This is a genomic window from Pseudomonas sp. IT-P294 (assembly GCF_949767865.1).
In the GTDB taxonomy this organism is placed as follows: Bacteria; Pseudomonadota; Gammaproteobacteria; order Pseudomonadales; family Pseudomonadaceae; genus Aquipseudomonas.
The window spans coordinates 111719-573091 of record NZ_CATKQW010000011.1; the positions used below are offsets into that span (position 1 = coordinate 111719).

Consider the following 461373-nt stretch of genomic DNA (forward strand, 5'->3'; position numbering starts at 1 on the left):
GCACTGTCGGCGGTGATCGCCGCTTGAAATACTCGGGGGAGCCGACAACCGCCATCCGCAACGCAGGGCCGATGGGCACAGCGATCATGTCCTTGGCCACTTGATCGCCCAGCCGCACGCCTGCGTCATAGCGCTGCGCGACGATGTCGGAAAGGGCGTAGTCGACCGTGATTTCGACCTTGATGTCTGGATAGTCTGGAAGCACCTTCAACAGTTTTGGCCACAGAATATTGTTCGCGGCATGCTCCGAAGCCGAGATCCGCACATTGCCTGCCGGGGTATCGCGAAATTCGCTGACGGCGGCCAATTCAAGTTCGATTTCTTCAAAGCGCGGCGCCATGGACAGGTACAGCCGCTGACCCGCTTCGGTCGGTGACACGCTGCGTGTGGTGCGAGTCAGCAGCCGAACACCGAGTCGGGTTTCGAGGGCGCGCATCGTGTGGCTGAGGGCGGATTGCGAGACACCCAGTTGTGCGGCCGCGCGTGTAAAGCTGCCCTCGCGGGTGATGACCACGAAGGCCTGGAGGTCATTGAGATTGGCTCGGGACATTGCTGAGAGACTCTCATGAGAGGCGGGGCATTACTGCATGTAAGCATGCCCCAATGGCGTGCACGCATTTTTTGTAGCAAAGGCGCGGGAACAGGCGTGCCGGGAAATGGCTTCCCGGCCGAGGGTGATAGCACAAACCCGGGTGAAGTCTGGGATCACAGCGTTCTGGCGTAAAACCCGGAGAGCTTGTCTATGGCCGTGTCGACATAGCGTGGAACCCAATAGGTTTCGATATGGGTTGCCCCGTCGATCTTGAACAGTTCCTTGTCTTGGGTGCCTGTGGCCTTGGCGAACGCATCTTCGATCATGTACAGGCTGTCGGCCTTGCTGCCGGCGATCATCAGCAACGGCTGGCGGATCAGGTCGATCTGCTGGGTGGCGTCGAAGCGCATCAGGTCGAGCAAACTGCTCGTGGTGTACTTGAAGGTCGAGTTGGGATGGGCGTGAGTCTTCCAGTAGTACTCGTAGCCTTGGCGGTAGAGATCGAATGGCAATTTCGCGATCTGCTCATCCGTCAGATTGGCATCCCCTGAATAGAGGATTTCGCCGCCGGCCGCTTCCTGGGCGCGAGCCGCCGAGGCCTGTTGCAAGCGTTGCTCAAGGGTGTCCAGTTGCGAGTCGGCGTAGCCATTGCGGCGAACCCGCCCTGAGTTGAACATGCTCACCGTCGCCAGCGACTTGAAGCGTTTGTCGGTTTCAGCCGCAGCCAGGGAATACCCGCCGCCGCCACAGATGCCGAGCAGGCCCAGGCGCTTGCCGTCGACGCCGGCATACTGGGTAATGAAATCCGCCATGCCATGAATGTCTTCGATGCGCGATGCCGGTTTGTCGACACTGCGCGGTTGTCCTGCGCTGGCGCCCTGGTAAGCGGCATCTGCGGTGATGGTGATATAGCCTTGTTCCGCCAGGCGTTGCGCATAGAGACCTGCCACTTGCTCTTTCACCCCGCCATTGGGATGCGCGACGACGATACTTGGATAGGCTTTCTTGGGGTCGTAGTTGGCCGGGGTATAAACGTTGGCCGCTATATCCAGGCCATTGAGCTTGTAGCTGACCGGATGGATATTGACCTTGCCGGGCTCATTCTTGCTGATCGCACCGTCGTAGACCAAGGTAAAGGGATTCTTTTTATAGTCAGCGGCGATGGCCTCGCCACCGCAGACGCTGGCCATTGCAGCCATGAGCGTGGCTTTCAAAATTGTGTTTCTCATGTGAAGTCTCCTGTGTGTTCAAGCAACGCAGCGGTGCAGGCCCTCATCGGTCCAGGCTCTTTTCGGCGAGGAATCTGGAGACCAGGTCCGCGATCTGTACGTTGTTCAAGTCCGACATGGGGAAATGGGTATTGCCCTTGATACCGATCTGCGGCAGATGGATCAGTGTGACGTCGCCGCCATGCCTGTTGACCGTGTCACGCCACGTTCGAGCCATGCTCAGTCGGGCACGCCAACTGTCTTGGGCGGGCAGGTCGACGGCCTGCTCAGGGATGTTGTCGCCGTAAACGACCAGGATCGGAATCCGCGTGAGCGCCATGAACTGCGCCAGTGGCACTGCCGCTCCCTGCACGGTGTCGAACGCGCTGGGAATCGGTGCGGGCACTTCACCTTCCGGAAAGACAAAACTGCTGCCTGGCTCGAACGCCACAATCGCCTTGACCTTGTCGTTCTTGATCGCGGTCAGCCAACCTGGCCCACCACCCTGGGAGTGAGTGAACAGAATGCCTGGGCCAATCCTGTCAAACAGCGCCGAAACACCCGCAGAAACCACGGCCATGTCGAAGGGGCCGGTATTGGGCGTCATTGCGCGGAAGAACTGTTCGCGGGTTTGCGCATCCCGAGCCACCTGCACACCTTCGAAATAGTTGGGCCACAGGCCGATACGGAATTGGTTGAACCAGAGCTGCTCGTCCGGCGTCGGCTTGAGCGTGGCCTCGACCATGCTGCGGCCGGCATTACCGCGACGCGGTTGATCGATCAGATACACGCCGAACTGACGGCGCAGGAAGATGTTCTGGAAACCTTCGCGACCATCGGCGGTGGTTTCCCAGGTCTTGGAGAACTGGCCCGCGCCGTGCCACATGACGATGGGCAGTTTTCGGGCATTGACCGGAATCTGGTAGAACGCGTAGGCATGGTCGCCATGGTAGGTCTGGCCGTTCGGTTCCATCGGTTTGCGCGGATCGAACAGGCCAGGCGCCGTGGTCATCGTCCCGCCAGCGGTGAAGCTGCCTTGTTGCTGAATCAGCAAGGGGCCATTGGCGTTACTGGAGCCCTGAGTTGCGCAGGCGGCAAGCAAGCCGAGCAGGGCGATGCCCAGCAGATTTTTTCCGATCTTCATCTTCAACCTCCAGACGCGGCGAGTGCCTGCGTCAGTGCTGCGCTTGCACGCTTGGCCGTTTGTTCATCCATGTGCTCGGCCAGCAGCTCAGTGACGTGCTGTAACTGCGAGGCGCTCAACCCGACCCGCATGCTCGCCCGCATATGCGAGCGCAACTGCGACTCCACACCCGGGGTTGCGGCCAGTGCGCCGACGGTGGCCAGTTCCCGGCTTTGCCAGTCGAGGTTGTCGCGTTCGAAGATGTCGCCGAACAAATGGGTTTGCAGGAACTGGTTGATGACGGGCGCGAACTCGAACACCGGGCCTTTGACCGGGCCGCCGGAGATCCGGGTTTGGTTGGCCGTGCCTGCAGCAAGCAAGGCAGCACCGGTTGGAATCGCGCGGCCGGGTTCACGCCCCGGCGCGTCGTCGATGCCACGCTGTTTGCGCGCCTGCACCAGTTTCATCAGCTCATCCAGCGCGTTGAGGCTGCGCGGGAAACCCACATAGGCGTAGAGCTGCACGAGGATTTCCCGGGTTTCGCTGACCGTCAGGCCAGCGTCCAGGCCTTGGCCCAAGGCGGCGTTGAGCCTGGGCCTATCGCTGACGGCCATGGCGGCGGCGATCAACGGAATGGCTTGTTGCCTGGCGGACAGCATGCCTGACGCGGATGGTGTGTCGGGCAGCTTGCCGGTCGACTTCGATGGGTCCGCGTAGTCCTTCTCTGAAACCTTCTCTGCCCAGGTGACGGTTCTCCCGTCTTCGGCTTCGGCGATGGCGATGTGGGTCATGCCGGTGGTCGCCGTGGCTCCATGCCAATGGCGCACGTTGGGCGGGATCCAGACGATATCCCCCGGCCGGATCTCCTGGCGTGGACCACCTGCCTGCTGCACGTAGCCCATGCCGGCGGTGACGATCAGCGTCTGCCCCAGCGGATGGGTGTGCCAAGCCGTGCGCGCACCGGGTTCAAAAGTCACCGTGCCACCGCCGACGCGGGCAGGGGGCTCAGCCTTGAAAAGGCCATCGACATGCACTGTGCCCGTGAAGTTATCTGCAGCGCCTTCGATTGAAGGCTGAGAGCCCGCACGGCTGATGCGCACTTCGTTGGCGGTTTGGGCGCAGGCTTCTCCGGTCAGGAGCGCCAAGGCAACCAGTGGTGCAATCAGTGTTTTCATATAGGGCGTCCCTGCAAAAGGGTGAGTCGACAGTGAAGCTTTTTCAAAAGCGCTGCCGCTCTCACCGTGATGGATTCAGAGCCCGGTCATCTTCAGCGCAGGCTCGGGCAACCGATCCCCTTGCACCTGGATCCGGGACGTCTGCTCGTTGATCAAACGCAGATCCTCACGGGTCAGATCCAGTTCGATAGCCCCAAGGTTTTCTTCCAGGCGATGCGGTTTCGTCGTGCCGGGAATCGGCACGATCCACGGCTTCTGTGCCATCAGCCAGGCCAGTGCTACCTGTGCCGGGGTCGCGTTTTTACGCTGGGCGACAGCCTTTACCACCTCGACCAACGCAAGGTTGGCCTTGCGCGCATCAACAGAAAAACGGGGTACGGCGTTTCTAAAGTCGGATGCTTCGAACTGCGTGTTCTCGTCAATTTTGCCGGTCAGGAAACCTGCGCCGAGCGGGCTGAAGGGCACAAAACCAATGCCCAGCTCCTCCAGCACAGCCAAAAGCTCGAGCTCCGGGCCACGCCAGAAGAGTGAATATTCGCTCTGTACGGCCGTCACTGACTGAACCGCATGGGCCCGGCGAATCGTCTCGACACCCGCCTCTGAGAGACCGAAATGCTTGACCTTGCCTTCGGCGATCAAGTCCTTGATGGTGCCGGCTACGTCTTCGATCGGCACGGCTGGATCGACGCGGTGCTGGTAAAACAGATCGATGCGGTCAGTGCGCAGGCGTTTCAACGAAGCTTCGGCCACCGCCCGGATATGCTCCGGGCGACTGTTGGTACCGCCGCTGCGTTCGCCGGTGATCAGATCGATGTCGAAACCGAACTTGGTGGCTATAACGACCTGGTCGCGAATCGGCTGCAGGGCCTCACCCAGTAGCGCCTCATTGCTGAAGGGGCCGTAAGCCTCGGCGGTATCGAACATGGTGACGCCGCGATCATGAGCGGTACGGATCAGCTTGATCATGTCCTGCTTGTCGGCAGCAGGCCCATACGCCGACGTCATGCTCATGCACCCAAGACCCAGTGCCGACACTTGCAGGCCATTACCCAGCGTGCGAGTTTTCATTGATCTACTCCAGTAAAGAAATTGAGTGCCCATCAGTGGTGGTTGAAGGGCGAGCTGGCGAGGGCAGTGACGACCGTGGGGCGAAGGGTGTTCATGCCCGTTGCCGTCAGCGCCCGACACGTGCCTTCAGAGATTCGGGATAGCGGTCGCCCTGGATATGGATCTGCGAGAGTGTCGACTCGATTGCCTGAAGTTCGGCCTCCGAGAGCGAGAGGGACACGCTGCCGATATTTTCTTCCAGGCGATGCAGTTTGGTCGTGCCGGGGATAGGAACGATCCACGGCGCCTTTGCGAGCAACCAGGCCAGCGCGATCTGCGCCGGGGTCGCCTCCTTCTGTGCCGCAATCTCGCGGATCAACACCACCAGACCCTGATTGGCGTGCAGGGCCTCCTTGCTGAAGCGAGGCACAATGCTGCGGAAGTCGTCGCTGCCGAATGAAGCATCTGCCGACACGGTTCCGGTGAGAAAACCCTTGCCCAACGGGCTGAAAGGCACGAAGCCGATTCCCAGTTCCGCGAGTGTCGGCAGTATTTCCAGCTCCGGCTCACGCCACCACAGGGAGTATTCGCTTTGCAGCGCCGTGACCGGCTGTACTGCGTGGGCCCGGCGAATGGTTTGCGCGCCCGCTTCCGACAGACCGAAGTGCTTGACCTTGCCTTCCTGGATCAGCGCCTTGACCACCCCCGCGACCTCTTCAATGGGAACGTCTGGATCGACTCGGTGCTGGTAGAGCAAATCGATGAAGTCTGTCTTTAAACGGCGCAGCGAGCCCTCGACCGCGACACGGATATGTTCCGGGCGACTGTTGAGGATCTGCTGTTTGTTGTCCTCGCCAAAGGTGAAGCCGAACTTGGTGGCAATGACGACTTGATCGCGCACGGGGGCCAGTGCCTCACCCACCACTTCCTCGTTCAGGTAGGGACCGTAGACCTCGGCAGTGTCGAAAAAAGTCACCCCTTGATCGACCGCAGCGCGGATCAGCGAGATGGCCTGCGCGGTGTCGGTAGCGGCGCCATAGCCATGACTGAGGCCCATGCAACCGAGCCCCAGGGCCGAGACTTCAAGAGAACTGTTTCCGAGTTTCCGCTTTTGCATAGTAGATCTCCCTGCCTGGCGAGCGGCTCGAAGCCGAACGCCAGAAGTTAGGAACAGACTGCACTTCGCCTGGAGCGGCGTGTGCAAATGCGCTGTGAACACACTAAGGGAGGGACGTTGGTGAAACTAGATGGGTAAATCGGCAAGGACCTATGAGCTGTGTTCATTAGTGTCCGGTGCCAACCCGAGGGTGGCGTGATTGAAATAAACGCTGACAGCATCCAGGAATTCAATTTCCGCACGTTTGGTCATCATATGGATGATGCCTTGCTCGGCGGTGTTTTGCCGGTTAGCGGGGTAGGCTGGAAATGATGCCTCCGTCCTGTAAGCCATGAATGAATATGCAGCCTCAAGGCAAAGACGCCGCCCTGGCGTCAGGTGGCGCGTCGGAGAATGGAGCGAGCACGACCGATGACCGGCGCATCCACCATTTGCCCATCAAGTGTGAAGACACCTTCTCCTGAACTCGCCGCGTCGATAATCCGTTGCGCCCAGTGCAGTTCCTCCGGGCTGGGTTTTAACGCTTGATGGATGATCGCCACTTGGCTTGGATGGATGCATAGCGCACCACCAAAGCCCATGTCACGGGCGAACTGGACGGCATTGTGCAGACCAGCGGTGTCCTGGATTGAGGGGAAGACGCCGTCCAGCGCCGGTGAAAGACCGGCCACCCGCGTGCAGATTAATACGGCGTAGCGGGCGTGACTGAGTATCTCTTCGGCGGCAGGGCTGCCGGTGGTCAGGTTCAGGTCCAGACCTAGATCGAGGCTACCGAACGACAAGCGTTCAACGCCTTGAGCGTTGGCAATCTCGTTAAGGGCAGCCAAGCCTTTGGCGCTTTCAATGATCGGCCAGATCGGCTTTTCACTGCGAGCTGCGGCAGCGACTTGCGCCGCGCTTTCTGCTTTGGGCAGCAGTAGGGCAGTCACGCCGGCATAACGTCGGCAAATTTCCAGATCGGCAGCGTGCGCCCAATGATCCGGCGCATTCACGCGAACCAGAATCCGCGCGCCCGGATTTTCACTCAGGAAGCGTTCCAAATTATCCCTGGCCTGTTCCTTGAGGTTTTCCTGCACGGCGTCTTCCAGATCGACAATGACCCGGTCCGCGCCGCTGGCGATGGCTTTGGAGATGCGCTCCGCACGAGTCGCCGGTACAAACAGGGCAGAGCGAACAATCGATGGACTCATGGTGTTTCTCCTTCGCTGAACTGGACTTCGCCTAGCTGCGCGACCCCGTCCTGATTGCCTGCCCAGACCTGCGCCTTGCCGCGGTCGATCAAACGTCCACCGATTTCGAATTGCTGAGGCGAAATCAGCGGGCGAAGCCCACGAAAGGTGAAACGCTCCAATCGTGCAGTCGGGCGCGCTCGGGTGAAAGCACGTAAGTTCAGTGTCGCGATCAGAGGGCCATGCACCACCAGCCCCGGGTAGCCTTCGGTTTCGGTGACGTAGGGCCAGTCGTAGTGAATTCGATGGCCATTGAAGGTGACGGCGGAATAACGGAACAGCAGGGTCGGGGAAGGCTCGACCTGTTCATGCCACTGGCCTTCGGGGAGCGCTTCGGTGCCGCTCAATTTTGGTGGAGTGGGTTCCCGGTAGACGATGTCCTGCTCGTCCTGAAGTGCGCGCTGGCCGTCCTGGAAATACTCGTGGCGTACCGTGACGAACAGTAACGAGCCGGTGCGACCGTGCTTCTCTTCGACATTGAGAATGGTCGAAATACAGGTCACCTCAGCCTCTACCTTCAGCGGTTGATAGAACTCAATTCGGCTGCCGGCCCACATGCGATTGCGGTTATGGGCCGGTGGCAGGAATCCGCCGAGCGCTGGATGACCATCCGGGCCCAGTTCGCTGGCCATAACGGGTTCTTGAAAGAATGCCCAATGCCACAGCGGCGGCAGTGGTTCGCCGGGTTGCGGCGCCTCTTCGCTCAATGTCGCGGCCATTCGTTTAACCAGGTTCAAGCTGATTCGGTCCTGGCTTTCCTGGCGGCGGCCAATCCAGGCGGAAAAATCGGGACTGCTCATATCCATTGCTCCTGTCGGTCAATCATCAGGCCAGGGCGGCCATTTCGGGTATTGCTTCGAACCAGTCCGCCACCAAGCGTTGCAGGCAGGCATCTTGTTTTCAGATCAAGGCTAAATCGCCCCGGCTGCGCGCATTTGTTCAATACGATCCGTGCCCAGCCCTAGTTCCCTGAGCACCTGTTCGGTGTGCTGGCCGAGGCCCGGTACGGCATCCATACGAGGCTCGAATGCGCTGTTGCTGCCAGGAGGTATCAAGCTCGGGACGGTGCCGGCAGAGGTTTCTACTTCACGCCAGCGATCACGTGCCTGAAGTTGCGGATGGTCCCAGACACCTTGCATGTCGTTGACGCGAGCGTTGGCAATTAGCGCATGCTCCAACCGATCAAACACGGCATCGAAATTGAGAGTGGAGAACGATTCGACGATGAGTGCTCGCAGCGCCGAACGGTTCTCGACGCGCTTGAAATTGGCAGAGAAGCGTTCGTCTTTCGCCAGTTCAGGCGTCAGCAGTACCTTGTCGCAAAACAGCTGCCATTCGCGCTCATTCTGCAAACCCAGCATCACGGTGGAGCCGTCACCGATGGGGAAGGGGCCGTAGGGGTAAATGGTGGCGTGCGCGGCACCTGCTCGAGGTGGAGGAGGTGCGCCGTCGTAGGCGTAGTACATTGGGTAATTCATCCACTCGACCAGGCTTTCCAGCATCGACACATCGAGGTGGCTACCTTCACCAGTGCGTCCCCGCAACAGCAGTGCTGAAAGAATTCCGGTGTAGGCGTACATGCCCGCCGCGATGTCAGCAATCGAGCAACCTGCCTTGGCCATTTCATTCTCACCCGGTCCTCCGGTGACCGATAGAAAGCCGCCTTCACTCTGGATCAACAGGTCATAAGCTTTTTTCTTTTCATAGGGGCCGCCTGCGCCATAGCCTGAAATGTCACAAACGATCAGGCGCGGAAACCGCTGGTGCAGCACCTCGAAAGACAGGCCCATTCGCGCAGATGCTCCCGGCGCCAGGTTCTGCACCAGGACATCGGCCGTAGCCAGCAAACTGTCCAGCACGTCGGTGGCCGACTCTTGTTTCAGGTCGAGGGTCAGGCTTTCTTTCGAGCGATTGGTCCAGACGAAGTGAGAGGCGAGGCCGTTGACGCGTTGGTCGTAACCTCTGGCGAAGTCACCCGTACCGGGGCGTTCGACCTTGATGACACGTGCGCCGAGATCGGCCAGTTGTCGGGTGCAGAAGGGCGCTGCGATGGCATGTTCAAGGCTGACGACGGTAATGCCATCGAGCGGACGTAGGCCGTTGGGCTGGCTCATGATTTTTTTCTCTCTTGCTTTTAGAAAGAGCGCGGCAGTTCGAGCAGGTGTTCGGCGACGTACGACAGGATCAGGTTGGTGGAGATGGGCGCCACCTGATACAGACGGGTTTCACGGAATTTGCGCTCGACGTCGTACTCGCAGGCAAAACCAAAACCACCATGGGTCTGCAAGCACGCATTGGCGGCTTCCCAGGAGGCTTTCGCCGCAAGATATTTGGCCATATTGGCGCTGGCCCCGGCGTTGATACCGCTGTCGTATTCCTCGCATGCACGCCAGCGCATCAGGTCAGCGGCTTCAATCTCGATGTGCGCTTCAGCGATGGGGAACTGGACGCCCTGGTTCTGCCCGATCGGGCGCCCAAACACTACGCGGTCGCAGGCATAGGCACTGGCCTTCTCGATAAACCAGCGGCCGTCACCGATGCATTCGGCGGCAATCAGAGTGCGTTCGGCATTCAGGCCATCGAGGATGTACCGGAAGCCTTTGCCTTCCTCACCGATCAGGCTGTCAGCGGGGATTTCCAGGTTGTCGAAGAACAACTCGTTGGTCTCGTGGTTGACCATGTTGGCAATTGGCTGCACGGTCAGACCGTTACCGATGGCTTCACGCAGGTCCACGAGGAAGATCGACATGCCTTCGGATTTTTTCTTCACGTCAGCCAAAGGAGTAGTACGCGCTAGCAGGATCATCAGGTCGGAATGCTGAACGCGTGAGATCCACACCTTCTGCCCGTTGATCACGTACTTGTCACCTTTGCGCACGGCGGTGGTCTTTATCTTTGTGGTGTCGGTGCCGGTGGTGGGCTCAGTCACAGCCATCGATTGCAGGCGCAATTCACCGCTGGCCAGTTTCGGCAGGTAATAGCTTTTCTGCGCCTCACTGCCGTGACGCAGCAAGGTGAACATGTTGTACATCTGTCCGTGCACGGTGCCCGAGTTGCCGCCGCAGCGGTTCACTTCTTCTAGAATTACCGAGGCCTCGGCCAGCCCAAGGCCGGAGCCGCCATATTCGGCAGGGATCAGCGCTGCCAGCCAACCCGCATCGGTCAGGGCCTTGACGAAGGTTTCCGGAAAGCCTTTTTCTTCGTCGACTTTGCGCCAGTAAGCCGCATCGAATTCAGCGCACAGAGCACGTACGCCCTCGCGGATGGCATTGAGTTCTTCAGAGTTACGGTCAGTCATTATTATTCTCCTCAACGCGTCACGCATGGCATCAGCCCTGCGTGACCGGGTCCGGGCAAAGAGCAATCAGATCGGGTTGAAACCCAAGGCGGCACGAAAGCGATTCTTGACGTAGTGACCATCGCGCGGTGGCAGCACCCGTGGCGGGTTTTCTGCTTTGATCTTGATCGTCGCGAGCTTGACTCCATCGCGGGTCGCAAAGCGCTCGCGCAGGTCATGTACGCCTTCCATGTCGCGGATTTCATCGGTCCAGCCGAAGCCGCAAGTCTTCGCCACCTGGTCGAGGGAAATACCAAAACCGGCGTGGCTGACTTGCATGCCGGTCTCCCCAAAGTGACCGTTGTCCAGCACAGCGATGGTCAGGTTGGCGGGCTTTTGCAGTGCCACCGTGGCCAGCGCTCCGAAGCCCATGAGCAACTCGCCGTCTCCGGTGACCACCACCACCGACTTGTCTGGCTGCGCATTCGCCAGGCCCAGCCCCACAGTGATTGCGCTGCCCATGGCAGCCCACAGGTAATAATTCAGATCGTTGTCACCGGCAGCCATGACGTCGTAGGACGCCGAACCGAGACCCGTCACGACCAGCACGTCTTTGCGGTCGGCCAGAAGGGCTTTAACCACTTCGCGCCGGCACAGTATGTGGTTTGCGCTTACTTGACCCATTTCTTTTCTCCAATCAGGCGCTGACCGAGCAGCAGGGCAGTGGACGAATCACCGTTGAAGGCCATGGTCGCGGCACCGTGCAGCAACGGAGCGACGTCTTCTGGAACGTCTGCACGCCAGGTCATAACCTTCATCAGATTCAGGGCAGCTTCGGTGGCCTGACCCATCGGGTTCTGCCATGCGTTGAATTCGGCCCAGTCGCCGCGCATGGTGACCACCATCAACAGCGGAAAGCCGGCGCAGACTTGCAGGGCGAGGGTGTTGATGCAGTTACCGACACCGCTTGATTGCATCAACAGGGCACCGCGCTCGCCACCCAGCCACGCACCTGCCAGGTAGCCGATGCCTTCTTCTTCGGTGGTCAGGACGACGGCCTTGATGTCCGGATCCGCATACGACATGCGAATCGCTGCCGAGTGGCCTGCATCCGGTACGAAGACCACGTGTTTGACGTCGTGGGCTTTGAGCACGCGAAACACGTCCTCCTGCCAATCCTGTCCCACGGTATGTTCTGCTTCTGTTGACATGCCCATCTCCCAAGCAGTGCTGCTTTTGTGTTTTCACTCATTCTGGGAGGGATGGAAGAGAAGAACGACTACCGTTTTTGTCTTTGAGATATGCCCATTTTGTATAGCTGGAAGGTGAATGCGTGGCCTGCCGGGTAATCGCGATAGCCACGCTTTATGGGAAGGGAAATGATTAACGGAGTGAGGTGCAGAAGGTACGGATAGCCTCGCACGCCCGGCGCAATGAAGCGTCATCCAGGGCGTAGGCAATGCGAATGTAAGGGCCGAGGCCAAAAGCGCTGCCATGCACTACGGCTACATCCGCTTCGTCGAGCAGCGCATGCGCGACATCTTCATCGGTGTGCAATACCAGGCCACCGGGTGAGGTGCGACCGATCAATCCGGCACAGGACGCGAACGCGTAGAACGCCCCGGCCGGACTGACGCATTCAAGCCCCGGCGTAGCATTCAGCAGCGCCACCATCAAATCGCGACGACTCTGGAACGCCGCTCGGCTTTCACGGATGAAATCCTTGGGACCTTCCAGCGCCGCGAGCGCAGCCTGTTGCGACACAGAGCAGGCGCCAGAGGTTTGCTGACCTTGCAGTTTTTCCATGGCGTCCAGCAGCCAGCGCGGCCCAGTGGTGAAACCGATTCGCCAGCCGGTCATGGCATAGGCCTTGGACACCCCGTTCATGGTCAGGGTGCGCGGTGCCAGCCGTGGTTCGACTTGGGCCAGGGTATGGAACGTTTGATCGTCGAAGATCAGGTGCTCGTAGATGTCATCGGCCAAAATCAGCACGTGAGGGTGAGCCAGCAACACCTCAGCCAGGGCGTGCAGTTCTTCCCGGCTGTACACCGCACCGGTCGGATTGGACGGCGAATTGAGGATCAGCCAACGAGTCTGCGGGGTGATCGCGGCGGCGAGTGCGGAGGGCGTCAGCTTGAAACCGGTGTCGGCATCGCAGGTAACGACTCGGGCTTGACCCCCGCACAGTTGAACCATCTCCGGGTAACTGACCCAGTACGGTGCCGGCACGATTACCTGGTCCCCCTCGTTGAGGGTCGCGGCCAGGGCGTTGTAGATCACCTGTTTGCCACCGTTGCACACCAGGGTGTCTTGCCAGGTGACGTCCAGGCCGTTCTCGCGGCGGAACTTGGCGGCCACCGCTTCCCGCAGTGAACGCACGCCGGCGACCTGGGTGTAGCGGGTGTGGCCGTGTTCAATGGCCTGAATGGCCGCTTCGCGCACGTGCTTGGGCGTATCGAAATCGGGCTCGCCGGCGCACAGCGAAATAATCTGAGCACCTTGTGCCCGGCGCTCTGCCACCCGATCCATGATCCGGTAAGTCGCGGAAGGCTGCGCGGCGGCCAGACGCTGATTCAGACGCTGGATATCGGCGCTCATGCGCGGGTTCTCCACTCAGTCAGGTTCATCAGTTCCAGTGTCGAGCGGCCTTCGGTCAACGCCTGCATCATCTGCGCTTCCTTGCTCGCGCGCGCCTCGCCTTCGGCCAGGGTGCGTGCCGCATCCGCCTTGGGAATGATGATCACACCGTCATCGTCAGCCACCACCCAGTCGCCCTGTGCCACGAAGGCACCGTTGAAGTTGAACGGTTGCCCCACCGAAGGCGCACTGGCCTTGACCGTGCCTTTCACCGAAATACCGCGTGCAAACACTGGGAACTGGCGCTTTCTCAGGGCCGCGATATCGCGCACGCCGCCATCAATCACCAGCCCGACCACACCAGCCGCTTCAGCCGCCACGGTCAGCACTTCGCCCCAATAACCGGCGATGAAGCCACCCGTACCCACGACCAGCACGCTGCCACGGGGCACACGTTCCATCGCCAGGTGCAGGGCAAGGTTGTCACCCGGCGAGCATTCCAGGGGGTAAGCGGGGGCGCAGATGAAGGCGCCGTCCCAGATCGGGCGGATTGCACTGTCGACCGCGCAAGGCAGATGGGACGCTTCATACAGCGTCGAGCTGCCCAGCACCTTTGCCCGCGCATGAAAATCCAGGGGGAGGGGGAGCGTGGTCATCAGACTTTCCTCTGCAGGCTGTGGTAACCCAGTGCGGCCCGGGCTTCTTTAAGGGTTTTGCCTTGGCTGATCAGCGCACGAATGTCGGCTTCGACCGATTCGATTTGACGGGCACACGCGGCCACTTCAGCTGCACGAGCTCGGGGGACGACCACCACACCGTTGGCGTCGGCGACCACGATGTCACGGGCACAGACCCGGGCGGCACCGATGGACACCGGCTGGTTGACCGACTGAACCTGCACCCGATCTTTACCGGTGCGCATGAAACGACCTTTGCTGAAAATCGGGTAGTCATCGCCCAGCGCTTTGTTCACGTCACGGCAAACACCGTCGATGACCGTGGCTGCGATCTGCCGAGTACCGGCGTACTGGGTCATGATGTCGCCCCAGACGGTGCAATCGGTGCGGCCGCCGTTGTCGATGACCACCACGTCGCCGGGCGCAACGTCTTCAATGAAATCGCCAACGGTGCCGGGAGGTACGCTGGCCGAGACGTACTGCACGGTAAACGCCGGGCCGACGATAACCTTGCGGTAGTTGTCCAGTGGCGCCACACCGAGGCATTGACCGGGCAGGCCGAGTTTGTCCATTGCGTCAGATACGCCCGGGGTGTCGAGGCCTTCAAACAAGGCGACCAGTTCTTTGTCTTCGATATTCATCGGGCGTGCTCCACTTGGATAGCTTCGAATTGGCTGTCATGCATCACTTCGGCGACCGAGCGACCGCTGCGAACAGCCTCGACCATGCCGTCCTGGCGGTGGGCAATACGCTCGCCAAGGTCGAGAACTTTCTCGATATAGGCTGAGGGCACGAATACGGTGCCGCAGGTATCGGCGATGACATAGTCGTTCTCGCTGACGTCGACGCCGGCCACGTTGATGGTTACTGCGGCATCGATCTGGATCACCCGATTGCGGGCACTGATCATGGTCACGCCGCGGCCATAAACCGGGTAGGCAATTGACTCGCTGCCGTCGATGTCGCGGCTGAAACCGTCGATGACCGTGCCGCGTACTTTCTTGCTGGTCGCTGCGTTGGCGAGGATGTCGCCCCAGCAGGAGATGCCTTCGATTCCACCGGCGATCACCAGCACACGATCGTCGCTGTCGATCTGTTCCACCACGGGGGTAATCAGGTGCACAGTGGGGACGTTGTCGGATTTAGGAGCCAGCAGCACGGTGCTGGCGCGGCCGACAATCTTTGGGCAGTTCCACAACGGGCGCAGCCCAACGGTGGCACCCGGCAAGCCGAGGAAGTCGAGCGCATCGGAAACCGTGTTGGTGTCCAGCGCCGCCAAGCGATCCAGCAAACTCTTATTGATCATGGGAAGCCCCAGTGGTGACGGAGGCGTCCAGTGTCAGTGAGACACTTTGATAGGTATATTACTAATCACAGATGCCTTAGATACGTTAAACCTATGGATTAATCATGATCAATTTTCGACTGATTCGTCATCTCTGGTTGTTCCTGGCGGTGGCCGAAGAACAGAATTTCGGCCGTGCGGCCAAGCGTCTGGGCATGTCCCAGCCACCGCTGAGCGAGCAGATCCAGGTGCTGGAGCAGGCACTCAAGGTCAAGCTGTTTGATCGCTCGCGACGCGGCGCGAAGCTGACCCCGGTGGGAGCGGCGATTCTGCCGGCCGTGCGCAAGTTCGCTGATCAATTGGAGCGCCTTGAACTCGCCGTGGAGGAAGCGGTGGCGGGGCAGTCCGGTATGTTGACCATCGGCGCGATTTCTACGGCGATGTTTGATGTCTTGCCCGATTTGATCGAGCAATTGAAAAGTGATTACCCGCACCTCACGGTGTCTGTGCGGGAGATCGACAGCGTCGAAGCCATCCCGGCGCTGGAAGCCGGCGACATCGACCTGGCCTTCGCCCGGCTGGACGGTGATTTGGGACCCTCGATCAAATCACTGCCGCTGACTCAGGACCGTTTGGTCGTGGCGCTGCCCAGCGATCACTCCTTGGCTGGACGCACGCGAATCAGCCTGTCCAGCCTGGCCACTGAACCCTTGGTGATGTTTTCCCGAAAGGTCAGCCCGGTCTACTTCGACAATCTGATCGCGACCTGCCGTGCCAGCGGTTTTTCCCCGCGCGTACTGCATGAAGTGCGCTCGGTCGCCTCGCAAATTGCCTTTGTCAGCTGCGGCCAGGGCATCGCGTTGGTTCCGGCGTCGCTGAAAAAACTGGCGCCCGACAACGTGGTATTTCGAGCGCTGAGCCAGAAGCTCAATGTCGTGACCACAGCGGTGGCATGGAATGCTGATCGGCCCAATCCGCTGGTGGAGGAACTGGTCACCCGGCTCCAGTCCCGGGCGTGAACAGCAGTGATAGGTTTCGCGTATGAAAGCCTTCCCGTATCAGGAATTTACAGAAGGCTCGATTGCCCTTGTAATTGCGAGCCTGGCTGCCGGCAACCCTGGTTCGGCGCTACCTTTTTGTTCAAGGAGTCAACAACGTGTCTTCCCCAGAAACGTTCACTCATGTGCAACTCCCTCTGACGGTTGAGGGTGTCCAACTGAACGTGGCCGCCCTCCATCGGGACGGCGTCCTTGCGCCGATCGTGTTCCTGCATGGTTTTGGTTCGACCAAGGAGGACTATGCCGACATCGTGCAGCAGCCCGCATTTGCCGGTCACCCTTTCGTGGCGTACGACGCACCGGGTTGTGGTGAAAGTCAGTGCGATGACCTTTCCAGGATTTCCATTGCCTTTCTGCTGCAGACGGCATTGCAGGTGCTGGCGCATTTCGGCATTGAGCGCTTCCATCTGGTCGGCCATTCCATGGGCGGACTGACTGCATTGATACTGGCCCATCAGTTTCCGGACCGAGTGCTCAGCTTCGTTGATATCGAAGGCAATATCGCCCCGGAAGACTGTTTTCTCAGCCGGCAGATCGTTGACTATCCGAGTGACGATCCCGAGGCGTTTTTCACCGCCTTCATCGAACGTGCCCGGCACGCTCCGGCGTATGCCAGTGCACTGTATTCCGCGAGCTTGCGACACAAGGTGCGTACCGGTGCGGTGCGGGGGATTTTTCAGTCCATGGTCGATCTCTCCGATAACGCTGATCTGATGGGCAAATTCCTTGGATTGAAGTGCCCGCGAATGTTCATGTACGGCGAACAGAACGCGTCGTTGTCCTACTTGCCACACATTCAGGCTGAAGGTGTGCAGTTGGCACCTATTGCCGATTGCGGGCATTTCCCGATGTATTCCAACCCTGTCGCGATGTGGCAACAGATCGCCGATTTCCAGGCGAGCACAGCGCAATAACAAAAGAGGGCGCAGAACCTGTGGAATCGTCGCGCCTGACGCGGCCACAAGATGTTCGACGCTCAAATTTCTTCGTCAGGCCCCGGCAACGCTCGGTTTTGAATAGCTCTTGAGCCCTGTGCGCTCTTCAATTTCACCCGAGCCGCTGATGTACCCGTAGCGAGACAGATTCGGCATCAGCATCGCGGCGATGAACGTGATGGTCACTACTGCGGCGACATAGAAGAAGAAATATTCCTCGATCCCCTGCGAACGGAGCGATAACGCGACGTACTCGGCGGTGCCGCCGAATGCTGCATTGCCGACGGCATATGGAAAACCCACGCCCAACGCGCGTACTGCTGGCGGAAACAGTTCGGCTTTGACGATCCCGGCAACCGGGGTGTAGAGCGACGCGATGGCTAACCCGCAAAACACCAACAGGAACGCCGTAAACGGATTGCTGACCGACTGCAGCAAATAGAGCAGGGGGATCACCAGCACCATGGCCAACCCGGAAAACATCAGCATGTGCGTCTTGATCCCGATGCGGTCGGCGAGCAAGCCAAACAGCGGCTGACAGAGCATGAAACCGATCAGCGCCGCCGTCATGATGAAGCTGACCGTTTCCGGGCTGAAACCGGCGGAGATCACCAGGAACTTCTGCATGTAGGTGGTGAAGGTATAAAAATACAGCGAACCGCCGATGGTGAACGCAACCACCAGGGCGACCGCACGTTTGTGCTTGAACATGCCGCGCAGCGAGCCGGCATCTTTGCGGTTCATGTCCTTCCTAGTGGCGGTTTCATGCATTGCACGGCGCAGATACACCACCACGATCGAGCTCAGCGCGCCGATGAAGAACGGAATCCTCCAGCCCCATTCGCGCAACTCTTCGCCGGTCAGGGTTTGCTGGAGAATGACCACGGTCATCAATGCCAGCAATTGGCCGGCGATGATGGTGAAGTACTGAAATGATCCATAGAAGCAGCGACGCCCCGGTGTGGCGATTTCGCTGATGTAGGTGGCACCGGTGCCGTATTCCGCGCCGACGGACAGGCCCTGAATCAGCCTGGCAACCACCAGCAGAATTGGCGCCGCTACCCCTATGGTTGCGTAGGTGGGCATGACGGCGATCAACAGTGAGCCAGCGCACATCATGAACACCGAGATAATCATCGAGACCTTGCGGCCGCGAGTATCGGCAATCCAGCCGAAAATCCAGCCGCCGAGCGGGCGCATGAAAAAGCCGACGGCGAAGACGCCGGCGGTTGCGAGCAACTGGCTGGTGGTATCGCCTTTGGGGAAAAACGAAGCGGCAAAGTAGATGGCGGTGTACGCGTAAATGAAAAAATCGTACCACTCCACCAGGTTGCCCGAGCAGGCACCCATGATGGCTCTGACGCGATTCAGACTTTTGATGTTTGCAGTGTGGTTTGTTGAGTCACTGGTTGATGCGGACATGTTGTTCACCCTTTTTTCAAGGCGAGACGATACGAGGCGCACGCTGATGCGTGTCCGACGTTGCTAGCTCGATGGGTTGATGTGCTTAACGCAGCGTGTGTGGCCTTTTGGTGACCAAGGCACATGAAGAGGGGGGATGTAGGCGAGAAGTCAGCTGTTCGCTGGCTGTGTGAGGAGGGGCGGTCAGGTAGCGAGAAAGGTAGTCAATCATGGCGTAAGCCCTCGAATCTTATTCTTGTAGTCAGTCGATCGCTCTTGGCGTCGACGTTGATTGCACGCTACCGCAGAGTGAGAAGGGTAATAAGCCGTCAGCCTGGCCTAACTGATATACCGAAATTCTATAGCTTGCCTTGCAGCCCCTGCGGGCTGAGGGATACAGCCGCCTCCATCGCCGCAAGGCGCCATGAGATGCGAATCCGATGGCATTCCAGGAAATGCCAATGCGTTTACACTCACTCTACTTTCGACGCATTTCGCGCCGAGACCGACTTTGACTGGCCTGGTAATGGATGTCGTTCAACTCAAAACCCTGATTCATGTGGCCGAGCTGGGCAGTCTCAGCAAGGCCTCCGACCGGCTGCACATCGCACAACCGGCACTTAGCCGGCAGATTCGATTGCTGGAAAAGGAGCTGGGCACCTACCTGTTTGATCGACATGGGCGAGGCATGGAAATTACCGATGCCGGCCGCGAAGTGCTGGCGCATGCCACCCGAATCATGGAAGAAATGGAGTCCATTCGAAGTTCTGTGTCGGGCGCAAAGACCTCTTTTCGGGGCACGGTCATCATCGGTACAACGCCGACGGTGGCGGAAATTGTCACCGTCCCACTGGTGCGCAAGATCAAAGAAGCGCATCCGAATCTCGCTGTCAGGTTTTCTTCAGCCTTCAGCGGCTATTTGCTGGATTGGGTTCAGCGTGGCGAATTGGAACTGGCGATTTCTTACGATCCCCAACCCCTGCATACGCTGCGTATCGTGCCGGTGATGATGGAAAATCTACTGTTGGTCGGCCCCGCCAGCGCCAACCTGCGTCTTGATACGCCGGTGTCATTCGAGTCCTTGGCTGAGCAGCCGTTGGTATTGCCCAGCGCTCGACACAGCCTTCGTGTGATTCTGGATGATTGTGCGCGCGAAGTCGGGATCAAACTCAACACCAGTGTCGAAGCCGATTCTTTCGGCGCGATGATTGCCCTGGTCTGCAATGGCTTCGGTTTGACCGCTTTGCCTTTGGCATCGATTTACACGCAAATCGAATCTGGCGTGCTCAGCGCCGCACCCTTGGTCGACCCCATTCCGATGCGCAAACTGGTTCAGGTTTTCCCAGCCGACAGGCGTGTCAGTCCGGCCGCTAAATTTGTCGGGGATGCCTTTATCGAAATTGCTGCCGATCTGGTCAATCGCAAGATTTGGGCTGGGCACATGCTTTGAGCCAACGGCCAGTCGGTTAGCCGCGCCGTGCGGAGGCCGAGTACTGATAGAACGCTGGCTTAGCGACCGGACAAGCCATGCATGTTGCTCAGATACTCAAACAACTTGGCCGCCTCCGGCGCAAGTTGCGCCTGACTGCTCACGCCCACGAACAACGTTCGATCAGCCCAGTCGTCGGTCAAGTCGACAGCCACCAGGCGTATACCGAGCAGTTCGGCACGCACGGATGACAACGGCAAAATTCCGATACCCAAGCCTGCTTCGATCATCCGACAGATGCCGTCGAAGCTGCTGACCTGGATCCGGACCTTGAGGATCTTACCTGCACTCACGGCGGCATCGGTGATTCTGCGAAGCAACGAACTGCCTTGGTTGAGCGCTACATAATCGAAGCCAAGCGTATCGGCAAAGGACACGCTGCGCTCATTGGCCAGTTCATGGCTGACGGGCACGAGTAGCACAAGCCGGTCATCACGATAGGGCAGTTTGTATAACCCTTCAGCCGGTACGTTATCGGCGAATATGCCGATGTCGGCACGCCCGTTTTCCACGGCTTGAATAATGGGTTCGCTGAGTGCCTCTTCCAGTCCGATCCGTACGTTCGGGTTGGCGCGCAGGAATGACGCGAGGTCATCCGGCAGAAACTGGACGACGGCGGAAGTGTTGGCGAACAACCGCACATGCCCGCGCACACCCACGGCGTAATCACTGGCGTCGCACGCCATGCGGTTCACGCCTTCCAGAATCGTTCTGGCATGTTCAACAATCCCTTGTCCCGCCGCGGTCAGTTCGAGTCCCCTTGGCAGGCGCACAAACAGCGGGCATTGGGTCGTTCGTTCCAGCTCGGCTAACCGTTTGCTGGCTGCCGAGACTGTCATGTTGGCCTTTTCGGCGGCACGGGTCAGGTTGCCGGATTCGGCCGCGAAGATCAGCAGGCGTAAGGACAGCAGATCGAAATGCAGGGGATTGATCATCAAAGGGATCCAAGGTTTTCCAATCTGGAAAGAGTAGTGGCGAAATATGAAATTTTCATCTGCCGAATTTGTGTCGATTATCCATGCCACAAGTACTCAACAAGAACGGGAAACGTCATGAGGTTACCTCTGCAAGGTGTCAAGGTCGTGGAGCTCGGTCAACTGATTGCCGGGCCATTTGCGGCGAAAATGCTCGGTGAGTTTGGCGCCGATGTGATCAAGATAGAACCTCCGGTCACTGGTGACCCATTGCGCAAATGGCGCTTGCTGCACGACGGTACTTCCGTCTGGTGGGCCGCACAATCGCGTAACAAACGCTCGCTGACCCTTGATTTACGCCAGAGTGAAGCCCAACAGGTCGTGCGCCAGTTGCTGGCCGATGCGGATGTGCTGATCGAGAATTTTCGCCCAGGCACCCTGGAAAGCTGGGGGCTCGGTTGGGACACTCTGCACGCTCTTAACCCAAAACTCATCATGCTCCGGGTGTCCGGTTACGGCCAGACCGGGCCTTACCGTGACCGTCCCGGTTTTGGCGTGATCGGTGAAGCCATGGGCGGCTTGCGGCATCTTTCCGGTGAGCCGGGGCGCACGCCAGTCAGGGTGGGTGTTTCCATTGGCGACTCGTTGTCGGCCTTGCACGGGGTGATCGGGATTCTGCTTGCCCTGCGTCATCGCGAGCAGAACGGTGGTGACGGCCAGCAGATCGATGTGGCGCTGTACGAGTCGGTGTTCAACATGATGGAAAGCCTGTTGCCCGAATACTCGGTGTTCAACGTCGTTCGTGAGCCCGCCGGCAGCAGTTTGCCGGGTATCGCGCCGACCAATGCCTATCGCTGCCGGGACGGCGGTTTTGCCTTGATCGCCGGCAATGGCGACAGCATCTATCAGCGTCTGATGGGGGTGATTGGCCGCCGTGATCTGGGGGCTGATCCCGAGCTTGCGCAAAACCATGGTCGAGTGTTGCAGGTTGAGCGTATCGATGCCGCGATCTCCGAATGGACCGCGCGGCTCACCCTCGACGAGGTCTTGTCGATCCTGACCGAAGCGCGCATCCCGGCCGGCAAGATTTACAACGCTGCCGACATTGCCCAGGACCCACATTACCGGGCACGCGACATGTTGCTCGAGAGCCAGCTGGACGACGGCACGCCAGTGACGTTGCCCGGCATCGTCCCCAAGCTGGGTACGACCCCGGGCAACGTAACTCGTTCGGCGCCGATGCTAGGCCAGCATACCGCCGAGATTCTGGGTGAACTCGGCATCGACGCTGAACAACAAGCCGACTGGCGTCAGCGCGGCATCATTTGAACCGGAGAATGAACATGCAACGTCTTTTCTTGCAGGAAGTCGCCACGCGTGACGGCTTTCAGAATGAAGCGCGCTTTATCGAAACCGTCGACAAGATCGCGATGATCGATGCCCTCAGTGAGTGTGGTTTTGCCAAGATCGAGGTCACCTCGTTCACCTCGCCCAAGGCCATTACCGCGCTGCGCGATGCCGAGGCGGTGATGCAGGGCATCCGGCGCAATCCGGCGGTGGAATACACCGTGCTGGTGCCGAACGTGCGCGGTGCCGAACGTGCCTTGGCGTGCAACATCGATGAAGCCAACCTGGTGATGTCGGTCAGCGAACCGCACAACCGTTCCAACTTGCGCATGGGCCGCGAGCAATCATTTGCCCAGCTCAGCGAAGTGGTCAGTGTCATCGGCCAGGGGCCGGTCGCAATCAATGTGTCGTTGTCGACGGTGTTCGGCTGCCCGATGCAGGGCGATGTCGCGGTGGGGGAGGTGTTGCATTGGGTCGAGCGGTTTGCGGAACTGGGGGCTCGCGGCGTGACCTTGTGCGACACCACGGGCATGGCGTATCCGAGTCAGGTCGAGGCACTGTCCCGGGCAGTTCGTGAGCGCTTTCCGGCGTTGCAGCTGACCCTGCACTTTCACAATACCCGCGGCATGGCCCTGACCAATGCGCTGGCGGCCATTGAAGCCGGGGTCGATCGTTTCGATTCGTCCCTCGGCGGCCTCGGTGGTTGCCCTTATGCGCCAGGGGCCAGCGGCAATGTGTGCACCGAAGACCTGTTGCACATGCTGCAGCTAATGGGTTTCAACACCGGGGTTGATCTGGATCAGGTGCTGGCGGTCGCCGCGCAGTTGCCGGGCCTGATCGGTCACGAGATTCCCAGCCAGATTCTCAAGGCCGGTAAACGCCTGGACCTGCACCCGATACCCGCCCATGTCGCCAGCCTGGAAAAACAAGTGCCGTCGGCTCGAGCCCAGGAGTTGCAGCCATGATCGAGCATCTCGACCATTTGGTGCTGACCACCATCGACCCCGTGGCGGCCGAGGATTTTTACGTGCGTGTCATGGGCATGCAGGTGCAAACCTTCGCCGGTGGACGCAAGGCGTTTGCTTTCGGACAGCAGAAAATCAATCTGCACGTGCGTGGCCATGAGTTTGATCCCAAGGCGCACTTGCCGGTGCCCGGAGCGCTGGACCTGTGTTTTATCGCCTCCATCCCCCTGGACCGGGTGATTGCTCACCTGGCCCGTGTCGACTGGCCAATCATTGAAGGCCCGGTATTGCGCACGGGTGCCACCGGGCCGATTCGTTCGGTGTATGTGCGTGATCCGGACCTGAACCTGATCGAGATTTCCGAACCCGTCCAGCCGGAGAGTGCAGCATGAAAGTAGTGTTTCTCGACAGCGACAGCCTGCCCGTGAGCATTGCTCGTCCGGCCTGGGTCACGGACTGGCAGGACCGCCCCGACACGACGCCAGACCAAGTGGTGGACGCCGCCCGGGATGCCGATGCGGTGATCACCAACAAGGTGCGCATTGGCCGGGCCGAACTTGAGCAATTGCCGAACCTGCGATTCATCTGTGTCGCGGCCACCGGTTACGACTGCATTGATCTGGCGGCTTGCCGTGATTTTGCCGTGACGGTGTGTAATGTCCCGGCGTACTCGGCGCAAAGCGTTGCCGAGTCGGTGATCGCATCAATCTTCGCCCTGCGTCGACAGTTGTTCGTCTATCAGGCGGCCGCGCTGCGGGACTGGCCTGACTCGCGACATTTTTGTGTGCATCGCTCACCCATTCAAGATGTTCAGGGCAGCGTGCTGGGTATTGTTGGCCGTGGCGGTATCGGCTTGGCCACGGCGCGACTTGCAAGCGCCTTGGGCATGCAGTTGCTGTTTGCCGAACACCGAGGCGTGGTCCCGGTGCGCAAGGGCTACCAGGCCTTTGAAACGGTGTTGGCGCAAAGCGATGTGATTTCTCTGCATTGTCCGCTGACCGAGCATACCCGACACCTGATCGATGCTTCGGCACTGGCACAGATGAAACCCGGCGCCTTGCTGATCAATACCGCGCGCGGGCCGTTGGTGGATGAGGCTGCGGTGCTCGATGCACTGGACAGCGGCCGCCTCGGTGGCACGGCCCTCGATGTGCTGTGCCAGGAGCCGCCTCCCGCCGACCACCCATTACTCAGCAGTCGCCACGCCAACCTGATCGTCACTCCTCACGTGGCCTGGGCCAGTCAGAGCAGCTTGCAACGGCTGGCCGACGGCATCCTGGGCAACCTGCTGGGCTACCACTCGGGGAATCTGATCAACCTCGTGTCGTGAATGCTTAACCCTCCAATAAGAAGGTCCACCCATGAAAACAATAACAATCACATCGCGCCGTGAGCTTGCCGCTTTGTGCATCGCAACCTTGCCCCACGGGCCATGCGCTCGGTGTCCCTGCGCAATTCCGATCTGACGCTGATCGAGATGTCCGAGGACATCCAGTAGTCATCATCCCCGAAACATTCTTTCCCAGGCGATCGGTCGTGCACCGGTGTGGCGATCGGTTGCCTGGGAAAACGCATCACGCCTGCGAGGAAGCCATCATGACAACAACAATTACACCCTCGATTGCCGAAAAAAAACCTGGCCATTCACGACTGCGCCGAGTGTTGCGTCATCTGTATGTGCAGGTGATGCTGGCGATTGTGCTGGGCATTATCTTTGGTCATTTCTACCCCGGCCTCGGCGAAGAAATGAAGCCGCTGGGCGACACGTTCATCAAGCTGATCAAGATGCTGATCGCCCCGATCATCTTCTGCACCGTGGTCAGCGGCATTGCGAGCATGCAGAGTCTCAAGCGCATCGGTCGGGTCGGCTTCAAGTCGTTGTTGTACTTCGAAGTGCTGACAACGCTGGCGCTGGTGGTCGGTTTGATCGGGGTCAATCTGATGCAACCTGGCTCAGGCATGCATATCAACCCGGCGACACTCGACGTCCATGCCGTTGACAGCTACAGCAAGCTGGCCCACGAACAGAGTGTGGTGGGGTTCCTCACCCATATTGTGCCCAGTACCGTGTTTGGCGCCTTTGCCGAGGGCGATATTCTCCAGGTGCTGTTCATTTCCATCCTGTTTGCCTTCGCCTTGCAGATGCTCGGTGCCGCCGGCAAACCGTTGCTGAACCTGATCGACCTGGTGGCACAGGCGTTTTTCCGCATGGTCAAGATCGTGATGTATGTCTCGCCGCTGGGCGCTTTCGGTGGCATGGCCTTTACCATCGGCAAGTATGGAGTGGGTTCGTTGGGCGCCTATGGCAGCTTGCTGATTTGCTATTACGTGACCGCACTGTTTTTTGTATTCGTTATCCTCAATTTGGTCGCGCGTCTGGCCGGCTTCAGCCTGTGGCAATTTCTGAAATACATCCGCGATGAGTTGTTTCTGGTGCTGGGCACCTCGTCTTCGGAATCGGCATTGCCTCGGCTGATGGGCAAGCTTGAGCGTCTGGGCTGCGAGAAGTCAGTGGTGGGGCTGGTGGTGCCGTCGGGCTACTGCTTCAACCTCGATGGCAGCTGTATCAACATGACGGTGCTGGCCATTTTCATCGCCCAGGCGCTGGATATCCCCCTTGACCTCTGGCACCAGATCACCTTGTTGTTGATTCTGTTGCTGACCTCCAAGGGCGCGGCCAGTGTCACCGGCGGTGCATTCATTACCCTGGCGGCGACCCTGGGCAGCCTGGATGTCATTCCAGCGGCGGGGCTGGTGTTGGTACTTGGGGTCTACCGGTTTATTTCCGAAGGCGGGGCGTTGATCAACGTTATCGGCAACGGTGTTGCCACCTTGTTTATTGCCAAGTGGGAAGGGGCCCTGGACGAAGAGAAGTTGGCGGCTGAATTACACAGCGGTTGTGCCCGTGAACCAGAGACACAGCCCTGAACGAGTTGTCGCAAGACAGCCCCAAGACCGCCCGGTCCACGAAAGCCGAGCGGTTTTGGGTTTCTGAATCAACCAGGTTCTGAGGGCTGACATTTTCTTCGCCCAACCAGCGTAGAACGTGGGGCGGGTGGTGGTCATCAGTTCAACAGTCCTACTGAGGCGCCAAGTCGCCATACCAGTAGGCTGCGGTAACGCCACCATCCATAAGAAAGTCGCTACCGGTAATGAAGGTTCCTTCAGGCCCCATCAATAAAGCCGCGACAGCACCGACTTCATCGGGTGTACCGCCGCGGCCGGCGGCGCTGAGATTGATCATGCGGCGGTAACCTTCACCCCGCGGACCGTTCAATTCGTCTCTGGCCAGCGGGGTGAAGATGATGCCGGGGCTGATGGTATTGACCCGTGCTCCGCGCTTGCCCCAGCGCACGGCTTCGGCCATCACACGCAGGGAATTACCGCGTTTGGAGAGCTGATACGCGTTCAATGGATCAGTCACCTTGTCGGCCTGAAGCATCGGCAGCGCCAGCAAGTCCTCGACGGGGGTGGTGGCCAGCGCTTTGTTCTGCTCCGGCGTCAGTGCGGGCAGGCGATGGCCCGATTGCGAGGCGATGACTATTCCTGAGCCACCCTCGGCGATCACGTTGCCGAACGCTTCCAGCACCAATGCCGTGCCATAAAGGTCCACTCGCAGGATAGTCGCTACCGGCGCCTGCGACGGTGAAACACCCGCAGCATGGATCACGCCGGTGACATCCCCGATGGCGGTTGCCATTCGAACCAGCGCTTCGACCGATTCGCGCGAAGAAACGTCGACGACGGCTGTGGTGACTTCGAAGCCAGCGTCGAGCAGCACTTTGGCGGCTGAATCGGCGTTCTCCTGGCGCAGGTCGGCCAGCACGACATGTTTACCCGCGCTGACACGGCGGGCAATCGCCTGACCAATCGAACCCGCTCCGATGACGACTGTGACGTTGCTGGTGTTTTTCATGAAGACCTCGAGTGAACTCGATCAAGATTCCTGGGCGTATTGTTCGTCGCTGACCTGTTCCATCCAGTCGACCACTTTGCCGTCCACTACTTCGGCAATAGCGATATGAGTCATTGCCGTGGTGGCGGTCGCGCCATGCCAGTGTCTGACATTAGGTGGAATCCACACGGTGTCACCCGGTTTGATTGAGCGAACCGGTTGCCCCAGCGCCTGCACCAGCCCGGATCCGGCCGTGACGATCAAGGTCTGGCCGAGCGGATGAGTGTGCCAGGCAGTGCGAGCCCCGGGTTCAAAGGTCACGGTGGCGCCGCTGACACGAGCCTCTTCTGTCCCCTTGAACGGCGCGTCGACACGAACAGTGCCCGTAAAGTAATCGGCTGGCCCCTTTGCAGATGGCTGCGATCCGTTCGGGTTAATGACGAGCATGTATTTTTCCCCCTTAAGGCAATTTGGCGCGAGATCTGAAATCTATCAGCTCCTCATTCATATGATTAGGCGCTAGAATCCGAAAATACTTATGTGAGACTCTCATCAATGCTTAGGGAAAACGCCAGTGATCTGCTTGCCTTCCTCGCTGTCGCGAAGGAGCGAAGCTTCACCAAAGCGGCTGCCAGACTCGGAGTCTCCCAATCAGCGCTGAGCCACACTATTCGTGGCCTGGAAGCGCGGCTTGGCCTGCGTTTGTTGACGCGTACCACGCGCAGCGTTTCGCCCACCGAGGCAGGCGAACGTCTGATGAGAAGGGTGGGGCCCCATTTCGAGGAAATCGAAATGGAGCTGGCTGGCTTGAGTGATCTACGCGATACACCCGCTGGCAATATCCGTATCAACGCGATGGACCATGTGCTGGACCAGATCATTCGGCCCGTGCTGAAAGACTTCCTTCCCAAGTACCCGGACATCTCGGTGGAGGTCTGCTGCGACTACAGCTTCGTCGACATCGCCGCACAGGGCTTTGACGCCGGAGTCCGGTTGGGCGAGGACGTGGCGGACGGCATGATCGCCACGCGTATCGGACCGGATATGCGTATGTCGGTGGTGGGGTCTCCTGGCTACTTTGCCAACCGTGAATTACCCACGACGCCTCGGGCGCTCACGGATCACTTGTGCAATAACCTGCGATTGCCCACCAACGGCGGGCTGTATGCCTGGGAGTTCGCCAAAGACGGTGAAAGCCTCAAGGTTCGCGTGACAGGCCAAGTGACCTACAACGGTGTTTACCAGTTGTTGGAAGCGGCGCTGGACGGTTTCGGGATGAGCTACATTCCCCATGACCTGGTCGTGCCTCACCTCGAAGCGGGGCGCCTGATTCAAGTGCTGGAAGACTGGTCGCCATGGTTTGCCGGGTTTCATCTCTACTACCCGAGTCGACGTCAGGCGTCGCCTGCGTTTGCGTTGCTGGTGGAGGCGTTGCGTTACAAGCACTGATCCTTATCGACGTCCGGGGCGCCGCTTAGCCGCATTCGCAACATCACTTCACAGACTTGAACGCAGTAAATCCAGCAACAGCCTAAACGCTGGTTTGGACTGTCTTCGGCTCGGGTAATAGAGGTGATACCCGGTGACCGTAGGGCACCATTCATCCAATACGCGGACCAGACGTCCTTCCTGGATGTGCTGTTCAACGATGTCTTCGGGGAGATGAGCAAGCCCGACGCCAGCAAGCGCAAAGTCCAGCATCAGCGGCACCGTGTTGCAAACCATGTGGCCCTCCGCTCGAACCCTTATCTCCCGACCGTCCTTTGCAAACGGCCAGGACCAGAGCCCACCTGATGTCGGCAGTCGCAAGTTGATTCCGATATGGGCTGTCAGGTCATGAGGGGTGACGGGTTTGGTCCTGCGCTCGAAGTAGGAGGGCGATCCGACCACTGCCTGCCGAAAGTCAGGACCGATACGAACCCCGATCATGTCCTTGGCCACTTGCTCGCCTAAACGAACCCCGGCGTCGTACCGCTGCTCGACGATATCGACCAACCCATAGTCATTGTTGATTTCGATCCGGACCTCTGGGTAATCCAGCATGAGCCTGCTGACCGCTGGCGTCAGGATCGTTGCAGAAGCGTGCTCTACCGAGGTGATCCGCAGGGTGCCCGCTGGTTTTCCGCTGAGCTCGGACAGATCCGCCAGCCCGGCTTCGATGCCTTCAAAGTGGGGGCCGATGGAGCCAATCAAGCGCTCTCCAGCTTCTGTCGGTGAAACGCTGCGGGTACTGCGAGTCAGCAACTGCACACCCAATTGCTCTTCGAGACGTCTGAGCGTTCGGCTCAACGCCGGTTGTGACGTGCCCAATTGAGCCGCTGCCTTGGTAAAGCTGCGCTCACGAGCGACCGTCAGGAAAGCAACCAGGTCGTTAACACTGTCGCGCATGATTGATATCCAACTGATATAGGTCCATTCCTACCATACCATCTAATCATTTGTAGGATGCGCTGCTAGATTGGCTCCACATTCAGTGCGGCTCCAGCTCATGAACCCATCCATGACTTCTACGGACAAGCAGCCTTGGTAATCATGCTTGGAGACCGAAAGTGCGTGCTCATTCAGGAGTTTTTATGGACAGCGGCAAGCCGGTAACAGGTTCTGGTTTTTTCACCTCTCTTGGCCGTCGCGAGTTTGTGACCAGAGCCGCGCTTACGGGTGCTGCCCTGGCAGTTGGAGCTTCGGCATGGGCAGGATCATCGGTCCCGCCCGCCACTGTTGAGAACTCGCAAAACCCTTCCGGAGGAACTGGAACAATGAGCAAACGTCATCTAGGCAATTTAGAGGTGTCGGCCATCGGCGCCGGTTGTATGAGCATCAGCGCCAACTACGGTCCACCTGCTGATATTGATCAAGGCATCCACACCCTTCAAACGGCGTTCGACAAAGGCGTCACCTTCTTCGACACCGCGGAAGTGTACGGCCCCTACACCAACGAAGAGTTGGTCGGCAAAGCCCTCAAGCCCTTTCGCGATCAAGTGAAGATCGCCAGCAAGTTCGGTTTCGCCATCGACGGCACCATCGGCCTGGACAGCCGCCCGGAGCACATCAAAAAGGTAGTCGAAGAATCGCTTAAGCGATTGCAGACGGATCGTATCGATCTCTATTACCAGCATCGTGTCGATCCCAATGTGCCTATTGAAGAAGTAGCCGGCGCTATCAAGGACTTGATTGCTGAAGGCAAGATTCTGCATTTCGGTTTGTCTGAAGCCAGTGCCAAAACCATCCGTCGCGCTCATGCGGTGCAGCCTGTGTCTGCCATCCAGACGGAATACTCATTCTTCCATCGGGACCCGGAACACAACGGGGTACTCGCGGCCTGTGAAGCGTTGGGCATCGGTTTCGTCCCATGGGCGCCGCTGGGTGAAGGCTATCTGACCGGAAAAATGGACGCTAACACCCGGTTCGATCCAAAGACTGATTTCCGAGGAGCATTCCCGCGCATGTTCCCTGAAAACATGACGGCGAACATGCCGGTCGTGGATATCCTGACAAAGGTGGCCACGGCAAAAGGCGGGACACCCGCACAAGTTGCAATTGCCTGGTTACTCGTGCAGAAGTCCTGGATCGTGCCAATCCCCGGCACACGCAGAGTCGACCACCTCACCGAAAACCTTGGTGCGCTGAACATTCAGCTGACAAGCGACGATCTGTTGGCCATGGAGCAGCAGTTCTCCAAATTGACCGTGCATGGCGAGCGCATGTCTGAAATGCACATGCAGCAGATCGACCGCAGCTGACTGGCGGGCACTTATCTCGAAGAACCGCCTATTGGCTTCAACACTGGGAGGCTCAGGGCTGAGCCTATAGCCGGTTGAAACCCACCGCACCGACTTGAGCGGTTATCCACTCACGACTGTACACAAGCACGCTGGCTGCAACAGCGGTCGGGAAGTGAATAAACCCGTGTGGCGAAGACGGCAACAGATACCTCTCGACGGGCGCCGACTTCACCCACCGATCGGCTAATTCCAGTGTGTCGTCTCGCAGGGGATCCAGCTCACCGGCAAACATCAGTGCAGGCGGGAAATCGGTAAAGTCGCCGTATAGCGGTGACAACGGTGGCTGGCGGCGTTGCTCGTCACTCAAGCCCGGCGTCAGCATGCGAAATGCTTCGACCATGCCAGGGCCGTCCAACAGCAGTGTTTCAGGGGGCGCGGCGCGGACGCTCGGCGTTCCGGTCAAATCGTAGACGCCGTAATACAACAGCGCACCGTTCACACGTTGCAGCAAGCCTGGCCATTGCTTCAGCGCCAGCAACGTCGCCACCGCAAGGTGAGCCCCTGCCGATTCACCCACGACGATAACGGGCAGACCGGCAAACTCCCTGGAGTCATCATTGAGCACCCAGCGAGCGGCGCTAAGGCAGTCTTCCATCAGGCCTTCAACCGGAGTCGATACGGCAAGCCGGTAATCGACCGAGACGACCGTAACGTTGCAGGTATTCACCATGGCAACGTTGAAGTCGTCATTCATCTGCGCGTTGCCGATTACCCATCCGCCGCCATGGAAATCAAGCACCACGCCCTTGGCCTTGCCTTTCGGCCTGATGATTCGTACGGGCACTGGAACGCCGCCGACACCAATCACCTTTCTTTCAGCTTTGAGCCCGTGCTTGAGCAATTTACCCGCACTGCCGATTTGACTGACGCGCAGCAGCGCCTGGATCACACGGGGCGTGATGCGATTGCGGATTCGAAAGCGCGGCATCAAGGCGAGTTTCTTGTTGAAACTGCGCACTTGCTCCCACTCCTGCTCGGTGGCAGGCCAGGGGGCTTCAGGACCTGCTTCGAAAGTCGTCATCAGCGATTCTTGAACAAGATGGAAAAATTCAACGCTGCGGCTACACACAACCACGCCAGGTAAGGAAACAGGATCAAGCCCGTGATCACATCAAGCTGCAATGCCATCACCACCATTGCCGCGACCACCAGCCAAAGCACCGTCAGGATCACCATGCCGGCGAGAACGTGGTGCGCGCCGAAGAACACCGGTGTCCACAGCGTGTTCAGCGCGATCTGCGCGGCCCATAACGCCAGCACCACTTGGCTTCCCGGTATCAGGGTCAACCGATATCCAGCCCAGGCAAGCAACAGATAGATCACAGTCCAGGCGACCGGAAACATCCAGTTGGGTGGTGTGAAGCTCGGTTTGGCGAGCGATTCGTACCATGGGCCCGGTTTGAACAGGAAACCGGTGCTTGCCGCCGCAGCGCAGGCCAGAAGTAAGATAAAAAAGGTCATCGCTTGTCCTTGGCTGATGTCAGCTGTCTGGGATTACAAAGCCGTGTTGGCAGTATTAAGAAGGACGCTTGGGAACGCGAAAAGTTTGGTTGATGGATGAGACTCCTGCTTGATATTTGCCTCGGACATCGCCTTCGTCGTTACTGCCGTCTTCATTACCCTGGCTTGGCGCTGACTTACACAGAGTCGGGGGCGCGAGGACCGTTTATCGAGCTGAGATGAGTAAAACAAGCCTGATCAGCCAATGCCTGTTCTGGACGGTGATGCATCAGCGTACCGATCTACCCGGCTGAACTAGGAACGGATCAGCGTCGTCCCGTCCGGGTGCTCACATCCACCCACACGGCCAACACCAGAATGCTGCCTTTGACGATCATCTGCCAGTAACTGTCGACGTCGAGCATCGACATACCATTGTCCAGGCTGGTGATGACCAGTGCGCCGAGGAGGGCGCCGTAGACAGTACCGGAGCCGCCGCGCATGGAGGTGCCGCCGATGAAGCAGGCGGCGATGGCGTCGAGTTCTCCCATGCTGCCGGCCGAGGGCGAACCGGCTGCCAGGCGCGCGGTGTTGACCACCCCGGCGAGGGCGCACATGACGCCCATGATCCCGAAAATCCACAGTTTCACGGCCTGCACATTGATACCGGACAGGCGCGTGGCTTCCATGTTGCTGCCCACGGAATAGACGCGTCGACCGAAGACGGTCTGGCTGGTCACGTAGCTGAACCCGCCCAGCAGAATCAGCAGAAGCAGGACCGGCACGGGAATGCCGTCATAGCTGTTAAGGGTCTGGACGAAGCCGGCCAACACCGCACCGATCAACAGCACGCGCAACACGTCACGCACCAGCGGATGTGCCGCCAGGCCGTGAAGGGCGCGATTGCGCCGTTGCTTCCAGGTCAGGAACAACGTCAGTGCGAACAGCAGAACGCCCAGGCCCGTGCCGATCGTGTGTGGCAAATAACCCTGGCCAATGTAGACAAGCTCCGGCGACACCGGGGCGATGGTCGTGCCGCCGGTAATCCCCAGCAAAATGCCCCGGAACGCCAGCATGCCCCCCAGCCCCACAATGAAAGAAGGGATGCGCAGGTAGGCGGCCATGTAGCCGTTGGCGAGGCCAATCAGCAGTCCGCACAAGGCGACCAGGCTCAGGTTCGCCAGCAGCGGTATGTGGTAGATCACGTCGAGAATAGCCGCGACGCCACCGAGCAAGCCCAGTAATGAGCCGACCGACAAATCGATCTCGCCGCTGATGATGACCAGCACCATACCGCAGGCAAGAATCCCGGTAATGGACATCTGGCGCAGCAGATTGGAGAGGTTGCGCGGTGTGAGAAATCCGCCCTCGGTCTGCCAACTGAAGAACAGCCAGATAAACGCCACGGCAAACACCAGCGCGAGCATCTTGTAGCGAGTGAAGAGCTGTTTGACCTGATTCATTTACGCGGACTTCCGATCATTATTATTGTGACGATCAGGCTGACTGAGTGCGGCGGCGAGCACCTGTTCCTGAGTGAGCTGATGGTTGATGAAGTCGCCACGCAACTGGCCTTCGCCGATCACCAGCACGCGGTCGGAAACGCCGAGCACTTCGGCCAGCTCCGAAGACACCATGATGATCGACACACCTTCGGCCGCCAGCGCCCCCATCAATTTGTAGATCTCGTACTTGGCGCCGACATCCACACCTCGGGTGGGCTCATCGAGAATCAGGACCAGGGGTTTGGTCAGCAGCATCTTCGCCAGCACGGCTTTTTGTTGATTGCCGCCGGACAGACTGGTGATCGGCAGGAACGGGCTCGCGGTTTTGAGGTGCAGACGCGAAATTTCTCGATCGATGCTGCCCAGTTCGGCTTCGGCATCGATGCGGGTCAGTTTCGAGTAACTGTCCAGCACGGCCAGGGTGATGTTCTGGCCAACTCCCAGGTCCGGAATGATGCCCTGGCGTTTGCGGTCCTCGGGCACCAGGCACAGGCCGGCACGAATTGATTTGAGCGGCGTGCGGGTGTCGATGAGTTGGCCGTCGAGCCAGACTTCACCTTCGTGGCGACCGGGGTAGGCGCCGAACAGTGCTGTCACCAGTTCGGTGCGGCCTGCACCGACCAGCCCGGCGATGCCGAGGATTTCCCCGCGTTTGAGCACGAATGAAATATCGTCGACCCGTTTGCGTTTCGGGCTGTCGACGTCATAGCAGGTAATGTGGCGGGCCTCGAAAATCACCTCGCCAATGTCGTGTGGCTCGGTGGGGTAGAGGTTGCTCATTTCCCGTCCGACCATCTGGGTGATGATCTGTGGAATGTCCATGTCTGCCATGGCGGTCGTGGCGATGTGTTTGCCGTCACGGATCACCGAAATGGTGTCGCACACGGCAGCGACTTCATCGAGCTTGTGGGAGATGTAGACGCAGGCGACACCTTTGGCTTTAAGGTCGCGAATGATGTCCAGCAACACCTCGATTTCCGAACGGGTCAGGGCCGATGATGGTTCGTCGAGGATCAGCAGGCGTGCTTGCTTGTTCAGCGCCTTGGCGATTTCCACCAGTTGCTGATAACCGCCGCCGTACTGCGAAACCGGCAGCGATACATTCATGTCCGGCACTTTCAGTTCACGCATCAGGGCTTCGGCACGGTGGATCATTGCCGGGTAATTCATGCGTCCACCGCGCAGCGTCAGTTCGTGGCCCATGAATATGTTTTCGGCCACCGACAGGTCGGGCACCAGCGTCAGTTCCTGGTGAATAATGACGATACCAGCGGCTTCCGTTTCGCTGATCGATTGCGCCTTGAGTGGTTGACCGTCCCAGAGGATTTCGCCGTCCCAGGTGCCATGGGGGTACACCGCGGAAAGGATTTTCATCAGCGTGGACTTGCCGGCGCCATTCTCGCCGCACAGCCCGACGCACTCGCCCGGCTTGACCTTGATGTCGATGCCATTGAGCGCTTTGACACCGCCGAATGTTTTGACGATACCGTTCATTTGCAGCAGATAGTCGGACATGTTCAAGACTCACAAGCGGCAGGTACGGGGCTTCTACTGCAGGAGCGAGAGGGCGCCCCTATCGCTCCTGCAGTGGGCCGTTAAGACGTTACGTGCCGTTGATCACTGTCCGGCAATCTGCGCCTTGGTATAAAACCCGTCCTGTTCCAGCAGGTCGATGTTGTCCTTGGTCAATGGAGTCGGAGTGAGCAGGATGGTGTCGACTTTTTTGCTGCCATTGTCGTACTGCGAGCTGTAGGCGGGTTTCTCGTTGCGCGCCAGTTGCACCGAGAGCTTGGCGGCTTCGGAGGCGATGAGTTTCAGCGGTTTGTACACGGTCATGGTTTGAGTGCCGGCGATTACCCGCTTGACCGCTGCGAGGTCCGCGTCCTGCCCCGAAATCGGCACCTTGCCGGCCAGTTGCTGAGCGGCCAGTGCCTGGATGGCGCCGCCTGCCGTGGCGTCGTTGGAGGCGACGATGCCGTCGATTTTGTTGTCGTTGCGGGTCAAGGCGTTTTCAACAATGCTCAGCGCTTCGGTCGGGTTCCATTCCTTCACCCACTGTTGACCGACGATCTTGATATCACCCTTGTCGATGGCCGGTTGCAGCACTTTCATCTGACCTTCGCGCAGGACTTTGGCGTTGTTGTCGGTGGGCGCACCGCCGAGCAGAAAGTAATTGCCCTTGGGGGCTGCGTGCAGCACGCCGCTGGCCTGCATCTCGCCGACTTTTTCGTTATCGAAGGAAATGTAGGCGTCGATATCGGCGTTGAGAATCAGACGATCATAGGACACGACCTTGATTCCGGCCTTCTTCGCTTCTGCCACTGCGTTGGTCAGTACTGTCGCGTTGAACGGCACGATGACGATCACATCGACGCCACGGGAAATGAGGTTTTCGATTTGCGAAATCTGTTTTTGCTCGTTGGCATCGGCCGACTGTACGAAGACTTTGGCATCCATTTTCTCCGCCGCCGCCACGAAATAATCGCGGTCACGTGACCAGCGCTCCAGCCGCAGGTCATCAATGGAGAAACCGATTTTCGGGTGGGCCGCATCGGCCATTACCGGCAGTGAAAGCAGAGCCAGGGCGCCAGCCAATAGCGCGCGTTTTACTTTCTTCATGGTGGTGCGTCCTTTTATTGTTGTTTGAAAGACACTGCCTGACGATGAGTATCGGGCTGGTAGAACTCTAGAGAATCGGCAGACGCTGCGGACACAGATTTGTCGTGCAAATGTCACAGCGTGATTGCGCCTGCGGACTTCGTTGGCGATCAGCGATAGATAAACCGGTTGACGACGTTTTCGAGCATCTCCTGCCTGCCGCTGACAGCCTGAGGATTGAGTTCGTTGGCGAATGCGTGTTCGGCCAATGACTGGAGGTTGAACTCACCCGTCAGCACTGCCTGCCCAAACGGCTGCTGCCAGCCGGCGTAGCGTTGATCCTTGAACTGCTGAAGCTGATCGTTCTGCACCATGGCGGCTGCCCGCTCAAGGGACAGGGCGAGGACGTCCATTGCGCCAACGTGGCCATGGAACAGATCCATCTCATTGAGGCTCTGACGGCGAACCTTGGAGTCGAAGTTGAATCCGCCATTCTTGAACCCGCCGGCCTTGAGAATTTCATAGGTGGCCAGGGTCATTTCTTCGACGCTATTGGGGAACTGATCGGTGTCCCAGCCGTTTTGCGGATCACCGCGATTGGCGTCGATGCTGCCGAAAATCCCCAGCGAGACGGCCGTTGCGATCTCGTGATGAAAGCTATGACCGGCCAGGGTCGCGTGGTTGGCCTCGATATTGACTTTGATTTCCTTCTCCAGACCAAACTGTTGGAGAAAGCCGAACACGGTGGCGCTGTCGTAATCGTATTGGTGCTTGGTCGGCTCCTGCGGTTTGGGCTCGATCAGCAGGTCGCCTTTGAAACCGATCTTGTGCTTGTACTCGACCACCATGCGCATGAAGCGGCCCAGTTGTTCGCGCTCTTGTTTCAAGTCGGTGTTGAGCAGGGTTTCGTAGCCTTCGCGACCGCCCCACAACACGTAGTTGGACCCTTTCAGGCGTTGGGTCGCGTTCATGGCGCTGAACACTTGTGCGGCGGCGTAGGCGAACACTTCGGGGTCTGGATTGCTCGCGGCGCCTGCGGCAAAGCGTGGATTACTGAAGCAGTTGGCGGTGCCCCACAGCAGCTTGATCCCGCTTTCTTCCTGATGTCGCTCCAGGTGATCAATCATTTGCGCGAAGTGGTTGCGGTACTCCTTCAGCGAATTGCCTTCAGGGGCGACATCCGTGTCGTGGAAGCAGTAATAGTCGATACCCAATTTGGAGAAGAACTCGAACGCGGCTGCCGCCTTGCCGATGGCCAGCTCCATGGGGTCGCCAGCGCGATGCCACGGGCGCTTGAAAGTACCTGCACCGAACACATCGGAACCCGGCCAGACGAAGGTGTGCCAATAACAGGCGGCCATGCGCAGGTGTTCGCGCATGGGTTTGCCGAGGATGATTTTGTCGGCGTCGTAGTGGCGGAAGGCGAGGGGGGAATCGCTGGCAGGACCTTCATAGCGAATGTGGTCGACATCGGGGAAGTACAGCATTGGCAATGTCCTTTTTGTTTTTGGCGGTGTCTGGATACTAACAACGGCTCCGTGCCTGCTGATTATGAAAATCACCAACACAGGGTGCGATTTTGCGTATTGAGATTTGTCGTCCGCGCGCCTAGTCTGCGTCAATCGCCTCCGTGACACGGGGCTTCGGAACAAGCCTGAAAACAATGAAAACCGTACCGCCTGTTCATCGCATCGCACTGTTGTTCAACGGCAGCAAGATCTATGACCGCGGCATCATCAGCGGCATCGGCAACTACCTGAGCAGCACCCGCGCGTCCTGGGACCTGTTCCTGGAAGAGGATTTTCTCTGTCGGTTAAAAGGGATCGAGCGCTGGCAAGGCGATGGGATCATTGCCGATTTCGACGACCCACTGATTGGCGAGGCGTTGGCCGACATCAAGTTGCCCGTGGTGGCGGTGGGGGGGTCTTATCAGGATGAGGGGGCGTATCCGAAAGGGATTCCGTATGTTGCGACCGATAATAACGCGCTGATCACGCTGGCTTACGAGCACTTGATCGAGGCGGGGCTGCAACGTTTTGCCTGCTTTAGCCTGCCTGAAGCGCAGGCTAATCGGTGGGCTCAGGAACGCGAAAAATCCTTTCGGCGACTGATGCAACGTGACGGCTTGCATGCCGAGGTCTATCGCGGCATGGGGACCAGTGCACCGCTCTGGGACAGTGCTGTCGAACAACTGATTGCCTGGCTGCAAAAACTGCCCAAGCCCATCGGCATCATCGCCGTCAGTGACGCCCGCGCCCGGCAGTTGTTGCAAGCCTGCCTGACCGCCGGAATTGCCGTGCCGGAGCAGGTGGCGTTGATCGGCATCGACAACGACCCCCTGACACGCAGCCTGACCCGAGTCCCCTTGAGCTCGGTCATCCAGGGCACCGAAACCATGGGCCGCACCGCCGCGCAACTGCTGCACCAGATGCTGCACGGCATGCCGTCCACGGGCACGCACATTCTGATCCCCCCTGATGCGATCAACGTGCAGGTGTCGAGTTTGCACCAACCTTTGGGCAATCCCTACGTCATGCAAGCGCTGCTGTTTATCCGCCAATATGCCTGCCAGGGCATCAAGACAGCGCAGGTGGCGGCTTACGTCGGGGTGTCGCGCTCATCGCTGGAGTCGCACTTTCGCACTGTGCGAGGCTGCAGCGTGCACGACGAGATTTTGCGTTTCAAACTGGCGGCCGCCACCAGCGGGCTGGAAAATACCGACACAGCGATCGCGGACATTGCCCGCGTTTGCGGCTTCAAATCCGCACAGTATCTACACACGGTGTTCCGTCGCGAGTTTGGATGTACGCCCCGTGAATACCAGCAGGGCGTTCGATAGCCACGCGGATTACGATTGCACCCAGCGGCGCGCCGTCCCACGTTCACTCAGGTAACCCGGCCAACCGCAGTCCATCGGCGAAGCGCATGAAATCCTCGGGCCTTTGGATGGGCAGCCAGTCTTTCAGGTTGGAGAGGCACATCGAGGGATCCAGCTCACGCAGACGCTGCATCGCCAAACTCGCTTTATCCATTCGCCCGCTGAGGGCATGACTGGCCGCCAGCAAGGCCACCGGGGCCAGGAAACTGGGCAAGTTGCCCAGCGCTTTTTCCGCCCATTGCGTCGTGGAATCGAAACGCCCGGCGAAGAAATGCGCGAACGCCATGCCGACCTGCATCCTGAACATTTCCGGATCCAGCGGACTCAAGCGAACGGCATGGGTCAGATGCTCGATGGCGGCGTCCGTTTCACCGCGCAGTGCGCGCAGGATGCCGCCCAGAAACCACGCTGGGGCGAGGTTGGGATTGAGCAGGCGCGCCCTGTCGAGCAAGGCAATGCCGGCGTCAACCTCGCCGGCAAGGTGACTCAATGCATGTCCGCCTCGCGTCAACGCGACCGCATCATCCCGGCCAAGCGACACCGCCAGACGCGCAAGCCTTACGCCCTCGGCGATCTCTAGCGTTCTATCAGTCATCCAACCGTTGAGCTTGCGCCAAAAATAGCACCAGGCAGCCATGCCATAGGCCGATGCAAATTCCGGGTCGAGCTCGATGGACTTGTAGAGCAACGGCAGCGCCTGGTCGAGGGCTTCCCGCGTGCCGTTGTGCAGTTTTGCCATCGCGCGCAGATAGTAGTCGTAGGCGTCCAGGCTGTCCGTCGGTTTGCGTTTGGCGCGTTCGATTTCTGCCCGTTCGAGTTGCGGCGCAATGGCACCGACGACGCTTTGGGTGATTTGATCCTGCAGCTCGAAGATATCGTTGAGCGCGCCTTCGAAACGCTCCGCCCAGATATGCGTCCCGCTCGTCGCATCGATCAGCTGCCCGGTGATGCGTACCTTGTTCCCGCACTTGCGCACGCTGCCTTCCAGCACGTAGCGAACGCCCAGCTCCTGGCTGATGCCCTTGGGGTCCACCGTGCGGCCCTTGTAGGTGAAGCTCGAATTGCGCGCGATGACGAACAGCCAGCGGATACGCGACAGGGCCGCGATGATGTCTTCCACGATGCCGTCAGCGAAATATTCCTGTTCCGGATCGCCGCTCAAATTCTGGAAGGGCAAGACGGTAATCGAGGGTTTGTCCGGGAGGACGAGCGAAGTGGGCATCTCATTCGGGTTCGTGGATGCGCGTTCGTCGATGTCAGGCCGGTCAGGCTGTTGCGTTTCGCCAATCTCGTTGACCTTGATCTGGCCGACGAAGCGGTAGCCCTTGCGGGCGACGGTCCGCACCAGGCGCTGTTCTTCGCCGGTATCGCCGATGGCCTTGCGCAGCGCATTAATGTGGCTGGTAATCGTCGATTCCGAGACGATCCGGCCATTCCACACCGCCTTGAGCAACTCGTCTTTGCTGATGACGCGATCGGGGTTGTTGACGAACAGCAGCAATAGATCGAAAACCTGCGGCCCGACGGCCACGGCTTGTCCGCGCAAGGTGAGTTCCCGGCGCTTGTCATCGAGCACGTAGTCTTCAAACACGAATGGCAAAGTGAGGTTCCCCTGACGGCGCGCCCTCAACTCCGAGTCCCGGGCTGCTGGCGATTAGTATTTGAAATTGATGATACGGCAGCGCTAATCACGCCGCACCGTCCACAGCAGTGACGACGCCGTTCCGTGGCCTCTTTGGACGTAAAACCAAGCGTTCGTGGAGGGAAAACCACAGCAGGTCCAAGGACTTCGTTCATGCGCGCAGGCAATCTTGCTCTACACCGACGCAATGGTTGCAGTCGACACGTGGAGAAAGCCCATGAAGATCGTCGTTATCGGAGGCTCCGGCCTCATTGGATCGAAACTTGTGAAGAACCTCCGCGAGCGCGGCCATGACGTGCTCGCGGCCAGCCCCAGCACAGGCGTAAACAGCATCACCCGCGAGGGCTTGGCCCAGGCGATGGATGGTGCTGACATCGTCGTCGACGTGGCGAACGCGCCGTCGTGGGAGGATCAGGCCGTCCTCGAGTTTTTCGAAACGTCGAGCCGTAACCTGCTGGCCGCCGAAGCGGCTGCCGGGGTTCGGCATCACGTTGCCCTGTCGATTGTCGGGAGCGAACGGCTTCCCGAGAACGGCTATTTCCGGGCCAAGGTCGCGCAGGAAAACCTGATCAAGGCATCCGGCATTCCTTACTCCATCTTGCGTGCCACGCAGTTCTTCGAATTTGTCGGCGGCATTGCCCAATCGTTCACCGTCGGCGATGAGCTGTGCGTTTCGCCAGCGCTGATCCAGCCGTTGGCGTCCGACGATGTGGTGGCGGCGCTCGCCGACATCGTGCTGGCAGCGCCGATCAATGGCACGGTCGAAGTCGCGGGGCCGGAGGCCATGCCGCTCGACGAACTGGTCAGGCGCTTTCTGCGGGCCACTCAGGATACCCGCCAGGTCGTACCGGATGTACACGCGCGTTACTACGGCGCCGTGCTTGACGATCAATCGCTGACACCCGGCAAGAACCCACGCCTGGGCGCGATCCGTTTCGAAAACTGGCTCAGCCAGTCAATGGCCGAAGCGGGCCGCTGAGGCTTGCAGGAACAACTCAGGAAGACGCCGCCCCGGTCATGGGGCGCGCCGTCAAAACACCTACCCACGAAGGAGTATTACCATGGTTACCCGACTTCTCTTGGCCGCTGCTTTCGCAACACTGTCGATCAGCGCCGCGTCGGCCGCCGAGCCGCCTCCCGGCAAAGTGACCGTCGTGTTTGACCGTCCCATTCCCAACATCCCAGGCAAGAGCATGAAGGGTGTGGTCGTAGAATATGGGCCGGGCGCCGCGTCGCCGTCCCACACCCATCCAAAAACGGCCTTTATCTATGCAACGGTCCTGGAGGGCGCGTTTCGCATCAAAGTCAAAGGCCAGCCGGAAAAGATCTACCACGTCGGCGAAAACTTCGTAGAAGAGCCGGGCTCCGTGCACGAAGTCAGCGCCAACGCCAGCGACACCGAGCCTGCACGCCTGTTGGCCGTGTTCGTCCTCGACTCCGGCGAAAAGACGCTCGTCACACCTATCAAAAAGTGAGCGCGATCTACGCAATCAATGAAGTGACCTGAAGAACTTAAATGCGGCTGAGTTGTGACTATATTCATGCAGAGTCACGAGTTGTCAGTTTTCGATAGGGTGGGTAAGCTGCTCTCATGAATCAGCCTTCAATATCCTTATCCTCGCCGAGCACTCGTGGCCCTGCCGAGCACGACATTCGAGACCAGATTGTCGCGGCTGCCAACGAGCACTTCAGTCAGTATGGCTACGGTAAAACCACGGTTTCCGACCTGGCCAAGGCCATCGGTTTTTCCAAAGCGTACATCTATAAGTTTTTTGATTCCAAGCAGGCGATTGGCGAAGCCATCTGCTCAAACTGTTTGGGGCAAATCGTTGCAGCCGTTGAACAGGCTGTTAACGCAGAAGCTATTTCACCGACCGAGCGTTTCCGCAGACTGGTAAAAACCGTGATTGCTACGGGGGTGGACCTGTTCTTCAATGATCGCAAGCTCTACGACATCGCAGCTTTTGCCGCTGGGGAGCACTGGCCCAGTGCCCAGGCTTATGAAGCACAGATCAAGCGCTTTATCGTTGACATTGTGCGTGAAGGGCGAGAGGTCGGAGAGTTCGAGCGCAAAACCCCGCTGGACGAGACCGTCGAAGCGATCCATCTGGCGCTGCGACCTTTCGTCAACCCATTGCTACTGCAACACAATCTGGATTTGATTGAGGAAGCTCCCATGCTTACCTCCAACCTCATCTTGCGTAGCCTCATGCCTTGACTCTTCGCTGATCCAAAACAGCCAGGTCATTTGAGCCAAGGCGACATCCCCCTCATCCGTTTTTTGTCTCCGGTGCACGAGCGCCGGGGAGGGCATTGAATTTTTGCTGTTTGTGACCATTGACTGATATGGTCACTTGGATAGTATAGGCCTCCGTAGTTCTCGATGTTCTATTTTCAGTGACGCCCATAGAGTCCAAACAATGAAAAAAATAATGCTCAAGAGCCCCATTGGCCTGGCGGTCGTTATTGCGTCCTCCAATGTGATTGCCGGTGGTTTCGCACTCAACGAACAAAGCATCAGCGGGATGGGGTCCGGTTTTGCCGGTCGCTCCTCTTCTGCGGAAGATGCCAGCACCGTTTTCGGCAATCCGGCTGGCATGGCGCGACTTAAAAGAGAGCAGGTCAGCGTGGGGGCGGCGACGCTGTTCGCGAAGTCCGACATCAGCCAGACTCGCAGTACGTTTGGGGGAAAGGAAGACGGTGACATGGTGCCCACAACCACCGTGCCCATGGGATATTACGTCAAGCCTGTCGATGCCCATTGGGCATTCGGCATCGGGTTTTATGTGCCTTTTGGCCTGATCACCGACTATGGCAGTGATTTTGCCGGACGCTATTACGCCAACAAGAGCAAGGTCACGACACTGACCTTTCAGCCCACAGTCAGTTACGCGTTCAATGAAAAAGTGTCGATCGGCTTCGGTCCAACCATCAACCGTATCGGCGGTGAGATATCGGGGATGGTGCCCAACCCGCTAAGCCCTGGTCGCAATGACGGGAAGCTCAAAAGCACGGGCGACGATACGGCACTTGGTTTCAATGCTGGTGTCATGGTGCAAGCGACAGACCAGACCCGCTTGGGGCTGACCTATCACTCCAAGGTCAGTTACCACTTGGATGCCGAAACCAAGGTCACCGATGGCATCTTTAGCGTGCTTGGCGTCAGCGGTCGTAGCTACGACGCATCGCTGGACGTGGACACCCCTGAGTCAGTGGACTTTTCCGTGACCCATCAGCTCAATAACGACTGGACGCTCTATGTTGGCAGTACCTGGACGCGCTGGAGCCGCTTTAAAGAGCTGACGATTGAGAACAGTGGCTTGCCGCCGTTACTGAGCGGCCAATTGGGGACCATTACCGAAGAGCAGAACTGGCATGACACGTGGGCACACGCGATCGGTACGGCGTATCAACTGAATAAACAATGGGTACTTCGTGCCGGGTTTTCAGTTGATCAGTCGCCCACCAACAATACCAACCGGGGGCCCCGAATTCCTACAGGCGACCGAAAGGTCATCAGCTTCGGTGCCGGCTGGACCCCAGTGGAAAATGTCACGTTCGACCTCGCTTATTCCTATCTTTGGGAGGAAAGCGTACAGGTCAACGACACCTCGGCAACCAGAGGCGCGTACAGTGCCAAATTCAAGAACAGTGCCAGCGGGCTTGGTACTTCAGTGAGCTGCCGTTTCTAGTTGAGCGTTGTTACACCGAAAATGTCGGGTCGGGAGTGCGTGTTGCCTCCCGACTTTCAAGGACATGGTTCAGGTTGAAGCGTTGACCGCGGTAACTTGGCAAGCTTCATCGTGTCGCAACAGGCTGGGCTTCCGGAGGTTGCCATCCGCCACCGAGCGCCTTGAATGCCGCGACCGCCGCCCGTGCCGATTCCGTCCGCGCCTGCGCTCGGGAATCGGAAGCCTGCAACATCGTTTCGTCGGCGTGCAGAACATCAATCAGACTGGCCGTGCCTTTTTCGTAGGCTATGAACGACGATTGGCGAGCCTGTTTCAGAGACGCCTCGCCTGCCGTCAGGGTGGTCGCCTGAGCGTCGCGATTCACCAGTGCGGAGAAGGCATTCTCAACATCCTCAGTGGCGCGCAATACCGACTGGCGGTAAGCGGCCAGGGCTTCGGCTTCTTGTCCCTTGGCTTGATCGATTTGAGCGTTAATGCGGCCAAAGTCGAAAAGTCTCCAGCGCAGCCCCAGTACGCCCGCCGACTGATTGGCGCCGCCAGTGAAAAGGTTGCCGCCGGATACAGCCGTGGCGCTACCCAGCAATGCGCTAAGGGAGAATTTCGGGTAGTACTCGGCAATCGCCACCCCGATGCGTGCATTGGAGGCTGCAAGGCGTCGCTCAGCCACGATGAGATCGGGCCTGCGGCGCAGCAGATCGGCCGGCGTTCCCGTAGCCTTTATCTGCGGCGCAAGCGGAATGCTTCCGGCATTTGCCAGTTGCGTGCGATGAGTGCCTGGCGGTGTTCCGAGCATGACATCCAGTGCATTCATGGCCGCATCCAGGCCGGTCTGCAGGACTGGCACGGTCGCCTGGACCTGCGATAGTGCTCCCTCAGTCTGCTGAACCTGATAGTTGGCAGCGAGGCCCTTGCCGTAGAGCAAGCGGACTTTTCCCAGAAGTCCCTGCTGCGTTTCGACTTGTCGGTTTGCAATGTCCAGCCGGGCTTGCAATCCGCGGAGGGTGATGTAGATATCGGCGGTCTGTGCGGCGATAGCCAGTCGTGTGGCAGCGGCGCCCGCCTCGGAGGCCTGGTACTCGGCGAGTGCGGCTTCGCGTTCGCGTCGCAGGCCGCCAAAGACATCAACCTCCCAGCCAGCACCGAGGTTGACCTCGTAGGAGTTACCGTACCGATCATAGCCAGGCGTTGAGTTCAACACCTGGCCGAGTGGGGTTTCGATTGATTGGTAGGAGCGCGCAACCTGGCCACTGATGTTCCCCGAGGGTAGCAAGGCGGCATTTGCGGCACCCAGTCCTGCCCGTGCCTGTGTGACTCGCGCCGATGCCTGCGCCAGATCCAGGTTCTGTTCAAGCGCCTTGGAGACGAAATCGTTGAGCACGGGATCACCAAAACCTTCCCACCAGGTCGCAGGGCTGGCCTGCGCCGTTACAGGCCTCTGCTCGACAGCAGACTGCCCCAGGTAACGATCCGAAAGAGGGGCGGCCGGACGTTGATAGTCCGGACCGACCGCGCAGCCTGCCATCAAGCTGGCGCTCAACAAAAGAACAACGGGACGAAGGGGAGGCATTGAGGTTCCTTCAATCGGGGATGATAGGTGACCATATTACGGTATGGTCACGGCCTGTCAATCAATGCTATTTGTTCATGTTTTCACAATTAGCTCAGTTAATACTGTATCTCTGCATGGATAGAGAGAGGTCTATCGCTCATTTTCTGTGACCATTGACAGATATGGTCACCTTGCTGAGAATGTAGCGCATGTCCTATTTTTTAAGTAAGGGAACCTATGCGCCGGCTTCGACTTGTCCCTATCGCCGCTTGCTTGTTGCCTCTCGTCCTGACGGCGTGTGGCGACCCATCCGTCGTTGAAGATCCACGCACGCACGCCCCTCTGGTGAGATCCTCTGCGGTTCAGGGGGCGTCCGATGTTTCACGTTCTTTCACTGGAATAGTGGCTGCCCGCGTCCAGGGTGACCTGGGCTTTCGGGTCTCAGGCAAGATACTTGAGCGTCTGGTGGATACTGGCCAGACCGTTAAGAAGGGGCAGCCGCTCATGCGCCTCGACCCTATCGACCTGGGATTGCAGGCGCGCGCGCAGCAAGAGTCGGTCATAGCCGCCCGGGCCCGAGCCAAGCAGACGGCAGATGACGAGGCTCGATATCGCGACCTGGTCTCTGCAGGTGCTATTTCTGCATCGGCTTACGATCAGGTCAAAGCCGCGGCTGATACCGCAAAAGCGCAGCTCAGCGCTGCCGAAGCGCAGGCCGACGTAGCTCGCAACGCGTCTGGTTATGCGGTGTTGTTTTCTGATTCCGACGGCGTTGTGGTGGAAACGCTCGCCGAGCCCGGGCAAGTCGTCAGCCCGGGGCAACCTGTGGTTCGACTGGCGCGGGCCGGGCAGCGCGAGGCCATCGTGCACTTGCCCGAGACGCTACGCCCGGCAGCAGGGTCCACTGCGCAGGCCACGCTTTATGGCAACACCACGCAGGCTGTTACAGCGAAGCTGAGGTTGCTTTCCGATTCGGCCGATCGTATGACGCGCACATTTGAGGCGCGGTATGTGCTGGAGGGCGCGCTGGCCAATGCGCCGTTAGGTTCGACCGTCACTCTTCGGATCGCTGAAGGCACCGCAAGTGGACAGGTGTTGCAAGTGCCGATCGCTGCCGTTTATGACCCAGGCAAAGGCACAGGCGTGTGGGTCATTGCTGGCAACCCGGCGAAGGTGATCTGGAGACCTGTCCGGGTCTTGAGTTTGAGCGATGACGCAGCGCAAGTGGCAGGTGATCTCAAGGTCGGCGAGCAGATCGTAGCGTTAGGTGCACATTTACTGCGCGACGGTGAGGAGGTGAGACTGGCTCAACAGGGTGACGTCAAAGTTGCCGGGAGCCATCCATGAGCCAGGGGCGCTTCAATCTTTCGGCGATCGCCGTTCGCGAGCGCTCGATCACGGTATTCCTGATCTTCCTGATCGGTGTTGCGGGGATCCTGTCTTTTTTCCAACTGGGGCGTGCGGAAGACCCTCCGTTTACGGTCAAGCAACTGACGGTCATTACCGCGTGGCCGGGCGCTACGGCGCAGGAGATGCAGGACCAGGTAGCAGAGCCACTTGAAAAACGTCTGCAAGAACTGAAATGGTACGACCGCACGGAAACCTACACCCGCCCTGGTCTCGCCTTCACCATGGTGACGCTGCTTGATCGCACGCCGCCCTCTCAAGTGCAGGAGGAGTTCTATCAGGCGCGTAAAAAGCTCGACGATGAGGCCATCAAGTTACCGGCGGGTGTGATTGGGCCGATGGTCAACGACGAGTTTTCGGATGTGACATTTGCGCTCTTCGCCTTGAAAGCCAAAGGCGAGCCGCAGCGACTGTTGGTGCGTGATGCGGAATCGTTGCGCCAGCGCCTGTTGCATGTGCCGGGCGTGAAGAAGGTCAACATCATTGGTGAGCAGCCCGAACGCATCTTTGTCTCCTTCTCCCATGATCGATTGGCCACGCTGGGCGTCTCTCCCCAGGACATTTTTGCCGCGCTGAACAATCAGAACGTGCTCACACCTGCCGGCTCAATTGAAACCAATGGGCCGCAAGTCTTCCTCCGTCTCGACGGTGCCTTCGATAAAGTGCAGACGATTCGTGACACACCGCTTGCGATTAAAGGTCGAACACTGAAGCTCTCGGACGTGGCGACGGTCGAGCGTGGTTATGAAGATCCGGCAACTTTCCTCGTGCGTAATGACGGGGAGGAGGCCCTGTTACTGGGGGTCGTGATGCGTGAGGGCTGGAACGGTCTTGATCTGGGTAAGGCATTGGACGCGGAGAGGACCAAAATCAATGAAGGCATGCCCCTGGGCATGACGCTCACCAAGGTCACCGATCAGTCTGTGAATATCAGTTCGGCCGTCGACGAGTTCATGATCAAGTTCTTCGTCGCCTTGCTGGTTGTGATGCTTGTCTGCTTTCTCAGCATGGGCTGGCATGTAGGTATTGTGGTGGCGGCGGCGGTGCCGCTAACGCTGGCCGTGGTGTTTGTGGTGATGGCGGCCACTGGAAAGAACTTTGACCGTATCACCCTCGGGTCGCTGATTCTGGCGCTTGGACTGTTGGTGGACGACGCCATCATTGCTATCGAGATGATGGTGGTGAAAATGGAGGAAGGCTACGACCGCATCAAAGCTTCCGCATATGCCTGGAGTCATACGGCTGCACCGATGCTTTCCGGTACGCTGGTGACCGCCATCGGCTTTTTGCCCAACGGCTTCGCACAGTCGACAGCTGGCGAGTACACCAGCAACATGTTCTGGATCGTGGGCATTGCCCTGATTGCCTCCTGGGTGGTGGCGGTGGTCTTTACCCCCTATCTGGGTGTGAAGATGTTGCCGAAGATCAAGCAGGTCGAAGGTGGTCACGCGGCCATCTACAACACCCGTTATTACAACCGCTTCCGCCAGATTCTGACACGCGTCATCGCCCGCAAATGGCTGGTTGCCGGAACTGTCATCGCTGCGTTTGTCCTGGCGATTCTCGGCATGAGCCTGGTCAAGAAGCAATTCTTTCCCACTTCGGACCGCCCAGAAGTGTTGGTCGAAGTGCAAATGCCGTATGGCACCTCCATCGAGCAAACCAGCGCCACCACCGCCAGGATCGAGGCCTGGCTGCAAAAGCAGGATGAAGCAAAAATCGTCACGGCCTATATCGGACAAGGTGCGCCGCGCTTCTACCTGGCGATGGCGCCGGAACTCCCTGATCCATCATTCGCGAAGATTGTGGTGTTGACGGGTAGTCAGGAGGCGCGTGAGGCCCTCAAGTTCCGCATTCGCGAGGCAGTTGCAGAAGGACTTGCCCCGCAAGCACGAGTCAGGGTTACGCAGTTGGTGTTTGGTCCGTATTCACCCTTTCCTGTCGCCTATCGGGTGATGGGGCCTGACCCATCAAAATTGCGTGAGATCGCCGGCCAGGTACAGGAGGTGATGCAGGCGAGCCCCATGATGAGAACCGTCAACACTGACTGGGGACCGCTGACCCCGACGCTGCATTTCACTCTGGATCAGGACCGCTTGCAGGCGGTGGGGCTGACGTCCAGTGCCGTCGCGCAGCAGCTGCAGTTCCTGCTCACGGGGGTACCGATTACGGCAGTTCGTGAAGACATTCGTTCGGTGCAAGTGGTCGGGCGGGCGGCGGGTGATATCCGGCTCGACCCTGCAAAAATAGAAGGCTTTACGCTTGTGGGCACGGCGGGCCAGCGGATTCCGCTGTCCCAGGTAGGAGAGGTGGACGTGCGCATGGAGGATCCGATCCTTCGGCGTCGCGACCGCACTCCGACCATTACCGTGCGCGGCGACATTGCCGAAGGATTGCAGCCACCGGATGTCTCGAGCGTCATCATGAAGGCGCTGCAGCCGGTCATCGACAAGTTGCCTGATGGGTATCGTATCGAGCAGTCGGGGGCTATTGAGGAGTCGGGCAAGGCCGGTCAGGCGATATTGCCGCTGCTCCCGATCATGATTGCCATCACGCTGCTGATCCTCATCCTGCAGGTACGTTCGGTCTCGGCGATGATCATGGTGTTCCTCACCTCGCCACTCGGGCTGATTGGTGTGGTGCCGACACTGCTTATCTTCCAGCAGCCGTTCGGTATCAATGCGTTGGTAGGGCTAATCGCCTTGTCGGGCATTCTGATGCGCAACACGCTGATTCTGATTGGACAAATCCATCACAACGCAAAGGAAGGACTGGATCCGTTTCAAGCAGTGATCGAAGCCACAGTACAGCGTGCTCGCCCAGTACTGCTGACAGCGCTGGCGGCCATCCTGGCGTTCATCCCCCTGACACACTCCGTCTTTTGGGGAACCCTGGCTTACACGCTGATCGGAGGCACGTTTGTCGGAACTATCGTCACGCTGGTGTTCCTGCCGGCGATGTACTCCATCTGGTTCAAGATCAGTCCTGTCAGTCAGAGGCAAACTGAAACAGCCGAACTGGTGTAAGCCATCGAATCGACGGGATGAGAGGGCCCCCCGGTCCTCTCGCTGTTCGCCTGATCACAAAGCATTAACCGTACGCCACAGCTTGCTTCTTTTGGCGGCGCCGATTGAAAAATGATGGATCGCTTCATCGAGTTTGCACTTGTGGCCGCGCACGAAGCTCTGGAGCAGGCAGGCTGGCATCCGACGAGGGGAGTGCCTCGGGAGCTCGGGACCTCAAGAGTTTGAATCGGTCAAAGTTGTTCATCCGCCGCACTTATACTGATTTTAGCTTCTTGGGCGAAGCGAAACAGACCCACACCGAGGAAGAATGTAGCGACTATAAAAAGGAGGCCGGCACCATAGGCGTACTTGAAGCCCATGAACTCAGTTAAAAAAATGATAGCGAGCAGCAGGGTGGCGCAAAGTCCGCCGCGCAAAGAAGAAAGGATACCAGCGTTCAATAAGTTAGCTCGCCGCCTCAATCTCTCCAGATCAGCCCTGAGGTGCGCACGCATCTGGTCGTCTTCGGGGATCGCATTGAGTACTCGTGTACGTTCGATGACAGCGGATAACCTTGAAGTCATTAACGATACGAACGCCGCTATTGCACCGAGGAAAAACGTCGGGGCTGTTGCTTGTGAAAAGATCTGCGACAACCGCACAGCGTCAGGAATGAATTCGTTCAATTTAGGGACCCCCTAACAGTATTAGGCCGAGGATTTGCAATTCCTCCATTTGACATAGTTCGCGGTCAAAAGGCATGGCGCACCCTGTTATCAGTTAGGGGGCAGTACAGTCTTGCGGGCTGAGTTTTTGCTGACAACAAGACACCAACATCGAGCCAAGTCTGCAACTTGGTCGGGGTGCCCTGTCGTAGAGCGTAGAGCAGCTCAGTAGACTTTCCACAGTGAGTAAGCGTTTTATTCTGTGACACAGAGGAAAATAAACATGATCGACAGTCAGGTGATATGAAACTCCCGGGTGGTTGCAGCGCCTGTATCCCATAAATGCATCACCTCTGTGTCTGTCGACACCCTCGCCAGATTGATACGGTCTGCATTTATCGCAAGTCGATGAGGCAACAATGGATCTCACTGCAATCCCGTTCGGCACCACCGATTGGTCAACGATAGAGCCCGTGGCGCATGCCGGTCAGACAGGCACAGCCTATTGGCGTACCTGTCAGTTTGGTTCAGCGCGTGTGCGGATGGTCGAGTACAGCCCTGGCTATCTGGCCGATCACTGGTGTTGGAGAGGGCACATCCTGTTGTGCCTGGAGGGTGAGTTGCATACAGAGCTGGAGGATGGTCGTCAGTTCACACTGACGCCTGGCATGAGCTATCAGGTGGGTAATGATGCTGAGGGACATCGGTCATTCACCACCCACGGGGCGAAGTTGTTCATTGTGGATTAGTCGTGGGGGCGGTCCTGCCTGCCGCGCCCACGCTCATGCCTGATCCATCGCCTCAGCCAGTCCCTCATCCTCACCGAGAAAGCCACCACTTTGATGCTGCCAGAGCCGTGCGTAGGTGCCGTTTCTTGCGAGCAATTCAGCGTGGGTGCCTTGTTCGATGATGCGTCCTTCATCCATGACAATGAGCCGATCCATGGCCGCAATCGTCGACAGCCGATGGGCGATGGCGATGACGGTCTTGCCCTCCATCATTTCATAGAGGTTTTCCTGGATGGCGACTTCGACTTCAGAGTCGAGGGCGCTAGTGGCCTCGTCAAGTAACAGGATCGGGGCGTTCTTGAGCATCACTCGGGCAATGGCGATGCGTTGGCGCTGGCCGCCCGAGAGCTTGATGCCGCGCTCGCCCACCAGGGTGTCATAGCCGTTATGGCCTTGCCGGTCGCTCAGTTGGCTGATGAAGCCGTCGGCTTGCGCATTGGCTGCGGCGCTGCGGATCTGCGCGTCGGTTGCGTCCGGTCGGCCGTAGGCGATGTTGTCGCGAATGGAGCGGTGCAACAGGGACGTATCCTGCGTGACCATGCCGATAGCGCTGCGCAGACTGTCTTGTGTCACCTTGGCGATGTTTTGCCCATCGATGCGAATCTCACCGCTGTCGATGTCATAGAAACGCAGCAGCAGATTAATCAGCGTCGATTTACCTGCACCGGAACGGCCCACCAGGCCAATCTTTTCGCCTGGGCGGATGTTCAGGCTCAATCCATCGAGCACGTGGCGTTCACCGTTGTAGCTGAAGCTCACATTGTCAAACGTCACCGCGCCGCCAGAGGGCACCAGCACGCTGGCGTTCGGCGCATCCTGCACCTTGGGGCCACGGGTCAGGGTGGCCATGCCATCCTGTACGGTGCCGATGTTTTCGAACAGCGAGGTCATTTGCCACATGATCCAGTGCGACATGCCATTGATGCGCAACGCCATGGCCGTAATCGCCGCCACGGCCCCCGTGCCGACTTCGCCCAGGTGCCACAGCCACAGCGCATAGCCACCTGCTCCCATGATCAGCCCGACTACCAGTGCCTGATTGACGATCTCAAACTGGCTGACCAGGCGCATCTGGCGAAAACCGGTGTCCTTGAAATCCTCCATCGCCGCGCGCGCGAAGTGCGCTTCACGCTTGGAGTGCGAGAACAGTTTTACGGTGGTGATGTTGGTATAGGCGTCGGAAATGCGCCCCGTCATCGAAGATCGCGCATTGGCCTGTTCCTGGCCGACGTGCCCCAGGCGTGGCACGAAGTACAGCATGGCCAGCCCGAACAACGCGACCCAGGCAATAAAAGGCAGCATGAGTTTCAGGGCGAAGCCGCCGGCCAATGCGATGATCGCAATGAAGTAAACGCCGATGCCGGGTGCGATTTCGATGAGGGTGAACAGCACTTCGCGCACGGCCAATGCCGTCTGCATCACCTTGGTCGTGACCCGGCCGGAGAATTCATCGGAGAAGAACGAAAGGCTTTGCCGCAGCATCAGACGGTGGAAATCCCAACGCAGCCGCAACGGCAGATTAATCGCCAATACCTGGTGCTGCACCATGGTACGAAGCGCCACCAGCCCAATGCTGGTGAGCAACACGATGGCGATACCCCACAGCACTCGGCTTTCTTGCCCGTTCGCATCGCTACCGGCTTGCCAGGTCGAGAGCAGATCCACGACCTGCCCAAGAAAGGAAAACAACCAGGCTTCATAAATCGACGCGCTGGCACTCAGCAGAGCAAGCGCAAGAATATAGCCACGTGCTCCTCGCGTGCAGGCCCACAGAAACCGCATCAGGCCCACAGGTGGTGGCGGTGCTTCGTCGGGAGGAAATGGGTCGAGCCTTTGTTCAAACACGCGAAGCATTGTGGCCTCCGAAAAAATCAATGTGGGGGGATTCTGCCACTTAATGAGTGCTTTGAGGGTTGGCAGTTCAAGGGTATGACGCCGTTTAGGGTTGTAGAGCATCCATTAAAAAAAGCGCCCCTTAGCCCCAGATAACATGATTTTTCACACGCACAAGCCTTGCATATAGTCATCGCAAGCCCAATCGGAACACCTGTGTGTTTCATCGATGCGAGATAAATTTATGGACGACAAGATAAAACCTCACCAGAGCCAGACTGCTGGTTTGGGTACGCGAGTGGTTTGGGGAGGGGAGCAAGTTCAGCATCCCTACAACGCTACCCAAACTCCCATCGTAGTCAGTGCCGCCTACGGTTACCATGACATCGATGAATGGTATGACGTGGCATTGGGTAAAGAACCTGGTTTCATTTACAGCCGCATGAGCAACCCGACTGTCTCTGTCTTGGAAGACAAACTATGCGAGCTTGAAAGCGCGGAGTCGGCTGTCGCTTTCAGTACCGGGATGGCTGCAATCAGTGGCGTGCTGCATACCTTCCTGTCCTGTGGTCAGCGTGTGGTTTCTACCCGCGACAGCTACGGTGGTACAAACAAGATCTTTGAAGAGTTTCTCCCACGCATGGGCGTCGAAGTTGCGCTTTGCGATACGCTCGACACTGAATCTATCGAGCATGAGATCGCCAGCGGCTGCAATGTCCTTTACCTGGAAACCCCGACGAACCCCACTCTGAAAGTTCTGGATATACGACGCCTGGTGGCGGCGGCGAAGCGCGTTGGGGCGTTGGTCATAGCAGACAACACGTTCGCAACGCCCTTGAATCAGAATCCCCTTGCTCTCGGGGTAGATGTGGTAGTGCACAGTGCTACCAAGTTCCTGTCGGGTCATGGCGATGTGCTTGGCGGTGTGGTCTGTGGCAATGAGCATCTTATGTCTCAAGTTCGCCATTACCGCGAAATTAATGGGGCCTCGCTGGATCCGTTCTCCGCTTATCTCATCATCCGGGGCATCAAGACTTTGGCTTTGCGTCTGCGCCAGCAACAGGTGAGCGCGCAAGCACTGGCTGAGTATCTGTGCACCGAGCCGCTGGTTGAGTCAGTGAACTATCCGGGACTGCCTCAACATCGAGGTCACGCCATTGCCCGTTCGCAGATGCGCGGATTTGGCGCAATCGTCAGCTTCGTGCTGGTGGGGGGAATGGACACAGTGACTCGTTTGCTACCGCTGCTTAAGTACGCCCATCGGGCGGGTAACTTAGGAGCGGTTGAAACCATCTACGGGCCGGCACGGACAACCAGCCACGTGGAAAACACCTTGGAGGAACGCGAGGCACTTGGGATTTCCGAGGGCTTGGTCAGGGTCTCTGTAGGTATTGAAGATACGGCCGACTTGTTGGCTGATCTTAAACAAGCATTTGAGTTAGTTCGCAGTAAACAAAATCATTCAAGCCTCCACGCTGAAAATACCGAGCGTTTCACCGAGGTGGGAACCTGAACTCGGGTAAGACTTCCGGTTTTTTATCGGACAGTCCTTCATGAATAGTGAAAACAATAACAACTAGCGACAATTTAATTGTGCTGCCGAGTAGTCGGTTACGAGAAATTTTGTCCGTACATTTCATGAGAACATAGCGATGACCCTCCAAACAAAAAATGATCAGTCCGATCCAGCGTTAAACTTCAAGAAAGAAATGCAAACCCGCCACATTGTTATGTTGGCGTTGGGCGGTGTAATTGGTACGGGATTATTCCTTACCTCCGGCTACACCGTTAATCAAGCGGGGCCGCTCGGTGCGGTAATCGCCTACATCATCGGTGCGGTGATGGTGTATCTGGTCATGGTCTGTCTCGGTGAGTTGGCGGTACAGATGCCAGAAACCGGGTCGTTCAGTACTTACGCAACTCGATACCTGGGCCCCGGTACGGGCTATACGGTGGCCTGGCTGTACTGGCTCACTTGGGCAGTGGCTATTGGATCTGAATTTACCGCTGCGGGCATCCTGATGGTTCGGTGGTTTCCTGATACACCGGTCTGGATCTGGAGCGCGTTTTTTGCCATTGCGGTCTTTTTAAGTAACGTCGTATCTGTTCGTCTTTTTGCGGAGACTGAGTTCTGGCTTTCGCTCATTAAAGTTCTGACGGTTATTACGTTTATCGTAATTGGCGGTGGGGCTATTTGCGGTCTCTTCCAAGTACAGCATTTGCAGGGCGCTGGACTCTCCAACTTTACTCGCGAAGGGCTATTCCCTACAGGTTTCTTACCCATTGCGATGACACTTCTAGCTGTCTCCTTCGCATTTTCCGGGACTGAACTTATCGGGATTGCGGCAGGTGAAGCGCAGGATCCTCAGACAAGCGTTCCCAAGGCGATCCGCACGACGGTAGTACGTTTGGCGCTGTTCTTCGTGGGTACGATTTTTGTCCTGGCGACCTTGCTGCCCCGCGAGCAGGCCGGCGTCATCGAAAGTCCATTCGTGATGGTGTTCGAGCTGATTGGTATCCCGTACTCGGCTGACATCATGAACTTTGTCATTCTTACCGCACTGATTTCTGCGGCTAACTCAGGGTTGTATGCGGCTTCGCGCATGCTTTGGACGCTGAGTGATCAAGGTCATATGCCTAAGTGCTACGCCAGGCTCTCGCGCCGGGGCACACCGGTTAACGCGATCATTTTAAGTATGGCGGGTGCCGCGGCTTCTCTGCTGAGCAGTGTGCTTGCCCCTGATACGGTTTATTTGGCCCTGGTGTCGATTTCTGGTCTTGCCGTGGTGGTCGTGTGGATGAGCATCGCCGCGAGCCAAATCGCCTTCCGACGCCAATACGTCGCCAATGGCGGGCGAGTTGAAGATCTGCATTTCCGGGTGCGTGGTTACCCGTGGGTTCCAATTGGTGCTCTGTTGTGTTGCTCGCTCGCCTGTGTCGGCATTGCTTTTGATCCTGAGCAGCGAGTGGCGCTTTACTTCGGTCTTCCATTTATCGCGTGGTGTTACTTCGTTTATTGGATCACTCGCAAGAAGCGGGAAGAGCGGTTGGCATTAGCGGCGGCTGCACATCATTCCGCTGGTGCTGCATGATTAGCTCAGGCGATGATTGAGCACAGATAAGTCTCGATGAGGTTGCGCCGATGAGTCAAAAATCACTACCGCCCTTGAATTGGCTGAGGGCATTCGAAGTGTCGGCGCGGTATTTGAACTTCACCCATGCAGCAGAGGAACTGCACCTGACTCAAGGTGCAGTCAGTCAGCAGATTCGTCAGTTGGAAGGCCACCTCGGAGTGGCGCTATTCAAGCGCCTACCCCGAGGGCTTGGCTTGACTGAGGAAGGGCAGTCGTACTTGCCAGTTGTACAGGACGCAATCAGTCGTCTGGCGGTGGGGACAAACGAGATCTTTGGTCAGCGTAATCGAAGGCATGTGAAAGTGCGTGGCAGCCTTTCCTTCCTTCACTATTGGTTGGCCCCTCGGCTCGCCGATTTTTGTCGAGAGTATCCCCAAATCGACATCCGATATATCAGCAACCTTTGGGTGAAGGAGCCGGACGGAGAGGATGACCTGGAGATTCGTTGGGGATGCGGGGAGTGGTCGGGATTGCACTCTCAGCGATTAACGTGGGACATCCTCCAACCCGTTTGCTCGCCAGAGCTCATGGCCACCTCACCGATACGTGAGCCTCGCGATTTGATGAACCATTCTCTGCTTCACGTGTTGGGGTACGAGGAAGGTTGGGGTTACTGGTTGAAGCGGGTTGGAGCAGACGAAGTCGATTATTCCCGTGGTCTTCAGTTTGACACTCTAATTTCCACAATCCGCATGGCAGAACTTGGTCAGGGCGTTGCCTTGGCACGATCTTCAGTAGTGGAAAATTTACTCAAGAGTGGGCACCTGATTGCTCCATTCAGTCACCGAATCGAAGCCAGCGAGTCTTTTTATCTAGTGCGTGAGCAGGCCGAGGAACTCTCGACTGACGCAGCGACTTTTTCTACTTGGTTGGTGGGGCAAGCTCACCGCCTTTTGTAATTCTGATCTGGAGTCATCATGCATTACGTAAGCACACGCGGCGGTGACGTGCGCGCGGATTTTCGCAGTGTGGTTCTGTCGGGGCTCGCCGAAAATGGTGGTCTCTATGTCCCAACCAGTTTGCCGGTATTCACTGAGCAACAAATCACCAGCTGGTCATGGCTGCCGTTTGATGAGCTGGTATGGCGGGTAATCTCGCCCTTTGTTGGCTCGTCCATGGACGAAAGCACCCTCCGTGCCTTGCTCAGCGACAGTTATCAACAATTCAAGCACCGCGCTATTACGCCGCTTGAGCAGATCGGGCATAACGAGTGGATACTCCAGCTGTTTCATGGGCCGACTCATTCTTCCAAGGATTTCGCCGCGCAGTTGCAGTCGCGCCTGGTCGAGCATTTTCTGGGGGAGGTCGGTAAAGAAGCGTTGGTGGTCGGTGCAACTAATGGTGATACCGGCCTCGCTGCGCTTGAAGCCTTTGCTAACGGACAGGCCGTCCGCATGGCGATACTTTATCCGCGCGACGGGCTTGCGCCTGAGCAACTCAGTGCCTTACAGGCAGCCGACTCTCAGCGGGTTCAGCTGTTTCCGGTTGACGGTAATTTCGATGATTGCCAGACGCTGGTCTCCCGACTCTTGCGTGAGTGGCCGTTGGACGGAGTGATTCCGATCTGTTTCAACTCGACCAACTGGATTGGCGTCCTGGCTCAGATAGTTTTTTACTTCCACGCGGCGTTACAACTGGGAGGTGGCTCGCGCCCCGTTGGCTTTAGCATTCCAGCTGCCAGCTCGGCCGAGATCTACGCCGGCTACATTGCGCAGAAAATGGGATTGCCCATCAATCAGGTGATCATCTCCACCAACAGCAATGATGCCCTGCACCAGTTTTTTCATTGCAATCGCTACTCCACCCGAATGACCAATCGAACAGTATCGCCGGCGATGGACTTCTCGTTGTTTTCTAACCTGGAGCGGTTTATTTGGGAGATTTACGAGCACGATGGCTGCTCAACAAAAGCTCTGATGGAGCATTTTGAAAGTTGCGGAGAAATGAGCATCGGCAATCAGCAATGGCTGCATGCCCGAGTACTCTTCGATTCCTATGCGGTAGACGAATCCCAAGTGCGCGATGAGGTGGTCGAGCTATTCCGAGAGACAGGCTCGGTCATTGATCCTCACACCGCTGTCGGTGTACGGGCTGGCCGGCTTCATCGACGCAGCTTGGGGGCGCCAATGGTCACCTTCGGGCAAATTGCGCCGGCCAAATCGGCGGCGCTGTTGGCAGAGCTGGGCGTCTGGCAAGCAAGCGTTCCGAGCACTGTCGAGGTGCGCGCGCAACCACCTTACTTGGCCAAGGACGATCTTGAGGGGCTGTGCCAGGCTCTTCGTGTGGCGCAGCAGAGGCTTTCATGAAGCGTATTCTGGATCCGTTGGACGAACGCATACTGGCCGAACTTACCGCTAATGCGCGAATAGCCCATATCGAACTGGGTGCCAAGATCAACTTGTCGCGTAATGCTGTGCGCCAGCGCATCGAGCGTCTTGAGCGCGACGGTGCGATCACCGGCTATACGGTAATTCTTGGTGAGTCGCGGCGGCCTACGTCGCTTATCAGCGCGGTGATCTTTGTCTACCGCTACGACCGCATGCGTGGCGAAGAAGTACTGGCTGCACTGCGCTCCATTCCCGAAGTCGTGCAGTGTGAAGTACTCAGTGGTGAGTTCGATTTAATGCTGCGCGTGAATGCAGCTACACCTGAACGTGTCCATCTCGTGTGGAAGGAAATCGCGGCTATGCCAGGGGTGGAAAACACCCTGACATCGTTCGTCCTTTCAGCCGTGTTTTAAAAATCGTGCTTGGGCAAAATGCCCAACTAATACAGCAGACTGCCATATTCAACTGCCAAGGCTCGGCTCTTAGGATGTTCCTGTCGAACAACATCAATAAAAGGAACAGCTTTTATGACTGAGTACAAAATGGCCTTGGTAGGCTTTGGTGGCGTGAACCGTGGCTTCGCCCAATTGGTCGCCGATCGTAATGCCGAGTGGAAAGAGTCTCTGGGCTTCACTATCAAAATTGTCGGTGTCACCGATCTCTTCCTCGGCTCCATCGTTGCTAAAGACGGTCTGGATGCAAAGCAGTTGGTTGACCTGCCCGTTGAAAAAGGTGCTTTCGCTCAACTGCCAGGCGGCAATGCCGAGGCCTTCAATGAAACCGTGATCAAGCATTCAGGTGCTGACATGATTGCTGAAGCCACCTTCACCAACCCAGTCGATGGTGAGCCCGCTACGACGTTTTGCCGCTGGGCGCTGGAAAGCGGCATCCATGTTGTAACCACCAATAAGGGGCCGATTGCACTGCACGGCGCTGAGCTAAAGGATTTGGCCCGTCGTAACGGTGTTGCCTTCGAGTACGAGGGTTCGGTTATGAGCGGTACACCTGTGATTCGTCTGGCAAGACAGGCTCTGGCAGGTGTAGGGGTTCAAGGCTTTGAAGGCATCCTGAACGGGACTTCCAATTACGTGCTGACCCGCATGAAGGACGGCCTGGATTTCAACGACGCAGTCGCTCAGGCTCAACAGCTCGGCTATGCCGAGGCTGACCCAACTGCCGATGTGGAGGGGTTTGACGTCCGTCTCAAGGTGGTGATCCTCGCCAACGAACTGCTCAATGCACGATTGAGCGTCAGCGATGTGGCTTGTTCAGGTATCAGTCGCATCAGTCCAGAAGACATCGCTCAAGCAAGTGCCGACGGTGCAAGTTGGAAGCTGATCGGATCTGCAAATCGCGAAGTTGATGGCTCGGTTCGAGCGAGTGTGGAGGCACGACTGCTGCCGAATTCGCATCCTCTTGCAGGAATTTCCGGTGCCACGAATGCGGTGTCGTTCAATACCGGACTGCTGGGTGCCGTCACTGTATCCGGCCCTGGAGCAGGACGTATCGAAACTGCCTTTGCGTTGTTGTCAGACATCGTCGCCATCCATACCACCCACGGCAAGTAATAGGAGAGTAGTCATGAGCGTATCCAGCATGGCCAGTATCCAGCTTGTTGATGCCAAACAGATTGATGTGTTCAGTCCATTCGATGGTCGCCTGGTGGGAAGCGTACCTTGCCTCGATGCAACCGCTGTTCCTGGCTTGCTGGAGCGTGCACGAATGGGTGTGCGAGAGAGTGCAGCAATGCCGCGTCACCTTCGTGCACGTATCCTTGAGGAAACCGCCCGGCGTGTAGAGCTCAAGGCTGAAGAGTTTGCCAAACTCATTGTTGCAGAGGCGGGAAAAACGCTGCGACAAGCAGAGAAGGAAGTGAAGCGTTGTGTGAACACGCTGAAGCTATCGGCGGAGGAGGCTCGTCGTAACGCTGGGGAAGTGATTCCATTTGAGGCATATGAAGGCTCCGAATCGCGGCAAGGCTGGTTCACTCGCGAACCATTGGGGCTTATTGTCGCGATCACCCCATACAACGATCCGCTGAACTTGGTTGCCCATAAACTGGGCCCGGCCATCGCCGGTGGCAATGCTGTGATCCTGAAACCTTCAGAGCTCGCACCGTTGTCTGCTCTTAAGCTGGTTGAGTGCCTGGTGGAAGCGGGCCTGCCTTCATGTGTGGTAACTCCGGCCACCGGGGGCGTCGATCTGGGTAAGGCATTGGTTGAGCTGCGAGAAGTCCGGATGATTTCCTTCACGGGTGGTTTTGCCACTGGAGAGTCCATTGCTCGAAGTGCAGGCTTGAAGAAGCTGGCCATGGATCTAGGGGGGAATGCGCCGGTTCTAGTGCTCGAAGACTGTGACCTTGAACCGACCGTAGAGTCTTGTGTATCGGGTGCCTTCTGGGCCGCAGGACAGAACTGCATCGGCACGCAGCGTATCCTCATACACAGTTCAATCTACGAGAATTTCCGTGAGCGTTTTGTCAGCCAAGCGCGTGCATTGGTAACCGGCGATCCTGATCAGCGAGCAACGGATGTTGGCCCGATGATTACGGAGCAAGCGGCTCGTCGCACCGAACAATTGGTGAATGAAGCGCTGGCCGAGGGGGCTCTTCTCCTATGCGGACACCATCGCCAAGCGGGAAGCTATTCGCCGACCGTGCTGGAGCGTGTAAGCCATGACAGTCGGATTTGGCAGCAGGAAGTCTTCGCGCCGGTGGTTATCCTGGAACCTTTTGATCATCTGGAAGATGCCGTCGCATTGGCCAACGAGACGGAGTACAGCCTGCATGCGGGACTGTTCACACGTGATCTTTCCAAGGCCTTGAAATTGGCGCGGCAAATTGAAGCCGGTGGGGTGATGATCAATGACTCTTCCGATTATCGTTTTGATGCCATGCCTTTCGGTGGCTTCAAGTACGGAAGTCTGGGGCGAGAAGGTGTTCGGTTCGCCTATGAGGACATGACGCAACCCAAAGTGGTCTGCATCAACGAAATGGGGTGAGCCTTCTAACTCATTACCTTCGACCTTTACATCGGGTGAAATCGCTCGTCCCGGGACACCCGATGTTTTTTCTCGACACTGCTCGTCCGTAAAGGGTCGCGGGTGTCATCTTAGCGTCATCGACCCCATGGCAAGATCCTCGCAAACCGCCTAGCGCTTAGCTTGCAAGGAATCCCCCCATGAAAGGAGACGCTTCTCTATTTGCAGCCATTGATCTTGGTTCCAATGCGTTTCGCATGATGATCGGCCAGTCTGTCCGACGGCGTCAGGGGTTCGTGATCCAGGAAGTGAAAACCTTGCGTGAACCTGTCCGTTTGGCGGAGGGGTTTGAAGGTGGAGCGCTGGACGAATTGGCCCTGGATCGGGGATGGCAAGCGCTCGCTCGATTTGGCAAAAAATTACGCGGCTTCGAGGCCGGTCGAGTGCGGGCGGTGGCGACCAGTGCCGTGCGCGAAGCCGACAATGCCCAACTGTTCTTGGCCAGCGCCGAGCGCCACCTGGGGTTTCGGATTGACGTGATCTCCGGGCATGAAGAGGCAAGGCTGGTGTACGCCGGTGTTGCTCATACGGTTCCCGGTACCGAAAACAGGCGTCTGGTCGTGGATATCGGCGGCGGTTCGACTGAATTGATTTTGGGGCAGGGCGCTCAACCCCTGATGACTGAAAGTATTGCCATCGGCAGCGGCACATTTGGAGCTCGCTACTTTCAGGGGGGCTGTATCTCGGCTCAGGCGCTGCTGGAGGCAGAGCGTGCAGCCACTGTTCAGTTTGAAAAAGTAGCGCGGCGTTATCGCGCGCTGGGTTGGCAGCAGGTGATTGGCTCTTCAGGCACCGCACGGATGCTGGCCAAAGTCCTCAAGGCCAACGGCTTGAACGACTATGACGAAGTCGGTATCACCTACAGCGGCTTGTTGCGCCTGTCGTTGCGCCTGCTTGAAGTGGGGCATGTCAAACAGCTCGGCCTGGCGGGCTTGCAAACTCATCGTCAGAGCATCTTGCCTGGAGGCTTGGTGCTTATGCTGGCGGCATTCAAGGTGTTTGGTGTCTCGCATATGACGCCCTCCGAACCGGGGCTGAGGTTCGGCGTTCTGCATGGTCTGATGAGTAAACACTGATCAGACCGTAACAACCTTGCCTCGATGTAGGCCAACTGTTCGCCATCCTTCACGTCGGCACGCACGATGATTGTCATATGTCGGTTGCGGCGCCAACGCGTCGCCGGTCGGAAACTGGCACGCGCGCAAACTCGGTTCTCACCGTGCAATTCGGCTCGCCACTTGGCCCGTCGCGGCTTGAGCAGCGTTTCAAAAAAACAATGACAAAAACTTCAATATTGAAATATCTCTCAATATTGAATACCTTCACCCTTGCCTGACGAGGAGACCTCGCGTCTCACGACTTCAATCACAACAAGGGCTCGAGATGAACAACAACAAGAAAGATTGCCAATTGCCTCCCACCGCCGTCGATGTGCTGGTGATCGGTTATGGTCCGGTAGGTGCGACCATCGCTGCGCTTCTGGGCCGCTATGGCGTCACCACCCTGGTATTGGACAAGGTCCATGACGTGGTCCTGATGCCGCGTGCCATTGCTCTGGACAACGAGGCGCTGCGCATCCTGCAACAGGCCGGTTTGTCGGAAGACGCTTTCGAGAAGATCGTTATCCCTGAAGTGAAAATGCACTCCCCGGTACTCGGGCAGTTCGGTCGAGCCAATACCGAGGGGTGCATCGATGGCCATCCGAAACTGGTGACGTTCTACCAACCCGACCTCGAACACGCGATGCGCGACCAGGTTGTCCGGCTTAAAACCGTCACCAGCCTGGGTGGCTTCGAGCTTGAGAGCCTGGTCGAGATGTCGGATGGCGTCGTTGCTTGCGTACAGGATGAACATGGGCAGTCGCATTCCGTTCGCGCCCAGTACCTGATCGGAGCGGATGGCGCCAGCTCCAGGGTCAGAGCGCTGATTGGCCAGGAGTTTGAAGGGCAGACCTACGCGGAGGATTGGTTGATTGTCGATGTGAAGAACCGCCATAAGTCAGCGATTGATCACATCGAGTTTGTCTGTGATCCGCGGCGCCCGACACCGCACATGCCTGCCCCCGGCGGCAGGGAGCGTTGGGAGTTCATGCTGCAATCCGGCGAGTCCCGGGAAGAGCTGGAAAGCCCCGAAAGCATCGCCCGGCTGATCGCGCCATGGATCAACCCGCAAGAGCTGGAAATCGAGCGCAAGGCGGTGTATCGATTCCACGCGCGATGCTGCAACAGATTCAGCAAGGGACGCGTGTTTCTCGCCGGCGATGCAGCGCACATCACGCCTCCTTTTGTCGGCCAGGGCCTCGTTGCGGGCCTTCGAGATGGCGCCAACCTTGCCTGGAAACTGGCTTGGGTCCTTCGCGGCCATGCCGCGCCTGCAATACTCGATACCTATGACGAAGAGCGCCGCCCCCATGCCCGGGCAATGATCAATCTGGCGAAACTCATGGGCCGTCTGGTGATGCCCAAGAACAAGATCGCCGCTTTCTTTGTCCACGGTCTGATGCGCACGCTGGCGTTGACGCCCACGACCAGAAGGTACTTCGAACAGTTGGACATCAAGCCGAAGAACACCTTCAAACACGGCTTGTTCGTGCAGCATTCCCGGGGCGACAAACTGGTACGTGGCAGCCTGTTTCCGCAGGCCTGGGCTCGCAACATGCAAAAGCAGATCAAGCTGAGCGACGATGCTCTGGGAGATAACCTGACCCTGGTTGGGTTCGGTGTTGACCCGTTGTCACTGCTGACCCCTGACCAGATCGTTTCCTGGGAAAAAATGGGAGGCCACTTTCTAGAGGTCAGAGCACGCGGCCAACGCTCCGGCGGCAGTTGTGACTTCATCGAAGACATGAACCATGAGATCCTGCCGCTGGCTGCCAAGGGAACGCTTGTCGCGGTTCGCCCCGACCGTATCATCATGCACCACGCCCCAGGCGCAGAAGCAGGCTGCCTGCTTCGAGACTGCTGGGGGCTGCTGGCCAGCAAAGGCGCCACGCCGGACGGCGTTTCCATTACCATCAACGAGCCCATTAAATTACGAGCTTGATCATGCATTCCCCCACTCTTCCTTTAGAAGCTGATGCGCCAGAACCGCTCACGAGAGGTCACAAGAAACGTGAGCGCACCCGTCGTGGTCTGGTGGACGCCGCATTGCGTCTTATCGCACGCAAGGAAGTGGGGGAGATCGCACTGCTCGAGGTCGCTGCGGAAGCCGCGGTCTCCAACGGCACCATCTACAACTATTTTCGAACTCGCGACGAAGTGCTGGAGGCGGTGGGCATCGCCATGGCCGCCGAGTTCTCCGATGCTATTTCCGCCAAGAGCAGGGATGTGCACTGTGGTGCCCAGCGGCTTTCGATCGGCGTGCGCATGTTTGTGTGTCGAGCTGCGGCCGACCACCAATGGGCGAATGCGCTGCTGCGCATCATCCATTTCGACCAGGCCATGCGCTCGCGTCTGGCTGACCATGTACTGGGCGATCTGCGCGAAGGACGGCGTGCAGGCACGTTTGCTTACGAAGACGAAGGGATCGCCCTGGACATCGTCCTGTCGTGCACAACCGGCGCCATGCGCTCAGTCGTCGAGGGGCGTGCAGTGGAGGCGCATGATTTGCGGGTCGCCGAAATGGTTCTCCAGGCCCTGGGCGTCACGCCTGCCAAAGCCAGAAAAATCGCCGGCATGCCGTTGCCGGCCTGATCCGATGTCGTCGGGCTCTACCTGGGTTGATCAATCCGTCGTCGAGCTTTTCGCAGGGCGACGAGCCTGCAGCCATTAAAAATCCTGTCGCTACAATTGAACATAGGTGTTCAGTTTTTTCAGTGCGCTCGGCTGTTTTTTATCAGTCGAAATCGATCCTTTCATCCGAAATATTGAGCATAAGGCCGTTTTTCTACACGTTAAATCCTGCAGTCCCCAAAATAGTATTGACGCAAAATGAACACGAGTGTTCAATTGGTTCATGAGGTAATCCTGGAGAGAGAACCGTGGAATCCCTGAACCCAACACAGCGTCGCATCCATCAAGCTGCCTTTCGCCTGTTTGCCGAGAGAGGCACCTCGCAAGTGAACATCCTTGACCTCGCCCAAGAGGCCGGTGTGGCACGCGGAACGGTCTATAGCAACATCGATAGCATGGAAAACCTGTTCGAGGCGGTCGCCAGCCATCTCGCGAGGGAGATGCATGAGCGCGTCAACAAGAGCTTCAATACCCTCTCGGATCCCGCACATCGCCTGGCCAATGGCATTCGATTCTTCATTCGCCGTGCGCACGAAGACTCCCAGTGGGGCGCGTTCATCCATAAATTCGCCATGAGCAATTCTTCGTTGCGCGAAATGTTCAGCAGTCAGGCGACCAAGGATCTTCTGAGCGGGCTTGCCTCAGGGCGCTATACGTTTGCGCAGGAGCAATTGCTCTCGGTACTGACGCTGATATCGAGCAGCGTGCTCGGCTCGATTTTCCTGGTACTGGAAGGTCACCGAACGTGGCGCGACTCGGGCTCCGATACCGCCGAGCTGGTATTGCGGGCATTGGGTGTGCCGCCACAAGAGGCTCGTGCGTTGGCAACTCAAGCGTTGCCGGCACTGCCAACTCTCGACTGAGCGCGTAATTGATTTGACTGAATAAACCCCTGAGTTTTCAGGGGTACGGGACCGCTTTGCCCTAAAAACCCGGAAAACAACAACAATGAACGACAAAAAAGAACTGCATCGGTTGGCGACACCACACCCCGCGCGGCATCCGCAGCCGACGGTAAAGGCCCAGGTTTTGACGCACCTGATCTTCCAGCGGCCGGACTTGAATGAGGCCGCGCGTTTCCTGACGGACTTCGGCCTGACGGTCGCTCGGCAGGACGCCGAGACGCTCTATATGCGGGGCACCGACGCCACTGCCTATTGTTACCGGATCGAACGGGCCGAACAGGCCCGTTTCATCGGGTTCGGGCTTGCCGTGCGGTCCCTGGAAGAGCTTCAAAAGCTCACTCGAGTCCCGGGTGCGTCATCGGTCGAGAAATCGGAACATCCAGGTAAAGGCTCTTACGTCAGACTGACGGATCCGTCCGGTTTCATTGTGGAAGCCGTGTGCGACCAAATGCCAGGCAAGGCGTTGGCACATCGAGCTCCTCTGAACTGGAATCTGGCGCAGGAACCACAGCGAATCAACGCGACGCAGCGTCCGCCGATTACTCCTCCTGAAGTCCTCAAGCTTGGCCACATCGTCATTGAAGTGGCCGACTATCAAGCAACCTGCGCCTGGTACACGCAGCATTTCGGGTTCATTCCCAGCGATGTGCAGGTACTCGCCGACGGCACGCCTATTGTCACGTTCATGCGCCTTGATCTCGGTGACATTCCCGCGGATCACCATACGCTCGCGATTGCGCAAGGGTTCATGGCGACCTACAGCCATAGCGCCTATGAAGTCGTCGATGCAGACGCCGTGGGTATGGGGCAGCGCGTTCTGCGCGAGCGCGGTTGGGCGCACTCATGGGGCATCGGCCGGCACATTCTTGGCAGTCAGATCTTCGATTACTGGCAAGACCCTTGGGGCGACAAGCACGAGCATTACTGCGACGGGGATATTTTCACGGCCTCTCGGCCTACGGGCATTCATCCGGTGAGTCCCGAAGCCATGGCGCAGTGGGGACAGCGCATGCCCAGGAGTTTTACCAAACCCAAAATGAACCTGGCCAATTTTCTGCTGCTGATTCGCAACCTGCGACGCAGCCCCGACCTGACCATTCGCAAGCTGATAACACTCATGCGGATGTTCGGGTAGAGCTACACCGTTGCCAGCCCCCGTTTCAGAACATCACAACAGTTCCCGCGCCACTGAACGCGGGACAAACGCCGCTCCAGGAGTACCTTCAATGTCTGCTGTACACGTAGTCCGCTTTGAATTTCAGAACGGTATCCACTGGGGCGTGCTTCGCCAGGGCCGTATCACAGTTGTCCCCGGTGTTTTTGAAACGACCGGTGACTTCATTAGCCGCAACAGTCTCGACGAACTTGCTCAACTGAAAGGTCCGGAGTTGGAGGAGGGCGACGTAAAACTGCTGTCGCCGGTGACCCGTAACCAGCAGTTTGTCTGCCAGGGCGCCAATTACCGTCAGCATATGATCGAGTCAGGCATGGACCCTGATGCGAAGAAATTCAACATGATCTTCACCAAGGCGACGAGTTGCCTGGTGGCGGCTGACAGCGATCTGATCAAGCCGCGCCACGTGCGCTTCCTTGACTACGAGATCGAACTGGGCCTGGTGATGAAGCGCTCGATCACCGGCGCTATTGCTGTCACCGACGCCAATCTGCATGAATTCATTGCGGGCGTCGTCATTGTCAATGACTACTCGGCTCGTGACATTCAGATTCCCCAGATGCAGTTCTACAAGGGCAAGAGCTACCGCACTTTTGGTCCGGTCGGCCCCTACCTGTGCCTTCTGGATGCCAAGAGCATGCATTACCTGAAAGCGCTGCAGCTGCGCCTGACAGTCAACGACCAGGTACGACAGAACGACAGCACGGCCAATCTGGTTTATGGCCCCGCTGAAACCCTGACCGAACTCAGCGCGTTGCAAGATCTCGCTGTCGGAGACCTGATCGCCACGGGGACACCTGCCGGCTGTGCTCTGACGATCCCTTCGCCCGGCAAAATGCGCATTGCAGCCCTTTTGCCAGAAGCCACCAAGTGGAAGCTGTTCCTTAAGGCACAAGAGGGGCGGACGCAGTACCTCAAGGCCGGTGACGTGGTCGAGGCGCGTATTCGCAGCGCCGATGGTGTGGTCGACCTCGGCGTGCAACGCAACCGGGTCGTGGGAGAAATTTAATGGTTGTTCGGAGCCTGATTGACATCGAAAGCCTTGAGCGAGTCCCCTTGTCGGAGCGTGGACTGGCTTGCAGCACTTATGAAGCGCTGCGTGTGGCGGCCGAGCGCACCCCCCGGGCACCGGCGCTCAGTTTCTTTGCCGAAGCCGCCGATTTCAAGCGCACCCACGAGTGGAATTACTCCCAGCTCTTCGCGGATATCACCCGTGCGGCGAATGCCTTCCATGACTTGGGTATAAAACCGGGTGAGGTGATTGCCTTCATCCTGCCCAACCTGCCGGAAACCCACTTCACACTATGGGGCGGGGAGGCGGCGGGGATCGTCATGGCGATCAATCCTCTGCTTGAGGCCAAGCAGATGGCTGGCTTACTGAATGCCGCGAAAGCATCGGTGGTGGTGACACTCGCACCGACCGCGGGCAGCGATCTGTGGCCCAAGCTGGCTTCGCAGCTGGATCAGCTACCCATGCTCAGGTCTGTTGTCTGGGTCAGCATGGCACCCTATGTCGACGAACCAGTGCGAGGGGCTCTGAAAGCCGTCGCACTGAAAGAGCGAGACTTGCACTGTGGTATCGCGATTCACGATTGGCAATCGCTGATGAATACTCAGCCCCACACACACCTCAAGAGCGGTCGGCAAATCCGCGAAGATGAGTGCTCCTCCTACATCTGTACGGGCGGCACCACCGGGCTCCCCAAAATTGCCGCGCGCACCCATGGCTCTGAAGTATTCGACGCATGGGCCATCGACGCGCACATGCAGCCACGCAGTAATGTCCAGGTTCTGTTTTGTGGCCTGCCGCTGTTTCATGTCAATGGGCAATTGGTGACGGGACTGATGCCTTGGACTCAAGGCGACCATGTGATCCTCGGGACGCCTCAGGGGTTTCGTGGCGAGGGTGTGATCCCACGATTCTGGGAGATGGTCGAACACTTCGGTATCAACCTCTTTTCCGGCGTGCCAACTGTGTACGCCGCGCTTCTGCAAAATGAATGGCAGGGCCGCGACCTCTCTAGTCTTCGCTATGCCATCTGTGGCGCCGCCCCTATGCCGGCTGAGCTTTTCCGGGAGTTCGAGCACCGCACCGGGGTGAAGATCCTTGAAGGTTACGGCCTGACCGAGGGCGCCTGCGTCTCGTCAATCAATCCACCCCATGGCGAGCGCCGTATCGGCTCCATCGGGATACGGCTTGCCTACCAGAATATGCGCGCGGTCGTACTCAATGATTCTGGAGCGTATCTGCGCGACGCCAACGTGGATGAGATCGGCGTCATCACGATCAGTGGGCCGAACCTCTTCGAGGGTTATCTGGAGGAGCGTCATAACCAGGGCCTCTGGATCGAAATCGACGGTCAGCGCTGGCTGAATACCGGCGATTTGGGCCGTCAGGATGCGCAGGGTTATTTCTGGCTGACCGGGCGCAAGAAGGAGTTGATCATTCGCGGTGGTCACAACATCGATCCAAAGCAAATCGAGGAGGCGCTTCAGGCGCATCCCGCTGTCGCCTTGGCCGCTGCAATCGGCAGCCCCGATGCCTACTCGGGCGAGGTGCCGGTTGCCTACGTCCAGCTACGCCCCGGGCAAATCTGCGATGTTGAAGAACTTGAGGCGTTCGCTCATCTGAACATCAGCGAGCGGGCTGCCGTTCCCAAGCGCATTGAAATCCTCGATGCATTGCCACTGACGGCGGTGGGCAAGATATTCAAGCCCGCTTTGCAGCAGAGGGAAATTGCCAAAGTAATCCAGCAGGAAGTGGAGCGTCTGGGGCTTTCGGATATTGCCGTTGAAGTCGTTCAGGACAATCGCCGTGGGCAAGTTGCCTGCGTCAAGGCCGGACCTGACCAGGAAGTCCTGGCTCCTCTGTTGGGCCGTTATAGCTTTCAAGTCGAGTGGATTAATTGAGTTCTTGATTCGATAGCCGTAAGTCCTGCAGTCAAGCCTTGGCGCTGTTTAGCCAAGGTCTTTGACACAACTTGGATCAACTCCAGCCGGCACTGATAAGTGTACGGGGCGGCGAAGCCTTGCCTGCGTGCAAACAACAAAAACAATAAACAAGAGGTGGAAAATGAAACTCAATAGCCGCGTGATCCCGTGTCTCTCTACTCAACGCAAGTGTGCTGTCTGGATTGAATTGGGCAGCGCCATCGCACTACTCAGCGCCTCTACCATCGTCAGCGCAAACGGCATTGCGCTAAACGAACAAAGTGCAAGCAGTGCGGGAACTGCTTATGCGGGAAGGTCGTCTTCGGCGCTGGACGCGAGCACTATTTTTGGCAATCCCGCGGGCTTGACCAAGTTGAAACGCAGTGAGATTTCCGGCGGGGCCGCGGTCGTCTCGGTCAGCGACGACATCAGTGATGCACGAAGCAGTGCCACAGGCACCAACAAAGGGGACTCGGTACCCTTGGGCGTCGTGCCCTTCGTCTACATGTCTACGCCCCTTGATGATCGTTTTTCGATGGGGCTGGGCCTCTATGCCCCCAGTGGTCTGATCAATGATTACGAGAGCACTTTTCAGGGGCGTTACCATGGCTCCTATAGCACGACCAAGGAAGTAACCCTGCAACCGACCATTGCCTGGCGGATCAATGATTACGTGTCCATTGGTGGCGGCCCGACCATAAATCATTTCAATGCCAAGCTTCAGAATTACCTCGCGACCGGCGCCCTGAACAATGGCGAGGACACGCTGGTCACCATCAAGGGTGATGGCACCGCACTTGGCTACAACATCGGCCTGTTGATTGACTTTACTGAGGCAACCACTTGGGGGATTAACTATCACTCGAAGGTGGATTATGAACTTGAAGGGCATACCGAGATTTCTGGTTCCCCGAGCGTCATTCCGTTGAACGGAAAGTATGACAACAAGATAGACCTCACCATGCCCGAGTCCGTGGACACGTCTATCACCCATCATTTCGACAGTCGCTGGACGGGCTATCTGGGGACCACCTGGAAACGCTGGAGCCGGATCCAGAAGGTCGAGGCAGTCAACAGCGGTCTTTCCCCTATCGGCGAGGCGGCGGGACTGGGACATGTGATCGAAGAAATGAACTGGCGCGACACGTGGAGCACAGCAGTGGGAGCCGCCTACCAATTGAACCAACAATGGCTGCTGCGCGCAGGCTACGCCTATGATCCGTCTCCAGTCAGGAATGCCGATCGCAGCGTACGCATTCCGGTCGGCAATCGCCAGGCAGTGACCCTGGGTGGCGCTTATTCGCCGAGTTCCGATCTGACGATAGACTTCGCTTATGGTTATCTCTGGGATTCCAAGGTCTCGGTAAAGCAGGCAAACAACTCCGGTGTACAACCGGAATACAGTGCCAACTACGACAACAGTGCAAATGGTGTTTCAGTGCAGGCTACCTATCGGTACTAACGTATGAAGCGCGCCTTGCGTGGGTCGCCGATGTCTTTTACCGAATCCACGGGGCGCCATCCATGACGGGTTGCGCCGCAGCCGATGATCCCAGCCAGATCGTGCAGCTGAAATACTTACGAAACATTCCAGCCTTATGATTCGCCTCACTGAAATCCAGGAGGTTGGAGATGAACCGACCATCAAGAAGCCTGCGCAAACTGCTCGACTCGGTCGCCACTAACAATGAGGCAGCCGCGCTCGATATGATGCGCGCAGCAGAGCAACTCAAAGACGAAGTGCTGCGCCAGCGGTTGCTCAACATGATTCACCGACTTAACCAGGACGCTATTGACTTGCGGATGGCGCGTGACGATATCCAGGGCGGAGCCATAAAGCTCGCGTAACCGGTCTCGGTGAGGTCGCTTGGATCAAAGGCGTGTTGCCTCCCAGTGGATCAGCCGGGTAGTGGGGTCGATGTTCATCTGCTTCGTAGCAGCTATCCAATGGCCAATGCTGAAATCGCGCCTGGAAAGAGTCGGTTAGTTGCGAAGCAATCGAGCTGTCGCACTGACAAAAACCAGCAAAACGCTCACGCAGCCCAGAGCGAAGGACAAGGTGCTTAGATGGGCGACCGCCCCGATGAATACGGGACCGATCAGAATGCCCGTGTAGCCCATCGAGATGACTGCGGGGATGGCTACCGCCTGTGGCATACGTTGCTGGCGGCCTACGGCAGTAAAGAGCACCGGGACAATGTTTGAGCAGCCGGCACCGACCAGAGCGTAGCCAATCAAGGACGCGCCCCAGCCGTCTATTCCAAGCGACACGATCATGCCAGCGGCTGCGCAGAGTCCGCCAAGCGCAACGACGCGCACGCCGCCTAGTTTGCTGACGATGGCATCGCCTGTCAGGCGGCCCACCGTCATCGCAGCGGCGAAGGATGCGTAGCCCAAGCCGGCGATGCTCGGCTCTAACCCTCGGTTCGAGACAAGGAAAACCGCGCTCCAGTCGAGGATTGCGCCTTCGGTGAGGAAGACGATGAAACAGAGCGCCCCTAAAAACAGCACGATACCCCTGGGCACTGCAAACATGGGTCCACCCCGTTCAGTGCCGTAAGTCAGCAAAGCCGGCGCAGCCTTGTAAAGTGCTCCCAAAACGGTGGCAACGATGCAGAGCGCAGCAATCAACGGATGCAGGCCCAAAGTCAGCAGAGCGGTCATCGCCCCGGCGCCCACTATGCCTCCGACGCTGTACAGGCCATGGAACCCGGATTGAAGTGCCTGGCCGCTGTTTTTTTCGACAATGACGGACTGAATGTTCATCGCACAATCCAGCATGCCCATGCTGGCGCCGAAGAGAATGACCGCGATCACCAGGCCCGGCAGCCACGCCACGGTGCTCAATAGCGGAAGAAGGGCACACAAGACAATCGTCGCGCAGATTACGACCGGTCGGCATCCATAGTGTGCAGTGAGATAACCAGCGAAGGGCATGGCCACGATAGATCCACCGCCCAGGCCAAGCAGCAACAACCCCAGGCCGCCGTCGTCCAGGCCAGCGCGGGCTTTAACCAATGGGACCAGAGGCGCCCATGCGGACATGAGTAAACCCGCGATAAGGAAGGCGATGCGTGTCGACATCCGCTCGCTGTGGTTAGCCGTGGGTACCAACACGGGCGATGGAGCATTCATAGTTCTCGGTAATCCTTATCGATGATGCTAGCCATCGATTACTGGGCTTGGACAGTGCGGGAAGACCTAGCGCCTGCGCTCATACGTTGCTCTATAACTGCTTGGCGCTACGCCAAAGAAGTCACGAAAACGCATATGGAAATTGGCGAAACTACAGAAGCCGGTCGCTATCGCGATATCGGTGATGGGCCGATTGCTCTGCAGAATAAGCTGCCGCGCTCGAGTCAAGCGCAGCTCAAGGTAGTAGCGTGTGGGCGTGGCCCCTACGAAACGGCAGAAGCGACGCTCTAATTGTCGTCGGGAAATGTTCACACACTCAGCGACTTCGTCGATCGACAACGGCTCTTCAATGTTCTTTTTCATCAGTTCTAAAGCAAGCTTCAGGGTTTGAGGCAAGGTGGGGTCAGAGTCAACGATGACCGTCGATATCCCAGACACTTCAGCGGTCTGGTCACAACTGAGTATTTCCTCGACAGCATGGGTCAGCGAAACGCTTTGTTTAGTGGTGATGAGCTCGAGCATCATGCGTAACGAGCTGCTGGCGCCAGCGCACGTGATACGGTTTTTGTCTATTACGTGAGTTCGACAAGAGACCAGGACTTTGGGGAAAACATCCTCCATCATCGCTCGTCCATCGGGATGGAAGGCGCACTCGACACCGTCCATTAGCTGAGCTTCCGCCAGGAAAAATGCACCGTTCCACAAACCGCCCATGGTCGCGCCAAGGGAGGCGACGTTACGCAGCTTGCGTCGTAATAGTGGATCGCTGACCAGCTTTACTCGTAAACCACCGGCGACAATGAGAACGTCGATACGATCCGGTAGTTGTGATAGCTCCAGGTCTGCTGAAATCGCTATTCCCAAATCGCTCATGACCAGACGGTTTTTGATGCCGACAGTCAACACCTCGAACGCCGGCGTCTCGCTAATCAGGTTGGCGGTCACCAGCGCATCGATGGCGCCGGTGAACGACATCATCGAGAAATTGTTCAAAAGCACGAAAGCCACACGAGTCACTGCCTGCGGCCTTACTGGTATCTGCGCCGTGCAGGAGTACCCCATGTTTTTGTCTTTGAGCACGCTCTCGAATACGAAGGGCATAAATCCTCTTTGGCACCTGAACGAATAGCTAAAAACACGTTGCGCAATCTAGGCAGCGGTTTTTGGAGCGGACAGCAACAAATCAAAGAGTGATTGGCAGTCATCACTGCCGGGCAGTGCCTCAACACTGTTTTTGATGGCATTGCTGAGAGTGGTTCCCAAACTGTCATCAGCGAGTAAATGGTATTTAGCGGTAAGTTCGTCACTCGACATAGGGTTGCCGGGGTCGCCCTTGGCCGTCGCGGTTGGGCTCGTCAGACGCGTGCCGTCTTTCAGGGTAACCGTGACGCGGGACAGAATTTCCTCCGGGAACCTGGCCGACAAGTCAGGCGCCTCGTGAAGGGTGATTTTCTCGCTGATGCTCAAGATGTCTGGTGCATGAATGGAATCACCGGTGACCTCTTTTGGCCCCAGCTTCCCGCGAACGATCAAGGCCGCCAGCGGGAACGCCAGCGCATACTGGGCCTCGTCCGCATTCTTCGGAAAATGCCCCTGCAAGCACACAGACTCGTGGAACGTTTCGACATCAATGGTCTCGATCAACTCAGCAGTGATGGCTGGATGTGCTCGCATCAAATCGGTCATGGCTGTGAGTGCTGGTTGCGCCCAGCGACATACCGGCCAAGGCTTGAAATATTGCTCGTCGATCTCCCAACGGGTTCCGATGTCCTGCCAGAAAGTGGAAATCTCCAACGGTTCAACGGTGGCGGCTGGGGCGCCAGTGACACCGAGCTGCGCCATCAGTAGTGCGTTCAGTCCGGCATACGCCCCGGCGCCGTGGGCATCACGCAACATTGTCGGAAAGCTCACCAGGCGCATCATCGGGCATCTCGGGCCGAAGTATTCCGCGATACCCAGCGCATGACGGAATGTCGCTTCATCAAGCTTCAGCAGGCGGGCACCGGCGCAAACGACCCCGATTCCGGAAAAGGCGCCTGAGGCATGATATTCAGGGGCGGTGGCCATCAATGCCTGACCCGCACGCAGGGCGGTCTCGTAACCGATGCACAGTGCGCTGAGGAATTCCTCGCCGCTGATGTCTTTGCCCTGGCTGCGATACGCGTCGACCAATGCAACAAGGGTTGGGACAACGGTTGCACCCGCATGCCCCTTGGAGGTGAAGTGACCTTCATGTGCATCCAGGCTATCAACGCAGAAACCGCCTGCATACGCAGCGCCCAATGGATGCACGGATCTGCCGTCGAACCAAAGGCGGCTGGACAACTTGTTGGCAGAGTAGTGGGTGTCAGCGTAGGTTTTGAGCATCACGCTGGTTTGATTGTCGCGAGCACCGGCGGCCACACCAATGATGTCGAGCAGGCAAGTTTTAACCAACTCGCGTGTATGCAGGGGCGCGTCCTTGTAGCTGAAATTCTGGACGAATGAATACAACTGCATTTCATGATTCCTGAATGATGAACGCCGAAACGGATAAAAAGTTGCCCGGGGAAGGGCAACCTTTTATGCAGATTTAAATGAAGGGATTAATTTTTTGCGGTGGCGGTATTAGCGGCGGCTCGTGCGTCTACCAGCCAGCTGTCGTATTTCGCGTGATGGGCCGCGATCCATTCTTTGGCGTGACGAGTAATGTCAGCTGCACTTTTTTCACCATTGTGCATTTTGAGATTTTGCGCGCTTTCATCGTCAGTAGAGATCTGCATTTCAGACAGGAACTTCACGGCAGCCGGATTTTTCTCGGCGAACTCTTTGTTGATGACCGCTCTGACAGTGTCTACCGCGAAACCAAGGTTTTTGCCATTGAAGGTAGTGTTGACATCGTTCTTACCGCCTGGAAGATCCGTACGTGGCACGGTTAACCAAACAACATCTTTACCCTCGACCAGAACACCGGAGATCCACTGAGGTACCCAGGTGTAATAGAGAATCGGCTTGCCTTCTTTGTAACGAGCAATGGTGTCGGCCATCAGGGCAAAATAGGAGCCCTGGTTATTTGTGACAGTCTTATCGAGGCCATAGGCTTTCATATGGTGGGCAATGATCAGCTCACAGCCCCAGCCGGGGTTGCAACCAGTCATGTCCGCTTTACCGTCGCCGTTACTATCGAACAGCTTGGCAATCTCTGGCTTTTTCAAATCATCGAGAGAGGTGATGTGATACTGGTCAGCCGTTTTCTTATCGATCATGTAGCCCTGCAGTACGCCCGGCATAATATTGCCGGTTTTCACCATCGCTTCATCACCGCCGGCCTTGGCGTAGAACGATTTGTGCAGTTCCTCCCACAGATGAACCGAAAAATCAGCGTCACCATTGGCAAGTGCAATCATCATGGTGGAGTATTCGGTTTCCTTAGGCGTCTGAACGTCGTAGCCCAATTCCTTGAGCCCCGCCATTGCTATCTCTCCGCGAAATCGCTCTTCGGCAATTGACGGGAAAATCGGAGTGATTGATACACCTTTTCCGGGCTCCTGCGCCGTGGCGGCTGATGCGAAAACAGGGGAGACCGCTAGTACTAAAAGCGCCACAGAGTGAATGAATTTCTGTTTTATTCCGAAGGTTGTGAAGTTCATTATCGTTTGCCTTGGCTGGATTAAAGAAGTTGGCATTTCTTTTGGTTCACGACGCGCCGCTTAGCGGAGTTAGCTTTCTTTAGGACTGACTTCTATTTTCATGACAGTGTTTTTTCTTTTCAGGCGATAAATGACGCCCGCCGGTCCTGTCTGGTACCAGTGTTCACCTTTGGTTGCCCTGTTACTGCGTTCGCCCATTGCCTGGGTCAGTCGGTCGAGGAAAATCGCCAGCAATACCAGACCCAATCCACCGACGGTTGCCAAGCCCATATCGAGGCGGCCAATCCCTCGAAGTACCATCATCCCCAGTCCGCCTACCGATATCATTGAAGCGATCACCACCATGGACAGTGACAACATCAATGCCTGATTCAGACCCGCCATGATCGTCGGTGCAGCCAAGGGAAGTTGAACCCGCCTAAGCATCTGGCGTGGGGTGCATCCGAAAGCCCGTGCAGCTTCAACCTTGTCTTCCGGTACCTGGCGAATACCCAGATTGGTGAGCCTGACCAGTGGTGCGACCGAAAAGATGATCGTGACCAGGACTCCCGGTACGTTACCGATGCCAAACAGCATCACCACGGGCACCAGATAAACAAATGCAGGCAGTGTTTGCATTGCATCGAGTACCGGGCGAAGAAGCATCTCCAGTCGGTCACTTCGGGCACACAGGACGCCCAGCGGAATGCCAATAACTGCACAGAAAAACAGTGACGTGAGCACTAGGGCGAGGGTGATCATGGCGTCATTCCATACGCCGATCACTCCTAAGAGGGTGAGGGTGACGAAACAAAGTATGCCTATCTTTTTCCCTCCTATCTGCCAGCCGAAGAGCGTTGCAACAATAATGAATATTGACGGAGGAATAGCCAACAATCCGAACTGAATACCATTAAGTACTTGGTCGATTGGCCATCTTATCGATCGGAAAACCTCACGGAAATTATGAACCAGAAAGTTCAGGGCAACTTCTACCCATTGGCCCAAAGGGACGTTGATAGATTGAAAAGGGTCTAGGAAATTGAATTCGTTCATGTCATCACCTGAATGTCCGAGCCTGGCAAGCCAGCAAATAGAGCCTGTTAGTGTCGGCTCATTGTTTGAAGCAATAGGCTCTTGGAGATCGTGCCTTTGAACACACCCTGGCGATCGAGCACGGCAACTGGATTAACGGCATCAGCAACGATGTGAAAGACGTCCTGCAGAAGTACATCGTCGCGAAGCGTGGGAGTGGAGTGATCCATGGCGTACGGATGCTCTGCGCAAATTTTGGCGACATCACCCGCCTTGAGGATCTTCGAGGCATCAAAGCCTTTGAAGAAAGCTCTGACGTAATCGTTCGCCGGGTTGCAAAGCAGCTCTTGCGGGGTACCGATCTGAACGACCTGACCACCCTCCATGATCGCAATGCGATGGCCGATGCGAATCGCCTCATCAATGTCATGGGAGATGAAGATGATGGTGCGATGCTGTTCTGCCTGCAGGCGAATCAGTTCGCCCTGCATTTCGTGGCGAATCAGTGGGTCGAGTGCCGAGAAGGCTTCGTCCATCAGCAGGATGGCGGGATCGTTGGCCAGCGCTCGGGCCAGACCTACCCGCTGCTGCATGCCGCCGGACAGTTGATGCGGATAGCTGTAGGCGTGGCCATCGAGCCCCACCTGTTTGAGTGCCTCGAGTGCACGTTTATGCCGTTCAATTTCCTCGACACCCGAGATTTCCAGGCCGAAAGCAACGTTGTCGATCACACTCATGTGGGGCATCAGAGCAAACGACTGAAACACCATGCTCATGTCTTTGCGACGAACGCTGAGGAGATCAGCATCTGACAGACCGGTGATTTCCTGGCCGTTGAGATGGATGGTGCCCGAGGTCGGTTCGATCAGTCGGTTGAACAGCCGAACCATCGTCGACTTTCCAGAGCCGGAAAGTCCCATGATGACGAAAATCTCACCGCGTTTTACGGAGAAACTGGCATCAAAAACGCCAACGACTTGACCGGTTTTGCTGAAAATTTCATTCTTGTCAGCACCGCGAGCCAGCATCTCCATCGCGAGCTTTGGCTGAGTGCCAAAGACTTTGTAAATGTTTTTTACCGAGAGTATCTCGTCACCAAGACTCATAACCCCTCCTGCTGCAATTACGACGTAAGATCAAGAATTTAGGTGTACGTGTCTTGATCAGTTAAGACGGTGCTTGTGGGGGCAGTCAAAATGGGAGACAGATTGGGAATTAGTCATTGTGACCATCCTCTTTATTATGTGATGTTTATTATTTTTGTTTTATCGGCGCTGAATTAAGCAGTTCCTTGAGAACCAAGTTATTACCTAATAGGGTCAGCGTCTAACAACATTTCTTCCCGCCAATCAATAACGTGATGTTATCAATCAATTAAATAGGTCAGTTTGCGACTGCGGCAGTGCTAGTTGCGAAGACAACTGCCGCTGGGCCTGTCTTAGACACTTTGTTTCAGCTACGCTCCAGCGTAGGCTCTAGGTGGAACCCTTCGGCCGATCTCATCCCTAACGGCCCTCCGAAAGGCCCCAAACCGGATATTCAATACTCTAGGTTATGGTTAAGCACATCGATCCAGACATGACGCTGCTGAAAATGCCGTCTTTGAAAGCAGTGAAGTCATTCGTAGCCGCCGCCAAATATCAGAGCTTTACGCGTGCGGCTGAAGCGCTGTGCGTTACCCAAGCGGCAATCAGCCGTCAGATTCGGGAGCTTGAGGCGTACCTTGGGGTGGATCTTTTCAAGAGGGTGGGTCGAGCGGTCGAGTTGACGGAAGCCGGGTCCATCTTTTTTGATGCGGCACAGCTATCGTTCGTCAATATTTCCCAAGCGGCGGAGCGCATTCGCACCAACAATGCAGGCAAACGCACGCTGACGCTTTGCTGTTCTCCCGCGTTTTCAGCCCTCTGGCTCGCAGCGAAGCTGCCGGGGTTTTTTACCAAGAACGCAGACATCGACCTCAATTTGGTAACCACTCAAAACTTTTTGTCGATGGAGCCAGGTGTAACTCCGGACATCTTCATCACCAAGATGGCCAGGATTCAGGATGGGTATCGTAGCTATCCGTTGTTCCATGACGTCATCTACCCGGTGTGCACGCCTCGTTACAAAGCGGAGCACCCTGAGCTATCCAGCCTGGAAGGATTACGCGACGGGGTTTTGCTAAACCTCAGCCCCTATGGCAGATCCCAGGTAGCGGAGCACGTCGACTGGGGAGTTTGGCTGGCTTATCACGATGTTGATATCGAGAAGCGCCCCCACGACAGTCCTCACGTATTCAACGCGAATGACTACAACCTGGTGATTAGCATGGTGTTGACACACCAAGGTGTAGCGCTGGGCTGGAATCACCTGGTCGAAAACCTGATCGAAAACGGCACGCTGATTCGTCCGATCGAAGAAGAAGTGGTTCTCCATGAAAGTCAGCACTATCTGACATTTCGTGAAGACCGGATCAATGACGACGCCTGTTGCCGGCTACGCGACTGGATTCTGGCCCAGTTTTCCAGGGCCGTTTAGAAGAAAGGAACGCGGCAGTGATTGAGCAATCACTTGAGGTGTGGGGAGCTTCACCGCCAACAGGTATTGCTCAAGGCAGAACTGAAGGGGATGCCGGTGGTGATCATTCATGATTCTCACCACCGGCAGTGTTGCACTTAGCCGACAGATCTTAACGGGATGGTCTCATTGAGCTGATCAAGCATCGTTTTGCAGTACCAATCATCAAACTGACACACACCAATTTCGCTGGCCACCGACAATGGGCCAGGCTCGTAAGCAGGAGAACTGACGCCGACCTGTGCCCCTTCAACCAAAGTGCGATCCTGGTCATTGGTTGCAAGCCAAACCTTGGTCAGGCGATCGATGTCGTAGTCGACACCTTCTTGCGCGTCCTTCTTGACGATCCATTTTGTAGTGACCATCGTCTCGCCCGGGCCAATGGGCAGAACGCGGAAACTCAGCGCGTGATCGCCCAGAAAGTGGTTCCAGGTTGATGGGTAGTTGAAATACAGCAGCGCACCGATGTTGGCTTCTCCGGTGGTGTCCAACCGGCCAGCGACCGCAGGCTTGCCATCCATTGTGTAGCTGACGGCCCCGGAAAACAGGGGGATGCGCGTCATTCGGAAACGACCTTTATCATCCATGACCAATCGGCTAGGCAGACCTGCCGCCTCGCAGCGATCCCAGTGCTCTTTGAGTTCGGGATCTTCATCGCCGCCGGCGCCACCCACCGATGGGTTGTCCACGAATGAGTGCATCAATTCCGGGTGAGTACAATCGCAGTGGTAGCACTCACGGTTGTTCTCGAACACCAGTTTCCAGTTGCCTTTCTCGATGATGTTCGACTCAAACGCGACTTTGCAGTCGTCCAGGTTATGAGGCGCAACGAAAGGGGTGACGGATTTTCTGAACGACGAAAAGTCTGGGGCGACCTCTGCAACGCACACATAGATGTACGTTTCGACGACCTCACAATGCACCGACTTCAACCCATGCTGAGACTTGTCGAAATCGTCCCCCATGTTCCCGGCGAAAAGCAGTTTGCCGTCCAGCTCGAATGTCCATTTGTGGTAAGGGCACACCAGTTTGGCAACTTTGCCGCTGGCTTGCGGGCACACCTTGGAACCGCGATGGCGGCAGGCGTTGTGGAATGCACGAATCTGCTTGTCTGCGCCGCGCACGATAGCGACAGGGTAATCGCCGATTTGCAACGATAGGTACTGACCTGACTTCTCCAGCTCAAATGTGTGCCCTGCAAAGATCCAGCTTTTGTGCCAGATCTGTTCCAGATCCTGCCTGTAAACGTCTGGATCGCTATAAAGGGCACCTGGCAGCGCGTGGTCAGACTTGCGCTGCGCGATAAGATTTGAAACTGCCGATTTAGTGCTCACGGTCAACACACTCCAAAATACCAAGGGGGCGAAACGTTCAGCCTGCTCAGCGAGGTGAGGCCAAACGGTCTTGAGTTCGCAGTACCGTCTGAGGATGCAAGCCCATCAAACTGTGCTGCTTCTATCCGCGAACCGGAATGTTTCGCGACGTACAGCAAGCGCTTTACGAAAAATGTGCCTTCTTGGATGGTGGTGCCATCCGTGCACTCATTTCGTTCAAGTCCTTACTCATGCACACATTTCTGGAATGCCAGTGTTTGCATCAATAGCTATATTTCTACATCACCTTAATTCAAGCCTGGGAAATCAGGTCTTAATTAATTGAGCGACTGTACGAGAAAAACGTTTATCCAATGTATCGGTAGAATATCGCTGTTGTAAGGCTACGACGGTAATCGTGCGTCAACAAGAAACATTTACTCTTATCAATGCATAAACAAATGTTATCGATTGAGGCCGCTGCTTCGATGATGATTTTTCATGTGGTTGATTGTTAAGGAAATTTAATTTTATAGGCTGAAGGATTTGCCCTTTCAGAAAGGTATACGGCAGCAATACACTCTATTGACCACCTTCTTGGCGCATGCGAGTCTGGATTCAGCAGTCCATCGCACTAGTTGGTAACACAGCCTCTGCAGGTCATTTGTGAAAGCACAAAACTGCTCTTTACAGAGACTTTAAACGTCAGGGCCTGTGTCCCGTGAAACATGGAGTTTTTTATTGCGCCTCAAGGCATCAACGCTGACGCGCTCGTTTATCTTCCACCTGACTCGCATTCGGAGCATTTATCTTGAAATTTGAAGGTATTTATACGCCAGCAGTAACTCCTTATAACTCGGACGGGGAGATTGACTGGAATGTGTACTCGCAAGTTTTGGAGTCGCTGATTGAGGCGAAGGTGCACGGCATTATTATCGGCGGCTCGACCGGCGAGTATTATGCGCAGACGTCGGAAGAACGCACGGAGTTGGCGGCCTACGCCAAAGATGTGATCGGCACTCGGGTGCAACTGATCGTCAGTACCGGGGCGATTCGTACCGAAGATGCGGTTCAGTACGCCAAGGATGCGAAATCGATCAAAGCGGACGCCATTCTCGTCACGTCCCCGCCTTACGCGTTGCCAACCTCAAAGGAAAACGCGATTCACGCGCTCACTATCGATCGCGCAGCGGACTTGCCGATCATGCTTTACAACTATCCGGGGCGCATGTGCGTTTCGATGGATGAAGAGTATTTCACGCGTGTCAGCCAATCGAAAAACGTCGTCGCCATCAAGGAAAGTTCTGGTGACATGGGCCAGGTGCATATGTTGGCCCGGCAGTTCCCGAACATCGCCTTGTCCTGCGGATGGGACGACCAGGCCCTCGAGTTTTTTGCCTGGGGCGCCCGCAGTTGGGTGTGCGCAGGCTCCAACTTCCTGCCCAAGGAACACGTTGCGCTTTATGAAGCCTGCGTGATCGAAAAGAACTTCGACAAAGGCCGTCAAATCATGTCGGCGATGATGCCGCTGATGAATGCGTTGGACGGTGGCAAGTTCGTGCAGTCGATCAAGTACGGCTGCGAAGTTGCGGGATTGAAAGTCGGTAACGTTCGCCTGCCATTACAGCCACTTGAAGCGGACGAAAAGCAGCGTTTTGCGTCGGTCATTAGTGAACTCAAACGTAACGTAGCCAACATTTCTTCGGGAGCCAGCCATGGGTGATCTTCTGAGCAAGGCCGAATATGCCGCTCTGGCCAAAGACATTTCGTTGCCATCGAAGGCGTTCATCAATGGCGCGTTTAAACCCGCGATCTCTGGCAGAACCTTCGCCACGAACAATCCAGCGACCGGTGACTTTTTGACCGACGTTGCAGCTTGTTCGTCCGATGATGTCGACTTCGCGGTGAGCAATGCCAAGGAGGCATTTGAGGATGGACGCTGGAGATCTATTTCTCCTCGGGAGCGCAAAGCGGTTCTGTTGAAGTTTGCAAACCTGCTTGAAAGCCATCAATACGAACTGGCCGTCCTCGAAAGCCTCGATAGCGGCAAACCGGTCAGTGAATGTCAGTTGGTCGACATTCCGGACACCATCCACACGATCCGCTGGCATGCAGAACTGATCGACAAGATTTATGACAACACCGCCCCGGTGGGCAGCGACGCGCTGACCATGGTGGTCCGGGAGCCGATCGGCGTGGTGGGCTGCGTATTGCCCTGGAACTTCCCGTTGCTGATGCTCGCCTGGAAAATCGGCCCGGCGCTCGCTGCGGGCTGTTCGGTCATCGTTAAACCCGCCGAGCAAACCTCGCTGACTACGCTGCGTGTCGCTCAGTTGGCGTTTGAAGCCGGTATACCCGCAGGTGTCCTCAACATTGTCACCGGCACGGGCAAAGACGTCGGTGAGCCCATCGGTTTGCATCATGATGTCGACATGGTGAGCTTCACCGGCTCCACCGCGACCGGCCGACGTTTCCTGCATTACGCCGCCGATTCGAACCTCAAACGCATCGTCCTTGAGTGCGGCGGAAAAAATCCGGCCGTGGTGATGGACGATGCCCAGGACCTGGATCTCGTCGCTCAGCATGTCGTCAATGGCGCGTTCTGGAACATGGGCGAAAACTGTTCCGCGACTTCACGTCTGATCGTTCATGCATCGGTTAAAGACGAGCTGCTGGAGCGCATGGGTGCCTACATCCGCGAATGGAAGATGGGTGATCCACTCGATCCGCAGAACCGCGTAGGGTCGCTGGTCAGCCCAGAGCATTTCGCCAAAGTGAAGTCGTACCTTGAGCACGCCACCGCCGGAAAGCTTCAAGTTGTTTACGGTGGCGCGACCAAAGACGGTGCCTTTGTAGAGCCAACGGTGATTGACGGTGTTGGTCGAGACGACCGGCTGTTCCAGGAAGAGATCTTCGGCCCGATCCTTTCGGTCACCACGTTCAACACGATCAGCGAAGCCATTGCGTTGGCCAATGACACGGTCTACGGCCTGGCCGCCTCGGTATATACCGGCAGTCTGCGGCGGGCAATCAAGTTGTCGCGGGACATTCGCGCGGGCATCGTTACGGTGAACTGCTTTGGTGAGGGCGATGCCTCGACACCATTCGGTGGCTACAAGGAGTCGGGCTTCGGCGGTCGGGACAAATCCATTTTCGCCCACGACCAGTACACCGAAATCAAAACCATCTGGATCGATGTGTCTGATCGGTCGGATGAAGAGTCCGAAAAATGAGCACCCATACCATCAAGCGCCTGCCGGTAGACACCGGGGTTTCAGGTTGGGAGGCGATTTCCGCACGCACTGCGCCAGTCCGCATGCTTGATGGAGACGTGACGGCGGATTGGCTGATTATCGGTGCCGGTTTTGCAGGCTTGTCCGCCGCTCGCAGGCTTTCACAGTTACACCCGGGTGACAGCATTGTTGTGGTCGATGCTCATGAAGTCGCCAAGGGGCCGGCGGGCAGAAATTCTGGTTTCATGATCGATGTGCCGCACAGTCTGTCGTCCGGGGAATACTCCGTGGCGAGCGAGTCTGCAACGGCCCTGGAAATCACGCAAAATCGTTTTGCGATTGCATTTGCCGCTGAGGCCGCGCGGGAGTACGGCATGTCCGCCGACACCTTCGACCCTTCAGGGAAGATCAACGCGGCCGCCACTGAGCGGGGATTGAAGCTGAACGTCAATTACGCTCAATCCCTTGAGCGCATTGGCGAGAAGTTCGAGATGTTTGATGCCGCGCAAATGCGTGAAATCACCGGGTCCACCTATTACCACGGTGGGATCTACACGCCCGGCGCGGTGATGATTCAACCCGCGCAATACATTAGGGACCTGGCAGCAGGGCTCGAAGGGAAAATCACGCTGTTCGAGCGCTCTCCGATTATTGAGTTGACCAAACAGGGAAGCGGTTGGAGCGCTCGATCTCATAACGGTACGGTGCACGCACCCAAGGTCATCCTGGGGGTTAACGGGCACATTGAAAACTTCGGCCATTATCAAGGACGCCTGCTGCACGTCTTCACTTACGCGTCCATGACGGCGGCGTACAGTGATGATGAATTCAGGAAAGAGGTGCCGGGCAAAGCCAAGTGGGCGTTGCTGCCGGCTGATCCAATGGGCGCGACCGTTCGCAAGATCTCTTCAGGCGGTCTCTCGCGAATTGTCATTCGGACAAAGTTCACCTATGAACCGAGCATCCAGGTCACTCCAGAGCAGGTAGCTGCGGTGGCTAAGGAGCAGCGACACTCCCTGGATGCGCGCTTTCCCGAGCTGAAATCCACGGCGCTGGAATTCAGTTGGGCCGGCCGCCTGTGCTTAAGTCGTAACAGTGCTGCGGCATTTGGCGAGATTGAAGAAAACCTGTATTCGGCATGCTGCGAAAATGGACTGGGTACTGTGAAAAGCACCCTGGCAGGTGTGATGGCTGCGGAGTTGGCATCGGGCACGCGTTCGACGTTTCTCGATAGCTTCAGTCACGCACCAGGCCCCAGCAAGCTACCCCCTAAAATAATAACGAAACTGGGCGTCAGTTCGGTTATTCGCTGGCATGAGTTTTGGGCAGGGCGAGAAGGTTAACCAATTTAAGTTGGCGGACTTTCCAATAAAGGCCGTTTAACAAGTCACTCATAAGAACGGAATAATCCATGAGAAATATCTGGAAGGCATTCTGCGCGCTCGCGCTTGTGGGCGTGATGAGTTTTGGTTACCGGCTCTTCGAGAGAAACGCGATTGGTGAAGTAAAAAACAGGCCGTTGCTGAAATTTTAAGGAGGAGGGCATGACCGCGTTGCGATTGAAGCGCGACCGAACAAAAAATACTGCGCCCACTGTTGCCGCTAATCCTGGGGTCGCAAGGCCCCAACTCGGGATCTTTCTTTGCCTGCTTTCAATGCTTATCTTTGCGAGCCAGGACGGAATAACCAAGGTGCTTGTCAAAGACTTCCCGGTCGCCCAACTGGTCATGCTGCGTTATTGGGTGTTTGTCATTTTTGCTCTCGCGTATGCCGCTTACCAAGGTAGGGCCAAAGCGTCGTTTCGCAGTAAGCACCCCTGGCTACAAATTATTCGAGCGTTGCTGGCTGTGGGTGAAACCCTACTGTTTGCAGTGGGGCTACGATATTTGGGCCTGGCCGAAATGCATGCACTCTATGCCGTATTTCCACTGATGACACTGGCATTGGCGGGGTCGGTGCTTGGGGAGTTCATAGGGCTGCGGCGCTGGGTTGCTGCGGCGATAGGGTTCACCGGCACGCTGATCATTCTCAGACCAGGCGCGGGTGTCTTTGAACTCGCGGCGCTGATCCCCTTGCTGGCTGCTTTGGCGTTCGCGGTGTTCAACGTACTGACGCGCCGGATTAGCCAGCATGATTCCTTTGCGACGAACATGCTCTTCATGGCAAGTGTGGGTGCCCTGACGGTCACATTTGCGGGGCTGCCTGCATGGGTGACTCCGACTCCAGTCCAGGGCCTTTTGATGGGGATCCTGGCATTGACGGGAGTACTTGCTCAGATTCTCTTCATTCAAGCACTGAAATACGCGACCGCTTCTTCCCTGCAGCCGTTCAACTATGCGCTTCTGGTGTTCGCCACGTTGATTGGTGTGATCGTTTTTGCCGAGCGCCCGGACACCTGGGTGGTTGTCGGTGCAGCGTTGGTGATTATTGGGGGGCTGTATGCGATTAAGGCAAAGGCGTGAACGTACCTGAGTGTATGAAGTAATCAATGCGTGGTTGGTTTTCAGGGCAAGACACGGCGATAAAAAAGGGCAGCTCAACGCTGCCCTTTTCCCAACCTACTCCTTAGGCCGCGCTAAACAGCTTGTGCGGATCCATGACAAATTTCTTCGGCACCCCGGCGTCGAACTCGTGGTAGCCGCGCGGCGCGTCGTCCAGGCTGATCACTTGCACGCCGACGACCTCGGCAATGTGAATCCGGTCCCACATGATCGCCTGCATCAACTGACGGTTGTACTTCATCGTCGGGGTCTGGCCGGTGTGGAAGCTGTGGGACTTGGCCCAGCCGAGGCCGAAACGGATGTTCAGGCTGCCATGCTTGGCGGCTTTGTTGACCGCGCCCGGGTCTTCGGTGACATACAGACCGGGGATACCGATATTGCCGGCGACCCGCACCACGCCCATCAGGGCGTTGAGCACTTCGGCCGGGGCCTCGTGCTGTGCGCCGTCATGGCCGTGGCCACGGGCTTCGAAGCCCACCGCATCGACCGCACAATCGACTTCCGGCTCACCGAGCAGGTCGGCGATTTGCTCGTGCAGTGGAGTGTCCTTGGTCAGGTCAGCGATCTCGAAGCCCTGGGCCTTGGCATGCGCCAGACGCAGCGGATTGACGTCGCCGACGATCACTACCGCCGCACCCAGCAGACGGGCGGAGGCGGCGGCAGCCAGTCCGACCGGACCGGCACCGGCGATATACACCGTGCTGCCAGGGCCGACACCGGCGGTCACCGCGCCGTGGTAGCCGGTCGGCAGGATATCGGAGAGGCAGGTCAGGTCGCGGATTTTCTCCATCGCCTTATCGCGATCAGGCAGCTTCAGCAAGTTGAAGTCGGCATACGGCACCAGCACGTATTCGGCCTGGCCGCCAACCCAGTCGCCCATGTCCACATAGCCATAGGCACCGCCGGGGCGCGCCGGGTTGACCGTCAGGCAGACGCCGGTGTGCTGCTCCTTGCAACTGCGACAACGGCCGCAGGCGACGTTGAACGGCACCGAGACCAGGTCACCGATTTGCACGTTTTCCACGTCGCGGCCCTTCTCGATCACCTCACCAGTAATTTCATGGCCAAGCACCAGCCCGACCTGGGCCGTGGTCCGGCCACGCACCATATGCTGGTCGGAGCCGCAGATATTGGTTGAGACCACGCGCAGGATCACGCCATGGTCAATGCGCTTGCCGCGCGGGTCTTGCATTTTCGGATAGGGGATGGTCTGCACCTCGACCTTGCCTGCGCCGAGATACACGACACCACGATTACCAGACATGATTTCACCTCGCTTTTGTCGTTGTGAGAACGCGGCCCTTGTACTGCGAAGGGTCGCGCGGCCTTACAGTGCGGCGGTATATGTCTTGCGTTCGCGCGTGAATGCAGATTGGTTGGAAGTTACCTTCCAACGACGCGTGATTAGCCGTCATCGTATCGATCCTACGCCTGGTATCAGTACCCGGCGAGAGCATTTAGCACCCATTCGCCACCAGTTTCGGGACGCTCAACCGCTAGGCTTGCTGGAGGTATGCATTGCTCCGTACCTAATGCGTTTATGATTCAGCCTGGATCGTTTATGAAGACGCAGTACTTACCATCAGGATCAGCGCTTGTATCCCTGGACAGCCATCTGCAGTGCCAGGTGTGAGTTGTGTGTTGAGTCTCTCTTTCCCCTCAATTTCCATGGATTCAGGGGCTAACCCCGGACGATAGGAGCAAACGCGATGATTGCGGACTGGAGTGGTCAGGTAGCGCTTGTCAGTGGCGCCGGCAGTGAACGTGGAATTGGCTTTGCGATTGCGAAGCGTCTGGGCAGCCTCGGCGTGCGGTTGATCATCACAGGCAGCAGCGCTCGCATCCATGATCGAGTGGAGGAGTTACGCGTCGCAGGGTTTGAAGTACGCGGGCGTGCGGCTGACCTGAGCGAAGAGGATCAAGTCCTTGAACTTACCACTTGGGCCGAATCGGTATGGGGGCGAATCGATATTCTTGTGAACAATGCCGGCATGGCCGCCCAAGGTCATCCGGAGCCATTTGCCGATCTGGCGGACATGAGTATCGATAGCTGGAATCTTTCGATTGCTCGAAATCTGACAACTGCCTTTCTGTTGACCCGTGGAGTTTTGCCGGGGATGCGTAATAGGCGCTACGGCCGTATCGTCAATGTCAGTTCCACGACTGGCACTCGAGCCGGTAATCGGGGAGAGGCGGCTTATGCCGCGGCAAAAGCCGGAATGGTGGGTATGAACATGAGCCTGGCCCTTGAGGTTGCGGGCTATGGAATCACTGTGAATTCGGTGGCGCCGGGTTGGATCGCCACTGGGTCAAGCACTCCAGAGGAAGAGAATGCAGCGAAGTATGTCCCGGTTGGCAGGGCGGGTCGCCCGGAAGAAGTGGCTGCTGCCGTTACATTCCTGGCCTCACCTGAGTCCAGTTACATCACTGGCGAGTTGCTGGTGATCGATGGTGGCAATTGCCTGATAGAGAACAAAGCACCCAAGTAACGAATGCGTTGTCCGCCAAAAAAATTTGCGGCGGAGGAGAGTAAGTGACTTCCTCCGTCGCGATTCAGGCGAATTCGATCAAAACGGCAGTGGTAGTTTCGCGGTGCGCCCTCCATCCACCACCAGCACCTGCCCGGTGATAAAGGCCGATGATTCGGAGGCCAGGAAGACAACTGTTCCGCCAACATCCGTCGGCAATCCGGTACGTCCAACCGGGTGAAGGCGCAGGAGTGCCTGGCGCGCCGCACGCGGATCAGCTTGAGCGCGGAGGTATGCATCACTCAGCTCGGAATTTATCCACCCCGGAGCAATGGCATTGCAGCGAATGCCGTCTCGGCCGAGATCGACTGCCAAGGCTCGGGTCAGCCCGTGGATGCCCGCCTTGGAGGCACAGTACGCGGCATGTTCAGGGTTGGCGCCTATGCCTTCGATCGAACCGATGTTGATAATGCTGCCACCGCCTCGCTGACGCATCTGAGGCACCAACGCCTTACACAAGAATGCTGGCGCCCGCAGATTGACTGCCATCATGCGATCCCAGTCCTGCTCGGTCATATCATCAATGGATTTCTCGAACATGAACCCGGCGTTGTTAACCAAGACATCGATTCCGCCAAGCTGCTCCTGGGCGAACTGGGCAATCAAATTGGGTGACTCCATCGAGGCGAGATCAGCCTCGACGAAATAGACTTGAGGGTGGTTTTGCAAGTCGGCGTCCAGTGCCTGGCGCTGAGCGATCAACACACAAGCTCCCGCCTCAAGCAATTGTTCGGTGATGCCTCGGCCAATCCCTCTGCCGCCCCCGGTCACCACTACATTCTTACCGTTGAGCATCGCTACCTCCCCTTAGCCGGATACCGGCTTGGCGCCTGTGACTTCTACCGTTTCACCGGCGATGTACCTGGCCTCGTCGGACGCCAGAAATGCGATGACATCCGCAATGTCTTCAGGCTCGGCGATGCGGCCTAATGGCACGCTCTTGTTCAGTTCTTGCACGGCCTTGTCCGGATCCAGGCCTCGACGCTCAAAGCCGCTGCGTATCATCGGGGTGTTGATTTCGTGCGGGCACACGGCGTTGACACGGATCCCCAAAGGGGCGCAATCGCGGCCCAGATTTTTGGTTAACGCCGCGACAGCCCCTTTGCTTGTGCAATACGCCACATGAGCGGGGCCCGGATAAATTCCCCAGACAGAGGATGTGTTGACGATTGCGGCGCTGGGGCGATTTTTCATGTGCGGTATCGCGGCACGGCAAATGAAGAACACCGCATTCAGGTTTACGCCCATGGCGTCGAACCACATGTCGTCGGTGGTTTCCTCAATCGTGCCGCGGGGAATGATGCCCGCATTGTTCAATACGATGTCGATCCCCGAAAAAACATCGACGGCCGTTTGGACAATCGCTTCGCAATATTCTTTTCGGCGTAAATCGCCTGCGACGTAGTGGACTTCTGCGCCCAGGTCACGGACTTTTGCGGAGATTGATTTGCAACCGGCTTCGTCAAGATCAGACAAGACAAGCTTGGCGCCTTCACGAGCAAACAATAACGCTAACGCCTGTCCGACGCCCCCGGCAGCGCCGGTGATGATCACCACTTTATTATTGAATTTCATAGGGCAACCTATTTGAAGTTTTTGTCGGAGCCATTATTTGGTTTCAATGGATCGCAGCGTCCAACAACTTTTTTACCGGGCCAAAGATGACGTGGCGTTATCCAAAAAATCGCGCACGCACCAAACATCCTCTTGCATAGGGAACATATGTCTAAAAAATGTACGCCCATGTACATGCCGTGTACGCCACAGATTTCGGGGTGTACAGTGACTAGGAATTTACAAAGAAAGGTGCAACCCGAATGTCACAGACAGGAAGGGCTAAAACCAAAGCGCAGGACGCAGGCTGGCGAGGCTCCGTCGATGGTTGGCTGGATGCTGCCTACGATGCTCTCAAAGAGTCGGGTGTGGATGCTGTGCGGGTGATGCCGCTGGCCAAGCGCTTGAATTTGTCTCGCACCAGCTTCTACTGGTTCTATGAAGATCGGGAACAGCTGCTCGCGGCACTCCTGGCTCGATGGCGGGACAAGAACACCGGCGGTATGGTCAGCCAATGCGAGAGTTACGCCGAAAGCATTTCAGAAGCGATTCTCAACGTCTTTGAGTGCTGGCTGAACCCTGAGCTGTTCGACTCGCAGTTTGAATTTGCCGTGCGCAGTTGGGCGCTGCAATCGGACGAGGTCAAAGCTGAAATCGCTTTAGCCGATGAAGCGCGGATGAATGCCCTGGCCGCGATGTTCCGACGGTTTGGTTACGACGTCGAGGGGGCTGACGTTCGGGCCAGGACGATCTACCTCACACAGATCGGCTACATCTCGATGAAAACCAATGAAGACATTGTCGTGCGATTTCGACGGATTCCCCAGTACGTGAGCGTGTTTACCGGCAAGGTGCCGAAGCGGCGCGAACTGGACCGCTTTTATGGAAAGTTCGGCTACGCAGAAAAAGAGCCCGGTGTTTTCGTTCCCTTGGTCGATACATTCGAGGAGTCTCCTGCCGATGGAGAATAGAACCCTGGGCATCATTGGGGGCACCGGCTGGCTCGGGCGCGCAATCGCGCAGGCGCTGCTCGATAGCGGGTTCATCAAGCCTGACCATTTGTTGATCTCGAACCGCTCAGGTGTCAGTACTTTTGAGCCTGGCGTGAGGCTGCTGGCCGACAACCAGCAGTTGGTGGACCTCAGCGATATTGTCGTGCTGTCCATCCGGCCGGAGCAGTTTCGCGAACTGCTGATCAACGCCCGCGGCAAGCTAGTGATTTCTCTGATGGCCGGAGTTCCGGCGGCAGCCATCAGCGCGGCAACCGGTGCGGATGTAATCGTGCGGGCCATGCCGAATGCGGCCGTGGAAATCAGGCAGTCGTTCACGCCTTGGTACTGTGCCGGAAACCTTGTTGAGCGCGACCGCCAGTGGGTGCAGCGACTGTTCGAGTGCGTAGGTTCGGCGGACGAAGTGCCTGATGAAGACTGTATTGATTATCTCAGCGCATTGTCCGGGACTGGGCCGGCCTTCCCGGCGATGCTGCAATTGGCGCTGACTAATCAGGCAGTGGCTGCAGGAATCCCCCTTGCCATCGCGCAGCGCGCTGCACAAGGCGTAGTGGTGGGCGGAGGCCAGTTGCTTGCCAGCCGCGATCCGCGACAAATGATTGATTCATTGATGGCTTACCGTGGCGTGACGGCGGCAGCGCTGCAGTCGATGGCCGATCAGAACATCGAGTCCATTGTGGGGACGGCGGTAAAGGCCGGCGCTGAAGTTGCGCGTCGGGGCATGTAGCCAGGGCAGGGGATAGACAGTGAAGGCCCGCTGAAGGGCCTTCACTGTAGAAAGCATCAACCGTTTGCGATTATTCGGCCTTGAAGCAGTAGACAGCCAGTTTGTTGCCATCAAGGTCCCGAGCGTAAGCGGCATAGGCATTTTCAGCCCAGCTACGCGAACCCGGTTGGCCTTCACAGGTGCCACCCGCCGCAAGTGCGGTTTCGTGGAATGCATGTACTGCAGCGCGATTTGGCGCTTCGAAACTCACGGTCACGCCATTGCCAACGTTGGCAGGATTGCCATTGGCGGGTTTTAGCACGAAGAACGACGGTTTATCCACGCCCCAAATGGAGCCGGATTCATCAAGGTCGGCAACACGGTTAAGACCAATTTCTTTGAGAACACGATCATAGAAGGTCCGTGCTTTGGCAAGGTCATTGGTACCGACAGTGACATGGGTAAAAACAGACATTTTGATTTCCTTTGGGTTGTGAGGCGGGTGTGAGCGCTGGCCGATATCACGGCAGTGCCTTGGCCAAAAGCGACTGCCGCTTTCGATTTAATGGTCACTGCTGACATGGTTTCCCTCTTGTTCATGGCGAGCCTCCGTTCCAACAAGAATGGAGGCTCGAATTCAGATTTCTTTCACCAGGCGCAAAGCGTCGTAGATGGCCGCGTGGGTGTTGCGAGCAGACACGGCGTCGCCGATCCGGAACAGTTGGAAGCGTCCTTCGGGATTGGTGACGATGTTCTGTGCCGTGCCGGCTATCAGGTCATGCTGCTCTACCGCGCCGCCATTGGTGGAGAGAGGACGCAGGTCGAAGTACAGGTCGTCCAGAGGGAGGGTGCCGTGGTTGACGACCACCTGATCGACCATGCGTTGCTTGTGAACCTGTCCGTAGTCGCTGCCAAAGGTTGCAACGAGTCCGCCACCACGTTTTTCCACGGTATCGACGCGGTAGGTGACGGTGAAGGTGACGTCCAGGTCCTGCAGGCTGCGCATGTACGGCACCAGGTTCATGGCCATGACTTCCGGTGCAAACGAGCGGTCAGGGGTCACGATTTCTACTTTCGCGCCGCTATTGGCGATGACTTCGGCTGCCTGTAGAGCAGCATGATCCCCGGCGTCGTCGAAGATCAGTACGTTGCGACCGGGCTTGATGTCACCGGAGATGATGTCCCAGGTTGAAACCACGAGTTCGTTGCCTTCGCGGAGCACCTCGGTATCCGGAAGGCCTCCGGTCGCCACGATGACCACGTCAGGCTCGAAGGCTTGCACGGTGTCGGCTTCGGCCCAGGTGTTGAAATGAAACTTCACCCCCAGTCGTTCGCATTGCGCCATGCGCCAATCAATGATGCTGATCATCTCGCGACGACGCTCGCTCAATGCCGTCAGACGAATCTGCCCGCCAGGTTGGTCAGCCGCCTCAAGTACCGTTACATCATGGCCGCGCTCACCGGCGACCCGCGCCGCTTCCAGCCCGGCAGGGCCGGTACCGACCACCAGCACCTTGCGCTTGACGGCGGCTTTGGGAATGTCATGGGGCATGGTGGTTTCCCGCCCCGTCGCTGCGTTGTGGATGCAGTAGGCCGCGCCACCCTGGTAGATGCGATCCAGGCAATAGTTGGCGCCGACGCACGGGCGAATGTCTTCTTCGCGCCCTTCGATGATCTTGCGCACGATGTGCGGATCGGTCATGTGCGCACGAGTCATACCCACCATGTCCACTTTGCCCGAGGCGATCGCGTAGCGTGCGGTGGCCACGTCGGGAATCTTCGCCGCGTGGAAGGTCGGAAAGCCTGTTGAGGAGCGGATCTCGCCAGCGAAGTCGAGATGAGGCGAGTTGCGCATACCCTGAATCGGGATGACATCAGTCAGCCCTGCATCCGTATCAATGTGACCACGCACGACGTTCAGGAAGTCGACCAGTCCGCTGTCCTTGAGCATGTGAGAAACCTGCATGCCCTCGCTGGCAGTAAAACCCCCGGGCAATTCTTCATCACCGGTGTAGCGAACCCCCAGCAGAAAATCTTCGCCGACCCGCTGGCGGATGCCACGCAGGATGTCGAAGGTAAAGCGCATGCGATTTTCAAGTGACCCGCCATAAGGGCCGTCGAGGTCATTGGTCAACGGCGACCAGAACTGGTCCATCAAATGCCCGTAAGCCTGAAGCTCCAGACCATCGAGACCTGCCGCCTTCATGCGTTCCGCCGCGTCTACATAGTCCTTGATGATCCGCTCGATGTCCCATTCTTCCATTTTTTTCGGGAAGGAGCGGTGTGACGCCTCGCGACGGTGTGACGGCGACACCACCGGCAACCAGTCGGCCTTGTCCCAGCGGGTGCGGCGGCCCAGGTGAGTCAACTGGATCATCACTGCCGCGCCATGTTCGTGGCATTCATCGGTCAGGTCCTTCAACCATCCGACCACTTCATCCTTGTAGGCGAGCACATTGTTGAATACCGGCGGGCTGTCTCGGGAGACGGCAGCGGAACCGGCAGTCATGGTCAGGGCGACACCGGCCTTTGCGCGCTCCACGTGGTAGGCGCGATAGAGATCCTTGGGCATGCCATCCACAGGGTAGGCCGGTTCATGGGAGGTGGTCATGATCCGGTTTCTGAGGGTCAGATTCTTGATTTTATAGGGTTGCAGCAAGGGATCGCTGGACATCGTGGTGCGCTCCAAAGTGGGCTTCATCAGGCTTGGTGACTAGAAATTAGGATAAATGTACACCTGTGTCAATGGGTGGTGACACAGGTGTACATTTTGCTTGCGCAACAAAAAATCCAGGATTAACATCCGTCAAAACAAGGACTGAACTGGCTCATCCACGCCTGTCATCCATTGCATCGATTGATGAGTGCCCGAGGGAATTATGAAAGTGCTCGTAGCGGTAAAACGCGCCATCGACCCGAACGTGAAAGCGCGTGTTAAAGGTGATGGTTCAGGCGTCGACCTGAATGGCGTAAAGATGGCCTTGAACCCTTTCTGCGAAATCGCAGTGGAAGAAGCTCTTCGCCTTAAGGAAAAAGGCGTGGTTTGCGAGGTGGTGGTCGTTTCAGTTGGCACTTCTGCTGCGCAAGAACAATTACGTACGGCATTAGCGCTTGGCGCAGATCGAGCACTTCTGGTTGAAACGAGCGCGATGCTCGAGCCGCTCAACGTGGCCAAATACCTCAGCAAAGTGATCGATAACGAAAAGCCGCAATTGATCCTTTTTGGTAAACAGGCTATCGACCAGGAGAACAACCAGACCGGGCAGATGGTTGCGCAATTGATAGGCAGTGGTCAGGCCACCTTTGCCTCGGCCATCAGCTATGCCGATGGCCGATGGGTTGTTGAACGTGAAGTTGATGGTGGCAGCCAGGTTGTGGCCCTTACGGCACCCGCCGTTATTACCTGTGATCTGCGCCTTAATGAACCGCGCTATGCCTCGTTGCCAAACATCATGAAGGCCAAGAAAAAACCGCTCGAGGTGATTGCCGCTGATGGCTTGGGCGCGAGCGTGAGGGAGCACACCCGGCTGCTCAAGGTGACGCCACCTCCAGTGCGAAAAGCAGGTGTCAACGTCAGTTCGGTATCTGAACTGGTGGAAAAACTGAGAAACGTGGCGGGGTTAGTTTGATGCGCACATTGGTTATAGCCGAGCACAAAGGGACTCAACTCACGGCAGGCACATTGAGTGCGATTACTGCTGCTATCGATCTGGGCTTCGAAACGGATTTGCTTGTGATGGGTGGGCCAGAGGCATCAGACGTTGCGGAACAGGCCGCGCTTACCAAGGGCCTGCATCGAGTGCTGCTCGCGCAGGATGAGATGTTCGAGAAGACGCTGGCCGAAAATGTCCAGCCACTGATCACTTCGCTAGTGGGCGACACTTATACCCATGTAATGGCCGATGCGAGCAGCATGGGGCGCAATGTGTTGCCACGGGTAGCGGCCAGCCTGGATGTCGGCATGCTTTCGGACGTCATCAAAATTGTGTCGGCAGACACTTTCGAGCGACCCATTTATGCCGGCAACGCGATCGTCACCGTTCAGTCCATCGATTCAGTCAAGTTGCTCACCCTCCGTACCTCGGCTTTTGCCCAAGCCTCGTCCCATCAGGATCGCTGCGAAGTCATGGCCGTTAATGGGGGGCGCAGTGCAAGCACTGTCAGCTTTGTAAGCGAACAGCTGACGGTGAGCGAAAGGCCTGACCTGTCGAGCGCTCGTGTCGTCGTTTCCGGTGGTCGCGGGATGCAGAGCAAAGCGAATTTTGCATTGATCGAACGTGTGGCAGACAAGCTCGGTGGCGCCGTAGGCGCATCACGCGCTGCAGTGGACGCGGGTTTTGCCCCCAACGACTTGCAAGTCGGGCAGACGGGGAAAATAGTGGCACCGGATCTCTACATCGCCGCAGGTATCAGTGGCGCCATTCAACACCTGGCGGGTATGAGTGGATCAAAGGTAATCGTCGCGATCAACCAGGACGCTGAGGCGCCGATCTCCCAAGTTGCAGATTACATGTTGGTTGCGGATTTGTTTGAGGCATTACCGGCGCTCGAAAAGGCATTGTGAGTGAGTTGATGATGATTCCATGGCAGAACAAAGGGCGAAGTTTCATATTTGAAAGTTCAATATGGGCTTCGCATTTTTATAAGGCACGTTGATGCTTCTGCTGTCCTGCCAATAACTATTAATACAGCACGCGGAGATGCACATGATTACGTTATCCAGTAAAACTTGTACCGGCTGGCTTGCAGGTTTGGTTATGATCTCCGGCAGCCTGATAGCTCATGCCGAGGAGCCCGTGCCTATCCGTATTGGTTGGGTGAATTGGTCGGATACGGAGATCGCTGTAAAGCTGGCAGACACGGCGCTGCGAGATCACCTGAAGCAACCGGTCAAATTGGTTCTGGCCGATATTGGTATTCAGTTTCAGGCGCTGGCTAACGGTAATATCGACCTGATTCCTATGGTGTGGCTGCCAAGCACTCACAAGTCCTTTTATGACAAATACCGCGACAAGCTCGAAGACTTGGGTGTGCTTTATGAGGGGCGGATTGGCATGGCGGTACCTACTTCTATTCCTGTCAGTGAAATCGCCAGTGTCGAAGACCTTAACAAGCCAGAGGTAAGGGAAAAACTCGGTGGCAAGATTTTGACTTCCGAAGTGGGTAATGGTCAGTACAAGCTTACGGAAAAGGCCATTAAAGAATATCGTCTTGATGGTTATAAGATGGTCGCTTCTTCAGAGTCTGGAATGTTGAGCGAGTTGGATCGTAATCTGAAACGTGACAAGTGGTCTTTGATTAACGCATGGAGCCCGCACTGGATGTTCTCCAAGTGGTCACTGCGATATCTGGATGATCCGAAGCAGATTTTCGGAGGCTCTGAGCAAATCCACGCGGTTGCCCGCAAAGGTTTTAGCGCAGAACACCCCGATGTTGCTCGATTCTTCGCCAACTTCAAAATTCCTAAAGCTGACCTTGAGAAAATGATGGCTACCGCGCGTGATAGCTCGGCAGATAAGGTAGTTGCAGAATACTACTCAGCCAACAAGCCCCGCTTTGCGGCAATGTTTGACGGCACGACTGCTGCAACAACAGCGGGCCAGTGACGACGGCCACTGTCTTGTCACTATTTTGCAGTTCGATGCCCTTTGCAGTGAGTGAAGGGTATTGAGTGTTCATCTTTGGATCGGATTTTTATAGATACCGGACACAGGTCATTGTATTGCGTTGCGACGATATATGATGAGTGGCTTTTGAACATTGGTTCGAGAGAAATAAACGAGCAGTAGCAATCATGTGACTCAGTAAGATTAAAGAGGGCATCGCCGTGCTTTCTAAATCTTCTGCCTAATTGACATTCTTGAAAGGAGAACATACGTGACAGAGTTATTTGATATTCGGCTGGCTAGCAAACAAACAGCGTTCACTGAAATTCCCGTCATAGATATATCGTCGCTCATAAACGGCGAAAATCCACTGGAGGTGGCAAGCCAAATAGGTGACGCATGCGAAAAGGTGGGTTTTTTTTATATAAAAAACCATGGCATTGACCAGCAGTTGATAGATGAGATGTATGCGCTTACCAAAAGCTTTTTCAAGCTTCCTTTTGATGAGAAGAACAAGCTGAATGTCGTAAATTCCGGGCCCACGCTACGTGGTTATATACCGATGTACGCGGAAAACGTCGATCCTGCTAATACCCGCGATTTCAAAGAATGTTTTGATTGCGGAGCTCATTACGATGAGGTCTCTCCATTTTTTGGTCCTAATCAAATGCCATCGGCACTGCCGCAATTTGAGAAGGTTGCCGAAGATTACCATTCCTCTGTATTGGCACTCGCGCGAATGCTGATTGGTGGGATCGCGCTGAGCTTGGGTCTACCACAAAATTACTTTGAACACCTTCAGCGTAAGCCCATCACGATTCAGCGGATTTTGCGTTACCCGCCCCAGATCGGAAGAATTTCCCAAGAGGAGATTGGTATTGGGGCACACACGGACTATGGTTTTTTGACGGTCCTATCCCAAGATGCCGTTGGCGGTTTGCAAGTCAGGAACCGTGCAGGGGAGTGGGTTACTGCCCCTCCAGTTGAAGGCACTTTTATCGTCAACATTGGTGATCTGGTTCAAACACTCACCAACGATCGCTACACCTCGACAATGCATCGCGTCATAAATACCAGCGGTCTGGAGCGCTATTCAATACCTTTCTTTATTGATTTGGACTTCGATGCGGTTGTTGAACCTGTGCCGACCTGCGTGAGTGAGGCTCTACCCGCGAAGTATGAAGCGTACACATGTGGCCAACACAAATTTAAGCGTTTCGTTGATAGCTATGCACATTTGAAAGGCGCATAGGGAGTTTTCAATGTGCATCCTATACATGGCCGACCCCGCCGATGCGCAGAAATGGCGAGATTGCCTGTCAACGCTCGCCCCTCGACTAGAGTTCCGCCAATGGCCTGATATCGGTAACCCGGCAGAGGTGCACTACATCCTGGCTTGGGAGCCTCTTGGCAGCCTTGTGCAGCAGTTTGGCAATCTTCGGCTCCTCTACGCTGCCGGGGCCGGAGTTGATCAGTTCGATTTGGCCCGTTGGCCTGCTCACGTGTCGCTCATACGGCTGGTAGATAGCTCGATGGCGGACATCATGGCTGCTCGCAGGGGAACGGCCTGCGAAGGCCGCCCCTATGCCGATTTACGCGTAGTTTGTTGGGCTGTGTCGAAAAGAGATCACAACCTCCGTTTTCGCTCCGATGCTTCCTGCGGACGCTGATTTAAACCCCGTTCTTCACCGCTGCAGATACAGGCAAGAGACCATTCGAAAAATTAGCCGCTGGTCGAAAAGCAAGACTTCATCCAGGGTGTGGGCTGAGGTATGGGCTCGACGATTTTTCCAAACCCCAGAAACGACAAAGCCCTGAATAATCAGGGCTTTGTCGTGTAAATATGGCGGAGGCGATGGGATTCGAACTCATGGACCTGTTACAGTCGACGGTTTTCAAGACCGTTGCCTTAAACCACTCGGCCACACCTCCGTTTGCGTTGCGGGCGCCATAATACCTGAATGAAACACACTGTCAAACTCTCTGCATAGCTTGTTACAGAGCGTCTGTTATGATCTTTGCGACTGAACGTTTCAAACCAACAGGAGTGTCGCCATGCGCGAACAGGATTACGCAGTTAATAACAGCGTGCAGGCTGAGCAGCTAGAGGTTAGCCGCGTCCTGCGCAACACATACGGCTTGCTTGCCCTCACCCTCGCATTCAGCGGCGTGATGGCGTTCGTCGCTCAGCAAATGCGTGTCGGTTACCCGAACGTGTTCGTGGTGCTGATCGGCTTCTACGGGCTTTTCTTCCTCACCAACAAACTCCGTGATTCGGCCTGGGGCCTGGTGTCGGCATTTGCCTTGACCGGTTTCATGGGATTCCTGCTCGGCCCGATCCTCAACCGCTACCTGGGCATGCAGGGCGGCGCTGAAGTCGTCAGTTCGGCCTTCGCGATGACCGCGCTGGTGTTTGGTGGCCTGTCGGCTTACGTGCTGATTACCCGCAAGGACATGAGCTTCCTCGGTGGTTTCATCACGGCTGGCTTCTTCGTGTTGCTGGGTGCGACGCTGGCAAGCTTCTTCTTCAAGATCAGCGGCCTGCAACTGGCGATCAGCGCAGGTTTCGTGCTGTTCTCCTCGGTCTGCATTCTGTTCCAGACCAGTGCCATCATTCAGGGCGGCGAGCGCAACTACATCATGGCGACCATCAGCCTGTATGTATCGATCTACAACCTGTTCGTCAGCTTGTTGCAGCTGTTCGGCATCATGAGCCGCGATGATTAATCGCCAGCTTTGAGTCATAAAAAAACCCGCCTAGGCGGGTTTTTTTATTGGCTAGCGAAAGATCACTCTTCCAGGCTACCCATTGCAGTGGTGTTGAAACCACCGTCTACGTACATGATTTCGCCGCTGATGCCGGACGCCAGGTCCGAGCACAGGAAGGCGCCGGCGTTGCCGACTTCGTCGATGGTAACGTTACGACGCAACGGGGTTTGCGCTTCGTTGGCTGCCAGCATTTTGCGGAAGTTCTTGATGCCGGAAGCCGCGAGGGTGCGGATCGGGCCAGCCGATACGCAGTTGACGCGGGTGCCGTCCGGGCCCAGGGAGCCGGCGAGGTAACGTACGCCAGCTTCCAGGGAAGCCTTGGCCATGCCCATTACGTTGTAGTTAGGCATGGTGCGCTCGGCACCCAGGTACGACAGGGTCAGCAGGCTGCCGTTGCGGCCTTTCATCATTTCGCGACCAGCCTTGGCCAGGGCCACGAAGCTGTAGGCGCTGATGTCGTGAGCGATGCGGAAACCTTCACGGGTGGTGGCTTCGGTGAAGTCGCCGTCCAGTTGGTCGCCCGGGGCGAAGCCGACGGAGTGCACGATGCAGTCCAGGCCGTCCCACTTCTTGCCCAGTTCAACGAAAACCTTGGCGATCTCTTCATCGCTGGCCACGTCGCACGGGAAGCACAGGTCAGGGTTGGAACCCCAGCTCTGTGCGAACTCTTCGACACGACCCTTGAGTTTGTCGTTCTGATAAGTGAAGGCAAGCTCAGCGCCCTCGCGATGCATGGCGGCAGCGATGCCGGATGCGATGGACAGCTTGCTGGCGACACCGACGATCAGTACGCGCTTACCGGCGAGAAAACCCATGTGTTGCTCCTCTCTTTCAGGTTATTGCGCAGTGGCTGGTGCCAGGAAAGCGGCTTCCAGCAACTGCTGTGTATACGGATGTTGGGGGGCGGCAAAAATGCTTTGCGCGTCTCCCTGTTCGACCACTTGGCCATGCTTGACCACCATCAGCTGGTGGCTCAGCGCCTTGACGACAGCCAGGTCATGGCTGATAAACAGATACGTCAGGTTGTACTTGGTTTGCAGTGAACGTAGCAGCTCCACCACTTGGCGTTGAACGGTGCGGTCGAGGGCCGAAGTCGGCTCGTCCAGCAGAATCAACGCCGGTTTTAGCACTAATGCCCGGGCAATGGCGATTCTCTGCCGTTGCCCACCGGAAAATTCGTGGGGGTAGCGGTTCCGGGTTTCCGGGTCCAGGCCTACCTCCTTCAATGCCGCAATAATCGCTTGTTCCTGTTCCGCCTCGGTGCCCATCTTGTGGATCCGCAGGCCTTCACCGACGATCTGGCTCACGCACATCCGCGGGCTCAGGCTGCCGAACGGGTCCTGAAACACCACCTGCATCTCCCGACGCAACGGCCGAACCTGTTGTTGCGTCAGGCAGTCTAGCTGCTTGCCTTCAAAACGGATCGCGCCTTTGCTGGCAATCAGCCGCAAAATCGCCAACCCCAGTGTCGACTTGCCTGAACCGCTTTCTCCCACAATCCCCAGGGTCTGGCCCTGGGGCAGGCTGAAATTGATGCCGTCCACCGCCTTGATGTGGTCGACGGTCTTTTTCAGTAAGCCTTTCTTGATCGGGAACCAGACTTTCAGGTCCTCGACCTGCAGCAGTGGCGGGCCAATGATATTGGTCGCCGGCTTGCCGCTGGGCTCCGCTGCCAGCAGTTCCCGAGTGTACGGATGCTGCGGCGCGCGGAACAGCTCTTCGCACGATGCCTGTTCGACGATGCAACCGCGCTGCATGACACATACGCGATGCGCAATTCTTCGCACAAGGTTCAAATCGTGACTGATCAGTAACAGCGCCATGCCCAGACGGGTCTGCAATTCCTTGAGCAATTCGAGGATTTTCAGCTGAACGGTTACGTCCAGGGCCGTGGTCGGCTCATCGGCGATCAGCAGTTCCGGCTCGTTGGCCAGGGCCATGGCAATCATCACCCGCTGGCGCTGGCCGCCGGACAATTCGTGGGGCAGGGCCTTGAGGCGCTTGTGCGGCTCGGGAATGCCGACCATTTCCAGCAACTCCAGCGTGCGCTTGGTCGCCACTTTGCCGATCAGGCCCTTGTGAATGCCCAACACCTCGTTGATCTGTTTCTCGATCGAGTGCAGCGGATTGAGCGAAGTCATCGGCTCCTGGAAGATCATCGCGATCCGGTTGCCACGGATATGGCGAATGGTTTTTTCTTTCAGACTCAGCAGATTCTGCCCGGAATACTCAATGGTCCCGGACGGGTGACGAGCGAGCGGGTAGGGCAGCAGCCGCAAGATCGAGTGCGCGGTGACCGATTTGCCGGAGCCACTTTCGCCCACCAGCGCCAGCGTCTCCCCGCGCTTGATGTCGAAGCTCACGCCTTCGACGACGCGCTGAACGCGATCGCCAACGACGAATTCGACGGCCAGGTCGCGCACTTCGATCAGATTGTCCTGATTCATTTCACTTCCTCGGGTCGAAGGCATCGCGAGCGGACTCGCCGATGAACACCAGCAGACTCAACATCAACGCCAGCACCGCAAACGCGCTCATGCCCAGCCACGGCGCTTGCAGGTTGGATTTGCCCTGGGCCACCAGCTCACCCAGCGACGGTGCGCCCGGTGGCAGGCCGAAGCCCAGGAAGTCGAGCGCTGTCAGGGTGCCGATGGCGCCGGTCAGGATGAACGGCATGAACGTCATTGTCGAAACCATGGCGTTGGGCAGAATGTGACGGAACATGATCGCACCGTTTTGCATCCCCAGTGCCCGTGCCGCTCGCACGTATTCGAGGTTACGCCCACGCAGGAACTCGGCGCGCACGACGTCCACCAGGCTCATCCACGAGAACAGCAGCATGATCCCCAGCAGCCACCAGAAGTTAGGCTGGACGAAGCTGGCGAGGATGATCAGCAGGTACAGCACCGGCAACCCGGACCAGATTTCCAGGAATCGCTGTCCGGCCAGATCCACCCAGCCGCCATAGAAGCCCTGCAAGGCGCCGGCGATAACACCGATGATCGAACTGAGAATGGTCAGCGTCAGGGCAAACAGCACCGAAATCCGGAAACCGTAGATCACCCGCGCCAATACATCTCGGCCCTGGTCGTCTGTGCCCAGCAGATTGTCGGCCGACGGCGGCGCCGGTGCCGGGACTTTCAGGTCGTAGTTGATGCTCTGGTAGCTGTAGGGAATTGGTGCCCACAAAACATAGGCGTCTTTGGCCTTGAGCAGTTCGCGGATGTAAGGGCTTTTGTAGTTGGCTTCCAGCGGGAATTCGCCGCCGAACGCGGTTTCCGGGTAGCGCTTGAGCGCCGGGAAGTACCAGCCATTGTCGTAATGCACCACCAGCGGTTTGTCGTTGGCGATCAGCTCGGCACCGAGGCTCAGGCCGAACAGCACCAAAAACAGCCACAGCGACCACCAGCCGCGCTTGTTGGCCTTGAACAGCTCGAAACGCCGGCGATTGAGCGGGGACAGATTCATCTCAATGCTCCCGGCTTTCGAAGTCGATGCGCGGATCGACAAAGGTGTAGGTCAGGTCGCCGATCAATTTCACCACCAGCCCCAGCAAGGTGAAGATAAACAGCGTGCCGAATACCACCGGGTAATCGCGGTTGATCGCCGCTTCAAAACTCATCAAGCCGAGGCCATCAAGCGAGAAGATCACCTCAACCAGCAACGAGCCGGTGAAGAAAATCCCGATAAACGCCGAGGGGAAGCCGGCGATCACCAGCAGCATGGCATTGCGGAACACGTGGCCGTACAGCACGCGGTGATTGGTCAGGCCCTTGGCCTTGGCGGTGACGACGTATTGCTTGTTGATTTCGTCGAGGAAACTGTTCTTGGTTAACAGCGTCATGGTCGCGAAGTTGCCGATCACCAGCGCGGTCACCGGCAGCGCCAGGTGCCAGAAGTAATCGAGGATCTTGCCGCCAGTGCTCAGTTCAGCAAAGTTGTTGGAGGTCAGGCCCCTTAGCGGGAACCAGTCCAGATAGCTGCCGCCGGCGAACACCACGATCAGCAGGATGGCGAACAGGAACGCCGGGATCGCGTAGCCGACGATGATCGCCGAACTGGTCCAGACATCGAAGTGGCTGCCGTGCCGCGTCGCCTTGGCGATCCCCAGCGGGATCGACACCAGGTACATGATCAGGGTGCTCCACAGCCCGAGCGAGATCGACACTGGCATCTTTTCCTTGATCAGGTCGATGACCTTGGCGTCGCGGAAGAAGCTGTCGCCGAAATCCAGGGTGGCGTAGTTCTTGATCATGATCCACAAGCGTTCCGGCGCCGATTTGTCGAAACCGTACATGTGCTCGATTTCCTTGACCAGCGCCGGGTCCAGGCCTTGGGCGCCGCGATACGCCGATCCGGCCACCGACACTTCGGCACCGCCGCCGGCAATGCGGCTGGTGGCGCCTTCGAAGCCTTCGAGCTTGGCGATCATCTGTTCTACGGGGCCGCCCGGGGCGGCCTGGATGATCACGAAGTTGATCAGCAAAATGCCGAGCAAGGTCGGGATGATCAGCAGCAGTCGCCGAAAAATATACGCCAGCATCTATTACTCCGTGCCCGCAGGGTCGGCTTGCAGTTTGGTTTCGACTTCTACCGCCGGTTTAGCGTCGGGCTTGACCCACCAGGTGTTGATGCCAATGTCGTACTTGGGTGAGGTTTTTGGATGGCCGATGTGGTTCCAGTAAGCCACGCGCCAAGTCTTGATGTGCCAGTTGGGGATCACGTAATAACCCCATTGCAGCACGCGGTCCAGCGCCCGGGCGTGAGCCACCAGGCTTTTACGGGAATCAGCGTTGATCAGTTGCTCGACCAGCTGGTCCACCACCGGGTCTTTCAAGCCCATGGAATTACGGCTGCCGGGTTTGTCGGCGGCGGCGGACATCCAGAATTCACGCTGTTCGTTGCCCGGCGAGTTGGACTGCGGGAAGCTGCCGACGATCATGTCGAAGTCCCGCGAACGCACGCGGTTGATGTATTGCGACACATCGACCCGACGGATCACCAGGTCGATCCCGAGGTCGCTGAGGTTGCGCTTGAACGGCAGCAGCACGCGTTCGAATTCAGTCTGGGCCAGCAGGAATTCGATGCTCACCGGTTTGCCGTTGGTATCGACCATCTTGTCATCGACGATGCGCCAGCCAGCCTCTTGCAACAGTTGATAGGCCTTGCGCTGCTGCGTGCGGATCATGCCGCTGGCGTCGGTTACCGGGTTCTGGAACGCCTCGCTGAATACTTGCTCGGGAATTTTGCCGCGAAACGGGTCGAGGATCGCCAGTTGATCGGCGTCAGGCAGGCCAGTGGCGGCCATTTCCGAGTTCTCGAAGAAGCTGCGGGTGCGCACATAGGCGCCATTGAACAGCTGCTTGTTGGTCCATTCAAAGTCCAGCAACAGCGTCAACGCTTGACGCACGCGCACGTCCTGGAAGACCGGGCGGCGCAGGTTGAACACAAAACCCTGCATGCCAGTGGGGTTGCCGTTGGGGATCTGTTCCTTGATCAACCGGCCCTCGGTGACGGCCGGGATGTTGTAGGCGTTAGCCCAGTTCTTGGCGGTCATTTCCAGCCAGTAATCGAACTGCCCGGCCTTCAGCGCTTCCAGGGCCACGGTGTTGTCGCGGTAGTAGTCGGTGGTCATCACGTCGAAGTTGTAGAACCCGCGGTTGACCGGCAGGTCCTTGCCCCAATAGTCCTTGACCCGCTCATAGCGCACCGAGCGCCCGGCTTTGACTTCGCTGACTTTGTACGGGCCGCTGCCCAGGGGCATCTCCAGGTTGCCCTTGTTGAAATCGCGGTTCGCCCACCAATGTTTCGGCAAGACCGGCAACTGACCGAGGATCAGCGGCAGTTCGCGGTTGTTGCTGTGCTTGAACTTGAACAGCACGGTGAGCGGGTCTTCGGCGACCGCTTCGTCGACGTCGCTGTAGTAACCGCGATAGAGCGGGGCACCGTCCTTGGTCAGCGTCTGGAAGCTGAACACCACGTCTTCGGCACGGATCGGATGGCCGTCGTGGAAGCGTGCCTCGGGTCGCAGGTAAAAACGCACCCAGCTGTTGTCCGGGGCTTTCTCGATTTTGGCGGCGACCAGCCCGTATTCAGTGAATGGCTCGTCCAGGCCCTGTTTGGCCAAGGTGTCGTAAATCATCCCTATGTCGTCGGCCGGCACGCCTTTGCTGATGAACGGGTTGAGGCTGTCGAAGCCGCCGAACCCGGCCTGGCGAAAGATCCCGCCCTTGGGCGCGTCCGGGTTCACGTAATCGAAATGCTTGAAGTCAGCCGGGTATCTCGGCGGCTCGTTGTACAAGGTCACGGCATGTTGCGGGGCGGCGCAGGCCAGCCCGGCAAACAGCAGACCGCTGGCCTGCAAGAGCAGGGCGCTGACGGGTTTCATCGATCTTTCTCCGAAGATTTCAGCCACCATGCGGACAGCCCCAGAGTGTAGGGCGGCGTGGTGACGAAGGCGAACCGGTTGCGGTAGGCCAGGCGGTGATAATTGAGGTACCAGTTGGGAATCATGTAGTGCTGCCACAGCAGCACACGGTCCAGGGCTTTGCCGGCGGCGACTTGTTCATCGCGTGTTTGGGCGGCGAGCAGCTGTTCAAGCAAGTGATCGACAACCGGGTTCGCAATCCCGGCGTAGTTTTTACTGCCCTTGACCCCGACCTGGCTGGAGTGGAAATACTGCCATTGTTCCAGGCCCGGGCTGAGGGTCTGGTTCAAGGTCATGAGGATCATGTCGAAATCGAACTGATCCAGGCGTTGTTTGTACTGGGCGCGGTCGACGGTGCGCAGCCGTGCATCGACGCCAATGTTGGCGAGGTTCTCGACGTAAGGCTGAAGGATGCGTTCCAGGTTCGGGTTGACCAGCAATATCTCGAGTCTGAGTGGCTGACCCTTGGCGTTCTCGATTCGTTGGCCATTGAGCTTCCAGCCGGCCTCGGCGAGCAGCGTCAGGGCCTTTCGCATGGTTTCCCGGGGGATGCCGCGCCCTTCGGTCTTCGGCAGGCTGAGCGGCTCGGTGAAGAGCTTGGCGGGCAATTGCTCGCGATAGGGCTTGAGCATCAGCCATTCGTGCCCGACCGGCAGACCGGAGGCTGAGAATTCACTGTTGGGGTAATAACTCAAGGCGCGCGCGTAAGCGCCGCTGAACAGCGTGCGGTTGGTCCACTCGAAATCGAACATCAGCCCCAGCGCTTCACGAACCTTGCTATCGGCGAAGGTCGGGCGGCGGCTGTTCATGAACAGGCCTTGGGTCTGGGTCGGGATCTGGTGCGGGATCTGCGCCTTGATCACGTCGCCCCGAGTGACGGCCGGAAAGTTATAACCGTTATCCCAGTTCTTGGCCTGATGCTCGATGTAGATGTCGAATTCGCCAGCCTTGAAGGCCTCGAAGGCCACATCGCTGTCGCGGTAGAACTCGACTTCCATGCGATCGAAGTTGTACTTGCCGCGATTGACCGCCAAGTCCTTGCCCCAGTAATCCTTGACCCGTTCGAAAACGATTTGCCGCCCAGGCGTGACCGAGGTGATGCGGTACGGGCCACTGCCCAATGGAGGCTCGAAGGTGGTGGCCTTGAAGTCGCGACCTTTCCAGTAATGCTGGGGCAGCACCGGCAACTCGCCCAGGCGCAGGATCTGCAACGGATTGCCGGCGCGCTTGAACACAAAACGAATGCGCTGCGGATTGAGGATGTCGACCCGCGACACTTCCTGAAGGCTGGTGCGGTATTGCGGATGACCTTCCTTGAGCAGCAAGCGGTAGGAAAACGCCACGTCATAGGCCGTAATGGGTGTTCCATCGTGGAACCGCGCCTCGGGGCGCAGGTTGAACACCACCCAGCTGCGGTCTTCGCTGTATTCCACTGATTGGGCAATCAGGCCGTAACTGGAGGTCGGTTCGTCGCCGGACGGCGCGTACTGGCCGGTGCCGACCATCAACGGTTCGTTGAGCTCGTTGATGCCGTACTGCAGGAAATTGGGAGTGGAGACCGGGCTCGAACCCTTGAACGTGTAGGGGTTGAGCGTATCGAAGGTGCCAAACGCCATCACCCGCAACGTACCGCCCTTGGGCGCTTGCGGGTTGACCCAGTCGAAGTGGGTAAATCTGGCCGGGTACTTGAGCGTGCCGAACTGCGCATAACCGTGGCTTTCGGTGATCGTCGCGCTTGCGGTGGAGCTCAAGGCCAGGCTGATCAGGAGCAGGAGGAGGGGACGCTTCAAGTCAGAGATCCGATCCAGGCGGCTTGGGCTTTGTGGGCCGTACAGTAACAGCTTGTATCGACAGGAAAAAGACAGGGGGTTAATGCGCTGTTAATGGTGGGTTCGATAGCCCTGCGGATCGCAGATCCCGTGGGAGCGGGCTTGCCTGAAAACCCGCGCTGCGGGCATAAAAAACCCCTGAAATCAGGGGCCCATTCTTAGCGTGGCGAAGCAACCGTCAGCATCTGTCCCGGCTTCAGCGCCTGGCCGACCCGAGGGTTCCAGCGCTTGAGGTGTTGCATTTCAACGTTGAAACGTTTGGCAACCATATACAGCGAATCGCCTTGCTGAACCTTGTATTGGGTCGGCGGTTTTGCCTTGGCGGCCTTGCTGCCGTTTTTGCTGTTTGCTGCCACCACCGTGTTGACACGACCACCGCTGCGCTTGGTGGTGTCCTGCATCACCAGGGTCTGACCCACCTTGAGGTCCTTGCCGCTCATTTTGTTCCAGCGCTGCAGGTCCTTGACGTCGACCTTGTTGGCCCTGGCGATGGCGACGAGGTTGTCGCCACGTTTCACCCGGTAGGCGCGTTTGAGGCTGGCGACTTCGGACTCGTCGGCGCCTTCGAAGACGGGCGTGAACGATTTTTTGCTGATCAGCTCTTCAGGACGCATGGTCGACAGGCTGGCGGTCAGCAACTGTGCCTTGGACGTCGGCACCAGCAAATGCTGGGGGCCGTCGATGGTCGTACGCTGCTTGAACGCCGGGTTGAGCTGAAACAGTTCGTCCTCGTCGATGTTGGCCACCGCGGCAACCTTGGACAGGTCCATGCGCTGATTGATTTCGACGACCTGGAAGTACGGTGCGTTGGCGATCGGGTTGAGATTCACGCCGTAGGCTTCGGGTGCCAGTACGACCTGCGACAGGGCCAGCAGCTTCGGCACATAGGCCTGGGTTTCGGCCGGCAGTGGCAGGTTCCAGTAATCGGTTGGCAAGCCGAGCTTTTCGTTGCGCTCGATGGCGCGGCTGACCGTGCCCTCACCGGCGTTGTAGGCGGCAAGCGCCAGCAACCAGTCACCGTTGAACATGTCGTGCAGGCGGGTCAGGTAATCCATGGCCGCGGTGGTCGAGGCGGTAATGTCGCGGCGGCCATCATAGAAACGGGTTTGACGCAGGTTGTAGTAACGCCCGGTGGACGGGATGAATTGCCAAAGACCCACCGCGTCGGCCCGGGAATAGGCCATCGGGTTGTAGGCGCTTTCAATCACGGGCAGCAGCGCCAGTTCCAGCGGCATGTTGCGTTCTTCAAGGCGTTCGATGATGTAGTGAATGTAGAGGCTGCCGCGTTCGCCGGCGTTTTCGAGGAAGGATGGATTACTGGCGAACCACAGGCGCTGTTGCTCGATACGCGGGTTGACGCCCAGGCCGTCCTGCAACTGGAAGCCTTGGCGCATGCGCTCCCAGACGTCCTGTGGTACTTGCGGTGTTGGTTTTTCGCTGAGCCAGATGGGTTTCTGCTTGGCTCGCGCGGCGATATTCGGTGTGTGTGTCGCATCGGTCTGCGGCACATGGCTGGAACAGCCCGCCAGAGTGGCGGACACAGCCACCGCTATGGCTTGAGCCAAGCGGGTCAATGCGTCTGAATTGATGGCTTTACGAATAGATGACGACATTGGCTGGAAGTAAGTTCCGGGCAAAAATGTCGGGCGATTCTAGAAAGCGTACCCCCTGCGGTCAACCATTCAGAATTTTTGTACCAATAGATAGCCTGCTTAGAACTTATCTTTCCACGCCCGCAAGGCAGCAAAAACCGCACTCGGAGCCCGGTTATCGGTTCCGTTCCGTTCGTCCACTTTTTCTTTAACGGATGTTTCGCCGGTACGCAAAAACGGATTTGTGAGCTTTTCCAATGCCAGAGTAGAGGGCAGGGTCATAATTCCGGCTTCACGTTGCGCGGTGACTTTTTCCAGACGTGCGGTGGTGTCCGGATTACCCGGTTCGACCGCTGCGGCGAATTTCAGATTGCTCAGGGTGTATTCGTGGGTGCAGTAGACCAGCGTATCCTCCGGCAGCGCGGCAAGGCGCGAGAGCGAAGCGTGCATCTGCTCAGGCGTGCCTTCGAACAGGCGCCCGCAACCGGCGGCAAACAGGGTGTCGCCGCAGAACAGCAGCCCATGATGGTAATAGGCAATATGCCCCAGCGTGTGGCCGGGCACGGCGAAGACGTCGAAGTCCATCCCGAGCACGCTGACGCGGTCGTTGTCCTTGAGCGCCACGTCCCGCGCCGGGATGGTTTCGCTGGCCGGGCCATAGACGGTCGCGTCTGTCGCTTTTTTCAGCTGCTCGACACCGCCGACATGATCATGATGGTGATGAGTGATCAGAATATCGCTCAATACCCATCCCGGGTGCGCCGCCAGCCAGGCTTGCACGGGTGCGGCATCGCCGGGATCGACCACCGCACAGCGCTGGGTGCGATGGTCTTGTAACAACCAGATGTAGTTGTCGGTGAAGGCGGGCAGGGCACTGATCTGTATCATCGTCGGATTCGCCAAGCGGAAAACAATGGCGCATCTTAGAACTTCCTGGCGCGTTGGAGAATGCAATGACCGATAAAGCGTTCGCTCAGGCCGATCCTGAGTGGCTGACATTGATCAGCGCGGCCCGTGAATGGCTGTCCGGCCCCATTGGGCAATTTCTGCTGGACGAAGAGCGGCGCATGCTCGAAGACGAGTTGGGGCGCTTCTTCGGCGGCTACCTGGTGCATTACGGCCCGTCGGCCCAGACGCCGCCGTCGGCACCTCAGGTGCAGCGCAATGTGCGGCTCGGCGCACCATTGCCGGGCGTCGAGATCGTCTGCGAAGAGCAGGCCTGGCCGTTGAGCGAGCATGCCGCTGACGTGGTGGTGTTGCAGCACGGGCTGGATTTCTGTCTGTCGCCCCACGGTTTGCTGCGTGAAGCGGCCAGCAGCGTGCGCCCCGGCGGGCACTTGCTGATCATCGGGATCAATCCCTGGAGCACGTGGGGCCTGCGCCATGTGTTCGCCCACGACGGTTTGCGCAAGGCTCGCTGCATCTCGCCGTCGCGGGTCGGTGACTGGTTGAACCTGCTGGGCTTCGCGCTGGAGAAACGCCGCTTCGGGTGCTATCGTCCGCCGCTTGCGTCACCCGCCTGGCAGGCTCGTCTGGCCGGCTGGGAGCGCAAGGCCGGTGACTGGCAACTGTCGGGGGGCGGCTTCTATTTATTGGTTGCACGCAAGATCGTGGTGGGGTTACGCCCGCTGCGTCAGGAACGGCGCGAACCGATGGGCAAGCTGATTCCGTTGCCAATGGCCAAGGTCAATCGCCGCCGCATAGACCCGTAATACACACTTTATTTTCCCGGCCGGACATGTTCCGGCCTCGGGCATCGTCGGTCACGGATCGGCGAGCCACCGCATTTTCTGGATAGATTGGCATGAGCGATAGCGTAGAACTCTTCACCGATGGCGCCTGCAAAGGCAACCCTGGACCTGGCGGCTGGGGCGCGTTGCTGGTGTGCAAGGGCGTGGAAAAGGAACTGTGGGGCGGCGAAGCCAACACCACCAACAACCGCATGGAGCTGATGGGCGCGATCCGCGGCCTGGAAGAACTCAAACGCTCCTGCGACGTCCTGCTGGTGACTGACTCACAATACGTGATGAAAGGCATCAACGAGTGGATGGACAACTGGAAGAAGCGCGGCTGGAAAACTGCCGCGAAAGAACCGGTTAAAAATGCCGACCTTTGGAAACTGCTGGATGAACAGGTCAACCGCCACAACGTCACCTGGAAATGGGTGCGCGGGCACATCGGCCATCACGGCAACGAACGTGCGGACCAATTGGCTAACCGTGGCGTGGATGAAGTGCGCGGTTACAAACAAGCCTGAAGTCGCCTACTGATCGTTCCCATGCTCCGCGTGGGAATGCCTCAAGGGACGCTCCGCGTTCCAATGGGACGCAGAGCGTCCCGGGCTGCATTCCCACGCAGAGCGTGGGAACGATCAGTGGGAGCGAGCCTGCCCGCGATTGGGTGCAACACGGTGTATCTGAAAGACCCCAGCGAGCGTGTTAACATCGCCGTTTTTGCACGAATGACCCGTTGAGAGCTGAGCACTGATGGCCACCAGATCCGTTGTACTCGATACCGAAACCACCGGCATGCCGGTGACCGACGGCCACCGGATTATCGAAATCGGTTGTGTCGAGTTGATCGGTCGGCGCCTGACCGGCCGGCATTTTCACGTTTACCTGCAACCGGATCGCGAGAGTGACGAAGGCGCCATCGGCGTCCACGGCATCACCAACGAATTCCTGGTGGGCAAGCCGCGCTTCAGTGAAGTGGCCGATGAGTTCTTCGAATTCATCAAGGGCGCACAGCTGATCATCCATAACGCGGCGTTCGACGTTGGCTTCATCAACAACGAATTCGCCTTGATGGGCCAGCACGATCGTGCGGACATCACGCAACACTGCTCGATCCTCGACACCCTGATGATGGCCCGGGAGCGTCACCCGGGACAGCGCAACAGCCTCGACGCGTTGTGCAAACGTTATGGCGTCGACAACTCCGGCCGTGAACTGCACGGCGCCTTGCTCGACTCCGAGATTCTCGCCGACGTTTACCTGACCATGACCGGCGGCCAGACCAGCCTGTCGCTGGCCGGTAATGCGTCCGATGGCAATGGCTCGGGTGAAGGTGCGGACAACTCCGCCACCGAAATCCGCCGTTTGCCCGCTGATCGCCAACCCACCCAGATTATCCGTGCCAGCGAAGATGATCTGGCCCGACACGTGGCGCGTCTGGAAGCGATTGCCAAGGCTGCCGGGGCTCCGTCGTTGTGGCAGCAACTGGCCGAGGCCAAGGCTCAGGCCTGAATGGCTGGCCACATGATGGTGCGCCGGTTGACCTGCTTCGGGGCATCGGCGCTCGCCACATGCGCTTGAACCCTCTACCCTGAGGATATTGGCAGGCCGTGGCCTGCAGCCTCAGGACACTGAGCCTCATGTATAAAGATTTGAAATTCCCGGTCCTGATCGTCCACCGCGACATCAAGGCCGACACCGTCGCCGGTGACCGCGTGCGGGGCATCGCCCGGGAACTGGAGCAGGAAGGCTTCAGCATCGTTTCGGCAGTGGATTACGCCGAAGGGCGGCTGGTCGCTTCGACCCATCACGGTCTCTCCTGCATGTTGATCGCCGCCGAAGACCCCAGCGCCCACTCGCATTTGTTACACAATATGGCGGAGCTCATCGGCCTCGCGCGGGTTCGTGCGCCGGACCTGCCGATCTTCGCCCTGGGTGAGCAGGTGACGCTGGAAAACGCTCCGGCCGACGCCATGGCCGAGCTCAATCAACTGCGCGGCATTCTTTACCTGTTCGAAGACACTGTGCCTTTTCTCGCCCGGCAAGTGGCCCGGGCCGCCCGCAAATACCTGGATGGGTTGCTGCCGCCCTTTTTCAAGGCGCTGGTGCAACACACGGCTGATTCCAATTATTCTTGGCACACGCCCGGGCATGGCGGCGGAGTGGCGTATCACAAGAGTCCGGTCGGGCAGGCGTTTCATCAGTTTTTCGGCGAGAACACCCTGCGTTCCGACCTGTCGGTTTCGGTGCCGGAATTGGGTTCGTTGCTCGATCACACCGGCCCGCTGGCTGAAGCCGAAGCGCGAGCCGCACGTAATTTCGGCGCTGATCACACCTTTTTTGTGATCAATGGCACCTCGACCGCCAACAAGATCGTCTGGCATTCGATGGTCGCTCGCGATGATCTGGTGCTGGTGGACCGCAACTGCCACAAGTCGGTGTTGCACTCGATCATCATGACCGGCGCGATCCCGCTGTACCTGTGCCCAGAACGCAATGAGCTGGGGATCATCGGCCCGATTCCGCTGAGCGAATTCAGCCGTGAATCGATCCAGGCGAAAATCGACGCCAGCCCGCTGACCAAGGGCCGGGCGCCCAAGGTCAAGCTTGCGGTGGTGACCAATTCGACCTACGACGGCCTCTGTTACAACGCCGAGCTGATCAAGCAGCAACTGGGCAACAGCGTCGAAGTCCTGCATTTCGACGAAGCCTGGTACGCCTACGCGGCGTTCCATGAATTTTTTGCCGGGCGTTACGGCATGGGCACATCCCGTACCGACGATGGCCCGCTGGTCTTCACCACTCATTCCACGCATAAATTGCTGGCGGCGTTCAGTCAGGCCTCGATGATTCACGTCCAGGATGGCGGGGCGCGGCAACTGGACCGCGACCGTTTCAATGAAGCGTTCATGATGCACATCTCCACGTCGCCGCAATACAGCATCATCGCGTCGCTGGACGTGGCGTCAGCGATGATGGAAGGCCCGGCCGGACGTTCGCTGCTGCAGGAAATGTTCGACGAAGCCCTGAGTTTTCGCCGGGCCCTGGCCAATCTGCGGCAACACATCGCGGCGGATGACTGGTGGTTTTCGATCTGGCAGCCGCCGTCGGTGGAAGGCATTGATCGCGTCGAGACCCAGGACTGGTTACTGCAACCCGACGCCGACTGGCATGGCTTTGGTGGTGTGACCGACGACTACGTCCTGCTTGATCCGATCAAAGTCACCCTGGTGATGCCAGGGCTGACTGCAGGCGGTGCGCTGAGTGAGCGCGGGATTCCGGCGGCGGTCGTCAGCAAGTTTCTCTGGGAGCGCGGGCTGGTGGTCGAGAAGACCGGGCTGTATTCATTTCTGGTGCTGTTTTCCATGGGCATCACCAAAGGTAAATGGAGCACGCTGCTCACCGAGTTACTGGAGTTCAAACGCAGTTATGACGCCAACGTCAGTCTGGCGACATGCCTGCCGTGCGTGGCGCAACAGAATGTCGCGCGTTATCAGGGCATGGGTTTGCGCGATTTGTGCGATCAATTGCACGCCTGTTATCGCAGCAATGCCACGGCCAAACACCTTAAACGCATGTACACGGTGTTGCCGGAAATCGCCATGAAGCCAGCTGACGCCTATGATCAATTGGTGCGGGGTGAAGTGGAGGCCGTGTCGATCGATGCGCTGGACGGACGGATCGCCGCGGTCATGCTGGTTCCGTATCCGCCTGGCATTCCGCTGATCATGCCGGGCGAGCGGTTCACCGAGTCGACCCGATCGATCATCGATTACCTGTCGTTTGCTCGCACGTTCGACAGCAGCTTCCCCGGGTTTGTCGTTGATGTGCATGGACTGCAACACGAAGACGAGGGCAATGGACGGCATTACACCGTCGATTGCATCAAGGAATGAGGACCTTTCCCAGCATGCAGCCGATCATGAATCCAAAATATCCAGGCCTGTCGGTGCGCGTCGCCGATGAGGGTTTTGCGCCTTATATCTGGGGCAGTGATTTCAGTTTTGAAGTCGCTTCCTATGGCGTCGCCGAAATCGGCAAGCCGGTGGAGCAGTGGCGAGTGACGCCAATCACCCCGTATCGAAAGTGCTACGGCATCGATCCCGAGGAGTTCAGCAGTTTTCGCGATGCCGCCGACAGTGCCGTGTTCATGGCCTATCTCGATGACGAACCCGTCGGGCATCTGGTGGTCAGCACCAACTGGAACGGCTTTGCCCACATCGACGAGTTGGCCGTGCATGCGCCAGCGCGGCGCCATGGTGTGGCCAAGGCGTTGCTGGATGTGGCGCAGTTCTGGAGTCGCAAGAAGAAACTGCCGGGCATCATGCTCGAAACCCAGAACAACAACCTGGGCGCCTGCCGGCTTTATGAGCGCTGTGGTTTTGTGATTGGCGGGATTGATCATCTGCGCTATCGCGGCATCGACCCCAATACCGCCGAGGTGGCGCTGTTCTGGTACCGCTTGTTCGATAATCCGTTGGAAAATCCGCTCAGCTCGAAAGCATCGCCGCGGCTTGTTCCGTGAGGATGTCCAGCAGCGCCTGAACGGCCGGAGTGGGCTCGGCGTTTTTCAGCGTCAGGGCATAGAGGCTGATCGGCACCGCGGGTGCCAGTGGGCAGGCGTCGAGCCCGGTCGATTTGGCGCCGAGGGCGGTAAACGGATCGACAATCGCCAGGCCTTCGCCGGCCTCGACCATGCTGCGCATCATTTGATGCGTCTGCACCCGTGTCTGAATGACGGGGGCGGGGCGCAAGGCGTGCAACTTGTTCTCCAGCGCCGGGCTCAGCGGATCGTGACCTTCCAGGCCGACCATCGACTGGCCGGCCAGGTCCTGCAGGGAAATGTACTTCTGTTTCGGTTGCAGCCAACCGTGGGGTGCCAATAGCTGGAGCTTGCCTTGGGCAATCACCTGGCAATGAATGTCGGCGTGATCAGGGTCGTGCAGGCTCAGCCCCAGATCGCTTTCACGCAGCAGCAGGCTGCGGACGATATCTCGGGTCGGTTGGCTCAGCAGGGTGCAAGGCGCATCGGGAAGGCGTCGGCGCAAGGCCGCAATGCTCTGTGGCAACAGTTGGTGCGCCAGGGGTGGGGTACAAATGATGCGCAGCGGATGCGCCTGATATTGCTTGAGGCTACTGGCCAGGCGTTGCACCGGCTCAAGCGCGTCATAGACGTGGGAAATTTCGACCTGGAGTTCCCGCGCCTCACGTGTAGCCTGCAAGCGTCCACGCACGCTGGAAAACAGCATGAAACCCAACTGATCCTCGGCATCGCGCAAAAGGCTTTCAACCTCGGCCACCGGCAACTGCAACCATTCGGCGGCAGTACCCAGGTGACCGGTCTGCAAGAGCGCGTGGATCACTTCGATATGACGTAAACGCATGCGTGAAGTCCATGTTCAGCAGGTGAGGGAGTCAGTGACTGAATCCTAACTCAAGTGCGCGCATATGACTTCTGCTCATAACGCGAAGTTATGAGGCGACGTTGGTTTCCGGCAGTTTGCCGACATGGGTGTCAGGCTCACGCACGATGGTCACGTCCGATTGCACCAACAGAAACTGGTTGTCATCGAGCTTTTTGACGCGGTCGCCAATAGCCAGTTTGTAGGTGGTGACAGGCGCAGAGCCAGTCAGGCCGTCTGCCGACGGGGTGGATTCCTGGAACTCATGCACGGAATAAACACGGCCTTCCGCGTCTCTTGCATGGAACTGACCGACGAGTACTGCTGCCATCTGCTTAGAACCTCTGGAGATAAATCACTCAATTTGCGGTTCTGTAGACCGTGGTTGGGCGAGGTAAGTTTTCCTACAGGAAAAAAATAGTCAGGGGCGGCGATTTCAGCAGCCCTCTGATGATTCGTCATCTATAACTACAAGTCTTTCCATCGAACAGTCGAGAATCTTCCATGAGCAACGTCTACACGATCGCCGTTATTGTCGGCAGCTTGAGAAAGGATTCGATCAACCGCAAGGTGGCGCTGGCGTTGGCCGACCTGGCGCCGGCCAATCTCAAGCTCAATATCATTGAAATTGGTGACCTGCCGCTCTACAACGAAGACATTGACGGAACTTCTCCGCCGGCAGCCTACAGCACTTTCCGCCAACAAGTGAGTTCATCCGACGCAGTGCTGTTCGTCACCCCTGAATACAACCGCTCGGTGCCGGCACCGTTGAAGAATGCAATCGATGTCGGATCGCGTCCATATGGCAAAAGTGCCTGGAGCGGCAAGCCCGGCGCGGTGATCAGTGCTTCACCGGGTGCAGTCGGCGGATTTGGTGCCAACCATCACCTGCGTCAGTCCATGGTGTTTCTGGATGTGCCGTGCATGCAGCAACCAGAGGCCTACTTGGGTGGCGCTGGCTCCGCGTTCGACGAGGCGGGCAAGGTGTCCGAATCGGTGAAGCCGTTCTTGCAGAACTTCATCAATGCTTACGGCAAGTGGGTCGAACAGTTTAAGAAAGTGTGACAAGCACCCATGGAAAGGAACCTGTTAGCCCGAGCCTGTAACGGTTGCGGTTCTCAGCATTCGCTTTACTGCATATTCGAAATTCCATATATTTCACGCCTCGTTGTCCAGAGGCGTGTTTACCCATGTCCAGTTCTCGCAGTCCCGTCGATATTTTCAAGGCCTTGGCCGATGACACCCGCAGTCGAATCGCGCTGTTGATCGCCCGTGAAGGTGAATTGTGCGTGTGTGAATTGACGGCCGGGCTGGATCTCAGTCAGCCAAAAATTTCCCGTCATCTGGCGCAACTGCGCAGCAATGGCCTGTTGGCGGACCGTCGACAGGGGCAGTGGGTTTTTTATCGCCTGCACCCGGAATTATCGCCGTGGGTCATCACTCTGTTACAGGACGCGCTGGCCGATCACGCCGAGTGGCTGGCCGCTGATGTCGCCCGTTTGCAGGCAATGGCCGATCGCCCGGTACGCTGCTGCTAATCCCTGATTTCTCTTTGAAGGCTGTTTTGCATGCTCATTGCGTCGCTGATTTTTCTGCTGACCATCACCTTGGTGATCTGGCAACCCAAAGGCCTCGGTGTAGGCTGGAGCGCGGTTTTTGGTGCGGTGCTGGCCCTGATTTTCGGCGTGGTTCACCTGAGCGACATCCCGATTGTTTGGCAGATCATCTGGAATGCCACCGGCACGTTTGTGGCGCTGATCATCATCAGTCTGTTATTGGATGAAGCGGGTTTCTTTGCCTGGGCGGCCTTGCATGTGGCGCGTTGGGGGCGGGGCAGCGGACGCAAGCTGTTTGCTTATATGGTGCTGCTCGGGGCGCTGGTGTCGGCGCTGTTCGCCAATGACGGCGCCGCACTGATCCTCACGCCGATCGTGATTTCCATGCTGCTGGCGTTGCGCTTTTCTCCGGCGGCTACGCTGGCGTTCGTGATGGGCGCCGGCTTCATTGCCGATACCGCGAGCCTGCCGCTGGTGGTGTCGAACCTGGTGAACATCGTTTCAGCGGACTTCTTTCACATCACCTTCAATCGTTATGCGGCGGTCATGATTCCGGTCAACGTCGTCAGTGTCGCCGCCACATTGGCGATGTTGATGTGGTTCTTCCGTCGTGACATTCCCAAGGATTACGACCCCGAACAACTGGAGCATCCCGCCACGGCGATCCACGACAAGGCAACGTTTTATGCCGGGTGGGCGGTGCTGGTGATTCTGCTGCTCGGCTGTTTTGCCCTTGAGCCGCTGGGTATTCCGATCAGTGCCATCTCCGCCGTGTGCGCCGCGTTGCTGCTGGCCATCGCCGCCCGTGGCCACAAGATTTCCACGCGCAAGGTCATGAAAGAAGCGCCGTGGCAGATCGTGATTTTCTCGCTGGGCATGTACCTGGTGGTGTATGGCCTGCGCAATGCCGGGCTCACCGGGTATCTGGCGGGGTGGCTGGACGGGTTTGCGCAGTACGGTGTTTGGGGCGCTGCCATGGGGACTGGCGTGCTGACCGCGCTTTTGTCGTCGATCATGAACAACTTGCCGACGGTGCTGATCGGTTTGCTGTCGATCGATGCGAGCCAGGCCACGGGCGTGGTGAAGGAAGCGATGATTTACGCCAACGTCATCGGCAGCGACCTGGGGCCGAAAATCACCCCGATTGGCAGCCTGGCGACGTTGTTGTGGTTGCACGTGCTGCAGCGCAAGAATATTCAGATTGGCTGGGGGTATTACTTCAAGGTCGGGATCGTGTTGACGTTGCCTGTTCTGTTGGTGACGTTGGCGGCGTTGGCGTTGCGGTTGTCCATCTAGACCGGCCGGTGAAGACGATACAAAAATCAGCCACCACCCGGCACATTCGGCCAAAGATCCGCCACCAGGAACAGCCGCTCGGCTTCCTCCCATTCTCCATCGGCATTTTCAGTCAGGCGCACCATCAATTGAGCTGGCGCCTGCGGTTCCAGATCGCTCAGCCAGGCATTCAACTGTTCAGCGTTCCAGGTCAGCTCCGCCGGATAATGCGCCGGCGCCAGCCAAGCGTGGCGGGGCAGGGGTTGCCAGCGACCGAATGGACGCTGCATGACAAATTGCGCCCAGTCCTTCTGATGCAGCCAGCTACCGCGCAAATGCTGCGGATGCGCGCCGGCAGGTGGTTCGGCTTGTCCAGGCCACGGATAGAGCAGGTAACCGCCCAGCCACAGATGCGCGCTGAACTGCTGGATATCCAGCGCCGCCAGTACTTCGCGGCTCTCTGGTCGAGCAGAAATCGGCAACTGATGCTGGGTCAGGTGCGCCAGTTTACGGTCCAGCCGGTCATGACAGCCTGGCCCGAGCCATTGCGCGGTGTCGTGTCCGTCGCCATTTTGCGGGCCCAGGTACAGCTTGATCGCCAGTTCCAGGTGATGCACGCCGTCGCGGTCGCGCAATAGCATGTCCAGTTCGCCAAGCGTGTGACCTTCGCGACGGATCGGCATGTTGGCCGCGATCAAGTCGATGCCTGGCGCGTGGCGCACGGCGTACTGCCACAAGCGCTCGTAATACAGGCCCAGTCGCCGCGTCCTGGCCTGCGCCAGCCAGTGCAGCAAGTCATAGCTGTCGTGGTCCAGTTGCCGCAGCCAGTGCTCCAGCCGGTCCGGCGCCTGCACCCAGTCACTGCCGGCCAGCGGATGCCGCTGTGGCCACGGCGTTTCGCCGAGCATCGGCGGCGCGAGGATGACCCAGGCCAGGTCGCGCACTTCAGGGTGGCGCAACCGATGGGGTAACTGGAGCAAATCGGGAAATAGGATCATCTTGCGAGCATAGCCTTAATCGGAGTACATCCTTGTGGCTGAAAGGATTTTGTCTATCCCGCGCTTTCGCCCATAATCGTGTTTTTCGCCGTCACAGACCTCAGGGGCCCCATGGAGCAATTTCGTAATATCGGCATCATCGGTCGCCTGGGCAGTTCGCAGGTGCTGGATACCGTCCGCCGACTGAAACGCTTTCTGCTCGATCGTCATCTGCACGTGATCCTCGAAGACACCATCGCCGAAGTCTTGCCCGGCCATGGCCTGCAAACCTCGTCGCGCAAGATGCTCGGCGAAGTCTGTGACATGGTGATTGTGGTCGGCGGCGACGGCAGCCTGCTCGGCGCCGCGCGTGCCTTGGCCCGACACAATATCCCGGTGCTTGGCATCAACCGGGGCAGCCTGGGTTTCCTGACCGATATCCGCCCCGATGAGCTGGAAGTCAAAGTCGCCGAAGTGCTCGACGGCCATTATCTGGTGGAAAACCGTTTCCTGCTGCAAGCCGAAGTCCGCCGCCATGCCGAGGCCATAGGCCAGGGCGATGCGCTGAACGACGTGGTGCTGCACCCCGGCAAATCCACGCGCATGATCGAGTTCGAGCTGTACATCGACGGCCAGTTCGTATGCAGCCAGAAGGCCGACGGCCTGATCGTCGCCACGCCTACCGGTTCGACCGCCTACGCGCTGTCGGCGGGCGGGCCGATCATGCACCCCAAGCTTGACGCTATTGTGATAGTGCCGATGTACCCCCATACCTTGTCAGGCAGGCCAATTGTGGTCGATGGCAACAGTGAGCTGAAAATCGTCGTGTCCAAAGATATGCAGATCTACCCGCAAGTCTCCTGTGACGGGCAGAACCATTTCACCTGCGCGCCGGGTGACACTATCACCATTAGCAAAAAGGCCCAGAAACTGCGGCTGATTCACCCGCTCGACCACAATTACTATGAAGTCTGCCGGACCAAGCTCGGCTGGGGCAGTCGGTTGGGTGGTGGAGGCGACTGATGCTCGATCCCGCGCGTAGCTACGACCTGATCGGTGACGTGCACGGTTGCGCTCTGACCCTTGAGCACTTGCTCGACCGGCTCGGTTATCACAAACAAGGTGGCGTCTGGCGACACCCGTCACGCATGGCGGTGTTCGTTGGCGACATCATCGACCGCGGTCCGCGAATTCGTGAGGCGCTGTACATCGTCCACGACATGGTCGAGGCCGGGCAGGCGCTGTGCATTATGGGCAACCATGAATTCAACGCGCTGGGCTGGGCCACCCCCGCACCTCCGGGCAGCGGCAAGCAGTTCGTGCGCGAACACACGCCACGTCATGCACGCTTGCTGGGCGAAACCTTGACTCAATTCGAACAGCATCCCGGCGACTGGCATGATTTCCAGCAATGGTTCTACGAACTGCCCCTGTTCGTCGACGCCGGACGCTTTCGCGTGGTGCACGCCTGCTGGGATTCGGGCTTGATCGAACCGTTGCGCGCGCTGTTTCCCAATGGTTGCATCGACGAACATTTCCTCCAGGCTTCGGCCGTGCCGGGCAGCTTCGCCTGCACCGTGTTCGATCGCTTGCTGCGCGGCACTGACATGCGCTTGCCTGACGGGTTGACCATGACCAGCGGCGATGGCCTGACGCGCTCGTTCTTTCGCACCAAGTTCTGGGAAGACGACCCGCAAACCTACGGAGATATTGTGTTCCAGCCTGATGCCTTGCCTGAGCCCGTGGCCCGAAAGCCACTGTCTTCAACGGAAAAAAACACTTTGTTGCGCTATGGCGTCGATGAACCGTTGCTGTTCGTCGGCCACTATTGGCGCAGCGGCAAACCGGCGCCGATCCGTCCGAACCTGGCCTGCCTGGACTACAGCGCGGTGCTTTACGGCAAACTGGTCGCTTATCGCCTGGATCAGGAAACCCGGCTCGATCCGCACAAATTCGTCTGGGTCGATGTCGAGCGGCCGGAGGTGCTGCAATGAGTGTGGTTGCCGTGCTGCGTCTGCCGTTGGCGGTGGATTTGAGCGGGTTCGTCAAACTGCTGCAGCGCATGCAAGTGCCGCATCGCGTCAGCGAAGAAGCGGGCGAGCAGGTGCTGTGGGTGCCGGCCAATATCAGCGAAGACGTGCGTTCCCTGTACGAACGCTTTCCGGAAGGTGACCCTGATCAGCAACTGGACATTCCGGTGGCGCACACCACCAGGCGGCCCGGTTTTGTGGAGCAATTGCGTCACGCCAGGGCGACCGGGTTGGTGCTGCTGTTGAGCCTGATTGTCGGCGCAGTGACGCTGCTGGGTGAAAACCTCGACACGATGCGCTGGCTGACCTTCCTCGATTTTCGCGTTGTCGGCGACTATATCCAGTTCGTGCCGCTGGCTGACGGCTTGGCGGCAGGGCAGTGGTGGCGTCTGGTGACGCCGATGCTGATCCACTTCGGCATCCTGCACCTGGCCATGAACGGCATGTGGTATTGGGAGCTGGGGCGGCGCATCGAGTCGCGCCAGGGCAGCATCAACCTGATCGGCCTGACCTTGCTGTTCAGCCTGGTCTCCAATTACGCCCAGTATTATTTCAGCGGTCCGACCCTGTTCGGTGGGTTGTCTGGCGTGCTGTATGGCTTGCTTGGGCATTGCTGGATCTTCCAGCTGTTGTCGCCGAACCCGGCTTATCGCCTGCCGCGCGGCGTGCTGGTGATGATGCTGGTGTGGCTGGTGCTGTGCATGTCCGGGCTGGTCTCGATGATCGGCTTCGGTGAAATTGCCAATGCCGCCCACGTCGGCGGGTTGCTCGTCGGATGCTTGACCGGTTTGTTGGGCGGTTTGTACAACCGCCGTAAACTGGCCGTCTGAAACCGTTATGTGAATTTAAGCGCGCGGAGCTCTTGATGTCCTCTTTTAACGAAATGATCCAAAACATCACCCCCGATATCTACCAGAGCCTGAAACTGGCGGTGGAAATCGGCAAATGGTCCGACGGTGGCAAGCTCACCGCCGAGCAGCGCGAACTGTCGTTGCAGGCGATGATCGCCTGGGAAATCCAGAACCTGCCCGAGGAAGAGCGTACCGGCTACATGGGGCCGCAGGAGTGCAGCTCGAAGTCGATCAGCGTGCCCAATATCCTGTTCAAATCGGATGCCGTCCATTGATTGAGATTGGCCGCGGTGCAATCAGCAAAATGTCGGCGCGCCTTGACGGGCCGGACGTGCAGTACGCGTTTCGTCTGGATGACGTCGAGGTCCCGGTCAATCCATTGATCGGCAGCACGGTGCGTCTGGAATACCTGGGGGCGATTTTTTGCTCCCATTGCGGACGCAAGACCAAAACCAGTTTCAGCCAGGGTTATTGCTACCCGTGCATGACCAAGCTGGCCCAGTGCGACCTCTGCATCATGAGCCCGGAGCGTTGCCACTACGACGCAGGCACTTGCCGTGAGCCGGAGTGGGGCGAGAAGTTCTGCATGACCGATCACATTGTGTATCTGTCCAATTCTTCCGGCGTGAAAGTCGGGATCACCCGCGCCACCCAGCTCCCGACCCGCTGGATCGACCAGGGCGCGCGTCAGGCGCTGCCGATCATGCGTGTGTCGACGCGCCAGCAGTCGGGCTTCGTCGAAGACCTGTTTCGCAGTCAGGTAGCGGACAAGACCAACTGGCGTGCATTGCTCAAGGGTGATGCGATTTCGGTGGACCTGGCTCAGGTTCGTGATCAATTGTTTGAAAGCTGTGCCGAAGGTTTGCAGGGTTTGCAGGAACGATTTGGCTTACAGGCAATCCAGACCATTGCCGACGTAGAAACCCTCGAAATCCGCTATCCGGTCGAGCAATACCCGGCCAAGATTGTCAGCTTCAACCTGGACAAGAATCCGATTGCCGAAGGCACGCTGTTGGGGATCAAGGGCCAATACCTGATTTTCGACACTGGCGTGATCAATATTCGTAAGTACACGGCTTATCAGCTCGCCGTGCATCAGTAAGGACTCCAGCATGCGCACCGAACAACCGAAGATGATTTACCTGAAGGACTATCAGGCGCCCGAGTACCTGATCGACGAGACGCACCTGACCTTCGAGTTGTTCGAGGACCATAGCCTGGTCCATGCGCAACTGGTGATGCGCCGCAATCCTGAACGTGGCCCGGGCTTGCCGCCGCTGGTCCTCGATGGCCAGCAACTGGAGCTGTTGACGGTCAACCTGGCTGACCGCGAACTTGGCATTGGCGACTATGAGCTGACCGAAAATCATCTGACGCTGCAGCCGTTGAGCGAACGCTTCACGGTCGATACCAGCGTGCGCATTCATCCGGAAACCAACACCGCGCTGGAGGGTTTGTACAAATCCAGCGGCATGTTCTGCACCCAGTGCGAGGCCGAAGGCTTCCGCAAGATCACCTATTACCTCGACCGCCCGGACGTGATGAGCAAGTTCACCACCACGGTGGTCGCCGAGCAGCACAGTTATCCGGTGCTGCTGTCCAACGGCAACCCGATTGCCAGTGGTCCTGGCGAAGACGGCCGCCACTGGGCGACCTGGGAAGACCCTTTCATGAAGCCGGCGTACCTGTTTGCGCTGGTGGCCGGTGATTTGTGGTGTGTTGAAGACACTTTCACCACCATGACCGAGCGCTCCGTGGCGCTGCGCATCTATGTCGAGCCGGAAAACATCGACAAGTGCCAGCACGCGATGAACAGCCTGAAGAAGTCGATGCGTTGGGATGAAGAGGTTTACGGTCGCGAGTACGACCTGGACATCTTCATGATCGTCGCGGTCAACGACTTCAACATGGGTGCGATGGAGAACAAGGGCCTCAACATCTTCAACTCCAGCGCGGTGCTGGCCCGCGCCGAAACCGCGACCGACGCTGCGCACCAGCGTGTCGAGGCGATCGTCGCTCACGAATACTTCCACAACTGGTCGGGCAACCGCGTGACCTGCCGCGACTGGTTCCAGTTGTCGTTGAAGGAAGGCTTCACCGTTTTCCGCGATTCCGGTTTCTCCGCCGACATGAACTCGGCGACCGTGAAACGCATCCAGGACGTGGCGTACCTGCGCACTCATCAGTTCGCCGAGGACGCGGGTCCCATGGCTCACGCCGTGCGCCCGGACAGCTTCATCGAGATTTCCAACTTCTACACCCTGACCGTGTACGAAAAGGGTTCGGAAGTCGTGGGCATGATCCACACCTTGCTCGGCGCCGAAGGGTTCCGCAAAGGCAGCGACCTGTATTTCGATCGCCATGACGGCCAGGCCGTGACGTGCGATGACTTTATCAAGGCCATGGAAGACGCCAACGGTGTCGACCTGACCCAATTCAAGCGCTGGTACAGCCAGGCCGGCACACCGCGCCTGGCGGTCAGCGAGTCTTACGATGCCGCGGCGAAAACCTACAGCCTGACCTTCCGCCAGAGCTGCCCGGCAACCCCGGACAAGGTCGAGAAGTTACCTTTCGTGATTCCGGTGGAACTGGGCCTGCTGGACGCCAAAGGCGCGGCGATTGCCTTGCGTCTTTCCGGTGAAGACCGTGCTCAAGGCACATCACGGGTCATTTCGGTGACTGAAGCCGAACAGACGTTCACCTTCGTCGACATCGCTGAACAGCCGCTGCCTTCGCTGCTGCGCGGGTTCTCAGCACCGGTGAAACTGAGCTTCCCGTATAACCGCGATCAGCTGATGTTCCTGATGCAGCATGACAGCGATGGTTTCAACCGCTGGGATGCCGGTCAGCAACTGTCGGTCCAGGTGTTGCAGGAGTTGATCGCTCAGCATCAGAAGGGCGAGACACTGGTGCTGGATCAGCGCCTGATTTCAGCTCTGCGCACTGTGCTGTCCGACGAGACGCTGGATCAGGCGATGGTGGCGGAAATGCTCTCGCTGCCGGGCGAGGCATACTTGACTGAAATCAGCGAAGTGGCGGATGTTGATGCCATCCATATCGCTCGTGAGTTTGCTCGCAAGCAATTGGCTGAGGGTTTGTTCGAGGCGTTGTGGTTGCGTTATCAGGCTAATCGCGATCTGTCGAAGAAAACCCCGTATGTGGCTGAGGCCGAGCATTTCGCTCGTCGTGCGTTGCAGAATATTGCGCTGTCGTACTTGATGCTTAGCGGTAAGCCGGAAGTCCTTGCGGCGACGCTGGAGCAGTTCGAGACCAGCGATAACATGACCGAGCGCCTGACCGCGTTGGCGGTGTTGGTGAATTCGCCGTTCGAAGACGAGAAGGCCAAGGCGTTGGCGAGTTTTGCCGAGCACTTCAAGGACAATCCGCTGGTTATGGATCAGTGGTTCAGTGTTCAGGCGGGCAGCACGTTGCCGGGTGGTCTGGAGCGGGTTCGGCAGTTGATGCAGCATCCGGCGTTCAATATCAAGAACCCCAACAAGGTGCGGGCGCTGGTGGGTGCGTTTGCGGGGCAGAATCTGATCAATTTCCATGCGGCGGATGGTTCGGGGTATCGGTTCCTGGCTGATCTGGTGATTGAGTTGAACGGGTTTAATCCGCAGATTGCTTCGCGGCAGTTGGCGCCGCTGACTCGCTGGCGCAAATATGATGATGCGCGTCAGGCGTTGATGAAGGGTGAGCTGGAGCGGATTCGTGCTTCTGGGCAGCTTTCCAGTGATGTGTTTGAGGTGGTCAGTAAAAGTTTGGCTTGAGGTTGGTTTGGGTTCCCACAGGTGTTCACTCGAACCCTGTGGGAGCGAGCTTGCTCGCGATGGCGGCCTGATAGCTGACCATGTTGTTTTTGGGTGTACATATCCATTTCTGCGGTAACGGCGGCTGGCGGTTTCGCCCTTACGGCGACTCACTTTTTTTACAAACGCCTAAAAAAAGTAAGCAAAAAAACGCTTGCTCCTACGTTCGGCCCACTCGCTGGGGCTCGGGGTTCCTTCGCTCCGGGATCCATCCGGGGGGCATCGCCTCCGGTTTGCTTCGCTGCACCTCCTCTCGATGTGTTCGACTTCGTCGAACGGTCGCTGCGCTCCCACCCCGGATGAATCCCTCCACTCAGCCTTCCGATGTCGCCCGTGGATCAAGATCAAGAGCTGCAGCCGAGCTAACGCTCATCCTGTTGAGTGGTGAAGAGCGGGCGGTATGCCCCGATTTACTGTGGGAGCTAGCCTGCTAGCGATGGCGGCCTGACAGCCGACCAAACTCCCGCAGATGCACACCGAACCTTGTGGGAGCTGGCCTGCCAGCGATGGCGCCCAACCAGCCGACCAATCTCCTGCAGATGTGCACCGACCCCTGTGGGAGCTGGCTTGTCGGGCCTCCGCATCGCAGCGATGGCGGCCTGACAGCCGACCAAACTCCCGCAGATGCACACCGAACCTTGTGGGAGCTAGCCTGCCAGCGATGGCGCCCAATCAGCCGACCAATCTCCTGCAGATGTGCACCGACCCCTGTGGGAGCTGGCTTGTCGGGCCGCCGCATCTCAGCGATGGCGGCCTGGCAGCCGACAAATATCTTTCTGAGGTGCACTATCCAACTGTGGAAGCTGGCTTGTCAGGCCGGTGCATGGCTGTAAAAGGCGACCAGCGATGTGGCTGTGGACGTGGCTTTTGATCTTGATCTTGATCTTGATCTGCTTTTGATCTTTCGCCCCTTCGGCAGGCCGAGCGTAGGTGTCCATCAGGGGGTTAGGCGCGTAGCGCCGTGCGGCGAAGCCGCACACATCGAGAGGAGGTCGTCGCGAAGCAGACCGGAGGCGATGCCCCCTGATGGACACCGTAGCGAGGGTACGCGGAGCCTCAGCGAGGCGCCGTACGCCGGGGCGAAGCCTTTTGCTTACTTTTCGGCGTCTGGAAAAGTGAGTCGCTGTAAGAGCGAAACCATAATCAGCCGTTACCGCAGCAACGGATATGCACTTGCTATCAAATATCACACCTGCGAATGCTCCATCATTCACTGGCTCCCCATACCCCCCAGGTTAACAAAACATAACGTGGCGTCGATTGTCAGACCTTTCCAAACCCCGATAGGATAAGCCAGCTTCCGAAGGGGCTCTAGATTGCGCATTTCAGGACTATGCTCCAGAACAGGCAATCGCAATACGCACCCCTTACGGCGCCCTGAAAGGTTAAACGACCTAACAATAATAATGGGGGAAGGTCTATGAGTGAGCCTGTCATGGGTGTGGGTATCTGCCGCCCGCCGGCAATACGCAAATTCGCGTTGCTGGCTACAGCGCTCTCGCTGTTGGGCTGCGCCATGTTGTCGGGACCCGCGCTGGCCACTGCCGCGCCGGCGTCCGATGTGGTCTATTCCGTTGAATCCGCCAAAGCCAGCAAAAGCCTGATGCTCGACGTTGCCCACGCCGGCAAACGCCTGGTGGCAGTCGGGGATCGCGGGCACATTCTGTACTCCGATGACCAGGGCACAACCTGGACCCAGGCCAAGGTGCCGACCCGGCAACTGCTGACCTCGGTGTATTTCGTCGATGACAAACACGGTTGGGCCGTCGGCCATGACGCACAGATCCTCGCCAGCGAGGACGGCGGCGTCACATGGACCAAGCAATTCGAAGATCTGAAACGCGAATCGCCGTTGCTCGACGTCTGGTTCAAGGACGTCAACAGCGGCTTTGCCGTGGGCGCGTACGGTAATTTGATGACCACCACCGATGGCGGCAAAAACTGGGAAGACGCCAGCGACCGCCTGGACAACGAAGACCAGTACCACCTCAACGCCATCGCCGCGGTCAAGGATGCCGGGCTGTTCATCGTCGGCGAGCAGGGCAGCATGTTCCGCTCCGCCGATTGGGGCCAGACCTGGGAGAAGCTTGAAGGTCCTTACCAGGGTTCGCTGTTCGGCGTGATCGGCACCGCCCAGCCCAACACACTGTTGGCCTACGGACTGCGCGGCAACCTGTTTCGCTCCACCGATTTCGGCACCACCTGGGAGCCGGTCGAGCTCAAGGCGGCTCGCGGTGCGCTGGAGTTTGGTCTGTCGGGCGCCACGTTGCTCGACGACGGTTCCATCGTAATCGTCGGCAACGGCGGTTCGGTGATTCGCAGCAACGACAACGGCGAAACCTTCAGCGTGTTCAACCGGCCGGATCGCATTTCCGTGTCGGCAGTGACGGCGGCAGGCAACGGTAATCTGATTCTGGCAGGACAGGGCGGCGTTCGCGCTACTTCGCCAACCGGCTCAGAGCTGGGCAAATAATAAGAAGGGCGGAGCTATGACATCCATGACAACCCATCAACAGGACAAGGCGACGTTTCTTGAGCGCCTGATCTTCAATAACCGCCCGGCAGTGATCGTCATCTGCCTGCTGGTCAGCATTTTCCTGTTCTGGCAGGCAACGCTGATCCGGCCGTCCACCAGTTTCGAAAAAATGATCCCCCTCGAGCATCCCTTCATCCAGAAGATGATGGAGCACCGCAACGACCTGGCGAACCTGGGCAACACGGTGCGGATTTCCGTGGAGGCCACTGACGGCGACATCTTCTCCAAGGAATACATGGAGACCCTGCGCCAGATCAACGACGAAGTGTTCTACATTTCCGGCGTCGACCGTTCCGGCCTCAAGTCATTGTGGAGCCCGAGCGTACGCTGGACCGAAGTGACGGAGGAGGGTTTTGCCGGCGGTGAAGTGATCCCGCAGAGCTATAACGGCTCCCAGCAAAGCCTCGACCTGTTGCGCAACAACGTGCTCAAGTCCGGTCAGGTCGGGCGTCTGGTGGCCAACGACTTCAAGTCGAGCATCGTCGATATTCCGCTGCTGGAGTCCTACCCGGACCCGCAGGACCAGGGCAAGTTGCTGGCGCTGGACTACCGCAAGTTCTCCCACGAACTTGAAGACAAGATCCGCAACAAGTTCGAAGTCCAGAACCCTAACGTGAAGATCCACATCGTCGGTTTCGCCAAGAAAGTCGGCGACCTGATCGATGGCCTGGTCATGGTGGTGATGTTCTTCGGCGTCGCCTTCATCATCACCTTGATCCTGCTGTACTGGTTCACCAACTGCATGCGCAGCACCGTGGCGGTATTGAGTACGACGCTGGTGGCGGTGGTCTGGCAGTTGGGGCTGATGCACTTTTTTGGTTTCGGGCTCGATCCTTACTCGATGCTGGTGCCGTTCCTGATTTTCGCCATCGGTATTTCCCACGGCGTGCAGAAGATCAACGGCATCGCCTTGCAGTCCAGTGACGCGGACAACGCGTTGACCGCTGCACGCCGCACGTTCCGCCAGCTGTTCCTGCCGGGGATGATCGCGATCCTCGCCGATGCCGTGGGCTTTATCACGCTGCTGATCATCGACATCGGTGTGATCCGTGAGCTGGCGATCGGGGCCTCCATTGGTGTGGCGGTTATCGTGTTCACCAACCTGATTCTGCTGCCGGTGGCGATTTCCTACGTTGGTATCAGCAAACGTGCCGTCGCGCGCAGCAAGAAAGACGCCCACCGCGAACACCCGTTCTGGCGCCTGCTGGCGAACTTTGCCAGCCCGAAGGTAGCGCCGGTGTCGATCGTCCTGGCCTTGCTGGCCTTTGGCGGTGGCCTCTGGTACAGCCAGAACCTGAAAATCGGCGACCTCGATCAAGGCGCGCCGGAGCTGCGTCCGGATTCGCGCTACAACAAGGACAACAACTTCATCATCAGCAATTACTCCACCAGTTCCGACGTGCTGGTGGTGATGGTCAAGACCAAGGCCGAAGGTTGCTCGCGTTATGAAGCCATGGCGCCAATTGACGAACTGATGTGGAAGATGCAGAACACCGAGGGCGTGCAGTCGGCGATCTCGCTGGTGACCGTGTCCAAGCAGATGATCAAGGGCATGAACGAAGGCAACCTGAAATGGGAAACCCTGTCGCGCAACCCGGACGTGCTGAACAATTCCATCGCTCGTGCTGACGGCCTGTACAACAACAGTTGCTCCCTGGCGCCGGTGCTGGTGTTCCTCAACGATCACAAGGCTGCCACCCTGGATCGCGCGGTGCATGCCGTGCAGGACTTCGCCAAGGAGAACAACAAGGAAGGCCTGGAATTCATCCTCGCGGCCGGTAACGCCGGTATCGAGGCGGCCACCAATGAGGTGATCAAGGAATCCGAGCTGACCATCCTGATCCTCGTCTACATCTGCGTCGCGACCATGTGCATGATTACCTTCCGTTCCTGGGCGGCGACTTTGTGCATCGTGTTGCCGCTGGTCCTGACCTCGGTCCTGGGCAACGCCCTGATGGCGTTCATGGGCATCGGCGTGAAAGTCGCGACGCTGCCGGTGGTGGCGCTGGGCGTGGGGATTGGCGTGGACTACGGCATCTACATCTACAGCCGTCTGGAAAGCTTCCTGCGGGCTGGCCTGCCGTTGCAAGAGGCGTACTACCAGACGCTGAAGTCCACCGGTAAAGCCGTGCTGTTCACCGGCCTGTGCCTGGCGATTGGCGTGTGCACCTGGATTTTCTCGGCCATCAAGTTCCAGGCCGACATGGGCCTGATGCTGACCTTCATGCTGCTCTGGAATATGTTTGGCGCACTTTGGCTGTTGCCAGCGCTGGCACGGTTCCTGATCAAACCGGAGAAACTGGCTGGACAGAAGGGCAACTCGCTGTTCGCTCATTGATCTCTGGCTGAAACAGAAAAGCCGCAACCTGAGGTTGCGGCTTTTTTATGCCTCAATTTCACACCAAACCCCTGTAGGAGTGAGCCTGCTCGCGATGAAGGAGTGTCATTCAACATAGATGTTGAATGTTAGACCGCTATCGCGAGCAAGCTCGCTCCCACAGGGTCAGTGTGGGTTCGCGGGATCGGTGCCCAGCACCACATTCAGCGCACTGCGCGCATCATCGAGCTGCACCAGCGTCGCATGCCGTGCGCCCAGCGCATCACGGTTCTCGATCGCGGTCAGAATCGCCTTGTGCCGTGGCAACGCCAGTTCATGCAAGTTCGGCCGCTGGTTGGAATGCTTCAACGCTTCGGCAATCGCCACCGACAACATGTTGCACAGGTTGGCCAACAGGTCGTTGTGGGTCGCATCGGCGATGCGGCTGTGGAAATCCAGGTCCGGTTGCAACAGCGCTTCAGGCGTCGGCGCCGCTTCCATGCGTTGGTAGGCTTCACCGATGGAGGCGATGTCGGCGTCGGTCGCGAATTGCGCGGCGAGGGCGGCCGCGGCCGGTTCGATGATGCTGCGCACACTGGTCAGCAAATCGAAGAATTCATTCTGCGGACTGCTTTGCATCAGCCAGTGCAGCACGTCCGGGTCGAGCATGTGCCATTCCTTGCGCTGCTTGACCACGGTGCCGACCCGCGGACGGGAATACACCAGACCCTTGGCGACCAACACACGGGTGGCTTCGCGCAGTACCGGGCGACTGACCGCGTACTCCTCACACAGCAGGGCTTCGGCGGGCAGTTTGTCGTCCGGTTTGAAGCGCCCGGAGACGATCTGCATGCCCAATTCCTGGACGATGCGCGAGTGCATGCTTTTGCGGTCGGAGGGTTTGCGGTAATCCATGGGGAACGGCGCGATCCTGTGCGATGGAGGTGCCGCGCATGATAGCAGGCGCGGCACGCACGGTCGCCAGAGCAAGCGCAGTCTTGAACGGAACGTAGAGCCAATGTGGGAGCGGGCTTGCCCGCGATGGGGCCATCACTTTCGACGGTTATGGCGACTGATCCACCGCTATCGCGGGCAAGCCCGCTCCCACAGGGCAGGGGGAGGTTAGTGCGAGTGTCGCGGGACCTCGGAGCCGCGGCAGCCGACCAGGAAGTCGAAATCGCAACCCTGATCCGCTTGCAGCACATGGTCGATGTACAGCTGGCGATAACCGCCCACGATCAATTGCTGTGGCGGTTGCAGGTCGGCCATGCGTGCGGCCAGTTCCGCGTCCGAAATGTCCAGGTGCAGGCGTCCGTTGGCGCAATCGAGCTCGATCCAGTCACCTTCCTTCACTGTCGCCAAAGGTCCGCCGGCCGCCGCTTCCGGTGCCACATGCAACACCACCGTGCCATAAGCGGTGCCGCTCATGCGCGCATCGGAAATGCGCACCATGTCCGTTATGCCTTGGGCCAGCAATTTCGCCGGCAAGCCCATGTTGCCGACTTCGGCCATGCCTGGATAACCCTTCGGTCCGCAGTTCTTCATCACCAGAATCGAGTTCGCGTCCACGTCCAGTTCCGGATCGTTGATGCGCGCCTTGTACATGTCGAAGTTCTCGAACACCACCGCACGGCCGCGATGTTGCATCAGCTCGGCACTGGCGGCGGACGGTTTGAGCACCGCACCGAGTGGCGCCAGGTTGCCGCGCAACACACAGATCCCGCCGTCAGCACGAATCGGGTTGTCGAGGGTGCGGATCACTTCGTCCTCGCCGTAAATCGGCGCGTCCTTGGTGTTCTCGCCCAGCGTCTTGCCGTTGACGGTCAAGGCGTTCGGGTTCGGGATCAGGTTGGCTTCACCGAGGCGGCGCAGCACGGCTGGCAGGCCACCGGCGTAGTAGAACTCTTCCATCAGGAAGCGCCCGGACGGTTGCAGGTCGACGATGGTCGGCATGCCGCGACCGATGCGGGTCCAGTCGTCCAGATCCAGTTCAACGCCAATGCGTCCGGCAATTGCCTTCAGGTGAATCACGGCGTTGGTCGAACCACCGATGGCGGCGTTGACGCGGATCGCGTTTTCGAAGGCTTCCTTGGTGAGGATTTTCGACAGTCGCAAGTCCTCGCGCACCATTTCTACAGCGCGCATGCCGGACATGTGCGCCAACACATAACGGCGCGCATCCACGGCTGGAATCGCCGCGTTATGGGGCAGGGAAGTGCCCAGTGCTTCGGCCATGCAAGCCATGGTCGACGCGGTGCCCATGGTGTTGCAGGTGCCCGCCGAACGGGACATGCCGCCCTCGGCTGCAAGGAAATCGTCAATGGTGATGGTGCCGGCTTTCACTTGCTCGCTGAGCTGCCAGACCACGGTGCCGGAGCCAATGTCCTTGCCTTTGTGCTTGCCGTTGAGCATCGGTCCACCGGTCACGACGATGGCCGGCACGTCGCAACTGGCCGCGCCCATCAGCAGCGCCGGGGTGGTTTTGTCGCAACCGGTCAGCAACACCACGCCGTCAATCGGGTTGCCGCGAATCGCTTCTTCCACGTCCATGCTCGCCAGGTTGCGCGTCAACATGGCGGTGGGACGCAGGTTCGATTCACCGTTGGAGAACACCGGGAATTCCACAGGAAAACCACCGGCCTCGATCACCCCGCGTTTGACGTGCTCCGCGATCTGGCGGAAGTGCGCGTTGCAGGGGGTCAGTTCCGACCATGTATTGCAGATGCCGATGATTGGCTTGCCGTGGAACTGGTGATCGGCGATGCCCTGATTCTTCATCCAGCTGCGGTACATGAAGCCGTTCTTGTCGGCAGTGCCAAACCATTGGGCGGAACGCAGGGTGGGTTTCTTATCAGACATGATCGATTCTCTTATTGTATGACTATATTGTTCGAGCTAAGGCGTAACATAAGCTCAAATTCGGCCATTTGGAAGTGTTGTTGGGCAATTAGTATTACTATATAGTCGTTTTCAACGGAGGGATGGCCCTGGCAGTTTTGGCGAGAGGTGTCCCCTGAGGTTCTATAACAACAACAATCGGAGACCGATCTCATGAGCCAGGAACTGCGGCTTATTCGTCGCATCACGTTGAAACTGATTCCCTTCCTGATCCTGCTGTACCTGATCGCCTACGTGGATCGCTCTGCGGTCGGCTTCGCCAAGCTGCACATGGGCGCGGACATCGGCATCGGTGATGCGGCCTACGGCCTCGGTGCCGGGCTGTTCTTCATTGGCTATTTCCTGCTGGAAATCCCCAGCAACCTGATGCTCGAACGCTTCGGTGCCCGCCGTTGGTTTGCACGGATCATGGTCACCTGGGGCGCGATCACCATCGGCATGGCCTTCGTCCAGGGACCGCACAGCTTCTATGTGATGCGCTTTCTGCTCGGTGCCGCCGAAGCCGGGTTCTTCCCGGGCGTTCTGTACTACATCACCCAATGGTTCCCGATTCGCCATCGCGGCAAGATCCTCGGGCTGTTCATCCTGTCCCAACCCATCGCTATGATGATCACCGGCCCCGTGTCCGGCGGCCTGCTTGGCATGGACGGCACCCTTGGCCTGCACGGCTGGCAGTGGCTGTTCATCGTCATCGGCACGCCGGCGATTCTGCTGACCTGGCCGGTGCTGCGTTACCTGCCGGATGGCCCGCAACAGGTGAAATGGATGGATCAGGCCGAGAAGGACTGGCTGACCGGCGAACTGAAAAAAGACCTTGAGACCTACGGCCAGACTCGTCACGGCAATCCGCTGCACGCCCTGAAAGACAAACGCGTGTTGTTGCTGGCGCTGTTTTATCTGCCGGTGACGTTGAGCATTTATGGCTTGGGCTTGTGGCTGCCGACGCTGATCAAACAATTCGGCGGGACTGACCTGGTGACCGGGTTCGTGTCTTCGGTGCCGTACATCTTCGGGATCATTGGCTTGCTGATCATTCCGCGCAGTTCCGACCGTCTGAATGACCGCTACGGTCATTTGGCGGTGCTTTACGTGTTGGGCGCCATCGGCCTGTTCCTCAGTGCCTGGCTGACGTTGCCGGTGCTGCAACTGGCTGCGTTGTGCCTGGTGGCGTTCGCGCTGTTTTCCTGCACAGCGGTGTTCTGGACCTTGCCGGGTCGCTTCTTTGCTGGCGCCAGTGCAGCGGCCGGGATCGCGCTGATCAATTCGGTGGGCAACCTCGGCGGCTATATCGGTCCGTTCGTGATTGGTGCGCTGAAGGAATACACCGGCAACCTGGCGTCGGGGCTGTATTTCCTGTCGGGGGTGATGGTGTTCGGGCTGGTGTTGACCGGTGTGGTTTATCGCCTGCTGGAGCGCAAGCATGTGCTGCCGTCGGACCAGTTCGCAGCGAGTGCACGCGGCGCGAGCCGTACCCAACCTGAGGCCTGACCCCAATCAACTGTGGGAGCGAGCCTGCTCGCGATGACGGACAGACACTCAACGTTGATGTTGGATGGTATGGCCTCATCGCGAGCAGGCTCGCTCCCACAGGGAACAGTGAAGTTTTGAATAACTGGAGAAAATTCATGCGTTTAGTTCAGTTCGAATTGAGTAACGGCGAGCGCCGGGTCGGCGTCGTCGAAGAGGGCCAGGTGCGCGAAGTGCAGGCTGCGCGCACGGTGCGCGACCTGGCGCTGGCGGCGATCGAAGCGGGCGTGAATCTTGAACAACAGGTGAAAACCCTGGGCCTGGGCATCAGCCATGACTATGCACAACTGCTGGCCAACCTGCAGATCCTGCCGCCACTGGATCACCCGGACCCGGCGCACATGCTGGTCAGCGGCACCGGCCTGACCCATTTGGGCAGTGCCTCGGCGCGGGACAAGATGCATCAGCAGGCCGGCGACGAAGCCGCGATGACCGACACCATGCGCATCTTCAAATGGGGCGTGGAGGGCGGTAAACCGGCGGCCGGTCAGGCCGGTGTGCAACCGGAGTGGTTCTACAAGGGCGACGGCAGCATCGTCGTGCGTCCGGGAAAACCTTTTCCGCTGCCGCCCTTTGCCGAAGACGCCGGTGAGGAACCAGAACTCAGCGGTCTGTATGTCATCGGCCACGACGGCAAACCGTATCGCCTCGGTTTTGCGGTGGGCAACGAATTTTCCGACCATGTGATGGAGCGCAAGAACTACCTTTACCTGGCGCACTCCAAATTGCGCAGTTGCAGCTACGGCCCGGAACTTCGCATCGGCGATCTGCCGCAACATCTGGCCGGCACCAGCCGCATCCTGCGCGACGGTGAAGTGCTCTGGCAGAACGAGTTTCTCAGCGGTGAGGCCAACATGTGCCACAGCCTGGAAAACCTCGAGTATCACCATTTCAAGTACAGCCAGTTTCTGCGTCCGGGGGACGTACACATCCATTTCTTCGGCACTGCGACCCTGTCCTTTGCCGACGGCATTCGCACCCGGCCGGGTGACGTGTTCGAGATCAGTCAGGCCGAGTTCGGCGCGCCATTGATCAACGGGATTGCACCGGTTGAAGCGGCGTTCGAGCCCGGCACCATCGGCACCCTTTAAGGAGACAGGCATGACCCAGATTCTTGGTCACAACTACATTGGCGGCCAGCGCAGCGCAGCCGGCTCGCTCAAGCTGCAGAGCCTTGATGCCAGCACGGGCGAAGCGTTGCCGCACGATTTTTTCCAGGCCACACCTGAAGAAGTCGATGCCGCCGCCAAGGCTGCCGCCGCCGCGTATCCGGCTTATCGCAGCCTGAGCGCCGAACGTCGTGCGCAATTTCTCGATGCCGTGGCCGATGAGCTCGACGCCTTGGGTGATGAGTTTGTCGCGCTGGTCTGCCGTGAAACCGCGCTGCCCGCCGGACGTATTCAAGGCGAGCGTGGTCGCACCAGCGGCCAGATGCGCTTGTTCGCCAAAGTGCTGCGCCGTGGCGATTTTTACGGTGCGCGCATCGATCAGGCATTGCCCGACCGCCAGCCGCTGCCGCGTCCGGACCTGCGCCAATACCGCATTGCCCTGGGACCGGTCGCCGTGTTTGGCGCCAGTAACTTCCCCTTGGCCTTTTCCACGGCGGGCGGCGACACCGCTTCGGCATTGGCCGCCGGTTGCCCGGTGGTGTTCAAGGCCCACAGCGGTCATATGGCCACCGCTGAACGAGTTGCTGACGCGATCATCCGCGCCGCGGAAAAAACCGGCATGCCGGCTGGCGTGTTCAACATGATCTACGGCGGCGGTGTTGGCGAAGCGCTGGTCAAGCACCCGGCGATTCAAGCGGTCGGCTTTACCGGTTCGCTCAAGGGCGGTCGGGCACTGTGCGACATGGCCGCTGCGCGTCCACAACCGATTCCGGTGTTCGCCGAAATGTCGAGCATCAACCCGGTAATCGTCTTGCCACAGGCCCTTGCAACTCGAGCTGAAACCGTCGCCCGCGACCTGACGGCCTCCGTCGTTCAAGGTTGTGGCCAGTTCTGCACCAATCCCGGTTTGGTGATTGGTATTGCCTCGCCGCAGTTCAGTGCGTTCGTGCAGCAGGTCGCGGGGCTGATCAACGATCAACCCGCGCAAACCATGCTCAACGCCGGGACCTTGAGCAGCTACGGCAAAGGCCTGCAAAAACTCCTCGCTCATCCCGGCATCGAGCATCTGGCCGGTACTGCGCAACAAGGCAATCAGGCCCAGCCGCAGCTGTTCAAGGCGGATGTGAGCTTGTTGATCAACGGCGATGAGGTCTTGCAGGAAGAAGTCTTCGGCCCGACCACTGTGTTCGTCGAAGTCGCCGATCAAGCGCAACTCAGTGCTGCGTTGAACGGCCTGCATGGGCAGCTGACGGCAACAATCATTGGCGAACCTTCTGACTTCGAGCAGTTTGGCGAGCTGACGGCATTGCTTGAGCAAAAGGTCGGACGGATCTTGCTCAATGGTTATCCGACCGGGGTGGAAGTCTGCGATTCGATGGTTCACGGCGGGCCGTATCCGGCGACTTCCGATGCGCGCGGCACCTCAGTGGGCACGTTGGCGATTGACCGTTTCTTGCGACCGGTGTGCTTCCAGAACTATCCGGACAGTCTGCTGCCGGAGGCGTTGAAGAACGCTAATCCACTGCGAATCCAGCGCCTGGTGGACGGCAAGCCATCGCGCGATGCGCTCTAACAGCCGAGCACACAACCCCCTGTGGGAGCGGGCTTGCTCGCGAAAGCGGAGTGTCAGTCGACACATGTATTGCCTGATACACCGCTTTCGCGAGCAAGCCCGCTCCCACATTTGTTCCGGTCGTGGCCAGGTTTTGTGCCAGGCACAGGGCCGCCCTCACATTGAGCTATCATTGCGTCTTTCCCATTCAAAGATTGACTGCCATGACTGCCGTAACCGACACCTTGCTCGCCACCCTCGAACATTGCGATATGGTGGAAATCGACGGGCTTCACGCCTTCGAATTTTCCCTCGATGAAGACGACAATCTGCACATCGAATGCTTGGACGGTCGTGTGTCCAAGCACTGGGAGTTCACTCCGGCCGAAGTCGAAGCCGCGACCTTCGATCCAGACTTGCAAAGCTGGCTGATCACCGGCAGTTCCGGCGAACACCGATTGGTGTGCATGACCGCAATTCGCGGTGATGACGACGAGGAAGACGAGGAAGACGAGCATGAGGATGCGTAATCTCTGGCCGCTGTTGATGGCCGGCAGCATTGGCGCAATGGGCGCCCAGGCGGCATTGGCCGAAGACGATCAATTGCTGGTCGGCTCCTACACGGCGGGGCAGAGTCAGGGCATCTATCGCCTCAAATTCGACAGTGCCACCGGGCAGATCGACGCCAAGCCACTGCAAGTGGTCAAGAGCGAAAATCCGTCCTGGCTGACCGTGTCCAAGGATCAGCGTCATCTGTTCGTGGTCAACGAAAACGGCCCGGGACAGAAAGACCCGGTCGGGCGCGTCAGCAGTTATGCGATCGATCCCAAGACCCATGCGTTAAGCCTGATCAATCAGGTTCAAAGCCTGGGCAATGAGCCGACCCATTCAAGCCTCAGCGTTGATGGCAGTCATTTGTTCGTCAGCAACTATTCGGTGGTTGAGGACCCGGGTGGCACGCTGGCGGTGTTGCCGGTGGGCGCCGATGGCACGCTCAAACCCGTGGTGCAGATGAGCAGTCATTCCGCGAGTCGGGTCAATCCCGAGCGGCAGATGTCGGCGCACGTGCATTCGACCGTCTCGTCGCCGGATGGCCATTACGTGTTTTCCAATGACCTGGGGGCAGACAAGATCTTTGTCTATCGCTTCGACCCCAAGGCCAACCCACAGCTGCCGTTGACGCCTGCCACGCCGGCGTCCGTGCAATTGCCGGCCGGCAGTGGGCCGCGTCATTTGCTGTTCAGCGCGGATGGCAAGCATGCCTGGCTGACCATGGAGATGAGTGCTCAGGTGGCCGTGTTCGACTACCGGGATGGCAAGCTTGAACAAACGCAAATGGTCGACCTCGCCGCCGGCCAGCCGACATCGGACAAGGCTGCGGCGGCACTTCACGCCTCAGCCGATGGCAAGTTCCTGTACGTCAGCAACCGTGGCACCGCCAATCAGTTGCTGGTGTTCGCCATCGATCTTGCGACCGGCCATCTCAAAGAGCTGCAGCGTCGTTCGGTTGAAGGTGACCACCCACGGGAGTTCAGTCTTGATCCCAGCGGCAAGTTCCTGCTGATTGCCAACCAGAAGAGCAACCAGATCGTCGTCATCGAACGCGATGCCAAGACCGGTCTGCTGGGTAAAACCGTACAAAAGCTGCCGATGGATGCGCCAAGCGACCTCAAGTTCCTGGTGCGTCAATAGGCCGCAGGCCCCGATTGATGGGGCCTGTGTCCTTGTATCAACGACGCTGATATTTGGTAATGCTACAAAGCATTTCAAGGCATCGTTCCTCGGAGGTTAAGTTTGCTTCACGGCCCCACCGGGCATGCAAGCCAACTGACTCCGAGGAATACCGACATGAACTTCAATCTCTTCTCCATCATCGCTGCTTCCGCCATCTCTGCCACCGTTGCTCTGCCAGCCAGCGCCAACGTTGAAATCAACGACAAAAAAACCCACACCCAGAGCTACACCCAGAAATACCTGCAACAAAGCGCCAACTTCTACGCGGCACTGGATCACAAGACCCAAGCCTGAAATTCCAACCCTGCACCTTTTATGCAGGAGCGAAGTCACTTGCGCCGATCGAACTGAATGCTTCGAAAGACGATGAGTGATGTCGCTCCTGCATAACGCGTTTACGACAGCATCACATAGCCATCAATGCATCGCTTGATATCACATAGCCGTGCGTTTAGATTTGACGTTGTTTTTTTGACTCATACTCTAGTAACAAGGATCGGCAGCATGGCGATGCGTCTGGCAGTGGTTCTTCTGTTTCTCTATTCCACCCCCATTCTTTCAGCTGCCCAGCCCGTTCCAGACGAGCCGGATGCGGCCCGTGAGCGCTTGATGAGTTTTATTGAAGACTGAAATAGACTGGCTTAATGATCAACGAAGCTGATGGTGACTATGGATAACGCTGAGTGGTTATCACAGCTTTTTTGATCGATTCTGTGGGCTCTGAAACATGCCCACGGAGAACACCATGGCCAGCTCAATTATCACTTCTGCCAAATACGGCGCCTACCTGGCCATAGGTCTCTATGTGACCATGGTGCTGGTGGTCAGCCTTTCGGCACAATCGCAACACACCTTCGAAGCGCCGATTCAGGTTGCTTATCCCGCTATCCAGTTTGAACACCGCGCTCAAAACGTGATGAACGATCAGGCAGAACTGGCGGGAGTGGCAGGCGCATGAAAGGGGGCAAACTCTGGGTCATTGCCTTCCTGGCATTCATGACCAATGGCGCTTCGCTGTTGGGCATCGGGCAAGGTTCGGCAGGTTCCGTGGCCCGCTCGATCGAAGCCAACCACAACCTGGCGCGTGACATTGAAACGGCCAAAGCCTTTGGGCTGCAGGCCGGAAATCCACCGCTGAAACGCCAGGACGATTTCTTCGGGCCGTTTCAGGTCGATTGCTCGGTGTTGCAAATGTGTGATGTGTTCGCGTGAGTCGGGGTTATTTCTGCATCACGCCGGTGAACAACGCCGATTCCAGAAACCGCTGCAACCAGGCCTGTAACCGCACGTAAGGCGTCTGTGCAAACCACTCGCGATCGACATGGGCGAATTGCCGTATGAACGGCATCAGGGCCACATCCGCCAGCGTCGGATGCTCGGCCAGCAAGTAATCACACCCATCCAGTAACTCATCCAGCTTGCGCAAAAACACCTCGCCCTCAGCCCGATAAACCGCCATTGGCTGGTCAGGATAACGCTCGGCGTATTTGTAGCGATTGAGGTGCACCTTGAACGCCTGATCGTTCTCTTCGATCAGTGCGGCAATCAGCGCTTGCCCGGCAGGATCTTCCTTGAGCAACCAGTCTTGCGGATCGTTCTGCGCCAAGGCCCAGCGCATGATCGCCAGGCTTTCGTCGATGACCTGGCCGTCGACACTCAACACCGGCACCGTGCCCTTGGGCGATAGCGCGAGCATCTCGGCCGGTTTGGCCTTGAGGCTGACCTCGATAATGTCCACCGCCACACCCGAGTAGCGCAGGGCCATGCGCGCACGCATGGCATATGGGCAGCGGCGGAACGAATACAGCGTATTCATTTCACCTCCAGGGTACTCAGGCCATTGCCTTGGCGCTGGACTTGAATCTGCACCGGAATCCGCTCATGCATTTCCTGCACGTGGGAAATCACCGCGACCTTGCGGCCCTGCGCCTGCAAGCCGTCGAGGGCGTCCATGGCCAGTTGCAGGGATTCCGGATCGAGGCTGCCGAAACCTTCGTCGATGAACAGCGACTCGATTTTCAGCGTGCTGGAGGCCATCGATGCCAAACCGAGCGCCAGGGCCAGCGACACCAGGAACGTCTCGCCACCCGACAACGAATGCACCGAACGCAGTTCGTCGCCCATCTCTGTGTCCATCACCAGCAATCCGAGCATGCTGCCGCCGCGTTTCAGGCGATAGCGCCGCACCAGTTGGCGCAACTGCACGTTGGCGTGATGCACCAGCAAGTCGAGGTTGTAGGCCTGGGCAATCTTGCGGAAGGTGTCGCCAGTGGCCGAGCCGATCAACGCATTCAAACGCGCCCAGCGCTGGTACTCGGCGTAGGCGTCGGCGATCTGCTGCGCCAACGCCTGATTGGCGTTCTGCCGACGCTGATCCTCGGCCTGTTCCGCACGCAGTTCGGCGCAGCGGTGTTCGCTGGCGGCGAACAGGTTTTGCAACTCGGTCAGTGCCGTCGCCAATTGCTCGGCGTCGAGATTGCCGTTGTGCTGCGCTTGATGATTGAGCAGGCGCTGATCGCGTTCCTGCACGCGCACGCTGGCTTGTTCGATGGCCTTTTCGCTGTGCTGCAATTGCTGGCGCAGGTCGCTGACCTGCTGGTCGTCGACGCTCAGCAGCGTTTCCAGACCGCCGTCGTCGAGTTCCGGGTGCAAGGCTCGCCAGTCGGCGATCTTCGCGCTCAGCTCGTGGTCTTCGGTCTCCAGGGCCAGCAGGCGCTCTTGCTTGGCTTTGAGCTCGGCGGCCAGTTCGACCAGGCGCGTGCGCACGGTTTGCAGTTCCTGATTGGCCGTGACTTCGGCGTTACGCGCCTGATCAACGGCTTGATCGAGTTGCTGCTGCCAAAGTTCGGCGCTGCTGTGTTCGCCGAGCAGTTGCGCCAGTTGCTGTTGGCACGTGTGGTGTTGCTCGGCGAGGACGCTGAACTGTTGTTGCGCCGCGTCCAGTGCCTGGGCACGGGCCAGTTGGCGGTCCTGTTCCTTTTCCAGCGTCTGCTGACGTTTTTGCTGTTCGCCGAGTTCATCGCGTTGCTGTTCGAGTTGCTCCAGACGTTGGGCGATCTGCCGGTCGAGCTGCATGAACGTAGCGGCCGGTTCGTGACGCAAGGCCTCCAGGGTTTCGGCCGGGAGCAGGGTGCTGAAGGCGCTGAGCTCTTCATCCAGGCGCTGGCGATCACTGCTCAGCTCGCGTTGCTGATTGCTCAGGTGTTGACTCGCTTGCTGGCTCGCCGCTTCGGCGCTGCGCAGTTGTTGCGCAAGGCGGGCAGCGTCTTGCTGCAGGGTGAGCAGGGCGGTTTGGCGCTGTTCGTCCTGGGCGATGCTCTGATTCAACTGGCTGTTTTGCTGGTGCAGCCAGGCATCACGTTTGATCGCGTCCTGCGCCAGCAACTGCGCCGATAGTGGATGCGCTTCCAGGCTCGGCGCCAGGCCTTGTTGCTGGGTGGCGAGTTGGTCTTGCTGCTGCAACAGCTCTTTCTGTTGCGCGATCAGGCCGCCGACTTCGGCGCGCAGGTCGGTGAGTTTTTCTTTCAGCAGATCAACTGCTTTTTGCGCGTTGGCCTGCTCGCTTTCATCATGGCGCCCGAGGCTTTGCAGCAAGGCTTCGGGTTGATGATAAGGGTGCTCAGGGCTGCCGCAGACCGGGCATGGCTGATCATCCTGCAACTGTTCGCGCAGTTCTTCTACGCTGGCGCTGCGGGCCAGGCGCTGGCGTTCCAGCAGTTCGCGAGTGACGCTCAAGGTCTGTTCGGCGACGACCAGTTCATTCTTGGTCTTCACGCCGTCCTGAGTCAGGCGATCACGTTCCTGCTGAGCCGTGAGCTGGCGCTGCTGAAGTTCTGCGCCGCGCTTGTCGATCTCCTGCTGACTGGCCCACAGTCGCGTCAGCTCTTCGAACGCTCGTAATTGTTTGCGGTTGTCCTGCAACAGGTTGCCCAGCAACTGGATCTGTTCGGCCACTGCCTCGGGCTCGGCGCCGGCCTCTTTGTAGAGCACTTCCAGATGCTGTTTTTGCGCGGCCAGTTCTTCGCTGGCGCGGGCGGCACTTTGCTCAAGGGCGGCCAGCTCGGCCTGGCCCTTGTTCAAGCGATTGCCGATCAACATCAGCTGTTGCAGGCGATCACGGTAGGCGTTCCACGCATCGCTCAAGGGCGCCAGATGCGCGCTTTGCTCAAGCTCCCCGGCGATCCGCTGCAGACGCGCGGCCACTTGCTGTTGCTGCTCCTGCAAGCCTTGAATCGTGGTTTGCCCCTGAGTGCAGGCCAGTTCCGCTTGCTGCTTGAGGTCGGCGCTGACACTGACATCCTTGACCAGACGGGCGAGGGCGCTTTGTGCTTCAAACGCCTGACGCAGCAACGGCGCGCTGGATGTGTGTTGGCGTTGGGCGTCGATCAGCGCTGCCTGCGCAGCGCTCAGGCTCTGTTCGAGTTGCGCCTGACGTGCGTTCAGCTCGGTCTGCTGCTGAGTGTGCTGCTGAATCTGCGCCGCCAGCGGTGTGAGCTGAGCCGTGAGCTCGGTCTTGCGGGCGAACTGATGCCGTTGCGGGGCCAGTTGTTCCAGTCGCGTCAGCTTCAAGCGTTCGCCAGCGAGGCTTTCCCACTGTTGCCGGGCACTGGTCAACTGCTCGTTGGCGCTCTGTTGCTCATCCTGCAACTGACGCAGGTCCTTGAGCCAGGTGTGCTGCAATTCAAGCTGCTTGAGCTGCGCCTGTTGGGTTTTGAGTTGCTGCTGCGCTTTGTTGAAACGCTCATCAAGCTCGGCTCGGGCTTCGGGTGCCAGCGGCGTCACGCCTGTGGCTTGATCCTGCAACAGCTTGTGGGCTTCGCGGGCTTCCTTGGCTTTGTCGAAGGCGCGCCGGCCGAGGCGGGTATAGAGCGCGGTGTCGGTGAGCTTTTCCAGCAGTTCGCTACGCTCGTTGTCGTTGGCCTTGAGGAAGGCACTGAACTCGCTCTGGGCCAGCAGCACGGCACGGGTGAACTGTTCGAAGTTGAGGCCCAGCACGGCTTCGAGCTGGGTCTTGAATTCGACTTTCTGGCTGGCCAGCAACTGATCCTGATCGATGTCGCGCAGGCTCTGACGGCTGGCTTGCAGCTTGCCGCCGGCCTTTTCCCGAGCGCGATTGGCTTCCCAGCGCGCGCGGTAACGACGGCCGTCGATCCCGACAAAATCCACTTCGGCATAGCCTTCACCGGTGCCACGACGCAGCAAGGTGCGTGGGTCGCCGGTGCTGATTTCGCCGTCGGCGTCCGGCGCTTTGGCAGACACCTGGGCATTGCTCAAGCGTGGCACGGCGCCGAACAGCGCCAGGCATAAGGCGTCGAGCAGCGTACTTTTGCCCGCGCCGGTCGGCCCGGTGATCGCGAACAGGCCGGCGCTGGCCAGCGGTTCAGCGGTGAAGTCGATTTCAAAAGGCCCGGCCAGCGAGGCCAGGTTTTTCAGGCGGATCGCGAGGATCTTCATGGTTGTTCGCTCTCCGTCTGCACGTCTTGCAACAGCTCGGCAAAGTCTTTCAGCGTTTGCTCATCAACCTCGCTGCCGTAGTTGTCCTGCCAGGCGCGGCTGAACAATTCCTGAGGCGTCAGTTGATCCAGTTCGATCAACGCGGTGCCGTCATCGACGCCTTCGCGGCTGCCGTTTCCGGCGTATTCGGCGGCGATGCGCACCAGGCGCACGGCTTTGCCTTGCAGGGCGCTTTCCACTTGATGGCGCAAGTCGGGTTGCGGTTCGTCCAGACGCACGCGCACTTCCAGCCACGGTTGGCGCTGGATATCGGCGAGCAAATCGATGTTCGGCAGGTCGGCCAGTTGCAGCAGGATTTCCGCCAGCGGCGCCGGGCCGATGCGTTGCAGGTTCACGGCGCGGGGGATCAGCTTCGGTTCGACGCTGACCAGGGTTTCGCCATCGAGCTTCACGTCGAGAATCTGATGCTGATAACCGATTTCCGAGAACGACAGCGGAATCGGTGAGCCGCTGTAGCGAATGCGCTCTTCACCGTTCACTTTCTGCGGCTTGTGCAAATGCCCAAGGGCGACGTAGCTGATGCTCGGGCCGAACAGGCTGGCGGGCAGGGCTTCGGCGTTGCCGATGATCAGGCTGCGCTCCGAATCTTCCGACACAGAACCGCCCGCCATGTGCGCATGGCTGATAGCAATCAGCGCCTGACCCGGCTTGCGTTTGGCGTTGGCGGCTTCGATCAGCCATTCATGAACCTGACCGATACCGCGCAAATAGTTGTCGCCCAACTGCGCACCCGTCACTTCAGCGGGGCGCAGGAATGGCAGCGCCAGGCACCAGCCGGCAATCTCGCCGCTGGCATCCGGCAACGGCAGCAACAGCCGTTCGGCATCCAGCTGGCCGTCATCCAGCCACAACACCCGGCCGAGCGCGTGAGTGCGCAAACGGCGCATCAACGGTGCTGGCAGTTCGATCCGCGAGCCGGAGTCGTGGTTGCCGGCGATGATCACAATGGTCAGCAGAGGCTGCTGCTCGTGGGCGCTGACGATGAATTCGTAGAGGCGTTCCTGGGCTTTGACCGGCGGATTGACCGTGTCAAAGATATCGCCGGCGATCAACAGCACGTCGGGCTGGTCCAGCTTCAGCTGGCGCAACAGCCACTCAAGGAAACAACCGTGCTCGAAATCGCGGTCCTGGCCGTGCAGGTTCTGCCCAAGGTGCCAGTCGGAGGTGTGAAACAGACGCAAGGCGAACTCCGTAGGAAATAAGGTAATGGCCGCGAGGAAAATGATGGCGGCGAAAAGGGAGAGAGTTTAATGGCAAAAGACCGGAGATGCGGAAAGCTTTGAAGGATTGTCTATTGATTGTCTGAAGTTTCAGTATGGTGGACAGCAGTCCGAAGTGACGTGACGGATGCTGTTGTGCAAGACCAAGGAGATTTGAATATTCAAGGAGATGTCATGATCCAAAGATTACTTCAACTTGACCAAGTGTCGTTCAACCTGCCCGACGGGCGCGTTCTGTTCGATCACTTGAATCACACCTTCAACTCCAGGGCCACCGGCATCGTCGGTGCCAATGGCTGTGGCAAGTCCTTGCTTGGCCGGCTCCTGACGGGTGAACAACGCCCCACCAGCGGCATCGTCCGGCGCGAAGGTCAGGTATACGCTGTGGCGCAGCTGTTGGAGCCCGAGCGCTATCCCACCGTTGCCGCGCTGGCTGGGGTCGACTCGATTCTGGCGGCGCTGGATCGTATTGCACAAGGCAGCATCGACGATGACGACCATGCGTTGGCGGTCGATCAATGGGATTGCGCCACGCGCCTTGAGGCGGAGCTGGAGAAGATCGGTCTGGGGCATTTGAAAGCGGACTCGCGTACCGACACCTTAAGTGGGGGGGAGCGGCAGCGTGTGGCGCTGCTGGGGGCTTGGCTGTCTCGGGCCGACTGGCTCATTCTGGATGAACCCAGCAACCACCTGGATATTGATCAGCAGCACAAGCTCACGCAGCAGATCAATCGTTGGTCCAACGGTCTGGTTTTGATCAGTCACGACCGGGGGCTTTTGGAACACATGAGCGAAATTGTCGAGCTCTCGCCGTTGGGGCTGGCGGCCTATGGCGGCAACTACAGTCAGTATGTGGCGGCGCGCGAACAGGAACAGCAGTCCTTCCAGTCGGCATTGCAAGGGGAGCGGGCACAGGCCAAGCGCGAACAACGTGAAATGGTCGTGCAGATGGAACGTCAGCAACGGCGCAATGCACGTGGCGACCGCCAGGCCCGCGACGGCAGTCAAACCAGGCTGATCACCAATGCTCAAAAAGAGCGCAGCGAAAACAGTCAGGGGAAATTGCGCCTCAATCAGCAGGTGGCCCGGGAGCAGCAGCAACATCGTATTGCCGAGGCCCGGGCGCGATGTGCGCCGGATATTCAGCGGATGATGTTGTCCCCCGAAAGCGTAGTGCCCAATGGCAAGCTGCTTGTGCAACTCAATGACGTGATTCTCCCGTTCGGTTACGCGGCGTCGGTCAATCTGACGCTGGCCGGGCCTATGCGCATGGCCATTTTAGGCGCCAACGGCAGTGGCAAGTCGACACTGTTGCGAGTCATCGCTGGTCAACTGCCGGTGGACGAAGGTGCACTCATACGCAGTTGCCATATTGGCTGGTTGGATCAACACGCGGGGTTGCAGCACCCCGAACGCACGGCGGTGCAATGGCTCTACGAGAGTAATCCGGAGTTGCCTGAAGCCGAGGCACGAACCCGGTTGGCGCAGATGGGTATTGATGCGGATCGGGCGACGCTCAAAACCTGTCAGTTGAGTGGGGGCGAGCGTTTGAAGATAGCCTTGGCGGCGCAGTTGTACGCCCAGCGGCCGCCACAGTTACTGTTGCTGGACGAGCCGGATAACCATTTGGACTTGCCCAGCAAAATAGCGCTGGAGCAGATGCTCAATCAGTACCAGGGGGCATTGATCGTCGTCTCTCACGACAGCGCTTTTTTACAGGCGATTCATCTGGATGCCGAGTTCTTTCTCAACAGTTAGAAAGCATTATTTCGGATACAACGGCGGCAACCCACTGTCACCCACCGGATCATGAACCCGTTCGGCAATCGGGATTGCCTTGATCGCCCGCCACAAGTCTTCGCCTTGCCAATACTGGCCGGTCTCGCTGTAGAGCGCGCCGTTCAGGCCGTCCAGTGCATCGGACAGTGGCACGAAGCGGGCGGCCATGTCGGCCAGGGTTTCCGGTTGTTGCCGGGCCCAGGCGTCGAGGGCCTGGCGGGTGGCGTGTGAGTCGTTGGCCTGACAGGCGCGTTTGAGTTCATCGAGCACCGTGCGTGGGCTCGGGCCGGCCTGCGCGGCGCGCGAAATTGCCGGTTGCCAGCGCGCCCGCCACCAGAGGCCGAAGCCCAGCAGGGTGGTGCAGGCGAGGATCAGTGTGGCGAGTTTCCAGCGCCAAAGGGTTTCGCTGTCGGCCGTGGACGTGAGTGGGGCGCCGCTGGCCGGGGTGTCGACCACGAGGCTTGGGTTGTTCGCCACTTGCAGGGTTCGGGCGGGCAGGCTGCTGTGTTCCAGGTGGTCTTCGAAGGTGTTCCACCAGACTACTTCCACCGATGGCAGCTCGATGGCGCCACTGCGGCCAGGCACCAGGGCCTCGCGTTCTTCACGGTGGCCGACCAAGCCGCGTTCGGTGCTTTGGTTGCTCAACACCGGTTGATCCGGGTAGCGGCGCAGGCCGTTGACGTCCGTGGCGGGCAACGGCGGCAATTGCGAACTGGCCAGGCCTTCGGCCTTCAAGGTCAGGCTGCGGGTTAGCGAGTCACCGACCTGCGTGTGGTCCGGTTCCGGGTTCCAGCTTTCGCTCAGTTCCAGGCTGCGCGCCGGTAGCCACGGTATGTCGGCCGGGTAGGTAATGGGTTTGGCCTTTACTGTCAGCAGAATCGGCGCAGAGCTGACGCGCATCAACTTTCCGGTTTTTGCCCCTTGGGCCGCAGGGTCCTGGGGGGGCTGGGTGTCCACCAGCGTGGCACTGAACATCTGCGCCGGGATGGTCAATTCACCGCTTTGTTGCGGATAAATCGCATAGCGCATTTCGATCACGCCATGGCGCAGACCGTTGATGGTTTTTTCGTAGGTGCGTGTCTCACCCAGCTGTTCAATGCGCGCGTCTGGAATCTGCAGCGGGGTCAGGCTGCTGTCGTCGTACAGCGAGACCGAATGGTAGATGCGCAACGTCAGGATGGCCTGGGCCTGTACGTACACACTGGTCTGATCGAGGCTGGCGTCGATGAACACCGGAGCCAGTTTGTTGGTGGTGTCCTGGGTTTCACTTTCGACCACTTGCACGGTGATCGGTTGGCTATTGGCCTCGCCCAACTGCAACGAAGGAATCGTCACGCTGCCGTTCTCCTTGGGCAGCAAGGTGATGATCCAGCGCGTGGTGGCGCGGTTATCGCCGTTGAGCGTTGTCAGTTGGTTGACCTGACGGGTGCCGCGCACCTCGAACTGCGGTTCCAGCGGCGCCAGATCAGGCTTGCCGAACTGCGTCACGTCGTTGGATTCCAGGGTCAGTTCGACTGTTTCGCCGGAGTTCAGGCGACTGCGGTCGACACTGGCGACCAGTTCCGCCGCCTGGGCCTGAACGGCACAGAGCAACAGCGCGAGGATGAAAAGGGTGAAGCGGGTCATCGAATTTTTCCCTGATCCTGATGTTGTTGCTGTTCGTACCAGAATTTGCGCCTGAGCAGTTCACCCGGGTCATCGGGGATTTTACGTAGCCATTGCTCAAGCGCCTGACGCTGTTCGCCATCGATGTTGTCGTTGGCCGGCCGCAGCGGTGGCGTGGTGGTTTGTTCATCCCCCAGTTCACTGCCCGGGACTTCATTGGTGCCCGGTTTTGGCGGTGTGGCAGGCGACTGATTAGCCTCCAATGCAGCCTGCTGGGCGTCGGATTGCGGTTCACCACTGTCCGATGGCTGGGTGGCGGCGCCCGGCGGTGGCTCTTGCGCGGCGGTGTCGGTTTGCTCGCCTGCGTTTTTGTCCGGCTCGACCGGCGGCGGGGTGTTTTTCTGCTTGAGCAGACTTTCCACCAAAGCCTTGTTGGTCTGTGCCGGGCGCAAATCCGGCTGGCGCTCCAACGCTTGATCGTAAGCATCCAGCGCTGCTTCCAAGTCGCCGTTTCGGGCCAGGGCGTTGCCACGATTGTAGTGGGCGTGGGCGTCATTGCCTTCGGCGAACCGCTGGGCGGCACCGGCATAGTCGCCGGCTTCATAGAGCGCCACGCCTTGCCACTGCGGATCTTCAAAATGCTGCGCGGCCTTCGCCGGATGGCCTTGCTTGAGCAGGTGCAAACCGCGTTGATCGGGACGCAGCCACAAGTCTTCAAAATCGAAGGCATAGCTCGGTTGCGGCAGCGCCAGCAACAGCGGCAGCAGGCAGAACAACCAGCCGCGTCGACCGGCGCAGCCCGCCAGTAGTAGCAACGGTAGCAGCAGCCAGTAACCCTGATCGGCCCAGGTGTCGAGGCGCAGGGTCTGGCCGTCGTTGCGCAGATTGCGTGGACCGTCGAGCAGGCCGAGGCCGCGCAGGTCGGAATCGTCAAGGCGCGCCTGGTGATAACGCCCGCCAAGGTCATTGGCAAAGGCTTTCAGGCTTGGGCTGTCCAGGTGCGGCACCAGAATCGCGCCCTGATCATCTTTGAGGAAACTGCCGTCCTCTTGGGCCACCGGCGCCCCTTCAGCGGTGCCGATGCCAAGCATCAGAAACTGCGTCGATTTGCCGTCCAGCGCCTGATCAATGCCCTCACGCTCCAGGTCGGTCAGGGTTGAGCCGATCAGCAGGATTCGGCCTTCGCCCAAATCACTTTGGTGGAGCAGGGACAGGGCCTTGGTCACCGCGATATCGGCACGATGGCCGGCCACGGGCATCAGCGATGGTTTGAGCGCGTCCAGCAGGTTGCGGCTGGTGGAGAGGTCGTCCGACAATGGCACCAACGTGTGTGCGCTGCCGGCATAGACGACAATGGCCGTCTGGGCGTCGCTGCGGTTTTGCAGCAGGTCCAGCAGCTTGCGCCGGGCTTGCTCCAGTCGGTTGGGGGCGACGTCGGTGGCGAGCATTTCCGGGGTCAGTTCAAGCACGACGACCACCGGGTCGGCGGGTTTCTGGCTGAGTTGTTCGACCCGCTGCCAGCTCGGCCCCAACAGGGCCGCAACGGTCAGCACCCAGGCAATTCCCAGGGTGATCCACGGCAGTTTGCTGTCGCGACCGCCGCCACCGCTCAGTAGCGCGGCGTGAAAGGCCGGCGGCAGAATCATCTGCCAGCGTCCGGCACGTTTCTGCCGATGCCAGAGCTGCCAAATCAACCAGCCCAAGACGGGCAACAACAGCAGCCACCAGGGACGGAACCAGTACGGCCACAGCGCACTCATCGGCGCCTCCGCAGGCGCAGGCGGTTGAGCCGCTGGCGCCAGTCAGGCAATTGCGTTTGCAAAAACAGATCCTTGGTGAACAGTCGCTGCAGCGGGTTATCCGGCCAAAGCTCGCGCACCACCAGCAACATGCTCAGCAGCAGCGCCAGCGCCAGGGGCCAGTGATACAGCGCCTGAGCCGGGCGGGCCTGGGTCGGTTGCTGGGTCACAGGTTCGAGTTTGTCGAGGGTGTCCTTGATCGCCTGCAATTCCTTGCCGTCGTGGGCGCGGAAGTATTGGCCGCCCGTGGCTTGGGCGATGGCCTTCAAGGCCGGCTCGTCGAGGTCCAGGCTCGGGTTGATCCCAAGAAACCCTAACGTACCGCTTTGCTCCGGGTCGGCGCCGATGCCGATCGGGTAGATTTTCACGCCTTCGCTGGCCGCCAGGCGCGCCGCGGTGAGCGGATCGATTTCACCGCCATTGTTGGCGCCGTCGGTCACCAGAATCAGCACGCGGCTTTGCGCCGGACGCAGGCGCAGACGCTTGAGAGCGAGGCCGATGGCATCACCGATGGCGGTGTTCTTGCCGGCAATACCGATGCGCGCTTCGTCGAGCCACACGCGCACGGTGTGCCGGTCGAACGTCAGCGGCGCTTGCAGGTAAGCCTGGCTGCCAAACAGGATCAGGCCGACGCGGTCGCCTTCGCGACTTTCAAGGAAGTCACCGAGCAAATGCTTGACCAGCGACAGGCGGCTGACGTCTTCGTCCTGCCATTGCATGTCGGGAAAATCCATGGAGCCGGACACGTCCACCGCCACCAGCAAATCGCGACCGCTGGCCGCGATCGGCAGCGGTTCGCCGAGCCATTGCGGGCGAGCGGCGGCCATCAGCAACAACAGCCACAGCAGGATGAACGGTGCTTGTTGGCGCCATGCCGGCAAGTTGGCCCGGGCGCGGCGACGGGCCAGGCCTTCGAGGTCGTTGAGGAAACTGACCTTGAGCGCCGGTTCGCCGCTGTCGGCCACCGGCAGCAGGATGCGCATCAGCCAGGGCAGCGGCAGCACGGCAAAGATCCACGGCCAGGCGAACTCAAACATGTTTGCGAATCCAGGTGTCGACGGCTTGTGTCAGGCCGGCGATGGCCTTGTCGTCGAGTTTGCATTCGGGTTTGTAGGCGCCTTCGACCAGCACCATCCAGCGGGTCAGGCCGGCGGCCGGGCAACGGTTGTCGAGGAACGCCAGCCATTTGCGCCCGTTGAGGGTGTGGCTCTGGCTGTAGGGGTAATGGTTGCGGCAAAGGCGCTTGAGCAAGCCATTAAGCTGCTGCAGCCAGGCGCCGGCCGGTGCGCCGTCATAGGGCTTGGGCATCAGCGCCAGTTCGGCCAGCGCGGCGATACGCACCGGATCCAGCGGTTGTTCGGCACGCACGACAGGGCGTTTGTTCGGAATGAAGCGCCGCGCCTTCCACAGCCCGAAACCGATCAGCGGCAGCAACAACAGCAGCAGCCACCAGCCCGGCGCGGGTGGCCAGAAATCGATGGGTGGCGGGGTTATCAGTGGTTGCAATTGATCGAGGCTGCTCATCGACCTTTCCCCGGTTTCTGTGGGTTCAAGTACTCGCGCAGTTGCTCGACCATCTCGCTCTGGGTGCTCAGCGGCATCAGCAAGACCCGCAACTTCTGCGCAAGCAGTTCCCAGCGGGCGATGCGGGCTTCGGCCTGGGCTCGGTAGGTTTGGCGCAGGTCGAAATTGAGCGTGTCGAGTTCCAGCTGCGCGCCACGCTCGGCAAAGCGCAAAAGCCCGGCGGCGGGCAGTGCGTGGTCCAGCGGGTCGGACAGCGGCAGCAGCAACAGGTCGCAATGGCGCGACAACAAGCTCAGCTGCTGCTCGGAGCCTTCGGTCAAGGCGCGTTCATCGCAGATCAAGATCACCAGACTGCCAGGGCGCAGCACTTCCCGTGCGCGACGCAGGGCCAGGTTGAGCGAATCGCGGTGCTGCTCGGTCTCGGTGTGCAGCGACTGGTTGACCCGTACCAGGCGGTTGAGCAACTGCAGAAGGCTTTGCTTGCTGCGCCGGGGTTTGATCTCGTAATGCTCGTTGTCGCCGAATACCAGCCCGCCGACCCGGTCGTTGTGACCCAGGGCTGCCCAGCCAATCAGGCTTGCCGCCTGGGCCGCGAGCACTGATTTGAACATCAGTCCGGAGCCGAAAAACAGCCGGCGGCTTTGCTCGACCATGATGAAAATCGGCCGCTCGCGTTCTTCGTGGAACAGTTTGGTGTGCGGTTCCTGGGTCCGGGCGGTGACGCGCCAGTCGATGGTGCGCACGTCGTCGCCGGCCTGATAGACCCGCACCTGATCGAAGTCCACGCCGCGCCCGCGCAGCTTGGAGTGGTGCAGGCCGATCAGCGGGCTGCGCTGGCTCGGCGTGGAAAACAGCTGCACTTCGCGCACGCGATGGCGCATCTCGATCAGCTCGGAGAGGCTGACGCGGATGCCCGGCTCGGGCGGCAGGGGGGCGTTCATCGGGGTCAAGCGACGGCTACGACGTCGAGAATCCGCTGGACCACCCGGTCCTGGTCGATGCCAGCAGCTTCGGCTTCAAAGGAAAGAATGATGCGGTGGCGCAACACGTCGAACAACACCGCCTGGATGTCTTCCGGGCTGACAAAATCGCGACCCGCGAGCCAGGCGTGAGCCCGGGCGCAGCGGTCGAGGGCAATCGAGCCGCGTGGACTGGCGCCGTAGGCGATCCACTCGGCCATTTCCGGGTCGAACTTGCCCGGCGTGCGCGTGGCCATGACCAGTTGCACCAGGTATTCCTCCACGGCGTCGGCCATGTACAGACCAAGGATTTCCTTGCGGGCGGCGAAGATCGCCTGCTGGCTGACCCGGCGTTCGGGTTTGGTTTCGCCGTTCAGCGCTTCGCCACGGGCCTGTTGCAGGATCCTGCGCTCGACGGCGGCGTCCGGGAAACCGATTTTCACGTGCATCAGGAAGCGGTCGAGCTGGGCTTCGGGCAGCGGGTAGGTGCCTTCCTGCTCGATCGGGTTTTGCGTGGCCATCACCAGAAACAGCGGCGATAGCTCATAAGTGCTGCGCCCGACACTGACCTGACGCTCGGCCATGGCTTCCAGCAGTGCCGATTGCACCTTGGCCGGGGCACGGTTGATTTCGTCCGCCAGCACCAGGTTGTGGAAGATCGGGCCTTGCTGGAATACGAAGCTGCCAGTTTCCGGGCGATAGATTTCCGTACCGGTGATGTCGGCCGGCAGCAGGTCAGGGGTGAACTGGATACGGTGGAACTGGGCTTCGATGCCTTCGGCGAGTTCTTTGATGGCCTTGGTCTTGGCCAGGCCAGGGGCGCCTTCGACCAGCATGTGGCCGTCGGCAAGCAGGGCGATGAGCAAGCGCTCGATGAGTTTTTCCTGGCCGAGAATCTGCGTTGAAAGAAAGGTTCGCAGCGCTAGCAGCGCTTCACGATGTTCCATCGATGACTGTTCCTGGAAAGGGTGACCGAAGACGTTCGAATAACGCCAGGGCTGGGGGCGTTACTTTAATCCATCGCGGGGGGCGGCGACTAACGGCATTTTGAGCAAAGTGCGGGAATTGACTGGAGAAAGTGTTGGAGTTTTGTGAGGTTCGAAGGTTGACGGTGTGCTTTCGGGCCTCATCGCGGGCAAGCCCGCTCCCACAGGAGACCGAGTTGTTTCATGAAAATGCGATCAAATGTGGGAGCGAGCTTGCTCGCGATGGGGCCAGTTCAGACACTCAAGAATCCAAGGCTTAGAGTTCGCTTATATAAGTGCCGATGCCATCAAGAATATTCTGCAAGGTCTCTTCCACTTCCGGCAGGTCGCTGGCATCGGTGTTGTGAATGATTTCCAGGGAATCTTCGCCATTGAGCGCATCGGCGTCGGCTGCTGCGATTTCGATCAGCAGGCGGTTAGGGCTGAGGGTGACTTTCACGCCGTCCAGCGTTGAAGGCGTGTCCTGGAAGATGATTTCCAGCTCTTCCTCATCAGGGAAACGGCTCATTAGAAACATCTCGCCATCATCGCTGGTGCAGCAGAGCATGGCCAGGTTGTCTTCTTCGTCATCGCACGGGTTGACGATCAACTGTTCGGTGGTGATTTGCATGGGGGATTCCTGGCTCGGCGAGCGTTATGAACGCAATAAAACCCGATTCTGCCAGCCTGTGGGAATTTCTGCTCGTCTGAGTGTCAGAGGAAGTGTCGTGAACACTTGAAGTGTTGCTGGTCATTTCGAGGACGGATGTGCGGTAAAAACGGGCATAAAACGCCCATTTTCCTGCACGACTGCTAGTGTTGTTCGAGGCGCATGCCGAGAGCTGCGTACCGATGACCGAATATGTCGCAGCGCCGCAAGCACAGGCCTTGCCGCACTCGTTAAGCTGCGCATCGAATGGATACCTGTAAAGACATTGTGCAATTGATCGCAGAGTCGTTTTTGCAGATGCCCATTCTTGGAAGGTGAATGTGACCTGAGTGTCTCGTCCAGCTTCACCCACCTGTCACCCTGTTTCCTCTGCCCGAGAATCAGGAACAGGGTGACGGATCGCCCCGAAAGGGGTTTTGCACGCGACGCTTCCATCAATAACAAGCCCAAGCGGAGTACCACAGATGGCGTTCTTCACCGCAGCCAGCAAAGCCGACTTCCAGCACCAACTGAAAGCGGCACTGGCGCAGCACATCAGTGAACAGGCACTGCCACAAGTGGCGCTGTTCGCTGAACAATTCTTCGGCATCATTTCCCTGGACGAGCTGACCCAGCGTCGGTTGTCCGACCTCGCCGGCTGCACCCTTTCTGCGTGGCGCCTGCTTGAGCGCTTCGATCACGCGCAACCGCAAGTGCGCGTCTATAACCCTGATTACGAGCGCCACGGCTGGCAGTCGACCCACACCGCGGTCGAAGTGCTGCACCACGACCTGCCATTCCTGGTGGACTCGGTGCGCACCGAGCTGAATCGTCGCGGCTACAGCATCCATACCCTGCAAACCACCGTGCTGAGCGTGCGTCGCGGCAGCAAGGGCGAGTTGCTGGAAATCCTGCCAAAAGGCACCCAGGGCGAAGGGATCCTGCAAGAATCCCTGATGTACCTGGAAATCGACCGTTGTGCCAACACGGCCGAAATGAATGTCCTGAGCAAGGAACTGGAACAGGTTCTCGGCGAAGTCCGCGTCGCGGTCGCCGATTTCGAGCCGATGAAAGACAAGGTCCAGCAAATCCTCACCGGCCTGGACAACAGCAAGTTTGCGGTCGATCCAGAAGAAAAAGCCGAGATCAAAAGCTTCCTGGAATGGCTGGTGGGTAACCACTTCACCTTCCTCGGCTATGAAGAATTCGTGGTGCGCGACGAAGCCGACGGCGGCCACATCGTCTACGATCAGGACTCCTTCCTCGGCCTGACCAAGCTGCTGCGCACCGGCCTGACCTACGATGACCTGCGCATCGAAGACTACGCCGTGAACTACCTGCGCGAACCGACCCTGCTGTCGTTCGCCAAGGCCGCACACCCAAGCCGCGTTCACCGTCCGGCTTACCCGGATTACGTGTCGATCCGTGAAATCGATGCCGACGGCAACGTGATCAAGGAATGCCGTTTCATGGGCCTGTACACCTCCTCGGTGTATGGCGAGAGCGTGCGGGTCATCCCGTACATCCGCCGCAAGGTCGAAGAAATCGAGCGCCGCTCCGGCTTCCAGCCCAAGGCTCACCTGGGCAAGGAACTGGCGCAGGTGGTCGAAGTGCTGCCGCGTGATGATCTGTTCCAGACCCCGGTCGACGAGCTGTTCAGCACCGTGATGTCGATCGTGCAGATCCAGGAACGTAACAAGATCCGCGTGTTCCTGCGCAAAGACCCGTACGGCCGCTTCTGCTACTGCCTGGCCTACGTGCCACGCGACATCTACTCCACCGAAGTGCGCCAGAAGATCCAGCAAGTACTGATGGATCGCCTGAAAGCCTCGGACTGCGAGTTCTGGACCTTCTTCTCCGAGTCCGTGCTGGCGCGCGTGCAGTTGATTCTGCGTGTCGATCCGAAGAACCGCCTGGACATCGACCCGATTCTGCTGGAAAAAGAAGTGGTGCAAGCCTGCCGCAGCTGGCAGGACGACTACGCGAGCCTGGTCGTGGAGAGCTTCGGCGAAGCCCACGGCACCAACGTGCTGGCTGACTTCCCGAAAGGCTTCCCGGCCGGTTACCGCGAGCGTTTCGCTGCTCACTCGGCCGTGGTCGACATGCAGCACCTGCTGAGCCTGAGCGAAAAAAATCCACTGGTCATGAGCTTCTATCAGCCACTGGGTCAGGTCTCGGGCCAACGCGAACTGCACTGCAAGCTGTATCACGCCGATACCCCGCTGGCATTGTCCGACGTGTTGCCGATCCTGGAAAACCTCGGTCTGCGCGTACTGGGTGAATTCCCGTACCGCCTGCGTCACAACAACGGCCGCGAGTTCTGGATTCACGATTTCGCGTTCACCGCTGCCGAAGGCCTGGAACTCGACATCCAGCAACTCAACGACACCTTGCAGGACGCTTTCGTCCACATCGTGCGTGGCGATGCCGAGAACGATGCGTTTAACCGTCTGGTACTGACCGCCGGCCTGCCATGGCGCGACGTGGCGTTGCTGCGTGCTTATGCTCGATACATGAAGCAGATCCGCCTGGGCTTCGACCTGGGTTATATCGCCAGCACGCTGAACAACCACACCGACATCGCTCGTGAGCTGACCCGGTTGTTCAAAACCCGTTTCTACCTGGCGCGCAAGCTGACCGGCGACGACCTGGAAGACAAGCAGCAACGTCTGGAACACGCAATTCTGACGGCACTGGACGACGTTCAGGTGTTGAACGAAGACCGCATCCTGCGTCGCTACCTGGACCTGATCAAGGCGACCCTGCGCACCAACTTCTACCAGACTGACGCCCACGGTCAGAACAAGTCCTACTTCAGCTTCAAGTTCAACCCGCACCAGATCCCTGAGCTGCCGAAGCCAGTACCGAAGTTCGAAATCTTCGTTTACTCGCCTCGCGTCGAAGGCGTGCACCTGCGCTTCGGCAACGTTGCTCGCGGTGGTCTGCGCTGGTCCGACCGTGAAGAAGACTTCCGTACCGAAGTCCTGGGCCTGGTAAAAGCCCAGCAAGTGAAGAACTCGGTCATCGTGCCCGTCGGCGCGAAGGGCGGCTTCCTGCCGCGTCGCCTGCCACTGGGCGGCAGCCGTGACGAGATTGCGGCCGAGGGCATCGCCTGCTACCGCATCTTCATCTCGGGCCTGTTGGACATCACCGACAACCTGAAAGACGGCGCCCTGGTGCCGCCGGCCAACGTCGTGCGTCATGACGACGATGACCCGTACCTGGTGGTAGCTGCCGACAAGGGCACTGCAACCTTCTCCGACATCGCCAACGGCATCGCCATCGACTACGGCTTCTGGCTGGGTGACGCGTTTGCGTCCGGTGGTTCGGCCGGTTACGACCACAAGAAGATGGGCATCACCGCCAAGGGCGCGTGGGTCGGCGTTCAACGCCACTTCCGTGAACGCGGTATCAATGTCCAGAAAGACAGCATTACCGTAGTCGGCGTCGGCGACATGGCCGGTGACGTGTTCGGTAACGGTTTGTTGATGTCCGACAAGCTGCAACTGGTCGCAGCCTTCAACCACCTGCACATCTTCATTGACCCGAACCCGGAGCCTGCCAACAGCTTCGCCGAGCGTCAGCGCCTGTTCGACCTGCCGCGTTCGGCCTGGTCGGATTACGACACCAGCATCATGTCCGAAGGCGGCGGGATCTTCTCCCGTAGCGCGAAAAGCATCGCGATTTCCCCGCAGATGAAAGAGCGCTTCGACATTCAGGCCGACAAGCTGACCCCGACCGAACTGCTGAACGCCTTGCTCAAGGCGCCAGTGGACCTGTTGTGGAACGGCGGTATCGGCACTTACGTCAAGGCCAGCACCGAAAGCCACGCCGATGTCGGCGACAAGGCCAACGATGCGCTGCGCGTGAACGGCAACGAACTGCGCTGCAAAGTCGTGGGCGAGGGCGGTAACCTCGGTATGACCCAACTGGGTCGCGTCGAATTCGGCCTCAATGGCGGCGGTTCCAACACCGACTTCATCGACAACGCCGGTGGCGTGGACTGCTCCGACCACGAAGTGAACATCAAGATCCTGCTGAACGAAGTGGTTCACGCCGGCGACATGACCGACAAGCAACGTAACCAGTTGCTGGCGAGCATGACCGACGAAGTGGGCAACCTGGTGCTCGGCAACAACTACAAGCAGACCCAAGCGCTGTCGCTGGCTGCCCGTCGTGCCTTGCCGCGTATTGCCGAATACAAACGTCTGATGAACGACCTGGAAGGCCGCGGCAAGCTGGATCGCGCCATCGAGTTCCTGCCGGCTGAAGAAGCGATCAACGAGCGCGTTGCGGCAGGCCACGGCCTGACCCGTGCCGAGCTGTCGGTGTTGATCTCCTACAGCAAGATCGACCTCAAGGAAGCGCTGCTCAACTCCCTGGTGCCGGACGACCACTACCTGACGCGCGACATGGAAACCGCTTTCCCGCCGAGCCTGGTGAGCAAGTTCTCCGACGCCATGCGCCGTCACCGTCTGAAGCGCGAAATCGTCAGCACCCAGATCGCCAACGATCTGGTGAACCACATGGGCATCACCTTCGTTCAACGACTCAAAGAGTCGACCGGCATGAGCCCGGCGAATGTTGCGGGTGCGTATGTAATAGTTCGGGATATCTTCCACCTCCCGCACTGGTTCCGTCAGATCGAGTCCCTGGACTATCAGGTTTCGGCAGACGTACAACTGGAGCTGATGGACGAGCTGATGCGTCTGGGCCGTCGCGCTACGCGCTGGTTCCTGCGTGCCCGTCGCAACGAGCAGAACGCTGCCCGTGACGTCGCGCACTTCGGTCCGCATCTGAAGGAGTTGGGTCTCAAGCTCGACGAACTGCTGAGTGGCGAGATCCACGAAAACTGGCAGGCTCGTTATGAGGCGTACGTCGAAGCCGGTGTGCCTGAGTTGCTCGCACGCATGGTGGCCGGGACTTCGCACCTGTACACCTTGCTGCCGATCATCGAAGCCTCCGACGTGACTGGCCAGAACCCTGCAGACGTGGCGAAGGCTTACTTCGCCGTGGGCAGCGCGCTGGACATCACCTGGTACCTGCAACAGATCAGCGCACTGCCGGTTGAAAACAACTGGCAAGCCCTGGCCCGTGAAGCGTTCCGTGATGACGTCGACTGGCAACAACGTGCGATCACCATCTCCGTCCTGCAACAGGGCGACGGCACTCAAGACGTGGAAACCCGTCTGGCGCTGTGGATGGAAGAGCACGAAGGCATGATCGAACGCTGGCGCGCCATGCTGGTAGAAATCCGTGCCGCCAGCGGCACTGACTACGCCATGTACGCGGTCGCCAACCGTGAGCTGCTGGACCTGGCGTTGAGCGGGCAAGCAGTGGTGACAGCCGCAGCGGCTGTCAGCGCTGACGAGCTGGAGCCTGCGGCCTGATAATCAGCCGCTGAATGAAAAAGCCCCGTCTCGAAAGAGGCGGGGCTTTTTTTGTGCCTGAAGGTTTTAGGGTGGCTGTTCAGGCCCTATCGCGAGCAAGCTCGCTCCCACAGGGTGGGCGCTGTCAACTGTGGGAGCGAGCTTGCTCGCGATGGGGCCATCAGCCTCAATACAACTTCCAACCGGTTATATTATTAAGCATCGACACTTTATCTGTCGGGCTGGTCAATAAATTATTGAGCGACTGGTCAAACTTTTGCAGTGCGCGAACTTGCACATTCTGTTGTTCATTAATGTCTGCGACGATCTCTTCGCTGCGTTTAAAGTCTGCCCATACAGGACTCAATTCTTTAGCGTCATGCCCCTGTGCGGTGCCGATGTAATTAAAGTGGGCGTCATAAAAATCGGCACTGACATCAGACTGAATGTCGGAACTGCGCGAGGTGATCAATTGGCTGCGGCTGTCGATAATCGCCACGACATCGGGTTTCGCCGCTTTGAGACTTTGCAGGTCCGGGTACACCGTGACCGAACCGAACTGACGCTGCAGGGAGGCCTTGACCCAGTCCACGGCGAGATCGGGCTTGGAGGTGGCAACGTAGGCATCGTGAATCGACTGCACCAGCAGGCTCTGGCCGAAACCGGTGCCGGCATTGGCCTGGTAATCCTGAAGGTAGGCCCGGTTGACCTGGGTATTGCGGCTGTAGATGACGCCCAGCGAAACATGGCTGCCATTGGTGATGCGCGTGGCATTGCTGCGACCGACCGGTGGCATCGAGAGGCCGTCCAGGGAAGACACGGCCGTGGGTGCAGTGGGGATCGAGCAGCCCGTTAATACAACGGTCATTGTTAAGGTACTGACAAGCGCAAGTTTCATGGTGTTTCTCCAGTGAAACAACTTGGGTTTAAGCATCTTAGTTGCCGGAGATAATCGCGGTGATTCCAGACTAAACCTGTCGCGACTGATTGAAATAGCCAGCACTCAACTTGTCGGTTGATCCCTAGTTTTATTTGGTTTAAAAGTTTTCAGTTAATGCCGCGTGGAAATAAAAAGGCCCGAACATCTAGTTCGGGCCTGTTTATTTATGGCTGCGTGTTCAGCCATCAGTTTTCCAAGGGGATCAACACTTTTTCGTCCGGGGACAGCACCATGAATACCAGCAACTTCGCAGGTTTGGTCTTGCTGGCATTTTTCGAGACCAGATGCTCCGAGCCAGCCGGTTCGTACCAGAACTCACCGGCCTTGTAGGTGATTGCCTTTTCACCCTTCACTTGCGAGGTGATCGATCCCGACAGCACGTAGGCCATGGCGGTGCCTTCATGCTTGTGGGCGATAGAGGATTGTCCCGGCTTGTAGTCGACTTCGATCATCAATGCTTTTTTCCCAGGCACGTTTTTCAGCATTTGGTCCTGCAGGACCGTGACCTTTTCCGAAGGGTCGTGGGCAAAGGCCGAGGCGGATACGGTCAGGGCGAGGGCGGCGAGGGGGGCAGCAAGGAAACGCAACGCTTTCATGGTTCTTTACCTGCGGTGGTTATCGTCAGGACCCACGATAGTCCCCGGGTCAGGGCAATCAAACAGCCAATATTCACGAAGGTGAGGGGACCAATCCATCGCTGCATTGGCGATAGCAAATGCCAGGCAGCACAAGGCTGCGTTCGGCATGAACGCAGCCTTGCAGTGTTCGGCAGTTGCTACAGAAAGTTAGCGAAGCGGAAAGCTGTTGAAGTCGACGGAGTTGGCCAGCTGGCTGTCGATCAGGCTAATGAAGCCTTGTACTTCAGGGCAGTTGAAATGCATCTGCATGGCCGCTTCCGATTGCCAGCGGGCGCTGACGTTCCAGCGGTTGCTGTCCTCGGGGCAGCGGTCGACCATATAGGATTCACAGCCCGGTTGCTGACGCAGGGTTTCGACAATCTTTTGCAGTTGCTTACCCAGTTCTTCCGAGCGGCCGGCGGCGGCCTTCACCTTTACGGTATTGATCACTTCGTTGGACATTGCTCACACTCCTGAATCAGGCCGGACGAATCCTGCTCATTGAGGGATAACGCCTATGCAGGATAGGCCTGCACCTGGGGACCGCCAATAGCCAATCGCCGGATAAAGCCGCAGACCAATCGGTCAGGCAACCTGCTGCAAAATGTCGCGCAAACGGTCCAGGGCGGTGTCGATGTCCAGGGTCTCGATGGCTCCAAATCCCAGGAAAAACCCGGCTTTTGGTGCTTGCTGGTAGTAAAAGCTGTCGATCGCATAGAGCCCGACTTCGACCTTCTTGGCCAGCTCGATGACCAATGGAATATCGATAGGCACCTTGCACATCACGACCATGTGAAACCCGGCAGTAGTGGGCACCGGTGCAAGCCACGGCGAAAGGTCACCGGCCATGCGCGACAGGATCCGCTCGCGGCGCCCGGCATAGATCGTATGGCAGCGCCGGATGTGCTTGAGCAGGCAGCCTTCGGCGATGAATTTGGCCAGCGCCCATTGAGGCAGGGTTGAGGTGTGCAGGTCGGTGAGTTGTTTGGCGCGGATCACGGCGTCGAGAATCGCCGGTGGCAAAATCGCATAACCGAGCCGCAGTTCCGGCAGCATGGTTTTCGAAAACGTGCCGACGTAGGCGACGATGCCGCGCTCGTCCATGCTTTGCAGTGAATCGGTGGGCCGGCCTTCGTAGCGGAATTCGCTGTCGTAATCATCCTCGATGATGATCGCGCCCAGCTCGTACGCGCGCTCCAGCAGCGCCACCCGACGCGCCTGACTCATGGGCATGCCCAGTGGGAACTGGTGGGAAGGCGTGACGTAAATCAGCCGGGTGCCCAAGGGAATCTTGTCCACTTGAATACCTTCGGCATCCACCGGCACGCCGATGACCGTGGCGCCGTGGGTGCCGAACAACAAGCGCGCCGGCGGATAACCGGGGTCTTCCATCGCGACGATGCTGCCTGGCCGGTTCAGTACCCGGGAAATCAGGTCCAGCGCCTGTTGCGCGCCGTTGCACACCACCACGTCTTCGTCCTGGCAATTGACCCCGCGAGAAAACGCGATGTGCCGTGCGATGGCGTTACGCAGGGCTGGCAGGCCTTCGGGCAAGCTGTAGAAACCCTTGGACGCGGTGATCTGGCGCAATGCATGGGAGGTGCAGCGGCGCCAATCGTCCTGGGGGAACTGCCCTTTGCTGGTGGCGCCACCGATGAAATCGTAGCGCAGCGAGCCTTCCAGGTTCGGATGCCGCAGAAACACCGGCAGATTGCGCCAGGACTCGATCACTTCAAAACTCGCCAGCGCCGAATGGCTTTGCTTGGGTAAGGGTTTCGCCGCCCGGGCGTTGACGTAAGTGCCTTTGCCAATGACGCCGGTCAGGAAGTTTTCATACGTCAGCTGCGCATAGGTGTCGGAAATGGTCTTGCGCGAAATGCCTAACTGCTCGGCCAGCAAACGGCTGGGCGGCAATTGGGTGCCGGCTGCCAGGCGGCCGGTTTCAATGGCACTGCGCAGTTGGTTGTACAACTGGCCTGCCAGGTCCTTGCGGCCGTTGATGACAACATGAAGTTCCATACCGGCGAGGCTCCTGGGGCGATTGAGGCGCGTGTGCGTCGCGCCAGATTACCCGCAAGGGCCGTCGTGCAGAAGTTGCGCGGGCAAAAAAGCGGCGATTGGTCTGCTGCCGGCTGGTCCACGGCTTTTTCGCGCAATTGGATCTGTAACGTGCCTGCGTCAGCGCCTACCGTGGAAGCAACCCTTCAATCCAAGAGGCTGCCACCATGAGTTCCCGCCTGGATTACTACAGCGCCTCGCCCAAGGCGATGAAAGCGATGATCGCGATGGAAGCCTTGACCAGCAACCTCAGCATCGAGCCAGCGCTGTTGCACCTGATCAAGATCCGCGCCTCGCAAATCAATGGCTGCGCCTTCTGCACTGACATGCACTCGGTGGATGCACGGCGTCTGGGTGAGACCGACCGGCGCTTGTATTCGATCGTGGTGTGGCGCGACAGCGGCTTCTTCAACCCCCGTGAACGGGCGGCGCTGGCCTGGACCGAAGCGGTGACGTTGCTGTCTGAAAGCCATGTGCCGGACGACGTGTATGCATCGGCCCGGGAGCAGTTCAGCGAAACCGAAATGGTCGACTTGACCATCGCCGTCACCACCATCAATAGCTGGAATCGCCTGGCGGTGAGCTTTCGGCAAACCCCCAGCGGCTGAATCGATTTTCCATCGGGGTGTCACGTCAGGTTCATAAACGCTGCGCAGGATGAGGTTTTACAGGACAGATCGACAGGGAGTCATAGATGGCATTCATGGTATCCACTCGCGCCGCCGGTATCGATCCGGTGCTCGCGCAATCCTTCAGGGTGAGCGCCCGCTGCGGTTGCTTCATGCAAGCGGCCCGCAGCCTCAATATCAAATCGACCCAGTTGCGCAAACACCTGGCGCAGCTTGAAGCGCAATTGCAGTGTTCGCTGTTCCATCATCAGGACGCTGGCGTGGCGTTGAGCCGTGAAGGGTTGCAGCTTCAGGCGCAGTTGATCGCCCTGGCCCATGAGCACGACGTGCCGGTGATCGAACAGCCGCTGATTAGGCTGGCGGTGGCCGAGTCGATCCTGCATGACATCCTTGGACGTGATCTGGTGGCGCTGCTGCGCCGCAACGCCAGCGTTCGCCTGGACATCATCACGCTGGACAGTGAACTGGCCCTGCAAGCGATCAGTGCCGATGTGGTGCTGTGGCTGGCCGGCACCGATTCACCGCTGCCGGGGCCGAGTTTCGCCATCAGCGAACCCCAGCCGCTGGCGCGCCTGGAGTATCTGCCGCACATCGCCAAACGCTATTCGCGAGTCACCGCGCGGCCGGACAGCCTGGATGACCTGGCCGATTTCCTGTTGGTGCAATGGCAGCATGATCGGCAGGTCGAGAGTTTCCGGCCATGGAACAGCGTGGTGGATCAGCGCCTGGCCGGCGTGGTGCAGTTGCATTCTTATGAGTTGATGCTGGAGATGATCCGTTGCAGCGCTTGCATCGGCCTTTTGCCGCAGTACATGAGCCAGTTTGACCGTGGCTTGATCGCGTTACCCGGGTTGTTCGAGCAACCGATGCAGCGCCAGGTGTGGATGGCGGTCAATGCCGAATCCCGGCAGCGGGCTGACGTGCAGGTGATCGTGGAATTGATCCAAAACACCTTCAATGAGCGTCGGGAGTGGTTCCAAAGCTGACTTCGATCGCCTGTTAGGGTTGGGGTTGGGGTTGGGTACATATCCGTTTCTGTGGTCACGGCGGCTATTGGTTCCGCCTTTACGGCGGGTCACTTGGAGAAGCGCCAAGTAACCAAGCGCCAGCGCCCCTGACGTACGGTGCCTCGCCTAGGCTCGGCATTCCCTCACTCCGGTCCTGCTCCGTGGGCCCGCCGCCATCGGCCATCCATGGCCGGGGGCGGCTAACCCGGCATCCATGCCGGGTTGCCCACTGCGCAGAACCTGCGTTCGGCCTTCCGACGGGGCAGATCGAGATCAAAAGCGGAAGGCGAGCTAACGCTCGACCTGATGAGTGGTGAGGAGCAACAGCCGTGCACGGTCCACTTTATGTGGGAGCGAGCTTGCTCGCGATGAGGCCCTGTCAGTCGGTTGCGATGTTGCCTGTAATGCCGCTATCGCGAGCAAGCTCGCTCCCACAGGTATTGAGTACATCTGCCAAAGCCAGGTTGGCCGGAAGGTCTCCTCGCGGTTTGATGTTGATCGTTCCCACGCTCCGCGTGGGAATGCATCCCGTGACGCTCCGCGTCACCATCGCGCAAGAGTCAAGCCTGGTGTCGACAGCGGAACGCAGAGCGTCCCCGGCGGCATTCCCACGCGGAGCGTGGGAACGATCAGGACGCGCAAGCGTTGAAGAACCAGGTCGGCCCGCAGGCCGCCTCGCTTTGCTTTGGCGGTGCACGCCCCCTCGAGAGGCCGAGCGCAGGTTCTGCGCAGTGGGCACCGCGGCAGGGATGCCGCGGTAGCCGCCCCCGGCCATGGATGGCCGATGGCGGCGGGCCCACGGAGCAGGACCGGAGCGAGGGCATGCCGAGCCCTAGCGAGGCACCGAACGTCAGGGGCAAAAGCGCTTGGTTACTTGGCGCTTCTCCAAGTGACCCGCTGTAAGAGCGGAACCAATAGCCGCCGTTACCGAAGAAACGGATATGCCCCCAATCCCAACAGCATTGCACTCCTGCAGGTGGGGAATGTCGCCATACCGGGAGATAGCGTTGTAGAGTAATCAGCCATGTCTGCATCAAGGATGAATCACCCATGCCCGCCACCAATCCGGTCATCACCCTCGAACGCTTCAACGAATCCCACATCGACGGCATCACCGCGCTCTACAACGACGCGGCCATCACCCGTCAGGTGCTGCAAATGCCGTTTCAATCAACCGAGGTCTGGCGCAAACGCCTGGCACCAGATAACGAACGCGTGGTGCAACTGGTGGCGCTGCATCAAGGCACGGTGATCGGCAACATTGGCCTTGAACAGTTCTCGCGGATCCGCCGCAGCCATGCCGGCAACCTCGGCATGGGCGTCGCAGTGGCATGGCAGGGCAAAGGCGTGGGCTCGAAACTGCTGGCGGCCGTGCTGGACATCGCCGACAACTGGATGAATCTGCGACGGGTCGAATTGTCCGTGTATGCCGACAACGAAGCCGCCATCGGGCTCTACCGCAAGTTCGGTTTCGAGACCGAAGGCCTGTTCCGTGACTACGCCGTGCGCGACGGCCGACTGGTCGACACCTTGAGCATGGCGCGCCTGCGTCGCACGCCGGCCGATTGACTCAGTCGCCCAACGCAAACGCCACCGCCGCCTGCGCATGCAGTTCGGTGGTGTCGAGCAGGGGCAGGGCGCTGTGCTCGGGTTTGATCAGCAGACCGATTTCGGTACAGCCGAGGATAATCGCCTGGGCGCCGCGTCGGGTCAGTGACTCGATGACCTCTTGATACACCTTGCGTGACGCCTCGCTGATCACGCCGACGCACAACTCCTCATAAATGATCCGGTGCACGGCTTGACGCTCTTCGGCTTCCGGCACCAGCACCGTCAGGCCCTTCGCGATCAGGCGATCCTTGAGAAAGTCCTGTTCCATGGTAAACGCCGTGCCCAGCAAGCCGACCGTCAGCGCCCCGGCATCGACCGCTGCCTGGCCCGCCGGATCGGCAATGTGCAAAAACGGAATGCTGATCGCGGCCTGAATCTGCCCGGCCACTTTGTGCATGGTGTTGGTACACAGCACCACGCACTCCGCGCCGCCAGCCTCCAAACGCTGCGCCGCGTCCACCAGAATCGCTGCGGCATCGTCCCAGCGCCCGGCATGCTGAGCCTGTTCGACAGGCCCGAAGTCGACGCTGTACATTAGCAATTTCGCCGAACGCAATGGTCCTAGCCGGTCGCGTACCTGTTGATTGACGAGACGGTAATACTCGGCGCTGGACTCCCAGCTCATGCCGCCGATAAGGCCGATGGTGCGCATGGCGTGCTCCTGTTTGTTGGCTACCCTTTGCGAGAGAGTGTCCAGTGGATCCCGGTTTCGATCTATCAGGAAATTTCACATGCCTGACGTCATGAGCCAGCGATTGTTCGGTGGCAGTGTTTGCCTGCAACTCTTGCCCCGTGCCGCCTACAGCGCGCGTGATGCGGCACAGTCACAGACCCTCGGGGTGACGCTGGAACGTCAGCAAGGCGTGCACGCCATCGATTCCGACCGCCGCGTGGATTTTGATACCTGGCCGGGCGTCCTGGCCTACACACCGATCGGTGTCGAGGTGTTCTCAGAGTCAGCCAGCGGCGGTGAATACCTGCTGATGCGCCTCGACGAAGCGTTTGTCAGTCAGCAGTTACCCGCCGTCAACCATCGTGTGCAGTCTTCAGGCAATCGCCGCGCGCTGACCCTTGCGCGCGAAATGCGGCGGCTGTTGCTGGCCGCGCAACCCGACCTGATGGCGCTTGAACAATGCGCCCTGGGTTTTGTTGGCCTGACCCAGCCGACAACCGAAGCGCCAGAGAAGGTTGCGCCAATATCCTTTGCCCGGGTCCTGGATCAGATCGCCGAGCAGTTCCACCAGCCCCTGACACTGGAACAACTGGCCGACACTTACGGGCACAATACGCTGCGTTTTCTACGCGATTTCACCCAGGCCATCGGCCTGACACCCCACGCCTACCTGGTTGAAATGCGGCTTCAGGCGGCTCGCCGGATGATCGAATGCAGCGACCTGAACCTGGCCAGCATCGCCCTGGATGCGGGGTTCGCCCATCAGTCCCACATGGGCAGCGCCTTTCGCAAATACCTGGCCATGACCCCCAGCCAGTACCGTTCGCGCTTTTAGTCGTACGCCGCCAGCGCGCATCTGCCATGCTCAATGTCCGCAGCACCGCTTCAACCAAAGGAACACCGCGATGGACGACGTACAGCAACTGGGCGAGATGCTTCGCCACTATGCAGAAAGCGAAGCGCACAAGAAGCAACTGTTTGAGTCGCAATCGGCCGTGTGGGCGACGCGCATTGGTGAACTGTTCGATCAGATCCAGCTGTGGCTGGAACCGGTCCAGGCACCCAATCTGCTGGAGGTGAGCCGCGAAGCGTATGTCGCGTCAGGGCCGAGCGTTCCGGTCGAGACGTCCACGTTCAAGACTGAAAAGCTGAGTATCGTGATCGCCGGCAAACCGGTGGAGTTCGTGCCGGACGTGATGGGCGTGGGTGGTCAGATTTCATTGGCGGTGATGGGCTTGACGGCGGCGCGCTATGGCAGCATTTCGCTGGTGTGCCTGCCACCCGCGACCCATTGGCAGTGGCGCAAGACCAACGGCCTGAAAGACCCGGATACCTTTGCTTTCGATGCGAATTTCCTGGCGCAGCAGTTACAAAGCCTGATCCCCCGCGAGCGCGGCTGAATCTTCTGACCTGACACATAACCCTGTGGGAGCGAGCTTGCCCGCGATAGCGGCATTACATTCAACACATTCGTTGATTGACTCTCCGCTATCGCGGGCAAGCCCGCTCCCACAGTGATTTTTGGTGTGTCAGATATCGAGGTTGCCCCAGCCGGGTTTGGCCTCTTCCGGCGCCACTGCCTTCACCGTTTTCCCTGTCGCCAATTCCACTCGCTGCGCTACCTCGGGATCATCCGCAAACGGAATCAGACTGGCATCCTCCAGACTCTGCGTGGTCTCCCGCTTCAGGCAATACTCGACTCCGAGCCAAAGCCCCAGCACCGCCATCACATTCAATAACACTTCAAACATTCCAGGCTCCTTGCCTCACGCAATCTGCGCGTCACGTTCAGCCAGCGCTACGTCCGAAACCCGCACGGTGCGCCACACGTTGTAAGCCATCAGCAGCATCCCGCTGAGGAAGAACAATCCGCCGACAAAGCGCACCACGTACCCCGGATGGCTGGCCTGCAACGCTTCGACGAACGAGTAGGTCAGCGTGCCGTCGTCGTTGATTGCCCGCCACATCAAGCCTTGGGTGATGCCGTTGACCCACATCGAGGCGATGTACAGCACGGTGCCGATGGTCGCCAGCCAGAAGTGCGCGTTGATCAATGGCGTGCTGAACATCTGCTCTCGTCCGAAGACTTTCGGCACCATGTGGTAAATGGCGCCGAAGGTGATCATCGCTACCCAGCCTAGCGCACCGGCGTGGACGTGGCCGATGGTCCAGTCGGTGTAGTGGGAGAGGGCATTGACGGTCTTGATCGCCATCATCGGTCCTTCGAAGGTCGACATGCCGTAGAAGGCCAGGGATAGCACCAGAAAGCGCAGGATCGGGTCGGTGCGCAACTTATGCCAGGCGCCCGAGAGCGTCATCATGCCGTTGATCATGCCGCCCCAGCTCGGTGCCAGCAGGATCAGCGACATTGCCATGCCCAGCGACTGCGCCCAGTCCGGCAGTGCGGTGTAGTGCAAGTGGTGCGGACCGGCCCAGATGTACAGGGTGATCAGCGCCCAGAAATGCACGATCGACAACCGATAGGAATACACCGGCCGCCCCACCTGTTTGGGCACGAAGTAATACATCATCCCGAGGAATCCGGTGGTCAGGAAAAAGCCCACGGCGTTGTGCCCGTACCACCATTGCACCATGGCGTCGGTGGCCCCGGAATACACCGGGTAGGACTTGAACCAGTCCACTGGAATCGACAGGTGATTGACCACGTGCAGCATGGCGATCACGACGATGAACGCGCCGAAGAACCAGTTGCCGACGTAAATGTGTTTGGTCTTGCGTCGCACCACGGTGGTGAAGAAGACGATGGCGTAAGTGACCCAGACCACGGTCATCCACACCGCGCCGGAGAACTCGATCTCGGCGTATTCCTTGGTGGTGGTGTAGCCCAGCGGCAGGGTGATCAGCATCACCACGATCACCGATTGCCAGCCCCAGAACGTGAACGCGGCCAGTGTGTCCGAGTACAGCCGCACCTGACAGGTGCGCTGCACCGCGTAGTAACTGGCGGCGAATTGCGCGCTGCCGGCAAAGCCGAAAATCACCAGGCTGGTGTGCAGCGGACGCAAGCGGCCGAAGGTGGTCCACGGCAGGTCGAGGTTCATCTCGGGCCACACCAGTTGCGAGGCGATCCACACGCCCATCGCCATCCCCACGACACCCCAGACGATGGTTGCCACGACGAATTGGCGCACGACCTTGTAGTTGTAGGCCTGTGTGATTGTTGCTGTGCTCATGGTCAATGCTTCCACGGTTGCAAAGTCTTGCACTGTAGAAACCCTGTCGAAAACAAAACAGACTCAGGAAAACTTCATTTATGCGGATCAGATTCGAGGCCGGCGTGGGCTCATCTGAGACAGCCTGATACGGTTTTTTAGCGCTCAGGTGAATCTGTAACGCGCTGCGCCGCAGGTCCATAGTCCCCCTACAAATGGGCCACAACACAAAACCTGTAGGAGTGAGCCTGCTCGCGATAGCGGTCTGGCATTCAACATCTTGGTTGGCTGACCTTCCGCCATCGCGAGCAGGCTCACTCCCACAGGGACTTGTGTGTTGACCAGTATCGGCCGCAGAGCCGATCCACCCTGATGAGGTAGCCACATGTATCAGTACGACGACTATGACCGGGCCCTGGTCTTCGAGCGGGTTGCGCAGTTTCGCGATCAGGTCGAACGTTTCATGGCCGGCGAGTTGAGCGAAGAAGAATTCCTGCCATTGCGTTTGCAGAACGGCCTGTACATGCAAAAACACGCCTACATGCTGCGCGTGGCGATTCCTTACGGCACGCTCAATGCCGGGCAGATGCGCACGCTGGCGAGCATCGCCCGCGACTACGATCGCGGTTATGGCCACTTCACCACCCGGCAGAACATGCAGTTCAACTGGATCGAACTGGCTCAGGTGCCGGACATTCTCGAACGCCTGGCGCAGGTCGAGATGCACGCGATCCAGACTTCTGGCAATTGCGTGCGCAACATCACCACCGAAGCCTTTGCCGGGGTGGCGGCGGACGAGCTGATGGACCCGCGTCCGCTGGCGGAAATCCTGCGCCAGTGGTCGACCATCAACCCCGAGTTCCTGTTCCTTCCGCGCAAGTTCAAGATCGCCATCTGCTCGGCGGAGCAGGACCGCGCGGCGATCATGATGCATGACATCGGCCTGTATCTTTATCGCGACGACCGCGGGCAAATGTTGCTGCGGGTCATCGTGGGCGGTGGGTTGGGGCGCACGCCGATCCTTGGTTTGCAGATTCGCGAGGGTTTGCCGTGGCAGCATTTGCTGTCCTATGTCGAGGCGGTGCTGCGGGTCTACAACCGCCACGGTCGGCGCGACAACAAGTACAAGGCGCGGATCAAGATTCTGGTCAAGGCTCTGGGCATTGACGCCTTCGCCAAGGAAGTGGAAGAGGAATGGCAGTACCTCAAGGACGGTCCGGCGCAATTGACCGATGCCGAATATGAGCGTGTCGCCAGTGCCTTCGTGGCGCCCGACTACCGTTCGCTGTCTGATACCGACCTGGAATTCGGCACCCGGCTGGCCGACAACCCGGCGTTCGCCCGCTGGGTCTCTCGCAATGTCCAGCCGCACAAGGTCGCGGGTTACACCAGCGTGGTGCTGTCGACCAAACCGGGCATTGCCTCGCCGCCGGGAGACGTCACCACCGAGCAGATGCAAGCCGTGGCCGAGTGGTCGGAGCAGTTCGGTTTCGGCGAAATTCGCATCGCCCACGAGCAGAATATCGTGCTGCCGGATGTGCCTAAGGCCGATCTCTACACGCTGTGGTGCCTGGCCTGCGAACAGGGGTTGGGCTGCGCCAACATTGGTTTGCTGACCGACATCATCGCCTGCCCCGGCGGCGACTTCTGCGCACTGGCCAACGCCAAATCGATCCCGATTGCTCAAGCGATCCAGGCGCGCTTCGACGATCTCGATTACCTGCATGACCTGGGGGATATCAGCCTGAACATCTCCGGCTGCATGAACGCCTGCGGCCACCACCACATCGGCAACATCGGCATCCTGGGCGTCGATAAAAACGGCAGCGAGTGGTACCAGATCACCCTCGGCGGTAGCCAGGGCAAGAACAGCGCACTGGGCAAGGTCATCGGTCCGTCTTTCAGCGCTGCCGAAGTACCCGAAGTCATCGAGCGCCTCATCGCCACGTTTGTCAGTTACCGCGAGAGCGAAGAACTGTTCGTCGACACCTTGCAGCGCATCGGTCTTGAGCCCTTCAAGGAGCAGGTTTATCCCAAGCTGCTGGAGGTGACGGCATGAACAATCTGCTGCGACTGGAGGACGGTGTGGCGCGGATTGTCGCTGACGATCCGTGGGGGTTGATCCGTGAGCTGGAGGGTGAGTTGCCCGTCGGTTCAGTGATCCTGCCGCTGGCCCGCTGGTTGAAGAATCCCGGGCACCAAGCGGTATGGCTCGGGCCTGACGATGAGGTGGAAAACCTCAAGCCGTGGTTTGAGCAGCTGCCCTTGATCGCTCTGGATTTTCCGAGTTTTCGTGACGGTCGCGGCTACAGTCAGGCGTACTTGCTGCGCACACGCCTGGGCTGGGCCGGCGAATTGCGCGCGGTGGGCGATGTATTGCGCGATCAACTCAGCCATATGCGCCAATGCGGTTTCGACAGTTTTGCCGTGCGCGAGGACAAATCCGCTGAGGACGCGCTGAAGGGGTTGGCAGGGATGAGCGTGTTGTATGGGCGCTCAGTGATTGAGCCCAGGCCTTTGTTTCGGCGGCGATAAGCCCGAGCATCTTTTGCTTGGGCGGTATCATCGCGAGCAGGCTCGCTTGTGTCGATGTCATTCGGGCCTCGTTCGTCAGTTCCTGCAGACAAGTCCTTGTCAGGAAAAAGCCGAAAGAGTACAAATGTACTCCATGACGACTTTAACTCCGCGCCGTACCGCCATCCTGACCTTTATCCGTGATCGAATCGCGGAGCACGGTCAGTCCCCCAGCCTCGCTGAAATCAGCGAGGCGTTCGGTTTTGCCTCTCGCAGCGTGGCGCGCAAGCATGTGCTGGCGCTGACCGAGGCCGGGTTTATCGAGGTCAATGCGCATCAGGCCCGGGGCATCCGTTTGCTCGGGCAGCCCGCGCGGCCCGAGTTGCTGGACGTCCCGGTTCTCGGTCGGGTGGCGGCGGGTGCACCGATCGGTGCCGATGCCGAGGTCCACAGTCGCTTGCTGCTGGACCCGTCGATTTTCTCGCGGGTGCCCGATTACATGTTGCGGGTGCAGGGCGACTCGATGATCGAGGACGGCATTCTCGATGGTGATCTGGTGGGAGTGCACCGCAATCCCGAGGCGCTCAACGGCCAGATCGTCGTGGCGCGCCTCGACGGCGAAGTCACCATCAAGCGTTTCGAGCGAAGTGGCGACGAGGTCCGGTTGCTGCCACGCAACCCGGCCTACAAGCCGATCATCGTCGAGGCTGATCAGGACCTGGCCATCGAAGGGGTGTTCTGCGGTCTGGTGAGGCAAGGGTGATGGGCGCCGTCGTTGCGTTGGATACGCTGTTCAATGGCGGCCAGGTCTGGAAGGGCCGGCCTGCGCCACCGGCGGTCAGCCCGCAACCCACCGGGCATGCCGCGCTGGACGCGGCGTTGCCCACCGGCGGATGGCCGGAAGCGGCGCTGACCGAAATCCTCCTGGCCGGGCAGGGCGTTGGCGAGCTGCAACTGGTGTGGCCAGCGCTGGCGCGGCTGTCGGCGGCCGGGGAACGCATCGTGCTGGTGGCGCCGCCTTACGTACCGTATCCGCAGGCCTGGCAGAACGCCGGGGTCGATCTGCGCCAGTTGTCGATCATCCAGGCCAGCGAGCGCGATGCCCTGTGGGCGGCGGAGCAATGCCTGCGTTCAGGCAGTTGCGGCGCGGTGCTGTGCTGGCCGCACAAGGCTGATGACAGGGCGTTGCGGCGCTTGCAGGTGGCGGCGGAAACCGGTTCGACCCTGGCGTTCGCTTACCGCTCGATCCATGAAGCGATCAACCCGTCACCGGCCGCGCTGCGCATCGCCATCGATGCCAGGCCCGCGCAATTGCGCGTGCTCAAGTGCCGGGGCGGATTGGCGCGTTCGGCACCGATTGCCTTCCCCGTGGGGCATTGAGGTTGCCATGCGCTGGGTGTGCATTCTTTTTCCGCAATTGGCGCTGGACGCGGTGCTGCGTCAGCGTCCCGATCCTGATGAGCCATTGGCGCTGCTGACCGGCCCGGCCCAGCGTCGGGTGCTGCAAGCGGTGAACGCTTCGGCGCGGGCCATGGGCTTGCGTGCGGGGCAGTCGATGACCGCCGCGCAAGCCTTGAGCAAAGCCTTTGCCACGGCTGAATACGACGTCGCCGAGATCGAGCACTGGCAACAGTTTCTGGCGGCATGGGCTTATCGTTTCAGCTCGCAGGTCAGCGTCCACTACCCGCGTGCCGTGGTGTTTGAAATCGAATCCAGCATGGGACTGTTCGGGCCCTGGCCGCAGTTCGAGGCGCGGTTGCGCACCGAACTCGGCGAGCTGGGCTTTCGTCATCGGATCGTCGCCGCGCCCAACCCGGTGGCTGCGCGGGTATTGGCCAACGTTTATGACGGTCTGGTGGTGCCGGACAACGAGGCCTTGCAACACCATCTCGGGCAGTTGCCGGTCGACCGGATCGCTCTGGAACCAGCGGTAGCCACGGCGTTGTCGCGCATGGGGCTGCGCACCCTGGGCCAGGTGCAAGCGTTGCCGCGTCATAGCTTGGCGCGGCGGTTCGAGGCTCAGGTGCTCAAGCACCTGGACGCCTTGTCCGGTGAACGTCGGCTGGCGCTGGCGTTCTACCTGCCGCCGGACCGCTTCGATGTACGCATCGAACTCAACTTCGACGTGCAATCGCATCAGGCGCTGCTGTTTCCGTTAAGACGCTTGACCGGTGATCTGTCGGCGTTTCTGTGCGGCCGGGACAGCGGCGTGCAGCGGTTCGACCTGCACCTTGAACACGCAGGCTTGCCGGACACGGTGATCAAGGTCGGCCTGCTCAGCGCCGAGCGTGACCCGGCGATGCTCTTCGAACTGGCCCGTGGGCGACTGGAGCAGGTTCAAGTCGAAGCGCCGGTACGCGGCTTTCGGCTGCGCGCCGAGGACCTGCCAAGCTTCGTCCCGCAGCGCCAGGAACTGTTCGACGACCGTCCGCAGCAGTCCTTGCCCTGGGAACAACTGCGCGAACGCTTGCGCGCGCGGCTCGGGGATGACGCGGTGCATGGCTTGCGTTTCCAGGCTGACCACCGGCCCGAGTGCGCCTGGCAGGCGCGGGTCGACAATCAGCTCTGTGCGGGGTTGGCGGGTGTGCAGCGTCCGGGCTGGTTGCTGACGCAGCCACTGGCGATCCATGAAGGATCGGCGCGCATTCTCATGGGACCGGAGCGCATCGAATCCGGCTGGTGGGACGGCGATGATGTGCGTCGCGACTACTACCTGGTCGAAACCCGTTCCGGCCAGCAGGGCTGGGCCTATCGTGCGGTGGGTGAGGGCGGTCCGCTGTGGCTGCAAGGCTGGTTCGCATGAGCATCGGATATGCCGAGTTGCACTGCCTGTCGAACTTCAGTTTCCAGCGCGGTGCTTCCAGTGCCCTGGAACTGTTTCAACGGGCAAAAAAGCACGACTATCAGGCGCTGGCGATCACTGATGAATGCACCCTGGCCGGCATCGTCCGCGCCTGGCAAGCCGCAAAGTCGGTGGAGCTGCCGCTGATCATCGGCAGCGAAATGCGCATCGAGGACGGCCCGAAACTGGTGCTGCTGGTGGAGAACCTCGAGGGTTACCAGACCCTGTGTCGGCTGATTACCCGAGCGCGACGGCGCACGCAAAAAGGCCAGTATCAGATCCTGCGCGAAGACTTCAACGAAGCCATGCCGGGGCTGCTGGCGTTGTGGGTGCCGGACGCTGTCGATGATTTTGCAAGCGGCCACTGGTTGAAACAGGCTTTCGCCGAGCGCTTGTGGCTGGCGGTGCAGTTGCATCGAGGCCAGGACGATAGCGGGCGCCTGGACGCCTTGCTGACCCTGGCGAGGGAGCTGCGCATTGCGGCGGTGGCCAGCGGCGATGTGCACATGCACACCCGTGGCCGGCGCGCCTTGCAGGACACCATGACCGCGATTCGTCATCACGTGCCGGTGGCCGAGGCCGGGTTGCGGCTGCATCCGAACGGCGAGCGACATGTGCGCAGCCTTGAAGCCCTGCAATCGATCTATCCGCAGGCGCTGCTTGATGAAACGTTGACCATCGCCCGGCGCTGCACGTTCGACCTCAGCCAGTTGCGTTATCAATATCCCCGCGAACTGGTGCCCCAAGGCCTGACGGCGACGTCCTGGCTGCGCCATCTGACCGAAGAGGGGATTGCGTGGCGCTGGCCAAAAGGCCCGCAAGCCAAGGTGCTGGTGCAGATCGACAAGGAACTGCAACTGATCGCCGAGCTGGGCTATGAAAGCTACTTCCTGACCGTGCATGACATTGTGCGATTTGCCCGTGACCAACACATCCTGTGTCAGGGCCGTGGTTCAGCGGCCAACTCGGCGGTGTGTTTTGCCTTGGGCATCACGGAAATCGATCCGGATCGCACCACGCTGCTGTTCGAGCGTTTTCTCTCCAAAGAGCGCAACGAGCCGCCGGACATCGACGTCGATTTCGAACACGAACGTCGCGAGGAAGTCTTGCAGTACGTGTTCCAGCGCTATGGCCGAACCCGCGCGGCGCTGACGGCGGTGGTCAGTACGTATCACGCGGCCGGCGCGGTGCGTGATGTGGCCAAGGCCCTGGGGTTACCGCCGGACCAGATCAATGCGCTGGCCGATTGCTGCGGTCACTGGAGTGATGCAACACCGCCGGTGGAGCGCCTGATCGAGGGCGGTTTCGACCCCGAGAGCCCGGTGTTGCGTCGGGTGCTGAGCCTGACAGGGCAACTGATCGGTTTTCCCCGGCACCTGTCCCAGCACCCCGGCGGTTTCGTGATTTCCGAGCAGCCACTGGACAGCCTGGTGCCGGTGGAAAACGCCGCCATGGCCGAACGCACCATCATTCAGTGGGACAAGGACGATCTGGACGCGGTGGGACTGCTCAAGGTGGATATTCTGGCACTGGGCATGCTCAGCGCGATTCGCCGTTGTTTTGATCTGCTGCGCCGTCATCGCCATCTCGACCTGAGCCTGGCGACGATTCCGTCCGAAGACCCGCACACCTACGACATGATCGGCCGTGCCGACACCATCGGCGTGTTCCAGATCGAGTCCCGGGCGCAGATGTCGATGCTGCCCAGACTCAAGCCGCGTACGTTTTACGATCTGGTGATCGAGGTGGCCATCGTCCGCCCGGGGCCGATTCAGGGCGGAATGGTGCATCCGTACCTGCGCCGGCGAAACAAGCAAGAGCCCGAGGTTTACCCGTCTCCAGCCCTGGAAGTCGTGCTCAAGCGCACCTTGGGTGTGCCGCTGTTCCAGGAACAGGTGATGCAGATTGCCATCGTCGCCGCCGACTACAGCCCCGGCGAGGCCGATCAGTTACGCCGCTCCATGGCGGCGTGGAAGCGTCACGGTGGATTGGAGCCGCACAAGGACCGCCTGGCCGCCGGCATGAAAAAAAACGGCTACACGGCCGAGTTTGCCGCGCAGATCTTCGAACAGATCAAAGGCTTCGGCAGCTACGGTTTTCCTGAATCCCACGCCGCCAGCTTCGCCTTGTTGACCTACGCCAGTTGCTGGCTCAAATGCCACGAACCGGCGGCCTTCGCCTGTGCGCTGATCAACAGCTGGCCGATGGGGTTCTACAGCCCGGACCAGATCCTGCAGGACGCGCGCCGGCATCATTTGCAGATCCGCCCGGTGGACGTGCGCGCCAGTGACTGGGATTGCAGCCTGGAGCCGATCAGTGGCGAGCAGCCAGCGATTCGCATGGGGCTGCGGATGATCAAGGGCTTTCGCGAGGACGATGCCCGACGCATCGAAGCGGCGAGGGTGAAAGGAATATTTGTCGACATCGCCGACCTGGGCGAGCGGGCGCAGCTCGATGCGCGCGCCCAGGAGCAACTGGCCGATGCCGGTGCGCTGCGAGGCCTGGCCGGTGACCGCCATCGGGCGCGCTGGGAAGTGGCGGGGGTGCACAAGCAACTGGGCTTGTTCGCCGGTCTGCCGAGTCAGGAAGAGGACGCGGTGTCGCTGCCCAAACCCACCGTGGGCGAGGACCTGTTGGCCGATTACAACAGTGTCGGCACCACCCTCGGCCCGCATCCGCTGGCCTTGCTGCGCGGTGAATTAAAAGCCCGGCGTTGCCGCAGTTCGAAAGAGTTGATGGACGTCGAGCATGGCCGCCCGGTCAGCGTCGCCGGCCTGGTCACCGGGCGACAACGGCCGGGCACCGCCAGCGGCGTGACGTTCGTCACCCTTGAAGATGAATTTGGCAACGTCAACGTCATTGTCTGGCGTGACCTGGCAGAACGGCAGCGCAAGGTGCTGGTCGGCTCGCAACTGCTCAAGGTCGATGGCCGCTGGGAAAAGGAAGGCGAGGTGCGCCACCTGATCGCCGGGCGCTTGAGCGACCTGAGTCCTTTGCTCGACGGCATCAGCGTGCGCAGCCGCGATTTCCGCTGATCTCCACGCTGATGATCGTTCCCACGCGGAGCATGGGACCGATCATGGTGCGGCCAATACGTTGGCGCCAATAAACAATTAAACGCTGTCTTCGATGATGGCACTTTGGCATAATGCCGTCCGTCGACGTCCCGCACGTCGATTATCGATTCGATTCCCCTCGCTTTTTTCGCCGCTGTCACTCGCAGCGGCTGGCTATTGTCGCGCCGGGATTAACCGTTTTTTCAAAAGGAATGTGCAGTGAGAATGATCTCTCGAATGTTGGTATCGGCGGCAGCGATTGCCCTGTTGGGCAGCATGACCGGCTGTGCGACCGAAAGCTCGCAAGCCTTGCCGATTGCCAAAGTCGAAAGCGCCAGCGTGGCGTATGCCGGCGTTCGTGTGCCGATGGCTGTCGGCAAGTTCGATAACCGTTCGAGCTACATGCGCGGGATCTTCTCCGATGGCGTGGATCGCCTCGGCGGTCAGGCCAAGACCATCCTGATCACTCACCTGCAGCAGACCAATCGCTTCAGCGTGCTGGACCGCGACAACATGGGCGAGATCCAGCAGGAGGCCGCGATCAAGGGCCAGTCCCAGCGACTCAAGGGTGCTGATTTTGTGGTGACCGGCGACGTCACCGAGTTCGGCCGCAAAGAGACCGGCGATCACCAGTTGTTCGGCATTCTCGGGCGCGGCAAAACCCAGGTGGCCTACGCCAAGGTCAACCTGAACATCGTCAATATCAGCACTTCCGAAGTGGTGTATTCGACCCAGGGTGCGGGCGAATACGCGTTGTCCAACCGGGAAATCATCGGCTTCGGCGGCACCGCTGCCTACGATTCGACCCTCAACGGCAAAGTGCTCGACCTGGCCATGCGCGAGGCGATCAATCGTCTGGTGGATGGCATGAACGCCGGTGCATGGAAACCGGGCAACTGATCAAGGTTTGATGACAAGGAGTGGTACACGCATGTTCAAGATGTATGCGAAATGGGCGCTGATGGCGTCGACATTACTGGCCAGCGGTCTGTTGGCCGGTTGCAGCAGCCCGAAAACTCTTTACCAGTGGGAAAGCTATCAGCCTGAGGTTTATGAGTACTTCAAGGGTGAACAACCCAAGGAAGCGCAGGCCGAAGCGCTGGAACGCGATCTGCAGAAGATCCGCTCCACCGGCAAGACGCCGCCCCCTGGCTACCACGCTCACTTGGGCCTGTTGTACCTGAGCATGGGCAAGGACGATCAGATGGTGCAGCAATTCAGGACCGAGAAAACGCTGTTCCCCGAGTCGACGCCGTACATGGACTTTCTGCTTAAAAACGCCAAGGCCGGAGTGACTCAATGATCGCGCGCTCAGTGAAAATGATGGCCGGGCTGCTGGCTCTGGCACTGCTTGGCGGTTGCGTCAGCCCCAAGACCGTGGACTATGCGGCGTACAAGCAGGCCCGTCCGAAAACCATTCTGGTGCTGCCGCCGCTGAACAACTCACCGGACGTCAAGGCGTCCTACAGCATGCTGTCGCAAGTTACGTTCCCGTTGGCTGAAGCCGGTTATTACGTGCTGCCGATCACGCTGGTCGATGAGACATTTCGCCAGAACGGTCTGACCACGCCGGCAGATATCCATCAGGCACCGGCCAACAAACTGCAGGAAATCTTCGGTGCCGATGCGGCGCTCTACATCACCGTGACGGATTACGGTACGCGCTACTTGATCATCAGCAGCGAAACCGTGGTGACCGCCACCGCGAAACTGGTTGACCTCAAGACCGGCACCACCCTGTGGACCGGCTCGGCCCGGGCGTCGAGCGAAGAGGGCAACAACAACAGCGGCGGTGGTTTGATTGGTGCGCTGATTACCGCGGCGGTCAAGCAGGTGATCAACAGTTCCACCGATGCCGGTTACCCGATTGCCGGTGTGACCAGTGCGCGGCTGTTGTCGGCAGGTCAACCCGCAGGGTTGCTGTACGGGCCGCGTTCGCCGAAATACGGCACCGACTGATACCCGTCGATTCTAGCAAGCTCCCGTGGCAAGGGAGTTTGCTGGCGTTGGCCCGTCCGCGCTCGGCAAGGCGCGGAGCAACACGGCTTCAGCGTATTACCTGGCTCTTTTCAACCTGACCGAAACACACAATCCGCTCCTGTTTTTTTCATCTGAAAAACTCAATCGCAGGTGTGCTCCCATACGGTCAGCGATGGCTTTGACGATCGCAAGACCCAGCCCGGAGCCTGATTCATCGGTTCCCAGACTGCGGTAAAACGGATCGAACACCAACAGTTGTTCTTCTGCGCTGATCCCCGGGCCCGAGTCCTTGACTTCAAGGACCACGGATTCACCCGCCATTTCGACCGCCAGATCAACTCGCCCGCCCACCGGGGTATAACGGATCGCGTTGTCCACCAGATTCCTGACCAGGATCAGGAGGTCCATTTCGTTGCCCACGACCTGCACGTCTTCGAAGCTTTCGACACCAATATCGATGTGTCGGCGCTCCGCCAGCGGCAGCAAGTCTTCCAGTACCCGACGATAGATGTCATGCACTGAAACGGATGCCTGTGATCGCTCGGCACTCGATTGTGCGCTCGCCAGGGCCAGCAGTTGATCGATCAATTTTCTGCTGCGTTCAATGCCCTGGGTCAATGGCAACAAACGTTGATGGGCCGCTGCCGACATTTCTATGGCCGACAGTCGCTCGGCTTGTAGCGACAGGGCGGTCATCGGCGAACGCAGTTCGTGGGCTGCATCGGCAATGAAGCGGCGCTGGGTTTCCATGGATTGCGCGACACGCGTCAACAATCGATTGATGGCTACCACGAAAGGCCGGATCTCGGTTGGCAGGTGGTTCTCGTCGATAGGGTGCAGCGCCTGCTCGTCGCGCTGATCGATTTCCTCCGAAAGGGTCGCAATGGGACGGAAGAGTTTGCGCACCAGATCGCTCACCACCAGCAACAGCACCGGAAACAGAATGAGAAACGGCAAAAGACTTCGCCAAGCGCTCTTTCGCGCCTCTTTTTCGCGCACGTCTGCTTCTTGAGCGACAACGATGCGTTCGCCACTGGCCGTTGTTCTCACCAGTACGCGGAAATTTTCACCGGCAACGCTCAACGTCGAGAAGCCATCGCCCAGGCCAGTCGGGAAGGGCAGCGGCGTTGTGGCGTCATCACTGCCGCTCGCTTTGGTGCTGTCGGCCAGGTATTGGACGATCACCCGGGACTCTTCATCGTCGCCGGCCACTTGCTCCGCCACAGGGTAGTGCAAGGTCATCCTTTGCCGATCAAAAAGAATGGCCACTTGGCGCAGGGTCTCGTCCTGCATTTCGTGTGTCTCGTTGATCGCAGAGAAAAAAGCGAAAAAACCAGCCAATGCCGCGACGATCAGGATGGCCAGCGACAGCGTTACAGACAAACGGACCTGCACCGAGTCATTCAAGCGTTCTTTGAAACCATCCATCCCATACCCCTGACATTCTTGATGATGTGGTTTCCCAGTTTTCGCCGCAGAGCATGTATCAGAAATTCCACGGCGTTGCTTTCCACCTCATTGCCCCAGCCGTAGATCCGCTCTTCAAGTTCGCTGCGCGAGAGAATGGTGCCCGGCCGGATCAACAGGGCCTGTAGCAAAGCGAACTCACGGTTGGAAAGCTGAATGTCGGGGATGTCGGCGGTGCTGGCTTGTTTGGAGAGAAGGTCCAGCGACACCACGCCGTTATCGAGCCGTGAATGAGCGCTGCCGCCTTTACGGCGCAAGACCGCGCGGATACGGGCTAGCAGCTCCGCCATGGCGAAGGGTTTGAGCAAGTAATCGTCAGCACCGCCGTCGAGCCCGCGCAGGCGATCATCAAGACTGTCCCTGGCGGTAATGATCAGTAGCGGCACCGGATTGTTGCGCCCGCGTATGCCATCGAGCACATCGAGCCCGTCTTTGCCGGGCAATCCGAGATCCAGCAACACCAGGTCATAGACATGGGTTTCCAGCGCCGCCAGGGCGATGAGTCCGTTTTTGACCCAATCGGTGGCGTAGCTCGCATCGTTCAGCGCGCCCTGGATGGCATCGCCAATCATTGAGTCATCTTCAACCAGCAGGATTCGCATATACGGCTCCGAAAAAAAGCGCGACGGTCATGACCGTCGCGCCTGTATTGAAGCACCTGAGCCGATGTTTGTCCGCCACCGGATTAACCCGGCGGGTTGTGGGTCACTGTTTGCCTTTCATCGAATCGAAGGCTTTCAACAGATCATCCATCGATGCCTTGCAATCGCTCTGCTTCGGCGTGCTGGCGCGCAGGGCGTCGAGTGCCCGGTCGATGGCTTTGTCCAGCACATGCCAGTCACTGGCGGCGCGGGGTTTGATGCCGGCTTCGGCGGAGTCCCAAGACGTTTCCAGATCCTTGATGCGGGTTTTCGCCCCGGGCAGGTCGTTTTTATCGACCAGCGCGGCGACATCCGCGGCGATGGCACGGAACTCAGACAAATCACCCAGCTTTGAACCGGTCTGGGCAGAGGCGCTTACCGAAGTGGCCGGCGTGGCTGCTCCGGGCTTGTCGGCAGGTTTCGAGCAACCAGCGGTGACGCTGAGTAACACGATCGATGAAACGATGGCGACGTGGCGAAGGGCATTTTGAAAGGGACGCATGACAAATCCTTAAAGGGGTTTTGAAGGGTTACTGAGTGACGGTTCGGCGGTTGACCACGTTGAATTGCGCAACCGCGACCAAAAGAAAAATGACGCACAGGAAGATGGCGCTCGTCCAGGTCGCTCCCATGCCCAGGCCACCATAGGTTTTAGCCTGGGTCAGCAAATCGCCGAGTGAAGCACCAAATGGACGGGTCAGGATGTAGGCCAGCCAAAAGGTCAGCACCACGTTGCCGCCCAGGCGCCAAGCCACCAGCGTCGCGGCGATAAGCGCACCGAAAATCATCACGCCAAGGGTGAAGCCCAGGCCCAGGGCTTCGGTGGCCAGATCGCCCGCTGCCGTCCCGAGGGCAAAGGTACACAGCACCGTGGCCCAGTAGAAAAGCTCCCGGCGCGGGGTGACGATCTCGCGGATCGACAGGTTGTGCTCCGCCCGATACCAGACCAGAAAGTTGACCGCCAGCAGAACGGCAAAGACCGCCGTGCTGGTGTACAGGCTGATGTCGAGCATGTCGGTCATAATGTCGGTGATCTGCGTCCCGACGATGCTGACCAGCACTACGGTCAACCAGTAGATCCAGGGTGTATAGGCCTTGGTACGCAGTTGAAAGAACAACGCGAGCGCCAGCAGCACGGCCATGCCGATGCTCGTCAAACCTGCGCCAAAACCGGCATCCACGGCCAGAAAGTCCGCGCCGGTTTCACCCACCGTCGTCGAAAGAATCTTGATCACCCAAAATGACAGCGTCACCTCGGGCACTTTGTTGAGCCATCCGGCTTTATCGAAATTCATGGGCGGGTAGCCTCTCCTGATCTGCGCTGAACTTGCGTAGAGGGAGAAGATACGTCGCCAGACTTAGCTGAGACTGAGGGGCTCTATTTGATGTCCGGCCAAAACCGCTCCCCACCCCCAGGCGCTTCCGTCCACGCCTGCAACGAACGCGTCGGCAAATCAAAATAATCGCGGGTTCGCGCATAACCATGGCCACCCATGCGCCCGATCGCATCCAGCCCCAGTTGATCGATATACAGGGTTTTCGGGTCGATCAATTCGTCGCGCACATGGGCCATCAACACTTCCCCGAAGATAATCTCCCGCGACTGGCCGATGGACAGCGCCATCATGCGTCGGCATTCCAGCGCCACCGGCGCTTCACCAATGCGCGGGCATTTGACCGTGGTGCCGGGAATCGCCGTCAGCCCGGCCGCCGTCAACTCATCGAAGCCAGGCGCGAAGGGCACGGCGCAGACATTCATTGCCTCCACCAGCGCGTCGCTGACGATATTGACGGTGAATTCCTGGTTGAGCTGGATGTTGCGCGTGGTGTCCTTGGGGCTTTGATCGCCGTAGTTTTCCACGCCCAGCGCGAGGATCGGCGGGTCTGCGGACAGCGCATTGAAAAAGCTGAACGGCGCGGCATTGATCCGGCCTTCGCCATCAATCGTGGTGACCAGCGCGATGGGGCGTGGCACCACGCTGCCGATCAGGATCTTGTATTTATCTCGCGCACTCAGTGTGCTGAAGTCGAAGCTTTGCATAGGCAGACATCTCTAAAGAAGGGGATCGATTGCGCTCAGCGGCGCGTGTGCGCTGTAGTCGTCGGCGAACGGGATGGCCGGTTTGAACAGGGTTTTCCAGTCCGGTTGGCCGAAGGCCCGGTCGCTGTGGCTGCGCATCAGTTTTTCGAATTGTCGTTGGGCCTGGCGTTGCAGCGCGGGGTAGTCGACGCCCTGGACCTGGCCGTCCTGCATCACACAACGGCCGTCGATGTAGCTGGCGATGCAGTCGTCGCCGCGCCCGGCCAGCACCAGGTTTTTCAGCGGATCGAACAACGGCCCCAGGTGCAGACCGCGAAGAGTGAACACGGTGATATCGGCCTTGGCCCCAGGCGCCAGACGACCGAGGTCGTCGCGGCCCAAGGCCTTGGCGCCGCCGAGGGTGGCGGCGTTGTACATATCCAGGGTGCTGGTCAACGAGGTGCCGCCCTCCATCAACCGAGCGATGTTCAAACCCTGGCGCATGTTTTCCAGCAGATCCGCCGGCCAGGTGTCGGTGCCGAGGGCGAAGTTGATGCCTTTGGCCCGATAGCGGCCAAACGAATTCAGCGCCTCACCATCGCGAGCAAACACCACCGGGCAATGCACCAGGCTGGCGCCGCCATCCACCACCCGCTGCACGTCTTCATCGCCCGCGGTGTAGATGCCATGGGGCAGCAGACTGCGCGGCGTCAGCAGGTCCATTTGCTGCAACCAGCCCAGCGGTGAAGCGCCGCGCAGTTGCTCGACCATCGCCACTTCGCCCAGCCCCTGGCAGCAATGCAAACGCATCGGTGCGTTCAGTTCGCGGCTCAGAGCGGCGGTGCGTTGCAGCAGTGCCGGGGTGCAGGTTTGAATCCGGTCGGGCAACAGCGCGCCGCGAATCAAGTCGCCGTGGGCACCGTCGAAATCCTTGAAAAAACCGCAAGCAGCCTCAAGCCCGGCCAATCCCCGCGCTTCATCCCAGTGATGCCCCAAGGTGCCATCGGCCCGCCAATAACTCATGCCGCTCATGTAGCAAGGGCCGAGGTAAGTCCGCAGCCCCAATTCGGCGGCCACACCTGCCACTGCCGAAAATTCGGCGTAAGTCTCGGCCCACTCGCGGTAATACATCGAGGTGATCGGCATGGCCGTGGTGATGCCATTGCGGATCAACTGAGTGAAGGCGTAGCGGTATTTGAAAACTTCTTCAGCCTCGGTGTAACTCTCCCGTGGACCGGCTGCCAGAGACTCCTCGGACCACATTCGGCCCATGTCGCGTTCATCGCCGTTGTCGAGCGTCAGCACCGTGGAATCAAGATCCCCCAGCGCATCCAGATCGATGAAACCCGGGCCGATCAACGCGTTGCCGTAGTCGATCCACTGATCCACCGGCCCGGCATAATCACGCCCGACAAACACGATGCGTGACCCTTCGAACACCACTTCGCCGTCGCGCCACAGCACATGTTGCGCGCCGTCGAAACCGACCACGCAGCTGCTTTTAAGGCCGATGCGTTTCACAGACGGCTGTCCAGCAAACGACCGCCAGAGGCAATCAACTCACCGCCGCGATAGACCTCCCGCACAGGGCGTGAAACCACGGCTTCGCCCAGAGTCTGCACCGGCATCAGCAGGAAGTCCGCCGTCCGACCGATCTCCAGCCCATAACCTTCACAACCCAGCGCTCGTGCGCCATTGACCGTCGCGGCCTCGAATGCAGCGGCCAGTTCATCGTCTTTGTTCAGATCGAAGCGCAACGCCAGCAACATCGCCCGTTCGAGCATGTCGCCATTGCCCATCGGCGACCAGGCATCACGAATGCCATCCGAACCCAGGCACACATTGACGCCGGTCTCGCGCAACGCCAGGAATGGCGGCACCGCGCAATCGGCCGGCGCCGAGCTCATCAGCGAAATCCGCAGCGCCGCCAGGCGTTCAGCCACCGGTTTGACCTGACTCCACGGCAACATCCCCAGGCAATAGGCGTGACTGATCATTACCCGACCCTGACACCCGAATCGTTCGGTGTAGTCGGCGATCAGCGAGATTTGCCACAGGCCCAGTTCACCTTTGTCATGCAGGTGAATGTCGACGCCACGCTCGAATTCGCTGGCCAGCTTGAAGACAAAATCAAGTTGCGCGACCGGATCGTTGTCGATGCCACACGGGTCGAGTCCCCCGACGTTTTCCACGCCCAAGGCCATGGCTTCACGCATCAGTTCGGCAGTGCCGGGGCGGCTGATCAGGCCGGTTTGCGGAAACACCACCAGTTGCAGATCGATCAGGTCGCGATAGGTTTCGCGCAGTTGCTGCATGGCTTCGACGTGGCGCAGGCCGAACTCAGGATCGATGTCGACGTGGCAACGCATTGTCAGCGAACCACGGGCGATGCAGTTTTCCAGCAGTGCTCCGGCGCGTTGGGCGATGGGGGCGTCGACTTCCCGCAGCACGCGGCGCTCGTTGGCGATGTAATCCTTGAGCGTTGGCCCTGCGCTGTTCGGGCGCCAGGGTTGGCCCCAGAGGGTTTTGTCGAGGTGGACATGGCTTTCCACCAGTGCCGGGGTGAGCAATTGATTCTGGCCATCGATGTCGGTGGCGGTCAGGGCCGCAGTCGAGGCCGGGCGGCGTTGTTTGAACAGGCCGTTTTCGATCAGCAGGTCTTCGGCGGGTGAGCCGTAGGGCCGCACGTTGCGCAGCCAGCGGGGTTGGGTCATTGCATACCTCGAATTTTGTAGTGTTAAGGCGGGCCTCATCGCGAGCAGGCTCGCTCCCACAGTGGTTTTGTGTCGATCATGGAATGTCTGAACACCCCATGACCCTGTGGGAGCGAGCCTGCTCGCGATAGCCGCGCCTCGGTCTCAAACCAGGTCTTCAGCCCTTGAGCTTCGACCAGACCCGATCCTGCAGCTCACGCGCTTTGTTGCTGCACTCTTTCTCCGGGCGCAGACGCGAGGCGAATTCGTCGGGCATGTTGATGGCGTCCATGACCTTCCATTTGGCGTCGAGCAGCTTGTCGCTCTGGATGCCGTTGGCGTAGGCGATGGCATTGGACACGGCGGCGGCGTTTTCCGGCTTCATCATCCAGTCGATGAAGACTTTCGCGTTGCCGGGGTGCGGTGCGCTTTTAGGGACAGCGAAGTTGTCCTGGAACATCGCCAGGCCTTCGCGCGGGTACACGTATTTGATGGTGCTCTTCTGCAACGTGGCGCGAGCGGTCGAGCCGTTCCAGTTCTGCATCATGATCACTTCACCCGATGCCATGCGGTCGACGGTGTTGTCCGAGCTGTACATCTTCAGGAAAGGTTTCTGTTTTTGCAGCAGTTCGAGGATGCGCTTGGCGTCCTGCGGGTTTTCGCTGCATTCGTCGACGCCCAGGTAATGGCTGGCGGCGTTGATCACGCTGCTTGACGTATCGAGCGCGGCGAGTTGGCCTTGCAGCTCCTTGCGCGGCTCGAAGAACTCTTTCCAGGAGTCGTCCAGCTTGCCGCCGGGTACCCGTGCGCTGTCATAGGAAAACCCGGTGGTGCCCCACAAATAGGGCGCGGAGAACTTGCGGCCGGGGTCGAACACCGGGTCGCGAAACGCTGGTTTCACGTACTGGAAGTTCGGCAGGGTCGGTGCGTCGATTTCCATCAGCAAATCCTGCTTGATCAAGGTGCGCATGATCGACTGCGACGGCACGATCACGTCATACGCGGCGCCGCCGGCCTGCAACTTGGCCAGCAGGGTTTCGTTGCTGTCGTAGCCGTCCATGGTGACCTTGATCCCGGTCTCCTTTTCAAACTTGGCCAGCAGGTCGACCGGGTAATAATCGGTCCAGTTGTAGAAGAACAGCTCCTTGGGCTCGGCCGCCTGCGCGGAAAAAACGCTGAAGCAACTGAGGGCCAGACCGGCGACAGCGAAACGCATGCTTTTTGTTTTCATCGGCTTTTTATTCATAACAGCAGGCTCCAGGCTCATTGTTGTTTGCCGCGCTGTCCCAGCCAGAAGGCCAGCACCACCAGCACGATGGAAATCACCAGCATCAGGGTCGAGATCGCATTGATCTCCGGCGTCACGCCGGCCTTGATTGCGGAGAAGATGTACACCGGCAACGTCGTCGAACCGGGGCCGGCGACGAAGAAGGTCATGATGAAATCGTCGAGGCTGACCACAAACGCCAGCACCGAACCGGACAACACCGCCGGCCACAGCAGCGGCAGCGTGACCCGCCGAAACACCTGCCAGGGGTTGGCGTACAAATCGTTCGCCGCCTCCAGCAGGCTCTTGTCGAGATCGTTGAGCCGCGCACGAATCGGCAGGTAAGCGAAGGGAATGCAGAAGCCGACATGCGCGACGATTACCGTCAGCAAACCGAGCTTGATCCCCAGCGCCATGAACAGCAGCAGGGTGGCCACGGCGGTGACGATCTCCGGCAGGATCAGCGGCAGGTTGATCCCGCCTTCGACCATTTTCTGTCCGTAGAACGGCCGGTAAGTCGCCAGCGCCGCGAGCAGCGCAATGGCCGTGGCGCAAACCGTGGCGATGGTGGCGACGATGATCGAGTTCAGCGCTGCCGTCTGGATCGACGGGTTGGCCATAATCCGCCCGTACCAGGCGAAGGAAAACTCGGTCCACACCGTCGCCGAGCGGTTGGCGTTGAAGCTGTAGGCGATCAGGACAAAGATCGGCACGTACAGGTAGGCCAGGATCAACAGGCTGACTTCTCGGGTCAGGGGTAGTTTTTTAAGGTGCAGGGCGATCATACGGTGGCTCCCCGACGTAGAGTTTTGGCGGCGTTGCGGCTATAGAGCGCGTAAAGCACCAGCGACAGCAGCAGAATCCCCAGCAACAGGAACGACAGCGAACTGCCCAACGGCCAGTTGCGCGCGGTGCCGAACTGTTGCTGGATCAGGTTGCCGATCATCAGCGTCTTGCCGCCGCCGAGAATCGCCGGGGTGATGAAGGCACCGAGGCTCGGCACAAACACCAGCAGCGCGCCGGCAATCACCCCGGGCATCGACAGCGGCAGGATGATCCGTTTCAGCGCGTACCAGCGATTGGCGCCCAGGTCATAGGCGGCTTCCACCAGGCGCCAGTCGAGTTTTTCCAGGGTCGAATAGATCGGCAAAATCATGAACGGCAGGAAGCTGTAGACCAGCCCGACGCTGACCGCGAAGTCGTTGTAGAGCAGGGTGATGCCGCCGGCCTGCGGGAACAGCGCATTGAGGCTCTGGGCGACCCAGCCTTGTTCGCGCAGGATGATCAGCCACGCGTAGTTGCGGATCAGCAGGTTGGTCCAGAACGGGATGGTGATCAGCAAAACCATGAGGTTGCGCCGCCGTGGCGTCAGGCTCGACATCCACAAGGCCACCGGAAAGCCGAACAGGAAGCACAACAAGGTCGTGCCACCGGCCTGGAACACCGAGCGCAACAGTGCCTGTGCGTAGACCCAGTTCAGTTCCAGCTCACCGTCGAAACCTTCCTGGAAAAACAGCTGCACATAGCTTTGCAATTGCCAGTTGGCTTGCCAGTCGACACCGCCGTACACATTGCGCGGCAACAGGCTGATATAGCCCATGATCCCCAGCGGGATTGCGATCAGTGCGAGCAACGTCAGGACCACCGGGCTCAGTAGCAACGCACGGTTAAGGGCAGGAGAAGTGCTGCTGACGCTCATCTCAGGCCTCCATCAACAGGCAGGCGTGGGGCGGCAGGTGGACCGCGACGCGATCACCGACCCCGCGTCCGCGATTCAGGCCTTCATTGTTCTCGCGCAGCATGACTTTGATGTCGTTGTTCAACCGACATTGGTAAAGGGTCGCGGTGCCAACGTACAACACCGCCTCGATCACGCCGCGCAAGTGATGCGGTTGCTCAAGGTCAACCAGTTGCGAACGCTCCGGGCGAAACGCCAATTGCACCGCGGCACCTTCGAACCCTTGGGCCGGGCAGGGGATTTCCACCGGCATGCCGCTGGGCACAAAGAGTTTTTCGTTGTGCTGACCGCGCTTGAGGTGGCCGGGGAGGAAGTTGATGTCGCCGATGAACTGGGCGACGAAGCGATGTTGCGGACGTTCATAGATATCGTTCGGCGTACCGATCTGCAGGATCTTGCCGGCGGACATCACGGCGATGCGATCGGACAGCGTCAGGGCTTCTTCCTGATCATGGGTCACGAAAATAAAGGTGATCCCGGCTTCCTTCTGCACGCGCTTGAGTTCGACCTGCATTTCCTTGCGCAGCTTGAGGTCCAGCGCCGACAGCGGTTCATCCAGCAACAGCACTTTGGGTTTGGGCGCCAAGGCCCGGGCCAGCGCTACGCGTTGCTGTTGGCCGCCGGACAGTTCAGCCGGTTTGCGCTTGGCCAGGTGTTGCATTTGCACCAGCGCCAGCATCTCATTGACACGCTGGGCCGTTTGCTCGCGATCAAGACCCTGCATCTCGAGGCCGAAGGCGATATTCTGCGCAACACTCATGTGTGGAAACAGCGCGTAGCTCTGGAATACCGTGTTGACTCGACGCTTGAACGGAGGCAAATCGTTGACCGGCTCGCCCGCGAGGCGAATCTGTCCTTCGCTGACATGCTCGAAACCGGCGATGGTGCGCAGCAAGGTGGTTTTGCCGCAGCCGGAGGGGCCGAGCAGGGTGAAGAACTCGTTGTCGGCTATGTCGACCGACACGTTGTCGAGCGCTGGAGCTTGCCCCGGATCGTCGGAATACCGCTTGGAGACGTTACGCACTTCGATTGCTATTGGTTGACCCATAATGGTGCAATCCTCTAATTATTGTATGCAATATCTGGATGCAATCTACAAATAACCGGATTAATCTGCTCGTGCAACCCCCTTTTTCAAAGGCTGCTCATCGCCTGGGGCCGGTTGTTTAGCGCTAAAGGAGTGTTTCCAATGACCGAGAAGAAACTCGAGACCACGGTCGATCGCGTCTACCAAGGGGTTTACGAGGCGATCAGCAAACGTTCGTTGCGGCCGGGCATGAAGCTGGGCGAGGCGTCACTGGCCGAACTTTTCAATGTCAGCCGCACGTCGGTTCGTGCCGCGCTCAAGCAATTGGAAGCTGACGGACTGGTCACCACCGAGCCCAATAAAGGTGCTTCGGTGTCGTTGCCAAGCGACGAAGAGATCCGCTCGCTGTTCGAAACCCGGCGCCTGATCGAGATCGGCATCGTCAGCGAACTGTGTCGCCGACGGGACACCGCGGTGACCCAGGACCTGCGTGATCACCTGTTGCTTGAGGACGAAGCGCATCGCAGCGGCGACCATGAGCGGCTGATTCACCTGCTCGGCGAATTCCACATCAAGCTGGCGCAAAGCCTTAACAACCCGGTGTTGCTGGACTGGTTCCAGAAGCTGATTTCCCGCGCCTCGCTGTACGCCGCCGCGCTGGATGACGACAGCCATGAGGCGTGCCGTGATGACGAACACTTGCGGTTGATCGAGTACATCGAGGCCGGCAATCAGAGTGCCGCTATCGAGCTGACCTGCATGCATTTGAACGGCATCGAGAAGGCGATTCTCGACGTCGCCGCCACGCTCAAAACCGGCTATCACCCGCTCAAGCACCTGATCGAAGTGTGAGGTCTTCGCAGATATAAAATCAGCTATACCTCTAATGAAACCATTGGCGTCGGTTAAGCTCGAAACAAACGGGCTCACACCGTCTTCATGCGGTTTCGATCCCGCTAGTCAGCCACTTTCAGGGATATTGAGCCGTCGATGCAGTTTCTATCTGATAGCCACGGATGCGCAGGCTGGGACGGTGAAATGGCCGCCCGTATTCGTGTGTTCGACTGGAGCCGTACTGAACTTGGAAACATCGAGACCTGGCCCAGGAGCCTGTGCAGCGCGGTGCAGTTATTGCTCGCTTCGCCGCTGCCGATGGTGATGCTCTGGGGCCGCGCGGGTTACATGATTTATAACGACGCCTATTCGGCCTTCGCCGGTGGTCGCCACCCCTATCTGTTGGGCGCCCCGGTTGAACTGGGCTGGCCGGAGGTGGCCGACTTCAACCGCCACGTGGTCGATACCTGCCTGGCCGGCGGCACGTTGTCCTACCGTAACAAAGACCTCGTGCTCCTGCGTGATGGCATCCCCGAAGAGGTCTGGCTGGACCTCTTTTACAGCCCGGTCGCGGACGACGATGGGCGTCCGGCCGGCGTCATGGCGATGGTGGTGGAAACGACTGAGCGAGTGATTTCCGAACGCCGACGCCAGGAAGCAGAAGATGCCTACCGCGCCGACAACGAACGCGTACGCCTGGCACTCAATGCCGGGGCTTTGCTGGGCTCGTTCGTCTGGGATGTCAAAGCCAATGTGCTGTCCGGCGATGAACGCTTCGCCCGCACCTTTTCCTTTCCGTCGGAGCAGAACCTGGCCGACTTGCCGGCGGATCTTGCCGAGTCACGGATTCATCCTGACGACCGCAACTGGGTCAACGAACAATTCCAGCAGTCAGTCGCCACAGGCGTGCCCTTTAACGCCGAATACCGGGTGCTGCGTCCCGACGGCAGTTATTTGTGGGTACTCGCCAGCGGTGGGTGCCAGTTCAATGAGCAAGGCGAACCCCTGCGCTTTCCTGGCGTGTTGATCGACATTCACGAACGCAAAATGGCCGAAGAGTCGCTGCTCAAGTTCACCCGCAACCTGGAGCAGCGTGTGGCCGACGAAGTCGAAGCGCGGCTCGCGGCGGAAGAACAACTGCGCCAGTCGCAGAAACTCGAAGCCATCGGCGGCCTCACCGGCGGCGTGGCCCATGACTTCAACAATCTGTTGCAAGTGATCGCTGGCAATCTGCATTTGCTGGCACGGCATGAGCCGGACAATGCCAATGTGCAGCGCCGGGTCACTGCTTCGATTGCGGCGGTCGAGCGCGGCGCCAAACTGTCCTCGCAATTGCTTGCGTTTGCCCGTCGTCAACCGTTGTCGCCGGCGGTGTGCAATCCACAGCAGATCTTCGAAGGGGTCGGAGAGCTCTTGCAGCGCGCGCTAGGGGAAACCATTCAGATCGAAGTGGACGTGCCTCAGGATGCCTGGAACATCAACGTCGACCGTAACCAGTTGGAAAACGCCATTCTCAACCTGGCGATCAATGCTCGTGACGCCATGCAGGGCGAAGGAACCATCGAACTGAGCGTCGAGAATGTGACGCTCGACCGTAAATTCTGTGCCGGCAAGGGCCTTGTCCCTGGCGATTATGTCCGCGTAGTGGTGGCCGATACGGGCGCTGGCATGACGCCCGAAGTGCTCGAGCAGGCGTTCGAACCGTTTTTCACCACCAAGGCCGACGGTCAGGGCACCGGGCTTGGGTTGAGCATGGTGTTCTGTTTCGTCAAGCAGAGCGGCGGGCATATCGATATCTCCAGCGAGGTGGGGCAGGGCACTCGGGTGCATCTGCACTTTCCACGCTGTTTGCGTGCCTTGCCCGGTGAATCAACGCTGCGAGATCCAGTCGCTCGGGGCGGGCACGAAACCATTCTGGTGGTCGAGGACAATGAAGCGGTGCGCAGTACGGCGGTGGAACTGTTGCGCGAAGAGGGCTATCAAGTCCTGACCGCGGCCAACGGCGATCAGGCGATGCAGATGTTGCTGGAGGGCGTGACGGTCGACCTGATCTTCACCGACGTGGTCATGCCCGGCTTGATCAAAAGCTCGGACCTGGCGGCGTGGGCCAAAGTGCAGAATCCTCCCGTGACGGTGCTGTTCACCTCCGGCCACACGCGCGACATCATTTCGCGCAATCATCAGCTCAGCCCCGAGACGTTTTTGCTGACCAAACCGTATGGGCCGCAAGCACTGACCCGAATGGTCCGCACAGTCCTCAGCGGCTGACTGTGGACAGATCGTTCCCACGCTCCGCGTGGGAATGCAGCCCGGGACGCTCTGCGTCCCAGAAGCGTGACGCAGAGCGTCACAAGAGGCATTCCCACGCAGAGCGTGGGAACGATCAATAGATTTTCTGTAATTTATTTAAGGCCAATCGATGACTTCCAAGCGCACTTCAACTCCTCCTTCCGGCATGGTCAGGGTGCGCGGTGCCCGTGAACACAACCTCAAGAACGTCGACGTCGACATTCCCCGGGATGCGCTGGTGGTGTTCACCGGCGTCTCGGGTTCGGGCAAGTCGTCGCTGGCGTTCTCGACGCTTTACGCCGAAGCGCAACGTCGCTATTTCGAGTCCGTGGCGCCGTATGCGCGGCGTCTGATCGATCAGGTCGGCGTGCCGGACGTTGACTCCATCGAAGGCCTGCCACCGGCCGTGGCCCTGCAACAGCAGCGCGGTACGCCGAGCACGCGGTCTTCGGTGGGCAGCGTGACGACGCTGTCGAGCCTGATTCGCATGCTCTATTCCCGCGCCGGCAGTTACCCGCCGGGACAGCCGATGCTGTATGCCGAGGACTTCTCGCCCAACACCCCTCAAGGGGCGTGCGCCGAATGTCATGGCCTGGGCCGGGTGTATGACGTCACGGAAGCGCTGATGGTCCCGGACCCGAGCCTGACCATCCGCCAACGCGCGGTCGCTTCCTGGCCCACGGCGTGGCAGGGGCAAAACCTGCGAGACATCCTCGTGACCATGGGCTATGACGTCGACAAACCGTGGCGCGACCTGCCGAAAAAACAGCGTGACTGGATTCTCTTTACCGAAGAAACACCGACCGTGCCGGTGTATGCCGGGCTGACACCAGACGAAACCAGAGTCGCGCTCAAGCGCAAAATGGAGCCCAGTTATCAGGGCACGTTCACCGGCGCGCGACGCTACATCCTGCACACGTTCAGTCATTCGCAAAGTGCGCTGATGAAGAAGCGTGTTTCACAATTCATGCTCGGCAGCCCTTGCCCGTTGTGTGACGGCAAACGCCTCAAGCGCGAGGCGTTGTCGGTGACGTTTGCCGGCTACGACATCGGTGAGTTATCGCAAATGCCGTTGCTGCAAGTGGCCGATGTGCTCAAGCCGGTGGCGGCGCAAAGCTACCTCGAACAGGCCGACGAAGCGGGTGAAGTATTGACCCATCTCCAGACCCGCGAGGCCCGTGAACAGCGCGTGGCTCACGGCGCCAGCGGACATGGCAATGCGCCGGACGTGCGGCATACGCCAAACCTGTCGGTGGAAAAGCGCCTGGCCGCGCAACGGATCGCACAGGACTTGCTCGAGCGGGTCAGCACCTTGACCGATCTGGGGCTGGGTTACCTGGCCCTGGATCGCAGCACGCCGACATTGTCCTCCGGCGAGTTGCAGCGCTTGCGGCTGGCGACTCAATTGGGTTCGCAGCTATTTGGCGTGATCTACGTGCTGGATGAACCGTCGGCCGGTCTGCACCCGGCGGATGGCGAAGCGTTGTTCGAAGCGCTGCAACGCTTGAAGGCGGCCGGCAACACCTTGTTTGTGGTTGAGCACGATCTGGAAACCATGCGCCGTGCGGACTGGCTGATCGATGTCGGCCCGGCCGCCGGTGAGCATGGCGGCCGGATTCTGTACAGCGGACCGCCGCAGGGATTGGCCCAGGTCAAGGATTCCCAGACCCGCGCCTACCTGTTCGCCGATCAGGTCAGCGAAACCAGAACGAGCCGCAAGGCGACGGACTGGTTAAAGCTGGAAGGCATCACGCGCAACAACCTGGACGACCTCAGCGTCGAGTTTCCGCTGGGCTGTTTTACCGCCGTAACCGGTGTTTCAGGCTCGGGTAAGTCGAGCCTGGTCAGCCAGGCCCTGTTGGAGCTGGTGGGCGCGCATCTTGGCCGTGCCGCCAGCGACAGCGAGCCTGAAGCATTGAGCCTTGAGGACGATGCGCCGCAACTCAGCGGCGGTCAGGTCACGGCGGGGCTGGAGTCGATCAAGCGCCTGGTGCAGGTCGATCAGAAACCCATCGGCCGCACGCCGCGCTCGAACCTGGCGACGTACACCGGGCTGTTCGACAACGTGCGCAAGCTGTACGCCGCCACCCCTGCGGCGCAAGCCGAGGGCTACGACGCCGGGCAGTTCTCCTTCAACGTTGCCAAGGGCCGTTGCCCGACCTGCGAAGGTGAAGGGTTTGTCAGCGTCGAGTTGCTGTTTATGCCCAGCGTCTATGCGCCATGCCCGACGTGCCACGGCGCACGCTACAACCCCCAGACGCTGGCAGTCACCTGGCAAGGCTTGAACATCGCCCAGGTGTTGCAACTGACGGTGGATGAGGCGGTCGAGGTGTTTGCCGAGCAGGCGGGTATTCGCCGTTCTCTGGAGGTCTTGCGCGATATCGGTCTGGGGTATTTGCGCCTCGGGCAACCGGCGACCGAGCTCTCGGGCGGCGAGGCCCAGCGCATCAAACTGGCCACCGAGCTGCAGCGCAATCAGCGGGGAGCGACGTTGTATGTGCTCGATGAGCCTACGACCGGTTTACATCCCCGGGACGTGGATCGGCTGCTGGAGCAATTGAATACGCTGGTGGTGGCGGGGCATACGGTGATTGTGGTGGAGCATGAAATGCGCGTGGTGGCGCAGAGTGACTGGGTGATCGATATCGGACCGGGGGCGGGGGATCAGGGCGGCAAGATTGTCGTGGCCGGCGCACCGCAGAAAGTGGCGAAGAGCAAGAAGAGCCGCACGGCCCCGTTTCTGGCCCGGGTGCTTGGGAGTCAATGATCGATGATCGTTCCCACGCGGAGCGTGGGAACGATCCTGGAAAGGCGAATATCAGGCGTAGCCGAGGGTGAGCCGTACCTTGTCCAGCAGCTCGTTGATCTGAAACGGTTTGATCAACATCTCCATGCCATCGCCGAGGAACACCTGGCGGTTGATCGCGTTTTCCGCATAACCGGTCATGAACAGGATCGGCAAACTCTCGCGCCAGCCACGGGCGACATCCGCCAGTTCTCGACCATTCATGCGCGGCAGCCCCACATCGGTCAGCATCAGATCGATCGAGGGGTCGTTTTGCAGGCGCTCAAGTGCACTGTCGATGTCGCCGACCTGAGTGCAACGATAACCGGCGTCCGCCAGCACTTCTGCAACAAACATGCGAACCGACGGCATGTCTTCGACAATCAGTACATGCTCGCCCGCCCCCTGGTTATCCACGGCTACCCGCGCCGCTTCAGCGGTGGTCGGATCCGTGCTGGCAGGCAGCATGATGGTCACTTCCGTGCCACGGCGGGCCACGCTGCGGATGTGCGCATCGCCACCTGATTGGCGGGCGAAGCCGTAAATGCTCGACAACCCCAGCCCGGTGCCCTGACCCAACGGTTTGGTCGTGAAAAACGGATCGAAAACCTTGTCGATCACGCTGTGTTCGATACCGGTCCCGTCGTCACGCACCGACAACGCAACGTAGGCGCCGTCCGCCAGCTTCAGATCACCGTGGGAATACGCGGCATAAGTGCTGACCCAGATATTGCCGCCGTGCGGCAAGGCATCGCGGGCGTTGATCACCAGGTTGAGCACGGCGCTTTCCAGCTGGATCGGGTCGACCAGTGCAATCGCGGCTTTTGAGGTCAGTTCGAGTTTCAGCGCAATGTGTTCGCCGATGGTGCGCATCAGCAACTCTTCGAGGGAGCGGATGTGTTCGTTGATGTCCACCGGTCGCGTGTCGAGTGGCTGTTGGCGGGCAAAGGCCAGCAAGCGATGGGTCAACGAGGCGGCGCTCATGGCCGAGTTCAACGCCGCTTCGGCGTAAAACTGGACCTTGTCGGTACGGTCGCTGGCCACCCGTTTCTGGATCAATTCCAGGCTGGTGATGATGCCGGTCAGCAGGTTGTTGAAGTCGTGGGCGATGCCGCCGGTCAACTTGCCCAGGGCGTCCATTTTCTGCACTTGCAGCAGCTGGGCCTCGGTGCGCACGCGCACGGCAATCTCATGTTCCAGCTGCGAGGTGGCGTCATCGAGCTGGGCCAGGTGCGAACGTTCCCGGTGGCGATGCTCGGTGACATCCTCGACGAACACCAGGCTCAACTCAGGGGTGCGATACGGCGAAATCTGCCACTCGGTTTCCCGCAGTTCGCCCTCCACCCGGATGTTCAAGGTGCCTTTCCAGCGCTCGCCCGCCGTCAGGCGCAAGCGCAATTCGTCGAGGATCGCCTCCTGTTGGTCTGCGAAGCATTCGCGCAAGGTCTGCGGATCGCGGTTGTCCTGGATCAGTCGGGCGAACGCGTGGTTGCATTCGTGGACGTTGAACTGGGCGTCCAGCACGGCGATGGGCGCCGAGACGTTGACGAAGATCTCGCGAAACCGCGCCTCGCTTTCGCGCAGCGCGTTTTCGGTTTCACGCACCCGCAGCAGGGTGCGCAAGGTCGCCAGCAACACGTCCGGGTCCACGGGGTGGATCAGGTAGGCATCGGCCCCGGCGTCCAGGCCGGTGATGATGTCACCGGTCTGAATCGAGGCGGCCGACACGTGAATCACCGGCAACAAGGCCGTGGCAGGCTCCGAGCGCAGTTTACGGACAATGTCGAACCCACTCATGTCGGGCAGGTTGACGTCCAGAATCAATGCATCGATCTGCTCACTGTCGATGATTGCCAGGCCATCGCCGCCGGTTCCGGCCTCCAGCACGCTGTAGCCATGCGGCTCCAGGCGTCGACGCAGGGCGTAGCGCGTGGCGGCATTGTCGTCGACGATCAACAGGCGAATGTCACGTTTCATCGGCAGGCTCCATGGCGATGGCCAGCGGGATGATCACGAAGAAGGTCGAGCCGACCCCCGGCGTACTTTCGACCCCGACTTCGCCGCCGAGCAATGCAGCGAAGCGTTTGCATAAGGACAGGCCCAGCCCGGTACCGCGCAAGCGTTTTTGCAGCGGAGAGTCGACCTGGGAAAAGTCCTCGAACAATGCACCATGTAGCTCGGCAGCGATACCTATTCCTGTATCGCTGACGGCAAAGCGCACCTGGTTTTCGCCCTCCAGCGACGCCGAGATCCTCACTTCGCCGCGCGCGGTGAACTTCAGCGAATTGGAAATGAAGTTGCGCAGGATCTGCGCCAGCTTTTTGTCATCGGTGTACAGGCGCGGCAGGCCGACCGGTTCTTCGAAGATCAAGTCCACTGCCGTAGCGTCGACGATCGGGCGAAACATGCCACGCAGGGCGGCGAACAAATCGAGCATGTCGAACCAGGCGGGTGAGATGGTGATGCGCCCAGCCTCTATTTTTGCCAGGTCGAGCAAGTCGTCGACCATATTGCTCAACTCCCGCGCGGCGGTGCTGACGAACGTGACCTGCTTGTGTTGTTCGGGGCTCAGCGGGCCATCAAGCTCATCGATCAACAGGCTGGCGATGCTCAGGATCGAGCCCAGCGGCGTGCGAAATTCATGGCTCATGTACGAGAGGAAGCGGCTTTTGAGGTCTGATGCCTGACGCAGCTCTTCGGCCTGGGTATCGAGTTCGGCGTACAGCGCGAGCACGCCCTGATTGGTTTCTTCGAGCTCTTCGCGCAGGGAAGCGGCCTCACTCTGCAAGCGTTCGATGAGCGCCGCTTGGTCTTCGCTCGAAAGGGCGGTCAATTCAGTCATGGCCAGCCTCCAGTGCAATGACCAGGACCGTTGCGTCGTCCCGGCCGCGACAGAAATCGCGGTGCAGGACAGCGGCGATGACCGCCGGATGACGATGCACCAGGCCGGGGTAATCTTGCAGGTTCCAACGGGACTGCAGGCCGTCGCTGTACATGATCAATAGTTGTCCGTTCACGTGAGCATATTCAAAGGGCTGGGCTTTGCGGTACTGCCCGCCGACGATGCCCGGATGGGATGCCATGCCGCGGGACTTGCCCGGAGCGACCAGATTGGCGCCGATGTTGCCGATACCGGTAAAGGTGAGTTTGTCGAGGTGACCGTGGAACTGGGCAATCGCCAATGCACCGCCACGGGTGCCCATCATGGCCTGATGGATGTCTTCGAGCAGCAACAGCGGCGAGGCGAATGGCGCCAGCGCGAAAGCTTTTTCACCGGCGCGTGCGGCGTGCTCGGCTTCTTCGCCATGGCCCAGACCGTCGATCACCAAGGCGCTGAGGTCTGGACCGTCAATCGCCAGGTGCCAGACATCGCCACACGCCGGGTCATGGTGTAACGAATGCTGGCTGACGCCCCAGCGCAGATCCGAGTCTTTGTCACGATGGGAATACAAACGGGCCAGGATCACCGCACCCCGGGAGTCGGCGTAGACATCGAACACCTCCGTCTGACGTGACACCGCGCCCAGACCAATGCCCTGAGTGCCACCAGTGGAAAATCCGTCAGTCAGGCAAGCCTGCAAGTCAAAACCCTGCGCACGATCCACGGCGACGATCTCGATGCCATTGGCTTTTTTGCCGGGCAGGATCCGCAGGTGCAATTCACCACGGGTGGCGTGCTTGAGCACATTGCTCGCCAGCTCCGTAATCACCAGCGCCACGCGTCCTGCGTCAGTGGCGTCGAAGCCATTGTCTTCGGCAAGCCTTTGCGCCGTGCGCCGGGCATGGCCGATCTGACTGACGTCCTCGATCAACAGCACTTGGGTCATCGAACCCGTGATCTTCATGTCCATCGGGTGATCGTTATGCGAGTGCCCTTGCCGGGCGCGGTGTCCAGTTCGAACTCGTCCACCAGACGTTTGGCCCCGGTCAACCCCAGGCCCAGACCGCTGCCGGAGGTCCAGCCATCGGTCATTGCCAATTTGATGTCCGGGATGCCCGGGCCATCATCGCGAAAGGTCAGGCGCAAACCGACTCTGGGATTTTCATCGAGGATCTGCCAATCCATATCGCCACCGCCGCCATACACCATCGTATTACGCGCCAGCTCGCTGACGGCGGTGACCATTTTGGTCAGGTCGATCAGGCGCATGCCGCACTCCGTAGCGAGCTTGCGCGCGGTCTGTCGTGCCAGGACCACATCCTGCTCGATATTAATCGCTTGCGTACCGCTGCTACGGACGTTCATTGCTCACGTACTCGTTCCTGAAGCAGCCTCATCCCACGTTCGACGTTCAGCGCGGTGCTCACGCCGGGCAGGGTCAGCCCCAGCTCCACCAGGGTGATCGCCACGGCAGGCTGCATGCCCACCAGCACGGTCTCGGCGTCCATGATTTTCGACAGGCCGGAGATCGTTCCGATCATCCGGCCGATAAACGAATCGACCATGTCCAGCGCGGAGATGTCGATCAGCACACCCCGCGCCGAGGTTTTATTGATACGTTCCGACAGATCGTCCTGAAGGGTCATCGCGAGCTGGTCATGCATGTCGACCTGAATGGTCACCAGCAAAAAATCGCCCATTTGCAGAATTGGAATGCGTTCCATCGGCTTATACCGACTTGCTGACGGTGATTCCCAGACGGGTGAGGGCCAGTTTCAGTGCATCGGCAAGGTTGGCTTTGGTGACCACGCCTTGCAGGTCCAGGCCAAGGTGCACGATGGTCTGGGCGATTTGTGGACGCACGCCGCTGATGATGCAGTCGGCACCCATCAGGCGAATCGCGGTCACGGTTTTCAGCAAATGCTGAGCCACCAGGGTGTCGACGGTCGGCACACCAGTGATGTCGATGATGGCGATTTCCGAACCGGTATCGACGATCCGTTGCAGCAAGGATTCCATGACCACTTGAGTACGTTGCGAATCGAGGGTGCCGATCATCGGCAGCGCCAGCACGCCGTCCCAGAGCTTGACCACGGGGGTCGAGAGTTCCAGCAGTTCTTCCTGCTGGCGCTTGATCACCGCTTCGCGCGATTTCTGGAAGGTGCGGATGGTGTGCATGCCCAGCGCGTCGACCAATTCGGAAACCTCCCAGAGTTGCTCGGCGAGCATGGCTGGATTGGCTTCGTAGTGGCGTTGCAACAGACCGAACATCGGGCCTTTGAGCGAGAAAATGAAGCTGGCGGTCTGGTGTGAATCCTGGCCCGACAGGGCGCGGCTGTGGGAGAGCTTTTCGAGGAATTGACGAATGTCATCCCAGCCCGGCGCGTTGACGTTCGGGCCGTTGCCGTTTTCCAGACCGGCGATCAACAGTTGCAGAAATTCCGACGTCTGTTGTTTAAGGTCGTGTTCTTTCAAGTTGCGGGTTGCGCCAGTGGCTTCCTGACTGGTCATCCAGTCGCCAACCAGTTGTGTCTGGTTGCTTTTCATCGCATCGAGAGTGCCGATATGCAGTGCTGCCATGTGTCTGAGCTCCTGAAAAAATGCTGTGCCGATTCCCCAAAAAAACACCGGCGTGAATCAATGACAATTGCCGTACGCAATAGTTAGTCGTGCCCGTGGATTATTTAATCCCCGTGGCAGTTGCCGGTAACTTTAGTAGGTGCACAGACACACGGCGATTTAATGACGATGATCCTGCGCAGCGCTGTTTTGTTGGCGCGAACCCTAGGCGCTGGCAAACCTCTTCCATCGATGCGGCCTGCTTTTTTTGAACAGCTCGATGGTTTCTTCGTGAGCCTTCACCCGATTGTGAAAGCGATCCGGGGGATCTTATTCAGTGAAGGCTGGCGCTCAGGCAAAGGTTTTATCGCGTTCGCGACAGGACGACGAACGGACACCGCTGGTCTGATAGACGGTCGACAGAACACGGTAACCGAGGCCATTCTGATAGTTGGTAAACGCAATAAATCGCGTTTGCTGCCGATCAATAACGGAGGTGTTCCATGCCGGTGATACATGACCTTTATCAGGACCTGAAAATTTCAAAGGAAGATATCCAGCAAAAACGCTCCAAGGATCCAGTACTGGATTCGCTGATCAACAAGTATTCGCAAGCGGACGCCGAGGTAGTCAAGGCTGAGACCGCAAAATCAGATGCGCCCAGCGATGACGTATTGAAAAAGCTCAAGGAGGCGCGTGTGCTGGTCAAGGACAAGATCGTCAAACAACTCCAGTCTTCCTCCTGACCCTCCACGTCAAGCCACCGACCACCGGTGACCGAAAAATTGGAACGGGGGTAAATACCGGCACCTCGAAAGATCAGAGTCCGACCTTTTTCGACTCCCTGCGAGGTGCCAAATGCCCGATCCAAAATTCCCCAGTGAAGAGCAGGGTGGATACGATCCGATTCCCACCCGTCCCGAACCTCTCAGCCCCGGCCGCACGGCGGTCAACCCCGAAGACGAACCGGGCGTCGACGAACTGCCGGACAACGAAGGCGTGCGTCCACTGAATGAGGACGACACCACCGCGATGGACCCTGAGCGGGTGCTGGAAGAGACGGACAACGCCGTGCGCGATAACGAGAGCGATCCGCGTTAATCGAATCAATACAAATCCCCTGTGGGAGCAAGCTCGCTCCCACAGTTCGATTGGGGTTATTTCTGCAAGGCGGTGCTCAGCGGCAACCGGACCATGTTGTTGGCCTTCAGCGAGCCCAGATACAGCCAGTCCCCGTACTCACGCACCGTGGTAATCGGCGAGTAATTGCCGTCGCTCGCATCCTGCAAATTGGCGATCACTTTGCCGTCGACGTCCAGTCCCAGCGCGAACGCACGTTTTTCCACCGGTTTGGGCAGCAGCATCAACGCCCGCACGATCAACTTGCGTACAAAGGGGTGTGGCGCCGTGGCGTCGAGCAGCGCATTACGTGGTGCATAAAGTGCCACCCAGAACCGGTCGCGACCGTTGAATGCGAGGTTGTCCGGCATCCCTGGCAAATTGTCGATGAACAGGTCATGGGTGCCGGCTTTCGGTCCGCTCAGCCAATAACGGCTGATGCGATAGGCGCCAGTTTCGTTGACCAGCACAAAGCTGTCATCCGGTCCCAGAGTCACGCCGTTGGCGAACTCCAGCTTATCGAGCAGCACCGTGGTCTTGCCGGACTGAAAGTCATAGCGCAACAACCGACCGTCACCGCCATGCTCGATGATCGCCTCGCCATCCTTGCCCAAGCCCCAACGACTGGAAGCGTCGCTGAAATAGGCGTAGTGCCCGGATTTATCGATGGCCACGTCGTCGGTAAATCCAAAGGGCACGCCGCCAGCCTCGGTGGACAACGCCGACAAGCGCCCATGAGCATCCAGCGACAGCAAGCCTTTGACGCCATCGGCAATCACCAAGAGCCCACTGGGGTGCCGCGCCATGCCCAAAGGCCGGCCGCCGGTAACGGCCAGAATCTGGGTGTCCTTGCCGTCGAGGCTGGTACGAATCACTCGTCCGTTGTGCAGGCCGGTGATCAGCACGTTTTCCTCCAGCAACAGCGCCTCTGGTCCTTCAATGCCCGCAGGACCGACACGCTGCACGCCTTTCAGGCGTTGATTGTCGGCATACACGCCGACGGTGAGAGAGGGGGCTGGTGCGGGAATCCAGGCTACCGGCCGGACTTTGGTCGGGAACAACAGTAAAAAGACGCCAAGGGCAACGATCAATAACAGCAGTAGATTGCGAAACCTTAAGGCTCTTCTCACGCGGTGGCTCCTGCCGGGGTCAAGTGTTTTTGCGCCATTTCTCGCAAGGCCAGCATCGACGCCGAGGATTCACGCTCGATGCGCCGCCTGAGTAGCAGGCGATTGGCGATACGCATCGCCAGGCCGGCGAACTGGTAGTCCAGTGTACGGATAAAGCGGGTGTGATTGCCATCAGCCTCGCACTCGTACGTCACCACCAGCGACAGCCCGTGATCGCCCCGCGCCCAAGCGCTCCAGCGCCGGCCTGGCAAGTATTCGTTGACCTCCCAACTCAAGTGGCCGTCACGCCCGCCGGCCCGGATGTCTTCTTCGAACCGCGCGCCGGCATGCAAAGGGCCGCTTTGCCCCTCGACCTTGAGGGAGGACGGATGCCACTGCGGCCAACGGGTCACGGTGCTGGCGTAGGCGAGCACGTCAATCGGATTGCCGGCGATAGCGATCTGGTGCTGCATGCGGGTCATGGCCGTTCTCGTCAGTGGCTGAGTGTCGTGCTCAGGCTCCCAATACAGGGTGCCGAACAGGTAATCCATCAGTGGAAACACGATATTGAAATTGCGTTCCTGCATCAGCTCGCGACGGTGATGCAGTTCATGCAGGCGACGCATCTGGCGAATCCACGGCAGCCGTGTGACCGGGTTGCTCGCAGGCAAGTGCTCGCAGGCATGAAACACCTCATAGGTCAGGTAGCCGAGCACCAGGCAGCCGGCCGACAATCCGGCGACGTTGCTATCGAAGCGGCCCATCAGCCACCAGAGGGGCAGGGTGATAACGACGGTGTGCAACACGATCAGCCAGGCTGGAAACAGGATCACCCGCCAGTCCCGGGCGCTGTCGTAGGTCATGTGGCCGGGGGCAAAAAAACTGTGGTGGTCGCCTGCATGACGGGCGTAGAACATCCGCGCGAAGCTCTTTTTGTGGTGCCCCAGATGCCGATGCACCACGTACACGCCGAAGTTGAAGAACAGCAATGTCAGTGGCACCGCCAGCCATTCCAGCGGCTGGACCTGATGCACGGTGCTCCAGAATCCGCCAATGGCGAGTAACCCGAACAGCAACACGAAAGCGCCGTGCAGCCAAGGGTTGTAGTGCGGATGAATGTCGGCTCGATAGCGGTTGCGGAATGCCTGGGTGGTCTGCCTCACTGCGCTCACCTTTGGTTATTGTTATAACCGCAGATTAGCTGATCTGCCCCTCGATACTGGAACAACCTCAAGGACACAAGCGCCATGCTCCGGTGTGTCAGGTCAGCGGATCCCAGCGCTGGGACCAGTCGTCATCAGTCTTGATGACTTCACGCAACAAATCGAAGGCCCGCTGCAGGGTCGCCGAGTCGCGATCACGCGAGTAAACCAGGTAGGTCGGGTAGCTGAATTCGGGCGCCTTGGGCACGGGCTTCAGCACGCCGCTTTCCAGGTAACTCTGGACGACGCGCGTGCGAAAGTAGCCGCTGCCGCCATTTTCGAGAATGTACTGCAGGGCCAAGGGGCCGAGGTTGAAGCTCAAGGCAGCCTTGGCTTTTTCCGGCAGGGCGGCATCGTGCTGGCGGCGGAAGTCCGGGCCCCAGTCGATGTACACGTAAGGATCGGGGCGCCCGGCGAGGCTCACCAGGATGAGTTTTTCTTCGAGGATCTGTTCGACTTGCAGGCGCGGCCAATACTCGGGCTGATAGACCAGCGCGGCGTCAAGCACACCCAGTTCCAGTTGCCGCAACAGGTTTTCGCCATCGCGGATTTCCATGCGCAGGGCGTGGCTGGGAATCTTCTCGCGCAGTTCACCGGCCCAACTGAGCATCAGCGGGTTGCACAGGCTGACTTCGCCGCCAATGTGCAGCACGTCGCGGTAGCCTTCTGGCAATGGCAGATCCCGCCGCGCGGCTTCCCAGGTCTGGACCAGTTGATTGGCGTACACCACAAAGGCTTCGCCGTTGGGCGTTAGGCGCGCACCGGCGCGGTTGCGCACAAACAGTGTGCTGCCGAGCTGGCTTTCGAGTTTCTGTACGCGCGCGGTGATCGCGGTCTGGGTGACGTGGAGTTTTTCCGCCGCCGCGGCGAGGCTGCCGTGACGGACGATTTCCAGAAAGGTGCGCGCGAGGTCGATGTCCATGGGGGGGCCGGTGCGGGAGGTGTGGGGATTGTAAACGGATCCTGCGAATCTCGTTTATATAGCTGTTGTTGGCGAGCCTCTGTTGGGGTTGGTGTAATGCTGTCTACTTAAGAAGGTTTTGGGGTTGGGTACATATCCGTTTCTGTGGTTACGGCTGCTATTGGTTCCGCCTTTACGGCGGGTCACTTGGAGAAGCGCCAAGTAACCAAGCGCCAGCGCCCCTGACGTACGGTGCCTCGCTTAGGCTCGGCATACCCTCACTCCGGTCCTGCTCCGTGGGCCCGCCGCCATCGGCCATCCATGGCCGGGGGCGGCTAACCCGGCATCCATGCCGGGTTGCCCACTGCGCAGAACCTGCGTTCGGCCTTCCGACGGGGCAGATCAAGATCAAAAGCGGAAGGCGAGCTAACGCTCGACCTGATGAGTGGTGAGGAGCCAGGGGTGTACATCGCCAAAATGTGGGAGCGAGCTTGCTCGCGATGAGGCCCTGTCAGTCGGTTGTGGTGTTGCCTGTAATGCCGCTATCGCGAGCAAGCTCGCTCCCACAGGTATTGATCGTTCCCATGCTCCGCGTGGGAATGCATCCCGTGACGCTCCGCGTCACCATCGCGCAAGACTCAAGCCTGGTGTCGACAGCGGGACGCAGAGCTTCCCCGGCGGCATTCCCACGCGGAGCATGGGAACGATCACCACGCGCAAGCGTTGAGCAATCAGGTCGGCCCGTAGGCCGCCTCGCTTGGCTTTGGCGGTACACGCCCCCTCGAGAGGCCGAGCGCAGGTTCTGCGCAGTGGGCACCGCGGCAAGGATGCCGCGGTAGCCGCCCCCGGCCATGGATGGCCGATGGCGGCGGGCCCACGGAGCAGGACCGGAGCGAGGGAATGCCGAGCCTAGGCGAGGCACCGAACGTCAGGGGCAAAAGCGCTTGGTTACTTGGCGCTTCTCCAAGTGACCCGCCGTCAGGGCGGAACCCTAAGCCGCCGTTACCGCAGCAACGGATATGTACCCAAAACCAACCCAAACCAAACCAAAAAACTTTCTGAAGTAAACAGCATTACGGTGTCAGCAAAGTCCCTATTCAAAACGCAAAACACGAACAACCAAACGCCCCCCAGAACCCTTGAAAGTCACTGACCGGTGCCGAAGACAACCGCGCCCGCTCATGACTGTGCGCATGAACCGCACAAGCGCCCGCACAATGATGAGCCTGCGCGGTCAACGGCGCCGAGGGTTTCCAGTGCCCCGGCACTGTGGCCACGGGCGACCACTCCGGCACCACCGGAATCGTCGGCGGCCCGAGTTTTTCGAACTCATGGCTGCCATAGACAATCTTGCCGTCGACAATGGTCAACACCGACTCGATCCATTTAATCGCTTCATCCTCGATGTGGAAGTAGTCCGCCGACAGCGCAATCAAGTCAGCCAGTTGCCCGACCTTGATCTGGCCTTTCTGGCCTTGTTCGGAAGAAAACCAGGCACTGCCGTGGGTATAGAGCTCCAGCGCCGTGTCGCGGCTCAAGCCTTGCGGATACAGCTCCAGACCACCGACGGTTCGACCGCTGACCAGCCAGTACAACGAAGTCCAGGGGTTATAGCTGGACACGCGCGTGGCGTCGGTGCCTGCGCCTACCGGAATCCCTTCGGCCAGCATGCGTGCGATCGGTGGCGTGTGTTCGGCGGCTTTGGCGCCATAGCGGTCGACAAAGTATTCACCCTGGAACGCCATGCGGTCCTGGATCGCAATGCCGCCACCCAGGGTTTTCACCCGTTCGATGTTCTGCGGTGTGATGGTTTCGGCATGATCGAAAAACCACGGCAAGCCATCGAATGGAATATCGCGATTGACCTTCTCGAACACGTCAAGCATGCGGCTGATGGATTGGTTGTAGGTGGCATGCAGGCGGAACGGCCAGCGCTGTTCCACTAGATGGCGGACCACCGGCTCCAGTTCCTGCTCCATGGTTTGTGGCAGGTCCGGGCGCGGTTCGAGGAAATCTTCGAAATCGGCCGCCGAAAACACCAGCATTTCCCCGGCGCCGTTGTGCCGCAGGAAGTCGTCGCCCTGACCGTAATGAGAGGTGCTGGTCCAGTTCTTGAAGTCGGTCAGCTCTTCTTTGGGTTTCTGGGTGAACAGGTTATAGGCGATACGCACGGTCAGCTGCTGGTCTTTGGCCAGTTGCTGGATGACTTGGTAATCGTCTGGGTAATTCTGGTAACCACCGCCGGCGTCGATGGCGCTGGTGACGCCCAGGCGATTGAGTTCACGCATGAACTGGCGAGTGGAATTGACCTGATACTCAAGTGGCAGCTTCGTTCCCTTGGCCAGCGTCGAGTACAGGATCATCGCGTTCGGGCGGGCGATCAGCATGCCCGTGGGGTCGCCGTTGGCATCCCGCTGGATTTCACCGCCGGGCGGGTTTGGCGTGTCGCGGGTGTAGCCGACCACTTTCAGCGCCGCGCGGTTGAGCAGGGCGCGGTCGTAGAGGTGCAGCACGAACACCGGCGTGTCGGGGGCGGCCTTGTTTAGTTCATCAAGCGTTGGCAGGCGTTTTTCGGCGAACTGGAATTCGCTCCAGCCACCCACCACGCGCACCCATTGCGGCGTTGGCGTGCGATCGGCCTGGTCCTTGAGCATGCGTAGGGCGTCGACCAGTGACGGCACGCCTTCCCAGCGCAGTTCGAGGTTGTAATTGAGACCGCCGCGGATCAAGTGCAGGTGCGAGTCGTTGAGACCGGGAATCACCGTGCGGCCGTGCAGGTCGATGATTTTTGTACCGGGGCCTTGCAGGGCCATGGCTTGAGCGTCGCTGCCGACCACCACGAAGCGGCCGCCCTTGATGGCAACAGCACTGGCCTGGGGTTTCTTGCGGTCGACGGTGTGTAGGCGTCCGTTGTACAGAATGAGGTCGGCGGGGGTGTCGGGCATGGTTTTACTCCCTGCGATTAGCGGACTGATCCAGGTCTCGATGGTCGCTGCCGAAAGGCCCTGCAATACACGTCGGTGATTGAAACCGTTGTGGACGTGAGGTGGGCTCATGGCGGCGCGCTCCGTCAATTGATCGGGGGCAATCGGCCGATGCCTGGCGCAAGCGACCAGAAGGAATATAGACCGCAAATCCATGGACGGCCGTTTCCTGAGGGCAAAAACGACGAATCCCGCCTCAAGGGGCGGGATTCGTTTGCAACCAGAGGTGCTCCCGAAATGTCGGGAGCCGCCGTCTTAGCTTGGGAACAGCTCGGACAGTTTCATGGCCAGCATCATGTCGCCTTCAGCGCGCAGTTTGCCCCCCATGAACGCCTGCATGCCGTCGGTCGAACCGTCAACGATGCCTTCCAGGGTTTCGCCGTCCATCACCAGAGTGACCTGGGCGTCAGGGTTTTCGCCTTCTTGCAGCTCGCAGGTGCTGTTTTTGACGATCAGCGAGAAGTTCTTGGTGTCGTCGATGCGGAAACCGAATACCAGGTCCAGACCGGCAGCAGCGGCTGGGTTGAACTTGGCTTTCATTGCTTGTACGGCATCAGCTACGGAGGTCATGGTTTGATCCTTTCTTGGGTAATTAAGAGCAGAGTAATTACAGCTGGTGATTACAGCCAGGGTCACAAAAGTCCGGACTCAGCGAAACGTAATGAGTTCCGGGGCCTTCAGCAGTTGCAAGTGCGCATGACTGTTGAAGGAAGCCAGAGCCACCTCGCGACCGCGAAACTTCAAGAGGTTGAGCGAGGTGTTGACGATTTGCCAGTTCAGCTCAAACGCCTGCCTTGCAGGCATTTGGGTAATCAGATGGAGCAGGGCAGTGATGGTGCCGCCGGAGGTGAACACGGCGATTTTCTGGGTGGGGTCGGCGTTTTCGAGGAGGCGGTGAAGACCGGCCTGCACGCGCTCGACAAAACCCAGCCAGCTTTCAAGGCCCGGAGTGTCATAGGTGCCGGCGAGCCAGCGTTCGATGATCAGGGCAAAGATGCGTTGGAATTCACCACGGTTTTGCGCGGCGTTGCGCAGGATGTCCAGTGCATGCGGCTCGTCCTGCAGCATGGCCGGCAGCAACGCGCGGATCACCGCGTCGGCATCGAATTCGTTGAAAGCGCTATCGATTTCCAGGGTCGGCACCGGCAGGCCAACGGCAGCGAACTGCTCCAGCGCGCTGTTGGCCGTGTGCTGTTGACGGCGCAGGTCGCCGGACAGGCAGCGATCAAAGCAGACACCGAGTTCGGCGAGGTGCTGGCCCAGGACTTCTGCCTGACGGATACCGGTCGGCGACAGGACGTCATAGTCGTCTGCACCAAAGGAGGCCTGGCCATGTCGAATCAAATAGATACTGCCCACGTCCGCGTCATCCCGGTACGTTGAAGGTTTGGCGAGGTTATGAGGATGGCGGTGAGCTGTCAATGAAAAAACATACGCTTGTTTGAAATGCCCGTTACAGGCCTGTTGCCAGAGGTTTCCCGACTGGTCGTCGACGCAGCGCATGGGTATGCTGGAGGCATCCCGCGCGTGTTTCAAGCCGCGCTTCGTATTGAAGGAGTCACTGTGGAGTTTTTGTCCGAGTACGCCAGTTTCCTGGCCAAGACCGTGACACTGGTGATCGCCATTCTGGTGGTCCTGGCCAGTTTCGCGGCGTTGCGCAGTAAAGGTCGGCGCAAGGCGGCCGGCCAGTTGCAAGTCAGCAAACTGAATGATTTCTACAAAGGCCTGCGCGAACGCCTGGAGCAAACCTTGCTCGACAAGGATCAGCTCAAGGCCCTGCGCAAGTCCCAGGCTAAATCCGAGAAAAAGCAAAAGAAGGCGTCCGAGGCCAAACCCCGGGTGTTCGTGCTGGATTTCGATGGTGACATCAAGGCATCGGCCACTGAAAGCCTGCGTCACGAGATTACCGCGTTGCTGACACTGGCCACGCCCAAGGATGAAGTCGTGCTGCGCCTGGAAAGCGGTGGCGGCATGGTTCACAGCTACGGCCTGGCGTCCTCGCAGCTGGCGCGCATTCGCGATGCCGGCGTTCCGTTGACCGTTTGTATCGACAAGGTAGCAGCCAGTGGCGGCTACATGATGGCCTGCATCGGTGAGAAGATCATCAGTGCGCCATTCGCGATCCTCGGTTCGATCGGGGTGGTGGCCCAGTTGCCGAACGTCAACCGCCTACTGAAAAAGCACGACATCGATTTTGAAGTCCTGACTGCCGGCGAATACAAACGCACCCTGACCGTGTTTGGCGAAAACACCGAGAAAGGCCGCGAGAAGTTTCAGGAAGACCTCGACATCACCCATCAATTGTTCAAGAACTTCGTCTCGCGATATCGCCCGCAACTGGCCATCGACGAGGTTGCCACTGGCGAAATCTGGCTAGGCGTCGCAGCGCTGGACAAACAGCTGGTTGACGAACTCAAGACCAGTGACGAATACCTCGCTGAACGTGCGAAGAAGTCCGAGCTGTACCACTTGCATTACGCCGAACGCAAAAGCCTGCAAGAGCGCATCGGCATGGCGGCCAGTAGTTCGGTTGATCGCGTATTGCTGAGCTGGTGGAGCCGGTTGACCCAGCAACGCTTCTGGTAATTGTCACAACACGTTCCAGCAAACCGATGAAACCGTGGCGATCCCACGGTTTCATTTTTTTTGCCTTCAAAAAAGTGCGCCATTTCTTCGCCAGGTAACGACATTTCCTAACACGTTTGTGGATCGCTCCCGCTTCTTGATGGACTCAGGCGGGGTAGGGTGATGTTTCGAAATCACCGCAATGGAATGCACCATGAATGAACCTTTGGAACACGTCGCCGGGGCCCATCCCGTGGCGTCTCTGCGGATGCGCAAAAAACTGCAGGCCGCCGTGGATCTCGCCTTGCCACAATCGCCGGGACAGTTTGGCGAGCATTTGATCAAGGAAAAATTGGGGCAGGGCATCGACCCACAGACCGCGATTCTGGCCACACTCGACTACAACTTCAAAGGCCATCCCGCACAGGACGGTGTCGAGCAGGGGCGGGTGGCGAGCAGTCGTTCGTTGCTTCAAACGCTGCTGTCCAATTACCAGACAGTTGGCGACGGGCGCTTTGCTGAAACCGCGTTCGGACTGTACACGCCGCCGGATATCGGGCCAAAGGTGCGGATAGTCGATAACGTCGACGAATTCGCCGATCACGGCAGCGGCAACCACCACACCTATGAAGGCATTTATCGGCAAACCTCGCCGCAAACGTATGGACCGCTGACGCAGATCGCCCTGAGACCCGCCGATTTCAAGAAATGGGTCTGGGAACTGGATCTGAAGGGCTTGTACCAGGCGTATCTCGATCAGGCTTGGCCGTCCGATGACGTGCTTCTTGCACCCAAGCGTTACGCCTTGAGAACGTCGGTCAAAGCAGCGTTTGTCATGGCGGCCTGTTTGCAGTTGCAGGAGCAGCGCCTGACTCAGAAGGGCCTGGAACTTGCGATGCAGGCCGCTGGCCTGCCAGCCGATCAATCCTGGGAAACCTTGACCATCGAGCAACTGCAAACACCCGCTCGCATGCCTTCAACGGTCAGGTGCGGCTTGCTGAAACTGTACCGCTACACCGCGACGGATATCTGGGCCTGGCGTGATACCTCCAGTCCTCGCGTGTTGCTGTACATTCCGGGTAATTCTTCGCCGCTGCACGAATTCGCCGACGCTAAACAATTGCGGCAATGGGTGGTCGCGCAGGGCCGGTCCACAGCGACAAAAGAGGCGTTGGCCGCGCATTTTGCCGAAGACGATCGCGAGGACGGTACGTTTCACGCCGGCGTCCTGACGGCGTTGGACGGCATGGCGCTTTATCCTGCCAGGCACAAGCTGACTGTCAGCGCCGGTTTCTTCAACGATGACGGCTACTGGGACCCTGACGAGTACATTGGCTTCGAAGATCCGGTGCTCGCCACCGATCCGTTTGCCCGGCTGGTGTTGACGATGAAGCAAGCTGCAATGGCAGGCATCAAGACCATTCGCGACGATGCGCAGGTCAATCGGGATCAGTTGAGTGCCGTCGTTGAACCGTTGGTGCAATGGATCAACCGGTTTGGCCCGCTCGCCGTGTTCGTCCCAGGAGGCGAGGGACTGTTGGCGCTGGCCGGGCTGATTGACGCCGGTTATGGCCTGAATCAGGCGGTCAACGGCAAAGCGCCCGATCAACGCTCCGAAGGGCTGACGCGTACGGTGTTTGGCTTGCTTAATGCGTTGCCGATGATCGGTGGCGCGTCGGTGCTCAAGGGCGAAGCTGCCCAAGCCGAGCACCTTGCGGAACGAGCTCCAGAGCCCGACGTTAATCCGCAAGCGATGGAGGTGCGAACGGCACCGACCTTTGCGCCGATGCCCGGCCCAGCGCTCAACCGGATTGGGCTCCTGCGCGGAGTCGGTCCCTCCGTGGCTTCCTTCAGCGATGAAGTGCTGGCGCAGATCGGCACCGTCAGCGCAGTGGACGACGACATGCTGCGGTTGATGCAGGCGGGCCGAGCGCCGACGCCGTTGCTGGCGGACACGATCAGTCGCTTCAAGATCGATCAGGACCTCGGTCCGGCAGTGGACCTTGCGCTCTTCAACCAGCGTTACCAGGCGCTTCAGCACTCGGAGCATGAATGGGTGCAACTTTTTCAACGCCAGTACCCTGACTTGCCCAAAAGCGCTATCGAGCAAATGCTCGAGCGCTATGGCGTTGACCTCCAGGCGTTGCCCGACGCTACCGAGGCCAGCCAGGTGTTTGCGCGCCTGGACAGCAAGGCGCGCCAATACCAGCAACATGTAAGGCTCAATCGAGCCTATGAAGGCCTTTACCTGCGCTCGGTGGCGAACCCCGAATCGGAAGCGCTGGCCTTGCACTCGCTCTCCCGGCAGTCAGGCTGGCCCAGGCATATTCGCATCGACGTGCTGGATCAGACCGTTGTCGGTCGGGTCCTGGACCGCAGCGGTCCACTCGATACGAGCGATGTCCGGCGCCTGATCAAGGAGGAGCAAGGCTACCGGCATCAGGACCGACAAACGGATTTCCATACAGCGCTTGTGGGCCTGCTGTCAGACGACGAGCGTTTGGCGATGCACCTCGATTCGGTTGATCCGCCAGGTCAGTTGCGGCTGAACATCGGCCGTCAGGCGTTACCTCGCCCCGAGTTCATGCACGGGCTTCAGCGAATGGATGCCGGATTGCCTTTCGAGGCCTCGGGACTCAGAGGCGGCGGCTTTCCGGGGACGCCGCAGGCCGAGGTACTGACGCATCAGATGATGAGGTTGCAGCTCAAAGACATCTATCCGGACTTCACCAATGCCCAGGCTGATGCATTACTGCGGCGCGAAGGCGCAGTGGCACAGGCGCACATCGATGGGCTCAAGCAACAATTGCAGCAACTCAACACTGACCTCTTCGGCTGGATTGATCAGGTGACAGACGACATCCGTGACATGGGGGTTCCCCAGTTGACCGCTGGCGATCCCGAGGCGGCAGGGCTGAGCGCTGCGCAGATCCAGGCCCATAACGTGCAGCTGATGCTGACAGAAATGCACTATGAACGAGTCACCCGGCAGGAGCTGGCCGAGGAGCTGGTTGCTATCTGGCAAAAGCGTGGGCCCAGGCAGGACCTTCTCCTGGCCGGCGAAAACGTACGCGGCGTCAGGCTTGATCTCGACTTCGAGGATTACCACCGGCTCCCCGCGTTGAATGTGCGGCTCGACACGGTTCTGGAATTATCGATGCGCGGATTCCATGTGACCGAAGAGGACAGCCTGAACGGCTTTCTTGAGAGCTTTCCCAACCTTGAAACCCTGGACCTGGAAAGTGTCGATCTGAGTCACATCAACGAAGGTGACGAGGCTGGGCGCGCACTGCCTCATGCGATCAGCCAGATGCGCCAACTGACGACGCTGAACCTGCGGTCGACCAACCTGACGTTCAGTCAACGCGGTGCTTCGCAGCTCACGGAGCTGACGCGCCTGCACACGCTTGACCTGAGCAACAATCCGCTGGAAGTCCCACCGCTGCTGCTGGGAATGAACGACTTGCGGCAGCTCAATTTGAGTAGTACGCGGATCACCACATGCCCGGTCGGGATCATGGAACACCCATACCTGACTTCCCTGGACTTGCGTAACAACCGAATAAACCGCGTCCCGCAGACGGTGCTCAACCAGGCCATCGCCAGGGACCGCGTCAGGCTGCAGGGCAATCCGTTGACGGATGAGGACACGCTGTTGCGCATCGTGGAGCATCGCCGCCGAACGGGCATCAACCTGTGGTTGAGCGAGGCTCACGTCGACGATGGCAATGGTATCGAGTGGTTGCGTGAAGGCGATGAGGCGCTGCGGGAGGCGCGACGATTGATCTGGCAGCGGCTGGCAGTCAGGCCATTTGGAGTTCGGTTCTTGAGGGTCATGGATGGCATGTCCCTGACGGCCGACTTTCAGGTCGACTACCTGACCTTGCAGGCGAGGGTGTGGCGGCTGCTTGGCGATGCCGACGCCTCAGAGGTTCTGTGGGCTCGGCTGGTGGAGGATGTGGAAGCGGCGCAGGTCGATGATGACAACCCTTTCACGCTGTTTACAGAGCTTGAGGCACAGGCTCTCTTTTATCGGAATTGGGAGGCCATGGGGCGACCGTTTCCGATCGGCTCACAGTAAGGGGGGAGCCTTGAACCCCGAAAGGGGTTCAAGGTTTGACGATCAGCGGCGACGGAACAGCGGCAGCGGTTCGTCAGTGGCGGCCTGATAGGTCACCGAGAAGTCCTTGAGGCCTTCAAGTGCTTCGTAAGGGTCTTTATCGGCGCGAATGGCGAACGCGTCGAAGCCGCAGCGGTGCATGTAGAACAGCTGGTCACGCAGCACGTCGCCAATCGCCCGCAGTTCGCCTTTGAAACCATAACGGTCACGCAGCAGGCGGGCGTTGGAGTAGTTGCGGCCGTCGGTGAAGGCCGGGAAGTTCAGGGCGATGACCTGGAAATTCGCCACGTCCTCACCGATTTCTTCCGCTTCTTCGTCGGCATCCAGCCACACACCCAGGCCGCCATCGCGAGCCTTGAGCATACGGCCGTGTTCGCGCCACAGGCTCAGCGGAACGATCAGGTCGTCGCAGTTGCTGATCTCGTCGATGTTGAAGTCCTTGGGCAACAAGTGCCAGGTTTCGTCGACGACCTCGTTGTTCTTAATTATTCGCTGCATAGACGCGCTCCTTGAAGAGGTCGATGCCAATACGCTGATAGGTGTCGATGAAACGCTCGTCTTCGGTACGTTGTTCGATGTACACGTCGATCAGTTTCTCGATCACGTCAGGCATGGCTTCCTGGGCGAAAGACGGGCCGAGGATCTTGCCCAGGCTGGCGTCGCGACTTGCGCTGCCGCCCAGGGAAACCTGGTAGAACTCTTCGCCTTTCTTGTCCACCCCGAGGATGCCGATGTGGCCCACGTGGTGGTGACCGCAAGCGTTCATGCAACCGGAGATGTTCAGGTCCAGCTCGCCGATGTCGAACAGGTAGTCCAGGTCTTCGAAACGACGCTGGATCGATTCGGCAATCGGGATCGATTTGGCGTTGGCCAGCGAGCAGAAATCACCGCCAGGGCAGCAGATAATGTCGGTCAGCAAGCCGATGTTCGGCGTGGCGAAACCTTGCTCGCGCAACTCGCCCCACATCGCGAACAGTTGGGACTGCTCGACGTCGGCCAGAATGATGTTCTGCTCGTGGGAGGTGCGCAGTTGACCGAAGCTGTAACGGTCGGCCAGGTCGGCTACCGCGTCGAGCTGCTTGTCGGTGATGTCGCCCGGTGCAACACCGGTCGGCTTCAGGGACAGGGTCACCGCCACGTAACCCGGCTTTTTGTGGGCCAGGGTGTTGCGGGTGCGCCAGCGCGCGAAGCCCGGGTGTTGCTTGTCGAGCTCGGCCAGTTCGGCGCTCTGGTTATCCAGCGCCTTATAGTCCGGATCGACAAAGTGTTTGGCGACGCGATGCACTTCGGCCTCGGTCAACGTGGTCTGGCCACCGCGAAGGTGCTCCATTTCCGCATCGACTTTTTGCGCGAAGACTTCAGGCGTCAGGGCCTTGACCAGAATCTTGATCCGCGCCTTGTACTTGTTGTCGCGACGGCCATAGCGGTTGTAGACACGCAGGATGGCGTCGAGGTAGCTCAACAGGTCTTGCCACGGCAGGAATTCATTGATGAACGCGCCCACCACCGGCGTACGGCCCAGGCCACCACCGACCAGCACCCGGAAGCCCAGCTCGCCAGCGGCGTTGTGCACCGGCTCAAGGCCGATGTCATGGACTTCGATGGCGGCACGGTCGGAGGTCGAACCGTTGATGGCGATCTTGAACTTGCGCGGCAGGTAGGCGAATTCCGGGTGGAACGTCGTCCACTGACGCACGATCTCGCACCATGGGCGCGGATCGATCAGCTCATCGGCAGCGACACCGGCGAACTGGTCGGTGGTGACGTTGCGCAGGCAGTTGCCGCTGGTCTGGATCGCGTGCATCTGCACGGTGGCCAGCTCGGCGAGAATGTCCGGAATGTCTTCCAGCGCCGGCCAGTTGAACTGCACGTTCTGCCGGGTACTGATGTGGGCGTAGCCCTTGTCGTAGTCGCGGGCAATCTTGGCCATCATTCGCGTCTGGCGCGAAGTCAGTTGGCCGTAAGGCACCGCCACTCGCAACATCGGCGCGAAGCGTTGGATATAAAGCCCGTTTTGCAGGCGCAGAGGGCGGAATTCTTCTTCGCTCAGCTCGCCTGCCAGATAGCGTCGGGTCTGATCACGGAACTGCTTGACGCGGTCCTCGATGATCCGCTGATCGTACTCGTCGTATACGTACATATAAGTCCTGTTCTCAGGCTTGGGCCGGTCGGATCCAGTTGCGTTTTTCGCTTGCTGAAGTATCCGATAGTGCCTCGGCAATTCTGCGCGCACGGCCGCGCACTCCCTACGGAGCCGGGGCAAGATACCAGTTTGGAGTTATGCGCAAAAGTGATGTTTGAGTATATGTAAAGAACCAAAAAGACTAACGAGAACTGTTATTGATAAACCCGTATTTGTCGTGCGGGCAATCGTCGTCTTTACTGTGATCGAGTCTTTATGCAATCACCGATAAAACCGACAAGAGGCGATGCAATGAGCAACCCGACGAAAGCGACAAAACCCGATAGCACGGTGGATGCTTGGGCGATTCTGTTTTTGATCATTCTGGTCGTGGGCACCGCGGTATTCTGGGTCAGTCATCAATAATCGACCCCGCCTGGGCCCTGTTCCGACGATTGTCGGACAATTAGCGCAATAAACGCCGTTTTCCGGGATTTCGCTGGCTATAATGCGCGGCGCAATTTCCGGGGGCTCGGGCGATCAATGTTGAAGTTTTTCTACACCTTCCTGCTGATGATGGGGGCGGTTTACGGAACTGTCGCCCGTGGGGAATCAGTGTTGTTCCTCAACCCCGGAACGACTGACGAAGCTTTCTGGATCAGCTATTCGCAATTCATGCAGGCGGCCGCCAAAGACCTGGGCATTGACCTGCGGATTCTCTATGCCCAGCGCATGCCGGAGCTCACGGTGGCGCAAGCTCGACTGGCGCTGCAAGGCCCGGATCGCCCGGACTATCTGGTTTTCGTCAACGAACAGTACGTCGCCCCGCAAATCCTGCGTCTGGCCGAAGGCAGTGGCGTGAAGCTGTTTATGGTCAACGCGTCGTTGACGGCCAATCAAATGAGCCTGCTGGGCGAGCGCGCTGATCGACTGGGCAGCCTGGTGCCGAACGACGAGGAGGGCGGTTACCTGATGCTCAAGGAGCTGATTCGCCAGCATCCGCCCGTGGCGCCCGGCCAGGTCATCGAGTTGCTGGCGTTCTCCGGCCTGAAAATCACCCCGTCATCGCAACTGCGCGAGCAAGGCATGATGCGCGCCTTGGCCGAGCATCCTGAAGTGCGCTTGCGTCAATTGGTGTACGGCGGCTGGACCCGGGAACGGGCCTATGAGCAGGCGAAGTTGCTGTTGCGACGGTATCCGAAAGTGTCGCTGGTGTGGGCAGCCAACGATGAAATGGCTTTCGGCGCCATGCAGGCGTATTCGGAAACGGGCGGCGTGCCCGGCAAGGACGCATTGTTCAGCGCGATCAACACCTCGCCGGCCGCATTGCAGGCGAAGGTCGACGGGCGCTTGAGTGTGTTGTTGGGCGGGCACTTCACCTTGGGCGGCTGGGCGCTGGTGGAGTTGCACGATATAGATCAGGGCGTGGATCTCAGTCATTACGGTGGCCGGGACCGGCGAATCCCGTTGCTGCAAATTATCGACAAGGCCCAAGCCCGGCGAATGCTGGCCATGGGAGCAGCACCAGCCTACGGCGTAGATTTCCGCCGATTGTCCGCCAAAGGCCGACCGTCGTCTTATCGATACCCGTTCAGCCTGCAAACCCTGATGCGCTAAACACCGGCCAGGTGCAACACCAGCTGCACGATGCCGTACAGCGTCAGCGCAAACACCGCCGTGAACAATATCCCCAAAATCACGAAATGACTGGGCTTGCCATGGGTAAAGTCCCGGGCCCGATTCTTTCCGCTCTGCACCCCGAACGCCGCGGCCAAGACGCTGTGCAGCATCTGCCAGAACGTTGGTGGCTTGTTGTCGACCGGGTCGTCCATAAATCCCTCGTCATGCCTGTGTGAGCTGTAAGCATAGCCAAACAACCTGCCCATTTCCCCCCTATAAATATGTACCGACATACCGCCGGATGGCTGTGATGTCCTGATGCACTCTCAATCGAGCATCAGGAGCAACATCATGCCGGACCCTTCCACGCCCACAGAACCCGGGATTCACGTCCCATTTATCAAGGGCCGCCTTCCCGACTGGACGCGTCACTTGACCACCTCCCATCTCCAGGCCATGACGCAGGCGCGCAATCCCGCCCAGCGATTCATCGGCACTTACCCTGAGCTGTATGCCAAGGCGTCACAGGCATTGCGCCAGGCCTTGCTCGACAGTCAGGCACAGAGCAACGCTTCCAACCAGGCGCTGGCCACGACTCTCAAGGATTTCAAAGGCATCACCGAATTCGCCAAGCCATTGCTGACGGATGCGTTGCAGAAAAAATTCGGTCAGGCGCCAGATGTCGTCAACACGGCGCTGTTTCATATGCGTTCGCCCAACCTGGCCGAAGAGCAGTCATTGTTGCAAGCGGCGCTGCGAAACTTCGAAGAAAATGAGCCTTTCGACGGCATTGCCCTACAGGAGACCAGCGCGCTGGCGCCGGTGGGGGCACTGGAGCAGCATCTTTACGACGAACGCACCCAGTATCCGTTTGCGAAGGTGCGCTACAGCCTCCGTGAGAAGTTGTCGATCAAGCCCGCGGCGTTCGCCAGCCTGTGCCGGGAACTGGACGTGGGCAAGCAGTATCAGGACCATCTGACTGCGGTATTCGATGCGCCCGACAAGGCTGCGACGGTACGCCAGCAGACGATTGCGGCGGACAAGCAACGGATGCGCGTGCAGGCGCATATCGCTCTGATGAGGTCGGACATTGACACCGCAGACCATGCCACGGTGTTGGCAATCCTCGACGGTGCCTCGCAGGAACGACTCGACGGCGAGTCAGTCCTCCACAGTCGGGTGGAGGTGTTTGGCTCGAAATTGAATGACGTGCTGATTATTGGCGCTGCATCGCGCAAAGTCAGAGCGACCTTGCAAAATCCCTGGCTCTTTCTTCTACCGTTCACACCCGAACTGGCCAAGCTGGTGCCTGATTCACGAGTCATCGTCTACATTCCAGGCGATCCCATCAGCCCCCTCAAGGCGTATGCCTCCGGCCGCGAATTTGCCCGTGAACTGGCGATCAAGCTGCGTTCCGTCAGTTACCAGCGGTTCTTTGCCGGCTTTGTCGCGCAAGATGAGGTAGGTCGTTTTTTCCACCGGCTCAAGCGCCAGCTCAAGAGCCATAAATGGGACCCGGCTCCGGTTTATCCCGGCCCACCCTATGCGCCGGGCGCATTCCTCAATGGCATGTATGTCGAGGTGTGGAACGAGAATGTCGACCTGGGCATGGATGAAACCTTCATTGATGGCGAAGTGTTTGCTGCCCGTTATGAGTTTCATCTGGCCAGGATGAAGTCCAATGCCAGGTTGTTGGCCATACCCACCGCCGAGGTTGACCACGAAGCCTGGATGACGCGACTCCAGCACTATGCCGAAGGGGGGGTGAGCGTCTTGAACGTGGCAGCCTTTTTCGTGCCGGGACTGGGTGAGGTCATGCTCGCCGTCACCGCCGTGCAACTGACCTACGAGGTTTACCAAGGGGTGGAGGCGTGGAAAGAGGGTGACGCCGAGGAGGCCTGGCGCCATCTCACGTCAGTGGCCCAAAACGTAGCCTTCATGGCCGTGTTGGGCGCGGTAGCCAGCAAGGCGCCGCCGATCATCAACTCGCGGTTTGTCAGCAGGATGACCAGGATCACCACGCCTTTTGGTGAGCGGCGTTTGTGGAGTCCCGACCTTGCCCCCTACAAGAGCAGTGTGTCTGTGGAGGGGCTCGAACCGAATGCATTGGGGCAGTACAAGGTCGGGGACAAGACCTGTATTCGATACGAGGGGAATGTCTACGAAAAGAGCTTCGACCCGGCGCTGAAAAAATGGCGGATCCAGCACCCCAGCGATCCCCAGGCCTATCAACCGATCTTGCGGCATAACCAGCTCGGCGCCTGGCAGCACACCCTTGAACGGCCGCTGGAGTGGGATCGCCCAACGTTGTTGCGCAGAATCGGGCCGCAGATGGACGTTTTTTCTGATGCGCAGCTACAGCAAATTGCCGAGGCCAGCGGGGTCAGCGATGATGCGTTGCGCCAGATGCACATCGATCTCCAGCCACCGCCGCCGCAATTGGCCGAGACCATCAGATCGTTCAAGGCTGATCAACAAGTGCAGCAGTTGATTGATCAGATCCGCAACGGCGGTGACCTGGGTGGTGCTGGCGAGGCTGTCGTACCGCTTACTGTTGGGCTGCCGGGCTGGCCCGTCGAGGAGGTCCTGGAAGTCTTCGAGGGACCGGAACCCTGGGGGGCGTCGCAGCGCTTCGGTTCAGTGTCGGCAAGCAACAATGTAAAGCCCACGATCAAGATCACTCGATCCGAAGTGCAGGCCGGAAAATTGCCGGAACGTATATTAGGGGCGCTTGACGAGCCACAAATCACCCGGTTACTCGGCGCACGCAGCGCGCAACAAGACGCGAACCGCGTGCAGATGTTCAGGGACAGCCTGGCCAACCGCGCCCTGGATAGCAAAAAGTCCCTGGTCGACCGACTGCTCGCTGGCCAGCAGACGACGAATGCCGATATTCAACGACTGCAACGCAGTTTCCCTACATTGTCGCCGGAGGGGGCGCGACAGGTGCTGGGCAATGCCAGTGCCGCCGAGCTGGCCCAATTGCGCAGCAGTACAAAAATACCCTTGCGCCAGGCGCAAGAAATTCGTGTCCATTTACAGCAGGGCGCTCTAAACCGGGCGCTCTGCGGTTTGCACCTGGAGAGCATGGCGTCTGTGGCCAGCGATCGCCTGGCGTTGCACAGCCTGGAGCAATTGCCCGGTTGGTCGATGGATATGCGCGTGGAGCTGCGTTCCGGCTCGATCAAGGGCCCATTGCTGGACAGCGTAGGCAGCGACAGTGCGACGTTTCGCAATTATCTGGTCAAGGGCGACGGCTATTTTCGCGCATACGATGCCCACGGCAGGCCTCTCAACAACATCCCCGCCCATGGCCGCAATCTGTATGAATCGCTGCTGGAGTTCTTGCCCCAAGCGACACGGGCAACCCTGGAGGGCAATCAAGGCCAGGCCTTGCAAAAAAAACTGGCGAACCATGCCAGCACTCATCGCAACGACATGGCGCTGATCTTGAAGCAGCGCCCGTTAAATGCCCCCGGGCCATCGCTGCGTCTGTCCAATGGCCGCCTGGGTTACCTGGCCAGTGGTCGTGGTGTCGGCTTCCACGATGGCGCATTGGTCTCCAGGGTACGGGACCTTTACCCGAACATCTCCGATGCGCAAGCCAGTCAATTAGTCAGAAACCGCCTTAGCGCGGGAGACACCGATCAGCAAGTGTTCAATCTGTTGAACAACCGTCAACGGGAATTCGACGCATTGGAAACCGCATTGAACAACTGGGTCGACGCCGTTGTGCCGGCCCCTGCTGGTGGGCAGTCTCGCCGAGTGATCGCCGATCGGTTGATCCAGTGCTGGCGCTATGGTTTTCACCGAGGACTGGAGCCGGCTTTTGATCTGAATTTAAGTGGTACTGACACGTTGCCCGAGTGGGATGCCGACTTCACCCATGTGCGTAATGTGCAACTGGACAGTGGCCAGCTTATAGGGAGCTCGGGCAATGAACTGCTTCAGCGGTTTCCAAAGATCAAAAAGCTGGATCTCTCCGTGGAAGTGCGGGACATGGCAGCCCTGGCCGAAAAACTGCCTGAATTGACCGAGATTACCGAGCTGACGCTTGATGGCGCATTGGAGACCTATGCACCTCAGTTGGTGCAGGCGCTCCAGGGCATGACTCAACTGGAGCAGCTGTCGCTCAGGGGCGATATGGGCGTAATGGACTTCGGCACGCTCACGAATCTGCGATCCTTGAGGTTGGCGGGGAATCTGACCGAGTGGCCGACCGGGGTGTCGGGCTTGAACAGGCTTGAAACCCTCGATTTACAGCGAATGCCGATCAAATTGCTGCCTGACGAACTGTTCAGCGGGCGGGAGTCGATATGGCGTTGCTTGCAGCTGGATTGGGCGGCCCTGGAACCACAAGCTTTCATGAAGGCCTATGATTATGTGCATGACAATCCGGCGCATTTGGTCGACGAACCGCAAATGATTGCCCAGTACTGTGGAGGGCGTTTGTGGAAGCTGGCACCGAATGATTACACCTTTGCATCAGATGCGATGGCGCGTTTCAGTCGTGACGGGCTATCAGGGCGGGCATTACTGGAACAGGTTGATGCACTGCACGAGCAGCATCTGGCATTCAATCAGTCATTGGACGCCTGGAAGGGCAGGGTTGTACGGGTCGGTGGCAGGCAGATGGATATCTCGCACCGTGAGCTGATCGCTGAAAGAATCCGCAACTGCGCTCGCAAGGGAATGCGTTCCCGGTATTTACCTGCGGAGCCCATGGCGGGCCCGTCGTGGTCGCAAGATGATGCGGTGAACCAATTGTTGGACCTGACGGGGTTTGGGCCGCTGGGTGATTTACCCGTACTTGGCGATACGGTCTTTCCTCATGTGCGCAGCCTGGTCCTCACTGGCAGCGGGCTTTCGACCGTGCAGGTCAATGAGTTTCTGAAAGGATTTCCGCAACTGCGGTCCCTCAACCTCAGCTCCAACCAACTGACCGGACTGCCGCAGGCCATTGATTCGCTCCGGGAACTCAGCGAATTGAACCTCTCATTCAATCAGATGAGAATCACGGCGTCAGCGCAAGCACGGTTGAACCGTTTGACCTACCTGAAAACACTGAACCTGGCGTACAACCGCGTCGACGCTCTTGAGGTCGGTTCGATGAGCAGCCTGCAGAGCCTGGATTTGAGTCATACCCATATCAGCAGTTGGCCCGAAGGCGTGTTGTCGTTGCCCAACCTGCGCCGTCTGGCCTTGAATCACAGCGCCATTACAGACATCCCGGCAGCGGCCCTGACCGGGCATGATCAACTGTTGGCGGGGACCTCGCTGCAAGGTTGCCGGCTGAGCCCGCAAGCGGTGACGGCGGTGCGGGCATACGCGCAACGCACGGCCTCCCGCAACCCGATGGATATTGCATCAGCGCACCTGTCCGCCGGACGAACCGGCGGCGATCCGGAGTTCTTTCCGGATGAAGTATCGGAACACCCGGACCTTTTATTGCCTTTGCACCTGGAACCTGGCGAAGGTGATTTGCCCCAGACCTCCGCCGCCAGGCTGCAGCGTGTTGATCCTCAGCTGGGTGATGCGCAAGCCGTTGAACGGATCGACGCATGGCTTGCCCAGGGCATGACGGCTCTGGAAATTGAAGCCCGGCTGATCCAGTGGCAGCAACAGCAGACGCAATTGATCAAGCACTTGAATGACTGGATCGATGTCCCTGCCGTTCGCAGTCGCCAGGGTTGGGTGGGCGCGGTAGACCGCCGCCGGGCGGCTGACCAGCTTCTGGAGTGCTGGCGAGCGACCTTGCGAGATGTTCCTGCGGCCGAGGGGGCGCCGGCTGACGCTGTGCTTGATTTTACCGGCCTGATCATCGGCGATTTGCCTGCCTTGCCGGTCAAGTTCGAGCAAGTCGGTGCGTTGGACCTTAGCGGTGTCGGGCTCACGGAAAGTTCGGACGCGTTCCTGCGTTCGTTTCCCCGGTTGCGTAGCCTGACACTCAATCGCAACGGTCTGGGCACCTTGCCCGAGGCAGTGGGGCAATGTGAACACCTCACCCGGTTGAGCGCCACGTATAACGATCTGCGTGCCAGTGATGAGGTGTCGCGCCAGTTGCGCTCGCTGAGGCATTTGCAATGGCTGGACTTGAGCGAGAACCGCATGGCCAGCCTTGATGTCACCGATCTTGACCAGTTGCAGGGGCTGAATCTGAGCAACAACAATCTTTGGGAATGGCCGGAGGGCGTGTTGCAGGCGCCGACGCTGACATCCCTCAACCTGAGTGGCAACCAGATAGAGATAATTCCTCCCAATGCCTTTTTGCCTGGGCACGCAACCTTGATGGCCGGGACCAACTTGACCGACAACGTCAATCTGGCACTGGAGGACATGTTACGACTGCAGGAGTACCTGGAGGAAACTGGCCGTGGCTTGGGGTTCACCGCGCAAGAGATTGAACGACTGCTCGAGGGCTACGGGCCTGAATCGGTCGACGGTTCCGAGAGCTCTGACTTGGAGGATCATCCCGACCATGAGACGCCGGAGGTAGAAAAAGCGCGGTGGTTTTCCGGCGTGGCGGCAGACTCGGAAAAACACCAGATGTGGAATGCCTTGATGGAGCAGGACACCACCCAGGACTTTTCATACATTCTCTCGCAACTTCAGCACACCCGGGACTTTGTCGCCGATCGCCTGGATCTCACGCAGCGCGTCTGGCGTGTCCTTGAAGCCGCTTATGGCGAACAAGCGCTGAGCGAACGGTTGATGGTTCTGTCGAAGGCATTAAGGAATCGCGCGACCTGTGGTGACGGTCGGATACTGTTGTTCAACGAGCTGGAAATCGAGGTCTATGAGTTCAATGCCTTGAAGGCCATTGCCCCGGAACACAAAGGTCGCGAGTTGCTGAAACTGTCTAGAAACCTGTTCCGCCTGGCGCAGGTCGAAGAGGTAGCCAAAACGCGTATCCAGCTCAGGCCCGCTATCGATCCTGCCGAGATTCGCCTGGCCTATCGAATCGGTCTGGCTCAGCGTCTTGAATTGCCCAGTCAGCCCAAAGGCATGGTGTATGAGAACCTGGCGCAGGTGGCGCCAGCGGATCTGGACGAAGCATACGCATTGATCATCGCCAAGGAAAAGACGCCCGTGTTCATCGAACAGCTGACCGCGCGTAAATACTGGCGAGACTATCTGGAGGAGAAATACCCTGGGGAATTTACCAGGGTGCAGCAGGGTTTTCAGGACAAGGTCAGTAAGCTGGAGGACAAGTACCCAGAGCTCAATACGGCCTACCTACAGGAGATGGACGCCCTGGATACCGTGAATAAAGCCAGCCGCCTGCAATTGCTGGCCACACTCAGCGAGCGAGAGATAGCCGTGTTGGGCGCACAGGCCTGATCGTCAGCCGGCAAGGCTCTGGAGTCAGCACATCTGCCTCCAGAGCCCAGGGCCTCGGATCAATCAGTTGTCGTAACCCAGGTTCGGCGCCAGCCAGCGCTCGGTCACGCTCAATTCCTGGCCTTTGCGCGACGTGTAGCTCTGCACTTGATCCTTGTCGATCTTGCCCACGGCGAAGTACTGCGCCTGCGGGTGCGCGAAGTACCAGCCGCTGACCGCCGCTGCCGGGAACATCGCGTAGTGTTCGGTGAGGAACACGCCGCTGCGACCGGCCTTCATTTCGCTGGCTTGCGGATCGAGCAAGGTGAACAGGGTGCCCTTCTCGGTGTGATCCGGGCAGGCCGGGTAGCCCGGTGCCGGACGGATGCCGGTGTATTGCTCTTTGATCAGCGCCTCGTTGTCCAGCGTCTCGTCCTTGGCGTAACCCCAGTACTCTTTACGCACTTGCTGGTGCAGCCACTCGGCGCAGGCTTCGGCCAAACGATCGGCCAGGGCCTTGACCATGATCGAGTTGTAATCGTCGCCAGCGTCCTGATACGCCTTGGCCACTTCTTCGGCGCCGATCCCGGCTGTGGTGATGAAGCCGCCCACGTAGTCGGTGATTTCGCTGTCCTTGGGCGCGACGAAGTCGGCCAGGGAGAAATTCGGCTTGCCGTCGGTCTTGATGATCTGCTGGCGCAAGTGATGCAGTTTGGCAATCGGCTTGCCATCGTCGCCGTAGACTTCAATGTCGTCGTCGCGCACCTGGTTGGCCGGCCAGAAGCCGAACACTGCACGGGCGCTGATGAGTTTTTCGTCGATCAGTTTGGCGAGCATTTCCTGGGCATCGGCGTACAACGCAGTGGCGGCTTCACCGACCACTTCGTCCTGAAGGATGCGCGGGAATTTGCCGGCCAGGTCCCAGGAGATAAAGAACGGCGTCCAGTCGATGTATTCGGCCAGAACCTTGAGGTCAATGTTGTCCAGCACCTTCGAACCGGTGAAGGTCGGCTTGACCGGCGCGTAGGTGCTCCAGTCGAACTGCGGCTTCTTGGCGATGGCGGCCGGGTAGCTCAGGCGTTCGGTGCGGGCGCTGCGGTTGGCGGTGCGCTCGCGAACGTCGATGTACTCGAGGCGGGTTTTCTCGACGAACGCCGGTTTCAATTCCTTGGACAGCAACTGCGTCGCCACGCCCACGGCGCGGGAGGCGTCCGTCACGTAGATCACCGCATCGTTGCTGTACTTGGGTTCGATCTTCACCGCCGTGTGAGCCTTGGAAGTGGTCGCGCCACCGATCATCAGCGGCAGGTGGAAGTCCTGGCGCTGCATCTCGCGGGCCACGTGGACCATTTCATCCAGCGAAGGCGTAATCAGACCGGACAGGCCGATGATGTCGCACTTCTGCTCCTTGGCCACTTGCAGGATTTTCTCTGCCGGGACCATCACGCCAAGGTCGACGATGTCGTAGCCGTTGCAACCCAGCACCACGCCGACGATGTTCTTGCCGATGTCGTGCACGTCGCCTTTGACCGTCGCCATCAGGATCTTGCCCTTGGCTTCCGGTTTGTCACCTTTTTCCAGTTCGATGAACGGGATCAAGTGGGCCACGGCCTGTTTCATCACGCGGGCGGATTTCACCACCTGCGGCAGGAACATTTTGCCGGCGCCGAACAGGTCGCCGACGATGTTCATGCCGGACATCAGCGGGCCTTCGATCACTTCGATCGGGCGCGCGAAGGACTGGCGGGATTCTTCGGTGTCTTCAACGATGTGCGTGGTGATGCCCTTGACCAGCGCATGCTCCAGACGCTTGTTGACCGGCCAGCCGCGCCATTCTTCGGTCTCGGCTTCCTTGACGCTGCCGTCGCCCTTGTACTTGTCGGCAATGGCGAGGAGGGCGTCGGTGCCGTGCGGAGTGCGGTTGAGCACCACGTCTTCGACCGCGTCGCGCAGTTCAGCCGGGATCTGGTCGTAGATCTCCAGCTGACCGGCGTTGACGATGCCCATGGTCAGGCCGTTGCGGATCGCATACAGCAGGAACACCGAGTGAATCGCTTCGCGCACCGGGTTGTTGCCACGGAACGAGAACGACACGTTGGACACGCCGCCCGAGGTCAGCGCGTACGGCAGTTCGTCGCGGATGTAGGCGCAGGCATTGATGAAGTCCACGGCATAGTTGTTGTGTTCTTCAATGCCGGTCGCGACGGCGAAGATGTTCGGGTCGAAGATGATGTCTTCCGGCGGGAACCCGACTTCGTTGACCAGAATGTCGTAGGAGCGTTTGCAGATTTCCTTCTTGCGCGCTTCGGTGTCGGCCTGGCCGGCTTCGTCGAAGGCCATCACCACCACGGCGGCGCCATAGCGTTTGCACAGTTTGGCGTGATGGATGAACTGCTCGACGCCTTCTTTCATGCTGATCGAGTTGACGATGCCCTTGCCCTGGATGCACTTGAGGCCGGCTTCGATCACTTCCCACTTGGAGGAGTCGATCATGATCGGTACACGGGAGATGTCCGGTTCACCGGCAATCAGATTGAGGAAGGTCACCATGGCCTTCTTCGAATCGAGCATCCCTTCGTCCATGTTGATGTCGATCACCTGGGCGCCGGCTTCGACCTGCTGCAGGGCGACTTCCAGGGCTTCGGTGTAGTTGTCTTCACGGATCAGGCGCGCAAACTTGGCCGAACCGGTGATGTTGGTGCGCTCGCCGACGTTGACGAACAACGAGCTGCGATCGATGGTGAACGGTTCCAGGCCGGACAGGCGGCAAGCCTTCGGGATCTCCGGGATTTGACGCGGCGCGTAACCGGCCACGGCTTTGGCAATGGCTTCGATGTGGCCTGGGGTGGTGCCGCAGCAGCCGCCAACGATGTTCAGGAAACCGCTTTGCGCGAACTCTTCGATGACCTTGGCGGTTTGCGACGGCAGTTCGTCGTACTCGCCGAATTCGTTCGGCAGGCCGGCGTTCGGGTGGGCCGATACGTGGGTGCCGGCCTTGTTCGACAGCTCTTCCAGGTACGGGCGCAACTCGCTGGCGCCGAGGGCGCAGTTCAGGCCGACCGAAATCGGCTTGGCGTGGGCTACGGAGTTCCAGAAGGCTTCGGTGGTCTGGCCCGACAGCGTACGGCCGGAAGCATCGGTGATGGTGCCGGAAATCATGATCGGCAGATCAACGCCCAGCTCTTCGAACACGCCTTGTACGGCGAAGATCGCGGCTTTGGCGTTCAAGGTGTCGAAAATGGTTTCAATCAGGATCAGGTCCGCGCCGCCTTCGATCAGGCCCTTGGTGGACTCGGTGTAGTTTTCCACCAGTTCATCGAAGGTCACGTTGCGGTAGCCGGGGTTGTTCACGTCCGGGGACAGCGAGCAGGTGCGACTGGTCGGCCCGAGCACGCCAGCGACGAAACGCGGCTTGTCCGGGGTTTCCAGGGTCTTGGCATCGGCTACCTTGCGGGCCAGACGCGCGCCTTCTACGTTTAACTCGTACGCCAGGCCCTGCATGCCGTAGTCAGCCAGGGAAATCTGGGTGGCGTTGAAGGTGTTGGTTTCCAGAATGTCGGCGCCGGCATCCAGGTAGGCTTTCTCGATGCCGCCAATCACGTCCGGACGGGTCAGCACCAACAGGTCGTTGTTGCCCTTGACGTCGCTCGGCCAGTCGGCGAAGCGTTTGCCGCGGTAATCCTGCTCCTCGAGCTTATAGCTCTGGATCATCGTGCCCATGCCGCCATCGAGAATCAGGATGCGCTCTTTGAGGGCGTGCTTGAGAGCTTGAAGGCGAACACTGCGATCGGACATTTGGACTACTCGGAAAGACCATGACGAAGGGGCGCGATGATAGCAAACCTGTGCGGTTTTGGAGCATGCCCTGGTTTTGCATGAATATCGTTCATGTTGGTGCGGGTGCCGGACCGGTAGAATCGCGGCGTTTTTTCACGATCAGGACCAGGGACATGCCGTATCGCGTCATCACCAGCATTCTTGTGCTGCTTTTTAGCTGGGACGCCACTGCGCAAGGTCCGGCGATTTCTACGGCGCTTTCCTATACCCGCGACATCCAGCCGATCTTCACCGAAAAGTGCGTGGCCTGCCATGCCTGCTATGACTCCGCCTGTCAGCTCAATCTGGGCAGCGGCGAAGGGGCGGCGCGTGGCGCGACCAAGGTCACTGTCTATGATGGCGAGCGCAGTCAGGCTGCCGCGCCGACCCGCCTGTTTTACGATGCATTCGGTAAGCGTGCCTGGCAGCAAAAGGGCTTTTATTCGGTGCTCGACGCCCAAGGCAGTCAGGCGGCGTTGATGGCGCGGATGCTTGAACTGGGCCATAAAACCCCGCTACTCCCCAACGCCAGGTTGCCGGACGAAATCGTCCTCGGCCTTAACCGGGAAAACACCTGCGCCATGCCGGCCGAATTCGACGGCTATGCCAGTACACATCCTAAAGAAGGCATGCCGCTGGCGGTGACCGGCCTGACCGATCAGCAGTACCAGACGCTGCAACGCTGGTTGGCCTCCGGTGCGCCAATCGATGAGCAGGGTCTGGTCCCGAGCGCGAAGGAGGCCTTGCAGGTGGTGCAGTGGGAAAACCTGCTCAATTCGCCGGGCGCCCGGCAAAGCCTGGTGGGGCGCTGGTTGTTCGAACATTGGTTTCTCGCGCACCTTTACTTCAAGGACGGTGAACCGGGGCACTTCTTCCAGTGGGTGCGTTCGCGCACGCCGACCGGCCAGCCCATCGACCTGATCAACACCCGTCGTCCCAACGACGACCCCGGCACCCAAGTGTATTACCGCTTGTGGCCGGTGCAGGGCGTGATCGTGCACAAGACCCACATCACCTATCCGCTGAGCGCGGCGAAGATGGCGCGGATCAAAAGCCTGTTTTACAACGGCAACTGGCAGGTCAACGCCTTGCCGGGTTATGGCCCGGAGCGTCGAGCCAATCCGTTTACCACTTTTGAGGCGATCCCGGCGCAGGCGCGCTATCAGTTCATGCTCGATAACGCCGAATACTTTGTGCGCACTTTCATCCGCGGCCCGGTCTGCCGCGGGCAGATCGCCACGGATGTGATTCGCGACAACTTCTGGGCGCTGTTCCAGGCGCCGGAGCACGATCTGTACATCACCGACCCGAACTACCGAGGCCAGGCCACGCCATTGCTGGCGATGCCGGGCCAGAACGACGACGTCGGCAGCGTCCTGAGCCTGTGGCACGACTACCGCAACAAGCGCAACGAGTACGAGGCACTGCGCCGGGACAACTACGCCGATGCGCCGGCACCGAGCTGGTCGACGTTGTGGGCTGGCAATGACAATGCGCTGCTCAGCATCTTTCGGCACTTCGACAGTGCGTCGGTGAACAAAGGCCTGATCGGCGATGTACCGCAAACCATCTGGCTGTTCGACTTTCCGCTGCTGGAACGCACCTACTATCAATTGGCGGTCAACTTCGATGTGTTCGGCAATGTGTCCCATCAGGCGCAAACGCGGCTGTATTTCGACCTCATCCGCAACGGTGCCGAGCAGAATTTCCTGCGCCTGATGCCCGCTGATTCGCGCAACGGGTATCTCGACGATTGGTACCAGACCAGCGGAAAATTCAAGATGTGGCTCGATTACGAAGCCATCGATAACGACAAGCCGACGGCACTCAAACTCGACAAGAAAGACCCAAAACGCGACTTTGCCATGCAACTGCTGGCCCGTTACGGCGAACTCAATGCCAAGCCGGATCCGATCAACCGGTGCGACGGCGCTTACTGTTCGCGGCCGAACATCGACCCGGCGCTGCAAAATGCCGAACAAGCCTTGAGCCGCCTGACTTCGCGCCCGGCGGCAGGTTTGAAGGTCATCGATCAGTTGCCGGAAGCGACGATGCTGCGAATTGAAACCGCGAGCGGCAAACGTGAGATGTACAGCCTGCTGCGCAACCGCGCCCACAGCAACGTGGCGTTCCTGCTCGGCGAGTCGCTGCGCTATCAGCCTGGCCTCGACACCCTGACCATTTTCCCGGGTGTGCTCAGCAGCTATCCGAACTTCATGTTCAATATCCCGGCGGAGCAAGTGCCAGCGTTCGTGGACGCGATGGAAAATGCCAGGGATGCGAGCAGTTTCGAGAACATCGTCAAGCGGTGGGGCATTCGCCGCAGTCATCCGCAGTTCTGGTTTTACTTCCATGACCTGAGTCTCTACATCCACGAGACCGATCCGGTGGAAGAGGGCGTGCTCGACATGAATCGCTACGAGAATCTTTGATCGACCTTTGAGGGTGGGCTGGTGTCGGATTTCATAGGCGCCACCCAACCCCTGTGGGATCTGCGGTGGATTGCGGATTGCGATCAGAGGGCCATCCATGTTGATTTCAGTACAAGCCCTGCGCGCCATCGCCGCCTGGGCGGTGGTCTGCCACCATTTCATGCAGATTTTCTTCGACTTCCAGGCCCGTGGCCCGGTCGGGCAGATGTTCATCGACAAGGGCGCGGCGGGTGTCGACGTTTTCTTTGTCATCAGTGGACTGGTGATCTTCCTCTCGACCGAGGGCAAGTCGCTGCCGCCGGCGCGATTTCTGTTGTATCGACTGTTTCGGATCGTCCCGGCGTATTGGCTGTACACCGCGCTGATGGCGCTGGTGGTGGTGTTTGCCCGCCCGGTATTGCCGGATCAGAGCGTCGACTGGTCGCATTTCCTGCTGTCGTTGTTGTTCATTCCTGCGCAGAATCCCGGCGGCTACGGGATTTATCCGACCCTCAACGTTGGCTGGACCCTCAACTACGAAATGCTCTTTTACCTGCTGTTCGGCTGGGCGTTGCTGTTCCGTCTGCAGTTACGGCTATTGATTGTCGCGGCACTGCTGTTTGTGGTGTGCCAGGCCTGGACCGGTTATGGCTGGGTCAGCGAGTTCTACCGTTCTGACATCGTTTATGAGTTCTTGCTGGGGATCGCCATCGGCATGGTTTACCGTCGTGGCTGGATCAAACCGGGTTTTTGGCTGCCGCTGCTGGGGATTGGTGGCGCGCTGCTGGCCATTTATCACTGGGCGCCAGCGCCGCGTTTCCTCGCCTGGGGCGTGCCGAGTGCGGTGTTGGTGATGGCGTGCATCTCGCTTGAGCGTTACGTCGAAAATAACCGGGTGTTCGAACTGCTGGGCAATTGTTCCTACTCGGTGTACCTGATGCACGTGCTGGTGCTGTCTGCCGGTGGATTTGTCGCACAGCGTTATGGTGTAAACCCCTACGTGATGTTCGTGGTCTGCGCAGCGACTATCGGTCTAGCGTCTTGGGCAAGTTACGAATGGGTGGAAAAACGCAGCTATCGGTGGCTTAAAGAGCGGATTGACGGCGAACCGGCTGTGGAAGTAGTGCCGGCTCTTTCCCGACATAAATACTAGGACTTTGTACGGCGCGATGATTGGCGTAAACTGCGCCCAAGCCTGCGAGGAGTTTCCATGACCGCTATTACCATTACCGACGCCGCCCACGATTATCTGGCTGATCTGCTCTCCAAGCAGAACACCCCGGGCATTGGCATCCGCGTCTTTATCACCCAGCCTGGCACCCAGTACGCCGAAACCTGCATTGCCTATTGCAAGCCGGGCGAAGAAAAACCTGAAGACACGGCGCTGGGGCTCAAAAGCTTCACCGCCTACATCGATTCGTTCAGCGAAGCCTTCCTGGACGACGCGGTAGTCGACTACGCCACGGACCGCATGGGCGGCCAGCTGACCATCAAGGCGCCAAACGCCAAAGTCCCGATGGTCAACGCCGACAGCCCGGTCAACGAGCGCATCAACTACTACCTGCAAACCGAGATCAACCCGGGGCTCGCGAGCCACGGCGGTCAGGTCAGCCTGATCGATGTGGTCGACGACGGCATCGCCGTTCTGAAGTTCGGCGGCGGTTGCCAGGGCTGCGGCCAGGCCGACGTCACCCTTCGCGAAGGCATCGAGCGCACCTTGCTCGAGCGCATTCCCGAGCTCAAGGGTGTTCGCGACGTGACCGACCACACGCAGAAAGAAAACGCCTACTACTGAGTAAGGTGTTCACTGCAGACAAGAAAAACGGCGCCCCGTGAGCGCCGTTTTTTTATGGGTGAAATTCAATTTGATCGTTCCCACGCTCTGCGTGGGAATGCAGCCCGGGACGCTCCGCGTCCCAACAGCGGACGAAGAGCGTGGGAACGATCACTTCAGGGCCGATACAAATGCGCATGCCCGGCGCGGTACAGCGATGACTCACTGAACTGATCACTGCCCAATACCCGGCCCACCAGAATCAACGCCGTGCGGCGAAATCCTTTGGCGTGGACCTTCTCAGCAATGTCCGCCAGCGTGCCCACCACCCAATCCTGATCCGGCCAGGTCGCCCGGTGAATTACCGCGATCGGGCAGTCTGCGCCATAGTGCGGCAGCAGTTCGACGAGGATTTTCTCCAGGTGATTGACCCCCAAGTGAATCGCCATCGTGGCGCCGTGCTGCGCCAGGCTGCCCAGTTCCTCACCGGCCGGCATCGCCGTCTTGTCGGCGTAGCGGGTCAGGATCACGCTTTGCGAGATATCCGGTAACGTCAGTTCTGCCCCCAGCAGCGCCGCACAGGCGGCCGTCGCCGTGACGCCAGGAATGATTTCAAAGGTAATGCCGAGTTCGCGCAGGTAACGGATCTGCTCGCCAATCGCGCCATACAGACTCGGATCCCCCGAATGTACGCGCGCCACGTCCTGGCCGTTGGCATGGGCGGTCTTGATCAGTTCGATGATCTGTTCCAGGTGCAGTTCGGCGCTGTTGACCACCTGTTCGGCGCAATGGCCTTCGAGGACGGCGGCGGGCACCAGAGAGCCGGCGTAGATGATCACCGGGCAACTGCGAATCAGTCGTTGGCCTTTGACGGTGATCAGTTCCGGGTCGCCGGGACCTGCGCCAATGAAATAGACGGTCATCGTCGGTTCCTGTCAAAAAAGAGGCTGGGCAAGGCTTCAGATGAAGATTGCTCATGATCGAGGCGGGGATTATCGGGGATTTTACGCAGCGTAAGCTAATGCCAGGGTCGCTTGGGCGTATTTTTGTCGCGAAATCAGCAACGTTGCCGGGGCCTGGGCCAGTTGTTCGGCCAGGGCAAGGGCGGCACTTTCCGCTACGCCATAACAGCCGGTGCGTTCGAACGCGATGTCCGAATGATGGCTGAGTTGCGCTTTATAAGCGTCCAGTTGTTCACTGCTGAAATACATCAGTGGCAACGCGAGTTGTTCGGCGAGTTCGAGCAGGCCTGGTTCGTCGCGCTTCAAGTCGATGCTGGCCAGGGCCTTGATCTGGTGAAGTGCGATGTTGTGCGCCTGTAATGCCTGATCGAGCAACGCCCGCAGCGTGCCGACAGGGCAGCCGCGTTGGCAGCCCAGGCCGACCACTAACGTCGGCGCTGTGCTGGTATCAGTCATGCGTGGTATTGGCCATCGCTTTTACGGCGGAACAACCAGGCGCTGACGAGGCCCAAGGCCAGCCAGAACCCAAGATTGGTCAGCTGCGAAGCGATTTTGAACTGGGCTTCCAGGGCTTCCGGGGCGAGCATCGAATGCACTTCCGGTTGGGGCGCGCCGATCACGTGTGGAACCACCAGAATGGCCACGCCGAGGATCTTCATCAGCCAGTGGCGGCTGAACACGATCAATGCGATACCGACAGCGGTAGAGGCGGCCGTGCCGATCCACCAGATTTGCCGTTGCGCCAGATCGGCCGCAGCGGTGCCCGGCAGTTCAGGCGGCAGGCCGAGGGTCGGCGCCAGCACGAACGTCGCATAACCCGCCAGGCCCCAGAGCAGGCCTTGAGCGGTTTTGGTCGGTGCACGCAACGTGTAGAGGCCGGCCAGCATCAGGGCGAAACCGACGGCCACCACCAGGTTGCCGCCCGTGGTCGACAGTACGCGCTGCCAGCCGTCTTGCGGCTCCCAGGCTTCGGCATCGTGGGTGTGAGCGGCGACACCGGAAGCATGTTCGTGGACTTCAACCGCAGCCGGTTCGGATTTTTCGTAAGTTTCAGCCTGCAGAATCAGCGGAGCCACCCAGAAGCTTTGCAGCAAGGTCAGCAGCAAGGCGGCCAGCAGCCCGGTGAACCCCGCGGTTTGCGCAATACGCTTGATCATTTCGGCTGGCCTCAATGGCACGGGAACGCGGAGCTGTGTCGGGTATCGTGCGCGGCGTTGTGCACCGCTTCGATGTGCGAGAAACCGGCGAAATACACCAGGCTCGCACCCAGGATCGACGCACACACGGCGGCGGTCAGGCGTTGAGTCAGGGTCGTGGTGGTGCTGGCGGTGCTCTTGTCGGCGTTGCTGCCGGTGGTGCTGATGATCGACATGGCGCATCCCTCTGGTCTGTCAGTGGGTGAATAGAGCGCATGGAAGAGCCCTGCGAACGGGTACGCAGAGGTTCAAACAGCGCCCGCCCACCGCGGGTTTGTTATTCAGTGATCGTAATGGTCACTTTGTGTTGCGGGCCGGTCTCCGGGCTCACGAGGGGCAAGGCTTGCGCCTGAACCTGCAAGCATCACCTTCCCATGCCAAACTGCTGGCACAGTGGATCTGACGCTTCGCTCGCTTACCGTTGCGGGGGCAGCACCGGACTGACATGGCTTTGAGTAAAGCACATGATTCACCGGTTTCCCGTTTCACCCTGTGAAGGGCACCCGTAACAAGGCGTGTAGGAGAGCATGGGCGGGGCGGGGTAGTCAATTGGCATGGTTTCTCAACTCGACACCGAGGTGCCACTATCGCGAGCAAGCTCGCTCCCACATGGGAATGCGGTCAACTGTGGGAGCGAGCTTGCTCGCGATGGGCGCGCCGCCGAACTCAAGTGAACATTGACCCGCCCCCACCCGATGCGTAGCCTTGCGCTTTCGAGGTTCTTCGGCAGTTGCCGAAGCTAAGAAGGGAACGCGGTCGATGCCGCGGCTGCCCCCGCAACTGTGAACGGTGATGTTCGCTGCCACGCCACTGCAAACCCTGCACAACGGGTTCGCGGGAAGGCGCAGCGAACGCCAGTCAGCCATTGGCACACCGTCAGCCAGGAGACCTGCCTCGACACAGATTCTCACTACAACCGGGCGGGGTGATCCGGTGGCGAACTCTTCCGCGCGCGCATCCGTCGCAGCGATTGTCGTCCCGTATGCCCGCCACCTTGCCAAAGGGCATCCGATGAAAACACTGGCCAAACTTCCCGTCACCATCGTCACCGGCTTCCTCGGCTCGGGCAAAACCACCTTGCTGCGGCACATGCTCGACAACGCTCAGGGCCGCCGCATCGCGGTGATCGTCAACGAATTCGGCGAGCTGGGCATCGACGGCGAAATCCTCAAGCAGTGCTCCATCGGCTGCACTGAAGAAGAAGCCAACGGCCGCGTCTACGAACTGGCCAATGGCTGCCTGTGCTGCACCGTCCAGGAAGAGTTCTTCCCGGTGATGCGCGAACTGGTGGCGCGTCGCGGCGACCTCGACCACATCCTCATCGAAACCTCGGGCCTGGCCCTGCCAAAGCCTCTGGTTCAAGCTTTCCAGTGGCCGGAAATCCGCAGCGCCTGCACCGTTGATGCGGTCATTACCGTGGTCGACAGCCCGGCCGTCGCGGCCGGCACCTTCGCCGCCTTCCCGGACCAGGTCGACGCCCAACGCAAACTCGACCCGAACCTGGATCACGAATCGCCATTGCACGAGCTGTTCGCCGACCAACTGGCCAGCGCCGACCTGGTGATCCTCAACAAGGCCGACCTGATCAGCCCTGAAGACCTGGCCCGGGTGCGCCTGGAAGTCGCCGAAGAACTGCCGCCGGCCGTCAAAGTTATCGAAGCCAGCAGCGGCCGCGTACCACTGGACGTGCTGATCGGCCTTGGCGTCGGCTCCGAAGAACACATCGACAGCCGTCACAGCCATCACGATCACCACCATGAAGGCGAAGACGATCACGACCACGATGCGTTCGATTCGATCTCCATTGAACTGCCGCAAGCCGACGAAAGCCTGCTGCTGGACGCGCTGACTCAACTGGTGGTCCAGCACGGCATCCTGCGGGTTAAAGGTTTCGCTGCTATTCCGAACAAACCGATGCGCCTGCTGATCCAGGGCGTGGGCACGCGTTTCGACAAGCATTTCGACCGTCAGTGGGGCGCCGCTGAAGCGCGCACCACGCGTCTGGTGCTGATCGGCCAGGAACTGGACGCCGTCCTGCTTGAAGCGCAATTGCGCGCCGCGCTCAGCGTGTAAACCATGCATCTGCTCAGGACCCAGCCCGGCGGTTTCGTGTCGGATGACAACATCGCCGACCTTGGACAAACCCCCGCCGAACTGGTGATCCTGTGCAGCGGCGACTCCAGCCTCGCGCTGCTCGCCGAAGCGGCGCAGCAACTGCCGGACGATTACCCCAGCGTCCGTCTGGCCAACCCGATGCAGGTGCAGAATCATGCGTCGGTCGATCTGTACGTCGACGAAGTGCTGCGCCACGCCAAGGTGATTCTGATTTCGCTGCACGGTGGCATCGCCTATTGGCGCTACGGCGTCGAACGGCTGGTGCAACTCGCGGAGCAAGGTGTGCAGCTGATTCTGGTGCCCGGCGATGATCGCCCGGACCCGGAACTCAGTGACCTGAGCACCGTCCCCGCTGAAGACCGCGATCGTCTGTGGCAGTTTTTGCGTCAAGGCGGCATGAACAATGCCCTGGATTTTTTCCGTTGCCTGGCCAATCGCTGGCTGGCCCGCGATTACCTTTGGGCCGAGCCGCAAACCCTGCCGCGCACGGCGATTTACCATCCGCAAAAAAGCCCCGCCGACCTTGAAGACTGGCAAGCCGACTGGCGAGCCGATCAGCCGGTGGCGGCGGTGCTGTTTTACCGCTCGCATTTACAGGCAGCGAACACCGCGTTTATCGATGTGTTCTGCCAGCGTTTGCAAGCAGCGGGGCTGAACCCGTTGCCCATCGCCGTCGCCAGTTTGAAAGAGCCCGGCTGCCTGGCAGTGGTCGAGGACCTGCTGGACCACGTCTCGGCCTCGGTGATTCTCAACACCACCGGTTTCGCCCAGTCCAGCCCCGAAGCTCCGCACCTGCGACCGTTTCGCCGCAACATCCCGGTGATTCAGGCGATCTGCGCTCAGGACAACGAGCCGGGCTGGCGTGCCAGTGAACAAGGCCTCGGCCCGCGTGACTTGGCCATGCACATCGCACTGCCGGAGCTGGACGGTCGGATCATCAGCCGGCCGATCAGCTTCAAGGACCTGGCGTGGCGCAGTGAGCGCAGTCAGTCGGATGTGGTCTGCTATCGGGCGCAACCAGAACGCATGGATTTTGTCGCTGAACTGGCGCGGCGCTGGATTGATCTGGCACGGCTGCCGAACAGCGAAAAACGTGTCGCGCTGATCCTCGCCAACTACCCGACCCGCGATGGGCGCATCGGCAATGGCGTCGGTCTCGACACCCCGGCCGCCGCGCTGAACATTCTGCGCGCGCTGCATCAAGAAGGTTATCCGCTGCCGGCCGACTTGCCGGACAGCGGCACCGCGCTGATCCAGCAATTGCTCGGCGGCGTCAGCAACGACCTCGATACGCTCGACCAGCGTCCATGTCATCAAAGCCTGGCGCTGGACGATTACAACCGGATGTTCAACGCCTTGCCCGAGACCAATCGGCAAGCGGTGCTGGAACGCTGGGGCTCGCCCGACAGCGACCCGATGTTCCGTGGCGGGCGGATGATGATCGCCGGGCTGCGTTTGGGCCTGACCTTCGTCGGCATCCAGCCGGCGCGTGGCTATCAGGTTGATCCGAGCGCGGTGTACCACGACCCGGACCTGGTGCCGCCCCACGGCTACCTGGCGTTTTATTTCTGGCTGCGCATGACCTACGGCGCCCATGGCGTGATTCACGTCGGCAAGCACGGCAACCTCGAATGGCTGCCGGGCAAAGGCGTCGGGCTGTCGGAAAACTGCTGGCCGGACGCATTGCTCGGGCCACTGCCGAATATCTATCCGTTTATCGTCAACGACCCGGGCGAGGGCGCCCAGGCCAAGCGTCGAACACAAGCGGTGATCATCGATCACTTGATGCCGCCGCTGACCCGCGCTGAAACCTACGGCCCGCTGCGCAACCTCGAACTGCTGGCCGACGAGTATTACGAAGCGCAATTGCTCGATCCGCGCCGTGCCCGGGAATTGCAGCGCGACATCCTGCAACTGGTGCGCGACACCCACATCGATCGCGAGCTGCAGCTGGACGAGAAGCTCGACAGCGATGCCGATGCGGCGATCTGGCTGCCGCGTCTGGACACCTACTTGTGTGACTTGAAAGAGTCGCAGATCCGCGATGGCCTGCACATCTTTGGCGAATCGCCGACCGGACGATTGCGCATCGATACGTTGCTGGCGTTGCTGCGCATTCCACGTGGCGATGGGCGTGGCGCGCAATCGAGTTTGTTGCGGGCGCTGGCCAAGGACTTCGCGCTGGGCTTCGATCCGCTGGATTGTGCGCTGGCCGAGTCCTGGACTGGGCCGCGTCCACCGGAACTGCAAACCCTCAGCGATGAAGCCTGGCGTACCGCCGGCGATACCCGTGAACGCCTCGAACTGTTTGCCGCTCAACTGATCTCGCAGACACTAAACGAGCCTCAAGCCTACCCCATACCCTGTGGGAGCGAGCTTGCTCGCGATAGCGGTATGCCGGTCACATCAATGTTGCCTGACCCACTGCCATCGCGAGCAAGCTCGCTCCCACAGGAGGCAGGCCGGTCCGACGTCAGCGCCATCATCGACAGCCTGCGCGACGTCGTTGCCCCGCGCCTGGACGCTTGCGGCCCGGCGGAAATGCGCGGCTTGCTCGATGCCCTGAGCGGTCGTTTCGTCCCGGCCGGCCCCAGTGGCGCACCGAGTCGCGGTCGTCTGGACGTGCTGCCAACCGGGCGCAATTTCTATTCGGTGGACGTGCGCAACCTGCCGACCACCACGGCGTGGCGCATCGGTTTCCAGTCCGCCAACCTGATTCTCGAGCGGCATTTGCAAGACCACGGCGATCACTTGCGCCAGCTCGGCCTGTCGGTTTGGGGCACCGCGACCATGCGTACCGGCGGTGATGATATTGCCCAGGCGATGGCGCTGATGGGCGTGCGTCCCGTCTGGGCCACGGGCAGTCAGCGGGTCGATGATTTCGAAATCCTGCCATTGAGCCTGCTCGATCGCCCGCGCGTAGACGTGACGTTGCGCGTCTCGGGATTCTTTCGCGATGCCTTTGCCAACCTGATTCGTCTGTTCGACGCAGCGGTGCAAGCGGTCGCCGCCCTCGACGAGCCGGACGACCTCAACCCGCTGGCCGCCAAAGTGCGTGCCGAGCGTGAAGCGTTGATGCACTCTGGTCTGGATGAAGAGGCGGCCAAACGGCAGGCCGGTTGGCGCATCTTCGGCGCCAAGCCCGGTGCTTATGGCGCCGGCGTGCAGGGCGCCATCGACGGTCGGTTGTGGCAAAGCCGCGAGGATCTGGCCGAGGTTTACCTCAATTGGGGCGGCTACGCTTACGGCGGCGCCGATGAAGGCACCGCCGCTCGCGCGCAATTCGCCCAGCGCCTGAGTCAGGTTCAGGCCGTGCTGCAGAACCAGGACAATCGAGAGCACGATTTGCTCGATTCCAACGACTATTACCAGTTCCAGGGCGGCATGCTCGCTGCCGTGGAAAGCCTCAGCGGCGCAACGGCAGCCAGTTACCACGGCGATCACAGCCAGCCGGACTTGCCGAAGATTCGCACGCTAAAAGAAGAGCTGAACCGGGTGATCCGTTCCCGTGCGGCGAACCCCAAGTGGATCGACGGCGTGAAGCGTCACGGCTACAAAGGTGCCTTTGAACTGGCGGCGACGGTCGATAACCTGTTCGCCTTCGATGCGACGACACAACTGATCGACGATCATCAATATGCGTTGCTGGCGGATGCCTATTTGCTCGATCCAGCGACCCGGGACTTTGTGCGTGAGCATAATCCGTCTGCGTTGCGCGACATGACCGAACGCATGCTCGAGGCGCAGCAACGGGGAATGTGGAAGGCGCCGGGCGAGTACCGCGAGGCGCTGGAGAATTTATTGCTGGATATAGAAGAAGACAGCTGACGCCTTCGCCCTGTGGGAGTGAGTTTGCTTATCGACCATGAACGAGTATTGATGATGACCGACACCCCGCATTTCCCGCTCTGTGCCGTGGTCGGCGCCGATGACTTGAAGCTCGCCTTGTGCCTGACCGCCATCGACCCGAAAATCGGCGGCGTGCTGATCGAGGGCCCGCGCGGCATGGCCAAATCGACCCTGGCTCGCGGCCTCGCGGACCTGCTCGCCAGCGGTCAATTTGTCACCTTGCCCCTGGGCGCCACCGAAGAACGGCTGGTCGGCACCCTCGACCTCGACGCCGCCTTGAGTGAAGGGCGGGCGCAATTTTCCCCCGGCGTATTGGCCAAGGCCGATGGCGGCGTGTTGTACGTCGATGAAGTCAACCTGCTGCCCGATCACCTCGTGGACCTGTTGCTCGACGTGGCCGCCAGCGGCACCAACCTGATCGAGCGTGATGGCATTTCCCATCGGCATTCGGCGAAGTTCGTCCTGATCGGCACCATGAACCCGGAAGAGGGCGAGCTGCGTCCGCAATTGCTCGACCGTTTCGGCTTGAACGTCGCCCTCAGCGGCCACACCGCACCGGCCGAACGTGGCCAGATCATCCGTCGACGACTGGATTTCGACAGCGATCCGCAAACGTTCTGCGCGCAATGGGAAAGCCAGCAGCAATTGCTGCGCGAACGTTGCCAGACGGCGCGTGACACGCTGATGAGCATTCCGCTGGACGATGAAGCGCTGGCGCAGATTACCGAGCGCTGCTTTGCGGCCGGTGTAGATGGTTTGCGCGCCGATCTGGTCTGGTTGCGCGCCGCCCGGGCCCATGCCGCATGGCGCGGGGCAAACTCCATCGCCGAGGAAGACATCGACGCCGTCGCCGAGTTTGCCTTGCGGCATCGCCGTCGTGAGCATTCAGCTCCGGCACCGCAAAACAATCAGCCACCCTCTACACAACCGTCCAACCCCAGCCCCAGCGAAGGCCAGGGCCAATGGGGCGAAATGCCCGCCCAGGCGTTGCCGGTCGGCGCGCGACGTGAAGTGCCGAGCTGGCCAAAAAAGCCCTAGGCATTCGCCCTCGATCTGACGCGGGGGCGAATGCCAGACCCCGCACAGGACGGCTGGCCAATGGTAAACAGGGCAAGCGTCACGCCGCGCGCAGCGGCACGATCGATTGGCCTGGCACCTTGCTCAAGGGCCGTCCGCGTCAGCATGAGGATCTGCTGTTCCACCAGCGCACGCGGTTCCCCCACGAACTGTGGCTGGTGATTGTCGATGCCTCGGCCTCGACCCGGCGCCATCAAGCGTTGAGCGATGCCAAGGGGCTGCTCGCGCAATTGTTCGACGACGCTTACCGACAGCGCGTGCGTCTGGCGTTGCTGACGGCCAGCGGCAACGTACCAACATGGCAGGTGCAAGGTTTGAAAGCATCGACGGGGCTGCGCGTCTGGCTGGATGGCTTGGGCGCAGGCGGCGGTACTCCGTTGCTGGCGGCGCTGGGGGAGGCGGGGCGTTGGTTGGCGACACGCCAGAAGCGCTTCCCGGCAGAGCAGCAAAGGCTGGTGCTGGTGACCGATGGACGGGTGAAAGAATGGCCCGTGCTGTCGGTGCTGGAGTGTCCGGGGCTGCTGATTGATATTGAGCGAGGGCCGATTCGGCTTGGTCGGGCGAAACAGCTGGCGGCGGCGCTGGAAGCGGATTATCGGCACATTGATGAGCTGGTTTCAGTCTGAGATCGGGTGGTTTGCAAGGCCCTCTTCGCGAGCAAGTCGTATCGTCGCTCCCACAGGATTTTGTGACCACCAGAGATCCTGTGTGGGAGCTTGCCTGCTCGCGATGGGGTCGACGCATTCCTCCGCGAACCCCGATTTGCTTTTACTTACTCATCGCCTGCCGGTACTGGCGCGTACGCCGGGCGATGTACACGCGATCAAGGATCAGCGCCCAGACTGCCGAAACGTCGGGTCGAGGCTTGCGTCCGCGGCTCAGGCGTTGAAGCTGGAACTTCACCACGGCCATGCTCGCCAGTGCGGCCAGCGGTTTGCGTTTCCAGCGGATCGGCGGCAATTGCGGATGGCTGTTTTGACCTGTGCGCCAGTGTTTGACTAACTGCGGTTCGAGGGCCAGCGCGGTGCCGATCCCGGCCATGGCGATGCCACTGTCGAGCACTTGTTCGACGATAGCCAGGCGCCGGATGCCGCCGGTGACCATGACCGGCATCCGCGCCACGCTGGCCAGTTCGCCGGCCATTTCCAGAAAGTACGCCTCCCGCGCCAACGTCCTGCCGTCACGGGCTTCGCCCTGCATGGCCGGGGCTTCGTAGCTGCCGCCTGAAAGCTCCAGCAAGTCGATGGGCTGATCGTTGAGCCACTGGATCACTTGGCGGGCGTCGTCGGCATCGAAACCGCCACGCTGGAAGTCCGCGGAGTTGAGTTTGACCGCCACACAAAACGACGGCGACACGGCTTGGCGCACGGCGCTGACCACCTCTAGCAACAGGCGCGCACGATTTTCCAGGGTGCCACCCCAGCGGTCATTGCGGCGGTTGGTCAAGGGTGAGAGGAACTGGCTGATCAGGTAACCGTGCGCCGCATGGATCTGCACCCCGGTAAACCCTGCCTTTTCTGCCAGGGCCGCGCTGGTGGCGAAGCGTTGGATGACCTCGGCAATGTCACTTTCAGACATCGGTCTGGGCTCGGCGAACATCTTGGAAAACGAACCCAGGTCGAGCGCCACCGCCGATGGCGCCAACGCTTGTTGCCCAAGGTTGGCCATGGTCTGGCGTCCGGGGTGATTGAGCTGCATCCAGAACTGCGCGCCACCGGAGCGGCCAATGGTTGCCCACTCACGGAACCGTCCCAAATCGCGTTCGTCCTCCAGCACCACACCGCCAGGGCCGGTCATGGCGCGACGGTCGATCATCACGTTGCCGGTCAGCAGCAGACCCGCTTCGCCCTCTGCCCAGGCCTGATACAGCTGAAAAAGCGCCTTGGACGGCGCTTGATTGGCATCCGCGAGATTTTCTTCCATCGCGGCTTTGGCGATGCGATTGCCGAGGGTCTGGCCGTTGGGCAGATTCAACGCTTGGAAGGGCGACATGCTTGACTCCTCATCAGTAAAGCGTAGAGGCTAAGCTTAAAGTTAACTTTAATGTCAAGCAGTCAAATGAGGCCGTGATGAAGATTGGTGAATTGGCGCGGTTGAGCGGGTTGAACGCATCGCGCATTCGGTTCTACGAGGTTCAGGGCCTGATTCCACAAGTGGAGCGCCTGCCCAATGGTTATCGGCGTTACCCGCCGCAAGTGTTGCAAACCCTGAAGATCATTCAGTGCGCGCAGCAGGCCGGGTTCAGCCTTGACGAGCTGAAACTGCTGTTGCCGGACACGGTGACGGGCGCGTTCAATCACGATGAACTGGTGGCGAGCCTGGGACGCAAAGTCGAACAGATTGAAGCGATGCAACTGCACCTGGCCCAAAGCAAGGCGCAGTTGCTGGGGTTGATCGAAAACATCCAGGCGCGACCCGAAGGGATGGCCTGCGATGCGAATGCTGAGCGGGTGTTGGCGTCGCTCAAGCATTAGTTCTGGTCGATGCAGCTGTCGCCATAGGCTTGGTAACGCAAGGTGTGGGTGACGTTACTGGTGTCGATGTAAGTCATCTCCCGTGTGCCGATGCCGCAATAATCGCCGTTGGTCATGTTGACGACTTTGGCGATCTTCAGGGGCGTCGAATACGTGTAGTCCTCGACGTTTGGTGTGCTGGCGTTGTCGACGGAAGCAGCGGCCGCAACGCCACTCAGGGTCATCAGGAACAGTGCGGGCAGGATGCGTTTCATGATGGGGCTCTCGTGGTGGCTACTGAACGATTTCAGTGGCTGTACGACGAGCCCCGGTTTGGTTTATTCCAGGCTCAGGGCAGTATTTTTCTGTGCCGGAATCGGGTTGCGCATCAACGTGCCCACCACCACCGCCCCCAGTAGTGCCAGCAAACCGGCGACCAGAAGCAGCAGGCTGAAACCGCCGACGAACGCCTGGCGCGCTAATGGCTCCACCTGTGGGCGTGCCGCTTGCGGCAGCACGCTCATGGCGGCGCTCATGTCCCCGGCGACCACCCGTGAGGCAATGCCTTGTGTTTGACTGAGCCATTGCGCGCCCTGCGTCGACAGGCTGGTGCGCAGCAACAGTTCGGTATGGCTGGACAGCAACGCGCCGAACACGCCGATGGCCAATACGATTGCGCTGAATCGCATGGTGGTGCTCATGCCCGACGCCATCCCTGTGCGTTCGCGGGGCACGCACGCCATGATGTTTTTTTGCGTGTCGCCGTTTAAAAGGCCGGCGCCGGCCCCTGTCACGGCAATCGCCAGTGCGAAGGGCGCGTAGCCGCCGCTGCTGACGGCCCAGGCGCTGAGCAGGTTGCCGCTGCCCACCAGGGTCAAACCGGCCGCCATCAAAGTGGCGGGCGCAAAGTGATGGGCGAGCCGAGCGCCAATTCGCGGGCACAACAACATCGTCGCGGCAAACGGCAACATCCCCAACCCCGACGCGATGGCCGAGAAACCCAGTCCGTTTTGCAGGTAGAACGGTAGCAACGTCATCATCACCTGGGCACAACCGGCATAGGCGAACATGCCGAGCAGGGCGCCGATGAAGCGCGGATGCCTGAACAATTGCAGGTCGACCATCGGCCGCCGCTGCATCCGTTCGATCAGCACAAACAACCCCATCAGCATAGCGCCGCCCGCGAGCCGGGCGTAAGTGACCGGGTTGCTCCAGCCGATCCGGTTGGCCTCGATCAAGCCCCAGATCAGGCACAACAAGCTCGCGCTGAACGCCAGGCTGCCCCAGGGATCGAGGCGCGCTGACTGCGGATCACGAGACTCCGGCACCGCGCGCCAGACCATGACCATCAACAACACGCCCACCGGCAGGTTGAGGTAGAAAATCCAGCGCCAACCGACGTATTCGGTGATCAGCCCGCCGATTGTCGGCGCGGCGGTCATCGCCACGCCCATGCATGCGCCCCAGAACGCCCAGGCCTTGGCCCGTTCCACTTCATCGTGAAAGGTGTGGCCGATCGAAGCGAGGGCCGAGGTCAGCAACAATGCCGCGCCGACGCCCTTGATCGCCCGCGCGATGTCGAGGAACAACGCCGTGGGCGCAGCACCGCAGCCGATGGAGGCGAGGATGAAAATGCCCAGGCCACAGAGCAGGGTTTTCTGCCGGCCAAAACGATCGGCAAGGCTGCCCGCCGGCAGCAGCAGCGCCGCGAAGGCCAGCATGTAGGCGCTGACGACCCATTCGATGTCGGCAAAGTTGGCGCCCAGGTCGCGCGCGATGGTCGGCAGGGTGACGGCGACGATGTTGGTGTCGAGGACGATCAATGAGCAGACGCCGGAAGCCGTCAGCAGCGTCAGGCGTGGATTGACCCGGCTCATGGTGCGATTGCCTGTTGGGCAAGGCTGTTGACTGTAACCGCGGCAAGGGGTTTGACGTGCATGGCGTTGGCTCTCTACTGTGATTGCCAACGAGCTTATCGCGCTCGATCGCCAGCTTTATTAGCCTGGCGTCGGGACTTCATTACCTTTGAGCTAATGCACCCATGGACATACGGCATTTCCGCTATTTTCTGGCCGTTGCCCGGCATGGCAACTTCACCCGTGCTGCCGAACAACTGGGCATTGCGCCGCCCACCTTGACTCGGCAAATCCAGGACATGGAGAGCGAGCTCGGCACGCGGCTGTTCGTGCGCCAGACCCGCGAAGTCAGCCTGACCGAAGCGGGTGCCGCGCTGGTGATCGAAGCCGAGGCGACGGTGCGGCAATTCGAATACGCCCAGCACAATGCCCAACGGGCCGGACGCGGGGATATTGGCCATATCGAACTGGGTTACGTGGCGTCGGCGGTGTACTCCGGGTTGCTGCAAAAACAGGTGCAGGCCTTCAGTCGCGAGTGTCCCGACGTGAGCCTGAACGTTCGGGAAAGCCCCATGGTCTCGTTGCCGGCAATGGTGGCGGAAGGACGATTCGATTTTGGTTATGTCCGCTCACCCATGACCCTGCCGGATGGCCTGGAAGCCATTCGCCTGGACGCAGAAGGCTTTGTGCTGGCGCTGTCTACCGAGTCCTGGCTGTGTCGACTGCCGGAGATCGCTCCCGAGCATTTGCAGAGCGAGACGTTCATCCTGCCGGAACAAATCAGCGGCACCTTGCAAGTCGCCGCCGAGGGCGGATTTGCGCCGAAACTGGGGGCACAGCCGGGCGGGCTGGTGGCGGTCATTGCCCTGGTCTCGTTGGGGCAGGGCGTGGCGGTGGTGCCAGAGTCGGTGGTCGGGCATGTCGGATTGCCCGGCGTGGTGTACCGGACCATCAAAGGCTGCGCGGCGACGTCGTGGTTGTCGTTGATTTATCGGCGGTTCGAGAAGTCGGCGGCGGTGCTCAGGTACATCGAACAGTCCAGGAAGCCTTGAGAGCAAGAGCTATCGCGAACGTGTGGGAGCGAGCCTGCTCGCGATAGCGATCTTTCCCATCACAAAAAATGCCACAGATTACCGCCAGGTCTCACGGCTCAATCGCGACGTGGCGCGAGGCACAGTGCACAACCTGCGTAATGTCTGGCGCAACCACACCAGGTCATGCCGCGGTTTGTGCTTCACCGCTGGCGGCCTCACCTTGCCGATGTGCCGGGCGAAATCTTGCGCCAAGGTGTCCTCGGTGCCGATCCCTTTGAGCTTCTTCAGCAGCTTCCCGTCCTTATAAAACAGCACGGTCGGTGAGCCGGTGACGTTCGGGTGCCGAGGCGACTGCTCCATGACCAGCATATAAATGTGCGCGAAATGCCGATAAGCCTCAGCGATCCTGCGAAAAATCGGCCCGGCCATTTCGCAGGCGGGACAGTGTTGACTGCCGAAATAAAGAATCACCGGACGCCAGGTGCTCAGGGCCTTGCGATAGACCGGGGCGAGAGTGGTTTGGCTGGGATTCGAGCTCATTGAAAATCTCCTTTTCACAACGACATCGAGCGTTTGTAGACGGTAAAGGAGCGCGCAGGGGTGGGTCTACTGTCAGAAATTACAGGTAGCGATCTGCTTCATTTTGAATCGCTATGCCCTGATTGGGGTGCAAGTACCCGTGCGTTGTGGCCAACGGTAGCGATTTTTGTAGGTTGCGATTGGTAACGTCGATTCGATCCTCGAATCCATCCTTTTGATTCAAAACACTTTTCAATCCCCCCTACATTCCCCCCGCAACCTGTGGCACACTTTCTGCTGTCTATTCCGTTGTTACACACCAACGTCCGGTATAACGGAATACACATCACCCTGGAGTGCTTGCCATGCATCGCCGACCTTCCTTGTTAAAAGCGTGTGTTTTTGTTCTCGCGGCTTCTGCCGCTGCCATGGGTATGGCCCAGGCGGCGGACAGCAAGCTCGATAGCGTGCTGGCCCGCGGCAAATTGATTGTGGGCACGGGCAGTACCAATGCGCCGTGGCATTTCCAGGGAGCGGATGGCAAGTTGCAGGGGTTTGATATCGACATCGGGCGCATGATCGCCAAGGGGTTGTTCAACGATCCGACCAAGGTCGAGTTCGTGGTGCAGTCTTCCGATGCGCGGATCCCCAACCTGCTGACTGACAAGGTCGACATCAGTTGCCAGTTCATTACCGTGACCGCCAGCCGCGCCCAGCAAGTGGCGTTCACGCTGCCGTATTACCGCGAAGGCGTCGGCCTGTTGCTGCCGGCCAACAGCAAGTACAAGGAAATCGAAGACCTCAAGGCCGCCAACGACAGCGTGACCGTGGCGGTGTTGCAGAACGTGTACGCCGAGGAGCTGGTGCATCAGGCGCTGCCCAAGGCCAAGGTCGATCAGTACGACAGCGTCGATTTGATGTACCAGGCCGTGAACTCCGGCCGTGCCGACGCAGCAGCCACCGATCAGTCGTCGGTCAAATACCTGATGGTGCAGAACCCTGGCCGCTATCGCAGCCCGGCCTACGCCTGGAGCCCGCAAACCTACGCCTGCGCGGTTAAACGCGGCGATCAGGACTGGCTGAATTTCGTCAACACCACCCTGCATGAAGCCATGACCGGCGTTGAGTTCCCGACTTACGCGGCGTCCTTCAAGCAGTGGTTCGGCGTAGAGCTGCCTACCCCGGCTATTGGTTTCCCTGTCGAATTCAAATGATCCCGTGAGAGCGGGGCGATGACGAGTCGCCCCGCTCAAGGTACTGCTGACCATGAACTATCAGTTGAACTTTGCCGCTGTGTGGCGCGATTTCGACACCTTGCTGGCGGGGCTCGGTCTGGGCCTTGAACTGGCGCTGGTGTCGATCGCCATCGGCTGCGTGATCGGCCTGATGATGGCGTTTGCTTTGCTTTCAAAGCACCGCGCATTGCGGGTGCTGGCGTCGGTGTATGTGACGGTGATCCGTAATACGCCGATTCTGGTGTTGATTCTGTTGATCTACTTTGCCTTGCCGAGCCTGGGCATCCGCCTGGACAAGATCCCGTCGTTCATCATCACCCTGTCGCTGTATGCCGGGGCGTACCTGACCGAAGTGTTCCGGGGTGGCTTGTTGAGTATTCCCAAGGGCCAGCGTGAAGCCGGACTCGCCATCGGGCTCGGTGAGTGGCAGGTCAAGGCGTACGTCACCGTTCCGGTGATGCTGCGCAACGTGCTGCCAGCCTTGTCGAACAACTTCATTTCGCTGTTCAAGGACACCTCGTTGGCGGCGGCGATTGCCGTGCCGGAGCTGACCTATTACGCGCGCAAGATCAATGTCGAAAGCTACCGGGTGATTGAAACCTGGCTGGTGACCACAGCGCTCTATGTTGCGGCCTGTTACCTCATTGCCATGATGCTGCGTTACCTCGAACAGCGTCTGGCGATCCGCCGATAGGAGGCCCTCATGTACGAATCACCCAGTTGGCTGCATGAACTATGGGTTGCCCGCGAAGTGCTGTGGCAAGGCTTCTTGACCAGTGTGCAGGTCTCGGCGCTGGCGATTTTGCTGGGCACGCTGGTCGGCATTGTCGCCGGTCTGGTGCTGACCTACGGCAATGTCTGGATGCGCGCACCGTTTCGTTTTTATGTCGACATCATTCGTGGCACGCCGGTGTTTGTGCTGGTGCTGGCCTGCTTCTATATGGCGCCGGCGCTGGGCTGGCAGATCAGTGCGTTTCAGGCCGGTGCCCTGGGGCTGACATTGTTTTGCGGTTCTCACGTCGCCGAGATCGTGCGCGGCGCGTTGCAGGCATTGCCCAGCGGCCAGATGGAAGCGAGCAAGGCCATCGGCCTGACGTTTTATCAGTCGCTCGGTTACGTGCTGTTGCCTCAGGCGCTGCGGCAGATCCTGCCGACGTGGGTCAACTCATCGACCGAGATCGTCAAGGCCTCGACCTTGCTGTCGGTGATCGGTGTGGCCGAGTTGTTGCTCAGCACACAGCAGATCATTGCCCGGACCTTCATGACCCTGGAGTTTTACCTGTTCGCCGGATTTCTGTTTTTCGTCATCAACTACGCCATCGAATTACTCGGCCGGCACATTGAAAAGCGGGTGGCCTTGCCATGACTCAATCTTCGCTCTCTAACGCAAAAGATCCTCAAAACGGCCAGGCCCTGCTGGACATTCGCGGCCTGCACAAACAGTACGGCAAGCTCGAAGTGCTCAAGGGCGTCGACCTGACCATGCAGCGCGGCAACGTCGTCACGCTGATCGGTTCCAGCGGCTCGGGCAAGACCACGCTGCTGCGTTGCGTGAACATGCTCGAAGAGTTTCAAGGCGGGCAGATCATGCTCGACGGCGAATCCATCGGCTATGACGAGGTCAACGGCAAACGCGTGCGGCACCCGGAAAAGGTCATTGCCCGGCATCGCGCGATGACCGGCATGGCGTTTCAGCAATTCAACCTGTTCCCGCACCTCACGGCGCTGCAGAACGTCACCCTGGGCTTGCTCAAGGTCAAGAAACTGCACAAGGACGAGGCCGTTGCCCTGGCAGAAAAGTGGCTGGAGCGTGTCGGCCTGCTGGAGCGGCGCGATCACTACCCGGGCCAGTTGTCCGGCGGCCAGCAACAGCGTGTGGCGATTGCCCGGGCAATTGCGATGAACCCCAGCCTGATGCTGTTCGACGAAGTCACCTCGGCCCTCGATCCGGAACTGGTCGGCGAAGTGCTGAACGTGATCAAGGGACTGGCCGAAGATGGCATGACCATGCTGCTGGTGACCCACGAAATGCGCTTTGCCTTCGAGGTCTCGGACAAGATCGTTTTCATGAATCAGGGGCGAATCGAAGAGCAGGGGCCTCCCAAGGAACTGTTCGAGCGCCCGCAATCACCGCGTCTGGCTGAGTTTCTCAAGAACACGCGGTTCTGATTTTTTTCAAAAGTTTTTTAACGTTTCAATCAGGAGAAACACTCATGAGCATTACTCGTTACGGCACCGGCAGCACCGCCGCTGGCGGTCAGCCTCGCCCTTTCGCCCGCGCCGTTGAAGCCGATGGCTGGCTGCACGTTTCCGGGCAGGTGCCGGCATTGGATGGCGAGATTATCATCGGTGGCATCGTCGAGCAGACCCACCAGACCATGAAGAACCTGATCGCGATTCTCGAAGAGGCCGGTTATGGCCTGGAAGACGTGGTGCGTGCTGGCGTGTGGCTGGAGGACCCGAGGGATTTCACCAGTTTCAACAAGGTCTTCTCCGAGTACTTCAAACCCGAGCACGCCCCGGCCCGGGCCTGTGTGCAGGCGAACATGATGGTCGATTGCAAGGTCGAGATCGACTGCATCGCCTACAAGAAAAAGGCCTGAACCTGAGTACTGATCGTTCCCACGCTCCGCGTGGGAATGCCTCACCGGACGCTCTGCGTCCGCTTCTGGGACGCAGAGCGTCCCTGGCTGCATTCCCACGCAGAGCGTGGGAACGATCATTAGCGGTAAACTCCCCGGCGTATTTGTATGGGAACCACAGACATGACCGAAGACACCATCAAGCGCCGGGCACGCGGTCTGGACCGGGCGTTCGATATCCTCGATTTCCTCAAGGAAGTCGGCAAGCCGTTGCGCCCCAATGAAATCGCCAGCGGCATTGGCAGCCCGAAATCCACGGTCTACGAACTGGTCGCTTCGCTGCTGGAACGACGGATTCTGGAACCTGTGGGCAAGGACGGTCATGTTTACCTCGGCCGCCAGCTGTACTTCCTCGGGCAGGCGCACTTGCGTCATTTCGACTTGACCCGCGAGGCCGATCACGCCTTGCAGGAGATCGTCAGCCAGACCCATGAAACCGCCCAGATGTGCCTGCTCAACGGGCGTAAATACACGGTGGCGTTGATGAAGGAGGGCGAGCGGCATTTCCGCATTTCCTCTGACATCGGCGAGAACGCGCCGATTCCCTGGACCGCTTCCGGGCGCCTGTTACTGGCGCACTTGAGCGATCAGGAAATCATCGACCTGATCGATCACGACGACTTCATCCTGCCCAACGGCGAACGCCTGCCGCTGGAGCAATTTCTCGGTGAAATCCGTCAGGCGCATATCGATGGCTTTTTCTCCTTCGATAGCGTCGCCGACACCTTTACCCATTGCTTCGCCGCCCCGGTCAAAGACCCGAGCGGCGTGGCCATTGCGACCCTGTGCATTGTCGCTCCGCGCGCCGATGCGAAAAACAATTACAACGACTATCGCCGGGTGCTGATCGACAGCGCCAATAGCCTCGCCCGGCGCATCAACGAATAACCGCGGCTGCCTGCGGCCGCGAATGTGAGGAGTTCGACCATGTCTACTGCCCAAAATACTGCCGCTGTGGAAAAGGGCTTTGCCCAGACCGGCGCCAACCTGGTACGCGATGTCAGCCTGCCTGCCTTGGTGCTGCATCGCGATGCGCTGGAGCACAACATTCGCTGGATGCAGGCGTTTGTCAGCAACAGCGGCGCCGAACTCGCGCCTCACGGCAAAACCAGCATGACGCCGGCATTGTTCCGCCGCCAACTGGACGCCGGCGCCTGGGGCATCACCCTGGCCAGCGCCACGCAGACCCGTGCAGCGTATGCCCACGGCGTGCGCCGGGTGCTGATGGCCAACCAACTGGTGGGTACGCCGAACATGGCGCTGATCGCCGACTTGCTGGCCGACCCGACCTTCGAGTTCCACTGCATGGTCGATCACCCGGACAACGTCGCTGACCTCGGGGCGTATTTCGCGTCTCGCGGTGTGCGCTTGAACGTGATGATCGAGTACGGCGTGGTCGGCGGGCGTTGCGGTTGCCGCACCGAAGAGGAAGTGGTCGCGCTGGCCAAGGCCATCGGCGCCCAGCCAGCGTTGGCACTGACCGGCATCGAAGGCTATGAAGGCGTGATCCACGGTGATCATGCGGTCTCGGGCATCCGCGCCTTCGCCGGGTCGCTGGTGCGCCTGGCCGTGCAATTGCAGGACAGCGGCGCTTTTGCGATTCCCAAACCGATCATCACGGCATCGGGGTCGGCCTGGTATGACTTGATTGCCGAAGAGTTCGAAGCACAGAACGCCAGCGGACGCTTCCTCAGCGTGTTGCGCCCTGGCAGCTATGTCGCCCACGACCATGGCATCTACAAAGAAGCACAATGTTGCGTGCTCGATCGTCGCAGTGATCTGAACGAGGGGCTGCGCCCGGCACTGGAAGTCTGGGCCCATGTGCAGTCATTACCTGAGCCGGGTTTTGCGGTGATTGCCCTGGGCAAACGTGACGTCGCCTACGACGCAGGGTTGCCGGTGCCGCTGCTGCGTTACAAGGCGGGTGTCGTGCCGGCGAGCGGCGACGATGTCAGCGCGTGCAAGGTGACGGCGGTAATGGACCAGCACGCGTTCATGACCGTAGCTCCCGGAATTGAGTTGCGCGTGGGCGACATTATTTCGTTTGGCACTTCCCACCCGTGCCTGACGTTCGACAAATGGCGCACCGGGTGTCTGGTGGATGAACAACTGAATGTCATCGAAACCATGGAAACCTGTTTCTAAGCCTTCAGACCGAGGTGCGGCCATCGCGAGCAAGCTCGCTCCCACATGGGATCTTCAGTGCTCACACAATCCCTGTGGGAGCGAGCTTGCTCGCGATGGCATCAGCCCAGACAACATCGCAACACCAGAGACCCCATAACAATGACCACCATCAGCACCCTCGGCCCCCACACGCCGCGCATCGCCCTGATCGGCGAGTGCATGATCGAACTGCAACAGCGCGCCGACGGCAGCCTGCAACAAAGCTTCGGCGGCGATACCTTGAACACTGCGGTCTATTTGTCCCGGGAACTGGGCTCAAGCGGTGTCGTCGATTACGTCACCGCCCTGGGCGATGACAGTTTCAGCGATGCCATGTGCCAGAGCTGGGCGAGCGAAAACATTGGCCTGGACATGGTCCAGCGTTTGCCGGGACGTCTGCCGGGTTTGTATTGCATCCAGACCGACGCCGCCGGCGAGCGCCGTTTCCTCTATTGGCGCAATGAAGCGGCCGTGCGCGATTGCTTCACCACCCCGGCCGCCGCGCCAATTCTGGCGGCATTGCCGGATTACGACGTGCTGTATTTCAGCGGCATCACCCTGGCGGTGCTCGGCGCGCAAGGCCGAGAGAAGTTGCTGGAAACCCTGATCGAAGCCCGACAGCGCGATGCGCGGATCGTCTTCGACAACAACTACAGGCCACGTTTGTGGGCTTCGGTTGAAGAGGCACGAGCGGCATATCGCAGCGTCCTGCCATATGTCGACCTGGCATTGTTGACCGTCGATGACGAGCAGGCGCTGTTTCACTTTTCCGATTGCGCGGCGGTGTTTGCCGCTTACGAGCAGATCGGCACGCCGGAAGTGGTGCTCAAGCGCGGCGCCGAGGCCTGTTTGATTCGATGTGATGGCGAGTCGTTCGAAGTGGCTGCGCAGAAGGTCGAGCGGGTGGTCGACACCACGGCGGCGGGGGATTCGTTCAGTGCGGCCTATCTGGCCTGTCGGCTCAAGGGCGGGAGCCCGGTTGAAGCGGCCGAGGCCGGGCATCGATTGGCGAGTCGGGTGATTCAGGTGCCGGGGGCGTTGATCCCTCGATAAATGGAGAATGGCCGATTGCTGCGCAATCGGATCGCGAGCCAGCCCGCTCCCACAGGGGATTTGTGCACGCCGCCGATCCAGTGTGGGAGCGGGCTTGCCCGCGATGAGGCCCTAAAGCCCACCCCATCAATCGCGGTAAAACACCTGCACCAGGTGATACCCGAACTTGCTCTTGATCGGCCCATGCACCACTCGCAATGGTTTTTTGAAGATCACCGCATCGATCACCCCGACCATTTGCCCGGGGCGCACTTCGCCCAGGTCGCCGCCGCGTTTGCCGGATGGGCAGGTGGAGTACTTCTTGGCCAGCACATCGAAGGCTTCGCCCTTGGCGATGCGTTGTTTGAGCTGCTCGGCTTCTTCCGAGGTTTTCACCAGAATATGGCGGGCTTGAGCTTTCATTGGCAGTACCTTGCAACGGTGATGGCTATGTTGGTGCCAGCGTGGGGCGCGCGATTATGCCTCAACTCACTTCGGTTGGCCGATCATCGTGCGAATCTTGTTGGCCAGCAGGTCGATGGAAAAGGGTTTGGCGACCATGTCCATGCCTTCTTCGAGGAAGCCCTGGCGTTCCGCCGCCTTCTGCGCATAACCAGTCATGAATAGCACTTTGAGTGCCGGACGATGCTGGCGAGCGATTTCCGCCAGTTGTCGACCGTTCATTCCCGGCAGGCCGACATCGGTCACCAGCAGATCGACCCGCAGGTCGGACTCAAGCAAGGGCAGGGCGGCCTTCGCATCTTCGGCTTCATGGGCGTGATAACCCAGCTCGTTGAGCAAGTCGAGCACCAGCATGCGCACCGCCGGGTCGTCTTCCACCAGCACCACGGTTTCACCGGCAATCGCCGGCGGCGCCTCGCCAGTCGATGGCATCAGGACGTTTTGCGGTTCCAGGACATGCAGCCGTGGCAAGTACAACCGCACGCTGGTGCCCTGGCCCGGCACACTGAACAGGCTGACGTGACCGCCTGATTGCTGGGCGAAACCGTAGATCATCGACAACCCCAGGCCCGTGCCCTGGCCGATGGGTTTGGTGGTGAAGAAGGGGTCGAAGGCCTTGGCCAGCACCGAAGGCGTCATGCCGGTGCCGGTATCACTGACGGCAATCATCACGTAGTCCCCGGCCTGGACCGGTTCCAGGGTGGTGATGTCAGTGCCGTCGAGGTAGATGTTGGCCGTTTCGATCAGCAATTCGCCGCCATCGGGCATGGCGTCCCGGGCGTTGATCACCAGATTGAGCAAGGCGTTTTCCAGTTGGCTGACGTCGGTGCTGATCGGCCACACCTCGTCGGCCAATTGCAGCTTGAGCTCAATGTGATCGCCTTTGGTGCGACTGAGCAGATCTTCCAGCGAATGCACCAGTTCGTTGGCGTTCAGCGGCTTGCGATCCAGCGACTGGCGCCGGGAGAACGCCAGCAGACGATGGGTCAGTGCGGCCGCGCGATTGGCCGAAGACACCGCGGCTTCGGTGAAACGGCCGATTTCGGCGGCGCGTCCGTCAGCGATGTAGCGCTGCATCAGGTCGAGGCTGCCGATGATCCCGGTGAGCATGTTGTTGAAGTCATGGGCGATGCCGCCCGTGAGCTGGCCGACCGCCTCCATCTTCTGTGCGTGGCGCAATGCCTCTTCAGCGCGCTCGCGTTCGAACATTTCGTTTTGCAGTTTCTGGTTGGCCTCGGCCAGTTGCCGGGTACGCGCGGCGACCCGCTCCTCAAGGGTGTCGTTGAGGTTGCGCAGGGCTTCTTCGGTTTGTTTGCGTTCGGTTTCATCGATCACAAAAATGTAGAAACCGTTCACGGCGCCGTCAGGACCATGGCGCGGCAGGTAATTCATCAGCGCGTGGCGCAGACTCCCGTCGCGGTGCGGCGTACTGATGCTGAAACAGCAAGGTTTGCCGGACAGTGCCAGGGCAATGTATTCGGCGCGCAAGGCATAGGCTTCTTCGCCCAGCACTTCACGGATGGTTTTGCCGTACAGCTCCTGAGGCGTCAGCCCGTACCAGTCGAGGTAGGCGGCGTTGTTCAGGCGAAAGCGTTCCTCGCTGTCCACGTAACTGATCAGGATCGGCATGGCGTTGATGATCAGTTGCAGCTCGGTCTGGCTCTGACGCAGAGCCTGCTCGGTGTGTTTGCGCTCGGTCAAGTCCAGTGCGGCGCCGAGGAAGCGGATCGGTCGGCCATGGTGGTCCTTGTAGCAACGACCCCGGGCAAACACCCAACGCTGCTGCCCATCGGGCTGCAACAAGCGATATTCCTCGGCGTACTCGGTGCCATGGGTGATGCAATGTTTGATGCTGCGGGCAATCATCGCCCGATCCTCCGGGTGCACGCCCTGAAGGTAATCAGTGATCGGCAATTGACCGGCCAGCGCCGGATCGACGCCATGCAGCTGGGCGAAATGCGCGTCGGCAATAAAGTGGTCTTCGCCAATGTCCCAATCCCAGGTGCCCACGGCGTCGGTCGCGGCCAGCGCCAGTTGCAGGCGCTGTTCGGTTTCTTGCTGGGCCTTGAGACTCGCCGCCGAGCGTTGTTGGAGTTCCAGGGCGATGCGTCGGCGTTCGTTGGTTTCGATGGCCGTGACCAGAATCCCGGCCACCTGGGCGTTTTCATCACGGATCGGGCTGTAGGTCAGGTCGAGCCAGAAGTCCGAATCCTGCCCGTCGCGTTGCAGGGTAAAGCGTTGTTCGCTGTAGGTTCGCACCTGCCCTTGTAGGACGGCGCTGTAAATAGGGTCAGTAAAGTCTTTGAGTTCTGGCCAGATCTGGTGCGTAGGCTGTCCGAAAGCGTGTGGATGCTTGCTGCCAGCGAGCAGCGCGAAGCCGTCGTTATAGATCTGCGTAAGCTGCGGGCCCCACAGCAGCAACATTGGCATCGGCGAATGAATCACGATGTCCACCGCGGTGCGCAGGCTCTGTGGCCAAGTACTGGCAGCGCCCAGCGGGGTGCTTGCCCAGTCCAGTCTGGCAATCAAGGCCTGGGCATCGCTGCCCTTCGGTGATGCGTTCATCAAATTGTCCTGCACTTAAGTCGGTGTGGCGGCGTCTACTATCCTTGCAGGGCGATAGACGCTGGATGACCCGCTTCAGGTCATTATTTTTTCATTGAATGCTTCGCGGGTGCTTTTTGCCATGGAAATTGATGTGTTGTTACGGATACTGGCCCATCAGGACGGATCCGATCTTTACCTGTCCACCGGTGCGCCACCCAGCGCACGGTTTGACGGCGTGCTCAAGCCGCTGGCCGATCAACCGTTCAAGCCGGGGGAGGTCGCGGCCATTGCCGAGTCCATCATGGACGCCGAACAGCGTCTGGAGTTCGATCGTGAACTGGAAATGAACCTGGCCATTTCGCTGTCGGGCATCGGCCGTTTTCGGGTGAACATCTTCAAGCAGCGCAATGATGTGTCAATTGTGGCGCGCAACATCAAGCTCGACATTCCACGCTTCGAAGACCTCAAACTGCCTGCGGTGCTGCTTGAAACCATCATGCTCAAGCAAGGACTGATGCTGTTCGTCGGGGCTACCGCCTCGGGCAAATCCACGTCGCTGGCGGCGCTGATCGATTACCGTAACCGTAACAGCAGTGGCCATATCGTCACCATCGAAGACCCGATCGAATACATCCATCGTCACAAGCGTTCGATCATCAACCAGCGTGAAGTCGGGGTCGATACCCGCAGTTTTCATGCCGCCTTGAAAAATACCCTGCGCCAAGCCCCGGACGTGGTGCTGATCGGCGAAATCCGTGACCGGGAAACCATGGAACACGCACTGGCGTTCGCCGATACCGGCCATCTGGTGATTTCCACCTTGCATGCGCACAACGCCCATCAGGCGCTGGACCGCATTATCAATTTTTTCCCCGAAGAGCGCCGCGCGCAACTGCTGCATGACCTGGGCAACAACCTCAAGGCGTTCGTCTCCCAACGGCTGGTGCGCACCCGCGACGGGCAGCGCCGGGCAGCGGTGGAAGTGATGCTGGGCACGCCGACCATCGCCGACCTGATTCGCAGCAACGAGTTTGCCGATCTCAAGGGGATCATGGAAAAGTCGGCGGAACTGGGGATGCAGACGTTCGACGCCGCGCTGTACGGGTTGGTCGTCGAAGGGGCAATCAGCGAGGAAGAAGCGCTCAAGCATGCGGATTCGGTGAACAACCTGCGCCTGCGGTTGAAGTTGCATGCCGACGCGGCGCCGTCCACTCAGCCTTCCTCTGGGGAGTGGGGCCTCATGGACTGACACCGCTCCCACAGGGGATTCAGGTTTGGAGTTCGGCGCGGTTGCGGAATTGTTCGAGTGCTTCGGGGTTGGCCAGCGCGTCGGTATTTTTCACCTTTTGCCCATGCACCACATTGCGCACCGCCAACTCGACCACCTTGCCGCTGATGGTTCGTGGAATGTCCGTCACCGCGACAATCTTCGCCGGCACATGTCGTGGCGTGGTATTGGCGCGGATGACGTCGCGGATCTGTTGTTGCAGCGCTTCGTCGAGTTCGACGCCGTCGCGTAATCGCACGAACAGCACCACCCGCACGTCATCCTGCCATTGCTGACCGATGGCCACGCTGTCCAGCACATGCGGGACTTTTTCCACCTGACGGTAGATTTCCGCAGTGCCGATGCGCACGCCGCCGGGGTTGAGCACGGCGTCCGAGCGCCCGTGGATCATCATTGCGCCGTGGGGCAGTTGCTCGGCGTAGTCGCCCTGAGCCCAGACGCCGGGGAACTGACTGAAGTAGGACGCGTGCAGTTTTTCCTGCTGCGGGTCATTCCAGAAGCCGATGGGCATGGCGGGGAAGTGCCGGGTGCAGACCAGCTCGCCTTTCTGGCCAATGACCGGGCGACCATCGTCGTTCCAGACTTCGACTGCCATGCCCAGGCTCTTGCCCTGAATTTCGCCGCGACGTACGGGTTCAAACGGGTTGCTGTTCACAAAGCACGAAACGATGTCGGTGCCGCCGGACATCGACGCCAGGCACAGCTCGGACTTGAAATCGCGGTAGACGTAATCGTAGCTCTGCGGTGACAGGGCGGAGCCGGTGCAGAGCAGGATTTTCAGGCTGCTCAGGTCATGGCTTTCGCGTGGCTTGACGCCGTTGCTTTCCAGGGTCGCCAGGTATTTCGGGCTGGTGCCGAAAACGCTGATGCGCTCATCGTCGATCAGGTCGATCAAGCGCTCCGGGTTCGGGTGAAACGGCGACCCGTCGTACAGCACCACGGCGCTGCCCACGGCCAGGGCCGAGACCAGCCAGTTCCACATCATCCAGCCGCAGGTGGTGTAGTAGAACAAGCGGTCACCGGGGCCGAGGTCGCAATGCAGGCCATGCTCCTTGACGTGCTGCAGCAACACGCCTCCGGTGCTGTGGATGATGCATTTCGGTACGCCGGTGGTGCCGCTGGAATAGAGGATGTACAGCGGGTGCGCGAAGGGCACGGGCACGAAATCCGGCTCGCCGCCGACGTCATAGAAATCGTCCCACAGCGTCACGTTGGCCCGGGTGTGGAAGTGTTCGATGCGTGCTTGCGGACGGGCATAAGGCACCACGATCAACTGCTGCAAGGATGGCAGGCGCTCGAGGATTTCATTGACCTTGGCACGCTGGTCGATGTCCTTTCCGGCGTAGCGATAACCGGCGCAGGTGATCAACACCTTTGGCTCGATCTGGCCGAAGCGGTCGATCACGCCCTGGGTGCCGAAGTCCGGTGACGAGCAGGACCAGATCGCCCCCAGGCTGGTGGTGGCAAGCATCGCCACCAGGGTTTGCCATGTGTTGGGCATGCACGCGGCGACACGGTCGCCAAGGACCACGCCGGCGGCGATCAAACTGTGTTGAAAACCGGCGACATGCTCGGCCAGTTCGGCCCAGGTCAGGTGTTCACGCTGGCCGTTCTCGCCAATCGCAATCACCGCCACGGCATCGTCGCGACGGCGCAACAGGTGCTCGGCGAAGTTCAGGGTCGCACCGGGGAACCACTGGGCGCTGGGCATCTGCGTGCCCTCGACCAGCACCGCGTCGGGCTGATCGTGGAAGCGGATATCAAAAAAGTCGACGATTGCCTGCCAGAACGCTTCACGCTGGTCGATGGACCATTGGTGCAGGGCGGCGTAGTCGTCGAGGTGAATGTGGTGGCGCGCAATGACGAAGCGCCGAAAGGCCTCCATGCGGGTCTTGCCGATGCGCTGTGCGCCGGGTTGCCAGAGGATGTCGGACATGGCTTGCCTCTTCTTATAACTTCAGATCCATTTAGATCATTCCCACGCTCTGCGTGGGAATGCAGCCCGGGACGCTCTGCGTCCCAAGAGCCGAACGCGGAGCGTCCGTGGAGGCATTCCCACGCAGAGCGTGGGAACGATCATCAACGCGGTCCAGCGGTTGCTTACTGCGCCAACCACCCACCATCAATATTCCACGCCGCGCCCCGCACCTGGCTACCTGCTTCGCTGCACAAGAACAGCACCAGCTCACCCAGTTGCGACGGGGTGACGAACTCCAGTGACGGCTGTTTCTCCGCCAGCAAATCATGCTGCGCCTGTTGCGGATCGATCCCCGTGGCGATGCGATCATCAATCTGCTTCTGCACCAGCGGCGTCAACACCCAGCCAGGGCAAATGGCATTGCAGGTGACATGCGTGGTAGCCGTTTCCAGCCCGACCACCTTGGTCAAGCCGATCACGCCATGCTTGGCAGCCACGTACGCCGCCTTGCCGACCGAACCGACCTGGCCATGCACCGAGGCAATGTTGATGATCCGGCCCCAGTTCTTGGCTCGCATGCGCGGCAGGCACAGGCGGGTGCTGTGAAACACCGACGACAGGTTGATCGCGATGATCGAGTCCCAGCGTTCCACGGGAAATTCTTCCACTGAGGCCACGTGCTGGATCCCGGCATTGTTGACCAGGATGTCGATGCCGCCGAACTCGCGCTCGGCATAGCTAACCATGTCGGCAATCTGCGCCGGGTCGCTGACATCGGCCGGATGATGGCCGACCTTGCCGCCGTATTGCTGGACTTCGGCGATCACTGCCGAGGCATCGCCAAAACCATTGAGGACCACGTTGGCGCCGGCCTTGGCCAGGCTGAGGGCAATCCCCAAGCCGATGCCGCTGGTGGAACCGGTAACCAGTGCGGTCTTGCCCGAAAGAGTCGTCATGAAAACCTCACACAATGCCAGTGGCGTAGAAAGTACCGATCACCACAAAAACCGCCAGGGTCTTGATCAGCGTAATACAGAAAATGTCTTTGTAGGCTTCGCGGTGGGTCAGGCCGGTGACCGCCAGCAAGGTGATCACCGCGCCGTTGTGCGGCAAGGTGTCCATGCCGCCGCTGGCCATCGCGGCCACCCGGTGCAATACCTCCAGCGGGATATTGGCGGCGTGGGCCGCGGCGATGAAGTCATTGGCCATGGCCGCCAGCGCGATGCTCATGCCGCCCGACGCGGAACCGGTGATACCGGCCAGCAAGGTCACGGTCACGGCTTCGTTGACCAGCGGGTTAGGGATGCTTTTGAGCCAGTCGGCCAGCACCAGGAAGCCCGGCAAGGAGGCGATCACCGCGCCAAAACCGTATTCCGATGCGGTGTTCATCGCCGCCAGCAACGACCCGCTGACTGCCGCGCGACTGCCCTCGGCCAACTTGCCGCGAATCGCCTGGAAACCGAACACCAGCACCATGATGATGCCGACCAGCAAGGCCGCCTGAACCGCCCAGATCGCGGTGAGCTTGGCGATGTCGGTGGTCACCGGGGCGGCCATGCCCGGCAGCGCGAGGCTGTGGGTCTTGCCGTACCACTGCGGGATCCACTGGGTGAACAGCAGGTTCATGATGCCCACGGCCAGCAGCGGCGACAGCGCGATCCACGGATTTGGCAGCTTGATGTCGGCCGCGGTTTCCGGCTCGTTGCGCAGTTCGGTGCCATAGCCTTCACCCGCAGCCTGAGCCTTGTTGCGTTGGCGTTGAAGAAACAGCATCCCGGCGCAGAACACGAAAATCGCGCCGATCACCCCCAGCCACGGCGCCGCCCAGGCGGTGGTGTTGAAGAAGGTGCTGGGGATGATGTTCTGGATCTGCGGGGTGCCGGGCAGGGCGTCCATGGTGAACGAGAACGCGCCGAGGGCGATGGTCGCCGGGATCAGGCGCTTGGGAATATTGCTCTGGCGGAACATTTCAGCGGCAAACGGGTAAACCGCAAACACCACGACGAACAACGACACGCCGCCATAAGTGAGCAGGGCGCAGACCAGCACGATAACCAGCATCGCCTGGCGAGTGCCGAGCAAGCGAATGGCAGCCGCGACGATGGAGCGCGAGAAGCCCGACAACTCAATCAGCTTGCCGAACACGGCGCCGAGCAGGAACACCGGAAAATACAATTTGATGAAGCCGACCATTTTCTCCATGAACACCCCAGTGAAGGCGGGGGCGACGGCGGAAGGGTCGGTGAGCAGAACGGCGCCGAGGGCGGCAATCGGGGCGAAGAGGATAACGCTGTAGCCACGGTAAGCAGCCAGCATCAGCAGCGCTAGGGCTGCCAAGGCAATGATCACACTCATGGTGTGTCTCCTGGATTGTTATTTTTGTAGGGTGGATCTTTTGTGGGAGAGGGCTTTAGCGAGATTCGTGCCATTAACTTAAGTTATTGAAATATATGAATAAATTTAAATTTTAGGGGCTGGCGAAGAAAGAGTCGTCTCTGTTCTGAGACTTTCGTGGGTTGCAATGGCCTCATCGCGAGCAAGCTCGCTCCCACAGACTGACCGCGCCGTACCTGAGAATGAGGTCGAATGTGGGAGCGAGCTTGCTCGCGATGCTCTGTCTACAAATGGAGATTTATGTCTCTTTATAGAGATTCAGCAATCCCCAGCGCCACCATCTTCTTGTACAAAGTAGACCGTCCCAGCCCCAGCCGCGCTGCTGCTTCAATCACCTTCCCCCCACATTGCGCGAGGGCAGACTCAATCAACTGCCGGTCAAACCGCTCCCGGGCCTCACTGAAGGTCTCGTGCGCGACTGGCTCCATCATCAGCGGCGTCGCACGCTCCACCGGCGTAAAGGTGCCGATCGCCGCACGGATATCCCCGGCGTTCAACACCAGGTCATCGCTGAGCAGCGCCGCGCGTTCCAGCACGTTGCGCAGTTCGCGGATGTTCCCCGGCCAGGCGTGTTGGCCCAGCAGTTCCAGCGCCTCGGGGTTCAGCTCATGCTGGCTGCGCAATTCCTCAAGGATCGCTTCGCTGAGCGCGGGCAAATCGTCGAGGCGATCTCGCAGTGGCGGTACGTTGATGGGCAGCACGTTGAGTCGGTAATACAGATCGGCACGAAACTCGCCGCGTTTGATTGCTGCTTCCAGATCCATAGAGGTGGCGGCGATGACGCGTACATCGCTCTGGATCACTTCATTGGAACCGACGGGCTCGAACTCTTTTTCCTGCAATACGCGCAGCAGTTTGCTTTGCAGCGGCAGTGGCATGTCGCCGATTTCATCGAGGAACAGCGTGCCGCCCTGAGCGATCTGCAACTTGCCGGCCCGACCCTTGCGATCCGCGCCGGTAAATGCGCCCGGCGCGGTGCCGAAAAACTCGGCTTCCAGCAACGACTCGGGAATCGCCGCGCTGTTGATGCTGACAAACGCCTTGTGCGCTCGGGGTGAAGCACCGTGGATCGCCTGGGCCAGCAGCTCCTTGCCGGTGCCGGTTTCGCCGAGCAACAACACCGGTGACTCGGCGCTGGCGCTGCGGCGGGCGCGGCGTTTGACTTCCAGGCTGGCGGCGCTTGTGCCGATGAAATGGGCGAAGTTGTATTTGGTCTGCCGCGCGCGCAGCAGCGAGCGGGTCGAGGCCAGTTCTTCCTGCATGCTCAGGTAGCGCTTGAGCATCGGCGAGAGGCTGTGTAATTCGTCGAACAGGGCAAAACCAATGGCACCGATCACGGCGCCGGCATCGTCATGGATCGGCAGGCGCATCACCACCAGCGGTTCCTTGGGTGTGTCTTGCATGTCGAGCAAGATCGGTCGTCCGGTGCGCACCACCTCGCGCAGCAAACTGCCGGGGATCACGCTTTCGCAGGCCTTGCCAATCGCGCCTTCGGCCGACTCCAGGCCAAATCGCCGGGCATAACGCTCGTTCATCCAGACGATGTTGGCGTCACGATCGACAATCACCGTGCCCTCGCTGGACTGCTCGATGATCTCGAACAGCGAACGGATCGCCAGCAAGCGAACTCGCTGATAATCCTTGAGGCTTTCGGTGGTGTTCATGGCGCAGATCCTGATGGTGTGTTGCTTGTAGTGGCCTCTTCGCGGGCAAGCCCGCTCCCACACTTAACCGCGTCCGACTGGATGCTTCGGTCAACCGTGGGAGCGGGCTTGCCCGCGAAGGCAGCGATACGGTTCATCGGCAAGCACGCGATTATGGTTGTTGCAGATGCGCTGCCGCCAACAGCTCTTTGGTGTACGGGTGCTGCGGCGATTCAAACACCTCATGGCTGGCACCGCTTTCCACCACTTTGCCGTCCTTGATCACGATCATGTCGTGGGCCAGGGCGCGCACCACCGCCAGGTCATGACTGATAAACAGGTAGGTCAGGCCGTGCCGTTCCTGAAGCTGGCGGAGCAGGGCGACTACTTGTTTTTGTACCGTGCGATCCAGCGCCGAAGTTGGCTCGTCGAGCAATATCAGCGCCGGTTTCAGCACCAGGGCCCGGGCGATGGCGATGCGTTGGCGTTGGCCGCCGGAAAATTCGTGCGGGTAGCGATGGCGGCTTTGCGGGTCCAGGCCCACTTCCTCCAGTGCGCGAATCACCTCGGCTTTGCACTCCTCAGGCGTCAACTGACTGTGGACTTCCAGCCCTTCACTGATGATCTGCGCCACGGACATTCGCGGGCTGAGGCTGCCATAAGGATCCTGGAACACCACCTGCATCTTCTTGCGCCAAGGCCGCAGCTGCTTTTGCGTCAGGCCGTCCAGCGCCTCGCCCTGAAAGCGAATGCTGCCTTCGGAGTCGAGCAAGCGCAGGATCGCCTGGCCCAGCGTCGACTTGCCAGAGCCGGACTCGCCGACGATGCCCAGGGTTTTGCCGCGCTGAAGGTTGAGGCTGATGCCGTCCACCGCTTTGAGGTACGTCTTGCGCTGGAACAACCCGCCACCGAGGGCGAACTGCACGCGTAGATTGTCCACTTCCAGCACGTTTTCGCGCTCGTCACGGGGCAGGGCTTCGCCTTCCGGCTCGGCATTGAGCAGCACGCAGCTATAAGGATGTTTGGGTTCGGTAAACAGCGTCTCGCAGGGCGCCTGCTCGACGATCTCGCCGGCCTTCATCACGCACACCCGCTGGGCGATGCTGCGCACCAGATTGAGGTCGTGGCTGATCAGCAGCAACGACATGCCGAGCCGCTGTTGCAGGGACTTGAGCAGGATCAGGATCTTGCGCTGTACCGTCACGTCCAGCGCGGTGGTAGGCTCGTCGGCGATCAGCAGTTCCGGCTCGCAGGCCAGGGCCATGGCGATCATCACGCGTTGACGCTGACCGCCTGACAGTTGATGCGGGTAGGCCTTGAGCCGCTCTTTGGGATTCTGGATGCCCACCAGGTGCAGCAGCTCAAGAATTCGCGCCTGGGCAGGTTTACCGACTAGGCCTTTGTGCAGCAGCAGGGTTTCGCCGATCTGCTTTTCGATACTGTGCAACGGATTTAGCGAGGTCATCGGCTCTTGAAAGATCATCGCGATGCGGTTGCCGCGTAACTCACGCAACACCTTGGCCGGCGACCCGAGCAGTTCCCTGCCGCGATAGCGGATGCTGCCGGTGGACTCGGTGCCGATCTCAGGCAGCAGTTGCAGAATCGAATGCGCCGTCACCGACTTGCCGGAGCCCGACTCGCCCACCAACGCCAGGCATTCACCGGGGCGAATGTCCAGGCTCAGGTTGCGCACCACCGTCTGGCCGCTGAAGGCCACGCTGAGGTCACGGATTTCGATCAGGTTGATACTCATAATGGGTCCGTCTCAAGATCGTGGATCAAACGCATCACGCAGCGCTTCGCCAATGAACACCAGCAAGGAAAGAATCAGTGCCAGGGTAAAAAACGCGGTCAACCCAAGCCACGGCGCTTGCAGGTTCTGCTTGCCCTGGCCAATCAGCTCGCCCAGCGACGCGCTGCCGGCGGGCATGCCGAAACCGAGGAAATCCAAAGCTGTGAGGGTGGAAATCGCACCGGTGAGAATGAACGGCAGGTAGCTCAGCGTCGCGTTCATCGCATTGGGCAGAATGTGCCGCACGATGACTTTGCGGTCGGTGAGGCCCAGCGCACGGGCGGCCTTGACGTATTCCAGGTTGCGCCCGCGCAGGAACTCGGCGCGCACCACGTCGACCAGGGCCAGCCAGGAGAACAGCGCCATGATCCCCAGCAGCCACCAGAAATTGGGCTCAACGAAACCCGACAGAATGATCAGCAAGTACAGCACCGGCAACCCGGACCAGACTTCCAGCAAGCGCTGGCCGATCAGATCGACCCAGCCGCCGTAATAGCCCTGCAACGCACCGGCAGCGATGCCGATCAATGCGCTGACAAAGGTCAGCATCAGCGCGAAGAGGATCGATACCCGCGCACCGAAAATCACCCTGGCCATGACGTCCCGGGCCTGGTCGTCGGTGCCCAGCCAGTTGACGCTGGAAGGCGGGCTCGGCGCGGGTTTGTCGAGGTCGTAGTTCGGCGTGTCGTCACTGAACGGAATCGGCGGAAACAGCATCCAGCCGCCATCCTTTTTAATCAGCTTCTGCACATAGTCGCTGCGATAGTCAGCCTGGAACGGCAATTGCCCGCCGAACTCCTGCTCGGTGTGACGCTTGAACACCGGGAAATACCATTGGCCCTGGTAACTGACCACCAGCGGTTTGTCGTTGGCGATCAGTTCGCCGCCCAGGGTCAACAGGAACAAACCGACAAACAACCACAGCGACCACCAGCCCCGGCGGTTCTTCTTGAAACGTTCAAAACGGCGACGGCCTAACGGCGAGAGCTTGAACATCAGGCGTTCCTCGCGGCGAAGTCGATACGCGGGTCGACCAGGGTGTAGCAAAGATCGCCGATGAGTTTTATCAAAAGACCGAACAGCGTGAAGATAAACAACGAGCCGAACACCACCGGATAATCCCGCGACACGGCGGCTTCGTAGCTCATGCGTCCGAGGCCGTCGAGGGAGAAAATCACCTCGATCAACAGCGAACCGGCAAAGAACACGCTGATGAACGCCTGGGGAATCCCCGACACCACCAGCAGCATCGCATTGCGAAACACATGGCCGTAAAGCACACGCCGTTCGCTCATGCCTTTGGCGCGGGCAGTGATGACGTATTGGCGAGTGATTTCATTCAGAAACGAGTTCTTGGTGAGAATGGTCAGTGTCGCGAACCCGCCGATCACCAGCGCCGTCACGGGCAACACCAGGTGCCAGAAGTAGTCGGCGATCTTGCCCACGGTCGACAGCGACTCGAAGTTGTCCGACACCAGCCCGCGCACCGGGAACCAGTTCAGCGAGGTGCCACCGGCGAAGACCACGATCAGGAACATCGCGAACAGGAACGCCGGCATCGCGTAACCGATGATGATCGCGGTGCTGCTCCAGATGTCGAAATGACTGCCGTGGTGCACGGCTTTGCGGATGCCCAACGGAATCGACACCAGATAGGTGATTAGTGTGGCCCAGAGCCCCAGTGAAATGGTCACCGGCATCTTTTCCAGGATCAGGTCGGTGACGGTGGCGCCACGGAAAAAGCTTTTGCCGAAGTCCAGGCGCGCGTAACTGGTGAGCATCAGCCACAAGCGCTGCGGGGCCGGCTTGTCAAAGCCGTATTGTTTTTCGATGTCCTTGATCAGTTGCGGGTCGAGGCCGCGACTGGCGCGGGAGGTGCTGGACATGGTTTCGCCGGAACCGCCGCCGACACTCGCGCCACCGATGCCTTGCAGGTGTGCGATGGCCTGTTCCACCGGACCGCCCGGCGCCGCTTGGACAATGACGAAGTTGACCAGAAGAATGATCACCAGTGTCGGAATGATCAGCAGCAGGCGCCGCAGTATATAAGCCCACATCAATGCGGCCCTCCGGGTTTGCCGCGGCTGATTTTCTCGGCGGTCATTTGCTGGTTGGTCAGCGGCGTGGTGCTGGTTTCCCACCAGGTCTCGATGGCCTCGTCATTGCTGGCTTGCTCGTCGGGCATGCCGAAACGGTTCCACCACACGGTGGAGGTGCCTGGCGGGTAGTAGTTGGGAATCCAGTAGTAATTCCATTGCAGCACCCGGTCCAGGGCATGGGCGTAGCGCAGCATCTCGGGTTGGGTGGTGGCGCGGACCAGCCCGGTAATCAGCGTATCCACCGCCGGGTTCTTCAGCACCATGTAGTTATTGGCGCCGGGGTCGGTGGCCGAGATCGATCCGAAGTAGTTGAACAGTTCGCTCCCGGGCGAGGTGGTGACCGGATAACCGGTGACGATCATGTCGTAGTCACGGCTCATCAGTCGGTTGACGTACTGGGAGGAATCGATGCGACGGATGTTCATGTCGATGCCGATCTGCTTCAACGTGCGCTTGTAAGGCAGCAGAAGTCGGTCCATGCCGTTCTGGCTGACCAGGAAGGTGAAGCTCAACGGCGTGCCTTCGGCATTGACCAATTGATCGTCATCGGGTTTCCAGCCGGCCTGCTCGAGCAGGTCCAGGGCTTGCAGTTGTTTGTCTCGAATCAAGCCGCTGCCATCGGTCTTCGGTGCTTCGAAGACCTGAGTGAAGACTTCGTCGGGGATTTGTCCACGCAACGGTTCGAGAATCGCCAGCTCGCCGGCATCCGGCAACTTGCGGGCGGCGAGGTCGGTGTTGGAAAAGAAGCTCTGCTGGCGGATGTACATGTCGCGCATCATCTGCCGATTGCTCCACTCGAAATCCCACAGCATGGCCAAGGCTTGACGCACGCGGCGGTCCTGGAACATCGGGTTTTGCAGGTTGAACACGAAGCCCTGGGCCGGTTGCGGCGCTTGCGTGGCCAGATGCGCCTTCTGCAGGCGACCGTCGCTCAGGGCCGGGCTGTCGTAGCCTATGGAATAGCCGGTTGCGGAGAACTCGCGGTTGTAATCGTAGGCGCCGCCACGCAGCACCTGGCGCGCGACGTCGGTATCGCCGAAGTACTCGATGCTGAAATGATCGAAGTTGTAGAGGCCGCGGCTAACCGGCAAATCCTTGCCCCACCAGTCGGCGTTGCGCTCGAAAGTGATGCTGCGACCGGAGTCGACCTTGCTCACCTTATAGGGGCCACTGCCCAGCGGCGCTTCGTACCCGCCGCCATTGGCGAAATCGCGGGTCTTCCACCAGTGTTCGGGAAACACCGGCAAGGTCGCGATGTCGAGGGGCAGGGTACGGTTTTCGTTGCTTTTGAAGTCGAACCGAACCGTCAGGGGGGATTCCACTTCGACGCCTTTGACGTCGGCGAATTGCGTGCGATAACGCAGGCTGCCCTGGGTCATCAGCAGGTCGAAGGTATAGCGCACGTCTTCGGCGGTGATCGGTGTGCCGTCGGCGAAGCGAGCCTTCGGGTTCAGGTAGAAGCGCAGGTACGAGCCGTCGTCCGGGCGCTCCATCTTTTGCGCCACCAGGCCGTACACGGTGTAGGGCTCGTCCAGCGAACGCTGGGCCAGCGGTGAGTAGATCAAGCCGTCGATTTGCGTGACACCAATGCCCTTGTCGATGTACGGCAGGATATGGTCGAAATGGCCGATTTCGATGGCGGAACGACGCATCGTGCCGCCCTTGGGGGCTTGCGGATTGGTGTAGGCAAAATGACTGAAGCCGGCAGGATACTTCGCCGGTTCGCCGTACACGGTCAACGCCTCTTGCGGTGCGGCATTCACACCGGTGGCAGCCAATAACAGGGCCACGGCAGTGAACAATAATGTGGGGAAAGCCAGTCGCATTGTCAGCCTTAGAGCCGGGTGGTCGTTAACCACAATTTGTACGCTACCGGCGCGTCCGTCGCCAGCCGTATCACGTCACACAAACACAACGGCCCACCAAAAGGCGGGCCGTTGTGCGCAAAACATCGCAGGCGTCAGTCCTGACGGCTGGTCACTTCCAGCAGGTGATAACCGAACTGGGTCTTGACCGGGCCTTGCACCACATTGATCGGTGCGCTGAAGACCACGGCGTCGAATTCCTTGACCATCTGGCCTGGACCGAACGAACCCAAGTCACCGCCTTGACGGCTGGATGGGCACGTGGAGTTGGCTTTGGCAACTTCGGCGAAATCAGCGCCGCCTTCGATCTGGGCTTTGAGTTCGTTGCACTTGGCTTCGGAGGCAACCAGGATGTGACGGGCAGTGGCTTTGGCCATGGGGAAATACTCCTTTCAATATTCAGTAAAGTGCTGAGCCTACCGGATTCAGTGGGCTAATTCTCCCTCAAAGTTCCGCTCGGTCGTCCGGCGCCCGGTTACAGACCGGCATTTCTCAAGCGTTCGGCGTGCTGAACATAGAGGGCCACAGGGTCGATGCCTTTGCGGACCAGGCCGGCCGTCTGGTTAAGGCTGTCCAGATGATCCAGCGGGTAATCGGAACGGATCACTTTCCCTAGGTGAGAGCTGTAGCGACCGACCATGCCGTCATTCTGCTCGGCTTCAGTGGTGAAGTAACCGGAAAAGGCGCGCAGAAACCCGTGTAGCGGATCGAGTGCATTCAGTCCTTCGTCGAGGATGTTGCCCTGCAGGGTGCCGCTCCAGGAGTAGTAGCGAACCCCGTTGACCTGGTCGCGCCCCTTGCCGCCCCACGTTTTTGGCAGTCCTTGTGGGTATTTGTCGTTGAAAATCCCCACGCCCTCGGTGGTCAGTGAGTTGAGTGCGGCGATAGCGTTTTGCGGCATCAGATGATTGCCGCTGAGCAACGAGAGGAAATCGGCGAACAATGTGGCAACCGTGGCGGCGACATGCTCCGGCAGGCGGCCGGGCGTTAACGCCTTGCGCAGGAAGTCGGCCAGTTCCGAGCCGTGGTTCGGTCCGCTGACGGAGGTTACCGACGCGATAACCTCGGGTGCCACTGCCGCCGCGTAACGGGCAGCGAGTGCGCCCTGGCTGTGGCCGATCAGGTTGACCTGACTGGCACCGGTGCCTTCCAGTACCCGTTCGATCTGTGCCAACAGTTGGTCACCGCGGGCTTCATTGCTATGGGTAGCCGAGAGGTGTGGGATAAATACTCTTGCGCCAGCACTTCTAAGGGCCTGCTTGACGCCGTGAAAGAGTTCGACATTGCCGATGCGATCGAAGCCGAAGAGTCCGTGGATCAGCAGGATCGGGTACTGAGTGGTTGCATTCCGTAGCATGATCATTCCTTTTTCTCGGTGGTTCAGAGGGGTGGATATGGGTTCACTCTAAAGCACACTGGTAGCTCCGCGATGTATGAAGAGTCCGCTGTAAACTGATGAAAAAGTTATAGAAAGTGTAGGAAAACTCGAAATACCATGAAGTCCTGTTCGGAATATCTGGACATCTTTATGTCCCACGCGAGGCGCATCGCAGCAACAGCCTACTGTCTGTAGGTCATTTGCCGGTCAGAGGATTCGCTTTTCAGATGCCAGCCCTCTGTCGAGGGCTGGTCGCACAGGAAGGGTTATGCCGGGCGTTGGACGCTGTCCCGAGCCCGAAGCCGGTCGGCGGCTTGACGCAGTAATTGTTCAGTCGTGCCCCAGCCGAGGCAGCCATCCGTGACCGAAACCCCGTAACGCAGGGTCGGGCTCAAGGGTTGGCAACCTTCGAACAAATGGCTCTCGATCATCATGCCAATCAGCGATGGGTCGCCTTGCAGGCGTTGCTCAAGCACGTCGTTGAACACGGCAGGCTGACGAGCCGGGTCTTTGCCACTGTTGGCATGGCTGCAGTCGACCATGATCCGCGCCGGGATCTTGAGTCGGGTCAAGTCACTGCGTATCTGCGCAACGTTGTCGCGATCGTAGTTCGGCCCGCGATGACCACCGCGCAACACCAGGTGGGTGTCGGGATTGCCTGGGGTTTGAACAATTGCAGGGTGCCCCTGGCTGTCGACACCGAAATGGCGATGCGGGTGAGCGGCCGAACGCATGGCGTCGCTGGCAACCGTGACGCCGCCATCGGTGCCGTTCTTGAAGCCGACCGGCATGCCGAGACCGCTGGCCATTTCCCGGTGGATCTGCGATTCGGTCGTGCGGGCGCCGATCGCGACCCAGCTCAACAGATCGTCGAAGTAGCCAGCGGCCATCGGTTGCAGCAGCTCGGTGGCGATTGGCAAGCCGAGTTGAAGCATTTCGCGCATCAGTTCGCGGGACAAGGTCAGGCCACCGGCCATGTCGTCACTGCCATCCAGATGCGGGTCGTAGGCCAGGCCCTTCCAGCCGACCGTGGTGCGGGGCTTTTCGACATAGGCGCGCATCACCAGCAGCATTTGATCGCTGACGTCGGCAGCAAGGCGGGCAAGATTGGCTGCGTATTCGAGCGCGGAGTGCGGGTCGTGAATCGAGCAGGGACCGACGATGATCAGCAAGCGGGAGTCTTCACCGTTGAGAATCGCGCGAACAGCCTGGCGGTGTGCGGCGACTTGCTGGGTCAATGCGTGGGTGAGGGGCAGTTGCTGTTTGAGTTGCAATGAGCTGGGCAGGCGCAGGGTCAGCGCTTCATTGGCAGGGCTCAAGGTGGACAGCGGCAGTGCAGAAACGGACGAGTTCATATTCAGGCTTCCTGGGCGGGCGGCGGGTTCTGTCCCGCGTGCTCGGCCCTACTGGGGTGTTCGACAATTAGCCGGATTGGCTGCGTGTGTGTGCTTGCCACCTGTGGGTGACCGATCGGAGGCGGCAGGCTGTCCCGAGCGGAGGCTGGTAAATCGCCAGGCGGTAAAACTGTCGTAACGGTAATAAGTGGCGTAGTTCATTTTCTGAATCCTCAAAGTGTCTGGTGTGTTGCTGAAAACTGCTGGAGCTGAAAAAACAAAACCCCCGGTCGGGAGGCCGACCGGGGGTTGAGAATTCTCTGGTGGCGACCCGTTTAAAGTGGGCGCCGTGTGGGTATCAGGCGCGCCAGTGGCTAAACCAATACCCAAAATAAAAGCTGACCGGAGCACAAACGTCGTTCACCCGGGCAGCCGCAACCGAGCGCGGGGCGCTGGCGGTACGAAGCGGTGAGAGGGCGTTGAACATGGTCTGTCTCCGATGGATGCGCCGAGCTTACTAGAGGCCGGTGCGCGGTTTCAATCAGAAAATGCTATCGATTGCAGACGGCATTTTCTATCGCTTGAGTGCATCAAGGTTTATGACACACTTTGCCTTCAGCCCAACTTGCACGTCACCAGGACGAACCATGACGACACTGACCATTGCCGCCGCCCAGTCCATCTCCATCGCCGGTGACCTCGCCGCCAATATTGCCTGGCACCAACGCTTCATGCAGGTGGCGGCGGAGCAGGGCGTCCAATTGCTGGTGTTTCCTGAATTGTCGCTGACCGGATACGAACGTGAACTGGCAGCGCAATTGGCGATTGCACCCGATGCCGAGGTACTGCAACCGCTGCGTGATTTCGCGAGGGAAGTCGGTGTGACGAGCGTGGTCGGAATGCCGATTCGCCTGTCGGACGATTCGCCGGTATTGATCGGTGCGTTGGTCCTTGGTGCCGATGGTTCGCTTGGGGTGTACAGCAAGCAGCATTTGCATCCGGGCGAGGAGGTGGTGTTTGCACCGGGCACGGGCGGTTCGACATTGACGATAGGTGCTGACACGGTCGCGTTGGCGGTGTGCGCCGATTTTTCTCACGCCAGCCACGCCGCCGCGGCGGCGGAACAAGGAGCTAACTTATATGCCGCGGGCGTGCTGATCACCGAAAATGGCTACGCGCCGGACAGTGCCATCCTGCAAGGCTATGCGAGCGCCCATTCGATGGCCGTGCTCATGGCAAACCACGCTGGTGCGACCGGTGGATGGGAGTCGGCAGGGCGCAGTGCCATCTGGGCGCAGGACGGTTCGCTGATTGCAGCGGCGCCGGGCACCGGGAACCTGCTGGTGGTTGCCCGCCGCGATGCCGCGGGCTGGGAAGGGCATATCGTCCAGGTTACGCAGGCGTGACGGGGTTCCAGTTGCGTCCGGCAACCTCTGGAGATCTGGAATTCGCGCGCAACCTGACCTGTCGCAACATGCTGCGCTATTACATTCAGAATGATTTGCTCTGGCTGGACGAGGCATTCGATGTGGCCTGGGCTGGGCGCGAGAGCTGGTTGATCGTCCGTGACGATGTCCTGCTGGGCTATGTGAGCCTGAGTCGTGATGCGAAAGCCCTGTATATCCGCGAACTACACGTGCTCGAAGCATTTCGGGGGCAGGGAGGCGGTTCCTGGGCGATCGATCAGGTATTCGCCATGGCAAGCAAGGAACGGCGTCCGGCATTACGCCTGACAGTTTTTGAAACGAATCCGGCCAAAGCACTTTACGAACGAAAAGGGCTGAGGGTGGTCGGTCAGGACGAGTGTTTCCTGAGAATGCAGCGCGATGTCGATGAGCTTCGTCGCTGAAACGCGCTTGTGACAAGCCTTTCAAGATGTATTGAAACTTTTTATATGACGCTTGCCGCTAGGTCTGCCAGTTGCTTTTTGCTAAGGTGTCCGGCAACCCAATAAGACCATATCGCGAGGTGTCTGCTTGATTAGGGTGCTAGTAGTCGATGACCATGATCTCGTTCGTACAGGCATTACACGAATGCTGGCTGACATCGATGGCCTGCAAGTAGTCGGCCAGGCTGAGTCCGGGGAAGAATCCCTGCTCAAAGCGCGTGAGTTGAAACCCGATGTGGTGCTGATGGACGTCAAGATGCCCGGGATCGGCGGTCTTGAAGCCACGCGCAAATTATTGCGCAGCCACCCGGACATCAAAGTCGTAGCGGTCACCGTGTGCGAGGAAGATCCGTTTCCTACGCGCCTGTTGCAGGCGGGTGCCGCCGGTTACCTGACCAAAGGCGCAGGTTTGCCGGAAATGGTCCAGGCCATCCGCCTGGTGTTCGCCGGCCAACGCTATATCAGCCCGCAGATCGCCCAGCAATTGGCGATCAAATCCTTTCAGCCGACTAACGATTCGCCGTTCGATGCATTGTCGGAGCGCGAGATCCAGATCGCCTTGATGATTGTCGGCTGCCAGAAAGTACAGATCATTTCCGACAAGCTCTGCCTGTCGCCAAAAACGGTCAATACTTATCGTTACCGCATCTTTGAAAAGCTATCGATCAGCAGTGATGTCGAGCTGACGTTGTTGGCGGTTCGTCACGGAATGGTCGATGCCAGCCTCTGAAAATGACTGAAGTCTTTGATCCCAGCGCCTTTCTGTCGACGGTCAGTGGGCGTCCCGGCGTTTATCGCATGTTCGACAGCGATGCCCGCCTGCTGTATGTCGGCAAGGCCAAGAACCTGAAGAATCGACTGTCGAGCTACTTTCGAAAGTCCGGTCTTGCGCCCAAGACGGCGGCGCTGGTCGCCCGTATCGCTCAGGTCGAAACGACCATTACGGCCAACGAAACCGAGGCGTTGCTGCTTGAGCAGACGCTGATCAAGGAGTGGCGTCCGCCGTACAACATCCTGCTGCGCGACGACAAATCGTATCCCTACGTTTTTCTTTCGGATGGCCAGTTTCCTCGCTTGAGCATCCATCGCGGGGCAAAAAAGGCCAAGGGCAAGTATTTCGGTCCCTATCCCAGCGCGGGCGCGATTCGCGAAAGCCTGAGTCTGTTGCAAAAGACTTTTTTTGTTCGCCAATGCGAAGACAGCTATTACAAGAACCGTACGCGCCCTTGTCTGCAATATCAGATCAAGCGCTGCAAGGCGCCGTGTGTCGGGCTGGTTGAGCCAGAGGTGTATGCCGAAGATGTTCGCCACTCGGTGATGTTCCTTGAAGGCCGCAGCAATGCGCTGACGGACGAGTTGTCCGCGGGCATGGAGGAGGCGGCGATCAATCTCGAATTCGAGCGCGCCGCCGAACTGCGCGATCAGATCTCCCTGCTGCGCCGGGTTCAGGATCAACAGAGCATGGAGGGCGGCACAGGCGATATCGATGTGATCGCCGCGTTCGTCAATCCGGGCGGCGCCTGTGTGCACTTGATCAGCGTGCGTGGTGGTCGGGTGCTGGGCAGCAAGAACTTTTTCCCGCAGGTCGGTATCGACGAAGACGTTTCCGAGGTCATGGCCGCGTTTCTCGGCCAGTATTTCATTACCAGTCCGGAACGCGACTTGCCGAGCGAACTGATCGTCAACGTGGTCCACGAAGATTTTCCGACGCTGATAACGGCCATCGAAGAGCTGCGCGGTCGCGAGCTGACCATCAGTCATCGAGTGCGCGGCACCCGGGCGCGCTGGCAGCAATTGGCGGTCACCAATGCCGAGCAGGCGCTAAGCGCACGTCTGGCCAACCGTCAGCACGTCGCTGCGCGTTTCGATGCCTTGGCCGAAGTGTTGAACCTGGACGAGCCGCCGCAGCGTCTCGAGTGCTATGACATCAGCCACTCCAGCGGCGAAGCGACCGTGGCGTCTTGCGTGGTGTTTGGCCCGGAAGGCCCGATCAAGTCCGACTATCGTCGTTACAACATTGAAGGCGTCACCCCGGGCGATGACTATGCAGCCATGCACCAGGCCCTGACCCGCCGCTTCAGCAAACTCAAGGACGGGGAGGGCAAGCTGCCGGACATTCTGTTGGTGGACGGTGGCAAGGGCCAGCTGTCCATGGCTCGCGACGTACTCAATGAGCTGGCGGTGCCTGACCTGATTCTGCTGGGCGTGGCCAAGGGCGCGACTCGCAAGGCCGGTTTCGAAACCCTGTACCTCAACGACGCAGCCCATGAATTTACCTTGCGCGGCGATTCCCCCGCGCTGCATTTGATCCAGCAGATACGCGACGAAGCTCACCGTTTCGCCATTACCGGGCACCGCGCGCGCCGAGGCAAAACCCGGCGTACGTCGACGCTCGAGGGCGTTGCAGGGGTCGGACCGACGCGTCGCCGCGATTTGTTGAAACATTTTGGTGGATTGCAGGAGCTGTCTCGTGCCAGCATCGAAGAGATCGCCAAAGCACCCGGGATCAGTAAAAAGCTCGCAGAGTTGATTTATGCAAATCTGCACAGCGAGTAGAATGCCACCTCACCTCGTAGCCAGTTGTGCCGATGAATATCCCTAATCTGATTACCGTTCTACGCGTCCTGCTCATCCCGATCTTCATTTTACTGTTCTACCTGCCTTATCAATGGAGCTACCTGGCTTCCGCCTCGGTCTTCGCATTCGCCGCCGCCACAGACTGGCTGGACGGTTATCTGGCGCGTCGCCTGGAGCAAAGCACACCGTTCGGGGCGTTCCTTGATCCGGTGGCGGACAAGCTCATGGTGGCCGTTGCGCTGGTATTGCTGGTGCAAGAGCACGGCAACCTGTGGCTTACGCTGCCAGCCGCCGTCATCATTGGTCGCGAAATTGTCGTCTCGGCGCTGCGTGAGTGGATGGCCGAACTCGGCGCTCGCGCTCACGTCGCCGTGTCAAACCTGGGCAAATGGAAAACCGCCGCGCAAATGCTCGCGCTGGTGATCCTGTTGGCCAATCCATCCGACTTCTCCTTTTGGGTCTTGGTGGGTTATGCCTTGCTGTTGGTGTCCGCGGGCCTGACGTTGTGGTCCATGGTCCAATACCTGCGGGCGGCCTGGCCACATCTGAAGACCGACGTGGAAAAGAAATAAAACTTTTTTGAATCAAAGGGTTGACGGGGCTTCTGGATTCTATAGAATGCGCCACACCAAGACGCGGGAATAGCTCAGTTGGTAGAGCACGACCTTGCCAAGGTCGGGGTCGCGAGTTCGAGTCTCGTTTCCCGCTCCAAGTTTGTACGCATTTGATGTTGAGCAACATGACAGCAAATGTAAGTGGCCGAGTAGCAAAATGGTTATGCAGTGGATTGCAAATCCACCTACGCCGGTTCGATTCCGACCTCGGCCTCCACTATAAATAAGCTCCGTAGATCTATGATTTACGGAGCTTTTTTATTTAAGCAGTCCTGCAAGATTTTGTCTTGAAAAGGGGATCTGCGAACTTGCTTCACCGGGACGGGATGTATATATTTCGTCCTCTGTTGCACAAGCGTCAGAACTGCCAGATGGTTATTGGTCAGTCTCCAGACTGCTACACCGCTACACCGCGCTACCGCCCGAATGGCGAAACTGGTAGACGCATGGGACTTAAAATCCCCCGCTCGTAAGGGCGTGCCGGTTCGATTCCGGCTTCGGGCACCATCTTAAATCAAGGGTTTGCAGGCGAAAGCTGATGCAAACCCTTGTTTGTTTCCGGGTCGCAATTTTGACTTTGGGCGGGCTGGCCGGCGCCAACACCATTAAGTGTTTATCGACAACGTTGAATTTTTAAGGTAGGCGCGATGGAAGCACTACGCATATTGCCCGCTGCGGAAACCTGGATGCTGTTAGCGTTCCTTTTTTCTTGCGTCTTATTACCAATGTTGTTTTTGTCGCGGCTGATTCCATCACTGGCGCCTGAAGGCCACGCGGAAACCAGATGGATTGATGGCCTGCGAGGCTTTGCCGCTGCGATTGTGTCCCTAAATCATGCGCCGATGGTGATTGCCAATCTGGTAGTCATGCCAAAGGTGTTTTATTTGGATTCTGTCAATAGCAAGATACCAATGCTATTTGGTGCTACAGGTGTGCAGCTATTTTTTTGCATCACGGGCCTGTTGTTTACGAGCAGAATAGTTTCGAAAAAAACAATTGACTGGACGGATTTTTATGCAAAGCGAGTGCGTCGGGTTGTTCCTGTGTATTTCGTTGCCGCCACTTTTGCGATCATCATTGCTGCATGGTTCTCATGGCCTATAACTCAAAAGCCTGTCGAGATCATCAAGGCGCTACCTGGCGTTTATGCATTTAAATTCCTTCCTATGCCGATAATCAATGAATTCGATTTCAAGCGATTGCTGGGTGTCTCTTGGACGCTCGCTATAGAATGGCGTTTTTACTTTGCTCTGCCCATAATTTACATCGCTGCAAAAAAGAGCATAAACGCAACTCTGGCGGCCATTATTATCTTTGCGATTGTTGATCTTTGGCTTAGCGAACTTAGTAGTTGGGCTTTTTTTATTCCCGGAGCTCTGTCTTCTTTTGTTATGTCTAAACATTTTAGTAAGCAGGTCCGGACGATCGCCTCGTTTGTGGCGGTAGCTGCACTTATCACCATTTTTTATCGTGTAGGGGATAAGTCAGATTATGGGCTTGAGCAATGGGTCAGTGTTTCTATTCTGTTCACAGCGCTCACGATATCCCGTCCCCGCTTACTTTCCGCACGCACGTTCGTGGCGATGGGCACTGTCAGTTACAGCTTTTACTTGCTGCACTGTATGGTTCTGTTTTTGGTATTCGGCGCTGTACATCTGTATTGGACAGATGTCGGCTTACTATCGATCACCAACTTCTCACTTTTGGCCGGCATAACACTGTGCTTCGTCTCGATTATCTCAACTGCATCGTATATTTTCATTGAGAGGCGCTTCATGCTTAAGTCGGGTGACGCGAACGTCAATATTGTTCAGGGAAGCTCCTCACTCGTACACCCCTGATTAGTAATTCAATACCAAACCCGTCATGTACGGGTTTTTTTTCGTCTGGAGAAAAGTGATGCTGCCTTTGTGATCTGGCAGCTAGGGGGGGCGGCTATGCGGTTGACCATTTCTTGTGCGCCCGAGGAAGGGCGGCGGTTGTTCAAAGCGTTCAGCGAATGCTGCTCGTTGAAAACATGACGCCAGCGAGCTTGAATACAAGTCAGACATAAACCGGGCTGGGCCGAGCAAAATCGACCCAGTTACCGACTGCAGCCTTTAAACAAAGGGTTGGCCCTTAAAACCACGAGGTAATCTTTGCAGCCCGGTCATGGCGGTAAGCCGTTCCGTCCAGGCGGCGCGCCAGTCATTGGCGGTGTGAGTGGCTTTGGCTTTGCGGGCGGCGCGGCGTGCAGCGTTGCGCTCGGCCTTGCGCGCCTCCTTGAACGCGTCGGTGTTTCGGCAGCTTCTGCATTTGACGCGCGTTAGCACGTTGGTTGAGGTGAGGTTGCTACCTTTGTGACCGCAGGCCAAGTGCCCGCTGACTTTGAAGTGAGTGACCATCAGACGCCTCCTTCGTGACGTGTAGTCGTTTGACACTCCGTGGTGGCAGGCGTTCGCAAGGCTGGAAAACAGGCAAAAAAATGGCCTGCATGCGGGCAGGCCAAGGGGGGAGTTCATCAAAGGAGTGGGTTCACTGTAGGGCGCTTGGTGTGAACATAACGTGAAAGAAAAGTCGTAAATAAAAAAGCCCAGCGCCAGGCCGGGTTGGGGGGGGGATCGCAGAAAATATTCAAGTGGGCACGCATGTAGTGACGATGAAGTCGCCGTTCATGCGTGCTGAATCATGCCCTTTCGAGAATGAAGAGTCCGGATCAAATCATCTGAACCTTGGCAGCGGTGGCTCGACAGGTTTTAGCGAGGACAGAGTGTTTTTAATCAGCGGCTCGTCTTTTTCGATATCGTTCAGACGATCACGGATTCTGAGGGCTGTCGGGTGCCCCCCTTGATGATCCACCCAGTCGGCAATTTCCTTGCACGCGGCAGCAAGTCTGGCCTGACGAGAGTCAAGCAGGGTGAGCAGGGTGGTGATGGACTCTTTTTCGGACATGGCAAACACCTCCGTTCAAGAAACCTGGTAAGCGGCAGCAAAAAGCCCGCGAGTGCGAGCTTTCTGCCATTGGGGTCGCTGGTCCATCAGCTGTTTAAGTATAGACCCGGGCTTCAGCCTTGTCGGACCTTCACTTGAGACCTGGCATTGAGCTGTCGGCATTCACGTCGGGCATCTTCTTCAAGATCGAAACCGTCACCGATGAAGCCGTGGGTCCGAGTGTCGGCGATGCGATACCAGACGGCGGCGTCGGGTGGCAGGTGGCTGGTTTCTCCGGCTCGGCGGCCATGAATGATGATCTTGTTGCAACGCTTCACAACGAAAATGTCTTCCATGGCGTCACCGCAGCTTATTTGTGTCCACATCAACTATAGAAGTTCTTTGCGAAGGTGCAAAAAAGGATGGCTCAGTTCGTCGGTTCCGTCGCGGCGATCATCTTGTCCAGAAACTTGGCGAGCCCGACTTCCTCCGCCCGCAGCCCTTTGCGCGTCCTCGGCCGAGGCAGTTCGGCCAATGCGCCGAGCATGAAACCTTCGAGCACTGCCGGGTGGATGTAGCATTTGCGGCAGACCGCCGGGGTGTTGCCCAGCTGTTTGGCGACGTCTTTTACCATCGCTACCACATGACGTTTTGCATCCGATTCGGGTTCCCACTGCAACTCTCGCAACACTGACAATGCCAGCGCGCTGCCCGCCCAGGTGCGGTAATCCTTGGCCGTGAAGTCGGCGCCGGTGAGGATTTGCAGGTAGGCATTGACGTCGGATGAGCTGACGGTGTGCCGCTCGCCTTGTTCGTCCAGGTATTGAAACAGGTCTTGTCCGGGGATCTCCAGGCAGCGCTTGATGATTCGCGCCAGGCGTCGGTCTTTTACGGTGATCTGGTGTTCGACGCCACTTTTGCCGCGGAACTGAAACAGGATCGCACTGCCATTGACCTCGACATGGCGGCTGCGCAGGGTGGTCAGTCCATAGGATCGATTTTCCCGGGCGTATTGAGTGTTGCCGACCCGGATCAACGTCGCATCGAGCAAAGTAATAACGGTCGCCATCACTTTGTCCCGGCTGAACCCGGGAGCGTCCAGCAATGCCTCTAGACGTTTGCGCAACTTGGGCAATGCCTGGCCGAAATCCCGCAGGCGCGAGTATTTGTCGGCGTCGCGCACTTCGCGCCAGCGCGGGTGATAGCGGTATTGTTTGCGGCCGCGTGCATCACGGCCGGTGGCTTGCAGATGGCCGCGCGGGTCGGCGCAGATCCACACGTTTGTGTAGGCTGGCGGGACGGCGAGGGCGTTGATGCGTTTGATTTCGTCGGGGGCCTTGATGCGCTGGCCCGCAGGATCGAAATAGCAGAATTTCCCCCGCAACAACTTGCGGGTGATTCCGGGCTGCGTGTCATCGACATAGTGCAGGTCCGGTGGCAGTACATCGGGCAGCGCGGTATCGGGCATGGCGGGCAATCCTCGACGAAGAATCAGGGCCTGTAATGCCATTGACCGCGCCTGTTCGCCGTGGTGCCAGCGGATTTAAGCCAGGACGGCCACCGCTTTGATTTGCGCCCAAAGCTGTTGGCCCGGGTGCACGCCGAGTTGATCCCGGGAGTAACGCGTGATGCGTGCGAGCAGTGGCGTGCCGCCTGCATTCAAGCGGATCAGCACGTGAGCGGCATTGTCGGCGCCGATTTCACTGATCACCGTAACGGGCAAGCGATTGAGGATGCTGCTTTGCTCGACGCTTTGCAGGCTCAGACTGACATCTCGTGCCTGGACCTTGCAGCGCAGTGCCTGACCTTGGCTCATAGGCGCGTGTGCCACCCGAATGCTCAGATCGGTTCCGGGCAGTTGCAGCGTGAGCAATTGATAGTGCGGGTCATAGGCGCTGACATGACCTTCAACCACCACGCCCGCATCGTCGCCCAGCGCCAGAGGCAAGTCGAGACGCGCCAGGGTTTCACCGATGGGACCGCTGGCCAGCGCCTTGCCATCGCTGAGCAAGACGAGGTGATCGGCCAGTCGCGCCACTTCATCCTGCGAGTGACTGACGTACAGCACCGGGATGTCCAGTTCATCGTGCAAGCGTTGCAGGTACGGCAGGATCTCGTTTTTGCGCTGGCTATCCAGTGCCGCCAGCGGTTCGTCCATCAGCAACAGTTTCGGGCTGGTGAGCAGCGCACGAGCGATGCCGATACGTTGCCGTTCACCGCCGGACAGATGTTGCGGATGGCGGTCCAGCAGATGACCGATTCCCAGCAGTTCAGTGGCATGAGCCATGTCGACCCGGCGCTGTAGCTTTGGGATACGTTTGAGACCGAATTCCAGATTGGCCAGCACCGACAGGTGGGGAAACAGGCTGGCTTCCTGGAAAACGTAACCCAGTGCGCGCTTATGTGGCGGGACGAAAATCTTCTTGTCGCTGTCCTGCCAGACTTCATCGTTTATCTGAATGAAGCCGTTTTCGGCCCGTTCCAGACCGGCGATGCAGCGCAGGCACGTCGTCTTGCCCGAGCCGGAATGACCGTAAAGCGCGGTCACTCCACGGCCCGGCAAATACAGATCGACATCCAGGGCGAACCCCGAGTAATTCAGTTTCAGGCGCGTATGAATCATCGATCAGCTCCAGCCCGCTTTGGTTTTACGGCTGGAGTACAGCGCCAGCAACACGGCAAACGAGAACACCAGCATCGCCCCGGCCAGCCAATGGGCCTGGGCGTATTCCATCGCTTCGACGTGGTCGTAGATCTGCACGGAGACCACGCGGGTCTTGTCGGGGATGTTGCCGCCGATCATCAGCACCACGCCGAACTCGCCGACGGTGTGGGCGAAACCGAGGATGGCCGCCGTGATAAATCCCGGGCGTGCCAGTGGCAGAATCACGCTGAAGAAGGTGTCCCAAGGATTGGCGCGTAAGGTGGCCGCCACTTCCAGTGGGCGAGTGCCAATGGCGGAAAACGCGTTTTGCAGCGGTTGGACCACGAACGGCATCGAGTAAAGCACTGAACCGATGACCAGACCGGCAAAACTGAAGGTCAGCGTGCCGAGCCCCAGCGATTGGGTGAGATGACCGACAAAGCCATTTGGGCCCAGCGCCAGCAACAGATAAAAACCAATCACCGTGGGCGGCAGCACCAGGGGGAGGGCGACAACGGCCCCGACCGGGCCGCGCAGCCAGGAGTGAGTGCGCGACAGCCATAACGCAATCGGAGTGCCGATGATCAGCAGGATCGCCGTGGTCAAAGACGCCAGTTTCAGGGTCAACCAGATGGCGGAAAAATCGGCACTCGTCAGGCTCATTTGAGTTGGTAACCGTAGGACTTGATGACAGCGGCGGCTTTCGGACCCTTGAGGTAGTCAACCAACGCTTTGGCAGCCGGGTTGTCCTTGCCCTTGTTGAGGATCACGGCGTCTTGTTTGATCGGGTCGTGCATGTCCGCCGGAACGATCCACGCCGAACCGCCGGTGACTTTGCCGTCTTTATAGATCTGAGACAAGGCTACGAAACCCAGTTCAGCGTTGCCGGTGGAAACGAACTGGTAGGCCTGGGTGATGTTCTGGCCTTCGACGATTTTGTCTTTGACCTTGTCGCTCAGGCCCAGCTTGGCCAGCACCTGTGTGGCGGCCAGGCCATAGGGAGCAGCCTTTGGGTTGGCAATGGACAAATGCTGATACTGATTGTCGCTGAGCACTTTGCCCTTGGCATCGACGTATCCATCTTTTGCCGACCACAGCGCCAACGTGCCGACGGCGTAAGTGAAGCGTGATCCCTTGACGGTATCGCCTTCGGCTTCGAGTTTTTGCGGGGTGGTGTCGTCTGCCGAGAGGAACACCTCGAACGGCGCGCCATTCTTGATCTGGGTGTAGAACTGGCCCGTTGCGCCGAAGGAAGTGACCAGTTTGTGCCCGGTGTCTTTCTCGAAATCAGCAGCGATGGCCTGGATCGGCGCGGTGAAGTTGGCGGCAACGGCCACCTGGACTTCGTCCGCCTGAGCGGAGCCGAAAGCGAATGCGGCGACAAGGCCTGCGAGACAGGTGGGGGCAAAACGTGAGGCACGAATGGTCATGAAACGGCTCCGTTATAGGCGAATGCAACAAGGGGGTTAAAACGCTATATAGCGGAATATATAGCGAAATGCCTGCAAACGGAATGCGTGGAGTTCAGGACTGGCCTGTAGCAGCCTTTGGCGACTGCTACAGGGGACTGCGTGTTATCGACGAATTAACCTGGCCAAGCCTTCTTCTGCCAACTGCCGAGTCAGCTCGGCGGTTGTCGTTTCAGTGCACAACGTAAACGCCTGCCCAGCCCAGAGGTTGCTGAAATCCGCTTCACCTTTGGCGCGCAACGGCATCAATGCACCACCGGCCAGAGGGAAGGCGGGGGCTTTATCGCTCATGGGGCCGAGTTCGCGCATGACCCGATTGAGAATTCCGCGTGCCGGGCGACCGGTGAAAATGTTGGTCACCGCGGTCTCGCTTTCCTTGGCGGTGCGCAACGCTTTGTGGTGGGACGCGCTGACCTTGGCTTCCGGTGTGAACAGATAAGCCGTCCCCACCTGCACTGCCGAAGCACCCAGTACAAACGCTGCCGCCACGCCCCGCGCATCGCTGATCCCGCCCGCTGCAATCACCGGCACTTTCACCGCGTCGACGATTTGCGGCACCAAGGCGAATGTTCCCACCTGGCTGCTCAGGTCATCGCTGAGAAACATCCCGCGATGGCCTCCAGCCTCGTAACCCATGGCGATGATCGCGTCGCAGCCATGTTGTTCCAGCCAGATGGCTTCTTCGACCGTGGTCGCCGACGAGAGGATTTTTGCCCCGGTGGCCTTGACTCGATCCAGCAGGGATTTTTCTGGAAGGCCGAAGTGGAAGCTCACGACTTCGGGGAGAAATTCTTCGAGCACTTCGCAGGCCGCGTTATCGAAAGGTGCACGATTGGAGACCGGTGTCGGTGCTTCGAAATCGACGCCCAGCTCCCGATAGTACGGTTCCAGCAGATTCTTCCACTCGCGCGCGCGTTGCTCGTCGGCGGCTGGCATTTGATGGCAAAAGTAGTTGATGTTGAACGGACGCTGGCTGTGTTGACGGATCGTCTTCAGCTCCTCGCGCAATTGCTCGATGCTCAGCATGGCGGCTGGCATAGAACCCAGGCCGCCAGCATTGCTCGCCGCAATGACCATGGCCGAGCCGGTGGCGCCAGCCATGGGCGCCTGGATGATCGGCAGCTCGATGCCGAGCAGGTCAAGAATGCGGGTGTCTGGCCATTGGCTCATTTCAATGAATCTCCGACGGGTAGAACCGTTTTTTACCAGTAATTACCAGGGCAGGGCCAGTCGACTTTTGGCTGGCGAAAAAAAGCATAGCCATGCGTCATGAAAACGCCCGACGCTTTAGCGGCTTAGCTGAAAGTCTTGTACGGCGAAATGTTTCTTTGTGGTATTTCAATAGGCCCACAACCTGATTGATTCCATTGAGAGGGCATGATGTTCAAAGGCATTTTGATCGACAAAGACGACAGCGGTTACCGGGCCACACTGCAAGAGATCAATGACGATCAACTGCCCGAGGGCGATGTGACGGTGCGCGTGGCGTACAGCACGCTGAACTTCAAGGATGGCCTGGCAATCACTGGCAGCAGCCCGGTGGTCAGGAAATTCCCGATGGTGCCGGGGATCGATCTGGCCGGCAGCGTCGAGGTCAGTGAGCATCCCGACTACAAGGTCGGCGACCAGGTCCTGCTCAATGGCTGGGGCGTGGGCGAAGGGCACTGGGGCGGACTGGCGCAAAAGGCTCGCCTGAAGGGCGACTGGCTGATTCCACTGCCTAAAGAATTCACCGCAGCCCAGGCCATGGCGATCGGTACTGCCGGTTACACGGCAATGCTGTGCATCCTGGCGCTGGAGCATAACGGCGTGACGCCTGAGCAGGGCGAGGTCCTGGTCACTGGCGCCAATGGTGGTGTCGGCAGCTTCGCCATCGCACTGTTGAGCAAACTCGGCTATCGGGTCGTGGCATCCACCGGCCGCACCTCCGAACACGATTACCTCAAGCAGCTCGGGGCCAGCGAAATCATCGATCGCGCCACGCTTTCCGAGCCTGGCAAACCATTGGCCAAAGAGCGTTGGGCGGCGGTGATCGACTCGGTCGGCAGCCACACGTTGGCCAACGCCTGTGCCAGCACCAAGGCCAATGGCACGGTGGCCGCGTGCGGTCTGGCACAGGGCATGGACTTTCCGGCGTCAGTTGCACCCTTCATTTTGCGCGGTGTGACCCTGGCCGGGATCAACAGCGTGACCCAACCCAAAGCCAAGCGTGTAGAGGCCTGGAACCGCCTGGCGAAAAATCTGGATTTTTCCCTGCTGCCGCTGATCAGCCATGAGATCGGCTTGAGCGAAGCCATTGAAGCCGCACCGCGCTTGCTGGCCGGGCAATTGCGCGGTCGGGTTGTGGTTGACGTGAACCGCTGATTACACCGTTTCGCGTTCGAGCAACTGACGCTTGCGCTCGACACCCCAGCGATAGCCCGACAGGTTGCCGTCGCTACGCACCACGCGGTGGCAGGGAATGGCCACCGCAATGCTGTTCGCGCCACAGGCCTGGGCCACGGCGCGCACGGCTTTCGGCGCACCGATCCGTTGAGCGATATCGGCGTAGCTGGCGGTGCTGCCGGCAGGAATTTCCCGCAGCGCCTGCCAGACCCGTTCCTGGAATGCCGTCCCGCGTACGTCCAGGGGCAAGTCCAGGCCCATGGCCGGTGCTTCGATAAATCCGACCACCTTGGCGATCAATTGCTCAAACGCGTGATCGGCCCCAATCAGGTTGGCACGTCGAAACTTGTCCTGCAGGTCGCAGACCAATTGGTGTGGATCGTCCCCCAGCAAAATCGCGCAGACGCCACGTTCACTTTGCGCCACCAGAATCGCCCCCAGGGAACACTGGCCGACGGCGAAGCGGATGTCGGTATTTTTGCCGGCCGCGCGGTAATCGCCAGGTTTCATGCCCAGCACCTGATCGGCCGACTCATAGAAGCGGCTATTGGAATTGAAGCCTGCCTCATAAAGGGCATCGGTGACCGAGCCGCCATGCGCCAGACGATCACGAACCTTGCGTGAGCGATGGGCCGTGGCGTAACCCTTGGGCGTCAACCCGGTCACGGCTTTGAACACACGATGAAAGTGGAAACTGCTCAGGCCAGCAGCCTGCGCCAATTCATTCAAGGCCGGCAGCTGTTCGGCAGATTCGATGTGACGGCACGCGGCGGCCACGATCACCGCGTGTTGTGCAGCAACGTCGCTTTGATCCTTTGCGGCCCGCTTGCTCGGACGATAACCGGCCGCCCGGGCTTGTTCAGCGGTGTCGAAAAACTCGACATTCTGTGGGTTCGGCAGGCGCGCCAGGCTGCTGGGGCGGCAGTAGATTCCGGTGGTTTTCACCGCATAGACAAATTGCCCGTCCGCTCCCGGGTCGCGTGCGACGACAGCCGCCCAGCGGGGATCGTCCTTGGTGGCGATTATTTTCGAATGAGTTGTCATGGCGTTTTATCCGTTGGCCCGTTTCATTCAGACTATCCAGCCAGCAGGATCGTGGCACTCCGAGTCTTGCGGTCGAATTAGAAGGTTTCAACCGGCGGTTCGAAAGGTGAAGTTGATCCGTTGCTCGCCCAGTCGAGGGTGATAACCCTCCTTGATCGGCAGGATGCCGTGATAGCGCAAGCGGTCGACGCCACCCCAGACCACGATATCGCCATGCTGCAGCCCTATGCGCTGGCTTTTGTCCCCACGTTCAAAGCCGCCGAACAGAAACGTGGCCGGCAACCCCAGAGACACAGAAACAATGGGTGCCGCGTAGGAACCTTCGTCTTTGTCCTGATGCAATGACATCTTGGCCCCAGGGATATAGCGGTTGATCAGGCAGGAATCAGGTACGAAGTCCGCAAATCCCGCTTCCCGTGCCGCCGCTTGTGCCAGTTCGAAAAACACCTCGGGCATCTTCGGCCAGGGCTGTCCGGTCTGTGGGTCGTGACGCGTGTACCGGTAACCGCTGCGGTCGGTAGTCCACCCCCAAGTGCCGCAACTGCTCAAGGCGACGGACATGGTGAAACCGCCCGGCGTGACCATTTGCCGAAACGGCGCTGCCGCCAGAACCGCTTCCAGTTCAGGCAGCAATTGTTCCAGCCAGGGCAGGGCAAAGCCTCGCAGGACGTAGGACTGTTCACCGATCTGCTCGCGCCTGGGCTGTTGCTCGGGTTCGGCATCAGCAAACATATCGAGGGTGGTCGGGCTCATGGGGTCATAGCGCATCGTGAAAGATGATTCCAAGAGTATGCCGTTTTCCACTGTGCAGGCGACTCACGCCGTGGCGCATTGTCACTCGGTAATAGCCACGCACGCCTTTGACCGGGCGCTGATTCACGGCAAAGATCACGCCATCGCCTTTCTTCAGGCCGATGACCTGCGGACGTGATTGCATCCTCGGTCGCTGCTCGGTCAACACAAACTCGCCGCCGGTGAAATCTTCATCCGGTTCTGACAGAAGAATCGCTATTTGCAGCGGAAACACGTGTTCGCCGTACAGATCCTGATGCAAGCAGTTGTAGTCCTGCGGCCCGTATTGCAGCAACAACGGTGTCGGACGTTCCTGGTCGGCGGCATGGCAACGCGCAAGAAACGCTTCGTGCGTTGCGGGAAAGCGGGTCGGCAGATCCATGCATTCGTACCAGCGATTGGCGATCGGCACGAGGTGAGGGTAGAGCGCGCTGCGCAAGCAGGCGACCACATCCGGCAGCGGGTATTTGAAGTATTTGTACTCGCCGCGGCCAAAACCGTGACGAGCCATCATCACTTGGGAGCGAAAGGGGTTCTGTTGCGGATAGAGCGCGCTGATTTCGTCACAAGTCGTCACGCTTAAAAGCGACTTGAGGACGGCGCAACCATCCTGGTCGAGTTGCTGCCCGAGTGTCACCCAGTCCAGCGTGTCCAAAGAGAGTTCGCTCATCGTTGACTCCTTAACCCAAGGTCGAGGCAGGCAGTCTAGGGCTCGATAAGAGGGTGAACACTCCGGCGCTTGCGGCCAGACTCGAGAGGGCGCGGAGCATGACGTCCTTGTTGTCGCTCCGGGGGCCGAGTCGCGTTACAGTGCCTTGCTGACGCTGATATCGCTGATGACGTCTTCGCTCGAACCATGGATGGCGTCCAGCGCGGCTTTGGCTTCTTCTTCAGTTCCGTTTACGAGCTGGGCAAATTCGAAGCGGCGTTCACCGTTGAGTTTGTATTTGATGACGTACTTGGTCGTTTGGGCCACGGTGATACCTGCCTGTGTGCGTGTGGGAGCGTTTTTCAGCTCAGTTTCGAGCTGGAACGACGGATGATCTTGATCGAGTGCGTCAGGGTCGGTTTACGGGTCACGCTGATCGGACGACGGTTGACCGTGTCGATGGTGATGTTCCAGAAACCGGTGCTCGGCGCTGTAATCCGGGCCGGGAAGGTGTCGAACGCACCGCCGTGGTAAGTGTGACGGCCACCATTCTTGAAGCTGCGGAAGTTGGCGTCGTTCATCAAGCGGATGTTGCACATTTGCGAGCACTGGATGACGACGATGTCGTCTTCGTTGAGGTGCTCGCGCTGGTGGATAAATTTCATGAGGCGCCTCCAGAAGGGCTTTTTCTACAAAATCAAAACGATAGCATGGGCGATTGGCGCAGTTTATCAGCCCGAACGGGTTATTATCCGGTCGCCGGGGTCCGCTTTGACAATTAAAAACAGTTATTCGGAATTCTATGAGCGATAAAAGCAATGAGCCTCGGAGAAAACCAGCATTTGTGCTGTCGGAGGGTCTTTATCGGAGGTTTAGTATGAAGTGGGCTGTATTGGTCCTGCCGCTGGCTTTGGTAGTGAGTGGTTGCGCAAATGTCGCGGAAATTAGTGAAACGCTGCCCACGATGAATGTGATCTCAGGCAAGAAGCCCCATGAGTACGCGCAGTGCCTGGTAGAAAATCTGGCGCAGAGCCGTGGCGCCTTGCAACTGGAGACGCACAAGGACGGCGTGCGGGTGATTGTGCCAGCTAAGTTTTCTTCAGCCCCGGCCGCCGTCTTCGATATCGAAGAGCGCTCGAGCGGCAGCAGTATCAAGCTGCATGAGCGGATGTCCAATGTGCCGATACGTCCAAAGGACGTACAGAAAGCCGCCAATATCTGTATTTCCGGCTGATAGAATGGCGAGCTTCAGCACCAATGCCGTCAAGGTCGCACTTTGACGGCATTGTCATTTTTGGAGTCGAGCATGAAGCGAGAGCAGGTGCGGGAGCGCCATGCAGAGGGTCTGATCTCTGCAACCCATGTGATTCAAAACCCGGCGAACCCGGGTGAATGGATCGTGTTTTTCAAGAAAAGCGCAGGGCGCAGTTATTTCCTGGTGGATGAGAACGATGAAGTTGAGTCCTTTGCTCGCCTCGACGATTTGATCGAGATCGTACGCGGTCTCGGGCTCAAATTCGCCGAAATTCACATGTAGAACCGCAGGCTTTACTTGCAGACCACCACGACACTGCGGTTTTTGAAGTTGCCGACATCAACGCCCAGGGTCTTGTCGCTTTCCTTGGTCGAAGGCGTGCCGTCGGTACCGACGATCCGGTAGCCGGTGCCGGCGCACGACGCGTCGGCTTTTTCATAGCAAGTGGCCCAGGAGTTGGCTTCTCCAGAGCATTCGATGGTCAGTCCTTGCTCGCCATTGTTCAGGTAAGTCTTTTCGGAGGTGGCGCAGCCGCTCAGGGCCAGTATCGCAAGCAGTGGCAAAAATCTTTTCATGTCGTTGTCGTCGTCAGGATGATGGGGCTATGGCTCTGACATCGCTGATGTCAAAAGGTTATAGCGAATGGCCACTTCTTTGCAGGCGATCACAAAAAAAGCCCTGCGTGAGCAGGGCTTCGTCAAAAAATCGGGTTCAGATCACGCGTTGTCTTTGCCGCGACGTTTGGTGGTCGGGGTGGTTGAGTGTTCCAGTTCCATTACGGATGCCACTTCAGTTGCCATTGCTTCGGTCGGTAAAGGGCCGATTTTTTCACCCGTAGCGCTTTGCAGCCACCACTGGCCGTCTTTCGCCTTGCTGATCAAGTACCCGTTGACGCTTTTTGCATCCGACATCTATCTGCCTCGTTGGCTGGTTCAGTTGCGCAATGATAGCGCCAAATGCACTCAGACGGTGCTGATGGGCGTATGGTGGTTCGATTGAATCGCCCGTGCAGGTCTGCTGATCTCTGCTATCTATTAGGGTCGGCCATAAGATCTGCGGAACTATCCGCGAGAATATTTCTCTATGTTGGCATCGGTTAGCCAGTGCGGGGCATTGTAAGGTGCACGCCGCCTGATTAGACTGCGCCGAAACTCGTACACACAGCCCTTTCAAGGACTTATATGATCAAGAAATGCTTGTTCCCAGCAGCCGGTTACGGTACTCGCTTCCTGCCAGCGACTAAAGCCATGCCCAAAGAAATGCTGCCGGTGGTAAACAAGCCACTGATCCAGTACGGCGTCGAAGAAGCACTGGACGCTGGGTTGACCGAAATCTCCATCGTCACCGGTCGCGGTAAACGCGCTCTGGAAGACCACTTCGACATCAGCTACGAGCTGGAAAACCAGATCAAGGGCACCGACAAAGAGAAGTACCTGGTCGGTATCCGCAAGCTGCTCGACAACTGCTCCTTCTCCTACACCCGCCAGACAGAAATGAAAGGCCTGGGCCACGCAATTCTGACCGGTCGTCCGCTGATCGGTGATGAACCCTTCGCCGTGGTGCTGGCGGATGACTTGTGCGTCAACCTCGATGGTGACGGCGTCCTGACCCAGATGGTCAAGCTGTACAAGCAGTTCCGCTGCTCGATCGTCGCGATCCAGGAAGTCGACCCGCAAGAAACTCACAAATACGGTGTGATCTCCGGTGAGATGATCCGCGACGACATCTATCGCGTACACAGCATGGTTGAAAAACCAAAACCAGAAGATGCGCCGTCGAACCTGGCGATCATCGGTCGTTACATCCTGACGCCGGACATCTTCGACCTGATCGAACAAACCGAGCCAGGCAAGGGTGGTGAAATCCAGATCACCGACGCCCTGATGAAGCAGGCCCAGAACGGCTGCGTCATGGCCTACAAGTTCAAAGGCAAGCGTTTCGACTGCGGTGGCGCTGAAGGCTACATCGACGCGACCAACTTCTGCTTCGAGAACTTCTACAAGACTGGCAAGGCTTACTGATTAGCGCCTGACCTGCTTGTATTGAAAAGCCACCTTCGGGTGGCTTTTTCATTTTCCGCCCCCATAACGCTTGCAGCGCTTGCCCAACGGAAGTCTGCGGGTATGCTGGTTGCCTGCCGAGGAGAATGAAAATGGCCTACGATTTTGACCTGTATGTGATTGGCGCCGGTTCTGGCGGTGTACGAGCTGCGCGTTTTGCCGCTGGTTTTGGTGCGAAAGTGGCTGTGGCCGAGAGCCGCTACCTGGGTGGCACCTGTGTAAACGTCGGCTGTGTGCCAAAGAAGCTGCTGGTCTACGGTGCACACTTTGCCGAAGACTTCGAGCAGTCCGCAGGCTTTGGCTGGACGCCGGGCGAAGCAAAGTTCGATTGGGCAACGCTGATCGCCAACAAGGATCGCGAGATCAATCGCCTGAACGGTATTTACCGCAACTTGCTGGTCAATAGCGGCGTCACCCTGCATGAAGGCCATGCCCAGATCGTCGATCCGAACACGGTCGAGATCAATGGCGAGCGCTACACCGCCAAAAACATCCTCATTGCCACCGGTGGCTGGCCGCAAATTCCGGAGATTCCAGGGCACGAACACGCGATCAGCTCCAATCAGGCGTTCTTCCTCAAAGAGCTGCCCAAGCGTGTCGTGGTGGTGGGCGGAGGGTATATCGCGGTGGAATTTGCCGGGATCTTCCACGGGCTGGGCGCCGAGACCACGCTGTTGTATCGCGGTGAGCTGTTCCTGCGTGGTTTCGACGGTGCGGTGCGCAAGCATTTGCAGGAAGAGCTGACCAAGCGGGGCATGAACCTGCAATTCAATTCCGATATCGAGCGCATCGACAAACAATCCGACGGCAGCCTGAAGGTGACGCTCAAGGATGGTCGCGAGTTGGAGGCGGATTGCGTGTTCTACGCCACCGGTCGGCGTCCGATGCTGGATAACCTGGGGTTGGAGAACACGGGCGTCAAGCTCGACAAGAAAGGCTTCATCGAAGTCGACGAGCAGTATCAGACGGCGGAGCCGTCGATCCTTGCCCTTGGCGATGTGATCGGTCGTGTTCAGCTGACACCGGTTGCGTTGGCTGAAGGCATGGCTGTCGCGCGTCGTTTGTTCAAGCCGGAGCAGTATCGCCCGGTGGATTACAAAATGATCCCGACGGCCGTGTTCAGTCTGCCGAACATCGGCACGGTGGGTCTGAGTGAGGAAGAGGCGCGGGAAGCCGGCCACGAAGTACAGATCTTCGAAAGCCGTTTCCGTCCAATGAAGCTGACCCTGACCGACTGCCAGGAGCGCACGCTGATGAAGCTGGTGGTGGATGCCAAGACCGATAAGGTCCTGGGTTGCCACATGGTCGGGCCGGACGCCGGCGAAATCGTCCAGGGTCTGGCGATTGCCTTGAAAGCGGGCGCGACCAAGCGAGACTTCGACGAAACCATTGGTGTACACCCAACGGCCGCCGAAGAGTTCGTTACCATGCGCACGCCGGTTAAGGCTTAATCTTTCTTTTGATGCTCTGAAGCGTCTGGCGCTGTTGCAACGACAGCCGCCAGGCGCAGGCTTTCATCGAGACTCGCCTGGGTCTTGAGCAATTCGATTTCCAGGCCTTTGTTTATCTGTGACTGCTCATCAACGTTCTGCTTGAGCGACTGGCTTTCCAGCAGGGCGGCGCGCAAGCGTTCCTGGAGGAGGGTGCGTTCGCTGTCGATGCGATTGACCTGTTCCAGCAATTGATCCTGCCGACTGTTGGTTTGCTTGAGCTGATCCTGCAGCAGTCCCAGCTCCCGCAGCGTGCCACGGTTCTCGGTGAGCAGGCGCTCGTTGTCGCGATGCAGTTGGGTGATTTCGTCCTGACGCACCATTGCGCTTTGCTGGGCCTGGCGTAACTCCATCTGAATCTGCTGCACCTGACCTTCGTGGCGACTGTGCTCTTGCTCGCGCTGTTCCTTGACGGCGTTGCGGTAATGCTCAAGCGCCTCGCGTGCGTGCAGGTGCTTTTCTTCCAGTGAGCGGATCTGATCTTCCTTGTCTTTAAGGCGCAACTCGAAGTCCGCCAGCGCCTGATTCAAACCGGCGTTGCGGGTTTGCTCGGTCTGCAGCAGGGCGCGGGTGTCTTGCAGTGCCTCGGATTCCTGGGTCAGCGCCAGGCTTTGAATCTCGTATTGCTGATGCAGTTCAGTGTTGGCCCGTTGCGCTTCAGTGAGCTGGATATCCAGCTCTTTACGCTGCTGATCGAACTGGGCGCGTGCCTCGTCGATGGGCTCTTGCGCCTTTTCCTTGAGCCGTTGCGCCAGGCGTGAAACGAGTCCCGCCAGCTCATCGTCGATGGGTTCTGAAGGTGTTTCGACGCGTTCGCTGCCGTCATCCAATTCCTTCAAATAACGGTGGATGGTGGTTTTTGAGCCGGTGTTTCCCATCTCGATCCGTACTGCGTCGATGCTGGGGTTTTCACCGCGAGCAAGGATCGCCAAGCGTGCTGCTTGTACCACTGCTTTATTAACGCCGCCACGAGCCATGTGTTCTCCTACGATTTCGTACTGTGGTACGTAACACTAAAGTACGCAGTGTACCATTCATTTGAAAAAGATTAAAAATGTAACTCAATCATACGGGATATACTGGTATTACCCCGTGTGATGCGCCATACGGCTGGTTTGACCCCGCTAGCGCGGTACGTTTTCGAGAATTGAGCCCATGACTGACCTGGATCGCTACCTGCAAGCCGCCACCCGCGACAACACCCGTCGCAGCTACCGGGCGGCGATCGAGCACTTCGAAGTCAGTTGGGGTGGTTTTCTGCCGGCCACCAGCGACAGCGTGGCGCGATACCTAGTGGCTCATGCGGGCGTGCTGTCGATCAACACGTTGAAGCTGCGTCTGTCGGCGCTGGCGCAATGGCACAGCAGCCAGGGTTTTCCCGACCCCACCAAATCCCCCGTGGTGCGCAAAGTCTTCAAGGGCATCCGTGCGTTGCACCCGGCACAGGAGAAACAGGCCGAGCCGTTGCAGCTTCAGCATCTGGAGCAAGTGGTTGCCTGGCTGGAGCAGGAAGCGCAAACCGCCAGGGCGCAAAACGATCAACCCGGATTGCTCCGCGCCAAACGCGACGCGGCGCTGATCCTGCTGGGGTTCTGGCGCGGCTTTCGCAGCGATGAGTTATGCCGTGTACAGATCGAACACGTGCAAGCCAGTGCCGGCTCCGGCATCACCCTCTACTTGCCACGCAGCAAAGGCGATCGCGAGAACCTCGGCAAGACTTACCAGACGCCGGCCCTGCAGCGGCTATGCCCAGTGAACGCCTACATCCAATGGATTACCGAAGCGGCGCTGGTGCGTGGCCCGGTATTTCGCGGCATCGACCGCTGGGGTCATTTGAGCGAGGAGGGCTTGCACGCCAATAGCGTGATCCCTTTACTGCGCCAGGCTCTGGAGCGTGCCGGCATCCCCGCCGAGCACTACACCAGCCATTCCCTGCGGCGCGGCTTTGCCAGTTGGGCGCACCAAAGCGGCTGGGACCTGAAATCATTGATGAGTTACGTGGGCTGGAAGGATATGAAGTCGGCCATGCGCTATGTTGAAGCGAGCCCGTTTCTCGGGATGGCCAGACTCACTGAAAAGCCGTTGACGCTCTAGATTCCGTTTTCTTCTATTAATACTGTCCGCTAATAGCGAAAACCAATCAGCAGCATGAGCTTTGCCAATGAGCCAGGCGATGATCGAGTGGGTAGGATTCACCTCATCAACTTTTCAAACCAACTTTTCAAACCCGACGGAGAGTCATCGATGCCTATCATCAACAGCCAAGTTAAACCGTTCAAAGCTACCGCCTACAAAAATGGCGACTTCGTACAAGTGTCGGACGCTGACCTGAAAGGCAAGTGGTCTGTCGTGTTCTTCTACCCAGCCGACTTCACCTTTGTTTGCCCGACCGAACTGGAAGACCTGGCTGACAACTACGACGCGTTCCAGAAACTAGGCGTCGAGATCTACAGCGTTTCCACCGACACTCACTTTGCCCACGCTGCCTGGCACAACACCTCGCCAGCCATCGGCAAAATCCAGTACACCATGATCGGCGACCCGACTCATGCCATCTCCCGCAACTTCGACGTGCTGATCGAAGACGCCGGTCTGGCTGACCGTGGCACCTTCGTGATCAACCCTGAAGGCCAGATCAAAATCGTTGAACTCAACGATGGCGGCGTTGGCCGTGACGCTTCCGAGCTGCTGCGCAAAATCAAGGCTGCCCAGTACGTCGCTGCTCACCCAGGCCAGGTTTGCCCTGCCAAGTGGAAAGAAGGCGAGGCCACTCTGGCTCCGTCCCTGGACCTGGTCGGCAAGATCTAAGTCTGTGGATCGCATCATCAGGGCGGGTTTCCGCACCTAAGTAAGCCGCACCGCCCTATAAAACGCCCGGGCGAGATTCGCTCGGGCGTTTTTTTATGTCTCCGAAAAAGGAAATCGCCCGTATGTTGGACGCCAATCTAAAAGCCCAGTTGAAATCGTACCTGGAACGGGTCACCCAGCCGATCGAGATCGTTGCCTCCCTCGACGACGGTGCGAAATCCCAGGAAATGCTTGAACTGTTGAAAGACGTTGCCAGCCTTTCGACCCAAATTACCTTGCTCGACAACGGTGACGATGCGCGTAAACCATCGTTCTCGATCAATCGCCCGGGTGCCGATATCAGTCTGCGTTTCGCCGGCATCCCTATGGGCCATGAATTTACCTCGCTGGTGCTGGCCTTGCTGCAAGTTGGCGGCCACCCCTCGAAAGCCAGCGCAGAAGTGATCGAACAGATCCGCTCGCTCAAAGGCGAGTTCAGCTTCGAGACTTACTTCTCGCTGTCCTGCCAGAACTGCCCGGACGTGGTCCAGGCGTTGAACCTGATGGCAGTGCTGAACCCAAACATCCGTCACGTTGCTATCGACGGCGCGTTGTTCCAGGCCGAAGTTGATGATCGCCAGATCATGGCCGTGCCAAGCGTTTACCTCAACGGCGTGAACTTCGGCCAGGGCCGCATGGGCCTGGAGGAAATCCTCGCCAAGATCGACACCAGCGGCATCGAACGCCAGGCCGAGAAGATCAGCGCCAAGGAAGCCTTTGACGTACTGGTCGTCGGCGGTGGTCCGGCGGGTGCATCGGCTGCGATCTACGCGGCTCGCAAAGGCATTCGCACCGGCGTGGCGGCGGAGCGTTTTGGTGGGCAGGTGCTCGACACCATGGCCATCGAGAACTTCATCTCCGTGCAGGAAACCGAGGGGCCAAAACTGGCCGTGGCACTGGAAGAACACGTCAAGCAATACGACGTCGACATCATGAACCTGCAACGCGCCGACAAGTTGCTGCCGGGCAAGAACGGCGAGCTGCACGAAGTCCGCTTCGCCAGTGGCGCGACGTTGAAAGCCAAGACCGTGATTCTGGCGACCGGTGCGCGCTGGCGTGAAATGAACGTGCCGGGCGAGCAGCAATACCGCAACAAGGGCGTGGCGTACTGCCCGCACTGTGACGGTCCGCTGTTCAAAGGCAAGCGGGTGGCGGTGATTGGCGGCGGTAACTCCGGCGTCGAAGCGGCCATCGACCTGGCGGGCATCGTGTCGCATGTGACCCTGCTGGAGTTCGACATTCAGTTACGCGCCGACGCAGTCTTGCAGCGCAAGTTGCACAGCCTGCCGAACGTCACCGTGATCACCAGTGCGCAAACCACTGAAGTGTTGGGCGATGGTCAGAAGGTCAATGGCCTGCGCTACAAGGATCGTCAGTCGGACGAGTTGCGCAATGTCGAATTGGAAGGGATCTTCGTGCAGATCGGTTTACTGCCCAACACCGATTGGCTCAAAGGCACCATCGAGTTGTCGCCTCGCGGCGAGATCATCGTCGACGCTCGTGGTGAAACGTCGATGCCCGGTGTGTTCGCTGCCGGTGACGTCACCACAGTGCCGTACAAGCAGATCGTGATTGCGGTGGGCGAGGGCGCCAAAGCCTCGCTGAGCGCATTCGATCACTTGATCCGCACCTCGGCTCCGGCATAAAACCCGACGCTGAAAACACAAAACCCCATGAGCGATCATGGGGTTTTTTTGTACTGACTGATCGTTCCCACGCTCTGCGTGGGAATGCAGCCCGGGACGCTCCGCGTCCCAAAAAGCGTGACGCAGAGCGTCACAAGAGGCGTTACCACGCAGAGCGTGGGAACGATCAGTGGAAATCAGTGGCAGCGAGTTTTTTTACAGCGGCGCTGGCTGGATGATTTCGACCCAGTAAGCATCCGGGTCCTTGATAAAGGCCAGGCTCTTCATGCGACCATCATTCAGGCGTTTCTGGAAATCGCAACCCAGTGCTTCGAAGCGTTCGCAAGCTGCACGAATGTCCGGCACGGAAATACAGATGTGGCCGAAGCCGCGTGGGTCGGTGTTGCCGTTGTGATAGGCGAAATCCGGGTCGTTCTCGGTGCCGTGGTTGTGGGTCAGTTCGAGAATGCCGGGAATCGATTTCATCCATTCAGTGCGTGCCGCCGCATCGGCCGGAATCTGGTTTTTATCGACCAGTGCCAGGAAGTACAGGCTGAATTCGGCTTCCGGGAAATCGCGTTTTTCCACCAGCGAGAAACCCAGCACGCGGGTGTAGAAATCCAGCGACTTGGTGATGTCCTTGACGCGCAGCATGGTGTGGTTGAAGACGAACTGCTGAGTGGCGGTGTCAGGTTGGGCAGTCACGCCTGGGAGTGTGTTCAATTCGTGCAGGCTCATGGGCCCTCCGGAAAATAAGTGGGGCTAACGAATGGCAACAATGATACGCAAGGGCTCAGACATCACCAAACCCAAACAGTCTGCTATTGCCTGACGGGTGGACGAGGCTCAGACTTTACGGTTCATTTTGTGAGTGTCCATTGCGATGATCCGATTCTGTCAATTCACCTGCGCCCTGTTTTGTCTGCTGTCAGCAGTCGCCAACGCTCACGCAGAAGCGCCTGTAGTGAGCTGGCCAACGGGCTGGGCAGTTGAGGCTGTCGCGCATGACGAGGCCAATACTGCGGTATCTCGCCAACGCGCGGTAAAAAATGACCAGGGAGGTACGCCGGTGTTGGTGATGGAGTTGACCATGACTCAAGTCGAACGCGGTCATCAGGTCAATCTGCAAGGCGTGTTGCTGGAAATGCGCAAATCAGTGCAGAAGGACTTCTTTCAAGGCGGCTATCAAAGCGTCTGCAACAAAATTCACCCGGCGACCTTGAGCCGGCTGTCGGCGTTGGAGACCACCTGCACGATTACCCAGAACGGTCGACATGTGCTGTCGCAAACTTTGGTTGCCGCGCTGGATGCCGATAAGGCCTATGTTCTTTCCTATGCGGGGCAGGCGGACGCTTATAAGGCAAGTCAGGATGAAATAGAGGCGACTCGTAACAGCTTGAAACTTTAGTTACAGGTGTTGCGAGACAGCAGATTTTGGAGTGAGCCGAAATTTTTAGATACCCAAAGGGATTAAGCACAAAGTTGGTGGCCAAGTAGCGAGTTAAGCCCTTCTAATCATTGCTTTTACAGGTGGCCCATAAAAAAGCCCTGCACTAGGCAGGGCTTTGTGTCGGCGCGAGTGTTTAGCCGCGCAGCCAGGAATCAACGGTAGCGGCACCGTATTGTTCCTTCCAGGCTTTCAGGCCACGGTGGTTACCACCCTTGGTTTCAATCAGCTCGCCGGTATGCGGATTCTGATAAACCTTGACCACACGAGCGCGGCGGGTTTTAGGCGCTTTTGCCTGTTGCAGACCGGTTTTTGACGGGTTCGGATCGAGAATGGCGATGATGTCCCGCAGGTTTTTGCCATAGGTTTTCATCAGCCCCTGGAGCTTTTCTTCGAATTCGATTTCTTTCTTGAGCCCGGCATCATTCTTCAGCGATTCCAGCTGCTTGAGCTGTTCTTGAAGGGCCTTTTCGGCGGCGCGGAATTCAGCGAGTCTGGACAATATCTTTACTCCAATAGTGTGTTTGGCTGATACCAACCGCAAACAAAGCTATAAGCCAAGAGCCTTGAAGCGACTCGGTGATAAGTGGCTCACCTGCCAATGTTGAGCAGGCATGAAAAATTGTAGTAGTTAAATGCCCAAGAGTAAATCCTGTCTTTTTCTTCATGTAACAACACTAATCTTTTGATTCAATTTGGTGCGTCGATTCGTGGCCCCATCCCGTAACCCTGCTAGTTAACGGTGGCTTAATGCATTAATGAATTGCGCGGCGGGCATCGGCCGGGCGAACAGATAACCTTGTAAGAAGTTCACCCCGTGAGCCGTCAGATAATCACTTTGCTCCTCGGTTTCCACGCCTTCGGCGACTATGCCCAGGTCAAGCTTGGCCGAGAGCTCGATAATGCTTTCCAAAATGTGCCGTGACAGCGCATCAGCACCGATCATCGCGACAAAACTTTGGTCGATTTTCAAGAAGTCGACATTGAACTGGCGCAGATAACCGAGACTTGAGTGACCGGTGCCAAAGTCGTCGATCGCAATGAACACGCCCAAGGCTTGGAGCTGCTCGAACAACTGGAGCGTAATGGGCATTGGCTCGATCAGTTCACGCTCGGTCAACTCCAGCACCAGTCTGACCGCGCCTGGCGCAAAAGCAGCGAGAAACTCCCGGCAGTCGTCAACCAGTTCCAGGTCCTTGCAATGACTGGCGGTGATATTGATGCCGATGTGGAACGGTGCGCCGAACGAGCCGGCGACCGGCGCCAGCAACGCTGCGGTCTGTCGCATCAACGAGCGGGTCATCGGCACGATCAATCCCGAATGCTCGGCGAACGGGATGAACAGGTCCGGGCGCACCAGGCCTTCCTTGGGATGATGCCAGCGCATCAATACTTCGGCGCCGGACCATTTTTTGGTATCGCCATGCACTACGGGCTGGAAATAGGGAACGAACTCCTGCGCGTCCAGCGCGCGCTGCATTTCGTGGCTGGGGGATGATGAACGCTTTTGCAGAAAGTGCCCGATTGAACCGAATACCGCGCCGAAGAAGATCAGCAAACTGAACAGCGGCGGATATTCGCTAATCATGTAGCGCCAGGTTTCTCCTGCGGGGAAGCCAGCGGCGACGGTGAACGCGTAACGCGAAGACGTCAGTTTGCTTTCTGCCACTGGTAAGGCGGGCAGGGCCGTTTCGTGAACTTTGCCGTCTTCGGATAACCAGTCGGGGCCGACTTGCAGCAACAACTGTGTCTCGCGACCAATCAAACGCAAGACATTGCTCAAGTGATAACCGTCCAGGGTCGTCAATGCGCCCCGGTCACCGTCGTTGAGCCGATAGACCAATAACGCGGTGTCGGGAGTCACCGGGTTGCCATTCATGAGCCACAACTTGCCCTGGGTGTAATCGCCCGGATTGACCTTTTCCTGATAATCACCGAACAACGAACTGCAATAGACAGTGTTGTCCCACACCAGGTTGGTCGAGCGCACGAATGGACGGCGCGTGACCTGTTCGCGCAATGCCAGCTTGACGTCATTGCACGGTTGGCCAGCCAGCGGCAGCAAGACCTGCGCTGCCTGGGCCGTGTTGTCGAGCATCAGTTCAAATTGGCGAATGGCTTCTTCGGCCGTCACCCCGGAGCTGTGCTTGAGTGCACGCTCGGCCTGCATGGACAGGATGGCGACGCCCAACACCATCGGGAGCAGGACGCTCAGCAGGGTGACAGCAATACGTTTGCTGCGTTTGCGGCGGGTTTTGACGTTCAGGGGCATTTGCGAAGCCTGTGACGGTGAAGTGTGGCTCTCAAATGCTGGCAGGACGACGACACGCCTCCCAAAAGAGTTCTGGTAACGGCCATGATAGATGGCCGTCGGCGGTTATGCCGCTCAACGGTAGTTCAGGCTTGAAGCCAGTTTGATAAACGCCAATGTCGCGGGCGACGATTGGCGCTGGTCGAGCACCGCCAGCCCGACTTGACGAGTGACGGCAGGCGACAGCGGTTTTTTCACGTAGCGGTCGTCGCTGTCGTCGGGCAATGAACCTTCGGCGACAACGGTCAAGGCATCGCCACGGCTCACGGTGTCCAGGGTGCTGAGCAACTGCGAGCAGCGATAGCGGATGTTCGGTGTGAGTCGGGCCGCACTGAACAAGCGTGACACCAGCTGCGAAGATCCGGCTTCGGTCAACACGAACGGGTCGTGACACAAGTCGCTCAAGCTCAGGCTGTCGCGGCTGGCCAGCGGGTGATCATTGGGCAGCAACGCGACCAACTGATCCTCGATCAACATAAAGGTGTCGAAACGGTCTTCGGGCAACACCACGAAACCGACATCGATTCGCCGCTCTTCGAGCCATTGAATCACCTGGCGGTCAGGACCTTCGTCAATGTGCACCTCAATGCCTGGGTGGGCACTGCGATAGTGCTGCAGGATCATCGGTAACAGTTTGATCGATGAGGTCGGGCCAAATGAACCGATGCGCAAGGTGCCGCTTTTCATGCCACGGGCATCGGCAGCTTCCTGGCGCAAGGTGTTGGCCAGGCCGAGCATCGCCCGGGCACGTAGTAAAAGCTGTTGGCCGATGTCACTCAATTCGACCTGGGACTGGTGACGCCTGAGTAACTCGACGCCCAATTCCTGTTCCAGCGACTTCAAAGCGTGGGAGACCGCCGATTGGGAGATCCCCAACCGATTGGCCGCAGCCGTGAATCCGCGCAGTTCGGCGACGAGCGAGAAAATCTCGAGTTGAGTCAGAGTCATGAGCTTTTACTCATTTTACGATGATCGTGCATTAGGCGAATGATACGTGATCTGTCCGATCAAGGTTCCACGTCCAATGACTACCTGCGCACAAACGACGTCTTCGGACGTGCCGGTTTACCTGAAGCTCGCCGCCGTCACCATGATCTGGGGCGGGACCTTTGTCGCCGGACGGTTTCTGGCCGACAGCTTGACGCCGCTATTCGCGGCCAGCCTGAGATTTCTGCTGGCCAGCGTGGCGCTGCTGTTGTTTTTACTGTTGGCCCGCGTGCCTCTGGCCAAACCGAGCCTCAAGCAGTGGCTGCAACTGGCGTTGCTGGGGTTCTTCGGGATCTTCTTCTACAACCTGTGCTTCTTTTATGGGCTGCATTACATCAACGCCTCAAGAGCGTCATTGATCGTCGCGCTGAACCCGGCGGTCATCGGACTCGCATCGTGGCTGCTGTTCAAGGAACGCTTGAGCCGAGCCAAAGTCGCCGGCATTGCGATTTGTATTGCCGGGGCGAGCCTGGTGATTGTCAGCCGAAACCCACTGCTGTTGGCCGGTAATGCCGATGCCTGGATTGGTGACTTGCTGATTTTCGGCTGCGTGCTTGGCTGGGGCGTTTACTCGCTGTGCTCCAAAGAGCTGAACCAGACGCTGGGGCCGGTGCAGACCGTGACGTATTCGATTCTGCTGGGCACGGCGATGCTGTGGATGACCAGTGCCGTGCGCGGTGAACTGAGTGCCGACGTGCTCTTAAGCCTCGGCCCGCAACAATGGTTGAGCCTGATGTACTTGGGCGTTTTGGGTTCGGCGCTGGCCTACATCGGCTATTACGACGGCATCCGCCAAATTGGCGCGACGCGTTCCGGGGTGTTCATCGCCTTGAACCCGCTGACGGCGGTCATCCTCGGTGCGCTGCTGCTGGACGAGCAAATGACGCTGGCGATGTGCCTGGGAGGAGGGCTGATCCTGGCGGGGATTTTCCTGTGCAACAAACCCCTTGCGCAGTTGAGGAAAAAGGGGATTTGATACAGAAGGCGGACAAACCTATTTACGCTGTGTAGAATCGGGTTACGCATACAATAATAAATCGTCTTCTGGCAGCAGAAGCCTCGCCCGCAAGAGCCTTGGGTCGACAATGAAGAGTTTTGGGTTTCAATTGATCTACGGTGACTTCCTCGCGCGCAGTGTGCGCGGCATCTCCTGCGCGCCACCCGCCGGCTTCAGCATTCTTAGCGACTAACGTTCCGTTAATTCTAAAAAATGATGAGGCGCCAAAATGGCAGATTTATACGAAAACCCAATGGGCCTGATGGGCTTTGAGTTCATCGAATTCGCATCGCCGACCCCGAACACCCTGGAGCCGATCTTCGAGATCATGGGCTTCACCAAAGTCGCGACCCACCGCTCCAAAAACGTGCACCTGTATCGCCAGGGCCAGATCAACCTGATCCTCAACAACGAACCCCACAGCGTTGCTTCCTACTTCGCGGCTGAGCACGGCCCGTCCGTATGCGGCATGGCGTTCCGGGTCAAGGATTCGCAGCTGGCCTACAAGCGCGCACTGGAACTCGGCGCCCAGCCGATTCACATCGAAACCGGCCCGATGGAGCTGAACCTGCCAGCGATCAAAGGAATCGGCGGCGCGCCGCTGTACCTGATCGACCGTTTCGGTGAAGGCAGCTCGATCTATGACATCGACTTCGTGTTCATCGACGGCGTGGACCGCAACCCGGTCGGCGCTGGCCTGAAAATCATCGACCACCTGACTCACAACGTGTATCGCGGTCGCATGGCTTACTGGGCGAACTTCTACGAGAAGCTGTTCAACTTCCGCGAAATCCGTTACTTCGACATCAAGGGCGAATACACCGGCCTGACGTCCAAGGCGATGACCGCTCCGGACGGCATGATCCGCATCCCGCTGAACGAAGAGTCGTCCAAGGGCGCGGGGCAGATCGAAGAGTTCCTGATGCAGTTCAACGGTGAGGGCATCCAGCACGTGGCCTTCCTCAGCGATGACTTGATCAAGACCTGGGATCATCTGAAAAGCATTGGCATGCGCTTCATGACCGCGCCGCCAGAAACGTATTACGAGATGCTCGAAGGCCGTTTGCCAAACCATGGTGAGCCGGTTGATCAGCTGCAATCGCGTGGGATTCTGCTGGACGGTTCGTCCGAGTCGGGCGACAAGCGCCTGCTGCTGCAGATTTTCTCGGAGACCTTGATGGGCCCGGTGTTCTTCGAATTCATCCAGCGCAAAGGCGATGATGGTTTCGGTGAAGGCAACTTCAAGGCGCTGTTCGAATCGATCGAGCGTGATCAGGTACGTCGTGGCGTACTCGCTACCGAGTAAGCCGCCACACCGCTAAAACTGTGGGAGCGGGCTTGCTCGCGAATGCAATTGTTCATTCAACATCTGAGTTGACTGACACGACGCCTTCGCGAGCAAGCCCGCTCCCACATTTGTTTTGTGTGTGGCTTTAAGGTTTGCGATGCCGGACCAGGTGTTTGAACCCTTCAAACATCAACACCACTACCGCCAGCCAGATCGGAATGTAGGTCAGCCATTCTCCAGGCTTGATGCTTTCCCCAAGCAGCAACGCGACGCCAAGCAGCAACACCGGCTCGACATAGCTCAACAGTCCGAAAAGGCTGAACGGCAACAAGCGGCTGGCAATGATGTACACCACCAGCGCCGACGCGCTGATCACCCCGAGTATCGGGATCAGCAGCGACAGCCACGGGTGTTGATCAAACACGCCGAAACCCTGTTCGCCACTCTGCACGAACCAGAACGCCACCGGCAGCATCAACGCCATATCCAGCCACAGGCCGCCGAGGTTGTCCGCAGCCAAGCGCTTGCGCACGATGAAATACAGGGGATAACCGATGCACACCAGCAAGGTGGCCCAGGAAAACCCACCAACCTGATACACCTCGTTGACCACCCCGAGACAGGCCAGCACCACGGCGACTTTTTGCAAATAAGAGAGGCGATCGCCATAGGCGATCCGTCCGGTCAGCACCATGGTCAGCGGCAACAGGAAATAACCCAGCGACACATCCAGGCTATAGCCGTTAAGCGGCGCCCACATGAACAGCCAGAGCTGAACACCGAGCAGGGCCGCCGAGACGATCAGGCCAGCCATCAATTTTGGCGTGCTGGCAATGCGCCGAAAAATGTCGATCACGCGCTTCCATTCGCCGGACACCACCATGAACACAGTCATGCAGGGCACGGTCAGCAGCATGCGCCAGCCGAAAATTTCCACGCCGCTCAGGGGAGCGAGCAACGAAGTGTAGTAATACATGACAGCAAACAGCACAGAGGCCGACACCGATAAAGCGATACCTTTAGACAAACTGCCCTCGCGAGGTTGAACGTGAAACGGGCGCAGAGGATACGTGTTTTTTGTGCTGAATATTGGCCGGGTGATCGATATTTTCAACATCCCAGTGAATGTCAGACCGCTATCGCGAGCAGGCTCACTCCCACATTAGCTCTGCATCGGACACAACATCTGTGCCCTGCACAAAGCCCCTGTGGGAGTGAGCCTGCTCGCGAAAGCGGTTCCACATTCAACATTGATGGTGGCTGGCACACCGCCTTCGCGGGCAAGCCCGCTCCCACAATTATCCGGTTCAGCGACAAATTGCGGGTTCGACACCAAGCCCCTGTGGGAGCGAGCCTGCTCGCGAAAGCGGTTCCACATTCAACATTGATGGTGGCTGGCACACCGCCTTCGCGGGCAAGCCCGCTCCCACAATTGTCCGGTTTAGCGACAAATTGCGGGTTCGACACCAAGCCCCTGTGGGAGCCAGCCTGCTCGCGAAAGCGGTTCCACATTCAACATTGATGGTGGCTGGCACACCGTCTTCGCGGGCAAGCCCGCTCCCACAATTGTCCGGTTCAGCGACAAATTGCGAGTTCGACACCAAGCCCCTGTGGGAGCGGGCTTGCCCGCGATAAATCTCAAGTCGTGCGCGGTTTGCGCCCCGACACGAAATGGCTGACATCATTAAACCCCGGCGTCGAGGAATGCCCTGGCACCACCAGCGAATCAATGAACGCCTCGTCCTCGGCCGTGATCTTCACCGCCTGGGCTTTCGTGTAGGCATCCCACTGTTCTTCAGTTCGCGGCCCCACGATGGCCGAGGTGACGGCGCTGTTGTTCAACACCCAGGCAATGGCGAATTCGACAATGCCCACGCCACGCTCCTGCGTGTAGCGCTGAATCTGCTGGGCAATGCGCAACGACTCGACTCGCCATTCGGTTTCCAGAATGCGCTTGTCGGCCCGGCCCGCACGGCTGTTGGCATCGGGTTTCACGTCCGGCGCATATTTGCCGCTGAGCACGCCGCGCGCCAGCGGGCTGTAAGGCACCACGCCAAGGCCATAATTGTGCGCAGCGGTGATCTGCTCGGTTTCCACCTGACGGTTGACGATGTTGTACAGCGGCTGGCTGATCACCGGCCGGTCGACGCCCAACTGATCCGCCACACGAATCACCTCGGCGATGCGCCAGCCACGGTAGTTTGACAAGCCCCAATAACGAATCTTGCCCTGACGAATCAAGTCGCCAATCGCCGACACCGTCACTTCCAGCGGCGTGTTGTGGTCTTCGCGGTGCAGGTAATAGATGTCGAGATAGTCAGTGCCCAGGCGCGTCAGGCTGGCGTCGAGGCCGTTGAAAATGTGCTTGCGGCTCAAACCACTGCGGTTCGGAACGCCGTCCACCGGGCCAAAACCGACCTTGGTTGCCAGCACCCATTCGTGGCGGTTGCCGGCGATCGCTTCGCCGACGATCTCTTCGGAACGGCCGTTGGTGTAAACGTCCGCCGTGTCGATGAAATTGACGCCCTGGTCCCAGGCCTTGTCGATGATCCGCAGGGAATCTTCGGTGCTGGTCTGTTCGCCGAACATCATGGTGCCCAAGGTCAGGGTCGACACCTGTAAACCCGAATGACCCAGCGTGCGATAACTCATGACGAAATCCTTTTACCGGTGGGAGAAAGCCTCAATCAAATACCAGAACGGCGGTGTGGAGCAATCTGAATTATCGACAGAGGGCGCTGACAGCGCTCTTGCAGGAACGCTTTCAGCACCTTGGCCCGTTCCGAGACTTGAACCCGGTGAGGGCAAAATAGATGAATGGCACAGATTACCTTGCCGGTAATCGAACAACGTCAGCAATCGCCCGGCCTAAAGGCGAGTAATAAACAGCAATGTTTAACTGACACCTTCAGAAACTCTCTCAGACTACACATCCTTGCGCCGTTACCTACGACTGCGCCAGAATCCGCCGGCTTGTGCGCCTTGGGCCTGGGTTTTATCGTTTGTCCCGTCGCTGAAGAACAGCGATGGGGTTTGGTAGCCCGGGATTATTGTTAGGTGCACAGCACCACCTTTTTCAGAGTTTTCGTCTCTGATTTTTATGGTGGTCATGCGCAGGGCGCTTTCGGGCGCGCCGGTTTCCTAACGCCCGGTCTACCAACCTGAGCATGGCCGCCACCCACTCGTTTGGTAGCGAGGGTGATGGCTCCTTTTATCTTGTTAGGAGTTCCAACTATGTTCAAACCAACACCCAACCCACCAGCCCCCGACGACGTTTCCCCCTACGAATCCACCGATTCCAAAAAATTCAACGAAGCCGCCGACCGCGCTCTCGACCATTACCTCAATCCCGCCAAGGCACCACCCCCAAGAAAACCCAGCACGATGTTCCTCATCGCACCCGATATCGATTCGGAAAGCCTGTTGGCTCACGCCTGCGAGTCCATGGCCTCGGCGAGTGTGATGGCGAGTGATTTTGCCGGGGAGTTGCACGGGCCGCAGCGCCACAAGATGCTGGCGTTGCAGCAGATCATCATGCTGGGCGAGTTGGCGGTGAACCGGGCGCTGGATAACGTCGATCCGCAGAACGCTTGACGAGATCGTTCCCACGTCGAGGCGTCGAACCGTCCGCGTGGGAATGCAGCCCGGGACGCTCCGCGTCCCTATCGAGAGCTGGAACGCGGAGCGTCCCTTGATGCATTCCCACGCGGAGCGTGGGAACGATTATTAGTACGATCATTACACCCGCAACGTTCGCGTCATGCGCAGCGCCAGCAAGCTGCCGCACACAATCACTCCCGCCAGCAGATACAACGCCGCATCGGTCGAGCCGGTGCTGTCCTTGACCCAACCCACGAGGTACGGGCTGAGGAAACCCGCCATCTGCCCCATGGAGTTGATCAACGCCAGACCGCCCGCCGCCGCACCCGCGCTCAGCAGCGCCGTCGGCACCGGCCAGAACATCGGCAAGCCGGTGAGGGCGCCCATGGTGGCGATGGTCAGGCCGAGAATCGCGATGGCCGGCGTCGTGGCGAAGTTCACGGCGATCAGCAGACCGACCGCGCCCATCAGCATCGGCACCACCAAATGCCAGCGACGTTCTTTGCGCAGGTCCGCCGAGCGACCGACCATCAACATGAACACCGCCGCCAGCAGGTACGGAATCGCACTCAACCAGCCGATCACCAGGTTGTCGCTGAAACCGAGGTTCTTGATGATCGACGGCAGCCAGAAGTTGATCGCGTAGACGCCGCTCTGGATGCAGAAGTAGATCAAGCCAAAGGCCCAGATCGCCGGGTTCTTGAACACGGCCAGCAGCGAGTCGGTGGTGGTTTTCGGTTTGTTGGCCAGGTCCTCGGCGTGGTCGGCTTCCAGCACCGAACGCTCGAACGGTGTGAGCCATTTGGCGTTGGCGTAGCTGTCGCTGAGCAGGAAGTAGGCGAGGGCACCGAGGATCACGGTCGGGATGCCTTGCAACAGGAACATCCACTGCCAGCCGGCCAAACCGGCCTGACCTGCGCCGAAGTGGTTGAGGATCCAGCCGGAGAACGGACTGCCGAGCAGGCCGGACACCGGGATCGCCGACATGAACAGCGCCATGATGCGGCCACGGCGGAAGGTCGGGAACCACTGCGAGAGGTAAAGCACCACACCCGGAAAGAACCCGGCTTCAGCCGCGCCAGTGAACAGGCGCAAGGTGTAGAACTCGGTCGGTGTGGTGACGAACAGCAGGCAGGTCGACAGCGAGCCCCAGACCATCATCATCAGCGCAATCCAGCGCCGTGGGCCGAATTTGGTCAGCGCCAGGTTGCTCGGCACGCCGCACAGCACGTAGCCGATGAAGAAGATCCCGGCGCCGAGGCCGTACACGGTTTCGCTGAATTTCAGCGCGTCGAGCATCTGCAGTTTGGCGAATCCAACGTTGACCCGGTCGAGGTAGTTGAACAGGTAGCAGATGAAGATGAAGGGGATCAAACGCAGGGTAATGCGTTTGTAGACGGCGTTTTTTTCGTCAACGATGGCCTGGGTAGCGGCGGCGCTCTGTGACATGGCGGGCTCTCTCATTATTATGATTTTTTGTGATGCAACGGGTAAGTTGATCGCCCAGAGAGTCTCGACCACCCTGATGGTTGTTGTCTTTGTGCCTGAGCACAGGGTTTATCAGCCAGCCCTGTGCGGCTGAACAACCGTCCTACCAGCGTTTTCAAGGATCCCCATTATGTTCGAACTCGATCACGACCTGGCCCAGGACATCGTCGACCGGGCGATGGCCATTCTGCCGTACAACGTCAACGTCATGGACAGTCAGGGGTTGATTCTGGGCAGCGGCGAACCGGAGCGCATCAACACTCGCCACGAAGGCGCGCAACTGGTGCTGGCCAACGGGCGAGTGGTGGAAATCGACGCGCAAACGGCGATTCATCTCAAAGGCGTGCAGCCGGGGATCAACCTGCCGCTGTTGCTCGATCAGCGCTTGATCGGCGTGCTGGGCATCACCGGCGAACCCGAGCAACTGCGCACGTACGCCGAGCTTGTGCGTATGACCGCCGAGATGTTGGTCGGCCAGCGCAATCAGCAGGCCGAGCAGCAGTGGCGGCGTCAGCGTTGCGATGATTTGCTGGCGTTGCTGTTGAGCGAGGCGGGGGATTCGCCGCGTTTGCTGGACGAGGCGCAGCAATTGGGGCTCAAGCCGCAATTGACGCGGGTGCCTTATCTGTTCGAGTTGGGCATGGAGCACGGGCCGGGGCAAACCGTCGAGGCGCTCAGCGCCTGGCTGACTTCGCGTTACCCGGACAGTTGGTGCGTGAGTTCGGCCAAGTCCTCGCTGCTGTGGTGCCGCCCGGCGACCCAGACAATCGAGAATGATCGACTGCTGGAAAAACTCGATGGCCTGGGCTGGAACATTTTGCGCATTGCGGTGGGCGGGCAGGCGGATGGACTGTCGGGGCTGCGCCGTTGCTATCGGCGTGTCGGCGACTTGCTGGCCTATGGTCGCGATGTGTTGCCGCATTCGCGCTTGCTCACGCTCAACCGTTATCGACTGCCGGTGATGCTCTGGCGTCACCGCAATGACGATGCGCTGGATGAGTTGCTCAAACCGCTGCGCCAGGTCATCGCCAAGGACGGTAACGGTCAGTTGCTGGCGACCTTGCGCAGTTGGTGTGAGCACGATGGGCAGAGCCAGGCGTGTGCCGATGCATTGGGGATTCATCGCAACAGTTTGCGCTATCGGATGGAGCGGATTGCCGAGCTGAGCGGGGTTGATCCGCTGAAGCTGGATGGCATGCTGGCGTTGTACCTGGGTGTTCAGCTTTTGCCGCAAACCGACGCCCCGTAGGTGTATGACTTTGGGATGGGGGCGATCTTGAGGACGGTATCGCGAGCAGGCTCGCTCCCACAGGGGGCCGAGGTGAACCCCCACATTTGTAATTGACGCCGGCCCCTGTGGGAGTGAGCCTGCTCGCGATGGCAGACCACCAGCCAACATCGATGTCGGGTCGGAAAATACGGTTTTGTGGAAATGAACAATAATCGTCATGCCCGCTTGTGCAGCGGACTGGCGTTATTGTCCGGGGCTGCTGGCAGCATGGAGCGCATTGGAACTGGAGAATTCGCATGAAAATCGTCATCGCCCCCGATTCGTTCAAAGACAGCCTCAGTGCCCAGGGTGTGGCCGACGCGATTGCGCTCGGACTGGCTGAGGTCTGGCCCGATGCGCAACTGATCAAATGTCCGATGGCCGATGGCGGCGAAGGGACGGTCGAGTCGATTCTGGCGGCGTGCGAAGGCCAATTGCGCCGTACCACGGTGCGTGGTCCGCTCGGTGTGTCAGTCGATGCCGCGTGGGGCTGGTTGCCGCACAACCACACCGCGATCATCGAAATGGCCGAGGCGAGCGGCCTGCAATTGGTCGCGCCGGGCAAACGCAATGCCTGCACCAGCACCACGTTCGGCACCGGCGAACTGATTCGTGCCGCACTGGACGCCGGGGCACAACGGGTGATCCTGGCGATTGGCGGCAGCGCCACCAACGACGGCGGTGCCGGAGCGATGCAGGCATTGGGCGTGAAGCTGCTGGACGCTCAAGGGCAAACGCTGGCGCCGGGCGGTTTGGCGCTGGCGCAACTGGCCCACATCGACCTGAGTGAAATCGACCCGCGATTGAACGAGGTGCAATTCGACATTGCAGCCGACGTCAACAATCCCCTGTGCGGCCCCCACGGCGCTTCTGCGATTTTTGGTCCGCAAAAAGGAGCATCGCCCGAACAGGTGCAGCAACTGGACGCAGCCCTTGGACACTTCGCCCGCTTGTGCGCCCAGGCATTGGGCAAAGACGTCAAGGACGAACCGGGCAGCGGTGCCGCAGGTGGTTTGGGCTTCGCGGCCAAGGCGTTTCTGAAGGCGCAATTCAAGGCCGGCGTGGAAGTCGTCGCCGAACTGGTCGGGCTGGCCGAAGCCGTGAAGGGCGCCGACCTGGTCATCACCGGGGAAGGGCGTTTCGATGCCCAGACGCTGCGCGGCAAAACCCCGTTCGGCGTGGCGCGTATTGCCCGGGAGCAGGACGTGCCGGTGATTGTTATCGCCGGAACCTTGGGCGAGGGTTACCAGGACCTGTACGAACATGGCATCGATGCCGCGTTTGCCTTGGCCAGTGGGCCGATGACGCTGGAGCAAGCGTGTGCCGAGGCGCCACGCTTATTGCGCGATCGTGCCAGCGATATCGCGCGAGTCTGGCGAATGGCGACGCGCCAGGCCTGACGAATACCTGTCAGGCAAGTGCAATTTCTGTGGGAGCGGGCTTGCCCGCGAAGAAGGCGCGTCAGTGACATTAATGGTGCCTGACACACCGCATTCGCGGGCAAGCCCGCTCCTACAGGTTTTGGCTATTGAGTGTTTCATGGACGAAACACTGAAGCGTCTTGAAATATTTTTCTCCAACCTCTGCAAAAAACCCCATCCCCGGCCGATACAGCCAATAGGCGCGCACAAACCAATTACAACAGCGCCGCCAAACTGAAAACGCGCGCCACCGCCCGCCCTTCAGTGATCACGGCATGGATGCTCGAAGCCTCAATCACCGAGTATCTTGCTATGTCACTGCGTAACCTGAATATCGCGCCTCGAGCTTTCCTGGGTTTTGCCTTCATTGCCTTGCTCGTGATCGGGCTGGGTGTATTCGCCGTGAGCCGCATGTCGGTCATTCGCCAGGCTTCCGTCGACATGGAAAGCACGCAGCTGCCCAGTGTCGGCTATCTGGGCAACCTGACCGAAAACGTTCTGCGCCTGCGCATCCTTTCCTTCCGGGTGTTGGTCAACCGTGACGCGAGCGCGTTGCAGGAAGCGCAAACCCGTATCGGTGCGCTGGTCGACAAGGTGCGTACCGCGCAATCCAGTTATGCCGCGTTACCCGCCAGCCCCGAAGAAGCTGCGCTGTACAAGACCTTCACGGCGACGCTGGACAATTACATGCAAGCCCAGAATCAGATGCTGGAGCTGTCGCGACAGAACAAGCTCGATGAGATGCGTGCGCTGATCAATACACGGATCAAGGACGGCACCGATCAGATGGGCGAGCAGTTGAACAAACTGGTCGCCCTGAACAACAGCGACGCCAAAGCGGCTTCCGTCGTAGCGGGCGAGCATTACAGCAGCGCGATTACCGGCATCGTCGCAGTGGCGGTGATTGCTGCGCTGCTGACCGTGTTGCTCGCCTGGCTGCTGACCCGCAGTATCGTCTCGCCGCTGAACCGCGCGTTGCAGGTGGCCCAGACCATTGCCGGTGGCAACCTGACCACCGTCATCGAAATCGATGGCCAAGACGAACCGGCCCGTTTGCTTGGCGCCTTGTCCGGGATGCAGGACAACCTGCGCAAAACCATCGAACAGATCGCCGGTTCCGCGACCCAGCTGGGCGCGGCCGCCGAAGAACTCAGTACCGTGACCCAGGAAGCGTCCCGGGGCATGCAGCAACAGAATAACGAAATCGAACAAGCGGCCACGGCGGTCAACGAAATGACCGCCGCCGTGGAAGAAGTGGCGCGCAATGCGGTGTCGACATCCGAAGCCTCGAACCAGTCGACCCAGGCCGCACGCGAAGGCCGTGACCGTGTGGTGGAAACCGTCAACGCCATCCAGACCATGACCCACGACGTGCAAAACACCTCGCTGATGATCGAAGGCCTGGCCACTCAGGGCCGCGACATCGGCAAAGTGCTGGACGTGATCCGCGCCATCGCCGAGCAGACCAATCTGCTGGCACTCAACGCCGCCATCGAAGCGGCCCGTGCCGGTGAAGCCGGGCGCGGTTTTGCGGTGGTGGCGGACGAAGTCCGGGCCCTGGCCCATCGCACTGCGCAGTCGACCCAGGAAATCGAAAAAATGGTCGCCGGTATTCAGAACGGTACAGGTGAAGCGGTCTCGTCGATGGCGCAAAGCAATCAGCGCACCCAAAGCACCCTGGAAATGGCCCGCGCCGCCGGTGTCGCGCTGGAGCAGATCACCCAGTCGATCCACTTGATCAACGAACGCAACCTGGTGATCGCCAGCGCATCGGAAGAACAGGCCCAGGTGTCCCGCGAAGTCGACCGCAACCTGGTGAACATCCGCGATCTGGCCACCCAATCCGCCGCCGGCGCGAACCAGACCAGCGCCGCCACCCATGAACTGTCGCGGCTTGCGGTGAATTTGAATGCGATGGTGGCGCGCTTTGTGATTTGAGGTAGGGTTGAGGTTTGGAGTCCGCGCGCGACAGGAGAATGACATGCGCTATTCAGCCTTGACCCAACGAATCGCCGGCGACGGAGCGGCAGCCTGGCAGATTCATGACCGAGCGCTGGAAATGCGCGAACAAGGAATCGATGTATTGTTGCTGTCGATCGGCGATCCGGATTTCGACACGCCGAAGCCCATCGTCCAGGCGGCCATCGACAGCCTGCACGCCGGCGACACGCATTACCCGGAGGTGCGCGGCAGTCGTGGACTGCGCAGCAGCATCGCCCGTCGCCATCGTCAACGCAGTGGTCAGGCGGTGGACGCCGATCATGTGATCGTGTTTCCGGGAGCGCAGTGCGCCGTGTATTCGGTTGCGCAATGCCTGCTTGATCCAGGCGATGAAGTGATCGTCGCCGAGCCGATGTACGTGACCTATGAAGGCGTGTTCGGCGCCTGCGGGGCCAAAGTGGTGCCGGTGGCGGTGCGTCCACAGAACGGCTTTCGGGTTGATCCTGCGGATGTAGCGGCACTGATCACGCCGAAAACCCGCGTCATCCTGCTCAACAGTCCGAACAATCCATCCGGTGCCAGTTTGCCGCTCGACACGTGGCGCACGCTGGCCGCGTTATGTGTGCGCCATGATCTTTGGCTGATCAGCGATGAGGTCTACAGCGATCTGTTGTTCGAGGGCGAGCACACCAGCCCCGCCAGTTTGCCGGGCATGGCCGAGCGCACCGCGACCATCAATAGCCTGTCCAAATCCCATGCCATGAGCGGCTGGCGGGTGGGATGGTCGATTGGTCCGAAAACCTTGGCCGAGCATCTGGTGAATTTGTCGTTGTGCATGTTGTTCGGCATTCCGGATTTTATTCAGAACGCGGCGCAGCTGGCATTGGATGAAGACTTGCCGGAAGTGGCGCAGATGCGCGAGGAATACCGCCAGCGTCGCGATCTGGTGTGCTCGATGTTGGATGGCAGTGCCGGGGTTCGTGCGATCAAACCCGACGGCGGAATGTTTGTGATGGTCGACGTGCGCCCGACCGGGTTGTGCGCCCAGCGATTTGCCGAGCGACTGCTGGAGGGGTACGGCGTGTCGGTGTTGGCCGGCGAGGCGTTCGGACCGAGTGCGGCGGGGCATATTCGCATCGGACTGGTGGTGGATCAGTTGAAGCTGGCGGATGCGTGCCAGCGGATTGCATCGTGCGCGGAGCAACTGCTGGAGGCGCGGCGAGCCTGACCAGCGCTCCAGATCGTTCCCACGCTCTGCGTGGGAATGCATCTGGGGACGCTCCGCGTCCCATGTGACGCAGAGCGTCACGGGCTGCATTCCCACGCGGACGGTTCGACGCCTCGACGTGGGAACGATCAGGCCTGCCAAGCCCCGGCATTCACCAGATTCTTCGGTCGCTCACCCGCCAACGCCATCAGCAGATTATCCACCGCGCACTTGGCCATCGCCTCGCGCGTTTCATGGGTTGCCGAACCCATGTGCGGCGTCGCCACCACGTTGTTCAACGTCAACAACGGCGAATCCGTCTGCAGTGGCTCACGCTCAAACACATCCAGCCCAGCAGCACGAATCTGCCCGGTCCGCAGCGCTTCAATCAGTGCCGTTTCGTCCACCACCTTGCCCCGGGAAATATTGATGAAAATGCTCTCGGGCCGCATCAGGGCGAATTCCTCGGCGCCAATCAAGCCTTCAGTTTCAGCCGTCAGCGGCAACGTCAGGCAAATGAAATCGGCCTGCTGCAACAACTCCGCCAGGCTGCGATATTGAGCATTGAAGCGCTGCTCAACCGCGGGTTTCGGTGAATGGCTGTGATAGATCACCGGCATGCCAAAGCCGAAATGTCCGCGCTGGGCCAACGCCTCACCGATGCGCCCCATGCCGATGATGCCCAACGTTTTGCCATGTACATCCGTGCCGAAATGCACCGGGCCGATGTTGCGCTGCCATTGGCCGGCGCGAACCATGTTCGCCAGTTCCACCACGCGCCGGGCCGTGGCCAGGATCAGTGCGAAACCGGTGTCGGCGGTGGTTTCGGTCAGCACGTCAGGGGTGTTGCTGAGCAGGATCCGGCGCTCGGTCAGGTAGTCGATGTCGTAATTGTCGACACCGACGGAGACGCTGGCGATGGCCTCCAGATGCGGCGCCAGGTCCAGCAATTGCGCATCCAGTTTCAGGCTCGCACCGAGCAAACCCTGGGCCCGGGGCAGGGCGTCGCGCAGTTGCGCGATGCCCTCCGGGTTGAGGTTGTCGATCAGCGTCACGTCGGCGTGCTCATGCAGGCGCGCCATCAGCAGCGGAGAAAGTTTCTTGTACAGCACAACCTGCTTTTTCATCGTCATCGTCTCAACTTCAATTCAAGGGTGAGCAGTCACGGGCCGCTGCGTAGCCACGACCCGGTCACTGGCACCGGGCTTGAGGAAAATCGTCAGCACCACCGAGAGCATCAACGCGCCGCTCATCAACAGATAAGACGCACCCGGAGATCCCGTGGAACTGTTCAGGTAACCCACCAGATACGAACCACCAAACGAACCCAGTGCGCCCATGCTGTTGATCAGCGCCATCGCGCCACCCGCGACGTTGGCCGGAAGGATTTCGGGAACGATGGCGAAGAACGGTCCGTAAGGCGCATACATGCAGGCGCCAGCGATGACCAATAGGGTGTAGGACCACCAGAAATGTTCGGCGCCCAAGGCGTAGGAACCGTAGAACGCGATCGAGGCAATCAGCAGCGGGGGCCAGACGAAACGTTTGCGTTTCTGCAGTTTGTCCGAACCCCAGGACACCAGCAGCATGCCGATCACGGCCGCCAGATACGGCAGCGCCGAAAGCCAGCCGGCCTCGATCATGTCCATCTGCGCACCGGCCTTGAGGATCGACGGCAGCCACAACACGAAACCGTAGACACCAATGCTCCAGCAGAAAAACTGCAAGGCCAGGATGATGACTTTCGGTGAGCGGAAAGCTTCGGCGTAGTTCTTCACGGCTTTGATGCCGACCTGCTCGGCGGCGAGGGCGCTTTGCAGATCCTGCTTCTCTTGTTCGGTCAGCCATTTGGCCTGGGCCGGACGATCATCGGCCAGGCGCCACCAGATAAAGGCCCACAGCACCGCCGGCAACCCTTCGATGATGAACATCCAGCGCCAGCTGAAATGCTGCACCAGATAACCCGACACCACCGACATCCAGAGCATGGTCACCGGGTTGCCGAGGATCAAAAAGGTGTTAGCGCGCGAGCGTTCGGCACGGGTGAACCAGTGGCACAGATACACCAGCATCGCCGGCATCACGGCGGCTTCGACCACGCCGAGCATGAAGCGAATCACCACCAGCCAATAGGCGTTGGAGACGATCCCGGTCAACGTAGCCAGGCCGCCCCAGAGGATCAGGCTGACGAAAATCAGCTTCTTCACGCTGTGTTTCTGCGCATAGATTGCGCCCGGCACCTGGAAGAAAAAGTAGCCAAGGAAGAACAGTGCGCCGAGCATCGACGACAGGCCCGGCGTGATCATCAGGTCGGCGGCCATGCCCGAGGCGGCGGCGAATCCATAATTGGCGCGGTCCAGATACGCCAGGCTGTAGGTGATGAAAACGATGGGCATGATGTACCACCAACGGCGGGCGGCGAGTGTTGCGGTTTTCATAGTGGTGCTCCTGAGCTTGTTGTTTTTGTCGCAGCAGGTAACGGTTTAAATATCTTCAGTGACTGTGCAGGCCTCATCGCGAGCAAGCTCGCTCCCACATTGGATCTAGGTGAAACAAAAACCCCCGGTGGGAACGGGCTTGCCCGCGATGGCGGCCTCGAATTCGACGGACATTTCCAGCCGGGTCGGCAACCCTTCCATGTCCCCCCGACTCTGAACCGCGCGGCTGCCAATCCAGTTGGCGCGCCCCACGGCATCGGCAACGCTGTGGTTTTCCAGCAAGGCGCTGATCATCCCGACCGCAAAGCCATCGCCAGCGCCCACGGTGTCGACCACGGTTTCTACCGGCACGCCGGCAACAAATCCCTCGTCCAGCTGCGTGCGGTAATACGCGCCATGCGGCCCGAGCTTGATCGCCACCGCTTCAACGCCCAGGTCGAGGTAGAACGCCGCAATGTCGGCCGGGTCGTCGAACCCGGTCAGCAGACGTCCTTCACTCAACCCCGGCAACACCCAATGGGCGAGGGCGGCGAGGCGGTTGATTTCAGTGATCATCAGTTGTTCGCTGGCCCACAGGCTCGGGCGCAGATTTGGGTCGAAGGACACACTGCGCCCGGCCTGGCGCATGCGCGTCATCAGTTCGAATGACATTTCCCGGGTCGACTCGGACAGCGCCGCCGGAATGCCGGTGGCGTGCAAGTGGCGGGCGGTGAGAAACGGCTCGGAGATCGATTGCACCGACAAATGACTGGCCGCCGAACCGCGACGGAAATACTCGACCACGGGATCGCTGCCATCGTCGGCGCGGGATTTGAGCTGAAAACCGGTCGGGTGTGCAGGGTCGATGGCGACGTGACTGCAATCCAGACCTTCTTTTTCCAGGGTGTCGATAACAAACCGGCCCAATGAATCGGCGCCAACCCGGCTCAACCACGCCACGTTGAAACCCAGCCGTGACAGGCCAATCGCGACGTTGCTGTCGGCCCCGGCGATGCGCTTGTGGAACTGGCTCACCTCGGCGAGATCACCGTTCTGCTCGGCGACGAACATCGCCATGGTTTCGCCGAATGACAGAATATCGAACTCAGGCATGAGCGCTCTCCAAACGGGATTGACCGAGGTGGGCGAGGGTGGCGACGTGTTCGGTGGTGAGCTGGATCAGATCATCGCCTTGCAGCGGATATTCCGCCGCCCGCATGACGCCTTGGGCCATGTGCCGCAGCAGTTGTTCCCACACATGCACGTCGCTGGCGGTGGGCGGGATGGCGACCAGTTTGCCGTCGGCACGGCGCATCACGGCCTTGCAATGCACATAACCGACGTGCCGGCCAAGTAATCGGGCGGCGCTGGCGGCGGATTGGTCCTGCCAGTGCCAGTTACCGATGTCGAAGGTCATTTTGATTGGCAGGTTGTGTTGCTCCACTTCGCCGAAAAAGCGCTGGAACGGTTCAATGCGTCCTCCGTGCAAGGTCTGGTCGTTTTCCACCAGCAGTTGCACCGTGCTCTGGGCCAGCACACGATCAAGGGCCTGCAAGTCATTGTTGTCGGTGAAATAGCCCAGCGACACTTTCAACCATTTGGCGCCGAACGTCTGGGCGCGTTCAAGGGTCGTCCTCAAGTCAGGATTGGGCTTCGACTGACCGGCCAGCCACAGCTCCATCGGCGAGGAGTAGATACTCTCCAGGCCCTGTGATTGTGTGTCCTCGGCCAGTTGCCGTGGGACTTCATCGGTCAGCAACTCTTCGCGCCATTCGATGCGCGTCGCGCCGGCTGCGGCCAATACTTCGATAAAACTGCCTTGGCCGCGTTGGCGGACAAGGTCGGCGCCGTAGCTGGAAAGGCTGATGGAAACGGGTGGTTTATTCATTGTTCTGCACCTCTGAAACCGGTTTCATTTTTATTCAAAAAAAGGCTGTCTTGAGTTTTGTCCTGTCCTTTAGGGCCTCATCGCGAGCAGGCTCACTCCTACAGGGGATCTGTGGCGTACACAAAACCAATGTGGGAGCGAGCTTGCTCGCGATAGGCCCGTGACATTCACCGAAGATTCCCAAGGGTCGACCCTCTAACAATCAACCGAGCCGAAAAATCCAGCGTCCGCACCGGACCGTCATCCCCGCGCAGCCGCTTGAGCAAACACTCAAACGCACTCGCGCCAATCTCCACCGTCGGTTGGGCAAGGGCGGTAATCCCGCTGCCCACCAACGGATACCAATCCAGGTCATCCAGGGCGATCAGCCCCACCTCTTCAAACAGGTTGCACTGCAATTCCCGCAACGCGTGAGTGGTCGCCAATGCTGCAATGCCGTTGGCACAAAACAACGCTTTCGGGCCAACGCCGGGTGTGTTCAAGAATGTTTTCAGGTGCGAGGTCAGCGCGCTGCCGGTTTCCACCACTGCGCCGGACATCGCCGCGCGTTGCTCGATCTGCGACTTGAAACTGCCGACTCGCTCGATCCGCGAACTGGTGCCGTCAAACGGCTCCGTCACCATCAGCACATCGCGATAACCGCGTTCTTCAAGGTGGGCGAGGGCCATTTCAACAGCGGCCGGATTGTCTAGCCCGACCAGATCGCTCTCAAGCTGCTCGACCTTACGATCCACCAGCACCATCGGCATTTCACGATGCAACTCGCGCAACTCATCGCGGTGATGCCCGAGGGTGTTCACGATCAAGCCTTCGATGTTGTACGAGCGCAGCAGCGCCAGGTGTTGACGCTCCTGCTCGTCATCACGATCGGTGTTGCACACCACCAGGCTGTAGCCGTGCTGACGGCAGGCGGTTTCCACCCCGTGCATCACGGCAATTGAATAGGGATTACGGATATCGGCCACCAGCATGCCGATCAGGCGAGTGCGCCCGCGCTTCAGGCCTCGGGCCATCTGGTTGGGGCGATAGCCGAGTTCGGCAATCGCCTGCTCGATGCGCAAGGCCGTGGCGTCGGAAAGCAGGGCGCGGTCATCGCCGATGAAGCGCGAGACGCTGGCTTTCGAGACGCCGGCATGTTCGGCGACGTCGAGCATCGTGACGCGGCTGCGCTGGGCGGCGGAGAAATCGTTCATCTGGCGATCTTCTTATTAGTCATTCAGGTAATTCCATTGTTCGACAATGAAACCGGTTTCAGAGAACAACATTTTCCGCAACGTCGTCAAGTTTTTCTAACCGTCAGCCAGTCTGAGGAGCGTATTTTTACCGACGAACGGTGGAAAAACCTGTCAGATATGACAGTAGGCAGGCAAGAGGCAAGTGGGTCTAATTCCACCAAGGCTGAAGTGGCAGCCTTCAAAGAGATAAAGATATGTCGTCACTTGCCAACAACGAAACGTCCATCGGATTGTTTGCCGTGCCCTTGGAAATCGAGGGTGTAGGTGCCGATCGTGTGCTTCCGCCAGTGACCTCCACAGACGGCGCCAGGTTGTTGATTCCAAAATGGCCCAACCCTTCCGTCATCATTGGCAACAGCGATTTGCTGGAAATCTGGGTGACAGAGCCGGGAGCAAATATAGAAACGTTGTTCTACAGCAACCCGTTTCCGGTTCCCGTCACCATCCCGAACTTCTTTTTGTTACCGGCGCAGTACCTGCAGCGTAACGGCAATATCGATTTGAAGTACCGGGTCACCCAGGGTGACAGCGGCAATGAAGATACTTCATTGCCTCAAACATTCATTGTCAGACGTCCTGTTCCGGTGAATCTTGAAGAGCCGACGTTTCCCAATACCACACTGTGGGGATACCTCAATTGCAGTTCTTCTCCGAAGGTGTGGGAGGCCGTACACATAAAGGCTCCCGTACAGCCGGGGCGTTTTAGTTTGGGTGATGAGTGTGTTCTGGGTTGGGAGGGGTTCGACAGTCTCAACGGGGTTAGGCCTATCCCGGGAACAGCGTTGCAAGTCAGTAAAACATTGACAAAAACAGACGTTGAAGAGGGTCCCCTCTTTGTTCTTGGGAACGATAAGTATGAGCAATATATAAAACCCATTCAATATGGATCGGCACTGGCTCACTACACGCTTTTTAGAAACGGTATTGCGCTGGGGAAGTCGGCAGTTGGCTTGTTGAAGATTGACAGGACTCTTCCAGGGCAACCGCCCTGTGGTCCGGTTCTCGCGGGAGGCTTGGGTTCAATAGTTGTAGATGATGCGTTAGATGATATCGAAAGTGGTAAAGCGTTGGTGCCAGAAGCCTGCAGCCTGTCGTCGCACGATTGTTTATTGGGTATTGACGTTGATTGTTCAATGAATCACTCACCGATGGAGTTTTCAAAAATGAATATGCCCTTTAATAATGCCGGCGGTGTGCTCGCCGTACCACCCACTATTGTTGGTCAGTTGCAGGATGGCAGGCTGACTTACAAACAACTAAGAGAAGACAGACTCTTAAAAGTTGATTTGTCAGATGTTGTTGATAAAAGTCCAGACGGCGCGGTCAGAATCGATGTTCATGTTTTTCCGAAAGGAACCGTGTTTAACCCAGATGATCCGACTTTTGTAGCGGCGACGAAGTTCAAGGTCGATCAATCAGGCGGTGACTGGACGTTCCCGGTTACATTTGACGTGCCTATTGTAAGCCTGATTGAAAGATTTCATGCGGCCGGTGACTACACACCCTACGAATTTGCCTTTGCTATTGTTGACGCCTTCGACAACGTTGATACATCTAGTCCCACCACTGAAGCATTGATCGATCTGACCGCCCCTTATCAGCGTCAGCCAGGTGGTCCCAACGGCACCGGGAATCGGCCGACATTGCTGACACTAGGGACGACCGTGCCCGCAATCATTAATGATGCCTGGTTGAATGACCCTGCCAATGCCGGTGGTCTGAACCTTAACGTTCCCAACACCTATCAGAAGTTTGAAGCGGGCAACGACGTCGTCAACTTCTACATTTCGCAGTTGACGACCTTCACGTTGATGCAAGGGGAAACACCCGCGTTCAGTGGGCCACTTCCTGCCGACGGGGTTATCAACATTCCGCTGAGTTTTCTGCAGAACCTGGCAGAAGGGACATACTATTATTCCTACAACGTGACGGACTTGCCAGGGAGTATCAGTAATAACGCAGCTATTACAACCCTGTTACAACGGGTTGTAAAACCAGCGCCAATCCTCGATGCGCCACGCATTCCGGTCACCGGCCCCACAGGTGCCATTGCGATTAACTTGACGACGGTTAATCCGCCACCGTCGAAAGTCATCATGGAAACTGATCATCCGACACATTCAATTGAAGATGACCGGGTAATCCCGTACATGTCTTCCTCTCAGGGAATATTTGAGGTCAACGAACAAACGATCCCTCCGGCCGGTACTCCAGGTCCTCTGAAGTTCTCGCTGGACTACGACTTTTTTTCCCTGGTCTTTGGCGACGCAAACGGCCTGGATGAAGTGGAATTCGAGTACTGGTTTGAACTGGGCCGGCCCACCATTAACCCCAACCCGGTTTCACCCCCGGCGTTCGGTATTATTGACTTTGCATACGCGGGGCCGGAGCAGCCGAACCTGCCGGATCTGGAAAACCCCAATATTGTTCCGGTAGTCGTACAAGGTGCAGGAACGCCCGTTCCAAATCCCAATACGCTCACTCCAGCGCAAGCCGGTATTGCTGCAGAAATGATCTGGCCGATCTGGAGTGACCCTGCCCGGCCTGTGAGCGGGCGAGAAATTGTCACGTTCTTTTACCAAGGCAAACAGGTCGGCAACCCTGTGCCGGTGCGCATCGGCGATACGTCTGTGCGCACCGCATTATCATGGGCCACGATCCTTGCCGAGGGCAATGGTACGGGTGCAAATGCCAGAGAGGCCTATATCACAATCGAGTTCCCTGGCAGTGCCAATAAGATGAAACAACTGATCACGACCAAAGTCGACGTGACGGCAATCGTGATCAACCTGCCTGTGCCTAGAATCGTTGTATCTGCCTTCAGAGGGCCAACTGGCAACTTGATACCTGAGCGCTTCATCACCAGTATCAGTTGCCCGGCCTTTAATCACCCAGTCGTGCCAAACGGCCCGATGCCGCCGTTTCAGCCGCGTAGCCTGCGGATTCGTATCGAGCGCGATGCCAATATCCCGACCGGCGCAATGGTGAATTTGAATTTCGAAGGACGGGTCACCAATGCCGTGGGTGCGGCGCCGATTCCCGGTACGCTGATTACCCGTTCGGCGCCCATGCCAGCGACAGGTCCATTGGAATTCAATCTGACGGAGTACAACCCGCAAATCAGAACGATTCAACTGCCAAGCCCCGACGGCAAAACGCGCCCGGCGGCCCGTTATGCGCGCATCGCTTACACGGTTAACGGTATTACGTCGGAAGTTACCGTTGCAGTCCAAATATTGAACGCCAGCCTTGTGTATTGCGAGCTAGAGCGTCCGGAAGTTTAACCGTAATTAACACGTCAAACTCTACTGCTTGCTGATGAGGGAGAGCGTTTTCTTCTTCATCAGCAAGGAGTTTTTTACGTTCGGATACGGAAGTTCATACGTATAAAAAAGGATAAGTCCTACTTTAAGGCCGACTTATCCTACATATCGTTCAAGGATTCATCCGTAGTCTGGCGGCCGTTATTAGTCCGGCTTGCGATTTTCCCGAGTCGGTCACTCGTTCCTGAAGGAATGTAATCGAGTAGGACTCAACTATGTCGCCAAAGCCAGTACTCACTTTTTCCAAAACAACACTCAGTGTATGGATGTTGTCCTTCATGCCGGGCCTGCTTAATATTTCTGCGGTTCAGGCCGCCACCATACCGGCAGGCACCACTCAAAACATAGATTCCAGTACACCCCTGGATACGTGGCAAGTGCTGAACAACGCCACACTCATTGGCTCAAGTGCCACAACGCTGGGCATCGCCAGTACGACAGGCGGGCTGATTGATCTGCGCAATTCGACGACCAATTCGACGGGTGCTGGCGGGCTTCAAAACGGCATTGCCCTGACGAATGCGACGGCCACGTTGAATAATTCAACGGTCACCAGCATAAACGGGGTCGGAATATCAGCTGTTCGCAACATTACCAGCGTTGGCGGCTCCAGGGTGAACCTGAGCAATAACAGTGTCGTCAGTGGCCTGCAAGGGGGCATTGCCGGCAATCGTTTCAGCGAGCTGAATGTGCAGAACTCCATCGTCGAGGGCACCGGGGCCAGCAGCTTCGGGATTCGTCTGCTCGAAGGCTCGTTGTCCGCTACAGGCAGTACGGTTACAGGGGGGCTCAATGGTGTGACCGTTGGCACTGATACCTTGGCTTCAGCGCTGATTCATTCGAAGATTTTTCTGAACAACACCCATGTCGAAGGTAAAACCGGCTCGGCCATCGTTGTCGGTATCAATGCGCCGAACTTCCCGACCATTGCCGACATTGAAGTCAGTAACGGCTCCAGCCTCAAAGGTGGCAACGGCATTGTGCTTGATGTGCGAACTGGCGCTTTGGCCAACCTGCTGGTCGACGACAGCCATGTGGTCGGCAATGTGATTGTGGCGGCGGGTGGTTCGGCAAACGTTACCTTGCAAAATAAAGCGGTACTCAACGGTGATATGCAGAATGTCACCAACGCGACCCTCAACAATCAGGCGCAAATGACCGGCAATGTGCTGGGCGCTTCAAGCGTGTCGCTCGACAACGGGTCTTCGCTCACCGGCAATCTGCAAGATACCGCCAATGTCTCGGTCAATCATCAGAGCGTGGTGACAGGTAATGTATTGCGAGCGTCGGCAGTAACGATCAACAACGCGTCCACGTTCACGGGTGACTTGCAGGATGTCTCCACTGCTTCGATCAATAACCAAAGCCAGATGAAGGGTAATGTCACGGCGGCTACGGAGAGTCTGTCCAGTCTCACTCTGGATAATGGGGCGAGCCTGACTGGACAGGTCAACAATGTGAGCAATTTTTCCATCAATAACCAGGCGTTCTGGCAAATGACGCAAAGCCAGTCCGTGAACAATCTCAATCTAAACAATGGAGGGATTGTCCGGCTGGGAGGTGATAAGGAGTACTTTCAGCTCAACGTGGCCAATCTGAGCGGTAACGGTACCTTTGAAATTGGCACTGACTTTCGCACCCACCAGACCAATCTGTTGAACCTCACCGGAAGCGCGACTGGCAGTCATCAATTGCGGGTTTCCAGCAGCGGTTCGGATCCGGTCAATGATTCGCAGATCAAAGTGGTGCAGTCGGTCGGCAGCAGTAGTGCCCAATTCGCTCTGCCCAACGGGAGGTTGGATTCCGGGGCCTTTACCTATCAGCTGGTCAAGGAGGGTGAGGATTGGTATCTGCGTCCCGACAGGGAGGTGGTGAGCACGCCCACCCGCGCGGTCATGGCGATCTTCGGTACCGCGCCGACGGTGATCTACGGTGAAATGGCTTCGCTGACCAACCGCATGGGCGAGTTGCGAAGCAGCAGCAGTCCGACGGGAGGCTGGATTCGCTCGTATGGCAATCGCTACAGCATCAGCAATAACGCTTACGGTAATGGATACAGTCAGCGCCAGGCCGGGTTGTCCATGGGCGTGGATACGCCGGTCCAGATTGCCGGCGAACAGATGTTGTTGGGGGCTTTTATCGGTTACAGCCAGTCGGACCTTGATCTGAGTCGCGGCAGTTCCGGTGAAATCGGCAGTACTTCGCTTGGGGTCTACGGTACTTGGTTGGGCGATAGCGGCTACTACCTGGATACCGTGGCCAAGCTCAACCATTTTCGCAATAAAGCCAAGGTGTCATTGAGCGATGACACCTTGACCAAGGGTAGCTACAACAATCTAGGGGCCAGTGCGTCGGTGGAGTTCGGCAAGCACATCGAGTTCAAGGATGGGTATTACATCGAACCCTTCACTCAGTGGCAGATGGCCTCGGTGCAAGGCCAGGACTTCAGTCTGGATAACGGTTTGAAGGTGGATGCCGATACCACGCGGTCCATGCTTGGCAAGGCGGGTGTAACACTGGGCCGTGGCATGACGTTGGCCAACGGCAGCGTTCTGCAACCGCACATCCGTGCAGCCGTCGTTCGTGAGTTTGTGAAAAGCAATGAAGTGCGGGTCAATCAGAACTCCTTCGAAAATGACCTGCGAGGTAACCGTTTGGAAGTCGGCACTGGCGTGGCCTGGACATTGAATGACCGGTGGCAGTTGCACACTGAACTGGACACCAGCAAGGGTGACAACGTCACCAAGGACTTCGGTATCAATATGGGGGCTCATTACAAGTTCTGATCTTGAATAAAAAAGGGAAGCCGAGGCTTCCCTTTTTTATTATGTGGCAGGGTTAACCTGCTTTTAACACCTGGAAGTCGCCCTTGAGAATAAACGTTTGCTCTTCGGTGTTGGGCATTTCAATATTGACATTGAAGCTGCCCTTGACGTTTCCTTCGCTCGCCGGCGTGATCGAAATGTTGCCGGAGATACCTTCATAAACAGTACCGTCATCGTTTTTTAAACTGAATCCTACATCGTCACGGCCTTTTACTTCGTATTCACCAACATCCAGGCTGTCGGGAAGCAGGATAGTCAGTTCACGAACAGTCGTTTGTGACGCGCGGGTACGTTTATCACTTCGTTCGATAGCGGTAATACAGAGGGCGTCGAGTTTCTTGGCTCCCGCTTTGACCTTGCCGATCAGCCGAGAGGTAGCGTTGAAATCGACAAAGGTTAGTTCGGTATTGGCGAACGCTTTGGCAATCACATAATTACCTGCGGCAAAACCGGTACGTTTGATAACAGCATTCATGGATTGGGTCTCCCGTTACTTTGAGTAAGGTATCCAAAGGCCGTGGCAGGCCCTAATCCTGGATGTGCTATGAGAGCCTGGTTTAGAACACGTTGTAAACTGTCATAGTTGACAGTTTACAACGGGCTTTTTATAGCGACAAAACTAAACGAATGCAGGTAGCCAGGCGGCGGCTATCAGCAATACGCCCATGGTCCTGTTGAAACAGCTTCGCGCGCGGTCTGACCGTAGCAAGTGTCCCGTCCCGCTCCCCAGCGCCGCCCAAGCGCCCAGGCAAGGGAGTGCGATCAAAAAGAACAGCAGTGACAGTTGCTGCACCTTCGCGGCCTTGTCACCACCACCGGCGGTGAACACACTGATCACGGCCAACGCCATCATCCAGCTCTTCGGGTTGATCCACTGAAGGCCCGCCGAGCTCCAGAATCCAAGCCGTGGGCCTGAGGGCAAAGATTGCGAATTTAACTCAACGGACGGTGACCAAAATATTCTCCATCCCAGATAGTTAAGCCAGGCAATGCCCGCCCAGTACACCGTCGCGTGAATCACCGGGTGTGCGTGTAATGTCGAACCCAGACCGCTACCGACCAGCAGCACCATCAACGCAGCGCTTGAACAGGCACCGAACACGATCGGAAGGGCCGCCTTGAAGCCATGTCGGGCGCTGGTGCTCAATACGAGAATATTGGTCGGCCCCGGCGTAATAGAGGCTACGAAAGCGAACAGTAAAAACGGTAACAGGGTCGGGAATGTGGACAGCATGAGGTCAGGCTCCTGAATAAATCGCAGGAGTAGATGTTCACAAGTCGAGAATCAAACGTCTGGAAGATTTGAGCAGCGCTTGCGGTACATCGCTGGCGTCAGGCCATAGGCCCGAACGAACCAACGTCCCAGATGACTTTGATCGGCAAACCCCAACTCCATGGCCACTGCAGCCGGTTGCACGCCGTCGGCCAGCATTCGCCGCGCCTTCGACAACCGTAACTGCACCAAATAGGCGTGTGGCGCCAGGCCATAGGCGGCCTTGAAGGCCCGAGTCAGACGAAATCTGTCGACACCCGCCGCGGTGGCAACCTGATCAAGACCGATATCGAATTGGGCGTTGGCGTGCAGGTAATCCCGAGCTTTCTGCGCCACCAGCGGCAGGCGTGGATCTTCACCGTACCGAGTGCGCCAGTGCAGGTGACTGGTCAGGCGTTCGAGCAAGCTGTCGAGGGCGGTCTGGCGCACGATCTTCAGCTCACCGTGATGCAGGGTTTGAAACGCCAGGCTAGTGGCGTGGGCCAGTCGCGGGTCGCTGGCCAGCGTGTGAGCGAAGCTCAATTGACTGTTATCGGGAGCGTTTTCGAAGACCGCACTCAGTTCACGCTGCAACCACTGCGGGTCGAGGTACAGCATGCGGTAAGTGAAGCCGTCTTCGGTCGGTGCTTCGCCGTCGTGGATATCGCCCGGCTCCAGCAGAAATACCTTGCCCGGGGTGCTCTGATGCTTTGCCCGACGGCAATTGAACTGCTGGACACCTTGTTCGGTCACGCCCACCAGGTAGCTGTCGTGCCAATGCGGGTCGTAGGCGTGGCCCTGAAAATGCGCGCGCAGGGTCTCGATGCCGGTATCGGCGTCCTGGGCCAGTTCGATCCAGTTGTCAGGGGACATGCTGCACCTGTGAGACGGAATACCGGCTTATTTAACGCCGATGCCGAGGTCGATGCCTAGAACGTTTGTGCACGCATCAGTTGAACAGTCCGGCTGCGATGTTGATCGAGAAGCCAAGGATCGCCGTGTTGAACAAAAAACCGATCAGCGATTGCGCCAGCACAATCTTGCGCATGCCCCGTGTCGCTACGCCCACATCCGAGGTCTGCACCGCCACGCCGATGGTGAAGGAGAAATACAGGAAGTCCCAGTAATTGGGGGTTTCCAGCCCTTCAGCGAAACGCAGCGCCAGGTCTTTGCCATCCCAGGTGTAGAACAGGCGAGCGTAGTGCACGCTGAAAATCACCCCGATCAACAACCATGAACCAATCACCGTCATCGCGGTGAAGCTGTAATGCAGGAGCTTGCGGGTGGTTTCCAGGTCCTTGCTGCCGGCGAGTTCGAAGGTTATGGTCGCGAGGCTGGCAATGGCGGCGATGCACACCACGAACAACACCAGACCGGCGTTTTCATCTTCAATCTCGGCAATGCGCTTCACGTCCGGAGCCTTGGCGCGCGTGGCGAGCCAGAACATCAGGATCAGGTAGGTCCAGACCCCGGCATTCCAGCCAATGAGGATTTTGCTGATGATCGAGTCGGCTGGAACCAGAATGCCTGCCGCGACGCCAAGGAGGGCGGCGGCGGACAGGCGAGGGTGGGTGCGGGCAAGGAAGGGCATGGAGACTCACGGTCAGGGGCGATGCGGCACCATAGCCTTGCCGTGAGTGGTGCAGCAAGTACGGCGCGTTTGAGACACATCAAACGCGTTGTCACAAGTACAAGCCGACTATCTTTTATCTTCCACGTTGAACTCTATGCAATCTGACTTCATTTGTCTTTCGGCGTTAAAAACACCTACGAAATTTAAAATCCGACCTTTAAGTACGCCTATTGACGAACCCTGCAATGGCGTCTTCTCAAGTACAAGTGTTCCCCCCGTCCCCTCATACAATGGGCCGTTTGGATCAATCTCAGCGTAAATTGCATAAATTTTGTCCTTGTACTCGTCGAGGTCATAAGTGCCCGGTACAAGATCGTCCGCGATGGTCACGGAAACAGTGTCTCGGTGCCGATGGGGCGTTGCATCGGTATAGACCCTGGACCAACCCTGCCATTGAGGGTAACGGATGCCAAAACCATTATCGGGCTTCCACAAGAGATTGAATTCATTAGCGTTGTATTCTGAATAAGTACTCCCCTCGAGGGTGGCAGTGACGTACTGGTCGCTATCGATTGTTGCCGGTTTGAAAAAGTGTTCTTCAATCTCTGCATATTTGGCCGACCCCTGACTCACCTCAACGATCTGTTTTCCTGACTTGGCGACGAATTCGAAATCAAATGCGACTGTCCGGTTGGCCAAGTCGATATTGACGTTTGTCAACTTGCCTGACGTTGCAATGAAAGGTCTGATCAGTGCCCCAGAGTGTTCGGTCAACGATGCCCGTGCGGCCGTTATGTCACTACTGTCATCGTTGATGATGAAAGTGTTGTTGCCGTTGTCAGGAATTTGAACAGATAGTTGAATCGCATTTTCTTGATCAGCACGATGAGCCGAGTCTGCATTCCAAAATCTGGCCATCGGGGCCTTGTAGAATTGGCAAAACCCATTGCTTTTATATTGAGTATATTGAGGGAGGCCTGTCACTACAGCGGTGACAGTGCAGGTGGCTGTATTGTTCATGTGCGCTCCTGAATCCTAATGGTTTAGTCAGTCTCAATCACTAACGCCTCTAGGTTATGGTTCAGCAAACGCTTCGACTACTGTCAAATATGACAGGTTATTGAGATGGGTTCGTTATAGCGATCATGCATATGCGTTATAGGTGCTCTCGGGCGACTGTTATCGCCATCGCCCGAGAGGTTTGACTTACCCTTTTGCTTTACCCTTCACGCATCTCATCACCACCACAAAAAACACCGGCACAAACACCACCGCCAGTGTCGCCGTGATCATCCCGCCAATCACCCCGGTGCCGATCGCTTGCTGGCTCGCCGAACTGGCTCCGGTGGCAATCGCCAACGGCACCACGCCGAGGATGAAAGCCAGTGAGGTCATCACAATCGGTCGCAAGCGCAAGCGGGCGGCTTGCAAGGTCGCGTCGACCAGATCATGGCCCTCGTCATAAAGGCTCTTGGCAAATTCGATGATCAGGATCGCGTTTTTCGCCGACAGACCGATGATGGTGATCAACCCGACCTTGAAGAACACGTCGTTGGGCATTCCGCGAAAGGTCACGGCCAGTACGGCACCGAGCACACCCAGCGGCACCACCAGCAACACCGATGTCGGGATCGACCAGCTCTCGTACAGCGCCGCCAGACACAGAAACACGATCAGCAGCGACAGCCCGAGCAGAATCGGCGCCTGACTGCCAGACAAGCGTTCCTGCAACGACAGCCCGGTCCATTCCTGACCCAATCCTGCCGGGCCTTGCGCCACCAGCCGTTCGATTTCCGCCATGGCTTCGCCGGTGCTGTGGCCGGGTGCCGGTTCGCCGGAAATGGCGATAGCCGGGTAGCCGTTGTAGCGGGTCAATTGTGCTGGGCCTTGAATCCATTTCGCCTGAACGAAGGCCGACAGCGGCACCATTTTTCCGGCGTCGTTACGCAGGTGGATGTTCAACACATCGGCGACCTGGCTGCGCTGATCGCCTTCAGCCTGCACCACCACCCGTTGCATCCGTCCCTGATTGGGGAAGTCGTTGATGTAGGCTGAACCGACCGCCGTTGACAGCACGTTGCCAACATCGGCAAAAGACACGCCCAGCGCGTTGGCCTGTTTGCGGTCGACTTCCAGCTGCACTTGCGGTGCTTCGGCCAAGGCGCTTTCGCGCACGTTCATCAGGATCGGGCTTTTCTCGGCAGCGGCAAGTAATGCGGTACGGGCCTGCATCAACTTGGCATGGCCGAGGCCGCCGCGATCCTGCAAGCGGAACTCAAAACCGCTGGAGGTTCCGAGGCCGTCTACCGGCGGTGGCAACACCGAGAACGCCACAGCGTCCTTGATCTGACTCAGCACGATGTTGGCACGGTCGGCAATCGAACTTGCCGAGTCGTCGCTGCCCCGATCCGACCAATCCTTGAGCGTGGTAAACGCCAGCGCGGCGTTCTGCCCGCTGCCGGAAAAACTGAAACCAAGAATCACCGTGCTATCGCCAACACCGGGTTCGGTGGCGTTGTGCGCTTCGATTTGCTCAACCACCTGCACCGTGCGGTTTTTGCTCGCGCCTGGCGGTAGTTGAATGTCGGTGATGGTGTAGCCCTGATCCTCAACCGGCAGGAACGAGGAGGGCAGACGGCTGAAACACAGCCCCAGACCGATCAGCAGCACGCCGTAGATCAGCAGGTAACGGCCCGTGCGTTTCAGCGCGTAGGCGACCCAGCCTTGATAGCGTTCGGTCAAGCGCTCGAAGCCACGGTTGAACCAACCAAAGAATCCGCTCTTTTCATGATGCTCGCCCTTGGCAATCGGCTTGAGCAGGGTTGCGCACAACGCCGGGGTCAATGTCAGCGCCAGGAACGCCGAGAACAGAATCGAGGTGGCCATCGACAGCGAGAACTGCTGGTAAATCACCCCCACCGAACCCTGCATGAACGCCATCGGAATGAACACCGCCACCAGCACCAGGGTAATACCGATGATCGCGCCGGTGATCTGCTTCATCGCCTTGCGCGTAGCCTCCTTGGGCGACAGGCCTTCGGTGGCCATGATGCGCTCGACGTTCTCCACCACCACGATGGCATCGTCCACCAGAATGCCGATGGCCAGCACCATGCCGAACATGGTCAGCACGTTGATCGAGAAACCCAGCGCGAGCATGGTCGCGAAGGTGCCCATCAACGCCACGGGCACCACCAGCGTCGGGATCAGCGTGTAGCGGATGTTCTGCAGGAACAGGAACATCACCGCAAACACCAGCAGCATCGCTTCGCCGAGGGTGTAGATCACTTTGGTGATCGAGACTTTGACGAAGGGCGAGGTGTCGTACGGAATCTTGTATTCGACGCCCGCCGGGAAGTAGCGCGCCAGGTCGTCCATCTTCGCCCGTACCAATGTGGCGGTGCTCAGGGCATTGGCGCCGGGTGACAGCTGCACGCTGACGGCGGTCGAGGGTTTGCCGTTCAAGCGCGTGCCGAATTGATATTCCTGGCTGCCGATCTCGACCCGCGCCACGTCCTTGATGCGCACGGTGGAACCGTCGGCGTTGGCCTTGAGGACAATGTCGGCGAACTCTTCAGGCGTCGACAATTGGCCTTTGACCAGTATGGTCGCAGTGATTTCCTGTGTCGTGCGGGTTGGCAAATCGCCAATGCTGCCGGCCGACACCTGGGCGTTCTGCGCCACGATGGCAGCGTTGACGTCGGCCGGAGTCAGGTTGAAACCGATCAGCTTCTGGGGGTCGATCCAGATCCGCATCGCCCGTTCGGCACCGTACAGCTGGGCTTTGCCGACGCCGTCCAGGCGCTTGATCTCGTTCATCACGTTGCGCGCCAGGTAATCGCTGAGCGCCACGTCGTCAAGCTTGCCATCACTGGAGGTCAGGGTGATCAGCAGCAGGAAACCGGCGGAGACTTTCTCCACCTTCAAGCCTTGTTGGTTGACCGCTTGCGGAAGGCGCGACTCCACCACTTTCAGACGGTTTTGCACGTCGACCTGGGCCATTTCCGGGTTGGTGCCGGGCTGGAAAGTGGCTTTGATGGTGGCGCTGCCGAGGCTGCTCTGGGATTCGAAATACAACAGGTGATCGGCGCCGTTGAGTTCTTCCTCGATCAGGCTGACCACGCTTTCATCGATGGTCTGCGCCGAAGCGCCGGGGTACACGGCATAGATTTCGACCTGCGGCGGCGCGACGTTGGGGTATTGCGCCACCGGCAGCTGTGGAATGGCCAAGGCGCCGGCCAGCAGGATGAACAGGGCAACCACCCAGGCAAACACCGGGCGATCGATAAAGAACTGCGGCATAAAAAGCGTCCTGCTTACTGACCAGAAACCTGGGCAAGTGGAAGAGGGGTGTTGTCGATCTGGACTTTCTCACCGGGCTTGGCATGTTGCAGGCCTTCGGTGACGATGCGGTCGCCTGACTTGAGGCCGCCGGTGACGATCCAGCGATCGTTCTGCACGGCGCCCAACTCCACCGGTTGCTGGCCGACACGCTGCTCGGCGTCGATCAACAACACGTGGGCAATCCCGGCGCTGTCACGCTGGATGGCCCGCTGCGGCACGCTGATGCCTTGCTGGTTCACCGCTTGTTCCAGGCGCACACGCACGAAGCTGCCGGGTAGCAAGTCGAGGTCCGGGTTGGGAAATTCGCTGCGCAGAATGATCTGGCCGGTGCCCGGGTCGACGGTGATGTCGGTAAACAGCAACTTGCCCGGCAGCGGGTAGAGGCTGCCGTCGTCCTGGATCAACGTGGCTTTGGCCTGGCCCTGGCCCACTTCCTTCAACTGGCCGGAACGGAACGCGCGGCGCAGATCGTTGAGTTCGCGGGTCGATTGGGTCAGGTCGGCATGGATCGGGTTCAACTGCTGAATCAGCGCCAGCGGCGTGGTTTCGTTCTGCCCCACCAATGCACCTTCGGTCACCAGCGCACGGCCGATGCGCCCGGAAATCGGTGCAGTGACGGTGGCATAACCAAGGTTGAGTCTGGCGCGGACCACGGCGGCCTTGTTGGCGGCGACGTCTGCGGCGGTTTGCCGGACGCTGGCCCGGGCGTTGTCGTAATCCTGGCCGCTGATGGCGTTGCCTTCGATCAACTGGGCGTAGCGCTGTTCCTGCAGCCTGGCCTGGAAGGCGTTGGCCTCGGCCTTGCGCAAGGATGCTTCGGCGCTGTCCAGGTCGGCCTTGAACGGCGCCGGGTCTATGCGGAACAGCACGTCACCTTGTTTCACGTCGCTGCCTTCGCGAAAAGCGCGTTGCAACACCACGCCGGCGACCCGGGCGCGGACTTCGGCAATCCGTGGCGCGGCAATCCGCCCGCTCAATTCGCTGGTGATCGACAGGGGCCGGGCTTCGACCGTTTCGACCCGCACCGTGGCCAGTGGCGCTTGTTCTTCGGCGTTCGAGGACTTGTCACACGCGCTCAGCGTTAACGCCAGAGCCATCAGGCTGAGCCTGGCAAGCAGGTTGTTTGACATGTAAATACCCCAATAATGACTGCACGCATCCTACGGCGAGGCGGCGAGGGTAGCGGTGAAGCTTTGTTGGTGCTGTGTGAAATTGTGTAAGGGTTTTACTCACGGGCGGGTGAGGGCGTATATCCTTGGCCGCTTGACACTTTTTGCGACGGTTAAACCGCTATCGCGAGCAAGCTCGCTCCCACAGGGGAACGCATTTCAACTGTGGGAGTGAGCTTGCTCGCGATGGCGGTCTATCAGTTGCCACTGCACTTTCTGGAAACACCCCCATGCCCAACATCCTCCTGGTCGAAGACGACACCGCGCTCTCCGAGCTGATTGCCAGCTACCTGGAACGCAACGGCTATCGCGTCAGCGTGATCAGCCGTGGCGACCATGTTCGCGAACGGGCGCGGGTCGATCCGCCGGATCTGGTGATTCTCGACCTGATGCTGCCGGGGCTCGATGGTCTGCAAGTCTGCCGCTTGCTGCGGGCGGACTCGGCCACGCTGCCGATTTTGATGCTGACCGCCCGCGACGACAGCCACGATCAAGTGCTGGGCCTGGAAATGGGCGCCGATGACTACGTCACCAAACCGTGTGAACCCCGGGTCTTGCTCGCCCGCGTGCGTACCCTGTTGCGCCGCAGCAGCCTCAGCGAACCGCAGACCGCCAACGATCGCATCCTCATGGGCAACCTGTGCATCGACTTGTCCGAGCGCACCGTGACCTGGCGCGACCAGCTCGTCGAACTGTCCAGCGGTGAGTACAACCTGTTGGTGGTGTTGGCCCGACACGCTGGCGAAGTGCTGAGCCGCGATCAGATCCTGCAACGCCTGCGCGGCATTGAATTCAATGGCACCGACCGTTCGGTGGACGTGGCGATTTCCAAGTTGCGGCGCAAGTTCGACGACCACGCAGGCGAGGCACGCAAGATCAAGACCGTGTGGGGCAAGGGTTACCTGTTCAGCCGTTCCGAGTGGGAATGCTGAGACGATGTTCAGGATTCTGTTTCGCCTGTACCTGGTGACCATCGTCTCGTTCAGCGCGGCGATTTACCTGGTGCCAGACCTGGTGATCAAGGTCTTTCATGAGCGCTTTATCACCTACAACCTCGATTATTCGCGCGGGCTGCAAACCCTCATCGTCAAGCAGTTCCATGCCGTGCCCGAAGCGCAATGGCCGACGCTGGCGGGCGAGATGGACAAGGACTTTGCGCCGCTGCACATCGTCCTGAGCCGCCCCGACGACGCCGATTTCACCCTCTATGAGCGCGAGCGTTTGGAGCGTGGCGAGAATGTCGTGCGCATCGGCGACTGGGGCTGGCGCACCTTGGCGGTGGCGCCGCTGAACCAGCAGACGGTGGTGCAAATGGTCGTGCCACCGGACCCGATGGACGTCAGCCTGTTGTACTGGAGCATCAACGTCCTGATCGGTGCGACCATGCTCGCCTGCCTGTTGCTGTGGCTACGCCCGCACTGGCGCGATCTGGAGCGCCTCAAGGGCACCGCCGAGCGCTTCGGCAAAGGCCACCTTGGCGAGCGCACACAGATTTCTCCCCATTCCAACATCGGCAGCCTGGCCAACGTCTTCGACACCATGGCCGGCGATATCGAAAACCTGCTCAACCAGCAACGCGACTTGCTCAACGCTGTGTCCCACGAACTGCGCACACCGCTGACGCGTCTGGATTTCGGCCTGGCCCTGGCGCTGTCCGACGACTTGCCGGCCGCCAGTCTCGAACGCCTGCAAGGCCTGGTCGCGCACATTCGTGAGCTGGACGAGTTGGTGCTGGAGTTGCTGTCCTACAGCCGCCTGCAAAACCCGGCGAGACTGCCCGAGCGGGTTGAAGTGTCGCTGGATGAATTCATCGACAGCATTCTGGGCAGCGTCGATGAAGAGCTGGAATCTCCGGAAATCGTCATCGACGTGTTGCTGCATGGCCAACTTGAACGCTTCGTGCTGGACCCGCGATTGACGGCGCGCGCCATTCAGAACCTGCTGCGCAATGCCATGCGCTACTGCGAAAAGCGCATTCAGATTGGCGTCAAGGTTTGCCCAAAAGGTTGTGAGATTTGGGTGGACGACGATGGCATCGGCATCCCGGATGAGGAGCGCGAGCGGGTTTTCGAGCCGTTCTATCGGCTGGACCGTAGCCGGGATCGGGCAACGGGTGGGTTCGGATTGGGACTGGCGATCAGTCGGCGGGCGCTGGAAGCGCAGGGCGGCACGCTGACTGTCGAACCATCGCCATTGGGCGGCGCGCGGTTTCGGTTGTGGTTGCCCGCTCAGGCCTGACGCGCGCTTGGTAGCAGTTGCCGAACCGCTCGGTCCGGCAACTGCCTGGGTCAAGCACTAAGCCGACTCCTCAACACCTTCGCCATGTCCTCCAGTTCCGTCGCCGGGTTGTGCCCGATCAGCATCCAGGCGTGTTCCATGTCGGCCCAATACACCACATTCATGCCGTGGCGGCGTTCATGGGCGAAGTGTCGGCTGCCGCTGTTGGAACGGGTTGCGCACAATGCAATCGGGCCATGTGCCGGGTCGAGGTAGGTAATCTGCGCGATGGGCACGCCTTCGTATTCAAGGATTTGCGCGCGCTTGAATTCGGACCGGGGCAGGGCCACTTGTGCCGGCGACAGGTTCAGGCCAAGTCGGGCGTCGATGGTGCGCAATTGCGCGCGCTCGGTGGCTTCATCGCTGGGCAAGTGGTCCAGGGTCTGCGGCACGTAGAGCGCCATATAGTCGGCCACCAGCCCGCGCCAGTTGCTCTTTTGCTGGCTCAGTTGCCAGCCGAGGAACAAGCGATCGGCCAATACGCCGCTGACCACCAGACCGGCGGCAGCTGCGAGAAACCAGCGGCGACTGACGGCCGGGCGTTCAGGCGATGGCAAGGTGTCGAGCATCGATTGCAGACGATCGACAGGCGCCTGTTGTGCCAGTTCGTCATAGGCCTGGCGAAACGGCAAGCTGCTGCGTGCCAGCCATTGCAGGCGCAGATTGAGCACGGAGTCTTCGGCGATGGCGGCGTCGATACGCGTGCGCTGTTCGACGTCGAGTTGGTTGTCCAGGTAGGCGACCAACTGCTCATCCGAAGGTGTCGCGCGATCGTTCATCGACGTTCTCCAGTTGAAGGGTTCGGTACCGCGTGCAGTGGCGGGTATTCGGCCAGTTTCACGCGGGCGGCAGCGAGTCGACTCATGACCGTGCCGATGGGCAATTGCAGCACTTCGGCGACTTCGCGATAGGACAAGCCTTCGACGTAAGCCAGGTACACCGTTTCGCGTTGCGCCTCGGGCAGGGCATCGACGCGGCGGATCACCTGGGCGGCGAGGACATGGGTCTGTGCCACCGACTCACCGTCAAACGACAACTGGCTGTCGGCATCCACCAGGCCCTGGCCCTGGCGCACCCGCCTAGAGCGCACTTCGTTGAGCCAGATCGAATGCAAAATGCTCAGCAGCCAGCGGTCCATGCGCGTACCCGGGACAAATTGCCCGGCACGCTCAAGTGCCCGAACACAAGTGGCTTGCACCAAGTCTTCGGCGACATGCCGTTGCCGGGACAGCAGCAGGCCGTAACGCCATAAACGCGTCAAATGCTGGCCTAGCTCTGCCCGTATTGCCTGATCGCTGGCGATGGCGACCTCCGTTTGTCTCTATGTCAGGTTTTCGATGAATCGTTGATGGCTTCGGCCAGGTCCTGGTACTCCTCGCAGGTGCTGCCGCAGATCGATTTGATCCGCTGCAACTGCTCCTGAGCCAGGTCCAGTCGACCTTTGATCACATAGGCCTCGCCGAGGTATTCGCGCACTTGCGCATACTGCGGGTCGAGTTTGACCGATTGCAGGTAGTAACCAATGCCTTCGTCGGTACGCCCCAGTTTACGCGTGGCGTAGCCTCGGTAGTTAAGGGCTTTTGCAGTGTTGGGCTCCTTGAGGGTGTCGAGCAGGGCCAGGGCTTCCTCGTAGCGCCCGTCCTTGGCCAGGCGGAAGGCATAGTCGGTGCGGTCGGCGTCCGGCACCAGGTTGTTGGTTTGCCTCAGGCATTTCTGTTGCTTGCTGTCCCAGACCTGGCCTTTGGGGCAATTGGGCTTGGCCGGTTCTTCTACATCGCCATGCGCCCAGGCCAACGAACCGGACAAGACGGCGGTGAGCAGCAGCGGGGTGGTTAAAACAGCAAAACGCAAGGTCATGAAGGGTGCTCCGGAAGTAGTTTCGTTTCAGTTGAGCCGCGCCCGCCAGCGTCCGGCGGCAATTCTCATGGGCGTCATGAAGAGAACACCTGAGAGTGAACAATTATTCATTTCTGTGTGTCGATCTTTACAAGGAAAGCTCAAATCCAGGCGCTATGCTCGACAGCATTCGTTGTCCATCGGGAGAACTGCCATGAAAGACCAGGTCCATCATGCTGCGGCCGCGGGCTATAAGACGGCCGCCGACACCTATGTTCGCGGCCGCCCGGACTACCCGCCGCAGGTGGCTGACTGGCTGACGGGCACCCTTGAATTGAACGCCCACAAAACCGTGATCGACCTCGGTGCCGGCACCGGCAAATTCACGGGGCGGCTGGTGGCGACCGGGGCGCAGGTGATTGCCGTGGAACCGGTGGCGCAGATGCTGGAGAAATTGTCGTTGGCCTTTCCGGATGTGTTGGCGGTCAGCGGCACGGCGACGGATCTGCCGCTGCCCGATGCCTCGGTGGACGTGGTGGTCTGCGCCCAGGCCTTTCACTGGTTTGCCAGCCCCGAGGCGCTGACTGAAATCGCCCGGGTGCTGAAACCGGGCGGCAAACTGGGGCTGGTATGGAACCTGCGCGATACCCGCGTGAGCTGGATGCCGAAACTGGATGCGATCGTCAACGCGCTGGAAGGCGATACGCCGCGCTTTCACACCGGTGCCTGGCGCCAGGCCTTTCCGCACCCGGCGTTCGGGCCATTGCAGGCGCAGCATTTCAAACATGCGCACACGGGGACGCCAGAGGACGTGATTTTCAACCGGGTGCGCTCCATCAGTTATATCGCGGCGCTGCCGCAGGAGCAGCGAGCGAAGGTTGACGAGCAGTTGCGCGCATTGGTTGCCGGGGAGGCGCTATTGCGCGGGAAGGATGTGGTGACGGTGCCTTATGAAACCTTGGCGTTTGTGGCGGTGAAGGGCAGGTAGATGGGTGGTGCGGCCAATCGCGAGCAGGCTCGCTCCCACAGGGATCTTCAGGGTTGCAGAGATCCCTGTGGGAGCGGGCTTGCCCGCGAAGAGGCCAGTCCAGACACTACAGAACCCTGAGTAGTCCCGCTTTTGGCCGAACCACTGCCTTACTCCCCCAGGCATTGCCTTGTTATAGTCCGGGCCTCATTTTTTGCCCGGTAAAAGGATCACTGCCATGTCTCAGTACACCGCGTTCACCGTCGAACTGGCCGATAAAATCGCCCATGTGCAGATTAACCGCCCGGAAAAGATCAACTCGATGAACGCCGCGTTCTGGAGCGAAATCATCGAGATTTTCCAGTGGATCGATGACACCGACGAGGTTCGTGTGGTGGTCTTGAGTGGCGCCGGCAAACATTTTTCCTCGGGTATCGACTTGATGATGCTCGCTGGCGTGGCCAATGAACTGGGCAAGGACGTCGGCCGCAACGCGCGCTTGCTGCGCCGCAAGATTCTCGCCCTGCAAGCGTCGTTCAATGCCGTTGATCATTGCCGCAAGCCCGTTCTGGCAGCCATTCAAGGCTATTGCCTGGGCGGCGCCATCGACCTGATTGCGGCGTGCGATATGCGTTACGCTGCCGAAGATGCACAATTCTCCATCAAGGAAATCGACATCGGCATGGCCGCTGACGTCGGCACCTTACAGCGCTTGCCGCGGATCATCGGTGACGGCATGCTGCGTGAACTGGCTTACACTGGTCGCACCTTTGGTGCTGATGAAGCGCGCACGATTGGCTTGGTCAATCGGGTCTACAGCGATCATGCCAGCCTGTTGGACGGCGTGATGGGCATTGCCCGCGAGATCGCCGCCAAGTCGCCGATTGCGATCACCGGCACCAAGGAGATGATCAGCTACATGCGCGACCATCGCATCGATGACGGCCTGGAATACGTCGCCACCTGGAACGCCGCCATGCTGCAATCCACCGATTTGCGCGTGGCCATGGCCGCCCATATGAGCAAACAGAAACCCGAATTTCTGGATTGATTAAAAATGACTTCACGCTGGACCACTGCAGTACTGGACACCGATCAACCCGGCGGCTGGGCCGTGGCCCGCAGTCCCGAAGGTTTTATGTTCGATGACAATGGCGCGCTGTTCCCACGCGAATGGCTCAAGCGCCAGGACCTGTCGATCCTTGCCGAGCATGGCATCGGCCATCTGGATGGCGAGCCGGTCTATCTGCTGGAATTGAGCAGTCACAGCGAAGTACCGGGGTGCAACTGGAAGGGGCTGCGCGCCTTCATGCTCGACGGTGATCACACGGTGTACAAAGTGCTCGGTTATGCCGCGCAGATTGGCACCTGGTACCGCGAACACCGCTTTTGTGGCAACTGTGGCCAGGCGGCGACCCAGGTTCCTCGTGAGCGGGCGATGTACTGCGAGTCGTGTGACCTGCGCTATTACCCACGGATTTCGCCGAGCATGATCGTGCTGGTGACCCGGGGCGATGAAGTGCTACTGGCCCGTTCGCCACGCTTTGTGGCCGGGGTCTATAGCACGTTGGCCGGGTTTGCCGAACCGGGTGAGTCGGCCGAAGACTGCCTGATTCGCGAGGTGCGCGAAGAGGTGCAGATCGAGGTCAAGAACATCCAGTACATGGGCAGCCAGTGCTGGCCGTTCCCGCATTCGATGATGCTCGGTTTTCATGCTGAGTACGCCGGCGGCGAGATTGTCTGTCAGGAAGACGAGATCGAAGACGCCCAGTGGTTCAACGTCCACGACTTGCCGCCGTTGCCGGCGTCTCGCTCGATTGCCCGCTACCTTATCGACGTCTACGTGGCGCGGCGTTTAGGCCACGCTGAACCAGTGTTGCCAGGCTAAGCGCACGGTCAAACCCAGCACCACGGTGATGAACACCGGACGGATGAATTTCGCACCGCCACTGATGGCGGTGCGAGCGCCGAAGAATGCGCCGACCATCACCGACAGGCCCATGCTCAGGCCGATGATCCAGTCCACTTGCCCGGAAAACACAAACACCGACAGCGCCGCGATGTTGCTGACGAAGTTCATGCTGCGCGCCACGCCACTGGCCTTCACCAGGTCGATCGGGTAAAGCAGCAGGCTGCTGACGGTCCAGAACGCGCCGGTGCCGGGACCTGCCACGCCATCGTAGAAGCCGAGGCTGAAGCCTTGGGTCGATTGCCACTTTTTCTTGATCGGTGCGTCGCTGTCCAGCGGCGCTTTCGGTGTGCCGCCAAACAGCAGGTACAGACCGCAGGCGAAAACGATCACCGGGAGCATCTTGTTCAGCCATTCCGCCGGCAGATAATGCGCGACCACGGCACCCGTCAGGGCACCGACCAGCGTGCCGACGATGGCGTGTAACCATTGTCTGGGGTGGAACAACTTGCGCCGGTAAAAGGTGAAACTGGCGGTGGCCGAGCCGAAGGTCGAACTCAGTTTGTTGGTGCCCAATACCAGGTGCGGCGGCAGGCCAGCGGTCAACAGAGCCGGGGTGGTCAGCAGACCGCCACCGCCAGCGATGGCATCGATGAAACCGGCAATGAAGGCGACGATAGCCAGAATGGCCAGGGTGGTGAGGTCAACGCTGAGTTCGAAAGGCATGGAATCGGCTTATTCGGCGGGGTGCAGCAAGGGGCTGCGGGGAAGGGCCGATATCTTACCCATATCCAAACTTCGCGGCGACCCGTCTGGCCTCTTCGCGAGCAAGCCCGCTCCCACAGGGATCTCCAGTGTTGTAGAGATCCCTGTGGGAGCGGGCTTGCTCGCGATGCCGGCGCTACATCACTTAGGTTGCGGCCCATTCCCGATCTGCCACACAAACGGCGGCTCTGTCCCGTTGATCGCCCAATCCCCGACAATCCGCGCCTTGTAGATCAGCGGATTGTGCGACGAGACCGTCCGCGCATTGCGCCAGTGCCGGTCGAGCGATTTACCTGCCCGCACATCCGATGCTCCGAGCGCATTGAACAGCTGCGTGGTCGCCCGCAGGATCAGCTCCGAAACCACCACCTGCGCCTTGGCCGATTCGATTTCCGCCGCAACATTCGCCGCCTGCTCCAGCACTTCATCACCCGAGAACCGCGCCAGATACGCTCGTTGCGCCGGTTGTGCGGCCTTCAAGGCTGTTGCTTCGGCGGCATACACAAGGGCGGCGATTTCCCCGACCACCTGCTGCACCTGCGAGTCCTGGCTGACCTGCGCCGCATTGCCATGGCTGTAGATGCGTTTGCGCTCGCGCACCTGATGAGCCACGTCGCGCAATGCCGCGCGGCCGATGCCGGCCTGGGTGGCAAGCAGCACCAACTGATAAAACGCGGTCTGGTATTTGAACCGGGTGGCGAAATCGATGAGGTTCTCGGCGTCCACTTCCGCGTCGATAAACCGTGACGTTCCGCTGCCAGTGGTGCGCTGGCCAAACCCGTCCCAGTCATCGCTTTGGGTGATTCCCGGCTGACGAGTGCGGACCGCGGCAATCACGTCGCCGCCGGTGTCGCTGCGCTGCGCATAGACGTCGATCCAGTCTGAAAACAGGCTGCCGGTGCTGTAGAACTTCTCGCCGTTGAGCCGCCAATGATTGCCGTGGGGCGAGACCTTGGTGATGACGTCGCCAATCGCCACGCTGCCGATCTCAGTCCAGGCGTTGCCGACGAGGTCACCGTCGACAAAGCGTTTGAACCACAGGTCCCGGCCCGGTCCCGGCGGTGCGTTCAAGCGGTCCTCGGCAAAGGCGAAATGCCCGCGCAGGGCCTGGGGCACGTTGGAATCGGCTTCAGCCAGTTCGATCAATAGCTCGAACAACTGGGGCAGGGACGCGCCGCCACCGCCATATTGAACCGGCACCCGTACGGCACCGAAACCGGCTTCCTTCAGCCATGTGATCGGCTCGTGCGGCAGGCTGCGCGATTGTTCGCGTTCAATGGCGCCAGCGGCGATGCGCTGGAAGATCGGCCGGAATCTCGAGGCCAGCGCCTCATAGTCAGTGCCAATGGACAGAGGATTGATGATCTGGTGTTCGGTCATGGGTCGTCTCCTTGGAACGGCGGTGAGTGCCAAGGGGATTGCAGGGTCCATGCCGAGTTTGAGAAGCCCGTCATTGCGGGCTTACACGAGTTTTTAGCCATCGCAACTGTTGCCGTACCAACAGTCCATCAGCAAATTGCCCCAGACCTACCCGGATTTTTGTGGGAGCGAGCTTGCTCGCGATAGCGGTATATCAGCTAATGAAGATGTTGAATGACACACCGCAATCGCGAGCAAGCTCGCTCCCACAGGGATTTCACTTGGCTCAAGGCATTTACGAATCCACGCTGGCACGGTTGCTGCTCTGACCCAAGGACTTCCCCAAAGTCCCGAGGACAAACCAATGAGTCAGCAAGCCGTCAAATTTGCCTACTGGGTGCCGAACGTCAGCGGCGGGCTGGTGGTCAGCAAGATCGAACAACGTACCCACTGGGGCATCGACTACAACCGCAAGCTGGCGCAACTGGCTGAAGAGGCCGGCTTCGAATACGCCCTGACGCAGATTCGTTTCACAGCCGGTTATGGCGCCGAGTTCCAGCACGAATCCGTCGCCTTCAGCCATGCGTTGCTGGCCGCGACCACCCAGCTCAAAGTCATCGCCGCGATCCTGCCAGGCCCTTGGCAACCGGCGTTGGCGGCCAAGCAACTGGCGACCATCGATCAACTGACCAATGGCCGGATCGCGGTGAACATCGTCAGTGGCTGGTTCAAGGGCGAGTTTCAAGCGATTGGCGAACACTGGCTGGAACACGATGAGCGTTATCGTCGTTCCGAAGAGTTCATCCGCTCGTTGAAAGGCGTCTGGAGCCAGGACAACTTCACGTTCCGTGGCGACTTCTACCGCTTCGACAATTACAGCCTCAAGCCCAAGCCTCTGGGCCAGCCGGAAATCTTCCAGGGCGGCAGCTCGCGCGCGGCACGGGACATGGCGGCACGGGTGTCGGACTGGTACTTCACCAACGGTAATACGCCGGAAGGGATCAAGGCCCAGGTCGACGATATTCGCATCAAGGCGGCGGCCAACAACCATTCGGTGAAAGTCGGCGTCAACGCGTTTGTTATCGCCCGCGACACCGAAGAAGAGGCGCGAGCGGTGCTGGCGCAGATCATCGATCAGGCCGATCCGGAAGCGGTCAATGCGTTCGGCGATGCGGCGAAGCAAGCGGGCAGGGCGTCGCCAGAGGGTGAGGGCAACTGGGCCAAGTCGACCTTCGAGGATCTGGTGCAGTACAACGATGGCTTCAAGACCAACCTGATCGGCACGCCGCAACAGATTGCCGAGCGCATCGTGGCGTTGAAAGCGGTGGGTGTGGATCTGGTGCTGGCCGGCTTCCTGCACTTTCAGGAAGAAGTGGAGTACTTCGGCAAGCGGGTGTTGCCGTTGGTGCGTGAGCTTGAAGCCAAAGCGCAGGTGAAGCCGCAAACCGCAGTCGCCTGAACACCCACGATCGTTCCCACGCTCTGCGTGGGCATGCAGCCCGGGACGCTCCGCGTCCCTGAAGCGGACGCGGAGCGTCCGGTGAGGCATTCCCACGCAGAGCGTGGGAACGATCAGTATTTGGTTTACAGGCCGAGGTCGGAAAGGCCCGGGTGGTCGTCAGGACGGCGACCCAGCGGCCAGTGGAACTTGCGCTCACTTTCCTTGATCGGCAGGTCGTTGATGCAGGCAAACCGGTTGGCCATCAAACCGTTTTCATCGAACTCCCAGTTTTCGTTGCCGTAGGAACGGAACCAGTTACCCGAGTCGTCGTGCCATTCATAGGCGTAACGCACGGCGATGCGGTTGCCGGTGAAGGCCCAGAGTTCTTTGATCAGGCGGTAATCCAGTTCCTTGGCCCATTTGCGGGTCAGGAAACCTTTGGCTTCTTCGCGGTTGTAAGCGAACTCGGCGCGGTTACGCCATTTGGTGTCCAGGGTGTAGGCCAGCGATACGCGTTCCGGGTCGCGGGAATTCCAGCCGTCTTCGGCCAGGCGAACTTTTTCGATCGCGGATTCACGGGTAAACGGCGGCAATGGCGGACGAACTTCAGCGTTAGACATTTAAGGTCTCCCTTTCAAATTAACGTTCAGGCAAGTTGTCGGGCTTATTAAAGTGTTACAGGTCCAATAACTTTCGCGCCATGCATTGCGCATTATCGGCGGCACTGTGATCACCCATCACAAGCGCTACGGTAATGGCACCGTCGATCAGGATCAGCAGCTGTCTGGCCAGCGTCTCCGGGTCGGCTGCGCCATAGTCGGTGCAGAGCTCGCGCACGTAGTCGAGCAGCTTTTGTTTGTGGTCTTTGGCGACCCGGCGAACCGGGTCTTGCGGATCACCGGTTTCACCACTGGTATTAATGAATGCGCAGCCGCGAAAGCCTTCCGAGTCGAACCAGCCTTTGAGCACTGTAAACAGGTTGAGCAGGCGCTCGGCTGGAGTTTCAGCCTGATCGACCGCAGTTCTGAACCAGTTCATCCAGCGTATATCGCGGCGTTGCAGGGCGGCGACGGTCAGCTCCTCCTTGTTGGCGAAGTAGCGGTAGATACTTTTTCTGGAGACGCCGGCGGTTTTCACCAGAAGATCCATGCCAGTGGCGGCGATGCCACTTTTGTAGATCAACTTTTCGGTGACATCCAGAATAATGTCGCGTGTGTCGTTGCTAGTGATTTCGTTCATGTGGCGAACAGTAGAACGATCGTTCTCCTTGGTCAACAGGTTTTATGAAGATCGTTCCCACGCTCTGCGTGGGAATGCATCCCGCGACGCTCCGCGTCGCCTCTCAGAAGCGGACGCAGAGCGTCCATGGCGGCATTCCCACGCAGAGCGTGGGAATGATCGGTCGATCGGTGCAGTAACAAGACCCCAGCGGATCCATGGTGTAAGCTCTCTGGCTATTCGGAATTGACCCTTTGCGAGCCCTATGCCGTCGCTTTTCAAACGCTCTCTGCTGCCTAAACTGCGCAGTTTTCCGCTGACCGCCGATGCCGTCACCATCCTTTCCGGCGCCGCCGAGTTTCGACGTTGCCTGCTGGAAAAAATCGCCAGTGCCACTCAGCGCATCTACATCGTCGCGCTGTACTTGCAACAGGACGAAGCCGGTCAGGAAATCCTTGATGCCCTGCACGCCGCCAAACTGGCGCGTCCGCAACTGGATATCGTGGTGGTGGTGGACTGGCTGCGCGCCCAGCGCGGGTTGATCGGTGCCGGCAAGCAGCCAGGCAACTCGGCCTGGTATCAGGAAGCGACCCGTACCCACGAAAGTGAGGTGCCGGTGTACGGCGTGCCGGTGCAGACCCGCGAGCTGTTCGGCGTGTTGCATCTGAAGGGCTTTGTGATCGACGACTGTGTCATCTACAGCGGCGCGAGCCTGAACAACGTTTACCTGCACAAATTCGACAAGTACCGCTACGACCGCTATCACCTGCTGCAGAATCACGCGCTGGCCGACTCGATGCAGCACCTGATCCAGCACGGTTTGATTGCTTCCAAAGCAGTGCATCGTCTCGATCTGCCGAACCTGCCGACCACCCGCAGCCTGCGCAACGACATCGGCGATTTGCGCAGCCGCCTCAAGCACGCCACGTACGACACCACGGCAGGCACCACGGAGAAAACCGGGTTGTCGGTGAGCCCGTTGCTCGGCGTGGGCAAGAACAATCCGTTGAGCCGGGTGATTTGCGAGTTGATCGCCAGCGCCCAGCATCAGCTGACCATCTGCACGCCTTACTTCAACCTGCCGCTGGCGGTGACCCGGGAGATCAACCGGGCCCTGGGGCGCGGCGTGAAGATCGACATCATTGTCGGCGACAAGACCGCCAACGACTTCTACATCCCGCCGAGCGAGCCGTTCAAGGTGATCGCGGCGCTGCCGTACCTTTACGAGATCAGCCTGCGACGCTTTGCCAAACGGCACCAGGAAAGCATCGACAGCGGCAAGCTCAACCTGCATTTGTGGAAGGACGGCGACAACACCTACCACCTCAAAGGCATGTGGATCGACAAGCGCTACACCTTGTTGACCGGCAACAACCTCAACCCGCGCGCCTTCCGCCTCGACCTGGAAAACGCGCTGCTGATCGATGATCCGAAAGGTGAACTGCTGGAGTCGCGCAGCAAGGAGCTGGGGGAGATTTTCCAGAACACCGCCCGCATCGGGCGTTATCAGGATCTGGACACTTTGCTGGAATACCCGCCGGCGGTGGCCAAGTTTTTGAAGCGTGTCAGTCGGGTGCGGATTGAACGGTTGTTGTATCGGATGTTGTAAGCGTTACCGCGCATCTGTGTAGCCTGCAAAAATGTCATCGCGAGCAGGCTCGCTCCCACAGGGGATTTGGATTGAAACCAGATCCAGTGTGGGAGCGAGCCTGCTCGCGATGGGGCCCGCTAAATCACTGCAAAAATCAGTTCAAACCCAATTTCCCGCGCAACGTCGACAAATCCTCAGCCAGCGTATTCACCGGCCCGACCAACGCCTTGCGGTCGTTGTCTTTGACTTTGTCGTAGGTCTCAAAACCACCGTCCTTGGTTTTGTACTTGGCCAGAACCCGGTTCACGCTGGCGAAGTTCTTGTCGACTTTGGCGATAAACGCGGCGTCCTGTTTCTCGATCTGCGGACGGAACAGGTCGACGATTTTCTTCGCACCGTCGATGTTGCCCTGGAAGTCATACAGGTCGGTGTGGCTGTAGCGATCTTCTTCGCCGGAGATCTTGGTCGCCGCCACTTCTTCCAGCAGCGCCGCCGCGCCGCCGACGACTTTCTCAGGCGGGAAGGTCAGGCCGGCCACGCGGGTTTGCAGGTCTTTCACGTCCTTGTCCAGGCCATCGGCGAGCTCGCCCAGGCCCTGGGTGCTCTTCTCGGAAAACAACGAATATTCGATGCGGTGAAAACCGGTGAAGTCTTGCGCCTTCACACCTTTTTCGTGGTCGTCGACACGGGAGTCGATGGACGCATCGAGGTCACTGAACAGCTCGGCAATCGGCTCGATGGACTCGTAGTAAACCCGGGTTGGGGCGTAGAGCTTTTGCGCGGTGGCCAGGTCGCCTTTTTTCACCGCCTCGGTGAACTGCCGGGTGTGGCTGGCCAGTTCGTCCAGTTGCTCGGTGACGTAGATCTTGTAGTCCGAAACCGGTCCCACCAGATCCATCGGCGCCGTCGCTGCGAAAGCCGAAAGCGGAGTGTTGAGCAAGCCTAGGGTCAGCAATAACGCGAGTGGCGACTTTTTCATATGACGGTTCCGTGTGGGGGTATTTATGCGGTTGTTTTTGCAGAAGCGGCGTCAAGCAGCGAGCGACCGATGAAGTCCTGATCGCCCGTCACACCCGGCAGGGTGAAGAAGTACCCTCCGCCGACGGGTTTGAGGTATTCCTCAAGTGGCTCGCCGTTGAGTCGGGTTTGCACGGTGATGAAGCCTTTTTGCAGATCGGCCTGGTAGCAGATGAACAGCAGGCCCATGTCGAGCTGACCGTTCTTGTTCACCCCGTTGGAGTAGTTGAACGGCCGGCGCAGGATCAGGTTGGCTTGGCTCGCGGCGGTGCGCGGGTTGGCCAAACGGATGTGCGCATCGAGCCTGGTCAGCTTGCCTTCCGGATCCTTGGCATAGTCCGGGACCTCGGTTTCATGAGCACCGCCCATGGGCGCACCGGAACTCTTGACCCGACCGAGAATGCTTTGCTGTTCCTGCAACGGCGTGCGGTCCCAGCGCTCGACGAAGTTGCGGATGATCCGCACGGCCTGATAACTGCCATTCGCCGCCCACGCCGGTTCGTCGCTGCCGGGCTGGACCCAGACAATGCGATCCATGGCCTTGGCATCGTTGGAATTGGGGTTGGCCGAGCCATCGCGAAAACCCAGGAAGTTGCGTGCGCTCTGCGCCGGCATTCCGGGTTTCGCCGGGGCCTGTGGCGGCACGCTGCCTTCCTGTTTCCAGCGCACCAGCAGCAGGTCCGGCAGGTTTTTCACGATGTCGCGCAGGGCGTGGATATTGGTGTCGGTGGTGTTGGCGCAGAACTGCAAACTCAGGTCGCCGTGGCAGCAATCGGCTTCCAGCGCATCGTTGGGGAAACCGACCATGCGGATCAGCCGCTTGGGCTTGACGTCGGCCAGACCGAAGCGCTCATCGAACAGCGACTCGCCGACCGACACGGTGATGGTCAGGTTATCGGGTGTCACCACCGGGCCCAGAATCCCCGAATCCACGGGCGGCAGTTTCGGGTCGACCTGAGCCACCGGGCCACCCTTCATCAGGAACGCGATGCGCTCGTTGAGTGTACGGAACAGCCGCTCCAGGTCCTGGCGGTCGCTGGCCAGCACATCAAACGACACCAGCATGCCGGACGCCGGACGCGGGGTGACGATGCCGGTCTGATGCTGGCCGTGGAAGGCGTGGCGGTCTTCGGTGTTGTCGCTGCTCGGCGCTTCGGTAACTTGCGCAGGGCTTGCGGCCATCGCCGGGCAACTGAGCGCAGCGCCGGCCAGGGCGACGCCGGCAGCGCCCATGCCCATCAGTACGCGGCGGCGCTGGAGATTGAAGTGTTCTGAGTCGTTCATCGGTTTGAGTCTTCTGCGGACAGGCCGGAAAGGCCAAGGGCGGGATCGATGCCATCGAGTGCGTCGGCCAGTGTCCTGGCCTTGTCGGCGATTTGTTTGCGCTGCTCGGCGCTGACCGTGTCGTAGCTCGCGTAGCCGTCCTTGAGCTTGAAACCGTTGAGGTCGGCGTCGAGGGCGGTGATCGCGCTGTCGACTTTCTGCAGCAATTGGACGGCGGACTTGCTCAGCAGCGGGCGCAACAGGTCGACGACTTTGCGCGTCGCATCGAGGTTGGCCGCGAAACCATTCAGGTCGGTGTGGCTGTAGCGTTCTTCTTCACCGCTGCTGGCGCGCACTTCGGCGAGGCTGTTGAGATTGCGCACGACAATGCTCACCAGTTGCTCCGGTGGCAGCGACTGGGCGAGCAATTGCTGCTTGAGCGTGGTGACATCGCGGCTCAGCCGCTGGGCCACCGGCGCCAGATCAACGAGCGTGCGTTGCTGGAACAGCGCGTACTCGATGCGGTGGAAGCCCGCGAAGGCGGGGTCCTGCTCGCGTTTTTCGAAGTAATCGGCGCGGGCGTTGATCGCGTTGTCCAGTTCGGCCAGACGCTGGGCGGCCGGGGCAATTCGTTGATAAGCGGCGCGGGCCGGTGCATACAGTGCCTGTGCCTGGCTCAGGTCGCCGGCAGCAATGGCGTGTTCAAGTGCGTTGACGGCTTTGATCAGCGCCGTGCTTTGGCTGCTCAGGTACACGCGAAATTCCGACAAGGGCCCGATGAACGCGACCATCGACGGTTTGGCCTGGGCGGCAGCCTCTGACGCGGCCGTCGGGGTGACGTGCAAGGTGCCGCGCGGATTGCTGAGCAGGCCGCAGGTGATCGCGTAATCGCCGGGCAACAGGTTGGCGTTGATCACCTGGCTCAAGCCCGGCGCAATGTTTTCCCGTTCTTCGAGCACCAGCACGCCGTCGAGGATTTCCCATTCCACCGCACGGTCCGAGCGATTGACGATGCGGAAACTGGCTCGACCGGCCGGCACCGTCAGTGCATTCGGCTCGCAGCTGTGCGGGTGAATGGTCACGACCACTTCGTCATGGTGGGCCTGGCGCTTGGCCGCCGCCCGTTGCGAGGCGTAGTAGAACAGGCCGCCGGCGGCAATCATCACGATCACCGAACCGGCCACCGCCCAGCGCAAGGCGCGGGGAGGGGAAGCCTGGGAAGGGGCTGGATTTGGCATGGGAGCCCTTACTGACTGGAAGCGGAAGAGGGGTGTTTAGCGGGCGTCGGCGCGGGGAGAAAAAACATCACCAGCGCCACCAGCAGATAGATCAGATAAGCCCCGAGCGTGCTGACGGTCGGCGCGTCCTGATAACCGAACATCCCCGCCAGCACCGAGCCCAGTGGGCCATCCATCGGCAGCGTTGCGCTGAAGTCGAACAGCACCGTTTGCAGGTGATTCCAGATCCCGGCTTCATGCAGCGCTTGCACCGAGTTGGCGAGGATCCCGGCGGCCACGACGAGGATGAACAGCCCGGTCCAGCGGAAGAACGCACTGAGGTTCAGGCGCATGCTGCCGGTGTAGATCAGGAAGCCGACGATGATCGCCAGGATGAGGCCGAGCAGGGCGCCAATCGGTGCCGCCGGGCCTTCGCTTTGCTGGAACACCGCCAGCAGAAAGAACACGGTTTCCAGGCCTTCGCGGGCCACGGCGAAAAACACCATGGCGATCAGCGCCGTGACTTGGTGCCTGGAGCCGGTCAGTGCCTGATCGAGGGACACGTGCAGCGAATGCTTGATCGAACGCGCCACTTTGCGCATCCAGAACACCATCGAACTGAGGATGCCAACGGCGATCAGGCCGACCACGCCTTCAAACAGCTCCTGCTGTTTCTGCGGAAATTCGGCACTGACCAGTTCCAGCCCGCCGCCCACCAGCAGCGCCAGTGCAACGGCGAGGAACACGCCAATCCACACGGCGGGCATCCACTGGCCACGGCCGGTCTGTTGCAGGTAGCTGGCGATGATGCCAACGATCAACGCGGCTTCAATGCCTTCGCGCAGCATGATCAGAAAGGGGACAAGCATTCAGCACCGTTACGAAGCTAGATAGGGTGCTAATTTGTAACATAATGACACTCATTACCAAATAGAACTGATTGCTATTTACCTGAACCTAAGCTGAACAACCTTAAACATCACACTGGAGCCTGTGGGATCTGCATTGGGCTGAAGGCTGCGCTAAGATGCCGGCACTCAACAAGAACAAGGCACACTTCGCTCAATGTCGGAAAAAGACACCATCTCCATTCAACTGGTGCGCGAAGCACTGCTGCAAAGCTGTGCCCCGGGCTCTGCCACCGATGAGGTGTTGAACAAAGTCGGCATCGATCCGGCGCTGCTGCACTCCAACGACGCCCGCATCCCGGCTACGGCGTATGCACGGTTGTGGCGCCTGCTGGCCCGGCGTGGGGACGATGAGTTCTTTGGCATGGACCCGCGCAAACTCAAGTCCGGCAGCCTGGCGTTTCTGTGCCGTAGTTCGATGATCCAGCCGAGCCTGGCCGCCGGGCTGACCACGGGCCTGAATTTCCTGTCGTTGATGCTCGAGAACATGCCCGCGCAACTGGTGCGTCAGCAAAGCCTGGCCGAGATCGTCCTGCTCGAAGACGACCAGGACCCGCGCCGCGCTTTTACCTACTTCACCTACTGGATGATCGTGCACGGCGTCGCCTGTTGGCTGGCGGGGCGGCGGATACCGATTCTGGCCATCGAACTGCGCTGCGCGGAGCCGGATTTCTGCGATGACTATCAGGTGATGTTCTCCGAGAACCTGCGCTTTGACCGACCGCGCACGCGGATGATTTTTTCGGCCGAGTGCCTGGACCTGCCGATCAAGCGCAGCGCTGAGGAACTGAAGCGTTTCCTGGCCCATGCGCCGGCCAATATTCTGGTCAAGTACCGCGATCCGCAGAGCCTGGCCAGCCGGATCAAACACGATTTGCGGCAACTACCCGCCGAACAATGGCCAGAGACCGAACCGCTGGCGCAACAACTGTGCATGTCGGCTTCCACCCTGCGCCGGCGGCTGGCGGAAGAAGGGCAGACGTATCAAGGGCTCAAGGACAGCGTGCGCAAGGAGTTGGCCATCGTCTGGCTGGCCGAGCCGCAGATCAGCTTCGCCGAAATCGCTGCGCGCTTGGGGTTCGCTGATGCCAGCTCGTTTTATAAGGCGTTTCGCAAGTGGTCGGGGTCCAATCCGGGGCATTACCGGAGTTTGATCCTCAACGAAGCTGATTGATCCCAAGCATGTGGTGACTGCGCTGATGCTATCGCGAGCAAGCTCGCTCCCACATTTGGAATGAGTTCCCCCTGTGGGAGTGAGCTTGCTCGCGATGAGGCCCGCAAAGGCGCCACACCATTCAAACCTTGGCCAAACCAGTCAGACAACTTGATAGCTTTGACCATTGTCCCTTTCACCGCGCAGAGCGAGTATTTCCCTGTTACTTACGGTTCCCCCAACCCAATAAAAAAACAGCGGGATTCTGGCAATGCGCGATTACTTGTCTGCGACTTCACAGTTCAACTACCAGCACACCGTCGATACTTCTCTGGCCGGCAATCTGCAGGCCCTCAACGCCTGTGTCGAGTGTTGCGACCGGCATGCATTGCCGGGGCGCATTGCGCTGTTCTGGGAAGGCCGTGACGGCTCCAGCGCGACGTATACCTTTAGCGACTTGCAGGAAAAAGCGGCGCGGTTTGCCAACTTCCTCCTGGCCCAAGGTGTGCAGAAAGGCGACAAGGTCGCCGGCCTCCTGCCACGCAATATCGAATTATTGATCACCGTGTTCGCCACCTGGCGCATCGGCGCGGTCTATCAGCCACTGTTCACCGCGTTCGGCCCGAAAGCCATCGAGCACCGCTTGAGCAACTCCGGCGCCAAAGTGGTGGTGACCGACGCAGTCAATCGGCCGAAACTCGCGGATGTCGCCGACTGCCCGACCATCGTCACCGTCGGCGGACCCAAAGGCCAAGGCATCGTCCGTGGCGACTACAGCTTCTGGGCCGAACTGGCCAATTATTCTTCCCAATGTGAGCCGGTGCTGTTGACCGGCGAAGACCCGTTCCTGCTGATGTTCACCTCGGGCACCACCGGCCCGTCGAAAGCCCTGTACGTGCCGCTCAAGGCCATCGTCGCCTTCAAGGGCTACACCTGCGACGCCGTGGATTTGCGCCCGGAAGACGCATTCTGGAACCTGGCCGATCCGGGGTGGGCCTATGGCATATATTTCGGTGTCACCGGGCCGATGTCGATAGGGCATCCGATCACCTTTTACGATGGCCCGTTCACCCTCGAAAGCACCTGCCGGGTCATCAACAAATACGCGATCACCAACCTCACCGGTTCACCGACTGCCTATCGCCTGCTAATCGCTGGTGGCGACGAATTTGCCAAGTCGATCAAAGGCAAGCTGCGCATCGTCAGCAGCGCCGGCGAGCCGCTGAACCCGGAAGTGATCCGCTGGTTTGCCGACAACCTCGGCGTGGTCATTCACGACCATTACGGCCAGACCGAACTGGGCATGGTCCTGTGCAATCACCATGGCCTGGAACACGCGATCCATATGGGCGCCGCCGGTTTCGCCTCGCCGGGCCACCGCATCGCGGTGCTCGACGATGAATACAAGGAACTGGGCGTCGGCCAGCCCGGCATCCTGGCCATCGACCGCAGCCAATCGCCGATGTGCTGGTTCAACGGTTACGAAGGCGCGCCGACCAAGGCCTTCGTTGGCAACTATTACCTGAGCGGCGACACCGTCGAATGGAACCCGGATGGCAGCATCAGTTTCGTCGGCCGTAGCGACGACGTGATCACCACCTCCGGCTACCGCGTCGGCCCGTTCGACGTGGAAAGCGCGTTGATCGAACACCCTGCAGTGACCGAAGCCGCTGTCGTCGGCAAACCCGACCCGGAGCGCACCGAACTGGTGAAAGCTTTCGTGGTGATTGGCGAGCATTACCGCCCGACGCCGGAGCTGGCGGAAGAACTGCGCCAGCACGTGCGCAAACGTCTGGCCGCGCATTCATACCCGCGTGAAATCGAATTTGTCAGCGAATTGCCGAAAACCCCAAGCGGCAAATTGCAGCGCTTTATCTTGCGCAACCAGGAAATCGCCAAGGCTCAAGAGGCCGCGGCTCAAAAAGCTTCTGCTTGAATCGAAGGAAACTATGATGCAGATCGAAAACAAGGTTTTTCTCGTTACCGGCGGCGCATCGGGTCTCGGTGCAGCGACCGCTGAAATGCTGGTCGCGGCCGGCGCCAAAGTGATGCTGGTGGACATGAACGCCGAAGCCGTTGCGGCCCAGGCCGAGCGCCTTGGTGCCCAAAGCGTAGTGGCCGACATCAGTAACGAAGCCGCGGCGCAAGCGGCGGTGCAGGCGACGGTCAAGGCCTTTGGTGGCCTCAATGGCCTGGTCAACTGCGCCGGCATCGTGCGCGGCGAGAAGATCCTCGGCAAGAACGGCCCGCATGCGCTGGCCAGTTTCAGCCAGGTGATCAACGTCAACCTGATCGGCAGCTTCAACATGTTGCGTCTGGCCTCGGCGGCCATCGCCGAAACCGAACCGGATGCCGACGGCGAGCGCGGCGTGATCATCAACACCGCTTCGGCCGCCGCCTACGATGGCCAGATCGGCCAAGCGGCCTACGCCGCGTCCAAAGGCGCAATCGTCAGCCTGACCTTGCCCGCCGCCCGTGAACTGGCGCGCTTCGGCATTCGTGTAATGACCATCGCCCCGGGGATTTTCGAAACCCCGATGATGGCCGGCATGACCCCGGAAGTCCGCGCATCCCTGGCCGCCGGCGTGCCATTTCCGCCGCGTCTGGGCAAACCGGGCGAGTATGCCGCGCTGGTCAGGCATATCATTGAAAACAGCATGCTCAATGGCGAGGTGATCCGTCTCGACGGTGCCTTGCGCATGGCCGCCAAATAAGGAGGATTTGTCATGACTATTGCCAACGATCCAATCGTTATCGTCAGCGCCGTCCGCACCCCCATGGGTGGTTTCCAGGGCGAACTGAAAAGCCTGACCGCACCGCAACTGGGTGCTGCCGCGATTCGTGCCGCCGTTGAACGGGCCGGTATCGCGCCGCAATCCGTCGAAGAAGTGCTGTTTGGTTGCGTGCTGTCTGCCGGCCTCGGTCAAGCCCCGGCGCGTCAAGCCGCGCTGGGCGCCGGGCTGGATAAATCGACCCGCTGCACCACCCTGAACAAGATGTGCGGCTCGGGCATGGAAGCAGCGATGCTGGCCCACGACATGCTGATGGCTGGCAGCGCCGACGTGGTCGTCGCGGGCGGCATGGAAAGCATGTCCAACGCGCCGTATCTGCTGGATCGCGCCCGCAGTGGTTACCGCATGGGCCATGGCCGCGTGCTCGATCACATGTTCCTCGACGGTCTGGAAGACGCCTACGACAAGGGCCGCCTGATGGGCACTTTCGCCGAGGATTGCGCTGAAACCAACGGGTTTACCCGTGAGGCTCAGGACGCGTTTGCCATTGCCTCGACAACCCGCGCTCAGCAGGCGATCAAGGACGGCAGCTTCAAGGACGAAATCGTGCCGCTGACCGTGACAGTCGGCAAAGAACAGGTGCTGATCAGCAACGACGAACAGCCACCGAAGGCCAAGTTGGACAAGATCTCTTCGCTGAAACCGGCGTTCCGCGAGGGCGGCACGGTGACGGCGGCCAACTCCAGTTCGATCTCCGACGGTGCGGCGGCGCTGGTGCTGATGCGCCGTTCCGACGCAGAAAAACAAGGCCTGAAACCGCTGGCGGTGATTCACGGTCACGCGGCGTTCGCCGACACCCCGGGCCTGTTCCCGGTGGCCCCGGTCGGTGCGATCAAGAAACTGATGAAGAAAACCGGTTGGTCGCTGAATGACGTCGACCTGGTGGAAGTCAACGAAGCCTTCGCCGTGGTTGGCATGGCGGCGATGACCCATCTGGAAATCCCCCACGAGAAGATCAACGTTCACGGCGGTGCGTGCGCCTTGGGCCACCCGATTGGCGCCTCAGGCGCGCGGATCCTCGTGACCCTGCTTTCGGCCCTGCGCCAGAAAGGACTGAAACGCGGCGTCGCAGCGATTTGCATCGGCGGCGGTGAAGCCACGGCCATGGCCGTGGAATGCCTGTACTAAGGCCAACTTCACCCCTGTGGGAGCCAGCCTGCTGGCGATTGGCTGATACGACGCCATCGCCAGCAGGCTGGCTCCCACAGAGTTCTGTGTCGTACCCCGGATTTTAAGGATTCACCATGATTCCCAATGACGAACAACTTCAGATCAGCGACGCGGCCCGGCAATTCGCCCAGGAACGGCTGAAACCGTTCGCCGCCGAGTGGGACCGCGAACACCGCTTCCCCAAGGAAGCCATCGGCGAGATGGCCGAGCTGGGCTTTTTCGGCATGCTGGTGCCGGAAGAGTGGGGCGGTTGCGACACCGGTTACCTGGCCTACGCCATGGCCCTGGAAGAAATCGCTGCCGGCGATGGCGCGTGCTCGACCATCATGAGCGTGCACAACTCGGTCGGTTGCGTGCCGATCCTCAAGTACGGCAACGATGAGCAGAAAGAACGTTTCCTCAAGCCGCTGGCCAGCGGCGCGATGCTCGGGGCGTTTGCCCTGACCGAACCCCAGGCCGGTTCCGACGCAAGCGGCCTGAAAACCCGCGCGCGGCTGGAAGGCGATCACTACGTGCTCAACGGTTGCAAGCAGTTCATCACCTCGGGGCAGAACGCCGGGGTGGTGATCGTGTTCGCCGTGACTGACCCGAGTGCTGGCAAGCGTGGCATCACAGCGTTGATCGTGCCGACCGATTCGCCGGGCTACAAAGTCGCGCGGGTTGAAGACAAGCTCGGCCAGCATGCCTCCGATACCTGCCAGATTCTGTTCGAAGACGTGAAGGTGCCGGTCGCCAATCGACTGGGTGAGGAGGGCGAAGGTTACCGGATCGCCCTGGCCAACCTGGAAGGTGGTCGTGTCGGCATCGCTTCGCAATCGGTGGGCATGGCCCGAGCCGCGTTTGAGGCAGCCTGTGACTATGCACGTGAGCGCGAGAGCTTCGGCAAGCCGATCATCGAACACCAAGCCGTAGCGTTCCGCCTGGCCGACATGGCCACCCAGATTGCCGTCGCACGGCAGATGGTGCATTACGCGGCGGCATTGAGAGACAGCGGCAAACCGGCCCTGGTCGAAGCGTCCATGGCCAAGCTGTTCGCCTCGGAAATGGCCGAGAAGGTCTGTTCCTCGGCGTTGCAAACCCTCGGCGGTTACGGTTACCTGAACGACTTCCCGCTGGAGCGCATCTACCGCGACGTTCGGGTTTGCCAGATCTATGAAGGCACCAGCGATATTCAACGCATGGTCATTTCGCGCAATCTTTGAGAAGGACTGATTTATGAACAAGAGCTCTGTGAGTTACGAAACGATTTTGTTGGAAACCCATGGCCGTGTCGGCCTGATTACCCTCAACCGTCCGCAAGCGCTGAACGCGTTGAACGCGCAGATCGTCAGCGAACTGAACCACGCCCTTGATGGCCTGGAAGCCGATTCGAACATCGGTTGCATCGTGCTGACCGGCTCGAAAAAAGCCTTCGCCGCCGGTGCCGACATCAAGGAAATGGCCGAGCTGACTTACCCGCAGATCTACCTCGACGACCTGTTCAGCGACAGCGATCGCGTGGCCAACCGTCGCAAGCCGATCATCGCGGCAGTCAACGGTTTTGCCTTGGGCGGTGGTTGTGAGCTGGCGCTGATGTGCGACTTCATCCTGGCCGGTGACAATGCGAAATTCGGTCAACCGGAAATCAACCTCGGCGTGCTCCCGGGCATGGGCGGCACCCAGCGCCTGACCCGCGCCGTGGGTAAGGCCAAGGCCATGGAAATGTGCCTGAGCGGGCGCTTGATCGACGCGGTGGAAGCGGAGCGTTGCGGGATTGTCGCGCGGATCGTTCCAGCGGACGAGTTGCTGGAAGAAGCGCTGAAAGTCGCGGCGTTGATCGCCAAGAAGTCATTGCCGATTGCGATGATGGTCAAGGAAAGCGTCAATCGCGCCTTTGAAGTGAGCCTGTCCGAAGGCGTGCGCTTTGAGCGCCGGGTGTTCCATGCAGCGTTTGCCACGCAGGATCAGAAGGAAGGGATGGCGGCGTTTATTGCCAAGCGTGAAGCGGAGTTCCAAGGGAAGTGATTTAGCGACCTTGAGGGCGCATTCGCGAGCAAGCCCGCTCCCACATTCGACCGTGTTCCTTCAGGAGAAATGCGGTCAAGTGTGGGAGCGGGCTTGCTCGCGAAGCTTTTAGGGTTTTAAACCTGGTAGTTTTTCAGTTCGCGGGCAATCACCATCCGCTGTATCTCGCTCGACCCCTCGTAAATCTGCGTGATCCGCGCATCTCGGTAGTAACGCTCCACCGGGTAATCCTCCAGATACCCATACCCACCATGAATCTGCATCGCCGAAGAACAGACCTTCTCGGCCATCTCCGATGCAAACAGCTTGGCCTGTGACGCCTCCGACAGACACGGCTTGCCAGCGCTGCGCAACCGCGCCGCGTGCAGAATCAACAACCGCGCCGCGTTGAGTCGGGTGTGCATGTCGGCCAGCATATTGGCGATGCTCTGGTGCTCGATGATCGGTTTGTCGAACTGCACGCGATCACGGGAATAGGCCAGCGCCGCTTCGAACGCCGCACGGGCAATGCCCAATGCCTGTGCCGCGATGCCGATACGGCCGCCTTCGAGGTTGGACAGAGCAATGGCCAGACCTTTGCCACGCTCACCCAGCAGATTCGCTTCGGGAATCGTGCAGTTGCTCAGCGTCACCGCGCAGGTGTCGGAGGCGCGAATGCCCATCTTGTGTTCGGTGCGATCGACGATGAAACCGGCGGTGTCGGTTGGCACCAGGAACGCGGAGATACCGCGTTTGCCCAGGTCCGGATCGGTCACCGCAAAGACAATCGCCAGCTTCGCTCGTTTACCGTTGCTGACGAATTGCTTGGCGCCGTTGATCACCCACTGGCCGTCGCGCAGTTCGGCGCGGGTGCGCAGGTTGTGGGCTTCGGAACCGGCTTGCGGCTCGGTCAGGCAGAAGCAGCCGATGGCCTGACCGCTGGCCAGGTCCGGTAGCCACGTTTGTTTCTGTTCGTCGGTGCCATAGTTGAGCACCGGCCCGCAGCCCACGGAGTTGTGGATGCTCATCAACGCACCCGTGGCGCCGTCACCCGCAGAGATTTCTTCCACCGCCAGGGCGTAGGCGACGTAGTCGACATAGGTGCCGCCCCATTCTTCCGGCACCACCATGCCCAGCAGGCCCAGTTCACCCATCTTCGCCACCAGACCGTCATCGATCCAGCCGGCCTTTTCCCAGGCCTGCGCGTGGGGCGCGATTTCGCCGCGGGCAAAATCCCGGGCCATGTCGCGGATCATGACTTGTTCTTCGCTCAATTCGATATCGTGCATGGCTCAGCTCCCAGTCTGGTCAAAGCCTGTGAAGAAACTCGCAACGTGCGCGGCGTCCAGCGCCTGCAAGGTCGGCGGGTTCCAGCGCGGGGTCTTGTCTTTGTCGATCAGCAAGGCGCGCACGCCTTCGATCAGGTCGCCGCGCTCGAACCACTGTCGGTCCAGATGCAACTCGAGGGCGAAGCAGTCTTCGATACTCAAGTGCCGACCACGACGCAGCATTTCCAACGTCACGGCCATCGCCAGCGGCGAACGGCTTTGCAGCAGGTCGGCGGTGGTCTTGGCCCACTCATGGCTGTCGGCGACCGTGACTTCACGCAGTTGCTCAACAATACTCGGCACATCGGGCAGGGCGAAGAAATGGTCGATGGCCGGGCGTAGCGCGATCAACGGCGCATCGGGCAGTTGTTGCACCGCGAGACTGGCCAGCAGGCCTTGCAAGTCCTTGAGCGGTGTCCCGTGCCATTGGAGTTGATCAAGCTGCTCATCGAGCGTGGCCAGCTTTTCGCTTTCCAGGAACCAGTCGGCCAGTCCGCAATACAGCGCATCCGCCGCACGGATCTGCACGCCGCTGACGCCCAGATAGATCCCCAGCTCCCCGGGGATGCGCGGCAGGAAGTAACTGCCGCCGACATCCGGGAAATAACCGATGCCGACTTCAGGCATCGCCAGACGGCTTTTCTCGGTGACCACGCGTAAGTCGGCGCCTTGCACCAGACCCATGCCGCCGCCGAGGACAAAACCGTCCATCAGGGCCAGCACCGGTTTGCAGTAGTGGTGAATGGCGAGGTCGAGGGCGTATTCCTCGACGAAGAAATCTTCGTGCAGGGTGTCGCCGCTCTTGAAGCTGTCATACAGCGAGCGGATATCGCCGCCGGCACAGAAGGCTTTTTCGCCGGCACCGCGCAAAACCACCGCATGCACCTGCGGATCCTGAGCCCAGGCATCGAGCTGACGGTGCAGGTGACGGACCATGTCCAGGGTGAGGGCGTTGAGGCCGGCGGGGCGATTGAGGGTCAGGTGACCGATGTGGTTGCGAACCTCGGCCAGCACTTCGTTTTGCGTGGCATCCACGGGCGAAATACCCTTCGATGAAACCTGAGCAGTCATCAGTAACTCCCTGCTTTTATTGTTCTTTATAGACAAGCTCGCGCGCGAGCGATGCCGGATCGTAACAGTGCAAATTTGCCCTGTACAACCCGGATATGTGCAGGTCTCGTCTGCACTTTTGTCATGAAGACGCATAATTTCTCGCTGAGAAGGGCCGCGAGCCGCGCTGACAACCGAATCGGCTGCGAAAAAGCCCTTATCAGCGCAATCCGGGTGTCTGCGCCGGCCCGTACGACACCAGCCCCCGCTCATCTGTTGGCATTCTGACCTCCGGTTTCAAGCCCTCTGTGCCGAGGGTTTCAAGCCGGGTGCCGCAGAGTGCGGCCCTGCGTACAAAACAAAAAGAACGCTGTTGCGGTGTTGGCCGCATCGACTCTCTGTTCCTGCCCATAAAGGTGGCCTGGTCAATCCGGCCGCGATAATTCCAAATAAATCGGGATTCAAGAAGATGAAGACTAAATGGCTGAGCTTGTCGGTACTCGCGTTGCTGTGCTGCTCCACGGGTGCCGGCGCCAAGGAATGGAAAGAGCTGAGATTCGGCGTCAACCCGAGCTACCCACCCTTTGAATCCACCACGGCCGATGGCGGCGTGCAAGGGTTTGGCGTTGACCTGGGCAATGCCATCTGTGCCGAGCTGAAGCTGACCTGCGTGTGGGTCAGCAATGACTTTGATGGACTGATTCCCGGCCTCAAGGCTGGCAAGTTCGACGCCATCGAGTCCTCGATGACCGTCACCGAAACCCGCAAAAAACAGATCGACTTCACTGATCGCCTCTATGCCGGACCAACCGCCATCGTCACCCGCAAGGACTCTGGTTTATTGCCCACCGCCGAGTCGCTGCGCGGCAAGACCATCGGCTACATGCAGGGCACGATTCAGGAAACCTACGCCAAGGCCAAACTGGGGCCGGGCGGGGTGAAGCTCAAGGCCTATCAGAATCAGGATCAGGTGTACGCCGACCTGGTTTATGGCCGTCTCGATGCCTCGATCCAGGACAAACTGCAAGCGCAGATGAGCTTCCTGACTTCGCCGCAAGGCGCGGACTTCCAGAACAGCGAAGGCATCAGCGACCCGTTGGTGCCGTCGGAAATCGCCATCGGCGTGCGCAAGGACAACGACGAACTCAAAGGCATGCTCAATGCCGCCATCAAGGCCCTGCATGAGAAGGGCATCTACGCACAGATCCAGCAGAAACACTTCGGCGATCTGGACCTCTACAACAACTGATCCTCGCGCCCCGGTCGCTGTGTCGCAGCGACCGTCGGGGCGCCTCAAGACAGGTAACTGGCGTGAATTCCTTCCTGAATCTGATCGGGGTCGATCTCTCGGCCCTGCAAGGCTATGGCCCATTGTTGCTGCACGGCACTTGGGTCACGCTCAAACTGGCGGCGCTTTCACTGGTGGTCAGCATGGCGCTGGGGCTGCTCGGCGCGGCGGCGAAATTGTCGCCGCTGAAGCTGTTCAACCTGCCGGCGACCTTTTACACGACGCTGATTCGCGGTGTGCCGGACCTGGTGCTGATGCTGCTGATTTTCTACAGCCTGCAAGGCTGGCTGAGCAGCCTGACCGAAGCCATGGGCTGGGCCTACATGGAAATCGACCCGTTCGTGGCCGGCATCGTCACCCTCGGTTTCATCTATGGCGCGTACTTCACTGAAACCTTTCGCGGGGCGATTTTGAGTGTGCCGCGCGGTCAGCAGGAGGCCGCCGCGTGTTTTGGCCTGAATCGCTGGCAGCGCTTTCGCTTCGTGGTGTTCCCGCAAATGATGCGCTTTGCCTTGCCGAGCCTGGGCAACAACTGGCTGGTGCTGCTCAAGGCTACCGCGCTGGTGTCGATCATTGGCTTGTCTGATTTGGTCAAGGTCGCGCAGGAGGCCGGTAAAAGCACCTTCAACATGCTCGACTTTCTGTTGCTGGCCGCAGCGCTGTATTTGCTGATCACCAGCGCGTCGAACTACGTCCTGCGGGTGCTGGAGCGGCGCTACAACCAGGGCGTGCGGGGGATGGCGCGATGATCGAGTTGATTGCCGAATACTGGAAACCCTTCCTGTTCACCGACGGCGACACGCTGACCGGCCTGGCCATGACCCTGTGGTTGCTGGTGGCGAGCATTGTGATGGGGTTTTTCCTGTCGCTGCCGCTGGCGATCCTGCGGGTGTCGCGCTGGGGGCTGCTGCGCTGGCCGGTTCAGCTGTTCACCTACGTATTTCGCGGTACGCCGCTTTATATCCAGTTGCTGATTTGCTACAGCGGGATCTACGGCATTGCCGTGGTTCGTTCGCAACCCTTGCTCGAAGCGTTCTTTCGCGACGCGATGAACTGCACGTTGCTGGCGTTCACCCTCAACACCTGCGCTTACACCGTCGAGATCTTCGCCGGGGCGATTCGCAGCATTCCCTACGGGGAAATCGAGGCCGCCCACGCGTATGGCTTGAGCGGTTGGCGCCTGTACCTGCGGCTGATCCTGCCTTCGGCGTTACGCCGCGCGCTGCCGTATTACAGCAACGAAGTGATCCTGATGCTGCACGCCACGTCGGTGGCCTTCACCGCGACCATTCCGGACATTCTCAAAATCGCCCGGGATGCCAATGCCGCGACGTTCATGACCTTCCAGGCCTTCGGCATTGCCGGCTTGCTGTACCTCGCCCTGTCGTTTGGCCTGGTTGGCGCCTTCCGGTTGGCGGAGAAGCGCTGGCTGAGTTTCCTCGGCCCGGCTCACTAAATTCTTTTATCCAAAGCAGCGTCGCGGCCGGCGCGGCTGCAGGAGTTTTTTGCATGTACAAACTCACGGTTGAAAATCTGTATAAACGCTTTGGTGACAATGAAGTGCTCAAGGGCGTCTCGTTGAACGCACGGGCCGGGGATGTGGTGAGCATGATCGGCGCCAGCGGTTCGGGTAAAAGCACCATGCTGCGCTGCATCAACTTTCTGGAGCGCGCGGACGAGGGCGCCATTGCCCTGGATGGTGAGAGAGTCCTCACGCGTCAGGGCGTCGGTGGCATGCGCGTTGCCAACCCGAAGCAGTTGCAACGTTTGCGCACACGGCTGGCGATGGTGTTCCAGCATTTCAACTTGTGGAGCCACCTGACGGTGCTGGAGAACATTGTGCTGGCGCCGTGTCGCGTGTTGGGGGTTAGCCGAAAGGCCGCCGAAGACAGCGCCCGGGCTTATCTGGACAAGGTCGGTTTGCCGCAACGGGTGGCGGATCAATACCCGGCGTTTCTGTCCGGCGGCCAGCAACAACGCGTCGCGATTGCCCGGGCCCTGGCCGTGGAACCGGAGATTCTGTTGTTCGATGAGCCGACCTCGGCACTCGATCCGGAACTGGTGGGCGAGGTGCTGAAAGTGATTCAGGCGCTGGCCGAAGAGGGCAGGACAATGTTGATGGTGACCCACGAAATGGGTTTCGCCCGGCAAGTGTCCAGCCAAGTGTTGTTCTTGCATCAGGGGCGGGTCGAGGAGCAGGGTGATGCAACGATCCTCGACCAGCCCAAGAGTGAACGTTTACAGCAATTCCTATCGGGTCGTTTGAAGTGAGGCAAGACGTACATGGCGGATATCCGCGATCTGTCGATCGTGCTTGATCGTATCGATCAGGCAATCATCGAAGTGCTGCGCCACGAAGGGCGCATCACTTATCAAAAGCTTTCCGAGCGCGTGCACCTGACACCCAGGCCCTGCCTGGAACGGGTGCGCAAACTCGAACAGCTCGGGGTTATCCGTGGTTACGGTGCGATTCTCGATGAGAAGAAACTGACGCCAGGCCTGTCGTTGCTGGTGTTGGTGGCGTTGTCGAACCAGAGTGGACGGGCCGCGCAAAAGGCCTTCGAGGCCAAGGTCCGCGCCTGTCCCCAGGTGCTGGAATGTCGGTTGATCAGCGGCGCGTTCGACTACAGCCTGCGCATGCGTTGCCGGGACATGGAGCATTACCGGGTGCTGACCGAGGTCTGGTTCGATGATCCTGAGCTGCACATCGACAAGCTGGTGAGCCATCCGGAACTGGCGATGGTCAAGACCACGATGGAATAGGTCTGCAACGAAATACAACCTGTGGGAGTGAGCCTGCTCGCGATGGCGCAGTGTCAGACGACAACTATGTTGACTGACCCACCGCCATCGCGAGCAGGCTCACTCCCACAGTTTTATGCAGCTTTCCGACCCGTATTCAGCCCTCGCCGAATCGGCTGAGCCAGCCAGAATTTTCAGCCGTTTCCATCATCGGCAACCCCCTCATCAACCGGGTTTTTCCGCTGCCAAAACAGACAATGAGCACCTCTCAACCCTCATTGAATCTGTGCCCATGCAAACCACCAATACCGTTTTGATGATTCGCCCGACACGTTTCTCCTTCAATCAGGACACGGCGGCGAACAACCGTTTCCAGCAGCCGGCCGCCGTCAGCGAAGACGTTCAGCAAAAAGCCCTGCGAGAGTTCGATGGCTACGTTGCCGCGCTGCGTGAGCACGGCGTCGACGTCAGGGTGCATAACGACCGCGAAGCGCCGCACACCCCGGATTCGATCTTTCCCAACAACTGGTGGAGCAGCCACCCCGACGGCACGTTGGTGTTGTACCCGATGCAGGGCCACAACCGGCGTCTGGAGCGGGACAAAGGCGTACTCGACTGGCTGCGCGATGAGTACCGGGTGGAGCAGTTGCTGGACCTTTCCAACCTCGAGCAACAGGACGTGTTCCTGGAGGGCACTGGCAGCATGGTGCTGGATCGCGAGCAACGGATTTGCTACGCCGGTTATTCCACGCGCACCCACGCCCAAGCGCTGGACCAATTGGTCAATCACCTGGGTTACGAGCTCTGTGCCTTCAACGCGGTGGATCGCCACGGCGTTGCGATCTACCACACCAACGTAATGATGAGCGTTGGCACGCGCCTGGCCGTGGCGTGCCTGGACTCGGTCAACGCGCCCGCTGAACGTCTGGCCCTGCGCACAAGGCTCGAAGACAGCGGCAAGCAGGTCATCGCCTTGAACTGGGCACAACTGGAATCCTTCGCCGGCAACATGCTGGAAGTCCGGAACGCCGCAGGCGAACCACTGCTGGTGATGTCGCGCACTGCCTGGCAATCGCTGGATGCCGGCCAGCGCCGCGTGATCGAAACCCACGCCACGCCGCTGCCGGTCAACATCGACACCATCGAGCGCATCGGTGGCGGCAGCGCCCGTTGCATGTTGGCCGAGGTCTTTCTACCCAAACATCAAGCTGCACAGGAGCACGCGCAATGATCGTCCGTCCCGCCACACCGGCAGACTTGCCGGCCCTGCTAGCCCTGGCCCACAGCGCCGGAACCGGTTTGACCACCTTGCCCGCCGATGCGTCGCGTTTGCGCCAGCGTCTGGAATGGGCGGCGAAAACCTTTGCTGGCGAGGCCGAGCGCGCCGATGCCGACTACCTGTTTGTGCTGGAGAACGATCAGCAAGAAGCCATCGGTATCTGCGCACTGGCCGGTGCCGTCGGCCTGCGCGAGCCTTGGTACAACTATCGTTTGGGCCTGTTTGTCGCCGCCTCGAAAAACCTCGGGATCAATCAGCAACTGCCGACGCTGTTTCTGGGCAACGACATGACCGGCCATTCTGAGCTGTGCTCGCTGTTCCTGCATGCCGACCACCGCAGCGGACTCAATGGCCGTTTGTTGTCCAAGGCGCGGTTCCTGTTTCTGGCGGAGTTCCGTCAGCAGTTCGGCGACAAGGTCATTGCCGAAATGCGCGGCTATTCGGACGAAGAGGGCGTCTCACCGTTCTGGGAAGGCTTGGGCCGCCACTTCTTCAAGATGGACTTTGCCGATGCCGATTACCTCACAGGGCTGGGCAACAAGACCTTCATCGCCGAGTTGATGCCCAAGTTTCCACTGCCGACCTGCCTGTTGCCCGAGGCGGCGCGAACGGTGATCGGCCGGGTGCACCCCAACACCGAACCGGCGCTCGGCATGCTCAAGGCGGAAGGCTTCGAGCACCGCGACTACATCGACATTTTCGACGGCGGGCCGCTGATTGAATGCGCCACCGGCGACATCCGCGCGGTGCGTGACAGCCAGGTGCTGCAATTGAGCATTGGCACACCGGGAGAACAGGCGGCGACTTACTTGATTCATAACCGCCAGTTCGCCGAGTGCCGGATCACGGCGGCGCCGGCGCGGGTCGCCGCCGGCACGTTGATTGTGGATGCGCAGACAGCGAAAACCTTGGGGCTGAGTGCGGGTGCGTCGGTGCGTGCGGTGAGTCTGGCGGTGCCGGCACGGCAGTTATCGGCGGCTTGAACCCTTACTCGCGTGCCAAGGGCCAGGACACTGGCCCTGGTCAGCCACGCGCGTGCATTTGCACGCGCTAAAAGGGGCTAAAAAGGGGCGTGGGATGTGTGACGTCAGAAACGTTGGCTTTGACTTCATCAATGTTGCGAAGTATGTCGTGTAACTAACTGATATTGTTAAATTATTATGATTCTTCCGGCGTGACATCGAAGAGCGTTTCTGTTTTAGCCAGAAGAGATTAAACGGAGATGTTTAATCGACATCTCCAGAAACTCTCTCAGGCTACACATCCTTGCGTCGTTACCTACGACTGCGCCAGAATCCGCCGGCTTGTGCGCCTTGGGCCTGGGTTTTATCGTTTCCCCGTCGCTGAAGAACAGCGATGGGGGTTTGGTAGCCCCGGGATTTATGTGAGGTGCTAAGCATCACCATTTGCGGCGTATTTTCGCCTCTGTTTTATGGTGGTCATGCGCAGGGCGTCTTCGGGCGCGCCGGTCTCCTCACATCCCGGTCTACCAACCTGTGCATGGTCACCACCCGTCGTTTGGTAGCGAGGGTGATGGCTCCCATTTACGATGAGAGGAGTTTCACCTATGTTCAAACCAACACCCAACCCACCCGAAACCGATGACGTTTCCCCCTACGAATCCACCGATTCCAAAAAATTCAACGAAGCCGCCGAGCGAGCCCTCGACTTTCATTTCCCATCGAACGCCGACATCAAAGCCATCCCGCGAACACGCAGCACCCTGTTTTCCATAGACCCCGAGGCCACGGCCGAGACCCTGGCGGTTTATCTGGTCGAGACGCTGGCCTCGGTCGATGTGATGGTGCATCAGTTGGTGGATCATCTGGAGGGTGAGTCGCGTTACGCGCTTTTGGGGATTTCGAACAGCATCATGGTGGCGGAAATCACCGCGAATCGTGTGCTGGATAAAATTGATCTGCCCCAGTAGCTGCGGCCTGCATGGTGAGCAGCAGGTAACGCGTTGAGCTGTGCAGCGGCCCCATTTTTGGGGTCGCTTCGCAGCCCAACGGGGGCCCTATCCATTTTTCATGGGTGAAAGTGCCTCTGCAGCGACTGAGCGCAGAGCAGTAGTGCCTGCTTGGCATCATCAGAGTCCGCCGGGTAATTGATAAAGCCGTGGAGCATGCCCGGATACTCTTTGTGTTGAACCGGTACGTCGGCCTCCGTCAGTCGGCGCACATACTCCCGGCCTTCGTCACGCAATACATCCTGCTCAGAGGTGATGATCAACGCAGGCGGCAAGCCTCTCAGGTGGTTGTGGCGCAGGGGAGAAAGGCGTGGATCGTCGCGCGAGACGCCTTTGGGCACGTAGTGATTGATGTACCACTCAAGCATTTTGCCGGTCAGCCCGAAGCCTTCGGCAAACTCCCGATGCGAAGGATGTTGAGCCAGACAGTCCAGCAACGGGTAAAGCAACAGCTGGAAGATGATCGACAACCGCGAGTGTTCACGGGCCCATTGGCAAATGACCGCTGCCAGCCCGCCACCCGAGCCTCCGCCCGCCACTGCCATTCGCGAAGGATCCAGCCCCATGGCTGGGCCATGTTCGACAACCCATTCGGTCGCTGCACAGCAATCGTCCACCGCCGCAGGGAACACGTGCTCGGGCGGCCGGGCGTAGTCCACGGCCACCACGGCGCAACCGGCCCATTCACACATCACCCGGCAAAAACCGTCGTGGGTGTCCAGATCGCCGGTGACCCAGCCGCCGCCATGGAAAAACATCAATACGGCAAAGGGGCCGGGGCCGGCGGGGGTGTAAAGCCTTAGTGGCAAGGGGCGGCCGTGGCTTTGGATCGACAGGTCGCGAACGCTGACGACGAGCACGTCGCGAAGTGCTGTTCTGGCACCTTCTACGGTAGGTCCAAAGTCCTGTTGATTGGCCGTCATGATTTCACCTTGCAGGAGATCGCTTCGGTGGTTATCTCAACCACATATTCTTTGCTGATCAATTCGCTGACCGCCAGACACATCAATGTCGGTGGGTGGCCCTTGAAAAATTTCTTGTGCGCCCTCGCGATGTCCGGCCAGAACTTCATGCTTGTCGTATAAATGCGAATCCCGATGATGCTTCGCCGATCTACGCCAAGCTGCTTGATGGAGGTTTCTATGATTTCCAGGCAACGCAGGGTCTGTTTGTACGCATTTCCGGGCTTGAATGGCTTGCCCTTGTCATCAAACGCCACGGTGCCGCCCATCAAAATGCGCTCACCCACCCGGATTGCCCGGCAGTAGCAGGCTTCGGTTTCCCACGGTGCTGCGGAAAAAACGCGTTGGATTTTCATTGTGCTGCTCCCTTGCCCAGATCAATGGGCAGTGATTTCAGTCCACGAAATTGCAGGTTGTTGGTGCGCCAGATCGCCGGGTTGTCGGCAATCAGGCGCAAATCGGGAAAGCGCTTGAACAGCGCGCTGAACACCACTTCGGCTTCCAGCCTGAACAGCGCCGTGCCCATGCAGAAATGCTCGCCGCGACCAAACGCCAGGTGATCGTTGTGTTTGCGGTCGATGTCGAAATGATCGGGGTCGGGGAATTTCGCCGGATCGCGATTGGCCGATGCGCGCATCAGGTAGACCAGGTCGCCTTGTTTCATCGTCACGCCATGGATCGTGACGTCTTCGTTGAGCACCCGATGGCTGAAAGAACCTGCCGAGTCGAAGCGCAGCATCTCTTCGATGGCTGATTTGATCCGGTCCGGATGGGTCATGAGGGCCTGGTGTTGCTCGGGGTGCTCAAGCAAATGAAGGAGCCCGATACACAACTGGTCAGCGCTGGTGGTGTAGCCCGCCACCAGAATGAAGACGATTTGCGCAAGCACCTGATCAAGGCTCGAATCGCCGCCCTTGCAGGCCTCCAGGACCCGGCTGACCAGATCGTCTTCGGGGTGTTTTCGCCGCTGCTCGATGACGTCGGCGAAATACGCGTACATTTCCTCGACGCCTTTTAGCGCCTGCTCAGGCCCTTTGTCCGGGTCCAGGCTGCCAACCAGGAAGATTAGAATGTCGTCGGTCCAGCGCCTGAGTTTCAGCGCGTCTTCGCGGGGGATGCCATAGAGGTTGGCCAGGATCAGCGCCGGAACGCGATTGAACAGTTTGGCCATCAAGTCTGTCTGGGGTTCTAGCGCGTCCAGTTCGCCCTTGGTGATCTGTTCGATGTCCTGGCGCAACGATTCGATGACGCGAGGGTTGAAGGCTTTGCCCAGCAGGTGGCGACTGTCCTTGTGATCCTTGCCATCCTCGGCGTACATCCACTTGGACGCCAGTTTGACGAACGTCGCCAATTGCGCGCGTTTGTCGGGGGGCACCTGGGCATCGACCAGTTGTTGCATGCGGTTCGAGGAATAGCGTTCAGTGTCGGCCTGCGCGGCAAAGACATCGGTGTACCGGGTCAAGAACCAGGCTTTGAAGTGCGGGCACCAATACACCGGTTGATGCTCACGCAGCCAGGCGTAGGCGGGATAAGGATCCTGAACCGTCTTGCGATCGGTGAAGTCGAGTAGCGTTTCACTGTCCATGTTCATTGCTCCTCGTACAAGGCCGCGGTGAATTGACGGATGTAGTCCGCATCATTGATAGGCGCAGTGATCAGTTCCGGCGGCGGCTGCAGCAAGGCGCCCAGCAGCGAGATCCAGCCTTCAGTGGCGTGTTCGTTCAATTTGGCCTGGTCTACGCTCACGCCGCCTTCGCTCAAGTACGCGGCGAACACATTGACGACGTCACTCAGCAGCTCCGGTGAAATCACGTGAGAGCTCTGCACTTCGCTGATGATCAAGTCGAGCGCCCGGGCATGGGTCAAGGCCAGTGCCTGGGCATGCGAGACGTCGGCGGGGCTGTTACAGCGCTCGACAATGGTCTTCTCGACTCGCTGAGCAACGTTATCCGTGGGCCGCGAGGCAAATCGCGGACGGGTCACGGCATCCCTGGCCACTTGGTAGGCCATGACGCTGTTGTCGCCGGCAAACGTGATGCTGATCTCGCAATCCAGGCACAGCGTGACGATCTGGTTGTGATGGTGAAAACCCTGGGAACCACACAACTCGCGGCACTTGCGCATCACGTCCAGCCCGACCCAGGTGCCAACGCTCTTGGCGATGGCCGCGAGAATGTGCAGCTCCTTGCGTTTGTCGGGCTGATCCCACATGGCCTCGAAGCGTGACAGCACTGCCTGTTCCAGAATTTTCAGGGCGAGGGCCTTTAGCTGCTCGACGTACAACCGTTGCCGAATCAGCGGTTTGGCCAATAGCGGTTCGCCTCCGTCAGCGCGTTTGACCTGTCGATGGCTGACAAACCGATACGCCAGATGAGCGCAAAGACCCGCCGCCCCCCGGGCCGCCGCCAGCAGCAACACGCGCTCCTGAATGAACGTTTCCATGGCGCTGGTCACACGCTTGTCTTTGGGCACGTCGCTGACAAATCGCCCGTCGCTGCTGAACCGGGCATGGCGCTGCATCATCGCGTCCAGCGACAACTGCATGTCGTAGAAGCACAGGCCGGCCACTTGATTGGCATGGATTCCGCCTTTCGGGTCGCAGGCGATGACCTTGACGCCGCGTAACAGCGGTCCGCTTTCCTGCTCGCGGATCGGCACCCGGAACCAGTGCAGGCCTTCGTCCTTGCCATCGACGATCAAGCGCGCCAGCACCATGACCACTTGCGCGGCGTACAGCGCGTTGCCGATCCAGAATTTGCAGGCGTCCGGCGAAGGCGTATGCAGGATCAGGCTCGCATTGGTTCGATCATAGGTCACGGTGGTTTGCAGGTTGGCGACGTCGGAACCGCTGTGAATTTCCGTGCAGCCAAAGGCGTAGACCTGGCTCATCTCGATCACTTCCTGACGGCAGCGCGCGACTTGCAGGGCGTCGCCTTGGGCGAACAGCGCGTTGCCGGCAATCATGTGGTCGACAATCGAGGAAAACAGCGCGTAGTCATAGGCGCCCACGACTCCAAGGTCATTGCACATCTGGCGCATGTCCGACTGACAGGGCTGACCCAGCCACTTGTCATTAGTGATCAGCCCGGACCGGACGATCTGGCGCATGCGGCTGATGGTCAACTCCATGTAGTCGCGCAAAGGCAAGGCGTGGCGGGCCCTTGCGTCGAACGCGGGGGTTCGCAGCATGTTCAGCAGTGGATTGCTCATGGAAGATCCCTCTCTCGGATTTCGAAAAAATGGTTTCGAAACCACCAGAGCCAGAGGGCTGGCGCAGCAAACAACACGACAATCGACTCGCCATGAACCAACGGCTGCCAATGGCAGCGGTCACGACGGATTGCGTGGTGTTTTCCTGGGGAGGCGCGGTTCTGTCAAAGCGCGAAGGCAGCGTCGCCACTCAACAACAATGAGTGTTTCTCCATAGCCAGACTTCTGTGTCATCGCTACTGGACATTACGGCGAGCCAGACTTCGTAGTGAAAGGCAGACAACTCTATGCGGTACGTTTTTGACTGTAGCAACAGATCAGCGACAGGCAAGGCGATGGCTTGACCATTGGTCGCTCCCTTCGCGCTACAAGCGACGCGACAACACTTCACCAATACTGCGACGTTTGGCGTGCAACTCACTGATATGGATCAGTTGTTCAAGGTCTTCGGGGGTGACGTCGAAGAACGCTTCCATGTCCGCGAGCGCCAGTTTCAGGTCCTGGGCAGTGATCGCCTGGCTGTCGATCGGAGGATGATCGGCAGGCACCACCGCCACCGGTTCGCTGGCGCGTTTGGGGTAGCGAATGCGCGTCAGGTTGTTGTAGGCCAAGGCGCTTGCCAGCATGGTCATTGCGCTGAGCATGACCGGGCCGAGGGCTTTCCAGTCCATCGCGATGGTCGCCGGATCAGCCAGCACCAACAGCAAGGCCAAGGCCCCGGCCGGCGGGTGCAGGCAACGCAGCCAGCACATCAGAATCAGCGCCATGCCGGCCGCCAGACACGCGCTGCCCAGGGTTCGCCCGAGGACGTGAGCGACCAGCAGCGAAATCACCCCGGCGCTCAAGTAACCGCCAACAATCGACCACGGCTGCGCAAGGGCGCCGGAAGACACCGCGAACAGCAACACTGCCGAGGCGCCCAGCGGCCCGATTAAATGCTGTGCCACTTGCATGCCGAACACCTGGCTGCACAGCCAGACGCTGAACAGCGTGCCCAGGGACATGCCGATGGCGGCACGGCTCCATTCGGAAGGGCGGGTGTTGACGGCGGCAGGTAACCAGCGAGCAAGCATGGGGCTAACGATCCAATGAAAAATTCGAGGAAAAAAAAAGGCTTAGCTGGGATACCCAGAAAGCCCTTGAAGGAGTTCCAACTATTGGGGGAGGAACGGGGCACAGTGTGCCGATGAATACCGATGCTGACAAATTCATATTAATGCAGTTTCAGTGCATTATTTTTGCTGCATCGCGACGCGACGTCCGCTCATGAAACACAGGAATCCGCCCATCGCGGTCAGTGCGCTCAGGGCATAAAACATGGTGGGCGCGGGCGTGTGCATCAGCAGAAAACCGCAGATCACCGGGCTCAAGGCACCGCCCAGCGCGGCCAGGTTCTGCGCGCCGTAATAGCTGCCGCGCAGCTCTTCGGGGGCCAGGGTGTCGACGAAGAGGAATTCGGCGGGGTAAATGATCATTTCGCCGAGGGTGAAGATGAACATGGCAACGCACCACGACACCAGGCTGTCGGCCAGGCTGAAACCGATCAGGCCGACGATGAACAGGCTGGTGCCACCGGCGATCCAGTAGCGCAGTTGCTCGCGCTTTAGAAAACGGCCGATCTGGTATTGCAGCAGAATCACGCTAATGGCATTGCAGGCGAGCAGGGCGGCCATGGTTTGCAGGGCACGTTTCGAATCGTGGGTCACCAGCAGGTATTGCGACAGGTACAGGGTGAAACGTCCGTGCACCACGGTGCTGAGCAGGCAACCGCAGGTGAACATGATCAGCGTGCGGTCGTTCTTCAGGGTGATCAGGGTTTTCAGAAAACTTTGTGGTTGGCCGATTGCGGGTGTCGGGGCCGCGTCCTTGGGAATCCCGATCATCAGGAAGATGCTGAAAAACGCGATACCGCCGGCTATCAGGAACGGTGCAATCGGGTACACACCGGCAATCACCACGCCGAGCATCGGCCCGGTGGCGTAGCCGATGTTGGTCAGGGTGTAGCGCAACGAAAAGGCCTTGGCGCGCTGGCCCATGGGCAGGTTTTCGCTGAGGATCGCCTTGGAGCCGATGAGGAACAGCGCCGAGGCGGTTTCGGTGATCACCAGCGTGGCCGTGGTCAGGTAGAGGTTTTCGGCGAAAGTCAGCAGGACAAAGCCGACGGCGCTGGAAAGCATCGCAAGAATCAGCAGCCGGCGCTTTTCGAGCCGGTCGATGATGTAGCCGCCGTAGAGCGCGAGCAGGGTGGCGATGAACACCGCGATGCCCAACAGCAAGCCAACGTCCTGCTGGTTGAGGCCCAGTTTGTTGCTCAGGAACAACGTCAGCAGCGGGCTGGTGATGGCGCGGCTGACGACGATGGTCAGCGAAACGATCATCAGGCGGCGGATAACAAGCGAGTAAGTGACCACGGTGGGGCAAATGTCCTTATTCAGATTTGATGATCGTTCCCACGCTCTGCGTGGGAATGCCTCACCGGACGCTCTGCGTCCGCTTGTGGGACGCGGAGCGTCCCGGGCTGCATTCCCACGCAGAGCGTGGGAACGATCAATGTCTCAACAGATTCCGATTCTTCAAGTCGCCATAACTGCTCAAGCAGCTCCTCAGCCCGCTCCCGCGGCATGACCCGCCCGGCGAGGCTGAAAAACTTCTCTTCCAGTGCCGCATCACTCAACGGATTTCCCGGCGCACCTAATGGCGGGTCGACACACAGGCTAGCCTGCCGACCGTCCACGGTCCGCAGGCTGACAACAGGCTCGCCATCCTCTGACAGTTGCGGGTCCACTTCAAGGTGAATGCGCGACATCCAGTGAGCGATGCGTGGATCGCCACGTTGCGCGTCATCATAGGCTTGCAGTCGGCAATGGCCATGCACCAGCCGGGCGGCGAGGGCATAGGGCAGGCTCATCTGCGCCGCCGCCAGTGTGCTGACATTCTGCCCGCCACACATGTCCTGAAGAAACCCGCACAGCGACACCTGAACGTCTTCGACCTGACTGGCATCCACCTGCAATTGATCCAGCAACAGGCCCAAGGCGTCGATTGCCGAGTGGGTCCCGCGACACGCGGCATAAGGCTTGATCGAGCAGCGGGCGAGTTTCCATACCACGCCCAGGTCGGCGTCCAGCGCCTCGGGCACGGCCGCGTCACCGGCCAGGGTCTTGAGAAAACCGCCCCAGACATCATCGAACAATTTTGACGGCCCGGTGATGCCTTGGCGGGCAAATCGCGCCGCCAGCAATCCGCCTTCCGCGGCACGGCCTGTGTGAAGTTTCTTGCTCTGCGAACCGTCATGAATGAAGGCCCACAGACCGCCGCTGAAGCTGCCGGCAATGCCCAACGCCGACAAGGTTTGTGGCGCATCCAGACCAAGAATCCGCGCACAAGCGGCGGCTGCGCCAAACACGCCACAGGTGGCGGTCGAATGCCAGCCAGCGCCGTTGTGGGCCGAATAGCTACCGCACGCTTCGAGCACGCGCCGGCCAATGTCGTAGCCGATGACGACGGCGGTGATCAGCTCTCGGCCATTCACCGGCCGCCCAGACATCGACACTGCGGCCATGACCGCCGGCAGCACTACCGCGCCGGAATGGTCGCAGCCACCCGTGTCGTCCAGTTCCAGCGCATGAGCGGCGACCCCGTTGAGTATTGCCGCCTGCGCGGCCCCGATCCTCAGGTCAGTGCCCCAGACCAGGGTGTTACCGGTCTCACCGGCAAATACCTGGCGGGCTTGTTGCGCCACCGCGCTCTCGGCCCCGGCCAGGGTCGCGCCGAAGGTGTCGAGGATGTGCCGTTTGGCTTGCGCCACCAGCGCCGGAGGCAGGTCTTCGAATTGCGTATCGACGCAAAACCGCGCCAGTCGCTGCATGCGTTCGGTCATAGCAGGTAATCCCGATAATGGCGCTCATACACGGATGCCGGATGATCCTCGGCGACAGGCGCCGCTGAATCCGCCCACCATTGCGCGACCTCGCCGGCCGTGGCGATCCACACGTCATCGTGTTGCTGGATGCCTTGCAGCAATTCGCGCAACACGCCAATCCGCCCTGGCGTGGCAATGATTTCCGGGTGCAGGCGCAGCACGTAGCACAGGCCGAACCGGTGAAACCCGGCAAAGTCCATTTGCAGGTTGCCCAGGGTGTGGCTGTAGGAGGCGATTCGCGATTGCGCCGGCGGCACGGCCGGGCTGAGGTTGAAGGCGAAATAGGGTTCGTCTTCCAGCTCATAGTGCAACGGCAACTCGATCACTTCCGGGGCCGTGGGATGCGCGAAGGCCAAATCATCGCCACGCCACGACGACGACCAGCGAATGCCGTGATCCCTCAAGGCTTCGATGAAGCCCGGCGCGCCGTTGCCAGCCGGAATGCGAAAGCCTGTAGGACGTACGCCGGTCAGTGCTTGCAGGGCGTCGCAGCCCTTGGCGATCTCGGCGTTTTGCTCGGCGAGGCTGAGCGTGTCGTAGTTCTGGTGGCGATAGCCCGCGCAGGCAATCTCATGTCCGCCGGCTTGAATGGATTGAAGGTGCTGTGGATTTTCCTCGGCGACGATGCCGGGAATGCACCAGCTGCTGCGAACCCCGAGCTCGGCGAACAGGTCGAGCAAACGCTCGACCCCGCGCTGGGTGCCGTAACGCCAGACCGACAGCGTCTTGTCGCGCCCGGCGACTTCCGGCGCCTGGGTCAGAATGCCGTGGATGTCGTTGTAATCGACGGTCAGAACCACGGCACAGCGGTAGCCTTTGGGCCAGACAGCGGAATCAGTCATGGTGATGCTCCTTCAGCCACCACTGGGCGACATCGCGGCAGGTGGCGAACCACACGTCATCGCGCTGGCGCATGTGTTCGAAGAGTTTTTCCAGCAGCAGGATGCGCCCCGGCTTGCCGGTGATCTTGGGGTGGAACAGGGTGGTCAGGCACAGCCCTTCATTCATGGCGCCGTCGTACTCGCGGCACCAGTTGTCCAGGGTCAGTGCGTAGCTGGCGGTGCGGTCCAGACCGGAAGGGAAGTCCGGTGCGCGGGTGTAGGCGAGGGAGGCGTAGTCGTCCATTTCCCAGCGGCCGGGGATTTCCACCAGCGGAGTGTCGAAGCCCGGGACGTTGACCAGATACGGTCGGTCGTCGCCGCGCATGCTGCTCGAATAGGTCACGCCGGCTTCCACCAGCATGGCCGGGGTTTCTGCCCGCCAATCGCCGGATGGCGTGCGAAAGCCTTCGGCGCGGATGTTCAGGTGCTTCCAGAACACCTCGCGGGACAGCTTCATCACGTCCTTTTGCTGTTCCAGCGTCAGGGCGTAAAAGGATTCGTGTTTGTAGCCGTGGTACGCCACCTCATGCCCGCGCTCGACGATCGCCTGGCACTGTTTCGGCCAGTTTTCCACGACCCAGGCGGGGACGAAAAACGTCGTCGGAATCCGGAACTCGTCGAGCAGATCAAGCAGGCGCGGCAACGCTCGATAGGGTCCGTAGCCGCCGAAGCCGAAATACTCGGGCTTGCGCCAGATCGAGCCATTGAGCATGGCATCGCCGGTGGGGCCGTCGAGGTCGAAGGCCAGGGCGAGACAGGCTTTATGCTGGTTGGGCCAGTTGGGTTGTGGCGAGGAGGACATCAGTGGTGCTCCGGTGATTCATAGACATAACGCGAAACCCTGTGGGAGCGAGCCTGCTCGCGATAGCGGTGTGTCATTAAACAAAGATGTCGACTGACACGGCCCCATCGCGAGCAGGCTCACTCCTACAGGGCAAGCATTACTTGCCGGCGTTAACGGTCACGGTTTTGATCGCGCCCAGTTCCAGGTCCCATTTCTTCAGGATGGTCTGGTACGTGCCGTCGTCGATCATGCTTTGCAGCGCGACCTTCACGGCTTCACTCAACTCAGGCTTTTTCTTGCTCACGCCAAGGCCGGTGAACTGCTGCGAGATCGGCAGGCCAACGGTTTTGTACATGTCCTTTTCCTGGGTCTTGAGGTACGGCAGGGTTTCGCTGCCCTGCATCGCGGCATCGATACGACTCTGACGCAGTTGCGCACGGGCATCGGCCGAACCTTCGGTGCCGATCACATTGATCGCAGGCTTGCCGGCGGCTTCGCAGTTGGCCTTGCTCCACTCGGCGATTTCTGCCGGGAAGGTGGTGCGGCGGCTGGTGCCGACTTTCTTGCCGCACAGGTCAGTGATCTCGTTGAAGTCCTTGTTCTTTTGCAGCGTGTAGAACTGTGGACCGCTGGTGAAGTAGTCGACGAAAGTCACGCTGGCCTGACGCTCCGCGGTGTCGGTCATGCCCGACAGCACCATGTCCACGCGGTCGGTGGTCAGCGCATTGATCATTTGCTCGAAGCCGGTTTCCTGCCATTTGATCTTCACGCCCAGACGCTCGGCCAGGGCGTTACCCAGGTCGTAATCGAGGCCGGTGAGGGTGTTGGTGGCCGGGTCCTTGAAATCCATCGGCGGGTAGTTCGGCATGATCGCGACGACGATCTCGCCCTTGGCCTTGATGCTGGCCGGCAATTCGGCGGCCATGGTGAAGCTGGAAGCCATCAGGCCTGCGAGTACTGCGGGGATAACGAAGTTCTTCATGGTCGTTCTCTTATGAGTGTTGTTACGCCAGCCGGCGCTTAGGTTCGAACGGCAGAAATGAAGCTTTGGGTGCGTGGGTTTTGCGGACTTATTAGTATTTCTTCGGGGCTTCCAGCCTCCACGATCTGCCCGCCGTCCATGAACACCATGCGGTTGGAAACCTCACGGGCGAAGCCCAGTTCATGGGTGACGACGATCATGGTCATGCCGGTTTGCGCCAGATCGCGCATCACCGACAGCACCTCACCGACCAGTTCCGGGTCGAGTGCCGAAGTGGGTTCATCGAACAGCATCAGCTTGGGTCGCATGGCCAATGCGCGAGCAATGGCGACGCGTTGTTGCTGACCACCCGAGAGTTCGATCGGGTAGCTGTTGCGCTTGTCGGCCAGGCCGACGCGGGCGAGCAGTTCCACGGCTTCTTCGGTCGCCTCTTTGGGCGAACGCTTGAGCACCTGGCACGGCCCTTCGATGATGTTTTGCAGCACCGTCATGTGCGGGAACAGGTTGAAACGCTGGAACACCATGCCGGTGGCCAGCCGCTGACGGGCAATTTGCGATTCATTGAGTTCGTGCAGTTTGTTGCCGGCGATGCGGTAACCGACCAGTTCGCCGTCGACCCAAAGGCCGCCCTTGTCGATCTTTTCCAGCTGGTTGACGCAACGCAGCAAGGTGCTTTTGCCGGACCCGGACGGGCCGATGATGCACAGCACTTCGCCTTGCTCGACTTCGATGTTGATGTCTTTGAGCGCGTGGAACTGGTCGTAATATTTGTTCAGGCTCACGGCCTTGACGATGCTTCTCATGTTGGGCTCCTCAAGAACGCTTGCCGGCGCCGCGGGCGAAACGACGCTCCAGACGACTTTGACCGAAGGACAGCACGGTGACGGTGGCCAGGTACCAGATACCGGCGACGATCAAAAGCTCCATGACCCGGGCATTGGCGTAGTAGATGTTTTGCGCGTTGTAGAGCAGTTCCGAGTACTGGATGACGCTCGCCAGGGAGGTCATTTTCACCATGCCGATGAACTCGTTGCCGACCGGCGGAATGATGATCCGCATCGCTTGCGGCAGGATGATCCGGCGCAGCGCTTGCAAGCGCGGCATGCCGATCGACTTGGCCGCTTCGTACTGACCGGTGTCGACCGAGAGCAGGCCGGCGCGCACCACTTCGGCGGTGTAGGCGCCCTGGTTGATGCTCAAGCCGAGGAGGGCGGCCACGAATGGCGTCATCAGGCTCACGGTGTCCATCTCGAACACGCCGGGAATGCCGATGGTGGGAAAGATCAGCGCCAGGTTGAACCACAACAGCAGTTGCAGGATCAGCGGTGTGCCGCGGAACAGCCAGGTGTAGGTCACCGCCACGTAGCGCAGGATCGGGTTGGCCGACATGCGCATGATTGCGGTGATCACCCCGAAGACAATGCCCAGCGCCATCGCCAGCACCGCCATGACGATGGTGTTGAGCAAGCCCCACATGATGGCCTGGGAGGTGAGGAACTGGCCGATGTATGACCATTCGATCTTGCCTTCGGCGAAGGCGCGCACCAGGCCGATGATCGCAATGACGATCAACGTGGCGAAAAAGATCCGCCCGTAGTAACGCCGTGGCACGTGATCGTACTGGGTGATATCGAACTGGTTTTCCGCCAGTTTGCGCTCCGACTGGAGTCGTTCTGCCTGAGTCTGGCTCATGTTGTTTCTCCGTAAGCGGGTGTTTCAGGTCCGACTCAATCCCTGTGGGAGCGAGCTTGCTCGCGATGGCGGCGGGTCAGTCGACATCTCTGTTGAATGTAATACCGCTATCGCGGGCAAGCCCGCTCCCACAGGTTTTGCGTACTGCTTTAGAGGCGGAACCCCTGATAGTTTTCGGTCCACGCTTGCTGGGCGGCGAGCGCGGTTTTCAGGCGGCCGATCTGTTCGCGAACCTGTTGCGGCGCCGTGCCGCCCCAACCACTGCGGGCAGCAATGGCAGCTTCCAGGGTCAGGCTGTCGCGCACCTCGGCGGTGAGGCGCGGGTCGATCTCGGCCAGCAGCGCCGGGGACGCTTCCCATAATTCGAGGTCGTGTTTCTCACAGGCCTGGACCAGCGCACCGGTGATTTCGTGAGCTTCCTTGAACGGCACGCCGCGCATGGCCAGCCAGTCGGCAACTTCGGTGGCGAGGGTGAAGCCCAATGGCGCCTGACGCCGCAGTTCTTCAACGTTGACCTTCATGGTCGCGACCATCCCGGCCATCGCCGGCAGCACCAGCAGCAGGGTGTCGACGCTGTCGAGCACGCCGTTCTTGTCTTCGCTCAAGTCGCGGTTGTACGACAGCGGCAGGGACTTGAGGGTCGACAGCAAACCGGTCAGGTTGCCTATCAGTCGGCCGGCCTTGCCACGGGCCAGTTCGGCGATGTCCGGGTTCTTCTTCTGCGGCATGATCGAACTGCCGGTGGCGTAGGCATCGTCCAGCGCGACCCAGCGGAACTGGCGCGACGACCACAGGCAAAACTCTTCGGCGAGGCGGGAGATGTTGATCCCGAGCATGCTGGCGATAAACAGGAATTCGGCGACGTGATCGCGGCTGGCCACGGCGTCGATGGAGTTTTCGCAGACGCCGCTGTAACCCATTTCCTTGGCCGACTGCTGCGGCAAGCGCGCGATGGCGGAACCGGCCATGGCCGCGGCACCCAGTGGCGACAAGGAGGTGCGCACGTCCCAGTCGACCAGGCGTTGTACGTCGCGCAGCATCGATTGGGCGTGAGCCAGCAAGTGGTGAGCGAAGACGATGGGCTGTGCTTGTTGCAGGTGAGTGAAACCGGGGCAGATGCTTTCGATGTGTTGCTCGGCCTGCTCCACCAGGGCTTGCTGCAAGGCCAGCACTTCAACGGCCAGGGTGCGCACATGATCGCGCAGGAACAGGCGCAGGTCGTTGGCCGTCTGATCGTTGCGCGAGCGGCCGGCGCGCAGTTTGCCGCCCAGTGGGCCGAGGCGTTCAGTCAGCAGGCGTTCGATAAAGGTGTGGACGTCTTCGTCGTCCAGGGTCGGCGCGATGCTGCCGGCGCGAAAGTCATCGCCGATGCGTTGCAGGGCGTCGAGCATGGTCAGGGTTTCCTGCTCGCTCAACAGTCCGGCGCGTTGCAGTTCACGGGCATGCGCCTTGGAGCCGGCCAGGTCGTAAGGGGTGAGGCGAAAGTAGCGCTCGGGGCAACGGGACAGGGCCGCCAGGGCTTCGGACGGACCGCTTTTGAAGCGAGCACCCCAGAGACGGTCGGTGGTTTGAGACATTGTTGTTTTCCTCGTCGGTAAGCGAACTGAAATCGGTGTGCCAGGGCCTGAAATCGCGCCACGAATCAATCGGGCGTGATGGGGCCAAAGCAGGTTTCAAAAGGGGCAGTTGCGAAAGGGCGAGAACTGATCGAAGTGTCAGCTTTTAATGGTTCGAAATCAGTGAGTTGGCACTGAAGTTCGGAAATTATTAGCGGTTGCCAAGCCTGGTTTTCTGTGTTCATTATTATTGGCCAGCTATGTTTTTGTTGTTGGACACAGGTTGTTGAATAGCGCGCCAGAGGTAAATAAGCATTATGGAAACCCCACTTTCCAATTCCGGAAACCCGCCACCGAAAACGGTACATCGGGCACCGTTGGCCCTCAGTGGGCTGGATTTCAAATTGCTCAAAGTATTCAAGGCGGTGGTCGAAGCGGGGGGCTTTAGTGCGGCTCAGAACGAGCTGAATGTGGGGCTGGCAGCCATCAGCAAACAGATCTCCGACCTTGAAATTCGCATTGGCATGCGCTTGTGCACCCGAGGGCGGGAAGGGTTTCACCTGACCGAAGAAGGGCGTCTTGTGTACCAGGCGTCCATCGATTTATTTGCCTCGGTCGACAACTTTCGCGATCGGCTTAGTTCGGCACAAAATGAACTTATTGGTGACTTGGGTGTGGGGGTTATCGACAATACAATTTCCGACCCTAATTCACCGTTAGTTGCAGCGCTTAGGCACATTAATGAAACGTCGCCGAAAGTAAGGTTTCAACTTCAGGCCTCACAACTGGATGAAGTGGAACGAGGCGTTGTAGAAGGTCGGTTAGTGGCCGGTATTGTCCCGGTTTATCAGAAGCGCGAAGAGTTTGATTACTATGCGCTGTATGAAGAACGTTCGGAAGTTTACTGCGCGGTCGGTCACCCGTTGTTTTCGGTGCCGGACGCTGAAATCGGCAGCCAGGTGCTCAAGGATCACGAGTGTGTGAACCACCGCTACGCGATTCATCGCGACAAGCTGAATTTTGCTCACTACGACAGTTTTTCGGCGTCAGCCACTCAGGTGGAAGCCGTGGCGCTGTTGATCAAGACCGGGCGATTCGTCGGTTTTCTGCCTCAGCATTACGCCGCCTCGATGGTGGCTCAAGGGCTGCTTCGGGCGGTGCGTCCGGACCTGATAAGCCTCGTCACGCCGTTCAATTTGATCCTGCGCCACAACACCGTGCGCAGTCCGCTGGTTAAAGCGTTTGCGCAGGCGTTGGGGGTTGATCTGAAGGCGCCGGTTTGATGATAAGCCCCGATGAGCAGACAACGATTCCCGGGGCTTGTTTTTGGCGGGTTTATGGTTTGAGCAAGTGCAGCAATATGAAGTCGTTTTTATCGAAACGCCCACTTAATGCCGGTTCCAAGTTGCCCAAGGCAGTGCCTTTCAAGGCGTTGTAATAGTGGCGGTCCATCATTAGCCATGCGGGCCCCTGAATACTCTCCAGTTCCTGTGCCGATTCGGTAAACACCGGTTGCAGGTCCTGTTCGATATTGACCATGAACTTGATCGCCTTGGCATCCTTGCCCATCCCGTGCATCACCAGCGGCGCTGGTTCTTTCTGTACGAGCGCGAAGGCGGCACGGCTAAAGGATTGGGTGTCATAAAGGCTGCGTTCGACCGGTTCGTATACCACGATGTAAACCGTCCACAATGCCAGCACCGCACACAACGCCAACACCTGTGCCTGCCATCGCGGTCTGAAAAATGTCGCCACGGCAATCGCTTGCAGCGCAACGAGAAAGATCAATATGCCGGTAATCGAAGGCAGTTCTTCGGGATAACGTCGATGGAGAACCAGCAATAGAACGCCCAACAGCACCGGCATCAGCAACCACACGGCTTGCATCAACCCGCGCAACCACGCAAACAACCGACCCTGTGCTACCTGAAAGGGATACGCCGCAATGATCGCCGCCATAGGCACCATCGGTAGCAGGTAGCGGGCTTTCTTCGCCTGGGGGATCGACAGCCCGACCATTACGATCAGCGCCGCTGCCGTGCAGTATTGCAACAAGCGCAGCTCGGGGCTCGCCTGACGTGGATTCGTCAGACAGACCGCAGCCAATGCCAGCAGAGCCAGCGGATACGCAAGCGCGTAGTTGCCGAGCGAACTGGTGAAGTAATACAGCGAACCGCTGACGCCTTCGCTACCGTCCATGCGCCCCAGGAACTGCATGCGCACCACGTCATGCATGAAGTCCGGGCCGCCGATGGCTTCCGCCAACCACAACACGGCACCGACGCACACTGTCAGCAGAAGCGCCGCTAACAGGCCGAATCCGAACAGGCGCTGCCATTGCCGATTGAGCAGGAAATAGCTGCACAACATGCCGGTTGGCACCACCAGACCGATCGGCCCACGAACGCCGAACCCCAAGAGCAGCAGGGTAAAGATCAGCAGCCAGCGACGTCGCGCGCCGAAATGATCGGCAGCGTAACCCAGATAAAACACAGCAAAAGCCACGGCGGCGAGGATCAGATCCTGGGATACCGCACGGGTTTCGGTGATGAAGGTACTCGTCAACAGCAGCATCGCGATGCTTAGCAGCGCCCAACGAGGGGAGTAGGGCGCCAGCAAACGGTACATCAGCGCGACGATCACCGCCGCCGCCAACGCGCTCGGCAACCAGGCTGTCAGGCTGTTGATGTGCCCAAAGGGCAACGACAGCAGCCAGATGAAGAGCGTTGAGACCGCCGAATAGTCAGCGTAGGGCTGGCCATAGGAAGTCGGAAAAACCGTTGGCCCATGACGCAGCATCTCTTGGGCAAACAAAATGAACCGCGAATCAAAACCGATGACTGTCTGCTGATACACCCCTGCAATGAACAACAGCAGCGCCAGCAGCCCTAGAACCAGCGACTGCCGACGAACAGGAGGCGATAGGGCGGTCAAGCGACGCCTTGTTTAGCAGGCCACTGCTGCAGAGGAATCGGCAGTTTGCGCGACTCTCCACGGCCCATCGGGAAGTACATGAAACCACTGCGTGCCAAGCGTTCGGCATCGTAGAGATTGCGCCCGTCAAAGATTACCGGTGCATTCAACCGCTCTTGGATCAGATCGAAATCCGGAGCCTTGAACTGTTGCCACTCGGTACAGATGACCAGCGCGTCAGCACCGGACAGCACCGATTCCGGAGTGCCCATCAGCATCAGCTTCGATTCGTTCGGGTACAGCTGCTGGGTCTCCTGCATGGCTTCCGGGTCGAACGCGCGCACGCTGGCGCCGGCGGCCCACAGCGATTCCAGGAGAACCCGGCTCGGCGCATCACGCATGTCGTCGGTGTTCGGTTTGAACGCCAGGCCCCACACGGCGAAGGTTTTGCCAGCCAGGTCGCCCTTGTAAAAAGCGTTGATGCGATCGAACAGCTTGTTCTTTTGCCGTTGGTTGATGGCCTCCACCGCTTGCAGCAGATCGCTGGAGCAGTGCGCTTCTTTGGCGCTATGGATCAACGCGCGCATGTCTTTGGGGAAACACGAGCCGCCATAACCGCAGCCGGGGTAGATGAAGTGGTAACCGATGCGCGAGTCGGCGCCGATGCCCAGACGCACCGATTCGATGTCGGCACCGAGGTGCTCGGCCAGTTCGGCGATCTGGTTGATGAAGCTGATCTTGGTCGCCAGCATGCAGTTGGCGGCGTACTTGGTCAGCTCGGCGCTGCGCAGGTCCATGAACATGATGCGGTCGTGGTTGCGGTTGAACGGCGAGTAGAGGTCGCGCATTACGTCGCGCACTTCATCACGTTCACAGCCAACGATGATCCGGTCTGGCCGGCGGCAATCGGCAACCGCCGAGCCTTCTTTCAGAAACTCGGGGTTGGAGACGATATCGAACTGCAGCTTTCGGTCGATTTTGACCAGGCACTTGTCCATGTGTGCCCGCAACGCGTCGCCAGTACCCACTGGCACAGTGGATTTTTCCACCAGAATCACCGGTTGCTCACGATGGCGCGCAACCGCTTCGCCTACCGAGAACACGTAGCTCAAGTCCGCCGATCCGTCCTCTTGGGACGGCGTGCCGACCGCGATAAACAGCACCTGACCATGCTGCACGGCGAGTTTTTCGTCGGTGGTGAAATGCAAGCGTTTGGCTTCCAGGCTTTCGCGAACGAGGGCAGCAAGCCCCGGTTCGAAAATGCTCACATGGCCTTGTTTCAGCAGTTCGACTTTCTTTGCGTCGATGTCCATGCAGACCACGTCGTGGCCAACCTCAGCCAGAACGGCTGCCTGCACCAGACCCACATAACCGCTTCCAAATACACTGATTTTCATGATGCACTCCTGAGTTCGGGCGCGCTAACTGGACGTGTGTTGATGGTGATGACCCCGAGCATGACCAAGGCCACCCCCAGAGTCTTAGAAAGACTGAATGTTTCGTTGAAAAACGGCAGGCTGGCGGCCAGCAGGTACACCAGCGCATAGCTGATGCTCAGCAGCGAATAGGCCCGGCCCAGCGGCAGATCACGCAGGGCGGCGAGCCAGCAGAGCATCGACATTGCATAGGCCACAATCGCGGTAAACACCACGGCGATGGCCAGTTTATCAAGGGGGGCGCTGAGCCAGGCATCGGGTGACGGCAGGTGCGTCATGCTCCAGCGCATGCCCAGCTGGGCCGCGCTCACGAGCAGCACGCTGCCCATGGCGAAGGTAATTCCACGGCGCCGGCTCATGCGTGTTGCCCCAGCAGAACGACACCACCAATGACCAGGGCTACACCCAGCCAGTGGCGACGGTCGATGGTTTCGTGAAAGACAAAACGTGCAACCAGAGTAATCAGCACGAAATTGATGCTCAGCATTGGATAGGCAATGCCGACTTCAAGGCGCTGCAGCACCAGCAACCAGACGAGCAGGCCAAATCCCAACGAGGCGAGTGCCAGCCAAAGCCAGGGCGAGCACAATTTCTCGCCCCAGCCAGACGGCTTGGCGCGCCAGCTCTCGACGGCGTACTTCTGGGCGATCTGGCCCAGACAGGTCAGCAGGCACGCGACCAGGAGCAGTAGCAGGCTCATGACGCACCTTGAGGGAAGATCAGAATGACCAGGTTGCCTTGTTCATAACGTTTGCCGTCTTTGGGCAAGAGCTCGATTTCTTGCAGTTCATCGTCACCCTTGACCCGCATCACCACGCCGACAGAACCGTTGCGACGCGCTTCGCGAATCCATTCTTGTACGCTGTCGGTGTCCACTCGTTGCTTCGAGCTATCAGGATAGGCAAGTCCGTATTTCAGCTCGCCTACCGTGTTGTACAACGCAACGTCGGGGCGTTTCAGGCGCCAGGCCAGGGCCGAAGCAGCGCCAAGATCGTTGCTCAACAATTTACCGGTCTGCGCCAGTTCGTCGACGTGATGCAGTATGAACTGGTCAGGCGTCTTGTTGGACACCACCGAATTGGGCAGCCCGGCGGGCAACAGTCCGATCAGCAGCAGGCTGCCGAATGCCGGTGCAGCCCAGCATTGCAGGGGGCGGAAGGCTTGCAGCAAGTTCGCCATGATCCAGCCGATCAGGCCGATGAATACCAATACCAGATTGTGCAATTCATGGTCGTACAGCGGCTTTTTCAGTTGCAGGTAGACCAGCGCGAGCAGGAGGGTCACGCCCAGGATCAGGTTGAGCAAACCGTTGAGTCCAATCGCCCGACCCTGTTCCAGCTTGAGCCGGTCAGCCAGCGCATTACCCAGCAGCAACGCCAATGGCAGCAGGCACGGCAGGATATAACTCGGCAGTTTTCCTTTGCTCAGGCTGAAAAACAGCAGCGGCATCAGCAGCCACAGCAACAGGAAGCCGATGTGAGCCTGCTTGCGGCTTTGCCACGCCTGCTTCAGCGCGGGAGGCAGTAACGCCACCCATGGCAAACTGAAACCGACCAGCAACGGCAGATAAAACCACCACGGCGCGTCATGCTGGGCATCGTCACCGGCAAAGCGGCGAATGTGCTCATGCCAGAAGAAGAAGCGCCAGTAATCAGGTTCTTGCGCGTGCACCGCCAGGACCCACGGCAAGCTGACCGCAATGGCCACGGCAATCCCCAGCGGACCGTAGATCAGCAGCTCACGCCAACGTTTTTGCCAGATCATCCAGGGCAGGGCGACGAGCACCGGCAGCAACCAGGCGAGAAACCCCTTGGTCATGAAACCCATGCCGCAGGCGAGTCCCAGCACCACCCAGCCGATCAAACGGTGTGTGCGGTCAGTGCTGTCCAGCGCAAACCACAACGCGACCAGACTCAGGTTGACCCAAAAGGTGAATTGAGGATCGAGATTGGCGTAACCGGCCTGAGCGGCGATCACCGTCAGACTCATGTACAGCAGCGCACAGGCAAAGCTCTTGCGCGGATCGTTCCACAGTCGACGGGCGACCAGGAAGCACAGCAATACGCTAAGGCCCATGCTCAGGGCCGAGGCGAAGCGCACACCAAACAGGTTCTGACCAAACAGCGCCTGGCTGGCGGCAATCATCCAGTAACCCGCTACCGGTTTTTCGAAATAGCGCAGGCTCATGAAATGCGGCGACACCCAGTTGCCACTCAGGAGCATGTCCTGGCTGATCTGGGCGTAGCGGGTTTCATCGGGAATCCATAAACCGTGGCTGCCCAATGGCAACAAGTAGGCCAACAGGAAAATCCCCAGCAACAGCGGTAATGCCAAGCGATTACTCATGCGTGTTGCACTCCGAGCCAGCCTTCTCGGCCATCGAGATTGCCGCGCACGACACGGCCCGTTGGCAAGGTGGCAAGGGTCTCGGGCAACAGATTGCCCAAGGGTGTAAAACGAATGTCACGCTGGCGTGCATCGGCCAGCAATTGACGGAAATCGTTAGCCATCAGAATCCCTTCTACTTCGGCATGAATAGTGTAGACGTTGAGGTTCTCTGGTTTGAATCGATCGAGAATGAACGCGTTGAAATCCTTGGCGGCCACCACTGGGCCCACCACTTCATCGAAAGTCGGCAGGTCGACCGGGATTTGCGGGGCAGCCAAACCACCCTCGGCCAGGATCGGCCGAAACAGGTTTTGGCCACGACAGTCGCTGTTATAGCGAAAGCCGAACGCCTCTTTGGCCTCTATCACCCGTTCATCCGCACGCCAACCGGCGGACGCCGAACACTCGACTTTTTGCCCGAGGATATCGCTGAGGGTATCCACGCCCATGCGGATCTGTTCGATCAGCTGCGCGTCGCTCCAGCGTCCGGCATTGGCCTGCCAGCCATGGTGATCCCAGGCGTGCAGGCCAACCTCGTGCCCGGCTGCCTGGGCCTGGCGCATCAAGTGGCCGAGGTCACGGCCAATCGGTTTGCCAGGCCAGGCCGTACCGGCCAGCAAGATGTCCCAGCCATACAGGCCCGCGGCGTTGGAACGCAACATTTTCCAGAGAAATTGCGGGCGGATGAGGCGCCATAAATGGCGCCCCATGTTGTCCGGTCCGACACTGAAGAAAAACGTTGCCTTGACCTGCGCTTCATCGAGGATTTCAAGCAGACGAGGCACCCCCTCACGGGTGCCTCGGTAAGTGTCTACATCGATTCGAAGGCCTGCCTGCATCAGCGTGATTCTTCTTTGGAGGACTCCGAGATTTCAAGCATGGCCTCACGCAGGAAGAAGTCCAGTGTATTGCCGATGGTTTCGCTCATCTCTACAGTCGGCGTCCAGCCCAGCAGGCGCTTGGCGTTGGCGACGCTCGGTTTGCGGTGGGACACGTCCTGATAGCCGGTGCCGTAGAACGCTTTGCTTTCTACATCGCGGAAGCCGGCGAACGGCGGGAAGTTGTCGCGCAATGGGTGAGCTTCGAACTGACGCAGCAGCTCTTCGCCCAACTGACGAATGCTGGCTTCGTTGTCCGGGTTACCGATGTTGATGATCTGGCCGTTGCAGGCATCGTTATCGTTGTCGATGATCCGTGCCAGTGCTTCAACGCCGTCGGCGATGTCAGTAAAGCAGCGTTTTTGTTCACCGCCGTCGAACAAGCGGATCGGCGTGCCTTCCACCAGGTTCAGGATCAATTGAGTGATCGCACGCGAGCTGCCGATACGCGCCGAGTCCAGACGGTCCAGGCGTGGCCCCATCCAGTTGAACGGACGGAACAGGGTGAAGTTCAGGCCTTTCTGGCCATAGGCCCAGATGACCCGGTCAAGCAGTTGCTTGGAGACCGAGTAGATCCAGCGCTGCTTGTTGATCGGACCGACGATGAGGTTGGAGGTGTCTTCGTCGAAGTTCTGATCCTGGCACATGCCATAGACTTCGGAAGTCGACGGGAAGATCACGCGCTTGTTGTACTTGACGCAGTAACGAACCAGCTTCAGGTTCTCTTCGAAGTCGAGCTCGAACACGCGCAGCGGGTTACGGGTGTATTCGATCGGGGTGGCAATGGCCACCAGCGGCAGAACCACGTCGCACTTCTTGATGTGGTATTCGATCCACTCGGAGTGAATGCTGATGTCGCCTTCGACGAAGTGGAAGCGCGGGTGTTTACGCAGACGCTCGATGGCGTCCGAACCGATGTCCAGGCCGTACACTTCGTAGCGGTCGTCACGCAGCAGACGCTCGGACAAGTGATTGCCGATGAAGCCGTTCACACCGAGGATCAGTACTCGGGTGCGACGCGGGCCGCGGCCGGACTCGGCGCCGCGCAGCATGGAGCCGTCGACCAGGCCCAGTTCGTTGGACAGTTGCGGGCCACTCAGGTACAAGCCGGTTTCGTTGCGCTGGCCGGAGGTGATTACCAGCGAATCTTCGCCACACGCGATGCGCAGTGGATCGACGCTGATGACTCGTCCTGGTTTCTGACCTTCATTGCCCTTGGCGACTTCTGCGCTCCAGACAATCAGTTTGTGTTCGCCCACGTCGCAGAACGCGCCCGGGTAAGGTTGGGTGACAGCACGGACCAGGTTGAACAGTTCTTCAGCCGGGCGTTTCCATTCGATCTTGCCGTCGGCAGCGGTGCGGCGGCCGAACACGGTGGCTTTGGATTCGTCCTGCGGCGTTTCGACAGCTTTGCCGGCAAGCAGCTGAGGCAGGGTGTCGTGCAGCAGGTCGGAGGCGGCCTGGCGCAATTTTCCGTGCAGGGTCAGTGCGGTGTCGCTGCGCTCGATCGCAACTTTTTTCTGGGCCAGGATTGCGCCAGCGTCGGCGCGCTTGACCATGCGGTGCAAGGTCACGCCGGTTTCGGTTTCACCATTGACCAGCACCCAGTTGGCCGGTGCGCGACCGCGATAGCGCGGCAGCAACGAACCGTGCAGGTTGAATGCGCCTTTGCTGGCCGTGGCCAACAGCGGTTCGCCCAACAGGTTGCGGTAGTAGAAAGAAAACAGATATTCAGGATTGAGTTTGCTGATGCGCTCGATCCACAGTGGATGGTTGGCGTCTTCCGGTGCATGCACCGGGATGCCTTTGCGCGCGCACAGTTGCGCTACAGAGCCGTAAAAGGCGTTTTCCTTCGGATCATCGGCATGGGTAAACACCGCGGCGATGTCGAAACCCGAGTCGAGCAAGGATTCGATGCCGGCACAGCCAATATCGTGATAGGCGAAGACAACAGCTTTTGCGCTCATGAGAGAACCTGATCTGAAGAAGTGGAAGTGAGGCCGTCAACAGTGACAACGGAAACTGGCGTGGCAGGTTGGCTACGCAGAACTTTTTCGATGAAGAAACGTGGGCGTGCGCGGACATCGCTGTACATGCGGCCCAGGTATTCACCCAACAGTCCCATGCCGATAAATTGCCCGCCGGTGAACACGAACAACACGGCGAACAGCACGAACGTGCCGTGGCCTGCCCAGCTGGCGCCGAAGGCCAGGCGCAGGACAATCAGCGCGGTGGCAAACAACACGCCGAGTGCTGCCATGGCGAAGCCGACAATGCTCAGCAGCCGCAACGGCGTGGTGGTCATGCACGTGATCAGGTCGAACATCAGGTTGACCAGACGCATCGGGCTGTACTTGGACTCGCCGTGCTCGCGCTCGGCGTGCATCACCAGGATTTCCGTGGTGTGCCGGGCGAAACTGTTGGCCAGAATCGGGATGAACGTGCTGCGCTCACGGCAGGCGAGCATGGCGTCGACGATGGTCCGACGATAGGCCCTCAGCATGCAGCCGTAGTCGCTCATTGCAACGCCGGTGGAGCGCTGCACGGCGAGGTTGATCAGCTTCGAAGGCCAGCGGCGCATGGCCGAATCCTGGCGATTGCTGCGGACCGTGGCGACGACGTCGTAACCGAGTTCGGCCTGGGCGACCAGGCGCGGAATTTCTTCCGGAGGGTTCTGCAGGTCGGCGTCGAGCGTGATGACTACGTCGCCTTTGCACTGTTCGAAACCGGCCATGATTGCGGCGTGCTGGCCGTAGTTGCGGTTGAGAATGACCGCGACCACCTTGCTGGACTCACGCTGGGCGGCTTCTTCAAGGATTTGCGCGGAGTCGTCGCGGCTACCGTCATCGACCAGGACGATTTCATAGTCATGGTTCAGTTGCTCGCATGCCGCTTCGGTGCGTCGCAGCAACTCCGGCAGGCTGTCTTGCTCGTTGTAGACCGGGATGACGATCGACACGCAATGGATCGGATACGGTTTCACAGGCGTGTGTCCAGTGTGTTTTCAATGGCATCGACGACACGGTTGACATCGTCGGTGGTCATGTCGGGGAATAACGGAATCGAGCACAGACGCGCCGAGTTCCATTCGGTGTTGGGGAGATAGATGTCAGGAAAGCGCTGACGGTAGTAGGTGTGCAAGTGCGTTGCGATGAAATGAATGCCGGTGCCGATGTTCTGCTCCTGCAAGGCCTTCATGAAGGCTTCGCGATCCAGACCGCAGCGCTCGGCGTCAATGCGCAGGATGAACAGGTGCCAGGCGTGTTGCTGCGGGTAGGTCGGCATGACCAACGGCAGTGCCTTGGAGCCTTCCAGACGTTTCAGGTAGGTCTGGGCCAGTTCGGTACGCTTGGCGTTGATCTCGTCAAGGCGCTTGAGTTGTACCAGGGCAATGGCGGCGTTGATATCGGCCAGGTTGTATTTGAAACCCGGCTCAATCACTTGTGCTTGAGGTTTTCTGCCATGGGTCAGGCGGTCGTAGGCATCAACGCCGAGGCCGTGAAACTTGAGCATGCGCACTCGATTGGCGAGGGCTTCATCGTCACTGACGAACATCGCGCCTTCGGCGCAGGTCATGTTCTTGATCGCGTGGAACGAGAAAATTGCGGTGCCTTGGGCGCCGACATGGCGACCTTTGTAGAGGGTGCCGGCTGCATGGGCGGCGTCTTCGATAACCGTAATGCCGTGCTTGTCGGCCAGCGCGTAAAGCGGGTCCAGATCAAATGCGGCACCCGCGTAATGCACCGGAATGATTGCCTTGGTGCGCGGGGTGATGGCCGCTTCGATGCTGGCCACGTCGCTCATCAGCGTGTCGCGGTCAACGTCGACGAATACGGGTGTGGCGCCCAGCAGGCAAATCATGTTGGCAGTGGACACCCAGGTCTGGGACGGTGTGATGACTTCATCCCCTGGACCGATTCCCAGCGCCAGCAACGTGATATGCATCGCGCCAGTGGCCGAGGAAAGTGCCACGGCGTGACGGCAGCCCACGTAATGAGCAAATTGCTCTTCCAGTTCCTGGTTTTTCGGCCCGGTCGTGATCCAGCCAGAGCGCAATACTTGCTCTACGGCGGCAATTTCTTCATCGCCGATACTCGGGCGGGAGAAGGGGAGAAAAGCCTGACTCATTGGCACCTCGGGGTTGAAAAAATTACGGACGTTCAGCGCTGATTCGTTGGATCCAACGAAAGCTTAGACTAAAAATCAGCGCTGCATCAATTACTTGTATCAGCATCGCGATGCGCGACCTCAATTGACTTTTGTCGTTTGTGTCGGCAGTTTGGGCGAGGAGCAGACTTTTTCCAGATCAATCAAGGTTATGCCAGATTTTGTGAAAGGAACATGAAAAGCCGGTCGAGTAATCGTTTATCTGGAAGTCATACAGGCACTGTTCAGGCTTACGCCGCTCATCCTGCTTCTTCGAAGAACATTCCCGCACAAGTGTCTCGCGTTAGATAAATATTGTTGCAACCCTTAGTTGTTTTGTTCAAGTGATTCCCAATCAAGGCCGTTACGTTTGACTGACTTACCTATCACCGATACCGCCGCTTCAAAAACCAACCCGATGACCGTCTACCTCGCCCGACTGGCGCCGTCCAGTCAGTTGACCATGCGCTACGTTTTGCAGGATGCAGCGGACCGTTTGGGGTTCGAGGACATGAATGTCGAGGAGATTCCCTGGCATCAGCTTCAACCTGACAATGTCATTGCGCTGGTGGCGGCATTGCGCGCGGACGGTTACGCGCCGAACACTTCCTCACTCTACGTCAACGCAGTGCGTGGGGTGATGAACGAAGCGTGGCGCATGAGTCTGATCAGCCAGGAACACTTGCTGAAAATGCGTTCGGTCAAGGGCATCGCCGGTACGCGGTTGTCCCAGGGCCGCAACCTCAGGCGCTCGCTGATTCAAGAGCTCATGGCGGTTTGCGCGGCGGACCCACGTCCACAAGGGTTGAGAGACGCGGCGATCATCGGGATTTTGTATGGTTCGGGGATGCGCAAGTCCGAGTCGGTGAACCTCGACCTGTCACAGGTGGACTTCGCCGAACGCAGCTTGCGGGTCACGGCCAAGGGCAACAAGCAATTGATCAAATACGCGCCGGCCTGGGCCTTTGCCAAGTTGCAGGACTGGCTGGAGCTGCGCCGTTCGCTGCTCAAGGAAGGTGAAGTGGACGATCCGTTCCTGTTCAACCGAATCCGCCGTGGCAGTCACATCACTCGCGAGCGCATCACCAAACATGCGATCTATTACATCGCCCGGCAACGTGGTGCGCAGGTCGGCGTGAAAATCATGCCGCATGATTTCCGCCGTTCGTTCATTACCCGGGTGATCGAGGAGTTCGACCTGTCGATCGCGCAGAAACTTGCGCACCACAGCAACATCCAGACCACCGCCAACTACGATGTGCGTGACGACAACGAGCGGCGGCGGGCGGTGGACCGGTTCGATCTTTGACGGGGTGAAATCAGGACTCACCCAAAACGTGGGCGTGGCCAATCGTCGAGACGTGAACTGCACTGCCGGCGGGCGGTGCATACATGCCGGAGCTGCGCACCATCAAGGACCGGCCTGGCTGTTCGCCAGCCGTTGAAGGCTGCAATTCCACGGTCAAGGTGCAGGTGTTGCCGCTGAAATCCCGGTCGGTCACCACGGCGCGACACCCGGGACCTTCGGCAGGACTGGGCTGGATGCTGATCAGTTGCAGTTGCTCGGGGCGCAACATGATCTGCGCTGAGTTGTTGTTCCTGTGGTTGTTGACCGGTATGCGCCCCAGATCGCAATGGGCCCACCCGGCTTCGATTCTGGCGGGCATGACCACGGCATCACCGAGAAACAGCGCCGTCTGTTCATCGTCGGGATAACGGTAGAGGTCCAGCGGATGGCCTGACTGAACCAGGCGACCATCGCGCATGACCGCCAACTGATCGGCGAACGACAACGCTTCACTCTGGTCATGGGTGACCAGAATGGTGGTCACGCCGGCATCGCTCAGCAATCGCGCCACCATTTTGCGCATGGCGCCGCGAAGGCCGGTATCGAGTGCCGAGAACGGCTCGTCGAGCAGCATCAGGCGCGGCTGCTGCGCCAGGGCTCGTGCCAGCGCCACTCGCTGTTGTTGGCCGCCGGACAGTTCATGGGGCCAACGATTGGCCATTTTTGCGTCCAGGGCCACGCTGTCCATCAATTCGGCGATACGTTGCTGCTTTGCCTCACCTTTGGTGGACAGCCCAAAACCGATGTTGGCGGCCACGGTCATGTGCGGAAACAGGGCGCCATCCTGTGGGACATAGCCAATCAAACGCTGATGCGCCGGGACTTCGTGGGTCTCATCGACCAATATCTGACCGTTAAGCGAGAGGCTGCCGGTGTCCGGGAACTCGAAGCCGGCGATCATCCGCAACAGCGTGGTTTTACCGGAGCCGGAAGGGCCGACAATCACCGTTCGGCTGCCAGTCGGCACCGACAGACTGACGTTTTCCAAGGCCCGCTGGGAGCCGTAGAACTTGGAGATCGAATGGAGTTCAAGAGCGTTCATCGGCCAGCCGTTCGTTTGGATTGGTGATAGAGGAGTCCGGTCAACGGGAGCGACAGCAGGATCATCAGCAGGGCATAGGGCGCTGCGGCGACGTAGTCGATTTCACTGGTCAGCGCCCAGAAGCCAGTGGCCAGGGTGCGGGTGCCATTGGGCGCGAGCAACAGGGTCGCGGTCAGCTCGTTGGTGATCGCCAGAAACACCAGCGCTGCACCGGCGGCTGCACCGGGGGCGGCCAGGCGCAGGGTGACCAGCCACAAGGCCTGCGCGGGCGAGCGGCCGAGGCTGCGCGCTATGTTTTCCAGTTCTACAGGTGCTTGCGCGATTCCTGCGCGCAAACTGACCAGGGCGCGCGGCAAGAACATCAGCAGGTACGCCAGCAGCACCGTGATGGTGGTCTGGTATATCGGTCGGGCGAAATGAATGGTCACGGTCACCAGGGCCAGTGCCACGACGATACCGGGCAACGAGCTGGTGATGTAGTTGCAGCTTTCCAGCAGGCGTTGCAGACGACCGGGAGAACGAATCGACAGCCACGCAATCGGGATGGCCGCGCAGGTGGTGAGCGCCGCGCCTGCGGCCCCCAGCAGCAGGGTTTGTTCAAGCGCGGGCATCAACTCGGCCAGGTTCCAGACCTGTGCGCCTCCCGCTATCAGCCATTTGCCCAACGTAATCAACGGAACACCGAGCGCCAGCACGCAGGTGCTGATTTGCAGCGTCAGCGCGAGAGCCGTCGATCCTGCGCCCAGGCGTACAACCCGTTGCTCACGCGCGCTGCCGGAGCCGACCCGGGCGTAACGCGCCGAGCCGCGAGCAGCCGATTCGGCGGTCAGCATCGCCAGGCAGCACAGGGCGAGCACACTGGCCAGCATGTGCGCGGCGGGACCGTTGAAGGTCGATTTGAACTGATCGAAGATCGCCGTGGTGAAGGTGTCAAAGCGGATCATCGCGTACAGACCGTATTCGGCCAGCAGGTGCAGGCCCACCAGCAATGCGCCGCCACAGATGGCCAGACGCAGCTGCGGCAGCACCACGCGAATAAAGATCGCCCAAGGCTTGAGTCCCATCGATTCGGCCACGTCTTCGATGGCCGGGTCGAGCCGCCGCAACGTTGCGGCGACAGGCAAATACAGAAACGGGAAATAGGCGATCACCGAGACCAGCACCCCGGCAAATAGCCCGTGTATCGGCGGCACCAGGCTGACCCATGCATAACTGTGCACGAAGGCCGGCACCGCCAGCGGGGCGGTCGCCAGCAACGACCAGGCACGTCGCCCCGGCAGGTTGGTGCGTTCCGTCAGCCAGGCCAGGGCCAGGCCAAGCGCAATGCACAGGGGAATCGTGATCACCACCAGCAACACGGTGTTGATCAGCAATTCGCCCACCCGTGGCCGAAACACCAGCGGCACCAGCGTTGCCCAGCCGGTCTGGATCGAGACCCCGATGACAAAGGCAATCGGCATCAGTGCCAGCAGCGAAACCAGCACCGACAAACCGATGACCCACGCGCCACCGCGACCTGCGAAGAGGCCGCGGGGGCGTCTGCGCAGGTTGTCGGGAATCGCCGCAGGTAAATTTGCGGGCAGTGTTTCAGGTATCAATTAGAGCAGCCCCGCTTGAGTCATCAGCTCCACGGCTTTTTTGCTGTCGAGTTTCGAAGCATCGACCGCTGGCGCATCGAGCTGTTGCAATGGCACCAGTTTTGGGTTTGATTGCGCGTTTTTGCCCACGGCGTATTCAAACGAGTTGCCGGTTTTCAGGACGTTCTGGCCGTCTTTGCCGGTCACCCATTTCAGGAACGCCTGAGCTTGTTCCTTGTGCTGGCTGGAAGCCAGGACGCCGCCACCCGAAACGCTGACGAAGGCGCCCGGATCCTTGTGCTTGAAGTAGTGCAGGGCGGTGTTCTTGCTGTTCTCGCCCGTTTTGGCCTGATCGCCGAAGCTGTAGTAGTGATAGATCACGCCGCTGTCGACCTGCCCGGCGTTGACCGCCTTGAGCACGGCGCTGTTGCCGCGGTAGGCGGTGAAATTGGTTTTCATCGCCTTGAGCCATTCAAGCGTAGCCGCTTCGCCCTTGAGTTCCAGCACTGCCGCGACGATAGCCTGGAAGTCGGCACCCGCGGGCGAGGCTCCCCAGCGACCTTTCCAGTTCGGGCCCGCAAGGTCCATCAGCGATTTTGGCAGCTCGGCTTCGGGCAGTTTGCTCGGGTTATAGACAAACACCGTGGAGCGCGCAGCGATACCGACCCATTTGCCGTGGGCCGGACGATAAGCTTCGCCGACCTGCTCGAGGGTGGCCGGTGCAACCGGTGCAAAAAGCCCTGCGTTGTCGACCAGCACCATCGCCGGGGAGTTTTCAGTCAGGAACACGTCGGCAGGGGATGCGGCGCCTTCCTGCACGATCTGGTTACCCATCTCGGTGTCGTCGCCATTGCGCACGGTGACCTTGATCCCGGTTTCCTTGGTAAAACCGTCAATCCAGGCCTTGGTCAGGCTCTCGTGCTGAGCGTTATAGACCACAATGCCGTCGGTATCGGCGGCATATGCGTGGGCGGCGCTGATCAGCGCGGTGGCCAATAATGCTTTTTTCAGAAACGCGGGGACACGGGCGGTCATTCGGTAGCAGCTCCTGGCAATGGTCGTCATGCAAACAAGTCGCGTGTGTATCAATGCGAATCATTTGCAATTTTTGGATGGCTGCGAATGTAGAGGGGGAAATGAGAAAAAAACGTTAAAAAAACCGTTAATACATGTCATTTCCATTCAGATTAGCAGCGCTGCTGACCATTGTCCGGTGGATTAGCTACTGAATGCCAGGGATATAGGCAACGCTCTGGTCCTCGCGAGCATGAAACATACGTTCGCCGTTGGTGGGGGTGGTGGTGATGACCTGATGATCCGAACCCAGGTAGTTCAACGGTAACGGATCGCCATTGCGGAACTGCGCGACGACAATAGTGCGCTGTGGATCCCAGTGTTGGCCGCTGGTGCGGTCCAGCCAGGCCATCAGCGCCTCGGTATTGCCATTGCGAGGAAAGTCCTGGTCTTCGCGCACGTAATAGAAGGGGGCGCCGCCGGTTTGCAAGTACATCGGCAATTTGTTGTCCACCTCGATCATCACCATGTTCCATTTATCCAAAGGCGCACGTTTGCTGGCCTCAAGCTTGACCGTTTCTGCGAATGCAATCACGCCACCGCCACCGTTGGTCCACGGATAGACGACACCGATCACCAACACCAACAACGCGGTGGCCACACCGAAGCCAATTTTCAACTTGCGAGTGAACCTGCCGGTCTCGTTGCGCTCAGCCATTCGGTGAGTGATCCACCACGCACCCAGCAATTGGGCGAAGGGCACCAAGGGCAATACGTAATAACTGCGTCGACTGCCACTGGCGGTGAAAAACAGCATCAACAGACCCAAGCCCCACACCAGCCAGCGGGTATTGGGTTCCATGCTGCGCCAATTGCGCAGCGCCACCCACAACCCCAGCAGCCAGCAAGGCGCCCAAGGCAAGGTGTAGACCGGGAGGTAAATCAGGTAGGTGTAAATCGGTCCGATGTGGTCGAAGGGCTGGAAAAACCGCACGACGTTTTCCCGCAACACCAGGCTCAGGCCGCTTTCGCCATAAGTCGGTGCGCCATAGATATGCGACAACATGAACGGCGTCATGTAGAACGCCCCGGCGATCACCAAGGCGGCGCACATCCGCAGATTGAGGTGGCGTTTCCAGCGACCGTCCTGCACGACATGCGGCAGCAACACCAGGCCCGGCAGAATGAACCCGATCAAGCCTTTGAGCAGTGAGGTCAGGGACAGCAACAGGAAAAAGCCCAGGTAGCGACTAAAACGCGTGTCATCCGGCCCGCGCCAATACCACCAGACTGCAGCCACTACACCGCACACGGTGAGGATGTCAGCCGTGGCGACGCGTGCCCAGAAGATGAAATAGAAGGTGGTCGCCAACATCCAGCCGGCAATCAGGCCGGTGCCTTTGCGAAAGAGCTGCTCGCCGATCAAGTACACCAGCCAGACGGTGAGCCACGCGGCAATGACCGAGGTCAGGCGCAATGACCAGTGGTTCAAGCCACCGATCAGCCACGCGGTCGCCGTGATCAGCCAGTAGGAGGGCAGTGGTTTGTCGTAATACGGACCGCCCTTGAGGTACGGATCGAAATAGTCACCGCTCTGCAGCATCTGCAACGCGATGTTGGCCCAACGGGTTTCAGCCCCCCACAACTCCCGACCGCCCAACCCCAGTAACAGCATCAGCGCACACGCGCCCAGCAGGAGCGCCAATGCGCCCCTGTCAGTTGTCCAAAACTTCATGAAGGGTTTCCTTTAGGTGAAGCGCTGATGTGGCGTTAGCTGGTCAAGGTTGGCTTTGCGGGAAGATCAGGATCTCCAGGTTGCCGCGTTGATAGCGTTTGCCATCGATGGGCAACAGTTCGACCTCCTGCACTTCCTGGACGCTGTTGACCCGCATCACTACACCGACCGCACCTTTCTTGCGAGCTTCGGTCATCCATTGCCCCACATTGTCCATCGTCACTTTGCGCGATGCCATGGCGGGGTCGTCGAGACCGTATTTCAGCTCGCCGATAGTGTTGAAGAGGTCGACCTGCGGCCGCTTGAGCCGCCACGACAAGGCCGATGCCGCGCCCAGGTCATTACTGAGCAGGGAGGATGTCTGGCTTAATGCGTCCAGGTGCTCGGCGATGAACTGGTCGGGCATCTTGCTATTAACAATCTGTGACGGCATCGCCGCCGGTAGCAACGCCACCAGCAACCAGAGTCCAAGGGCTGGCATGGCCCAGAACAACAGTGGACGCAGAACTTGCAAGGCGTTGGCGATGATCCAGCCGATCAATGCGAAGAACATCAGGGACAGACTGAACATCTCGGTGTTTGCGTAGATCTCTTTAGTGGCCTGCAGATACAGCAGCGCGATCAGGGCCACGGTAGCGATAACGACGTTGACCACGCCGTTGATGCGAATCAGCTTGCCTCGCTGCTGGCTCAGCATCTCCATGATTGCGTGCCCCATCAGCAAGGCCAGAGGCAACAGGCACGGCATGATGTAAGTCGGCAGTTTTCCGCTGCTGGTACTGAAGAAGGCCAGTGGCAGGAGCATCCAGAGCAGCAGGAAGCCAATGACCGGTTGACGCTTGTTTTTCCAGCCGTCGATCAGTGTATTGGGCAGCAGTACCGCCCAAGGCAAGCTCGAAGCAAGCAGCAGCGGCAGGTAAAACCACCATGGTCGAGCGTGCTGGGCATTCTCGGCGGAGAACCGGCGGACGTGTTCGTTCCAGAAGAAAAACCGCCAGAAATCAGGTTCCTGATGGTGAATGGCGAGCACCCACGGCAGGCTCACCAGCGCCGCCACGACTACCGCCAGTGGACCGTAACGCAACAGTTCACCCATCCGGCGCTGCCAGATCATGTAGGGCAGGGCGATCAACACCGGCAGCAGCCAGGCAAGAAAGCCTTTGGTCATGAAGCCCATGCCACAGGCAACGCCCAACAATGCCCAAGCCCCCAATTTACCTCGCGAAGACTGGCTATCGAGGGCAAACCACAAGGCTACAAGGCTCAAGTTGACCCAGAGCGTGAATTGCGGATCGAGGTTGGCGTACCCGGCTTGCCCCGCGATCAGGCCAAAACTCATGTAGAGCATTGCGCAGGCGAAACTTTTGCGCGGATCGTTCCAGAATCGCTGGGCAATCAAATACGCCAGCCAGATACTCAGCCCGGTGCTCACTGCCGAGGCAATACGTACGCCGAACAGGTTGTCGCCAAACACGGCCTGGCCGATGGCGATCATCCAGTAACCGGCAATGGGTTTTTCGAAGTAGCGAATACCCATGAAATGCGGAGAAATCCAGTTGCCGCTGAGGAGCATTTCCTGGCTGATCTGGGCATAGCGGGTTTCGTCGGGAATCCACAGGCCGTGGGTCAGCATCGGTAACAGGTAAAACATCACGAATGCCAACAGCAAGCCGGGCAACAGCCAGCGGTCAACCGGACTGGACGCACGGGAAATAGTGTTGGGCAGGGGGTTACGAGACGTCATTTTTCGTCCTTGGCGCTATACGCGAGAGCGCAATTTTAAAATTGAAAATAACTAAAAGCGTGAGGCTGCTGTAGTCGTTAAAGTTCGTTACTGGACGCTGCTGCCTTGCAGCAAGGATTTCCAGTCATCGGCCTTCACGATCCCAAGTATTTTAAGTTCCCCTTTCGCGTCAATGTGGACGAGCAAGGAACTGCCATATTCGCTTGTTGCCGCATGAGGGTAGCCTGTTTGTGCTTCAAAATCGCTGATGCAGCCACTGTGAGTGACCAGCACCAGATTATGGTTAGCACGTTTATGGGCCACGACATCGTTACGCAGGGGTTTGCCACAACTGGCGAGCCAGTCCTGAGCGATCGCATCTTTGCTGAACATGGCGTGCGCCGTTTGCGCCGTACGAGTGGCCGGGCTGCTTATCACATCGGCCTGATCCATGCCCAGCCGCGTGAAACCTTGGCCCACAGCGATGGCGGCATCGTTACCCACTTTGGTGATGCCGTCCGCCGGGCCGAAGCACGGGTTGCTGGAACGGTCACAGCGCTCGGCATGACGAACCAGCGCAACGACTTCGCCGGCTTGCCATTGCCGCAACAATTGAGATCGGTCTTCGGCGTTGGCACCGCCCAGATTGACTGGCGATCTTGACCAATAGGCAAAGCCTGAAACCAGTACAACCACTACGAGGGCTGCGCTGAGTGACGCCAGTTTTATTAACCGAGAAGTCATGAGTTCTTCGTTATGTAAGGTGGGAACGATGCGCCTAAAATTAAATCTGCTCAGGTAGCGGAGTAGTGAAACGAATGTGAAAAAATTGCAGAGATATTGCCGGAGCAACATTAATAAGTTGTTGCAAATTGTTATCTCCTACGTTGTTTAGGTAAAACGGACGCGCACAAACGTGCGCGCCGTCGAGTTTGAGAGTGATTTACTTGCAGCGGGCGGTTCAGGGTGACGCAGGGCAACCCCGCGAGGGGCCTTTGGCCGCTTGGCTGATGAGCGCGGTCAGGTGTTTCACGTTGTTCTGATGGGCGACCACCAAATCATCGATGCTTGGGCCTGAAGGGGTTTGCAAGGTACTGCGGCATGTCACCAGTGTGTTGTCAGTATCGCCGGGATTGCGCAGGCGCCATTTGACGTCGATCAGCGCGTATTGGCCGGGTATCGAGTCAAAGCGTTGAAAATCCACACGCAATGAGATTTTGTGCTGCAGATTGCTGTTGACCAGTTGATCCACCAGTGCGCTGCTCAATTCATCCGGCAGGCTCGCACCCCACCATTCGGTTTCAAGAATGACCAGCCCACTGCTGCCCTGACGGATGACGATCTGCGGGCGATCTACTTGCGGCGGCACGGTAATGCTTTCAATCACGACATCCGCAGCGTTGCCCCTGGCTGTTCCTCCTGGCTGTGCCGGAGTCAGGGTGTGAAAATGAATCGGATCACTGCGGCAGGCGGCAAGCAGCAACAGCGCGGTGACCAAGGTGATTTTCAGCTTCAAAGCCATGGGTATTGCTCCTGTGGTCAATTGCGCGGCGGCGCTTTCAGATCCATCGGCGCGGCGTTGTTGGGGCGCCCGCGAATCAGCGATTCCGGATGCCGCCCCAGGTAATCCGAGAGCTCACGCAAGGAGCGCGACATGCGTCCCAGTTCGTCCAGGGTCTGGGTCAACTGTTCTCGTTGCGGCGAATCCTCGGCCAAGGTCGAACTGGCTGATTGCAAGGTCTTGCTGACGTCGGCCAGGGTTGTTTGCACCCCAGGCAGGGTCTTGGCATTGAACTGCGCCAGGCCTTTACGCAATTCGACGAGGTTGCTGTCCAAGTTGCCGGCGATGCGTTCCACCGGCAGTTTGTTGAGCTTGTCGACCATGGCTTCCAGTTTTCCCTGGAGTTCTTCGAGGCTGCCAGGAACGGTCGGAATGATGACAGGGCGAGCACTTGGATCGAACACGACTTTTTCAGCCTTCGGATAGAAATCCAGCGCGATGTACAACTGACCGGTCAACAGGTTGCCGCTGCGTGCCTGTGCACGCAGGCCATTCTCGATAAAGGAGCCGATAAGCCGCACGCCACCGGCTTCGTCACTGGGGTCATGATTGTAGGCTTTGAGCAATTTTGTGTGTGCCTTACCCAGACGTTGCGGGTAGATCACGATGCCGACGTTGACCGGGAAGCTCTTTTTCTTCTCGTCGAAATCCAGATTGACTGAGACCACTTTGCCGATTTCCATCCCGAGGAATTCCACCGGCGCATCGACCTTCAGTCCACGCAGAGCCTGGTCGAAACGCAGGGACAGGAACTGCGGTTTGCCATTGGGAGGGGCGAGGGCGGTCTGCTGGTCCTCGAACAATTCGTAGGCGTACTCTTCAGGCGCGGGCTTGTCGTCGGGGTTGTAATCGGGTGCGCGAAACGCGATGCCACCCACCAGAATCGAGGACAACGACTCGGTCTTTACCGCAAAACCATTGGCGCCGACGCTGACATCAAAGCCGCTGGCGTTCCAGAATCGGGTGTTCTCGGTGACATAGGCGTCATTGGGCGCGTGGATGAATACGTCGATGTTCACGCCTTTGCCGTCAGGGTCCAGAGCGTAGGCGACGACCTGGCCTACCGGGATTTTGCGGTAGTACACCGGCGAGCCGATGTCCAGTGAACCAAGGTCCTCGGTGTGCAGGGTGAAACGCTTGCCCGGTTCGCCATAGGTAATGGGGGGCGGGTTTTCAATGCCCTTGAATTGCTTGGAGCGAGCGTTGGCCTGGCCAATGTCGGCGCCGATGTAATCACCGGAGAGCAGGGTATCGATGCCCGACACCCCGCCGGCTCCGATGCGCGGACGCACCACCCAGAACTGCGAGTCTGCGCGGGTAAAGCTTTCCGCTTGTTTGGCCAGCTTGATTGTCGCGTTCACACTCTTCTGATCGTTGCTCAGTTCGACGTCCGAGACATGGCCGATCACCACGCTGCGGTATTTGACTTCAGTCTTGTTGGCGGTCAGGCCATCACCGGTCTTGAAGGTGACGGTGATGGTCGGGCCTTCCTGCAACAGGCTGTGGACCACCAGGGAAATCCCTACCAGTACCGCAACGATGGGCACGATCCAGACCAGTGAAACACTGAAACGACGAGTTTTTACGGGGGCTTGCCCGGGAGCTTGCGGCCCGTCAGTGGCTTGCGACTTCATCCATGTCCTCCTCATTCCGGTGGGTGTCCGACCGCTCGCTATCCCAGATCAGTCGAGGGTCGAAACTCATCGCCGACAGCATGGTGAACACCACCACCAGGCCAAAAAACAGAATGCCCGGGCGCGGCTCGATATCGGCCAGGGCTTGGAACTTGACCAGTGAGGCCACCAGCGCCACGACAATTACGTCGAGCATTGACCAATAACCGATGACCTCGACGAACCGGTACAGTTTTGAGCGCTCTTTGCGCGCCCAGTCGCTGTCGCGATGCACCGTGACCAGCAGCAGCGTCAGTGCGACGAACTTGATCCCCGGCACCGCAATGCTGGCGATGAAGATGATCAGGGCGATGTCCCAGGCACCGGCTTCCCAGAACTCCAGTACACCGCTCATGATCGTGCTGTCGGCGCCATGGCCGACCATCTTGGTGTTCATTACCGGCAACAGATTGGCCGGCACGTAAAACGCCAGGGCCGTGAACATGTAGGCCCAGGTCCGGGCCAGCGAGTTGGTTTTGCGCCGGTGCAGTGGCGCGCCGCAACGCTCGCATTCGTGGGGCTCACCGGTCATGTCGCAGGCAATCCCGCAGGTGTGGCACAGGCACAGGTTGAGTTCGCTGGCGACCGGGGGCAAGTTCATAAGATGTCCCACAGCTCACGGATATCGCGACCGGCAATGCGGATCATCATCAGGCTGAGTATGGCGAGGGCAAACAGGCCGATACCCGGCAGTACATCGAGCAACCCGGCCAGCTTGATGACCGCGACCATCGCGCCCAAGAGGCACACCTCCAGCATGCTCCAGGGCCTGAGGGTTTCCAGCCAGCGCATGCAAAACCTGAAACCTGGCGAGCGTCGGGAGGCGAGGGCGTAGCCGAGCACCCAGATCAGTAGCACCAGCTGAAAAATCGGGGCGATGATCATCGCAATTGCCGCCACCATGGCGATGAAGGTGATGGGGCCGAGACTCAGGGCCAGTACCGAATCCCAGAGGGTTGCACTGTTTTTCAGACCCTTGAGGCTGATGTTCATGATTGGGTAGAAATTGGCGAAAATCCACAGCATCAGCGCGGTGAAGGTCAGCGCCAGGCGCTGCTCCACCGTCAAGCCGTTATAACGCTGAAGCACGCCGCCGCAGCGTATGCACAGGGTTTTTTGATGTTTGGCGAGCGTGACTTTTTCATACACGCTGTCGCAGTGCTCGCAAATGATCAGGTGGTTTGTCGTAGCCATAGGCCGTACTCGCCAGGACACAGGAAAGTCAGAGCACCTCCTCAATATAGAAGTGCCTAGCGATAGAGCAAATCGAAAGGCGTAAACGCCTGATTAACCGCGTCATCGTTCATCACGGGCAAGCCCGCTCCCACAAGGATCTTCGCCGTACACAAATGCTGTGTTCGCCAAGGACTCTGTGGGAGCGGGCTTGCCCGCGAAAGCGGTGGATCAGTGAGGGTGATTTCTAGCCAAGCAATTCGCGCAAGCGATACCAGAACATGCCGAGCGCCAGCAGTGGCGAGCGCAGCATTGGTCCACCGGGGAAGGTCATGTGCGGTATGGCGCTGAACACGTCGAAGCCCTGGCTGTGTCCAGCATGGATGGCTTCGCCCAAGAGCTTCGCGCACCAATGGGTCACGTTCAGCCCATGCCCGGAATATCCTTGGGCGTAGAACACGTTCGGGTGCTGTCTCAAGCGCCCGACCTGAGGAAAGCGATTGGCCGAGATGCCGATCTTGCCACCCCATTGGTAATCAATGCGCACATTGGCCAGTTGCGGGAAAACCTTGAGCATCTGTGGGCGCATGTAGGCGCTGATGTCCGCCGGATCGCGCCCGGAATAATGGCAGGCACCGCCGAACAGCAAGCGCCGATCCGCCGAGAGCCGGTAGTAATCGAGCCCGACTTTCTGGTCGCACAACGCCAGGTTCTGCGGGATCAACTGCGCCGCCACCTCTGGTCTCAAAGGTTCAGTGGCAATGATGTAGCTGCCTGCCGGGAGCACCTTGCCGCTGAGTGTCGGTTCGAGGTCTTCCAGGTGCGCATTGCACGCCAGCACCAGGCTGCCGGCGCGCACTGTGCCTGCGGCGCAACGAACCTGCACGGTGCTGCCATGAATAACCTCGAGCACCGGGCTCTGCTCGAAAATCTGCACACCCAGTGACTGCGCGAGCCGTGCTTCGCCAAGCACCAGGTTGAGTGGATGCAAATGACCGGAACCCATGTCGACCAACCCGCCGGCATACACGCCGGAATTCACCACCTGCTGACGGATCTGTTCTGGTCCGACCAACCGCGTTTCGTGGGCGTAACCCGAGTCGATCAAATCGGCCTGTTCCGCTTTGAAGGCCGCGAACTGCGCCGGGGTGTTGGCCAGTTCGCAAAAGCCCCAGCGCAGGTCGCAATCGATACCGTGATCGCGAATGCGCTTGCCCACCAATTCCACCGACTCGATGCCCGCACGCTCTAGATAACGCACGCCTTCTTCGCCGACATAACGACTGAAGCCACTAACGTCATGCCCGATGCCGCGGATCAATTGCCCACCGTTGCGCCCACTGGCGCCCCAGCCGATGCGCCGGCCTTCCAGCACAATCACCGAGAGCCCGCGCTGTGCCAGTTCGATGGCGGTGTTGACCCCGGTAAAACCGCCGCCGATCACGCAGACATCGGCGAACAGATCCTCGGTCAACGCAGGGAAGGGCGTCAGGTGATGGGCTGTCGCGGCGTAATAGGACTGTGCGTGTTCGTTGTTCATTTGTTGGACTTCACTTTGCTCCAGGAACGGGTCATCAATCGCATGATCGCCTGGGGCGGGGTGGTTGAAATGTAGAGTTTGTCGAGGACAGCCTGCGGCGGATACACCTCAGGGTTGTTCACCAACTCAGCGTCCATGAACGCCTTCGCGGGCGGGTTGGGGTTGGCGTAGCCGACCGAGGCGCTGACCTTGGCAATGACTGGCGGGTCCAGCAGGTAGTTGATAAAGGCATGGGCTTGTTTTGGATTGCTGGCATCGGCCGGAATCGCCAGCAGGTCAAACCACAGGTTGCTGCCTTCCTTTGGGATGGCGTAGGCGATGTTCACGCCGTTCTTGGCTTCCTTGGCGCGGTTGGCCGCCTGGAACACATCGCCCGAATAACCGAAGGCTACGCAGATGTCGCCGTTGGCCAGGTCCGACACGTACTTGGACGAATGGAAATAAGTGATGTAAGGCCGGATGCTCAACAGCTTGGCTTCGGCTTTTTTGTAGTCTTCAGGGTTCTCGCTACGCGGGTCCATGCCCATGTAATTGAGGATCGCCGGGAACACTTCATCGGCCGAATCCATCATCGACACACCGCACTGGCTGAGTTTCTTGATGTTTTCCGGTTCGAACAGCACGGCCCAGGAGTCGATGTGATCAATGCCCAGCACTTGCTTGATCTTATCGACGTTGTAGCCGATACCGTTGGTGCCCCACAGGTACGGCACGGAATGCTCGTTACCCGGATCGTTTTTCTCCAGCAATGCCAGCAGTTTCGGGTCCAGGTTCTTGAAGTTCGGCAGCTGTGCGCGATCCAGCTTGAGGAACGCGCCGGCCTTCACCTGGCGGGCGAGAAAGTGGTTGGACGGAACCACCACGTCATACCCGGTGCGGCCGGCGAGCAGTTTGCCCTCCAGGGTTTCATTGGAATCGAATACGTCGTAGATCACCTTGATGCCGGTTTTGGCCTGGAAGTCGACGAGAGTGGTGTCGCCGATGTAATCGGTCCAGTTGTAGACACTGACGGTAGGCTGGGCCTGCGCAACCGCGCTGAACAGCAAGGTCAGCGCGACCGGAACCATGGATTTCAATAGACGCATTCGACACCTCTTTGAATTATTGGATTGTGATCGGTGTGATCGTTCCCACGCTCCGCGTGGGAATGCAGCCCGGGACGCTCTGCGTCCCATTGGAACGCGGAGCGTCCCTTGAGGCATTCCCACGCAGACGGTTCGACGCCTCGACGTGGGAACGATCAATGGGAAGGGGTTAAACGCTGAACAGCAGGAACTCGCGCTCCCAGGAGCTGATCACGCGCTTGAAGTTTTCGTGCTCGGCACGCTTGACCGCGACGTAACCCCTGACGAATTTGCTGCCCAGGTAACGCTCGATGGTTTCGCTTTCTTCCATCTGCGTCAGCGCGTCTTCGATGGTGATCGGCAAGCGCAGGTTGCGTCGTTCGTAGGCTCGACCTTGCACCGCCGCGCTCGGTTCAACGCCTTCGACCATGCCGATGTAGCCGCACAGCAGGCTGGCGGCAATCGCCAGATATGGGTTGGCGTCCGCGCCCGGCAATCGGTTCTCGACGCGCATGGCTTCAGGGCTTGAGGTCGGCACACGCAGGCCGACGGTGCGGTTCTCTTCGCCCCATTCGACGTTCACCGGCGCTGAAGTGTCCGGCAGGAAGCGGCGGAACGAGTTCACGTTCGGCGCAAACATCGGCAGTACTTTGGGGATGTATTTTTGCAGGCCGCCAATGTGGTGCAGAAACAGTTCGCTCATGTTGCCGTCGGCGTCGACGAAGATCGGCTTGCCCGTGGCAATGTCGACCACACTCTGGTGAATGTGCATGGCGCTGCCGGGTTCATCGCCAATCGGTTTGGCCATGAACGTCGCCGCGACGTTGTGCTTGAGTGCCGCCTCACGCATGGTCCGCTTGAACACGGTGATCTGGTCGGCCAGGTCCAGCGCGTTGCCATGACGGAAGTTGATTTCCATCTGCGCCGGGCCGTCCTCGTGGATCAGCGTGTCGAGGTCCAGGCCTTGCAGTTCGCACCAGTCGTAGACGTCTTCGAACAGCGGGTCGAATTCGTTGGCGGCATCGATGGAAAACGACTGGCGACCACTTTCAGCGCGCCCCGAACGGCCCATCGGTGCCTTGAGCGGCAAGTCCGGGTCTTCGCAGCGCTGGGTCAGGTAGAACTCCATTTCCGGCGCGACAATCGGCCGCCAGCCTTTGTCGGTGTACAGCTGCAACACTTTCTTCAACACGTTGCGTGGCGACAGTTCGATCGGGTTGCCGAACTTGTCGAAGGTGTCGTGGATCACGATTGCCGTCGGTTCGATGGCCCATGGAATCACGTACACCGCGTCGGCGTCCGGCTTGCAGACCATGTCAATGTCGGCCGGGTCCAGCAGGTCGTAGTAAATGTCGTCGTCGACAAAGTCCCCGGTTACCGTTTGCAACAGCACACTTTCCGGCAGGCGCATGCCTCGCTCATGCAGGAACTTGTTGGTGGGTGCGATTTTGCCGCGAGCAATGCCGGTCAAGTCGCTGACCACACACTCGACTTCGGTAATCTTGTGATCTTTCAGCCACGTGAATAGCTGATCGAAGGGGACATTCATAAAGACCTCGTTATTGGTTTTATTAACGTCGGGGAGGGCGGCTTCATCCACCACACACTTCCCCTGTGACGCGTTGACGACTATCTTGGGCGAGCCTTGTCGTTCTATCTATCCACTTTAAGCCACACCAAAACGCACCAAACGAGTGCGTAAGGTCATCCCATGTCAGCGTCCAGTCCGTTACAGGTTCAAGCGTTCAATACCGATGATGTCGCCGCGCAAATCCGTGCTACACCGGGTTGGGTGCAGCACTATCAACAGATGTCACCGGGGCATTTCGCCGGGCGCGTGCGCTACCTGGACCTGCAAGGCGTGGAGATTTACGAAGAACAGATGAACACCCGGGTCGAGCAGAATTTCAGTGCGCCGCAGGGGGCGTTGGCGTTTTGTTTCGATCGCAGCGACAACGCGCTGTACGTGCTGAATGGCGAAAGCCGCAACATCTGGATCACCCCGGAGAACTATCAGGAAATCGCCGTGGTGTTCGGCCCCGAGTTCGTCCAGCGCCACGGTTTGAACATCGCGCGGCTGGAAGGCTTGTTCATGTCGCCGCTCAACTGCGGGCAGAACGCCTTGTTCAGCCGCTGGTTGAGCGGCACCTTGACCCGGCTGGCAGAGACGCTCGATCCACCGAGCAAAGAAGCGCTGACCCAGCAGTTGCTGGAGGATTGCCTCTACATCCTCGATAACGCTTGTGTGTGCCTGGACCGCGGTGGCCTGCAGCGGCGCACCGAAGAGCGCACGATCATGAAACGCATCGGTGAGTGGGCGGCTGATTCACCGGAAGAAACCCTCAACTTGCTGGAACTGTCCCAGGTGGCCGGGGTGTCCCTGCGTCAATTGCAGCATGCGTTCAAGGCCTTCACCGCCATGACCCCGACCCATTGGCTGCGCCTGCGCCGACTGAACAGCGCGCACCGCGAATTGCTGGCCCGAACCCCGAATGAGACGACTGTCGCCGAAGTGGCGATGAACTGGTCGTTCTGGCATTTGGGACGGTTTTCCAGCAGTTACCGGGCGCTGTTCAAGGAACTGCCGAGCGAAACGCTGAAACGCGCGGCGCCAAAAAGCAGCCCGGTTTAAGGTTGGAATGCGGTTGGCGTCCAGTCAGGTCACTGGCGCCGGTTTTGCCAGCTCAATACCCGCTGCCCCCAATCGCTTGAGAATTTCAAACAGCAGATCGCTTTTGGTTATGCCGACGATTCTCGGGCTGCTGACGTAACCGGTGACCGTCAACGTGATGCCGTCGGGAGTCAGTTTGCTGAAGCGTACAAACGGCGCCGGTTTTTCCAGGATGGTTTCGTGTTCCTGATAGGTGTCGTGCAGCAGGGTTTTCACTTGTTCAGGGTCAATGTCCAGCGGGAATACCAGTTCGAGTGTCGCGACCCCTTGGGCACTGCCGCCAAGGGTGACGTTGCGCAGGTTCTGCGAAATCAATTGTGAGTTGGGGACGATGACGATCGAGCGGTCACTGAGTTGTATTTCGGTGGCCCTGACGTTGATGCGCCGAATGTCGCCTTCGACGCCGCTGATGCTGATCAGGTCGCCCACCTTGACCGGTCGCTCGGTCAGGAGAATCAGGCCAGAGACGAAATTCTTGACGATTTCCTGCAAGCCGAAACCGATGCCCACGGACAAGGCGCTGACGATCCACGCCAGGTTGGTCCATTTGATGCCCAGTGATGACAGGGTCATCAGAATCACCAAGGCATAACCGATGTTGGAAAACAGTGTGCTCAGCGAGGCGCACATGCCGGGGTCCATGTCGGTCTTGGGCAGGAGTTCGTCATCCAGCCATCGGCGCAGTGAGCGAATCAGGTAGATACCGATCAACAGGGCCAGTACGGCTTTCAACAGGTGGTCAGGGATGATGTTCAGTTTGCGCAAGCCGTCGCCGCCGAGGATGGCGAACGTTTGGGTAAACAGTTGCCCGAGTGTGGTACCGACCCCGCCCACAAACAGTGAAATCACCGCCAATAAAATTAACGTGGCACGCCCCACGCCGGACAAAATGATCGAGACTTGCTCAAGGCGCACATCGCCGATACCGAGCAATTGCTTGAACGCCTTGCCGCTGGGGCTCTTGGGTGAAAACAGGTACTCACAGCTGTCTCTGAACACCTGCGTCAACAAGTAGAACCCGCACAGGATGATGAATCCCCAGACCAGTTGATACGTGATGAACCTTGCCAGGGAGACATAGCCGATCAGCAGCGCAAGCAGCGCCACCACAATCACGACGGCGGCGAACGAGTAAATCAGGCCGGCCAGGGTGGTGCTCGATTCGGGCGCCTCACCGCTGTCCACCACGGCTCTTCGGACTTGGCTGGCACGCCGGAACAAGGCACCGATAATCAGTGTGACCAGGAGCGAAATCAGTCCCCGGCCAAAGAGGATGGCCGGTGCGCTCATGCCGGTGACATTGGTGATTTGTGCCAGGCCCACCAGAATCAGCAGCGTGACGGACAACAGTCTGGGGTAGGGCTGGATCGCCAGCGCAACCGGGTCGGCGATGGCGGGCAGGCGCCAGGACGGATGCCGGGTCGACAGCAGCGCCCGGCTCAAACCGGTGATCAGGATGCAGACATAGATGACTTTTTCGAATTCATCGGCAAAGTTCTGAATCACGGGCGACAGCGGCAAGTCTCGCGTGAGCGCATAAAACAGCAGTTGCACCGCACCGGCGGTGGTCAACACTGTGGCCACGACAGAAGCCAGTGCGAGGGAACTTCGGCGCAAACGACCTTCGGGCATTCGATGAATGCACATCCAGGTCAGCCCGCGTTCGGCGATTCTTCGGCCCCAGGACCAAAGGGCCGCCGCCAGCAAAATCAGGGTGATGCCAGACAGTCGATTGCCGGGCTGCCAGGCAGCCTGGAGCGCACTGCCGGCCTGCTGGATGAATTCTGCAAAACGCTGGCGGTCCTCCGGCAGCGGATTGAAAAACGGTGCCCAGAACCCCGGCGACAGGATGCTGCCGCTGCGCAGCGTGACTTCGGTTTCCAGAATGCTGCGCCGGATGCCGGCAATTTGAATGATCAGGTCGGCAGCGTTGCTTCTCAGCGCCGCCAGGGTTTTCAAATTGAAATCGACTTTGGCCTTTTGCTCGGACAGATAGGCACTTTGCGTTGCAATGTCCGATTTTTCTGGCGTGATATCGCCCTGCGACACCGGGCCCAGCACATCAAGTTGGGCTTGTAGCTGCTTCTGTTCGGGCAGCAGGGAAGACTGCAGGGTGTCCACATCCTTAATAAACAACTGCACGGTGTCCTGCAGGCCGACCATCTGTGTGAGGTTATTGGCCTGCGATATTTGCTGCTTGATCCGGTCGAGGCGGGCTTGCAGCGCTTGCAGATCACTCTGGGAGATCGCAGCGGACGAAGTGCCTAAAACAGCCGATGGCGGCAGCAGCTCGGCGGCCGACAGCCAGGTGGCACTCGGTCCAAGCAGCGTGAGCACGACGAAAATGACTGCCTTCAATGCCTTGCGCATAGGAGTGCCCGGCTCTGTTATTGGTCGCTTAACCTATGAGGTTAGGCCATCACGCCAAAACGATCGAAAAGAATCATGGACAGGCGCCTTCAGGGCCATTGCGCGAGGGGAACGAACGGTGTGTGATCTACACTCCTTTTTGCTCAATAAGTCGGTGATCTGTCTTGAACTGCCAAACCACCCGGTGTACTTGCAGGGTAACGGACTGCGTTGGAGATCTTTATGAGTAAGGTGTGGTTTATCAGTCTGTGCGCTGTATTGGCCGTTTCATGCCCCCAGGCCTGGGCCGAAACCGTCGTGCCGATGAAGGGACAGGACTCGCAACAAACCCAGCTCGATGTCGATGATTGCCATGACGTGGCGCTCAGTCAGAGCCCAACGCCGCCGCCCTCGGGCACCGTTGCGCCTGAGACCCACGGGCGTCAGCATGATGAATTTTATGAAGGCGACCAGGACGAAGCGAAGATGGCCTATGTCAATTGCCTGCAGGCAAGGGGTTATCAGGTCAATCCTTGAGTTTTTTCCCGCCTTGCCACAAGCAGATGAACCATCAGGCAGGCATACAGCGTCACGAGCAGGAACAACCCCATGCGCACGGCAAACGCCGTGTACACGTCCTTGCCGGCGACACTGTCCTGCACCGACTGGCCCAACAGGATAATCAGCGTGATCAGGGTGTTGAGCCAGAACCCGGGGGTGAATCGCGTCGGGCTCAGGGCATACAGTTTGCGCGCCAGCACCAGGCCGAACAGCAGCATCCACAGAAAGAACATCCACAGGTGCACAAACAGACTCAGAGCGCTCCAGAACAGAATCGCCAGCAGGCCCGCGTACAAGGTTGAACCGACGAGTTCACGGCCGGCGTTGCGGGCGTTAGTCGTGGAGCTTTGCTGGCCGAGGCTGACGGCCTTGAGGATGATGGGCAAGTAACCTGCCGGGTCGATCAGCGCCAAGAGGAATGCCGGTAGCACGATCAGTGTGGCTCGTAGCGCAACCCTGCTGACTTCTTCGTCGGGCAGGGGCGCGGCGGGCGGCGGCGAAGGGGCATTCGGCGGGTCCGGGAATAATCCGTGACTGATCGCCACGACCAACACTGCAAGGAGCAAGCCCTTGACCAGAGCCCCGATGACCATCGCCGCCAGGTCGAATTCAGCGACGCCTGCCGAGGAGATCATGGTCAGGCCGATCACCAGAAAGGTCACGATCAGCGGATTGCCGCCGCGCAGGCCAAAACGAAAGACCAGGAACAGACTCACACCGATCACCAGCACCCCGCTGACAGGGTAATAACGCAGTATCGGAATCAATAGCAGGCCGACACTGGTGGTCAGCATCGCGACCAAGGCAAGCACCACGGCCGCCTTGAACGGCAGCGGCCGATTGACCGAGGCCAGCAGGATCAGGCACAACACCGGCGCTAAAAAGGGAATCGGCAAGGCCAGGCCGAAACTGGCGGCCAGGCACAGCGCCGTGCCCGTGGCCAGGCGCAGCGCGCGTTGTTCGCGCGGTGTGCGCTTAATAGGCATAGCTCAGCCAGCTCATGAACCCCACAAACAACCGGCCAAGCGGATTCAACGGATTGCCGTCGGTGGGGAAGGCCATGACTTCCGCCTGCCCGCCGGCACGGATGGCTCGGTTGTCGCGCAGCGTGGCCAGTGACTCTGGGGAGAACTGGATGATCACCGGAAAGCGCTGTGCCGGCCGCAGCCAATCGCGACTGTTTTGCACGCTGGGCAACGTCCCCGGCTGGGTTGGCTGCCCGACGCTGACGCCGTACCCGACACTGCGCACCTGGCCTTCGAAAATTTCGCCCGGCAGCGCGTCCAGCACGATGGCGACTGGCGTCTCGGGCTTGATCAGGCCCAGGTTGTTTTCGGTCATGTCCGCGCTGATCCATACATCGTGGATCGCAATCAAGGTCATGACCGGGCTACCGGCCGCGGCGAATTGCCCGGCGTCGGTGCGCAGGTCGGTGATCAGCCCCGCCGAGCGCGCACGGATCTGCGTGTTGGACAAATCCAGTTCGGCTTTGGACAGCGCCGTGGCAGCGCTGCGCAGCAGGGCGTTGGTTTCCTCGCTGCCGCCTTCCTGCTCGCGCGCACGCTGGACTTCGGCACGAGCGGCGGCGACCTGGCTGACCGCCTGTTCACGGTTGGCACGGGACACTTCAAGCACGCGTACGGAAATGGTGCCGGGGTCTTCGCGATACAAGCCTTCGAGACGCTGATTGTCTTGCCTGGCCTTGAGTTCGTTGGCCTGGGCGGCCCGCAAGTTGGCTTGTGCCGAGGCAATGCCGGCGGTGCTGGCGCCGACCTGTCGGCGTGTCGATTCCAGGTCTGCGCGTGCCCGGTCGACGGCAATCTGATACGGCTGCGGATCGACCTCGAAGAGCACGTCACCGGCCTTGACGTCCTGATTGTTGCGCACTTTGACGCGGATCACCCGCCCGGCAACTTCAGACGCGACCGGAATGACGAACGCTCCCACCCGCGCCTGTTGGGTGTAGGGCGTGAAGCGGTCGGCCAGCAGGTACCACGTCAGGCTCAGGACAATCAGCAGCAACACCCATTTGATGCCTTTTTTCGCCGGGTCGGGCGCGGGCGCTTCGGGAACGGTCTGCGCGGCTTCGCTCATGGTTGTTTTACCTTGTCGGGCAGAGGGGAGCCGGCTTCGTGCAACAGGTCGCCCCAGTCGGTGCGTTGTTCCATCTGCTGGCGGGTGGCCGGATCGATGATTGGCTGGGCGCTGTACCACCCGCCGCCCAGGGATTTGTAGAGGGCAATCAGATTGCTCACGGCGTTGCTGCGAGCGACCAGGTAGTTGTCCTGCTGCTCGAGCAGCGCGCGTTGCGCGTCCAGGACCCGCTGGAAATCCGAATAACCTTCGCGGTACTGGACGCTGGCGAGCACCAGCGAACGCTTGGCGGTCACTTCAGCTTGCGCGAGGATTTGTTCGCCTTCCAGCGACTTGATCACCCCATAGGCGGCATCGTCGGCCTCCCGCGCGGCCTGACGGACTTTGTCGCGATAGGCCTCGATCAGCTGCTGCAAGCGCGCATCCTGAACGCGCACGTTGTTGCTGATCCTGCCGTAATCGAACACGTTCCAGCTCAGACTGGGGCCGCCGATCAGGTCCAGGCTCCTGGACGTGCCCTTGAGCGTATCGGCCGACCAGACAATGCTGCCCAGCAAGGTCAGCGACGGATAGAAATCGCTTTCGGCGACACCGATCAGAGCCGACTGTGCGGCGACGTTCAGCTCGGCGGCGCGTACGTCGGGCCGACGCAGCAGCAAATTGGCCGGTATGCCCTGCAGGACGGCGCGGTCGACCAGCGGGATCAATCCTGGGTTTTCCGCCAGCTGCGGCAAGGCGCCGGGCGGTTGCCCGATCAGTACGGACAAAGCGTTGCGGGTTCGCTGGATCTGATCTTCGAGCGTCGGCAAGGTGCTGAGGGTGCCCAGGTATTGGGTCTTGGCCTGTTGCAGGTCCAGCTCGGCACTCTGGCCACTTTTGAACAGTTTTTCGGTGATGTCGACGTTGCGCAGTTGCTGTTTGGCGTTTTCCCGGGCGACGCGCAGCCGCGCCTCGGAAGTGCGCAACGAAAAGTAGCTGTCCGCAACCTGGGCGCGCAGCAACACGAGCACGTCTTCGTAGTTGGCTTGTGCGGCAAAATAGCTGGCATCCGATGACTCGATCGCTCGACTGAAGCGCCCCCAGAAATCCAGCTCCCAGCCGATGTCGAACCCGGCACTGTATTGCCAGAAATGACTGTCCTGCGGATTGTTGCCGCCCGATTGTCGGCGGTTGACGTACAAACTGTCGGCGCTGGCTTGTTGCAGTTGCGGGTACAAGGTGCTTTGAGCAATGCCCAGTTGGGCGCGCGCTTCAACCACGCGCAGGCCGGCGATTTTCAGGTCTGAGTTATGGGCATCGGCCTCAGCGATCAAACGGTCCAGGACCGGGTCGTTGAAGACGCTCCACCATTGCCGCAAGTCCGGCGTCAGCGCACGCTGGCTGGCGTGGGCAAGGGCAGGGGTGTCCCAGTGTTTGATCCACGCCTCTGCGGGAGACTGGAAGTCGGGTCCCACCCGTACGCAGCCGCTCAGCCCCAGCAAGCCCAGCAACATGAGGTGGCCCGGCCTCATCAGCAGGGATCGACGTGGAGGCATTCCGTAGGTTCCAGCCAGGGACGATCACTGGAGCATAGCCGCCCAATCGCGCCATCGGCGGCCAAGCTTTTCAAGCGCCCTCAAACCTTCAGCGATCATTGAACGGCACGACGATAAAAGGCAGCCTCCAAGGTCACGTTGAATGCAGGGCGCTCTACGGCGAAATGATCCCGTGATCGATGGCGTATTTGACCAGCGCGGCGGGTTTGTCGATGTTGAGTTTGCGCCGGATGCTCAGACGGTGGGTTTCCACCGTGCGCACGCTGATGTCGAGTTCACGGGCCATTTCCTTGTTGTTCAAGCCCTGAGCCATTTTGTACAGCACCTGGCTCTCGCGCGGCGTCAGCTCGTTGTCGGTGCCTTTATCGGCAATCAGCCGCTGGGCGATTTCGGCGCTGTAAAACGTGCCGCCACTGGCAATGGCTTCGATCGCCGCAATGATTTCCCGCGACGGCGAGTTCTTCAGCACATAGCCACTGGCGCCGGCACGAACGGATTCACTCACGTATTCATAATTGTCGTACATGCTCAGCACCAGCACTTTGAGCGACGGGTACTGACTGCGTAACAGGCGCGTCAGCTCGAGCCCGTTCATGTCGCGCAGGCTGATGTCGACCAGCAACAGGTCTGGCTGGCAACGTCCGACCATCTCGATGGCATCGGCGCCACTTTCGGCTTCGCCCACCACTTCCAGCGGCGCCATGACCGCGAGCAGGGCTTTGATCCCGTCGCGGACCAGGGCGTGATCGTCGACCAGAGCGACGCGGATCGGGCAGGGCAGGTTCATTGCGGTCATTCACTCTTGTTGTAGTGGGGTGTGTCAGTGTTTTGAACCGGGTGCTTTCATTGGCAGCAGCACGTCCAGCTCACTTCTTCCGGGTAGCGAGACCAGGTCGAAACGCCCGCCAAAATGTTCGACGCGCTCACGGATATTACGCAAACCGATGCCCGCATGGCGACGCTCGACCTGAGCCACGTTGAAACCGACGCCGTCATCGACCACGGTCAGCCGTACGGAATCCGCCGAACCGTGCAGGGTAATGGAGACGTTTCTAGCCTGGGCATGGCGTTCGATATTGGTCAGGCCTTCTTGCACGATCCGAAACAGAGAGACCGCCGCGCCATCGACCAGATCACAGTCGAATTCGTTATCGTCGTAGGTCACTTTCAGACCGCTGCGTTGCTCGAACTCCGTGGCGAGTTGGCCGATGGCGGCCGGCAGGCCCAGGGTGTCGAGCAACGAGGAACGCAAATCGTGAGAGAGGCTGCGAACCTCGCCAATCGCGTCCCCAAGGCGCTGCGTGGCCTCTTTTAGCGTGCTCAACCCTTTGTCTTGTGCCGGGCCGTTCTCCAGCAGAAGGCTGGCCAGTTCGAACTGAAATTTGATGGAGACGAGCAACTGACTGATGCCGTCGTGCAGTTCACGGGACACCCGTGATCGCTCTTCCTCCTGCAGGCTGACGATCCGTTGGGTCAGGCGCTGAAGCTTTTTGTCCGCCAGTCGATGCTCGCTGACGTTCAGCGTCATGCCGCTGGCAAAGACAAACAACACCGCGACAAGGGCGACGACGGCAATCGCCAGCATGGTTTTGCGGATGCCCTGGGCCACTTCGTCGCGCGCTTGTTGAGTGGCGCGTTCAACATCCTCAAGGTAGATGCCGGTGCCGAGCATCCAGCCCCAGCGATCCAGCATCACTACGTAGGCCAGCTTGTCGGTCACTTTGCCGGAGGAGGGTTTGTTCCAGGCATAGCGCTGAAAGCCTTCGCCTGACTGTGCGCTGTTTAGCAGCGCCTGGATCACCGGCAAACCGTGCGGATCCTTCATGTCCCACAGGTATTTGCCCACCAGTTCCGACTGGCGCGCGTGCATCAGGCTACGACCCTCGCGGTCGTAGACGAAGAAATAACCATTGATGCCGAAGCTGAGTTTGCGCAGTTCTTCCAGCACTTGTTGCTGGGCGTGCTCGTCACCGTGGCCGTCGTCGTACAGCGGCGCGATCAGGCTTTGCGCCATTTCCACGTAGTTTTTAAGTTCGGCACGTTTGCTGGCCAGAATGCTGTCTTCGATCAGTTGCGCCTGTTGGTCGCCGAGTTGACGGTTCAGGGAAATCACCAGCGCGCAGATCACCGCGATCGCCAGGACCAGTGGCAGAATCCCGAGCGCGACGATTTTGTGTTTGAGCTGCATCTTGGCTCCTGACCGGGCGGAGGGGTAGGCGAAGGCCGGCATCATATGCCAAAGATACGCGCGTCCTGTAGCGCGGCAGGACGGAATGACCTGCGGCTTTGGTGTCCTTCAACTCAAATACAAAACCCTGTGGGAGTGAGCCTGCTCGCGATAGCGGTGTATCAGATGACATTGATGGTGAGTGTCAGTCCGCTATCGCGAGCAGGCTCACTCCTACAGAGGATCTGCAGAGTCTACGTAGAACTACGTAGATGCCACGTACGTAGTAACGCGGATTTATTTGTAGACGACATGCGCAGATATTGGGCCAGCTCCGCACCGCGGACACAATTATAAAAATTACCGCCGCAGTCACTGGCTGTCGGCAGGAGACACGCTATGCCCCGTCTGGCTAAACACCTCGCCTGGTTTGCCGTGGCTGTCCTGGGAGCGTTTGCGCTGAGTGTCGTGGCCCTGCGCCGCGGCGAAGCGATCAACGCCCTCTGGATCGTAGTCGCAGCAGTCGCTATTTACCTCGTTGCATACCGCTATTACAGCCTGTTCATCGCCACCAAAGTGATGCAACTCGACCCTAATCGTGCCACGCCCGCGGTCATCAATAACGATGGCCTGGACTACGTGCCGACCAATAAACACGTGCTTTTCGGTCACCACTTCGCCGCCATCGCCGGCGCGGGGCCGCTGGTCGGTCCGGTATTGGCCGCACAGATGGGGTACTTGCCCGGCACGCTGTGGCTGATCGCCGGCGTGGTGCTGGCCGGTGCCGTTCAGGACTTCATGGTCCTGTTTATGTCCACACGCCGCAACGGCCGCTCCCTGGGCGACATGGTCCGTGAAGAAATGGGCCGCATCCCCGGGACCATCGCGCTGTTTGGCTGCTTCCTGATCATGATCATCATCCTCGCGGTGCTGGCGCTGATCGTGGTCAAGGCCCTGGCCGAGAGCCCATGGGGCATTTTCACGGTGATGGCGACCATCCCGATTGCGATGTTCATGGGCGTCTACATGCGCTACATCCGCCCGGGTCGCATCGGTGAAATCTCCGTGGTCGGTGTGCTGTTGCTGCTCGGTTCGATCTGGCTGGGCGGGCAAATCGCCGCTGATCCGGTCTGGGCCAAAGCCTTCACCTTCACCGGTATCCAGATCACCTGGATGCTGATCGGCTACGGTTTTGTGGCGGCCGTGTTGCCGGTTTGGCTGATCCTGGCCCCGCGCGACTACCTGTCGACCTTCCTCAAAATCGGCACCATCGTGGCGCTGGCGATCGGCATCCTGATCACCATGCCCGACCTGAAAATGCCGGCACTGACCCAGTTCATCGACGGCACCGGGCCGGTGTGGAAGGGCGCTCTGTTCCCGTTCCTGTTTATCACCATTGCCTGTGGCGCGGTCTCGGGTTTCCACGCGCTGATCGCTTCCGGTACAACACCGAAGTTGCTTGCGAGCGAAGGCCATGCCCGTTACATCGGTTACGGCGGCATGCTGATGGAATCCTTCGTCGCCATCATGGCCATGGTCGCCGCGTCGGTGATCGAGCCAGGCGTCTATTTCGCCATGAACAGCCCGGCGGCACTGGTCGGCGCGGATGTGGTTTCGGTGGCGCAAACCGTCAGCAGCTGGGGCTTTGCGATTACCCCGGACGCGTTGCAAGCGGTGGCCAAGGACATCGGTGAAACCACCATCCTGGCCCGTGCCGGCGGTGCGCCGACCCTGGCGGTCGGTATCGCGCAGATCCTGCACCACGTCCTGCCCGGTGAAAACACCATGGCGTTCTGGTACCACTTCGCGATCCTGTTCGAAGCGCTGTTTATCCTGACCGCCGTGGACGCTGGCACGCGTGCCGGACGCTTCATGCTGCAGGACTTGCTTGGCTCCTTCGTGCCGTCGCTGAAACGCACCGACTCCTGGCCCGCCAACCTGATCGCCACCGCTGGCTGCGTGGCGATGTGGGGCTATTTGCTGTATCAGGGCGTGATCGATCCACTGGGCGGCATCAACACCTTGTGGCCGCTGTTCGGTATCTCCAACCAGATGCTGGCCGGTATCGCGCTGATGTTGGCCACCGTTGTGCTGATCAAAATGAAACGCCAGCGCTATGTGTGGGTGACCATGCTGCCCGCTGTGTGGCTGCTGATCTGCACCGTCACGGCAAGTTTCATCAAGCTGTTCGATGCCAACCCGGCGATTGGCTTCCTGGCCTTGGCCAAGAAGTACAGCGATGCCCTGGCCAATGGTCAGATCCTCGCCCCGGCCAAAAGCATCGACCAGATGCAGCACGTGATCTACAACGCTTACACCAACGCTACGTTGACGGCGCTGTTTCTGTTTGTGGTCTTCAGCATCCTGTTCTTTGCACTTAAGGTCGGTATCGCCGCCTGGGGCAGCAAAGAACGTACGGATAAAGAAGCGCCGTATCAGGCAATCCCGCAGGTTTGATGGAGGAGGGCGAGCATGTTTAATGACTTGAGTCGTCTCGGTAAATACCTTGGTCAGGCTGCGCGCTTGATGGTCGGGATGCCGGACTACGACACCTACGTCGAGCATATGCAAACCAAACACCCGGACAAGCCGGTGATGAGCTATGAGGTGTTCTTTCGGGAACGTCAGGAAGCGCGATACGGCGGTGGCAATGGACAGACTCGCTGTTGTTGAGTGAATGGGGAAGCCATTGCTGAAGTTGCTCTGATACTGCGTCTGAGTGCACGGAAAAGCCGGATGATTTGGCTGATGATGTTTACTTAAGATGGTTTTGGGGGGTGGGATTGGGGGCATATCCGTTGCTGCGGTTACGGCGGCTTAGGGTTCCGCCCTGACGGCGGGTCACTTTGGAAAAGCCCCAAAGTAACCAAAGGGCTCTTGCCCCTGACGTTCGGTGCCTCGCTAAGGCTCGGCATGCCCTCGCTCCGGTCCTGCTCCGTGGGCCCGCCGCCATCGGCCATCCATGGCCGGGGGCGGCTACCGCGGCATCCTTGCCGCGGTGCCCACTGCGCAGAACCTGCGCTCGGCCTCTCGAGGGGGCGTACACCGCCAAAGCAAAGCGAGGCGGCCTACCGGCCGGCCTGTTTGCTCAACGCTTGCGCGTAGTGATCGTTCTCCAGAGTACTGATCGTTCCCACGCTCTGCGTGGGAATGCATCCCGTGACGCTCCGCGTCACCCTTGCGCAAGACTCAAGCCTGTGTCGACAGCGGAACGCAGAGCGTCCCCGGCGGCATTCCCACGCGGAGCGTGGGAACGATCAACAGCCAAGATCAACAGCATCGCGAGCAGGCTCACTCCCACCTAAAGCAGAGCAGACCAGCGCACAGCTTTTGCTCCTCACCACTCATCAGGTCGAGCGTTAGCTCGCCTTCAGCTTTTGATTTTGATTTTGATCTGCCCCGTCGGAAGGCCGAACGCAGGTTCTGCGTAGTGGGCAACCCGGCATGGATGCCGGGTTAGCCGCCCCCGGCCATGGATGGCCGATGGCGGCGGGCCCACGGAGCAGGACCGGAGTGAGGGAATGCCGAGCCTAGGCGAGGCACCGGACGTCAGGGGCGCAAGCGCTTGGTTACTTGGCGCTCTTCCAAGTGACCCGCCGTAAAGGCGGAACCAATAGCCGCCGTGACCGCAGAAACGGATATGTACCCAACCCCAACCCCCAAACTTTCTCAAGCACACAACACTCTGAAAAAGCCGGGTTAAAACTTCTATCACACCGAACAATTAAGTGTCTTTAAATGGACAATGCCCAATCCTCAGCAATACTTCATTTCGCCATAAGTAAGCGGTTGCGCTGTTATCCGTTCAATAGTGATAAACATTATTTGAGAGGGACATCATGCAGTCGAATAAAAATGCATTGTGTATTTCCGTTCTTGGAGCGCTCTCTCTATTAGCCAGCGAGCGCAGCACAGCCGGTGGACTGATGTTGTATGAAATCGGCACGGACAACATCGGTCTGGCCAATGCCGGGGCCGCCGCCAGGGCACAAGGCCCTTCGACCATCGCCAGTAACCCCGCTGGCTTGAGCTATTTGAGCGGCACGCAAATCACTGCGGGTGCGCAGATCCTCTTTGGTCATTTGTCGTTCGATCGGGATGATCAGACCAATACCCCGGGCAATGGCAGCGGCAATATTCTCGACCCCATACCGGGAGGCAGTTTTTTTATCAGCCATCAACTGGATGACCATTGGTCCGTCGGCTTCGGCTCCTATGGCGATTTTGGCCTGGCGGAAAACTACGACAACGACTGGTCCGGGCGTTATTTCGTGCAGAACGCCAGCATCGCCGGATTGTCACTGGTGCCTAGCGTGGCGTATCGCTTCAACGATCAATGGTCCGTGGGGCTTGGCGTTAAAGCCATGTACGGCATGCTCAAATCCGAGGCCGCCATCGATCAGTCGCCCCTTGGCCTGACGAACCGCGCGGACGGGCAGTACAAATACAGGGACACCGATTGGGGCTATGGCGCCAATGTCGGCGTGATCTATGCCCCGCAAGCAGGCACGCGTATCGGCTTGGCCTACACCAGCCAGGTGGACCTGAATTTCGAGGATGGCCTGGATATCAAAAACAGCGGCCCGCTCGTGAGTCGGCTGGATGGCACCAAGCTCAAACTCGATCTGAAAGTCCCACAAACCGCCACCCTCAGTTTGTATCAGCAACTGGACTCGCAATGGGCGTTTCTGGCCTCGGTCAATTGGCAGGACTGGTCCGAGTTCGGCGACATCGGCATTGACGTCGACACCAATGCTGGCGGGTCGCGGGCCACCACCATCAATGCGCATTACAAAGACACCTACCAATTGGCCCTGGGCGCGCAGTATCAGATGAACCCAGATTTGCTCTGGGACTTCGGTATCGCCTACGACACCTCGGCGGTTTCCGACAGCAATCGCACGCTCACCGTGCCCATGGGCGCCGCCTGGCGGTTCGCCGCCGGCCTCACGTATTCGCTGAACAAGGAGACCGACCTGAACTTCAGCTGGGTTACGGTCTGGATGGGTGACATGCCCGTCGACCAGACCAAATCCCTGTCGGGCAATCGTGTGTCCGGCGAGTTCGACAATGCCTGGCTTCAAGCCCTGTCGGCCAATATGACCTGGCGTTACTGACGGGGGCGTTCACCCTGATCACTGCAATGGAGGGCGCTCGGTATGAACAGATGCATCAAACTGCCTGTGCTCTCCGTGATGACGCTTGCAGTGCCCGTCTGCAGTTTTGCGGACAGTCAGGCCGAGCTGGCCAAGCAGTCATTGAACCCGGTCGCTGCGCTCTACAGCTTGCCCATCCAGTACAACTGGAACCAGAAAATGGGGCCCTCCGGTGACGGCATCCAGAGCGTGACCAACGTCCAGCCGGTTTTACCGTTCAGTCTGAATGAAGACTGGAACCTGATCTCACGCACGATCCTGCCGATCATCGATCAGCATGGTCTGACACCGAATGGTGTGGCCGACAAAAGCGGGGTAGGCGACACGACTCAGAGCTTTTTCTTCTCTCCGAAAAAACCCACCGAGAGTGGCTGGATCTGGGGGGTAGGGCCGGCATTGCTGTTGCCGACCGGCAGCAACACCTTGCTCAGCAGCGAACAGTGGGGGTTGGGGCCGACGGCCGTGGCGCTAAAGCAGGAACACGGCTGGACCATCGGCATTCTCGCCAATCACATCTGGTCGCTGGAAAACAGCCCTGCCGACGACAAAGAGAAAGTCAATCAAACCTTTCTGCAACCCTTTCTGGTGTACACCACGGCGACTTACACCAGTTTCGGCATCAACACCGAATCCACTTACGACTGGGAGACCAAGGAGTGGAACGTGCCGATCAATCTGTTCGTGACGCAACTGTTCAAGGTCGGCAAGCAGCCCATGAGCCTGCAGGTCGGGCCACGCTACTGGGCCGACAGTCCGAAAGACGGCGCCCAAGGGTGGGGCTTTCGCGTGGCCTACACGCTGCTCTTTCCTAAATGAAAGGCGCCCGCTACTTCACATCTTCCACCTCATAATTCACATAGCCGAACTCATTGCTGCGAGCCGCCACGTATTTGCCGTTTTGCTCAAACACCGTGGCCTCGAAGGGCGAACCGCCAAGGGTGGTCACCAGTTGCCCATCCTTGATTTCATATTTGGCCGGCACGCCGAATTGCCCACCGTGCAACATGTTCAGGTACTCGCCTTGCGCAGCCGGTTTGCCGTCGACGCTGGTAACCGAGCGCTGGCCATCGGTGCCGTAGACAATTTCAAAGGTCTGGCCGGTGACCGTGTTGCGCACCTTGACAGTTTTGCCCACCACCAGGGTTTGCAGCTGCTCGTTGGTCAACGCCTTGGCGCCTTCGGATTTAAGCTGGTCAACGGTTTTGCCCCGCACCATCAACTGGCTGTCTTCGGCGTTCGGCGAGTACCAGATCGGTGAGGTCCAGGCGCGTTCCTGGACGACGGCCGAGACGTTGGCCGGTGGCGGTACCTGCAGCTTGGCGGCGTCGTAGGTACTCCAGCGTGGTGTCGGGATCTGCAACACGCGGGCATAGTAGAACGCATGCTGGGCTGGGTCGAAGTCCGGGTCGACCCAGACTTTCTTCAGCTCGGTGGCGCCAATGGTGTTGGTGTAAGTGGCCTTGGAAATATCGACCGTGGAACCCACCGGTGGGATTTTGCCAGTGGCGGGGTCTGGCGTGCGATCACCGGACCAGGCGACGTCGTAGATCTTCTCGAAGGTCTGACCGTTTTTGGTCCAGCCCTTGATGATCTGGATTCGGTCGAGGTTGCCATCATCGGCATCCTTGACCGCCCACACCACGAAGGTCGGCGCCTCTTTGCCCGGTTTTGCCGGCAGGTCGCCGCCCATGGGCACGCCCTTGGCGTAGGCGGCATGCACCCAGTCTTTTTCGTTCCACAGGTTGCTGTCGAAACCCCAGCCACCAAACAAACGCACGGGAATCCGCACGCCGCTGGTGCCATAGACCTCTTTGCGCTTCATCGCATCGAAGATGGATTCACGGGTGTTTTCTTCCGCCCAGACACCGGCCAGGCCGGAGGTGCTGGTTTGCAGGGCTATCATGCCCGAGTTCTGTTTGCCGGAAAGACGCGCCTGAGGTGTGCTGTCGGTAAAGCCGTGGGAGCCGAAGTTGTCGCTCTGCGTGTAGGGAATTACCCCGTTGTGCGAGTCGCTGGCACCGACCACGCCCATTTTATAAGGGTTAAAGCCACGAGCCTCCTGCAAGGCCATGCCGTTTTGCCAGGCTTGGCGGACGTAGCTGCCGTTAGGTTTGGAGGTGCTGTTGTCCATGCCAAGCAGGAAACTCATGATTTCGTAGTTGGCGAATTCATCGGTTGGCGACAACTCGGGATGGGTTTCCGAGGTGCCCTTGACCTGGTGGATTTCCGTGAGGGACTCGTTACGCATCCGCGTCTCGGCCCACGCCGCATCGATAGGGCGCCCCCGGTCATCGACGTCGACCGGAAACATCATGCCGTTACTGAGGTTGGCGTTGTGTGAGATCGCCAGTACGTCATTGCCCTTTTTGCGCTGATCGTCCATCCAGGCCCATAAATCCTCGGGTTTGCCGGAGTCGAGAGCGGTAAAGGGCAGTTCGGGGGCCTTTTTCGAATCGCGGAAGAACACATTGCGGTGCATGTTCTGATTGTTGGGCGCCGAGGTCCATTCATACGCCACGAACGTGGTGAACGTGCCGGGCTTGTAATACTTGTCAGCGATGGCGATGTTTTGCTGCCAGATGTTGCCGGCAACCTTCGGATCAATCAGTTCCTTGATCGGGTGGTTCATGCTGCCCGCGATCCATTTGAAGACCCGATTGAAGTCCTCCGGGGTTTTGACGATCAGCTTTTGCGCGATGGGCGTTTTGCTGAAGTCCGATTTCGGATCGTTGGCCAGCGCGATAACGCCCACGTATTCCGAGTGATCGGTGACGCCGTGAAAATCCAGCGGACGGCCCTTGAGCTGTACTTCAAAGCCCATCGGGTGCATGACCGGCATGCCCAGCGAGAATTTGTAAGCTTGCTCCGGATCGACTGCGTGATTACCCACCAGGTAGGCATCGATCGACCACGAGGTGTGCGAGTGCGTCTGGCCAAAGTAGACCTCGCGGTCCGGATTGCCATCTGCCATGACCTGCGTGCTGATAGCCAGGGTCAAGGCGGCGTAGCTGAACAAGAACGATGTGCTGAGGCGGGTGTTGGTTTTCATTTTCCACGTCTCCGGAACACAGCAGTGACAGGACGGTGCAGTTCACGACCAAAAACTTGAAATTCGTTCGAAAAACCAGAAGGCGGCCAGCGTCCCCAGCCCATAGGACGCCATCGGACGGGCATACAAGTGCGCCGGCTGTGGAAGTCGACAACGCAGCAGCAGTGCCCGCAGGCTCAGCACCACGGCGACGAACACTAACTGGCCGATCTCGACGCCAACATTGAAGGTAAACAGCGCCAGGGGCAGGTCCCGTTGTGGCAGGCCGATCTCTGCCAGCGCGCCGGCAAAACCGAAGCCGTGCAACAAGCCAAAACAGAAGGCCACGACCCACGGCCATTGGGCGGTAAAGCTTGCCTGGCCGCGATTCTTTCGGGCGATTTCCGCTGCCAGCAACAGAATGCTCAGTGCAATCGTCGCCTCCACCGGAGGGCCGGGCAGGTGCACGGCGCCCAGCGTGGCGAGCGCCAGGGTGATGGAGTGGGCGAGGGTGAACGCGGTGATGGTCTTCACCAGCATCCAGCCGTTACCCACCAACAGCAGAAGACCGAAGACAAACATCAGGTGATCGAAGCCACCCACTATGTGCTCGATGCCATGAACCAGAAAGGCACCGGCCACCGAGAACGCTCCCGGTGTGGCGGCAATTTCAATCCACGGTTGAGCAGGTTGCACGAGGGTGGTCGAGAACGTGCCGTCCAGGCGCGAGACGCGGACCAACACATCGGTGATGCTCGCTTGCAGGCCGACAAATTCAATGCGCTTGCCCACCAGTCCCGCGGGGCCGGCATCGATCACCCGGCGCTCGAGCAGCGAGTCGTTGAGCTGGCTTTCCACCGGTTCAACGACCGTTTGCACGCCTTCGGCGAATTTCAGCGCGATAGGCAATCGCATCCCTGAAAGCACTGGCGTGCGCCACAGTACGTCGTACCGCCCGGTGGCGATTTCGTTGATTTCCATGTAGGCCGGGCGGGATTCATGAGCCAGGGCCGCTTGCCCCATGAGTAAAACGCACAACACAAGCCAGATCGTACGGCGCATCAAGGCTGCTCCGTTTCAGTGGCCGCGATACCACGAGCGGACGCTGGCATCATCACCATCACTTCATAACGGGCCTTCAACGCTGCGAAATTTGCACGTTTGGACTCAGTACGCTGTTCGGAAAGCCAGTCGGACTTGACTCGCTGGGCGACGCTTTCAAAGGGTGGAGCCGTTGGTTTGGCCAGCGCATCAATCCACACAAGGTGCCAGCCAAACCCTGACTCAATAGGGCCGACCCACCGTCCCAGGCTTTGTTGAAACACTGTAATGGCGAACTTTGAACCGAAGTCCTTCGCCACTTGATCCTGGGATTGCTCGGCATAAGCGTTTTTAAACACGAAGGTATCGCCTTCGGCGCTGTTTTTGTCGGTCAGGGTGGCCAGCACGGCTTGAGCTTGTGCCTGGGCATTCGTACCGCGTTTGTCCGACGCGAAGAACAGGTGATGAAAAGTTACCAGTGGCGGCGGGGCATAGTATTGCTGATGGGCGCTGTACCAGGCTTGCAGTACACCAGGGGCTGGGTCGCGAAGTGCGGCGACATCCTCTGCCAGAAAGTCCATTTTTTGCGCCAGTCGGCGGCGAATAATCGTGTCGTCTTTATCCAGGCCAAGTTTCAGTGCTTCGCGATAGAGAATTTCCTCTTTCACATATTCATCAAGCAGCCCTTGAAGTTGCTGGTCGGAGGGCGGTCGCTGCCATCGCGCGAGCCAGGAAATTTTGATGCGCTGAATAGCGTCCGGGGTGATTTCTATTCGCTGCGGGTCTTGATTGACGGTAGAACGGTGCAAACCACCGTACAACACAAAGAGTGCAAAACCGGCGATCAGAAAGTGCAGTAAAGGCTCACGAAGGCAGCGCGCGATCAACGAGAACCGCGCCGGTTTTACTTCGCAGACTTTTAAGTTCATGACTTATTGCCCCACGCTTCAATCGAATAATCTGCGGTGCGAATTGGAGTATTGCCTTTGCCTCAAAACTTTCCAGCGAAGCTAATCACGATAGGCACTAAGCTCTATTCGCAATCGGCTTAAATACGCAGCGCTTTGAGTCGGGCGACGTGGATGCCAGGGGCGATGTACATTGACGAGGATCCAGCGACAACCATGGCGGCGACTGAACACCTCACGGGACTAAAGCGGCTGAATGGCGGGTTGTCCGTGCGGTGGTTGGCATTAAACCGAATAAAGCTATTGATAAAAACTTCCATAAGCTTTAAACGGGAAGCACACGGGCACATTGCTAGTAATCAGCAGGTGAATTTCGCCAGTTTTTGGCTCAGGGAGTGCTGATGAGTGTTCGTTCATTGACCGACTCCCCACGGCAATCAAACGACTGCGACGTTGTCGCACCTCAACTGACAGGGAAATCGGATACGGTCGGCATGGCTTACGCGGGTATCGAGGACACCATCGAACAATTGCTCGACTCGGCGCGCCACTGGGCCCACACCACTGCGTGGGTGGTTTACCGTGCCGGCGAACAATTGCATTTGATCGGGCAGGGCGACCCTGCGTTGCCGTGGCCGTCAAGCGTCGCCAATGAAGACTTCGAAGCATTTTGCCTGACCCGGCGCTTGCATCGCTGGCCAACGGGTCGAGGTGAAAGTGTGCTGGGCTGGCTGCTCGCGCCCGTCACCGAGGCCGGCGAACCGGCATTCGCCGAGTTTGCCCGGCGCCTGGGCATTGAGGTCCAGACCAATACCCTTGCCCGAGCACAGATTACTCAGCGGGTGCTGTATGAAATTACCTACCTGGCCAGCTCAACCCGTGACCGTTCAGTGTTTCTGGTGGGAGTTCATCGGCTGCTGGCCAGCCTGATCGACGCCGAGAACTTCTATCTCGCGCTGTACAATCCGCACACCGGCAAAATTGACTACCCCTATTACGTCGACATCATCGACGTTGATGCCCTGGAGTCCGAGCAATACGAATACCTTGACGCTTCGCACTTGTCGTTGACCGGCCAAGTGCTGACGTCTGGCCAGCCGTTGTTGATCGACGCCGCCGGCATTCGCGCGGCTGAGGCCGAGCGCCGATTCTACTGTGTGGGAGATCGTCCGGAATTCTGGATGGGCGCCCCGTTGAAAAATGCCTCGGATGATGTATTCGGCATGCTGGCGATGCAGGTCTACGACGTTTCCCGTACTTACAGCGCCGAAGACCGAGCGCTGTTTCTGGTGGTGGCTCGCCACGTGGCCATGGCGCTGGACCGGATTCTGCACCGCGAGGACCTGGAAGAGACGGTGCTGCGACGCACCCTGGAGCTTTCGGCGCTCAACGATGCATTGAGGCAGGAAGTGGCAGAACGCGAGCGCGCCGAGCATCTGCAGAGTGCGCTGTTCCAGATTGCCGAACTGTCGAGCCAGCCGGGCGACATGGCCGAGCTGTTTCAAACCTTGCATGGCATCGTCGGTGATCTGCTATTCGCACAAAACTTCTACATTGCGCTGTTCGACGACGCGACCACCGAAGTGACCTTTCCCTATTATGTCGATGAGCGGCAAACGACCTGCCCGCTGGCTCGGCGTGGTCGCCGGGGCTTGACCGAGTACGTTATCCGCCAGCGTCGACCGTGCCTGATTGACGTCGATGAAGCTGAACGCTTGTCGGCGAATGACGAAATCGAACTGGCCGATGAATATGTCCGATCCTATTCCTGGCTGGGCATTCCCTTGTTCGATGGCGATGTGGTACGCGGCGTACTGGCGGTGCAAAGCTATACCTCAAAAGTGCGCTATACCCTGCGCGACCAGGAATTGCTGACGTTCGTGTCGCGGCACATCGACACCGCGTTGTCGCGCCGCACGGCCGCCGAAGCCATCCATGCCGCCAACCTCAAGCTCGAAGCCCGGGTGCAGAACCGCACCCGCGAACTCGATCACGCCAATGCCAAGTTGCAACATGAAAACTCCCACGATGCACTGACCGGGCTGCCGAATCGAACCTACCTGCAGCAGCGCCTCAATCTCGCCTGGACGCAGTTCGGCAACGAAGGCGGGCACTTGGCGGTGATGTTCATCGACCTGGACCGATTCAAGCTGGTCAACGACAGTCTTGGCCACCATTTTGGCGATCTGCTGTTGATGCAGGCCGCCCACCGATTGCGCGGTTGCCTGCGCGACACCGACATGCTGGCGCGCCTGGGCGGCGATGAGTTTTCGGTGCTCGCACCCGAGGCGCCGCTGGATGTCTTGATCGAGATCGCTGAACGGATTCTGCTAGCGTTCGACCTGCCGTTTTTCATCAATGGCCATGAAGTGTTTTCATCCTGCAGTATCGGCATTGTCAGCGCCGACCATCAGTTCCATCAGGAGCCAGCGGACTTGCTGCGCGATGCCGATGCGGCGATGTATCGGGTCAAGAGTGCCGGTCGCGACAGTTACGCGGTGTTCAACCAGGAAGTGCGCCGCGAAGTCTCGGATCAGGTCGAGCGCGAAGGGGCCTTGCGCAATGCGCTCAAACGCACCGACGAACTGTTGCCGTATTTCCAGCCGATTGTCAGCGTCGAAACCGGTGAGTTGCTGGCCCTCGAAGCGCTGATCCGCTGGCATCAGCCGGGCGGACGGGTGATGGGGCCGGGCGAGTTTTTGCCGGATGTCGAGGGGTTGCGCCTGATCGGTCGGCTGGACTTGTACATGCTCACCAGCATCGCGGTGATCCTCGCCCAGCCCGAGCACGCCAATTGGCCCGCGGTGCACGTCAATTGCTCCAGCTACAGCATGACGCGCCCGGATTTCGCCAGCGATGTGCTTGCGCTGTTGGCCCGGTACGGGGTCGCGCCGTCGCGCATCTGCCTGGAGCTGACCGAAGGCGCGCTGGTGGCCGAGCCGGCGATTGCCCGACTGACCATGCAGCAATTGGCCGACAACGGCATGTCCGTGGTGCTCGATGACTTCGGCGCAGGATTTTCCTCCCTGAGCTATGTGCATCAATACCGTTTCAGCGGCTTGAAGATCGACAAGTCGTTCATTCTCGAACTGACCACCAGCCCCCGCAGCCGCGCGATCGTACGGGCGATTGTGCGGATGGCCGAATCGCTGGACCTGAGCGTGGTCGCCGAAGGCGTCGAGGACGCCGAGACGCTGGCGTTGCTGCGCGAAATGGGCGCCGGGCAGGCCCAGGGTTATTATTTCGCCAAGCCGATGTGTCTGCAGGCGTTACGGGCCTGGGGGCTTGCTTCAGGCAATGCAGTTGAGGCCGCCATAGCCGGCGATCAAGCCTGAATTAATCCCTTATTTAGCGATTAAGCCGTACCAGGCGGCTATCGCAATGAGCGCGAGAAAACACACCAGCTGCACACAAAAGAAAGAAAACCGAACCGCCACGAACGCATCCGTTTGCACATGGGACACATGAACCAGAGACTGGCACACGCGAGCGGTCAGGACGAGGATGGACAAGGCGTTCACCACAGGGGCGTCGATCCCAAGGGCTGAAATCATCCACACAATGGCGCCAAAGACCGGCAGGTTTTCCACGCAGTTCGCGTGGGCTCTTGTGCCACGCCGATACCAGTCCTCGCCTTCGAGCTGATCGCTTCGGAAAGAGGCAATCGGAACGTTTGAGAAAAGGATCCTGACCCAGCGATACACCCCGACGGTTGCCATCAACAGCAGCAAATTCCAGGTCGCGAATCCAAGCAGCATCCACATCGGCGTCGTCATGGCCGCCATCCTCAATCAATCATTTTCAGCGCATCGTTCAACAACCGCGCAACCGACGTGTGGTCGGTCGCGCGTTTTCGATCAATCGCCCATGATGGGGGCCAGTGCCGCCTGAATCCTGGACATCTGGGCCGGTGTTGTCATGCTCGTCAGCAGCCGGCCAAAGTGTGGATGCCGGACCCCCGAGACAATGTATTGCCAGCGGTAGGCGCCCAGGACGCAGGCCTTGATTTGCGTTGTCTGCGCGACACTGAACGAGGGTGAAACATTGCGCACGAAGTAGTCGGCATCGGCCGCCGCTTGCGCCTGCAGGATGGCGTCGACGGCGGCCACCAGCGCAATAAGATCGTCCACTGCCTGGTCACGCTCGACGGGCGAGAGTTTCGCGTGTTCGGCCTTCCACTCCAGCTCATCGAGCACGACGTGGCGACTTTCATCCTTCCAGTGAAATTTGAAGACGTCCTTGAACAGTGGGCATAGCTCCTCGCGCGGAGCGATGCTGTGCGCGTAATGCGCCTGAACAAACAGCTCGATATGACAGGTCAGCGCCAGCACTGACCAGGTGCTGGCCGCAAGGACCGAGCGCGCCACCTCGTTTGGATCGGCTACTTGGTGGTATCCGGTGGGTAACTGCGAACCCAACAGGGTCTCCATGCGCCGGAACAACTCCTGGTGCTTGATCTCGTCGTTGGAAAAACGCACCAGCGCTTCGAGGGCGAGTTGATCGTCAAACACATGGGCCCGGCCTTGATCGAGCATTTTGGCACTGATAAAACGCTCCACCAGGCCAAAAAGATACGCATAGGTCCGGCCCTGAATCTGACTGAGCAGGCGGGCCTCGTCGGCGGCGAGAAAGGTCAGGCGGTCGACTCGCGAAAGCCCGTCGGGCAAGAATTTGCGCGAGAAGTCGAAACGACGGTCTTGCAGCAAATCGCGATCGATCTGCCATTCCGCCTTCTTCGATGATCTGACGAGTTGAGCATAACGGGCGGCGTTGCCCGAATCTGAGCGGGGTACGGTTGCGACGCTGTTCATATCGATCTCCTGCTTCCTGGATCAAGTAGCAAAGGGCCGTTTCAGCCAACATCGGAGCCCATGACCGTTGGTGAAGCCTCTGAGGGCTGGCCTGATCACCGGGTCCGCGTTGGTGCTAATCTAGGCCTCGCCGTTCTGGCGAAGAATGCCCGGGGCGCCTGATTGCATGCTCCAGGCTCCGGAAGAGAGGGCCGGCAAGTGTTGGATGCGCTTTCTGATGTCTTGCGTGTGATCCGACTGTCTGGAGGGGTTTTTCTCGAGGCGGAGTTCACTGCACCCTGGTGCCTCAACGGAAGAATCTCTGCCGACGACTGCAAGCCGTTCGTGGCGGCACCCAGGCACATCATTGCGTCGCATTTTGTCGCCTCGGGGCACATGCAATTACGCATCGAAGGGGAAGCGCCCATCGATGTGCGGGCGGGCGAACTCATTCTGCTGCCTCGCAATGACATTCATTGCTTTGGCAGTGACCTGAGCATTGCGCCCCTGTCGGCGAGCGACGTTATTCAACCGCCTGAAGTGGGCGGCATTTCACGAATCAAGTGCGGCGGGGGCGGTGAGCCAACGCATTTGTTGTGCGGATTCCTCGGTTCTGAAACCCCCTTCAGCCCGTTGCTTTCGTCGTTGCCATCGTTATTGAAACTGGATGTTCGCTCCACGGCATTGGGCGCCTGGATCGAAAGCTCATTCCGTTTTGCTGTCAGTGAGATCGCGGCGGGGCGGGTCGGCTCGACAACGGTCATCACCAAGCTCTCCGAATTGCTCTTCGTCGAAGCCGTCAGTCAGTACGTCGCCAGCCTCCCGGCTGAGCGACGCGGTTGGCTGGCAGGATTGCGAGATCCGCTTATCGGGCGTGCACTGGCGCTGCTGCATGCGCGTCCCACCGAGGGCTGGACGGCAGAAGCCCTGGCGCAGGAAGTGGGCATGTCGCGCTCGGTGTTCGCAGAGCGATTCACCGCATTGGTCGGCCAGCCACCGATGCAATACCTGACGCTGTGGCGAATGCATGTGGCGGCTCAACAGTTGCGCGAAGGCCGAGGTAACGTGGCGCAGATCGGCTTTTCAGTGGGCTACGAATCCGAAGCCGCGTTCAGTCGCGCATTCAAGCGCCAGTTCGGCACATCCCCTGGCACTTGGCGCAAACAACCGGTCTGAGAGGGCGCGGGCGCTTTACCCTTGCGCCCGCACCAAGCATCATGGCCGCCCGCACTTCATGCCAATGGCGGCGGACATTCGTGGTGGAAAGGAACAGCAGTTGAACGAACACACATTATCCATGCGCCTGGAGCGGGTGGCGGCGCATGTGCCCGTCGGCGCGCGCCTGGCCGATATCGGCTCGGATCACGCCTATTTGCCGGTCGCGTTGATGCGCCGTGGGGCCATTGCGGGGGCGGTGGCCGGCGAGGTGGCATTGACGCCGTTCCTTTCGGCCGAACGTACCGTGAGCGAGAGCGGTCAGGACCTGGGGATTACCGTGCGCCTGGCCGATGGCCTCGCGGCGATCAAGGCAGAAGATGCAATCACTGCGATCAGCCTCTGTGGCATGGGGGGCGAGACGATCCGCGACATTCTCGAGCGCGGCAAGGCGCACCTGAGTGGCCACGAACGCCTGATCCTGCAGCCCAACGGTGGCGAGCAACCCCTGCGCCAATGGCTGATGGACAATGCCTACCGCATCGTCTGCGAGGAAGTGCTGCGGGAGAACCGCTTCGACTACGAAATCATCGTCGCCGAGCGCGACGAGCCGGTGGCGTACACCGAACAGGAGCTGTACTTCGGCCCATTGCAGATGCAGGCCCGCAGCCCGGCGTTCCTGGTCAAGTGGCAGCGCCGGCTGCATCAGAAGCAAAAGACCCTGAGCGAGTTCGCCCGTGCGGGGCAGGCCGTGCCCGAAGAGAAGGTGCAGGACGTCGCGCGGCAGGCCCGCTGGATCACCGAACTGCTGGCTTGAATCCGGGGCCCGCCCAGAACGTCATGAAGCGCATTGACCGTGGACGGCATTCATTCGATATCAACGATTACTTTGCCCGCCGCCTTGCCTGCAGCAACCAGTGCATGAGCCTCATTGGCGGTGCCGAGGGTAAAGCGTCGTTCGTCCAGCAGCACCCGCAGTTGTCCTGCTTCTGCCATCGCGGTGGCTTGAGCGAGGATTTCGCCGTGGTGCTTGCGACCTTTGCCGGTAATCAACGGCAGCAGGGTGAACACCCCGGAGTAGGTGGCACCGCGAAACGATAAAGGCGCAAGTGAGTGTTCACCCCAGCCGAGGCAACTGACGACGTGGCCCGTGTACACTTTTGCTACGGCGAATGAGGCATCCAGTGTCGCGCCGCCGACGGTGTCATACACGATGTCAAAACCTTCGCCGTCGGTGTATTGCTCAAGATAGTCCGCAGGGCTCTGGGCACGATAATCAATGGCGGTGGCCCCCAGGTTTTTGATGGCTTCAAGGCTGGCGGCACTTCCGGTGGCGAAGACGTGTGCCCCGTGCGCCTTGGCGATCTGCACCGACATTTGCCCGACACCACCGGCACCGCCGTGCACCAGAACGCGCTGCCCGGCCCGGACATTGGCCCGGTCGACCAATCCCTCCCACGCCGTGATGAAGATCAGCGGCAGCGCGGCGGCTTCGCGCATGCTCAGGTTTTTCGGCTTGCGTGCCAGCAGGTCGGCATCGACAGCGATGTACTGCGCCAGCGAACCTTGGTGACCGCCAATCCCCCCGGCCATGCCGAAGACTTCGTCACCGACGGTGAACTGAGTGACGCCGGTCCCTACCGCTTCGACAACACCCGCCAGGTCCATCCCCAAAACAGCCGGCAACGGTTGGCGGGCATGCGATCCCTGACCCTTGCTGATCTTGGTATCCAACGGGTTCACGCCACTGGCGATGACCTTGACCAGCACTTGTCCGGCGGCAATCTCAGGCACGGGCAGCTGCTGAATCTCTAAAGCGGCTCCAGCCCGCAAAGCGACGGCGGCGTTCATAGTGTTCTGGCTCATGGGTAATTCCTCTTGAGTGAATTCGGTTCGCGCTGGGCGATGGCAACAGTTTCCTGCAGTCGATGAATTCCGATAAGAGGGCAAATGCCTATAGTATTCATGCCAATTGATCGCTAAGTGAGGTCGCTATGGACACGTTGGAAGCGATGGCCATTTTTATGCGGGTAGTGGAGCGAGGCAGCTTTTCAGCGGTGGCCCGTGAAACCGGCCTCAGTCAGCCAACCATCAGCAAACAGATCGGCGCCTTGGAGCAAAGGCTGGGCGGCCGCCTGTTCGCCCGCAGTACGCGCAAGTTGAGCCTGACGGATGAGGGGCAGCGCTACTACGAACATTGTCGGCAGATTCTGGCGGCGGTGGACAACGCCGAGCACAGTTTTCAGACCGGCAAAGAGCGCGTGGCGGGCCCGCTGCGCATTGCCTCTTCAGGCAGTTTCGGACGCCTACAGATTGCGCCTCGGTTGCACGGCTTTCTTCAGCAACACCCCGAGGTGTCTATCGACTTGCAACTGAGTGACGAGAACGTAGACCTGGTCAGCGAGGGGATCGATGTTGCGGTGCGCATTGGCGAGTTGAAAGACAGTGGCCTGATCGCCAGACAGATAGGCCTGACACGACGTCGAGTCTTTGCAGCCCCCGGTTATCTCAAGCAATTCGGCATGCCCGCGACTCCGGATGAACTGGGCAACCACAATTGCCTTGTGTTCAATCAGCTCAAGCATTCCGACACCTGGCGTTTCGAGCACAACGGCCAATGGAGCGGGGTGCAAGTCAAGGGCAATGTGCGCAGCAACAACAGTGAGTCGATCCGGCAAATGGTCCTGAGTGGACTAGGCCTATCGCTGTCGCCCTCGTGGCTGTTTCGTGAGGATTTACAGGCAGGGCGAGTGGTGGCGTTGCTTGAGGGTTACACACCGTCGTCGATGCCTATTCACGCGGTGTCTCCAGCGGACCGCAGGCAGTCAGCGCGGGTAAGGGCGTTCACTGATTATTTGAGAGACGCTTTTGCAATCGATATCGACGTCTGTATCGATTGAATGACCTCATCGGTTGCGCGCCAGTGCGACAGCAGGCTGGATGAAACAGGCGCGCGTTGACCCCACGCGATACGGATGACCGCGCGGGGCTTTCAATCACTGCATTACGTAACGCCCGGGGGCCGACTCCAGCGCCGGGTATTTCGCATTGCCGGTGTGCAGAGCGGAAGGCTGGCGCTCCCCGGCCTGTTCAGCCAGCCAGGCGAACCAGTCATTCCACCAACTGCCAGGGTGTTGCTGGGCATTCATGAACCAGGTTTCAGGGTTTTTGGTGACCCGCTTGTTGGTCCAGTAATGACGTTTTTCCCTGGCCGGCGGGTTGATGACCCCGGCGATATGCCCCGACGCGCCGAGCACGAAACGCGTGGGCCCGCTCAGCAATCGGGTACTGGCGTAAGCGCTGCGCCACGGCACGATGTGATCGTCATGGGTGGCGAGGATGTAGGCCGGCGCGTCGATGGCGCGCAGGTCCAGCTTGACCCCGCAGCAGTCCAGGTCGCCGGATTTCAGGTCGTTCTGCAAATAGGTATGGCGCAGATACCAGCAATACATCGGGCCGGGCAGGTTGGTGCTGTCGTTGTTCCAGAACAGCAGGTCGAGGGCGTTGGGTTTTTGGCCCTTGAGGTATTTGTCGACGTTGTAGTTCCACCACAAGTCGTTAGGGCGCAGCAGCGAGAAAGTGTTGCCCATGTCCTCGCCCTTGAACAGGCCAACGGGGCCATCCTGGCCGCCGATGGTGCGCTCGCGGTAGGCGACCAATTGCTCGTCGACAAAGATGTCGATGGGGCCGGTGTCCAGGTAATCGAGGAAAGTGGTGAGCAGGCTCACACTGGCGATGTCTTTGTCGCCGCGCGCCGCCAATACCGCCAGCGCCGTGCTCAGCAACGTGCCGCCGATACAGAATCCCACGCAATTGGGGCGTTGTTCACCACTGATTTCGCGGGTGACTTGCAGGCCTTTGATGATGCCGGTTTCGATCAAGTCATCCCAGGTGGTGCCGGCGTGCGCTGCATCAAAGTTGCGCCACGACATCAGGAACACCGGGTGCCCTTGCTGCAACAGGTGGCGAACCATCGAGTTGTCCGGGCGCAGGTCGAGGATGTAGAACTTGTTGATCGACGGCGGGACGATGAACACCGGACGCCGGTACTGGGTTTCACTCTGCGGGTAGTACTGGATCAACTGGAACAGCTCGTTCTCGAACACCACTTCGCCGGGCGTGTTGGCCAGATCGACGCCGACCTTGAAGGCACCGCTGTCGCACTGGCGCATTTTGCCTTCTTGCAGGTCGCTGGCCAGGTGCAGCAGGCCGGTGAGCAGGCTGGCACCCTGAGTATCGACGACACGTTGCAAGGCGTCCGGGTTACTGGCAAGGAAGTTACTGGGCGCACCGGCGGCAATGGCTTGTTCCACCAGATAGAGCAGGCGTTGGCGCGGTTTCTTGTCCTTGATGGGCAGCTTGTCGAGCAGCTTGAGCAGGAAACCGGCGTTGAGCAGGTAGAACGCGGCCAGGGAGCCGAACAGCGGAGTGTTCCAGTTGCCGCTGGCGAAACGTCGATCTTCGAAGCTGAACGGCTGGCCGGTCAACAGGCGCTGGCCCAGATCGCCCCACTGCATTTGATAATCGGCTTGAAGGTTGTCCAGGGTTGCACGGGGCAACTCGAACCACTCGTTATAGTCCTGGCCGGTAAACCACGGATTGGTGCTGACCCATAGACGTAATTGTTGCACTGCAAAGGAGGCAATGAACGGGACCTGGCCTGACCAGAAGGTGTTGAAGGTGTGCGCGTTATTGTCCATGGAACTCCTTGCCGACATCGCAAATCCGGGCAGAAAAAAACCGCGGTGCCGCCATTCGGCACCGCGTCAGTAGTCAGCCAAGCCTTTTTTATTTTTATCGTTCGATGAGCAGGCTGACGCCTTGGCCGCCGCCGATGCACAACGTGGCCAGGCCTTTTTTGCCGTCACGACGAATCAGCTCGTGCACCAGCGACACCAGAATCCGCGCGCCCGATGCGCCGATCGGATGCCCCAGTGCAATCGCGCCACCGTTGACGTTGACCTTTTGGGTGTCCCAGCCCAGTTCCTTGCCGACCGCCAGTGACTGCGCGGCGAATGCTTCGTTGGCTTCGATCAGGTCAAGGTCGTCCAGGCTCCAGCCGGCTTTGGTCAATGCCAAACGGGTGGCCGGCACCGGGCCGATGCCCATGATCGATGGGTCCACGCCCGCACCGGCGTAAGCCTTGATGCGCGCCAACACCGGTAAACCCAGCACCAGCGCCTTGGCGGCGCTGGCCAACAGCAACACGGCGGCGCCGTCGTTGAGGGTCGATGAATTGCCGGCGGTGACGCTGCCGTCTTTCTGGAATGCGGGTTTGAGATTGCTCAACGCTTGCAGCGTGCTACCCGGGCGCGGTTGTTCATCGGTGTCGAACGCCAGCGGATCGCCCTTGCGCTGGGGAATCAGGATCGGGGTGATTTCCCGCTTGAAATAACCCGCTTCGATGGCCGCTGCGGCTTTCTGTTGCGAGGCGGCGGCGAAGGCGTCCTGGTCTTCGCGGCTGAGGCTGTACTGCGTGGCGAGGTTCTCTGCGGTAATGCCCATGTGATAGTCGTTGAAGGCATCCCACAAACCGTCCTGGATCACGCTGTCTTGCAGTTGCGCATGACCCAGGCGCAAGCCGGTGCGTGCCTTGGGCAGCACATACGGCGCCAGGCTCATGTTTTCCTGACCGCCGGCAATCACCAGTTCGGCGTCGCCGCAACGAATCGCCTGGACGGCCAGTTGCACCGCCTTGAGGCCCGAGCCGCACACCTTGTTCAGGGTCAGGGCAGGGGTGGTAAAGGGCAGGCCGGCCTTGATTGCGCTCTGGCGTGCCGGATTTTGGCCCGAGCCTGCGGTGAGGACCTGGCCGAGGATCACTTCATCGATCTGGGCGGCGTCGACCCCGGCCTGTTCGAGCAGGCTGCGAATCACCGCAGCGCCCAGTTCGGTGGCGGGAATCGCCGACAGGGCACCTTGGAAACTGCCGATGGCGGTACGTGTTGCGGCAACGATTACGACTTCGTTCATGCGAGACCTCATTAGGATGTTGTCGAGCGGGAGCAGGGCGTCCATGCCCTGACAGGCCTACTGCATGTTCATGCCGCCGTTGACCGAGAAGTCGGCACCGGTGCTGTAGCCCGACTCATCGGAGGCCAGCCAGGCCACGATCGAGGCGATTTCTTCGGGTTGGCCCAGACGCCCGACCGGAGTGGCGGCGATCATCGTATCGAGGATGTCCTGGCGGATAGCCGCAGTCATACTGGTCTGGATGTAGCCGGGAGAAACCGTATTGACGGTCACGCCCTTGCCCGAAACTTCCCGTGCCAGGGCCATGGTGAAGCCGTGAATGCCGGCCTTGGCCGCGCTGTAGTTGGTTTGCCCGAACTGGCCGCGCTGACCGTTGATCGAAGAGATATTGATCACCCGTCCCCAACCCTTGGCCAACATGCCTTCGATCACCTGTTTGGTGGTGTTGAACAGGCCTGTCAGATTGGTGCCGATGACGGCATTCCAGTCTTCGGGCTTGAGCTTGCGAAACGAGGCATCACGGGTGATGCCGGCGTTGTTGACCAGCACATCGACCGGGCCGAACTGCTCCCGCGCCATTTCGAACGCCTTGCGCGTTGACTCCCAATCGGTGATGTCGCCGTAAATGCATTCAAATTGATAACCCGCCGCCAGCTGGCCGGCAATCCACTCGTTCTTGCGGGCCGAATCCGAGCTGCAACCGACGATGACCTTGAATCCTTCCTTGTAAAGGCGCTGGCTTATCGCCGTGCCAATCCCACCCATACCGCCAGTGACCAACGCAATACGACCAAGCGACTTCATAGACTTCTTCCCTTTTTTTTATTGCGCTGCAAGATGGGAGGAGTGTTCGTTATTGGCGGGGGATGCGGAAGTGTTGGGAGGTGACGCTCTGGTGTCCAACGGTGCCAAGCGCAAGTTGCCTGTATCAGGGTGACGAATGGTGGCTAAAAGTGAGGAGCACCTATACTCGGATCAACATTGGCAACTGAACAATCCGTCAGTATTCGATTCATTGCAGATCAGTCATGGCTCCGGACAGGATGTTCGGTTCCACAGGTCATTGAGGACGCCATGTATAGAATGAGTTCAGGCTATGCCAGCGTGCTGGTAAATACGCTCTCGGCTCAAGGACTGGAAGTCGCCAGTCTGTGTCAGGAGGCTGGACTGGATATCGAGTTGGCGAACAAACCCGGAGCGTTTTGCGAGCGAAGGGCTATCTATCGATTATGGGATCTGGCTGCACAGGCCTCTGGCGATCCAGACCTCGGCCTGAAGGCTTATGGCAGTTTCCATCCCGGCAGCTTTCAGATCGTCGGCTACACCATGATGTCCAGCCTGAACCTGAAAAAAGCCCTCGAACGGCTGGTCCGTTTCAGTCCGTTGATTGGCACTGGATTCAGCCTTTTCTTTACATCGGAACAGCAAAATTACCGACTGTCCGGTCTCGATCATGAACAACTTGGCTCGGTCAAACCCCGTCAGTACACCGATGCCGGGCTGGCGTCATTGCTGGGTTTTTGCCGCAAGCTGGCGGGCGGCACCTTACCGCACCCCTTGAGCGTCGAATTCACTTATCCGGAGCCCGCAGACACCCGCGAACATCGGCGGTTGTTTGGCGACGATCTGCATTTTGGCGCGGCTTATGACAGCATTTTGTTTGACGGGCAGGAGCTGATGCGGCCGTTGAGCATGGCCAACGAAACACTGGCGGTGTTGCATGACAGTTTTGCCGAGGCGCAACTGGACCTGCTGTTCGGGTTTTGCATTGTCGGCAGGATTCGTGCGCTGCTCACCGAACGCTTGAGCCAGGGCCACGGGCAGTGCGACATGGAGTCGATTGCAGCGGCATTGAACATCAGCAAGCGCACGCTGCAACGCGCGCTGGAAAAGGAAGGAACCCAGTTCAAGGACGTGCAAAATGCCGTGCGCCGGCAACTGGCCGATTTCTACCTGCGCCATTCTCATTTCAACATGAAGCATGTGGCGTATCTCCTTGGTTTTCATGACCACAGCAGTTTCAACAAGGCCTGTAGCCGCTGGTTCGGCATGACGCCTGGCCAGTATCGCGCCGATGAATCGTTTGAACTGGAGGAGACCGCGCCAGTGTGACGCGGTGCCCGTCAGTCGTTCAGCGTTACTTCGCCGGCGGTTTGTTCGCGCCTTTTTTACCCTTGGCAGGGTTGCGAACGGGTCCCGTATTTCTGACGATTGGGGCGGAGGGCACCACAGCGACTTTGTGTTTGACGGGCTTGGGCGCCACCGGCTCAGGCGTGACGACCGGCGCTGTTTGCTTGATGGGTTCGGGTGCCACGACCGGCACTTGCTCCTTGATGTCGGCAGCGCCGGGAGGTTGGGTCAGGTTGAAACCGGGCATCGATACGTCGAGCAGCGAGTGCAGCTCGCACCACACGGGATGGCTTGCGCCGCGGGTCAGCAGGTGAGGCAGCAAATTGGCGACGGCTGCCAGCACTTGCTGGCGCTCTTCGACCTCGGTCAGCAACAAGGGCACGCTGAGCAGGCTGGCTTGCGGGTGGGTGGCAACCAGCAGTTTTTGCAGGTTCAGGGTGTCGCGCAGGTCCAGCGGCTTGGCGCTATGGTCCTGGAGCAGCACCTGCAATTGCTGGATCAACTTGTCGACGCCTTGCTTGCCGGGCTCGTCGCTGTCACGTTCCAGCAGAAACAGAATACGGATCAAGGCCTCCATCAAACCACCCAGGGGCAGGGCGTCCTGCAGGCGTTCGATCAGGGCTTTGTCGTGCTGCTCGGCATGCGCCTGGAGATTGCGCCCGGGCGCAGTGCCGGCGAGGCTGTCGAGTACGCCATAAACGCCGTAAAAACACATTTCCTGAGCGGCATCCCGCAGATCCCGGTAGCCATTCAAGGCGTCCTGAACCTGGTTGGAAAACAATGCCTGCCAAGCCAGTAACGGATTATCCGGGCTCGAGGGGTGGCGATCCTTGCGCACTTGCGCAGCGCTGCCTGCCAGCCACCACAGTGCCGGGTTCAAACTGTTCCACATGACTTGCTGCTGATGGAACGGATGGGTCTTGCGCATCAGTTCGGCAGCCGGTTCGTTGATCAACTGACGCAGCCACGGCCGTATAAAACCATCGTAAAGGCTGTTGTTGATGACCGATGCGCGCTCGACCAGGGCAAATTCGCGATCATCATCACGGGGTGTCGGGACCTCACCGTGGATGTCGGCGATACGCCGAGGCTCGAAACGTACCGCGTAGGCCGTGTCTGAGTTCTCAGGCAGGTCATCGATGAGCATTTCATACAGCCCGCCCGGCAGTTGGTTGATCGCATCGACCGCACCCAGCAATTCACGGTGCTCACGCCGAGCGACATCGCCGGACACAAAGATGCCCAAGTGACCGATGCTCGCGTGCCGCAGGTAAACGATGGTGCGACCGGCCTCTTGCAGGGCGAGATCGCTGGGATAAATGTCAGCGATCCAGTCCAGTGCCTGTTGCGGGGAGGTGATGTTGTCGCCATAGGAACAGAACACCACCACCGGCACTTCGATGCGTTTGAGATCAAGCCCACTGCTCTTGCGCCCCAGGCCCCCGGACAGCTGATTGCCGATGAACAGGTCGTCGACAATCATTTCGATCTCTTCACCGTTGAGCAAGGTCGGGCTGCCCCACCAGCGCTCGAAATCCAGAAACCGCGCCGCCTCGCTGTCGACTTCACTGAACAGGTGATAGTACTTGCCCCAGTAAGTATTGGCCGGGTCGAGGCTTTCGAAATTACTGACCAACCAGGTGCCGTCGAAACGGTCATTGCCCAGGTCGCTGCCCAGGCGCGCCATCCAGCCGCCCCCCAGCAAACCGCCGGTGTAGCGCATCGGATTGCGACCGTTGACGCCGGCCCAATACGACAGTGGCGCGCCATTGACGATGATCAGCCCTGGCAGTTCCGGCCGTGTAGCCGCCAGCCCCATCAATGCCCAACCGGCCTGGCAATTACCGATCACCACGGGTTTGGCACTGCCGTGATGTCGAGCGCTGACTACTTCGATAAATCGCGCCTGGGCTTCAACGATGTCGTCGAGGGTTTGGCCCGGGCACGGTGAATGGCTGAACGATATGAAATAGGTCGGGTGACCCGCCCTGAGGCTTTCGCCAATGACCGAGTCCTGCTTGAAACCGCCAATCCCTGAGCCGTGGCCACCGCGCGGGTCAATGATGATGACCGGCTGCTTTTTGCTGTCGAGTTGTTGCCCGGGGCCGGCAAGGATCTGCAGCAGCGAATAGTTGACCGGGCGCGGCAAGTCTTCACCGGCCACCAACATTTCATGATTGAACTTGAGCAGCAGCGGATACCCGGCACGCTCGTGCGCCAGGGTGTTGTCGCCGCGCTGGCGCAAGGTGTCCCAGAACAACACGCTGCGTTGGCCAAGGTCGGTGAGGTATTCCTGCCAGTCAGCGGGCGTCGGTTGGCGGAGTTGCCCGAGGTTTGAAGGGGCGTAGGTGTTTGCCTGGCGCGCTTGCATGGCGTCGAGAACGTTGCGGGTGTTGAGGCGCTGAAGATGGTTCAGGTGCTCAAACAAACCGGACGCAGGCGACAGCCCTTCATCTTGCAGCGCAATATTTTCTTCCTGACCCATCGTGAACTCCTGGCGCCCTGTGTGGGAATGTTGCCCTGACCAATAGAGGTCAAGCCAGCCATTCAATTGACACGAGTGTATAGGGAATATGGGCAGGAGCAGTGAACTTTATTGTGCGGTGCACAAAATAGCCGTTGCTAAATAATTTTGTGCACTGCAATATCAAGGCTAACGCGATAACTGGCTGGATCGCTGTCGCGTCCTCAGGTCCATCAGGGCCTTTCAGTACCAGGAGATACAAGCATGTCTTTTTTCAATTCGGAAAAACTGCAAACCGCTCAGAAAGCCAACCTCGACCTCTTGCAGCAAATCAGCGGCAAAGTCTTCGCCAGCGTTGAACAGCTGAGCCAGTTGCAGTTCAAGGCATTGCGCGACTCCACCGAAGAGCACTTTGAAGGCGTTCGCAAGCTGCTGGCCGTGCGTGACCCACAAGGTTTTGCCGAGTTGCAGGCATCTTTCACCCAGCCGAACGCCCAGACCGAACGTCTGGCCGAGTTCAATCGTCAGGTTCAAGCGCTGATCGTGGGCACGCAGTCGGACATCGCCAAACTGACGTCGAGTCAGGTCGAGGCGGGCACCCAGCAAGTGAATGAGTTCGTCGAAGCGATCAGCAAGAATGCACCGGCCGGCTCCGAGCCTGTGGTAGCGGCGTTCAAGTCGGGCCTGGCGAATGCCGGTACAGCGTTTGAAAGTGCACAGAAAGCCGTGAAACAGGCGTCCGATGCGGCACAGAGCAATTTCGACGCAGCGACTGCTGCAGCTTCCAAGGCCGCTCCAGAAGCGGGCGCC

General features: G+C 59.2%; 396 protein-coding genes, 4 tRNA genes, 3 pseudogenes and 2 riboswitches (2 of these 405 only partly in view). Of the genes and pseudogenes, 179 read left to right on the forward strand and 224 right to left on the reverse strand.

Annotated features, from left to right (window positions below):
- The 17 genes and pseudogenes from ACM6I0_RS08005 to ACM6I0_RS08085 all read right to left on the reverse strand — a co-directional run.
- Window positions 1–550, reverse strand: the 5' portion of a protein-coding gene (locus ACM6I0_RS08005) for a LysR family transcriptional regulator (RefSeq protein ID WP_285434235.1). It extends 344 nt beyond the left edge of the window; the window shows 550 of its 894 coding nt (coding positions 1–550); its start codon is at window positions 548–550; the stop codon falls past the left edge of the window.
- A gap of 155 nt (window positions 551–705) precedes the next feature.
- Window positions 706–1761, reverse strand: coding sequence for an alpha/beta hydrolase (locus tag ACM6I0_RS08010; RefSeq protein ID WP_414921948.1), 1056 nt, complete (start codon window positions 1759–1761; stop codon window positions 706–708).
- Between the two features lie 43 nt (window positions 1762–1804).
- Window positions 1805–2884, reverse strand: a complete 1080-nt coding sequence (locus tag ACM6I0_RS08015) for an alpha/beta hydrolase (RefSeq protein ID WP_414921949.1) — start codon at window positions 2882–2884, stop codon at window positions 1805–1807.
- A 2-nt stretch (window positions 2885–2886) separates the two neighbouring features.
- The gene (locus tag ACM6I0_RS08020) at window positions 2887–4038 is read right to left on the reverse strand and encodes a cupin domain-containing carboxymuconolactone decarboxylase family protein (RefSeq protein ID WP_414921950.1); all 1152 of its coding nucleotides are present in this window, start codon (window positions 4036–4038) and stop codon (window positions 2887–2889) included.
- A gap of 75 nt (window positions 4039–4113) precedes the next feature.
- Window positions 4114–5106: an aldo/keto reductase gene (locus tag ACM6I0_RS08025; RefSeq protein WP_414921951.1), complete on the reverse strand. Its 993-nt coding sequence runs from the start codon at window positions 5104–5106 to the stop codon at window positions 4114–4116.
- A 106-nt stretch (window positions 5107–5212) separates the two neighbouring features.
- Window positions 5213–6202 carry an aldo/keto reductase gene (locus ACM6I0_RS08030; RefSeq protein WP_414921952.1) on the reverse strand — a complete coding sequence of 330 codons (990 nt, stop codon included), beginning with the start codon at window positions 6200–6202 and terminating at the stop codon, window positions 5213–5215.
- 174 nt (window positions 6203–6376) lie between these two features.
- Window positions 6377–6495 (reverse strand): annotated as a pseudogene (locus tag ACM6I0_RS08035) (glutathione S-transferase); the annotation flags it as partial.
- Window positions 6496–6576: 81 nt separating this feature from the next.
- Complete coding sequence (locus ACM6I0_RS08040) at window positions 6577–7392, reverse strand: HpcH/HpaI aldolase/citrate lyase family protein (RefSeq protein ID WP_414921953.1); 816 nt, start codon at window positions 7390–7392, stop codon at window positions 6577–6579.
- On the reverse strand, window positions 7389–8231 hold the full coding sequence (locus tag ACM6I0_RS08045; RefSeq protein ID WP_285434245.1) for an FAS1-like dehydratase domain-containing protein: 843 nt from the start codon (window positions 8229–8231) through the stop codon (window positions 7389–7391). Before ACM6I0_RS08045 ends, ACM6I0_RS08040 begins: the two co-directional genes overlap by 4 nt.
- Before the next feature lie 111 nt (window positions 8232–8342).
- The gene (locus ACM6I0_RS08050) at window positions 8343–9545 is read right to left on the reverse strand and encodes a CaiB/BaiF CoA transferase family protein (protein WP_414921954.1); all 1203 of its coding nucleotides are present in this window, start codon (window positions 9543–9545) and stop codon (window positions 8343–8345) included.
- A gap of 20 nt (window positions 9546–9565) precedes the next feature.
- Entirely contained in the window at window positions 9566–10729 is a 1164-nt protein-coding gene (locus ACM6I0_RS08055; RefSeq protein WP_285434248.1) for an acyl-CoA dehydrogenase family protein, read from the reverse strand.
- Window positions 10730–10795: 66 nt separating this feature from the next.
- Complete coding sequence (locus ACM6I0_RS08060) at window positions 10796–11392, reverse strand: thiamine pyrophosphate-dependent enzyme (RefSeq protein ID WP_285434249.1); 597 nt, start codon at window positions 11390–11392, stop codon at window positions 10796–10798.
- Window positions 11380–11919, reverse strand: a complete 540-nt coding sequence (locus ACM6I0_RS08065) for a thiamine pyrophosphate-binding protein (RefSeq protein WP_163909878.1) — start codon at window positions 11917–11919, stop codon at window positions 11380–11382. The genes ACM6I0_RS08060 and ACM6I0_RS08065 overlap by 13 nt, the downstream gene beginning before the upstream one ends.
- 172 nt (window positions 11920–12091) lie before the next feature.
- The gene (locus tag ACM6I0_RS08070; protein ID WP_285434252.1) at window positions 12092–13306 is read right to left on the reverse strand and encodes a pyridoxal phosphate-dependent aminotransferase; all 1215 of its coding nucleotides are present in this window, start codon (window positions 13304–13306) and stop codon (window positions 12092–12094) included.
- On the reverse strand, window positions 13303–13941 hold the full coding sequence (locus ACM6I0_RS08075; RefSeq protein ID WP_285434254.1) for an RraA family protein: 639 nt from the start codon (window positions 13939–13941) through the stop codon (window positions 13303–13305). Before ACM6I0_RS08075 ends, ACM6I0_RS08070 begins: the two co-directional genes overlap by 4 nt.
- Window positions 13941–14603 carry an RraA family protein gene (locus ACM6I0_RS08080; RefSeq protein WP_285434255.1) on the reverse strand — a complete coding sequence of 221 codons (663 nt, stop codon included), beginning with the start codon at window positions 14601–14603 and terminating at the stop codon, window positions 13941–13943. Before ACM6I0_RS08080 ends, ACM6I0_RS08075 begins: the two co-directional genes overlap by 1 nt.
- Window positions 14600–15268, reverse strand: a complete 669-nt coding sequence (locus ACM6I0_RS08085) for an RraA family protein (RefSeq protein WP_285434257.1) — start codon at window positions 15266–15268, stop codon at window positions 14600–14602. Before ACM6I0_RS08085 ends, ACM6I0_RS08080 begins: the two co-directional genes overlap by 4 nt.
- A 104-nt stretch (window positions 15269–15372) precedes the next feature.
- Between ACM6I0_RS08085 and ACM6I0_RS08090 the strand changes: the two genes are divergently transcribed.
- Complete coding sequence (locus tag ACM6I0_RS08090) at window positions 15373–16266, forward strand: LysR family transcriptional regulator (RefSeq protein ID WP_285434258.1); 894 nt, start codon at window positions 15373–15375, stop codon at window positions 16264–16266.
- Between the two features lie 137 nt (window positions 16267–16403).
- A complete protein-coding gene (locus ACM6I0_RS08095; RefSeq protein ID WP_285434259.1) occupies window positions 16404–17219 on the forward strand; it encodes an alpha/beta hydrolase in 816 nt (271 codons plus the stop codon).
- Window positions 17220–17294: 75 nt separating this feature from the next.
- On the opposite strand, the gene ACM6I0_RS08100 is transcribed toward ACM6I0_RS08095, so the two are convergent.
- Complete coding sequence (locus tag ACM6I0_RS08100; protein WP_414921955.1) at window positions 17295–18662, reverse strand: MFS family transporter; 1368 nt, start codon at window positions 18660–18662, stop codon at window positions 17295–17297.
- Between the two features lie 505 nt (window positions 18663–19167).
- On the opposite strand from ACM6I0_RS08100, the gene ACM6I0_RS08105 reads away from it, so the two are divergent.
- On the forward strand, window positions 19168–20091 hold the full coding sequence (locus tag ACM6I0_RS08105) for a LysR substrate-binding domain-containing protein (protein ID WP_414921956.1): 924 nt from the start codon (window positions 19168–19170) through the stop codon (window positions 20089–20091).
- A 59-nt stretch (window positions 20092–20150) separates the two neighbouring features.
- Here the strand turns inward: ACM6I0_RS08105 and ACM6I0_RS08110 are convergent, their stop codons facing one another.
- On the reverse strand, window positions 20151–21065 hold the full coding sequence (locus tag ACM6I0_RS08110) for a LysR family transcriptional regulator (protein ID WP_414921957.1): 915 nt from the start codon (window positions 21063–21065) through the stop codon (window positions 20151–20153).
- A 117-nt stretch (window positions 21066–21182) separates the two neighbouring features.
- Between ACM6I0_RS08110 and ACM6I0_RS08115 the strand changes: the two genes are divergently transcribed.
- The 5 genes from ACM6I0_RS08115 (at window position 21183) to ACM6I0_RS08135 (ending at window position 26284) form a co-directional block, all read left to right on the forward strand.
- The gene (locus ACM6I0_RS08115) at window positions 21183–22373 is read left to right on the forward strand and encodes a CaiB/BaiF CoA transferase family protein (RefSeq protein ID WP_414921958.1); all 1191 of its coding nucleotides are present in this window, start codon (window positions 21183–21185) and stop codon (window positions 22371–22373) included.
- Between the two features lie 14 nt (window positions 22374–22387).
- Window positions 22388–23356: a hydroxymethylglutaryl-CoA lyase gene (locus ACM6I0_RS08120; protein WP_414921959.1), complete on the forward strand. Its 969-nt coding sequence runs from the start codon at window positions 22388–22390 to the stop codon at window positions 23354–23356.
- Window positions 23353–23748: a VOC family protein gene (locus tag ACM6I0_RS08125; protein ID WP_285434265.1), complete on the forward strand. Its 396-nt coding sequence runs from the start codon at window positions 23353–23355 to the stop codon at window positions 23746–23748. The genes ACM6I0_RS08120 and ACM6I0_RS08125 overlap by 4 nt, the downstream gene beginning before the upstream one ends.
- A complete protein-coding gene (locus ACM6I0_RS08130) occupies window positions 23745–24686 on the forward strand; it encodes a D-2-hydroxyacid dehydrogenase (protein WP_414921960.1) in 942 nt (313 codons plus the stop codon). Before ACM6I0_RS08125 ends, ACM6I0_RS08130 begins: the two co-directional genes overlap by 4 nt.
- Window positions 24687–24952: 266 nt before the next feature.
- Window positions 24953–26284 carry a dicarboxylate/amino acid:cation symporter gene (locus ACM6I0_RS08135; protein WP_414921961.1) on the forward strand — a complete coding sequence of 444 codons (1332 nt, stop codon included), beginning with the start codon at window positions 24953–24955 and terminating at the stop codon, window positions 26282–26284.
- A 151-nt stretch (window positions 26285–26435) separates the two neighbouring features.
- Here ACM6I0_RS08135 and ACM6I0_RS08140 read toward each other — a convergent pair whose 3' ends face one another.
- A complete protein-coding gene (locus ACM6I0_RS08140; RefSeq protein ID WP_285434268.1) occupies window positions 26436–27272 on the reverse strand; it encodes an SDR family oxidoreductase in 837 nt (278 codons plus the stop codon).
- Window positions 27273–27293: 21 nt separating this feature from the next.
- On the reverse strand, window positions 27294–27698 hold the full coding sequence (locus ACM6I0_RS08145; protein WP_285434269.1) for a cupin domain-containing protein: 405 nt from the start codon (window positions 27696–27698) through the stop codon (window positions 27294–27296).
- A 108-nt stretch (window positions 27699–27806) separates the two neighbouring features.
- Here ACM6I0_RS08145 and ACM6I0_RS08150 point away from each other — a divergent pair, with 108 nt between their 5' ends.
- Window positions 27807–28700: a LysR family transcriptional regulator gene (locus tag ACM6I0_RS08150; protein WP_414921962.1), complete on the forward strand. Its 894-nt coding sequence runs from the start codon at window positions 27807–27809 to the stop codon at window positions 28698–28700.
- Window positions 28701–28748: 48 nt separating this feature from the next.
- On the opposite strand, the gene ACM6I0_RS08155 is transcribed toward ACM6I0_RS08150, so the two are convergent.
- Window positions 28749–29642, reverse strand: coding sequence for a LysR family transcriptional regulator (locus tag ACM6I0_RS08155; RefSeq protein WP_414922525.1), 894 nt, complete (start codon window positions 29640–29642; stop codon window positions 28749–28751).
- A gap of 365 nt (window positions 29643–30007) precedes the next feature.
- Here ACM6I0_RS08155 and ACM6I0_RS08160 point away from each other — a divergent pair, with 365 nt between their 5' ends.
- Entirely contained in the window at window positions 30008–30991 is a 984-nt protein-coding gene (locus ACM6I0_RS08160; RefSeq protein ID WP_414922526.1) for an aldo/keto reductase, read from the forward strand.
- Between the two features lie 64 nt (window positions 30992–31055).
- Here the strand turns inward: ACM6I0_RS08160 and ACM6I0_RS08165 are convergent, their stop codons facing one another.
- The 6 genes from ACM6I0_RS08165 to xylA form a co-directional block, all read right to left on the reverse strand.
- Window positions 31056–32054 carry an alpha/beta hydrolase gene (locus ACM6I0_RS08165; RefSeq protein ID WP_414921963.1) on the reverse strand — a complete coding sequence of 333 codons (999 nt, stop codon included), beginning with the start codon at window positions 32052–32054 and terminating at the stop codon, window positions 31056–31058.
- Window positions 32054–32494 (reverse strand): tryptophan-rich sensory protein TspO, encoded by a 441-nt coding sequence (gene tspO, locus ACM6I0_RS08170; RefSeq protein ID WP_285434274.1) that lies wholly within the window; start codon window positions 32492–32494, stop codon window positions 32054–32056. Before tspO ends, ACM6I0_RS08165 begins: the two co-directional genes overlap by 1 nt.
- A 305-nt stretch (window positions 32495–32799) precedes the next feature.
- The gene (locus ACM6I0_RS08175) at window positions 32800–33936 is read right to left on the reverse strand and encodes a sugar ABC transporter permease (protein WP_414921964.1); all 1137 of its coding nucleotides are present in this window, start codon (window positions 33934–33936) and stop codon (window positions 32800–32802) included.
- Window positions 33937–35493, reverse strand: coding sequence for a D-xylose ABC transporter ATP-binding protein (xylG, locus tag ACM6I0_RS08180; protein WP_414921965.1), 1557 nt, complete (start codon window positions 35491–35493; stop codon window positions 33937–33939). It abuts the gene before it with no gap.
- 102 nt (window positions 35494–35595) lie between these two features.
- Window positions 35596–36597, reverse strand: coding sequence for a D-xylose ABC transporter substrate-binding protein (gene xylF / locus ACM6I0_RS08185; RefSeq protein ID WP_414921966.1), 1002 nt, complete (start codon window positions 36595–36597; stop codon window positions 35596–35598).
- 149 nt (window positions 36598–36746) lie between these two features.
- Entirely contained in the window at window positions 36747–38063 is a 1317-nt protein-coding gene (gene xylA, locus ACM6I0_RS08190) for a xylose isomerase (RefSeq protein WP_414921967.1), read from the reverse strand.
- A gap of 176 nt (window positions 38064–38239) precedes the next feature.
- Between xylA and ACM6I0_RS08195 the strand changes: the two genes are divergently transcribed.
- A complete protein-coding gene (locus ACM6I0_RS08195) occupies window positions 38240–39415 on the forward strand; it encodes a XylR family transcriptional regulator (protein WP_414921968.1) in 1176 nt (391 codons plus the stop codon).
- Between the two features lie 43 nt (window positions 39416–39458).
- Here the strand turns inward: ACM6I0_RS08195 and ACM6I0_RS08200 are convergent, their stop codons facing one another.
- Complete coding sequence (locus ACM6I0_RS08200; protein ID WP_414921969.1) at window positions 39459–41054, reverse strand: winged helix-turn-helix domain-containing tetratricopeptide repeat protein; 1596 nt, start codon at window positions 41052–41054, stop codon at window positions 39459–39461.
- A 259-nt stretch (window positions 41055–41313) separates the two neighbouring features.
- On the opposite strand from ACM6I0_RS08200, the gene ACM6I0_RS08205 reads away from it, so the two are divergent.
- The 4 genes from ACM6I0_RS08205 (at window position 41314) to ACM6I0_RS08220 (ending at window position 44788) form a co-directional block, all read left to right on the forward strand.
- Window positions 41314–42075, forward strand: coding sequence for an SDR family oxidoreductase (locus tag ACM6I0_RS08205; RefSeq protein WP_285434287.1), 762 nt, complete (start codon window positions 41314–41316; stop codon window positions 42073–42075).
- An 82-nt stretch (window positions 42076–42157) separates the two neighbouring features.
- Complete coding sequence (locus tag ACM6I0_RS08210; protein ID WP_414921970.1) at window positions 42158–42571, forward strand: cupin domain-containing protein; 414 nt, start codon at window positions 42158–42160, stop codon at window positions 42569–42571.
- A 116-nt stretch (window positions 42572–42687) separates the two neighbouring features.
- Entirely contained in the window at window positions 42688–43314 is a 627-nt protein-coding gene (locus ACM6I0_RS08215; RefSeq protein ID WP_414921971.1) for a TetR/AcrR family transcriptional regulator, read from the forward strand.
- A 202-nt stretch (window positions 43315–43516) separates the two neighbouring features.
- Complete coding sequence (locus ACM6I0_RS08220) at window positions 43517–44788, forward strand: OmpP1/FadL family transporter (RefSeq protein WP_414921972.1); 1272 nt, start codon at window positions 43517–43519, stop codon at window positions 44786–44788.
- Between the two features lie 106 nt (window positions 44789–44894).
- Here ACM6I0_RS08220 and ACM6I0_RS08225 read toward each other — a convergent pair whose 3' ends face one another.
- Window positions 44895–46355 carry an efflux transporter outer membrane subunit gene (locus ACM6I0_RS08225; RefSeq protein WP_414921973.1) on the reverse strand — a complete coding sequence of 487 codons (1461 nt, stop codon included), beginning with the start codon at window positions 46353–46355 and terminating at the stop codon, window positions 44895–44897.
- Window positions 46356–46574: 219 nt separating this feature from the next.
- On the opposite strand from ACM6I0_RS08225, the gene ACM6I0_RS08230 reads away from it, so the two are divergent.
- From ACM6I0_RS08230 to ACM6I0_RS08240, 3 genes and pseudogenes are all read left to right on the forward strand, one after another.
- The gene (locus ACM6I0_RS08230) at window positions 46575–47684 is read left to right on the forward strand and encodes an efflux RND transporter periplasmic adaptor subunit (RefSeq protein ID WP_414921974.1); all 1110 of its coding nucleotides are present in this window, start codon (window positions 46575–46577) and stop codon (window positions 47682–47684) included.
- Entirely contained in the window at window positions 47681–50770 is a 3090-nt protein-coding gene (locus ACM6I0_RS08235; protein ID WP_414921975.1) for an efflux RND transporter permease subunit, read from the forward strand. The genes ACM6I0_RS08230 and ACM6I0_RS08235 overlap by 4 nt, the downstream gene beginning before the upstream one ends.
- 108 nt (window positions 50771–50878) lie before the next feature.
- Window positions 50879–50971: pseudogene (locus tag ACM6I0_RS08240) on the forward strand (beta-ketoacyl synthase N-terminal-like domain-containing protein); the annotation flags it as partial.
- Between the two features lie 29 nt (window positions 50972–51000).
- On the opposite strand, the gene ACM6I0_RS08245 reads toward ACM6I0_RS08240, so the two are convergent.
- On the reverse strand, window positions 51001–51435 hold the full coding sequence (locus ACM6I0_RS08245; RefSeq protein ID WP_285434297.1) for a DUF2721 domain-containing protein: 435 nt from the start codon (window positions 51433–51435) through the stop codon (window positions 51001–51003).
- Window positions 51436–51833: 398 nt separating this feature from the next.
- On the opposite strand from ACM6I0_RS08245, the gene ACM6I0_RS08250 reads away from it, so the two are divergent.
- Window positions 51834–52163, forward strand: coding sequence for a DHCW motif cupin fold protein (locus ACM6I0_RS08250; protein ID WP_285434298.1), 330 nt, complete (start codon window positions 51834–51836; stop codon window positions 52161–52163).
- A 33-nt stretch (window positions 52164–52196) separates the two neighbouring features.
- On the opposite strand, the gene ACM6I0_RS08255 is transcribed toward ACM6I0_RS08250, so the two are convergent.
- Window positions 52197–54056, reverse strand: coding sequence for an ABC transporter ATP-binding protein (locus ACM6I0_RS08255; RefSeq protein WP_414921976.1), 1860 nt, complete (start codon window positions 54054–54056; stop codon window positions 52197–52199).
- A 223-nt stretch (window positions 54057–54279) separates the two neighbouring features.
- Here ACM6I0_RS08255 and ACM6I0_RS08260 point away from each other — a divergent pair, with 223 nt between their 5' ends.
- From ACM6I0_RS08260 to ACM6I0_RS08335, 16 genes are all read left to right on the forward strand, one after another.
- Entirely contained in the window at window positions 54280–55548 is a 1269-nt protein-coding gene (locus tag ACM6I0_RS08260) for a cystathionine gamma-synthase family protein (RefSeq protein ID WP_414921977.1), read from the forward strand.
- 139 nt (window positions 55549–55687) lie between these two features.
- Entirely contained in the window at window positions 55688–57127 is a 1440-nt protein-coding gene (locus tag ACM6I0_RS08265) for an amino acid permease (RefSeq protein ID WP_414921978.1), read from the forward strand.
- Between the two features lie 50 nt (window positions 57128–57177).
- A complete protein-coding gene (locus ACM6I0_RS08270; protein ID WP_414921979.1) occupies window positions 57178–58068 on the forward strand; it encodes a LysR substrate-binding domain-containing protein in 891 nt (296 codons plus the stop codon).
- Between the two features lie 18 nt (window positions 58069–58086).
- The gene (gene thrC, locus ACM6I0_RS08275; RefSeq protein ID WP_414921980.1) at window positions 58087–59475 is read left to right on the forward strand and encodes a threonine synthase; all 1389 of its coding nucleotides are present in this window, start codon (window positions 58087–58089) and stop codon (window positions 59473–59475) included.
- A complete protein-coding gene (locus ACM6I0_RS08280) occupies window positions 59472–59909 on the forward strand; it encodes an Lrp/AsnC family transcriptional regulator (protein ID WP_090183197.1) in 438 nt (145 codons plus the stop codon). Before thrC ends, ACM6I0_RS08280 begins: the two co-directional genes overlap by 4 nt.
- A gap of 114 nt (window positions 59910–60023) precedes the next feature.
- Complete coding sequence (locus tag ACM6I0_RS08285) at window positions 60024–61064, forward strand: homoserine dehydrogenase (RefSeq protein ID WP_414921981.1); 1041 nt, start codon at window positions 60024–60026, stop codon at window positions 61062–61064.
- Between the two features lie 13 nt (window positions 61065–61077).
- Window positions 61078–62496 (forward strand): aldehyde dehydrogenase family protein, encoded by a 1419-nt coding sequence (locus tag ACM6I0_RS08290; protein ID WP_414921982.1) that lies wholly within the window; start codon window positions 61078–61080, stop codon window positions 62494–62496.
- Window positions 62497–62675: 179 nt separating this feature from the next.
- Window positions 62676–63611: a Ppx/GppA family phosphatase gene (locus tag ACM6I0_RS08295; protein ID WP_414921983.1), complete on the forward strand. Its 936-nt coding sequence runs from the start codon at window positions 62676–62678 to the stop codon at window positions 63609–63611.
- Window positions 63612–63918: 307 nt separating this feature from the next.
- A complete protein-coding gene (locus ACM6I0_RS08300) occupies window positions 63919–65577 on the forward strand; it encodes a bifunctional 3-(3-hydroxy-phenyl)propionate/3-hydroxycinnamic acid hydroxylase (protein WP_414921984.1) in 1659 nt (552 codons plus the stop codon).
- A gap of 2 nt (window positions 65578–65579) precedes the next feature.
- Window positions 65580–66227, forward strand: a complete 648-nt coding sequence (locus ACM6I0_RS08305) for a TetR/AcrR family transcriptional regulator (RefSeq protein WP_414921985.1) — start codon at window positions 65580–65582, stop codon at window positions 66225–66227.
- Window positions 66228–66514: 287 nt separating this feature from the next.
- On the forward strand, window positions 66515–67129 hold the full coding sequence (locus tag ACM6I0_RS08310) for a TetR/AcrR family transcriptional regulator (protein ID WP_414921986.1): 615 nt from the start codon (window positions 66515–66517) through the stop codon (window positions 67127–67129).
- Between the two features lie 85 nt (window positions 67130–67214).
- Window positions 67215–68306 (forward strand): VOC family protein, encoded by a 1092-nt coding sequence (locus ACM6I0_RS08315; protein WP_414921987.1) that lies wholly within the window; start codon window positions 67215–67217, stop codon window positions 68304–68306.
- A gap of 91 nt (window positions 68307–68397) precedes the next feature.
- Window positions 68398–69354 (forward strand): fumarylacetoacetate hydrolase family protein, encoded by a 957-nt coding sequence (locus tag ACM6I0_RS08320; RefSeq protein WP_414921988.1) that lies wholly within the window; start codon window positions 68398–68400, stop codon window positions 69352–69354.
- Window positions 69354–71255: an acyl-CoA synthetase gene (locus tag ACM6I0_RS08325; protein ID WP_414921989.1), complete on the forward strand. Its 1902-nt coding sequence runs from the start codon at window positions 69354–69356 to the stop codon at window positions 71253–71255. The genes ACM6I0_RS08320 and ACM6I0_RS08325 overlap by 1 nt, the downstream gene beginning before the upstream one ends.
- A gap of 163 nt (window positions 71256–71418) precedes the next feature.
- Complete coding sequence (locus ACM6I0_RS08330) at window positions 71419–72738, forward strand: OmpP1/FadL family transporter (RefSeq protein WP_414921990.1); 1320 nt, start codon at window positions 71419–71421, stop codon at window positions 72736–72738.
- 170 nt (window positions 72739–72908) lie between these two features.
- Window positions 72909–73124: a hypothetical protein gene (locus ACM6I0_RS08335; protein WP_222586337.1), complete on the forward strand. Its 216-nt coding sequence runs from the start codon at window positions 72909–72911 to the stop codon at window positions 73122–73124.
- A 135-nt stretch (window positions 73125–73259) separates the two neighbouring features.
- Here ACM6I0_RS08335 and ACM6I0_RS08340 read toward each other — a convergent pair whose 3' ends face one another.
- The 6 genes from ACM6I0_RS08340 to ACM6I0_RS08365 form a co-directional block, all read right to left on the reverse strand.
- Window positions 73260–74411, reverse strand: a complete 1152-nt coding sequence (locus ACM6I0_RS08340) for an MFS transporter (RefSeq protein WP_414921991.1) — start codon at window positions 74409–74411, stop codon at window positions 73260–73262.
- A 66-nt stretch (window positions 74412–74477) separates the two neighbouring features.
- Entirely contained in the window at window positions 74478–75512 is a 1035-nt protein-coding gene (locus tag ACM6I0_RS08345; RefSeq protein ID WP_414921992.1) for a GlxA family transcriptional regulator, read from the reverse strand.
- Window positions 75513–75560: 48 nt separating this feature from the next.
- Window positions 75561–76910 carry an MmgE/PrpD family protein gene (locus ACM6I0_RS08350; RefSeq protein ID WP_414921993.1) on the reverse strand — a complete coding sequence of 450 codons (1350 nt, stop codon included), beginning with the start codon at window positions 76908–76910 and terminating at the stop codon, window positions 75561–75563.
- An 86-nt stretch (window positions 76911–76996) separates the two neighbouring features.
- Entirely contained in the window at window positions 76997–78040 is a 1044-nt protein-coding gene (gene proX, locus ACM6I0_RS08355; RefSeq protein WP_197281791.1) for a glycine betaine/L-proline ABC transporter substrate-binding protein ProX, read from the reverse strand.
- Window positions 78041–78109: 69 nt separating this feature from the next.
- Complete coding sequence (gene proW, locus ACM6I0_RS08360) at window positions 78110–79114, reverse strand: glycine betaine/L-proline ABC transporter permease ProW (RefSeq protein ID WP_285434520.1); 1005 nt, start codon at window positions 79112–79114, stop codon at window positions 78110–78112.
- Window positions 79115–79122: 8 nt separating this feature from the next.
- The gene (locus ACM6I0_RS08365; protein WP_285434367.1) at window positions 79123–80160 is read right to left on the reverse strand and encodes a quaternary amine ABC transporter ATP-binding protein; all 1038 of its coding nucleotides are present in this window, start codon (window positions 80158–80160) and stop codon (window positions 79123–79125) included.
- A 448-nt stretch (window positions 80161–80608) separates the two neighbouring features.
- On the opposite strand from ACM6I0_RS08365, the gene ACM6I0_RS08370 reads away from it, so the two are divergent.
- Window positions 80609–81571 (forward strand): LysR family transcriptional regulator, encoded by a 963-nt coding sequence (locus tag ACM6I0_RS08370; protein WP_165933958.1) that lies wholly within the window; start codon window positions 80609–80611, stop codon window positions 81569–81571.
- A 137-nt stretch (window positions 81572–81708) separates the two neighbouring features.
- On the opposite strand, the gene ACM6I0_RS08375 is transcribed toward ACM6I0_RS08370, so the two are convergent.
- Window positions 81709–82944 carry an aromatic ring-hydroxylating oxygenase subunit alpha gene (locus ACM6I0_RS08375; RefSeq protein ID WP_414921994.1) on the reverse strand — a complete coding sequence of 412 codons (1236 nt, stop codon included), beginning with the start codon at window positions 82942–82944 and terminating at the stop codon, window positions 81709–81711.
- 790 nt (window positions 82945–83734) lie between these two features.
- Here ACM6I0_RS08375 and ACM6I0_RS08380 point away from each other — a divergent pair.
- From ACM6I0_RS08380 to ACM6I0_RS08395, 4 genes are all read left to right on the forward strand, one after another.
- Window positions 83735–84646, forward strand: coding sequence for a dihydrodipicolinate synthase family protein (locus tag ACM6I0_RS08380; protein ID WP_414921995.1), 912 nt, complete (start codon window positions 83735–83737; stop codon window positions 84644–84646).
- Window positions 84639–86156, forward strand: a complete 1518-nt coding sequence (locus ACM6I0_RS08385; RefSeq protein WP_414921996.1) for an aldehyde dehydrogenase — start codon at window positions 84639–84641, stop codon at window positions 86154–86156. The genes ACM6I0_RS08380 and ACM6I0_RS08385 overlap by 8 nt, the downstream gene beginning before the upstream one ends.
- Complete coding sequence (locus tag ACM6I0_RS08390; RefSeq protein WP_414921997.1) at window positions 86153–87499, forward strand: NAD(P)/FAD-dependent oxidoreductase; 1347 nt, start codon at window positions 86153–86155, stop codon at window positions 87497–87499. Before ACM6I0_RS08385 ends, ACM6I0_RS08390 begins: the two co-directional genes overlap by 4 nt.
- Window positions 87500–87700: 201 nt before the next feature.
- A complete protein-coding gene (locus tag ACM6I0_RS08395; protein WP_414921998.1) occupies window positions 87701–88618 on the forward strand; it encodes a DMT family transporter in 918 nt (305 codons plus the stop codon).
- Between the two features lie 103 nt (window positions 88619–88721).
- Here the strand turns inward: ACM6I0_RS08395 and fdhA are convergent, their stop codons facing one another.
- The gene (gene fdhA / locus ACM6I0_RS08400; RefSeq protein WP_102614267.1) at window positions 88722–89921 is read right to left on the reverse strand and encodes a formaldehyde dehydrogenase, glutathione-independent; all 1200 of its coding nucleotides are present in this window, start codon (window positions 89919–89921) and stop codon (window positions 88722–88724) included.
- Between the two features lie 445 nt (window positions 89922–90366).
- On the opposite strand from fdhA, the gene ACM6I0_RS08405 reads away from it, so the two are divergent.
- Window positions 90367–91146, forward strand: a complete 780-nt coding sequence (locus ACM6I0_RS08405; protein ID WP_414921999.1) for an SDR family NAD(P)-dependent oxidoreductase — start codon at window positions 90367–90369, stop codon at window positions 91144–91146.
- 78 nt (window positions 91147–91224) lie between these two features.
- Here ACM6I0_RS08405 and ACM6I0_RS08410 read toward each other — a convergent pair whose 3' ends face one another.
- Both ACM6I0_RS08410 and ACM6I0_RS08415 read right to left on the reverse strand, forming a co-directional pair.
- Window positions 91225–91980 (reverse strand): SDR family NAD(P)-dependent oxidoreductase, encoded by a 756-nt coding sequence (locus ACM6I0_RS08410; protein WP_414922000.1) that lies wholly within the window; start codon window positions 91978–91980, stop codon window positions 91225–91227.
- A gap of 12 nt (window positions 91981–91992) precedes the next feature.
- Window positions 91993–92760: an SDR family NAD(P)-dependent oxidoreductase gene (locus ACM6I0_RS08415; RefSeq protein WP_414922001.1), complete on the reverse strand. Its 768-nt coding sequence runs from the start codon at window positions 92758–92760 to the stop codon at window positions 91993–91995.
- A 242-nt stretch (window positions 92761–93002) separates the two neighbouring features.
- Here ACM6I0_RS08415 and ACM6I0_RS08420 point away from each other — a divergent pair, with 242 nt between their 5' ends.
- Together ACM6I0_RS08420 and ACM6I0_RS08425 are read left to right on the forward strand one after the other, a co-directional pair.
- Window positions 93003–93710, forward strand: coding sequence for a TetR/AcrR family transcriptional regulator (locus tag ACM6I0_RS08420; protein WP_095632016.1), 708 nt, complete (start codon window positions 93003–93005; stop codon window positions 93708–93710).
- The gene (locus ACM6I0_RS08425) at window positions 93700–94476 is read left to right on the forward strand and encodes a pyrroline-5-carboxylate reductase family protein (protein WP_414922002.1); all 777 of its coding nucleotides are present in this window, start codon (window positions 93700–93702) and stop codon (window positions 94474–94476) included. Before ACM6I0_RS08420 ends, ACM6I0_RS08425 begins: the two co-directional genes overlap by 11 nt.
- 70 nt (window positions 94477–94546) lie before the next feature.
- Here ACM6I0_RS08425 and ACM6I0_RS08430 read toward each other — a convergent pair whose 3' ends face one another.
- Both ACM6I0_RS08430 and ACM6I0_RS08435 read right to left on the reverse strand, forming a co-directional pair.
- Window positions 94547–94930 carry a VOC family protein gene (locus tag ACM6I0_RS08430; RefSeq protein ID WP_285434390.1) on the reverse strand — a complete coding sequence of 128 codons (384 nt, stop codon included), beginning with the start codon at window positions 94928–94930 and terminating at the stop codon, window positions 94547–94549.
- 162 nt (window positions 94931–95092) lie between these two features.
- Entirely contained in the window at window positions 95093–97129 is a 2037-nt protein-coding gene (locus ACM6I0_RS08435; RefSeq protein WP_414922003.1) for an FAD-dependent oxidoreductase, read from the reverse strand.
- 205 nt (window positions 97130–97334) lie between these two features.
- On the opposite strand from ACM6I0_RS08435, the gene ACM6I0_RS08440 reads away from it, so the two are divergent.
- The 4 genes from ACM6I0_RS08440 (at window position 97335) to ACM6I0_RS08455 (ending at window position 101313) form a co-directional block, all read left to right on the forward strand.
- Window positions 97335–98084 (forward strand): electron transfer flavoprotein subunit beta/FixA family protein, encoded by a 750-nt coding sequence (locus ACM6I0_RS08440; protein ID WP_285434394.1) that lies wholly within the window; start codon window positions 97335–97337, stop codon window positions 98082–98084.
- Window positions 98084–99019: an electron transfer flavoprotein subunit alpha/FixB family protein gene (locus ACM6I0_RS08445; RefSeq protein ID WP_414922004.1), complete on the forward strand. Its 936-nt coding sequence runs from the start codon at window positions 98084–98086 to the stop codon at window positions 99017–99019. Before ACM6I0_RS08440 ends, ACM6I0_RS08445 begins: the two co-directional genes overlap by 1 nt.
- A 142-nt stretch (window positions 99020–99161) precedes the next feature.
- Window positions 99162–100061 carry a glycine betaine ABC transporter substrate-binding protein gene (locus ACM6I0_RS08450; protein WP_285434398.1) on the forward strand — a complete coding sequence of 300 codons (900 nt, stop codon included), beginning with the start codon at window positions 99162–99164 and terminating at the stop codon, window positions 100059–100061.
- 271 nt (window positions 100062–100332) lie between these two features.
- Complete coding sequence (locus ACM6I0_RS08455; RefSeq protein WP_414922005.1) at window positions 100333–101313, forward strand: isopenicillin N synthase family dioxygenase; 981 nt, start codon at window positions 100333–100335, stop codon at window positions 101311–101313.
- Window positions 101314–101905: 592 nt separating this feature from the next.
- On the opposite strand, the gene ACM6I0_RS08460 is transcribed toward ACM6I0_RS08455, so the two are convergent.
- Window positions 101906–101993, reverse strand: a tRNA-Ser gene (locus ACM6I0_RS08460).
- 123 nt (window positions 101994–102116) lie between these two features.
- On the opposite strand from ACM6I0_RS08460, the gene ACM6I0_RS08465 reads away from it, so the two are divergent.
- Entirely contained in the window at window positions 102117–102788 is a 672-nt protein-coding gene (locus ACM6I0_RS08465; protein ID WP_285434400.1) for a Bax inhibitor-1/YccA family protein, read from the forward strand.
- 62 nt (window positions 102789–102850) lie between these two features.
- On the opposite strand, the gene fabI is transcribed toward ACM6I0_RS08465, so the two are convergent.
- From fabI to gloB, 8 genes are all read right to left on the reverse strand, one after another.
- Complete coding sequence (gene fabI, locus ACM6I0_RS08470; protein ID WP_008152082.1) at window positions 102851–103645, reverse strand: enoyl-ACP reductase FabI; 795 nt, start codon at window positions 103643–103645, stop codon at window positions 102851–102853.
- Window positions 103646–103666: 21 nt separating this feature from the next.
- Window positions 103667–105277 carry an ABC transporter ATP-binding protein gene (locus ACM6I0_RS08475; RefSeq protein WP_285434403.1) on the reverse strand — a complete coding sequence of 537 codons (1611 nt, stop codon included), beginning with the start codon at window positions 105275–105277 and terminating at the stop codon, window positions 103667–103669.
- Between the two features lies 1 nt (window position 105278).
- Window positions 105279–106298, reverse strand: coding sequence for an ABC transporter permease (locus ACM6I0_RS08480; RefSeq protein ID WP_285434405.1), 1020 nt, complete (start codon window positions 106296–106298; stop codon window positions 105279–105281).
- Window position 106299: 1 nt separating this feature from the next.
- Window positions 106300–107373: a microcin C ABC transporter permease YejB gene (locus tag ACM6I0_RS08485; RefSeq protein ID WP_285434407.1), complete on the reverse strand. Its 1074-nt coding sequence runs from the start codon at window positions 107371–107373 to the stop codon at window positions 106300–106302.
- 3 nt (window positions 107374–107376) lie between these two features.
- The gene (locus tag ACM6I0_RS08490; protein WP_414922006.1) at window positions 107377–109218 is read right to left on the reverse strand and encodes an extracellular solute-binding protein; all 1842 of its coding nucleotides are present in this window, start codon (window positions 109216–109218) and stop codon (window positions 107377–107379) included.
- Window positions 109215–111047 carry an extracellular solute-binding protein gene (locus ACM6I0_RS08495; RefSeq protein WP_414922007.1) on the reverse strand — a complete coding sequence of 611 codons (1833 nt, stop codon included), beginning with the start codon at window positions 111045–111047 and terminating at the stop codon, window positions 109215–109217. Before ACM6I0_RS08495 ends, ACM6I0_RS08490 begins: the two co-directional genes overlap by 4 nt.
- A 197-nt stretch (window positions 111048–111244) precedes the next feature.
- Window positions 111245–112699 carry a transglycosylase SLT domain-containing protein gene (locus ACM6I0_RS08500; RefSeq protein ID WP_414922008.1) on the reverse strand — a complete coding sequence of 485 codons (1455 nt, stop codon included), beginning with the start codon at window positions 112697–112699 and terminating at the stop codon, window positions 111245–111247.
- A gap of 99 nt (window positions 112700–112798) precedes the next feature.
- Window positions 112799–113566, reverse strand: a complete 768-nt coding sequence (gloB, locus tag ACM6I0_RS08505) for a hydroxyacylglutathione hydrolase (RefSeq protein ID WP_414922527.1) — start codon at window positions 113564–113566, stop codon at window positions 112799–112801.
- Window positions 113567–113631: 65 nt separating this feature from the next.
- Here gloB and ACM6I0_RS08510 point away from each other — a divergent pair, with 65 nt between their 5' ends.
- From ACM6I0_RS08510 to ACM6I0_RS08530, 5 genes are all read left to right on the forward strand, one after another.
- The gene (locus tag ACM6I0_RS08510) at window positions 113632–114390 is read left to right on the forward strand and encodes a class I SAM-dependent methyltransferase (protein ID WP_090183231.1); all 759 of its coding nucleotides are present in this window, start codon (window positions 113632–113634) and stop codon (window positions 114388–114390) included.
- Window positions 114391–114482: 92 nt separating this feature from the next.
- Window positions 114483–114935, forward strand: a complete 453-nt coding sequence (gene rnhA, locus ACM6I0_RS08515) for a ribonuclease HI (RefSeq protein ID WP_008028618.1) — start codon at window positions 114483–114485, stop codon at window positions 114933–114935.
- 229 nt (window positions 114936–115164) lie between these two features.
- Complete coding sequence (gene dnaQ / locus ACM6I0_RS08520; RefSeq protein ID WP_285434416.1) at window positions 115165–115923, forward strand: DNA polymerase III subunit epsilon; 759 nt, start codon at window positions 115165–115167, stop codon at window positions 115921–115923.
- A gap of 128 nt (window positions 115924–116051) precedes the next feature.
- Window positions 116052–118307 carry an Orn/Lys/Arg decarboxylase N-terminal domain-containing protein gene (locus tag ACM6I0_RS08525; RefSeq protein WP_414922009.1) on the forward strand — a complete coding sequence of 752 codons (2256 nt, stop codon included), beginning with the start codon at window positions 116052–116054 and terminating at the stop codon, window positions 118305–118307.
- 14 nt (window positions 118308–118321) lie between these two features.
- A complete protein-coding gene (locus tag ACM6I0_RS08530; protein WP_285434420.1) occupies window positions 118322–118936 on the forward strand; it encodes a GNAT family N-acetyltransferase in 615 nt (204 codons plus the stop codon).
- On the opposite strand, the gene ACM6I0_RS08535 is transcribed toward ACM6I0_RS08530, so the two are convergent.
- Both ACM6I0_RS08535 and ACM6I0_RS08540 read right to left on the reverse strand, forming a co-directional pair.
- Window positions 118902–119795 carry a LysR family transcriptional regulator gene (locus tag ACM6I0_RS08535; RefSeq protein WP_414922010.1) on the reverse strand — a complete coding sequence of 298 codons (894 nt, stop codon included), beginning with the start codon at window positions 119793–119795 and terminating at the stop codon, window positions 118902–118904. The two genes, ACM6I0_RS08530 and ACM6I0_RS08535, sit on opposite strands and share 35 nt — an antisense overlap.
- Before the next feature lie 88 nt (window positions 119796–119883).
- Complete coding sequence (locus ACM6I0_RS08540) at window positions 119884–120144, reverse strand: hypothetical protein (protein ID WP_222586346.1); 261 nt, start codon at window positions 120142–120144, stop codon at window positions 119884–119886.
- A 173-nt stretch (window positions 120145–120317) separates the two neighbouring features.
- Between ACM6I0_RS08540 and ACM6I0_RS08545 the strand changes: the two genes are divergently transcribed.
- From ACM6I0_RS08545 to ACM6I0_RS08555, 3 genes are all read left to right on the forward strand, one after another.
- Window positions 120318–120878: an NADPH-dependent FMN reductase gene (locus ACM6I0_RS08545; protein ID WP_414922011.1), complete on the forward strand. Its 561-nt coding sequence runs from the start codon at window positions 120318–120320 to the stop codon at window positions 120876–120878.
- A gap of 125 nt (window positions 120879–121003) precedes the next feature.
- Window positions 121004–121351 (forward strand): metalloregulator ArsR/SmtB family transcription factor, encoded by a 348-nt coding sequence (locus ACM6I0_RS08550; RefSeq protein ID WP_414922012.1) that lies wholly within the window; start codon window positions 121004–121006, stop codon window positions 121349–121351.
- A gap of 30 nt (window positions 121352–121381) precedes the next feature.
- Complete coding sequence (locus ACM6I0_RS08555) at window positions 121382–122665, forward strand: arsenic transporter (protein WP_414922013.1); 1284 nt, start codon at window positions 121382–121384, stop codon at window positions 122663–122665.
- 26 nt (window positions 122666–122691) lie between these two features.
- Here ACM6I0_RS08555 and ACM6I0_RS08560 read toward each other — a convergent pair whose 3' ends face one another.
- Window positions 122692–123642 (reverse strand): DUF1853 family protein, encoded by a 951-nt coding sequence (locus ACM6I0_RS08560; protein ID WP_285434428.1) that lies wholly within the window; start codon window positions 123640–123642, stop codon window positions 122692–122694.
- 111 nt (window positions 123643–123753) lie between these two features.
- On the opposite strand from ACM6I0_RS08560, the gene ACM6I0_RS08565 reads away from it, so the two are divergent.
- From ACM6I0_RS08565 to ACM6I0_RS08600, 8 genes are all read left to right on the forward strand, one after another.
- Window positions 123754–124644: an NAD(+) kinase gene (locus ACM6I0_RS08565; protein WP_010459816.1), complete on the forward strand. Its 891-nt coding sequence runs from the start codon at window positions 123754–123756 to the stop codon at window positions 124642–124644.
- Window positions 124641–125615, forward strand: a complete 975-nt coding sequence (locus tag ACM6I0_RS08570; protein ID WP_414922528.1) for a metallophosphoesterase — start codon at window positions 124641–124643, stop codon at window positions 125613–125615. The genes ACM6I0_RS08565 and ACM6I0_RS08570 overlap by 4 nt, the downstream gene beginning before the upstream one ends.
- The gene (locus tag ACM6I0_RS08575) at window positions 125612–126481 is read left to right on the forward strand and encodes a rhomboid family intramembrane serine protease (protein WP_285434431.1); all 870 of its coding nucleotides are present in this window, start codon (window positions 125612–125614) and stop codon (window positions 126479–126481) included. The genes ACM6I0_RS08570 and ACM6I0_RS08575 overlap by 4 nt, the downstream gene beginning before the upstream one ends.
- Window positions 126482–126516: 35 nt before the next feature.
- A complete protein-coding gene (locus tag ACM6I0_RS08580) occupies window positions 126517–126777 on the forward strand; it encodes a YeaC family protein (RefSeq protein WP_090183249.1) in 261 nt (86 codons plus the stop codon).
- A complete protein-coding gene (locus tag ACM6I0_RS08585; protein WP_414922014.1) occupies window positions 126774–127604 on the forward strand; it encodes a DUF2797 domain-containing protein in 831 nt (276 codons plus the stop codon). The genes ACM6I0_RS08580 and ACM6I0_RS08585 overlap by 4 nt, the downstream gene beginning before the upstream one ends.
- Window positions 127605–127614: 10 nt before the next feature.
- Entirely contained in the window at window positions 127615–130272 is a 2658-nt protein-coding gene (gene pepN / locus ACM6I0_RS08590) for an aminopeptidase N (RefSeq protein WP_414922015.1), read from the forward strand.
- A gap of 1459 nt (window positions 130273–131731) precedes the next feature.
- Complete coding sequence (locus ACM6I0_RS08595; RefSeq protein WP_285434435.1) at window positions 131732–132784, forward strand: WD40/YVTN/BNR-like repeat-containing protein; 1053 nt, start codon at window positions 131732–131734, stop codon at window positions 132782–132784.
- 16 nt (window positions 132785–132800) lie between these two features.
- Window positions 132801–135185 (forward strand): efflux RND transporter permease subunit, encoded by a 2385-nt coding sequence (locus ACM6I0_RS08600; protein WP_285434436.1) that lies wholly within the window; start codon window positions 132801–132803, stop codon window positions 135183–135185.
- 165 nt (window positions 135186–135350) lie between these two features.
- Here ACM6I0_RS08600 and ACM6I0_RS08605 read toward each other — a convergent pair whose 3' ends face one another.
- Together ACM6I0_RS08605 and ACM6I0_RS08610 are read right to left on the reverse strand one after the other, a co-directional pair.
- Complete coding sequence (locus tag ACM6I0_RS08605) at window positions 135351–136079, reverse strand: FadR/GntR family transcriptional regulator (RefSeq protein ID WP_285434437.1); 729 nt, start codon at window positions 136077–136079, stop codon at window positions 135351–135353.
- 207 nt (window positions 136080–136286) lie between these two features.
- Window positions 136287–138023, reverse strand: a complete 1737-nt coding sequence (locus ACM6I0_RS08610; protein WP_090183261.1) for an IlvD/Edd family dehydratase — start codon at window positions 138021–138023, stop codon at window positions 136287–136289.
- A 192-nt stretch (window positions 138024–138215) separates the two neighbouring features.
- Between ACM6I0_RS08610 and ACM6I0_RS08615 the strand changes: the two genes are divergently transcribed.
- The 9 genes from ACM6I0_RS08615 to ACM6I0_RS08655 all read left to right on the forward strand — a co-directional run bounded on the left by ACM6I0_RS08615 (window position 138216) and on the right by ACM6I0_RS08655 (window position 145196).
- Window positions 138216–139550 (forward strand): MFS transporter, encoded by a 1335-nt coding sequence (locus ACM6I0_RS08615; RefSeq protein WP_285434439.1) that lies wholly within the window; start codon window positions 138216–138218, stop codon window positions 139548–139550.
- Between the two features lie 137 nt (window positions 139551–139687).
- Window positions 139688–140680 (forward strand): AraD1 family protein, encoded by a 993-nt coding sequence (gene araD1 / locus ACM6I0_RS08620; RefSeq protein ID WP_414922016.1) that lies wholly within the window; start codon window positions 139688–139690, stop codon window positions 140678–140680.
- Between the two features lie 10 nt (window positions 140681–140690).
- Window positions 140691–142271, forward strand: a complete 1581-nt coding sequence (locus tag ACM6I0_RS08625) for an aldehyde dehydrogenase (NADP(+)) (protein ID WP_414922017.1) — start codon at window positions 140691–140693, stop codon at window positions 142269–142271.
- A gap of 203 nt (window positions 142272–142474) precedes the next feature.
- Window positions 142475–142780, forward strand: coding sequence for a DUF5629 family protein (locus tag ACM6I0_RS08630; RefSeq protein ID WP_414922018.1), 306 nt, complete (start codon window positions 142475–142477; stop codon window positions 142778–142780).
- A complete protein-coding gene (locus tag ACM6I0_RS08635) occupies window positions 142773–143942 on the forward strand; it encodes a lactonase family protein (RefSeq protein WP_414922529.1) in 1170 nt (389 codons plus the stop codon). The genes ACM6I0_RS08630 and ACM6I0_RS08635 overlap by 8 nt, the downstream gene beginning before the upstream one ends.
- 156 nt (window positions 143943–144098) lie before the next feature.
- Window positions 144099–144278 carry a hypothetical protein gene (locus tag ACM6I0_RS08640; protein ID WP_208668638.1) on the forward strand — a complete coding sequence of 60 codons (180 nt, stop codon included), beginning with the start codon at window positions 144099–144101 and terminating at the stop codon, window positions 144276–144278.
- A 210-nt stretch (window positions 144279–144488) separates the two neighbouring features.
- The gene (locus tag ACM6I0_RS08645; RefSeq protein ID WP_255141673.1) at window positions 144489–144614 is read left to right on the forward strand and encodes a hypothetical protein; all 126 of its coding nucleotides are present in this window, start codon (window positions 144489–144491) and stop codon (window positions 144612–144614) included.
- 115 nt (window positions 144615–144729) lie between these two features.
- Window positions 144730–144942, forward strand: a complete 213-nt coding sequence (locus tag ACM6I0_RS08650; RefSeq protein WP_414922019.1) for a hypothetical protein — start codon at window positions 144730–144732, stop codon at window positions 144940–144942.
- Window positions 144939–145196 carry a hypothetical protein gene (locus ACM6I0_RS08655; RefSeq protein WP_414922020.1) on the forward strand — a complete coding sequence of 86 codons (258 nt, stop codon included), beginning with the start codon at window positions 144939–144941 and terminating at the stop codon, window positions 145194–145196. The genes ACM6I0_RS08650 and ACM6I0_RS08655 overlap by 4 nt, the downstream gene beginning before the upstream one ends.
- Window positions 145197–145203: 7 nt before the next feature.
- On the opposite strand, the gene ACM6I0_RS08660 is transcribed toward ACM6I0_RS08655, so the two are convergent.
- From ACM6I0_RS08660 to ACM6I0_RS08670, 3 genes are read right to left on the reverse strand one after another with little or no spacing between them, the layout of a single operon-like run.
- The gene (locus ACM6I0_RS08660) at window positions 145204–145800 is read right to left on the reverse strand and encodes a glutathione S-transferase (RefSeq protein ID WP_414922021.1); all 597 of its coding nucleotides are present in this window, start codon (window positions 145798–145800) and stop codon (window positions 145204–145206) included.
- Window positions 145797–149438, reverse strand: a complete 3642-nt coding sequence (locus ACM6I0_RS08665; protein WP_414922022.1) for an AAA family ATPase — start codon at window positions 149436–149438, stop codon at window positions 145797–145799. The genes ACM6I0_RS08660 and ACM6I0_RS08665 overlap by 4 nt, the downstream gene beginning before the upstream one ends.
- A complete protein-coding gene (locus ACM6I0_RS08670) occupies window positions 149435–150679 on the reverse strand; it encodes an exonuclease SbcCD subunit D C-terminal domain-containing protein (protein WP_090183279.1) in 1245 nt (414 codons plus the stop codon). Before ACM6I0_RS08670 ends, ACM6I0_RS08665 begins: the two co-directional genes overlap by 4 nt.
- A 213-nt stretch (window positions 150680–150892) precedes the next feature.
- Here ACM6I0_RS08670 and ACM6I0_RS08675 point away from each other — a divergent pair, with 213 nt between their 5' ends.
- Complete coding sequence (locus ACM6I0_RS08675; protein WP_414922023.1) at window positions 150893–152476, forward strand: ABC-F family ATP-binding cassette domain-containing protein; 1584 nt, start codon at window positions 150893–150895, stop codon at window positions 152474–152476.
- A 6-nt stretch (window positions 152477–152482) separates the two neighbouring features.
- On the opposite strand, the gene ACM6I0_RS08680 is transcribed toward ACM6I0_RS08675, so the two are convergent.
- The 7 genes from ACM6I0_RS08680 to ACM6I0_RS08710 form a co-directional block, all read right to left on the reverse strand.
- On the reverse strand, window positions 152483–154123 hold the full coding sequence (locus tag ACM6I0_RS08680; protein ID WP_414922024.1) for a BatD family protein: 1641 nt from the start codon (window positions 154121–154123) through the stop codon (window positions 152483–152485).
- Window positions 154120–155862, reverse strand: a complete 1743-nt coding sequence (locus ACM6I0_RS08685; protein ID WP_414922025.1) for a tetratricopeptide repeat protein — start codon at window positions 155860–155862, stop codon at window positions 154120–154122. Before ACM6I0_RS08685 ends, ACM6I0_RS08680 begins: the two co-directional genes overlap by 4 nt.
- Window positions 155859–156938, reverse strand: coding sequence for a vWA domain-containing protein (locus ACM6I0_RS08690; RefSeq protein ID WP_414922026.1), 1080 nt, complete (start codon window positions 156936–156938; stop codon window positions 155859–155861). Before ACM6I0_RS08690 ends, ACM6I0_RS08685 begins: the two co-directional genes overlap by 4 nt.
- A complete protein-coding gene (locus ACM6I0_RS08695; RefSeq protein WP_285434460.1) occupies window positions 156931–157425 on the reverse strand; it encodes a DUF4381 domain-containing protein in 495 nt (164 codons plus the stop codon). Before ACM6I0_RS08695 ends, ACM6I0_RS08690 begins: the two co-directional genes overlap by 8 nt.
- Window positions 157422–158366, reverse strand: a complete 945-nt coding sequence (locus tag ACM6I0_RS08700) for a DUF58 domain-containing protein (RefSeq protein WP_285434461.1) — start codon at window positions 158364–158366, stop codon at window positions 157422–157424. The genes ACM6I0_RS08695 and ACM6I0_RS08700 overlap by 4 nt, the downstream gene beginning before the upstream one ends.
- Window positions 158367–158371: 5 nt before the next feature.
- A complete protein-coding gene (locus ACM6I0_RS08705; RefSeq protein WP_020800601.1) occupies window positions 158372–159331 on the reverse strand; it encodes an AAA family ATPase in 960 nt (319 codons plus the stop codon).
- 295 nt (window positions 159332–159626) lie between these two features.
- Complete coding sequence (locus ACM6I0_RS08710) at window positions 159627–159980, reverse strand: hypothetical protein (protein ID WP_414922027.1); 354 nt, start codon at window positions 159978–159980, stop codon at window positions 159627–159629.
- A 503-nt stretch (window positions 159981–160483) separates the two neighbouring features.
- On the opposite strand from ACM6I0_RS08710, the gene ACM6I0_RS08715 reads away from it, so the two are divergent.
- Window positions 160484–165388, forward strand: a complete 4905-nt coding sequence (locus ACM6I0_RS08715; RefSeq protein ID WP_414922028.1) for an NAD-glutamate dehydrogenase — start codon at window positions 160484–160486, stop codon at window positions 165386–165388.
- Window positions 165389–165554: 166 nt separating this feature from the next.
- Here ACM6I0_RS08715 and ACM6I0_RS08720 read toward each other — a convergent pair whose 3' ends face one another.
- The 4 genes from ACM6I0_RS08720 to ACM6I0_RS08735 form a co-directional block, all read right to left on the reverse strand.
- Window positions 165555–166265 carry an ATPase gene (locus tag ACM6I0_RS08720; protein ID WP_285434465.1) on the reverse strand — a complete coding sequence of 237 codons (711 nt, stop codon included), beginning with the start codon at window positions 166263–166265 and terminating at the stop codon, window positions 165555–165557.
- Between the two features lie 227 nt (window positions 166266–166492).
- Window positions 166493–166903 carry a cupin domain-containing protein gene (locus tag ACM6I0_RS08725; protein WP_259155130.1) on the reverse strand — a complete coding sequence of 137 codons (411 nt, stop codon included), beginning with the start codon at window positions 166901–166903 and terminating at the stop codon, window positions 166493–166495.
- Window positions 166904–167092: 189 nt separating this feature from the next.
- The gene (locus ACM6I0_RS08730; RefSeq protein ID WP_285434467.1) at window positions 167093–167386 is read right to left on the reverse strand and encodes a putative quinol monooxygenase; all 294 of its coding nucleotides are present in this window, start codon (window positions 167384–167386) and stop codon (window positions 167093–167095) included.
- A 123-nt stretch (window positions 167387–167509) separates the two neighbouring features.
- Window positions 167510–168943: a PLP-dependent aminotransferase family protein gene (locus tag ACM6I0_RS08735; protein ID WP_414922029.1), complete on the reverse strand. Its 1434-nt coding sequence runs from the start codon at window positions 168941–168943 to the stop codon at window positions 167510–167512.
- 206 nt (window positions 168944–169149) lie between these two features.
- Here ACM6I0_RS08735 and ACM6I0_RS08740 point away from each other — a divergent pair, with 206 nt between their 5' ends.
- The 3 genes from ACM6I0_RS08740 to ACM6I0_RS08750 all read left to right on the forward strand — a co-directional run bounded on the left by ACM6I0_RS08740 (window position 169150) and on the right by ACM6I0_RS08750 (window position 172187).
- Window positions 169150–169590 carry a carboxymuconolactone decarboxylase family protein gene (locus ACM6I0_RS08740; RefSeq protein WP_285434469.1) on the forward strand — a complete coding sequence of 147 codons (441 nt, stop codon included), beginning with the start codon at window positions 169150–169152 and terminating at the stop codon, window positions 169588–169590.
- An 86-nt stretch (window positions 169591–169676) separates the two neighbouring features.
- Entirely contained in the window at window positions 169677–170597 is a 921-nt protein-coding gene (locus tag ACM6I0_RS08745) for a LysR family transcriptional regulator (RefSeq protein ID WP_285434471.1), read from the forward strand.
- A gap of 1071 nt (window positions 170598–171668) precedes the next feature.
- The gene (locus ACM6I0_RS08750) at window positions 171669–172187 is read left to right on the forward strand and encodes a GNAT family N-acetyltransferase (RefSeq protein WP_414922030.1); all 519 of its coding nucleotides are present in this window, start codon (window positions 171669–171671) and stop codon (window positions 172185–172187) included.
- A 1-nt stretch (window position 172188) separates the two neighbouring features.
- Here the strand turns inward: ACM6I0_RS08750 and ACM6I0_RS08755 are convergent, their stop codons facing one another.
- Window positions 172189–172881 carry an aspartate/glutamate racemase family protein gene (locus tag ACM6I0_RS08755; RefSeq protein WP_414922031.1) on the reverse strand — a complete coding sequence of 231 codons (693 nt, stop codon included), beginning with the start codon at window positions 172879–172881 and terminating at the stop codon, window positions 172189–172191.
- Window positions 172882–172960: 79 nt separating this feature from the next.
- On the opposite strand from ACM6I0_RS08755, the gene ACM6I0_RS08760 reads away from it, so the two are divergent.
- Together ACM6I0_RS08760 and ACM6I0_RS08765 are read left to right on the forward strand one after the other, a co-directional pair.
- Entirely contained in the window at window positions 172961–173737 is a 777-nt protein-coding gene (locus tag ACM6I0_RS08760) for a helix-turn-helix domain-containing protein (protein WP_414922032.1), read from the forward strand.
- 70 nt (window positions 173738–173807) lie between these two features.
- Window positions 173808–174302 carry a hypothetical protein gene (locus tag ACM6I0_RS08765; protein ID WP_285434476.1) on the forward strand — a complete coding sequence of 165 codons (495 nt, stop codon included), beginning with the start codon at window positions 173808–173810 and terminating at the stop codon, window positions 174300–174302.
- A 129-nt stretch (window positions 174303–174431) separates the two neighbouring features.
- Here ACM6I0_RS08765 and ACM6I0_RS08770 read toward each other — a convergent pair whose 3' ends face one another.
- Window positions 174432–174653, reverse strand: coding sequence for a cbb3-type cytochrome c oxidase subunit 3 (locus tag ACM6I0_RS08770; RefSeq protein ID WP_414922033.1), 222 nt, complete (start codon window positions 174651–174653; stop codon window positions 174432–174434).
- Between the two features lie 15 nt (window positions 174654–174668).
- On the reverse strand, window positions 174669–176096 hold the full coding sequence (gene ccoN, locus ACM6I0_RS08775) for a cytochrome-c oxidase, cbb3-type subunit I (RefSeq protein ID WP_414922034.1): 1428 nt from the start codon (window positions 176094–176096) through the stop codon (window positions 174669–174671).
- A 364-nt stretch (window positions 176097–176460) separates the two neighbouring features.
- On the opposite strand from ccoN, the gene ACM6I0_RS08780 reads away from it, so the two are divergent.
- The 9 genes from ACM6I0_RS08780 to ACM6I0_RS08820 all read left to right on the forward strand — a co-directional run bounded on the left by ACM6I0_RS08780 (window position 176461) and on the right by ACM6I0_RS08820 (window position 186446).
- A complete protein-coding gene (locus tag ACM6I0_RS08780; protein WP_414922035.1) occupies window positions 176461–178134 on the forward strand; it encodes a nitrite/sulfite reductase in 1674 nt (557 codons plus the stop codon).
- Complete coding sequence (locus ACM6I0_RS08785; protein WP_285434479.1) at window positions 178131–178610, forward strand: DUF934 domain-containing protein; 480 nt, start codon at window positions 178131–178133, stop codon at window positions 178608–178610. Before ACM6I0_RS08780 ends, ACM6I0_RS08785 begins: the two co-directional genes overlap by 4 nt.
- 124 nt (window positions 178611–178734) lie before the next feature.
- Window positions 178735–179352, forward strand: a complete 618-nt coding sequence (lexA, locus tag ACM6I0_RS08790; protein ID WP_259155116.1) for a transcriptional repressor LexA — start codon at window positions 178735–178737, stop codon at window positions 179350–179352.
- On the forward strand, window positions 179352–179969 hold the full coding sequence (gene imuA, locus ACM6I0_RS08795; protein ID WP_090183365.1) for a translesion DNA synthesis-associated protein ImuA: 618 nt from the start codon (window positions 179352–179354) through the stop codon (window positions 179967–179969). Before lexA ends, imuA begins: the two co-directional genes overlap by 1 nt.
- A gap of 7 nt (window positions 179970–179976) precedes the next feature.
- A complete protein-coding gene (locus ACM6I0_RS08800; RefSeq protein WP_414922036.1) occupies window positions 179977–181392 on the forward strand; it encodes a Y-family DNA polymerase in 1416 nt (471 codons plus the stop codon).
- Window positions 181389–184466: an error-prone DNA polymerase gene (locus tag ACM6I0_RS08805; protein ID WP_414922037.1), complete on the forward strand. Its 3078-nt coding sequence runs from the start codon at window positions 181389–181391 to the stop codon at window positions 184464–184466. The genes ACM6I0_RS08800 and ACM6I0_RS08805 overlap by 4 nt, the downstream gene beginning before the upstream one ends.
- 246 nt (window positions 184467–184712) lie before the next feature.
- Window positions 184713–185387 (forward strand): CsgG/HfaB family protein, encoded by a 675-nt coding sequence (locus tag ACM6I0_RS08810; protein ID WP_285434523.1) that lies wholly within the window; start codon window positions 184713–184715, stop codon window positions 185385–185387.
- Between the two features lie 31 nt (window positions 185388–185418).
- Window positions 185419–185790 carry a DUF4810 domain-containing protein gene (locus ACM6I0_RS08815; protein ID WP_285434484.1) on the forward strand — a complete coding sequence of 124 codons (372 nt, stop codon included), beginning with the start codon at window positions 185419–185421 and terminating at the stop codon, window positions 185788–185790.
- Window positions 185787–186446 (forward strand): DUF799 domain-containing protein, encoded by a 660-nt coding sequence (locus ACM6I0_RS08820; protein WP_414922038.1) that lies wholly within the window; start codon window positions 185787–185789, stop codon window positions 186444–186446. The genes ACM6I0_RS08815 and ACM6I0_RS08820 overlap by 4 nt, the downstream gene beginning before the upstream one ends.
- 96 nt (window positions 186447–186542) lie before the next feature.
- On the opposite strand, the gene ACM6I0_RS08825 is transcribed toward ACM6I0_RS08820, so the two are convergent.
- The 11 genes from ACM6I0_RS08825 to ACM6I0_RS08875 all read right to left on the reverse strand — a co-directional run bounded on the left by ACM6I0_RS08825 (window position 186543) and on the right by ACM6I0_RS08875 (window position 197341).
- Entirely contained in the window at window positions 186543–187895 is a 1353-nt protein-coding gene (locus tag ACM6I0_RS08825; RefSeq protein ID WP_285434485.1) for an ATP-binding protein, read from the reverse strand.
- On the reverse strand, window positions 187871–188536 hold the full coding sequence (locus tag ACM6I0_RS08830) for a response regulator (protein WP_285434486.1): 666 nt from the start codon (window positions 188534–188536) through the stop codon (window positions 187871–187873). The genes ACM6I0_RS08825 and ACM6I0_RS08830 overlap by 25 nt, the downstream gene beginning before the upstream one ends.
- 103 nt (window positions 188537–188639) lie before the next feature.
- A complete protein-coding gene (locus ACM6I0_RS08835; RefSeq protein ID WP_414922039.1) occupies window positions 188640–189077 on the reverse strand; it encodes a hypothetical protein in 438 nt (145 codons plus the stop codon).
- Between the two features lie 28 nt (window positions 189078–189105).
- Window positions 189106–189870 carry a hypothetical protein gene (locus ACM6I0_RS08840; RefSeq protein ID WP_285434489.1) on the reverse strand — a complete coding sequence of 255 codons (765 nt, stop codon included), beginning with the start codon at window positions 189868–189870 and terminating at the stop codon, window positions 189106–189108.
- Window positions 189871–189953: 83 nt separating this feature from the next.
- Window positions 189954–190616 (reverse strand): flavin reductase family protein, encoded by a 663-nt coding sequence (locus ACM6I0_RS08845; protein WP_285434491.1) that lies wholly within the window; start codon window positions 190614–190616, stop codon window positions 189954–189956.
- A gap of 12 nt (window positions 190617–190628) precedes the next feature.
- Window positions 190629–192116 carry an amidohydrolase family protein gene (locus ACM6I0_RS08850; protein WP_414922040.1) on the reverse strand — a complete coding sequence of 496 codons (1488 nt, stop codon included), beginning with the start codon at window positions 192114–192116 and terminating at the stop codon, window positions 190629–190631.
- A complete protein-coding gene (locus ACM6I0_RS08855) occupies window positions 192113–193309 on the reverse strand; it encodes an amidohydrolase family protein (RefSeq protein ID WP_414922041.1) in 1197 nt (398 codons plus the stop codon). The genes ACM6I0_RS08850 and ACM6I0_RS08855 overlap by 4 nt, the downstream gene beginning before the upstream one ends.
- A gap of 157 nt (window positions 193310–193466) precedes the next feature.
- A complete protein-coding gene (locus tag ACM6I0_RS08860) occupies window positions 193467–194519 on the reverse strand; it encodes an extracellular solute-binding protein (protein WP_414922530.1) in 1053 nt (350 codons plus the stop codon).
- A gap of 32 nt (window positions 194520–194551) precedes the next feature.
- On the reverse strand, window positions 194552–195340 hold the full coding sequence (locus tag ACM6I0_RS08865; protein WP_414922042.1) for an ABC transporter permease: 789 nt from the start codon (window positions 195338–195340) through the stop codon (window positions 194552–194554).
- Entirely contained in the window at window positions 195337–196254 is a 918-nt protein-coding gene (locus ACM6I0_RS08870; protein ID WP_414922043.1) for an ABC transporter permease, read from the reverse strand. Before ACM6I0_RS08870 ends, ACM6I0_RS08865 begins: the two co-directional genes overlap by 4 nt.
- 1 nt (window position 196255) lies before the next feature.
- Window positions 196256–197341, reverse strand: coding sequence for an ABC transporter ATP-binding protein (locus tag ACM6I0_RS08875; protein WP_414922044.1), 1086 nt, complete (start codon window positions 197339–197341; stop codon window positions 196256–196258).
- 141 nt (window positions 197342–197482) lie between these two features.
- On the opposite strand from ACM6I0_RS08875, the gene ACM6I0_RS08880 reads away from it, so the two are divergent.
- The 3 genes from ACM6I0_RS08880 (at window position 197483) to ACM6I0_RS08890 (ending at window position 203210) form a co-directional block, all read left to right on the forward strand.
- Window positions 197483–198172, forward strand: a complete 690-nt coding sequence (locus ACM6I0_RS08880; RefSeq protein WP_208668658.1) for a GntR family transcriptional regulator — start codon at window positions 197483–197485, stop codon at window positions 198170–198172.
- A gap of 138 nt (window positions 198173–198310) precedes the next feature.
- Window positions 198311–200422, forward strand: coding sequence for an ATP-binding protein (locus tag ACM6I0_RS08885; protein ID WP_414922045.1), 2112 nt, complete (start codon window positions 198311–198313; stop codon window positions 200420–200422).
- A 151-nt stretch (window positions 200423–200573) separates the two neighbouring features.
- Window positions 200574–203210, forward strand: a complete 2637-nt coding sequence (locus ACM6I0_RS08890) for an excinuclease ABC subunit A (RefSeq protein WP_414922046.1) — start codon at window positions 200574–200576, stop codon at window positions 203208–203210.
- Window positions 203211–203261: 51 nt separating this feature from the next.
- On the opposite strand, the gene ACM6I0_RS08895 is transcribed toward ACM6I0_RS08890, so the two are convergent.
- The 6 genes from ACM6I0_RS08895 to ACM6I0_RS08920 are packed head-to-tail and all read right to left on the reverse strand — an operon-like array spanning window position 203262 to window position 208689.
- A complete protein-coding gene (locus ACM6I0_RS08895; RefSeq protein ID WP_285434502.1) occupies window positions 203262–205205 on the reverse strand; it encodes a response regulator in 1944 nt (647 codons plus the stop codon).
- Window positions 205195–206070, reverse strand: a complete 876-nt coding sequence (locus ACM6I0_RS08900; protein WP_414922047.1) for a sensor histidine kinase — start codon at window positions 206068–206070, stop codon at window positions 205195–205197. The genes ACM6I0_RS08895 and ACM6I0_RS08900 overlap by 11 nt, the downstream gene beginning before the upstream one ends.
- Window positions 206063–207073 carry an ATP-binding protein gene (locus tag ACM6I0_RS08905; RefSeq protein WP_414922531.1) on the reverse strand — a complete coding sequence of 337 codons (1011 nt, stop codon included), beginning with the start codon at window positions 207071–207073 and terminating at the stop codon, window positions 206063–206065. Before ACM6I0_RS08905 ends, ACM6I0_RS08900 begins: the two co-directional genes overlap by 8 nt.
- The gene (locus ACM6I0_RS08910; protein ID WP_285434505.1) at window positions 207070–207474 is read right to left on the reverse strand and encodes an anti-sigma regulatory factor; all 405 of its coding nucleotides are present in this window, start codon (window positions 207472–207474) and stop codon (window positions 207070–207072) included. Before ACM6I0_RS08910 ends, ACM6I0_RS08905 begins: the two co-directional genes overlap by 4 nt.
- The gene (locus ACM6I0_RS08915; RefSeq protein WP_414922048.1) at window positions 207471–207833 is read right to left on the reverse strand and encodes an STAS domain-containing protein; all 363 of its coding nucleotides are present in this window, start codon (window positions 207831–207833) and stop codon (window positions 207471–207473) included. Before ACM6I0_RS08915 ends, ACM6I0_RS08910 begins: the two co-directional genes overlap by 4 nt.
- A 4-nt stretch (window positions 207834–207837) precedes the next feature.
- Window positions 207838–208689 (reverse strand): STAS domain-containing protein, encoded by an 852-nt coding sequence (locus tag ACM6I0_RS08920; protein WP_285434508.1) that lies wholly within the window; start codon window positions 208687–208689, stop codon window positions 207838–207840.
- A 162-nt stretch (window positions 208690–208851) separates the two neighbouring features.
- Between ACM6I0_RS08920 and ACM6I0_RS08925 the strand changes: the two genes are divergently transcribed.
- From ACM6I0_RS08925 to ACM6I0_RS08935, 3 genes are all read left to right on the forward strand, one after another.
- A complete protein-coding gene (locus ACM6I0_RS08925) occupies window positions 208852–209181 on the forward strand; it encodes a hypothetical protein (protein WP_414922049.1) in 330 nt (109 codons plus the stop codon).
- Window positions 209172–209414, forward strand: coding sequence for a DUF465 domain-containing protein (locus ACM6I0_RS08930; RefSeq protein ID WP_285434510.1), 243 nt, complete (start codon window positions 209172–209174; stop codon window positions 209412–209414). Before ACM6I0_RS08925 ends, ACM6I0_RS08930 begins: the two co-directional genes overlap by 10 nt.
- Window positions 209415–209526: 112 nt before the next feature.
- Entirely contained in the window at window positions 209527–209769 is a 243-nt protein-coding gene (locus ACM6I0_RS08935; protein WP_414922050.1) for a hypothetical protein, read from the forward strand.
- 56 nt (window positions 209770–209825) lie between these two features.
- On the opposite strand, the gene ACM6I0_RS08940 is transcribed toward ACM6I0_RS08935, so the two are convergent.
- The 6 genes from ACM6I0_RS08940 to ACM6I0_RS08965 all read right to left on the reverse strand — a co-directional run bounded on the left by ACM6I0_RS08940 (window position 209826) and on the right by ACM6I0_RS08965 (window position 217342).
- Window positions 209826–210917: an SMP-30/gluconolactonase/LRE family protein gene (locus ACM6I0_RS08940; protein ID WP_414922051.1), complete on the reverse strand. Its 1092-nt coding sequence runs from the start codon at window positions 210915–210917 to the stop codon at window positions 209826–209828.
- The gene (locus tag ACM6I0_RS08945; protein WP_414922052.1) at window positions 210914–212059 is read right to left on the reverse strand and encodes a sterol desaturase/SRPBCC family protein; all 1146 of its coding nucleotides are present in this window, start codon (window positions 212057–212059) and stop codon (window positions 210914–210916) included. The genes ACM6I0_RS08940 and ACM6I0_RS08945 overlap by 4 nt, the downstream gene beginning before the upstream one ends.
- A gap of 97 nt (window positions 212060–212156) precedes the next feature.
- Window positions 212157–213020: a LysR family transcriptional regulator gene (locus ACM6I0_RS08950; protein ID WP_414922053.1), complete on the reverse strand. Its 864-nt coding sequence runs from the start codon at window positions 213018–213020 to the stop codon at window positions 212157–212159.
- Window positions 213021–214096: 1076 nt separating this feature from the next.
- Window positions 214097–215944 carry an amidohydrolase gene (locus ACM6I0_RS08955; RefSeq protein WP_414922532.1) on the reverse strand — a complete coding sequence of 616 codons (1848 nt, stop codon included), beginning with the start codon at window positions 215942–215944 and terminating at the stop codon, window positions 214097–214099.
- 294 nt (window positions 215945–216238) lie between these two features.
- Complete coding sequence (locus tag ACM6I0_RS08960; RefSeq protein ID WP_007976511.1) at window positions 216239–216553, reverse strand: SCP2 sterol-binding domain-containing protein; 315 nt, start codon at window positions 216551–216553, stop codon at window positions 216239–216241.
- A gap of 78 nt (window positions 216554–216631) precedes the next feature.
- Entirely contained in the window at window positions 216632–217342 is a 711-nt protein-coding gene (locus tag ACM6I0_RS08965; protein ID WP_090183415.1) for a histidine phosphatase family protein, read from the reverse strand.
- A 204-nt stretch (window positions 217343–217546) separates the two neighbouring features.
- On the opposite strand from ACM6I0_RS08965, the gene sohB reads away from it, so the two are divergent.
- Window positions 217547–218569, forward strand: a complete 1023-nt coding sequence (gene sohB / locus ACM6I0_RS08970) for a protease SohB (protein WP_285433944.1) — start codon at window positions 217547–217549, stop codon at window positions 218567–218569.
- A gap of 193 nt (window positions 218570–218762) precedes the next feature.
- The gene (locus ACM6I0_RS08975) at window positions 218763–222629 is read left to right on the forward strand and encodes a dermonecrotic toxin domain-containing protein (protein ID WP_414922054.1); all 3867 of its coding nucleotides are present in this window, start codon (window positions 218763–218765) and stop codon (window positions 222627–222629) included.
- A 42-nt stretch (window positions 222630–222671) separates the two neighbouring features.
- Here ACM6I0_RS08975 and ACM6I0_RS08980 read toward each other — a convergent pair whose 3' ends face one another.
- Window positions 222672–223166: a DUF934 domain-containing protein gene (locus ACM6I0_RS08980; RefSeq protein WP_090183422.1), complete on the reverse strand. Its 495-nt coding sequence runs from the start codon at window positions 223164–223166 to the stop codon at window positions 222672–222674.
- Window positions 223150–224808, reverse strand: a complete 1659-nt coding sequence (locus ACM6I0_RS08985) for a nitrite/sulfite reductase (RefSeq protein ID WP_414922055.1) — start codon at window positions 224806–224808, stop codon at window positions 223150–223152. Before ACM6I0_RS08985 ends, ACM6I0_RS08980 begins: the two co-directional genes overlap by 17 nt.
- 525 nt (window positions 224809–225333) lie before the next feature.
- On the opposite strand from ACM6I0_RS08985, the gene ACM6I0_RS08990 reads away from it, so the two are divergent.
- A complete protein-coding gene (locus ACM6I0_RS08990; protein ID WP_414922056.1) occupies window positions 225334–226407 on the forward strand; it encodes an ABC transporter substrate-binding protein in 1074 nt (357 codons plus the stop codon).
- Here the strand turns inward: ACM6I0_RS08990 and ACM6I0_RS08995 are convergent.
- Entirely contained in the window at window positions 226404–226622 is a 219-nt protein-coding gene (locus ACM6I0_RS08995) for a DUF2970 domain-containing protein (RefSeq protein ID WP_285433950.1), read from the reverse strand. The two genes, ACM6I0_RS08990 and ACM6I0_RS08995, sit on opposite strands and share 4 nt — an antisense overlap.
- A 139-nt stretch (window positions 226623–226761) precedes the next feature.
- Between ACM6I0_RS08995 and ACM6I0_RS09000 the strand changes: the two genes are divergently transcribed.
- Window positions 226762–233751: an NEL-type E3 ubiquitin ligase domain-containing protein gene (locus tag ACM6I0_RS09000; RefSeq protein WP_414922057.1), complete on the forward strand. Its 6990-nt coding sequence runs from the start codon at window positions 226762–226764 to the stop codon at window positions 233749–233751.
- 63 nt (window positions 233752–233814) lie between these two features.
- Here the strand turns inward: ACM6I0_RS09000 and metH are convergent, their stop codons facing one another.
- Window positions 233815–237525 (reverse strand): methionine synthase, encoded by a 3711-nt coding sequence (metH, locus tag ACM6I0_RS09005; RefSeq protein ID WP_414922058.1) that lies wholly within the window; start codon window positions 237523–237525, stop codon window positions 233815–233817.
- Between the two features lie 155 nt (window positions 237526–237680).
- Here metH and ACM6I0_RS09010 point away from each other — a divergent pair, with 155 nt between their 5' ends.
- From ACM6I0_RS09010 to nfuA, 3 genes are all read left to right on the forward strand, one after another.
- A complete protein-coding gene (locus ACM6I0_RS09010) occupies window positions 237681–239978 on the forward strand; it encodes a fatty acid cis/trans isomerase (RefSeq protein ID WP_414922059.1) in 2298 nt (765 codons plus the stop codon).
- Window positions 239979–240075: 97 nt separating this feature from the next.
- On the forward strand, window positions 240076–241110 hold the full coding sequence (locus tag ACM6I0_RS09015; RefSeq protein ID WP_414922060.1) for an acyltransferase family protein: 1035 nt from the start codon (window positions 240076–240078) through the stop codon (window positions 241108–241110).
- A gap of 57 nt (window positions 241111–241167) precedes the next feature.
- Window positions 241168–241752 (forward strand): Fe-S biogenesis protein NfuA, encoded by a 585-nt coding sequence (gene nfuA, locus ACM6I0_RS09020; protein ID WP_028621370.1) that lies wholly within the window; start codon window positions 241168–241170, stop codon window positions 241750–241752.
- Between the two features lie 155 nt (window positions 241753–241907).
- Here nfuA and cobM read toward each other — a convergent pair whose 3' ends face one another.
- From cobM to ACM6I0_RS09040, 4 genes are all read right to left on the reverse strand, one after another.
- Complete coding sequence (gene cobM, locus ACM6I0_RS09025; RefSeq protein ID WP_414922061.1) at window positions 241908–242654, reverse strand: precorrin-4 C(11)-methyltransferase; 747 nt, start codon at window positions 242652–242654, stop codon at window positions 241908–241910.
- A gap of 81 nt (window positions 242655–242735) precedes the next feature.
- A complete protein-coding gene (locus ACM6I0_RS09030; protein ID WP_285433963.1) occupies window positions 242736–243149 on the reverse strand; it encodes a cobalamin biosynthesis protein in 414 nt (137 codons plus the stop codon).
- On the reverse strand, window positions 243146–243850 hold the full coding sequence (locus ACM6I0_RS09035; RefSeq protein WP_414922062.1) for a CbtA family protein: 705 nt from the start codon (window positions 243848–243850) through the stop codon (window positions 243146–243148). Before ACM6I0_RS09035 ends, ACM6I0_RS09030 begins: the two co-directional genes overlap by 4 nt.
- An 11-nt stretch (window positions 243851–243861) precedes the next feature.
- The gene (locus tag ACM6I0_RS09040) at window positions 243862–244065 is read right to left on the reverse strand and encodes a CbtB domain-containing protein (protein WP_285433966.1); all 204 of its coding nucleotides are present in this window, start codon (window positions 244063–244065) and stop codon (window positions 243862–243864) included.
- A gap of 118 nt (window positions 244066–244183) precedes the next feature.
- A riboswitch (cobalamin riboswitch) is annotated at window positions 244184–244411 on the reverse strand.
- Window positions 244412–244588: 177 nt separating this feature from the next.
- Window positions 244589–244801: riboswitch (cobalamin riboswitch) on the forward strand.
- A 99-nt stretch (window positions 244802–244900) separates the two neighbouring features.
- On the opposite strand from ACM6I0_RS09040, the gene cobW reads away from it, so the two are divergent.
- The 4 genes from cobW to ACM6I0_RS09060 all read left to right on the forward strand — a co-directional run bounded on the left by cobW (window position 244901) and on the right by ACM6I0_RS09060 (window position 251556).
- On the forward strand, window positions 244901–245962 hold the full coding sequence (cobW, locus tag ACM6I0_RS09045) for a cobalamin biosynthesis protein CobW (RefSeq protein WP_414922063.1): 1062 nt from the start codon (window positions 244901–244903) through the stop codon (window positions 245960–245962).
- Window positions 245963–245965: 3 nt separating this feature from the next.
- Window positions 245966–249832: a cobaltochelatase subunit CobN gene (gene cobN / locus ACM6I0_RS09050; protein ID WP_414922064.1), complete on the forward strand. Its 3867-nt coding sequence runs from the start codon at window positions 245966–245968 to the stop codon at window positions 249830–249832.
- A 54-nt stretch (window positions 249833–249886) separates the two neighbouring features.
- A complete protein-coding gene (locus ACM6I0_RS09055; protein ID WP_285434185.1) occupies window positions 249887–250891 on the forward strand; it encodes an ATP-binding protein in 1005 nt (334 codons plus the stop codon).
- A 119-nt stretch (window positions 250892–251010) separates the two neighbouring features.
- Window positions 251011–251556 (forward strand): vWA domain-containing protein, encoded by a 546-nt coding sequence (locus tag ACM6I0_RS09060; protein ID WP_350310390.1) that lies wholly within the window; start codon window positions 251011–251013, stop codon window positions 251554–251556.
- Between the two features lie 142 nt (window positions 251557–251698).
- On the opposite strand, the gene ACM6I0_RS09065 is transcribed toward ACM6I0_RS09060, so the two are convergent.
- Window positions 251699–252922 carry an NADH:flavin oxidoreductase/NADH oxidase family protein gene (locus ACM6I0_RS09065; protein ID WP_285433970.1) on the reverse strand — a complete coding sequence of 408 codons (1224 nt, stop codon included), beginning with the start codon at window positions 252920–252922 and terminating at the stop codon, window positions 251699–251701.
- A 77-nt stretch (window positions 252923–252999) separates the two neighbouring features.
- On the opposite strand from ACM6I0_RS09065, the gene ACM6I0_RS09070 reads away from it, so the two are divergent.
- Window positions 253000–253404: a MerR family transcriptional regulator gene (locus tag ACM6I0_RS09070; RefSeq protein ID WP_285433972.1), complete on the forward strand. Its 405-nt coding sequence runs from the start codon at window positions 253000–253002 to the stop codon at window positions 253402–253404.
- Here ACM6I0_RS09070 and ACM6I0_RS09075 read toward each other — a convergent pair.
- The gene (locus ACM6I0_RS09075) at window positions 253401–253658 is read right to left on the reverse strand and encodes a DUF2790 domain-containing protein (RefSeq protein WP_414922065.1); all 258 of its coding nucleotides are present in this window, start codon (window positions 253656–253658) and stop codon (window positions 253401–253403) included. The genes ACM6I0_RS09070 and ACM6I0_RS09075 overlap by 4 nt on opposite strands.
- A 63-nt stretch (window positions 253659–253721) precedes the next feature.
- Window positions 253722–255260, reverse strand: a complete 1539-nt coding sequence (locus ACM6I0_RS09080; RefSeq protein WP_414922066.1) for an MFS transporter — start codon at window positions 255258–255260, stop codon at window positions 253722–253724.
- Between the two features lie 164 nt (window positions 255261–255424).
- On the opposite strand from ACM6I0_RS09080, the gene ACM6I0_RS09085 reads away from it, so the two are divergent.
- Window positions 255425–256291: a LysR family transcriptional regulator gene (locus ACM6I0_RS09085; protein WP_414922067.1), complete on the forward strand. Its 867-nt coding sequence runs from the start codon at window positions 255425–255427 to the stop codon at window positions 256289–256291.
- Between the two features lie 78 nt (window positions 256292–256369).
- Here the strand turns inward: ACM6I0_RS09085 and ACM6I0_RS09090 are convergent, their stop codons facing one another.
- Window positions 256370–256813 carry a thioredoxin family protein gene (locus tag ACM6I0_RS09090; RefSeq protein WP_285433979.1) on the reverse strand — a complete coding sequence of 148 codons (444 nt, stop codon included), beginning with the start codon at window positions 256811–256813 and terminating at the stop codon, window positions 256370–256372.
- 344 nt (window positions 256814–257157) lie between these two features.
- On the opposite strand from ACM6I0_RS09090, the gene ACM6I0_RS09095 reads away from it, so the two are divergent.
- From ACM6I0_RS09095 to ACM6I0_RS09130, 8 genes are all read left to right on the forward strand, one after another.
- The gene (locus tag ACM6I0_RS09095; RefSeq protein WP_222586439.1) at window positions 257158–258006 is read left to right on the forward strand and encodes a transporter substrate-binding domain-containing protein; all 849 of its coding nucleotides are present in this window, start codon (window positions 257158–257160) and stop codon (window positions 258004–258006) included.
- Window positions 258007–258058: 52 nt separating this feature from the next.
- Window positions 258059–258721 carry an amino acid ABC transporter permease gene (locus ACM6I0_RS09100; RefSeq protein ID WP_008015908.1) on the forward strand — a complete coding sequence of 221 codons (663 nt, stop codon included), beginning with the start codon at window positions 258059–258061 and terminating at the stop codon, window positions 258719–258721.
- A 9-nt stretch (window positions 258722–258730) separates the two neighbouring features.
- Window positions 258731–259393 (forward strand): amino acid ABC transporter permease, encoded by a 663-nt coding sequence (locus tag ACM6I0_RS09105; RefSeq protein WP_208668001.1) that lies wholly within the window; start codon window positions 258731–258733, stop codon window positions 259391–259393.
- Window positions 259390–260196, forward strand: coding sequence for an amino acid ABC transporter ATP-binding protein (locus ACM6I0_RS09110; RefSeq protein WP_414922068.1), 807 nt, complete (start codon window positions 259390–259392; stop codon window positions 260194–260196). Before ACM6I0_RS09105 ends, ACM6I0_RS09110 begins: the two co-directional genes overlap by 4 nt.
- A 44-nt stretch (window positions 260197–260240) precedes the next feature.
- On the forward strand, window positions 260241–260630 hold the full coding sequence (locus tag ACM6I0_RS09115; RefSeq protein ID WP_222586440.1) for a RidA family protein: 390 nt from the start codon (window positions 260241–260243) through the stop codon (window positions 260628–260630).
- A 162-nt stretch (window positions 260631–260792) separates the two neighbouring features.
- Window positions 260793–261557 carry an IclR family transcriptional regulator gene (locus ACM6I0_RS09120; protein WP_090183462.1) on the forward strand — a complete coding sequence of 255 codons (765 nt, stop codon included), beginning with the start codon at window positions 260793–260795 and terminating at the stop codon, window positions 261555–261557.
- A 39-nt stretch (window positions 261558–261596) separates the two neighbouring features.
- Entirely contained in the window at window positions 261597–262814 is a 1218-nt protein-coding gene (locus ACM6I0_RS09125; RefSeq protein ID WP_414922069.1) for an amino acid deaminase, read from the forward strand.
- Between the two features lie 141 nt (window positions 262815–262955).
- Entirely contained in the window at window positions 262956–263888 is a 933-nt protein-coding gene (locus tag ACM6I0_RS09130; RefSeq protein WP_414922070.1) for a sugar kinase, read from the forward strand.
- 126 nt (window positions 263889–264014) lie between these two features.
- Here the strand turns inward: ACM6I0_RS09130 and ACM6I0_RS09135 are convergent, their stop codons facing one another.
- Both ACM6I0_RS09135 and ACM6I0_RS09140 read right to left on the reverse strand, forming a co-directional pair.
- On the reverse strand, window positions 264015–264290 hold the full coding sequence (locus ACM6I0_RS09135; RefSeq protein ID WP_007898282.1) for a peptidylprolyl isomerase: 276 nt from the start codon (window positions 264288–264290) through the stop codon (window positions 264015–264017).
- A 66-nt stretch (window positions 264291–264356) separates the two neighbouring features.
- On the reverse strand, window positions 264357–266894 hold the full coding sequence (locus tag ACM6I0_RS09140; protein ID WP_414922071.1) for a PAS domain-containing protein: 2538 nt from the start codon (window positions 266892–266894) through the stop codon (window positions 264357–264359).
- 121 nt (window positions 266895–267015) lie between these two features.
- Between ACM6I0_RS09140 and ACM6I0_RS09145 the strand changes: the two genes are divergently transcribed.
- Complete coding sequence (locus ACM6I0_RS09145) at window positions 267016–268125, forward strand: PilT/PilU family type 4a pilus ATPase (protein ID WP_414922072.1); 1110 nt, start codon at window positions 267016–267018, stop codon at window positions 268123–268125.
- A gap of 19 nt (window positions 268126–268144) precedes the next feature.
- Here ACM6I0_RS09145 and ACM6I0_RS09150 read toward each other — a convergent pair whose 3' ends face one another.
- The 11 genes from ACM6I0_RS09150 to ACM6I0_RS09200 all read right to left on the reverse strand — a co-directional run bounded on the left by ACM6I0_RS09150 (window position 268145) and on the right by ACM6I0_RS09200 (window position 282608).
- Entirely contained in the window at window positions 268145–270100 is a 1956-nt protein-coding gene (locus tag ACM6I0_RS09150) for an acetoacetate--CoA ligase (protein ID WP_414922073.1), read from the reverse strand.
- Between the two features lie 164 nt (window positions 270101–270264).
- Entirely contained in the window at window positions 270265–271038 is a 774-nt protein-coding gene (gene hbdH, locus ACM6I0_RS09155; protein ID WP_414922074.1) for a 3-hydroxybutyrate dehydrogenase, read from the reverse strand.
- A gap of 7 nt (window positions 271039–271045) precedes the next feature.
- Entirely contained in the window at window positions 271046–272437 is a 1392-nt protein-coding gene (locus ACM6I0_RS09160) for a GntP family permease (RefSeq protein ID WP_414922075.1), read from the reverse strand.
- 287 nt (window positions 272438–272724) lie between these two features.
- Window positions 272725–274140 (reverse strand): sigma-54 interaction domain-containing protein, encoded by a 1416-nt coding sequence (locus ACM6I0_RS09165; RefSeq protein WP_414922076.1) that lies wholly within the window; start codon window positions 274138–274140, stop codon window positions 272725–272727.
- A 151-nt stretch (window positions 274141–274291) separates the two neighbouring features.
- Window positions 274292–275872 (reverse strand): ABC transporter ATP-binding protein, encoded by a 1581-nt coding sequence (locus ACM6I0_RS09170; protein WP_414922077.1) that lies wholly within the window; start codon window positions 275870–275872, stop codon window positions 274292–274294.
- Window positions 275873–275884: 12 nt separating this feature from the next.
- The gene (locus ACM6I0_RS09175) at window positions 275885–276907 is read right to left on the reverse strand and encodes an ABC transporter permease (protein WP_259155057.1); all 1023 of its coding nucleotides are present in this window, start codon (window positions 276905–276907) and stop codon (window positions 275885–275887) included.
- Window positions 276907–277968, reverse strand: a complete 1062-nt coding sequence (locus tag ACM6I0_RS09180; protein WP_414922078.1) for a microcin C ABC transporter permease YejB — start codon at window positions 277966–277968, stop codon at window positions 276907–276909. The genes ACM6I0_RS09175 and ACM6I0_RS09180 overlap by 1 nt, the downstream gene beginning before the upstream one ends.
- The gene (locus tag ACM6I0_RS09185) at window positions 277968–279836 is read right to left on the reverse strand and encodes an extracellular solute-binding protein (RefSeq protein ID WP_414922079.1); all 1869 of its coding nucleotides are present in this window, start codon (window positions 279834–279836) and stop codon (window positions 277968–277970) included. The genes ACM6I0_RS09180 and ACM6I0_RS09185 overlap by 1 nt, the downstream gene beginning before the upstream one ends.
- A gap of 134 nt (window positions 279837–279970) precedes the next feature.
- On the reverse strand, window positions 279971–280252 hold the full coding sequence (locus ACM6I0_RS09190) for a peptidylprolyl isomerase (protein WP_046048458.1): 282 nt from the start codon (window positions 280250–280252) through the stop codon (window positions 279971–279973).
- 98 nt (window positions 280253–280350) lie between these two features.
- Window positions 280351–281232, reverse strand: coding sequence for an esterase/lipase family protein (locus ACM6I0_RS09195; protein ID WP_414922080.1), 882 nt, complete (start codon window positions 281230–281232; stop codon window positions 280351–280353).
- Window positions 281233–281519: 287 nt separating this feature from the next.
- Complete coding sequence (locus ACM6I0_RS09200; protein WP_414922081.1) at window positions 281520–282608, reverse strand: 3-deoxy-7-phosphoheptulonate synthase; 1089 nt, start codon at window positions 282606–282608, stop codon at window positions 281520–281522.
- Window positions 282609–283234: 626 nt separating this feature from the next.
- Here ACM6I0_RS09200 and ACM6I0_RS09205 point away from each other — a divergent pair.
- The 9 genes from ACM6I0_RS09205 (at window position 283235) to ACM6I0_RS09245 (ending at window position 289507) form a co-directional block, all read left to right on the forward strand.
- Window positions 283235–283993 carry a carbon-nitrogen hydrolase family protein gene (locus tag ACM6I0_RS09205; RefSeq protein WP_414922082.1) on the forward strand — a complete coding sequence of 253 codons (759 nt, stop codon included), beginning with the start codon at window positions 283235–283237 and terminating at the stop codon, window positions 283991–283993.
- Complete coding sequence (locus tag ACM6I0_RS09210; RefSeq protein WP_414922083.1) at window positions 283990–284436, forward strand: GNAT family N-acetyltransferase; 447 nt, start codon at window positions 283990–283992, stop codon at window positions 284434–284436. The genes ACM6I0_RS09205 and ACM6I0_RS09210 overlap by 4 nt, the downstream gene beginning before the upstream one ends.
- Window positions 284437–284563: 127 nt before the next feature.
- A complete protein-coding gene (gene uvrY / locus ACM6I0_RS09215; RefSeq protein ID WP_008015884.1) occupies window positions 284564–285205 on the forward strand; it encodes a UvrY/SirA/GacA family response regulator transcription factor in 642 nt (213 codons plus the stop codon).
- 2 nt (window positions 285206–285207) lie between these two features.
- Window positions 285208–287031, forward strand: coding sequence for an excinuclease ABC subunit UvrC (uvrC, locus tag ACM6I0_RS09220; protein ID WP_222586457.1), 1824 nt, complete (start codon window positions 285208–285210; stop codon window positions 287029–287031).
- Between the two features lie 32 nt (window positions 287032–287063).
- The gene (pgsA, locus tag ACM6I0_RS09225) at window positions 287064–287624 is read left to right on the forward strand and encodes a CDP-diacylglycerol--glycerol-3-phosphate 3-phosphatidyltransferase (RefSeq protein ID WP_090183490.1); all 561 of its coding nucleotides are present in this window, start codon (window positions 287064–287066) and stop codon (window positions 287622–287624) included.
- A gap of 63 nt (window positions 287625–287687) precedes the next feature.
- A tRNA-Gly gene (locus tag ACM6I0_RS09230) sits at window positions 287688–287763 on the forward strand.
- A 46-nt stretch (window positions 287764–287809) separates the two neighbouring features.
- Window positions 287810–287883, forward strand: a tRNA-Cys gene (locus ACM6I0_RS09235).
- Window positions 287884–288086: 203 nt separating this feature from the next.
- A tRNA-Leu gene (locus ACM6I0_RS09240) sits at window positions 288087–288173 on the forward strand.
- A gap of 140 nt (window positions 288174–288313) precedes the next feature.
- A complete protein-coding gene (locus ACM6I0_RS09245; RefSeq protein WP_414922084.1) occupies window positions 288314–289507 on the forward strand; it encodes an acyltransferase family protein in 1194 nt (397 codons plus the stop codon).
- Window positions 289508–289765: 258 nt separating this feature from the next.
- Here the strand turns inward: ACM6I0_RS09245 and ACM6I0_RS09250 are convergent, their stop codons facing one another.
- From ACM6I0_RS09250 to ACM6I0_RS09285, 8 genes are all read right to left on the reverse strand, one after another.
- Entirely contained in the window at window positions 289766–290050 is a 285-nt protein-coding gene (locus ACM6I0_RS09250) for a hypothetical protein (protein WP_414922085.1), read from the reverse strand.
- Window positions 290051–290366: 316 nt separating this feature from the next.
- Complete coding sequence (locus tag ACM6I0_RS09255; protein ID WP_414922086.1) at window positions 290367–290597, reverse strand: hypothetical protein; 231 nt, start codon at window positions 290595–290597, stop codon at window positions 290367–290369.
- A 113-nt stretch (window positions 290598–290710) separates the two neighbouring features.
- Window positions 290711–290932 carry a hypothetical protein gene (locus ACM6I0_RS09260; protein WP_090188686.1) on the reverse strand — a complete coding sequence of 74 codons (222 nt, stop codon included), beginning with the start codon at window positions 290930–290932 and terminating at the stop codon, window positions 290711–290713.
- A gap of 71 nt (window positions 290933–291003) precedes the next feature.
- Entirely contained in the window at window positions 291004–292044 is a 1041-nt protein-coding gene (locus tag ACM6I0_RS09265; protein WP_414922533.1) for a DNA topoisomerase IB, read from the reverse strand.
- A 75-nt stretch (window positions 292045–292119) separates the two neighbouring features.
- Entirely contained in the window at window positions 292120–293199 is a 1080-nt protein-coding gene (modC, locus tag ACM6I0_RS09270) for a molybdenum ABC transporter ATP-binding protein (RefSeq protein WP_414922087.1), read from the reverse strand.
- A 3-nt stretch (window positions 293200–293202) separates the two neighbouring features.
- Complete coding sequence (gene modB, locus ACM6I0_RS09275) at window positions 293203–293883, reverse strand: molybdate ABC transporter permease subunit (protein WP_414922088.1); 681 nt, start codon at window positions 293881–293883, stop codon at window positions 293203–293205.
- Entirely contained in the window at window positions 293880–294650 is a 771-nt protein-coding gene (modA, locus tag ACM6I0_RS09280; RefSeq protein ID WP_414922089.1) for a molybdate ABC transporter substrate-binding protein, read from the reverse strand. Before modA ends, modB begins: the two co-directional genes overlap by 4 nt.
- A 144-nt stretch (window positions 294651–294794) precedes the next feature.
- The gene (locus tag ACM6I0_RS09285) at window positions 294795–295859 is read right to left on the reverse strand and encodes an NAD(P)H-dependent flavin oxidoreductase (RefSeq protein ID WP_285434042.1); all 1065 of its coding nucleotides are present in this window, start codon (window positions 295857–295859) and stop codon (window positions 294795–294797) included.
- 210 nt (window positions 295860–296069) lie between these two features.
- Here ACM6I0_RS09285 and ACM6I0_RS09290 point away from each other — a divergent pair, with 210 nt between their 5' ends.
- Window positions 296070–297053: an MDR family oxidoreductase gene (locus ACM6I0_RS09290; RefSeq protein ID WP_285434043.1), complete on the forward strand. Its 984-nt coding sequence runs from the start codon at window positions 296070–296072 to the stop codon at window positions 297051–297053.
- Here ACM6I0_RS09290 and ada read toward each other — a convergent pair whose 3' ends face one another.
- The 5 genes from ada to ACM6I0_RS09315 form a co-directional block, all read right to left on the reverse strand.
- Entirely contained in the window at window positions 297054–298118 is a 1065-nt protein-coding gene (ada, locus tag ACM6I0_RS09295) for a bifunctional DNA-binding transcriptional regulator/O6-methylguanine-DNA methyltransferase Ada (RefSeq protein ID WP_285434044.1), read from the reverse strand.
- Window positions 298119–298205: 87 nt separating this feature from the next.
- Entirely contained in the window at window positions 298206–298886 is a 681-nt protein-coding gene (alkB, locus tag ACM6I0_RS09300) for a DNA oxidative demethylase AlkB (RefSeq protein WP_414922090.1), read from the reverse strand.
- On the reverse strand, window positions 298876–299580 hold the full coding sequence (locus ACM6I0_RS09305; RefSeq protein WP_414922091.1) for a 2OG-Fe(II) oxygenase: 705 nt from the start codon (window positions 299578–299580) through the stop codon (window positions 298876–298878). Before ACM6I0_RS09305 ends, alkB begins: the two co-directional genes overlap by 11 nt.
- 135 nt (window positions 299581–299715) lie before the next feature.
- Window positions 299716–299886 carry a hypothetical protein gene (locus ACM6I0_RS09310; protein ID WP_090183523.1) on the reverse strand — a complete coding sequence of 57 codons (171 nt, stop codon included), beginning with the start codon at window positions 299884–299886 and terminating at the stop codon, window positions 299716–299718.
- Window positions 299887–299921: 35 nt separating this feature from the next.
- Complete coding sequence (locus ACM6I0_RS09315; RefSeq protein WP_007900033.1) at window positions 299922–300224, reverse strand: DUF1883 domain-containing protein; 303 nt, start codon at window positions 300222–300224, stop codon at window positions 299922–299924.
- A gap of 212 nt (window positions 300225–300436) precedes the next feature.
- Between ACM6I0_RS09315 and ACM6I0_RS09320 the strand changes: the two genes are divergently transcribed.
- Entirely contained in the window at window positions 300437–300793 is a 357-nt protein-coding gene (locus tag ACM6I0_RS09320) for a hypothetical protein (protein WP_414922092.1), read from the forward strand.
- Window positions 300794–300865: 72 nt separating this feature from the next.
- Window positions 300866–301096, forward strand: a complete 231-nt coding sequence (locus ACM6I0_RS09325; protein WP_414922093.1) for a hypothetical protein — start codon at window positions 300866–300868, stop codon at window positions 301094–301096.
- Between the two features lie 11 nt (window positions 301097–301107).
- Here the strand turns inward: ACM6I0_RS09325 and ACM6I0_RS09330 are convergent, their stop codons facing one another.
- Window positions 301108–301389: a hypothetical protein gene (locus ACM6I0_RS09330; RefSeq protein WP_414922094.1), complete on the reverse strand. Its 282-nt coding sequence runs from the start codon at window positions 301387–301389 to the stop codon at window positions 301108–301110.
- Window positions 301390–301530: 141 nt separating this feature from the next.
- A complete protein-coding gene (locus tag ACM6I0_RS09335; protein WP_414922095.1) occupies window positions 301531–301725 on the reverse strand; it encodes a hypothetical protein in 195 nt (64 codons plus the stop codon).
- A gap of 270 nt (window positions 301726–301995) precedes the next feature.
- Between ACM6I0_RS09335 and galU the strand changes: the two genes are divergently transcribed.
- Window positions 301996–302835 (forward strand): UTP--glucose-1-phosphate uridylyltransferase GalU, encoded by an 840-nt coding sequence (gene galU / locus ACM6I0_RS09340; protein WP_090183531.1) that lies wholly within the window; start codon window positions 301996–301998, stop codon window positions 302833–302835.
- A gap of 131 nt (window positions 302836–302966) precedes the next feature.
- A complete protein-coding gene (gene gorA / locus ACM6I0_RS09345; RefSeq protein ID WP_414922096.1) occupies window positions 302967–304325 on the forward strand; it encodes a glutathione-disulfide reductase in 1359 nt (452 codons plus the stop codon).
- Here gorA and ACM6I0_RS09350 read toward each other — a convergent pair.
- Complete coding sequence (locus ACM6I0_RS09350) at window positions 304322–305341, reverse strand: DNA-binding protein (protein ID WP_414922097.1); 1020 nt, start codon at window positions 305339–305341, stop codon at window positions 304322–304324. The two genes, gorA and ACM6I0_RS09350, sit on opposite strands and share 4 nt — an antisense overlap.
- A gap of 178 nt (window positions 305342–305519) precedes the next feature.
- Here ACM6I0_RS09350 and ACM6I0_RS09355 point away from each other — a divergent pair, with 178 nt between their 5' ends.
- The 3 genes from ACM6I0_RS09355 (at window position 305520) to ahpF (ending at window position 308857) form a co-directional block, all read left to right on the forward strand.
- Window positions 305520–306458 carry a site-specific integrase gene (locus ACM6I0_RS09355; protein ID WP_414922098.1) on the forward strand — a complete coding sequence of 313 codons (939 nt, stop codon included), beginning with the start codon at window positions 305520–305522 and terminating at the stop codon, window positions 306456–306458.
- Between the two features lie 150 nt (window positions 306459–306608).
- Entirely contained in the window at window positions 306609–307172 is a 564-nt protein-coding gene (gene ahpC / locus ACM6I0_RS09360) for an alkyl hydroperoxide reductase subunit C (RefSeq protein ID WP_046047429.1), read from the forward strand.
- Window positions 307173–307294: 122 nt separating this feature from the next.
- The gene (gene ahpF, locus ACM6I0_RS09365; RefSeq protein WP_414922099.1) at window positions 307295–308857 is read left to right on the forward strand and encodes an alkyl hydroperoxide reductase subunit F; all 1563 of its coding nucleotides are present in this window, start codon (window positions 307295–307297) and stop codon (window positions 308855–308857) included.
- A 195-nt stretch (window positions 308858–309052) separates the two neighbouring features.
- On the opposite strand, the gene gloA is transcribed toward ahpF, so the two are convergent.
- Window positions 309053–309574, reverse strand: coding sequence for a lactoylglutathione lyase (gloA, locus tag ACM6I0_RS09370; RefSeq protein ID WP_414922100.1), 522 nt, complete (start codon window positions 309572–309574; stop codon window positions 309053–309055).
- Window positions 309575–309719: 145 nt separating this feature from the next.
- Between gloA and ACM6I0_RS09375 the strand changes: the two genes are divergently transcribed.
- Window positions 309720–310244: a DUF4946 domain-containing protein gene (locus tag ACM6I0_RS09375; protein WP_414922534.1), complete on the forward strand. Its 525-nt coding sequence runs from the start codon at window positions 309720–309722 to the stop codon at window positions 310242–310244.
- Window positions 310245–310419: 175 nt separating this feature from the next.
- Here ACM6I0_RS09375 and ACM6I0_RS09380 read toward each other — a convergent pair whose 3' ends face one another.
- From ACM6I0_RS09380 to ACM6I0_RS09395, 4 genes are all read right to left on the reverse strand, one after another.
- Window positions 310420–310785: a histone-like nucleoid-structuring protein, MvaT/MvaU family gene (locus ACM6I0_RS09380; RefSeq protein WP_285434052.1), complete on the reverse strand. Its 366-nt coding sequence runs from the start codon at window positions 310783–310785 to the stop codon at window positions 310420–310422.
- Entirely contained in the window at window positions 310769–310951 is a 183-nt protein-coding gene (locus tag ACM6I0_RS09385; protein ID WP_208668044.1) for a hypothetical protein, read from the reverse strand. Before ACM6I0_RS09385 ends, ACM6I0_RS09380 begins: the two co-directional genes overlap by 17 nt.
- A gap of 68 nt (window positions 310952–311019) precedes the next feature.
- Window positions 311020–312555 (reverse strand): EAL domain-containing protein, encoded by a 1536-nt coding sequence (locus tag ACM6I0_RS09390; RefSeq protein WP_414922101.1) that lies wholly within the window; start codon window positions 312553–312555, stop codon window positions 311020–311022.
- Window positions 312556–312669: 114 nt separating this feature from the next.
- Complete coding sequence (locus ACM6I0_RS09395; protein ID WP_414922102.1) at window positions 312670–313542, reverse strand: LysR family transcriptional regulator; 873 nt, start codon at window positions 313540–313542, stop codon at window positions 312670–312672.
- 76 nt (window positions 313543–313618) lie between these two features.
- Between ACM6I0_RS09395 and ACM6I0_RS09400 the strand changes: the two genes are divergently transcribed.
- Together ACM6I0_RS09400 and hppD are read left to right on the forward strand one after the other, a co-directional pair.
- The gene (locus tag ACM6I0_RS09400; protein WP_285434055.1) at window positions 313619–314557 is read left to right on the forward strand and encodes a DMT family transporter; all 939 of its coding nucleotides are present in this window, start codon (window positions 313619–313621) and stop codon (window positions 314555–314557) included.
- Between the two features lie 250 nt (window positions 314558–314807).
- Window positions 314808–315884 carry a 4-hydroxyphenylpyruvate dioxygenase gene (gene hppD / locus ACM6I0_RS09405; RefSeq protein WP_285434056.1) on the forward strand — a complete coding sequence of 359 codons (1077 nt, stop codon included), beginning with the start codon at window positions 314808–314810 and terminating at the stop codon, window positions 315882–315884.
- A gap of 127 nt (window positions 315885–316011) precedes the next feature.
- On the opposite strand, the gene rarD is transcribed toward hppD, so the two are convergent.
- The 3 genes and pseudogenes from rarD to ACM6I0_RS09420 form a co-directional block, all read right to left on the reverse strand.
- Window positions 316012–316893, reverse strand: a complete 882-nt coding sequence (rarD, locus tag ACM6I0_RS09410; RefSeq protein WP_285434057.1) for an EamA family transporter RarD — start codon at window positions 316891–316893, stop codon at window positions 316012–316014.
- Window positions 316894–317504: 611 nt separating this feature from the next.
- On the reverse strand, window positions 317505–318518 hold the full coding sequence (locus ACM6I0_RS09415; RefSeq protein WP_285434058.1) for an aldo/keto reductase: 1014 nt from the start codon (window positions 318516–318518) through the stop codon (window positions 317505–317507).
- Between the two features lie 35 nt (window positions 318519–318553).
- Window positions 318554–318734 (reverse strand): annotated as a pseudogene (locus ACM6I0_RS09420) (hypothetical protein); the annotation flags it as partial.
- A gap of 366 nt (window positions 318735–319100) precedes the next feature.
- Between ACM6I0_RS09420 and ACM6I0_RS09425 the strand changes: the two are divergent.
- Window positions 319101–319460: a DUF6124 family protein gene (locus ACM6I0_RS09425; RefSeq protein ID WP_285434059.1), complete on the forward strand. Its 360-nt coding sequence runs from the start codon at window positions 319101–319103 to the stop codon at window positions 319458–319460.
- Window positions 319461–319604: 144 nt separating this feature from the next.
- On the opposite strand, the gene ACM6I0_RS09430 is transcribed toward ACM6I0_RS09425, so the two are convergent.
- Window positions 319605–320915: an MFS transporter gene (locus ACM6I0_RS09430; RefSeq protein WP_285434060.1), complete on the reverse strand. Its 1311-nt coding sequence runs from the start codon at window positions 320913–320915 to the stop codon at window positions 319605–319607.
- 169 nt (window positions 320916–321084) lie between these two features.
- On the opposite strand from ACM6I0_RS09430, the gene ACM6I0_RS09435 reads away from it, so the two are divergent.
- The 4 genes from ACM6I0_RS09435 to ACM6I0_RS09450 all read left to right on the forward strand — a co-directional run bounded on the left by ACM6I0_RS09435 (window position 321085) and on the right by ACM6I0_RS09450 (window position 326814).
- Window positions 321085–322203: a sugar diacid recognition domain-containing protein gene (locus tag ACM6I0_RS09435; RefSeq protein ID WP_285434061.1), complete on the forward strand. Its 1119-nt coding sequence runs from the start codon at window positions 321085–321087 to the stop codon at window positions 322201–322203.
- Window positions 322204–322481: 278 nt separating this feature from the next.
- Window positions 322482–323624 (forward strand): glycerate kinase, encoded by a 1143-nt coding sequence (locus ACM6I0_RS09440; RefSeq protein ID WP_414922103.1) that lies wholly within the window; start codon window positions 322482–322484, stop codon window positions 323622–323624.
- 333 nt (window positions 323625–323957) lie between these two features.
- Window positions 323958–325583 carry a methyl-accepting chemotaxis protein gene (locus tag ACM6I0_RS09445; protein WP_414922104.1) on the forward strand — a complete coding sequence of 542 codons (1626 nt, stop codon included), beginning with the start codon at window positions 323958–323960 and terminating at the stop codon, window positions 325581–325583.
- 43 nt (window positions 325584–325626) lie between these two features.
- Entirely contained in the window at window positions 325627–326814 is a 1188-nt protein-coding gene (locus ACM6I0_RS09450) for a pyridoxal phosphate-dependent aminotransferase (RefSeq protein WP_414922105.1), read from the forward strand.
- Between the two features lie 128 nt (window positions 326815–326942).
- Here ACM6I0_RS09450 and ACM6I0_RS09455 read toward each other — a convergent pair whose 3' ends face one another.
- From ACM6I0_RS09455 to ACM6I0_RS09475, 5 genes are all read right to left on the reverse strand, one after another.
- Window positions 326943–327920, reverse strand: coding sequence for an NAD(P)-dependent oxidoreductase (locus ACM6I0_RS09455; protein ID WP_414922106.1), 978 nt, complete (start codon window positions 327918–327920; stop codon window positions 326943–326945).
- 21 nt (window positions 327921–327941) lie between these two features.
- Window positions 327942–329231 carry an MFS transporter gene (locus tag ACM6I0_RS09460; RefSeq protein ID WP_414922107.1) on the reverse strand — a complete coding sequence of 430 codons (1290 nt, stop codon included), beginning with the start codon at window positions 329229–329231 and terminating at the stop codon, window positions 327942–327944.
- 105 nt (window positions 329232–329336) lie between these two features.
- Window positions 329337–330323, reverse strand: a complete 987-nt coding sequence (locus ACM6I0_RS09465; RefSeq protein WP_414922108.1) for a sugar kinase — start codon at window positions 330321–330323, stop codon at window positions 329337–329339.
- Window positions 330316–331098, reverse strand: a complete 783-nt coding sequence (locus ACM6I0_RS09470) for a sugar phosphate isomerase/epimerase family protein (RefSeq protein WP_414922109.1) — start codon at window positions 331096–331098, stop codon at window positions 330316–330318. The genes ACM6I0_RS09465 and ACM6I0_RS09470 overlap by 8 nt, the downstream gene beginning before the upstream one ends.
- Before the next feature lie 167 nt (window positions 331099–331265).
- Window positions 331266–332291, reverse strand: a complete 1026-nt coding sequence (locus tag ACM6I0_RS09475; RefSeq protein ID WP_414922110.1) for a LacI family DNA-binding transcriptional regulator — start codon at window positions 332289–332291, stop codon at window positions 331266–331268.
- A 236-nt stretch (window positions 332292–332527) separates the two neighbouring features.
- On the opposite strand from ACM6I0_RS09475, the gene ACM6I0_RS09480 reads away from it, so the two are divergent.
- The gene (locus tag ACM6I0_RS09480; protein WP_414922111.1) at window positions 332528–335617 is read left to right on the forward strand and encodes a hypothetical protein; all 3090 of its coding nucleotides are present in this window, start codon (window positions 332528–332530) and stop codon (window positions 335615–335617) included.
- 317 nt (window positions 335618–335934) lie between these two features.
- Complete coding sequence (locus tag ACM6I0_RS09485) at window positions 335935–338442, forward strand: autotransporter outer membrane beta-barrel domain-containing protein (RefSeq protein WP_285434071.1); 2508 nt, start codon at window positions 335935–335937, stop codon at window positions 338440–338442.
- A 52-nt stretch (window positions 338443–338494) separates the two neighbouring features.
- On the opposite strand, the gene ACM6I0_RS09490 is transcribed toward ACM6I0_RS09485, so the two are convergent.
- The 7 genes from ACM6I0_RS09490 to ACM6I0_RS09520 form a co-directional block, all read right to left on the reverse strand.
- Complete coding sequence (locus ACM6I0_RS09490) at window positions 338495–338956, reverse strand: hypothetical protein (protein ID WP_414922112.1); 462 nt, start codon at window positions 338954–338956, stop codon at window positions 338495–338497.
- Window positions 338957–339100: 144 nt separating this feature from the next.
- On the reverse strand, window positions 339101–339715 hold the full coding sequence (locus ACM6I0_RS09495) for a LysE family translocator (RefSeq protein ID WP_414922113.1): 615 nt from the start codon (window positions 339713–339715) through the stop codon (window positions 339101–339103).
- 51 nt (window positions 339716–339766) lie between these two features.
- Window positions 339767–340606 carry an AraC family transcriptional regulator gene (locus ACM6I0_RS09500; protein WP_414922114.1) on the reverse strand — a complete coding sequence of 280 codons (840 nt, stop codon included), beginning with the start codon at window positions 340604–340606 and terminating at the stop codon, window positions 339767–339769.
- 76 nt (window positions 340607–340682) lie between these two features.
- The gene (locus ACM6I0_RS09505; RefSeq protein ID WP_414922115.1) at window positions 340683–341324 is read right to left on the reverse strand and encodes a DUF1345 domain-containing protein; all 642 of its coding nucleotides are present in this window, start codon (window positions 341322–341324) and stop codon (window positions 340683–340685) included.
- A gap of 108 nt (window positions 341325–341432) precedes the next feature.
- Window positions 341433–342326 (reverse strand): hypothetical protein, encoded by an 894-nt coding sequence (locus ACM6I0_RS09510; protein ID WP_414922116.1) that lies wholly within the window; start codon window positions 342324–342326, stop codon window positions 341433–341435.
- 186 nt (window positions 342327–342512) lie between these two features.
- A complete protein-coding gene (locus tag ACM6I0_RS09515; RefSeq protein WP_285434076.1) occupies window positions 342513–345608 on the reverse strand; it encodes an efflux RND transporter permease subunit in 3096 nt (1031 codons plus the stop codon).
- Window positions 345609–345622: 14 nt separating this feature from the next.
- Complete coding sequence (locus tag ACM6I0_RS09520) at window positions 345623–346780, reverse strand: efflux RND transporter periplasmic adaptor subunit (RefSeq protein ID WP_285434077.1); 1158 nt, start codon at window positions 346778–346780, stop codon at window positions 345623–345625.
- Window positions 346781–347049: 269 nt separating this feature from the next.
- Here ACM6I0_RS09520 and ACM6I0_RS09525 point away from each other — a divergent pair, with 269 nt between their 5' ends.
- Together ACM6I0_RS09525 and ACM6I0_RS09530 are read left to right on the forward strand one after the other, a co-directional pair.
- A complete protein-coding gene (locus tag ACM6I0_RS09525) occupies window positions 347050–347751 on the forward strand; it encodes a response regulator transcription factor (RefSeq protein ID WP_285434078.1) in 702 nt (233 codons plus the stop codon).
- A gap of 4 nt (window positions 347752–347755) precedes the next feature.
- The gene (locus ACM6I0_RS09530) at window positions 347756–349057 is read left to right on the forward strand and encodes an ATP-binding protein (RefSeq protein ID WP_285434079.1); all 1302 of its coding nucleotides are present in this window, start codon (window positions 347756–347758) and stop codon (window positions 349055–349057) included.
- A 50-nt stretch (window positions 349058–349107) separates the two neighbouring features.
- On the opposite strand, the gene ACM6I0_RS09535 is transcribed toward ACM6I0_RS09530, so the two are convergent.
- The 3 genes from ACM6I0_RS09535 to ACM6I0_RS09545 form a co-directional block, all read right to left on the reverse strand.
- Window positions 349108–349875 (reverse strand): anti-sigma factor family protein, encoded by a 768-nt coding sequence (locus ACM6I0_RS09535; protein ID WP_285434084.1) that lies wholly within the window; start codon window positions 349873–349875, stop codon window positions 349108–349110.
- Window positions 349872–350357, reverse strand: coding sequence for an RNA polymerase sigma factor (locus tag ACM6I0_RS09540; RefSeq protein WP_261985155.1), 486 nt, complete (start codon window positions 350355–350357; stop codon window positions 349872–349874). The genes ACM6I0_RS09535 and ACM6I0_RS09540 overlap by 4 nt, the downstream gene beginning before the upstream one ends.
- A 65-nt stretch (window positions 350358–350422) precedes the next feature.
- Window positions 350423–350953, reverse strand: coding sequence for a tetratricopeptide repeat protein (locus ACM6I0_RS09545; protein WP_285434086.1), 531 nt, complete (start codon window positions 350951–350953; stop codon window positions 350423–350425).
- 193 nt (window positions 350954–351146) lie between these two features.
- Here ACM6I0_RS09545 and ACM6I0_RS09550 point away from each other — a divergent pair, with 193 nt between their 5' ends.
- The 3 genes from ACM6I0_RS09550 to nudC all read left to right on the forward strand — a co-directional run bounded on the left by ACM6I0_RS09550 (window position 351147) and on the right by nudC (window position 353787).
- A complete protein-coding gene (locus ACM6I0_RS09550; RefSeq protein WP_414922117.1) occupies window positions 351147–351920 on the forward strand; it encodes a class I SAM-dependent methyltransferase in 774 nt (257 codons plus the stop codon).
- Between the two features lie 217 nt (window positions 351921–352137).
- Entirely contained in the window at window positions 352138–352950 is an 813-nt protein-coding gene (locus ACM6I0_RS09555; protein ID WP_414922118.1) for a crotonase/enoyl-CoA hydratase family protein, read from the forward strand.
- Between the two features lie 6 nt (window positions 352951–352956).
- Window positions 352957–353787 carry an NAD(+) diphosphatase gene (gene nudC / locus ACM6I0_RS09560; protein WP_285434091.1) on the forward strand — a complete coding sequence of 277 codons (831 nt, stop codon included), beginning with the start codon at window positions 352957–352959 and terminating at the stop codon, window positions 353785–353787.
- Here the strand turns inward: nudC and ACM6I0_RS09565 are convergent.
- Both ACM6I0_RS09565 and ACM6I0_RS09570 read right to left on the reverse strand, forming a co-directional pair.
- A complete protein-coding gene (locus ACM6I0_RS09565; RefSeq protein WP_414922119.1) occupies window positions 353755–354534 on the reverse strand; it encodes a TSUP family transporter in 780 nt (259 codons plus the stop codon). The genes nudC and ACM6I0_RS09565 overlap by 33 nt on opposite strands.
- A 180-nt stretch (window positions 354535–354714) precedes the next feature.
- Complete coding sequence (locus ACM6I0_RS09570) at window positions 354715–355953, reverse strand: acyl-CoA dehydrogenase family protein (RefSeq protein ID WP_414922120.1); 1239 nt, start codon at window positions 355951–355953, stop codon at window positions 354715–354717.
- 343 nt (window positions 355954–356296) lie between these two features.
- On the opposite strand from ACM6I0_RS09570, the gene sfnG reads away from it, so the two are divergent.
- Window positions 356297–357391, forward strand: a complete 1095-nt coding sequence (gene sfnG, locus ACM6I0_RS09575; protein ID WP_285434094.1) for a dimethylsulfone monooxygenase SfnG — start codon at window positions 356297–356299, stop codon at window positions 357389–357391.
- A 125-nt stretch (window positions 357392–357516) separates the two neighbouring features.
- Here sfnG and ACM6I0_RS09580 read toward each other — a convergent pair whose 3' ends face one another.
- Window positions 357517–357993, reverse strand: coding sequence for a DUF1348 family protein (locus ACM6I0_RS09580; protein ID WP_222586513.1), 477 nt, complete (start codon window positions 357991–357993; stop codon window positions 357517–357519).
- A gap of 55 nt (window positions 357994–358048) precedes the next feature.
- Window positions 358049–358612 carry a TetR/AcrR family transcriptional regulator gene (locus tag ACM6I0_RS09585; RefSeq protein WP_414922121.1) on the reverse strand — a complete coding sequence of 188 codons (564 nt, stop codon included), beginning with the start codon at window positions 358610–358612 and terminating at the stop codon, window positions 358049–358051.
- 244 nt (window positions 358613–358856) lie between these two features.
- Between ACM6I0_RS09585 and pssA the strand changes: the two genes are divergently transcribed.
- A complete protein-coding gene (pssA, locus tag ACM6I0_RS09590; RefSeq protein WP_285434098.1) occupies window positions 358857–360200 on the forward strand; it encodes a CDP-diacylglycerol--serine O-phosphatidyltransferase in 1344 nt (447 codons plus the stop codon).
- Between the two features lie 136 nt (window positions 360201–360336).
- Here the strand turns inward: pssA and efeO (ACM6I0_RS09595) are convergent, their stop codons facing one another.
- From efeO (ACM6I0_RS09595) to efeU, 4 genes are read right to left on the reverse strand one after another with little or no spacing between them, the layout of a single operon-like run.
- The gene (gene efeO / locus ACM6I0_RS09595) at window positions 360337–361161 is read right to left on the reverse strand and encodes an iron uptake system protein EfeO (protein ID WP_285434099.1); all 825 of its coding nucleotides are present in this window, start codon (window positions 361159–361161) and stop codon (window positions 360337–360339) included.
- Between the two features lie 23 nt (window positions 361162–361184).
- On the reverse strand, window positions 361185–362483 hold the full coding sequence (efeB, locus tag ACM6I0_RS09600) for an iron uptake transporter deferrochelatase/peroxidase subunit (protein WP_285434100.1): 1299 nt from the start codon (window positions 362481–362483) through the stop codon (window positions 361185–361187).
- Window positions 362480–363700 carry an iron uptake system protein EfeO gene (gene efeO, locus ACM6I0_RS09605; RefSeq protein ID WP_285434101.1) on the reverse strand — a complete coding sequence of 407 codons (1221 nt, stop codon included), beginning with the start codon at window positions 363698–363700 and terminating at the stop codon, window positions 362480–362482. Before efeO (ACM6I0_RS09605) ends, efeB begins: the two co-directional genes overlap by 4 nt.
- Before the next feature lie 8 nt (window positions 363701–363708).
- On the reverse strand, window positions 363709–364548 hold the full coding sequence (efeU, locus tag ACM6I0_RS09610; protein ID WP_285434102.1) for an iron uptake transporter permease EfeU: 840 nt from the start codon (window positions 364546–364548) through the stop codon (window positions 363709–363711).
- A 196-nt stretch (window positions 364549–364744) separates the two neighbouring features.
- Between efeU and ACM6I0_RS09615 the strand changes: the two genes are divergently transcribed.
- The 6 genes from ACM6I0_RS09615 to ACM6I0_RS09640 all read left to right on the forward strand — a co-directional run bounded on the left by ACM6I0_RS09615 (window position 364745) and on the right by ACM6I0_RS09640 (window position 371706).
- Window positions 364745–365761, forward strand: coding sequence for an AraC family transcriptional regulator (locus ACM6I0_RS09615; RefSeq protein WP_285434104.1), 1017 nt, complete (start codon window positions 364745–364747; stop codon window positions 365759–365761).
- A 250-nt stretch (window positions 365762–366011) separates the two neighbouring features.
- Window positions 366012–367676 carry an AMP-binding protein gene (locus ACM6I0_RS09620; RefSeq protein ID WP_285434106.1) on the forward strand — a complete coding sequence of 555 codons (1665 nt, stop codon included), beginning with the start codon at window positions 366012–366014 and terminating at the stop codon, window positions 367674–367676.
- 16 nt (window positions 367677–367692) lie between these two features.
- The gene (locus tag ACM6I0_RS09625) at window positions 367693–368454 is read left to right on the forward strand and encodes an SDR family NAD(P)-dependent oxidoreductase (RefSeq protein ID WP_285434107.1); all 762 of its coding nucleotides are present in this window, start codon (window positions 367693–367695) and stop codon (window positions 368452–368454) included.
- A 12-nt stretch (window positions 368455–368466) separates the two neighbouring features.
- Window positions 368467–369660 (forward strand): acetyl-CoA C-acyltransferase, encoded by a 1194-nt coding sequence (locus tag ACM6I0_RS09630; RefSeq protein ID WP_414922122.1) that lies wholly within the window; start codon window positions 368467–368469, stop codon window positions 369658–369660.
- 116 nt (window positions 369661–369776) lie between these two features.
- A complete protein-coding gene (locus ACM6I0_RS09635) occupies window positions 369777–370904 on the forward strand; it encodes an acyl-CoA dehydrogenase (RefSeq protein WP_285434110.1) in 1128 nt (375 codons plus the stop codon).
- Window positions 370905–370932: 28 nt separating this feature from the next.
- Window positions 370933–371706, forward strand: a complete 774-nt coding sequence (locus ACM6I0_RS09640) for an enoyl-CoA hydratase (protein WP_285434195.1) — start codon at window positions 370933–370935, stop codon at window positions 371704–371706.
- A gap of 116 nt (window positions 371707–371822) precedes the next feature.
- Here the strand turns inward: ACM6I0_RS09640 and ACM6I0_RS09645 are convergent, their stop codons facing one another.
- Both ACM6I0_RS09645 and ACM6I0_RS09650 read right to left on the reverse strand, forming a co-directional pair.
- Window positions 371823–372974 carry an acyl-CoA dehydrogenase family protein gene (locus ACM6I0_RS09645; RefSeq protein WP_285434112.1) on the reverse strand — a complete coding sequence of 384 codons (1152 nt, stop codon included), beginning with the start codon at window positions 372972–372974 and terminating at the stop codon, window positions 371823–371825.
- Window positions 372975–372977: 3 nt separating this feature from the next.
- Entirely contained in the window at window positions 372978–374084 is a 1107-nt protein-coding gene (locus tag ACM6I0_RS09650; RefSeq protein WP_414922123.1) for an enoyl-CoA hydratase/isomerase family protein, read from the reverse strand.
- 448 nt (window positions 374085–374532) lie between these two features.
- Here ACM6I0_RS09650 and ACM6I0_RS09655 point away from each other — a divergent pair, with 448 nt between their 5' ends.
- The 8 genes from ACM6I0_RS09655 to ACM6I0_RS09690 all read left to right on the forward strand — a co-directional run bounded on the left by ACM6I0_RS09655 (window position 374533) and on the right by ACM6I0_RS09690 (window position 381302).
- Window positions 374533–375312, forward strand: a complete 780-nt coding sequence (locus ACM6I0_RS09655) for a transporter substrate-binding domain-containing protein (RefSeq protein ID WP_285434115.1) — start codon at window positions 374533–374535, stop codon at window positions 375310–375312.
- Window positions 375313–375374: 62 nt separating this feature from the next.
- The gene (locus ACM6I0_RS09660; RefSeq protein ID WP_414922124.1) at window positions 375375–376100 is read left to right on the forward strand and encodes an ABC transporter permease; all 726 of its coding nucleotides are present in this window, start codon (window positions 375375–375377) and stop codon (window positions 376098–376100) included.
- On the forward strand, window positions 376097–376807 hold the full coding sequence (locus ACM6I0_RS09665) for an ABC transporter permease (protein WP_285434118.1): 711 nt from the start codon (window positions 376097–376099) through the stop codon (window positions 376805–376807). Before ACM6I0_RS09660 ends, ACM6I0_RS09665 begins: the two co-directional genes overlap by 4 nt.
- 53 nt (window positions 376808–376860) lie before the next feature.
- On the forward strand, window positions 376861–377622 hold the full coding sequence (locus ACM6I0_RS09670) for an ABC transporter ATP-binding protein (RefSeq protein ID WP_285434120.1): 762 nt from the start codon (window positions 376861–376863) through the stop codon (window positions 377620–377622).
- Between the two features lie 12 nt (window positions 377623–377634).
- On the forward strand, window positions 377635–378114 hold the full coding sequence (locus ACM6I0_RS09675; protein WP_008026500.1) for an Lrp/AsnC family transcriptional regulator: 480 nt from the start codon (window positions 377635–377637) through the stop codon (window positions 378112–378114).
- A 271-nt stretch (window positions 378115–378385) separates the two neighbouring features.
- Window positions 378386–379324, forward strand: coding sequence for a citrulline utilization hydrolase CtlX (ctlX, locus tag ACM6I0_RS09680; RefSeq protein ID WP_414922125.1), 939 nt, complete (start codon window positions 378386–378388; stop codon window positions 379322–379324).
- Window positions 379321–380355, forward strand: coding sequence for an arginine N-succinyltransferase (astA, locus tag ACM6I0_RS09685; protein WP_285434125.1), 1035 nt, complete (start codon window positions 379321–379323; stop codon window positions 380353–380355). The genes ctlX and astA overlap by 4 nt, the downstream gene beginning before the upstream one ends.
- 584 nt (window positions 380356–380939) lie before the next feature.
- On the forward strand, window positions 380940–381302 hold the full coding sequence (locus ACM6I0_RS09690; protein ID WP_414922126.1) for a DUF6124 family protein: 363 nt from the start codon (window positions 380940–380942) through the stop codon (window positions 381300–381302).
- Window positions 381303–381400: 98 nt separating this feature from the next.
- On the opposite strand, the gene ACM6I0_RS09695 is transcribed toward ACM6I0_RS09690, so the two are convergent.
- The 13 genes from ACM6I0_RS09695 to argH form a co-directional block, all read right to left on the reverse strand.
- Window positions 381401–382264 (reverse strand): alpha/beta hydrolase, encoded by an 864-nt coding sequence (locus ACM6I0_RS09695; RefSeq protein WP_414922127.1) that lies wholly within the window; start codon window positions 382262–382264, stop codon window positions 381401–381403.
- Window positions 382261–382659 carry a Rid family hydrolase gene (locus tag ACM6I0_RS09700; protein ID WP_285434129.1) on the reverse strand — a complete coding sequence of 133 codons (399 nt, stop codon included), beginning with the start codon at window positions 382657–382659 and terminating at the stop codon, window positions 382261–382263. Before ACM6I0_RS09700 ends, ACM6I0_RS09695 begins: the two co-directional genes overlap by 4 nt.
- Window positions 382656–383888, reverse strand: a complete 1233-nt coding sequence (locus ACM6I0_RS09705) for a cytochrome P450 (protein WP_414922128.1) — start codon at window positions 383886–383888, stop codon at window positions 382656–382658. Before ACM6I0_RS09705 ends, ACM6I0_RS09700 begins: the two co-directional genes overlap by 4 nt.
- A gap of 2 nt (window positions 383889–383890) precedes the next feature.
- Window positions 383891–385513, reverse strand: a complete 1623-nt coding sequence (locus ACM6I0_RS09710; protein WP_414922129.1) for an acyl-CoA dehydrogenase family protein — start codon at window positions 385511–385513, stop codon at window positions 383891–383893.
- Window positions 385514–385878: 365 nt separating this feature from the next.
- The gene (locus ACM6I0_RS09715) at window positions 385879–386586 is read right to left on the reverse strand and encodes an HPP family protein (protein ID WP_414922130.1); all 708 of its coding nucleotides are present in this window, start codon (window positions 386584–386586) and stop codon (window positions 385879–385881) included.
- A 159-nt stretch (window positions 386587–386745) separates the two neighbouring features.
- Window positions 386746–387924 carry an MFS transporter gene (locus tag ACM6I0_RS09720; protein WP_414922131.1) on the reverse strand — a complete coding sequence of 393 codons (1179 nt, stop codon included), beginning with the start codon at window positions 387922–387924 and terminating at the stop codon, window positions 386746–386748.
- A 20-nt stretch (window positions 387925–387944) separates the two neighbouring features.
- Window positions 387945–389393, reverse strand: a complete 1449-nt coding sequence (locus tag ACM6I0_RS09725; protein ID WP_414922132.1) for an MmgE/PrpD family protein — start codon at window positions 389391–389393, stop codon at window positions 387945–387947.
- Complete coding sequence (locus tag ACM6I0_RS09730; RefSeq protein ID WP_414922133.1) at window positions 389390–390277, reverse strand: polysaccharide deacetylase family protein; 888 nt, start codon at window positions 390275–390277, stop codon at window positions 389390–389392. Before ACM6I0_RS09730 ends, ACM6I0_RS09725 begins: the two co-directional genes overlap by 4 nt.
- Window positions 390270–391118: a polysaccharide deacetylase family protein gene (locus tag ACM6I0_RS09735; RefSeq protein ID WP_414922134.1), complete on the reverse strand. Its 849-nt coding sequence runs from the start codon at window positions 391116–391118 to the stop codon at window positions 390270–390272. Before ACM6I0_RS09735 ends, ACM6I0_RS09730 begins: the two co-directional genes overlap by 8 nt.
- 139 nt (window positions 391119–391257) lie before the next feature.
- Window positions 391258–392082 (reverse strand): ABC transporter substrate-binding protein, encoded by an 825-nt coding sequence (locus ACM6I0_RS09740; protein ID WP_285434141.1) that lies wholly within the window; start codon window positions 392080–392082, stop codon window positions 391258–391260.
- A gap of 38 nt (window positions 392083–392120) precedes the next feature.
- Window positions 392121–392885 (reverse strand): amino acid ABC transporter ATP-binding protein, encoded by a 765-nt coding sequence (locus ACM6I0_RS09745; RefSeq protein ID WP_208668100.1) that lies wholly within the window; start codon window positions 392883–392885, stop codon window positions 392121–392123.
- Window positions 392886–392895: 10 nt separating this feature from the next.
- Complete coding sequence (locus ACM6I0_RS09750; RefSeq protein ID WP_285434142.1) at window positions 392896–393774, reverse strand: amino acid ABC transporter permease; 879 nt, start codon at window positions 393772–393774, stop codon at window positions 392896–392898.
- Between the two features lie 149 nt (window positions 393775–393923).
- Window positions 393924–395351: an argininosuccinate lyase gene (gene argH, locus ACM6I0_RS09755; RefSeq protein ID WP_414922135.1), complete on the reverse strand. Its 1428-nt coding sequence runs from the start codon at window positions 395349–395351 to the stop codon at window positions 393924–393926.
- 296 nt (window positions 395352–395647) lie between these two features.
- Here argH and ACM6I0_RS09760 point away from each other — a divergent pair, with 296 nt between their 5' ends.
- Window positions 395648–396613 (forward strand): LysR family transcriptional regulator, encoded by a 966-nt coding sequence (locus ACM6I0_RS09760; protein ID WP_285434144.1) that lies wholly within the window; start codon window positions 395648–395650, stop codon window positions 396611–396613.
- A gap of 52 nt (window positions 396614–396665) precedes the next feature.
- On the opposite strand, the gene ACM6I0_RS09765 is transcribed toward ACM6I0_RS09760, so the two are convergent.
- Genes ACM6I0_RS09765 through arnB form a run of 9 tightly spaced genes read right to left on the reverse strand, consistent with a single transcriptional unit; the run spans window position 396666 to window position 407073 of the window.
- Window positions 396666–398264: an ArnT family glycosyltransferase gene (locus ACM6I0_RS09765; RefSeq protein WP_414922136.1), complete on the reverse strand. Its 1599-nt coding sequence runs from the start codon at window positions 398262–398264 to the stop codon at window positions 396666–396668.
- Window positions 398261–399640: a UDP-glucose dehydrogenase family protein gene (locus ACM6I0_RS09770; protein ID WP_414922137.1), complete on the reverse strand. Its 1380-nt coding sequence runs from the start codon at window positions 399638–399640 to the stop codon at window positions 398261–398263. The genes ACM6I0_RS09765 and ACM6I0_RS09770 overlap by 4 nt, the downstream gene beginning before the upstream one ends.
- Window positions 399637–400038 carry a 4-amino-4-deoxy-L-arabinose-phosphoundecaprenol flippase subunit ArnF gene (gene arnF, locus ACM6I0_RS09775; RefSeq protein ID WP_285434148.1) on the reverse strand — a complete coding sequence of 134 codons (402 nt, stop codon included), beginning with the start codon at window positions 400036–400038 and terminating at the stop codon, window positions 399637–399639. Before arnF ends, ACM6I0_RS09770 begins: the two co-directional genes overlap by 4 nt.
- Window positions 400035–400379: a 4-amino-4-deoxy-L-arabinose-phosphoundecaprenol flippase subunit ArnE gene (arnE, locus tag ACM6I0_RS09780; RefSeq protein WP_414922138.1), complete on the reverse strand. Its 345-nt coding sequence runs from the start codon at window positions 400377–400379 to the stop codon at window positions 400035–400037. The genes arnF and arnE overlap by 4 nt, the downstream gene beginning before the upstream one ends.
- The gene (arnT, locus tag ACM6I0_RS09785) at window positions 400376–402025 is read right to left on the reverse strand and encodes a lipid IV(A) 4-amino-4-deoxy-L-arabinosyltransferase (RefSeq protein ID WP_414922139.1); all 1650 of its coding nucleotides are present in this window, start codon (window positions 402023–402025) and stop codon (window positions 400376–400378) included. Before arnT (ACM6I0_RS09785) ends, arnE begins: the two co-directional genes overlap by 4 nt.
- A complete protein-coding gene (gene arnD / locus ACM6I0_RS09790) occupies window positions 402022–402906 on the reverse strand; it encodes a 4-deoxy-4-formamido-L-arabinose-phosphoundecaprenol deformylase (RefSeq protein WP_414922140.1) in 885 nt (294 codons plus the stop codon). Before arnD ends, arnT (ACM6I0_RS09785) begins: the two co-directional genes overlap by 4 nt.
- A complete protein-coding gene (gene arnA, locus ACM6I0_RS09795) occupies window positions 402906–404912 on the reverse strand; it encodes a bifunctional UDP-4-amino-4-deoxy-L-arabinose formyltransferase/UDP-glucuronic acid oxidase ArnA (protein ID WP_414922141.1) in 2007 nt (668 codons plus the stop codon). The genes arnD and arnA overlap by 1 nt, the downstream gene beginning before the upstream one ends.
- A complete protein-coding gene (gene arnC / locus ACM6I0_RS09800) occupies window positions 404909–405928 on the reverse strand; it encodes an undecaprenyl-phosphate 4-deoxy-4-formamido-L-arabinose transferase (protein WP_414922142.1) in 1020 nt (339 codons plus the stop codon). Before arnC ends, arnA begins: the two co-directional genes overlap by 4 nt.
- A complete protein-coding gene (gene arnB, locus ACM6I0_RS09805) occupies window positions 405925–407073 on the reverse strand; it encodes a UDP-4-amino-4-deoxy-L-arabinose aminotransferase (protein WP_414922143.1) in 1149 nt (382 codons plus the stop codon). The genes arnC and arnB overlap by 4 nt, the downstream gene beginning before the upstream one ends.
- Before the next feature lie 436 nt (window positions 407074–407509).
- Here arnB and xerC point away from each other — a divergent pair, with 436 nt between their 5' ends.
- The gene (xerC, locus tag ACM6I0_RS09810) at window positions 407510–408400 is read left to right on the forward strand and encodes a tyrosine recombinase XerC (protein ID WP_285434197.1); all 891 of its coding nucleotides are present in this window, start codon (window positions 407510–407512) and stop codon (window positions 408398–408400) included.
- Window positions 408401–408410: 10 nt separating this feature from the next.
- Here the strand turns inward: xerC and ACM6I0_RS09815 are convergent, their stop codons facing one another.
- The 13 genes from ACM6I0_RS09815 to ACM6I0_RS09875 form a co-directional block, all read right to left on the reverse strand.
- Window positions 408411–409481: an ABC transporter ATP-binding protein gene (locus ACM6I0_RS09815; protein WP_285434158.1), complete on the reverse strand. Its 1071-nt coding sequence runs from the start codon at window positions 409479–409481 to the stop codon at window positions 408411–408413.
- Entirely contained in the window at window positions 409478–411076 is a 1599-nt protein-coding gene (locus tag ACM6I0_RS09820) for an ABC transporter permease (protein ID WP_414922535.1), read from the reverse strand. Before ACM6I0_RS09820 ends, ACM6I0_RS09815 begins: the two co-directional genes overlap by 4 nt.
- Before the next feature lie 3 nt (window positions 411077–411079).
- Window positions 411080–412093 (reverse strand): iron ABC transporter substrate-binding protein, encoded by a 1014-nt coding sequence (locus tag ACM6I0_RS09825; protein WP_414922144.1) that lies wholly within the window; start codon window positions 412091–412093, stop codon window positions 411080–411082.
- 187 nt (window positions 412094–412280) lie between these two features.
- Entirely contained in the window at window positions 412281–413807 is a 1527-nt protein-coding gene (locus tag ACM6I0_RS09830) for an ArnT family glycosyltransferase (protein ID WP_414922145.1), read from the reverse strand.
- 43 nt (window positions 413808–413850) lie between these two features.
- Window positions 413851–415551, reverse strand: a complete 1701-nt coding sequence (gene arnT, locus ACM6I0_RS09835) for a lipid IV(A) 4-amino-4-deoxy-L-arabinosyltransferase (protein ID WP_414922146.1) — start codon at window positions 415549–415551, stop codon at window positions 413851–413853.
- 87 nt (window positions 415552–415638) lie between these two features.
- A complete protein-coding gene (locus ACM6I0_RS09840) occupies window positions 415639–416274 on the reverse strand; it encodes a histidine phosphatase family protein (RefSeq protein ID WP_285434201.1) in 636 nt (211 codons plus the stop codon).
- A gap of 217 nt (window positions 416275–416491) precedes the next feature.
- Window positions 416492–417052 carry a membrane integrity-associated transporter subunit PqiC gene (locus ACM6I0_RS09845; RefSeq protein WP_285434162.1) on the reverse strand — a complete coding sequence of 187 codons (561 nt, stop codon included), beginning with the start codon at window positions 417050–417052 and terminating at the stop codon, window positions 416492–416494.
- Window positions 417053–417069: 17 nt separating this feature from the next.
- The gene (locus ACM6I0_RS09850) at window positions 417070–418725 is read right to left on the reverse strand and encodes an intermembrane transport protein PqiB (RefSeq protein ID WP_285434163.1); all 1656 of its coding nucleotides are present in this window, start codon (window positions 418723–418725) and stop codon (window positions 417070–417072) included.
- On the reverse strand, window positions 418706–419365 hold the full coding sequence (locus ACM6I0_RS09855) for a paraquat-inducible protein A (protein WP_285434165.1): 660 nt from the start codon (window positions 419363–419365) through the stop codon (window positions 418706–418708). Before ACM6I0_RS09855 ends, ACM6I0_RS09850 begins: the two co-directional genes overlap by 20 nt.
- Window positions 419362–419958 carry a paraquat-inducible protein A gene (locus ACM6I0_RS09860; RefSeq protein WP_285434166.1) on the reverse strand — a complete coding sequence of 199 codons (597 nt, stop codon included), beginning with the start codon at window positions 419956–419958 and terminating at the stop codon, window positions 419362–419364. Before ACM6I0_RS09860 ends, ACM6I0_RS09855 begins: the two co-directional genes overlap by 4 nt.
- 226 nt (window positions 419959–420184) lie before the next feature.
- Window positions 420185–421477 carry an NAD(P)/FAD-dependent oxidoreductase gene (locus ACM6I0_RS09865; RefSeq protein WP_414922147.1) on the reverse strand — a complete coding sequence of 431 codons (1293 nt, stop codon included), beginning with the start codon at window positions 421475–421477 and terminating at the stop codon, window positions 420185–420187.
- Window positions 421474–422562: a polyamine ABC transporter substrate-binding protein gene (locus tag ACM6I0_RS09870; RefSeq protein ID WP_285434169.1), complete on the reverse strand. Its 1089-nt coding sequence runs from the start codon at window positions 422560–422562 to the stop codon at window positions 421474–421476. Before ACM6I0_RS09870 ends, ACM6I0_RS09865 begins: the two co-directional genes overlap by 4 nt.
- A gap of 169 nt (window positions 422563–422731) precedes the next feature.
- A complete protein-coding gene (locus tag ACM6I0_RS09875; RefSeq protein WP_285434170.1) occupies window positions 422732–424090 on the reverse strand; it encodes a glutamine synthetase family protein in 1359 nt (452 codons plus the stop codon).
- 162 nt (window positions 424091–424252) lie between these two features.
- On the opposite strand from ACM6I0_RS09875, the gene ACM6I0_RS09880 reads away from it, so the two are divergent.
- Window positions 424253–425173, forward strand: a complete 921-nt coding sequence (locus ACM6I0_RS09880) for a helix-turn-helix domain-containing protein (RefSeq protein ID WP_414922148.1) — start codon at window positions 424253–424255, stop codon at window positions 425171–425173.
- A 24-nt stretch (window positions 425174–425197) separates the two neighbouring features.
- On the opposite strand, the gene ACM6I0_RS09885 is transcribed toward ACM6I0_RS09880, so the two are convergent.
- Window positions 425198–427582, reverse strand: coding sequence for a DUF3772 domain-containing protein (locus ACM6I0_RS09885; RefSeq protein WP_285434173.1), 2385 nt, complete (start codon window positions 427580–427582; stop codon window positions 425198–425200).
- A gap of 222 nt (window positions 427583–427804) precedes the next feature.
- Here ACM6I0_RS09885 and ACM6I0_RS09890 point away from each other — a divergent pair, with 222 nt between their 5' ends.
- A complete protein-coding gene (locus ACM6I0_RS09890; RefSeq protein WP_285434174.1) occupies window positions 427805–428098 on the forward strand; it encodes a hypothetical protein in 294 nt (97 codons plus the stop codon).
- Here ACM6I0_RS09890 and ACM6I0_RS09895 read toward each other — a convergent pair.
- The 5 genes from ACM6I0_RS09895 to ACM6I0_RS09915 form a co-directional block, all read right to left on the reverse strand.
- Window positions 428083–429108, reverse strand: coding sequence for a DUF2955 domain-containing protein (locus ACM6I0_RS09895; RefSeq protein WP_414922149.1), 1026 nt, complete (start codon window positions 429106–429108; stop codon window positions 428083–428085). The genes ACM6I0_RS09890 and ACM6I0_RS09895 overlap by 16 nt on opposite strands.
- Window positions 429098–430216 (reverse strand): HlyD family secretion protein, encoded by a 1119-nt coding sequence (locus tag ACM6I0_RS09900; RefSeq protein WP_414922150.1) that lies wholly within the window; start codon window positions 430214–430216, stop codon window positions 429098–429100. Before ACM6I0_RS09900 ends, ACM6I0_RS09895 begins: the two co-directional genes overlap by 11 nt.
- The gene (locus ACM6I0_RS09905; protein WP_414922151.1) at window positions 430213–431751 is read right to left on the reverse strand and encodes a TolC family protein; all 1539 of its coding nucleotides are present in this window, start codon (window positions 431749–431751) and stop codon (window positions 430213–430215) included. Before ACM6I0_RS09905 ends, ACM6I0_RS09900 begins: the two co-directional genes overlap by 4 nt.
- A gap of 154 nt (window positions 431752–431905) precedes the next feature.
- Window positions 431906–432538 (reverse strand): response regulator, encoded by a 633-nt coding sequence (locus ACM6I0_RS09910; protein ID WP_285434203.1) that lies wholly within the window; start codon window positions 432536–432538, stop codon window positions 431906–431908.
- A 33-nt stretch (window positions 432539–432571) separates the two neighbouring features.
- Entirely contained in the window at window positions 432572–433939 is a 1368-nt protein-coding gene (locus ACM6I0_RS09915) for a cache domain-containing protein (RefSeq protein ID WP_414922152.1), read from the reverse strand.
- 378 nt (window positions 433940–434317) lie between these two features.
- On the opposite strand from ACM6I0_RS09915, the gene ACM6I0_RS09920 reads away from it, so the two are divergent.
- The 4 genes from ACM6I0_RS09920 (at window position 434318) to ACM6I0_RS09935 (ending at window position 439890) form a co-directional block, all read left to right on the forward strand.
- Window positions 434318–436375 carry a carbon starvation CstA family protein gene (locus ACM6I0_RS09920; protein ID WP_414922153.1) on the forward strand — a complete coding sequence of 686 codons (2058 nt, stop codon included), beginning with the start codon at window positions 434318–434320 and terminating at the stop codon, window positions 436373–436375.
- A gap of 15 nt (window positions 436376–436390) precedes the next feature.
- Window positions 436391–436591 carry a YbdD/YjiX family protein gene (locus ACM6I0_RS09925; RefSeq protein WP_038983272.1) on the forward strand — a complete coding sequence of 67 codons (201 nt, stop codon included), beginning with the start codon at window positions 436391–436393 and terminating at the stop codon, window positions 436589–436591.
- 1166 nt (window positions 436592–437757) lie between these two features.
- Window positions 437758–439035, forward strand: a complete 1278-nt coding sequence (locus tag ACM6I0_RS09930; RefSeq protein WP_285436748.1) for an OmpP1/FadL family transporter — start codon at window positions 437758–437760, stop codon at window positions 439033–439035.
- 78 nt (window positions 439036–439113) lie between these two features.
- Complete coding sequence (locus ACM6I0_RS09935; protein WP_414922536.1) at window positions 439114–439890, forward strand: transporter; 777 nt, start codon at window positions 439114–439116, stop codon at window positions 439888–439890.
- Window positions 439891–439900: 10 nt separating this feature from the next.
- On the opposite strand, the gene ACM6I0_RS09940 is transcribed toward ACM6I0_RS09935, so the two are convergent.
- From ACM6I0_RS09940 to ACM6I0_RS09950, 3 genes are read right to left on the reverse strand one after another with little or no spacing between them, the layout of a single operon-like run.
- The gene (locus ACM6I0_RS09940) at window positions 439901–442123 is read right to left on the reverse strand and encodes a DUF3604 domain-containing protein (RefSeq protein ID WP_414922154.1); all 2223 of its coding nucleotides are present in this window, start codon (window positions 442121–442123) and stop codon (window positions 439901–439903) included.
- A 42-nt stretch (window positions 442124–442165) separates the two neighbouring features.
- Window positions 442166–443164 carry a HupE/UreJ family protein gene (locus tag ACM6I0_RS09945; RefSeq protein ID WP_414922155.1) on the reverse strand — a complete coding sequence of 333 codons (999 nt, stop codon included), beginning with the start codon at window positions 443162–443164 and terminating at the stop codon, window positions 442166–442168.
- Window positions 443164–444072 (reverse strand): peptidyl-prolyl cis-trans isomerase, encoded by a 909-nt coding sequence (locus tag ACM6I0_RS09950; protein WP_414922156.1) that lies wholly within the window; start codon window positions 444070–444072, stop codon window positions 443164–443166. The genes ACM6I0_RS09945 and ACM6I0_RS09950 overlap by 1 nt, the downstream gene beginning before the upstream one ends.
- 380 nt (window positions 444073–444452) lie before the next feature.
- Here ACM6I0_RS09950 and ACM6I0_RS09955 point away from each other — a divergent pair, with 380 nt between their 5' ends.
- Window positions 444453–447386 carry an EAL domain-containing protein gene (locus ACM6I0_RS09955; protein ID WP_414922157.1) on the forward strand — a complete coding sequence of 978 codons (2934 nt, stop codon included), beginning with the start codon at window positions 444453–444455 and terminating at the stop codon, window positions 447384–447386.
- A 9-nt stretch (window positions 447387–447395) separates the two neighbouring features.
- Here ACM6I0_RS09955 and ACM6I0_RS09960 read toward each other — a convergent pair whose 3' ends face one another.
- Both ACM6I0_RS09960 and ACM6I0_RS09965 read right to left on the reverse strand, forming a co-directional pair.
- Window positions 447396–447827: an MAPEG family protein gene (locus tag ACM6I0_RS09960; protein ID WP_414922158.1), complete on the reverse strand. Its 432-nt coding sequence runs from the start codon at window positions 447825–447827 to the stop codon at window positions 447396–447398.
- Between the two features lie 81 nt (window positions 447828–447908).
- Window positions 447909–448862 (reverse strand): diiron oxygenase, encoded by a 954-nt coding sequence (locus tag ACM6I0_RS09965; RefSeq protein ID WP_414922159.1) that lies wholly within the window; start codon window positions 448860–448862, stop codon window positions 447909–447911.
- 198 nt (window positions 448863–449060) lie between these two features.
- On the opposite strand from ACM6I0_RS09965, the gene ACM6I0_RS09970 reads away from it, so the two are divergent.
- Together ACM6I0_RS09970 and ACM6I0_RS09975 are read left to right on the forward strand one after the other, a co-directional pair.
- Window positions 449061–450017: an AraC family transcriptional regulator gene (locus ACM6I0_RS09970; RefSeq protein ID WP_414922160.1), complete on the forward strand. Its 957-nt coding sequence runs from the start codon at window positions 449061–449063 to the stop codon at window positions 450015–450017.
- A 100-nt stretch (window positions 450018–450117) separates the two neighbouring features.
- Window positions 450118–450813 carry a tRNA (adenine(22)-N(1))-methyltransferase gene (locus ACM6I0_RS09975; RefSeq protein ID WP_414922161.1) on the forward strand — a complete coding sequence of 232 codons (696 nt, stop codon included), beginning with the start codon at window positions 450118–450120 and terminating at the stop codon, window positions 450811–450813.
- Window positions 450814–450863: 50 nt separating this feature from the next.
- Here ACM6I0_RS09975 and ACM6I0_RS09980 read toward each other — a convergent pair whose 3' ends face one another.
- Window positions 450864–451862 carry a zinc-dependent alcohol dehydrogenase family protein gene (locus ACM6I0_RS09980; protein ID WP_414922162.1) on the reverse strand — a complete coding sequence of 333 codons (999 nt, stop codon included), beginning with the start codon at window positions 451860–451862 and terminating at the stop codon, window positions 450864–450866.
- 128 nt (window positions 451863–451990) lie between these two features.
- Here ACM6I0_RS09980 and ACM6I0_RS09985 point away from each other — a divergent pair, with 128 nt between their 5' ends.
- The gene (locus ACM6I0_RS09985) at window positions 451991–452896 is read left to right on the forward strand and encodes a LysR substrate-binding domain-containing protein (RefSeq protein ID WP_414922163.1); all 906 of its coding nucleotides are present in this window, start codon (window positions 451991–451993) and stop codon (window positions 452894–452896) included.
- A gap of 96 nt (window positions 452897–452992) precedes the next feature.
- On the opposite strand, the gene phaC is transcribed toward ACM6I0_RS09985, so the two are convergent.
- The 3 genes from phaC to phbB form a co-directional block, all read right to left on the reverse strand.
- Window positions 452993–454696: a class I poly(R)-hydroxyalkanoic acid synthase gene (phaC, locus tag ACM6I0_RS09990; protein ID WP_414922164.1), complete on the reverse strand. Its 1704-nt coding sequence runs from the start codon at window positions 454694–454696 to the stop codon at window positions 452993–452995.
- 94 nt (window positions 454697–454790) lie between these two features.
- On the reverse strand, window positions 454791–455969 hold the full coding sequence (locus ACM6I0_RS09995; protein ID WP_414922165.1) for an acetyl-CoA C-acetyltransferase: 1179 nt from the start codon (window positions 455967–455969) through the stop codon (window positions 454791–454793).
- 57 nt (window positions 455970–456026) lie between these two features.
- Entirely contained in the window at window positions 456027–456773 is a 747-nt protein-coding gene (gene phbB / locus ACM6I0_RS10000; RefSeq protein ID WP_285436734.1) for an acetoacetyl-CoA reductase, read from the reverse strand.
- Window positions 456774–457043: 270 nt separating this feature from the next.
- On the opposite strand from phbB, the gene ACM6I0_RS10005 reads away from it, so the two are divergent.
- The gene (locus ACM6I0_RS10005) at window positions 457044–458081 is read left to right on the forward strand and encodes an AraC family transcriptional regulator (protein ID WP_350310402.1); all 1038 of its coding nucleotides are present in this window, start codon (window positions 457044–457046) and stop codon (window positions 458079–458081) included.
- A gap of 25 nt (window positions 458082–458106) precedes the next feature.
- Here the strand turns inward: ACM6I0_RS10005 and ACM6I0_RS10010 are convergent, their stop codons facing one another.
- Window positions 458107–460584: a DUF3141 domain-containing protein gene (locus ACM6I0_RS10010; protein ID WP_414922166.1), complete on the reverse strand. Its 2478-nt coding sequence runs from the start codon at window positions 460582–460584 to the stop codon at window positions 458107–458109.
- Window positions 460585–460827: 243 nt separating this feature from the next.
- On the opposite strand from ACM6I0_RS10010, the gene phaP reads away from it, so the two are divergent.
- Window positions 460828–461373: the 5' portion of a TIGR01841 family phasin gene (phaP, locus tag ACM6I0_RS10015; protein WP_285436728.1), read on the forward strand. Its footprint extends 15 nt past the window's final position; the window shows 546 of its 561 coding nt (coding positions 1–546); its start codon is at window positions 460828–460830; its stop codon lies off the right edge, out of view.

Coding starts and splice junctions, on each gene's coding strand:
- ACM6I0_RS08010 (WP_414921948.1), bottom strand. CDS start 1,761: ATGAGAAACACAATTTTGAAAGCCACGCTCATGGCTGCAATGGCCAGC.
- ACM6I0_RS08015 (WP_414921949.1), bottom strand. CDS start 2,884: ATGAAGATCGGAAAAAATCTGCTGGGCATCGCCCTGCTCGGCTTGCTT.
- ACM6I0_RS08020 (WP_414921950.1), bottom strand. CDS start 4,038: ATGAAAACACTGATTGCACCACTGGTTGCCTTGGCGCTCCTGACCGGA.
- ACM6I0_RS08025 (WP_414921951.1), bottom strand. CDS start 5,106: ATGAAAACTCGCACGCTGGGTAATGGCCTGCAAGTGTCGGCACTGGGT.
- ACM6I0_RS08030 (WP_414921952.1), bottom strand. CDS start 6,202: ATGCAAAAGCGGAAACTCGGAAACAGTTCTCTTGAAGTCTCGGCCCTG.
- ACM6I0_RS08040 (WP_414921953.1), bottom strand. CDS start 7,392: ATGAGTCCATCGATTGTTCGCTCTGCCCTGTTTGTACCGGCGACTCGT.
- ACM6I0_RS08045 (WP_285434245.1), bottom strand. CDS start 8,231: ATGAGCAGTCCCGATTTTTCCGCCTGGATTGGCCGCCGCCAGGAAAGC.
- ACM6I0_RS08050 (WP_414921954.1), bottom strand. CDS start 9,545: ATGAGCCAGCCCAACGGCCTACGTCCGCTCGATGGCATTACCGTCGTC.
- ACM6I0_RS08055 (WP_285434248.1), bottom strand. CDS start 10,729: ATGACTGACCGTAACTCTGAAGAACTCAATGCCATCCGCGAGGGCGTA.
- ACM6I0_RS08060 (WP_285434249.1), bottom strand. CDS start 11,392: ATGGGTCAAGTAAGCGCAAACCACATACTGTGCCGGCGCGAAGTGGTT.
- ACM6I0_RS08065 (WP_163909878.1), bottom strand. CDS start 11,919: ATGTCAACAGAAGCAGAACATACCGTGGGACAGGATTGGCAGGAGGAC.
- ACM6I0_RS08070 (WP_285434252.1), bottom strand. CDS start 13,306: ATGAGCGCCGATATCCAGCGTCTGAATCAGCGTCTGGCCGCCGCGCAG.
- ACM6I0_RS08075 (WP_285434254.1), bottom strand. CDS start 13,941: ATGACCACGCTCCCCCTCCCCCTGGATTTTCATGCGCGGGCAAAGGTG.
- ACM6I0_RS08080 (WP_285434255.1), bottom strand. CDS start 14,603: ATGAATATCGAAGACAAAGAACTGGTCGCCTTGTTTGAAGGCCTCGAC.
- ACM6I0_RS08085 (WP_285434257.1), bottom strand. CDS start 15,268: ATGATCAATAAGAGTTTGCTGGATCGCTTGGCGGCGCTGGACACCAAC.
- ACM6I0_RS08090 (WP_285434258.1), top strand. CDS start 15,373: ATGATCAATTTTCGACTGATTCGTCATCTCTGGTTGTTCCTGGCGGTG.
- ACM6I0_RS08100 (WP_414921955.1), bottom strand. CDS start 18,662: ATGTCCGCATCAACCAGTGACTCAACAAACCACACTGCAAACATCAAA.
- ACM6I0_RS08105 (WP_414921956.1), top strand. CDS start 19,168: ATGGATGTCGTTCAACTCAAAACCCTGATTCATGTGGCCGAGCTGGGC.
- ACM6I0_RS08110 (WP_414921957.1), bottom strand. CDS start 21,065: ATGATCAATCCCCTGCATTTCGATCTGCTGTCCTTACGCCTGCTGATC.
- ACM6I0_RS08115 (WP_414921958.1), top strand. CDS start 21,183: ATGAGGTTACCTCTGCAAGGTGTCAAGGTCGTGGAGCTCGGTCAACTG.
- ACM6I0_RS08120 (WP_414921959.1), top strand. CDS start 22,388: ATGCAACGTCTTTTCTTGCAGGAAGTCGCCACGCGTGACGGCTTTCAG.
- ACM6I0_RS08125 (WP_285434265.1), top strand. CDS start 23,353: ATGATCGAGCATCTCGACCATTTGGTGCTGACCACCATCGACCCCGTG.
- ACM6I0_RS08130 (WP_414921960.1), top strand. CDS start 23,745: ATGAAAGTAGTGTTTCTCGACAGCGACAGCCTGCCCGTGAGCATTGCT.
- ACM6I0_RS08135 (WP_414921961.1), top strand. CDS start 24,953: ATGACAACAACAATTACACCCTCGATTGCCGAAAAAAAACCTGGCCAT.
- ACM6I0_RS08140 (WP_285434268.1), bottom strand. CDS start 27,272: ATGAAAAACACCAGCAACGTCACAGTCGTCATCGGAGCGGGTTCGATT.
- ACM6I0_RS08145 (WP_285434269.1), bottom strand. CDS start 27,698: ATGCTCGTCATTAACCCGAACGGATCGCAGCCATCTGCAAAGGGGCCA.
- ACM6I0_RS08150 (WP_414921962.1), top strand. CDS start 27,807: ATGCTTAGGGAAAACGCCAGTGATCTGCTTGCCTTCCTCGCTGTCGCG.
- ACM6I0_RS08160 (WP_414922526.1), top strand. CDS start 30,008: ATGAGCAAACGTCATCTAGGCAATTTAGAGGTGTCGGCCATCGGCGCC.
- ACM6I0_RS08165 (WP_414921963.1), bottom strand. CDS start 32,054: ATGACGACTTTCGAAGCAGGTCCTGAAGCCCCCTGGCCTGCCACCGAG.
- tspO (WP_285434274.1), bottom strand. CDS start 32,494: ATGACCTTTTTTATCTTACTTCTGGCCTGCGCTGCGGCGGCAAGCACC.
- ACM6I0_RS08175 (WP_414921964.1), bottom strand. CDS start 33,936: ATGAATCAGGTCAAACAGCTCTTCACTCGCTACAAGATGCTCGCGCTG.
- xylG (WP_414921965.1), bottom strand. CDS start 35,493: ATGTCCGACTATCTGCTGCAAATGAACGGTATCGTCAAAACATTCGGC.
- xylF (WP_414921966.1), bottom strand. CDS start 36,597: ATGAAGAAAGTAAAACGCGCGCTATTGGCTGGCGCCCTGGCTCTGCTT.
- xylA (WP_414921967.1), bottom strand. CDS start 38,063: ATGCTGTACTTCCCCGATGTCGACCACATTCGCTATGAAGGTCCTGCC.
- ACM6I0_RS08195 (WP_414921968.1), top strand. CDS start 38,240: ATGAAAACCGTACCGCCTGTTCATCGCATCGCACTGTTGTTCAACGGC.
- ACM6I0_RS08205 (WP_285434287.1), top strand. CDS start 41,314: ATGAAGATCGTCGTTATCGGAGGCTCCGGCCTCATTGGATCGAAACTT.
- ACM6I0_RS08210 (WP_414921970.1), top strand. CDS start 42,158: ATGGTTACCCGACTTCTCTTGGCCGCTGCTTTCGCAACACTGTCGATC.
- ACM6I0_RS08215 (WP_414921971.1), top strand. CDS start 42,688: ATGAATCAGCCTTCAATATCCTTATCCTCGCCGAGCACTCGTGGCCCT.
- ACM6I0_RS08220 (WP_414921972.1), top strand. CDS start 43,517: ATGAAAAAAATAATGCTCAAGAGCCCCATTGGCCTGGCGGTCGTTATT.
- ACM6I0_RS08225 (WP_414921973.1), bottom strand. CDS start 46,355: ATGCCTCCCCTTCGTCCCGTTGTTCTTTTGTTGAGCGCCAGCTTGATG.
- ACM6I0_RS08230 (WP_414921974.1), top strand. CDS start 46,575: ATGCGCCGGCTTCGACTTGTCCCTATCGCCGCTTGCTTGTTGCCTCTC.
- ACM6I0_RS08235 (WP_414921975.1), top strand. CDS start 47,681: ATGAGCCAGGGGCGCTTCAATCTTTCGGCGATCGCCGTTCGCGAGCGC.
- ACM6I0_RS08250 (WP_285434298.1), top strand. CDS start 51,834: ATGGATCTCACTGCAATCCCGTTCGGCACCACCGATTGGTCAACGATA.
- ACM6I0_RS08255 (WP_414921976.1), bottom strand. CDS start 54,056: ATGCTTCGCGTGTTTGAACAAAGGCTCGACCCATTTCCTCCCGACGAA.
- ACM6I0_RS08260 (WP_414921977.1), top strand. CDS start 54,280: ATGGACGACAAGATAAAACCTCACCAGAGCCAGACTGCTGGTTTGGGT.
- ACM6I0_RS08265 (WP_414921978.1), top strand. CDS start 55,688: ATGACCCTCCAAACAAAAAATGATCAGTCCGATCCAGCGTTAAACTTC.
- ACM6I0_RS08270 (WP_414921979.1), top strand. CDS start 57,178: ATGAGTCAAAAATCACTACCGCCCTTGAATTGGCTGAGGGCATTCGAA.
- thrC (WP_414921980.1), top strand. CDS start 58,087: ATGCATTACGTAAGCACACGCGGCGGTGACGTGCGCGCGGATTTTCGC.
- ACM6I0_RS08280 (WP_090183197.1), top strand. CDS start 59,472: ATGAAGCGTATTCTGGATCCGTTGGACGAACGCATACTGGCCGAACTT.
- ACM6I0_RS08285 (WP_414921981.1), top strand. CDS start 60,024: ATGACTGAGTACAAAATGGCCTTGGTAGGCTTTGGTGGCGTGAACCGT.
- ACM6I0_RS08290 (WP_414921982.1), top strand. CDS start 61,078: ATGAGCGTATCCAGCATGGCCAGTATCCAGCTTGTTGATGCCAAACAG.
- ACM6I0_RS08295 (WP_414921983.1), top strand. CDS start 62,676: ATGAAAGGAGACGCTTCTCTATTTGCAGCCATTGATCTTGGTTCCAAT.
- ACM6I0_RS08300 (WP_414921984.1), top strand. CDS start 63,919: ATGAACAACAACAAGAAAGATTGCCAATTGCCTCCCACCGCCGTCGAT.
- ACM6I0_RS08305 (WP_414921985.1), top strand. CDS start 65,580: ATGCATTCCCCCACTCTTCCTTTAGAAGCTGATGCGCCAGAACCGCTC.
- ACM6I0_RS08315 (WP_414921987.1), top strand. CDS start 67,215: ATGAACGACAAAAAAGAACTGCATCGGTTGGCGACACCACACCCCGCG.
- ACM6I0_RS08320 (WP_414921988.1), top strand. CDS start 68,398: ATGTCTGCTGTACACGTAGTCCGCTTTGAATTTCAGAACGGTATCCAC.
- ACM6I0_RS08325 (WP_414921989.1), top strand. CDS start 69,354: ATGGTTGTTCGGAGCCTGATTGACATCGAAAGCCTTGAGCGAGTCCCC.
- ACM6I0_RS08330 (WP_414921990.1), top strand. CDS start 71,419: ATGAAACTCAATAGCCGCGTGATCCCGTGTCTCTCTACTCAACGCAAG.
- ACM6I0_RS08335 (WP_222586337.1), top strand. CDS start 72,909: ATGAACCGACCATCAAGAAGCCTGCGCAAACTGCTCGACTCGGTCGCC.
- ACM6I0_RS08340 (WP_414921991.1), bottom strand. CDS start 74,411: ATGAATGCTCCATCGCCCGTGTTGGTACCCACGGCTAACCACAGCGAG.
- ACM6I0_RS08345 (WP_414921992.1), bottom strand. CDS start 75,512: ATGCCCTTCGTATTCGAGAGCGTGCTCAAAGACAAAAACATGGGGTAC.
- ACM6I0_RS08350 (WP_414921993.1), bottom strand. CDS start 76,910: ATGCAGTTGTATTCATTCGTCCAGAATTTCAGCTACAAGGACGCGCCC.
- proX (WP_197281791.1), bottom strand. CDS start 78,040: ATGAACTTCACAACCTTCGGAATAAAACAGAAATTCATTCACTCTGTG.
- ACM6I0_RS08365 (WP_285434367.1), bottom strand. CDS start 80,160: ATGAGTCTTGGTGACGAGATACTCTCGGTAAAAAACATTTACAAAGTC.
- ACM6I0_RS08370 (WP_165933958.1), top strand. CDS start 80,609: ATGGTTAAGCACATCGATCCAGACATGACGCTGCTGAAAATGCCGTCT.
- ACM6I0_RS08385 (WP_414921996.1), top strand. CDS start 84,639: ATGGGTGATCTTCTGAGCAAGGCCGAATATGCCGCTCTGGCCAAAGAC.
- ACM6I0_RS08390 (WP_414921997.1), top strand. CDS start 86,153: ATGAGCACCCATACCATCAAGCGCCTGCCGGTAGACACCGGGGTTTCA.
- ACM6I0_RS08395 (WP_414921998.1), top strand. CDS start 87,701: ATGACCGCGTTGCGATTGAAGCGCGACCGAACAAAAAATACTGCGCCC.
- fdhA (WP_102614267.1), bottom strand. CDS start 89,921: ATGTCTGGTAATCGTGGTGTCGTGTATCTCGGCGCAGGCAAGGTCGAG.
- ACM6I0_RS08405 (WP_414921999.1), top strand. CDS start 90,367: ATGATTGCGGACTGGAGTGGTCAGGTAGCGCTTGTCAGTGGCGCCGGC.
- ACM6I0_RS08410 (WP_414922000.1), bottom strand. CDS start 91,980: ATGCTCAACGGTAAGAATGTAGTGGTGACCGGGGGCGGCAGAGGGATT.
- ACM6I0_RS08415 (WP_414922001.1), bottom strand. CDS start 92,760: ATGAAATTCAATAATAAAGTGGTGATCATCACCGGCGCTGCCGGGGGC.
- ACM6I0_RS08420 (WP_095632016.1), top strand. CDS start 93,003: ATGTCACAGACAGGAAGGGCTAAAACCAAAGCGCAGGACGCAGGCTGG.
- ACM6I0_RS08425 (WP_414922002.1), top strand. CDS start 93,700: ATGGAGAATAGAACCCTGGGCATCATTGGGGGCACCGGCTGGCTCGGG.
- ACM6I0_RS08430 (WP_285434390.1), bottom strand. CDS start 94,930: ATGTCTGTTTTTACCCATGTCACTGTCGGTACCAATGACCTTGCCAAA.
- ACM6I0_RS08435 (WP_414922003.1), bottom strand. CDS start 97,129: ATGTCCAGCGATCCCTTGCTGCAACCCTATAAAATCAAGAATCTGACC.
- ACM6I0_RS08440 (WP_285434394.1), top strand. CDS start 97,335: ATGAAAGTGCTCGTAGCGGTAAAACGCGCCATCGACCCGAACGTGAAA.
- ACM6I0_RS08445 (WP_414922004.1), top strand. CDS start 98,084: ATGCGCACATTGGTTATAGCCGAGCACAAAGGGACTCAACTCACGGCA.
- ACM6I0_RS08450 (WP_285434398.1), top strand. CDS start 99,162: ATGATTACGTTATCCAGTAAAACTTGTACCGGCTGGCTTGCAGGTTTG.
- ACM6I0_RS08465 (WP_285434400.1), top strand. CDS start 102,117: ATGCGCGAACAGGATTACGCAGTTAATAACAGCGTGCAGGCTGAGCAG.
- fabI (WP_008152082.1), bottom strand. CDS start 103,645: ATGGGTTTTCTCGCCGGTAAGCGCGTACTGATCGTCGGTGTCGCCAGC.
- ACM6I0_RS08475 (WP_285434403.1), bottom strand. CDS start 105,277: ATGAATCAGGACAATCTGATCGAAGTGCGCGACCTGGCCGTCGAATTC.
- ACM6I0_RS08480 (WP_285434405.1), bottom strand. CDS start 106,298: ATGAATCTGTCCCCGCTCAATCGCCGGCGTTTCGAGCTGTTCAAGGCC.
- ACM6I0_RS08485 (WP_285434407.1), bottom strand. CDS start 107,373: ATGCTGGCGTATATTTTTCGGCGACTGCTGCTGATCATCCCGACCTTG.
- ACM6I0_RS08490 (WP_414922006.1), bottom strand. CDS start 109,218: ATGAAACCCGTCAGCGCCCTGCTCTTGCAGGCCAGCGGTCTGCTGTTT.
- ACM6I0_RS08500 (WP_414922008.1), bottom strand. CDS start 112,699: ATGTCGTCATCTATTCGTAAAGCCATCAATTCAGACGCATTGACCCGC.
- gloB (WP_414922527.1), bottom strand. CDS start 113,566: ATGATACAGATCAGTGCCCTGCCCGCCTTCACCGACAACTACATCTGG.
- ACM6I0_RS08510 (WP_090183231.1), top strand. CDS start 113,632: ATGACCGATAAAGCGTTCGCTCAGGCCGATCCTGAGTGGCTGACATTG.
- rnhA (WP_008028618.1), top strand. CDS start 114,483: ATGAGCGATAGCGTAGAACTCTTCACCGATGGCGCCTGCAAAGGCAAC.
- dnaQ (WP_285434416.1), top strand. CDS start 115,165: ATGGCCACCAGATCCGTTGTACTCGATACCGAAACCACCGGCATGCCG.
- ACM6I0_RS08525 (WP_414922009.1), top strand. CDS start 116,052: ATGTATAAAGATTTGAAATTCCCGGTCCTGATCGTCCACCGCGACATC.
- ACM6I0_RS08530 (WP_285434420.1), top strand. CDS start 118,322: ATGCAGCCGATCATGAATCCAAAATATCCAGGCCTGTCGGTGCGCGTC.
- ACM6I0_RS08535 (WP_414922010.1), bottom strand. CDS start 119,795: ATGCGTTTACGTCATATCGAAGTGATCCACGCGCTCTTGCAGACCGGT.
- ACM6I0_RS08540 (WP_222586346.1), bottom strand. CDS start 120,144: ATGGCAGCAGTACTCGTCGGTCAGTTCCATGCAAGAGACGCGGAAGGC.
- ACM6I0_RS08545 (WP_414922011.1), top strand. CDS start 120,318: ATGAGCAACGTCTACACGATCGCCGTTATTGTCGGCAGCTTGAGAAAG.
- ACM6I0_RS08550 (WP_414922012.1), top strand. CDS start 121,004: ATGTCCAGTTCTCGCAGTCCCGTCGATATTTTCAAGGCCTTGGCCGAT.
- ACM6I0_RS08555 (WP_414922013.1), top strand. CDS start 121,382: ATGCTCATTGCGTCGCTGATTTTTCTGCTGACCATCACCTTGGTGATC.
- ACM6I0_RS08560 (WP_285434428.1), bottom strand. CDS start 123,642: ATGATCCTATTTCCCGATTTGCTCCAGTTACCCCATCGGTTGCGCCAC.
- ACM6I0_RS08565 (WP_010459816.1), top strand. CDS start 123,754: ATGGAGCAATTTCGTAATATCGGCATCATCGGTCGCCTGGGCAGTTCG.
- ACM6I0_RS08575 (WP_285434431.1), top strand. CDS start 125,612: ATGAGTGTGGTTGCCGTGCTGCGTCTGCCGTTGGCGGTGGATTTGAGC.
- ACM6I0_RS08580 (WP_090183249.1), top strand. CDS start 126,517: ATGTCCTCTTTTAACGAAATGATCCAAAACATCACCCCCGATATCTAC.
- pepN (WP_414922015.1), top strand. CDS start 127,615: ATGCGCACCGAACAACCGAAGATGATTTACCTGAAGGACTATCAGGCG.
- ACM6I0_RS08595 (WP_285434435.1), top strand. CDS start 131,732: ATGAGTGAGCCTGTCATGGGTGTGGGTATCTGCCGCCCGCCGGCAATA.
- ACM6I0_RS08600 (WP_285434436.1), top strand. CDS start 132,801: ATGACATCCATGACAACCCATCAACAGGACAAGGCGACGTTTCTTGAG.
- ACM6I0_RS08605 (WP_285434437.1), bottom strand. CDS start 136,079: ATGGATTACCGCAAACCCTCCGACCGCAAAAGCATGCACTCGCGCATC.
- ACM6I0_RS08610 (WP_090183261.1), bottom strand. CDS start 138,023: ATGTCTGATAAGAAACCCACCCTGCGTTCCGCCCAATGGTTTGGCACT.
- ACM6I0_RS08615 (WP_285434439.1), top strand. CDS start 138,216: ATGAGCCAGGAACTGCGGCTTATTCGTCGCATCACGTTGAAACTGATT.
- araD1 (WP_414922016.1), top strand. CDS start 139,688: ATGCGTTTAGTTCAGTTCGAATTGAGTAACGGCGAGCGCCGGGTCGGC.
- ACM6I0_RS08625 (WP_414922017.1), top strand. CDS start 140,691: ATGACCCAGATTCTTGGTCACAACTACATTGGCGGCCAGCGCAGCGCA.
- ACM6I0_RS08630 (WP_414922018.1), top strand. CDS start 142,475: ATGACTGCCGTAACCGACACCTTGCTCGCCACCCTCGAACATTGCGAT.
- ACM6I0_RS08635 (WP_414922529.1), top strand. CDS start 142,773: ATGCGTAATCTCTGGCCGCTGTTGATGGCCGGCAGCATTGGCGCAATG.
- ACM6I0_RS08640 (WP_208668638.1), top strand. CDS start 144,099: ATGAACTTCAATCTCTTCTCCATCATCGCTGCTTCCGCCATCTCTGCC.
- ACM6I0_RS08645 (WP_255141673.1), top strand. CDS start 144,489: ATGGCGATGCGTCTGGCAGTGGTTCTTCTGTTTCTCTATTCCACCCCC.
- ACM6I0_RS08650 (WP_414922019.1), top strand. CDS start 144,730: ATGGCCAGCTCAATTATCACTTCTGCCAAATACGGCGCCTACCTGGCC.
- ACM6I0_RS08655 (WP_414922020.1), top strand. CDS start 144,939: ATGAAAGGGGGCAAACTCTGGGTCATTGCCTTCCTGGCATTCATGACC.
- ACM6I0_RS08660 (WP_414922021.1), bottom strand. CDS start 145,800: ATGAATACGCTGTATTCGTTCCGCCGCTGCCCATATGCCATGCGTGCG.
- ACM6I0_RS08665 (WP_414922022.1), bottom strand. CDS start 149,438: ATGAAGATCCTCGCGATCCGCCTGAAAAACCTGGCCTCGCTGGCCGGG.
- ACM6I0_RS08675 (WP_414922023.1), top strand. CDS start 150,893: ATGATCCAAAGATTACTTCAACTTGACCAAGTGTCGTTCAACCTGCCC.
- ACM6I0_RS08680 (WP_414922024.1), bottom strand. CDS start 154,123: ATGACCCGCTTCACCCTTTTCATCCTCGCGCTGTTGCTCTGTGCCGTT.
- ACM6I0_RS08685 (WP_414922025.1), bottom strand. CDS start 155,862: ATGAGTGCGCTGTGGCCGTACTGGTTCCGTCCCTGGTGGCTGCTGTTG.
- ACM6I0_RS08690 (WP_414922026.1), bottom strand. CDS start 156,938: ATGTTTGAGTTCGCCTGGCCGTGGATCTTTGCCGTGCTGCCGCTGCCC.
- ACM6I0_RS08695 (WP_285434460.1), bottom strand. CDS start 157,425: ATGAGCAGCCTCGATCAATTGCAACCACTGATAACCCCGCCACCCATC.
- ACM6I0_RS08700 (WP_285434461.1), bottom strand. CDS start 158,366: ATGAACGCCCCCCTGCCGCCCGAGCCGGGCATCCGCGTCAGCCTCTCC.
- ACM6I0_RS08705 (WP_020800601.1), bottom strand. CDS start 159,331: ATGGAACATCGTGAAGCGCTGCTAGCGCTGCGAACCTTTCTTTCAACG.
- ACM6I0_RS08710 (WP_414922027.1), bottom strand. CDS start 159,980: ATGCAAATCACCACCGAACAGTTGATCGTCAACCCGTGCGATGACGAA.
- ACM6I0_RS08715 (WP_414922028.1), top strand. CDS start 160,484: ATGGCGTTCTTCACCGCAGCCAGCAAAGCCGACTTCCAGCACCAACTG.
- ACM6I0_RS08720 (WP_285434465.1), bottom strand. CDS start 166,265: ATGAAACTTGCGCTTGTCAGTACCTTAACAATGACCGTTGTATTAACG.
- ACM6I0_RS08725 (WP_259155130.1), bottom strand. CDS start 166,903: ATGAAAGCGTTGCGTTTCCTTGCTGCCCCCCTCGCCGCCCTCGCCCTG.
- ACM6I0_RS08730 (WP_285434467.1), bottom strand. CDS start 167,386: ATGTCCAACGAAGTGATCAATACCGTAAAGGTGAAGGCCGCCGCCGGC.
- ACM6I0_RS08735 (WP_414922029.1), bottom strand. CDS start 168,943: ATGGAACTTCATGTTGTCATCAACGGCCGCAAGGACCTGGCAGGCCAG.
- ACM6I0_RS08740 (WP_285434469.1), top strand. CDS start 169,150: ATGAGTTCCCGCCTGGATTACTACAGCGCCTCGCCCAAGGCGATGAAA.
- ACM6I0_RS08745 (WP_285434471.1), top strand. CDS start 169,677: ATGGCATTCATGGTATCCACTCGCGCCGCCGGTATCGATCCGGTGCTC.
- ACM6I0_RS08750 (WP_414922030.1), top strand. CDS start 171,669: ATGCCCGCCACCAATCCGGTCATCACCCTCGAACGCTTCAACGAATCC.
- ACM6I0_RS08755 (WP_414922031.1), bottom strand. CDS start 172,881: ATGCGCACCATCGGCCTTATCGGCGGCATGAGCTGGGAGTCCAGCGCC.
- ACM6I0_RS08760 (WP_414922032.1), top strand. CDS start 172,961: ATGCCTGACGTCATGAGCCAGCGATTGTTCGGTGGCAGTGTTTGCCTG.
- ACM6I0_RS08765 (WP_285434476.1), top strand. CDS start 173,808: ATGGACGACGTACAGCAACTGGGCGAGATGCTTCGCCACTATGCAGAA.
- ACM6I0_RS08770 (WP_414922033.1), bottom strand. CDS start 174,653: ATGTTTGAAGTGTTATTGAATGTGATGGCGGTGCTGGGGCTTTGGCTC.
- ccoN (WP_414922034.1), bottom strand. CDS start 176,096: ATGAGCACAGCAACAATCACACAGGCCTACAACTACAAGGTCGTGCGC.
- ACM6I0_RS08780 (WP_414922035.1), top strand. CDS start 176,461: ATGTATCAGTACGACGACTATGACCGGGCCCTGGTCTTCGAGCGGGTT.
- ACM6I0_RS08785 (WP_285434479.1), top strand. CDS start 178,131: ATGAACAATCTGCTGCGACTGGAGGACGGTGTGGCGCGGATTGTCGCT.
- lexA (WP_259155116.1), top strand. CDS start 178,735: ATGTACTCCATGACGACTTTAACTCCGCGCCGTACCGCCATCCTGACC.
- imuA (WP_090183365.1), top strand. CDS start 179,352: ATGGGCGCCGTCGTTGCGTTGGATACGCTGTTCAATGGCGGCCAGGTC.
- ACM6I0_RS08800 (WP_414922036.1), top strand. CDS start 179,977: ATGCGCTGGGTGTGCATTCTTTTTCCGCAATTGGCGCTGGACGCGGTG.
- ACM6I0_RS08805 (WP_414922037.1), top strand. CDS start 181,389: ATGAGCATCGGATATGCCGAGTTGCACTGCCTGTCGAACTTCAGTTTC.
- ACM6I0_RS08810 (WP_285434523.1), top strand. CDS start 184,713: ATGATCTCTCGAATGTTGGTATCGGCGGCAGCGATTGCCCTGTTGGGC.
- ACM6I0_RS08815 (WP_285434484.1), top strand. CDS start 185,419: ATGTTCAAGATGTATGCGAAATGGGCGCTGATGGCGTCGACATTACTG.
- ACM6I0_RS08820 (WP_414922038.1), top strand. CDS start 185,787: ATGATCGCGCGCTCAGTGAAAATGATGGCCGGGCTGCTGGCTCTGGCA.
- ACM6I0_RS08825 (WP_285434485.1), bottom strand. CDS start 187,895: ATGGATGGTTTCAAAGAACGCTTGAATGACTCGGTGCAGGTCCGTTTG.
- ACM6I0_RS08830 (WP_285434486.1), bottom strand. CDS start 188,536: ATGCGAATCCTGCTGGTTGAAGATGACTCAATGATTGGCGATGCCATC.
- ACM6I0_RS08835 (WP_414922039.1), bottom strand. CDS start 189,077: ATGCGTCCCTTTCAAAATGCCCTTCGCCACGTCGCCATCGTTTCATCG.
- ACM6I0_RS08840 (WP_285434489.1), bottom strand. CDS start 189,870: ATGAATTTCGATAAAGCCGGATGGCTCAACAAAGTGCCCGAGGTGACG.
- ACM6I0_RS08845 (WP_285434491.1), bottom strand. CDS start 190,616: ATGCAAAGCTTCGACTTCAGCACACTGAGTGCGCGAGATAAATACAAG.
- ACM6I0_RS08855 (WP_414922041.1), bottom strand. CDS start 193,309: ATGACCCAACCCCGCTGGCTGCGCAACGTGCGGCCCTACGGCTCACCC.
- ACM6I0_RS08860 (WP_414922530.1), bottom strand. CDS start 194,519: ATGAAAACAAAAAGCATGCGTTTCGCTGTCGCCGGTCTGGCCCTCAGT.
- ACM6I0_RS08865 (WP_414922042.1), bottom strand. CDS start 195,340: ATGATCGCCCTGCACCTTAAAAAACTACCCCTGACCCGAGAAGTCAGC.
- ACM6I0_RS08870 (WP_414922043.1), bottom strand. CDS start 196,254: ATGAGCGTCAGCAGCACTTCTCCTGCCCTTAACCGTGCGTTGCTACTG.
- ACM6I0_RS08875 (WP_414922044.1), bottom strand. CDS start 197,341: ATGGGTCAACCAATAGCAATCGAAGTGCGTAACGTCTCCAAGCGGTAT.
- ACM6I0_RS08880 (WP_208668658.1), top strand. CDS start 197,483: ATGACCGAGAAGAAACTCGAGACCACGGTCGATCGCGTCTACCAAGGG.
- ACM6I0_RS08885 (WP_414922045.1), top strand. CDS start 198,311: ATGCAGTTTCTATCTGATAGCCACGGATGCGCAGGCTGGGACGGTGAA.
- ACM6I0_RS08890 (WP_414922046.1), top strand. CDS start 200,574: ATGACTTCCAAGCGCACTTCAACTCCTCCTTCCGGCATGGTCAGGGTG.
- ACM6I0_RS08895 (WP_285434502.1), bottom strand. CDS start 205,205: ATGAAACGTGACATTCGCCTGTTGATCGTCGACGACAATGCCGCCACG.
- ACM6I0_RS08900 (WP_414922047.1), bottom strand. CDS start 206,070: ATGACTGAATTGACCGCCCTTTCGAGCGAAGACCAAGCGGCGCTCATC.
- ACM6I0_RS08905 (WP_414922531.1), bottom strand. CDS start 207,073: ATGAAGATCACGGGTTCGATGACCCAAGTGCTGTTGATCGAGGACGTC.
- ACM6I0_RS08910 (WP_285434505.1), bottom strand. CDS start 207,474: ATGAACGTCCGTAGCAGCGGTACGCAAGCGATTAATATCGAGCAGGAT.
- ACM6I0_RS08915 (WP_414922048.1), bottom strand. CDS start 207,833: ATGGAACGCATTCCAATTCTGCAAATGGGCGATTTTTTGCTGGTGACC.
- ACM6I0_RS08920 (WP_285434508.1), bottom strand. CDS start 208,689: ATGGCAGCACTGCATATCGGCACTCTCGATGCGATGAAAAGCAACCAG.
- ACM6I0_RS08925 (WP_414922049.1), top strand. CDS start 208,852: ATGACGATGATCCTGCGCAGCGCTGTTTTGTTGGCGCGAACCCTAGGC.
- ACM6I0_RS08930 (WP_285434510.1), top strand. CDS start 209,172: ATGCCGGTGATACATGACCTTTATCAGGACCTGAAAATTTCAAAGGAA.
- ACM6I0_RS08935 (WP_414922050.1), top strand. CDS start 209,527: ATGCCCGATCCAAAATTCCCCAGTGAAGAGCAGGGTGGATACGATCCG.
- ACM6I0_RS08950 (WP_414922053.1), bottom strand. CDS start 213,020: ATGGACATCGACCTCGCGCGCACCTTTCTGGAAATCGTCCGTCACGGC.
- ACM6I0_RS08955 (WP_414922532.1), bottom strand. CDS start 215,944: ATGCCCGACACCCCCGCCGACCTCATTCTGTACAACGGACGCCTACAC.
- ACM6I0_RS08960 (WP_007976511.1), bottom strand. CDS start 216,553: ATGACCTCCGTAGCTGATGCCGTACAAGCAATGAAAGCCAAGTTCAAC.
- ACM6I0_RS08975 (WP_414922054.1), top strand. CDS start 218,763: ATGAATGAACCTTTGGAACACGTCGCCGGGGCCCATCCCGTGGCGTCT.
- ACM6I0_RS08980 (WP_090183422.1), bottom strand. CDS start 223,166: ATGCAGCGAATAATTAAGAACAACGAGGTCGTCGACGAAACCTGGCAC.
- ACM6I0_RS08985 (WP_414922055.1), bottom strand. CDS start 224,808: ATGTACGTATACGACGAGTACGATCAGCGGATCATCGAGGACCGCGTC.
- ACM6I0_RS08990 (WP_414922056.1), top strand. CDS start 225,334: ATGTTGAAGTTTTTCTACACCTTCCTGCTGATGATGGGGGCGGTTTAC.
- ACM6I0_RS08995 (WP_285433950.1), bottom strand. CDS start 226,622: ATGGACGACCCGGTCGACAACAAGCCACCAACGTTCTGGCAGATGCTG.
- ACM6I0_RS09000 (WP_414922057.1), top strand. CDS start 226,762: ATGCCGGACCCTTCCACGCCCACAGAACCCGGGATTCACGTCCCATTT.
- metH (WP_414922058.1), bottom strand. CDS start 237,525: ATGTCCGATCGCAGTGTTCGCCTTCAAGCTCTCAAGCACGCCCTCAAA.
- ACM6I0_RS09010 (WP_414922059.1), top strand. CDS start 237,681: ATGCCGTATCGCGTCATCACCAGCATTCTTGTGCTGCTTTTTAGCTGG.
- ACM6I0_RS09015 (WP_414922060.1), top strand. CDS start 240,076: ATGTTGATTTCAGTACAAGCCCTGCGCGCCATCGCCGCCTGGGCGGTG.
- nfuA (WP_028621370.1), top strand. CDS start 241,168: ATGACCGCTATTACCATTACCGACGCCGCCCACGATTATCTGGCTGAT.
- cobM (WP_414922061.1), bottom strand. CDS start 242,654: ATGACCGTCTATTTCATTGGCGCAGGTCCCGGCGACCCGGAACTGATC.
- ACM6I0_RS09030 (WP_285433963.1), bottom strand. CDS start 243,149: ATGACTGATACCAGCACAGCGCCGACGTTAGTGGTCGGCCTGGGCTGC.
- ACM6I0_RS09035 (WP_414922062.1), bottom strand. CDS start 243,850: ATGATCAAGCGTATTGCGCAAACCGCGGGGTTCACCGGGCTGCTGGCC.
- ACM6I0_RS09040 (WP_285433966.1), bottom strand. CDS start 244,065: ATGTCGATCATCAGCACCACCGGCAGCAACGCCGACAAGAGCACCGCC.
- cobW (WP_414922063.1), top strand. CDS start 244,901: ATGAAAACACTGGCCAAACTTCCCGTCACCATCGTCACCGGCTTCCTC.
- cobN (WP_414922064.1), top strand. CDS start 245,966: ATGCATCTGCTCAGGACCCAGCCCGGCGGTTTCGTGTCGGATGACAAC.
- ACM6I0_RS09055 (WP_285434185.1), top strand. CDS start 249,887: ATGACCGACACCCCGCATTTCCCGCTCTGTGCCGTGGTCGGCGCCGAT.
- ACM6I0_RS09065 (WP_285433970.1), bottom strand. CDS start 252,922: ATGTCGCCCTTCCAAGCGTTGAATCTGCCCAACGGCCAGACCCTCGGC.
- ACM6I0_RS09070 (WP_285433972.1), top strand. CDS start 253,000: ATGAAGATTGGTGAATTGGCGCGGTTGAGCGGGTTGAACGCATCGCGC.
- ACM6I0_RS09075 (WP_414922065.1), bottom strand. CDS start 253,658: ATGAAACGCATCCTGCCCGCACTGTTCCTGATGACCCTGAGTGGCGTT.
- ACM6I0_RS09080 (WP_414922066.1), bottom strand. CDS start 255,260: ATGAGCCGGGTCAATCCACGCCTGACGCTGCTGACGGCTTCCGGCGTC.
- ACM6I0_RS09085 (WP_414922067.1), top strand. CDS start 255,425: ATGGACATACGGCATTTCCGCTATTTTCTGGCCGTTGCCCGGCATGGC.
- ACM6I0_RS09090 (WP_285433979.1), bottom strand. CDS start 256,813: ATGAGCTCGAATCCCAGCCAAACCACTCTCGCCCCGGTCTATCGCAAG.
- ACM6I0_RS09095 (WP_222586439.1), top strand. CDS start 257,158: ATGCATCGCCGACCTTCCTTGTTAAAAGCGTGTGTTTTTGTTCTCGCG.
- ACM6I0_RS09100 (WP_008015908.1), top strand. CDS start 258,059: ATGAACTATCAGTTGAACTTTGCCGCTGTGTGGCGCGATTTCGACACC.
- ACM6I0_RS09105 (WP_208668001.1), top strand. CDS start 258,731: ATGTACGAATCACCCAGTTGGCTGCATGAACTATGGGTTGCCCGCGAA.
- ACM6I0_RS09110 (WP_414922068.1), top strand. CDS start 259,390: ATGACTCAATCTTCGCTCTCTAACGCAAAAGATCCTCAAAACGGCCAG.
- ACM6I0_RS09115 (WP_222586440.1), top strand. CDS start 260,241: ATGAGCATTACTCGTTACGGCACCGGCAGCACCGCCGCTGGCGGTCAG.
- ACM6I0_RS09120 (WP_090183462.1), top strand. CDS start 260,793: ATGACCGAAGACACCATCAAGCGCCGGGCACGCGGTCTGGACCGGGCG.
- ACM6I0_RS09125 (WP_414922069.1), top strand. CDS start 261,597: ATGTCTACTGCCCAAAATACTGCCGCTGTGGAAAAGGGCTTTGCCCAG.
- ACM6I0_RS09130 (WP_414922070.1), top strand. CDS start 262,956: ATGACCACCATCAGCACCCTCGGCCCCCACACGCCGCGCATCGCCCTG.
- ACM6I0_RS09135 (WP_007898282.1), bottom strand. CDS start 264,290: ATGAAAGCTCAAGCCCGCCATATTCTGGTGAAAACCTCGGAAGAAGCC.
- ACM6I0_RS09140 (WP_414922071.1), bottom strand. CDS start 266,894: ATGAACGCATCACCGAAGGGCAGCGATGCCCAGGCCTTGATTGCCAGA.
- ACM6I0_RS09145 (WP_414922072.1), top strand. CDS start 267,016: ATGGAAATTGATGTGTTGTTACGGATACTGGCCCATCAGGACGGATCC.
- ACM6I0_RS09150 (WP_414922073.1), bottom strand. CDS start 270,100: ATGTCCGACATCCTCTGGCAACCCGGCGCACAGCGCATCGGCAAGACC.
- hbdH (WP_414922074.1), bottom strand. CDS start 271,038: ATGACGACTCTTTCGGGCAAGACCGCACTGGTTACCGGTTCCACCAGC.
- ACM6I0_RS09160 (WP_414922075.1), bottom strand. CDS start 272,437: ATGAGTGTGATCATTGCCTTGGCAGCCCTAGCGCTGCTGATGCTGGCT.
- ACM6I0_RS09165 (WP_414922076.1), bottom strand. CDS start 274,140: ATGAACACCACCGAAAGCCTCAAGGATTATCAGCGAGTTCGCTTGCTG.
- ACM6I0_RS09170 (WP_414922077.1), bottom strand. CDS start 275,872: ATGAGTATCAACCTGATCGAAATCCGTGACCTCAGCGTGGCCTTCAGC.
- ACM6I0_RS09175 (WP_259155057.1), bottom strand. CDS start 276,907: ATGTTCAAGCTCTCGCCGTTAGGCCGTCGCCGTTTTGAACGTTTCAAG.
- ACM6I0_RS09180 (WP_414922078.1), bottom strand. CDS start 277,968: ATGTGGGCTTATATACTGCGGCGCCTGCTGCTGATCATTCCGACACTG.
- ACM6I0_RS09185 (WP_414922079.1), bottom strand. CDS start 279,836: ATGCGACTGGCTTTCCCCACATTATTGTTCACTGCCGTGGCCCTGTTA.
- ACM6I0_RS09190 (WP_046048458.1), bottom strand. CDS start 280,252: ATGGCCAAAGCCACTGCCCGTCACATCCTGGTTGCCTCCGAAGCCAAG.
- ACM6I0_RS09195 (WP_414922080.1), bottom strand. CDS start 281,232: ATGCTACGGAATGCAACCACTCAGTACCCGATCCTGCTGATCCACGGA.
- ACM6I0_RS09200 (WP_414922081.1), bottom strand. CDS start 282,608: ATGAACTCGTCCGTTTCTGCACTGCCGCTGTCCACCTTGAGCCCTGCC.
- ACM6I0_RS09205 (WP_414922082.1), top strand. CDS start 283,235: ATGACGACACTGACCATTGCCGCCGCCCAGTCCATCTCCATCGCCGGT.
- uvrC (WP_222586457.1), top strand. CDS start 285,208: ATGACTGAAGTCTTTGATCCCAGCGCCTTTCTGTCGACGGTCAGTGGG.
- pgsA (WP_090183490.1), top strand. CDS start 287,064: ATGAATATCCCTAATCTGATTACCGTTCTACGCGTCCTGCTCATCCCG.
- ACM6I0_RS09245 (WP_414922084.1), top strand. CDS start 288,314: ATGGAAGCACTACGCATATTGCCCGCTGCGGAAACCTGGATGCTGTTA.
- ACM6I0_RS09250 (WP_414922085.1), bottom strand. CDS start 290,050: ATGGTCACTCACTTCAAAGTCAGCGGGCACTTGGCCTGCGGTCACAAA.
- ACM6I0_RS09255 (WP_414922086.1), bottom strand. CDS start 290,597: ATGTCCGAAAAAGAGTCCATCACCACCCTGCTCACCCTGCTTGACTCT.
- ACM6I0_RS09260 (WP_090188686.1), bottom strand. CDS start 290,932: ATGGAAGACATTTTCGTTGTGAAGCGTTGCAACAAGATCATCATTCAT.
- ACM6I0_RS09265 (WP_414922533.1), bottom strand. CDS start 292,044: ATGCCCGATACCGCGCTGCCCGATGTACTGCCACCGGACCTGCACTAT.
- modC (WP_414922087.1), bottom strand. CDS start 293,199: ATGATTCATACGCGCCTGAAACTGAATTACTCGGGGTTCGCCCTGGAT.
- modB (WP_414922088.1), bottom strand. CDS start 293,883: ATGAGCCTGACGAGTGCCGATTTTTCCGCCATCTGGTTGACCCTGAAA.
- modA (WP_414922089.1), bottom strand. CDS start 294,650: ATGACCATTCGTGCCTCACGTTTTGCCCCCACCTGTCTCGCAGGCCTT.
- ACM6I0_RS09285 (WP_285434042.1), bottom strand. CDS start 295,859: ATGAGCCAATGGCCAGACACCCGCATTCTTGACCTGCTCGGCATCGAG.
- ACM6I0_RS09290 (WP_285434043.1), top strand. CDS start 296,070: ATGTTCAAAGGCATTTTGATCGACAAAGACGACAGCGGTTACCGGGCC.
- ada (WP_285434044.1), bottom strand. CDS start 298,118: ATGACAACTCATTCGAAAATAATCGCCACCAAGGACGATCCCCGCTGG.
- alkB (WP_414922090.1), bottom strand. CDS start 298,886: ATGCGCTATGACCCCATGAGCCCGACCACCCTCGATATGTTTGCTGAT.
- ACM6I0_RS09305 (WP_414922091.1), bottom strand. CDS start 299,580: ATGAGCGAACTCTCTTTGGACACGCTGGACTGGGTGACACTCGGGCAG.
- ACM6I0_RS09315 (WP_007900033.1), bottom strand. CDS start 300,224: ATGAAATTTATCCACCAGCGCGAGCACCTCAACGAAGACGACATCGTC.
- ACM6I0_RS09320 (WP_414922092.1), top strand. CDS start 300,437: ATGAAGTGGGCTGTATTGGTCCTGCCGCTGGCTTTGGTAGTGAGTGGT.
- ACM6I0_RS09325 (WP_414922093.1), top strand. CDS start 300,866: ATGAAGCGAGAGCAGGTGCGGGAGCGCCATGCAGAGGGTCTGATCTCT.
- ACM6I0_RS09330 (WP_414922094.1), bottom strand. CDS start 301,389: ATGAAAAGATTTTTGCCACTGCTTGCGATACTGGCCCTGAGCGGCTGC.
- ACM6I0_RS09335 (WP_414922095.1), bottom strand. CDS start 301,725: ATGTCGGATGCAAAAAGCGTCAACGGGTACTTGATCAGCAAGGCGAAA.
- galU (WP_090183531.1), top strand. CDS start 301,996: ATGATCAAGAAATGCTTGTTCCCAGCAGCCGGTTACGGTACTCGCTTC.
- gorA (WP_414922096.1), top strand. CDS start 302,967: ATGGCCTACGATTTTGACCTGTATGTGATTGGCGCCGGTTCTGGCGGT.
- ACM6I0_RS09350 (WP_414922097.1), bottom strand. CDS start 305,341: ATGGCTCGTGGCGGCGTTAATAAAGCAGTGGTACAAGCAGCACGCTTG.
- ACM6I0_RS09355 (WP_414922098.1), top strand. CDS start 305,520: ATGACTGACCTGGATCGCTACCTGCAAGCCGCCACCCGCGACAACACC.
- ahpC (WP_046047429.1), top strand. CDS start 306,609: ATGCCTATCATCAACAGCCAAGTTAAACCGTTCAAAGCTACCGCCTAC.
- ahpF (WP_414922099.1), top strand. CDS start 307,295: ATGTTGGACGCCAATCTAAAAGCCCAGTTGAAATCGTACCTGGAACGG.
- gloA (WP_414922100.1), bottom strand. CDS start 309,574: ATGAGCCTGCACGAATTGAACACACTCCCAGGCGTGACTGCCCAACCT.
- ACM6I0_RS09375 (WP_414922534.1), top strand. CDS start 309,720: ATGATCCGATTCTGTCAATTCACCTGCGCCCTGTTTTGTCTGCTGTCA.
- ACM6I0_RS09385 (WP_208668044.1), bottom strand. CDS start 310,951: ATGAAGAAAAAGACAGGATTTACTCTTGGGCATTTAACTACTACAATT.
- ACM6I0_RS09390 (WP_414922101.1), bottom strand. CDS start 312,555: ATGCCCCTGAACGTCAAAACCCGCCGCAAACGCAGCAAACGTATTGCT.
- ACM6I0_RS09395 (WP_414922102.1), bottom strand. CDS start 313,542: ATGACTCTGACTCAACTCGAGATTTTCTCGCTCGTCGCCGAACTGCGC.
- ACM6I0_RS09400 (WP_285434055.1), top strand. CDS start 313,619: ATGACTACCTGCGCACAAACGACGTCTTCGGACGTGCCGGTTTACCTG.
- hppD (WP_285434056.1), top strand. CDS start 314,808: ATGGCAGATTTATACGAAAACCCAATGGGCCTGATGGGCTTTGAGTTC.
- ACM6I0_RS09415 (WP_285434058.1), bottom strand. CDS start 318,518: ATGAGTTATCGCACGCTGGGTCATTCGGGTTTACAGGTGTCGACCCTG.
- ACM6I0_RS09425 (WP_285434059.1), top strand. CDS start 319,101: ATGTTCAAACCAACACCCAACCCACCAGCCCCCGACGACGTTTCCCCC.
- ACM6I0_RS09430 (WP_285434060.1), bottom strand. CDS start 320,915: ATGTCACAGAGCGCCGCCGCTACCCAGGCCATCGTTGACGAAAAAAAC.
- ACM6I0_RS09435 (WP_285434061.1), top strand. CDS start 321,085: ATGTTCGAACTCGATCACGACCTGGCCCAGGACATCGTCGACCGGGCG.
- ACM6I0_RS09440 (WP_414922103.1), top strand. CDS start 322,482: ATGAAAATCGTCATCGCCCCCGATTCGTTCAAAGACAGCCTCAGTGCC.
- ACM6I0_RS09445 (WP_414922104.1), top strand. CDS start 323,958: ATGTCACTGCGTAACCTGAATATCGCGCCTCGAGCTTTCCTGGGTTTT.
- ACM6I0_RS09450 (WP_414922105.1), top strand. CDS start 325,627: ATGCGCTATTCAGCCTTGACCCAACGAATCGCCGGCGACGGAGCGGCA.
- ACM6I0_RS09455 (WP_414922106.1), bottom strand. CDS start 327,920: ATGAAAAAGCAGGTTGTGCTGTACAAGAAACTTTCTCCGCTGCTGATG.
- ACM6I0_RS09460 (WP_414922107.1), bottom strand. CDS start 329,231: ATGAAAACCGCAACACTCGCCGCCCGCCGTTGGTGGTACATCATGCCC.
- ACM6I0_RS09465 (WP_414922108.1), bottom strand. CDS start 330,323: ATGCCTGAGTTCGATATTCTGTCATTCGGCGAAACCATGGCGATGTTC.
- ACM6I0_RS09470 (WP_414922109.1), bottom strand. CDS start 331,098: ATGAATAAACCACCCGTTTCCATCAGCCTTTCCAGCTACGGCGCCGAC.
- ACM6I0_RS09475 (WP_414922110.1), bottom strand. CDS start 332,291: ATGAACGATTTCTCCGCCGCCCAGCGCAGCCGCGTCACGATGCTCGAC.
- ACM6I0_RS09480 (WP_414922111.1), top strand. CDS start 332,528: ATGTCGTCACTTGCCAACAACGAAACGTCCATCGGATTGTTTGCCGTG.
- ACM6I0_RS09485 (WP_285434071.1), top strand. CDS start 335,935: ATGCCGGGCCTGCTTAATATTTCTGCGGTTCAGGCCGCCACCATACCG.
- ACM6I0_RS09490 (WP_414922112.1), bottom strand. CDS start 338,956: ATGAATGCTGTTATCAAACGTACCGGTTTTGCCGCAGGTAATTATGTG.
- ACM6I0_RS09495 (WP_414922113.1), bottom strand. CDS start 339,715: ATGCTGTCCACATTCCCGACCCTGTTACCGTTTTTACTGTTCGCTTTC.
- ACM6I0_RS09500 (WP_414922114.1), bottom strand. CDS start 340,606: ATGTCCCCTGACAACTGGATCGAACTGGCCCAGGACGCCGATACCGGC.
- ACM6I0_RS09505 (WP_414922115.1), bottom strand. CDS start 341,324: ATGCCCTTCCTTGCCCGCACCCACCCTCGCCTGTCCGCCGCCGCCCTC.
- ACM6I0_RS09510 (WP_414922116.1), bottom strand. CDS start 342,326: ATGAACAATACAGCCACCTGCACTGTCACCGCTGTAGTGACAGGCCTC.
- ACM6I0_RS09515 (WP_285434076.1), bottom strand. CDS start 345,608: ATGCCGCAGTTCTTTATCGATCGCCCGGTGTTTGCCTGGGTGGTTGCC.
- ACM6I0_RS09520 (WP_285434077.1), bottom strand. CDS start 346,780: ATGTCAAACAACCTGCTTGCCAGGCTCAGCCTGATGGCTCTGGCGTTA.
- ACM6I0_RS09525 (WP_285434078.1), top strand. CDS start 347,050: ATGCCCAACATCCTCCTGGTCGAAGACGACACCGCGCTCTCCGAGCTG.
- ACM6I0_RS09530 (WP_285434079.1), top strand. CDS start 347,756: ATGTTCAGGATTCTGTTTCGCCTGTACCTGGTGACCATCGTCTCGTTC.
- ACM6I0_RS09535 (WP_285434084.1), bottom strand. CDS start 349,875: ATGAACGATCGCGCGACACCTTCGGATGAGCAGTTGGTCGCCTACCTG.
- ACM6I0_RS09545 (WP_285434086.1), bottom strand. CDS start 350,953: ATGACCTTGCGTTTTGCTGTTTTAACCACCCCGCTGCTGCTCACCGCC.
- ACM6I0_RS09550 (WP_414922117.1), top strand. CDS start 351,147: ATGAAAGACCAGGTCCATCATGCTGCGGCCGCGGGCTATAAGACGGCC.
- ACM6I0_RS09555 (WP_414922118.1), top strand. CDS start 352,138: ATGTCTCAGTACACCGCGTTCACCGTCGAACTGGCCGATAAAATCGCC.
- nudC (WP_285434091.1), top strand. CDS start 352,957: ATGACTTCACGCTGGACCACTGCAGTACTGGACACCGATCAACCCGGC.
- ACM6I0_RS09565 (WP_414922119.1), bottom strand. CDS start 354,534: ATGCCTTTCGAACTCAGCGTTGACCTCACCACCCTGGCCATTCTGGCT.
- ACM6I0_RS09570 (WP_414922120.1), bottom strand. CDS start 355,953: ATGACCGAACACCAGATCATCAATCCTCTGTCCATTGGCACTGACTAT.
- sfnG (WP_285434094.1), top strand. CDS start 356,297: ATGAGTCAGCAAGCCGTCAAATTTGCCTACTGGGTGCCGAACGTCAGC.
- ACM6I0_RS09580 (WP_222586513.1), bottom strand. CDS start 357,993: ATGTCTAACGCTGAAGTTCGTCCGCCATTGCCGCCGTTTACCCGTGAA.
- ACM6I0_RS09585 (WP_414922121.1), bottom strand. CDS start 358,612: ATGAACGAAATCACTAGCAACGACACACGCGACATTATTCTGGATGTC.
- pssA (WP_285434098.1), top strand. CDS start 358,857: ATGCCGTCGCTTTTCAAACGCTCTCTGCTGCCTAAACTGCGCAGTTTT.
- efeO (WP_285434099.1), bottom strand. CDS start 361,161: ATGAAAAAGTCGCCACTCGCGTTATTGCTGACCCTAGGCTTGCTCAAC.
- efeB (WP_285434100.1), bottom strand. CDS start 362,483: ATGAACGACTCAGAACACTTCAATCTCCAGCGCCGCCGCGTACTGATG.
- efeO (WP_285434101.1), bottom strand. CDS start 363,700: ATGCCAAATCCAGCCCCTTCCCAGGCTTCCCCTCCCCGCGCCTTGCGC.
- efeU (WP_285434102.1), bottom strand. CDS start 364,548: ATGCTTGTCCCCTTTCTGATCATGCTGCGCGAAGGCATTGAAGCCGCG.
- ACM6I0_RS09615 (WP_285434104.1), top strand. CDS start 364,745: ATGTCGGAAAAAGACACCATCTCCATTCAACTGGTGCGCGAAGCACTG.
- ACM6I0_RS09620 (WP_285434106.1), top strand. CDS start 366,012: ATGCGCGATTACTTGTCTGCGACTTCACAGTTCAACTACCAGCACACC.
- ACM6I0_RS09625 (WP_285434107.1), top strand. CDS start 367,693: ATGCAGATCGAAAACAAGGTTTTTCTCGTTACCGGCGGCGCATCGGGT.
- ACM6I0_RS09630 (WP_414922122.1), top strand. CDS start 368,467: ATGACTATTGCCAACGATCCAATCGTTATCGTCAGCGCCGTCCGCACC.
- ACM6I0_RS09635 (WP_285434110.1), top strand. CDS start 369,777: ATGATTCCCAATGACGAACAACTTCAGATCAGCGACGCGGCCCGGCAA.
- ACM6I0_RS09645 (WP_285434112.1), bottom strand. CDS start 372,974: ATGCACGATATCGAATTGAGCGAAGAACAAGTCATGATCCGCGACATG.
- ACM6I0_RS09650 (WP_414922123.1), bottom strand. CDS start 374,084: ATGACTGCTCAGGTTTCATCGAAGGGTATTTCGCCCGTGGATGCCACG.
- ACM6I0_RS09655 (WP_285434115.1), top strand. CDS start 374,533: ATGAAGACTAAATGGCTGAGCTTGTCGGTACTCGCGTTGCTGTGCTGC.
- ACM6I0_RS09665 (WP_285434118.1), top strand. CDS start 376,097: ATGATCGAGTTGATTGCCGAATACTGGAAACCCTTCCTGTTCACCGAC.
- ACM6I0_RS09670 (WP_285434120.1), top strand. CDS start 376,861: ATGTACAAACTCACGGTTGAAAATCTGTATAAACGCTTTGGTGACAAT.
- ACM6I0_RS09675 (WP_008026500.1), top strand. CDS start 377,635: ATGGCGGATATCCGCGATCTGTCGATCGTGCTTGATCGTATCGATCAG.
- ctlX (WP_414922125.1), top strand. CDS start 378,386: ATGCAAACCACCAATACCGTTTTGATGATTCGCCCGACACGTTTCTCC.
- astA (WP_285434125.1), top strand. CDS start 379,321: ATGATCGTCCGTCCCGCCACACCGGCAGACTTGCCGGCCCTGCTAGCC.
- ACM6I0_RS09690 (WP_414922126.1), top strand. CDS start 380,940: ATGTTCAAACCAACACCCAACCCACCCGAAACCGATGACGTTTCCCCC.
- ACM6I0_RS09695 (WP_414922127.1), bottom strand. CDS start 382,264: ATGACGGCCAATCAACAGGACTTTGGACCTACCGTAGAAGGTGCCAGA.
- ACM6I0_RS09700 (WP_285434129.1), bottom strand. CDS start 382,659: ATGAAAATCCAACGCGTTTTTTCCGCAGCACCGTGGGAAACCGAAGCC.
- ACM6I0_RS09705 (WP_414922128.1), bottom strand. CDS start 383,888: ATGGACAGTGAAACGCTACTCGACTTCACCGATCGCAAGACGGTTCAG.
- ACM6I0_RS09710 (WP_414922129.1), bottom strand. CDS start 385,513: ATGAGCAATCCACTGCTGAACATGCTGCGAACCCCCGCGTTCGACGCA.
- ACM6I0_RS09715 (WP_414922130.1), bottom strand. CDS start 386,586: ATGCTTGCTCGCTGGTTACCTGCCGCCGTCAACACCCGCCCTTCCGAA.
- ACM6I0_RS09725 (WP_414922132.1), bottom strand. CDS start 389,393: ATGACCGAACGCATGCAGCGACTGGCGCGGTTTTGCGTCGATACGCAA.
- ACM6I0_RS09730 (WP_414922133.1), bottom strand. CDS start 390,277: ATGACTGATTCCGCTGTCTGGCCCAAAGGCTACCGCTGTGCCGTGGTT.
- ACM6I0_RS09735 (WP_414922134.1), bottom strand. CDS start 391,118: ATGTCCTCCTCGCCACAACCCAACTGGCCCAACCAGCATAAAGCCTGT.
- ACM6I0_RS09740 (WP_285434141.1), bottom strand. CDS start 392,082: ATGAAGAACTTCGTTATCCCCGCAGTACTCGCAGGCCTGATGGCTTCC.
- ACM6I0_RS09745 (WP_208668100.1), bottom strand. CDS start 392,885: ATGAGAAGCATCGTCAAGGCCGTGAGCCTGAACAAATATTACGACCAG.
- ACM6I0_RS09750 (WP_285434142.1), bottom strand. CDS start 393,774: ATGAGCCAGACTCAGGCAGAACGACTCCAGTCGGAGCGCAAACTGGCG.
- argH (WP_414922135.1), bottom strand. CDS start 395,351: ATGTCTCAAACCACCGACCGTCTCTGGGGTGCTCGCTTCAAAAGCGGT.
- ACM6I0_RS09760 (WP_285434144.1), top strand. CDS start 395,648: ATGGAAACCCCACTTTCCAATTCCGGAAACCCGCCACCGAAAACGGTA.
- ACM6I0_RS09770 (WP_414922137.1), bottom strand. CDS start 399,640: ATGAAAATCAGTGTATTTGGAAGCGGTTATGTGGGTCTGGTGCAGGCA.
- arnF (WP_285434148.1), bottom strand. CDS start 400,038: ATGAGCCGGCGCCGTGGAATTACCTTCGCCATGGGCAGCGTGCTGCTC.
- arnE (WP_414922138.1), bottom strand. CDS start 400,379: ATGAGCCTGCTACTGCTCCTGGTCGCGTGCCTGCTGACCTGTCTGGGC.
- arnT (WP_414922139.1), bottom strand. CDS start 402,025: ATGAGTAATCGCTTGGCATTACCGCTGTTGCTGGGGATTTTCCTGTTG.
- arnD (WP_414922140.1), bottom strand. CDS start 402,906: ATGCAGGCAGGCCTTCGAATCGATGTAGACACTTACCGAGGCACCCGT.
- arnA (WP_414922141.1), bottom strand. CDS start 404,912: ATGAGCGCAAAAGCTGTTGTCTTCGCCTATCACGATATTGGCTGTGCC.
- arnB (WP_414922143.1), bottom strand. CDS start 407,073: ATGAGTCAGGCTTTTCTCCCCTTCTCCCGCCCGAGTATCGGCGATGAA.
- xerC (WP_285434197.1), top strand. CDS start 407,510: ATGACCGTCTACCTCGCCCGACTGGCGCCGTCCAGTCAGTTGACCATG.
- ACM6I0_RS09815 (WP_285434158.1), bottom strand. CDS start 409,481: ATGAACGCTCTTGAACTCCATTCGATCTCCAAGTTCTACGGCTCCCAG.
- ACM6I0_RS09825 (WP_414922144.1), bottom strand. CDS start 412,093: ATGACCGCCCGTGTCCCCGCGTTTCTGAAAAAAGCATTATTGGCCACC.
- ACM6I0_RS09830 (WP_414922145.1), bottom strand. CDS start 413,807: ATGAAGTTTTGGACAACTGACAGGGGCGCATTGGCGCTCCTGCTGGGC.
- arnT (WP_414922146.1), bottom strand. CDS start 415,551: ATGACGTCTCGTAACCCCCTGCCCAACACTATTTCCCGTGCGTCCAGT.
- ACM6I0_RS09840 (WP_285434201.1), bottom strand. CDS start 416,274: ATGACTTCTCGGTTAATAAAACTGGCGTCACTCAGCGCAGCCCTCGTA.
- ACM6I0_RS09845 (WP_285434162.1), bottom strand. CDS start 417,052: ATGGCTTTGAAGCTGAAAATCACCTTGGTCACCGCGCTGTTGCTGCTT.
- ACM6I0_RS09850 (WP_285434163.1), bottom strand. CDS start 418,725: ATGAAGTCGCAAGCCACTGACGGGCCGCAAGCTCCCGGGCAAGCCCCC.
- ACM6I0_RS09855 (WP_285434165.1), bottom strand. CDS start 419,365: ATGAACTTGCCCCCGGTCGCCAGCGAACTCAACCTGTGCCTGTGCCAC.
- ACM6I0_RS09860 (WP_285434166.1), bottom strand. CDS start 419,958: ATGGCTACGACAAACCACCTGATCATTTGCGAGCACTGCGACAGCGTG.
- ACM6I0_RS09865 (WP_414922147.1), bottom strand. CDS start 421,477: ATGAACAACGAACACGCACAGTCCTATTACGCCGCGACAGCCCATCAC.
- ACM6I0_RS09870 (WP_285434169.1), bottom strand. CDS start 422,562: ATGCGTCTATTGAAATCCATGGTTCCGGTCGCGCTGACCTTGCTGTTC.
- ACM6I0_RS09875 (WP_285434170.1), bottom strand. CDS start 424,090: ATGAATGTCCCCTTCGATCAGCTATTCACGTGGCTGAAAGATCACAAG.
- ACM6I0_RS09880 (WP_414922148.1), top strand. CDS start 424,253: ATGTCAGCGTCCAGTCCGTTACAGGTTCAAGCGTTCAATACCGATGAT.
- ACM6I0_RS09885 (WP_285434173.1), bottom strand. CDS start 427,582: ATGCGCAAGGCATTGAAGGCAGTCATTTTCGTCGTGCTCACGCTGCTT.
- ACM6I0_RS09890 (WP_285434174.1), top strand. CDS start 427,805: ATGAGTAAGGTGTGGTTTATCAGTCTGTGCGCTGTATTGGCCGTTTCA.
- ACM6I0_RS09895 (WP_414922149.1), bottom strand. CDS start 429,108: ATGCCTATTAAGCGCACACCGCGCGAACAACGCGCGCTGCGCCTGGCC.
- ACM6I0_RS09900 (WP_414922150.1), bottom strand. CDS start 430,216: ATGAGCGAAGCCGCGCAGACCGTTCCCGAAGCGCCCGCGCCCGACCCG.
- ACM6I0_RS09905 (WP_414922151.1), bottom strand. CDS start 431,751: ATGCCTCCACGTCGATCCCTGCTGATGAGGCCGGGCCACCTCATGTTG.
- ACM6I0_RS09910 (WP_285434203.1), bottom strand. CDS start 432,538: ATGAACCTGCCCTGCCCGATCCGCGTCGCTCTGGTCGACGATCACGCC.
- ACM6I0_RS09915 (WP_414922152.1), bottom strand. CDS start 433,939: ATGCAGCTCAAACACAAAATCGTCGCGCTCGGGATTCTGCCACTGGTC.
- ACM6I0_RS09920 (WP_414922153.1), top strand. CDS start 434,318: ATGCCCCGTCTGGCTAAACACCTCGCCTGGTTTGCCGTGGCTGTCCTG.
- ACM6I0_RS09925 (WP_038983272.1), top strand. CDS start 436,391: ATGTTTAATGACTTGAGTCGTCTCGGTAAATACCTTGGTCAGGCTGCG.
- ACM6I0_RS09930 (WP_285436748.1), top strand. CDS start 437,758: ATGCAGTCGAATAAAAATGCATTGTGTATTTCCGTTCTTGGAGCGCTC.
- ACM6I0_RS09935 (WP_414922536.1), top strand. CDS start 439,114: ATGACGCTTGCAGTGCCCGTCTGCAGTTTTGCGGACAGTCAGGCCGAG.
- ACM6I0_RS09940 (WP_414922154.1), bottom strand. CDS start 442,123: ATGAAAACCAACACCCGCCTCAGCACATCGTTCTTGTTCAGCTACGCC.
- ACM6I0_RS09945 (WP_414922155.1), bottom strand. CDS start 443,164: ATGCGCCGTACGATCTGGCTTGTGTTGTGCGTTTTACTCATGGGGCAA.
- ACM6I0_RS09950 (WP_414922156.1), bottom strand. CDS start 444,072: ATGAACTTAAAAGTCTGCGAAGTAAAACCGGCGCGGTTCTCGTTGATC.
- ACM6I0_RS09955 (WP_414922157.1), top strand. CDS start 444,453: ATGAGTGTTCGTTCATTGACCGACTCCCCACGGCAATCAAACGACTGC.
- ACM6I0_RS09960 (WP_414922158.1), bottom strand. CDS start 447,827: ATGACGACGCCGATGTGGATGCTGCTTGGATTCGCGACCTGGAATTTG.
- ACM6I0_RS09965 (WP_414922159.1), bottom strand. CDS start 448,862: ATGAACAGCGTCGCAACCGTACCCCGCTCAGATTCGGGCAACGCCGCC.
- ACM6I0_RS09980 (WP_414922162.1), bottom strand. CDS start 451,862: ATGAGCCAGAACACTATGAACGCCGCCGTCGCTTTGCGGGCTGGAGCC.
- ACM6I0_RS09985 (WP_414922163.1), top strand. CDS start 451,991: ATGGACACGTTGGAAGCGATGGCCATTTTTATGCGGGTAGTGGAGCGA.
- phaC (WP_414922164.1), bottom strand. CDS start 454,696: ATGGACAATAACGCGCACACCTTCAACACCTTCTGGTCAGGCCAGGTC.
- ACM6I0_RS09995 (WP_414922165.1), bottom strand. CDS start 455,969: ATGAACGAAGTCGTAATCGTTGCCGCAACACGTACCGCCATCGGCAGT.
- phbB (WP_285436734.1), bottom strand. CDS start 456,773: ATGAAGTCGCTTGGTCGTATTGCGTTGGTCACTGGCGGTATGGGTGGG.
- ACM6I0_RS10005 (WP_350310402.1), top strand. CDS start 457,044: ATGTATAGAATGAGTTCAGGCTATGCCAGCGTGCTGGTAAATACGCTC.
- ACM6I0_RS10010 (WP_414922166.1), bottom strand. CDS start 460,584: ATGGGTCAGGAAGAAAATATTGCGCTGCAAGATGAAGGGCTGTCGCCT.